The organism is Paenibacillus sp. MY03 (assembly GCF_002165585.1).
Taxonomy (GTDB): domain Bacteria; phylum Bacillota; class Bacilli; order Paenibacillales; family Paenibacillaceae; genus Pristimantibacillus; species Pristimantibacillus agaridevorans.
Window position 1 is genome coordinate 115343 of the sequence record NZ_MXQD01000001.1, and the last position, 403040, is coordinate 518382.

Annotated in this window: 281 protein-coding genes, 2 pseudogenes and 1 riboswitch (1 of these 284 cut by a window edge); of the genes and pseudogenes, 219 read left to right on the top strand and 64 right to left on the bottom strand. The window is 53.0% G+C overall.

Annotated features, from left to right (window positions below; translation table 11 throughout):
- From B1748_RS00305 to B1748_RS00320, 4 genes are all read right to left on the bottom strand, one after another.
- Positions 1-313 carry the 5' end (the start) of an alginate lyase family protein gene (locus B1748_RS00305; RefSeq protein WP_087565868.1) on the bottom strand. 1892 nt of this gene lie to the left of the window's left edge, so only the first 313 of its 2205 coding nucleotides appear in the window; the start codon lies at positions 311-313; its stop codon lies beyond the left edge, outside the window.
- Between the two features lie 22 nt (positions 314-335).
- A complete protein-coding gene (locus tag B1748_RS00310) occupies positions 336-1205 on the bottom strand; it encodes a carbohydrate ABC transporter permease (RefSeq protein WP_087565869.1) in 870 nt (289 codons plus the stop codon).
- A gap of 19 nt (positions 1206-1224) precedes the next feature.
- A complete protein-coding gene (locus B1748_RS00315; RefSeq protein WP_087565870.1) occupies positions 1225-2133 on the bottom strand; it encodes an ABC transporter permease in 909 nt (302 codons plus the stop codon).
- An 80-nt stretch (positions 2134-2213) separates the two neighbouring features.
- Positions 2214-3791: an extracellular solute-binding protein gene (locus tag B1748_RS00320; protein ID WP_087565871.1), complete on the bottom strand. Its 1578-nt coding sequence runs from the start codon at positions 3789-3791 to the stop codon at positions 2214-2216.
- A 302-nt stretch (positions 3792-4093) separates the two neighbouring features.
- On the opposite strand from B1748_RS00320, the gene B1748_RS00325 reads away from it, so the two are divergent.
- The 14 genes from B1748_RS00325 to B1748_RS00390 all read left to right on the top strand — a co-directional run bounded on the left by B1748_RS00325 (position 4094) and on the right by B1748_RS00390 (position 19857).
- Complete coding sequence (locus B1748_RS00325) at positions 4094-5851, top strand: cache domain-containing sensor histidine kinase (RefSeq protein WP_179215291.1); 1758 nt, start codon at positions 4094-4096, stop codon at positions 5849-5851.
- Complete coding sequence (locus B1748_RS00330) at positions 5838-7463, top strand: response regulator transcription factor (RefSeq protein WP_087565873.1); 1626 nt, start codon at positions 5838-5840, stop codon at positions 7461-7463. The genes B1748_RS00325 and B1748_RS00330 overlap by 14 nt, the downstream gene beginning before the upstream one ends.
- Before the next feature lie 144 nt (positions 7464-7607).
- Positions 7608-8201, top strand: a complete 594-nt coding sequence (locus B1748_RS00335; RefSeq protein ID WP_087565874.1) for an RNA 2'-phosphotransferase — start codon at positions 7608-7610, stop codon at positions 8199-8201.
- Positions 8179-8967, top strand: a complete 789-nt coding sequence (locus B1748_RS00340) for a TatD family hydrolase (RefSeq protein ID WP_087565875.1) — start codon at positions 8179-8181, stop codon at positions 8965-8967. Before B1748_RS00335 ends, B1748_RS00340 begins: the two co-directional genes overlap by 23 nt.
- A 533-nt stretch (positions 8968-9500) precedes the next feature.
- A complete protein-coding gene (locus B1748_RS00345; protein ID WP_087566133.1) occupies positions 9501-9827 on the top strand; it encodes a PadR family transcriptional regulator in 327 nt (108 codons plus the stop codon).
- 6 nt (positions 9828-9833) lie between these two features.
- On the top strand, positions 9834-10793 hold the full coding sequence (locus tag B1748_RS00350; protein WP_087565876.1) for a permease prefix domain 1-containing protein: 960 nt from the start codon (positions 9834-9836) through the stop codon (positions 10791-10793).
- A gap of 42 nt (positions 10794-10835) precedes the next feature.
- Positions 10836-11525, top strand: a complete 690-nt coding sequence (locus B1748_RS00355) for a response regulator transcription factor (protein WP_087565877.1) — start codon at positions 10836-10838, stop codon at positions 11523-11525.
- The gene (locus B1748_RS00360) at positions 11522-12526 is read left to right on the top strand and encodes a sensor histidine kinase (RefSeq protein WP_087565878.1); all 1005 of its coding nucleotides are present in this window, start codon (positions 11522-11524) and stop codon (positions 12524-12526) included. Before B1748_RS00355 ends, B1748_RS00360 begins: the two co-directional genes overlap by 4 nt.
- A 100-nt stretch (positions 12527-12626) precedes the next feature.
- On the top strand, positions 12627-13382 hold the full coding sequence (locus B1748_RS00365) for an ABC transporter ATP-binding protein (protein WP_087565879.1): 756 nt from the start codon (positions 12627-12629) through the stop codon (positions 13380-13382).
- Entirely contained in the window at positions 13379-15322 is a 1944-nt protein-coding gene (locus B1748_RS00370; protein WP_087565880.1) for an FtsX-like permease family protein, read from the top strand. The genes B1748_RS00365 and B1748_RS00370 overlap by 4 nt, the downstream gene beginning before the upstream one ends.
- 1208 nt (positions 15323-16530) lie before the next feature.
- Positions 16531-17103 (top strand): RNA polymerase sigma factor, encoded by a 573-nt coding sequence (locus B1748_RS00375; RefSeq protein WP_087565881.1) that lies wholly within the window; start codon positions 16531-16533, stop codon positions 17101-17103.
- Positions 17081-17881 (top strand): hypothetical protein, encoded by an 801-nt coding sequence (locus tag B1748_RS00380; RefSeq protein ID WP_087565882.1) that lies wholly within the window; start codon positions 17081-17083, stop codon positions 17879-17881. Before B1748_RS00375 ends, B1748_RS00380 begins: the two co-directional genes overlap by 23 nt.
- Complete coding sequence (locus B1748_RS00385; protein WP_087565883.1) at positions 17865-18737, top strand: ABC transporter ATP-binding protein; 873 nt, start codon at positions 17865-17867, stop codon at positions 18735-18737. Before B1748_RS00380 ends, B1748_RS00385 begins: the two co-directional genes overlap by 17 nt.
- 1 nt (position 18738) lies before the next feature.
- Positions 18739-19857, top strand: a complete 1119-nt coding sequence (locus B1748_RS00390; protein ID WP_087565884.1) for a hypothetical protein — start codon at positions 18739-18741, stop codon at positions 19855-19857.
- A 103-nt stretch (positions 19858-19960) separates the two neighbouring features.
- Here the strand turns inward: B1748_RS00390 and B1748_RS00395 are convergent, their stop codons facing one another.
- Positions 19961-20293, bottom strand: coding sequence for a copper amine oxidase N-terminal domain-containing protein (locus B1748_RS00395; protein ID WP_087565885.1), 333 nt, complete (start codon positions 20291-20293; stop codon positions 19961-19963).
- Between the two features lie 183 nt (positions 20294-20476).
- Here B1748_RS00395 and B1748_RS00400 point away from each other — a divergent pair, with 183 nt between their 5' ends.
- The 18 genes and pseudogenes from B1748_RS00400 to B1748_RS00485 all read left to right on the top strand — a co-directional run bounded on the left by B1748_RS00400 (position 20477) and on the right by B1748_RS00485 (position 37834).
- Complete coding sequence (locus B1748_RS00400) at positions 20477-21322, top strand: class I fructose-bisphosphate aldolase (RefSeq protein WP_087565886.1); 846 nt, start codon at positions 20477-20479, stop codon at positions 21320-21322.
- Positions 21319-22485 (top strand): Gfo/Idh/MocA family protein, encoded by a 1167-nt coding sequence (locus tag B1748_RS00405; RefSeq protein WP_087565887.1) that lies wholly within the window; start codon positions 21319-21321, stop codon positions 22483-22485. The genes B1748_RS00400 and B1748_RS00405 overlap by 4 nt, the downstream gene beginning before the upstream one ends.
- The gene (locus B1748_RS00410) at positions 22482-23723 is read left to right on the top strand and encodes a carbohydrate kinase family protein (RefSeq protein WP_087565888.1); all 1242 of its coding nucleotides are present in this window, start codon (positions 22482-22484) and stop codon (positions 23721-23723) included. Before B1748_RS00405 ends, B1748_RS00410 begins: the two co-directional genes overlap by 4 nt.
- 73 nt (positions 23724-23796) lie before the next feature.
- Positions 23797-24300 (top strand): D-lyxose/D-mannose family sugar isomerase, encoded by a 504-nt coding sequence (locus B1748_RS00415; protein WP_256975471.1) that lies wholly within the window; start codon positions 23797-23799, stop codon positions 24298-24300.
- A 59-nt stretch (positions 24301-24359) separates the two neighbouring features.
- Positions 24360-25436 (top strand): aldose 1-epimerase family protein, encoded by a 1077-nt coding sequence (locus tag B1748_RS00420; RefSeq protein ID WP_087565890.1) that lies wholly within the window; start codon positions 24360-24362, stop codon positions 25434-25436.
- 56 nt (positions 25437-25492) lie between these two features.
- Positions 25493-26266: a DeoR/GlpR family DNA-binding transcription regulator gene (locus tag B1748_RS00425; RefSeq protein ID WP_087565891.1), complete on the top strand. Its 774-nt coding sequence runs from the start codon at positions 25493-25495 to the stop codon at positions 26264-26266.
- A gap of 20 nt (positions 26267-26286) precedes the next feature.
- A complete protein-coding gene (locus B1748_RS00430) occupies positions 26287-26970 on the top strand; it encodes a Crp/Fnr family transcriptional regulator (RefSeq protein ID WP_087566134.1) in 684 nt (227 codons plus the stop codon).
- A 134-nt stretch (positions 26971-27104) separates the two neighbouring features.
- On the top strand, positions 27105-27947 hold the full coding sequence (locus B1748_RS00435) for a DNA alkylation repair protein (RefSeq protein WP_087566135.1): 843 nt from the start codon (positions 27105-27107) through the stop codon (positions 27945-27947).
- Positions 27948-28105: 158 nt separating this feature from the next.
- Positions 28106-28252, top strand: a pseudogene (locus B1748_RS00440) (hypothetical protein); the annotation flags it as partial.
- A gap of 43 nt (positions 28253-28295) precedes the next feature.
- Positions 28296-29909 (top strand): staphylopine-dependent metal ABC transporter substrate-binding lipoprotein, encoded by a 1614-nt coding sequence (cntA, locus tag B1748_RS00445; protein WP_087565892.1) that lies wholly within the window; start codon positions 28296-28298, stop codon positions 29907-29909.
- A gap of 60 nt (positions 29910-29969) precedes the next feature.
- Positions 29970-30902, top strand: coding sequence for a nickel/cobalt ABC transporter permease (gene opp1B, locus B1748_RS00450; RefSeq protein WP_087565893.1), 933 nt, complete (start codon positions 29970-29972; stop codon positions 30900-30902).
- Positions 30903-31796 carry a staphylopine uptake ABC transporter permease subunit CntC gene (cntC, locus tag B1748_RS00455; RefSeq protein WP_087565894.1) on the top strand — a complete coding sequence of 298 codons (894 nt, stop codon included), beginning with the start codon at positions 30903-30905 and terminating at the stop codon, positions 31794-31796. It begins immediately after the preceding gene.
- A gap of 5 nt (positions 31797-31801) precedes the next feature.
- Positions 31802-32623, top strand: a complete 822-nt coding sequence (gene cntD, locus B1748_RS00460) for a staphylopine uptake ABC transporter ATP-binding protein CntD (RefSeq protein ID WP_087565895.1) — start codon at positions 31802-31804, stop codon at positions 32621-32623.
- Complete coding sequence (locus B1748_RS00465; RefSeq protein ID WP_087565896.1) at positions 32610-33347, top strand: ABC transporter ATP-binding protein; 738 nt, start codon at positions 32610-32612, stop codon at positions 33345-33347. The genes cntD and B1748_RS00465 overlap by 14 nt, the downstream gene beginning before the upstream one ends.
- A 56-nt stretch (positions 33348-33403) precedes the next feature.
- The gene (gene cntE / locus B1748_RS00470; RefSeq protein ID WP_087565897.1) at positions 33404-34621 is read left to right on the top strand and encodes a staphylopine family metallophore export MFS transporter CntE; all 1218 of its coding nucleotides are present in this window, start codon (positions 33404-33406) and stop codon (positions 34619-34621) included.
- 267 nt (positions 34622-34888) lie between these two features.
- Positions 34889-35749, top strand: coding sequence for a phosphotransferase enzyme family protein (locus tag B1748_RS00475; RefSeq protein WP_179215292.1), 861 nt, complete (start codon positions 34889-34891; stop codon positions 35747-35749).
- A 338-nt stretch (positions 35750-36087) separates the two neighbouring features.
- Complete coding sequence (locus B1748_RS00480; protein WP_087565899.1) at positions 36088-36789, top strand: copper homeostasis protein CutC; 702 nt, start codon at positions 36088-36090, stop codon at positions 36787-36789.
- A 28-nt stretch (positions 36790-36817) separates the two neighbouring features.
- Positions 36818-37834 (top strand): asparaginase, encoded by a 1017-nt coding sequence (locus B1748_RS00485; protein ID WP_087565900.1) that lies wholly within the window; start codon positions 36818-36820, stop codon positions 37832-37834.
- An 813-nt stretch (positions 37835-38647) separates the two neighbouring features.
- Here B1748_RS00485 and B1748_RS00490 read toward each other — a convergent pair.
- Positions 38648-40423 (bottom strand): sensor histidine kinase, encoded by a 1776-nt coding sequence (locus B1748_RS00490; protein ID WP_087565901.1) that lies wholly within the window; start codon positions 40421-40423, stop codon positions 38648-38650.
- Positions 40420-41700, bottom strand: a complete 1281-nt coding sequence (locus B1748_RS00495; protein ID WP_087565902.1) for a response regulator transcription factor — start codon at positions 41698-41700, stop codon at positions 40420-40422. Before B1748_RS00495 ends, B1748_RS00490 begins: the two co-directional genes overlap by 4 nt.
- A gap of 191 nt (positions 41701-41891) precedes the next feature.
- Here B1748_RS00495 and B1748_RS00500 point away from each other — a divergent pair, with 191 nt between their 5' ends.
- From B1748_RS00500 to B1748_RS00585, 18 genes are all read left to right on the top strand, one after another.
- A complete protein-coding gene (locus tag B1748_RS00500; RefSeq protein WP_087565903.1) occupies positions 41892-42788 on the top strand; it encodes a carbohydrate ABC transporter permease in 897 nt (298 codons plus the stop codon).
- Between the two features lie 84 nt (positions 42789-42872).
- Positions 42873-43691 carry a carbohydrate ABC transporter permease gene (locus B1748_RS00505; RefSeq protein ID WP_087565904.1) on the top strand — a complete coding sequence of 273 codons (819 nt, stop codon included), beginning with the start codon at positions 42873-42875 and terminating at the stop codon, positions 43689-43691.
- A gap of 26 nt (positions 43692-43717) precedes the next feature.
- Entirely contained in the window at positions 43718-45175 is a 1458-nt protein-coding gene (locus B1748_RS00510) for an ABC transporter substrate-binding protein (protein WP_087565905.1), read from the top strand.
- Positions 45156-46688: a sulfatase gene (locus B1748_RS00515; protein WP_087565906.1), complete on the top strand. Its 1533-nt coding sequence runs from the start codon at positions 45156-45158 to the stop codon at positions 46686-46688. Before B1748_RS00510 ends, B1748_RS00515 begins: the two co-directional genes overlap by 20 nt.
- A gap of 34 nt (positions 46689-46722) precedes the next feature.
- Positions 46723-48897, top strand: a complete 2175-nt coding sequence (locus B1748_RS00520; RefSeq protein ID WP_087565907.1) for an alpha-amylase family protein — start codon at positions 46723-46725, stop codon at positions 48895-48897.
- Between the two features lie 701 nt (positions 48898-49598).
- On the top strand, positions 49599-52517 hold the full coding sequence (locus B1748_RS00525; protein WP_179215293.1) for a PD-(D/E)XK nuclease family protein: 2919 nt from the start codon (positions 49599-49601) through the stop codon (positions 52515-52517).
- Positions 52510-55950, top strand: coding sequence for a UvrD-helicase domain-containing protein (locus B1748_RS00530; protein ID WP_179215294.1), 3441 nt, complete (start codon positions 52510-52512; stop codon positions 55948-55950). Before B1748_RS00525 ends, B1748_RS00530 begins: the two co-directional genes overlap by 8 nt.
- Before the next feature lie 114 nt (positions 55951-56064).
- Positions 56065-56358: a hypothetical protein gene (locus B1748_RS00535; protein WP_179215295.1), complete on the top strand. Its 294-nt coding sequence runs from the start codon at positions 56065-56067 to the stop codon at positions 56356-56358.
- A gap of 42 nt (positions 56359-56400) precedes the next feature.
- On the top strand, positions 56401-58137 hold the full coding sequence (locus B1748_RS00540) for a sensor histidine kinase (RefSeq protein WP_087565911.1): 1737 nt from the start codon (positions 56401-56403) through the stop codon (positions 58135-58137).
- A 20-nt stretch (positions 58138-58157) separates the two neighbouring features.
- Complete coding sequence (locus tag B1748_RS00545; protein ID WP_179215296.1) at positions 58158-59699, top strand: helix-turn-helix domain-containing protein; 1542 nt, start codon at positions 58158-58160, stop codon at positions 59697-59699.
- Positions 59700-59846: 147 nt separating this feature from the next.
- Positions 59847-61145, top strand: a complete 1299-nt coding sequence (locus B1748_RS00550) for an ABC transporter substrate-binding protein (protein WP_179215297.1) — start codon at positions 59847-59849, stop codon at positions 61143-61145.
- A gap of 86 nt (positions 61146-61231) precedes the next feature.
- Complete coding sequence (locus B1748_RS00555; RefSeq protein ID WP_087565914.1) at positions 61232-62125, top strand: carbohydrate ABC transporter permease; 894 nt, start codon at positions 61232-61234, stop codon at positions 62123-62125.
- Between the two features lie 21 nt (positions 62126-62146).
- Positions 62147-63004: a carbohydrate ABC transporter permease gene (locus B1748_RS00560; protein ID WP_256975472.1), complete on the top strand. Its 858-nt coding sequence runs from the start codon at positions 62147-62149 to the stop codon at positions 63002-63004.
- A 41-nt stretch (positions 63005-63045) separates the two neighbouring features.
- On the top strand, positions 63046-64410 hold the full coding sequence (locus tag B1748_RS00565) for a sulfatase family protein (protein ID WP_087565915.1): 1365 nt from the start codon (positions 63046-63048) through the stop codon (positions 64408-64410).
- Positions 64411-64468: 58 nt separating this feature from the next.
- On the top strand, positions 64469-64717 hold the full coding sequence (locus tag B1748_RS00570; RefSeq protein WP_087565916.1) for a Uma2 family endonuclease: 249 nt from the start codon (positions 64469-64471) through the stop codon (positions 64715-64717).
- Positions 64718-65271: 554 nt separating this feature from the next.
- Positions 65272-66675, top strand: coding sequence for a sensor histidine kinase (locus tag B1748_RS00575; RefSeq protein ID WP_179215298.1), 1404 nt, complete (start codon positions 65272-65274; stop codon positions 66673-66675).
- A 5-nt stretch (positions 66676-66680) separates the two neighbouring features.
- Positions 66681-68246 (top strand): response regulator transcription factor, encoded by a 1566-nt coding sequence (locus B1748_RS00580; protein WP_087565918.1) that lies wholly within the window; start codon positions 66681-66683, stop codon positions 68244-68246.
- Positions 68239-69585: an ABC transporter substrate-binding protein gene (locus B1748_RS00585; RefSeq protein WP_179215299.1), complete on the top strand. Its 1347-nt coding sequence runs from the start codon at positions 68239-68241 to the stop codon at positions 69583-69585. Before B1748_RS00580 ends, B1748_RS00585 begins: the two co-directional genes overlap by 8 nt.
- 6 nt (positions 69586-69591) lie before the next feature.
- Here the strand turns inward: B1748_RS00585 and B1748_RS00590 are convergent, their stop codons facing one another.
- Positions 69592-70521 (bottom strand): helix-turn-helix domain-containing protein, encoded by a 930-nt coding sequence (locus tag B1748_RS00590; RefSeq protein WP_087565920.1) that lies wholly within the window; start codon positions 70519-70521, stop codon positions 69592-69594.
- A 148-nt stretch (positions 70522-70669) separates the two neighbouring features.
- Between B1748_RS00590 and B1748_RS00595 the strand changes: the two genes are divergently transcribed.
- The 20 genes from B1748_RS00595 (at position 70670) to B1748_RS00690 (ending at position 101559) form a co-directional block, all read left to right on the top strand.
- Positions 70670-71779, top strand: a complete 1110-nt coding sequence (locus B1748_RS00595) for a glycosyltransferase WbsX family protein (protein ID WP_087565921.1) — start codon at positions 70670-70672, stop codon at positions 71777-71779.
- 214 nt (positions 71780-71993) lie between these two features.
- Positions 71994-73124 (top strand): ABC transporter ATP-binding protein, encoded by a 1131-nt coding sequence (locus B1748_RS00600; protein WP_087565922.1) that lies wholly within the window; start codon positions 71994-71996, stop codon positions 73122-73124.
- Positions 73124-76120 carry an extracellular solute-binding protein gene (locus tag B1748_RS00605; protein WP_087565923.1) on the top strand — a complete coding sequence of 999 codons (2997 nt, stop codon included), beginning with the start codon at positions 73124-73126 and terminating at the stop codon, positions 76118-76120. The genes B1748_RS00600 and B1748_RS00605 overlap by 1 nt, the downstream gene beginning before the upstream one ends.
- Positions 76117-77097, top strand: a complete 981-nt coding sequence (locus B1748_RS00610; protein WP_256975456.1) for a carbohydrate ABC transporter permease — start codon at positions 76117-76119, stop codon at positions 77095-77097. The genes B1748_RS00605 and B1748_RS00610 overlap by 4 nt, the downstream gene beginning before the upstream one ends.
- A gap of 2 nt (positions 77098-77099) precedes the next feature.
- Positions 77100-77960 carry a carbohydrate ABC transporter permease gene (locus tag B1748_RS00615; protein ID WP_087565924.1) on the top strand — a complete coding sequence of 287 codons (861 nt, stop codon included), beginning with the start codon at positions 77100-77102 and terminating at the stop codon, positions 77958-77960.
- A 35-nt stretch (positions 77961-77995) separates the two neighbouring features.
- Positions 77996-80041, top strand: coding sequence for a YIP1 family protein (locus B1748_RS00620; protein WP_087565925.1), 2046 nt, complete (start codon positions 77996-77998; stop codon positions 80039-80041).
- On the top strand, positions 80034-82337 hold the full coding sequence (locus B1748_RS00625) for a DUF5696 domain-containing protein (RefSeq protein ID WP_087565926.1): 2304 nt from the start codon (positions 80034-80036) through the stop codon (positions 82335-82337). Before B1748_RS00620 ends, B1748_RS00625 begins: the two co-directional genes overlap by 8 nt.
- A gap of 2 nt (positions 82338-82339) precedes the next feature.
- Positions 82340-83224 (top strand): carbohydrate ABC transporter permease, encoded by an 885-nt coding sequence (locus B1748_RS00630; protein ID WP_087565927.1) that lies wholly within the window; start codon positions 82340-82342, stop codon positions 83222-83224.
- A gap of 16 nt (positions 83225-83240) precedes the next feature.
- On the top strand, positions 83241-84206 hold the full coding sequence (locus B1748_RS00635; RefSeq protein WP_087565928.1) for a carbohydrate ABC transporter permease: 966 nt from the start codon (positions 83241-83243) through the stop codon (positions 84204-84206).
- Between the two features lie 89 nt (positions 84207-84295).
- A complete protein-coding gene (locus B1748_RS00640) occupies positions 84296-85672 on the top strand; it encodes an ABC transporter substrate-binding protein (protein ID WP_087565929.1) in 1377 nt (458 codons plus the stop codon).
- Between the two features lie 53 nt (positions 85673-85725).
- A complete protein-coding gene (locus tag B1748_RS00645) occupies positions 85726-86589 on the top strand; it encodes a sugar phosphate isomerase/epimerase family protein (RefSeq protein WP_087565930.1) in 864 nt (287 codons plus the stop codon).
- Positions 86590-86625: 36 nt separating this feature from the next.
- Positions 86626-87684: a Gfo/Idh/MocA family protein gene (locus tag B1748_RS00650; protein ID WP_087565931.1), complete on the top strand. Its 1059-nt coding sequence runs from the start codon at positions 86626-86628 to the stop codon at positions 87682-87684.
- Positions 87685-87738: 54 nt separating this feature from the next.
- Complete coding sequence (locus B1748_RS00655; RefSeq protein ID WP_087565932.1) at positions 87739-90630, top strand: discoidin domain-containing protein; 2892 nt, start codon at positions 87739-87741, stop codon at positions 90628-90630.
- 197 nt (positions 90631-90827) lie between these two features.
- Positions 90828-92018: an SGNH/GDSL hydrolase family protein gene (locus tag B1748_RS00660; protein WP_087565933.1), complete on the top strand. Its 1191-nt coding sequence runs from the start codon at positions 90828-90830 to the stop codon at positions 92016-92018.
- Between the two features lie 72 nt (positions 92019-92090).
- Positions 92091-94628 carry a DUF5060 domain-containing protein gene (locus B1748_RS00665; protein WP_179215300.1) on the top strand — a complete coding sequence of 846 codons (2538 nt, stop codon included), beginning with the start codon at positions 92091-92093 and terminating at the stop codon, positions 94626-94628.
- 13 nt (positions 94629-94641) lie between these two features.
- The gene (locus tag B1748_RS00670) at positions 94642-96579 is read left to right on the top strand and encodes a glycoside hydrolase family 36 protein (RefSeq protein WP_087565935.1); all 1938 of its coding nucleotides are present in this window, start codon (positions 94642-94644) and stop codon (positions 96577-96579) included.
- 288 nt (positions 96580-96867) lie between these two features.
- The gene (locus B1748_RS00675) at positions 96868-97329 is read left to right on the top strand and encodes a MarR family winged helix-turn-helix transcriptional regulator (protein ID WP_256975457.1); all 462 of its coding nucleotides are present in this window, start codon (positions 96868-96870) and stop codon (positions 97327-97329) included.
- Between the two features lie 5 nt (positions 97330-97334).
- Positions 97335-99098: an ABC transporter ATP-binding protein gene (locus tag B1748_RS00680; protein WP_087565937.1), complete on the top strand. Its 1764-nt coding sequence runs from the start codon at positions 97335-97337 to the stop codon at positions 99096-99098.
- Positions 99088-100962: an ABC transporter ATP-binding protein gene (locus tag B1748_RS00685; RefSeq protein ID WP_087565938.1), complete on the top strand. Its 1875-nt coding sequence runs from the start codon at positions 99088-99090 to the stop codon at positions 100960-100962. The genes B1748_RS00680 and B1748_RS00685 overlap by 11 nt, the downstream gene beginning before the upstream one ends.
- A gap of 33 nt (positions 100963-100995) precedes the next feature.
- Entirely contained in the window at positions 100996-101559 is a 564-nt protein-coding gene (locus B1748_RS00690; protein ID WP_306299306.1) for an NUDIX hydrolase, read from the top strand.
- A gap of 743 nt (positions 101560-102302) precedes the next feature.
- On the opposite strand, the gene B1748_RS00695 is transcribed toward B1748_RS00690, so the two are convergent.
- The 5 genes from B1748_RS00695 to B1748_RS00715 all read right to left on the bottom strand — a co-directional run bounded on the left by B1748_RS00695 (position 102303) and on the right by B1748_RS00715 (position 106886).
- Positions 102303-103052, bottom strand: a complete 750-nt coding sequence (locus B1748_RS00695) for an ABC transporter permease (RefSeq protein ID WP_087565940.1) — start codon at positions 103050-103052, stop codon at positions 102303-102305.
- Position 103053: 1 nt separating this feature from the next.
- Complete coding sequence (locus B1748_RS00700) at positions 103054-103764, bottom strand: ABC transporter permease (protein ID WP_087565941.1); 711 nt, start codon at positions 103762-103764, stop codon at positions 103054-103056.
- Positions 103761-104681 (bottom strand): ABC transporter ATP-binding protein, encoded by a 921-nt coding sequence (locus B1748_RS00705; RefSeq protein WP_087565942.1) that lies wholly within the window; start codon positions 104679-104681, stop codon positions 103761-103763. Before B1748_RS00705 ends, B1748_RS00700 begins: the two co-directional genes overlap by 4 nt.
- A gap of 100 nt (positions 104682-104781) precedes the next feature.
- On the bottom strand, positions 104782-106206 hold the full coding sequence (locus tag B1748_RS00710; RefSeq protein ID WP_087565943.1) for a sensor histidine kinase: 1425 nt from the start codon (positions 106204-106206) through the stop codon (positions 104782-104784).
- On the bottom strand, positions 106203-106886 hold the full coding sequence (locus tag B1748_RS00715; protein ID WP_256975458.1) for a response regulator transcription factor: 684 nt from the start codon (positions 106884-106886) through the stop codon (positions 106203-106205). The genes B1748_RS00710 and B1748_RS00715 overlap by 4 nt, the downstream gene beginning before the upstream one ends.
- A 192-nt stretch (positions 106887-107078) precedes the next feature.
- Between B1748_RS00715 and B1748_RS00720 the strand changes: the two genes are divergently transcribed.
- Positions 107079-107861 carry a sporulation protein gene (locus B1748_RS00720; protein WP_087565944.1) on the top strand — a complete coding sequence of 261 codons (783 nt, stop codon included), beginning with the start codon at positions 107079-107081 and terminating at the stop codon, positions 107859-107861.
- A gap of 84 nt (positions 107862-107945) precedes the next feature.
- Here the strand turns inward: B1748_RS00720 and B1748_RS00725 are convergent, their stop codons facing one another.
- Complete coding sequence (locus B1748_RS00725; protein ID WP_087565945.1) at positions 107946-108176, bottom strand: hypothetical protein; 231 nt, start codon at positions 108174-108176, stop codon at positions 107946-107948.
- A 93-nt stretch (positions 108177-108269) separates the two neighbouring features.
- Positions 108270-109844 (bottom strand): histidine kinase N-terminal 7TM domain-containing diguanylate cyclase, encoded by a 1575-nt coding sequence (locus B1748_RS00730; protein WP_087565946.1) that lies wholly within the window; start codon positions 109842-109844, stop codon positions 108270-108272.
- Between the two features lie 434 nt (positions 109845-110278).
- Here B1748_RS00730 and B1748_RS00735 point away from each other — a divergent pair, with 434 nt between their 5' ends.
- The 3 genes from B1748_RS00735 to B1748_RS00745 all read left to right on the top strand — a co-directional run bounded on the left by B1748_RS00735 (position 110279) and on the right by B1748_RS00745 (position 114682).
- A complete protein-coding gene (locus B1748_RS00735; protein ID WP_087565947.1) occupies positions 110279-112513 on the top strand; it encodes a putative bifunctional diguanylate cyclase/phosphodiesterase in 2235 nt (744 codons plus the stop codon).
- A 14-nt stretch (positions 112514-112527) separates the two neighbouring features.
- The gene (locus B1748_RS00740) at positions 112528-114171 is read left to right on the top strand and encodes a thiamine pyrophosphate-binding protein (protein ID WP_087565948.1); all 1644 of its coding nucleotides are present in this window, start codon (positions 112528-112530) and stop codon (positions 114169-114171) included.
- 106 nt (positions 114172-114277) lie between these two features.
- Positions 114278-114682: a carboxymuconolactone decarboxylase family protein gene (locus B1748_RS00745; protein ID WP_087565949.1), complete on the top strand. Its 405-nt coding sequence runs from the start codon at positions 114278-114280 to the stop codon at positions 114680-114682.
- Between the two features lie 298 nt (positions 114683-114980).
- On the opposite strand, the gene B1748_RS00750 is transcribed toward B1748_RS00745, so the two are convergent.
- Positions 114981-115805 (bottom strand): hypothetical protein, encoded by an 825-nt coding sequence (locus tag B1748_RS00750; RefSeq protein WP_087565950.1) that lies wholly within the window; start codon positions 115803-115805, stop codon positions 114981-114983.
- A gap of 472 nt (positions 115806-116277) precedes the next feature.
- On the opposite strand from B1748_RS00750, the gene htpG reads away from it, so the two are divergent.
- On the top strand, positions 116278-118158 hold the full coding sequence (htpG, locus tag B1748_RS00755; protein WP_087565951.1) for a molecular chaperone HtpG: 1881 nt from the start codon (positions 116278-116280) through the stop codon (positions 118156-118158).
- Between the two features lie 177 nt (positions 118159-118335).
- Here the strand turns inward: htpG and B1748_RS00760 are convergent, their stop codons facing one another.
- Positions 118336-119520 (bottom strand): MFS transporter, encoded by a 1185-nt coding sequence (locus B1748_RS00760; protein ID WP_087565952.1) that lies wholly within the window; start codon positions 119518-119520, stop codon positions 118336-118338.
- 125 nt (positions 119521-119645) lie between these two features.
- Here B1748_RS00760 and B1748_RS00765 point away from each other — a divergent pair, with 125 nt between their 5' ends.
- Together B1748_RS00765 and B1748_RS00770 are read left to right on the top strand one after the other, a co-directional pair.
- Complete coding sequence (locus tag B1748_RS00765) at positions 119646-120533, top strand: LysR family transcriptional regulator (protein WP_087565953.1); 888 nt, start codon at positions 119646-119648, stop codon at positions 120531-120533.
- A gap of 73 nt (positions 120534-120606) precedes the next feature.
- Positions 120607-121353: an IclR family transcriptional regulator gene (locus B1748_RS00770; RefSeq protein WP_087565954.1), complete on the top strand. Its 747-nt coding sequence runs from the start codon at positions 120607-120609 to the stop codon at positions 121351-121353.
- A gap of 578 nt (positions 121354-121931) precedes the next feature.
- Here B1748_RS00770 and B1748_RS00775 read toward each other — a convergent pair.
- Positions 121932-122615, bottom strand: coding sequence for a transcriptional regulator (locus B1748_RS00775; RefSeq protein WP_087565955.1), 684 nt, complete (start codon positions 122613-122615; stop codon positions 121932-121934).
- 320 nt (positions 122616-122935) lie between these two features.
- Here B1748_RS00775 and B1748_RS00780 point away from each other — a divergent pair, with 320 nt between their 5' ends.
- Entirely contained in the window at positions 122936-123724 is a 789-nt protein-coding gene (locus tag B1748_RS00780; RefSeq protein ID WP_256975459.1) for an SDR family NAD(P)-dependent oxidoreductase, read from the top strand.
- Between the two features lie 45 nt (positions 123725-123769).
- A complete protein-coding gene (locus tag B1748_RS00785) occupies positions 123770-124693 on the top strand; it encodes a fumarylacetoacetate hydrolase family protein (RefSeq protein ID WP_087565956.1) in 924 nt (307 codons plus the stop codon).
- Between the two features lie 89 nt (positions 124694-124782).
- On the opposite strand, the gene B1748_RS00790 is transcribed toward B1748_RS00785, so the two are convergent.
- Entirely contained in the window at positions 124783-125511 is a 729-nt protein-coding gene (locus B1748_RS00790) for a class I SAM-dependent methyltransferase (RefSeq protein ID WP_087565957.1), read from the bottom strand.
- A gap of 106 nt (positions 125512-125617) precedes the next feature.
- Positions 125618-126520, bottom strand: a complete 903-nt coding sequence (locus tag B1748_RS00795; protein ID WP_087565958.1) for an AraC family transcriptional regulator — start codon at positions 126518-126520, stop codon at positions 125618-125620.
- A gap of 323 nt (positions 126521-126843) precedes the next feature.
- Here B1748_RS00795 and yicI point away from each other — a divergent pair, with 323 nt between their 5' ends.
- The 7 genes and pseudogenes from yicI to B1748_RS00830 all read left to right on the top strand — a co-directional run bounded on the left by yicI (position 126844) and on the right by B1748_RS00830 (position 137382).
- Complete coding sequence (gene yicI / locus B1748_RS00800; RefSeq protein ID WP_087565959.1) at positions 126844-129135, top strand: alpha-xylosidase; 2292 nt, start codon at positions 126844-126846, stop codon at positions 129133-129135.
- A 298-nt stretch (positions 129136-129433) separates the two neighbouring features.
- A pseudogene (locus B1748_RS37885) lies at positions 129434-129541 on the top strand (glycoside hydrolase N-terminal domain-containing protein); the annotation flags it as partial.
- Between the two features lie 159 nt (positions 129542-129700).
- On the top strand, positions 129701-131506 hold the full coding sequence (locus tag B1748_RS00810) for a sensor histidine kinase (RefSeq protein ID WP_087565961.1): 1806 nt from the start codon (positions 129701-129703) through the stop codon (positions 131504-131506).
- Positions 131499-133034 carry a response regulator transcription factor gene (locus B1748_RS00815; protein WP_087565962.1) on the top strand — a complete coding sequence of 512 codons (1536 nt, stop codon included), beginning with the start codon at positions 131499-131501 and terminating at the stop codon, positions 133032-133034. Before B1748_RS00810 ends, B1748_RS00815 begins: the two co-directional genes overlap by 8 nt.
- A 530-nt stretch (positions 133035-133564) precedes the next feature.
- Complete coding sequence (locus B1748_RS00820; protein WP_373271239.1) at positions 133565-134455, top strand: ABC transporter permease; 891 nt, start codon at positions 133565-133567, stop codon at positions 134453-134455.
- Between the two features lie 72 nt (positions 134456-134527).
- The gene (locus B1748_RS00825; protein ID WP_373271240.1) at positions 134528-135358 is read left to right on the top strand and encodes a carbohydrate ABC transporter permease; all 831 of its coding nucleotides are present in this window, start codon (positions 134528-134530) and stop codon (positions 135356-135358) included.
- A 305-nt stretch (positions 135359-135663) separates the two neighbouring features.
- Positions 135664-137382, top strand: a complete 1719-nt coding sequence (locus B1748_RS00830) for an ABC transporter substrate-binding protein (protein ID WP_087565965.1) — start codon at positions 135664-135666, stop codon at positions 137380-137382.
- 214 nt (positions 137383-137596) lie between these two features.
- Here B1748_RS00830 and B1748_RS00835 read toward each other — a convergent pair whose 3' ends face one another.
- Together B1748_RS00835 and clpP are read right to left on the bottom strand one after the other, a co-directional pair.
- Positions 137597-138004 (bottom strand): hypothetical protein, encoded by a 408-nt coding sequence (locus B1748_RS00835; protein ID WP_087565966.1) that lies wholly within the window; start codon positions 138002-138004, stop codon positions 137597-137599.
- A gap of 138 nt (positions 138005-138142) precedes the next feature.
- Complete coding sequence (gene clpP / locus B1748_RS00840; RefSeq protein WP_087565967.1) at positions 138143-138727, bottom strand: ATP-dependent Clp endopeptidase proteolytic subunit ClpP; 585 nt, start codon at positions 138725-138727, stop codon at positions 138143-138145.
- Positions 138728-138910: 183 nt separating this feature from the next.
- Here clpP and B1748_RS00845 point away from each other — a divergent pair, with 183 nt between their 5' ends.
- Positions 138911-139666 (top strand): RNA polymerase sigma factor, encoded by a 756-nt coding sequence (locus B1748_RS00845; RefSeq protein WP_087565968.1) that lies wholly within the window; start codon positions 138911-138913, stop codon positions 139664-139666.
- A 229-nt stretch (positions 139667-139895) separates the two neighbouring features.
- Positions 139896-140660, top strand: coding sequence for an HAD family hydrolase (locus tag B1748_RS00850; protein ID WP_256975460.1), 765 nt, complete (start codon positions 139896-139898; stop codon positions 140658-140660).
- A gap of 459 nt (positions 140661-141119) precedes the next feature.
- Here the strand turns inward: B1748_RS00850 and B1748_RS00855 are convergent, their stop codons facing one another.
- Positions 141120-143744: a winged helix-turn-helix domain-containing protein gene (locus B1748_RS00855; RefSeq protein ID WP_087565970.1), complete on the bottom strand. Its 2625-nt coding sequence runs from the start codon at positions 143742-143744 to the stop codon at positions 141120-141122.
- Between the two features lie 100 nt (positions 143745-143844).
- The gene (locus tag B1748_RS00860) at positions 143845-147249 is read right to left on the bottom strand and encodes a DEAD/DEAH box helicase (protein ID WP_087566140.1); all 3405 of its coding nucleotides are present in this window, start codon (positions 147247-147249) and stop codon (positions 143845-143847) included.
- Positions 147250-147381: 132 nt separating this feature from the next.
- Here B1748_RS00860 and B1748_RS00865 point away from each other — a divergent pair, with 132 nt between their 5' ends.
- Together B1748_RS00865 and B1748_RS00870 are read left to right on the top strand one after the other, a co-directional pair.
- Entirely contained in the window at positions 147382-148167 is a 786-nt protein-coding gene (locus B1748_RS00865; protein WP_087565971.1) for a DUF4184 family protein, read from the top strand.
- Positions 148168-148218: 51 nt separating this feature from the next.
- Positions 148219-149253 carry an LLM class flavin-dependent oxidoreductase gene (locus B1748_RS00870; RefSeq protein ID WP_087565972.1) on the top strand — a complete coding sequence of 345 codons (1035 nt, stop codon included), beginning with the start codon at positions 148219-148221 and terminating at the stop codon, positions 149251-149253.
- Between the two features lie 39 nt (positions 149254-149292).
- Here the strand turns inward: B1748_RS00870 and B1748_RS00875 are convergent, their stop codons facing one another.
- The 4 genes from B1748_RS00875 to B1748_RS00895 form a co-directional block, all read right to left on the bottom strand.
- Complete coding sequence (locus B1748_RS00875; RefSeq protein ID WP_087565973.1) at positions 149293-149769, bottom strand: hypothetical protein; 477 nt, start codon at positions 149767-149769, stop codon at positions 149293-149295.
- A gap of 599 nt (positions 149770-150368) precedes the next feature.
- The gene (locus B1748_RS36260) at positions 150369-151106 is read right to left on the bottom strand and encodes a hypothetical protein (RefSeq protein WP_143810208.1); all 738 of its coding nucleotides are present in this window, start codon (positions 151104-151106) and stop codon (positions 150369-150371) included.
- A gap of 6 nt (positions 151107-151112) precedes the next feature.
- Positions 151113-152339: an SPFH domain-containing protein gene (locus B1748_RS00890; protein WP_143810209.1), complete on the bottom strand. Its 1227-nt coding sequence runs from the start codon at positions 152337-152339 to the stop codon at positions 151113-151115.
- 136 nt (positions 152340-152475) lie between these two features.
- A complete protein-coding gene (locus B1748_RS00895) occupies positions 152476-153108 on the bottom strand; it encodes a M15 family metallopeptidase (protein WP_373271235.1) in 633 nt (210 codons plus the stop codon).
- A gap of 789 nt (positions 153109-153897) precedes the next feature.
- On the opposite strand from B1748_RS00895, the gene B1748_RS00900 reads away from it, so the two are divergent.
- The 4 genes from B1748_RS00900 (at position 153898) to B1748_RS00915 (ending at position 176868) form a co-directional block, all read left to right on the top strand.
- Complete coding sequence (locus B1748_RS00900; protein ID WP_087565976.1) at positions 153898-159222, top strand: DUF5011/hyalin repeat domain-containing protein; 5325 nt, start codon at positions 153898-153900, stop codon at positions 159220-159222.
- Positions 159223-159246: 24 nt separating this feature from the next.
- The gene (locus B1748_RS00905) at positions 159247-166926 is read left to right on the top strand and encodes an S-layer homology domain-containing protein (RefSeq protein ID WP_143810210.1); all 7680 of its coding nucleotides are present in this window, start codon (positions 159247-159249) and stop codon (positions 166924-166926) included.
- 97 nt (positions 166927-167023) lie between these two features.
- Positions 167024-176104: an S-layer homology domain-containing protein gene (locus B1748_RS00910; RefSeq protein ID WP_087565978.1), complete on the top strand. Its 9081-nt coding sequence runs from the start codon at positions 167024-167026 to the stop codon at positions 176102-176104.
- A gap of 86 nt (positions 176105-176190) precedes the next feature.
- A complete protein-coding gene (locus B1748_RS00915; protein WP_179215301.1) occupies positions 176191-176868 on the top strand; it encodes a S1 family peptidase in 678 nt (225 codons plus the stop codon).
- Positions 176869-176895: 27 nt separating this feature from the next.
- Here the strand turns inward: B1748_RS00915 and B1748_RS00920 are convergent, their stop codons facing one another.
- A complete protein-coding gene (locus B1748_RS00920) occupies positions 176896-177213 on the bottom strand; it encodes a thioredoxin family protein (protein WP_087565980.1) in 318 nt (105 codons plus the stop codon).
- A 399-nt stretch (positions 177214-177612) separates the two neighbouring features.
- Between B1748_RS00920 and B1748_RS00925 the strand changes: the two genes are divergently transcribed.
- Positions 177613-178404, top strand: coding sequence for a TerC family protein (locus tag B1748_RS00925; protein ID WP_087565981.1), 792 nt, complete (start codon positions 177613-177615; stop codon positions 178402-178404).
- 37 nt (positions 178405-178441) lie between these two features.
- Complete coding sequence (locus B1748_RS00930; protein ID WP_087565982.1) at positions 178442-179035, top strand: thymidine kinase; 594 nt, start codon at positions 178442-178444, stop codon at positions 179033-179035.
- A 167-nt stretch (positions 179036-179202) separates the two neighbouring features.
- Here the strand turns inward: B1748_RS00930 and B1748_RS00935 are convergent, their stop codons facing one another.
- Positions 179203-180474: a carboxylate--amine ligase gene (locus B1748_RS00935; protein WP_087565983.1), complete on the bottom strand. Its 1272-nt coding sequence runs from the start codon at positions 180472-180474 to the stop codon at positions 179203-179205.
- A gap of 228 nt (positions 180475-180702) precedes the next feature.
- Between B1748_RS00935 and B1748_RS00940 the strand changes: the two genes are divergently transcribed.
- The 17 genes from B1748_RS00940 to B1748_RS01020 all read left to right on the top strand — a co-directional run bounded on the left by B1748_RS00940 (position 180703) and on the right by B1748_RS01020 (position 210697).
- Positions 180703-184371, top strand: coding sequence for a discoidin domain-containing protein (locus B1748_RS00940; RefSeq protein WP_087565984.1), 3669 nt, complete (start codon positions 180703-180705; stop codon positions 184369-184371).
- Positions 184372-184383: 12 nt separating this feature from the next.
- Positions 184384-187515 (top strand): glycoside hydrolase family 3 N-terminal domain-containing protein, encoded by a 3132-nt coding sequence (locus B1748_RS36660; protein ID WP_179215302.1) that lies wholly within the window; start codon positions 184384-184386, stop codon positions 187513-187515.
- 99 nt (positions 187516-187614) lie between these two features.
- Complete coding sequence (locus B1748_RS00950) at positions 187615-189420, top strand: sensor histidine kinase (protein WP_087565985.1); 1806 nt, start codon at positions 187615-187617, stop codon at positions 189418-189420.
- On the top strand, positions 189413-190522 hold the full coding sequence (locus B1748_RS00955; protein WP_087565986.1) for a response regulator transcription factor: 1110 nt from the start codon (positions 189413-189415) through the stop codon (positions 190520-190522). Before B1748_RS00950 ends, B1748_RS00955 begins: the two co-directional genes overlap by 8 nt.
- A 398-nt stretch (positions 190523-190920) precedes the next feature.
- A complete protein-coding gene (locus tag B1748_RS00960) occupies positions 190921-192240 on the top strand; it encodes an ABC transporter substrate-binding protein (protein ID WP_087565987.1) in 1320 nt (439 codons plus the stop codon).
- Positions 192241-192293: 53 nt separating this feature from the next.
- Complete coding sequence (locus B1748_RS00965) at positions 192294-193184, top strand: carbohydrate ABC transporter permease (protein ID WP_373271236.1); 891 nt, start codon at positions 192294-192296, stop codon at positions 193182-193184.
- Positions 193185-193267: 83 nt separating this feature from the next.
- The gene (locus tag B1748_RS00970) at positions 193268-194089 is read left to right on the top strand and encodes a carbohydrate ABC transporter permease (RefSeq protein ID WP_087566143.1); all 822 of its coding nucleotides are present in this window, start codon (positions 193268-193270) and stop codon (positions 194087-194089) included.
- Between the two features lie 15 nt (positions 194090-194104).
- Positions 194105-195961: a glycoside hydrolase family 5 protein gene (locus tag B1748_RS00975; RefSeq protein WP_256975461.1), complete on the top strand. Its 1857-nt coding sequence runs from the start codon at positions 194105-194107 to the stop codon at positions 195959-195961.
- Between the two features lie 166 nt (positions 195962-196127).
- Positions 196128-196592, top strand: coding sequence for an MEKHLA domain-containing protein (locus B1748_RS00980; protein WP_087565988.1), 465 nt, complete (start codon positions 196128-196130; stop codon positions 196590-196592).
- A 20-nt stretch (positions 196593-196612) separates the two neighbouring features.
- Positions 196613-197491: a DUF72 domain-containing protein gene (locus B1748_RS00985; protein WP_087565989.1), complete on the top strand. Its 879-nt coding sequence runs from the start codon at positions 196613-196615 to the stop codon at positions 197489-197491.
- A gap of 363 nt (positions 197492-197854) precedes the next feature.
- On the top strand, positions 197855-201904 hold the full coding sequence (locus B1748_RS00990; protein WP_087565990.1) for a CBM96 family carbohydrate-binding protein: 4050 nt from the start codon (positions 197855-197857) through the stop codon (positions 201902-201904).
- A gap of 167 nt (positions 201905-202071) precedes the next feature.
- Positions 202072-203715: an extracellular solute-binding protein gene (locus tag B1748_RS00995; protein ID WP_087565991.1), complete on the top strand. Its 1644-nt coding sequence runs from the start codon at positions 202072-202074 to the stop codon at positions 203713-203715.
- Between the two features lie 64 nt (positions 203716-203779).
- Positions 203780-204685, top strand: coding sequence for an ABC transporter permease (locus B1748_RS01000; protein WP_087565992.1), 906 nt, complete (start codon positions 203780-203782; stop codon positions 204683-204685).
- Positions 204686-204735: 50 nt separating this feature from the next.
- Positions 204736-205629: a carbohydrate ABC transporter permease gene (locus B1748_RS01005; RefSeq protein ID WP_087565993.1), complete on the top strand. Its 894-nt coding sequence runs from the start codon at positions 204736-204738 to the stop codon at positions 205627-205629.
- 23 nt (positions 205630-205652) lie between these two features.
- Positions 205653-207986: a helix-turn-helix domain-containing protein gene (locus B1748_RS01010; RefSeq protein ID WP_087565994.1), complete on the top strand. Its 2334-nt coding sequence runs from the start codon at positions 205653-205655 to the stop codon at positions 207984-207986.
- Positions 207987-208001: 15 nt separating this feature from the next.
- On the top strand, positions 208002-208829 hold the full coding sequence (locus tag B1748_RS01015) for a hypothetical protein (RefSeq protein WP_087565995.1): 828 nt from the start codon (positions 208002-208004) through the stop codon (positions 208827-208829).
- 2 nt (positions 208830-208831) lie between these two features.
- The gene (locus B1748_RS01020) at positions 208832-210697 is read left to right on the top strand and encodes an FAD-dependent oxidoreductase (RefSeq protein WP_087565996.1); all 1866 of its coding nucleotides are present in this window, start codon (positions 208832-208834) and stop codon (positions 210695-210697) included.
- Positions 210698-210807: 110 nt separating this feature from the next.
- Here B1748_RS01020 and B1748_RS01025 read toward each other — a convergent pair whose 3' ends face one another.
- From B1748_RS01025 to B1748_RS01045, 5 genes are all read right to left on the bottom strand, one after another.
- Complete coding sequence (locus B1748_RS01025) at positions 210808-212049, bottom strand: sugar phosphate nucleotidyltransferase (RefSeq protein ID WP_087565997.1); 1242 nt, start codon at positions 212047-212049, stop codon at positions 210808-210810.
- Between the two features lie 279 nt (positions 212050-212328).
- Positions 212329-214077, bottom strand: coding sequence for an alpha-glycosidase (locus B1748_RS01030; RefSeq protein ID WP_087565998.1), 1749 nt, complete (start codon positions 214075-214077; stop codon positions 212329-212331).
- A gap of 484 nt (positions 214078-214561) precedes the next feature.
- Complete coding sequence (locus B1748_RS01035; protein WP_087565999.1) at positions 214562-215725, bottom strand: DHHW family protein; 1164 nt, start codon at positions 215723-215725, stop codon at positions 214562-214564.
- 44 nt (positions 215726-215769) lie between these two features.
- Complete coding sequence (locus B1748_RS01040) at positions 215770-217257, bottom strand: MBOAT family O-acyltransferase (RefSeq protein ID WP_087566000.1); 1488 nt, start codon at positions 217255-217257, stop codon at positions 215770-215772.
- Between the two features lie 10 nt (positions 217258-217267).
- A complete protein-coding gene (locus B1748_RS01045) occupies positions 217268-217867 on the bottom strand; it encodes a DUF4358 domain-containing protein (RefSeq protein WP_179215303.1) in 600 nt (199 codons plus the stop codon).
- A gap of 223 nt (positions 217868-218090) precedes the next feature.
- On the opposite strand from B1748_RS01045, the gene thrC reads away from it, so the two are divergent.
- From thrC to B1748_RS01075, 6 genes are all read left to right on the top strand, one after another.
- Positions 218091-219488, top strand: a complete 1398-nt coding sequence (gene thrC, locus B1748_RS01050) for a threonine synthase (RefSeq protein WP_087566002.1) — start codon at positions 218091-218093, stop codon at positions 219486-219488.
- A 668-nt stretch (positions 219489-220156) separates the two neighbouring features.
- Positions 220157-222514, top strand: a complete 2358-nt coding sequence (locus tag B1748_RS01055; RefSeq protein WP_087566003.1) for a helix-turn-helix domain-containing protein — start codon at positions 220157-220159, stop codon at positions 222512-222514.
- A gap of 151 nt (positions 222515-222665) precedes the next feature.
- Positions 222666-228416: an Ig-like domain-containing protein gene (locus B1748_RS01060; RefSeq protein WP_087566004.1), complete on the top strand. Its 5751-nt coding sequence runs from the start codon at positions 222666-222668 to the stop codon at positions 228414-228416.
- A 320-nt stretch (positions 228417-228736) separates the two neighbouring features.
- Positions 228737-229651 (top strand): ABC transporter permease, encoded by a 915-nt coding sequence (locus B1748_RS01065; RefSeq protein ID WP_087566005.1) that lies wholly within the window; start codon positions 228737-228739, stop codon positions 229649-229651.
- A gap of 16 nt (positions 229652-229667) precedes the next feature.
- A complete protein-coding gene (locus B1748_RS01070; protein ID WP_087566006.1) occupies positions 229668-230564 on the top strand; it encodes a carbohydrate ABC transporter permease in 897 nt (298 codons plus the stop codon).
- Between the two features lie 41 nt (positions 230565-230605).
- Positions 230606-232123 carry an ABC transporter substrate-binding protein gene (locus B1748_RS01075; RefSeq protein ID WP_087566007.1) on the top strand — a complete coding sequence of 506 codons (1518 nt, stop codon included), beginning with the start codon at positions 230606-230608 and terminating at the stop codon, positions 232121-232123.
- Positions 232124-232470: 347 nt separating this feature from the next.
- On the opposite strand, the gene B1748_RS01080 is transcribed toward B1748_RS01075, so the two are convergent.
- Positions 232471-233349 carry an AraC family transcriptional regulator gene (locus B1748_RS01080; protein ID WP_087566008.1) on the bottom strand — a complete coding sequence of 293 codons (879 nt, stop codon included), beginning with the start codon at positions 233347-233349 and terminating at the stop codon, positions 232471-232473.
- 345 nt (positions 233350-233694) lie between these two features.
- Between B1748_RS01080 and B1748_RS01085 the strand changes: the two genes are divergently transcribed.
- The 3 genes from B1748_RS01085 to B1748_RS01095 all read left to right on the top strand — a co-directional run bounded on the left by B1748_RS01085 (position 233695) and on the right by B1748_RS01095 (position 236781).
- Positions 233695-234753 carry a Gfo/Idh/MocA family protein gene (locus B1748_RS01085; protein WP_087566009.1) on the top strand — a complete coding sequence of 353 codons (1059 nt, stop codon included), beginning with the start codon at positions 233695-233697 and terminating at the stop codon, positions 234751-234753.
- Positions 234750-235610 carry a sugar phosphate isomerase/epimerase family protein gene (locus B1748_RS01090; protein ID WP_087566010.1) on the top strand — a complete coding sequence of 287 codons (861 nt, stop codon included), beginning with the start codon at positions 234750-234752 and terminating at the stop codon, positions 235608-235610. Before B1748_RS01085 ends, B1748_RS01090 begins: the two co-directional genes overlap by 4 nt.
- Positions 235611-235881: 271 nt before the next feature.
- On the top strand, positions 235882-236781 hold the full coding sequence (locus tag B1748_RS01095; protein ID WP_087566011.1) for a sugar phosphate isomerase/epimerase family protein: 900 nt from the start codon (positions 235882-235884) through the stop codon (positions 236779-236781).
- A gap of 7 nt (positions 236782-236788) precedes the next feature.
- Here the strand turns inward: B1748_RS01095 and B1748_RS01100 are convergent, their stop codons facing one another.
- Entirely contained in the window at positions 236789-237760 is a 972-nt protein-coding gene (locus tag B1748_RS01100) for a LysR family transcriptional regulator (RefSeq protein WP_087566012.1), read from the bottom strand.
- Positions 237761-237959: 199 nt separating this feature from the next.
- On the opposite strand from B1748_RS01100, the gene B1748_RS01105 reads away from it, so the two are divergent.
- The 8 genes from B1748_RS01105 (at position 237960) to allB (ending at position 246236) form a co-directional block, all read left to right on the top strand.
- Complete coding sequence (locus B1748_RS01105; protein WP_179215304.1) at positions 237960-238799, top strand: transporter substrate-binding domain-containing protein; 840 nt, start codon at positions 237960-237962, stop codon at positions 238797-238799.
- Positions 238800-238879: 80 nt separating this feature from the next.
- Complete coding sequence (locus B1748_RS01110) at positions 238880-239527, top strand: amino acid ABC transporter permease (RefSeq protein WP_179215305.1); 648 nt, start codon at positions 238880-238882, stop codon at positions 239525-239527.
- A 16-nt stretch (positions 239528-239543) separates the two neighbouring features.
- Positions 239544-240365 (top strand): amino acid ABC transporter ATP-binding protein, encoded by an 822-nt coding sequence (locus B1748_RS01115; protein WP_087566015.1) that lies wholly within the window; start codon positions 239544-239546, stop codon positions 240363-240365.
- A 15-nt stretch (positions 240366-240380) separates the two neighbouring features.
- A complete protein-coding gene (locus tag B1748_RS01120) occupies positions 240381-241868 on the top strand; it encodes an amidase (protein ID WP_087566016.1) in 1488 nt (495 codons plus the stop codon).
- A complete protein-coding gene (locus B1748_RS01125; protein WP_087566017.1) occupies positions 241865-242608 on the top strand; it encodes a maleate cis-trans isomerase family protein in 744 nt (247 codons plus the stop codon). The genes B1748_RS01120 and B1748_RS01125 overlap by 4 nt, the downstream gene beginning before the upstream one ends.
- 3 nt (positions 242609-242611) lie before the next feature.
- Positions 242612-243499 (top strand): transporter substrate-binding domain-containing protein, encoded by an 888-nt coding sequence (locus B1748_RS01130; protein ID WP_087566018.1) that lies wholly within the window; start codon positions 242612-242614, stop codon positions 243497-243499.
- Between the two features lie 45 nt (positions 243500-243544).
- Entirely contained in the window at positions 243545-244795 is a 1251-nt protein-coding gene (locus B1748_RS01135; RefSeq protein ID WP_087566019.1) for a M20 family metallo-hydrolase, read from the top strand.
- Positions 244796-244841: 46 nt separating this feature from the next.
- On the top strand, positions 244842-246236 hold the full coding sequence (gene allB, locus B1748_RS01140) for an allantoinase AllB (protein ID WP_087566020.1): 1395 nt from the start codon (positions 244842-244844) through the stop codon (positions 246234-246236).
- A 99-nt stretch (positions 246237-246335) separates the two neighbouring features.
- Here the strand turns inward: allB and B1748_RS01145 are convergent, their stop codons facing one another.
- On the bottom strand, positions 246336-249068 hold the full coding sequence (locus tag B1748_RS01145) for an alpha-L-rhamnosidase (RefSeq protein WP_087566021.1): 2733 nt from the start codon (positions 249066-249068) through the stop codon (positions 246336-246338).
- Between the two features lie 137 nt (positions 249069-249205).
- On the opposite strand from B1748_RS01145, the gene B1748_RS01150 reads away from it, so the two are divergent.
- From B1748_RS01150 to pruA, 19 genes are all read left to right on the top strand, one after another.
- Positions 249206-250093: an AraC family transcriptional regulator gene (locus B1748_RS01150; RefSeq protein ID WP_087566022.1), complete on the top strand. Its 888-nt coding sequence runs from the start codon at positions 249206-249208 to the stop codon at positions 250091-250093.
- Positions 250094-250207: 114 nt separating this feature from the next.
- Positions 250208-251953: a sensor histidine kinase gene (locus tag B1748_RS01155; RefSeq protein WP_087566023.1), complete on the top strand. Its 1746-nt coding sequence runs from the start codon at positions 250208-250210 to the stop codon at positions 251951-251953.
- On the top strand, positions 251950-253179 hold the full coding sequence (locus tag B1748_RS01160; RefSeq protein ID WP_087566024.1) for a response regulator: 1230 nt from the start codon (positions 251950-251952) through the stop codon (positions 253177-253179). Before B1748_RS01155 ends, B1748_RS01160 begins: the two co-directional genes overlap by 4 nt.
- Positions 253180-253830: 651 nt before the next feature.
- Entirely contained in the window at positions 253831-254739 is a 909-nt protein-coding gene (locus B1748_RS01165; protein WP_256975464.1) for an ABC transporter permease, read from the top strand.
- Positions 254733-255656, top strand: a complete 924-nt coding sequence (locus tag B1748_RS01170; RefSeq protein ID WP_087566026.1) for a carbohydrate ABC transporter permease — start codon at positions 254733-254735, stop codon at positions 255654-255656. The genes B1748_RS01165 and B1748_RS01170 overlap by 7 nt, the downstream gene beginning before the upstream one ends.
- 157 nt (positions 255657-255813) lie before the next feature.
- The gene (locus B1748_RS01175; RefSeq protein WP_087566027.1) at positions 255814-257592 is read left to right on the top strand and encodes a type 2 periplasmic-binding domain-containing protein; all 1779 of its coding nucleotides are present in this window, start codon (positions 255814-255816) and stop codon (positions 257590-257592) included.
- A 25-nt stretch (positions 257593-257617) separates the two neighbouring features.
- Positions 257618-259273: a hypothetical protein gene (locus tag B1748_RS01180; RefSeq protein WP_087566028.1), complete on the top strand. Its 1656-nt coding sequence runs from the start codon at positions 257618-257620 to the stop codon at positions 259271-259273.
- Positions 259274-259504: 231 nt separating this feature from the next.
- Positions 259505-262930: an S-layer homology domain-containing protein gene (locus B1748_RS01185; RefSeq protein WP_087566029.1), complete on the top strand. Its 3426-nt coding sequence runs from the start codon at positions 259505-259507 to the stop codon at positions 262928-262930.
- Positions 262931-263126: 196 nt separating this feature from the next.
- Complete coding sequence (locus B1748_RS01190) at positions 263127-264845, top strand: methyl-accepting chemotaxis protein (protein ID WP_087566030.1); 1719 nt, start codon at positions 263127-263129, stop codon at positions 264843-264845.
- A gap of 423 nt (positions 264846-265268) precedes the next feature.
- Positions 265269-266201 carry a manganese-dependent inorganic pyrophosphatase gene (locus B1748_RS01195; RefSeq protein ID WP_087566031.1) on the top strand — a complete coding sequence of 311 codons (933 nt, stop codon included), beginning with the start codon at positions 265269-265271 and terminating at the stop codon, positions 266199-266201.
- A 136-nt stretch (positions 266202-266337) separates the two neighbouring features.
- On the top strand, positions 266338-266637 hold the full coding sequence (locus tag B1748_RS01200) for a DUF6509 family protein (protein ID WP_087566032.1): 300 nt from the start codon (positions 266338-266340) through the stop codon (positions 266635-266637).
- A 246-nt stretch (positions 266638-266883) separates the two neighbouring features.
- On the top strand, positions 266884-268572 hold the full coding sequence (locus B1748_RS01205) for an S-layer homology domain-containing protein (protein WP_087566033.1): 1689 nt from the start codon (positions 266884-266886) through the stop codon (positions 268570-268572).
- A complete protein-coding gene (locus B1748_RS01210; RefSeq protein WP_143810212.1) occupies positions 268569-272363 on the top strand; it encodes a cohesin domain-containing protein in 3795 nt (1264 codons plus the stop codon). The genes B1748_RS01205 and B1748_RS01210 overlap by 4 nt, the downstream gene beginning before the upstream one ends.
- A 179-nt stretch (positions 272364-272542) precedes the next feature.
- The gene (locus B1748_RS01215; protein ID WP_256975465.1) at positions 272543-273427 is read left to right on the top strand and encodes an ABC transporter permease; all 885 of its coding nucleotides are present in this window, start codon (positions 272543-272545) and stop codon (positions 273425-273427) included.
- Between the two features lie 13 nt (positions 273428-273440).
- Positions 273441-274322 (top strand): carbohydrate ABC transporter permease, encoded by an 882-nt coding sequence (locus B1748_RS01220; protein ID WP_087566035.1) that lies wholly within the window; start codon positions 273441-273443, stop codon positions 274320-274322.
- 65 nt (positions 274323-274387) lie between these two features.
- Complete coding sequence (locus B1748_RS01225; RefSeq protein ID WP_087566036.1) at positions 274388-275938, top strand: extracellular solute-binding protein; 1551 nt, start codon at positions 274388-274390, stop codon at positions 275936-275938.
- Between the two features lie 35 nt (positions 275939-275973).
- On the top strand, positions 275974-277761 hold the full coding sequence (locus tag B1748_RS01230) for a cache domain-containing sensor histidine kinase (RefSeq protein WP_179215306.1): 1788 nt from the start codon (positions 275974-275976) through the stop codon (positions 277759-277761).
- A gap of 22 nt (positions 277762-277783) precedes the next feature.
- Positions 277784-278911 (top strand): response regulator, encoded by a 1128-nt coding sequence (locus tag B1748_RS01235; RefSeq protein WP_087566038.1) that lies wholly within the window; start codon positions 277784-277786, stop codon positions 278909-278911.
- A 113-nt stretch (positions 278912-279024) separates the two neighbouring features.
- Entirely contained in the window at positions 279025-280572 is a 1548-nt protein-coding gene (gene pruA / locus B1748_RS01240) for an L-glutamate gamma-semialdehyde dehydrogenase (protein ID WP_087566039.1), read from the top strand.
- Positions 280573-280588: 16 nt separating this feature from the next.
- Here the strand turns inward: pruA and B1748_RS01245 are convergent, their stop codons facing one another.
- The 4 genes from B1748_RS01245 to B1748_RS36665 form a co-directional block, all read right to left on the bottom strand.
- Positions 280589-280903 (bottom strand): hypothetical protein, encoded by a 315-nt coding sequence (locus B1748_RS01245; protein ID WP_087566040.1) that lies wholly within the window; start codon positions 280901-280903, stop codon positions 280589-280591.
- A complete protein-coding gene (locus B1748_RS01250) occupies positions 280896-281264 on the bottom strand; it encodes a DUF6864 domain-containing function (RefSeq protein ID WP_087566041.1) in 369 nt (122 codons plus the stop codon). The genes B1748_RS01245 and B1748_RS01250 overlap by 8 nt, the downstream gene beginning before the upstream one ends.
- A gap of 195 nt (positions 281265-281459) precedes the next feature.
- Positions 281460-282104 carry a metal-dependent hydrolase gene (locus B1748_RS01255; RefSeq protein WP_087566042.1) on the bottom strand — a complete coding sequence of 215 codons (645 nt, stop codon included), beginning with the start codon at positions 282102-282104 and terminating at the stop codon, positions 281460-281462.
- Between the two features lie 83 nt (positions 282105-282187).
- Positions 282188-282349 (bottom strand): hypothetical protein, encoded by a 162-nt coding sequence (locus tag B1748_RS36665; RefSeq protein WP_179215307.1) that lies wholly within the window; start codon positions 282347-282349, stop codon positions 282188-282190.
- Between the two features lie 130 nt (positions 282350-282479).
- Between B1748_RS36665 and B1748_RS01260 the strand changes: the two genes are divergently transcribed.
- The 3 genes from B1748_RS01260 to B1748_RS01270 all read left to right on the top strand — a co-directional run bounded on the left by B1748_RS01260 (position 282480) and on the right by B1748_RS01270 (position 287431).
- Positions 282480-284813: a glycoside hydrolase family 95 protein gene (locus B1748_RS01260; protein WP_087566043.1), complete on the top strand. Its 2334-nt coding sequence runs from the start codon at positions 282480-282482 to the stop codon at positions 284811-284813.
- Between the two features lie 74 nt (positions 284814-284887).
- Positions 284888-285256 (top strand): ArsR/SmtB family transcription factor, encoded by a 369-nt coding sequence (locus B1748_RS01265; RefSeq protein ID WP_087566044.1) that lies wholly within the window; start codon positions 284888-284890, stop codon positions 285254-285256.
- 228 nt (positions 285257-285484) lie between these two features.
- The gene (locus tag B1748_RS01270) at positions 285485-287431 is read left to right on the top strand and encodes a PAS domain S-box protein (protein WP_087566045.1); all 1947 of its coding nucleotides are present in this window, start codon (positions 285485-285487) and stop codon (positions 287429-287431) included.
- A 52-nt stretch (positions 287432-287483) separates the two neighbouring features.
- Here B1748_RS01270 and B1748_RS01275 read toward each other — a convergent pair whose 3' ends face one another.
- Together B1748_RS01275 and B1748_RS01280 are read right to left on the bottom strand one after the other, a co-directional pair.
- Positions 287484-288605, bottom strand: coding sequence for an ABC transporter permease (locus B1748_RS01275; protein WP_246608754.1), 1122 nt, complete (start codon positions 288603-288605; stop codon positions 287484-287486).
- A 2-nt stretch (positions 288606-288607) separates the two neighbouring features.
- Positions 288608-289537, bottom strand: a complete 930-nt coding sequence (locus B1748_RS01280) for an ABC transporter ATP-binding protein (protein WP_087566046.1) — start codon at positions 289535-289537, stop codon at positions 288608-288610.
- Positions 289538-289747: 210 nt separating this feature from the next.
- On the opposite strand from B1748_RS01280, the gene B1748_RS01285 reads away from it, so the two are divergent.
- On the top strand, positions 289748-290728 hold the full coding sequence (locus B1748_RS01285; RefSeq protein WP_087566047.1) for a Gfo/Idh/MocA family protein: 981 nt from the start codon (positions 289748-289750) through the stop codon (positions 290726-290728).
- Here B1748_RS01285 and B1748_RS01290 read toward each other — a convergent pair.
- Positions 290725-291210: a hypothetical protein gene (locus B1748_RS01290; RefSeq protein WP_087566048.1), complete on the bottom strand. Its 486-nt coding sequence runs from the start codon at positions 291208-291210 to the stop codon at positions 290725-290727. The genes B1748_RS01285 and B1748_RS01290 overlap by 4 nt on opposite strands.
- A gap of 193 nt (positions 291211-291403) precedes the next feature.
- Complete coding sequence (locus tag B1748_RS01295) at positions 291404-293470, bottom strand: beta-galactosidase (RefSeq protein WP_087566049.1); 2067 nt, start codon at positions 293468-293470, stop codon at positions 291404-291406.
- 160 nt (positions 293471-293630) lie between these two features.
- Between B1748_RS01295 and B1748_RS01300 the strand changes: the two genes are divergently transcribed.
- From B1748_RS01300 to B1748_RS01315, 4 genes are all read left to right on the top strand, one after another.
- Positions 293631-294485 (top strand): AraC family transcriptional regulator, encoded by an 855-nt coding sequence (locus B1748_RS01300; protein ID WP_087566050.1) that lies wholly within the window; start codon positions 293631-293633, stop codon positions 294483-294485.
- Positions 294486-294564: 79 nt separating this feature from the next.
- Positions 294565-295599, top strand: a complete 1035-nt coding sequence (locus B1748_RS01305) for an EamA family transporter (protein ID WP_087566051.1) — start codon at positions 294565-294567, stop codon at positions 295597-295599.
- Positions 295600-295735: 136 nt separating this feature from the next.
- Positions 295736-296311 (top strand): hypothetical protein, encoded by a 576-nt coding sequence (locus B1748_RS01310; RefSeq protein ID WP_087566052.1) that lies wholly within the window; start codon positions 295736-295738, stop codon positions 296309-296311.
- Positions 296308-297801, top strand: a complete 1494-nt coding sequence (locus B1748_RS01315) for a methyl-accepting chemotaxis protein (RefSeq protein ID WP_087566053.1) — start codon at positions 296308-296310, stop codon at positions 297799-297801. The genes B1748_RS01310 and B1748_RS01315 overlap by 4 nt, the downstream gene beginning before the upstream one ends.
- Before the next feature lie 95 nt (positions 297802-297896).
- Here the strand turns inward: B1748_RS01315 and B1748_RS01320 are convergent, their stop codons facing one another.
- The gene (locus tag B1748_RS01320; protein WP_087566054.1) at positions 297897-298658 is read right to left on the bottom strand and encodes a class I SAM-dependent methyltransferase; all 762 of its coding nucleotides are present in this window, start codon (positions 298656-298658) and stop codon (positions 297897-297899) included.
- A gap of 513 nt (positions 298659-299171) precedes the next feature.
- Here B1748_RS01320 and B1748_RS01325 point away from each other — a divergent pair.
- From B1748_RS01325 to B1748_RS01360, 8 genes are all read left to right on the top strand, one after another.
- Positions 299172-300554 (top strand): ABC transporter substrate-binding protein, encoded by a 1383-nt coding sequence (locus B1748_RS01325; protein ID WP_087566055.1) that lies wholly within the window; start codon positions 299172-299174, stop codon positions 300552-300554.
- Between the two features lie 44 nt (positions 300555-300598).
- The gene (locus B1748_RS01330) at positions 300599-302245 is read left to right on the top strand and encodes an FAD-dependent oxidoreductase (protein ID WP_087566056.1); all 1647 of its coding nucleotides are present in this window, start codon (positions 300599-300601) and stop codon (positions 302243-302245) included.
- Positions 302242-302622 (top strand): 4Fe-4S dicluster domain-containing protein, encoded by a 381-nt coding sequence (locus tag B1748_RS01335; RefSeq protein WP_087566057.1) that lies wholly within the window; start codon positions 302242-302244, stop codon positions 302620-302622. The genes B1748_RS01330 and B1748_RS01335 overlap by 4 nt, the downstream gene beginning before the upstream one ends.
- A gap of 48 nt (positions 302623-302670) precedes the next feature.
- Entirely contained in the window at positions 302671-303318 is a 648-nt protein-coding gene (locus B1748_RS01340; protein WP_087566058.1) for a nitroreductase family protein, read from the top strand.
- A 26-nt stretch (positions 303319-303344) separates the two neighbouring features.
- Positions 303345-303527, top strand: a complete 183-nt coding sequence (locus B1748_RS01345) for a YezD family protein (RefSeq protein ID WP_087566059.1) — start codon at positions 303345-303347, stop codon at positions 303525-303527.
- Positions 303524-305152 carry an FAD-dependent oxidoreductase gene (locus B1748_RS01350; RefSeq protein ID WP_087566060.1) on the top strand — a complete coding sequence of 543 codons (1629 nt, stop codon included), beginning with the start codon at positions 303524-303526 and terminating at the stop codon, positions 305150-305152. Before B1748_RS01345 ends, B1748_RS01350 begins: the two co-directional genes overlap by 4 nt.
- Complete coding sequence (locus tag B1748_RS01355; RefSeq protein ID WP_087566061.1) at positions 305149-305499, top strand: 4Fe-4S dicluster domain-containing protein; 351 nt, start codon at positions 305149-305151, stop codon at positions 305497-305499. Before B1748_RS01350 ends, B1748_RS01355 begins: the two co-directional genes overlap by 4 nt.
- Positions 305500-305671: 172 nt before the next feature.
- Positions 305672-306985 carry an ABC transporter substrate-binding protein gene (locus B1748_RS01360; protein WP_179215308.1) on the top strand — a complete coding sequence of 438 codons (1314 nt, stop codon included), beginning with the start codon at positions 305672-305674 and terminating at the stop codon, positions 306983-306985.
- A 107-nt stretch (positions 306986-307092) separates the two neighbouring features.
- Here the strand turns inward: B1748_RS01360 and B1748_RS01365 are convergent, their stop codons facing one another.
- From B1748_RS01365 to B1748_RS01375, 3 genes are all read right to left on the bottom strand, one after another.
- A complete protein-coding gene (locus B1748_RS01365; protein WP_087566063.1) occupies positions 307093-308697 on the bottom strand; it encodes an FAD-dependent oxidoreductase in 1605 nt (534 codons plus the stop codon).
- Between the two features lie 20 nt (positions 308698-308717).
- Complete coding sequence (locus tag B1748_RS01370) at positions 308718-310097, bottom strand: ABC transporter substrate-binding protein (RefSeq protein ID WP_179215309.1); 1380 nt, start codon at positions 310095-310097, stop codon at positions 308718-308720.
- A 69-nt stretch (positions 310098-310166) separates the two neighbouring features.
- On the bottom strand, positions 310167-310520 hold the full coding sequence (locus B1748_RS01375) for a 4Fe-4S dicluster domain-containing protein (protein ID WP_087566065.1): 354 nt from the start codon (positions 310518-310520) through the stop codon (positions 310167-310169).
- 415 nt (positions 310521-310935) lie between these two features.
- Here B1748_RS01375 and B1748_RS01380 point away from each other — a divergent pair, with 415 nt between their 5' ends.
- The 5 genes from B1748_RS01380 (at position 310936) to B1748_RS01400 (ending at position 317003) form a co-directional block, all read left to right on the top strand.
- Positions 310936-311739, top strand: coding sequence for an alpha/beta hydrolase family protein (locus B1748_RS01380; RefSeq protein ID WP_087566066.1), 804 nt, complete (start codon positions 310936-310938; stop codon positions 311737-311739).
- Between the two features lie 428 nt (positions 311740-312167).
- Positions 312168-313187: a LacI family DNA-binding transcriptional regulator gene (locus B1748_RS01385; protein WP_143810213.1), complete on the top strand. Its 1020-nt coding sequence runs from the start codon at positions 312168-312170 to the stop codon at positions 313185-313187.
- A 204-nt stretch (positions 313188-313391) separates the two neighbouring features.
- The gene (locus tag B1748_RS01390) at positions 313392-315359 is read left to right on the top strand and encodes an alpha-amylase family protein (RefSeq protein WP_087566068.1); all 1968 of its coding nucleotides are present in this window, start codon (positions 313392-313394) and stop codon (positions 315357-315359) included.
- Positions 315360-315419: 60 nt separating this feature from the next.
- The gene (locus B1748_RS01395; protein ID WP_087566069.1) at positions 315420-316076 is read left to right on the top strand and encodes a hypothetical protein; all 657 of its coding nucleotides are present in this window, start codon (positions 315420-315422) and stop codon (positions 316074-316076) included.
- 24 nt (positions 316077-316100) lie between these two features.
- Positions 316101-317003, top strand: a complete 903-nt coding sequence (locus B1748_RS01400; RefSeq protein ID WP_087566070.1) for an AraC family transcriptional regulator — start codon at positions 316101-316103, stop codon at positions 317001-317003.
- A gap of 57 nt (positions 317004-317060) precedes the next feature.
- Here the strand turns inward: B1748_RS01400 and B1748_RS37890 are convergent, their stop codons facing one another.
- Both B1748_RS37890 and B1748_RS01405 read right to left on the bottom strand, forming a co-directional pair.
- Positions 317061-317144 (bottom strand): IS3 family transposase, encoded by an 84-nt coding sequence (locus tag B1748_RS37890; protein ID WP_373271241.1) that lies wholly within the window; start codon positions 317142-317144, stop codon positions 317061-317063.
- 116 nt (positions 317145-317260) lie between these two features.
- A complete protein-coding gene (locus tag B1748_RS01405) occupies positions 317261-317476 on the bottom strand; it encodes a hypothetical protein (protein ID WP_087566071.1) in 216 nt (71 codons plus the stop codon).
- A 187-nt stretch (positions 317477-317663) separates the two neighbouring features.
- Here B1748_RS01405 and B1748_RS01410 point away from each other — a divergent pair, with 187 nt between their 5' ends.
- The 18 genes from B1748_RS01410 (at position 317664) to B1748_RS01495 (ending at position 348980) form a co-directional block, all read left to right on the top strand.
- Complete coding sequence (locus B1748_RS01410; protein WP_087566072.1) at positions 317664-323453, top strand: S-layer homology domain-containing protein; 5790 nt, start codon at positions 317664-317666, stop codon at positions 323451-323453.
- Positions 323454-323716: 263 nt separating this feature from the next.
- Entirely contained in the window at positions 323717-325987 is a 2271-nt protein-coding gene (locus tag B1748_RS01415; RefSeq protein ID WP_179215310.1) for an alpha-L-rhamnosidase-related protein, read from the top strand.
- A 37-nt stretch (positions 325988-326024) separates the two neighbouring features.
- Entirely contained in the window at positions 326025-327383 is a 1359-nt protein-coding gene (locus B1748_RS01420) for an extracellular solute-binding protein (protein WP_087566074.1), read from the top strand.
- 77 nt (positions 327384-327460) lie between these two features.
- A complete protein-coding gene (locus B1748_RS01425) occupies positions 327461-328354 on the top strand; it encodes a carbohydrate ABC transporter permease (RefSeq protein ID WP_087566075.1) in 894 nt (297 codons plus the stop codon).
- Positions 328355-328639: 285 nt separating this feature from the next.
- On the top strand, positions 328640-329215 hold the full coding sequence (locus B1748_RS01430; protein WP_256975474.1) for a carbohydrate ABC transporter permease: 576 nt from the start codon (positions 328640-328642) through the stop codon (positions 329213-329215).
- Positions 329216-329504: 289 nt separating this feature from the next.
- Positions 329505-330449, top strand: a complete 945-nt coding sequence (gene cysK / locus B1748_RS01435) for a cysteine synthase A (protein WP_087566077.1) — start codon at positions 329505-329507, stop codon at positions 330447-330449.
- A 219-nt stretch (positions 330450-330668) separates the two neighbouring features.
- On the top strand, positions 330669-331256 hold the full coding sequence (locus tag B1748_RS01440) for a thioredoxin family protein (RefSeq protein WP_087566078.1): 588 nt from the start codon (positions 330669-330671) through the stop codon (positions 331254-331256).
- Between the two features lie 146 nt (positions 331257-331402).
- The gene (locus B1748_RS01445; RefSeq protein WP_087566079.1) at positions 331403-332767 is read left to right on the top strand and encodes an ABC transporter substrate-binding protein; all 1365 of its coding nucleotides are present in this window, start codon (positions 331403-331405) and stop codon (positions 332765-332767) included.
- Between the two features lie 66 nt (positions 332768-332833).
- Positions 332834-333943 (top strand): ABC transporter ATP-binding protein, encoded by a 1110-nt coding sequence (locus B1748_RS01450; RefSeq protein WP_087566080.1) that lies wholly within the window; start codon positions 332834-332836, stop codon positions 333941-333943.
- 63 nt (positions 333944-334006) lie between these two features.
- Positions 334007-336991 (top strand): extracellular solute-binding protein, encoded by a 2985-nt coding sequence (locus tag B1748_RS01455; RefSeq protein ID WP_087566081.1) that lies wholly within the window; start codon positions 334007-334009, stop codon positions 336989-336991.
- A 46-nt stretch (positions 336992-337037) separates the two neighbouring features.
- Positions 337038-338006, top strand: coding sequence for a carbohydrate ABC transporter permease (locus B1748_RS01460; protein WP_373271242.1), 969 nt, complete (start codon positions 337038-337040; stop codon positions 338004-338006).
- Positions 338007-338897 carry a carbohydrate ABC transporter permease gene (locus B1748_RS01465; protein WP_087566083.1) on the top strand — a complete coding sequence of 297 codons (891 nt, stop codon included), beginning with the start codon at positions 338007-338009 and terminating at the stop codon, positions 338895-338897. It abuts the gene before it with no gap.
- A 17-nt stretch (positions 338898-338914) separates the two neighbouring features.
- On the top strand, positions 338915-341068 hold the full coding sequence (locus B1748_RS01470; protein ID WP_087566084.1) for a YIP1 family protein: 2154 nt from the start codon (positions 338915-338917) through the stop codon (positions 341066-341068).
- Positions 341065-343344, top strand: a complete 2280-nt coding sequence (locus B1748_RS01475; RefSeq protein WP_087566085.1) for a DUF5696 domain-containing protein — start codon at positions 341065-341067, stop codon at positions 343342-343344. The genes B1748_RS01470 and B1748_RS01475 overlap by 4 nt, the downstream gene beginning before the upstream one ends.
- On the top strand, positions 343337-344191 hold the full coding sequence (locus B1748_RS01480) for a carbohydrate ABC transporter permease (RefSeq protein ID WP_087566086.1): 855 nt from the start codon (positions 343337-343339) through the stop codon (positions 344189-344191). Before B1748_RS01475 ends, B1748_RS01480 begins: the two co-directional genes overlap by 8 nt.
- Before the next feature lie 17 nt (positions 344192-344208).
- Positions 344209-345198, top strand: coding sequence for a carbohydrate ABC transporter permease (locus B1748_RS01485; RefSeq protein WP_087566087.1), 990 nt, complete (start codon positions 344209-344211; stop codon positions 345196-345198).
- 52 nt (positions 345199-345250) lie between these two features.
- Positions 345251-347152, top strand: a complete 1902-nt coding sequence (locus B1748_RS01490; protein ID WP_087566088.1) for an ABC transporter ATP-binding protein — start codon at positions 345251-345253, stop codon at positions 347150-347152.
- The gene (locus tag B1748_RS01495) at positions 347136-348980 is read left to right on the top strand and encodes an ABC transporter ATP-binding protein (RefSeq protein ID WP_087566089.1); all 1845 of its coding nucleotides are present in this window, start codon (positions 347136-347138) and stop codon (positions 348978-348980) included. The genes B1748_RS01490 and B1748_RS01495 overlap by 17 nt, the downstream gene beginning before the upstream one ends.
- 381 nt (positions 348981-349361) lie before the next feature.
- Here the strand turns inward: B1748_RS01495 and B1748_RS01500 are convergent, their stop codons facing one another.
- Positions 349362-350471, bottom strand: a complete 1110-nt coding sequence (locus B1748_RS01500; protein ID WP_087566090.1) for a GNAT family N-acetyltransferase — start codon at positions 350469-350471, stop codon at positions 349362-349364.
- 49 nt (positions 350472-350520) lie between these two features.
- A riboswitch (ZMP/ZTP riboswitch) is annotated at positions 350521-350602 on the bottom strand.
- A 232-nt stretch (positions 350603-350834) separates the two neighbouring features.
- On the opposite strand from B1748_RS01500, the gene B1748_RS01505 reads away from it, so the two are divergent.
- The 7 genes from B1748_RS01505 to B1748_RS01535 all read left to right on the top strand — a co-directional run bounded on the left by B1748_RS01505 (position 350835) and on the right by B1748_RS01535 (position 360590).
- Positions 350835-351503, top strand: coding sequence for a PadR family transcriptional regulator (locus B1748_RS01505; RefSeq protein WP_179215311.1), 669 nt, complete (start codon positions 350835-350837; stop codon positions 351501-351503).
- Positions 351500-353344, top strand: a complete 1845-nt coding sequence (locus B1748_RS01510) for an ABC transporter ATP-binding protein (RefSeq protein ID WP_087566092.1) — start codon at positions 351500-351502, stop codon at positions 353342-353344. Before B1748_RS01505 ends, B1748_RS01510 begins: the two co-directional genes overlap by 4 nt.
- 406 nt (positions 353345-353750) lie before the next feature.
- Positions 353751-354704, top strand: a complete 954-nt coding sequence (locus B1748_RS01515; RefSeq protein WP_087566093.1) for an AEC family transporter — start codon at positions 353751-353753, stop codon at positions 354702-354704.
- 392 nt (positions 354705-355096) lie between these two features.
- Positions 355097-355717 (top strand): ABC transporter ATP-binding protein, encoded by a 621-nt coding sequence (locus B1748_RS01520; protein ID WP_373271237.1) that lies wholly within the window; start codon positions 355097-355099, stop codon positions 355715-355717.
- Positions 355701-356738: an efflux RND transporter periplasmic adaptor subunit gene (locus B1748_RS01525; RefSeq protein ID WP_179215312.1), complete on the top strand. Its 1038-nt coding sequence runs from the start codon at positions 355701-355703 to the stop codon at positions 356736-356738. Before B1748_RS01520 ends, B1748_RS01525 begins: the two co-directional genes overlap by 17 nt.
- A gap of 75 nt (positions 356739-356813) precedes the next feature.
- Positions 356814-359693: an ABC transporter permease gene (locus B1748_RS01530; protein WP_256975467.1), complete on the top strand. Its 2880-nt coding sequence runs from the start codon at positions 356814-356816 to the stop codon at positions 359691-359693.
- A gap of 3 nt (positions 359694-359696) precedes the next feature.
- Complete coding sequence (locus tag B1748_RS01535) at positions 359697-360590, top strand: ABC transporter ATP-binding protein (RefSeq protein WP_087566095.1); 894 nt, start codon at positions 359697-359699, stop codon at positions 360588-360590.
- 5 nt (positions 360591-360595) lie between these two features.
- On the opposite strand, the gene B1748_RS01540 is transcribed toward B1748_RS01535, so the two are convergent.
- Entirely contained in the window at positions 360596-361411 is an 816-nt protein-coding gene (locus tag B1748_RS01540) for an AraC family transcriptional regulator (RefSeq protein WP_087566096.1), read from the bottom strand.
- 118 nt (positions 361412-361529) lie between these two features.
- Between B1748_RS01540 and B1748_RS01545 the strand changes: the two genes are divergently transcribed.
- On the top strand, positions 361530-363776 hold the full coding sequence (locus tag B1748_RS01545; protein ID WP_087566097.1) for an FAD-dependent oxidoreductase: 2247 nt from the start codon (positions 361530-361532) through the stop codon (positions 363774-363776).
- A 136-nt stretch (positions 363777-363912) separates the two neighbouring features.
- On the opposite strand, the gene B1748_RS01550 is transcribed toward B1748_RS01545, so the two are convergent.
- Entirely contained in the window at positions 363913-364908 is a 996-nt protein-coding gene (locus B1748_RS01550; RefSeq protein ID WP_087566098.1) for an aldose 1-epimerase, read from the bottom strand.
- Between the two features lie 158 nt (positions 364909-365066).
- Complete coding sequence (locus tag B1748_RS01555; protein ID WP_087566099.1) at positions 365067-365408, bottom strand: hypothetical protein; 342 nt, start codon at positions 365406-365408, stop codon at positions 365067-365069.
- A 176-nt stretch (positions 365409-365584) separates the two neighbouring features.
- Here B1748_RS01555 and B1748_RS01560 point away from each other — a divergent pair, with 176 nt between their 5' ends.
- From B1748_RS01560 to B1748_RS01580, 5 genes are all read left to right on the top strand, one after another.
- Positions 365585-366676, top strand: a complete 1092-nt coding sequence (locus tag B1748_RS01560; protein ID WP_179215313.1) for a lactonase family protein — start codon at positions 365585-365587, stop codon at positions 366674-366676.
- Between the two features lie 62 nt (positions 366677-366738).
- The gene (locus B1748_RS01565; RefSeq protein WP_087566101.1) at positions 366739-367962 is read left to right on the top strand and encodes an MFS transporter; all 1224 of its coding nucleotides are present in this window, start codon (positions 366739-366741) and stop codon (positions 367960-367962) included.
- A 196-nt stretch (positions 367963-368158) separates the two neighbouring features.
- Positions 368159-369127, top strand: coding sequence for an S-layer homology domain-containing protein (locus tag B1748_RS01570; protein ID WP_179215314.1), 969 nt, complete (start codon positions 368159-368161; stop codon positions 369125-369127).
- A gap of 15 nt (positions 369128-369142) precedes the next feature.
- Positions 369143-370426 carry an S-layer homology domain-containing protein gene (locus B1748_RS36670; protein WP_087566103.1) on the top strand — a complete coding sequence of 428 codons (1284 nt, stop codon included), beginning with the start codon at positions 369143-369145 and terminating at the stop codon, positions 370424-370426.
- 14 nt (positions 370427-370440) lie between these two features.
- Positions 370441-376119 carry an Athe_2463 domain-containing protein gene (locus tag B1748_RS01580; protein ID WP_143810215.1) on the top strand — a complete coding sequence of 1893 codons (5679 nt, stop codon included), beginning with the start codon at positions 370441-370443 and terminating at the stop codon, positions 376117-376119.
- Here B1748_RS01580 and B1748_RS01585 read toward each other — a convergent pair.
- The 3 genes from B1748_RS01585 to B1748_RS01595 all read right to left on the bottom strand — a co-directional run bounded on the left by B1748_RS01585 (position 376112) and on the right by B1748_RS01595 (position 379120).
- The gene (locus B1748_RS01585; protein WP_087566105.1) at positions 376112-377224 is read right to left on the bottom strand and encodes a sensor histidine kinase; all 1113 of its coding nucleotides are present in this window, start codon (positions 377222-377224) and stop codon (positions 376112-376114) included. The two genes, B1748_RS01580 and B1748_RS01585, sit on opposite strands and share 8 nt — an antisense overlap.
- The gene (locus B1748_RS01590) at positions 377221-377901 is read right to left on the bottom strand and encodes a response regulator transcription factor (RefSeq protein WP_087566106.1); all 681 of its coding nucleotides are present in this window, start codon (positions 377899-377901) and stop codon (positions 377221-377223) included. The genes B1748_RS01585 and B1748_RS01590 overlap by 4 nt, the downstream gene beginning before the upstream one ends.
- Positions 377902-377998: 97 nt before the next feature.
- Positions 377999-379120 (bottom strand): ROK family transcriptional regulator, encoded by a 1122-nt coding sequence (locus B1748_RS01595; protein WP_256975475.1) that lies wholly within the window; start codon positions 379118-379120, stop codon positions 377999-378001.
- 200 nt (positions 379121-379320) lie between these two features.
- On the opposite strand from B1748_RS01595, the gene xylA reads away from it, so the two are divergent.
- The 3 genes from xylA to B1748_RS01610 all read left to right on the top strand — a co-directional run bounded on the left by xylA (position 379321) and on the right by B1748_RS01610 (position 382709).
- The gene (xylA, locus tag B1748_RS01600) at positions 379321-380634 is read left to right on the top strand and encodes a xylose isomerase (protein ID WP_087566108.1); all 1314 of its coding nucleotides are present in this window, start codon (positions 379321-379323) and stop codon (positions 380632-380634) included.
- A 16-nt stretch (positions 380635-380650) separates the two neighbouring features.
- Entirely contained in the window at positions 380651-382147 is a 1497-nt protein-coding gene (gene xylB / locus B1748_RS01605; protein WP_087566109.1) for a xylulokinase, read from the top strand.
- 169 nt (positions 382148-382316) lie between these two features.
- Positions 382317-382709 (top strand): hypothetical protein, encoded by a 393-nt coding sequence (locus B1748_RS01610; RefSeq protein ID WP_256975468.1) that lies wholly within the window; start codon positions 382317-382319, stop codon positions 382707-382709.
- Between the two features lie 97 nt (positions 382710-382806).
- Here B1748_RS01610 and B1748_RS01615 read toward each other — a convergent pair whose 3' ends face one another.
- On the bottom strand, positions 382807-384081 hold the full coding sequence (locus tag B1748_RS01615; protein WP_087566111.1) for a BaiN/RdsA family NAD(P)/FAD-dependent oxidoreductase: 1275 nt from the start codon (positions 384079-384081) through the stop codon (positions 382807-382809).
- A gap of 108 nt (positions 384082-384189) precedes the next feature.
- On the opposite strand from B1748_RS01615, the gene B1748_RS01620 reads away from it, so the two are divergent.
- From B1748_RS01620 to B1748_RS01645, 6 genes are all read left to right on the top strand, one after another.
- A complete protein-coding gene (locus tag B1748_RS01620) occupies positions 384190-385116 on the top strand; it encodes an alpha/beta hydrolase (protein ID WP_179215315.1) in 927 nt (308 codons plus the stop codon).
- Between the two features lie 104 nt (positions 385117-385220).
- Positions 385221-386897, top strand: a complete 1677-nt coding sequence (locus B1748_RS01625) for an ATP-binding protein (protein ID WP_087566113.1) — start codon at positions 385221-385223, stop codon at positions 386895-386897.
- 149 nt (positions 386898-387046) lie between these two features.
- Entirely contained in the window at positions 387047-387484 is a 438-nt protein-coding gene (locus B1748_RS01630) for a BrxA/BrxB family bacilliredoxin (protein WP_087566114.1), read from the top strand.
- A gap of 10 nt (positions 387485-387494) precedes the next feature.
- A complete protein-coding gene (gene nadE, locus B1748_RS01635; protein ID WP_087566115.1) occupies positions 387495-388304 on the top strand; it encodes an ammonia-dependent NAD(+) synthetase in 810 nt (269 codons plus the stop codon).
- A gap of 26 nt (positions 388305-388330) precedes the next feature.
- Positions 388331-388729, top strand: a complete 399-nt coding sequence (acpS, locus tag B1748_RS01640; RefSeq protein WP_087566116.1) for a holo-ACP synthase — start codon at positions 388331-388333, stop codon at positions 388727-388729.
- A 62-nt stretch (positions 388730-388791) separates the two neighbouring features.
- Positions 388792-389061, top strand: coding sequence for a hypothetical protein (locus B1748_RS01645; RefSeq protein ID WP_143810216.1), 270 nt, complete (start codon positions 388792-388794; stop codon positions 389059-389061).
- 91 nt (positions 389062-389152) lie between these two features.
- On the opposite strand, the gene B1748_RS01650 is transcribed toward B1748_RS01645, so the two are convergent.
- Positions 389153-389515: a c-type cytochrome gene (locus B1748_RS01650; protein WP_179215316.1), complete on the bottom strand. Its 363-nt coding sequence runs from the start codon at positions 389513-389515 to the stop codon at positions 389153-389155.
- Positions 389516-389653: 138 nt separating this feature from the next.
- Here B1748_RS01650 and mutY point away from each other — a divergent pair, with 138 nt between their 5' ends.
- The 4 genes from mutY to B1748_RS01670 all read left to right on the top strand — a co-directional run bounded on the left by mutY (position 389654) and on the right by B1748_RS01670 (position 393171).
- Entirely contained in the window at positions 389654-390892 is a 1239-nt protein-coding gene (gene mutY, locus B1748_RS01655; protein ID WP_087566119.1) for an A/G-specific adenine glycosylase, read from the top strand.
- Positions 390893-390917: 25 nt separating this feature from the next.
- The gene (locus B1748_RS01660; protein WP_256975469.1) at positions 390918-391571 is read left to right on the top strand and encodes a bifunctional 4-hydroxy-2-oxoglutarate aldolase/2-dehydro-3-deoxy-phosphogluconate aldolase; all 654 of its coding nucleotides are present in this window, start codon (positions 390918-390920) and stop codon (positions 391569-391571) included.
- A 121-nt stretch (positions 391572-391692) separates the two neighbouring features.
- Positions 391693-392895 carry a transglutaminase domain-containing protein gene (locus tag B1748_RS01665; protein ID WP_087566120.1) on the top strand — a complete coding sequence of 401 codons (1203 nt, stop codon included), beginning with the start codon at positions 391693-391695 and terminating at the stop codon, positions 392893-392895.
- A 15-nt stretch (positions 392896-392910) separates the two neighbouring features.
- Positions 392911-393171: a DUF6953 family protein gene (locus tag B1748_RS01670; protein WP_087566121.1), complete on the top strand. Its 261-nt coding sequence runs from the start codon at positions 392911-392913 to the stop codon at positions 393169-393171.
- Between the two features lie 113 nt (positions 393172-393284).
- On the opposite strand, the gene B1748_RS01675 is transcribed toward B1748_RS01670, so the two are convergent.
- Complete coding sequence (locus B1748_RS01675; protein WP_087566122.1) at positions 393285-393878, bottom strand: thioredoxin family protein; 594 nt, start codon at positions 393876-393878, stop codon at positions 393285-393287.
- A 115-nt stretch (positions 393879-393993) separates the two neighbouring features.
- Positions 393994-395145 (bottom strand): conserved virulence factor C family protein, encoded by a 1152-nt coding sequence (locus tag B1748_RS01680; RefSeq protein WP_087566123.1) that lies wholly within the window; start codon positions 395143-395145, stop codon positions 393994-393996.
- Between the two features lie 170 nt (positions 395146-395315).
- Between B1748_RS01680 and B1748_RS01685 the strand changes: the two genes are divergently transcribed.
- The 4 genes from B1748_RS01685 to B1748_RS01700 all read left to right on the top strand — a co-directional run bounded on the left by B1748_RS01685 (position 395316) and on the right by B1748_RS01700 (position 400677).
- Complete coding sequence (locus B1748_RS01685; RefSeq protein WP_087566124.1) at positions 395316-396431, top strand: MBL fold metallo-hydrolase; 1116 nt, start codon at positions 395316-395318, stop codon at positions 396429-396431.
- Between the two features lie 102 nt (positions 396432-396533).
- Complete coding sequence (locus tag B1748_RS01690; protein WP_087566125.1) at positions 396534-398153, top strand: ABC-F family ATP-binding cassette domain-containing protein; 1620 nt, start codon at positions 396534-396536, stop codon at positions 398151-398153.
- A 225-nt stretch (positions 398154-398378) separates the two neighbouring features.
- Complete coding sequence (locus B1748_RS01695) at positions 398379-399260, top strand: cation diffusion facilitator family transporter (RefSeq protein ID WP_087566126.1); 882 nt, start codon at positions 398379-398381, stop codon at positions 399258-399260.
- Between the two features lie 337 nt (positions 399261-399597).
- A complete protein-coding gene (locus B1748_RS01700) occupies positions 399598-400677 on the top strand; it encodes a C40 family peptidase (protein WP_087566127.1) in 1080 nt (359 codons plus the stop codon).
- Positions 400678-400785: 108 nt separating this feature from the next.
- On the opposite strand, the gene B1748_RS01705 is transcribed toward B1748_RS01700, so the two are convergent.
- On the bottom strand, positions 400786-401448 hold the full coding sequence (locus B1748_RS01705; RefSeq protein WP_087566128.1) for a YqaA family protein: 663 nt from the start codon (positions 401446-401448) through the stop codon (positions 400786-400788).
- A gap of 313 nt (positions 401449-401761) precedes the next feature.
- Here B1748_RS01705 and B1748_RS01710 point away from each other — a divergent pair, with 313 nt between their 5' ends.
- Entirely contained in the window at positions 401762-402988 is a 1227-nt protein-coding gene (locus B1748_RS01710) for an MFS transporter (RefSeq protein WP_087566129.1), read from the top strand.
- The last annotated feature ends 52 nt before the right edge of the window (positions 402989-403040 follow it).

Below are 403040 nucleotides of genomic sequence, written 5' to 3' on the forward strand. Positions count from 1 at the left end.
GGAAGTTGCTTTTGATCAGCAGCTCCGATTCTTCCAGCGCGAGAACGGCCTCAGGGTCGTCCGCATACCGCTTGCGGGAGTAACTCGCCAATTCGGGCATATCGGCGGCCTCGAAGTAATACCTTTTTGTCGCTCCCGATGCGATCAGGGCCAGGTAAGCATCCCGGGCGCCGTCGATGTCGCCGGCGTTTAACCTTTCGCGTACGCCTTCCATCCCGGGGCGATCAAGATCCAGTTCCTCGCGCAAAAACGACTCGTCCGAGGGAAGCGGCTGCGTATAGTGCGGGTCGTGCCGAAGATCCTTGTATCCCATTTTATATACCTCCTACTAACAGCTATTCTTTGATGGACCCCAGCATAGCGCCTTGGGCGAAATATTTTTGCAAGAACGGATAGACGACTACGACGGGCAGCATCGCCAGCAGGATCGCGGCATTCTGTACGTTCGGCCCCAGATTGGCGGCCATCTGCGCGTCGAGCGCGGCATCGGCGGATATGTTGGAGGAGCTGATGGCGACCATCTGCCGAAGCAGCGGCTGAATCGGCCACCTCGTCGTGTCGTTGATGTAGATGACGGCCGAGAAAAACTCGTTCCAATACTGCACCATAAAAAACAGCGTAAACGTCGCGATGATCGGTTTGGACAGCGGAAGCACGACGGACATCAGAATGCGGAATTCGCCCGCGCCGTCGATGCGCGCCGCTTCGTCCAGGCTTTCGGGAAGGTTCTGGAAAAAGGTTCGGATGACCAGAATATTAAAGGCGCTGGAGGCCGCGGGCAACACGATCGCCCAATACGAATCCAGCAGTCCCATTCCCTTGACGACCAGGTAGCTCGGAATCATGCCGCCATGGAAAATCATCGTGAATAAAATAAACAGCAGAATCACTTTTCGTCCCGGCATGATTTTCTTGGAGAGCGCGTACGCCAACGTCAGGGAGACGAATAGATTGACGCAGGTGCCGAGCACGGTAATGTAGACGGAATTTTTGACGGAAGTCATAAACGTTTGCGCGTTAAGCAAATATTTGTACGCGTCGAGCGTCCACGTCTTGGGCCAGACGAAGAAGGCGCCCGACATGGATTGGCCCGGAAGGCTGAAGGATACGGCGATGATATATAGAAAAGGCAGCACGACCATCAAGGAGATCAGAAGGATGATGACTGCCAGCGCGCTGTCGAACCAAGTGATGCGAAGTTTCATGTGATGTCCCACCTTTGTCTTAGAGAATGCCGTCCTCGCCCATCAGCTTGGCCAAATAGTTGGCGCCGAGCACCAGAATAAGGCTGACGACGGATTTGAACATGCCGACCGTAATGGCGAAGCTGTAATTGAATTGCTGCAGCCCGGTATGGTAGACGAACAGGTCGAACACGTTCGAGACATCCAAGTTGAGACTGTTGGTCATCAGGAAAATCTGCATGAAGTTCGAATCCAGAGAAGAGCCCAACCTTAGAAGCAGCAGGATGACGATGGTGCTTTTGATTCCCGGCAGCGTAATATGCCAAATGTTGTGGAAACGGTTGGCGCCGTCCACCTTGGCGGCTTCGTACAGCTCGGGATTGATGCCGGCCAACGCGGCAAGAAAGATGATCGTGCCCCATCCCGCATCCTTCCAGATGGCTTGGAAGGTGATCAACGGCCGGAACCAGTCGTTGCTGACCAGGAAGTTCGCGCTCGTATCGAACCACTGTTCCAAATAGTGGTTGATGACCCCGGATGGGCCAAAAAAAGAAATGGTAATGCCGTAAATGACGACCCAAGACAGAAAGTGTGGCAGATAGACGATTGTTTGGGAAACGCGCTTGAACATTTTTAAGCGGAGCTCGTTGAGCATGATCGCAAGCAGGATCGTAAACGGGAAATAGACGACGAGACTAAGCAGGCTGATCATAAGTGTATTTTTTAAGAGGACAAAAAAGTTGTTGGTGCTGAAAAATTGTTGAAAATGCTCGAAGCCGACCCATGGGCTCTTGATCATGCCGATAAACGGGCTGTAATCCTTGAATGCAAGCAACAGTCCCGACATGGGAACGTAATGGAAAATCAGAAAATACAAGATGCCCGGGGCGGCAAGCAAATAAAAGGGCCATAGTTGACTGAATCGGTTAAAGCGATGACTTTTCACCATGAGCTCTCGTTCCTCCTTATCCATGGACAAAAAATAGGGGTCTCGCACCCCTATTTTTTGTCTCTGTGCAGACTTTGTCTTTATTGTTGATCTGCGTTATATTCTTCCAGCAGTTCTTTGGCGATAACCGCGCCGTCGCCTGCCGTCCACGCGTCGATTTCCTTCTGTACGGCTTCCCAGGTTGCTTCGCCCAGGACAAATTGCGTCATGACCGCGCTCATTTTTTTATAAGTATCCGGATTTTTGGCCGCCGTTGCCGAGCTGTAGCTCAAGAACGGATTCGCAATGCCGTAGTTCGCAATGACGTCGAGCGACGCTTTCTGCGCCTCCAAAATTTCCGGAACCTTGGAGTTGGCATAGATGTAAGGATCTACGCGGTTCTCCAGTACAAATGTGCTTGGTTTCTCCAGATCAAAGAGTGCCTTCTGCTCCTCGGTTTGTACCGGAAGGCCATCCTTGAAGTCGCTGGCATGTACGCCGATAACGCCTGCTTTGGAGAATGCGATATTTTCTTCGGAAGCAGTGAAGTCCAGGAAGTCGATAATTTTTTGAACCTTTTCCTTCGGCACGGAGCTAGGAATCGCCCAAATGCCGTAGTAGCCGCCAATCAGCGCTACGCCTTTCTGTCCTTCGCGGCCTTCCAGCACGTCAATGACCGCGATTTCGGCGTTCGGGTCAACTTGCTTCATCTTCTCGAGGTTTGTCTCCGAGATGTCGCCAACGTTCGTTACGAACGCGCCGGCTACGCCGGCCTGGAACTTGTTGCGAGCCTGCTGCTGGTTTTTGAGCACGGGAGCGTCCTTATCGATCAGACCTTTGCTCCATGCGTCTTTTAGCCATTCGAGATAGTTTTTGTATTCGGTTGTTTGGAAGTCGCGAACGGGCTGGCCGTTGTCGTCAAGCGCCCAAATATGCGGCACGCCGAAAGCGAACAGCATCGGGAAGACGGAACCGAACGGACCGGGACCCGCTACGCCGTCTGAGCCATAGACGGTCAAAGGCACTGTATTTCCGCCGCCGGCAGGGTCGTTGTCCTTGAATACCTGAAGGGCGTTCGTCAACTCGTCGATGGTCTTGGGAACCTCCAGGTTGTATTTGTCCAGCCAATCCTTGCGGATCATCACGCTGGCTTCCCCGCCGCCGTACAGGCCGCGCGGTCTTGGAATGCCATAGATTTTGCCTTGTACGCTCGTATTGTTCCATACCGCCTCTTCGATCTGACTGATGTTTTGCGTGCCTTCGATGTAATCCGTCAGGTCGTGAAAGGCGCCCATCTTAACAAGGTTGGTATATTTGTTGTCCTTGCCGCTGTCGATCAGCAGCAGATCGTAATCGTTGGCCGATACGGCGACGGAAAGCTTGTCTCCGTAGGCCTCGGATGGAACGAAGGTCATATCCAGCTTGACATTGCCGCGTTTCTCGAGATCGGCTTTCGCCTGATTGTTGTCCACGGACGGCGGATCGCCGAACGTAATGGTCATCGCTCTGATGGTAGTCGGCTCTGTGCTTGGAACGGCCGTTTGTTGACCGTTTGCGGCATTGGTTGGACTGGTCGTTCCGCCTTCGTTGCTGTTTCCGTTGCTGGAGCAGCCGGCAAGCACGGTCGTCAACAACACGGATGCGGTTACGACTTGCGCGAGATTTTTTTTGATTTGCATGTTTATCCCCCGTTTCAAAGTTTTCCTTGCGGTTACAATTTCGATTATAGTGGAGCGGCAGTCATCTTTGACATGACGGAAACAAGCGAAAGTGTCACCGTTTTTAAGATGATGAGCGTAACGAGTATCATTGGCCGGATAGATTGTACTATACTTAGGTTAGCCGAAGGCGGCCGTTTAAAACACGGTTTCGGCGACACGGAGCGCGAGATGAGGCGCTCGTGCCAACCATGTTTGACGAAGGGGATAGAAGGATGCCGTCACCTTTTTTTGGTTTTTTGACGCGGAGTTTTTATGTCCGCATGATCTTGATCATGCTCGCCGTTTCGATTATTCCGCTGCTTTTGCTTGCCTATATATCGATCTCGGTATCCAGTTCGACGGTGGAGAAGCAAGTGAACAAGCTGAACGCCCAACTGGTCAATCAGCTCATCGACCGGGTAGAGCTGTCCATGAACCGGTTCCGCGAGCTGAGCGTACAATATTCGGGTTTGTCCTCGATTCAGAACGCGCTCGTCTCCCCCTCGGAGTTGTATTATGAAGACGTGGTGCTGAAGCGGGAGCTGATTTCGGTGCTTACCACGGCTTCGGTCGTGATCGGCAACGTGGAAGGACTGCAGGTATACTCCGCCATTACGGGCGAAATTTTGTCCTCCACGGAAGCCCCGTCCCGGATCGAGCATTCGATCAACGGGCCGTTGATCGAACATTTCCTGAGCTCCCCCAGAACGGAGCTGTTTCTCGACAAGGGCTCCATGCCGGAGATGGAGATGCTCCGCGATTCCAGCGTCTATATGGCGCGGATTCCGTACAATAAGTACGAGGAGATGAAGGGCGTTATTATGATCTCCATGAAGAACAACCAGTTTCAACAGCAGATCGAAAATATCCAGCTCGGCTCGCGAGGCTCCATTACGCTGCTCACGCCGTCCGGAAGTCCGATCGCCACGACGAGCAAGCTGAGCGACGAGGACGACAAGGGCCGGGTCGCAACGATCCTCGAGCATTGGCGGGAGCTTGGCAAGCCCAATCAATTCGCGGAGGCCTCTTCGATTATTTCGGTCAAGCAGACCGGAACCTATGACGGCTGGATTGTCGTCTCCGAGATCCCGTCCAAAGAGCTGACCCAGAATACCGGCATTATCCGGGAGACAGTCGTATATTTTCTGGCGATTTTAATCGTTCTCGGCGCCGCGTCCGTTCTCGGCTTCGGTTATCACTTGTATCGGCCGCTTCAGGCGGTAAAGCGGCAGGTCAACGCGATCAAGAAGGGACAGTTCGACGCCCGGGTGGACACGTTCGCGAACAATGAGATCGGCGATCTCGGGCGCATGCTCAACTCGATGGCCATCCGAATCCAGGAGCTGGTGAACGATTTGCAGGATTCGGAGGAGCTCAAGCGCCGTCTCGAAATCCGGGCGCTCCAATCGCAGATCAACCCGCACTTTATGTACAATACTTTGAATACGATTCGAATGTTCGCCATGCTTAAGGACTATGACAAGATTAACACATTGATGGGGCGCTTCGTCGGGTTGCTGCGCTATTCCATGGAAAATTACGACCAAACCGTCCGGCTCGGTCAAGAGCTGGATTATCTGAAGGATTATGTCGGTCTGCTTAATATGCGCTACAAATGCCAGATCGCCCTGGATTACGAGATCGAGGAGCCGCTCGGCAGGATGCAGATCCCGAAGCTCAGCTTGCAGCCCCTCATCGAAAACTCCGTGTTCCACGGCATATTGCCGAAGAAGTCCGAGACCGGACGTATCTCCGTCAGGGCATCCGCCGATCGGGAACGGGAACGAATCGTCGTCGAGATTCGGGACGACGGCCTCGGACTGCCGGAAGCGGAGATGGAGAAATTGCGGGTACATCTCTTGCGCGAGGAGTCAAGCGAAAACATCGGATTGCAGAACGTAAAGATGCGGCTGAAGCTGATGTTCGGCCAGTCGGCGGCCATGGAGCTGAACAGTTGCGAGGGAGAGGGGCTTCTCATTCGCATCGAATTGCAGGCCGATCAAATCGTGATCAAGGAGGAAGAGCATGAGCGGCTATAAGGTACTTCTCGTCGAAGATGAAATTCCCGCCAGAACGGTGTTTCGCGGAATGATCGAGGAACGCGGCGATTTGTTCGAGCTTGTGGGAGAGGCGGAGGATGGCGCGGATGGCCTGGAGCTGTACCATCGGCATAAGCCGCAGCTGGTCGTAACCGATATTACGATGCCGGGCATGAGCGGACTCGAGATGCTACGGGCGATCGAGAGCGGCGGCGGGACGATGCCGCAAGTCGTTATTCTGACCTGCCACCAGGACTTCCAGTTCGCGCAGCAGGCCATTCAGCTCAAGGCGGCTGCTTATCTGATCAAGGATGATTGCCTGAACGATCCGGAACTGCTGGCTCGTACGCTAGAAGAGCTGACGGAGCAGGTCGTCGGCCGGGACGAGACGAGAGAGAAACAGCTGGAGCTGGAGCAGAAGGTGCGGTCCAACGAAATCGTGATCGAGCAGAACCTGTTTCTGGAGATGCTCCGCAATCCGGCAGCCGGAGACGAATGGCTGCAATCGCTGGAGAGAATCGGCATCCCGGCTCGCGGCTCCCAGTCGTTTGCGCTGATGCTGGAGCTGGATCGCAGCTCGCTGCGTTTCTCGATCGAGCAGCCGCAGGAACTCAAGCTATGGCAGTTCGCGGGAGTGAACGTGCTCAACGAGTTGCTCGGCGCGCTGGGCCCTCATAAAGTGATCGCGCTGGACAAAGGCAGGTTCGTCGCGATCTTTGCCCCGACAAACGAGTCACCGCTCGAGACGCTGCTGGATCAGGTCGTGGATTCCTTCTCGAAATATTTGAAGATGGACTCGCTCGCCATAATCAGGAGGTTCCCGTCGGGGCTGGGGGATCGGATGGGCGAGCTGAAAGCGTGGGTGTCAGCCGCTTACCCGTTTTTTTACGATAGCCTCCCAGCTCTTGGGAGCGGATCCCTCGCGCCGGAACGTATCGCGTATGTCCATATCCCGGAACAATACATTCGCTTTTGGGGGAAGGTGCTGAAGGGGGCGCTGCTGGAGTCGCATCTGGTTTCCTCCGCGGTAGAGCATGAACGAAGCTCCTTCCGCAAGCAGGCTAAGGAACACGGCTGGGAGCCCGAGCAGATCAAGTCGCTGTATCTCCGCATTTTCCTTGATCTCAGCCAGTTCACCAACGAAGCCGAGGGTATGGCCGATCTGGAAGCGGATTTCCGGAAAAAGCTGGAGCAATGCCAGACTTTCGACGCCGTACACGATTCCACGGTCGCCTGCTTCCGCAAGCTTAAGCTGCTGCAGGGAGACAATCGGAAGCTCGATGCGTGGATAGCCAAAATCGTGCAGAGGCTGCACGAAAATCTGCACGAACCATTCAAGCTGGAGGAGCTCGCGGCGTCCATCAATTACAGCGTGCCTTACTTCAGCAGCATGTTCAAGAAAACGACGGGCGATAGTTTCGTGCAATACTTGAACAAGCTTCGGCTGGAGAAAGCGAAGCTGCTGCTGCTCACGACGGATCGCAAGACGTTCGAGATCGCGGAGGAAATCGGATTCGAGAATTACCGCTCCTTCAACCGGCTGTTCAAGCGGGACACGGGGCTTACTCCCTCCGACTACCGCAAGCAAGGCGTTGAGGGCGGTTGGAGATAAAGCTGGCGCGCCTATGCCGCAAGGCTTGCGTTCGTTCGTAATGTTTGTTTCAAACCAAATAATCCCTCCTCGCGAACAAACGCAAAGGTTATAATGCGAATATCGAGATTAGTATGATAGCCATAAGGAAGTGAAGCGTGGATCATGATAAATGAGTCGGCGGAAAAAAGCCTCAGCAAGATGATCACCAAGCTGCTTAGACACGCACCGGAGCAATTCGGCGTCGTCCTCGATCCTGTGGACGGCTCGTGTCCGTTGGATATATTGTTGGAAGCCGTTCGGGCTCAACCCCGATGGGATTGGGTGAAACAAGAGGATATCGAGCAGGTGGTCCGTCATTCGGACAAACAACGATTTGACATACAAGACGGTCGCATAAGAGCGAGATACGGCCACAGCCATAATAAAGTTGCCTACGCGACCGCCGACCCTCCTGCCGTTCTCTACCACGGAACGAATCGGAAGGCACTCCCGACGATAGTAAAGGAAGGGCTGAAACCGATGACCCGGCAATATGTCCATTTGTCGGAAGGCACTCATTTCGCTACGCTCGCGGGAAGCCGTAGAGGAGAGCTTGTCATACTGGAGATTGACACGTTGATAGCGAAGCAGTCGGGCGTTCTGTTTTATTATGCGGGGAACGAAGTATGGCTGGCCGATCATGTGCCGCCGGAGTGCTGCTCGGTGGCAGTGAGCAAGGGGAAGGAGGACCGAAATGACGAATCATCCCATCGTTGATATCGGCGTCAATCTGATGCATCGCAACTTTCATCAAGACCGCGACGAGGTTGTCGCAAGGGCGATAGCAAGCAACGTTGCCCCTCTTATCCTTACGGGAACGAGTTTGAGAAACAGCGTAGACGCTGCCCGCTATTCGGCAAGATACCGGGGACAGCTGTACGCTACTGCGGGCATCCATCCGCATGATGCGAAGAGTTGTACGCTAGAGACAATTGCGAAACTAAAAGAGCTGGCGGCGCTGCCGCAGGTCGTAGCCATCGGGGAATGCGGCCTGGACTATAACCGCGATTTCTCGCCGAGAGACGTCCAGCGTCGATGGTTTGCGGAGCAGGTTCGGCTGGCCACAGAGCTTAACATGCCGCTGTTTCTGCACGAACGCGAGGCATTCCCGGATTTTGTGGCGATCCTTAAGGAACATGCGGTGAAACAAGCGGTGGTCCATTGCTTTACGGGGAACCGGTCCGAGCTGGAGGCCTACCTCGAGATGGGCTTCCATATCGGAATTACCGGCTGGATTTGCGATGAACGAAGGGGCCGGCATCTCAAGGAGCTCGTCCGTCTCATTCCGCTCGACAGGTTGATGATCGAGACCGACGCGCCGTTCCTGACTCCGCGGGACTTGAAGGAAAAGCCGGCGGACGGAAGGAACGAGCCCGCGTTTCTGCCGCATATTCTGCAAGCCGTGGCGCGGTGCGTCGACAGACCTGCCGAAGAGGTCGCCAAGGCGACGACGAAGACGGCGGCGGCGTTTTTCGGCATTTAAAAAAGCTCAAGCGCCGGGGATTCCCTGACCGACGTTCGAGCTTATTGGATCATCCAGCGGAAAAGCAAACTTGCCAAACAAATCGGATGGTTCGCGAAACACACGGGGAAGTTTGCGAAAGGCAAGATTCACTGTTCTTGTTCCTATTGCAGGATCAAGACGAGGGAGTCGGGGCTTCCCAAGTCTCAGCTTGCCAGGCAAAAGCATGAGGATGACTTCGTCGAGTAGCAAGTAATGAAGGATCGGTTACAAAAACCCATTGTCGGAGGGCGTACCCAAACGGTATGTCCTCTTTTTCATGGGAGAAAACGGGGCTGCGCTTCTGCACGGAGACAACAGGCATGGGCTAGTAGCATTGATCTTTTTCGGCGCGAAGTTTAGTCGTAGTGTGATTTTGCGGCTGCCTAAGTTGCGCCAGGGGACCGCAAGCGAAAAAAATCCAGCATTTCGTGCCTTACTACTTCACCTGTCGTAGTAATTATGCTATACTGCATCTACTACGACAGATGAAGTAATCGGGGAGGATGCCGGAAGTGATCAGCAGTGATGTCATACGCGGCTATAATGATACGATGATCCTCTACATGCTGCTTGACGGGGAATCCTACGGGTACGAGATCTCCAAGCAGATCAGGCAGTTGACGCAGGAGAAGTATGTCATGAAAGAGACCACGCTTTATTCTACCTTCACAAGGCTGGAAAAGAACGGATATATTGAATCCTTCTACCGGGATGAGAGTCTTGGCAAAAGGCGCACCTATTACCGGATTACCCCGCCGGGTCTCTCTTATTACAAAGAAAAATGCGAGGAATGGATAGTTACGAAAGAAGTTGTCAATCAATTTATCAGGGAGTGGTAATGGAGCATGGAAACGATCAGCGTCTATTTGGATAATATGTTTGCCAATCTGCCCAATACACTGGAAGTCATGCGCATGAAGCAGGAGCTGTTGTCCGGGATGGAGGAGAAGTATAGGGAGCTGAAAGAAGCGGGCAAGTCGGAGAATGAGGCGATTGGCATCGTCATTTCGGAATTCGGCAATATCGAGGAATTGACTGCCGAACTTGGCATTCGTTCAGTCGAACCGGAGCGGGCAGCACCTATGTTGACGGAGCATGAGGCTTTCGCTTATACGGCTGCCAAGCGGAGTGCCGGACTGTGGGTAGGTCTAGGTATTTTCTTTTGCGCAAGCGGCGTGTCGTTGCTGATTATTCTGGATACGCTATTCGAAACAACGGCCTACTCGGAACGAGGTTCGATGTTGGGTCTGATCGGCATGTTCATGCTCGCCGCCGTGGGAGTCGGGATGTTTATTAACAGCGGCATGAAGCTCAGCCGGTTCAAGATTTTGGAGCAAGGTTTCCAATTATCCTATGCGCTCAAGATGGAGCTGCGGCAAGGTCAAGCTCATTTCGCTCCGACCTATCGTTTCTCTCTTATCACCGGGGTCTGCCTGAGCGTGCTGTCACCCATCTTGATCTTCGCCGCATCTTATGTCAACGAAGAATTCGCTCCTTATGGAGTTGCCGCTTTCTTGCTGTTGGCGGCCGTTGCGGTGTTCCTGTTTGTCTATTACGGGAATATTCAGGGAGCCTATACGAAGCTTCTGGAAGAGCCGATTTTCGCTGCCGCCAAGAAGGAAGAGGAAAGAATTTCGGGTGCCGTAGGGGCTGTATTATGGCCGCTGGCGACGATTATTTTCCTGTTCACGGGTTTTGTCTATCATCGCTGGGACGTTAACTGGGCCGTATTCCCCATTGCGGGCATCTTGCACGGCATGCTGAACAGCGTCTACTATAATCTGAATCGCAAGAGCGAAATGTAAGATAATCGAGAAGAACTTGACTAAGAAACGTGGTGACCAACGATGTTCAAAATCATGCTCATAGAAGACGATACGACATTGTTCCAGGAAATCAAGGAACGGTTGTCCTTATGGTCCTACGAGGTCTTCGGCGTCAAGCAGTTTGATAAAGTTATGCAGGAGTTCGCGGAGGCGGGGCCCGAGCTTGTCATCATCGACATCCAACTGCCCAAATTCGACGGCTTCCACTGGTGCCGGATGATTCGCGCGCATTCCAATGTGCCGATCATCTTTCTTTCTTCCCGCGATCATCCCACGGACATGGTCATGTCGATGCAGCTCGGAGCGGACGACTTCGTGCAGAAGCCGTTCCATTTTGACGTGCTTATTGCCAAAATACAGGCGATTCTGCGCAGAACGTACAACTACAATAATGAGCCGACCCAGCTGAAAACGTGGCGGGGGGCCGCCGTCGACTATATGAAAAATACGATTGCGAACGACGAGGGAACGGCGGAGCTGACAAAAAACGAAATGTTTATTCTAACTTATCTCATTGAACGCAAAAATAAAATCGTGAGCCGCGACGAGCTGATCGCGAGCCTATGGAACAACGAGCAGTTCGTGAGCGATAATACGCTTACCGTCAATGTAAACCGTGTGCGCAAAAAACTCGAAAGCATCGGGCTGGACCCGTATATCGAGACGAAGGTCGGCCGAGGTTACATGGCAACGGAAGAGGCGGGGGCATGATTCGCAAATACATCGCGGAAAGGCGAAGCTGGCTGCTGCTGCTTGCCGTCGTCCACCTGCTGCCTCTGTTCATAGCGTCCATTGACGTCTCCATCCCGCTGATGCCGATCTTGTACATGACGTTGTTGTCCTCGATGGTTTGCATCGTCTTTCTTGTTGCCAGATACTATAAGGAAACCAAATTCATCAAGCAGTTGGAGGCTTGGGATCACACTTGCGGACCGGAATCTCTAAAGGAGGCCGGCAGCCCGTTCGAACGGGTGGTGGAGGAGTCCATGTCCGTGCAAGCTCTCCATTACAAGAGCGAGGCGTCTGGACATCTGCTGCTGCTCGAACAGGAGAAGGACGAATTGACGGCCTGGATTCATGAGGTAAAAACGCCTCTTACCGCTATGCGGCTCGTAATCGACCGTTTAACCGAAGAATCGGCCAAAAGCAAGCTGGAATACGAATGGCTTCGCATTCATCATTTGCTGGATCGTCAGTTGCATCAAAGGCGGATTCCTTTTATGGAAAATGACCTGTACGTTGAGTCCGCGAGGCTAGAGCCGATCCTGTTCCAGGAAATTAAGGATTTGAGATCCTGGTGCATGCAAAAAAGGATCGGCTTTGACGTATCCCTCCAAGCCGAACAGGTGCTGACCGATGCCAAATGGCTGGGTTTTATATTGAGGCAAATTTTAACCAACGCGGTTAAATACAGCGAGTCCTCCGATATAAAGGTGAGCAGCTGCGAGGAGAACGGGCATGTCGTCGTCGAGATCCAGGACCAAGGCCGCGGCATTAGCGCCAAGGACTTGCCCCGCATATTCGAACGGGGATTCACGTCCACGACGATGCATCAGGATAGCGCGGCCACCGGCATGGGACTCTATTTGGCGCAAAAAGCGGCGGATGCGCTTCGGATTCGAATAGAGGCGGATTCCGCCTACGGCAGCGGCACGACGTTCCGGCTGTTGTTCCCCGTCGCCAACGATTTTGATGTCATGATGGGCATGTGACAACAATGTCACATGCTTTTTTATTTTGTTCGTTAAATCGCAGGAAAACCAGGTTCCGTTGGGGTACGATAAAGGCATCCGAAAGAAGGAGTGTAACCCCATGATTATTTTAGAGGCCAAAAAAATCCACAAAACATACGGCAATAAATTCAACAGGCAGGAAGTGCTGAAGGGAATCGACCTGAAGGTAACCAAAGGAGAATTCGTCGGCATTATGGGAGCGTCCGGTTCCGGCAAAACAACGCTTCTGAACGTGCTCTCTTCCATCGATCAACTGAGCGAAGGGACTATCGAGATACAGGGAAAACAGTTTACGGGCATGAAGGAGAAGAAGCTCGCGGAATTCCGAAAGCATCATCTCGGCTTTATATTTCAGGAGTACAATCTGCTGGACACGTTGACTGTAAAGGAAAACGTGCTTCTGCCGTTATCCATCCGAGATGTATCCAAACAGGCCGCGCTTGAAAAATTCAAGCAGATTGCGACCGAACTTGGCATCTACGAGCTTGCCGATAAATATCCTAGCGAAATTTCGGGAGGACAGAAGCAGCGGACCTCCGCAGCACGGGCTTTTGTGCACGATCCCGGCATTATTTTCGCGGACGAGCCGACCGGGGCGCTAGATTCGAAGTCGGCTTCCGACCTGCTGAATAAGCTCAGCTACATGAACGCGAAGCACGCCGCGACGATCATTATGGTCACGCACGATCCGGTAGCCGCCAGCTATTGCAGCCGTGTCGTCTTTATCAAGGACGGCCAAATCTACAGCCAGCTTCACAAGGGCGAGGAATCCAGGCAGACGATGCTCGGCGACATCATCAAAACCCAAGGCGTGCTGGGCGGTGTTCAAGGGTGAGTCTGAATACGATCATCTTGCGGAATTTGAAAAAAAACATTCAAAACTACTTTCTTTATGTATTCGCGCTCATTTTCAGCGTCGCTCTTTATTTCTCGTTCGTTACGCTGCAATACGATCCGTCCATGGACGAAGCTAAAGGCTCGGTCAAGGGAGCGGCGGCTCTCGGAGCGGCGTCCGTGCTGCTCGTGGCCATCGTCGCGGTATTCCTGCTATATGCCAACACGATCTTCATTAAACGAAGAAGCAAGGAAATCGGGTTATTCCAGCTGATCGGTCTGACGAAGGAACGCATCTTCAGAATCATGACCGCCGAAAACCTGATTCTGTATTTCGGATCCATGATCGTCGGCATCGCGGCCGGATTCGCGGTTTCCAGATTGATTCTGATGATTCTGTTCCGCATTATCGGCGTCGATGAGATGGCCAAGCTGCGTTTCTCTTCGGAAGCGCTCGTTCAGACGATTATCGTGTTTGCCGCCATTTACCTCCTGATCATGCTCATGAATTATGCATTTATTAGAAGGCAGTCGATTCTGTCCTTGTTCCGCGCCGTATCCGTCGCGCAACAGCGGACTCAGAAGCGGTCCGTGCTGGAATTCGTGTTCGGACTATGCGGCATTGTCTTTATCCTGGTCGGTTATTACGTATCCGCAGAGCTGTTCAAAGGACGGTTCATGGGAATGGGCGAGCTCATGATGGCGATGATCTTTATTCTGGCAGCGGTCATCATCGGGACCTACCTGTTCTACAAAGGTTCGGTCAGCGTCATCTTCAACGCCGTCCGCAGAAGCAAACAAGGATACTTGTCCATTGGGGAAGTATTGTCCATATCCTCCATCATGTTTCGGATGAAGTCGAACGCGTTGCTGCTCACCGTCATTACGACCGTATCCGCGCTAGCCATCGGATTATTGTCGTTAAGTTATATTTCTTATTACTCTGCCGAAGCGCAAGCGCAAAGAGATGTTCCCAATGATTTTGCTTTCGCGAACGCGGAGGCGAAGGATCGTTTTATCGCGGAGCTTGATGCCAGGAAAGTTGCCTACGACGTTATTCGCAGAGTGCCGATCTACATGGAAATCGACGCTTCGGGCATCGCGTCTTCCAACGTGCTCGACTCGCTGGAGGGCAACACGTTTATCTCCCCGGTACTCAGCGAAGCCATGGTGGAGGGAGTAGAGGTGGAGCCTAACGAAGCGATTTTTATGGGCTACAGTGGAGCGATGCAAAATTTCATGTCGCTCAAGTCGACCGGCGATTTTCAATTTATGGGGCTGCACGGCAGCCTTCAACAAAAGCTCGTCGGCACCAAGGAACAAAGCGTCTTGATCTACAGATACGGACAGGGAATACCGACGACGATCGTCGATGACAGCGTGTACGAGAAGCTCCTTCAGAATCTGGATCCGGCTGTTCAGAATACAAGATATGCGGATTATTACGGCGTGGACATCCCGGATTCATCGCGGAAGGAAGAAGCGCGGCAGGCCTATGCGGATACGCAGCCATCCTCTTCTCAGGAGTCGTTTTCGCAGCATGAGCTTATGATGAACGGACGTTTGAATATGGGATTGATCATGTTCATCGTCGGATTTCTCGGACTTGCGTTCTTGATCACGTCAGGCTGCATCCTTTACTTCAAGCAGATGGATGAGAGCGAAGAGGAGAAACCGAATTATACGATCCTGCGCAAGCTGGGATTTACGCAGGGCGACTTGCTCCGCGGAATCGCGTACAAGCAGTTGTTTAACTTCGGCATTCCGCTTATTGTCGGCTTGAGCCACGGTTACTTTGCCGTAAAATCGGGCTGGTTCCTGTTCGGCACGGAGCTTATGGCTCCCATGCTTATTGTCATGGTGCTGTACACGGCGCTGTATTCCGTCTTCGGAATCCTCTCCGTCCTGTATTACAAGCGGGTAATTAAAGAATCGTTGTGAAATAGCGGGGCCTAAGCAGAGAGATGCTTGGGCCTCTTTTTAATGATTTTTATTTCGGAAGCAGATTAGTTTGCCGCAGTTTGTGCCAATATAACGGCTGCGTGCGGGGGGAATTGAGGCGATGGTGGTGCTGGAGTGCTGGTGTTTTGAGTGCTGGTGTTTTGGGTGCAGGTGCTGGAGTGTGGTGCTGGAGCTGGAGCGCAGGTGCTTTGAGTACTGGTTCTGGAGTGCTGGTGTTTTGAGTGCTGGTTCTGGAGTGCTGGTGTTTTGAGTGCTGGTTCTGGAGTGTTGGTGCTTTGAGTACTGGTCCTGGAGTGTTGGTGCTTTGAGTACTGGTCCTGGAATGCTGGATATTTTCGCAAATGGTACAATAATTGAGCGAAAATACACAATTTTGATGAGGGAAGAGCCATTTCGTCGTACATTTGTACATATATACACAAATATTGGTTCAAAGAGGTCCTGAACGAAGATAGGAAGCGAGAATTTGTGTATTTTCGTACAATTTGCTGTGCAGGGCTCCATTTGTTTTAGAAATTGGGGAGAAATGCACAAATGTGCTGAGAGGCGTTAAAAACGCCGATGGACCGTAAAGTAACTCTGATTAGCGCCCATAGGCGTTAGTAACGCTTATGGCTCCTAAAAGTAGGCGAATGAGCAGCTGTAGGCGTTAAAAACGCCGATGGACCGAAAAGTAACTCTGATTAACGTCCATAGGCGTTAGTAACGCCTATGGCTCCTAAAAGTAGGCGAATGAGCAGCTGTAGGTGTTAAAAACGCCGATGGACCGGAAAGTAACTCTGATTAGCGCCCATAGGCGTTAACAACGCCTATGGCTCCAAAAAGTAGGCGAACGAGCAGCTGTAGACGTTAAAAACGCCAATGAACCATAAAGTAACTCTCATTAGCGTCCATAGGCGTTAATAACTCAAATGGCTCCAAAAAGCAGGCGAACGAGCAGCTGTAGGCGTTAAAAACGCCGATGGACCAGAAAGTAACTCCGATAAAGTAGCCATAGGCTCTCCATACTTGACCTATAAATCTCGGAATGAAACGCACGTCACCGCCAAAGGACGCCGACAGCCGTTCCCGTTTCACCTTGTTTTACAAGCAACTAGCTTTTATTCTTACGAATGTTTATCGAATATTTTAAAACCATTTACAACTTTTCATCCACCCATTCCGTTCTATTAGCCGAGGTGATCCTATTGCCGACTGACGAGCAGTTGATACAGGAAATTAATAATGGCAGCCAGGCTGCGATGGAGGTGCTGACGAAGCGTTACTACAAGCAAATCTACGCCTACATCTATCGTAAAACAAGCAACAGCCATATGGCCTACGATTTGACGCAAGATGTATTTATTAAAATGATTCGGAACATTTCAACGTATGCAAACGGAGGCAGCTTCAGCAGTTGGCTGTATACGATTGCGGTAAACATTTGCCGCGATTATTACCGATCGGCCGCCTATCGCCGGACCGCTGCCACCTCGGTGTTTGAGGACCATGCGTCCCAGCTTACAAGCAACGCGGAAGGGATAGCCTATATTTTCGAAAACAAGGAAACGAGAAAGCAACTGAAAGAAGCAATCGGTCAGCTGCCGGAGACGCAAAGCGAAGCGATTTTGCTGAAGTACTATCATGACTTGAAAATACGCGAAATCGCCTCTGTAACGGGGGCGAACGAAAATACGGTCAAAGCCAGGCTCAGGCAAGGGCTTGGCAAGCTCAAAACCATGTTAGGGAGAGATCGGCATGAGCAAAAAGAAAGCAACTAGCTCACTCGGAGCTCGCAATCACGATGATGAGCTGATCGAGCTGGACAAGGAGTTTCAGCAGTTTAAGCTGGAGGAGTTCACGGTAGAATATCCAAGCGAGGACGCAATAACACGCACAATTGACGCCATGCGCCCTTATGTAACTCAGGCAGCTGCTCCACGAGACAAATATTCCTTTCTCAGGCAACTGCACGTTATGCAGATTCAGCCGTTATTTTGGCTGGCCAACCTGTTGTTTTTTTGTATGGGTCTGCTCGTATGGTACGTCTGGGAAGGTGATCCTTTCAAAATCATGCTGCTGCTTTCGCCGATTCCTTTTTTGCTCGGGTTGCTTGAAGTGTTTCGAGGACGTAATGAAGGGCTGCTGGAGCTTGAAATCTCCTGCAAATATTCGGCTCAGCAACTGTTGTTAATGAAGCTGATCGTTATTTGCGGCTATAATATCCTGTTATGTCTTGCGTTGATCGGCGTATTCGGGATATTCGGCGAGCCGCTGCTGCTATCGAAGCTCATCATGTATTGGACAGCGCCTTTTGCGGTTGCGGTAAGCGTTGGACTGGCCGTTGCCAGCCGTGTTCGAAATGTGCTGTCCGTTCCGATTGCACTCGTTATTTGGCTGTTTATTGCTTATGGTTTTCTTATTGGCCTCGAACATTATGAACAAGCATCGGAGCTTCCTTATATAGCCGGACTTGCAACGGTTTTGTTGGCAGCTTGCATCGCCAAGCAAATACAACGATTAAAGAAAGGATTTGCCTATTATGAAGCTGTCCATTGAACGGGTAAGCAAGCAGTATGGCGCAAAGCGCGCGCTGGATAACGTATCCTTCGAAATGACGGAGGGCGTATACGCCTTTCTCGGCGCTAATGGCTCCGGCAAAACAACGCTAATGCGCATACTGGCCTCTGTCGCCAGACCAAGCTCGGGCAGAGTGCTGCTGAACGATGTTGATATCGAGTTGCTGGACGAGGAGTACCGCGATCTGCTCGGCTATTTGCCGCAACACATGGGTTATTATAAAAATTTCACCGTCGAAAAGTTTCTTTTCTATATTGCCGCGCTTAAGGGAATTGAGAAGGGGCGAGCTAAAGTCAAGATTGACGAGCTGTTGCAGGCCGTATCCTTGCAAGAGGAGCGGCGCACGAAGGTAGGCAAGCTGTCGGGCGGCATGAAGCAACGCGTAGGCATAGCCCAAGCGTTGTTAAACGATCCGAAAATCATCATTGTCGACGAGCCGACGGCAGGCCTCGATCCTAAGGAACGGATCAGATTTCGGAACCTGATGTCTACCATCGCGGCCGATCGAATCGTATTATTATCTACGCATATCGTATCCGACATCGAGTATATAGCCAAGGAACTGCTTATTTTGAAACGGGGCATGCTGATTCAAAAGGCGGAGCCGCAGCATCTCCTGGACGCTCTTAATGGCAAAGTCTGGACCGTAATGGCAAGTCCGAATGAACTGGCGGCATGGCAAGCCAGCCACAAGGTGAGCAGCATGCTGGTAAGAGAAAACGGCACGGAGCTGCGCATCCTTTCGGAGAACAAGCCCTCTCCTCATGCGGAAGAGGCGATACCTAACCTCGAGGATCTTTATTTGCATTATTTTGATGAGGAGGCTGCGAAGTAAGATGAAATCCTTGTTGGCCTTTGAGCTGAACAAAATTTTTCGGCAAAAAAGCATTTACGCCGTTTACGTTGTACTTCTTGGACTTATAATGATCAGTCTCAATGCCCAATATGTAGTAGGGAAATCTGCTTCCTATAAAGATTGGGAGGGGGAGCTGACCCGCGAAAAATACAAACAAGCTGAAGCAGATCATGCCGAACTGACGAAAAATACGAATGAGAATACCGTCTGGACAGAAGAGATGAGGGAGAGGGCAGGCGTATATGAAGAGATAGCTGTTGCGAAACGGCTCGATGAAACGAACGATATGAGCATTCAATATTTTCAAAGTAATCTGCCTCAATTAGAGGAGAAAACCTTCGAACACAGAAAAGAAGCGTTGCATTTGCGGATGCTGGAAAACGTAAATGTCAATAAGCTCTATTATCATAAGGCACCGGCCGAAATGATCGACTTTGTTAGAACCTTTGGTACCATGCTTACGGGAGCGCTGCTATTGATCGGCCTCGCCCCCATATTCTCGAATGAGTATATGACGGGCATGGATCAATTGCAGTTAAGCACCAGGCATGGCAGGCGAAAGGGGATTTATGCCAAAATCGCAGCCGCACTCATTTATACCGCATTTGTCATTGGTGTTTGGAGCGTGTTCAATCTCGTCCAGCGAATCCTTGTATATGGGGATGGAGGTTGGAGCGCGCCGCTTCAACAGTTGTTCCAGTATCGCTACTCGCCGTATGACTTTGATATGCTGACTTTTATTTTCGTACAGCTGGGCATACATGCATTAGGAGCAGTTGGTTTCGCACTGCTGGTTTTGCTGATTTCCGCATGGTGCAGGCATACCATCCTTTCGATTCTTGTATCCGGAGCCATCTTTTCTTTGCCGATTGCGATCGTTGTTTTTTTCAAAATAGACCTGGGCATGTATGAGAATATACTTGACTTCACCTATACGAATGTAATGAGGGTAACCGATTTGTTCGATAGATTCGAAGTGCTCAATCTGTTCGGATACCCGGTGTTATATGCGTATGCTGCGATTGTCGTGATGGCGGTTTTGTCGATAGCGGCGACGAGGCTTCTGTTGTATACGATGAAACGGAGGGAGGTTGCTTAGTATTTAAGAGCAATATTTCCTGCTTGATAGTCCAGAATCGATCGTTTAAATGAGTTCCGCTCCAGCCGCGAATGAACATTTGCGAAAGGAGCGGCTTTTTTTGTTACTGCTTCTCCGACCAGTTGATATGCGCTTGGAAGCGGAATTGTTTTAGTTGAAGAGGGGTTAGTTTCGGAATTGCTTTATCCGTATTGACTAGCACGAGTCTCGAATCGTTGTCCCAATCGACTTTGGCCCCGAACGCCTCCAGAACAATCCGTGCGGGTATATACGTATGCCCCTTTTGAATAATGGCAGGTGTTCCAAGCTGGCGAGCTTTGCCGTTAATGTAAGCCGTCGATGATCCGATTATAAATTCGATTGATGTGCCGTCTTTGCTAGCCGTTACTTTGCGCTTCTCCGGATCCCACCCGATTTTGGCACTCAGCTTGTTCAAAAGCTCTCGAAACTACATTCACTAGACGTTTTTGGGGTGAAAAGGTTGCGGAAGCTGTGAGAGTATCGAATTGAAAAAGTTTGATTCCTCTCAAAAATCCAGTAGACATCCATGTTCTTTTTGTATATCATAATGTTATAAACGAACATAATACTTTACAAACGAAAAGGAGAGGTTATCGACATGTCTACAAAAGCAAGATTAAACCGGATGTTTAGCGAGCAAGGAAAATGTTTTGATGTAGCGATTGACCATGGTTTTTTTAACGAGTTCTCATTCCTTTCTGGTATTGAAAATATGAAAAACGCCGTTGCGACGGTTGTTCAGGCGGGGCCGGATTGCATTCAGTTAAGCGCAGGCCAGGCGAGGCATTTGCTAGATATTCCAGGCAAACATAAGCCAGGGCTCGTCCTGAGAACGGATGCGGCGAACATCTACGGAAACGTGCTTCCGCGGTTTCTGTTCAGCGAGCTGATCGACCGCGCGATCGAACAAGCCGTTCGGCTCGACGCCGTCGCCGTGTGCGTGAATTTGCTGCTGCTTCCGGGACAGCCGGAGCTGCATCATCAATGCGTGCGCAATGTCACGCTTCTTAAGACGGAATGCGAGAAGTATGGCATGCCGCTGATGGTGGAGCCGCTTGTGATGCTGCCGAACGAAGAGAAAGGCGGCTATATGGTGGACGGCGACATTAAAAAGATCATGCCATTGGTCCGCCAAGGCGTGGAGCTTGGCGCCGATGTCATCAAGGCGGATCCTTGCGATAACGTGGAGGAGTATCACCGCGTGATCGAGATCGCTTCCGGCATCCCGGTTTTGGTTCGAGGCGGCGGACGGGCAAGCGACGAAGAGATTATCAATCGTACGGTCGAATTGATGAAGCAAGGCGCTTCGGGAATCGTGTATGGGCGCAATGTCGTTCAGCATCCGGATCCTGCAGGCATGACAGCCGCTTTGATGAGCATTGTGCATGAAGGCGCAGCGGCTGAGCAAGCGCTGGCTATTCTGAAGGGAGCAAACAACAAATGAGTAAAACGATCATTTCGTTCGGCGTCATCGGCTGCGGGCTGATGGGCAAGGAATTCGCAAGCGCGGCGGCGCGCTGGTGCCATCTGACGGACGTGGATTTCGAGCCCCGCATTGTGGCGGTATGCGATGCGAATCCGGCTGCAACGCAGTGGTTCCAGGACAATGTTCCTACTGTGGAGCAAGCGTATACCGATTATAAGGAGCTGCTGGCGGATCCAAAGGTTGAAGCGATATACTGCGCCGTGCCTCATAATCTTCATAAACAAATCTATATCGATATTATTCGTGCCGGAAAACATCTGCTCGGCGAGAAGCCGTTTGGCATCGACCGCAGCGCGAACGAAGAGATTATGGCGGCGATCCGGGACAATCCGCAGGTCGTTGTGCGGAGCTCGTCCGAATTCCCGTTTTATCCGGGAGCTCAGCAGATTGTACAATGGGTCAATGAAGGCAAATTCGGCCAAATAATCGAGGTGGAGGCCGGCTTCTGGCATTCGAGCGATCTGGATCCGAACAAGCCGATCAACTGGAAGCGGCGGATTGCAACGAACGGCGAATATGGCTGCATGGGCGATTTGGGGCTTCATGTGCTTCACTTGCCGCTTCGATTCGGCTGGAAGCCGGAGAGCGTGCGGGCATTGCTGTCCAAGATCGTCGAGGAACGTCCTGACGGAAAAGGCGGAAGCGCTCCTTGCGAGACTTGGGACAATGCGATTTTGGCTTGCGAGGTGAAGTCGGACAAGGGGCAGTTCCCGATGGTTCTGTCTACCAAACGAATTGCGCCGGGTCATGCCAATACATGGTTTATTCGCATCCAGGGAACGGAGCTGTCAGCCGAGTTTACGACCAAAAATCCGAAGCAGGTCGCTTCCCTTCCTTACAAACCGGGCGGACAGCAGGCCTGGCATATCGTCGATGCGCCATACAAATCCGCTTATGGCACGATTACGGGCGGGATCTTCGAATTCGGATTTACGGATTCCATTCTGCAGATGTGGGCGGCCTTCTGCGACGAGGTCGTTCATGGCGAACAAGGCATTTCGCAGCCCTTCCGTTGCGCTACGCCGGAGGAAGCGGCGGGTAGCCATTGCCTGTTCACTGCGGCTTTGGAATCCGGTCGGACAGGCGGAACGGCTGTTGTCGACTGGGGGACGCTGGCGTGAGCAGCCGAGGCGCCGCAAATCCGGATATTGTCGTAGCCGGACATATTTGCCTGGATGTCATCCCCACGATTCATGGCGGAAACAAAAATGCTCCAGGCGGACATCAGGGTCATGGGCGAATCGGGGATCTGCTTGCACCCGGCAAGCTGGTTGACATTGGGCCGGCTCAGCTGTCGACAGGGGGAGCCGTCTCCAATACGGGGCTGGCTTTGCATCGCCTTGGCATCCCCGTCAAGCTCATGGGCAAGATAGGGGAAGATCTGTTCGGCGATGCTATACGGAGTATACTTGGCGAATATGGGGACGATCTTGCCGAAGGCATGATTGTCGCTCCGAACGAACATAGCTCCTATACGCTTGTCATCAGTCCGCCCGATGTAGACCGGATCTTCCTGCATTGTACGGGAGCTAACGATACGTTTACGGCGGAGGATGTCGCGATGGAGTCGCTGCGAGGGGCAAAGCTGTTCCATTTCGGCTATCCCCCGCTTATGCGACGGATGTACGAACGGCAGGGAGCAGAGCTAAAGACGCTGTTGTCTGGCGTGAAGGAGGAAGGACTGACGGTATCGCTCGACCTCGCCAGGCCGGATCCCGACTCTCCGGCGGGGCAAGCCGATTGGGCGGCCATTCTCGCCGAAGCATTGCCGTTTGTGGACGTGTTCCTGCCGAGCTTCGAAGAGATCTTGTATATGCTGCGGCCGGACAAATACAATGAGCTGAGCGAGCGGCACGGCACGACGGAGCTGCTGGCTTGGGCGGAAGGGCCTTTGCTGGGTTCGCTCTCGCAGCAGCTGCTGGATATGGGAGCTGCGATTGTTGGCATCAAGCTTGGCGAACACGGCTTGTATGTGCGGACGACGGCAAGCGCCGAGCGATTGCGCGGCTTGGGCAAGTGCGCGCCTGATGCGGAACGGCTGGGTAATTGGCTGGACAAGGAGCTGCTGGCTCCCTGTTATGCCGTCAATGTCGTCGGTACGACTGGAGCGGGCGATTGTACGATTGCCGGCTTCCTGACTGGTCTGGTTAAAGGTTTGCCGATCGAAGAGATGCTGCTAGGGGCGGTAGGCGTCGGAGCTTGCAATGTGGAGAGAGCGGATGCGGTCAGCGGCATTCCGGACTGGGAGACTGTGCAGGGGCGGATTGCATCGGGTTGGACGCAGCGCGAGGCGACATTGCCTCTGCCCGGCTGGACACACCGCCAATCGTATGGCATTTGGGAAAACGTTCTAAGCTGAACATGGAGGAGGCGGCGACAAGATGACGTTACGCAGAAGCGAAGTGAGGAAGGCGCAAACCCGCGCAGCGGAGATGCTTGCGGCAGCGGGAATCGTATTGACCGATGAGGAGCGCGCGGGGATCGAGGTGGCGGGCTTCGGACTTGGCAATCTGGAGGAGCAAGGACTGGAACTGATTACGTACGTGAACACGGATCGGTATTGCGCGAAGGATCTTGTGTTATTTCCGGGGCAGACATGTCCGGAGCATCTTCATCCGGACGTGGACGGCTTGCCGGGCAAGATGGAGACGTTCCGCTGCCGCTCTGGCAAAGTGTTTCTGTATGTAGAAGGAGAAGCGACTCCGCGCACTCAGGCGAATGTACCTGCGGCAAGTGAGCCGCATTATACGGTATTTCATGAAATCGTTCTCCATCCGGGCGAGCAGTATACGATTGCGCCCGGGACGAAACACTGGTTCCAGGGAGGACCTGAGGGCGCGGTCGTATCGGAATTTTCCAGCACCAGCCGGGACGAGCTGGACATCTTTACAGATCCTGCGATTGTAAGAATGCCCGTGACGATTGAGGACGAGTAGAATCGGGTTGTCCGGGGAGTCTGTCATCGAAGAAGCGCAAGGGCAAAGGAGCGAACGGCATGCAGCTATACGGAGAAAAACGGAGTCGCCGCGAGGTAGAAGCCAGAGTAGGCCAGCTGGGGCAAATAGGCGGAGTAAGGCGGATGACGTTGACGGAAGGCAAATCTGCGGGAGTGGAAATCATAGAGGTGCGTACAGGCGCCGGTCTTGCGTTTGAGGTGACTCCGTCTAAAGGGATGGACATCTCTTTGGCACAGCTTTGGGGAGTTCCTTTGTCCTGGCAATCGCCGAACGGCGTCGTTCATCCCGGGCATTACGACGCTGACGGCACGAATTGGCTTCGCACCGCTTCCGGCGGCCTGCTGATGACTTGCGGGTTATCCCATGCGGGTTCTCCGTCCGTCGACGAATCCGGAAGCTACGGCCTGCACGGCAGAGCCCATCATACTCCGGCTTCTCTGGTGAGCGTCCGCGAGGAGTGGGTCGACGATGAGCGGATATGGGGAGTATCCGGCGTTGTCGAGGAGACCGCGATGTTTGGAAGCAAGCTTAGACTTACGCGCGAATTGACCGGTAAGCTCGGCGACAATCGGATCGTTATAAGCGACCGGGTCGAAAACGTCGGCTTCCAGCCGGCGTCGCATATGATGCTGTATCACTTTAACTTTGGCTATCCGCTGTTGGGAGAGCATACGGAAATTGTATTGCCTGCCGCCGATCGCGAGGTTCGAGGGAGCGGGGCCCCCGCGATGGACGGCATCAGCGATATGACCGATGTATTAGCCCGGGCGTCTCGCTGGGAAACGCCGGACGCCTCTATTGCGGAGACCGTCTACTATCATCAATTGCGCAACGAAGCAATCGACGCGGATGGGATGGCCCAAGCGACCATTGCCAATCCTTCTTTTCCCGCGGGCGGAGCGCTGGGGCCGGTCATCGTCACATTGCGTTGGTCGGCGGATACGCTGCCGCTGCTTGTTCAATGGCGGATGCCCGGCGCGGGCGAGCATGTGCTTGGTCTTGAGCCTGCGAATTGCCGAGTGGAGGGACGAGCTGCCGAGCAGCGTTATGGCGGTCCGTTTATGCTGCAGCCCGGGGAGTCGACAACGTACAAGTTGGAGTTGATTGTTGGGTAGTTGCCGGAGATAATGAAGGCATAGCGGGAAACCAGATTATCGGAGGCCAGGAACGAATGAGGCAGAACATATACCAAACCTTGAATGCGAGACAGCAGCAAATGCTGGAACATATTTCCCGGGAGGGTGAGCTTCGTATTGCGGCGCTGAAGCAAACCTACCAGGTGACGGAGATGACAATCCGCCGCGACCTCGAGAAGCTGGAGGAGACCGGCGCGGTCAAGCGGACCTTCGGAGGAGTCATTTTTGTGGGCAAGGATATCGCTCTGCAAGAGAGGGCGGGCATTCTGACGGAAGAGAAGATTCGGATCGGCCGTCATGCCGCAAGTTTGATTCGGCCGGGGGATTCGATTTTTATCGATGGCGGGACGACAACATTGCAGGTGGCTAAATATTTGACGCCAGGCATGAATATAACGGTCGTTACGAACGCGTTGAATGTGGCGGCCGAGCTGTCCGGCAAACAAATTCCCGTGCTGATGACCGGAGGCATGCTGGTCGAGGCTACGAGCTCTCTCGTTGGCCCGATCGCAGCGCAAAACATGTCGGGCATGGCGTTCGACCGAATCTTTCTGGGCGCGACAGGCCTTAACGACGAACATGGCTTTAGCAACTCCAATATCAATGAAGCGGAAGTCAAGCAGATCGCCATCCGCCAATCGACGGAAACGAATATTGTGCTGGATCATACCAAGTTTGGCGCGAAGGTTCTGATTTCATTCGCTCCCCTGTCCGGTGCGCATCGAATTATAACGAATCGCCTTCCCGATGAGGGGCTGCTCCGCGCTTGCAAAGAAGCGGGCGTCGTGCTGGAGGAGGCCTCTGAGTGATGTTGAACAGCCGTACTAGTATGGATCGGATTCAATTTTTGTCCCAATTTAATTTGATGAATTCCCTTTCCAGGGAGGACTTAATTGAGATGGACAAGCTCACGATCATTACTACCTTTCCGAAGCAGGCTTTGATCCAAACGCCGGACTCCAACACGGAGTCGCTGTATTTTGTTAAGAGGGGGAAGGTGCGGTTGTATCGCATCAATGGGGAGGGGAAACCTTTCACTTTGGATATTTTGGGCGAGGGAAATATTTTTGGGGATATGAAGGATATTTCCTTAGGTACAAAAGATCTGTTTATCGAGGCTGTTGAAGAAAGCGATATCTGCGTGATGAATCAAGATCGATTTGAAAGCTACCTGATTAGCCATCCGCATTTTATGTTGAATATGATAAAGGCAATGAGCGATCGTTTATCCCATTTGAGCAGTCTCGCGCAGAATCTGGCACTCGGGAATTTGCACGACAGGATTATTTACATCTTGGTTGATTTGTCCAAACGCCTTGGAGTTCAGACCGTAGACGACGGTTACAGCCGGATAAAGATGAATCTGTCCCATCAGGAAATTTCCAGCCTGGTGGGGGCTTCGCGAGAAGCTGTCTCTGTAGCGCTCAAGGAGCTTGCGGAACTTGGCGCAATCCGTACAGGATTCCGCACGGTAGCGATCAGGCATGATCTGCTTGCCCCGGAGCGGAATTAATTTCGGATGCTGTGGATTTTGTAATCTACATTACATCTATTTTATGCATTTGTCCCTATGATGAAAGAGCAAAGAAAAATGGATGAATCCCCAAAATTACAAGCCAAAGTATACCGGAGTGGAATGAAATGAAAATGAATACAGATCAAGTTTTCTCCATACCAAGCGAGGTCAAGAATCGGACAGGACCTGTTAGGGCCAGTGAAATTCAACCGGAAGTCCTCCATCTATTAAATAGCGGGTGCATCGAAACGGTTAACTTGACGGAATGGCTTGCAGTTGATCATTTTCAATTGCTCGAACGGATTCTGCTCGAGTTAGGCTTGGATCAACACACCCAATCGCTGCTGTCGGAGCTGGAGAGGGTAAACGGGCAATCGACTATGAAAGTAATACCTGCTATCGCAAACAAGTGGCTTGCAACCATCGGTCTGCAAACCGATGGGGACTCGTTGCATTTCGAAAAATTGGCTACACACCGTTCCGACAGTGTTCGCTGTTGGGCAGCTTTCATCGTTGGATTAGGCCAATCCGATCTGGAACATAAGCTAAATCAGATGCGTCGTTTTGCTGCGGATGGTCACTTTGGTGTACGTGAAATCGCGTGGATGGCCGTCCGTCAATCCGTATCGGAGCAGTTGAATCAAGCTATTCACAGGTTGAGTGAGTGGGTTCAGGCAGAGGATGCCAATGTTAGACGTTTTGCCGTTGAAGCAACCCGCCCGCGAGGAGTTTGGTCCCGTCATTTAACGGAATTAAAGGAACATCCCGAGAAGGGGCTTCCGCTGCTGGAACCGTTAAAATCCGACCCGTCGAAGTACGTTCAGGATTCGGTGGCCAATTGGTTAAACGATGCGGCCAAGTCTCGGCCTGATTGGGTGGCGGACGTGTGCCGATCTTGGCTGGAAACGTCAGATCATAAAGCGACGAAGCGAATAACGTCTCGGGGGCAAAGAAATATAGCTGGAAATGGGTGAGCGCCATGATGCGCTCGCCTTTTTTTCATTCTCATAGGTTGACAATTTAAATCGTATTAATTACTATTAATAAAATGTAATGATTACGATTAAATAAAAGGAGATGAAGAGAATGGCCAAAAAATCGAAGGTCGTCAAGGAGCAAAAACGGCAAGCGACGGGGAAGACCGCATGGTTACTTAAGCAAATTCAAGGTGTCGCGTATCGTGTTCCGGGAGCTGGCCTATAAAGGCCAAATCCCGGGGATCAAGAAGTCCAGAATATACGATTCACAGGGAAACGCGATAAGAGGCGGAAGAGGTTGAATAATCGCAATCATTACTTTTTGTGGGGAGAGGCGTTCTACATATGGGAAGAAACAAGATTGTCGTGCTGCTTGCATTCGTTCTGGCGATCGCGATGCTGGCGGGATGCAGCGGGAACAAAGGGAACGGCGGGAGCGCCGGCACAGAGGCGGAGGTTCGCGAGCTGGTATACGCGACGGCCAAGGACATCAACGACATGAATCCGCATTTGTACCCGGGATCCATGCCGGCGCAGGGGATCATCTACGAATCGCTCGTCGAGAACACGCCGGAGGGCATCAAGCCGCTCTTGGCGGAATCCTGGGACATCTCGGAGGACGGCAAGAGCTATACGTTCCATCTGCGCAAGGACGTGAAGTTTCATGACGGGGAGCCGTTCAACGCCGAAGCCGTGAAACAAAACATCGACGCGGTGCAACGGAACGGAAGCAAGCACGCCTGGATCAAGCTGTCCACGAAGCTGGCCGAGGTAAGCGCTGTGGACGAATTCACCGTCAAGCTGACGCTGACGGAAACGTATTATCCGACGCTGCTGGAATTGTCCATGACCCGGCCCTACGTATTCATCTCCCCCAAGGACTTCCTGAACGGGGAAACGAAGGACGGCGTGACGGGTTATCACGGAACGGGCCCTTACAGGCTTGAAGAGCACGTGACGGAGCAATACGCCAGCTTCGAGGCGAACGAAGACTATTGGGGCGGAGCGCCTGCCGTGAAGAAGCTTACGGCCAAGGTGCTGCCTGCGGGGGAGACGACGCTGCTGGCGCTTCAGAAGGGCGAGGTGAACTTCGTGTTCACGGACGACCGGGGAACGGACAGCATCGATGTGGACGCCATGCAGCGACTGGCGGATACGGGCGATTACCGAATCGTCCGCAGCGAGCCCATGAATACGAAGATGATCGTCGCCAACAGCAGCCAGACCGCAAGCCCCGTCAGCGAGAAGGCCGTCAGAGAAGCCATCTGGCAGTCGATCGACCGGGAGACGATCAGCCGAACCATCTTCGGCGGCACGGAAACGCCGGCCGACGCCTTGTTCTCGTCCAACGTCAACTATGCGGATGTCGGATTGGAGAAGAGAGAGTACGATCCCGAAGCGGCCGCGAAGCTGCTGGAGGAAGCCGGCTGGACGACGGCGAGCGGCGCCGAAATCCGGTCGAAGGACGGACGACAGCTGACCATGAAGCTGTACTACGACGTGAACTCGTCGTCGCAGAAGACGCAGGCGGAGCTGCTGCAGAGCGAAGTGCTCAAGATCGGCATGAAGCTGGACCTTGTCGGCGAGGAATCCTCCGCGATCGCGGGCCGGAGATCGTCGGGCGATTACGATCTGTTATTCAACCAGACGTGGGGGCTTGCTTACGATCCGCAAAGCACGATTACGGCGTTCGCGTCGGACAACGCTTATCTCCACACGACGAGCGGCATCCCTCGTGCGGAGGAACTGTACGCGAAGATCGAGCAGGTCATGGTGTCCACGGACGAAGAAACCAGGAAAGGCCTGTACAAGGATATTTTGACGATCGTGCACGAGGAAGCCGTGTTCATCCCGCTTACGAACGGCAGCGTGACGATCGTGGCGCTTTCGGATCTGGCGGGCATCTCCTTCAAGCAAACGCAATTCGAACTGCCGTTTGAACGAATGAGCTTCCAATAGGCTGCGGTCTGTACCGCAAGGTTGCGGTTAGACGTGAAAGGGAGGAAGGGAGGAAAAGACGTGGGTCTGTACGTGTTGAAGCGGGTAGGCGTTCTTGCGCCTCTCCTGGTCGTCATCTCGTTTTTGACGTTTATATTGAACGGGCTCTCGCCCATGGATCCCGCCGAAGTCGTGCTGCATGCGCAAGGAGTGCCGTCGATCACCGAAGAGCTGATCGCGGCCACGAGGACGGAGCTCGGCATGGACCGTCCGCTGCTTGCAAGGTACTGGGATTGGCTGCTCGCCAGCCTTCAGTTGGACTTCGGGGATTCTTACATAACGGGCAAGCCGGTATGGTCCCTGCTAGGTCCTGCCTTGATGAACACGCTGAAGCTGACGATCGTCTCTTCGCTGTTCATCATCGCGCTTTCCATCGTTCTGGGCGTCTTGTGCGCCTTGAGGGAGGGGAGATGGCTGGACCTTTCGGTCAGGGGCGTCTCCTTCCTGCTCACCTCCATGCCGGCCTATTGGCTGGCGGCGCTCATGGTCTGGTATTTCGCCGTGAAGCTGGACTTGCTTCCGACGAGCGGAATGGATTCGGCGAACAGCTACGTGCTTCCGGTGGCGGTCATCGTGATCGGCTACGCCGGCATCTACTTCCGGGTCGTTCGAAGCTCCATGCTGAGCAATTTGAACGAGGATTACGTCCTGTACGGAAGAGCCTGCGGCATTCCGGAGAGGAGGCTTACCATGCACGTGCTTCGCAATTCGCTGCAGGTGGCCGTGTCCGTCTTCGGTCTCGCCATACCGATCATACTGGGCAGCACGGTCGTCGTGGAAAATATATTCGCCTGGCCGGGTCTCGGCACGCTGACCGTCACCTCCATTCTGGGCCGGGACTTTCCCATCATTCAAGCCTACGTTCTCGTGCTCGCGGTCGCGTTCGTTCTGTTCAATACGGGATCGGACGTGCTCAACGCGGCCATGAATCCCCGGCTTAGGAAGGAGCTCTAGATGAAGCTGCTGAAGCGATTGTTGAAGGATAAGCTGGCGGCCGCGAGTCTCGCCGTGGTCGCGGCGACGCTGCTGATCGGGCTCTTCGCCCCGCTCCTTGCCCCGCATCCGCCGAACGAAGCCAACATGGAGCTCCGGTTCGCGGGAGCATCCTGGAGCTATTGGCTGGGCAACGACCATCTGGGACGCTGCATTCTGTCGCGCCTGATCTACGGCATACGCCCCAGCGTGCTCTGGGTGCTGGCCGCGCTTGGAGCGGCCGCGTGCTTCGGAGCCGCGCTCGGCTTTGTCGCGGGTTATTTCCGCGGCCGGATTGACGCCATCCTAATGCGCGTCTGCGACGTCATGCTGTCGTTCCCCGGCTACGTGATGACGCTTGCCATCGTGGGCATGCTGGGGGCGGGGCTCGCGAATATATTGCTGGCGTTCGTCGTCATGAAATGGGCGTGGTTCGCGCGGGTCATTCGGACCGCGGTGATGCAATACGCCGACGCCGACTACGTGAAATTCGCCAAAGTGTTGGGAATGGGACATTTCGGCATCATGAGACGCCATATCGCGCCGGCGGCTTTGCCGGAAATCGCGGTCATCGCGAGCAGCGCTTTCGGCTCCATGATCCTGCAAATTTCCGGCCTCTCCTTCCTGGGGCTCGGCATCGAGGCGCCGCATGCGGAATGGGGCATGATGATGAACGAAGCGCGGTCGGTCATGTTCACGCGTCCGGAGCTCATGCTCGCGCCGGGGCTGGCCATCATTGCGGTCGTGTCCGCCGTCAACTTCCTGTCAGACGCGCTGCAGAAGGCGCTGGATCCCAAGCTTGCCGTTTCCGGCAAGAGAACTTCCGTCTTTGCCGGCGGAATGATGCGCGGCTTGCGCAAGAAGGAGGCGGCCTGAAACTGATGAGCTTGCTCGAAGTGGAACATTTGCGAATATGGGACGGGGGGAGCGGCGCGGTGCTGGTGCCGGACAGCTCGTTCCGGCTGTCGCAAGGGGAGTGCTTGGCTATCGTCGGCGAGAGCGGCAGCGGCAAGTCGCTGACCTGCAAAGCGCTCATGCGGCTTAATCGCCCCGGTATCCGTCAGACCGGACGCGTTGCGTTGAACGGCGTCGATCTGACGGGGCTGTCCGATAAGGAGATGCGCCCCTACAGGGGCAAACGGATGTGCATGATCATGCAGAACGGCATGCGCGCGTTCGATCCGTCGCGTCCCGTCGGAGCTTATCTGCTGGAGGCGTTGTCCTTGCATGGCGACTGGAGCCGTAGCGAGATGGTCGCCAGCCTGTCTGCCGCCATGATGAGCGTAGGACTGTCGGATCCATCCGCCGTAATGGGGCGATACCCGCACGAATTGTCCGGCGGCATGCTGCAGCGGACCATGATCTCGCTTGCCATCGTATTGGAGCCCGACGTCATTATCGCGGACGAACCGACGACGGCGCTGGATGCCGTCACGCAATACGAAGTGGTCGAGCAGTTCGTGGCGCTGCGGGGACGAATCGGCAGCGCCATCGTATTCGTGTCGCATGATCTGGGCGTGGTGCGCCGAATCGCGGACGAAGTGCTGGTCATGAAGGACGGGGTCATCGTGGAGCAAGGGGGAACCGACGCGATCTTCGGCGGGGCGAGCCATCCCTATACCCGTTATTTGGTTTCGTCCAAGGAAGCGCTCCGGAGCCGTTATTTGCAACTGATGGGGGGGACGCGCATTGCTGAAGGTTGAGGGCGTGAGCAAGTCGTACCGCGGGAACGGCTGGCTTGGCGGAGATCGTCGGCAAGTGCTGCGACGGATCCATATGGAATGGAACAAGGGCGAGTCCCTCGGCATCATCGGGGAGAGCGGCAGCGGCAAGTCGACGCTCGGCCGGCTGCTGCTCGGCATCGAGAAGCCGGATGAAGGGCGCGTGACGTGGGGAGGACGTTCCATCACGGACCGTCGCGCGAGACGAGGAACGATCAGCGCCGTCTTCCAGGACTATACTTCGTCGATCCATCCCTTCTACACGGTGCGCCAAGCGCTGCTGGAGCCCTTGAAGCTCGTCGGCGGCCCAGGGGACGCGAGGAAGCTCGCGGAGCTGCTGCGCCAGGTGGGACTGGACGAATCGTATCTGGACAAATTTCCGCACGAGCTGTCCGGGGGAGAGGCGCAGCGGGTCTGCATCGCCCGGGCCGTGTCGTCGAACCCGCAATGCATGCTGCTGGACGAAGCCATAAGCTCCTTGGACGGCTCCGTCCAGATGCAAGTGCTGGAGCTGCTGAAGGGGCTGAAAGAAACTTACGGCATGGGGTATATCTTCATCACGCACGACATTATGGCGGCTGCTTATCTATGCGACCGGATCATGATCGTGCGAAACGGCGAAATCGAGGAAACCGTCGAGACGTCGCAGCTGCGGCACGTGAAGACGGATTATGCCAAGGCATTGCTCCGGAAGGTAATTGTATAAAGAACAACGGCGTCGCCCCGGGTTGCCCAAGCTTGATCAGAAAGGAGAACGTGTCGGTGAAAGGTGCGTTGTCTTGGCCGTTTATTCGGCTCTATATGCTTACGCTGCTCTACTTCAGCGCCAATTCCATCCTGAACGTCATCATCCCCCTCCAAGGGGAGGCGCTGGGGGCGACGAATACGACGATCGGCATCATCATGGGCGCTTACTTGCTGACGACGATGGTCTTCCGTCCATGGGCGGGACAAGTCATCCAGCGTTACGGTCCCATCCGGGTGCTGCGGATCATTCTGATCGTCAACGGACTGGCGTTGCTTGTCTACTCGTTCACGGGTCTCGGCGGTTACCTGTTCGCTCGCGTGCTGCAAGGAGTATGCACCGCCTTCTTCTCCATGGCGCTGCAGCTCGGCATCATCGACGCGATGCCTGACGAGGATCGTTCGCAAGGCATCTCCATATATTCCTTATGCTCTTATATGCCGGGCATATTCGGCCCGCTGCTTGCCATCGGCATGTGGCGGACGGGGGAGATGCACGCATTTACGCTGTCGATGGTCGCCATTGCGATTTTGACCGGCGTGGTGGGGTTCACGGCAAGCATTCATAGAGTTCCAGATGAAAAGGGCGAAGGCGAAGCCGCTCCCGCGGGCAATCCGGCCATCCTGATGCGGCAAGCCATGGGGCAGTTGGTCCGCAATCCCCATCTTCGGCGCTGCGGGACGCTCATGCTGACCGCTTCGCTCGTATTCGGAGCGGTGACGGCGTTCGTGCCGTTGTACGCCCCCCAGATCAACGGAGGCAGCGCCGCCGTCTATCTGGGCATTCAGGCGGCCGTTGTCGTAGCGGCCCGGTTCCTGCTCCGGTCCCGCATCCCGTCGGACGGCAAATGGAGCAGCCGCTTCGTCGGAGGGACGATGCTCATGCTTGTCGCCGCTTCGGTTGCCGTCGGGCTGGCGGCTGCCGGAGGGCCGGCGCTGTTCTACGCCGGCGCCGTGTTGATGGGAACCGCTCAGGCGCTGCTGTACCCGACGCTGACGACCTACTTGAGCTTCGTGCTGCCGAAGACGGAGCGCAACGTGCTGATCGGGCTGTTCATCGCGACGGCGGATCTCGGCATATCGCTCGGCGGCATCGTCATGGGACCGGTGGCGGATCTTGCGTCGTACTCCTCGATGTATCTGATCTGCGCCGTTATCGCGCTGCTCGCGGCTTCCCTTGCCTTGCGGGGACGGATGGGGGGCGGCAACGTATCGGGAGCGAAGCGAAGCATCTAATCGCAGTCAAAGGGAAGGGCCGTAGATACCGGGTGATCCGGTACCTACGGTTTTTTTTGGCATTGGCGAGGGCTCGGCTGTCTGCAACTTCAATATGCCGCGCGGGAATCAGTCGGTCTCTCTCCGGCTTTAGGCACAATTCTTGGGGCTCCCCGGAAGGGGATAAGTCCCCCGATCTCGAATTGCTGTAGGGACGAATCGCAACGAGGCCAGGACGGAACATGAAGGAGATGCCGGCCCGTATTCACCATGAAAGGACGATGTAGAGTGGGGAACCCCCTGGCAACCGTGCAATGGGCAGCACGAAACGAGGAAATCGAGGAGCTCATCCATCAGGGAGAGAGCGTGACCTTTCATGAAATGGCGCAGGGCTTCGAAGCCGAAGTGAAGGAGCTGCGTTCCGCCAATGCCAGCTTCGTATGGAAGGTGTGGAACAAACAATCGAAGCCGCGCGTCGATGTCCAGTACCATTTGTTGCAAATTCTCGCGGAGAGAGGCATTGCCGTTTCCCGTCCGCTCGGCTGGGGCAAGGATGCCGACTGCAACCCCGTCTTGCTCACGACTTTCGACGGGACGAGCATCCGCAAGGCGAATCCGAAGAAAGTAACGGAGCTCGCCAAGCTTCTATCGGCCATCCATCGCATCGGCATCGGAACGGAGATCGATTCTTTCTTGCCGAGCTACGAGTTTAAAAGCTACTTTTTCGCCGAAGCCGATCAATACGAGCCTATCGACCAAGCCTTGCACGCGATCCTGCCTCAGGCGGGACTTAGGAGAGACGCCATCATCCATGGCGACTATCATCTCAACAACATCGTGGAGAACGGAGAGCGGCTAACCGTCATTGATTGGACGAACGTCCAGCGGGGAGATGCCCGGTACGACTTTGCCTGGTCGCTTGTTCTCATGCGTATCTATCTGTCCGAGAGGAACGCGGCCCTGTTCCGTTCCGCTTATCTGGAAGAGAACCCGATGGAACGGGAGGAGCTGGAGGCGTTCGAGGCGCTTGGCATCCTGAGATGGCTCTTCCTGATGAAGCGGGGCGGCACGTTCCGAAAGGCGGATACGATCAAGCGGGTGAAAGGGCTGATACAAGACAATGGTTGGTTGGATCCTTCGCTCCTATAAGAAGGGGCACAATCATGGGAGATCGCCGAAGCGCAGTAGCGCATCGCGGCCCAAGGGGTGACACCGGACAACTTTGACGATTTTTTGTGAGCGGCGCCGGCCCGAAGGAGTCCATCATCCAATTCGTTAATGCTAACTCCATCATTCTGGCGCTCCAATAGTTCTGCAGTGATTGCGGCAGGCTCCAAAAAATGCCCCTCCACCAGAACAAAACGTCCCCTTGGCAAACGGTATATGCATTCGCTATGGTAAGGAGAGCGGAATTGCCGCGAATAGCGGCAGAAGCCCTGCTACAAGGATCGAAATTCGACGAAAGTTAAATTGAGGGTGAATCAATCATGCTGCGAAAATTGGAAATCATAGCGACCTCGCCTGTTGAAGCGCTGGCGGCCGAACGGGCAGGGGCCGATCGCATCGAGTTGATCGCAGCCATGTCGGAAGGCGGCTTGACTCCCAGCTACGGCACGATCGTGCGGACCGTACAAGCCGTGCGCATCCCCGTGCGCGTGATGGTGCGGCCGCATAGCAGAAGCTTCGTCTATACATCGGACGAGCTGGAGACGATGGCGGCGGATATACGCATGATCCGCGAGTCAGGCGCGGCGGGGCTGGTGTTTGGCGTGCTGACGCCGGACGGGCAAGTCGACGTTGCCGCTGTGGAGAGACTATGCGCGGGGGCGCCGATGTTGCCGGTGACCTACCACCGGGCGATCGATGAAGCGCGGGACATCGCAGAAGCGCTGCGCGAGCTGGAGCGGATCCCGTCCGTCGACCGCGTGTTGACGTCAGGCGGCCACGCCGACGGCGCATGGCACGCGCGACATAAACTCCGCGAGCTGCAGGCGGCTACGCCGCTGAAGCTAATCGCGGCCAAAGGTTTGACGGTGGAGAAGCTCGAAGCGTTCCTGGAGGATGCCGAGGGCGTAAACGAGGTTCATTTCGGGACCGGAGCAAGGGTTGGCGGCAGAGAGGATTCGCCGATCGATCCCGAGCGGGTGGAAGCATGCGCGCGTCTTCTTCGCGGCGGACAGAACGAATGACAGACATCAACGAGGAGGTCGAGGGGCAATGACGGAGAAAGCAGGACTGCTCGTGGAAGAGCATAGGGGGCCGCTGGTCGAGTGCGAATATGTCGGCCATCTTGTTGCGGTCGACTTAAATGGCGCAATCGTAAGGGAGATCGGCAATCCTCGTCATGTAACTTACATGCGGTCGGCTGCCAAGCCGTTTCAGGCGCTGCCCTTCTTTGCAAGAGGGCTGCACCGGCAGTTGAAGCTCACGGAGGACGAGCAGGCGATTCTGACGGCTTCGCACCGATCGCAGCCGTTCCATGTCGAGACGCTCGAATCGTTGATGGCGAAGATCAGCGTGGAAGAGAGGCAACTGGCGTGCAGCACGGCCTACCCGCTGCACGGGCCGAGCCGGGTTGAGCTGCTGAAGCGAGAAGCGCCCGCGCGGCGTCTGTACCATAACTGCTCCGGCAAACATCTCGGCATGCTCGCCGTGTGCCGAGCCGCGGGTTATCCAGAGCAAGGGTACGAGCAGCCAGCGCATCCTCTCCAGCAGGAGATTATCGGCCTCCTGTCAGTGTTGTCCGGCATCGACGCGGAGGATATCGCGATCGGCGTCGACGGCTGCGGCTTGCCGGTGTTCGGCATGCCGATCTATCATATGGCGCGGGCGTTTCTGCGGCTGGCGCGTCCGGAGACGATCGGCGACGGAAAGCTGTCCGCCGCCGCGGCGGATCTTACGGCAGCCATGCATGCGCGTCCGTTGTGGGTGTCGGGCAGCGATCTAATCTGTCCGGCGCTGCTGGAAGATTCCAACATTGTAGCCAAGGGCGGGGCCAAAGGCATTTACTGCTTCGCGTTGAAAGAGCAGGGGATCGGCTTCGCCTTTAAAGTGATGGACGGCAGCGAGGACAAGTGGCCGTTCGTCGTCGCTTCTATCCTCATGCAGATCGGTTACGAGGATGAGCGGACGATTGAGCGGCTGCTGCGCCTATGTCCGGTGGAAATCGTCAACGGATCCGGCACCCGCGTAGGCGAGCATCGGATCGGCTTCGATTGGAACGCGAAGAGCTAGCGGACTATGGTTAAACGGGCCTGGAGGAAAGAACAAGACAGAGCAGAAAAGAACTGAACGAGCAGAACAGAGCAGAGCTGAACGAGCAGAACGAGCAGAAAGAGCAGAAAGAGCAGAACATAGCAGAACACAACAGAACGAGTAGGGCAGGCGGCGATGTTAAGATACCGCCGCTGGACGAGTCAAATTAGCAGCACGACTACTTCATGAGGAGTCATCGTGATTGCGCGGAAACGAAAGGGGTTGTCCTAACAGTCTTGCTAGATGACTGTTGGGACAACCCCTTAGTAACTCACAAGCCCGTTTTGCCGTTTGTGTGAGCTGTAACCCAAAAAAGTTGGGTTGCAGAGCCGCACGGAGCGACTTTGTGAGCTGTAACCCGAAAAAGTCGGGTTACAAGTCGTAGCGGAGTAACTTTGTGAGTTGTAACCCGAAAAAGTCGGGTTAAAAGGCGCATCGGAGTAACTTTGGATGCTGTAACCCGAAAAAGTCGGGTTAAAAGGCGCATCGGAGTAACTTTGTATACTGTAACCCGAAAAAGTCGGGTTACAGAGCCGCACGGAGCGACTATGTGAGCTGTAACCCGAAAAAGTCGGGTTAAAAGGCGCATCGGAGTAACTTTGGATGCTGTAACCCGAGAAAATCGGGTTACAAGGCGTAGCGAAGTAACTTTGGATACTGTAGCCCGAGAAAATCGGGTTACAGAGCCGCACGGAGCGACTTTGTGAGCTGTAACCCGAAGCCGGGCGTCAAAGTCGCAATTGGCTTTTGGACAGCCCTGTTCCGTATTTATAAGCGGACCTTCCTGGAACGTCACTCATTCGGAAGCGGAAGCTTCAGCACGATATTGGTGCCGGCGCCTTCCTTCGACTCCACCTCGATGTCGTGGGTCGTGCCGTAATGAAGCTGCAGGCGCTGCTGCACGTTGGCGAGTCCGATATGTTCGGCGTCCGGGTGTTTGGCGGCCATCGCCAGCTTCGCGCGCAGCGCCTCCAGCGTCTCCGGGGACATGCCGATGCCGTTGTCGAATACTTCGATTCGGATAAATTCGTCGGCGACATAAGCCGTTACCGCGAGGAAACCATTGTCATCCGGGCGAAGCTCCAGACCGTGGTAGATCGCGTTCTCCGCGAGCGGCTGCAGCGTCAGCTTGGGGATAGGAGTCGCCATCAGCGAATCCGGTACGGAGATATGCAGATGGAAGCGGTAATCGTATCGGATCTGGTTGATCTCGAAGTAACGGCGCACCTGCTCGATCTCGTCCCGCAGCGACACCAGCGACTCGCCGGAGGAGATGCTGTAGCGGAACATATCGGCCAGCATAACCGACATTTGCGACAGCACGGGGACGCGCTCGATGATGGCGAGCGCGCTCATCGCATCCAGCGTGTTGTACAGAAAATGCGGGTTGATTTGCGAATGAAGCGCCTGAAGCTGCGCTTGCTTGCGCATCAGCTCGGAGTGGTAGACGTCCTTGATCAGATTCTCGATCCGCTCGTTCATCCGGTTAAAGCCGTGAGCGAGCTGCCCGACTTCGTCGGTGCTGTGCACTTCCACGGCAGGCGGAAATTGGCCCGACTGGAGCTGCTTCATCCGCTCCTTGAGTTCGCGCAGGGGATGGGATACGCGTCTGGCTACGAGCACCGCCAGCAATACGGCGAACGCCAGCGCGACAAGCCCGACCTGAATCGTCGTGTTGCGGAACGAATCGGCATAGGTGTGCAGCTTCTTGACCGGGTCGAGGCTGACGGCTCGCCAGCCGATGCCGGACAACCACGTCTGATTGACGAACATTTCCTCCCCTTTCCAGTGGATCCGCTTGCCGGAGAGATTGTCCCAGTCGGTGGACAACAGCCAATTCGACCCGATCTCGTCCAAGTCGCTGCTGTAAACGATTCGATTTGCATTGTCCAGCACAAGCACGTTGGAAGTGTCGGTCTCGGCCATCAGCGCGGCGATCGTGCTCAGATTGAGCTCGACCAGCACGGCGCCTAGCGGAGCCGTGGATAGCGTATTGTTGATTTTGCGGCCGATGACGACCGCGTACGGCAATCGATCCGGTTGGCCGTAGGGCTCGAGACGGCGAAAGGGACCCGCCACGACCGCTTGTCCGCCTTGGGCCATCACGTTGTCGAACCAGGGCTGCTTGATCCAGGAGTTGTAGGGTTCGATGTTGCGTTCCTTGGATACGATGCGCCCGTCGGCCGAAACCCAGACGACGTTGTTCACCGGCGTTTGGATGTTCATATATCCGTACCACTCGTCGAATCGCTGGAACAGCTCGCTCTCCCATCGTTTGTATCGGACGAGATCCTCTGGCGGTCCCCCGTTCAGCAAAGTTTGCACTTCGCCCGTATAGATGGCGCGGGTATAACGTTCGATCCTTTCGACGAAAGCGGCCAGCTGTACGCCAAGCATGCGCATTTCCTGCTGCCGATTGCGAATCGTCTGTTCCTCAGAAGAGCGAACGGTGGAGCTGTACAGAATGACCCCGATCGCGGTCAGCGGCAAAGCCGCGATTAATACGAGAGTGAGAAGCAGCTTGGCTCTTATGCTGCTTCTCAGCTTATGCATCGAGCGGCGGATCATGCCGGGCCTCCTCCTTGGGCTTCCTCCTTGAGCTTCATAGGCGTCATGCCGTGATGGCGCTTGAACAGCTTGCGGAAGTACTTCAGATCCTGATAGCCGCAGAGCTCCGCCACTTCGTTGATGCGCCGGCTAGGATCCTCGGTCAGCAGCCGCTTAGCGAAATCCATGCGCAAGGAGGCAATGTATTCCAAATAGTTCACCCCTGTAGCCTGTCGGAATAGCGAACAGAAGTAGCCGGGACTAATATACAGCCGCTTAGCCAATTCCGTGAGAGTAAGCGACTCTCGGAAGTGTCCGTCGATATAAGCTTTCATCTCCAGCATCGCTTGCCGGATATCCGGCATCCCGGCGTCCGGGCGCACCGCTCCAATTCCGCCGTAGCCGCCGCTTGAATCCGCCTCCGTCCCCCGGTTGGCCGGCGTCCCGCCTCCCGTTAAAGCAACTACGCCATCGGTTTGCCCATCCATCTGCCCATCCGTCCGCCCGCCTGTCGATCGGCTAACGCCGTCTCCTGCCGTCCGACCGATTGTCTCGCCAATCAATCGAGGCCACTCGGCCAGCTTGTCTTCGAAGCTCGATATCGTTAAACCGGCTGCGCGGCAACGCGAGCCGGCATCGTCCGCCTTCTCCGCAGGCAGCGCTATCGCCGCCAGCCATACGCCGCGAGTGCGGATGACGATCCGCACCGCCTCGGCAGGCAGCGCGCCGGCCAGGACATCGGCGCCAAGACCCGCATCCGGCTCAAGCGCCGCGACGGCGTACGCCCGCCCCGCTTCGGCAAAGCCGGCATCGGCTGCCTCCGCTTCCATTAACGCCGGGTCTCCTTCGAACACGCCCTCCACGACATAATACAACCATTGTTCCTGCCGGTGACGCAGCTGGGACTCCTGCCGTGCCGTTTGTTCCTTGCGGGCCTCGATGATTCGCGACAACACCGCATTCAGCTCACCGCCGTCGACCGGTTTAAGCAGATAATCGGCTACCGTCAAACGCAGCGATTGCCGCACGTATTCGAACTCGTCGTAGCCGCTTGTTACAATAAAGCCGATATCGTCGCCGTATTGCTCGCGAGCTTTTTCGATGAGCAGCAAGCCGTTCATGATCGGCATCCGCACGTCCGTCAAGATGAGATCGGCATCCGTGTCGCCGATTTTTTCAAGCGCCTCTTGCCCGTTCGCCGCTTCGCCGGCCAGCTTGATCCCAAGCCCCTGCCAGTCCACCAGCTGAATCAGCCGGGAGCGCGACAGCCGCTGATCGTCTACAATAAGCACGTTCATAGCAAGCTCCCTCCTTTGTCCACAAGTATACCGCTTGCGGCACCGATTGCAAGATACGCCAAAAAACGACCCTCCTATTGTCAAAGAATGCGCCCTTATGAAAATGAACCGCTTTCTTTATACTGAGAACATCGCCGCAAGGGAATGGATAAGAGATCGGCGTGAAGCCGACAGGAGGGGGGATACGCATCATGAGCGCTTCATTGGCGCGTTTGCGCCGCAATTGGAAGGGATACTTGTTTTTGATTCCCGTGTTTGCCGTACTGGCATCCTTTAAATTCATCCCGTTTTTCGACGCTTTGCGCATGTCGATGTACGATTGGAACGGGGCAAACGTCAAGTCTTACGTAGGTTTGGCCAATTTCAAAGAGTTGGTCCGGGACGCTACGTTTCTGGATTCGCTAGGCAACGTCGCGGGTTTTACGTTCGCGGCGGTCATCATTCAACTGATCGTGCCGCTAATTGCGGCCGTGCTGGTTTTTCATGTAACGAACCGGAAGCTGCAGCAGTTTTTCAAAGTTTGGTTTGTCGTGCCGCTCGTTATACCTTCTATCATCGTGTTTTTGACATGGCAGTGGATATTTGCGGGCGAATACGGCGTACTAAACGAATTTCTTAAAGTCGTTGGCCTGGAATCATGGACGCATGCCTGGCTTGGAGAGAGCAAAACGGCATTTACGTCGATTGTCTTCGTAAATTTCCCTTGGATCGGAGGCATCAATTTTCTGCTCTATCTTGCCGGTCTGATGGCCATCTCGGGGGAACTGTTCGAGGTCGCAAAGCTGGACGGCATGAACGCCTGGCAACGGTTCAAACATATCGAGCTGCCGCTTGTACGCAGCCAGATCAAGCTGATTCTCGTGCTTACGCTGATTAATCAAATTCAAAGCTTCGAAAATGTTCTCGTCCTGACGAACGGCGGTCCCGGCACGTCGACGATGACGCCGGCGCTGTACTTATACATCCAAGGATTTTCTTACAGCCGGCTCGGTTATGCTTCCGCTATCGGAGTGACGTTGTTTGCGGCCGTGCTGCTGCTGACCTGGGTGAACCAGCGGTTTATCCGCGACACGGACAAAATCGATTGACCGTGCGATCGCAGCTGGGTGAAACAGGCTCATGCCACGCGCGCCAAACCGCGCCATATCCGCACAGAAGGAGGAATCGCCGTCATGACGGACCGCAAGACGTCGTGGGGAGTGTACGCGGGACTCGTTTTCCTGCTCGTTCTTACACTATTCCCGTTTTATATGCTGCTCATTAGCTCGTTCAAACATTTTGACCAAATGATATTGGAGTTCTGGACGCCGTCGTTCCCGTTGCACGGAGACAATTACGCGTCGGCGTTCCGCCAGATCGCGCCATTTATCTGGAACACGGTGTTTATCTCGTCCTGTATCGTGGTCGGGGTAATCATAATCTCGTCCCTGGCCGCCTATTCGTTCGTTCGTTTCGATTATCCCGGCAAAAACGCCTTGTTCCTGCTTATTTTGTCGCTGATGATGATTCCCGGCTTCCTGCTCCTTATTCCGCAGTTTATGCTGGTGCAGAAGCTGGACATGCTCAACACGTATCAAGGCCAGATTTTCCCGCCGATGGCGTTCGGCGCTTCGATGGCGACGTTCCTCATGAGGGCGTTCTTCGAAGGCATTCCGAAAAGCCTGCTCGACGCAGCCGATACGGAAGGCGCCAGCGAATGGCGCATCTACGCAAGCATCGTGATGCCGTTGTCTCTGCCCGTAATCGCGACTGTCGCGATTCTGAATTTCCTGGCGGGATGGAACAACTATATCTGGCCGCTGGTTGCCACAACCGGTGATTCGGTAAAACCGGTCATCCTCGCGCTGTCGACGGTTACCGGTACTCTTGACCAAGGCATCAGCGTCAAGCTGGCGGGATACGTTATCTCGTCGCTGCCTTTGCTCGCATTTTTCTTTCTCGCTACCAAACCTTTTATCTCCGGCATTACGTCCGGCGCGGTCAAAGGTTAGGAATATAAACTAGGGGTGTTAAGCACATGAGCAAAAGCAATCGTTGGTTCAAATCGTTACTCGTAACAGCTTTATCGTTGTCGGTCGTCATTGCCGGCTGCAGCAGCAACGGAAACAACAAACCGGATTCAAACGGCGCCGAGCCGGGTCAAGACAAAGCGCCAGTCGAGCTGCGATTCGCGATGGAGACGCCGAAGGAAGAGCAGACGAAGACGGTCTGGAAGGAAATTCTCGACGGTTATACCAGTCAACATCCGAATGTCACGTTTAAAATCGAGTACACGCCGAATGACGGCGACGCCGCGCGCACATGGATGACAACCGCGCTGATTGGCGGCACGGCGCCCGATATTTTCCCAAGCCGTTATACGTGGACGCATGAGGATCTGAACAAGGATCTGCTGACCGACTTGACGGCGCGCTACGACGAGCCGAACCCGTACAACGAGGATAAGGTGTGGAAGGATACTTTTGCGCCAACCGTATTCAATGAGATGAAAAACCCCGTAGACGGAAGACTGGCGGGCATTTCGCTGCAGACATTGGCGATCCGCGTGTTCTACAACCAGGATCTGTTCAACAAATATAATCTGGAAGTTCCGAAAACATGGACCGAATTTCTGAACGTGCAGAAAACGCTGAAAGACGCTGGCGTTACTCCGTTCGCCTTCGCCAATTCGAAGCCGGGCGACAACCACTTGTTGTGGGCGACGAATATTTTGACGAACCAGATCGCGGCCGATAAGGTGGCTTCGTACGATTATAACGGCAACAAGCAGCTGGAACTCAACGAGATCGTCGGCGCCGTCTCTGAAAAGACGATCGACCTGACGAGCCCGGAGTGGAACGGGGTATTCCCGATCATCAAGGACTGGTCGCAGTATTGGGCCAAAGGCTACAACGGCGTCAACGGCGACACGGCGAAGCAGATGTTCCTGCGCGGCGACGTGGCGATGATGATGGCGGGCAACTTCGAGCTCAAATCGATTCAGGATTTCAGCGGCCGCAATTTCGAATACGGCACGTTCGCGCTTCCTTACTTGACGAAGGCCGAACATCCGGACGCTTCGGAGCGCTACTACGAGCTCGGCGGCTACCCGGACGGCGTGTATACGGTGCCTAAGACGGTGACGGGCGAAAAGCTGGACGTCGTTGTCGACGTACTGAAATATTTGACCTCGCCGGATGTCGCGTCGATTCTTGGCAACAAGCTGTACCTGACGACGACGCTGTCGGGCGCTAAGCTGCCGGACAATCTCAAAGGCTTCGAATTCGTCGGCGACCGTATCCTCGTCAACTTCTACGCGGCCCATATCGACAAGAAGCTCAATGAGGATCTCGTGAGAATCGGCCAGCTGTATCTGGAAGGTTCGATCGATCTGGAGAAATTTACGACGGAAATGAACAATACGCTTACGACGGACATGGCAGCGGCAGCCACGCAGAACAGCTGGAACAAGGACAATGGCTACGGTTCCAAATAAGGCGAGCGTAAGCGCTTCGCGGCCGATGAACTGCATCGTCATCGTCTGCGACACGCTGCGGCGGGATCATTGCGGCCCCTATCACAGGGGCCTTCCGTTATCCGGCGTGACGCATGCGCAGCAGCCCGATTGGGTCGTGCCGACACCCAATATGGACAGGCTGGCGGAGCGCGGCGTCGTGTTCGACCAGGCATGGGCAGGCTCTACGCCTTGCATGCCGGCTCGCCGCGACATCTATACGGGGCGCTATGAGTTTCTTGAGCGCGGCTGGGGACCGCTCGAGGACGATGACGCGGATCTGCCGCGCGTTATCTCGGGCTCGTCCAACCAGTCGCTGGCGCAGCAGCTTCGCGAAGGACGGCCGGTCAGCTACCTTGTGACCGACCACTTCCATCTGTGGGAGCGGGGCGCCGGCAACTATCATATGGGCTACAGCGGCTTCGAGTTTGTAAGAGGACACGAAGCCGACGCCTGGAAGACCGATCCCGTCGAGTTCGAGGTGCCGGATGGGGATACGCATAAGGTCGAGCGGCATTTCCGCAACCTCGCGGCGCTTCCACCGGAGGAGCGCGCTCCGTTTGCGGAGCGCGTATTCCGCAGCGCGGCCGAATGGCTGGACGGCAACCATACGCATGATCCGTTTTATTTGCACATCGATTGCTTCGATCCCCACGAACCTTGGGATCCGCCGGAAGATTTGCTGAAGATGTTCGACCCGCGCGGCTATGATGTGGAACGTTGGAACTCGATGGTGCCGTACGACGAATGGGAGCGGCATATGACGCCCGATCAGTTGAGACATGTGCAGGCGAGGTATGCGGCGCAGGTTGTCTTGACCGACAAGTGGCTCGGACATCTGCTGGACAAGATGGACGAGCACGGGCTGTGGGAGTCCACCGTGCTGATCTTCACGACCGATCATGGCACTTACAACGGGGACCGCGGCCGCATCGGCAAGCTGCAGACGCATCATTTTGCTTCATGCAGCCGGCTGCCGTTTGTGATCGCGCATCCCGAGGGTCCGAAGGGCGAACGGCGCGAGCAGCTCGCGCAGCTTGTCGACATCTACCCGACGGTGCTTGGCGTGCTTGGAATCCCGTGTCCGGAGGGGATACATGGCGTCGATCTTGTACCGGCCGTCATGTCGCCGGATGCGCCGACGCGCTCTTACGCGATCACCGGCATGTACGGACGCAGCGTATCGCTGACGGACGGGCGATGGATGCTTCATCAGACGCCTGTAGCAAGCAACAAACCATTGTACTGGTACAGCCATCATGCCGCCAAATTTATCGAATACGAGCTCGGTCCCGTCGAAGAAGGCCGCAGGGCCGTAGTTACGGCCTCATGGCCGGAGCCGACATGGCTGACCTGTCTGTCGGAGGATCCGGGCGAAACGGTAAACCGGGCGGCGATTCATCCGGACAAGCTCGCCGTCATGCGAGGGGCGCTGCGCGAAAAGCTCGCGGAGCTGGGCGCGCCGCCCGAACAGGCGGTACGGCTGGGGCTGTAGGGAGACGTTCATCAACAGGAGAGGAGCCGGAGCAATGACAACAATGACAAGAGACGGGGACAGCTGGTTCTGGGATTACACAAGGCAGGTGCATGTGGACTTTCATATGCCGGAATTTCCGGTCGGCGCGATCGCGAAGTTCGATGCCGAACAATTTGTGCAAACTTTCGTGCGCGCCCGGGCCAATGTAATCGGGGTATTTACGAAATGCCACTTCGGCAACGCCTTTTACGATAATGAATACGGACATAAGCATAACGGGCTTAAGGGTGACTTCTTCGGGGAAGTGCTGGCAGAGGCGCGCAAATACGACCTTAAGGTTATCGCCTATTATTCGCTGGGCACGGATGCCTACGCTGTGACGCAAAATCCCGACTGGTACCAGATCGACGAAAACGGCAACGTTCGCGGCTCGGAAGGGACGGTATGGGAGCTGCCTTGCCTCAACAGTCCGTACCGCGAGGAACTGGTTATTCCGCAGGTGCGCGAGATTACGGAGAAGTATGTCTTCGACGGCTACTTGTTCGATATTCCGTACCAGCATAACCATACATGTTTCTGCGCGTACTGCCGCAAAAAATTCCGCGAGGAGACGGGGCGAGAGCTGACGACGGAGCTGTACCTCGACGAGCCGGAAACGGTCAGGGACTTCGGCCGCCGCACGGCGATCCGCACGATGCAGGAAATCCGCGAGCTGGTAAAGGCGATCCGGCCCGAGGTGCTGGTCAACTGCAACGGCGCTTGGCGAATGGGCGAGCCGGAGGAGCTGAACCTGACGAGCGATTACGGTTTGTGGGAATCGCAGCCGTCGGCGACGGGCACGTTTTACAACCATTCCATCCGCGCCCGCCATGTTCGCACGTTGGACGTGCCGGTGCAGATCATGACCGTGCGGTTTACGGAAGGCTGGGGCCTTATGTCGTGCAAGACGCCGGAGCAGCTCAAATACGAGTTCGCGACGATTTTGGCGAACGGAGGCATCGTCAATATCGGCGACCAGGTGCTGCCGGACGGAACGCTGCAACAGGGCGTTTACGACGTCATCGGCGAAGCGTTCGAATTCGTCGAGCAGCGCGAAGCGTATTGTCTGAGAGCGCGAAGCGTGGCGCACATTGCTTTGATCGGCACCAATACGACAAACTGGTATCACGACAAGGATGACGCCTCCACGTTCGGCGCGGCCAAAATGCTGCTGGAGGGACATCACCAGTTCGACATCTACTGCAATAGCGCCTTCCCGGAGCTGGACGGCTATAAGGTTGTCGTGCTGCCGGAGACGGTGGAGCTGGATGAGGCGGCGCAGGAGCGCATTCGCCGGTTCGTCGCGCGCGGCGGCTTGCTGCTGGCGGAAGGCGCGGCCACCTTGGGCCGAACGCCTGTTGCCCAGTCGACAACAGGCGCCGCATTGACAGCGGCCGCGCCAATCGAGGCCGCTTCGGCAAGCGAGGTGTCTGTTCGAGGCAGCGCAGTGCCTGGCAGCGGTGCATCGGGTCTGTCGAAGGCCGGCTTCCTGCGCTTCGGTCTTGCCGACGTCTTCGGCGTGGAGTATCGGGAGCGGACTCCGTATCCGTTTGCGTATATGACCGAAGACGAGGAGCTGTGGCAAGGTATTGCCCGCATCCCGCAACTGGTCGAGGAGCCGTTCCTCAAGGTTGCGCCGACGACGGCCGAAACGCGCAGCCGTATCCAGTGGCCGCTCACCGTGCCGGCTCGCAACCGCGCGTTCCGCCATCCGCTGCCGCCGGCAGGGCTTGAAAGCGATTATCCGGCGATTACGGTTAACCGTTACGGAGAAGGAACCGCGCTTTACATCGCCGCGCCGGTATTCCGGTCGTATTGGCATTCGAACCACTTCTGGGTGCGCCGCATCGTGGGCAATCTGCTTAACGCGTACGATACGCAGAAGCCGTTTACGGTGGAAGCTCCGGCACATGTCGAGGCGAACCTGATGGAACGCGGCGACGACCGGTTCCTGCATCTTATCCAGTACCAAAGCGTGCAGGTCGGAGAGAAAAGCACGGCGTTTTATGCGCCGATCGAAACGATTACTCCGATGCACGACATTGGCGTTACGGTACGCGACAGCTCGATCAAGCAGGCGGTTCTGCAGCCGGAAGGGCTGGAGCTGCCGCTGCGTCGCACGGATGACGGCGTCGCTTTCACCGTGCCGAAGCTGCATATTCACGCGATTGTGCAGCTCAAGCGGTAATGCGCGCCAGCTTCTCTGGCAGCAATTAGCGATTCGTAATTTCGGGATTTTGAACTTATTACGACAACCGGCAAGCCCAAGAGTAAGGGCTTACCGGTTGTTATTACTTATCAAGTACTCGCTTTTTCATACACATTTGCTCGTCCCGGCCCCCCAGCGTCCCAATGAACTCGATTTTTCATACACTTTCGCTCGTCCCGGCCCGCCCGCCCCCCAATGAACTCGCTTTTTCATACACATACGCTCGTCACGGCTCCCCATCGCCCCAATGAACTCGCTTTTTCATACACATTCGCTCGTCCCCGGCTGTCAGCGCCCCAATGAACTCGCTTTTTCATACACATTCGCTCGTCCTGGGCTTCCAGCGCCCCAATGAACTCGATTTTTCATACACATTCGCTCGTCCCGGGCTTCCAGCGCCCCCATGTACTCGCTTTTTCATACACATTCGCTCGTCCCGGCCCCCCATCGCCCCAATGAACTCGCTTTTTCATACACATTCGCTCGTCCCCGGCTGTCAGCGCCCTTCAGAATCTCGTCAATCTGTTCGAATCCGAATACCGATTAGCTAACATCCTGTTGTCGCAGTGACGGCATACAATGAAATCAACCGGAAATCAAATTCGGCATGTGACGTTTACTGATCAAATGTTAGAATGGAAGAGAGAAATTTCCAATCCTGCAAAGATGAGGTGACCGTCATGCCCAAGGATCTGATGGATCGACTGTTGGCGGCAGTAACCGGGGAGCCGCTTAGACGCAAGGTGCTTCTTGCGCATTCCTACGCGCAAGGGCAGCAACTGCTGGAGAGACTGTGCGCCCGTGCCGGTGCGATTGCGAATGTGGAGATCGAGACCGTACGCGGACTTGCGGCAAAGAGAGCGAAGCTGGGGTTGTTCCTGAATGGCATTACACTGCTTGAGGAGGGACACGTCTTTTGGATTGTACGAATGCTGATGGAGGAGTTGGCGACTGAGGTGCCCAACGGCTACATCCATGAGGGCAATCTGAAGCCCGGAATCGTCGATGGAGTAAATCGCTCCTTGGGCGAACTTAGACTTGCGCGGCTTGCGGCTGCAGATCTGCGGGCAGAAGTGTTTACGCATCCCGGCAAAGCCGAGTATATGCGGCAGCTTCTGTCGAGATACGAGTTGTATCTATCCGAGCAGCGGACCACGGATTTCGCGGGACTCGTACATTTCGTAACGCCGGACAGCGAGGATACGGTGTATTTGGCGATTGAACCGACAGGATGGACGCGGGCGGAGCGGGAGATGACGGTGCGGATCGCGGGAGAACGATTAGCGATTTTGGAAGCGGAGGCGCCATTCGGTCAAAATGCGGGCTTCGCGGAAAACTCCTTTGCATTTTTCAGCGCTTCCGGGCCCATCGCGGAAGTGAGGGAAGGTCTGAGAAAAATGCTGGGGCAGGCCGATTCAATTGACGGCATCGAGATAATGGCGGCGGATTACGAGCGTTATGCGCCTATCGTATACGATCACGCGAAAGCGCTTGGTCTTGCCTGTACTTTGTCGAGCGGCCTGCCGATCGGGTATTGCCCGGCGGGGCAAGCAGCCCTCGGTCTGCTTGATTGGATACAAGAAGGGTATCCCGTATCCAAGCTGACGGAGCTGCTGCGGCATGGGCGCTTGCGAATCGAGGACGAACGTTTCACGCAAAACAGCTGGATCCGTCTGCTCGAGCAATCCGGAATCGGCTGGGGCAAGGACCGATACATCTCGTTGCTGGAGCCTTCGAGACTGGCCGAGGGGGATAGGGAACAAAGCGCCGCCTTGCATGCTCATGCGTTGCAATGGTTCGGCTCCCTGCCGGACAATGACCAATGGCATCCTTTCGAACTGTTGAATTGGCTGGCTCGCAACGTGGCGAGCTATGCGGCGGGACGATCACCGGAGGATGCCGTCGTACATTCGTCGCTGCGCGAGCTGGCGCTTACGCATGCCAAGTCTCCATCCGGGAGCATGTCCAGGGATCTTGCGATCCGTTACGTGCGCGGGATGCTTGACGGCATTCGCATACGCGTATCGCCGACGCCGAAGCCTGGAGCGATTCACGTCAGCTCGCTTGCGGGGGGAGGATGGAGCGGACGCGGACTTTTCTGGATTCCCGGCATGGACGAAAGCTCTTGGAGCGTATCGTCCAGGCAGGATCCCGTGCTCCTCGACGAGGAGAGAATCCGGCTTTCGCCGGATTTGACGACAAGGAGTGAACGGGCAAGCGCCCAAAGGCTGGAGCGCGAATCCCGAATTGGATTCCTTCGGGGCGAGCTGTGGCTCAGCTACTCGTCCTACGATCCCGGCGAACAGAAGAGTCATGGCGCTGCCTTCGAAATGCTGCAGCTTTTTCGGCTCAGGACTGGAGATGCGACCAAAGATTTTGGCGCTTTGTCGGCAGCGCTTGGCGAACCGTACGGCGTATTGGATATGCGCTGGGCGCCCGGATTGCCGCTAAACGGAATCGACGCTTGGGCGAAGCTGCTGGCGAACGCAAGAGGCGAGCGGCTGGACGGACGCGAAGCCATACGCGGCAGTTATCCGGCGCTGGCGGAAGGGTATCGGGCAGGCACGCTTAGGCAGGCGGACGAATTGTCGGCGTATGACGGCTGGATCGGCGAGCTTAATCGAGTGATGGAGCAGGGAGGCCGCCAAGGCGAGTCCAGCCCCGGTATAGTGCCAAAGCGGGATTATATCAGCGTCAGCGAGCTGGAGCAGTACGCAAGCTGCGGATTGCGTTATTACTTCGGCTATGTGTTGAATTTACGCTCCAAAGAGACGGCGGAGCTGGATCGAACGAGCTGGCTGCAGGCGAACGAAAAAGGCAGCTTGCTTCACGAGACGTATCGGCGGTATATGGAGGAAGCGACGGGGAACGGCGCGAGAGCAGCCGTGCACGAACGCGAGCGGTTGAACCGGCTGCTCGAACAGGTCCTGTCGGAATTTGCTTCACGGATTCCTGCGCCAAGCAGCCATGTATTCGATAAGGAAGCCGAGGAGCTGCGGCGGGATGCGGATGTGTTCTACCATGTGGAATCCGTTAATGCCGATCAACCGCTATTTTTCGAGCTGGAGCTGAAGACGGAGGCTGGGGAGCCCATGGAGGTCGAGCTGGCGAACGGGATGCGCATTAGGCTAAAAGGTTTTATTGACCGGATCGATCGGATCGGACCGCATGAATACCGGATTATCGATTACAAAACCGGAAGCCCGGCCAAGTTTAAACCTTCCGAATATTTCAGCGGCGGGACGCAGCTCCAGCATGCGATCTACTCCGTTGCGGCCGAGCAGTGGCTGCGGACATCCGGTTACGATGCACAAGCATCGGTCACGGAGGCCGATTATCGATTTCCAACCGCGAAGGGGCGAGGCGAATTCGTGCGAAGGGAGCAGAATCGCAGATCGGAGCTTGCCGTCGTTATCAAAGGGCTGCTAGACTCCCGCGAGAGCGGCTTGTTTATCCCGGCGTCCGATATTCAGCAATGCCGATGGTGCGACTATGCTTCGGTGTGCGGCGCCCATGCGACGAGAATGGTCGAGAAACGTCAGTTGGAAGGCAATGGAGGACTGCTGGGTACGCTGCTGGAGGTGGAGAGCTATGGCTGATGCAAACGGGATGGATAGACTGGCCGATCTGCAGGATCGCGAGCGCATTTTGACGGATCTGAACACGACGCTTTTAGTGGAGGCGGGAGCGGGCTCAGGCAAAACGACAAGTCTCGTCGGGCGGCTCCTTGCTTTGATCGAATCAGGAGTGCGCGTGGGAGAGATTGCCGCCATCACGTTCACCAACAAGGCGGCCGACGAGATGAAGGAACGATTCCGGCTGGCGCTGGAGCAGGCCTATCGGCAAGCGTCGGCGGGCGCCCCGGCTACTGCCGCGGACGCCCCCACCGCTGTCTTGGACGCACCACCTGTTGCTGCCGCGGGCTCCCTTCGCGCACAACGATACGCCGGTGCGCTTGCGAACCTCGATCATGTTTTTATCGGCACGATTCATTCGTTCTGCGGTTCCTTGCTGCGCGAGCGTCCGATCGAAGCGGGGCTGGACCCTTCATTCGAAGAAATGGATGAGGAAAGCTACAAGTCGTTTCGGGAGCTCTGTTGGGACACTTATATGTCTGCACTAAACGAGTCGGAGACCCGCAAGCTGGAGGAGCTGATCGGCCTTGGCGTCGACGTAAATATGCTCAGGGACGTATATGATCGCGTATCGGGTTTCATGGACGTCGACCTGCCTGCGGAGGAACGGGAACAGCCCGATTGCGAGCGCATTAGAGCGACATTGATTCCATTGCTGGACGCCGCTGCTCCTTTCCTTCCGGCATCCGAGCCGGCAAGCGGCTGGGATGCGGTGCAGAAGCTGGTGCGCCAAAGCCTGCAGAAGCTGAAGTATGAAAATTTGAAGAATGACATGTTCGTGTTGGAGCTCGCCAAGTCGTTCGACCGGAAGCTTGACGTGACATTAAACAGGTGGACCTCCAAGGAGCATGCGAGCGAGATGAAGCGGCGTTTCCCCCAATGGCAGCGCGATGTGTTGTTCCCGTTCCTTCAGGAGTGGAGGGAGTATTTGTACCCCAAGCTGATTGCTTTCGTGCGTCCTGCGCTTGATAAATGCCGGGAGCAAAGATTCGCGGCAGGCAAGCTGAATTTCCAGGATCTGCTTATGGAAGCGGCGAAGCTTGTCAGGGAGAACGGGGAGGTTCGGGCCTATTATGCGGGACGGTATACGAGGCTGCTTGTCGACGAGTTTCAGGACACGGATCCGATTCAGGCGGAGCTTATGTTTTTGCTGACGGGAGAAACAGCCGGGAGCGGTCATGAACGCGATTGGCGCCGGTTGACGCCGCGGCCTGGCTCGCTGTTCGTCGTGGGCGATCCCAAACAATCGATATACCGGTTCAGGCGGGCCGATATTTCGATCTATAATGAAGTGAAGGCGCGAATCGAAGGCTGCGGGGCGGTGCTTCGTTTGACGGCGAACTTCCGGTCGGCGCAAGCCATCGGCGATTTCATCAACGGCCAATTCGTCGGCAAGCTGCCGCAGGAGGAAACGGCGCATCAAGCCGCCTATGTGCATATGGAGACGAGGGCGGCTAATCCAGCCGGGGGCAAAAGCTCGCCGTTCGGCGTGTTTGCGCTTACGTATCCGAAAATAGCCGGAGGCAAAGCCGCCGTCGCGCAGCTCGATGCGGGGCGGATCGCCGCTTATATCGCTTGGGCTTGCGGCGGTGCAGGCAAAAACAAGAGCTTCATTCGCATCGCGGATAAGGACGGAGGGAGCCGCGCCGCGGTGCCGGGCGATTTCCTCATCCTGACGAAGACGCGCGAATTTATCCATCTGTACGCGGAGCAGCTGGATCTGTACGGCGTGCCATCCGATACGTCGGGTAGCCGGACGATCTACGAAGAGCTCGTTGCGCTCTGGCAGCTTGCCCGTTACCTCGATGACCCCGGCGATTCTGCCGCCTTGTTAGGCGTGCTTCGGGGGATGTTGTTCGGCGTGAGCGACCGGGCGTTATGGGCCTACAAAGAGGCGGCGGGACGAATAACGCTCCATGGCATTCCGGATGCGGAGGCGTGTCCCGAGGAAGCCCGTCCCGTTCGTGCGGCGCTTTCGAAGCTTCGCATGTATCGGGATTGGCTTCGCGGAGATTCGAGCGCGATGTCGGTATTCGCGGCAATGATCGAGGATCTGGGCATTTTGCCGTACGTTTCGACGCTTCAAGCGGGAGCGGTTCGTGCGGGGACGCTCGTGCGATTAATGCAGCTTTTGCAAAACGACGCCGGCTCTGCGGCCAACTGGCCGGCGCTTACCCGCATGATCGGCGAGCTGCTGGCGGATCGCGGCATGGAAACTTCCAGCTTGTACGCGGGCGGCAATGGAGCGGTACGCATTATGAACTTGCACAAGGCGAAAGGGCTGGAAGCGCCGGTCGTCTTCCTGGCTTGCCCCAGCGGCGAGACCGATCATGACGCGACGGAGTATATCGACCGATCGGGGGAGACGGCCAAAGGGTATTTTACGATGAGCCGGAAAGTTGGGGAGTACGGTCGCGAGGTCGTTGCGCAGCCGCCGGGTTGGATTGACATGAACGAGCGAGAGCGGCTGTTCGCGAATGCGGAGAAGGATAGGCTGTTGTACGTGGCGGCTACAAGGCCCAAGCAAATGCTGGTCGTCAGCTTGTACCCGGAACAGCCCGCCAAGTGCCCGTGGACGCCGCTTATGCATGGCATGGATCTGGTGCGCGAGCTGGACGTGCCGGAGCTGGAGCCGGAACGCAAGGAAACCGTCACTGTGACGCCGGATATGGTGCGGATACAAGAGAAGCGAGATGAGCGACTGCGGCGGCTGTCTGCTCCAACCTACAGCTTGGCATCGGTAACGGGGCAGACGAAAAACGGTGGAGAAATCCCGGAATGGTCGGCGACGGGAAGGGGGCTCGCTTTCGGCAGCGTCGTGCATCGTGCGATCGAGCTCGCAGGCCAAGGGCTGCAGGAGGAGAGAGTAGAGGCTGGCGTCAGGATGTTCGCCGAAGAAGAGGGGCTTGCGGAAGAGCATATCGTCGATGCTGCGGCAATCGTTCGAGCCATCCTCGGGAGCGAGCTGTGGCAGCGAAGCTTGCGGGCAAAGCGGCGGTTGTTCGAAGTGCCGCTCATGATCCGGAAGCAAGTGTCTGCAGAGGAGGTAATCCCATCGCATACTGCTGGAATGGTAAGCCCGCCGAGCATTGCTGAGATGGCAGGCCCATCGCGCGCAGCTGAACTTAGGAACACTGCATACGAGGTCCAGGACGAGGGATCAGACCTTCTCCTACGCGGCGTCATCGACTTCCTCTTCGAGGAGGAGGACGGCTGGGTCATCGTGGACTTCAAGACGGACGCCGTGCCGGACGGGAGACTGCAGTCGTTTATCGACTTTTATCGTCCGCAAGTGCTTGCATACGCAGAGGAGTGGAGCAAGACGTTTGGTTTCCCGGTTAAGGAAGCTGGGCTTTATTTTGCGGGGACGGGGATTTATGTTGAGACTAGACGATAAATGAGTGATAATAATACAGAAAGTTATAGGACAGTTCTTTTAAACTTTAAAGGAAGTCCACTGCCATCAGAGATGAAGGCCGTGGACTTCCTTGGTTTAAGTTGAGGGGGGAGAATGATGAGAGTAGGATTCAGCATTCTGAAAGAAATTCAAGTAAAACGAACTGGCATTAGCGGAGAACTATATGGATTAAAAGATATCGAATTCGAACGAATGGTAAAGCTGCTCGAGAAACAAGGCTACTTGGAACGGGTATTACGAGTCGGAGATCGCTTCTCTCTAAAGCCGGCAAGACTGTTGGAAAAAGGAGAGATGTTCTTAGAGGAGCATGCTAGGTTAGCAGACGAGTATCCCGACAGCATCGGGGAATTGAAAGAATGGGTTCGGGCGGACAGAGCGAAGGAATGACGCAGCTTTGCATACTCATGTTTGGCGGGTGCACCGTCTTGGATGATAATGGGATGGAGGTGGCGGCATATTTTTGTAACCCGTGTCTTTAATAATATGAAAATCCAAAATAAGCTATTTGTAACGATAGCCCCTTTATTTCTTATTGCAGTCGTTGTTCTTACGTCGATCGCTTATCAAGCTGCAGAGCAAAGCATCATACGTCAAGGCAGGGAGTCGAAGCAGCATATTTTACAGCAAGTGACGGAAAAGCTGGAAGTAATTAATCAAAACATGCTTTCGGTTTCGAATATTTACTATTTAGATTCAAATATCCGCGACTGGCTGCGGAATAGTGAACGTTATTCAGAATATGAAAAGTATAAATCTCTTAAAGCGGTTAATGAGAAAGTCAATGATACGGGGAGCTATTTTAAGTACTTAAAATACTCAACAGCCATCATTGGCTTTAATGGAACTGTTTATTCAAGCTCCCTAGATGAGCAAAGCGACTATGATTTCAGCCAAGAGTTAGAAAAGAAGAATTATATTACGGACAAGAATAAGATTTATTGGAGTGATACGTACCTACATCATGGAAAGTATGTTTTTTCGGCCGTGCGATATTTACGCGATATTTACACTGGTGATGATCTGGGCCTGCTTATTCTCGATTTCGAGGAAAGATTGCTATTTGATGCCTACAAGAATCTGACTGGTGTCGATCTGATGATTGTAAATGCGAAAGGCCAAATTCTTTCCAATCGCAATCAGCGGCTTATTGGTGAAACAATCGGCGAGCAGCCCTTTTTTCGTAAACTGCAGTCATATGAATCGGGTAGCTTTATGATGGAGGATGAACAAGGGAAATCCCTGATCACTTTTCGCCAAACGCCTCAAATGGAATGGTTCTTGGTTGAAAGGACACCTATTTCCATATTGCTGAAGGACATGAATAAGGTTAGAGATTTAATCGTACTATCGGCGGTTGGATTGTTAATTGTTTTGTTTGCGTTATCTTATTATTTATCCTATCGTATTTCTACTCCGCTTAAACGATTAGTTCGTTCTATGCAGCAGGTTCAAGGCGGGGATTTCAACGCTCTAGTCGAAGTCGATCGAAAGGATGAGATCGGCATTTTAATGAAAAAGTATAATAATCTACTTGGCCGCGTAGAGCAGTTGCTTGTGGAAGTAAAGAAAGAGAATGAACTGAAGAGACGAGCGGAAATTCAAGCATTGCAATCACAAATCAATCCTCATTTCTTGTACAATACATTGAATTCGATTCGCTGGATGGCAAAAATCAATGATACTACAATGGTCAATAAGATGATTATATCGCTGGTACGTTTATTGCGGCAAAGTTTTAGAAAAGGCCAAGAATGGATGACAATTAAAGAGGAATTGAATTTTCTCACGGACTATATTTTTATTCAGAAAGTTCGGTACGGTGATAAGTTCGATGTAGTTTTTGATATCGATGATGATGTGAAGAGTTATAAAATATTAAATCTGTTACTGCAGCCATTGTTGGAGAATGCTATTTTTCATGGAATTGAGCCTAAGGAAGGGAAGGGCTTGATCAGATTGGAAATTCGTTTGCATGGAGAGCAACTGCTTATTAGGATTGAAGATGACGGAGTCGGTATGGAGCAGGACAAGAAACGGGATGGACTGGGCATTCGCAGTGTGGAGGAGCGCATGAAGCTGCATTTTGGCGAGCAATACAAGTTTCAACTTACTAGCATCAAGGGGGCAGGGACTTGCATTAAAATATGGCTCCCCGCCGTAAGATAGATCAGTCAGGAGAGATGTGGATGTTGCGAGTACTCATTGTAGATGATGAGAAGCCAATCAGACAATGGTTTGAGCATGTTATTAGACAATATCCCGACGAATTTTATATTGTCGGCTTAGCTGCCAATGGGCAGGAAGCGCTTAAGCTTTGTTTGAAGCTAATGCCAGATATAATTATTACAGATATAAAAATGCCGGTGATGAATGGTCTGGAACTGATTGAACAGGTGAATAATCTGAATGCGAATATTTCTTTTCTCATTTTAAGTAATTATGATGAGTTTGAGTTTGTTCGCCAAGGCTTGCGTATTGGAGTCAAGGACTATTTGTTAAAGGCAGAGACGGATGATCAGGATATTATAGCTGTCATACGTAAAATAGCGATGGAGCAAAGGCATATCGCAAGGCAAAAGGTTTCTCAAGCAGGTACAGGAAAGCAGGAGGATAGATTGCTGTTGCGAGATGTACTGAACCAGCCGGAGGAATGGTTGCAGCCGATTATGGCACAAGGCTTGCTGTGCTGGATTTATTGCGGAGTCAATACGTTAGCTAAGGATGAAGACCAGCGAAGCCGGGGGGCGCAGCCGTTCAAGGAGCTCAGCAACAATTGGGCGAAGGAAATGTTTGATCATGTTCAATTATTTGTAGATGAGTGTGACAATATGGCGTTTTTATTAAATATTTATTCGTCGGAAACAGTGCTCTCTCAGGCTGAGTTGGTTAAAATATGTACAGTTTGGAATAGGGAGCTAAGGGAAAAGTATGGCTACAACGCTTCATTCGGCATTAGCAGAAGCTTTGCCTCCTATGCCCAATTAAAAGGAGAATTTTTAGAGGCCAAGCGAGCTTATCGGCAAAAATTTTATACAGATACTCAATGTGTGCATCTGACTGGATCAGATGGTTCGCGGAAGGATAATACTGTGTTGTTGGACATTTTGAAGCCGCTGAAATCGGCAGAGCTGCTCGAGAACAATTTAACGGAACAAGTGTTGGATAAGCTTAATGAATTAGAACGGTATCGGCTTGATCCTTCGGAAGTCATCGATGCCTTCCAATTGTTTTTGGAGCGAATGGCTAATCAATTGCTAGAGCGAACGGGTGAACACTATTCGGAAAAGCATGGTCCTTTGACAGATATCGCCAAGCTATCCTCTTGGAATGAATTTTGTGAATTTATACATTATCATTTGCATGCGATGCAACAATTGGCGTATCGCCATACCTTTGTTTATAGTGCAACAACTAATCAGATTATGGCGTATATAAGGCAGCATTTTGCACAGAAGCTGTCTATGTCCCTGCTTGCTGAACAGGTTCATCTAAATGAAAATTATCTTTCTCAAGTATTCAAGAAGGATACGGGAATCACGATAACTAGTTATATTATAGATGTGAGAATGGAGCAGGCGAAAAAGCTGCTGGCTACTCAGCGATATAAGATCAATGAAGTGGCAGCTGAGGTTGGTTACGCGAGCGAAGCACATTTTAGTACGGCTTTTAAAACATTCTATCGTGTTACGCCATCGCAATATATAGAATCTCTAAGAAATTCAAAATAAAATCTAAGCTTTTAGCAAGTCGATTTTTTTTGATTTAGACGAAGCTGTTTTAAACGAAAGAAGCCCTGATCGTTTAGTATGGTTCGCAAAAGTAAACTCCTTTAACATTGTGGATGTAAGCCATTTCAAAACTAAGGGAGAATTATGATGAAAAGAAATACGGGATGGATGCTGTCGGTAATTATGATGCTTTCGTTAATTTTAAGCGCTTGCAGTAGCACAGCAAACGATGACCAGCTAAGTAAAGGAAACGAATCAAACACTGGAAAAACGGAGCAGAAGATCCTTAAGTTTTGGATGAGGGGATCTGGACCTAACGAAGTACTTGCGCGGAGTGTTGTCGCTGATATTAAAGTTTTCGAAGAGCAAAATCCTGATATTAAGGTAGAGATTGATTATATACCATATGCAGATGTGGAGGCCAAATGGAATACAGCATTTGCAGGCGGAACAGCTCCGGATATATTCGAGGTTGGGATTATTAATGTGGCTAGCCGCGCTAATTTGGAGCAATTTATTCCGCTTGATGATTACATCAATGGCTGGTCAGGTAAGGATGATATTATCGATAATATTTATAAGCTAGGCAGCTACAAGGGGAAAATATACGGATTGGGCTATTTGCCTGCACCAAACGTATTTGCTTATCGCAAGGATTTCTTTGAAGAAGCAAATCTTGATCCTGCACGCCCACCGCAAAACTGGGAAGAGCTAATGGAATATTCTAAGAAACTCGCTGTTATGGAGAACGGCAAGCTTGTCCGCGGCGGCTTCGATGTTCCCTCGCAAAATGGTTCGTTCTGGCTAGAGATGTTCGGGCATCAGAATGGCAGCGCGATCGTCGATGAAGAGAAGGAACTTCCGGTATTTGATGAGCCAGCCGCTGTCGAAGCGCTGGAATTTTTAAAAGAGTTGTCCCAGTATTCGATTTCCTATGATCAAAGAAAAACTGAAACGGTACCTTTTCGTCTTGGTCAATCTGCGATGACATATATTTCTCCTGATGCGATTGGAGAAATGATTAGAAATGATCCGAGTTTGGAAGGGAAAATTGGCGTAGTCAGCAACGTTCCAGGCAAGCACCCGTCCACCTTCAATGGCTTGCGACTGCTCTCTATCTCCAGTACTAGCAAGATGAAGGATGAAGCATGGAAATTAATTGAATTCTTTTTGAGTAAAGAACGGGCAGAGCTGCGAATGAAGGAATTGATGATGCCCGTTGTTAATAAATCGCTTGCTGAACCGTTTATTGCGATGAATCCCGAAATGAATAGCGCGATTGTGGAAGCGATTCAAATCGGCGTCGGTAGACCGAATGTAACGTGGTCGCCGCTATTCGAAAAATATGCAAATCAAGGGTATGAGGAAGCGATGTTTGGTGTGAAATCAGTAGAAAAAGCTCTCCAAGACGCGGTTGCAGATTTGAAAAAGGAAATCGGCAATTAGCGTAATGAACACTGGTGCGAGTCAACCGGAACTATCGGAAGACTCGTGCCAGAATCATATCATTTTATTTAGAGGGGAAGGGTACTGTGCGCTTGTTGTGGAAAAAAAGTGTATTTACGGATCGATCGGGCTACTTGTTTATACTTCCATTTTATTTGCTATTTATATATTTTTTATTAATTCCTATATTGGAAGTCGTCTTTTACAGCCTCACTGATTATAATATGTTTTCGGGAAAGAAATTCATCGGTCTTCATAACTTCAGTGAGCTTTGGCAAGATAAAGTGTTTATAAAATCGATGAAAAACACGATTGTATATCTTATTTTCACACTAATACCAACTATGTCGATTGGTTTGCTATGCGCTATTTTTCTTAATACAAAGCTTTTCAATACAAGTTGGGCACGGGCTTTTATTTTTATGCCGCATATCGTATCCATGGTATCCGTATCGATGGTATGGATGTGGCTGTATGATCCAACCTTCGGTATTTTCAATCGTATTTTAAGTACATTGGGTTTCGATACGTTGCAATGGCTGGTTGATCCTAAAACAGCGATGCCCTCCGTCATTATTATGAGCATCTGGAAAGGGATCGGCTATAATATGATTATTTTTCTCGCAGGCTTGCAGGGGATACCGCGAGATTATTATGAGGCGGCTGAGGTTGACGGTGCAAATAAAGTAAAACAATTTATTCATATTACCGTCCCCCTGCTGGCCCCAGCAACGTTTTTCCTGTTTGTAACAGGAGTCATTAATTCCTTTAATGTATTTGAACAAATTAATGTGATGACATCGGGAGGACCGGTCAATTCAACGACAACGATGGTACATCAAATTTATTTGCGTGCGTTCTCGGAGTTTAAGATGGGCTATGCTTCTGCGCAATCCGTTATTTTACTGTGCGGTGTTATGTTTATTACGATTATTAATTATCGTTTTGGCGGATCAAGGAAAAAATACGGTGATGAATAGGAGGGGCAGACATTGAAAGCTGTGCTGGGTAGTAAAGTTATTTTGTTTACATTAATCGCACTCTTGTCTGCGGTCATTGCGTCGCCGTTTATATTAATGATATTAAGTTCATTTAAGACGATGGCAGAAATACAAGCACCTGTGTTTAAAATTTTGCCGCAATCATTTTCATTTAATAATTATTTAGAAGCGATGCAGCAGGGAAATTGGGCACGTTATTTTGCAAACTCTTTATCGATTACGGTTATTACGGTTAGTCTTGGACTGATGACGATGTCATTGGCGGGATATGCATTTGCGAGAATGAATTTTAAGGGCAGAGATGTACTGTTTTTCTTTTCATTGTTGGGGCTGATGATTCCAGAGCAGGTCATATTAGTACCGGTATTTTTGAAAATCAAGGAGTTTCCTTTGTTCGGTGGTAATGATATCTGGGGAGTAGGAGGAATCGGCTTTCTCAATTCTTATCTAGGGTTAATTATTCCGCAAATAGCACATCCCTTCGGTGTATTTTTATTCCGTCAGTTTTTTATGCAGTTTCCAAAAGCGCTTGATGAAGCCGCGAAAATTGACGGCAGCTCTCGCTTACGGACATTTCTAATGATCTATATACCTGCTTGTTTACCAGTATTCGCTACAGTGGCCTTGCTAAAATCGATAAGCTCATGGAATCAATACACTTGGCCGCTTGTTATTACAAATGCGGATAATATGCGAACAGTGCAACTGGCGCTTAGTATATTTAAGACGGAATATGCAGTGCAGTGGAATTATATTTTGCCGGCGACTACTTTAATTGCACTGCCTGTGCTGCTATTGTTCTTTTTTTTACAGAAATATTATGTGCAAGGAATCGTAACATCCGGTGTGAAGGGGTAGTTTGGTAAGCGTAAAAATCGAGTGGATGCGGGGGAGAGGTAATGAGTCATATTAAACATGCAGATCGGGCAAATGTGATATGGGTTTTTGGCGACCAGCATCGGGCACAGGCTTTGGGTTGCAACGGCGATATGAATGTGCATACACCGAATATAGATAATTTGGCAGCCAGCGGCGTTAATTTTAACCAGGCATTATCTGGATTTCCGCTTTGTTGCCCGACCAGAGGCTCGTTGTTAACGGGACGTTATCCGCATAACTGCGTGCCAGGGCATGAATATCGGCTTCCCGAGGGGCAGCCGACGATTGCAAATGTATTTAATGACGCAGGTTATGCGACGGCTTATTTTGGGAAATGGCATTTGGACGGATTTAAGGAGAGTAATGGCCGTGGTGCATTCCATATCGTTCCGCCGGAACGGCGCGGCGGGTTTCAGCAGTGGATAGGCTATGAAAATAACAACAGCCCTTGGGATAGTTGGGTGCATGGCGGTGAGGGCGACGATGCTTTTCATTATAGGTTGCCAGGCTTTGAAACGGATGAGCTGACGAATTTGTTTATTAAGTATATCGAGGAGCGCGGGGAACAGAGGAAATCTGGAAATGAGCAGCCTTTTTTCGCGGTGCTTTCGGTACAGCCGCCGCATAATCCTTATATGGCTCCGGAAGCATTTCGCGGCAAACATACCTCGGCAAATATAGAGCTGCGGGCAAATGTCCCGCCGATTGCTAATATTAAAAGCGAAGCCCAGAACAATTTGGCCGGGTATTATGCGATGATCGAAAATCTCGATTGGAACTTAGGGCGAATTCGCAGCTCTTTATGTGAGGCTGATCTTGATTTCGATACACATATTGTCTTTTTTAGCGATCATGGCGATATGCATGGCAGTCATGGACAATTTCATAAGACTAGTCCATTTGAGGAAGCAATCCGGGTTCCTTTTATCATCAGCGGAGAACGTCCATTTTATGATCGTAGAACAGGAAACTCCTCTGCATTGCTAAACCATGTTGATGTCGCTCCGACGACACTCGGTTTATGCGGAGTTGCCATTCCGGAATGGATGGAGGGAACGAACTATGCTTCGCATCGGCTGCCAGAACTGAATAGAGTGGAAGGGGCAGACTCCGCATATTTGCAATCTGTTGTAGCGACGGGACATGGTCATAGTATCGATAAGCCATGGAGAGGCATCGTGACGAATGACGGCTGGAAATATGTTTGCTTTGAAGGAGTTTCTTGGCTAATGTTCAATTTGAATGAAGACCCATACGAATTGATGAATGTCGCGCATAACAGCATTTATGAGAAAAAGCGTGCGGAGCTGTTAAGCAAGCTTCAGGAATGGATTGTACGCACAGGCGATTCTTTTACGCTGCCTAAATATGAGCTGCATGAATAGACTGAAATAAGAGGCATACACTCATAAATTTGATATAGGCAAAATATACTAACGGGAATTGTCCGCTATACGAGCTCATGATACAATTGGTGGAGAATATACGTTCGTTTTTGCACAATACGGCATTCCGGAATATTGGATCGTCGATCCCGCATTAGGCGCGCTCGAACGATATGAGCTGAATGGTGAAGCCTACTTGCTGTCGGAGATATTCACAGCGGAGATGACGGTACAGTCGAATCATATCTCATGCGTGTCCTTTACTATGGGGGACATTCTGAGCCGAGTGCCGGATCTATCGAATTGAAAATTAAGAATGGATAGACATCTGTTTCGGAGGTAATCCGGCAGATGTCTTTTTGCATTTAATGGAGCATCGCGAATCGGATTTACCCAATCCCGCTTCAATAAAAAGCCTGACCTAAGTAGTAACATTATATTACAAATAAAAGAACATTAACTTCCGAAATCTTGTCATGTATAAAGAAAAATGCGGCTAGATTTTTTGTCCAATAAGGTATAAAATTGGGGTAATTTATTTCACGAAATGCGGGGAGAGGCAGAATGACGATAACATCCAGCTTACTAGGCTGGATCCGCTCGAGATTGCTATACAAAGTAGTGGTGCTCTATTCATTGTTGACGCTAATCCCGCTGTCCGTTGTTAGTTTGGCGTTCTACTCTCGATCACAGGATTTGCTGGAACGGAGGTCAACGGAGGAGGCGCAACAGGTTCTTAATCGGGCCTCAAGCCACGTGGATGATTTGTTGGCAGCGTATGCTCAGGAGCTGTACCAATTTAGCAGAAACAAGCTTTTACATTCATATTTAATGGAACGTGTTGAACCGGGAAAGTTGGAAGTGAAAGAGGCCCTAGAGGAGCAACTCCGATATAGGTTGGAGGAAGCTTCTACTACGATTGGCGATTATGTGGATTCCCTGCATTTGATTAATGGAACGGAAACTCTCTTCCAAATCGGAGATGGTTACCCGCTGGAATATTTGAAAGCGTTTGAAATTATGCCAGCGGAATACGATCATACTCCACAATGGGCGTATTTTACCGATAAGAACAGAATGGTATGCCGATTGAAACTTGAGGATCCCGTAACGGGGCGACAGCTTGGAATACTGGTGCTGGCGCTTGACACCGACAAGCTAACGGCTCTTTACGGCAATCTTGAGCTCGCGAATTTTCAGCTTCTGAACGAAGATAACCTCATTTTATCAGGGACGGCGTCGGAGCGAATCGGTTCATTGTTTTCGATGAAGTCCAATGAAAGCGTTGTCAAATTGATTCAGAAATCTCGTTTCTCGGGTTTGCAGTATGTATATGTGGCTGATGCGAAGCCTGCTGCGATCATGAAGAAACAAACGTTGTTCTCCTTTTATGTCACACTCTTCGCTTGGGCAGGCGTTATCTTGATTACATACTGGTTGATGCGTCGGATTACAATTCCGCTAACGAAGCTAACAAGATTAATGCGGCGTGCGGGTAGGGAAGAGTATGTGCTTATGGATGAGGTGTCATCTCGGGACGAGGTAGCTTTGTTATGCCATGGTTATAATCAAATGGTCAACCTTACGCGTGAGCTGATCGAGAAAAATTATAAGTCGGAACTTCTGAAGCACGAGGCGGAGCTAAGGTCGCTCCAGATGTATGTTAATCCGCATTTCCTGTACAATACGTTGGCTTATATTAATGTTCTGTCCGCCACTCCCGAAGGTGTACGCCATATTCCAGATGTGAACCAGCGCCTTACAAATATTTTGCGATTTTCAATTTCGACTGGGGACAACACGGTTCCGCTGGTCAAAGAAATGTCCATCGTAGAGATGTATCTGCAAATTCATAAATATCGCTACAAGGACCGGTTGGCTTACGAGATTCAACTGTCACCGGGATTTCATTCGATTAGTATTCCGAAGCTTCTGTTGCAGCCGCTGGTGGAAAATGCCATTATTCACGGGGTTGACCGTTGTGCGGAAGGTGGCAAGATCCGAATCATAGTCGACGAGGATAATTTCGATTTGGTTATTACAATCGAAAATTCAATTGAAGATAAAGAAACCCAGAATACTGTAAAAAGTAGTCTAATCCCAAATCGGCCGGGGGAGAGCAAGCGGGGCTTCGGTTCGGGATTAAAAAATGTGAACGATCGCATCAAATATCAATATGGCGCTTCATACGGTGCAGTCATAGCTCTAAACGACAACTATGCAACGGTAACCGTTCGACTGCCGATTGTCATTGAAGGAGAGTAACGAACATGCGTATCATTATTGCGGATGATGAACAGGAACTTCTAGATTTTATTGCTAATATGCCGCAATGGGCGGAGGTCGGTTATGAAATTGTCGGCAAGGCGGCTAATGGAGCCGAAGCGCTGAAATTAATCGATCGGCTACGTCCCGATTTAGTTGTAGCGGATATTCGCATGCCCGTGATGGATGGACTCGAATTGGCTGCACATATCCGACAAGATTGGCCGGGAATGCCCGTAATCTTTCTTACGGCCCATGATGAGTTTGAATATGCGCAACAAGCTGTGAAGCTCGGTATTATGGACTTTATTACAAAGCCCTTTCATCCCCAGGCGTTGGTCGACAGTGTCAAGCTGCTTCGGCCATCGGCTCGTCACGAGAGCGCCTGGGTGTGGCAGGATGAGTTTTTTGCTTTCTTTTACAGCAAGTCCAATTCGGATGAGGCCAAACAGGCTTGGCTAGCGCAGCGTGAGTTTGTCGACCGCTCCTATATTCTACTTTATGCAGAGGCAGACGCTGCTGTGCCTACTGATGGATTTCGCAGCTCCCGACTCGGTTTGAAGAGGAGAATCGAGATGGAAATTGAGCGAAGCCAGTACACGTATTGGGCCGCACTGTCCGCATCCGGCATCTATTTTCTGTTATTCGAGGCTATTGAGGCTGACGGAGAATCCAGTTCTGAGACGGGACGGGAGATCGGGCTGGCGCGGAACATCATATCCGAGCTTCAAGTCGGTGGCGCGGAAAGCGTATCAATCGGGATTAGCTCAAAAATGAGGTCTTATTTGCAGCTGCCTGTGGCAATCGGTCAAATCAACCGCTGTATGGAGTACCGTATGCTGCTGGGAAAAGGCTCGATTATTGCATATGAGGCGTTGGACCGTATGTTTCTTGAACAAAAAGAACGTCGTCAAATAGCGAGACAAGAGTTTGGTGCATTGATCAGTGCCGGTCAGTGGGAGCAAGCTAACCATTATTTGCGAAACTATTATAAGCGGATGTTGCTTGATGGCTTCAATAAAACCGATATTCAAAGTTCGAATATACAAATATTGGAGATTTTGGAGGCTGAGCTGAAACAATATGGTATCGAACCCACCTCAGCAGATTTTGTACAGCGGCGTGAGAATTTGCTTAGTTGCACCATACTGACGGAGATGATGCAACTGCTTGGCAGTTACCTGCAAGAAGCCGAATCGCTGATTCGAGCGAAACAAGAGGATTATACTTCAAGCCTGACTATGGATGTCATGCGGCTGATTCGAAATCATTATGCGGAGGACCTGACTTTGCAAATGATTGCAGAGAAAATTAACGTCAATTATTCCTATCTTAGCCGATCAATAAAAAAAGAGACGGATCGTAACTTTCGGGATTTGCTTAGAGAAATACGTCTGGAAGAGGCTCGCAAAAAGTTGATTCATTCGGATCTCAGAGCCTATGAGGTCGCTTACGCAGTCGGTTTTAAGGATCCGCAGCATTTCAGTGAGGCATTCAAGCAACAGTACGGCAAGGGGCCGTCGGCATATCGAGAAGATATTCGTAAGGGAAGGAGTGGAGAAGGTGTTTAGAGGCGGCCTGAAATGGCTCGTCAAAAGAGCCTTGGTGATGATACTGTCGGTCGGGATGCTGGCTGCAACGGCTTGCGGTGACGCTCGAGAAGTGGAGGAAGGCAGTAACATTGAGGCATTTACAATTAGGGTGGGTGCGTGGTTTATTGACGACCGTGAATTTATGAAGCAATTTCAAGCTAATACGGAGCAAGCGTACAAGAAGCTGTACCCTCACGCCACCATTCAATGGGAAATTACGCTCGGAAACGCTTATTTTGGCAAGCTGGAAACCCAGTTGGCTTCTAACTCGGCTCCGGATGTAATTTTCCATCAGCAAGTCGTTTCCATGATCGAAGCCGGGTATTTATCGGATCTTAGCAGCGAGCCATGGGCCTTTCGGTTTATTCCGCAGATCCAGCAATTTTTGACATACAATTCCGATAAGGATGAATTTAAGATTTATGACGGCAAGGTGTATGCTGCATCCATGGGTGTAGGCATAAGAGGTTATTGGTACAACAAAACGTTGTTCGAGCAGCTGGGATTGAAGGCGCCGAAAAATATGCAAGAGTTGCTGGAGATTTGTGCACGACTCAAAAAAGACGGCTATTTGCCTCTCGCCGCTGGACACAAAGACCGTTGGTCGCTGGTTATGCATTTTGAAACACTGCTGCAATCGGTCGGATACGGTGCGGATCTGAGTTATGGGGTAGGGCTGACTGAAGGACGAAACCGATTAGATGGGGACGAGGTTGCAAGCACTATGCAATTTTTCGAGACGCTATACGAACGGGAATATCTGAATCGAAATGCGCTTAGCATCGATTGGATGCAATCGTTGGAGCTCTTTACATCGCAGCAGGCAGCCATGATTATGCAGGGACCGTGGCTGCCTGGTACGGTGGAAAGCAAAATATCCTCTGATGCCGAACGTTTTGAGCTGGGATTTTTCCCGATATCGGACGAGAACGGGTACTATGATCTTGAATTTGTAAGTGACCAGTACGTTTCGGTTAATGCTGCATCCAAGTTGCAGGAGGAGTCAAAGGCGCTCATAGGGGCGATGCTCAGCGACGATGCTTATCTTCCTTTTGCACGGGAGAATGGATTGCTTCCCGCCATTGAGGGATTACGACCGAGCTTTGGCAACCCGGTTATGGAAGAAGTGTTCCGATATGCCGAGCAGGCGGAAACGAACCAGCGCTGGACATCATTTATAAGTACAGAATCCCATAACTTGTTACTGGAAGAGGCTCAAAATATATTGATGGGTGTCCCCTTTGAACGTGAGAATCTAGTTCCAGCTCAGAAAAAATTGGAAGAAAAGCTTGCCGTGCTCAAGCAGTTGAAGCAATAATCGGCCCTATATTGAGCTTGATGTCATTCTTGCAAATTTCCGATATTGTCCAGGCGTCATCCCTGTCTTGCTTTTGAAGAGATTATAGAAATGATTGGCATCCTCGAAGCCGATCCGGTTCATCGTATCTTTCACAGTTAGCGAGGATTCTTTGAGCAGCTTCATACTCGTCTGAATCCGATAATCTTGTATATAGCTCTTAAAAGGAGTTTCGAAATGCCGTTGGAATAATCTGGAGAGCTGATGTTCACTCCGGTTGGTCTTTCGTGCAATTTCTTTTAAGGATACCTTAGACAGTGGCAGGGCCTGAATCGTTTCGAGAATTTGCAGCTTTACTGGATGTATATCTAGCTTAGGGGGCCATTCAGACTGCTGGAGTTTCCCCGTATCGGTCGTCAAGCATAACTTAGAGAGAAGATCGGCCACTCTCCCGATTATAAGAGTCTGGAACAAGGGAGGCTTCTGCTGAACGAGCGTTCTCATATGTTCGGTTAGCAAACGGAATTCGGATCGCGCATCGATGATTTTAAGCCATGGAGTTCTTTCCCGCTCAGCCGTATCCGGCTTACCCAACAACCAAGAAATCAACTCTCTTATCTCCGAATCTGGGAATATACGAGATAGTTCAAGCAGCCATTCGGGCCGGAGAATAACATTTCTCACATGCAGGTTGCTTGTGGTTGAGGGGCTTGCATTCGGCCGAAAGACATGTGTGATTCCAACGGGGATAATATAGATATCTCCTTGCTTCGCGGTGACTGCAGTTCCGTTGATATATTGTGTTCCATGACCGCTTAATACACAAATCATCTCCGGGAAATCATGCGTATGCTCAAGAAGCCAGTAATTCTCATAGACATCCATGACAGTCAGAAATTCATAATCAGCCAAAACTTCATTAGTCGGATAATGTTTCCTCGTTCGATTAGGGATCATTGATATACTCACCCCTTAAATTTGTCATTTATTCCGGATATGTGTCCTGTTTCCCATTATAAAAAATCCTTTTGTCCATTATACAATGATGTTGCGATGCCGAGTAACTATCGCAATCCATTAACTGCAGGCAAACGGAGGGAAATATATGAAGAAGTATGATGTAGCTGCATATGTTTGGCCATCTTATACGGGGGATGAACCCAGAACCAGAATGTTCTGGCCGGAAGGATATGGCGAATGGCAGTCGGTAAAAAATGCGGTAAAGAAGTTTCCTGAACATAATTGGCCGCGGAAGCCGCTTTGGGGATATGTCAATGAAGCCGATCCCTATGTAATGGAGATGCAAATTAATGCGGCTGCCGACCATGGGGTTAATATATTTATCTATGATTGGTATTGGTACGACAAGAGGCCGTTTCTGGAGCAGTGTCTGAATAACGGATACCTGAAAGCCAGCAATAACGATAGAGTGAAATTTTACCTCATGTGGGCAAATCACAATGTCCCGAACATATGGGATATTCGGATCTCGGATGTGGAGGATGATAATATCATTTGGAATGCCGCGGTGGATCGGCAGGAATTCGAAAAAATTGCAGACAGGTTGATAGAGAAGTACTTCAAGCATCCGTCTTACTATACGCAGGATGGGAAACCCGTATTTATGATTTACGACCTTGCCATTCTAATGGAGGGGTTGGGGGGAGCAGATGCAACTAAAGCTGCATTTGCGTGGTTTCGAGAGCGTGCGGTGCAAGCGGGTTTACCGGGACTTCACTTGCAATTGACCCTGTGGGGCGAGCGGGATTTCAATCTGAGCGGGGTTGATGGGGGGAAATCGGCTACGACGAGCGAGATCGTGAAGTTTCTCGAATTCGATAGCTTGTCCCATTATCAATTCATTCATTTTGTCGATATCGATAGAGACTACAATGAGATTATGGAGGATGTTCTCGGCGAATGGAAACGTATTGACGAAACCTTTGACATTCCCTATTATCCGCACATTTCTATCGGTTGGGACAACAATCCAAGATTCCAAGAATTCCGTCCGGGCATCGTGAAGAACAACACACCGGAAAATGTGAGAAGAGCGTTCCAAAAAGCCAAAGAATATGCTGATGCGCATCCAGATCAGTATCCACTGATCATAATTAACAGTTGGAACGAATGGACGGAAACCAGTTATTTGCAACCGGATGACCTGCATGGGTATGGTTATCTCGATGCGGTCAAAGATGTGTTTAAGAAGTAGACGCTACGGCGATCTATCATGACTCACTACTAGAGATTGAATGGCCCTGACGAATTGCAGTCAGGGTTTTTTTGCGTTTTGTAGACTATGTTCCCTAGGTCGAAAGTAAAGCTAACCCCCTAATAAAGTAAAACGGAGCCATTCGAGCGCGAATGTGTGAATGATAAGCTTGTTGATGAGAGTAAGGAATGCTTGACGAAAAAGGGGTGTTGAAGTGGCGGCTGTAACATTCGAGCATGTCTATAAATACTACGGAAAAGAAGAACGCCCTTCTGTCAACGATTTTCACTTGAACGTGGAGGATGGAGAGTTTCTTGTGCTGGTAGGGCCATCGGGCTGCGGCAAAACGACCACTCTGCGTATGTTGGCGGGGTTAGAGGATATATCACAGGGAGATATCTATATTGGAGATAAATACATCAATTACGTATCTCCCAAAAACCGTGATATCGCTATGGTATTCCAAAATTATGCCTTATATCCTAATTTGACTGTATTTGAAAATATGGCGCTCGGCCTCAAGCTGCGAAAGGTAGCGAAGTATGAAGTTGAAATGCGAGTACAGCGGGCCGCTAAAATATTGGAAATCTCTCATTTGCTGCTTAAGCGCCCAAATCAGCTTTCCGGCGGTCAAAAACAGCGGGTTGCGCTTGGCCGTGCAATCGTTAGAGAACCGCAGGTTTTCTTGATGGATGAACCGTTGTCCAATCTGGATGCCAAGCTTAGGGCCCAGACGCGGGCGGAGCTCATTAAGCTGCACAGCCAACTGCAAACAACCTTTGTTTATGTTACACATGACCAGACAGAGGCTATGACGATGGGGACTCGTATTGTGGTGATGAAGGACGGCTGCATTCAACAGGTGGCAACGCCGCAAACGCTTTATGACAAACCTGCGAACCAGTTTGTGGCCAGCTTTATCGGCAGTCCGCAAATGAATTTCATCCATGGGGGGATCGTTCGAAGAGATGAAGTGTTGTATTTCGAAACGAGGCGGCTGCGTCTTGCAATTCCGCCCGGAATGGAGCAAGCACTGAATAATAGCGAGCGAATGATGCGTACGGCGGTACTGGGTGTCCGCCCGGAACACGTTGCAGCAAAATCTACTGACCAGCAAGATCTAGAAGAGTGGAAGGTTAAGGGTAAAGCCGAAATTGTCGAGCTCATGGGCTCCGACACCTACGTTTATCTCAATATCGGCAGCGAGCAGTTATTGGTTTGCAGAATGGAAGCGCACACAAAAATTACGAGCGGTGATGAGATAGAAGTGATGATCCTGATGAATAAAGCCCATTTATTTCATCCCGATGATGGGCAGGCCATCCGGATGGGGGATGATTCATAATGACCGTGTTCCGAACGGGATCGGCAAGGAAGCCTGGCGTTACGATAGTGCTCTTCATCGCGGTCGCCGCCATTTTTTTATTGTTCCGTTCGCTGTCTTCCGATGTTGGCAGTTATACGGTGATCGATGCTGAGGAGCTGGCGATTGGCGGCAGCTTTATGGAAGAGCAAGAAGGCGAGCTTCTCTATTATCAGGATGTTGTGCGAGGGTACCAGGCGTTGGAGGCTAGACCCGCGAAAGAGGCTTCGTCAATCTCTATTCCCGCAGTGAGTTATATTGCGGCTTCTCCAGATGCCGAGCTGGCACAGATCGCTCAAACTTCTTCAGACCCGCCTGTGCTTCATTGGAATAATGATTCAGGATGGGTGGAGTGGGAGTTCGAGGTGGGCGAAACGGGATTATACACCCTGGAGCTGGATTACGAGCCGCTTCCTGGAAGCTTCTCCTCCGTCGTGCGAGGGTTTAAGATTGACGGCCAACAGCCTTTCCGGGAGGCAGGGGCTATTATACTGGATCGATATTGGAAGGATGGTCAATTCCCATATACCCGCAATGCCTTGGGCAATGAGATGCGGCCCGTGCAGAAGGAGCTGGAGGGGCTGCGAACAATAGCAGCAGCCAGCTTCAGAACTTCTTCCGAACCGCTGCAATGGTATTTGGAGCAAGGGCGGCATACGATTCGCATGACGGAAGGGCGTGAGCCGGTTGCGCTGGGTGAGCTTCGACTGACAGCCCCGAAGGTTGTTCCTTCTTATGAGGAATACAGAGTTTTGCATGGCGGAGCAACCTTAACTCGACAACAAGAAGATTGGTCCCGCATTTACGAGGCGGAGCAAGCAGCAGCCAAGTCCAAGCCCGGCATACAGTCGGTCTCGCTGCGGGAGCCCAATGTAACGCCAGACCCCAAGGGGAGAATTGTATACAATGCTATCGGCGGGGATCGCTGGAAGGAAGCAGGGGATTGGCTGGAATGGGATATCGAGGTGCCAGAGGATGGTCACTATGAGCTTGCGATTCAATATTTGCAAACATGGCGGGGAGAGGTTTCGGCTTACCGGACAATCTCGATTGACGGCGAGGTGCCCTTCCGTGAAATGTATGCTTATGAATTGCCTTCGAATAGGCGTCTTAGCCCACTGACGGTCCAAGACAAGGATGGCATGCCGTTTCTTTTTTATTTGACCAAAGGCAACCATGTACTGCGAATGACAGCTGATGCAGCTCCGGTTGAACCGGCGGCTTTGGCGCTAAGACAAACACTGAAAGAGATGAGCGAGTTGGACCGCAAGCTCCGGACTCTGACAGGCAACTTTGGTTTTGGTCGGGATACGCCTAATACGGATCAGAACCGGACATGGGACATCGTCAAGTATTATCCGCCCATTCACGAAGATTTGAAAAAGATGATCGAACGGTTGGAGAAAACGGCGGCCTACTTGAACGGGTTGTATCAGACGGAGACAGATACAGCTTCTGCTATTCGTGTTGCAGTGGATACGCTTAAGTATTATGACAATCACGTTGAAGATATCCCTAATCGTCTTACAGAGCTGACAGTAGCTCAGAACAGCCTGGCAACTTGGTTGAATCAGTTGGACGGCCAGATGGTATTACTCGATCGAATCGAGGTGCGGTTGCCTGGTCAAGAGACGATGCTTCCAGAGGCTGGGGCATTAGAATTTGTCTGGTACTCAGCCGTGGATTTTGCCCGAACCTTCTTTATGTCGTATAGCGACAAATCAACGAATAAAGAAGAAGCGATTACCGTATGGGTACATCGCGGTCGCGATTATGTCGACGTATTGAACCAGATGATTCAACAATATTTCACCCCAGAGACGGGGATTACGGTTAACGTCAACCTTATGCCGAACCCCAATGCGCTTATATTGAGCAATGCTGCCGGGGATCAGCCCGACGTTGTGCTCGGTGTTTCAGGAGAAATGCCGGTTGATTATGCGATGCGTGATGCAGTAGCGGATTTATCGCAATTTCCAGGTTATGAAGAGGTAGAAGAGCGTTTTCAGCCGGGTGTTATGCGAAGCTACCAATACAATGGCGGCACGTATGGGCTTCCGGAAATTCAGAACTTTAGCGCGTTGTATTATCGTACGGATGTGTTGGACAGTCTTGGACTTACTCCTCCTGACACATGGGAGGATGTTTACAGAATGCTGCCGACATTACAGGAACAGGGGATGGCGTTTTATTTTCCGCCCAAAGACTTTAGCGTTTTCTTCCTGCAGAATAAGGCGCCTTTTTATTCGTCGGAAGGTAATACTTCAATGCTGGGAGAGAAGGCTGCGCTGGATGCTTTCACGGAATGGACGGAGCTGTTCGACAAATATTTGTTTCCCATGGATGTGCCTTCGTTAATCGAGCATTTCCGTAAAGGCAGCGTGCCGATTGGTATTGCGGACTTCTCATTCTACGTCATGTTGAATGTGGCTGCTCCTGATATAGCAGGGAACTGGAAGATGCTACCTATACCTGGAATGTCTGGCGAAGGTGGAGAAACGGAGCGTTGGGCGCAGCAGTCGACGGCAGGAGCGATGATTATGAAGCAAAGCGAAAAGCAGGAAGAGGCATGGGCATTTCTGGATTGGTGGACTTCAGCTAATATTCAGCTGAGATATGGTGAAGACGTGGAGTCGCTGTACGGTCTGGAATATCGATGGAATTCTGCCAACGTAGAAGCGATCTTAAACATGCCATGGCCACAGGAGGAACTGAGCGTACTAAGAGAGCAGTTCCGCTGGGCTAATAATATTCCGATTGTGCCTGGTCATTACTTCTTGCCTCGTGTGATGGACTTTGCATGGAATGATCGGATATTGAGAGGCATTCCTGCCAAAGAAGCGCTGGAGGATGGCGATAATAGTCTGAAGCGAGAAATTAGAAGGAAGCTGGATGACTTCGGCTTGCCTATAGACATTGATCTGCAGGTGCCGGATGATCCCGACCCTGTGGTGAGGGAAGGAAGGGATAGCCGATGAAAACAGTTGATGTTCCAGTCCCTCCCTCCACTTCCCATCGTAAAGCCGGTGCGGATTGGAAGCTCAGATTGCGTAAATTTGTACGGGAGATGTGGAGAGATCGGGCGGCCTATCTGTTTTTAGTTCCCTTCCTGCTGAGTTTTATAATCTTTATCTTTATCCCTGTATTATTGGCGGCATTGCTCAGCGTGACCTCCTTTAATGGCTTCACATTCCCGCGACTTGTGGGTCTGAACAACTTTATCGCCATTATTTCGCAGGATTTGATCTTTCTGAAGTTTGCGTTGGCCAATACGCTCAAATTCGCGCTTATTGTTGGGCCGGGCGGTTATATTTTATCTTTTGCTTTTGCTTGGCTTATTCACCAACTGCCTAAGCGTATTCGGGATTATTATACGCTGGCGTTTTACGCGCCTTCTCTGGCTGGCGGGGTAGCATTGTCTGTCGTATGGGGGGCAGCGTTTAGCGGCGACCGTGTTGGTTATTTGAATAATTGGCTGTTGAATCTGGGCTTAATCGATACGCCGCAGTTATGGCTGCAGGATCCGAAATACTTGCTCGGAGTCATGATCGTCGTGTCGCTATGGACAAGTTTCAGTATTGGTTTCCTGGCCATACTTGCTGGACTGCAAACCGTTAATCAAGAGATGTACGAGGCAGGGCGGATGGATGGTATTTCAAATCCGTTGCAAGAGGTGTTCTATATCACCATTCCGGCGATTAAACCGCAAATGCTCTTCAGCGCCATTATGGCGATTGTCGGCACGCTCAAGGCAGGTGGAATCTCCGTACAGCTTACTGGTCAGATGATTACCCCCCAATATGCGGGCCATTTGATGATTAACCATATAGACGATTATGCTTTTTTGCGGTTCGAGCTCGGCTATGCTTCCGCGTTGTGCGTTATCCTCCTCGTTATCAGTTATTTGGTGCTCCGGTTCTGTTACCGGTTGTTCTTGCCCAAGGAGGATGAATAACGATGATTTTAACGTTACGAAAATTGCGATTCAACAAAGTGATGTTGTTGATGGGACTGACGGCTTTGGCTGCATTTATGATGTTGCCCATCGTATTTTTATTCAATCATGCATTCAAGCCGCTTAACGAGTTGTTTCTATTCCCGCCGCGGTTTCTTGTCAGTCAGCCGACATCACAAAACTTCGAGCGGCTATGGAGCTCCACTTCCGGCGATCTGGTGCCGTTTACGCGTTATTTGTTTAATAGCATGCTTGTGGTTGTTGCAACTTTAATCGCTGTTGTGGCAGTCAGCACGATGGCAGCTTATGCGCTCGCCAAATTTAAATTTCACTTTCGCACAATAGTTATGGCACTGATTTATGTATCGCTCATGTTTGCGGCGGAAACGGTGCAAATTCCGAGGTATCTCATCATTAGCGGAATCGGGGTCAGCGATACTTACTTCGCGCATATTCTTCCCTTTATCGCAGCGCCTGTATCGGTGTTTCTACTGATTCAGTTTATTACTCAAATACCGGATTCTCTGCTGGAGGCAGCAAAGATAGATGGAGCGAAGCAATGGACGTTGTTTACGCGGATTGTTATACCGCTGACCGCTCCAGCCATAGCAACTGTTGCTATTCTTACCTTCCAGGCCTCCTGGGGCGATGTGGAAGCATCTACCTTATTTATTCATGAAGAAACACTTAAGACATTGCCTTATTACGTGCAGACCTTAGGCAATGCCGCACAGAATGCCGTCTCCGGCCAAGGCATGATGGCAGCGGCTGGACTGCTGCTGTTTATTCCGAATTTGCTGGTGTTTCTGCTGTTTCAGAATCGTGTAATGGAAACGATGGTCAGCTCGGGAATTAAAGAATAACCGTTCGGCTAAGCAAACAGGAAGGAGGAGCTACAGTGCCGACAGCTAGAAGATTAATCGGTTTAATAGGCATTCTGTGCCTGCTCTGTCCGGCGCCGGCATTCGCCTCATTGCCATATTGGACCGAGTATTTTATCCCGGATCAGCATGATGTATGGGAGACCCAGCCCGTATATACACCGGTAGTTGCAATGACAGGCAAAGGAAAAGAGGGGCAACCTGCCTTCTCGGAACCTAATGATCTATTTATATCTCATAACGATCAAGTGTACGTAGCTGATACTGGCAATAATCGAATCGTGATTCTAAATCCGGATGGCGACTTTGCCAGACAGATTGCACCGGAGGATGGGGAAGGAAAGCTCAGTAAGCCTGAGGGTGTATTCGTCACGGGAGATGGAACCGTCTATGTGGCGGATACTGGAAATCAGCGAATTGCAGTATTTGATAACGAGGGCAGCTTCCTAAAGGAGTATCGCAAACCAGTAATGGAGCTGCTGCCGGATTCCTATTTCTTTGTGCCCCGAAAGATCGTCGTGGATACAAGAGGAACACTATACATCGTATCAGCAGGCTCCTATCAAGGGATTGTACGCATGAATGCGAATGGCGACTTTACCGGCTTCTTCGGAGCTAATAGGTCGACGATCACGTTCACGCAATGGATGCAGCGTCAGATTCTGTCTGCTGAGCAGTTAGCAAGAGTAACCGCAGTCCGGCCAGGAGAATCCAGCAATATAACGCCTGTGTCCGATGGTTTTCTATTGACGGCTAACTCGGGTGTAAACAGCGGCCAGATTAAGAAATTGAACGCTGGCGGAGTAGATATGCTGAAAAATAGAAGCTTTCAGAATCTGGACCAATTAGTTGATGTAGCAATGGATGCCAATGGTTTCATGTATGCCGTTTATCGACATAGCGATGGAGCTATTAACATCTACGATCCTCAAGGTCAGGCGCTCTTTCGTTTTGGAGGTATCAGCACAGATTCAGAGCGGCTTGGCCTATTCAGCTTTCCGACGTCTATCGCACTTAATTCACGTCAAGAGCTGTGGGTGGCAGACAGTAAGTTGAATATAGTGCAAATTTTTGAACGAACCGAATTCGGTGATTCGGTGCTGCGTGCAATGGACTTATATGACAAGGGATATTATACGGATGGACAATCGCATTGGGAGCAAGCTATCGCGCTTAATGAAATGCTCGACGCCGGTTATCGCGGACTAGGTAAAGCGGCCTTGAAGGAAGGGGATTACGATGAAGCATTGACCTACTTCAAGCAAGGGACAGATCCCGAAGGTTATTCGGATGCCTTCTGGGAAGTGCGTCTAGATTGGATCCAGAAGAACTTGTTGCAGGCGATTGCCATCATCGCAATGATTTGGGCCGCATCGGCCTTTTCGCTCCGCAGGCAAGCTACGAAACAATGGTGGAAGAGAATCACCGAGAGACCGCAAATACAGACTTATGTCCAAGAGTGGGGAGACTTCCGATATCTGCTATTGCATCCATACGAGGGCTTCTATCGCTTGAAGGAACGTCGTATATCCATGGTGACGTTAATGACCATTATGCTTGGGGTTATACTGCTCACCATCGGAAGGACGTATTGGACTGGGTTTTCCTTCGATCCGACACCACTGGAGCTTCGTGACCCGATATGGCCGATACTGATCGTGCTAGGAGGCTGGTTGACCTGGGCAGTGGCCAATTATCTCGTGAGTACGGTCAAGGATGGGGAAGGACGGTTCCGAGAGGTGATGCAGGCAAGTACGTTCGCGTTTGTCCCTTATATCACGTTTATGCCGATCTATTTGGTTCTGACGAATGTGATCGTACTGGAAGAGAGGGTTGTAGCGGATTCACTGCTTACGGTCATGTGGATGTGGATAGCCATGCTTATGTTAGTCATGACCCAGGTCATTCACAATTTCGATTTCATGGAAGCTATACGAAACTCGGCAGTAACTCTGCTGACGATTGGAGTCATTTGGATTATGCTCACAATTTTGACGGCGCTCGGCTACAACGTTTACAACTTTGTCTATGAGTTCTCGCGGGAGGTAATCCAGTATGGATGAGCAGCCGCAGGTCAATCGAGAGTTTGAGCAGACAGCCAGGGCTCATGTCGCAAGCCATACGAGACGTATGACGAGAACGAAGCAAGGTAAGTTGATGCTGGCCGTAGCGTCAGCCGTTGTATTGCTTGTCGGAGGATGGCTGATCTCTGCTGGCCAGGAGCGAATTCCTTCGCTTCGGGAGATGGGCCTCGCACTCGCTGAGCCGGAGTTGAGACCGTTGTCAGGCGCCTCATCCTGGCAACCAGGAGCTAAAGATGGTGAAGGTTATGCAGTGGCCATCGATAATGGAAAGTATGCGTTGTCCATCCATTCGATTACGAGCGCGATCAAGCTCCTCAATTACGAGACCGGTTATGTATGGCGAAGCAATCCGCCGCAGGAGAAATTAGAGAGCGAGACCGTTAAAGGTACACTGCTTGCCAATTTGAAGTCGCCATTTATGTTGGAATATCACGAAGAGGGCAAGAGCCAGCGGTTGATTGTCAATAACGCAGATAAAGATTTGGCCATCGATTACCAGCTCGACGACGAGAGGCTGCAGGTAAACTATTGGTTCAACAAGCAAGCCATCGGCTTTAGTCTTCAATATCGCCTTACGGCTTCCGGAATGGAGGTTCGAGTACCAGATGCGAGCATCCGGGAGGAGGGTGCGAATTTCATTGTATCCCTACAGGTATTGCCTTTCTTTGGAGCAACTCGTAATGAAGAGCAGGAAGGTTATTTGTTTGTACCGGATGGCCCTGGCGGCCTGATCTATTTTGACGCTGATCGAACCATTGCCGGCCGGGGCTATCGTTACAACGCATATGGAGAAGACTGGACAATTCGAGCAGCGAGTACTGAGAATGTGCGCGAGAGTCTGGTCACTTATCCTGTCTTCGGTATCAAGCATCGGGATGAAGCATTCGTGGCAGTGCTCAAGGAGGGACGATTCGAAAGCCGTATTAAAGGACAACCGGCAGGGATTGTATCGAGTTACAACACGGCTGTCGCGGAATGGATTTACCGCGAGGAATACGGCCAGAAGCTAAGCAAGCTTACTCCCCCCATCAATACGATCCAGAAGGAACGAATATCTGGTGATCGAGTAATTGAATACCGATTGCTTGATGGGAAGGGGGCCGGATATGTGCAGATGGCTCACTCCTATCGGGAATATTTGCAGGAAGCGGGAGAGTTGCCGGATCAAGAAGCAATTACAGAGCAATTGAGCGCATCTATTGGACCATCGTCGGAGATGCCGTTGCTTCTAACCATTGTTGGCGGCAGCACGGGCGAGTCGCCAGTAGGTGACAAGTATGAAACAGCCACTACATTTGGTCAGGCAGAACAAATCATTGAACAATTAGAAGCCGAGGGAATTGATAACATAGAGGTTATTTTAAAGGGCTGGCAGCAGGGGGGAGAACTTGGCGTTGCTGATATCTTCCCTGTTGAAAGGAAGCTGGGAGGTACTGCCGGAGCCCAAAAGTTTATAGACATGGCCCATTCGTTTGGATACAAAGTGTTGTTTGATCAAAATTTTATTTGGTACAACGACAAAGCATCCGGCATCTCAGCGAGGACCGATGGTATTCGAGCAATGGATGGCACTGTTTTTACGTACTCGGGAATGTTTGTGATGACGCCTAGCCAGTCAGTTGGTTTAGCGTATGAGGCTATTAATCGGCTTGAGAAGCTGGGAGCGGATGGTATCGCATTTTCAGAATTCGGCAAGCGGATTTATAGCGATCGTCAATCTGATCGGGTGGTCACACGCGAGCAAACTGCACATCTGTTTGGCGCGGCTATGAATTATGCTCGCGAACGACTAGGAAAAGCAGTGGCTGAAACTGGAAGCGATTATATTTTGTCCCATACAGAACTCATTCAAGAGCTGCCTTTCGAAACGAGTTATGACTTAAACGTGGATGAGACGGTTCCCTTTTATCCCATTGTCCTTCACGGTTTGATTCCATATTCTTTTACGCCGGGCAACATGCGCGCTCGTTATGACGATCATTTCTTGAAGGCGATTGAATACGGAGCTATTCCATCGTTTGTTGTAACCCATGAGCCTTCAATCTCCATTCGCTTTACGTTGGATAATGATCTGTATAGCACACATTTCGCCAAATGGAAGGATCGAATCGTCGAGGAGTATCGGGCATTCAGTCAGCTTGCCCCATTGCAGGGGAAAACAATCGTCTCACATCGTCGGCTGGAGGACGGTGTGTACGAGACAGAATACGAGGGAGGTGCGCGGGTCATTGTCGACTATAACGCCTCTACATTTCAAGTAATCGGGGGGGATTGAGTATGGCACGACAATTCAATGCCCAAAGAGAACGCTTTTTATACAAATGGAAGGACTACAGCGCGGGTTTTCTGTTCCTTCTCCCTTGGACAATCGGATTTATCGTTTTTATGGCTTTTCCGATTGGATGGTCGCTGTTTATGAGCGTGAATAACGTATCATTTCAATCGACTGGCATGGCGTATACTTTCGTCGGGCTTGAAAATTTCCGGCGAGTGCTGGTGGAGGATAGTGAATATTCTGTAAAGTTGCTGATGTATTTTCAGGAAATTGTATTAATGGTGCCGCTTATTATTATTTTTTCGTTCCTGGTATCGATTCTGCTTGCTCAACAGTTCAGAGGGCGTACGTTCTATCGGGCTTTATTCTTTTTACCGGTTATATTCGCAACCGGACAGGTGCTTATGGAGCTGTTTAGTCAAGGGCAGGGGGAGCTCCCCTTCATCGCACAATATGGACTGGAAGGTATTGTATATGAAGCGGTGGGAAGACAATTTGCTGAACCAGTTCTCGGAGTAATGAGCAAGGCAGTTATTATTTTGTGGTATTCAGGCGTGCAGATTCTTATTTTTATTTCCGGTTTTCAGACCATTCCGAAATCTATTTATGAAGCAATCCGTATTGACGGTGCTTCGCCGTGGGAGAGCTTTTGGAAAATTACGCTGCCTGGCATGAAGCCGTTCATTGGGCTTTGCACGCTGTACACGTTAGTAGACATGTTCACCTTTCCGTTCAATCCGATCATGGAACTGGTAAGCAAACATATGTTTTTGCAGAAAACCGGATACGGCTATTCCAGTGCAATGGCTTGGATGTACTTTGCCATCGTGCTCGTGCTGATGTTAATCGTTGTCTGGTTTACGAGCCGGACGCGTCAAGCGAAGTGAAAGGAGAGTATCCCATATGAAGTTGCAAACTCGTATGCAGCCGTTGCTTGCATTCGCTCGGCGCAAGCAAGGACAGCGTGTACGCCTTGTGCTGCTAGGCAAGCATACGAACGATGGTCTCATCGCCAAGCTGTTGCTGTATGCCGTACTCAGCATTGTCGCATTTCTTTACTTGCAGCCATTGTTATACGTTTTATCGACCATGTTTAAAAGCTTAAGCGATCTTATCGATCCGACGGTCAAGTATTTGCCCCGTGACTGGACCCTCGGTAATGTCGCCAAGGCTTGGGTAGGACTTGAATATCCGAGTGCGTTTGCGAACACGCTCGTCATTGCGCTGTTTTGTTCCATCATCCAAGTCATTGTATGTGCCATAACCGGTTATGGCTTGGCCAGGCTTCATTTTCCAGGACGCGGGCTGTTGTTTTTTTTGGTCGTGTTGACTTTTCTGATTCCTCCTCAAGTTTACGTCATCCCGCTATTCGTCATTTATGGGAAGCTGGGACTTTTGAATACGCCTTTCGTCTTTCTGATTCCGGCCTTATTTGGGCAGGGACTGCGAAGTGCGCTGTTTATTATCATTTTCCGGCAGTTTTTCCTTGGGCAGCCGAAGGCGTTGGAGGAAGCGGCCAAGTTGGATGGTGCGACGGTCAATCGGCTATTTTGGCGAATTATGCTGCCGCTCGCTTCGTCGGCCTGTATAGTTGTATTCTTGTTTTCCTTTATATGGTACTGGAACATGTATTACGAAGCATCCATGTTTCTTTCCAGTGACTTTACTCCTTTGTCGATCCGGTTGGATAGTTTGGAGCAGGTTCTGACCGGGAATACGATGACCCACTTTAACATCAAGCAAAACCCGGTAACAGAAGGAGCAAAGATGTCGGCGGTATTCCTGATCCTGCTTCCTCCAACGTTGTTATATATGTTTGCGCAGCGTTGGTTTACCGAGGGTATCGAACGGACAGGGCTGGTGGAGTAGCGACGGAGGCAATGAACGGGAGGTGAGGAGGATGTAATCGCAGCAGCAGGAATGGAGCGGGAGTACAAAAAAAATTGGAGGTCATACAAATGAAAAGAAAAGTAATCTATAAAAACAAACTTGCATTGATACTGACAGTATTATTAATTGCATTATCCATCTCTGCCTGTTCGGGCGCCAACAACGAGAATACACCGCCGTCTCCTGCAGCCACTCAAGAGGTTAAACCGACTGAAGATACTCCCGAAGCGACTGTGGCGCCTGAAAACCGCGATCCGGTAGAGCTGACATTGGTTACGAACTGGACGGGAGAAGAACCGAATATAAAAGCCATGTTCGAGAACTTCAACAAGCTCTATCCATGGATCACAGTGAAGTTCGAGACGGTGCTGGAGGGGGCAGCCGCAATCGTTGCGAAAGCTGTTGCATTACAAGCTGCCGGCACGCCTGCAGATATGATTATGCCAGGAGAGCTGACATCCGGCGCGGAGCTGTACGAAGATTTAACTCCCTATATAGAGAACGATCCCGATCTTCGTGATCTTCCTTTCCCGTCAAGCTTTATGAACACTTTTAAAGTGGATGGCAAGCAGTTGGCGTTGCCGGGCTCCAATGCGGCTCCTTTCCTGATGTTTGTCAATAAGGATCTGTTGGAGAAACATGGTCTGGAGATGCCGGCCGCGGAATGGACCTACGACGATTTGCTGAAAATGGCACAGCAGGCAACCGACCCGGCAGCCGGAGAGTGGGGGTTGGATTCCTCTCCGAATGTAGCCCGTATTCTAACGAGCAGTCTAGCCATTGCCAATGGCAGCGCGGGCAGCCATACGTTCATGAACGCCGATGGGACCGAAAGCGTGGCGAATACGCCAGCCGTATTGGCGGATGTGCAATGGGTGCAGGAATTGCAAACCAAACATCATGTCGTTCCGAACCGCCAGCAAGCGACCGAGCAAGGGTTAAGCGACGCCTTTATGCAAGGGAAAGCGCTGTTCACCGTACAAGGACCATGGATGACCGGCGTCTACAAGGATGCGCCTTTCGAATGGGATGTACTTTCTTTGCCGTACGGAACAGAGAAACAAGCGACATTGCTGTTGACTGCTCCATTCGTTATGCTGAGCGCCTCTAAGCACAAAGAAGAATCAATGTTGTACTACAAATATTTAATGTCCGAAGAAGGCTTAAAGTTCTCCATCGATTGGGGGGATTCGCCGTGGGGACTGAGCGCGGAGCTGCAGGAGTATTTGTTTACGAATGCTTCGGCTTGGCAGGGCAAAAACATCGATGCGATTAAACAATTGTATAACGGAGAGCCTTGCTGCGCCGCACAGGGTATGAATGTTGTCGATTATGGCGAATACGTGACTGCTATCGATGGTGGATTGGATCAAATCCTGTTCGATGGTGCTTCGATCAATGATATATTCATTCCAGCTGCGGATCGGTTTAATGCAACGAGATAAGCCGTCACGGCGAACGGTCGCTGAGACTACGTATTACAGAGAGGAGAAGTCCGATGAAACTGGGGATCAGCTCATACAGCTTGCATAGAGCGCTAGGAGAAGGCGGTACGACCATTGTCGATTTAGTGCAATGGGTGGCGGACAATGGGGGTGAGCATATCGAGATCGTGCCGATCGGATTTTCGTTAGACGAAGACCCGAGGTTGGCCGAACGGATCCGGCGCAAGGCGGAGGAGGTCGGAATCGACATCTCCAATTATGCGATTGGCGCCACGTTCCTGCAGCCAGATAAAGACAGCTATCGCAACGAAATCGACCGCGTGAAACGTCAGGTAGATATCGCCCATACTTTGGGAACGAGCCATATGCGCCATGACATCGGCTCGCGACCCATTCCAGAATCGACGATTCAGAATTTCAATCGGGATCTGCCCTTGTTCGTGGAAGCATGCAGGGAAGTCGCCGACTATGCGAGCCAATATAACATGACGACGAGTGTGGAGAACCACGGTTATTACGTACAAGCGAGCGACCGGCTTCAGGCGCTGGTTTCCGCGGTGGACCGGCCGAACTTCCGTACGCTGCTCGATGTAGGCAATTTTATGTGCGCGGACGAAGATTCGGTGACAGCGGTCAAAAAAAACCTGCCGATCGCTTCGATGATTCATCTCAAGGATTTTCATCTTCGTCCAGGAAACCGTGATTACGGAGAAGGCTTCTTCCCAACGCTGGGCGGCAATCTTCTCCGAGGCACGATCGTCGGTCAAGGGGATATTGATCAGCATGAGGTCATCCGCTTGATCAAGCAATCCGGGTACCAGGGCTATATTTCGATCGAATACGAGGGGCACGGTCCTTGTTATTACGGTTCCAAGGTCGGTATGGATAACGCCCGCAGAATGTGGAATGAAGCGTAATTTATCACAGGGAATAGAACAGGGAGGCTACAACGAATGGGGAAGATTGGAATAGGCGTAATCGGTGCAGGAAGCATCTCGAACATGCACCTCAGCAGTTATACCGCCAATACGCATGCCGAGGTGATAGCCGTATGCGATGTCAATCGCGAACGCGCTGAACAAGTAGCGGCACAGTACCAGATAAAAAACGTTTATACCGATTACAGAGAGCTTTTGGCCGATCCGGAGGTCGATGGCGTCAGCATCTGCACCTGGAACGATACCCATGCTGAATTTGCGATTGCAGCGTTGGAAGCCGGCAAGCATGTGCTGTCGGAGAAGCCGCTGTGCCAGACGGTGGAGCAAGCGAAGCAAATCGAAGAAAGCGTGCGGAAGAGCGGGAAAATATTTCAGATGGGCTTCGTTAGGCGCTTCGACAACAATGCCCTAATCGCCAAAAAAATTGTGGACAACGGCGATCTCGGCAATGTGTATTATGCCAAGGCCTCTTGTCTGCGCAGACTGGGCAATCCTGGAGGTTGGTTCGCAGACAAGCAGCGCTCGGGCGGCGGACCGTTGATCGATATCGGTGTTCATATTCTCGATCTCAGCTGGTATCTGATGGGCCGGCCCAAGGTCAAGTCGGTCAGCGGCTCCGTTCATTACGATCTGGGTAATCGTGCCAATGTTCAAGGGCTGGAATTTTATAAAGCGGCTGACTACGACGCGAGTAGCAACACGGTAGAGGACCTGGCGACTGCGTTCATCCGCTTCGAGAACGGGGCAATCTTGGTCTTGGATGCCAGCTTTACGTTGCATGCCAAAAACGATGAAACGTATCTGAAGCTGTTCGGCGACAAGGGAGGAATGGAAGTGGATCCAGCTCTTTTGGTGGTATCGGAGAAGTACGACACGATCTTTAATCTCCAGCCTCAGTTGAAAACGCTTCACCTTGATGTCTACTCGGCGTTTCAGAATGAAATCGATCATTACATCGATTGCATCCGGACAGGGAATACACCTCTCAGCACGGTCGAGGATGGCGTTGAAGTGATGAAAATGCTCTGTGCTATCTATGAATCCGGGGCAACGGGAAAGGAGATTTACTTCTAGCCGGGCTGCTAAGGCGAGCGCCGCAAGACTATCCAACATTAAGGAGGCTTGTGCATGGTGAAACGAAGCAAAAATATCATGATTCTGGTAAGCATGTTGGCACTGATCATCGTTATGGGGGGAATGCTTGAAAACAACCGGACATATGCAGCCGATTATTCGGTTGAGGTTTGGAACGTCTCCGAAATTACGCTTACCAGTACCCAAGCGTATTCCGATCCATTTAACGATGTAGTTGTTGAAGCAAGCTTCTACGGACCTGGGGGAGCGCTCATTACTCGTCCGGCATTCTGGGATGGAGGAAACACCTGGAAGATCAGATTTGCTCCGACGGCAACAGGTCTGTGGACCATGTCGACAACAGCTTCCGACCCTTCGGACACGGGACTTCACGGTATTTCGCTTACGATCCAGAGCGACTCCTATACGGGTAGTCATGACATTTACGAGCGTGGTTTTTTGAAAGCTAGCGACAACGGAAGATATCTTGTTTATGCAGACGGGACGCCTTTTTTCTATCTGGGTGACACACACTGGACCATGCCGCATGAGCGATTCGACACTTCCAATGTACCTGGTGTGGCCTCCCAATTCAAATATACGGTCGACAAGCGGGTACAGCAGGGCTTCACCGTTTATCAGTCGCAGCCGATTTGGCAACCCCATGGAGGAGGCAGCCACTTGGGAAGCGACGAAGAAGCTGTGGCCAATTTGACTGACGGCTTTACCGCTGCCGATCTGGCGGGGTTTCATAACCTAGATCGTAAATTCGACTATATTGCGAAGCAGGGTCTCGTGCATGCGGCGGCCCAAGTGTCCTGGGTGGGAGACCCGGCGAATTTCCCCCTTGTCTTTACAGAAGATTTTATGGCCAAGCTCGGCCGATATTGGGTTACACGATATGGAGCTTACCCGGTGATCTGGACGATCGGCCAGGAAATAGATAAAAATCTGTACGGTGCATACGACGCCACAACGATCGAGAAGTGGTTTGCGGTGGGCAAAGGCATTGCGGATCATGACAGCTACGGTCATTTAATCATGCCGCATATGGAAGGAACGAGCGTGACTACGGCGGCGAATTCCTGGTGGATGGACCAGCCGTATCACGGTGGGTGGGCGACCCAAATGTCCATCGGCATGGACGGAATGAGTACGGCCAGAACGTTTTGGGAGGCGCCAATCGCGAAGCCGGCAGTTCTGTACGAAACTGGATACGAAAACTTCTGGGCCGATGCCAAAGGTGCGCTGGGCGCGGGCTACAAAGCTTTCCAATACGGCATTTTTGGTTATGGTTACGGCGCTGCGGGCGTATGGAACGACATCTATTCCAAACCGGGAGAGCCTGCGGACTATGGAACCGAATACGAATTGCCGCTACGTTACTATTGGTGGTACGACGGGGCCAATTTGCGGACGGCAGACCAGCTTGCTTATTTCAAACAATTTTATACGAGTCTGGAATGGTGGAAGCTGACGCCCCGATTTGACAGCAGTACCTGGTCCGCTTTTGTCACGCCAGAGCACAGCCTGTTGTCGACGGACGGCAACGAAACCTACGTCGCTTATTTTTTCGGGTCGGGTACATCGACCGGCACTCTAAAAAATATGTCGACCTCCGCAACCTATACAGCTAAGTGGTACGATCCGCGCAACGGTCAGTATACTGCTCTCGATACATTTAAGGCCCCGTCCGGTACTTGGACGGTTCCCAATCGTCCTACATCCGATGAATGGATGCTTCTTGTGAGCAGTGAGCCGACCGCAAGCAATGAAGGAGCGACGAACCAGGCGGCTTACAAACCGGTCGCTGTATCCGGCAGCAGTGCAGGCTTCGGCTCTGAATTGGCTGTCGACGGCCTTTACGATACGAGCTGGATAGCCGGATCAGGTGTTGTCCCGCAATGGCTGACGGTGGATCTTGGCGGCATTAAGCAGCTGGAGTCGATCGAAACCGGCTTTAATCGCGAGGATACCTGGAATTACAAGCTGGAGGGCTCGCTTGACCAGGTCTCTTGGACGACGCTGGCGGATCATACCGCGGCGGGGAGAACGGCCAGGGATATGTCGGACAGCGTAACCGGCGATTATCGATTTGTACGCATAACGGTGACCGGTTTTCTTGCCCCCTCAATGGTCGCGATATCCGAGTTCCGGATACTCGGATACGATGAGTTCGAGCTGCTCTCGCGTAATAAAACGACGGCGGTTTCGAGCGATAACGGCACGGGGTGCAGCGGCGGTAAAGCGGTAGATGGCAACGACGTCACCTATTGGTGCGCGGAAGATGATGCCATGCCGCAATGGCTTTCAGTCGATCTGGGCGTGCCAAGCAGGCTGGAGAAAATCGTTATGAATTTCTACGGACACACGACCTGGAAATACAAGCTGGAGGGATCGTTGGACAGTGTAACGTGGACGACGCTGGCTGACAGAACGGTCAGCGGAGTAACGGGGCAGACGGCAAGCGACGAGGCTAGCGGCATCTACCGTTATGTACGCATAACGATTACAGATTCTGGACATTGGGCGGCGATCCGTGAATTCGACGTTTACGGCAAGCCGAATGCGGCTTCCGGCAAGCTCGCTACGGCTTCGTCCATAAGCGGGATTGGCTACGAGGAAGACAAGGCGCTGGACGGTCTCGCTTCGACTTATTGGTGCGCTTCGGATGGTACGAAGCCGCAGTGGCTGAATGTGGATCTAGGATCTTTGCACGACTTATCTGAAGCTCGTATTCACTTTTATAGTCTGGACTCGTGGAAATATAAACTGGAGGGCTCGTCGGACGGCAGCAGCTGGTCGGTACTGGCCGACCATACGGCTTCGGGCGTATTGGGACAAATGACTGCCGATACGTTGTCAGGTTCATACCGTTACGTTCGAATCACGATTACGGATAGCGTGAATTGGGCGGCGATCCGTGAATTGGAGCTGTATGAGTAGTCAACATATCGTATAGGCGCAGGAACGTCAAGGCCGAACGCAAAGCTGGAGATGTCGGATCCGACATTTCCTGCTTTGCTTATACGATGGAGCGATATGCCGCTTGCAGGCTGCGATACGAAGAAACGAATTGGAGGGCAATACGTGATTTGATGCTGGATTCGCAACAAACTTCTGCTTAAGGAGATTGTGTATTCATGAACAAAATAATGAATAGAAGGCTCGACCCGGAGCGGGATCAAACCGCTGCTCGGATCTGGAAGCATCGTACACCTTTATCCTCGTTGCGGAAAGCAATTGACCGGGGCTCGGTTACGTTGGGATTTCTTGGAGGATCGATTACGGAAGCCAGACCGGGACATAACTGGCCTGAGAAAATCGTGTCGTGGCTGGTGGAGCGTTACCCGAATGTTCGCTTTACAGTTGAAAATGCAGCCATTGGAGCAACCGGAAGCAATCTTGCCATATTTCGTTTGGAGCGGGATATTCTGCGTCATCAATGCGATATTGTGTTTGTGGAATACGCGGTCAACGACTATTACGGCGACCAAGAACGGCGCAAGCGCTCTCGAGAGGGGGTGCTTCGGCGGCTGTTAGTGGAAAGCGAAGCCGATGTGGTGCTTGTCTATACATACCTGCAAGCGATGTATGCAGAGATGATAACGGGCGGCGTGCCGGATTCCATTGCAGAACTCGAACAGCTAGGAGAGCTGTACCTTCTGAGTTCGGTATGGATGGGTCTTTATGCTTTCAATGAAGTGCAGAGGGGACGTATGAATTGGGAGGAATGGCTGCCGGATGGCCTGCATCCGACGCATCGCGGCAGCTACAGTTACGCAGAGAGCGTCATAGCGTTCTTGGAGGAAGAGCTAGAGAAAGCACCCGGCGATATAGCTGTCCATGAAGAAACGGCAAAAAGTACCCTAATAACATCAAGAGGTGGAATTGTACCGGATGGAGCGCTGCCGGAGCCTCTGAATAAGAGGCATTGGGAGGCTGCGCAGATTATTCCGTTCTGCGATGTGCAGTTTGAAGGTCCTTGGACGATTCAGCGCAGCGCGAATGTCGTTTGGATAGACCGCATGCTGACAACATCGGCGATAGGTGCGAAGCTAAGATTCCGTTTCCGTGGAAGGGGGGCGGCATTGGGATTCGAATTCGGACGGCTGTACGCCGATTTCCGATGCAGCATCGACGGCGCCGAGCCGGTGGAAATCAAGCCGGAGCGGGCAGAGTGGTGTCCTCTCGAAGGCTTGTACCATGTCGAGGTGCTGGCAGAGGAACTGGACGAGGGGGAACACGTGGCGGAGCTTGAGATTGTACATGGGAACGGCATGCGTTGCGAAGGCACGCGTTGCCGAATAGCTTTTTTAGCTTCTCTGCCATAAGGAATCGATAGGAGGCAAGCGTGCAATTAGCAATATATGATCGGAGTGTATATGAGGGGGGAGGAATCAGGTGTGCAGCTACGATGGGAGAGCGCGACTCGAGAGGTTGAGCAGTGGCGCTGCATGGAGTGGGAACTAATGAGTACGGCTTCGTATGGGGACCCGTTCGGTGAAGCGGAGGTAACTGCCACGTTTCGGGGCCCCGATGGCAGTGTGCTGGTCCGTCCAGCCTTTTGGGATGGAGAGTCGAGCTGGAAAATTAGATTTGCTCCTAACGTTATTGGAAAATGGTCCCTGACGGTGACTTGTAACGATAAACATAATGCAGGTTTAAATATCGATGTGCCGTGGAGCTTCAATTGTGTACCCTATACGGGCGTATGGGAGCTGTATCGTCGAGGGTTTTTGCGAGTTGTACAAGGAGATCGTTATTTTACCTATGCCGACGGAACGCCTTTCTTTTATTTGGGCGATACACATTGGTTTCTACCGTCGGAAGCGGAGGGGCGCTCTAATGTGGTCGGAGTCGTATCGCAGTTTCATCATATGGTCGATCACCGAGTCAGCCAAGGCTTCACGGTCTATCAATCCGAGCCTCTTGTGACATCGGGACCTCATTTGGACTGTGATCAGGGCATACGCGAATCATCGCTTGAGCTGCTCCGTAATCTCGATCGGAAGTTTGCTTATATCGCCGATTGTGGACTTGTACATGCCAACGCGGCACTGACCTTTTCCAGCATGCTGCAGGTCACGGACTCAAGCCTGCTGGCCAAGCTTGGCCGCTATTGGGTGGCCCGTTATGGTGCCTACCCCGTTTTGTGGACGGTTGCCCAGGAGATCGATCCTGATTTCTATAACCAACTGGACCCAAAATACTGGAAGCAGATCGGCAGGGCTATCCATCGTTATGACTGCTACAAACATCCGATGACAGCTCATATGCAGTACAATGCAAGCTCCGGTTGGGCGAACGAGGAAGGACACAACTGGTTTGCACTTCAACCGCTGGATTTGTCCAAGGATTACATGGAAAGCTTCTGGCAAGGGGAGGGTACCAAGCCTTATCTTGCTTACGAAACACGGTACGAGCATAATAACCAACCCACGGTCGGCGCACGAACAGCGGCATACAGGGCGGTTCTTAACGGCTCATATGGATACGGGTACGGTGTGCAAGGGGTATGGGCGTTGAATAATTCTCCAGAAGATTGGTTCCATTACGGTCCATATTATCGCTGGTTTGACGGTTTGAATGCGGAGGCGGGCAAGCAGATGACCTATTTTAGGGAGTTTTTTGAATCTCTTCAGTGGTGGAGGCTGAAGCCTTGCTTCAGAAATACGGAATACGGGGATTTTTGCGAGAGTTTGGATAGCTTCCTTATGGTGGATGGGGATCGTACCTATGTAGCGTTATTCACCGGAGACGATGTGAACGGGGCAGTTCTCAAGCAAATGGCGGCTATTCCATATGAGGCGAGTTGGTATGATCCACGTACAGGCCTCTACAAAGCTATTCCTGGTCCTATATATCCCGAAAATGGCCAATGGGTTATTCCGCCTAAGCCGGACAAACAAGATTGGCTGCTACTCGTAGTCAGCGATGCGTCAGGCATACAGCCTAGGTTGGCCATTCGTTCCGAGGATCAAGCGACAATCATCTTCGGCAAGGACAGAATATTGCGATTGATTGCTGTTATGTTGCCAGGCGGAGAAGTAATGCATCCTGTATGGGGCGTTACGAACCTCGATGGTGGGCCGACGATAGCGGCCGATGTCGATGCTCAAGGGGTGTTGATGGCTCGTGCAAACGGCAACGTTCGGGTCACCGTGGAGCTTGCCGATCGAGGTTTATCAGCAAGCAGGACGTTTATTATAGCTGCTCAGGATCGCAGAGAGCCTATGCAAGCTGCACAATCCATCTCCATAGATCGAGAAGGGGGGCAGTTTTTTGTGCGTTTTAGTCCACCGAATACACATGACCAACGGGTCGTTTGGTCTGTATTTGAGCAGGATGGGAGAACGTCGACGGACAAAGTTTATATTAGCCCGTACGGGGTGCTAAGCTGCATGGAGGGCGGGCCGGTGAAAGTTGTTGCTGCGGCAATGGATGGTTCGGGCTTGACGGCCGATTATGATTATGATGTGCCGAACCATTACGACGAAGTTGTGAACCCATTGCTGAGAGGAGCCGTGGCTTCGGCGTCTTCCTCCGACTGGGTCAACGGCTATCGTCCAGGCAGAGCAATTGCGAGCGAGCGGGGCAACTTCACGGGCTGGACCACCAAGGTCCCGGAACATGATGGAGAGCTCCCATCGCCAGAACGTCCGCAATGGTTGGCGATTGCATTGCAGAAGCCGACAGTGATCAAACGATTGGATTTGTACACAACCGGGGCTGGACTTCAATTACGCGACTTCGATATTGAGAACTGGGATGGGGAACAATGGTCGGTGTTGGCGGAAGTGCGAGACAACAATCTGACGGAGGTCATCCTCACGTTTGCTCCCGTATCGAGCGTTCAGTTGCGTATATTGTGCTACAAGGGAGATATGATGGGGATTGCGCGGATCGGTGCGATAGAGATCTATGGAGAAGAAACCATGTAAAAGGATGAGCTAGATGATAAAGGTGCATATATATGATCACGGAGCGTTCGACATACAAATGGGAGACTTGCTGCTGGCCGATTGTTTCCCTGGAATAGACGGTAGGCCGGTTAGACCTGTTCAAGTCACGGTAGATCGTCGTCAAGACAGCAGTGAAATCGGTTACCTATTAGCTGGCGGAGAGAAGAGAATTACATTATGTTTTGCGCATGTCGATGGTGCAGTAGCTATCCGTTCTCAATTATTTGGATTTGAGACAGCTCCTCTCTGGTTCCATCCTGTATTTAGAGCCGATGCTGGAAGCATTGCCGATATTTATCGTCAAGGACTAGGAATAGGCGGGCCATCTGGATTAACGACCGTAAGTCAGCTGCTCAAGGAGCCATATCAAAGAACGGAAAGTTTCGGAATAATTGCCCTGCATGACAACGAAGCCTATCTATTCAGTTCCGCGGCCAATCATGACTCATACATGCTTAAGTATGAGGTGCAGATCAGTGATCCTATTACGCAAGCCGCACAATTTACGGCAGGATTTCGAATGGAGCGCGTATCGGGGGAAGGGACCTGGAATCTTCCGGATATGGAGTTCCGCGGGGAGAACAAACTCGAAGAAGGGCTCGTGAAAGCGGCTGGCGTTATAGCGGAAGCGATGGGAGCCAGGACTCATCGTAAACCTGCCTATCATTGGTGCTCGTGGTATTACTGGTATCATCGGTTTACTCATGAGCGCCTGCGTGAGTACCTGAATGCATTCTCGGCGATTCCTGATTTGCCACTGCAATCGATACAGATTGATGCGGGCTACTTCCCTTCCGCAGGAGATTGGTTGATTACGAATGAGATGTGGCCAGAAGGAATGGGGGCAGCGTTCGCTGACATTCAAAGGTATGGTTACGCGCCGGGGATATGGATCGGCCCGTACATGGTAGGCAATCGGAGTCAGCTCTACGGGCAGCATCCGGATTGGGTCCTGCACGATCTTGAGGATAAGCCGGTTGTCGAATGGCGCTGCTATAATGAGCCGAGAGCCTGGGGATACGCGGATGAAGAGTACTACGTTCTCGACACAAGCCATCCGGATGCGATGGCGTATATGCGCCATGTATTTCGGACTTTCAAAGAACAGGGTGTGCGGTTATTTAAAACCGATTTTATGCTCTGGGGATTGCAGGATAGCAGTAAAGTAAAGCGGCATACGCCAGGTCAAACATCCGTTCAGTATTTCCGTGAATTCATGCATGTAATCCGCGAGGAAATAGGTGAAGACAGTTATTGGCTGGGCTGTATTGCTCCCTTCTTGCCTTTTGTCGGATATGTCGATGCGATGAGGATAGCCGATGATGTTGGAGCGCAATGGAATGAGAATAGCTTTGGTCCGCGCAACATGATTCGTGAAATCGGCGGAAGTAACTATTTCAATCACGTATTCTGGCAAAACGATCCCGATGCCGTCATGCTTAGACATTTCCATATTCAATTGACCGATACTGAAATCGAGTCGCTGGCTCTGCTTCAGGCCGTATCTGGCGGGGCGGTGTATACGTCGGATCCGTTGCACGAGCTGTCACCGGAGCGGCTAGAGCTGTTCCAATTCCTTCAACCGAGAGGCGCGATGAAAGCGAAGCAGCCGCTTTTGGCCGGGCCGGGCAAGGAACTGGTGTTGACACATGTCTGGCCGGAAGAAGAGCGCGCCCTCCTGCTGTTCTTTAACCCGTCGGAGGAGCAGCTAACGGTGCAATATCAGCTTGAGAAACTAATCGACATGCCTGTTTGTTATATTCGGGAGGGGCGTTTTGGGATCAACTCGCAGCATCAGGTTCAAGATCTTGTTGTTACGATGCCGCCTCATGGCTGCAAGCTGATTTTTGCTTCAACACAAGCGTTATCGAATTCGCCAATTACGAATCTGTGGGAGTGGTTTAGCAAGGAAACGATGCGGTGCCCTTGAGCTTGAATTTGCGAAAGCCATATTAAAAAAGAGAAGGTCTAAAGGCAGAGTCTCCCGTCTACTAGATATTTTCTAGAACTGGGGCTCTGTTTAGGCATGTTCACGATGTCCCAGATGATCAACAAGAGGGGATGTTATACCCTATCGTTGACATTATTACAGGCTTTGATGCGAATATGTCGCAGATGGAGTTTTAAGCCCCATCTTCAATTTTATTTAGGTTCGCTATATAATATGTTTAGCGATAAAACATTCGAAGCGGGAGGGGAGAACGTGGAGGATAGCAACTTGAACGATTCTAAAAGGGGCAACCCGGACAGCAGAGTAACGCTAGAACATTTCGTCGGCCACATGCAACGCATTCAGCGTTACCTGCGCTCGGAGGCGTTCCATCGGAACCAGCCGGAGCTGACGCGCGTGCAATGGATGCTCCTCCGCCATCTGCGCTGCACGGAGGGAAGGACGATCGGGCAGCTCGCCGCCCATCTGGACGTGCGGGCGAGCACGATGTCCCAGATGATCGATAGGCTCGAGCTGATGAAGCACGTCGTGCGGGAGAACAGTCCCGAAGACGCGCGGGTAAAGCTCGTCAAGCTGACGCCGAGCGGCGAAGAGACCATTGCCGGCATGGAAGCGGCCTGGCTGGAATCGCTCGAGGAGCCGTTCGCCCATTTCAACGAAGACGAGAAGCGGCAGCTTGTGGCCCTGATGGAGAAGCTGTCGTCGCATCTGCCTAGGAAAGGAGACTAACTCCAATGCCTTACGGGCGCTACATTCGAAAATATTGGAAAAGCTTTCTTCTCGCGATCCTGTTCGTCACGATCGAAGCCGGCGCGGATCTGATGATGCCGACGCTGCTCGCGAACATCATCGACGAGGGAATCGCGGAGAAGGATATGAACCATGTCCTCCAAATGGGAGGGCTTATGCTGCTCATTACCGCAATGGGGGCGGTAGCGGCTTCCATCCGCAATGTTGTGGCGAGCCATGTCTCCCAGAAATTCGGAGCTGAGCTTCGCTCGGATCTGTTTGCCAAAATCCAGTCGTTGTCCTTCGACAGCATGAACCAATTCGACCGCGGATCGCTCATTACGCGACTGACGAACGACGTAACGCTCGTGCAGAACTTTCTAAACGGGATGATGCGCATTTTCGTAAAGGCTCCCATTATAGGGATAGGCGCGCTGATTATGGCGATCCGGCTCAATTGGAATTTGTCCATTATTCTGCTTGTTATTGTTCCCATCGTCATTGTATTGGTAGCGCTTAATATTCGAATCGGGTTCTCGAGGTTCATGAACGTGCAGAAGTCCTTGGACAAGGTGAACGCGACGGTGCGTGAATATTTATCCGGCGTCAGGGTCGTCAAGGCGTTCAACCGATTCGACTACGAGGAAGAGAGATTCGAGAAGTCGAACGAGGAGCAGCGCGCCCGCTCGACGAACGCGATGCGGGCGATGTCGATCTTTAATCCCGCGATTATGCTAACGGTCAACTTCGGTATCGTGACGGTTCTCTGGCTTGGCGGGCGGTGGTTGAATGCCGATCTGCTGCCGGTCGGGCATCTCGTGGCCTTCGTCAACTATATGACGCAAATTTTGTTCGCGCTCATGATGCTGACGATGGTATTCACGATGTTCATCAGGGCCAAAGCGTCCGCGCAGCGGATCGGCGAGGTATTCAAACAAGAGAACGGCATGACTTGGCGGGAAGAGGGGGAATGGGGAGGCGAAACGGGAGGGAGTGCGGGGGCCAAAGGTTCGATCGGTTCCATCGAGTTTCGGAACGTCACCTTCTCCTACGGCGGCGAACAAGGCAGCCCGGCGGTGGACGACGCGACTTTCGCATGCCGTCCCGGCGAGACGATCGGCATCGTCGGCTCCACCGGCTCGGGCAAGAGCAGTCTTGTGGAGCTGATTCCCCGCTTCTACGATGCGGACTCCGGCGAGATCCGGGTAGGCCATACGGATATCAGAGAGCTCGATCCGTCGGCGCTTCGGGAACGCATCGCCATCGTGCCGCAGCAAACCATGTTGTTCACGGGCTCCATTATGGACAACATCCGCTGGGGCAAGGAAGACGCGACGGACGAAGAAGTAGTAGAGGCCGCTAAGCTTGCCGAGGCGCATGAATTTATCCAGCGGCTGCCTGAAGGTTATCAATCCCTGTTAGGACAGCGCGGCGTTAATCTGTCCGGGGGGCAGAAGCAGCGGATATCCATCGCGAGAGCGCTGATCCGCAGACCGGACATTCTTATTCTCGACGATTGCACCAGCGCGGTCGATATGGTGACGGAGGCTCGCATCAAATCCGCGCTCAAGACTTATGCGCAAGGCATGACTTGCCTGCTCATCGCGCAGCGGATTACTTCCGTGATGGATACGGACAACATTATCGTCATGGATCAAGGGAAGATCGTGGATAAAGGAACGCATGATGAGCTCCTGGAACGCTGCCAGGTGTACCAAGAGATCTATCGTTCCCAGATCGGGAAGGAGCTGAAGACCGATGTCGTCTAGTTCGAGCGGAAGCCAAGGTCAAGGTGGCGCAAGCGAAGCCAAGGTGCCGCCGGCAATCCCAGGGATCGGTAGACCCGGCGCGGGCGGGGCAGGCCGGAAGCCGGTCAAGCCGAAGCAAATGCGAGCGACGATGCTTCGGCTCTGGCGTTACTTCGGCAGCGAGCGCAAGCGTCTTATTGTTATCTTCGCATTCGTCATTGCGACTTCTCTACTGGCTGTGGCGGCGCCTTATCTGATTGGATCCGCCATCGACGCCATGAGCGCGGCGGATGATGGCGGCATCGATTTCGGCCTGCTGGAAATCATTCTGCTTGTTTTAATTGCTGCATATGTCAGCGAAGGCGCGTTGTCTTTCCTCCAGAGCTGGCTGATGGCAGGGTTGTCCCAACGTGTGGTAAAGCAGCTGCGAGGCTCGCTGTTCGGCAAGCTGCAGAAGCTGCCTCTGCGGTTCTTCGATTCAAGATCCCACGGCGAGCTCATGAGCCGGGTGACGAACGATATCGACAACGTCAGCAATACGGTATCGCAATCGACGGTGCAGCTGATGTCGGGCTTCATCGGCATCGTCGGTTCGCTTGTCATGATGCTGGTTTTAAGCCCGCTGCTGACGCTCGCTACCCTGATCACGGTGCCGCTTGTCTACCTGCTTGCGAAATTCGTGACGAGCCGGACCGGCGTGCTGTTTAAGGAGCAGCAGGCGCAGTTGGGCAAGCTTAACGGCCATATCGAAGAGACGATCACGGGTTTGCAGGTCGTAAAGGCATTCAATCACGAGGCCAAGTCGATTCAGCAGTTCGAGGAAGTGAACGGCAAGCTGCTTCAGGTGTCGCTCAAAGCGCAGATCTGGTCGGGCTTCCTGATGCCGCTCCTCGGCGTAATTAACAATATCGGGATCGCCACCATCGCGATCGTCGGCGGCGTGATGGCCGTCAACGGACATCTTAGCGTTGGTCTGATCGCGAGCTTCGTGGGTTATTCCCGGCAGTTTGTCCGTCCGCTTAACGAGATGGCTCAAATCTACAATGTTCTGCTGTCAGGCGTAGCGGGCGCGGAGCGGGTGTTCGAGGTGCTGGACGAAAAGGAAGAGGAGCCCGATGCGCCTGGCGCTATCGTTCTGTCAAACCCGAAGGGGCATGTCGTATTCGAGAATGTCAACTTCGGTTATCGCCAGGATGTCCCTATCTTGAACAATGTCAGCTTCGATTCGCCAAAAGAGAGCAGCACGGCGTTGGTAGGGCCGACGGGAGCGGGCAAGACGACCATCGTTAATCTGCTTACGCGCTTTTACGATGTGACGGGCGGCCGCATTCTGATCGACGGCCGCGATATCCGGGACTACACGAGGGAAAGTCTGCGCCAATGCTTTGGCATCGTGCTGCAGGATACGTATCTGTTTTCCGGTACGATCCGGGACAATATTCTGTACGGAAAGCCGGATGCGACGGAGGAGGAAATGCTGCAGGCGTCGCGGATGGCCAATGCCGATGCCTTTATTCGGCGGCTTCCTCAAGGCTACGGTACGGAGCTGACCGAGAACGGCGGCAATCTGAGCCAGGGGCAGCGACAACTGCTCGCGATCGCCAGGGTCATCCTGGCTAAGCCGTCGATTCTCATCCTCGACGAAGCGACCAGCAGCATCGACACGCGGACGGAGCTGCATATTCAGGAAGCGCTGCTCAAGGTGATGAAGGGCCGGACGACGTTTATTATCGCGCACCGGCTTAATACGATCCGGGACGCCGATGCGATCATGGTCATTGACCGGGGCAAGCTTCAGGAGAAAGGGACGCATGACGCGCTGATGGAGCGGCGAGGCGTATATTACGGCATGTTTGACCAACAGTTCAAAAATGTTCAAACATAGTGAAAGTAATAATCCAAGACATGGGGAGAAGGTATGGGAGTGGAAGTGAAGTTTTGTTCAGCCTGCGGGAGCGCGATGGAATACAGGGAGATGGACGGTCATTCGCGACAAGCGTGTACGACATGCAGCTTCGTGCACTGGGGCAGCTATAGCATCGGCGTCGGGGCACTCGTGAAGAAGGACGACAAAATGCTGCTCGTCCGCCGCGCGCAAAATCCGGGCAAAGGTTTTTGGACCAATCCCGGCGGCTACATCGAGCAGTTGGAACCCATCGAGGAAACGATTGTGCGCGAGGTGATGGAGGAAAGCGGCATAGAGGCCGTCGTTACCGGCGTCGCTGCGTTGCGCGATCAGCCGAGGGACATTCACAACGTCTACATCGCGTTTGCCATGGACTATGTCGGCGGCGAGCCGCGGCCAGATAACTACGAGGTGGATGCCGCAGGTTTTTTTACGCTTGAGGAGATGGCGGAGATGAACGTCGCGCCGTTTACCAGATGGCTGGCCGATATCGCGTTCCGCGGTCAATCGGCGGGATTGCTTAAGGATGCGGCCCCCATCGTTCCGCTGAACGGCTACGGGTTGTTTCGGGTGTAGGAGAGTGGTAAGGGGGAAACCTTAGGGTAGCGGTTGTCGCTGGTTGATATGGCGAAATAGCGGCACTCCGTCCGTTCCGATGGTCACACTTATCTGAATAGATCGGCTAAGCCTTTAATGCTCACCATGTCGTCCATACTCAAACGCAAAGGACCGTCAGGATGATCTATCCTGACGGTTTTTCTCGACATTATAGAATTTATAAAATTCCGAGGTGGGTGTCTTCCACCTCGTTTTTGTGGTGAATCATAGACATGTCCTCTTCACGATTGATGAGGATCTTCGGGATGTGTTTTTGCTTCCTCGGTATGCTGGAGCAACCGCTGCGGGTGGAGACTAAGTCGATGGCATCGATTTAAAGCTCGCCGACTGGCTGCCTTTCAAGATTTAAGTCGGCGTTATCGCTCTAAAGCTCGCCGACTGGCTGCCTTTCAAGATTTAAGTCGGCGTCATCGCTCTAAAGCTCGCCGACCGGCTGCCTTTCAAGATTTAAGTCGGCGTCATCGCTCTAAAGCTCGCCGACCGGCTGCTTTTCAAGATTTACCACTTTTCGAGCATTCGAAAACCAAAATTCTATTTGGCGATTAGTCGTACCTCATGCTTCCGAAGCGGCTTTGCTTTGCAAAGCTGGAGGTCCCTCATCTCTGAAAGGCCTCGATAGAGGATTTCTCGCCGTTTATGAACGGGATGTTGTTGACTCGCGCGTGTTACGTTAGCGTTCTCCGCGATTTCGCCCGCAACAATCAAATCTCTTTGCGATGAAGATAAAGAAGTCCGCCCGCGACGAACAACACGAAGCTGCAGCCTACCGTCACGAGAATGTTCTCGAGGGGCAGATTAAAGGCACCGAAATTTTGCTCGCCGCCTTCTACAAGCATGCCGAGCGCCGGCTGCGCCCATGGATAAAACGGTCCATACTTGTCGGAGTTGATGATCAGTATGTTCGGAATCGTCATGGACACGTTGATGGCCAGCGGCGCGGCGAAGCTGCTCCAGCCGATGGAAGCCCACAGCTGCAAAGCGGCCAGAGGCAGGCACGCAATCCATCCCGTTAGGAGGGAGACGAGCGCCGATTGCCAGTCGATGCTGCCTGTAATTCCCTGTACGGCGGATGCCGCGAGAAGCGCGCCGATCATGATTAGCTGCACGGCGGCAAGCAAGGCAGCCACCATAATAAACTTGGCGCCGTACAAAGCGGTGCGCGATACCGGCAAACTAAGCGTTGCCTTCCATCCGCCTCCGTTATGCTCGTATCTGCACACGAAGGACGAGAAGATGCCTGTCAATATGGGCAACAGAAGCAAGGCATGGAGCATAAAGACAGTGGATTGCAGCAGATCGTATCGCGATGCTTCCGGTACGTCCGTCAAATTCGACATGGCGCCGATAAGCGCGGCCAGCAGCGGACTAATGGGGACGAGCAGCCAGATCAAGGAGCGGCTAAGCTTTAATCGTTCAGCGCCGAGCAGCCCCAGGAAAGAACGGAATCCCATCTCAGTTCACGTCCTTTCGATTGAAATGGACGGCAGCCGGCAGCAAAATCGCAAGTCCGATGATTAGTCCGGCCAGGACGAAGGTTTCGCCGTTTTCTGCCTTGTAGGAAGCAAGCGGCCAGTTGGTGGGCACCCACTCCGAGAGAGGGAACACCGAGATCAAGGCGGCAACGATTCCGATCGTAATCGGCAGAGACTGGTTGCGGTAAGTCACGCACATCCACAGCACCGGAGTCAGCAGCGTCCAGGATGCCAGATAGGGATAAGCCGCCAGCTTTATAGCATCGGTCACGGGGAAGTCCGCCGCATCGAAGCCGAGCAGCAGGCCGAGTCCGAAGGAGCCGAGTGCGAGCACGATGCTGGCAACGGCAAGCAGCAACGCGACAATGGCAAATTTGGAGCCGAACACCGCGTATCGCGAGATCGGCAGCGCGAGCAGCTGCTTCCACGCGCTTGTATGATGCTCGACATTGGCCAGCATAGAGCTCAGAATGGTAATGCCCATCAAAAGCGCGATGGGAACGAACATCAAAATATTGTCCAGCAGGCCGCCCCAGGGATCGCCGGCGTAGGCTTTTATCATATAATCGTAACGGAGACCGTAATTCAGCCCTTGCATCGCGATTAAGCCGACCGGGGCGAGGAAGGTCAGGAACCACAGTCCTTTGCCGTTGATCTTGAGCAGATCGGATCTTATCGCTTGAACGATCATAAGCTTCCATCCTCCCCGACGATTTCGAGGAACAGCTTCTCCAGCGTCTTGCGATCTTCTTCCACCCGATAGACGGCATGGCCGGATTGCACCAGTTCTTTGACGGCCAGGGCTACGGCGGCGTCTCCGGCGCTGCCGAGCGACAGCGTGGAGTCGCCCGCGCCGATCGCGGCTTCGATACCGCGGCTCGCCAGCACGCCCAAGGCGTCTTCGCGTTCCGAGACGCGGAGCGTGACGGCGCTTTGCGACTGCGTACGCAAGCTGTTGATCGTATCCTGGAACACCAGCTCCCCGCGGCGAATGATGCCGACGACGCTAGCCATTTGCTCCACTTCGCTCAACAGATGGCTGGAGATGAGCACGGTAATGCCGTATTGGCGCGGCATCTCCTTGATCAGCTCGCGAATTTCCAGTATGCCGGACGGGTCGAGGCCGTTGGTGGGCTCATCCAGGATGAGCAGCTCCGGGTTGCCGAGCAGAGCGCTCGCTATACCCAGGCGTTGCTTCATGCCGAGCGAATATCCTTTAACCGGGCGCTTTGCTTCCTTCGTCAATCCGACGATAGCGAGAACCTCATCGATTCGGCTCGCAGGCACGCCGATGATGCGGCGAATCGCCTCGAGATTTTGAACGGCGGTCAGATGTCCATAGTTCGACGGATATTCCACCAGCGAGCCGACCTTCCGTAGAATAGACAGCCGGTCCTTCTCCAGCGGTCGCCCGAAGATCCGAATAGACCCTCCGGATGGCTTGATCAGACCGAGCAGCATGCGGATCGTCGTTGTTTTGCCCGCGCCGTTCGGCCCCAGGAAACCGTATATTTCCCCTTTTGCGATTTGCAGATTCAGGTTGGATACCGCGTAGCGCCCCTTGTACCTCTTGCCGAGACCTCTTGTCTCGATTATCCATTCTTTCAAGTCGATCACCTCGAGATCCAGATTAACGTCTCAAGGTTAAGTCCCGTGTACATCGAAGGTTAAATTTCGTTTAAATGCGAGTTCAAATTGAACAACCTCTTTAAAAATAGCCGCGCCCGTCGTTCGTCTTTTCGTACAAATACACCCGCGTCCCTTCCTCCGAGCTTGCCGTTTCGCGGACAAGTCCCATGCTGTCGGCCAAATAATCCACGATGGCAAGTCCGACGCCCGCCCCTGTGGCAGAGGATTCGGAGTTCAGACCCCGGCCTTTGTCGGAGACGACGAGGCATGGCCGTCCGTGCCGCTTCTCCAACGCTAAGCCGATATAACCGCCATCCCGGGCATGGCGAACGACATTCTGGAATAAATTGTCCAGCATGCGCTGCAAGCCCGCGCGATCGCCTTGCCATATCAGCTGCTCATGGGGTAGCCGAACGTCGACCTCGAGACCTTCCCGTTCCCAGAGCGGATACCAGCTTGCGGCGGATTCTCTCGCCAGCCGGACGATGTCAACAGCCTCCAGGGTCAGCTTATAGCGCCCGCTGGTCATGAGCGTATAGGCAAGCAGGTTGTCAATAAGCTCGCCCAACCCTTCGGCCTTGCCTTGCATGACCGATACGGATTGCTGCCCCTTCGGACTAAGCGGCTCCTCGCGCAATTGGTAGAGATGCCCCTGCATAATCGTGAGCGGAGTGCGCAGATCATGCGACAAATTCGCGACGAGCGACTTGCGCAGCTGTTCTTCTTCGCTCTGGCGCTGCCGGCTGTCCCTGAGCTGGGCGACCATGCCGTTGAAGGAGTATTCCAGCGCTCCGATTTCGTCCCAGCGCTTGATCGCGACGGGTTCCGGGATGCCGTGCTCATCCTGCCGCGCCATAGCGGATTGCAGGCGAAGGAGCCGTCTGCGGATGTGGCGGAAGAACAAGAGCGACATGGCTACGAACACCGAGAACATGACAAAGACGAAGGCGATGTAATACGGCGTCCCGGAGCCGTTCGGATTGCCCGTGGAGATCGCTTCGCGCGGCATTCGGATCGTCATAAAGGAAGAACCGGCATTTTCCTTGCCGAGGAAAGCGATGACCGTATAGGGATCTTTCCCGATGCTTGCCTTCATAAACCGGATGGCCTCCTCCGGCGTCCATTGCGCCGGAATATCGAGCTGAGGCGGCAGTTGACTCCTTGTCGCGCCATTTGCGTCGACCCAGAACATGGAGGCTTCGGGATAGCGTCTTTTCAGCTCGATGAGAGCTTCGTCGATGGCCGCATCCGACTTGCCTTCCATATTGGCTGCATGCGCATGCCAATCCGACAAAAGACCAGACGTCCCGCCATACTTGGCGCCGCTCTCCATATCTGATTTCGAGCTCCACTGAACGATGGTGTAGGTGAGACTGGCAAGCGGGATAATGACGGGAATGAACAGGAATGCGGCCAGCACGATGATTAAATATTGTCCCTGCAGCGAGCCCGGCAGGAGACGCGACTTGCGTACGGGAGCTTGCGAATCGTTGCGTTTGTTCATGCCCGTACCCGATAACCCAGCCCGCGAATCGTCTCGACGACTTCGGGCGAAGCGGGGTCCTTCTCGATCTTCTCGCGCAAGTGCCGGATATGTACCATAAGCGTCTTATCCCCGTCCAGATAAGATTCGCCCCATACCGCCTCGTAGATTTGCTCCTTGGTCAGAATTTGCCCCAGATGGCGGAACAGAAACATGAAGATGTGGAACTGCTTGCCCCCGAGGGCGAGCTCTTCTCCGGTATCCGCATGCACGATCCGGTTTTCTGCCTCATAAACAAGCAGATGCTTTACCTTGGTCGGTTCGCTGGAGCGTCTTCCGCCGCGGCGGAGGAGCACTTCGATCCGGGCCGACAATTCGTCGGGATGGAATGGCTTGGTCACGTAATCATCCGCGAATTCAAGGCCTTGCAGCTTGTCATCGATGGACGTTCGAGCAGACAGCATCAGGATAGGCAGATCCGGATTCGCTTTCTTCAGTCTTTGTCCTATCGTGAAGCCGTCAAGACCGGGCAGCATGACGTCCAGCACGACCAAGCTGCAGCCCTCGGCTTCCCGCAAAGCCTCCTCGCCGCTTTTAAGCCATTTCACCTCGTATGATTTGGCCCGGAGCTGCTCCGTTACAAGCTCTCCTATTTCCGTGTCGTCCTCGATATAAAGCAACTTAATGGAGTTAGTAGTCAAGTCGATCGTCCCCTCGCACCCGTTTTTCGAAAATTATATACGAAGACTCCCTGCCGCGAAAGCCTGCCGGAAAGTCTGTTCAAGTAGCCGTACACAAATTGTGAAAATTTGTTATGATGTTGCTGATACCATTTGCTAGGGTGTTTCGTAATAGTTGGTTATGAGGTAATGATACGAGAAGGAGTGGATTCCATGTCATTGTTCAACCGCATGATGGCGAGCGTGGGAATTGGGGCGGCGAAGGTGGATACGCTGCTTGAGCGCACATCCTATAGTCCCGGCGACGAGGTGCGCGGTGTGGTACGCATTTATGGAGGTTCGGTCGATCAGCAGATCGAAGGCATTGATTTGTCCATCATGACTTATTACATCAAAGAAGTGAACGATAGCAAGTTGAAGCAGAACGTGGAGCTTGGCAAGGTACGCGTCTCTCCGCCTGTAACGGTGCGCGCGGGCGAAAACAGGGAAATCGGCTTCAGCTTCTACCTGGCTCCCAATACGCCGCTGTCCATCGGCAGATCGCCGGTGTGGATCAAGACGTCGGCGGATATTCGCTCCTCCGTTGATCCGACGGACAACGATTATATCGAAGTTGTGCCGACCCAGCCTATGCACATGGTTTTGCAGGCGATCGAATCGCTGGGCTTCAAGCTCCGCGAAGCGGAAACGGTCTACGCGCCTCGAATCGGAGACTCTTCTCCGTTCGTGCAAGAGTTCGAATGGGTGCCGTACGGCGGTGCTTATCGCGGACAGCTGGACGAGGTGGAGCTCGTGTTCCTGCGCAATCGAGGCAGCGAGCTGGAGCTGCTGCTGCAGATTGACCGTCGTGCAAAAAATCTGTTCGGTTTGTTCGCCGAAGCTATGGATACGGACGAAAGCTTCGTAAAGGTCGTGGTCAAAGAAGCCGATTTTGCGCAAGGACCGCAATACGTGGCTTCTCTTCTCAACAATGTGATATCGCGCTATTCTCATTAAGCTGCCGGGGCGAAGTAAGTAGAAAACGAAGTTAGTAGAAAGCGAAGTTAGTATAGGAGCTGTCTCAGGGTCGATGATGTACAATTACCATTCATCGATCCTATTGGACAGCTCTTTTGTGCTGCCAATCGGAGCTCCATAGTCGTTATTAACGCCTTTGGAATATCTTGCACGGTTACGCCCCATCCCGTCCCATGGTTCCCGACTCGTTGCAAGCATGTCGCCGAAATGGTTCAGGAGAGTTGGATAACTTTGCCGCCACAGTGTAAACAACGTAATGGAAAAAGGTCCGCGCAACCGCTGATTCGCGTTCATGCGAGCCCTTTTTTTCGCCAAAGTGCAACGACAGCCGTTTCATAGTGGAAGTGATCTGATCCGCCAAAGTGCGGCAACAGCCTGTCTACCAGTCTAAGTCGCCGCCAAACGTCCTTGATAGCGGCAAACCCGGTTGCGTCCGCCTCGCTTCGCTTCGTACAGGGCAGCATCTGCTTCCCTTAGGAGTGTCTCCAAACTTGCGGCGCTGTCCGCCGAGGAAGCGACGCCGAAGCTGGCGGTCACGGTGAGGCTTCCGTGTGCTGGGGTGTCCAGCGTATTGCCGGACAGGGCGATCCGCAGCCGCTCCGCGATCAAGTCCGCGCTCTCCGGCAACTCGCCATGAAGCGCTACGACGAATTCCTCGCCGCCATATCTCGCGAAAAGCATGTCCGGCTTCAGCTCGCGCTGGCAGACGGCGGCTGCGTGGCGCAGCACTTCATCGCCCGTCTCGTGACCGTACGAGTCGTTGAATGCTTTGAAGTTATCGATATCGAACAGGATGACGGAGGTCGGGCGTTCCCGCAAAGCGGACAGCTCGAGCTGTTCCTTGGCGCGAATGATGAACTGCGTTCGATTATAGATGCCAGTCAAGCCGTCGTAATAAGCCATATGACGAAGCTGCTCCTCAAGCCGCTTCTGTTCTGTAACATCGACCAGCATAAGCAGATCTCCGATCACATCGCCGCCCCGGCCACGGACGATCGATAATTTGGCCTGGTAAATCGAAAGGACGCCGCCGCTCTCCCACTGCAGCTCCTGTACCGTCTCATCTGCACCCGGCCGCTTAAGTCCATAGTGCGGCAAGCCGGTCAGATTTTCCCATATATCGACAAGCCTTTTGCCGAGCAAGCTTCTGCGGAGCGCGGGAATCATCCGGGAAGCCGCTTTATTATAATCGATCAGACGTCCCGACCGGTCGAGCACGATGACGCCTTCTCTCATACTCTCGAATATATTTTCCTTGGCTATGGGCACTATCATGAGGAGGCGCGTAGAGAGAATGGCCCATATATACAGGGCCGAGGTGATGCTGAGAATAAACGGTACGGGATCCGCGCCATATGGCGTAGCGCCGATCAGATAGAGGAAGGCTCCGATCATGGGCAAGCTCTGTCCGCAGAGCAAAGTGAGCAATTGGATACGGAAGGTTTTTTTGGTCTTGAACCACTGCCTGAGCAGCAGGATGGCGCCAGCGAACAGACAACCGAACGTATAGGCTCCATGTACGATATACCAGTCACCGATGACGATGTCGGCCATGGGCGTGGGCGTATCGGAACGGAGGTAAACATCCTTGTAGAAGAGATGATGACTTTCGTTCGTTGCGACGAGCAGGAACGTAATGGCCGGTATGATAAACATCGCGCGAGCTGTTCTTCTCGATATGTTCCAATCAATATAACGCATGATAAGGAGCAGTCCCACTACGGGCGTAAAGGCGATGCCGATATATTCCACGACGCCCCATCTCTTTATTTCTTCCAATGTATCGCTGGCAAGCTCGAAGGCGAAGGCGAAGATATAGACCGATTGCAGGGCTGTCCACCAGACTAGCAGCCGGGCTTCGGGGAATTCTCTTTTTTTGAAAAAGACGTATAGGCACAGGAAGGTATTAAGCACGCCCGAGGTCGTAATCAACGAGATGTACGGCGTCAAATCCAGCTGCATGAAGGAAGTCCTCCATTCGTGATCATTGTCTTTTTTATCGTATCACAGTTGACGCGTTCGACGAAACAAATAAAAGCGCAGTATTCGAGTCGGCATTTTTGAGAAAATCGCCAAATCCCCAATTTTCCTGCAAATTCCTGCATATTACTGTTGAACGTTGACAATCCGTGAAGTAAAATAGATAAAAGGTGTAAGTACAAGTTCAAATAGTCTATAAATCCCTTATTACTCATTGCCTAACGTCAGCCAGATCGACTAACCTTGCATAGTCTATGAGGCTGGCTTTTTTCATAGATTATGTTTTTTTAAATTATAGGAAAGTATATGCTTTCACTATACTTGACCTATAATTCTCGGAATGAAACGCGCTTCGCGATGGCGCAGCCGTTTCACCTTGTGATTTCATAGATGGATGGTTGGAAGCGAGGAACAAGATGGATAACGAGATTTGGCTGCGGCAATCGCAAAACAGGTGCAAGCTGCTCGGCATTAACCCCGAGGTCGTGCCGGCGTTCACGACTATACTGACAGAAGCGGAGCTCGCGAGCAAGCGCATGGAGTACGAGGAGATTTTGTCCGTCATTAATTTTTTTGTCAACAAGATGCTGGAGCTCATGAAGGGGCTGCCGCTGCTGATTCTCATCTCGGATGAGAACGGATGTATTCTGGAGATGGCCGGGGACGAGACGATCAAAACCATCGTCAGCCAGTCCGGCATCAAGATCGGACTTGTCTTCACGGAGAAAGAAGCAGGTACGAACAGTATAAACCTGGCACTGGATCATCGAGAGCCGTTCCAGTTGATCGGGAGGGATCATTACTTTCACTTTTTGGAAGAAAGTGCTTGTTATTCCGTACCGTTCCAACACACCGATGTCAGCAGCCTCTTAGGCACGATAACCATAATGACGACGATCGACCAGCATAATCCGTTCCTGCTGGCGATGTTGTGCACGGTGGTAGATTCCATCGAGCGCGAGCTCCTGCTCAAAAAGCAGAACAGAAGACTACATATTCTTAATCAAGTGGTTATCGAGACGACGAGAAACGGCATCATCATTACCGACCGCGAGGGCAAAATTACCGAATATAATCAGTTCGCCGAGTATATTACGGATCTAAAGAAGCAGGACGTGCTTCACAAGTCGATCGTCGAGCTTAAGATTAGCCAATACATTAACGAGGTTCTCCATTACGGCATTGTCTATGAGGATATGGAGATCAGCATTAAGCAGAAGAATCAAGACGAGCGGCTTGTCTGCCTGTTCGACGCCTTCCCGATCTATGACCAGAAGGGCCTGATTATGGGAGCCTTTGCTCAATTTCGCGATATCACGGAGAGATCCAAGGCCGAGAAGCAGATTAATCATCTCGCCTACCACGACGATTTGACCGGCTTGCCGAATCGCCGCTTCTTTACGCAGCATCTGACGAAGCTCCTGGACTCGCAAGAAGGCGAGCGCAGCCCGTTCGGCTTAATGTTCCTTGACCTCGACAGCTTTAAGAAAATTAATGATAATCTTGGTCATAACAACGGGGATGCCTTGCTGAAGCTGGTCGCTGGACGACTTAAAAATTGCTGCCGCAACTCCAAGCACTTCGTGGCCCGCATGGGCGGGGATGAATTCACGATCGTCGTGAAGGACATAAAAAGTCAGGAAGAGATTATCAAGGTAGCGGATGACATCATTAAGGCATTCGAGACGCCGTTCGAGATTGACGAATACGAATTCTACATTACGTCAAGTCTCGGCATTGCTTTCTATCCGCAGGATGGGACAGATGCGGAGACGCTGATGAAACGCGCGGATATCGCGATGTACCTGGCCAAGGACGGGGGCAAAAACAATTACGCGCTTTATAAAGCCGCAAAGAGCAGTATCGGCATGGAGCAGCTCACGTTGGAGAGCTCCATTCGGAAGGCCCTGCATAACAATGAGTTCGTTTTGCATTATCAGCCGCAGATCGAGCTGGAGACCGGGAATATTATCGGAACGGAGGCGCTGTTGCGCTGGAACCATCCTACGCTGGGACTCGTGTCGCCTTCCAAGTTTATCCCTATCGCCGAAGAGACGGGATTAATTGTGCCCATCGGAGAATGGGTGCTGCGAACCGCATGTCTTCAAAATCAGGCATGGATCGATCAAGGCGTATCGCCGATGAAAATTTCCGTTAATTTGTCGACAAGGCAATTTCTAAAGCGTGATCTGGTGGAGACCGTGCAGAAAATTCTGTTGGAAACGGGGCTCGATCCCTCGTTGCTGGAATTGGAAATTACGGAATCGATGACGATGGATGTTGATTTTGCGATCGAAGTGCTTGGAGATCTCAAAAAGCTGGGAATCCATGTGTGCATCGACGACTTCGGCACAGGCTACAGCAATCTTTATTACTTGAAGTTATTTTCGATTGACAGGCTTAAGATCGACCAGTCGTTCGTAAGGGATATTATGACGGATTCCATCGACGCCGACATTGTGTCTACTATCATCGCCATGGCCTACAACTTGGGAATTGACGTCATCGCGGAGGGCGTGGAGACCGAGGATCAATTAAATTATTTAAAGCGGCTGAGATGCCGCGAGGTGCAAGGATATTACTTCCACCGGCCGCTGCCTGCCGAGCAAATGGAAGGTATTTTGAAACCGTATGGCCATTACGAGTATTAGATGAAGGAGACCAAATGAAAAAAAAGGTATATTCGATCATAGTAGAACATTTCAAGCGCTGGGGTGTAAAGCATGTATTCGGCATCCCGGGCAAATCGATATCCCCGCTCATGCTGGAGCTGGACAGTCAGGAAATTCAATATGTGCTGGGCCGTCATGAAACGGGCTGCGGCTTCGAGGCTTCGGGTTACGCTCTTGCGAGCGGCTCGTTAGGCGTAGCCATCGCAACATCGGGACCCGGCGGCACCAATATGATTACTTCCGCCGGGCAGGCCAAGGAATTCGGGGTTCCCGTGCTGTTTATTACCGGACAACCTTCCATGCAGGATACAGGCAAGGCGCTCAGTCAGGATTCCAGCCAATTCGGCATGGATCTTGTAAAGATGTTCGAGCCGGTTACACTGTTTAGCGCAAGGGTCGAACGCGGGGATCTGCTCCCGTTATATCTAAGACATGCTATCGAAAGAGCCTATCATGGGGAGAAGGGGCCAGTACATCTCTGCATCCCGTTTGATGTATTAATGGAAGAGATCGAGGACTTCCAGGTTATGATGCCGGACTACGCATCGCCGGTGATCGCCCGAAGCGTTGATCGGGCGGTCGCGATGCTGGACGAGGCAGCTCGTCCCGTGTTGTTCCTCGGCAAAGGCGCAGTTACGGCGGAAGCGTTCGAGGAGATTCGGATCATCGCCGAACATTGGCGTATTCCCGTCGTTACCGCGCCAGGAGGCAAGAGCGCATTCCCGACAACCCATCCCTTGTACCATGGAGGTTATGGGCTGGGCGGGTCGCCAACCGCGATGGACTATATGGTATCCGGAATCGATCTGATGATCGTCATCGGCAGCAAGCTGTGCGACATGCAGTTGTCTGGTTTTACGGAAGAGATGAAGCCAAAGCATATGCTGCAATTCGAATATGATCTGACGTTCGCGGGCAAGTCGGTGGATGTATATACGGAGATCGTGCTTGGCGACTTAAAGGCCAACCTGAGTCAAGTCATACATACGGCCGGCGCCAAAGGCCGACCGGACGATTACAAATTGAAGCCGCTGCCCGGCTATGATCCGGAGCGTTACCAGCGCGTCCCGATGGAAGCAGGGGAATCGTTCCGCGCGCTGCGTGCTTCGTTGCCCGAGGATGCGATTATGTTCGGAGATGCGGGCAGCCACTCCTTTTATGCCGTGCAGCATCTGGATATGCCTTGCACGGGTACCTTCTACTTCGATGAAGTATTTATTGCAATGGGCGCCGCAATCGGTTATTCCATAGGCGCGAAGCTTGCGAAGCCGGATAAGCCAGTCGTCTGTATTACCGGCGACGGCTGCATCCTGATGCAGGGAACCGAAATATCGACGGCGGTCAGCCATGGCGTACCCGTTATCTTTTTTGTTTTGAACAACGGCCGACTGGACATGGTGGATAAGGGGATGTCCTACAATACGGGCCGCTCCGTAGGCGCTGTATACGAGCATCCCCTCGATGTCAGCGGATTCGCGATGTCGATGGGAGCAGCGGCTTATCGCTGCCACCACCCGAGAGATATCCGTGAAGCCGTTCAGGCGGCGCTAACCGCGAACGGACCGACCGTGATCGAAGTGATGGTCGATCCGCTGGAAATCCCGCCGATCTTGACGCGGCTGTTGTCGATGGCCTAATTTCGGCTGTAATCGGCCGACATATAGATGGATGCGCGAATGTATGCAGGGTTTCGCGTATCACATGATGCAAGTTTTTATTTAAGGATAGGTAAGGGGGAGTACGATGAATTCGGAGGCGTATGACAAAGGAATCGAGACGCTGAGCAAGATGGTTGGCCCGGAGATGCTGCAAGCAACGGTTGAGAAAGTGAAGAAATTTAGTCCGGATTTCGCGAATATGATCGTATCTTTCCCGTATGGCATGATTTATTCCAGGCCGGGCCTCGATCACAAGCAGAGGTCGCTCGTCGCGATCTCCGCTTTGATCGCATCCGGTTCCGATGCGCAATTGGACTTCCACATTCACGGTGGACTTAACGCAGGGCTCACGCCCGATGAAATTATAGAGGCCATTATGAATTGTTTGCCATATGCGGGATTCCCAAAGTCGATCAGCGCCTTGTTCGTGACCATGCGCATATTCGAGGAGCTCGGCATCAAGCCAGGCGAGAGCGAAATCGTTGACTGAGGATCGTCCAGTCGATTCGATATTGGAAATTTATTTTAAAAAATATTATTTGGAATAATTATGACTGCCGCATCTGTGATGCGGCAGCTTTTTTTCAAAATAAGATAATATTTCAAATGAGGATAATGAACGGAGTTACACTTATAAAAAAGGGACCGGTCCTGAAGCTAACGGACTCACGAGACATTAATAGCCTGTTTTGCTTAAGTTTCATATTCTAACGGACAGGAGCGCCGTTATATGGCCAAATTATAGCAAAATGCCGCTCGGATGGTGCAAATAGAGGCGCGTGTGTCCGTTAGATTTTAGAAACATCATTTATTCGAAAAATAGTGACGCTCCTGTCCGTTAGCAGTACAACCTTGTGGCTCAGCTCAATAAAGCGGATAAATCCGCTATAATAGTCCGAGCGCCCCCGGCACAGCCGAATAAAGCGGATAAATCCGCTATAATAGTCCGAGCGCCCCCGGCACAGCCGAATAAAGCGGATAAATCCGCTATAATAGTCCGAGCGCCCCCGGCACAGCCGAATAAAGCGGATAAATCCGCTATAATAGTCCGAGCGCCCCCGGCACAGCCGAATAAAGCGGATAAATCCGCTATAATAGTCCGAGCGCCCCCGGCACAGCCGAATAAAGCGGATAAATCCGCTATAATAGTCCGAGCGCCCCCGGCACAGCCGAATAAAGCGGATAAATCCGCTATAATAGTCCGAGCGCCCCCGGCACAGCCGAATAAAGCGGATAAATCCGCTATAATAGTCCGAGCGCCCCCGGCACAGCCGAATAAAGCGGATAAATCCGCTATAATAGTCCGAGCGCCCCCGGCACAGCCGAATAAAGCGGATAAATCCGCTATAATAGTCCGAGCGCCCCCGGCACAGCCGAATAAAGCGGATAAATCCGCTATAATAGTCCGAGCGCCCCCGGCACAGCCGAATAAAGCGGATAAATCCGCTATAATAGTCCGAGCGCCCCCGGCACAGCCGAATAAAGCGGATAAATCCGCTATAATAGTCCGAGCGCCCCCGGCTCAGCTCAATAAAGCGGATAAATCCGCTATAATAGTCCGAGCGCCCTCGGCACAGCCGAATAAAGCGGATATATCCGCTATCATAGTCCATTCGCTCCACGCTCGCTGGGTTGTGTTAACCGAAGCGAATAAGGACTTTTTTAATTCGAAAATGTCGAAAATCGACAAAATAGCGCCTCTGCTGTCTATCATAGGTTGTTAGGAGAGGCGTACTTGCATACATTAACTTCCAATCACTCGCAAGGGTGATTTTGTTGTGATTTAGAAAACTATGCATGGCTTCAAACGGAGGATAAAGGAGCTGCATCTGCATAAGTAGAACCGATTGGGAGTCAAACGGATAACCGCGATACAAACGGAAGCCAACGAAAGAACGAAAGAACGAAAGAACGAAAGAACGAAAGAACGAAAGAACCAACGAAAGAGTTGACATCAAAATTATAGATATGGTATATAAAAGGAGGGATTAGCACTCCTGATGAATGAGTGCTAACACGAAGTGTCGGACAAGCCGACTACGGAGCCCGATTACATAGTTCCACTATTGAGAGGAGAGCGCATTCATGGTTATGAAGCAATTCCAGGCGGAATCCAAACGACTGCTGGAGATGATGATTAATTCGATTTATACGCAAAAGGAGATTTTCTTGCGGGAGCTGATCTCAAACGCGAGTGATGCCATCGACAAAATTTATTACAAAGCGTTGACGGACGACAGCCTTGTTTTCAATAAAGAAGATTATTTCATTAAAGTGACGGCAGATAAGTCCGCTCGTACGTTGACTCTGACGGATACCGGCATCGGCATGACGCAGGAGGAGCTCGAGAATAACCTCGGCGTTATCGCGAAGAGCGGATCGCTGGCGTTTAAGCAGCAGAACGAAGCAAAGGATGGCCATAACATTATCGGTCAGTTCGGCGTAGGCTTCTACTCCGCATTTATGGTGGCCGACGAAGTAAAAGTAACGACAAGGGCGCTTGGCAGCGACCAGGCATACCAATGGGTCTCCGAAGGCGCCGACGGTTATGTGATTACGCCAGCTGAGAAAGCTTCAGTCGGTACCGAAATCGTGCTTCGCATCAAGGAGAATACGGAGGACGAGCAATACGACGAGTTCCTGGAGCAGTATCGTCTGCGCGCGATTATTAAAAAATATTCCGACTTTATCCGTTATCCGATCAAGATGGATATGACAAGCCAGCGTCCGAAGGAAGGCAGCGAGGGCGAGTTCGAGGAAACGATTGAAGAGCAAACGCTCAACAGCATGGTGCCGATCTGGCGCCGGAACAAAAACGAGCTGACGGACGAGGATTACGCCGCATTTTATGCGGAGAAACGTTACGGCTTCGACAAGCCGCTTAAGCATGTTCACATCAGCGCCGACGGAGCCGTCGTGTACAACGCGATTCTGTACATTCCGGAGAACGCGCCGTTCGATTATTACACGAAGGAATATGCCAAAGGGCTTGAGCTGTACTCCAATGGCGTTCTGATCATGGACAAATGCGCCGATCTGCTGCCGGATTACTTCAGCTTCGTTAAGGGGATGGTCGACTCCGAGGACCTGTCGCTCAACATCTCCCGCGAGCTGCTGCAGCATGACCGCCAGTTGAAGCTGATCGCGAAGAACATCAAGAACAAAATCAAAAGCCTGCTTCAAGGGATGCAGAAGGATGATCGCGACAACTACGAGAAGTTCTACAAAGCGTTCGGCCGTCAGCTGAAGTTCGGCGTTTACAACGATTACGGTATGAACAAAGCCGATCTGCAAGAGCTGCTGCTATTCCACTCCTCCAAGGAGAACAAGCTGGTCAGCCTTGAAGAATACGTATCCCGCATGCCGGAGGATCAGAAGTACATCTATTACGCGGCCGGCGAATCGATCGCGCGGATCGAAAAGCTCCCGCAAATCGAAGTCGTGCTGGAGAAAGGTTACGAAATTCTGTATCTGACGGACGACATCGACGAGTTCGCGATCAAAATGATCATGAACTTCAAGGAGAAAGAGTTCCGCTCCATCTCCAGCGGCGATCTTGGTTTCGAGCAGGACGAAAAGGATAAGGAGTCCGAAAAGGAAGCGGACACGAACAAGGAATTGTTCGACAGCATGCAAGAGCTGCTCTCCGGCAAAGTGAAGTCCGTCAAAGCTTCCAAACGTTTGAGAAGTCATCCCGTTTGCCTCTCCGCTGAAGGAGAGCTCTCCATTGAGATGGAGAAAATCCTTAAAGCGATGCCGGACAGCGGCGACGTGAAAGCGGACAAGGTTCTGGAAATTAATGTTAACCACGACGTATTCCAATCGCTTAAGAACGCACACGGCTCTGACAAAGAGAAGTTTAATTTGTATACGCAGCTGCTGTACAACCAAGCTCTGTTGATCGAAGGACTTCCACTCCAGGATCCAGTGGAATTTACGAACGATATTTGTAAAGTGATGGTGTAACATCGCGGAGACTCGCACTAACATCATAAATAGGGCTCGCTTGAAGCATCGAAGGCACTAAAGCGGGTCCACAAAACAAAAAGAGCTCATTTTCTACGAAACTAAAGTAGGAGATGAGCTCTTTTCTCGAAGAAGCAGCATATGCCGAAAAGACCATTTCCCCGGCAATAATTGTCGTTAGGCGGCGCTGCGCTTAGCTGCAGGAATCGGCTTTCTGTTGCCAATTCGCAGTTGCACGATCATCATCACGATGGCGATGGCGGCGAGTCCCGCGAAGGCGAGCGCGAAGCCGCCGGTTGCGTCATGCGTCCAGCCGACAAGAATCGGTCCCATCGCGCCGATCACATATCCGCCGGATTGGTTTAAGGCAGACCAGGAGCTCGCGGATTCCGCGTCGGAGGTTTCCTCGATCGGCAGCATCAGCGCGATCGGGAACAGTCCCCCGGCGCCAAGACCAAGCAAGATCGTGGAGAACCAAGGGTTGCCGGACATAGCGAGCGTAGCCAAACCAATCAGCTCCAGCGATCCGCAGGCGAGCAGCCATACCAGCCTTCGCGGGAACCGGGACATGAGGAACGGAATAAGCAGGCTGACCGGTATTTGGATGAACGTAAACAAGGTCAACATGGCTCCCGCGAAACCGGCGTCGTAACCCATGCTTTCCACGGTGGGGGCCAGCCATGCAGTGATGGAATAAAATTCGAAGGCCATCAGGCCAAAATAGAGCGTGAGCAGCCACGCGCGTTTATTGCGTATTGGCAGCTTAATGCTGCCAGACGATGATGGCTGGGATACGAGGCCAATACGATTCTTCCTGGTCAGATAGATCCATAAAGGCAGAGCGATGAAAGCAAATAAAGCCCATATTGCGGCAGACGATTGCCAGGACCCTTCGAAAGCGGTTTGCAAAGGTACGGAAAGTCCGGCGCTGACTGCGGCGCCAACGACGAGCGCCATGGAATAGATGCCGACGATGGAGGAAGCTTTGTCGGCGAAGTTTTTTTTGATAAAGCCGGATAGAAGCGGACCGGCAACCGCGATTCCGATGCCCGCAGCAAACGCGCTGGCAAGCAGGATGCCGGACGAAAAGGCAAAGTAGCGGGCGGCCGTGGCGATTCCGATGAGCGTCACCGCGATCATGATCGTGCGCTCCAATCCCCACTTCCGGCTCCAGATAACGGCGGTTGGCGCGAACAAGCCCATGCACAGAACCGGAATGGAGGTGAGCAAGCTTGCGATCGTGCCGCTAATGCCAAGCGCTTGCCGAATCGTCTCCAGCATGGGAGCGAGGGAGGTAATGGCTGGCCTCAAATTAAGGGAAGCGAGAAATAACGCTAGAAGAAGCAATGTTGTTTTGCGCATGATGGCGGTCCTCCTGTATTCATTCATTGTGGAATATGATCTAGTGTATTGCGATAGGACCGATTAATCAATACAATGAAAACTATGATGATGATAAGTTTTGACAATGATCGAGGGGGATGACGATGGAGTTTCGTCAGCTGGAATATTTCCTGGCGGTCTGCGAGGAATTGCACGTGACGAAAGCGGCGGAGAAGCTGGGCGTATCCCAGCCGACGCTAAGCTTGCAAATCCGCGCCTTGGAAAATGAATTCGGGGTAACGTTATTCGATCGGATCGGCAAACGAATCGCCCTCACCGAAGCGGGGAGAATGCTGAGAGAGCAGGGCGGAGACATCTTGCGAAGGATGCAATATGCAAGAGACTCCATCCACGATCTGAGAAGTTTTCGGCTGGGAACGGTATCCGTCGGCGTCCTGCCTTCGGATTTGGATTACCGGATCACCCAGCTCCTGATCGAATATTATCAAGAGTACCCTCAAGTCAAGCTTAGCATAACGCCATCGATTGAAATCGAGCAGCTTGTCCTGACCGGACAGGCGGATATCGGCGTCGGGCTTATGCCCGTGAAGGATGAGCGGCTCGTAACGATTCCGGTTTGTACGGAGGAATACGGATTAGTGGTATCGGAGCATCATCCATTGGCAGATCGCCATTCGATTGCTTTTGCGGAGCTGGAGGAGGTCGGCATGGTAATGTACCCGATCGGCGCGATTGGAAGAACGCTCGTAGACGTGACCTTTAAGTCGCACGGCTTCGTCATGAAAACGATTATGGAGACGGGTTCGGTCACATCCATCCTGCAGCTTGTAAAAGCCAATATCGGCGCGACCGTGCAGCCCATTGCCCTGATCGAAAGCATAAACGATCCCGCGTTCCGGTGTATAAAGATCGAAGGCGGAGCGCCTGAGAGGCATCTCTGCGTCATCTATCAATCGGACCGTTATTTAGGTCAAGCGGCCAAATTGTTCATTCAGAAAACGATTGCTTATTTTGGTGGTCCAAAAGAGTGAGAGCTATTGAATCGGGGTTTTTGGCTTGTTATAATGGTTCGCAAAAATAGCTAAGAAATCGAGGCGGGCAGTAATGACGGACAATAAATATTGGGTGCCAGCAATCGAGAGAGCAGATCGTGTGCTGCGACTCGTGGCGGAGCATCCGGGCAAGCTGCGGCTTATGGAGTTATCCAAACGAACAGACATTAATAAGAGTTCGATGTTTTCTGTGCTTAACACGCTCGAGAAATTAAATTGGATTCGTAAAGACAAAGACGATACGTATTGGCTGGGCACAGCGATGGGTGCATTCGTGAGCGGATACGTTCAATATCATGATCTAATCGACGTCTTTCATATAGAAGCGGCGTTAACGAAAACCGTCATCGAGGAGACGGTACAACTGGCGGAGCTTGCAGGCACAGAGGTTCTGTATTTGGCCAAAGAAGAGTATCCCGGTCCCGTTAAGCTGATGTCCGAGCCGGGCATGCGGTTGCCGGCACACTCGACGGCGCTGGGCAAAGTGCTTTTAGCCGCAAGATCTCCCGGGCAGGTAGCGGAGCTGTATAGCGCCTATGCCTGGCAACAAAAAATGACTCCGAATACGATCGCCGATCTCGACACGTTGGAGAAGGCTCTGGCAATCGTAAGAGAACAAAGGTACGCCGAGGATTTGGAGGAAGCGGTACAAGGTTTCTGCTGCGTCGCTGTTCCGATTACACGAGGCGGACAAGTGGTTTCTGCCGTCAGTTGTTCGATGCTCAAGCATCGGTGGGAGACTAAAGGGGCCAAAGTGCTTAAAGAACTTAAGCAATTATCGGCTAGATTATCGTTTTGACAGTAGACCCATATAGACGGGCGTTTTAGGCCTTTGCCCGGATGCGGCTAAAGTACGCGTTAGCCCGGTAGCGGATAAACCTGCATCAGCAGGCGTTTGCCCGTTGCCTCAAAGGCTGAGGGTAGGGATTCTTGGATTGCGAAGGCAGAAGGTCATTCGCGCAAAAGGAAGCGGCAAGCATGATCAATAGGTTATAAACGGCATTAGCGCGGCGAGCACGGCGAGCACGGCGTTCAAATTGATCTTTGCGGTTGGCGTCGTCAAGAGTCGGACAGGCGCTATGCAAGCAAGCAAAGAACGCCCATTGCTCCAGTTGCATTGCTTCAATTGCGAGGGACGGAAATGAGGGGGCTTATTTGAGGAATTCTGCCCTTATTTTAATGCCTAATGGAACTGAGGGCCGTTATTCGCCTGTTTTACTGGTGATTCCATTTAAATTGAAAGCAATAAAGGCGCTCAGTTCCGCTATGGATCAAAAAGCCCTCTTTTCCGACGAATAACGTCTCTCAGTTCCACAAGCTTCCACCGGCTTTCCAAGTTCCTCTGCGAATAATAATGTCTCTCATTTCCCCAAGCTCTTATTCTGGTCTTTCACAGTCCTCTGACGGCCCCAGCAGTCCTCCCATATTCAATTGATACGTTCGAAATCTTATGTTTCCGCCAACGACTGTTATTTGTTGCCCCTCGACTAAACGATGAAGCAACATTCGCGCATAACGGTCAGTAATTCGAAGATGTTCGGCGAGTTCATTCGGTGTAAACGGCCTGAGCTTCCGTCGCGCGAATCGTACCGTTTCCGCTTCCAGGCCATTTAACCCGGCATCCACATTGATTGATAGGAACTTGCCAACGAACGATAATAGTAACTGCTTGCAAAACTCTGGTTCATCACGGATAGATAAATATGCGACCGGCAAATAGACCCAATCATCGAGCGATAACAAACTTTGTCGTTGACATAAGTCTTTAAATCGACGTGTATCCAAATCTCTGGCGTGGGATCGATAATCCTGTATTTCAATACTGCCCTTGGCACCGCTCCGCAAAAAGGCAAAGTCAAGATAACGGTAGCCGTTATTAAAATCACGGACCTCCCATTCGGGATATAAATGATCGAAATTACCGACAACGGGATACCAGATCAGCCGGAGCATCTCAAAGGATCCATGACTGAGTCCTTTCTGTAATAATTCTTTTCTACGATGGTTTTTCTCCTGATAAATCTGCTTCTGCAACCATAATTCGTATTCTTTTTTAAACACAAACCCATCCTCCCACTATTAAGTGACGTATTCTCCCGTTTTCTCGCTTAAACATAAAAATGCCGCTTCGATACACTTAAGTATCAAAGCGGCATGTGCTTCACGACCGTTGGCCTTAGTATAGCATTGACATTTGTTCAGATTCAAGAGAGAGACTTATACGGAGAGGGTCTTATAGGGATTCGCTCAACCTACTGATCTACGAGGCAGCCGTTTGGAACGGCTTCTTTTTTATTGTGGAATCGGAATGACTGTGTTACTATTTTATTATATAAAACAAGGTTTATTATAATAAACAAAAAGGAGATGAGAAGGTTATCATGAGCATAATGGGACATCGATTGCAGCATAAAACGGCGTTGATTACAGGTGCGGGATCCGGGATCGGCAAGTGTTCCGCAATCGCCTTTGCCATGCAAGGCGCGACGGTCATTGTTAACGATCTGGATGAAGGCAAGGGAGAAGAGACGGTTGAGGAGATTCGGGCCGCCGGAGGCTCGGCATCGTTGATCGTTGCGGACGTGACGGATCCGTCCTCGGTAGAAACGATGGTCGAACAAGCGATCGAGCGTCACGGCCAAATCGACGTGTTGTTTAATAATGCGGGCATTAGCGGAGTGGGCGCCCTGCACGAAGTGGAGCCGGATGCCTGGGACCGAGTCATGAGAGTCAACATAAGAGGCGTATATCTCCCGAGCAAGTATGTACTACCCTCCATGATGCAGCGCAGGTCCGGAGTCATTATCAATATGTCTTCTTGCGTGGCGGAGATTGGACTGGCAAAACGCGCTTCTTATTCGGCAACCAAAGGGGCGGTGCTGGCGCTAACGAAATCGATGCAAGTGGATTATGCGTCTTATGGCATCCGCGTTAACGCTTTGCTTCCGGGCACGATTTTGACACCATTTGTCGAGAATTACCTCAAGCAATCGTATGACGATCCCGAAGCGGCTATTGAGTCTCTCAAAAAACGTCAATTAAGCGGCGAGATGGGGCGGCCCGAGGATGTGGCGCACGCAGCAGTATTCCTGGCCTCCGAGGAGTCAAAGTTTATGATGGGTTCGCCGCTTTATATCGACGGCGGTGCCGTATTTGGCAAAGATGCTTAGCGATAGCAAAACACAATCACAACTTGACAAGGGAGCGAATGGATAATGAAACTGTTAACCTTTTTCGAGGATCAGACGTATAAGCTTGGCGTACATAGCGGGGAAGGAGAGGGAATATTGGACATAGCCGCGGCACTGGGCAACGTATCAGGCACGGACGTAGAAGACGGAGTACCTGTCACGCTGCAGGCGGTTATCGAAGGCGGTGCGAATGCAATGGATAAGCTTCGGACCTTTGTCGAGATTGCTCTCCGCGCGGACAACCGTTTTGCTTATATTCGCCCGGAGTCGACCCTTACGCTTGGACCTTGCGTAACGCATCCTAACAAAATGATTTGCGTCGGACTCAATTACCGCAAACACGCGGAGGAAACAGGCGCAGAGATTCCGACTTATCCCGTCCTTTTTAATAAATTCAGCAATACGCTGGCAAGTCAAGGAGATGAGATTCCGCTGCCGAAGGTATCAAGCGAGGTCGACTACGAGGCGGAGCTGGTAATCGTGATTGGCAAACAGGCCAAAAACGTGGCCAAGGAAGACGCGTTGTCCTATGTGCTTGGTTATTGCAACGTCAACGATCTGTCCGCCAGGGATCTGCAGTTCCGTACGTCGCAATGGCTGACGGGTAAATCCTGTGACAAATTTTCGCCGCTCGGTCCTTATCTGGTAACGGCGGACGAAGTCGGCGATCCTAATCAGTTGGAGATCAAATGCATCGTTAACGGAGAGGTTCGCCAAGCCTCCAACACTTCAGACATGATTTTTTATTGCGATGAGATTGTCAGTTATATCTCGCAGCTTATGACACTGGTGCCAGGGGATGTCATCTTGACGGGTACGCCTGAAGGTGTTGTGCTTGGCAAGCCAGTCGATGAGCGGGTTTATTTGCAGCCAGGCGACGTCGTGACGATCGAGATCGAAAAGCTGGGTTCGCTAACGAATACAATGGTAGCTGAAATCGAGCAATGATCGCGGCGCCTGTAATCCGAGAAAATCGGGTTACATTCTGAAGGGAAGCGCCAATGCGAGCTGCACCCCGAGAAAATCGGGGTGCAGCTTCACTTTGTGGCGGAAATGATGAGGAACATCGGTCGACGCAGCTCGTCCCGCATGCCGGGGATGTCCAGCTTATCCTCTGCCGGCTTCGGTTCCGCGACAGCCGTCACGACGAAGCCGGCTTGGATGACCGCGTTTATATAAGTTGCCAGAGTCCGGTGGTATTTCACGACGTTATCGGTCAGGAACGAGGTGACACGTTGTCCTTCCGACTGATAGTTATCCAGCGGCCAATACAGCGCCTTGCCATCCTCTCCATACACCCAGCTTTGCTCTGAACGGGCGGTGAAGACGGGATGTTCGACGGAGAAGAGGAACGTCCCTCCAGGTTTCATGCAATTGTAGATTTTCTCGCAGATTGCTCCAAAGTCCTCTACGTAATGAAAAGCCAGAGAGCTGATGACAACGTCGAAGCGATCTGGCGGGAACACGATATCCTCGACAGGCAGCCTCATATATTGTATGCCTGTTCCTTGGGCCAACGTTGAAGCCTTCTCCAGCATTTTCGCCGAAATATCAAGGCCGGTTACGTCGTTTGCGCCTTGCTCATGCGCGTACAAGCAATGCCAACCATAGCCGCAGCCCAGATCCAGCACGCTTCGGTCACGAAGCTCGGGAATTAGCGTTCGCAACACATGCCATTCTCCGGCGCCCTCCAAACCTTTCAAAGACCGCTCCATCTTGCCATAGGCATCAAAAAATTCCGCTTCGTCGTATTTGTTTTGTTTCATTAATATGGCCTCCTTCATTACTAATGGGAAGTTCGAGACATGCTAGAGAATGGATTTGAGCGACGGCGAATGTTCCTGCAGCTTAAACTCCGGCACCGGCTCAAGCCTAGCCAATCATATGCGATTTTCTGTATTCGGACGGCGTGCATTTCATACGGCTCCGGAACACCTTTACGAAGTAGCTGATATGATCGAAGCCGACGTCCATGGCGACAGCCGCGATCTTGGCGTCAGGCTGGAGCAGCAGCTCGGCCGCCTTTTTGATTCGGTAGCCGTTCAAGTATTCGACGGGAGTTTGATGGGTCATGCTTTTGAAGAAGCGGCTGAACTGACCTTCGCTCATCGGAATCTGCTCGGCCAGCTCGGCGATTCGGATCGGTCGGCCGAAATGTTCCTGCATATAGCCGATGACGGCCTTGAGCCGTTCCAGCTTAATTTGAAGTTGTGCGTTGCCCCCGTGGTCGCTTCGGCTAACGAGCTGCTCCGAGGATGCGAATTGGTGCAGCATCAAATATAACAGCCCTTTCGCCGCGGCTTCGTATCCCGTCTGCTGTCTCTCGCTTGCGTCGATCAAGCCGGACAAGTAACCCAGTGCGGCATCGCTCCAGTCCGTCCCCGGCTTCAGATGGCGTGGGAAGGTGCGGGACTTGTCCCGCAGCGGAACGACGTAACGCTCCTGCACGGCATCGATCGCCGCGCTCGCCAACAGCTCCGTATCGAAGACGACTGCGCAATACGAGCACGGGGAATCCCCAAGCGCATGACCGGCATGTATATCCCCGCCGTCGATGTAGACGGCCTCGCCCGCCCGGACGGGAAAGTAGTCCGTCCCGACCTGAAACAGTACTTCTCCCTCCAGCATATAGAACCATTCCGCTTCCGCATGCCAATGACATTCCAGCACCGGTTCTCCGGGGGGGATGGGACCGATGCGGTATGCCGCCAGAGGGAACGCTACCGTTCCGTGCAGGCGATTCTCCTTGAGCGATTCCTTCTGCGAACGATCCATTATTCATCCCCTCCCATGCATCAGAATCGTGCTATAAACAGGCATAATTCTGTTAGATGAAACGCTTACCAGTCAGTATACTGCAAGTATAACATAATTCCATTTTATTATTTGTAGAGGAAATGATGCAACTTCAAGACTTGTGAACAACAGATTAAAAAATCTATGTCCGATAGGCGATTTAGTGGCAGAACGCTTAGTTTCGCCTAACTTCGGGTCTCGCGAAAGGAATCGGCAATGGCAGCGAAGCTTCGATTGCTATCGTGGGTATCGGGAACTTGCAATAAACGATTGTTCATCAAAATAAAGGCGGTGCTTTACACATGAAATTTACAGACGGCAACTGGATGATACGCAAAGGGTATGAGGTGCTAAGCGCGGTGCAGGCGCACGACTTCGAGAAATCGGAGGGACAATTGACGGCCTACGCGTCGCCCCGGCCCATTCTGTCGCGTTCCAACATGTTGGATACAATGCTGCTGACGGTCCAGTTCCACTCGCCGATCGAAGGCGTTATCGGGGTTAAGCTGATTAACCATGCGGGCGTGGTGGAACGCGGTCCCGCATTCGAGCTGGCAAGCGACGGCAGCCACGCGGTCATCGAGGAGACGGACGAAGCGGCAACGCTGACGACGGGCAATCTTAGCGTGCGCATTAGCAAGGGAGACACATGGCGCGTTGATTTTTACCGCGGCGGCGAGCGGTTGACGGGCAGCGCCCAGAAGTCCATGGCCTACATCAAAGCCGAAGGCGAAGGCAAGACGTACGTGCGCGAAGAGCTTGATCTGGGCGTTGGCGAATGGGTATACGGACTTGGCGAGCGTTTCACCTCGTTCGTAAAAAACGGCCAAACGGTCGATCTGTGGAACAAGGACGGCGGCACAAGCTCGGAGCAATCCTACAAAAACATTCCTTTTTACCTGACGAACAAAGGGTACGGCGTGTTCATCAACCATCCGGAGCTCGTTTCGCTTGAGGTTGCGTCGGAAAAGGTGAAGAAGGTGCAATTCAGCGTCGAAGGCGAATCGCTGAGCTACTTTATCGTAGACGGGCCAAGCATGAAGGAAGTGCTGGGCCGCTATACCGACTTGACGGGTAAGCCGGCTCTGCCGCCTGCATGGTCATTCGGCCTCTGGTTGACGACGTCGTTTACGACCAACTATGACGAATCGACGGTTATGTCCTTTGTCGAGGGCATGGCGGAGCGCGATCTGCCGCTTCACGTCTTCCACTTCGACTGCTTCTGGATGAGAGAGTTCCACTGGACGGACTTTCAATGGGACGAACGCGTTTTCCCCGATCCCGTCGGTATGCTGAAGCGTTTGAAGGAGAAGGGACTCAAGATATGCGTATGGATCAATCCGTACATCGCCCAGCGCTCCAGACTGTTCAAAGAGGGCAAAGAAAACGGCTATTTGGTGAAACGTCCAAACGGCGACGTCTGGCAATGGGATATGTGGCAGCCGGGCATGGCGCTGGTCGACTTCACGAATCCGGCAGCCTGCGAGTGGTACGCCTCCTACCTGCGCGAACTGGTGGACATGGGCGTGGACAGCTTCAAGACGGATTTCGGCGAGCGGATTCCGACCGATGTCGTCTACCACGACGGTTCCGATCCGTTTAAAATGCACAACTACTACACGTACCTTTATAACGAAGTGGTATTCGACGTTTTGGTGGATAAGCTCGGCCAAGGCGAAGCGGCGTTGTTCGCGAGATCGGCTACGGCGGGCGGGCAGAAGTTCCCGGTTCACTGGGGCGGGGACTGCTATGCGGATTACGAGTCCATGGCCGAAAGCTTGCGCGGCGGTCTTTCCCTCGGTTTGTCCGGATTCGGCTTCTGGAGTCACGACATCGGCGGCTTCGAGAGCACGGCGCCGGCGCATGTGTTTAAACGCTGGTTAGCCTTCGGATTGCTCTCCAGCCACAGCAGGCTGCATGGCAGCAGATCGTACCGGGTGCCATGGGCGTACGACACGGAAGCGGTGGACGTGACGAGATTTTTCACTAGGCTCAAGTGCTCGCTCATGCCTTACCTGTTCCGCACGGCCGTGCAGGCAAAGGAAGAAGGCGTGCCGTCCATGCGCGCGATGGTGCTGGAATTCCCCGAGGATCCAAGCTGCGAGACGATCGACCGCCAATATATGCTTGGCGACAGCCTGCTCGTTGCGCCGATCTTTAACGAAGAAGGACGGGTCACGTATTATTTGCCGCAAGGCACTTGGACGCATCTGCTTACGGGCGAGACGGTGCAAGGCGGCTCGTGGCGCAAGGAGACCCATGACTTTATGAGCCTGCCGCTATTCGTAAGGCCGAATACGCTTCTCGCGATCGGCGCGAACGACAACGTGCCGGACTACGAATATGCGGATGGCGTGAAGTTAAAGTTGTTCGCTCTGGAAGACGGCAAGTCGGCAACCGCGACCGTGCACGATACGAAGGGCGGCGTCTCGCTAAGCGCCGTTGCAACGCGCAATGGCAATGAAGTCACCGTTAAGGTGGAGCGTTCGGCGGGCCATACGTTCGCGTTCGAAATCGCGGGCCAAGAAGGAAGCAAGGTAGAAGTGCCGGCGGGCGGCGCGAGCGAGAGCTTCGCAGTCACGCTGAAGGGCTAGTCTTAGCCTTGGCAGACGGAAGCAACAAGGATAACCCCGCCGTTCTTGGGCGGAGAAGTATATCGCGATTGTAACGGACCGCAGGGACGTTATTGGTCGGTTGAAGCGCGCATAAGCGTTAAATCGAGGCAATAGCGGCTGTGTTGTCCGTTTTTTTTCGATAAGAATAGCGTAATCGTTTCCGTGCTGGCCATGTCTAATTTCCATATGATTTTATGTGGAATGAAAGCGGTATTGCGGTTGGTCGACGTTCGTTATGATGGACTGTAAGGGAAGTTGGACGGAGGTGGTGAAGGCGATGAAATTGTGGCATAACGAGCCGGCAGCGGATTGGAACGAGGCGCTGCCGATCGGCAACGGCAGACTGGGCGCGTTGGCATTCGGCGGTATCGGGACGGAGCGGCTGGATCAGCTTCGAACAGCTGGACGCGGAGGCACTTTCCGGGACGCGGGTGTTTGCCGGTCGAGTTCTCGTTGGTGCTATAGGCGGGAAAGCGGAGCCATCACGGTTATGCTAGAATGGAGGAAATATTAGCCGGCATGGCGGCAAGGAGACGATAGCAGCATGTTCATTGAATTTGTCAGGCGGCTTGCGAACCGTACAAATGATATTCGAATCAAGCCCAAGCTGATCGTCTCCTTCATTCTGGTCGTGTTCGTCCCGGTTCTTATCGTAGGCGTATTTCTGACTCTGGCGTTTCGCCAAAATGTGCTGGATCAAGCCACGCAGCAAGTAGGCAGCAACGTCGACAGGGTGAAGTCGCAGATTGCGAACATCGTCCGCATGCCGCTTGAAGTTTCGGATAATCTGCTCAGCGACGCTCGGTTGATGAACGTCGTTAATACGCAGTATGCTTCAACGTATTCGGTTGTAGAAGCATACCGGGAATACAGAGACATCCGCGATTCCGTCAAGCTGTATAACGAAATTCATAATATCCGCTTCTATTATACGAACCCGACGATGCTGGACAACTGGGAATTCCTCCGAATCACGCCGGAGAAGACGCGCGAACCTTGGTTCCATCAAGCGATGACCGAAGACGGCATCCGCTGGCAATACGTCGAGGACGAGACCAAGGGCAATCAGAAATATCTCAGTCTGGTGCGCAAAGTCAATTTTCCGCTATATCGGACAAGCGGAGTGCTCGTCATCACGATCGACCCCGAGGTGCTGGGCAGCATGATGCGTCAGGAAGCGTTCGACACCATGATCATCGAGGACAATGGCTACATCGTAGCGGCGAAGGACGGCGCGCTTGTCGGCAAGAACATCAATGACGCGACCTTTAACAGTCCCATAGCAGGCAAATCGGAGGGGACCTATGAATTCCGATATGACGGCAAACCTTCCCGCGTCGTGATCGAGAAGCTTATCCCGACTTCGAGCCGGAACGGACTGCGGGTCGTCTCCGTGTTCGCCGTGGACAGCATTGTCGGCGGAGCGAACCGGATCAGCTTGCTTGGGCTGGCCATCATGTTAGTCAGTCTCGCTGTTGCATGGGGGCTTATCTATTTGACCTCAACGTTAATCTCCAAGCGAATGCTGCTCCTTCACAAGGATCTCAACAAGGTGGCGATGGGCGACTTAAACGTCATCTCCTCCGTCAGCGGCAACGACGAGATCGGCATGTTGTCCCGTCAATTTAATAACATGGTCGTCAGCATCAGAGGATTAATGGACGAGGTTGCGGATTCCGAAAGCCAGAAGGCGCAGCTGCTGCTCCGCCAACGGGAGATCAAGCTCAAGATGATGGCGAGCCAGATCAATCCGCACTTCTTGTTCAACGCGTTGGAATCCATCCGGATGAAGGCTCATATGAACGGCCAAAAGGAAATCTCCGTCGTCGTTCGGATGCTCGGCAAGATGATTCGGCAAAACTTGGAGGTCGGCAATCGACGCATTGCGATCCGCGACGAAATCGAGGTCGTGCGGTGTTACCTGGAAATTCAGAAATTCCGTTACGGTGGCGACCGGCTTTCCTTCCTGCTGGATGTCGATGAAAGCTGCGCTTCGGTGGAGCTTCCGCCGCTCGTTATTCAACCGCTTGTCGAGAATGCCGTCGTGCATGGTCTCGACCATGTCGAGCAAGGCGGCTTCGTATCCGTCCGCGTCTATCGGAACGAGGAGGGCGTCGGGATCGAGATCAAGGACAACGGCTCCGGCATCGACGAGGAGCGGATGGGGAGCATTCTTCGTTCGTTCGACGATATGGAAGAAGAAGAACAATATCGGATTGGCCTTCGCAACGTACATCAACGGTTAATCATGATTTATGGCGAATCATTCGGGTTGCGAATAGAAAGCGTTCTTGGCGAGGGAACGTTTATTACGTTCAATATTCCGACGGGGGGATTACGTCATGCATAAGGTAATGATCGTGGACGACGAACCGATGATCCGGCAAGGACTGCAAACCTTGATCGAATGGGAGCGTCTTGGCTTCGAGATTGCGGGGACGGCCGCCAACGGCAAGGATGCCATCGAGCAGCATGCCTTGCTGCGCCCGGATCTGATTCTGATTGATATCCGAATGCCGGTCATGGACGGTCTGAGGGCCATCGAAGGCATCCGGCAAAGCGATCCCGATTGCCGCATTCTTATTTTAAGCGGCTATGCGGACTTTAATTATGCCAAGCAAGCTATCGTTCACGGCGTCAGCGGTTATGTCGTCAAGCCGATTGACGAGGACGAGCTGGAGAGCTATGTCGAGCGCGCCTCGCAGGAACTGGGCTTGCGCAAGGATGTCGGCTCGGGCCTGAGCGAACGTAATGCGTCGCTGCTTCGGGAAGAGCTGCTTCAAGGCTTGGCGGAGGGCAAGGCGCAGTTAGATTTCGATATTCCCAGCCTGTTCGGGTCGGAAGCTTCGCTTGCGGGCAGCCGTCTGTTGCTGATCGAGTTATATAGTCGGGAGCATTCTCTCACGATGAAGGCGGTAGCGAAGAAAAAGCTGACGGAGCTGATCGAGGAGCGGGGGCTGGGCTGGGTATTTTCGACGGAACCGTATATCGGTCTGCTGCTCAAGAACGGTCCATGGCTGCGCGGCGACATGACCCCGATAAGAGAGACGCTGGAGGAAACATGCGGCGACCGGATTCGGTACACGGCTGTAGCGGGACCTCCTATGAAGGCGTTAACCCAATTGCCCGGCGCAAGCAGCGAGGCGAAGGCACGGCTCAGGCGCCGCTTCTTGCTTGGTAGCGGAAAAATCTACAATTCGCAGGCATCGGACGAGAACGGGGCGAAGGCTAAACGCGAGCCGCTAAGCATCGAGGAGATGGCGCAAGTCTTATTTTACAGAGTAGATCTCGGCAATGGACACGACGTGCTGCAGCAGGTCGACGAGTTCGCGGAGGAGCTTGTCCGGCTGGGCGATTCCGAGCAGACGCTCAAAAGCAATTGGGCGCAGCTGCTGACGCTTATGCTGAACAAAGCCGCAGCCTTCCACCCACAGCTGTCGTTGAAGGACGATCTCTATATGGTAACGAGGCTGTACTTGGCCCACCACTACGAAGAAATGCTGGATGAGCTTAAGACGCGGCTGACGGATTTAACCGCCAAGATCGGAGGCACAGACAGCAGCGGCACCATGAAGCGGGTTACTGACTTTATCGAGCGCCATTACAGCGAGCCGCTTCGGCTGGAGACGCTTGCCGAGCTATTTAATTACAACAGCGGATATCTCGGCAAGCTGTTCAAAAGCCACACGGGCGAAAGCTTTAACACCTACCTCGACAAGGTGCGCATCGAGCAGGCCATCAAGCTGCTGCGCGAAGGCCACAAGGTGCATCAGGTCGCGGAGCGCGTAGGTTATGCCAATGTCGATTATTTCCATGCGAAGTTTAAGAAGTATAAAGGCGTGTCCCCCTCGTCATTCAAGAGCGGGGCGGAAAAGTAGTTTGCTTCGGTCGGGAGCGGAACGATAAACCGTCGTTGTACCGTGCTGAGGCTATGGTGCACTCGGATTAGAAAAATGCTGCCGCCGGCCCAGGAACCCTTTCCTGGCGGGAACTCTGGTGAGCTCGATGTCGGAAGCTAGCGTCCAAATCCGCGTGCCGAATCCGGCGCCACGTCTGTCAGTACCCGTCCGAGAAATCCGCGAACCGATTAAAAGCCTCCAGACCACTCCTAGTGTGGTTTTGGAGGCTTTTTGTATGCGAGAGTTGCCAGCGTCATCATCCAGTCGGATCTTTCGAGGTCTGCGTCTTGAGTTGGGATCTGTAACGGAAGCATCGCCGATTTTGATATGATTTTATGACCGATATGGACGGTGTCGGGGGATGTGTATTTTCCGTTAAGATTAGGACAACAACAAAAGCAGGTCGCATGGCGTCAGCAGAGGAGGAAACATGCCAGATGAAAACAATGCCGTCCACGGAACACGGCCGCTCGTCGGCAGTCAATAAGCGTAAGCGTTTTCTCGGGAGGATGATCGAGCACCGGTACTTGTACCTGATGTCGCTTCCTTTCGTAGCGTGGATCATCGTGTTCAGTTACGTCCCGATCTGGGGCTGGCTGATGGCGTTCCAGAACTACAAGCCGAGATTCTCGATCCTGAATCAGAAATGGGTCGGCCTCGATAATTTCATCGAATTGTTCACCGACGAAAGGTTCTATCTCGTATTGCGGAACACGCTCGGCATGAGCATTATGGGGCTGATCGTCAGCTTCACGGTTCCCATCATCTTCGCCCTGTTCATTAACGAAATCAAGAATCAATTCTTTAAGCGTTCGATCCAAACGATCTCTTATCTGCCTCACTTCGTTTCATGGGTCGTCGTCTCCGGTATGGTGTACAAGATGTTATCGACAGATGGCGGCGCGGTCAACCAACTGCTGATGGCGCTTCACATCATCGACGCGCCCATCCAGTTCATGGCCAAGGGCGAGTGGTTCTGGGGCATCGTCACGGCATCGGATGCTTGGAAAGAGACGGGCTGGAACTCCATCATCTTTCTGGCGGCCATGGCGGGCATCGATCAAGAGCAATACGAGGCGGCGACGGTGGACGGAGCGGGACGCTTCCGCAAAATGTGGCACATCACGCTGCCCGGCATCCGGACAACTTTCATGGTACTGTTCATCCTCTCGATCGGCCATCTGATCAGCATCGGCTTCGAGAAGCAGTTCTTGCTGGGGAACCCGCTCGTCAGCAATTATTCCGAGGTATTGGAGTTATACGCGTTGAACTACGGCATCAATCTCAGCCGCTACTCCTACGGTACGGCCATTGGCATCTTCAACTCCGTCGTCAGCATCATCCTCGTGTTTGCGGCGAATTACATTTACAAACGCATTACCAAAGAATCGGTGATTTAAGGAGGCCTTTGCATGAATGTTTCACAACGCAGATACGGCGACAAATTGTTCGACATCGGCCTCTATTGTCTAATGGTCATTGCGGGTATCGTCACGCTTTATCCGTTCCTTAACGTTCTCGCTATCTCGTTCAACAACTCGGTCGATACGGTGCGCGGAGGCATTACCATCTTCCCTCGGGAATTCACGCTGGACAACTACGCGACGATCTTCGCGTTCGACGGATTGCTCACGGGCTTCAAAAACTCCGTCCTGCGGACCGTCATCGGCACGATCGTCGGCGTCCTGTCGGCTTCCATGATGGCTTACACGCTGAGCCGCCGCGACTTCCAAGCAAGAAAGTGGATGTCCGTCCTGTTCGCGATGACGATGTACTTCTCCGGCGGCCTGATTCCGGGCTATATGCTGATGAGACATCTGGGCTTAATCGGTACCTTCGAGGTATATATCATTCCGGCTATCCTGAGCGTATGGAACGTGTTCGTTGTCCGCTCCTATATCGATAACCTGCCTATCGCCTTGCAGGAATCGGCCAAAATCGACGGCGCAAACGATTGGACCATCTTCTGGCGGATCATCCTGCCGCTATGCCAGCCGGTGCTGGCGACGATCGCTTTGTTCGTGGCGGTGGGACACTGGAACGCTTGGTTCGATACCTACCTCTTCAATAACATGAAGGCGGAAAATACGACCTTGCAGTACGAACTTATGAAGGTGCTGCAGTCGACGCAATCGGGCAACAACTACCGCGATCCGAACGCGCAGCAAGCTATCGCTTCGGTATCCCCGGAATCCATCAAGATGGCGATCACCATCGTCGTCACGGTTCCGATCCTGCTCGTCTATCCGTTCCTGCAACGTTACTTCGTCAAAGGCATGACTCTAGGCGCGGTCAAAAGTTAATGTTGTGAGGATAGAAGGTTTGAAGGTTTAAAGGCTTAAGGTTTAAAGGTTTGAAGTTCAAATGAAGTTAAAAAGTTTGCTTTTCAGCACCGAGAAGGTTGGGCGAAGCCGAGATCCGAGGAACGGAGCTTAGCAGCGCTAAGTGAGTACCGGAGGAGCCGGCTGAGTTCAAGATTCGACGCCGAATAAGCATCCATGAGATGCTTCGTGATCAAAAGTAAACTTTTTAACCACCTTTATCTGGTAGTGACAGGTATCCTGTTCTATATAGTTAGGTACATTATTAAAAGGGAGGCAACATTCAGATGAAAAAGAAAGCCAAAATGATGTTCAGCACGCTGCTTGTCCTCGTCTTCGTTTTCCTTGCAGCTTGCTCCGGCAACAATGGAGGCAATGGCGGAAATACCGGCGCGGCGAACGGCGGCAATTCGGGCAACACCAACAATGCAGGCGAGGAATCGCTTGAACCGATTACGATTCGCCTTGCATCCGGCGACGTGAACGCAAACTGGGATGACATGAAAAGCGAAGTCGGCCAAGAGATTCTGGCCAAGACGGGCGTAACGCTTAAACAGGAGTTCCCCGTTGGCGGAAGCGATGCCGACATGTTCGCCCTGATGGTTGCAAGCGACGAATATCCGGACCTTGTTATGCCGAAGGGCAACGCGGGCAAGCTGGTTGATGCCGGCGCGCTGATCGATCTTCGTCCGTTGATCGAAGAACATGCTCCGAACCTTAAGAAAATTTATGGCGAATACTTCAACCGTCTTCGTTGGAGCGAGCAAGACGACGCGATCTACGTATTGCCGCAAGATGGCGTAGGCCACACTTATTTCGAAGCGGGCGGCGGCTTCCAGCTGCAGCATAAGGTTCTTGAAGCTGCGGGTTTCCCCGAGATCAAAACGGTAAAAGATTACGAGAACGCAATCAAAGCCTACATCGAAAAAAATCCGAAAACCGAAGACGGACAACCTACGATCGGCATGTCGCTGAACGGCGGCGAATGGCAGATCCTTATCTCCGTAACGAACCCCGCGTTCTACGCGACGGGCGCTCCGGATGACGGCGAATTCTACATCAACCAGGAAACGTTCGAAGCTATCATGCATTACCAGCGTCCCGAAGAGCGCGAATACTTCCGTTGGCTGAACCACATGAACAATATCGGCTTGCTGGATCCCGAGAGCTTCGTCCAGAAGTATGACCAATACAAAGCGAAAATCGCTTCCGGCCGCGTTCTTGGTCTGGTTGATCAACAATGGGACTATGCGGATGCCGAAAACGCGCTGAAAGCCGAAGGCAAATTCGACTCCACGTACGCACGTTTCCCGGTTACGCTTGACGAGACTTACCAAGACCATTCCTTCCAAGGAACGGGTTACCTGTCCGGTTACGGCATTGCGATCACGAAAGACGCAAAGGATCCGGTCCGCACCATCAAGTTCCTGGACTACCTTGCATCGGATGAAGGCCAGGTTCTCGTCAACTGGGGGATCGAAGGCAAGCATTACAACGTAGAGAACGGCAAACGCGTTATCCCTGCCGACGTACAAGCGCAGAAGTCGAACGACAACAATACGTTCAAGAAAACGACGGGCATCGGCAACTACCTGATCTCCGCCCGTTATGGCGACGGCGTTATGGATCCAAGCGGCAACTACTATACAACGAACTTCCCGGAGCAGATCGTCACGGCTTATTCCGAAGCGGATAAAAAGACGCTGGCGGCTTACGGTGCAACGACGTACAGAGATCTGTGGCCGGCTAACGACGCGTTCCCCGAGCGCAAATACGGAGCGGCTTGGACGCTTCCATTTGAGACGGGTTCGCAGGCGAACGTTATTTTCCAGAAGACGCAGGACATTATGAAAAAACGTATTCCCGAAGCGATCCTGGCGAAGCCGGAAGACTTCGACAAAATCTATGACGCCTTCCTGAAGGATTTGGACGATGCCGGCGTGGCCAAGTTGAACGAGGAATTCTCGAACATGGTCAAAGCCCGCGTGGAACTTTGGTCCAAATAATAGCGGAATACGAGGAGCGCACCAAGGAGAGCATTTCTAACAATGTAACAAAGGGAAAAGGTCGAAGCAAAGGGAACCTCTGCTCGACCTTTTTCAAATTATAAGAAAGTATATGTTTTCTCCGTACTTGACCTATAATTCTCGGAATAAAACGCGCTGCGCCGCCAAAGGACGGCGACAGACGTTTCACCTTGTCTTATTTTATTTCTTTGACTTACTTGCGGCCGTACAGCTGCACGTCGATTGTGTCGATTCTGCCTCTGCCTCTGCCGCCGCAGCCGCCGGAGTATCCCGTTGAGTATGCTACAATGTTGACATATTTGCCGGGTACCCTGTACGTGTCCGTATACGATTGCCCTGGAGCGAGCCTCACTCTTGCGAGCCTATAGTTGTCGGTTCTACCATTCTGCGTGCTGGTCATGGCGACATTTACGGACGTCGCGGATGTGCCGCGGTTCTCTGCGAACAGGCGAATGGTTTCATATTTTTTGACTTTGATGCCTCGGTCTTTGTGATGGTGATGATGATGGTGACGGTCTTTTCGAGTCAACACTCTGCTCGAGCCCGTACGGAGCGATACGCCTTCAGCGGGTGTACTGAACAACAATTTGTTCTTAGCCAAATGCTTTCACCTTCTTCTCGTAAAGTACTATATGCTATGATTTAGCTCTAGCATTTGCTTGTACTTTTGCCGAAGGCGATCTGTCCCGATAGAGCGTTATTTTAATAGAGTTGATGGAATCAGGTTGCCGGAACGGCGTTAGCGCTGAACAATCACCTTGTCGATGATGCCGTATTCGACCGCTTCTTCCGCGGACATGTAATAGTCTCGGTCCATATCCCGCTCGATCCTCTCCAGCGACTGACCGGTGCGCTCTGCGGTAATGCGATTCAACTTTTCCCTTGTGTTAAGAATATGTCTGGCGGTAATGGCGATATCGCTCGCTTGTCCCCGGGTGCCGCCGTGAGGCTGATGAATCATGATCTCGCTATTGGGCAGCGCGAATCGCTTGCCTTTGTGGCCTGCCAGCAGAAGAATGGCGCCGAAGGAAGCGGCGAAGCCCGTGCAGATGGTGCTAATCTCCGGCTTCACGTATTGCATGGTATCGTAGATGGCAAGACCTGCCGTCACGGAGCCGCCCGGACTGTTGATGTACATATGGATGTCCTTGTCGGGATCTTCCGCCGTTAGGAACAGCAACTGCGCAATGATGCTGTTAGCAACGGCATCGTTAATTTCCGAGCCGACGAAGACGATGCGGTCCTTCAGCAGTCTCGAATAGATATCGTACGATCTCTCGCCGCGGTTCGTCTGCTCGACGACGTATGGTATTGGAATGTTCATGGGGTAACCTCCCGTAGGTTTGAATTGGATTACGCCGGGTAAACGATCCAGGGGGCTGGAAGGATACGCGAATTCGGGATAGGATATAAGTATAACGCGGAGAGTAACTTTTAAGCGTATTCGTTCGTTTACCCCAGAAGGACGATATCCGCTTCGCTTGCAGCGGGTGAAGGAGGCTGGACAATGATGAGCAAAGATGGCATTGCGGATAGAGGGATCGAGAGACGGGATGCAAGTATGGAGCTGGAAGCGTTGCAGGCCTCGTTGTACCGGTACTGCATTTCGCTGACGGGTTCTATCCCCGATGCGGAGGACCTCGCGCAGCAGACATGGCTGAAGGCGATACAGAGCCGGAAGATAGAGAGTCATGTTAATCCGGAGGCGTTCCTGATCCGGGTAGCCAAGAACGGCTGGGTCGACGAATGCCGCCGAAGACGGATGCTGCGAGAACGTATCGGGCAGCTGCAAGAGGCTGGCGGTCAGCCGCCTCAGGAGGATACGGAGGAAGCGGATCGGGCGATCGCCGCGATCTATCGGCTGATGTCGCCGATCCAGCGAACCGTATTCATGCTGCGCGACACGCTCGGTTACTCCATCGCGGAGACTGCAGAACTGCTGGATACAAGCGAAGGAGCGGTAAAAGCTGCACTGCACAGAGCGCGTCGTGCGCTTGAGGACGTAAGGACGTCCTTGCTTCAAGATAGCGATTACGATAAGGGCCACGTTATGAGAACGGAAGATTTAGAATCGGAAGCGATGGTGCGGCAAGTCCGGGAAGCCTACGTTTTTGGCCGAACCGACGAGCTAATACGGCTGCTATATGTGCCTCAGACCTCTGCGGGGAGACTGGAGGTTATTGGCTGGAGCGTACAGTCTCCAAGCTACGGTGCAACCTCGATGGGTCCGCAAGCCTCGTATTCCATGCTTATGTCGGCTTGATGTCCGCGGATTTCAGGCCTGATTCGGGGTAAATGCTGTTTCTGTGGCCTGATAACCTGGGCAGGGCAAGCTGCGTAATGGACGTTTCTGTTGACCGGATATATTTCCTTGCTATCCTGCCTCAGCTATTGAGGCGGGCTAGTGGAGGTTAGGGCGGGATTAAGGGACATTTGATATACTGGAACAAGAAGAAGGAAAAAGGAAAGAAGGAAAGATGGGAAGCGCTACTATGCATACAACGGTATTTTTTGACGTAGACGATACGCTGTACGACCACCTGCTGCCGTTTCGGAAGGCGATACAAGGTTTGACGAGCGATAGGCCGGACTTCCCCTTCGAGGAAGCTTATCACCGGCTCCGATATTATAGCGACAAGTTGTCATTAGAGTTGGGCGGCGCAGGAGCGATGGAAGCGGGAGCGGCGACCGAAGGGATGAGAAGGCGGCGTTTTCAGTTGACTTTGGCCGAGTTTGGCATTCAGTTGAGCGACGAGGAAGCCGCGGAGGTGCAGGCGGCTTATATCGGCTGCCAGTATGACATCGAGATGTTCCCTGGCTCGCGAGAACTGCTTGCCAAGTTGGCGGCATCGGGCATCGCGGTAGGTTTGATCACAAATGGAGCAGGAAACCACCAGCGACGCAAAATCGAGGCTATGCGGCTAGAAGAGTTCGTTTCTCCGGAGCGTATCTTTATTTCCGGCGAGACGGGGTGGGATAAGCCCGACATTCGGCTATTCCGCCACATTAACGCGGCTACGGGAACGACGCCTGAGCAATGTGTCTATGTAGGCGATTCCTGGCGCAACGACGTGGTCGGCGCCTTGGGCGCGGGTTGGACAGTCGTCTGGTTCAATTACCGGGGGGCTCAGCCGGAGAGCGACGATCAGCCCCACCACATCGTTGCCGATTATAAAGAATTGGCTGATCTGTTAATGAAGCTGATGGCTGCTTTCAAAATGAGCCGCACCAGACTTGATCAGACAGTTAAGTTATAGCGGGAAATAAACTCCTATGGGCTCAAGTAGAGTGAGCTCGTAGGTTGCCTGAATCGCCGAAAGAAGCATAAAAGTATACTACAACGGGCTCCCTGTGTAGTCTACAATGGTTAAGGCCGGGGCTGATCCGCCCAATATAGCGGAAAAACCCGCTATAATGCGCTGTACCGGGCCTGCCCGGCCCATCCAATGAACTCGCTTTTTCATACACATTCGCTCATCCCCGCCCGCCAGGACCCCAATGAACTCGCTTTTTCATACACATCCGCTCGTCCTCGCCCGCCAGGGCCCCAATGAACTCGCTTTTTCATACACATCCGCTCGTCCTCCCAGCCAGCCAGCGCGGCCCTGATCCGCCAAAAATAGCGGGCAAGCCGCATACAAATAAACCCGTTAAGCAACGTGCAGCAAGCACGCTTCGGCTTAACGGGTTATTCGACGTTCGTCCCCCCCCAGGTTCTAGAGCAGCTTGCGCTCCTGTGCGGCAATCAGCGCCTGCGTCCTGGAGGATACGCCGAGCTTGCCGTACAGCGTGGACAAATAGACCTTTACCGTACCTTCTGACAGATGCAGGGCGGCGGAGATTTGTTTGTTGGAGGCTCCCTTTCGCAACTGGCGCAGCAACTCGAGCTCGCTGCGCGTCAGCGGCTCCTTCGAGGCGCGTCCCTTCCTAACCTGCGGGAGAACAGGAGCCGGGCAGGCGGCAATCAGCTCATCCAGGTAGGAGCCTGTTACTCCAGGCAGCACATCTACGCTGCTCTTTCGGCCTCTGCGCGGATAATAAATGCGGCCATGGGCCACGGCGTATTCTTTGTAGCGGTGCAGAAGCTCGGTCATCTCCGCTCCTTCATCCGCGAAGCTGCGGATATATCCGTTCTCGGCACCAATTATGAGCGCCTCTTCAAGCGATGCAAAGGCCGAGTTCCGGTTGCCGACCTTGTATTCGAAGAGGGCATGCAGCACTGCATGCTCCACAAGACTGCTCAACTGGCCTTCCCTTCTGGCCTGGGGCTTCAATAATTCCAGGAGACGCAGCGCCTCCTTCTCTTTGCGTTGACGTCCCAGCAGGCGGGCAAGCGTCAAATATTCGTACTCCTTCGCGTATATCGGAAGCTCCCTGGCCGTTACCGACATATGTTTGGCCGTATCCTTCGCTTGCGACAAGCTGCCAATGGATAATTCCAATCTCGTCCGGAATGCGTATACCGCGATAAGCCAATGTTTGTCCTCAAGACCAGACGCGAATCGCAACGCATCCTCGACGACCTGCTCCGCTTGAGCTATGTCCCCGAGCGCCTTATGGATGGATGCTTCGGTAAGCCGATGCGGAATGAGCAGACCGGGAATGCCGCGGCTCGCCACCGCTTGCTCGATACCTCTCAACAGGCTGAGGCTGTCCTTCAACCGGTTCCATTCGTAGTAACCTTCCGCCAATGATTGTTTGACGTACAGATTGATAAGGGAGCGGTCCCAGCCGTGGGAATCCAGCGTGCCGCTGAACAGCTCCGCGATCGTCTCGGTCGTCGGCGATAATACGCCGTTCATCCCCATTACCGTTCTACGGACGAAAGGCTCCTTGAGGTTGTAGTTAAAGTTGTAGAAAAGCGGATTCTCCGGGAGAAGTTCATCCAAAATGCCAGTGCTGTATGCCAGCCAACGCTCATAATCGCCGCTGATGAATACGAGATTCGATCGGACGAACAGGATGCCCGACTTCAGATCTTCGTTTTTCTCTGATTGCAAGCCGTGGGCCTGCTCCAGCACCCGCTCCAACCGCTGGAGCAGATGCTCCGCCGGCTCAAGCTGTCCCGTCAGCACGAGCGCGAAGGCATGGAGCAGCGACATCTCATGCGAGAGCGAATAATCGTCCGGGAAGCTGCCGAACCATCGGAGCAGCGTTACCAGTTCGCCGCGGCGCAGGACATCGGGGATGTGTCTGCCCAGCAGCTCCTCCATCATGTCATATTCTCCGGCAAACGAGGCATGGTCGATGGCTTCATGAAGCATGCCGTGCCTGGCGAACAAGACGCTTGCTCTGCCGTGCGTCCGCCGCCACTCCTTCGGATGCTCCATCCGGAACGTCTCCGCCAAAAATTCGGAGAAAAGTCGATGATACCGGAAATAACCGGAACGCTCGCCGATCGGAAGCAGAAATAAATTCAGCTCATGGATTTGCTCCAGCATGACATCACCGTCATCCCGGCCGGTCACCTCGTTGCAATATGACGCATCGAAGTTTGTTAACAACGATGTGCGCAGCAGGAAGTCTTTGAGCTCGATAGGGAGCGAGGCTACAGCTTCCTGAAATAGATAATCGGACACATGGCGCTCGTGGCCCTTGAAGGAGCGTAGCGCATGTTCCATCGTCTGACCGGATCGCAGCATCACCCGGACGAGCATCATGCCGGTAATCCAGCCCTCAGTCCGATCTAACAGCTCGATGAGGCACTCGACAGTGGCAGGGGCGGAGTCGCACAGCAGGAGCTCTGTCTCCTCCAGCGTAAATCGTAATTCGGAGACGGTCAGCTCCGCCGCTTCGCCGCTAATCATAAGCTTCATCGTGGGGAACGGAATCGGCTGCCTGCTTGCTATGGCGAGATGCAGATTATCCGGCATGTATTGAATGAAATAAGCGATGTGCTCGTGCAACTGCTCGCTTGTGATCGCATGATAATCGTCGATAATAAACAGGAGAGGGCGCGTGACCAGGGCGAGCTCGTTCAGCAAAGCATCGATATAGGTTAGCCGGGACACGGAGTTCATTCCCTCCGCGAGCAAATACAAACGTTCTGCGGCAGGATCGTCCACGGAAGCAGCCAGCGCATGCGTCAGGCATCGCCAGAAGCGGTTGCTGTCATTGTCGGCGCCGTCCAGCGAAAGCCATGCGACAGGTCTTCCGACTTGATTTCCCCATTCTGCGAGAAGCGATGTTTTGCCATATCCGGCCGGTGCGCAGACAATCGTCAGCTTGCCGGCGAGGGATCGATTAAGAGTCTGAAGCAGCCGTTCGCGAGTCACGAATCTGCCTCTTCTGGTGGGTAATGTGATTTTGGCCAGAGCCGCGCGATCGTGCATGACAGTCATTCCAATCGTTCCTCCCAACTGCGAAGTAAGACCGTTCCGTTCGTGTTGCTGTTATTGTCTATTATAAGGGAAAGCTGTCGAAATGTAGAGACGCAAGCGTCTAGCGATTGCCGAGCGACAACAGCTCCCGCAGATCCGCCTCCGTCAGCGAGGAGGAGGATAGGCCGTCCTGCGACAAAACATCGTCGATCAGGGTTAACTTGCGCTGCTGAAGCTCCACCATCTTATCCTCCACGGTTCCTTCGGAGACGAGCCGTATAATCTGAACGACATTTCGCTGGCCGATTCGGTGCGCACGGTCCGCTGCCTGTTGCTCCACCGCTGGATTCCACCAAAGGTCATACAGAATGACCGTATCCGCCCCCGTCAGGTTAAGCCCCGTGCCGCCCGCCTTCAGCGAGAGCAGGAACAGATCGCGTTCCCCTTCGTTGAATCGGCTGCATAACTCGACTCGTTCGGCGGCTGGCGTGCTGCCATCCAGGTAGAAGTAGGGTACGCCCTTGTAGCCAAGCTCGCGGCTGATCAAACCGAGCATCTCCGTGAATTGGGAGAACACGAGCGCGCGTCTGCCCGCGCTGCGGCATTGATCGACGAGCTCCAGAAGTTGCTCGAACTTGGCCGAGCTTCCCTGATAACCCTCGACGAACAAGGCGGGGTGGCAGCATAGCTGGCGAAGACGCGTAATGCCCGCCAATATGCGGATACGGGCTTTGCCGAATTCGTCGCCGTTGTCGAGATGCTTGAGCGAATCCTCGCGCAGCTTGGCGAGATAAGCCGCGTAAAGCTTTTTCTGCTCCGGCAGCAGCTCGCTGGTCTGAAGCGTCTCGATCTTCTCGGGCAGCTCCTTTAGCACCTCGGACTTAAGCCGGCGCATCAGGAACGGACGGCTGCGTCGCGCGACTTCCTCGCGGGATAGCTCTCCGAAGCCTCGAGGATCCGGGAAGAGCGCGGGGAATACGGCCCGGAAGATCGACCACAGCTCGTCGAGCCGATTTTCGATCGGCGTGCCCGTCAAGGCGAAGCGGTATTCGGCCTTCAGCGAACGTACGGCTCCGGCCGTCTGCGTATTTACGTTTTTGAACGCCTGGGCTTCATCCAGGATGAGCGTATGGAACGAATGCGCGGCATACGTCTCCCAGTCCCGCCGCAATAGCGGGTAAGAGACGATAACGACGTCAGGCCTTCCGTCGCCTTTGCCGTCCTTATCAAAATCGGGCTTTCCACGACTGACGCCGCCACCGACACTGTCACCGCCTGCAATCGTCCAATCCAAGGCGTCCAGCCGTTCCTCCTTGCTCCCGTCCGCGATAACCGTGCGCAAGCCAGGTGCAAATCGCGTCAGCTCGCCTCGCCAGTTGTACATCAGGGAAGCGGGGCATACGATCAGAGCCGGCCGACCGGAGGCACGGATGTCATCCGTGACGGACAACAAGAAGGCGATGCTCTGAATCGTCTTGCCGAGTCCCATCTCGTCGGCAAGAATGCCGCCGAACCGATAGGCGGCGAGCGTCTTCATCCACTGATAGCCGATCTTCTGATAATCTCTCAAGATGCCGCCGAGAGCTTCCGGCAAAGGGAAATCGAGCCGCTCGGGGTCGCGCAGGCTGTCCAGCAGCTCCTTAAGGGAGCGCCCCAGCTTTACCGCATCGGACCCCGGCATATCCAGGAGCGCGGCAGCCTTGCCGATCGGCACCCTGGCCATATCGCCATGAAGGGCAAGATGATGCAAACCGACGCCGTTCATGACGCGCAGCATCGCTTCGAACGCCTCCGTCCTAAGCGGCAGCAAAGCGCCTGTCGCCAGCTTGTAATAAGGCTTTTTCGCTTCGACCGCCTCTACGACCGATTTGATCTCCTGCGCGGAGATGCCGTCCATCTTGAATTTGAATTCCAGCCAGTCCGTTCTTTCGTCCCAGGTAAGCGACAGCTTGGGAGGGATCGTTTCGTTAAGGATACGGAGCTTAACGGCCGCCGTTGCATAGACGGTCAACAGCTTTTCCAGTTGCGGGACGATCTCGTGCAGGAACAGAAATTCGTCGTCGTCCCCCTCCATTACATATCCGCCTTCTGTTTTTACGAACCCCTCCTGCTGGAACAACCTCAGAATTTCCTTCTCCTTCTCGGAATCTCGCATTAGAATGCGCTCGGATCCACGGGGCTTGTCCCCGTTCTCAAGCGGGTTGATGATGATATCGCCGTACTGAAATTCCAGCCCGGCCAGCAGTCTCCCGCGAATCCGATCCAGATAGAGACGCGCCTTCAGCGGCTGTACCCAGATTCGATCCGCGACAGCAGGGGCAAGCTGCAGCTCCCCAAGCTTCGTTAAGCTGGGCACGACTTTGTCCATAAAGCGGTCGATCTGCTCCGCAGCGATTGTTACCGACTCTTCGTCGGCCGTATCGCGGATCCCGGAAAACAGCAGCCGCTTCAGCTTGGCCAGCTGAACAAGTCGGGCGGAGGGGAGCGGATAGAATACGCCTCCCATAAAGGCCATTCCGTAAGCTTCCAGCACGATCGCTTCTCTGATGCCGCTGGCCGTAAGGGAATAACCTTCATCCTCACGGGAACGATCAAGCTTGAACTGCAGAGGCAAACGGCTATGCGAAGGACCTGGCACAGGCTTGCCGAAGGTCGATGGCCTGGAGCGTTCTCTTCCTTGAGCGCCAAATACTTCCGTTTTTGCGCTTGATGCTTGGGATAACACGGTCAGCAGTCTCGCCCAGCTATGCGGCGGAACGACAAGGAAACGCTCGTTGCCCTCCAGTCCCGGCCCGGAAGAGGGAAGAGCCCCGGATGCCATGGCGGAGCGGTATCGTTCGTCTTCTCTTAGTAAAGAGACCAGCTCTTCGATGACAGGCTCGTCCTGGGGAGAGAAACGATGCTGCTTGGGGGTATATCGGAAGGACTTGGCCGTCTGGCACTCCCGTTGTTCTTCGACGCTGCGCAGAAATCCCGCCAAATGCTGGACGGGGTGAAGCTTCTGCAACCCGATCTTCATATCCAGGCCGATCGTATGCCTGCCGTCCCGGGCGGGGAGCAGCAGGATGCCGAATTCGACGTTAAGCGCCATCCGATCGTCTCGCAAGGGGCTTCCGAAGCTGACGGGTACGGAGGTATCTTCGCCGAACAGCCCGAGCAGATGCTCGACGAGCTCGCGATCCGGGGAGCTTTGCAAATAGATTTTGGCACCCACGCTCTCTGAGGGCTTCGTACGAAGCCGACCTTTTCTTGATGCTTCGACGATGGAGATAAGCGCTGCGGCAATATGTTTGCAATGCTGATCCTCCGCCAGACTGGACAAGCAGCCGCATTCCGGCTCGACGCTGCCGCCCGCTCCAAGCCTGACATGCACGACATAAGGACGACTGGCCGATACGGTCGCCGAATAACGGCTGCCGGAGCGTTCGACGGCAACCTTGCCTTCGCTTGCATAGGCGGCGCCTTTCTCATAGTTTTCTGGACCGCATAGGCTGATAATTTGATTTCGAGTAAGTGAAACGGACATGATGTTCTCCTTTGACGCTTCGTTCGTTAATGGATATGGATTAAGGCATTCCGCCATCGCAACAGTTAATCTCATTATAGTACAATGAGAGGACAATAAGGAGACAGGCATCACATTCCTGGGAGGTATGATATGCCATTTACGTTCGCGCATCCGCTGTATGCGGCTCCGCTCAAGCTGGTAAAGCCTGGCTTGTTTAGTTTGACTGGACTCGTGCTGGGAAGCATGTCGCCCGATTTCGAATATTTTTGGGCATTCGAGCCAAGAGAGACGATCGGGCATTCGCTGGAAGGGCTTTATCTTTTTGCGCTGCCTGTCAGTTGTGGTTTGGCGCTCCTTTTCCATTACCTGATCAAAGAGCCTCTGTCGGCTTGTCTGCCAAGCCGATTCGGATTAGATAGCAGAGCGAGGAATTTGATTCGGGAGAGAGAATGGCGTCTAAGGAAACTCGGGGATATCTTGAAGCTTCTCGTTTCCATTGCGATCGGCTTTTTCTCGCATGTGTTTGTGGATGCCTTTACGCACCAGTCCGGTTTTTTTGTATCCAGGTGGGGAGTGCTGAGGGAGGAGCTTCTCGGATTTCCTATTTATAAGCTATTGCAGCACGGAGGCTCGCTGCTTGGCCTTAGCGTTATTATCCTATTTATGATTGCAACATTAAAGAAAGCTTCTGCCGATGTTCCCTTCGAACCTTCCGTCTCGCGAGGCTTGAAAACGGGATACTGGTGCGTGGTCTTTGCGGTCGCTATTCTCGCTATTATTGTTAAATGGACTTACTTCGGCAGCGCGAATCTGTTAGGCATGTTCGTGGTTTCGTCCATATCCGGCACTCTGCTGGGCATAATAGTCGCTTCGATCCTGTTCGTTCCATGGATTCCGCCTGTAAGGAAAGTCGATAAGGAAAATTTGACTTCATAAACTGTATATAATAAAATTACAGTATTCTAAAGTCAGCAGGTGATCATGATAATGGCCAAAAAAGAACCTCAGTCGCAGCCTAACAAGCCGCACGCCTCCTATGGCATCCCGTTTTCCGTTCTGGACGTTGCACCGATCGTGCAAGGCGGGACGGTCGCGGAGTCGCTTCGCAACTCGCTAGATTTGGCGCAGCATGCCGAGAGCTGGGGCTACAATCGCTACTGGCTGGCGGAACATCATAACTCGCCAAGCATCGCAAGCTCCGCCACATCGGTCGTCATCGGCCATGTGGCGGGCGGCACTTCGCATATTCGCGTCGGCGCCGGCGGCATTATGCTGCCTAACCACGCGCCGCTTGTCATTGCCGAGCAATTCGGAACGCTGGAGGCGCTGTTCCCGGGACGCATCGATCTCGGGCTGGGACGCGCTCCAGGCACGGATCAGCTAACGGCAACCGCTCTTAGGGGAGAGAGAGGGACCAATGGTGGCAACTTCCCGGATCAGCTGGAGCAGCTGCGAGCGTTTATGGACCCGCAGAGCTTCGAAAAAGCGATGGCCGTTCGCGCCATCCCGGGCGAAGGCGCCGACATCCCGATTTGGCTGCTCGGCTCCAGCGATTTCAGCGCGCAGCTGGCGGGGCAATTGGGCCTTCCGTTTGCATTCGCTGGCCACTTCTCTCCAACGTTTACCGTGCCGGCCATGAAGTTGTATCGCAGCTCCTTCAAGCCGTCAGCCGTGCTGGACGAACCGTATGGGATGGTCGCGGTAAACGTCGTGGCAGCGGACACCGACGAGGAGGCCGCTTATCTGGCTACCTCCATGCAGCAGCTGTTTCTGGGCTTTGTCAGAGGGCGGCCGGGACCGCTGCCGCCGCCGGTCAAGGATATGGAGTCGCTGTGGACGCAGCAGGAGAAATACATGCTGCAGCAGCAGTTGGGCTCCTCCATCGCGGGCAGTCCCGCGACGGTGAAGGAGAAGCTGTCCCAATACATCGAAGCGACTGGCGCGGACGAGATTATGATCGCCGCCCATATCTTCGATCACGCTGCGCGCGTCCGGTCGTACGAAATTATTGCGGGGTTATAAAGAATAAGAGCGGAACTCCTGATTGGGGTTCCGCTCTTTTTAAGCTTTTAATATGGTGGAGCAATAATCGCAGGCTGCTTCTTGTCCGACGACCATATTTTTGGATGCGCCGCAGTTTCGGCATATGACCGTCTTAGGAGGCGCAGTTACTTTCGGTACAAACAGCTTTGGTGCGGTTTGCGGAACGTTATGTTTGTTCTGCATGGTCTCCATAGCCGGTCGGCGTACGGCTTGCCTTGCCCTGTCGCCAAATGCAGCGTATTCCGACGCACCGTTTCGCAATTGCTGCTGACGGAAGTTTTCTTCTGCTGCCAGTTGCCCTTTACGGCGAAGCTTTCTCCCATACAGAATAAGAAGAAGGGAGGGAACACCGAAGAAAATAACCGTAAAAGTTAAATAATAGTTGACGTTTTGCGTGTCCTTTTCGGTAATAAGAACGCCGATGAATACAGGAAGAAAGATCAGAGCTCCTAAAATAATGCCAATCGTTAACATAATCGTGCCCCATACGCGCATGATGTCCCTCCTCTCTCAGATAGCGCCATTTAGCTCAGGACAGTGCCGCAATAATCGCAAATGGCCTTTTCTCCGCCGGCCACATTTTTGGAGGCGCCGCAGTTTTTGCATACGGCCGTCTTTGGCTCGGGAGGAGGAGAAGGGGCTGCCGAAGTCTCTGAAGTCTCCGAAGTCGACCTGGAAGATGCTTTTCGTTGTTGGTTCAATTCCTTGGCCCGCCTGTTTAAAGTGTCCAACCACTCATCCACTTGATCCGGTGCGTTATTGCTATGTTCATAGCTCGAATAAGAGTCGGATGGAGGCACCGGTGCCGGTGCCGGTCTTGCAGGCCGAGCAGCCGTCGGAGGCTCCGGAACGTAGGGACGAGGAGCTTCAACTGCTGGTTTCTTTCTTCGAAACAATCGGACTCCGAAAAAAATAAGCAGAAAACAGGGGGTTCCTAAAAAAATCAATAAAATAATAGCTGCCGCAACTTTAGTAGCCATGTCGTCATTTTCAATAAAAATAAATATGAGCACGGGCAGAAACATCGTTACGGTCGCCAATACCCCAACGATAAACATAATAGCTCCGAGAACGCGCACGTCGTTTCTCCTTTCCTAACCTTTGCTTGCCGCTAGCTGCCGGTTTCTTTGTTTGATGTCATTATTAAGACCGATGATGGCGCGGCGCAACTCGGGAACGGAGGCGGCTTGCTCGGCGGCGCTCCCTCCGCTTCGGGATTCTAGTTTATCCGTCAGCAGACGCAAATCGATCTGAAGCGTATATTCGACGGTAGCAAGCTCGGACACGGTGGCAGGATCGCTATAGCGGATGGAGTCGACCAGTTGGTCCATCTCCTTCGCCAGCAAACGTCGCTCTCCCTCGTTCCATAGCTGAAGCATATCTCTGGCTCGCTGAGCGTCGCTTAGCAGCTCATTCCAATCGGCGGTGCGACGTTCGTCCCTGCGCTCGCCGCCGCTGATGTGGTTGTTCGATAAATACAGAATGGCTCCCGCTAGAGCCGCTCCGACGAGCAGCAGGGCTTGGATGCTCAAGTAGAGCACGGCCGGAAGAAAGACTAGAAAAGCCGCTATAATGGTACCCAGCCAATAAGCCGCAACCACATAGCCGAATGCCGCAAAGGCGGCGATTGAGGAGCGAAGCTCGCCTCGAAGAAGCCGCGAGACGTACAGCCATGCGGCCGTCTCTGCCAACAGCAAGGCGAATAACGCGGCCAGTGACCGCACATCTCCCGTCGGAAGCGGGCTTGCGGTCCATACGATTACCAATGTAAGGACGGCTATGGCAACGAAGATGATAAACGCCGCAATCGGCGCATAGTTTCTGGACCTCATATCGGTTTATCCTCCTTGCGTTTGCCCGGCGCCGCAATGATTGCAAAAGCGCGCGCTGCCATCAATCGTCTCTTTGCAGCTCACGCAAGGCTTGGGCAGGGAAGTTCCGCACTCCCTGCAGTGGGAGCTGCCCTCCGGCGTATCGGCGCCGCAAGAGGGACAGGCATGGTATCGGTCGCCGCAATGCGCGCAGAACTTCGCTCCCGCGACCAGCGGCTTGCCGCATTTGTCGCAATTGTGCGGAAGCACCGTAAGAGGGGGCGGCGTCGCAGGGGCTGTCAAGCTTTTGCCGCAGCCGCTGCAGAACATCGCGCCTTGCATATTCGTCGTGTGACAGCCCGAACAGGATATCCCGGGCGGCGCCACGTCCATGGCTCCTGCCACTTGTGTCATTTGGGGGCCAAATGCGTTGCCAAGCGAATCTCCTATTCTGGCGCTCATAAATAACGGCTGCATGCCGCCGGAGTTGTTCGCGGCTCCTTCCAATATGCTCAGAGAGCGGTCTTGCTGATACGAATAGCCGACGACATCCATCTCCAAACGTTTGTTCAGCACCTTGCGCAGTTGAGAGATGGAAGGATCGTCCTCGGGCACGTTAATATTTTCAAAGTAAAAATTATGTACTTTAATGCCGAAATCCTGGAGCTCCACCGCAATCTCGTGCTCCACGTGCGTGGAAAGATCCCGTACGAACGCGTTGATCTCGAGCGTACTGATTCCCTTCTGGATCAAATAACTCGTCAGAATCCCCGTAATGTTCATCATGACGACGCCGCGCAGATGGCGGCTCAGCTCTTCCCTGTTAAATTCTCGCATCGTGCCGACCAGCTTGAGCAAAAATTTGCGGCTGTCCTCGATGGTCAGGCCGAACTGGCCGAATGCGCGCACCGGAACGATAATATTGTATTTCGGATCTTTAATCTGGAGCGGCGTACTCGTTCCCCACTTAATATCGATCGAGCTGGCCTTGTTGACATACCAGACCTCGGCCGTGAAAGGAGATTTGCCGCCGAAAGGCAGGTTAATGACATGATTAAGAATGGGAATGTTCGCCGTGCTTAGCGTATGCCGGCCAGGCCCGAAGCTGTCCAGCGCTTTGCCGCCTTTAAACAGGATGGCTTCCTGGGATTGATTAACGATTAATTGGGTCCATGTTCCCAACTCTTGATCCGGGAATTTCCAGGCATACACATCGGAAGGACCATCATATTTGACAACATCGATTAATGCCATTACTGTCACCTCTTTAAATAGTTGGAGAATCGTCCCAACATAATCTCCTACTATAGTAATCGAAATCGAGGCCGAGGGCTATAACTTTGCTGAAAACCGGCATTTTTGAACTTACACTTTAGAAGATTAATAGGCTTTACGGCCGATACCCTCTCTGCAGCTCGCTGATCGAATAACCGAAATCCATCTGCAGGTGAGGATAGTCCTTGAAGCCCTTCCAGTCGCCGCCCCAGCTGAACCCCAGCCCCTTTGCTATGTTTACGACCTCAAGCCAGTCTGGTTCCCCATTTCGGTTTCCGTCATATTCCATATCCCAGATGACCTGTCCTTTCTTTGTCTTCAAAGCAAAATCGATCGCGAGTCCGTAGTTGTGATAGGATTCGCCACCGCGCGCATGAGTGACGACTGGACCTTTTGCCGTCCGTCCCTGCTCGAACAACGTATCCTGATCGGCATGGCTTCTGAAGTCGTCGGTAATAAGAATTCCGATGCCGATCTTTGCGCTTTCTTCCACAAGCTCGTTGCTCTTGGCTAATACGACGGGATGAAGACCAGTGACGGGCGGCGCGTCTTTCTGTATAAACGGCAGTATTCTGCCGAGTTCGTCCGTGCGGACTGCAAGCATGGAGGCAACAAACATCAAAAGGAAGAGAAGAACCAGCCAATTGCGAATTCTCCTGCTTTTTCCGCGGGGGCTGCGACGATGCGGCGGCGGCCATGGGCCAGAAGGCTGGAGATGTTGCGTGGGCTGCGGTCTGTATTCGGGCATATCGTGAATCTCCTAACTGTTAGCTGTAATAGTGATTCTTTTACTATAAAGGTTTGAGGGTGGAGGATACAACTGAACAAAGGTTGGGGATTGCAAGCGGCAGTTGGTAGAACGAAAAAAAGATCCACGAGAAAAATCGACGAGGAGAAGGTGATTTTATTCAATTTAGATAGAAAGCGGGAGTAAAAGTGAAGTTGGAAAAACGAGGAAGTAACTGGATGTTGGAAGGTTGAATGAATAGTTCAATAGTCAGGCGATGTCTTTGTGACGAGGCTTAACCTCTTCTTGCTCGTATTTGGAGCCTCTCATCATGCGAAAGCTAAGCAATAAGCACATTATAAACAGCAGGCCGCCGAGTGCGTTCCATAAAATAAAAAGCATCGTGAATTCCACCTTTTCAACACCAAAGCTTCGAGCCATTTCCCTACAATATTGGCGTTATCGACATTTTTTGACGTTCTCTGCTTCTATCATACACGAGGCCGTTAAACATATTCTGAACACCACGATTGCACGAGTTCAGTATATCGTTTTCAACAAACCAGCATCTATGACTCCTTCTACCAGACAACTCTGATTATCAAATTCCTTACACCATACCAGTTCGACAAAAACTTATTTAAAGTTTTGAAAAAAAAATAGTCCAAAAGACCATGAGTATGCGTAAATTGGGTCTGAATGACCATCATTTGTTCAGTATGTGTTCAACGCGCACTGATATACTTTTAAAAAAAACGAATTTCGTCCGGATCTAGCAAATCCTGTCGAAATGGAAGAAGGAGAAATGGAATGTCGGCGTTGAGATTGATGCAGAAGAGCAGGAAAGGAATATCGATCCTGCTGGCGATTAGTTTGGTCTTGTCGTTGTGGCCTATCTCACAAGTGAGTGCTGCGGTAAAGGACAATATCCCGGATGTGGCTGTTTTGGTAGGTAATGCCTTGATAGGCAATCAGTCAGAAGACCCGGGCAACATGTTTTCCAACTTTGCAGCAAATACTCCGGGGTTTTCTTATAGAACTCACGTTGTAGAGACTGCCGGATTAAGCGGTGGCACCATTAGGATGCGCCAAGGTGGTTGGATTGAATTAGAAATAAATGTAAGACAGAATGAGACTCTCAGGCAACTTGCCGCCAGTGGCCACGCTGAAGTTGAGATGGGCTGGGCTAATTTGTTTTGGTCCGAAGAAGGCTTCCCAAATTATAACTACCAAGGGACCTACGCGCATATGATCGTCGAGAACAATGGCATCGAAGTGGAGAGGCTGGAAGAGGAAGCATGGCACGGCGGAGTAGGTTCTCGCAGCTTGACAGCCAACATAACGACCGACTCGGTGATTAAGATCCGCGTAGCAGGCGTGCGAGACCACATTCAGGAAAAGCCAGTCGGAGTCGACAGAATGTATGTTCACTTTAAGGACGAAGTCGCTCCAGTTCTAACCGCCTATACGTTCGGTGGAAACGGATTGCAAAGAACCAATCCTAATACAGGTCAACAAGAACTATATGTCAAAGAAAATGAGTACATAAACTTGACTTATCAGTTTAGCGAGCCTGTTCGTCCTTACGGTATTGTACCAAAGACCGGCAATGTATTACCTCCGGATACGGACGCTTTCCTGCGTCACGAATTATTCGTTAACGAAGACGGAACGGGGTTGCCTGCCCAGGGGCAACAGCAATATCTGATTAACCAACAGTATGACAGTACTGAAAACAGTTTGAAAAAATATTATAAATCGATTACATACAACTATACGGGGACTCGTTACCATACCAGCGGCAATTTGCCACTGGAGCCCGCGATTAGCGGTACAACCGACGCAAACAACGGCATGCTGCTTGGAGAAAAGCTAAAGGAAGCGGAATTTATTGATGCGGCAGGTAACGGCGCAGTCATTAATTATGTGGATATTAAGCCGGATAGCGCCAGCGATCAACATATTCGCGGAAAAAACGTAAACGATCCATTTAACTTCGACAGAAGCGGTTTCCGCATCATAGTTGATGCGGTTCGTCCGAAATACTCAAAAACGAGCAACGGCATTCAACCTGAGATACTGACAGGAGTTACGGTCAACGACAATGATACGATCGACTTCGCAGTTCAATTTACGGAAGAGGTCACCGCTTGGCGAAACCATACCTCTTCATGGGACCCCGCCGGTATGTTCCTTCAATTTAATAACGGCATGAAAGCCTACTATAAGGCAAGTCCAGGAACAGGCGTGGGAACGAAAACCTGGTTGTTCAGCACGACGTTGACAGACGATATTGATCTGGAGACGCCGCTCCTCAAAGTCATCATGCTAGCGCATGACAACAAGCCTACGGATACGCTGGTCGTTCAGGATTATGCGGGCAACCTGCTCTTCCAACCGGCGAATTACAAAGGAAACCATGTCGACGGCGATACGTCTTATATGGACTCTACCATCGATTGGGCGAACTTGATGATCGACAACACGCCTCCGACGATCGGTTTCTTCTTCGAGGATGAGGGAGCGACGGCCGAAACGTACCGAAAGAACGGCAAGGTGACGATCGCGGCAGACGATCCCGTTATCAATGTGCCTCCTCTCGAGCCGACTATTCCGGGGATCGAAATGCCTACTGTGCTTCCGAGCCGGGGAATATACAGGCCGTCCAACATGACGGGGGAAGCGGCACCGTCCGTTGGTTTGGTTTACTACGTGTGGAGCCAAAGCCAAGCCAATCCGTTCGGAGACAAGGGGATTGACGAGTATGCCGCGCTTAAGCGCTTCTCGCTTACGGGCAAACAGCCGCGCGAGGATCTGTATCCGAGCGAATATGCGGACTTGAATTTGGCGGTCGTCAACAACAAAACTAGTATGATTGCTCCGCCTTCGGAAGCATTGCTCCCCGCAAACAGCGGCGTCTGGTATATGCATGCATGGACAGCAGATATGACATGGGATTCCGCAAGGGAGCTTGCGCAGTATGCAAAGATGAAAACCTATATCGCTGACCATCCCGATCAATATCAAGCCTGGAAGGACGAGCGCGACGGGTCCGAACCCGACAAAATTATTTATGCGGATGCAAAAGCGCTCGCGGCGGTTGGCGATTACGCCGATCTGGATATTTGGAGTTTGGAAGATTTCAAGCAAGACGATTCCAACTGGCAATACGGCATGACGCCATTTTTGCTTGATAATCGCGTACCGGAAGTAACGTTTACGGATATTGCCGGCAACTTGACGGCGGAAGCTGTTATCACAGTTCGGCTTGAGGATCCTCATAGCGGACTACGGGATGCAGCCTTCCAATTCGTCAAAAAAGACGAGCAACCAAGCGACGCAAGCTGGCAGGCTTTAACGCCGAACGGCAGTGGTATCGCAACGATTTCAACGCTGAACCAAGTCTATGAGGACGGGAAATACACGCTATTCGTGAAATCTTCCGACCAAGCGGGCAACGAAGTAACAGTGCCGCTGGATCAGTCGATTACGATTGATTCCACGTCCACGGTCCGATCCGCATTCTTGCCGGCTTCGGACCCAAATTACGTAAACACGCATCTAGTGGAATTTTATCTCAGCGGCATTGTTCCGGCTAACGTCAAGTATGCCGTTACTTCCAGCGTTGCCCGTCCGACCAACGATGGGGCTTACACGACGGTAGAACCAATCATCATCCGAGAAGCAGGCGATTCAGAATCCGTAACTGCGCCGGTAGCTGGCGGCGAGTACGGTTACGTCTTGCCGATCGATCCGGCTTTGAACGGCATGGTATACGTTCATGTCGTTGCCGACCCTGGCGACGGCAGCCGACTATATACGTTCGCCAAGGCTTATTACTTTGACAACCAGCCGCCAACGGTTGGATTTAGCCGCACGGCCGTGCCTTATCCGCAGCAGAAGCATGAAGTGACTGTTGCCGTGGCTGAGGAAGCGGGCCGTGCTGCAATCAACATTCGTAAATTTCAATGGGTTAAAGAGGGAAGCGCCGATCCCGATGCACTCTCTGGCGCATGGCTGGACCTGCCAGCTTCGGGTCTAGTCGAGATTGATGCCGAAGGTCTTATCGCACCGGGCGAAACCGTGAATTTCCGCTTATTCGCATATGCCGCGGACGCGGCAGGAAATATGACGATTACCTCTACGGGACTATTCGCGTTAGCGATGGATAACTCCGAGATTCCGTCAGGTGGAAAGTCTAATCTGATTCATCTCTACGGAGATTCGAACGATGGTTATACCGGCATCATAAAGCTAGATCTGGATTCGCCTGATAAACGCGGATATGAATACTCGATCTCTGCCGATGGTGGGACAATCTGGTCCAGATGGCAGCCTTATACGAATTTTGTATCGGTCGAGCTGCCAACCGACAATACGACACTTCTGAAAATTCAACTTAAATTCAGAAAGAATGGCGGTCCGAGCGGAGATCTACAAGACCTGATCATCGGGGAATTGCCTGACAGGGAGCCTGTTTACGCGCTTGCGAAGCTGGGCAACACCAAGCCGGTCAAATCCTCCACTGGAGTGGACATTCAAATTACGCCGCCGCTCGGCGTTCGAGTCAAGCCGGCAGCGGATAATCCGCCATCCGGAGTCGAACAGCGCGGCAATACTTTCAAGGTCAGGGCAAATGGCTATTATGCCTTCGATCTTACTGATCTTGGCGATACTTCACGGACTGACAAGCTCTACGTAGTCGTCGACAACATCGACGATACGCCTCCTGTGGGAAGCATCTACTACATGAGCGTGACGCCTACGAACGGCAATGCCGTTGTCAAGCTCGAAAGTAATGAAGCCGTGCGGGTTCTGAACAACAATGGACGGAATACCTACACGTTTACGGATAATGGTTCATTTACTTTCCGGTTTGCCGACGAAGCGGGCAACGAAGCGATGGCCGTAGCGACGGTATCGAATATCGACAAGACCGCTCCGAGCGTTCGGATTGTACGCACATACGAAGGACAAGCAGGGTCTAACGTCTCCTTCGGTACGATATTGGGGGAAACCGGAAATGTGCGCTTGGCTTCCGGAGTGATACTGACGGTGGAGAAAAGCGATCCGCAAGGAAAGGATTTTAACGTGGTCGGCGGTCAGTCCTCAATTGTAACGAACAAAAACGGCACTTACTCGTTTACGGTAAGCGATAGCTTCGGCAATACGACTATAGTGAGCGACACCATTAATCACGTTGTAGAATCCGCTCCGATTCCTGCTAGCGTAGAGACGACGTTCGTGGACGTGAATGGAGTTCCTTTGCCGGAGAGCATGATCAAAACGATCGGTGGCAAACGTTATGCGAAAGGCAAGGTCCAGTTGTCGATTAGCGGCGAGACCATGCCGGATAATCTTGTATTCAGCGGAGTTAAGCCAGCATTGAACGTAGCTGGCGAATATACGAACTTGATTAGCGATAACGAAGGGAAGTATACGTTAACTCGCATAATCGAGGGCAATGGATCAATCGTAGTGCCATTGACGGATATTCTTGGACAGACAAATAAATTAGCAGTCAAGATTGAAGGATTGGATAATACGCCACCGTCCATCACGTTGTCGCAGCCATTTGCCGGGGTCGTCAGAAACAAGGCGAACTTTGATGCGAAGGTCGATCTGGGCGGATACACGGTCAGCGACAATGTTTCCGAAGCTGCGAATGTGACTGTAACCGTCACAGAGCTGGATCTGAGCACCCTCGGACACAAAAAGATTACTTATACAGCTACCGACGAAGTAGGAAACTCCTCTTCCGTAACGCAAGAAGTGTATGTCGTCAACGGCGATGGACTTTTGATTTTTGCTAACGGCATGTTGATCTCATCGTCTCTAGGTCAGACAACGTTGTTCGATTCCAACAAACTGACGTTCACGATTAGCGGATTCAACCGCATGAACGTTGGCGGAACCGATATGATCAACGAATGGGGCACGTTCGATGTTCTGTACCAATCCGGTCTGTACAGAGAAGGACAGTTGAAGACGATCGCGACGAAGCTTACCTACGATGAGCTTGTTTCCAAAAGCTTCGCGGTGGAATTCCCGAAAGCGGGCTGGTATACGATTATCGTTCGCACGCAGGAGCGTGAACGCGAATTCGCGACGTTCTTCGTTAGCTCGGTCAAGTAAGAAAGAATGGCTGGAGGTGCCAAGGTGAAGTTAGTCAAAAAAATTCTGATCGCATCGCTCGTATTCGTTTTATTCATCACTACGCATGGCGGCGCGATCACGTATGCTATCGAGGCGGCAGTTGCGCCAAATACTACGCAGTTGTCCAACGGTTATATCAAAATAACCGTGGATAACGCAACGGGCCGTTTCGGCATCCGTACGGTAGACGGGCAGCCGATCCGCAAGAACGACGATAATGTCAATATGTTGTTCCGCGGCGACGATCCGGAGACGTCGTTCACGACGTTCCGGATTGACGGCACGGATTATATTTTCGGCAACCCTTATAAATTCGGCGTCAATTTCTTCTCCGAAACGACGAAGCCGAGAATTGTTACGAATACGAACGGCACGCAACAGATCGAGACGATCTGGTCCATTAAGGGCGTACAAATCAAACAAATTTTGATGCTGTACTCCAATTCCGCAGATCTCAAAAACGCGGGCAATGTGAACGTACGTTACGAAGTATTGAACCGCAGCGGTGCGCAAGTGGAGTTGGGATCCAGGATCTTGCTTGACACAATGGTGGCGGGCAAGGATGGTCCGGAATTCCAGAATGGAACCATATACAAATCTCCGCTAACTGTAGAACATAGGCTCGTGCATGATCCAGCTGCTATCGGCGTTCCGGCTGAGGATATCGCCAATAACAAGATACCGGCATATTGGGTCATGCGAGATAAGCTGGATTACACGAACCCTTTGGCGACCAATGTAATTGCTTACGGCTTCAATAACTTCTCCGAGAACGCGACCAACATCGTGGACGAGATGATCGTGGGCCATTGGAACGGACTGGCGAACACCAAGTGGGATTACCAGGTTAATCGGAACCTGGATTTCACGCGCGATACCAACGATTACGGGAGTGCAGACTCCGCAGTAGCTTTCTACTGGTTGCCTGAGCCTCTCGCTAATGGTAGAACACAATCCTTCGAGACCGTATACGGTCTTGGGGAGATTATTGCACCCGACAAAGTTTTCTCGATCCGTTACATGGATCCCGTCATGCAGCTTGCAACTCTAGATGATGCAAGCGCTTATGCAAACGAAGGAATCTTCGACATTACAGCGGAAATCGAGAACCTGCCATCGTTTAATATGGAACATACCAATATGATTATCGATATGACATTGGAAAGCGGCTTAAGCTTCGTAAGGGTTGACGAGCTTGGCAATATCGTACGAAATCCCGACGGCAGCGCGCAGTTGGAAAACGTGCGAACAAAAAATATTACAAGACAAAAGACGCCAACATTCGAAGAGGCGGAGCAGGGCATCATACCGAAATACAAGCCAGGGGACACGATAACGGTAACATACAAGGTGCAAGCCAAAGGAAGACCTTGGCCGACGACCAAACAATATATGCTTTCGGTTAGCAGCAAAGAGACGCTGAAGAAGTTGGCAACCGAACATCCTGACGCCGTGAAGATTAATAAAAACGAGCAGGGCGAAGATGAGGCGGAGCCAGTAGATGAAGGTGTAATGGCTCAGTACCAGTCCAGCAAAGCAAACTTTATCCTGCTGCCTCCTATCGGGGAAGCAAGCGCGACGTACGTGTACGGCTTATCGCCGGATGAAGCGTTTGCAACGGATGAGAAGTATATTACTCTTAACATGTCTAACATTGAGGCTTATGAGACGGGGAACGATGAAGCAGATCCCAACTTCGACTTGTATTTCGAAGAAATTGTTACAGGTGCGCGATACAAGGTTCCTGTTAAGGGCTCCGTGCTCATCCAGCCAACCGATGACGGGTCTACGGGGGATATGATTATTACTTACCGCGGCGGCTCCTTGGTGGACGCGAACGGCAACGAGATCGAAGCCGATCTCGGACCGGAGTTGCCGATTGGCGAATACAAAGTGGAGATTGATTACCGTGAAGATACCGGCGGAAATGGAAGCACAGATGAAGAAGAAAATGAAGTCGTAGATGCGGAGATAGAAAAGGAGAAAGCTGCGCTATACGACATCGTCACGGCTCAAACCTTCTTGGTTACGGAAAACGATGAAGCTCGTATCCGCAACGCCAACCTGCTAGTCATCTATAAACATCTGGTAGATCTGTCCTTCGTATCTTCTAATATGAGTGAAGAAGATCTCGAAGAAATCAATGAAATCATGTATCACAAACCGTTTAAGCCGGGAGCCGATTTGTACAGTGCCAAGTTGGCGCTTGTGCCGGCCTGGGCCGCTATGGCCTTGAAAAGCCGAGTGATCGACCCGGATCACGAGGTGGACGATCTGTTTGTAGACGAAACAAACAACGACGACGTATTCGGCGAATTCCCGATCTACAATTACAGGTCTTTTGAATCCGAAGAAGAAATGGAAGAATTTTTCGAGGATCGGGACGAGCTGGAGTCGCTGGTTACGATTCAGGGCATGGTTCGAGAGATCGGCAAGGACGACAAGCTGCAGGTTATCATCGACACCTCGACGGAACCTGCCATTATCAATGATGCCGTTAACTATCAAGGAAAGGACCTCATATTCTCAAGAGGAAATCTGGAAGTGTTCGGCGCGAAATATCCTGACATTCCTCTGCTTGACACGCTGTTTGCCAAGGGCGACGGCACATTAAGCGTAGCGGGCAGCGGATTCGTATTCCACCGCGGCGAATGGACGTTGGACTTCTATAACGGCTTCCAAAAGAGCTTGCCTCGGGCGGAAGAAGAAGACGATGAAGAGGAAGAAGAAGAGGAAGAAGAGGAAGATGGCGACGAAGAGGAAGAGAACGACAATCCCGAAGATGATACACTGAACGGTTCTCTCGCTTGGGCGCAAGGCGCAATCGGCTCCCGCTTGAACCCTATGCGTCAGGTTATGATCGAGGACGTATACTTCAATCGTCAATCCTTGTTTACTGTAATGCCGCTGTCTCTTGGCGGATTCACGTTTAAATTCAACGACTTTATATTGCGCGAAGGCGGCATCTCGTTTGGCGGCGGCATTTCGTTCAAGGTCGTGGATGCGGAGATCAAGGACGTTATCTTTAACAGCAAGGGCTTTGTTGGCGTAGACGCCAGCCTGAAATTCGAGCTGAATAAGGATATGGGTCTTATTAAGCCGGATAGCAAGGCGGAAGGCGTAGGCGGTCAGATTGACATTACCCACTACGAGCAAAAGGTAGAGGGCATTAACAATTATTACGGACTGGAATTCAATGCCGAGCTCAGCAACATGATGGAGGTTGGAGTCGAGTTTGCCTTGAAGAAGGTCGATGACGGCCGAATTCTGCCGGATGTGATCGGCTTCAGCTCGACACTTCCAAAACCAGGCGTATTGATTACGGGCGCCACTTATCTGACGGCGATTCGCGGCGCGATTCGAGAGCTGGCCGACACGATCGCGGGCGGTACGAAGGACGATCCGTTCCCGCTGACGCTGGAGGCCGGGGTATCCCTGAGATTCGGTATCGCTCCAGCATATAATTTTGGCGATATCGACTTGACGCTGAAACGAACCGGCATCAAGATTGTGGGCAAGCTGGACTTCTCCACGAGTCCAGATGGGGATGACTTGATGCCGATGATTACGGAGGCGTTGCTTGAAGCCCAGTGGGTCACTCCATGGTTCGTACGGGTCGGAGCCGAGGTCGACGTTATGGGCTGGGATGTCATTATCGGCAAAGCAGGCATATTCGTCGGACAGAACCTGGAGAAGAACAGAATCGACTTTGAAGGCTTCATCGGCGCGAAGGTTCAGGTGCCGAGCAGCGTTCCAATCGTAGGCGGCATGCCGCTATCGAGCGTATTCTTCGGCGTTAACAACGACAAAATCTGGGGCAGCGTGGGCATTTTGTTCATCAGCCTCGGCATTACGTACTATTGGGGCGGCGGAGTCGAGTTCGGTACGTCCAACGAAGATTTGCCGGATGGACTCATGCATATGATTCTCGAGGATCCCGAGAAGGGCTCGCAGCTTATGGTAATCGGACAGGGCATTGAGACCGTGGCAACATCATGGTTGTCCCCTGAACAAGAAAATCAAGAGATCGTGTATCGCGAACTGGGCAACGGCGTCACGATGATCGACCAAGGCACGATGAACGTCGGCATTGGCGGCATTACGACGACCAACGGCGGCCGGACTCATCAGATTCCGATGACGCAAGTAGGCGGCAACGCTTTGATCGAGATCACTTACGATCAGGCAGAGCTTCCGAAGCTGACGCTTAAGGACGGTACGGGGAAGCCTTACCAGATCATCATCGACAACGATAATACGGATCCGTCGGCCAACGCCTTTACGCAATGGATTCCTGCCAAACAGGCAAGCGACGGGGTGGATTCCCGCAAGCTATATGTTATCGTGCCTCAGCAGAAAGCAACCGGAACATGGACGCTGACATCGGAGACACCGGTCGACAGCAAGCTGTTGTCCGTGCCTACGCTTCCTGAGTTGACAAGCGTCGATTTGGAGGTCGACTCCAACGACTCCAACAAGTTTAATGCTTCCTGGAACGTAAGCAACGTCGAAGATGGAGACACTGTAAGTCTTTATTTGAGCAAGGATTCCGTCTCTACGTCAGAGCCGGGGGCGGATTCCTCCGAAATTCTGGAGCCTGGTGATCCAGGGCTGCTGATCGCGAAGGACCTCCCCGTTGGAACCGGCGGCAGAGGCAGTCACACGATTGACGTAACGAAGGTTCAACTTTTGGGAGATACCGAAGATATTCGCGGCTTGTTGCAGCAGGGCGATTATTACTTGAGGGCCGAGTTGAAATCTTATGCGGCCTTCGACACGATGACTTCCACGCAGAAGTTCGAAATTATTGACCCGCTTGCTCCTAACTCGGTTAGCGATGTGCGCGTGGAGCCGGCAGGCAACGGCATGTTCTCCCTTTCCTTCAAGCCTTCGGCGAAGAAACAAGGACATGCCAGCTACGAACACAGCTATGTCATTCATGCGGAAACGATGCAGGATGGCAAGCCTGCGCCGTATGAGAACTTCGGAGAATTGCTCTTTACGGAAAGCGAACTGGCGTCTAATTGGAACGCGTCGACCGGCCGCTATGAAGGCATTATGATCGGCGGTTGGACCGAAGTATCCGCCGGAACGGACGGAGAGGCTAAATTTACGGGGCTGAAAACAGACAATCGTTACATGGTTGGCGTCACTTCGGCTACGAAACCTCCGAAGTCGCACGACAAAAACGAGAACTATCATTTCGCGGAGGCAACGGCAAGCGCGCTGACACTTTTGCCTGAGCCAGTTGAACCGAAACTTCGTTTATCGAGCGATACCGGATTCGGCCCGATGATGGAGCTGTTGACGAATCAGACGAAACAGACCGTTACGATCGTTTCCGACCAGCCGAACATCGAAATCGAGGCGAAATTCGACGGGCAAACGATCGGCAGCGCTGCGCTGACGAATTCGGGTAGCGGAAGCAGAGGAACGCTGAGTTTCGATCATTTCCAAGCTGATGGTATCTACGCAGTAGAGTTAATGGCGAGGAACACCGTTACCAAGGATAAACGAATTACGATCTTGTACGTAACCGTGGATACGGAAGCGCCTGTTCTGTACATTACGGAGCCGCAGACGGGAGCCCGTACATCGAGCGGAACGATAAGGGTTGCAGGAAGGACGAGCAACGACGCCGTCTTGACGGTCGGAGGGGTAACGATCCGTCCGGCGGAAGATGGCAGCTTCAGCGGCAACGTACCGGTCAATTCGTCCGAGCCGAACATCGCGCTGACGTTCTTGGCGAAAGATGGCGCAGGCAACGAGAACAGCGCTATCGTCAACGTGACCAACGATGGTTTTGCCGTACCAGTCGGTCTTGTGCTCAGGAGCATGACAGTCGCCCCTGGCCAAGAGAAAGCAATTGAAGCTGGACTTCGTTATCCGGATGGCAAATCGGGTGACGGCAAGCAGCTATTCAAAACAGTCGCGATTAAAGGTAGCGAGTTGTCCAAGCTGGAATACCGCCTAATGACGGGAGAGAGCGTGTTGCTTGACGAGGATGGCTCCGCGCTTGGTCTTTCGACCGGAGCATCGTTAGTCGAGGTATCCTACCGCGTATCGGAGGACGTAAGGTTAACGTCTTACCTTCCGATTCAGGTACAAGAGGTAGAGCCAACAACGCTTCAGTCCGTCTCTGCCTACGCAAATCTGGTTAATGGCCAGAGTGGGCGTACTCGAGTCGTTGTGACGGATGCTGGCGAAACGCTCGGCTATCAATTGGTTTACCGTTTGTTCTCGGACGGCGCGACGCCTTCCAAACCCGCATTCGGCGATGATCTCGCGAATTGGACGCTATTGCCGGAAGGCGGGGCGATCGAAGCGAAGTCGGGCGACAAAATCATCGTTGCCAAACGTACTTCCTTGGATAAAAAAGCCGTTTCTTCTTCGAATGCGATTAATGCGCTTGTCTGGACGCCAGGCGGCGGTTTCGGTCCGGGAGGTCCAGGTGGTCCAATTGGGCCGATCGGTCCTGGAAAAGGCGAAGAGGGCGGCGAAGAAACGGTTGAGCCGGGTTCCCTGTCCATCAACGGAGCGCAAGTTGAAGCGCAGTGGATCGGAGATATGTTGTCGGCGGTCATTAAGTCCGAGCATGTCAAGGATAACGATGGCGATTTGCGTATCGGCTCCGACAACGCCAAGTCCACGGGATATTTGATCCGCGTCGAACGCGATGTGGTCCAAACAACCGCAGCGATTGGAAAGTCGGTCGTTATCGATCTTCCTGGAGCGAAGTTGACGCTAAGCGCGGAACAGTTGCTTAAGGTGCAGGGAGACCTGGATATTGCCATCACGCCAAACGGCATTGAAGGCATTCGCGATGCCGGCGTAATTGCGAGCTCCGCGCAAGCGAAGCTACTGGGCAAGGGAGCTGGAGTAAGCATAGCGATTAACGTGAACGATGACGACTGGGAGGGGCAAGGATGGTCTCGCGTCGCGATTCCGAATGGCGTTAGCCTGAGAGAATTGACCTCCGTTATGCTCGTGTCGGCGGATGGCAATTGGACTCCGGTGCCATGGGAGCTTGTCATGGTTAACGGCAAGGCATATGCGGACGTCGCGCTGACAGGCCTGGGGAGTCTGTACTTCCTGTCTGGAACGACGGAATTCTCCGATGTTCCCGACGCATTCTGGGGCAAAGCGGGGATTGGGGAAGCAGCCTCCAAGCTTCTTGTCATGGGCAAAGGTCAAGGCAAATTCGATCCAAACGGCCGCGTAACCCGCGCCGAGTTCCCGACGATGTTGCTTCGTGCAGCTGGCTTGATGACGCAAGGGTCGGACGCTTCCTTCCCGGACGTGGCTTCCGGTGCTTGGTATTACCGCAGCGTTGGCATCGCAAGCAAGCTAGGTTTGGTTACCGGCATGGAGGATGGAAGTTATGCGCCTGCCCAGACGCTGACCCGTCTGCAAGGCATGGCCATGATCGGAAGACTGCTAGAGCGATACGATGCCGAAGGAAGACCGGCTGAAGCGGAGATTGCGAGTTTGCTGGCTCGCTACGGAGACGGGTCCAGCGTTCCGGAATGGGCAAGAGCATCCGTCGCATTAGCCGTCAAGCATGGCATTATCGGCGGTGACTCGAACGGTAATCTCAATACAAACGGCGAATTGAGCCGCGCGCAAGCTGCGCTAATCGCAACGCGTCTCCAGCAATGGCTGACTGAACAGCATGGACAGTAACGAAGGATAAAAACTAGAAGAGGCGGAGGCAGGGCACCTGATGGGGCCCTGCCAATGCCATTCTTGCATGAGGTTATTCTGTTAAGGCGGTGTATGAATGAAGGGGAAGAGCAAGACGACGATCCGCTTGACTCTGATTGGCGCGTTGGTAGCGGCAATGCTGGGCGTATGGATGCTAGCGGCTGGCGCAAGCGGCACGAAATGGACGGATTACGCGCAGACGGACTGGTACGATTCGTATCCGAACAACGACACGTATACGATTGACTCCGCGGAGAAGCTGGCAGGCATAGCCAAGCTGGTCAACGCGGGGAGCGTTAACGGCTTTGAAGGGAAAATACTGCAGATCGCGGCAAATATCGATTTGTCGGCGCATGATTGGGTGCCTATCGGCACGAAGAACAATCCGTTCCGCGGTACATTGTTCACGCCTGTTGGACAAGACTTCACCGTCTCGGGCATGAACGTTCTCGGCAGCATGACTTATGCCGGATTGGTTGGCAACGCGGCAAACGCGACAATCGGCGGCTTTTCCATCGACGGGGCGAGTTCCTCGATTGATGTAACGGCTTCCGGAGATTCCATCTATGCCGGATCCGTCGTGGGCAAGATTATCGGCCTGGGCACGGTCTATGACATTGAAAGCGGCGTGCCGATCACGGTAACCGCTTCGGGAAAAGACGTCTATGCAGGCGGCATTGCCGGATATGCGGAAGGCACGGTATCCAGATCCGTTTATTCGGGATCGCTTGAAGCAACCGCTCAAGACGCGGCTGCCGGCGGGATCGTCGGTTATGGCGGCCCGCAAGGGGTTACCATCCTCCGGGTTACGAATAACAGCAACGTGACGGTTGAGAAGGCCGGGCTTGACGGAGACATGGCTGCCGGCGGCATCGTCGGCCATTCGGCCGGTTTCTTGCAAATGGAACAGGATGAAACTCCGATTCTGAATACGGGCGCGGTGACGGTACGGAACGGACATTGGAGTTACGCTGGCGGCATCGTCGGCAAGACGGACGGTATCGCTACATTCTCTTTGTCTACGACGAACAATGGCGCCGTGCTGATCGACGCTCCAGATGCGATCGAGTCGGCGGCAGGAGGACTGGTCGGAGCGATGTTGGGAGAGACGGGAGAGTACCCCGTCCGGTTAAACTTCGCGAATAGCGGAAGCGTGACGAATAACGGCGGATCGAACGTATATACGGGCGGTATCGCGGGATATCTCAATACGACGCTTGTCTTCACGAATGATACCTCGTCTTTGGTTGCGATAGTCGCAACGGGAAGCGAAGAAGTGCATACGGGAGGAGTTGTCGGCCATGCCGAGAAACAAGTGCAGTGGACGACAGGCGCGAGAAATAGCGGAACGATTAACGTAACGCCTAAAGTTTCAGCAGGCATTCTAAACGAAGTTTATACCGGAGGTCTCGTCGGCTTCTCGAGAGACCGGATTCTGCTGGAGAGCGTTGTGCCTGGCGTGTACGGAAACAGCGGAGCCGTCACGGTAGAAGGAGATGCGGGCTTGTACACGGGAGGCATCGCGGGCAACCGGACATTCGCCGGCACCGGCGGAGCCGCAGGCAACGTGAGCAGTACCGGCGATATTATCGTCAATGGCGATAGCCGGATTCATACTGGCGGATACGTCGGCACGCTACCTGCCAATGCCGCGGATCACGGCATGGCGGACTTGACGTTCGGAAGCGGCATCCACGTAACGGCAACGACTTCGACCGAAAGCGATTTTGTTGCGACCGGCGGCATTGTCGGCTATTACGCGAAGCCGGAAGGGAGCTTGGCGGAGCTTGCATCGTTAACGTTTAACGGCGTATTGGATGCAAGAGGCGGCGGAGCATACACTTACTCCGGCGGCATCGCGGGTTACGCCGGTTATGGTCTATTTAAGAATGCATCGGCAGGAAAATCCGCAGAGGAATATGCCACCATCGTTTCCGATGGCAAGCTTGGCGGCGTTGCAGGTTACCTGAACGGCGAGCTGGATGGAGCGAATATCGCTTATTTGGATATGACGCTTCTAACGGCTAACGGCGTTGCAGGCGGCGTAGCGGCGCAAGCGCAAGGTCTGGTTAATGGTGCCGTTGTCGGCAATGAATCGGCTAGCATCAATAATACGGTTATTATCGGAGTCGATGCTGCCGCAGGCAACGAGCTTGAATTCACCGCGGGAGGCGTCGTTGGCGTCAATACCGATTCCTTGACGATTACGGGCTCATCGGCAGCCCGATTGGCATTGTTAAATGAGACTGGACGCAGTGGCTATACACTTGGCGGTATTGCGGGACAACTGACGGATACGGCTATCGCTGGTACGATTGAGTCCCCGGTATCGGTGGAGTCGTTTACTGTAGCGGCAGAAGCATCCAATGTCGTTATCGGCGGAGCGATCGGCCGCAGCGATTCATCGTCAGTCGTTGTTGAAACGACGGGTATAACAGTCGATGCATCAGGCGACAGCATTGTTGCAGGCGGCGTTATAGGCTGGAACGAGGGCGCTCAGACTGCGGAGTCTACAAGGATTGACGGTCTTCGTACAACGATTTCGGCACTTGGCGAGGATATTGAAGCTGGCGGAATAGCGGGACGCAATGACGGTACGTTCGTCAACGCAACGGCAACCGACGGCAGTATTGCTCTGAAAGGAGCTTCGAACCGAGGCGGCGGTATAGCGGCTTCTCATCACGGGACTCTAGCGAACGTAACCTCAGTAAACATGGCACTGGTGGCCGATGCGGAAGGGGCGATCATCGGCGGTATCGCCGGCGTTTCGAAACCGCTTGATGAAGGAGCGGCAGACCCCGCTATTGAAAATGCTACATCGTTATCGTTGGAAGCACCTCTTCTTACGGCTAACGCGGCGAACGTTCGCATGGGGGGAATCGCGGGCGTAGCCAATGATACTACGATTACCAATCCCGTAACGAAAGCGGAAAATTCCGATTACGTTATCCTGACGATCAATGCGCCTGACATATACGCGGGCGGTATTGCCGGACAATCGGAAGGCGGCAGCATCGAGGGGATTGGCGGATTGGACAATCTGAATCTTCAACAGTTGTTTGTGACGACAACGACGAATGCCGGCAACGCGCTCGTAGGCGGCGTTACGGGACACGGTGTCCATACGGCAATCGACTCCATCTATGGTTCGGTCGTCAATATCAGCATCCATGGTTCGCAGAACAAAGTTGGCGGCATTGCCGGTTACTATGAGGGAACGGGTACGGCCGTCATCAAAGACAGCTATTTGGAGACGATGGGCATCCGCGGTCTGCCAGAGGCGAATGAAGCCGTGCTTGGTGGAGCGATCGGCGTCAACGATACCAGATCGATCGATGCAGGCGCCGATCCGGCATCTACGCCAAGCACGATTCAGAATACGAGGCTGATTGGCAATGTCAATAACGCAAGCTCTCCGCTGATCGATAGCCGCGGTCCGAATGCGGTCGTAGGCGGGCTTGTAGGCGTGAACGGCAGCTTGGTAGCGAATAACAGCGTTATCGACAAGAGCGTGCTTCTCGCCAGGGGCACTGGCAGCATTGTTGGCGGCCACACCGGAGTCAATATCGAAGCGGGCACATTGTACTACACGTATGCCAACGCGAATCTCTCCGTTCAGGGGCAGAATATTACGGTTGGCGGTCTTGTAGGTTTGAATGAGGGAGCAATTCTATCTTCTTACATCGACATCGACGTGACGTCGCAAGCCACGGGCACCTCGTCCAAAGCGGTCGCTATCGGCGGTCTGGTCGGCGTGAACGAAGGCCGCATCGCCAAGTCGTACAGCGTGTCCAACGTGACCGCCGGCGGCGACTATAGTCTTGTAGGAGGTCTTGTTGGCGAACAGCTCGGCGGATCGATCCGTCATTCCTATTCCGGAGGGCGAGTTCTGGCTAGCAAGACGGGAAGCTTGGCAGGCGGTTTCGCAGGCCGAATCGTAGCGGGCGAAATTGCCGAAAGCTATTCCGCGGTTAGCGTGGAAGCCGCGGCAAGCGCCGAAGGCGGAGGTTTCGCGGGACGGTACGACAATACCAGCACGAACCTGATTTATAAGACGTATTACCTGAAGGATGACGCGGCAGGCATTAACAAGGATTTGCCCGACTTCGCAGAGGGCAATATTCGTTGGCTGAACGTACCGGCTCGTCTAAGCACGTTGCTGGAAGAAACGCTACGCGATCGTACGGCCTTTCCGGCACTATCCGGATGGATATTCGCCGATGCGGGCAACGAGGAGACTGCAGTATGGCGCTATGGTTCGGTGAACGCAAGATACTTGTACCCTGAGCTGATTCGCAAGGCGAACAGCGGCGGAGGCACGACTCCGGGCGTTAACGCCAGTTTGAACTGGTACACTCGCAATCCGGATGCGATCACATTCGAGATTCGCAGCGAAGCAGAACTGGCGGGCTTGGCGCAGCTTGTTAACGAAACGATATTGGGACGAGAACGCGAAGATTTCGCAGGCAAAACCATTCGCGTTGTTAATCCGATTCATATTCAATCGGAGAACTGGACTTCCGTGGGCGCAAGCGAAACGACTCCGTTTGAGGGCACATTCGACGGTGGCGGACATTTGATCGACGGGCTTTCCGTAGAACCGGGACAGGATATGAGCGGCTTGTTCGGAGTCATCGGCGAGTCGGGCGTACTGGATCATGTCGTCCTTGAGCCTCGCACGATTATTGGCAACGGGTATACAGGAACTGTAGCCGCAATCAACCATGGTTCTTTGTCCAACATCAAAGTAGAATTAACGGAAGAGACGACATTAACGGGCCAGACGGTTGGCGGCCTGGCGGGACGCAATACAGGTTCGGTTGAAGACATTGCCCTTCATTTCCCAACCGGAGCGATTATTGAAGCCGTCGGAACGGAAGCCGCTGGCGGCGCTTTATTCGGCGACAACGGCAGCGACCTGATACCGTCAGACTGGACAGAGCTTGTCCTGCTTGGAACGGTTCGGAGTTCAGCTAACGGAGCGGTGATCGGCGGACATGTCGGTCGTCAATCGGCAGGCAATGTAGCCGACTTTGACATCGTACTTCAAAATGAAATATCGGCTAGCGGCATTGGCGGCATTGCGGGAGGATTTATCGGTCAATACGTAGATGGCGAGTTGACAGATATTAAATTCAGACTGCAAGAAGGCAACATCAAGTCGATCGGCGCGAATTCTATTGCCGGCGGCATCGTGGGCGCGTCGGATGGCGGCAACACGGTGAAACGACTGGCATTCTCGGCGGACGAGACTGCAGCGCCTGTCATCGGAGGAACGGTCGGTGCCGTAATAGGAGCGAAGGAAGGACAAGCAGCGGATCAGTACGATGTCGAATCTCTCAAGGCGAACGGCGTATCCTTGACAACGCCGGAAGGAGCGGCAGAGGGTGCCGTCGGTGGACTTTTCGGCTCCATTACGAATGCTGCGGCTTTTGATCTTTCATTTGAAGGCAACCTGACGGCTCGAAGCGTTCAAGCCAATATCGGCGGCATTGCAGGCGAAGGCCTAGACAGTCTGTTGCGAGAGGCCAGCGTACAGCCAGTCTTTGCTTTCACGGCGAGCGGCGGACAGTCTGCAATCGGAGGCATCGCAGGCGAGATGCTGGCGACCGATCGCGATCGATACTTTGAATTAGGTTCGAAACTGCCTTATTACGTAGGCATCTATGAAGCGGTCGTTCCTGCCATAGAGATCAACGCCAGCGGGATTGGCAATACAGCCGAGATTGCGACCGGCGGTATCGTCGGAAAATCGAGCGCTTCGATTTATTTCAGCGAAACCGACGCATCCGTATCGGTTAACGGCGCCAAATTGGCCGCGCTTGGCGGCATTGCAGGCATAAGCAACGGCATTATCGTATCTGCGGATACGCATGGCGGAGCATATGCTACCGAAAACACGATTAATTATGTTGGCGGAGCAGTAGGTCTTGCGTCTGGCGGCTCTATCCATTATACGTTTGTGACATCCGAGCAGGATGCGAAGATCGAAGTTTCGAAGCCGGTTACCAGGCTCCCCGAGCTTCCAGCCGCGCATGTCGGCGGCTTCGTAGGCGAAGCAAGCGGTACGGACATGAGTCATGTCAGCACGAATATGGCCGTTGGAGTAACAAGCGCAAACCAAGAGGATTCTGTTCAAGTCGGCGGTTTCGCGGGCGTGCTTGGATACAACCCGGCATTGCCTGAAGCGCAGCTAGAATGGGCTTATGCGACTGGCAGCGTAACTTCCAACATTAAAACAACCGCGCTTGCTGGCGGATTTGCGGGTTCAATCAATCGTTATGACGTATCTCAAGCTTATGCTTCCGGCAACGTAAGCAATACCGGCTTCGATACGCGTACAGGCGGGTTTGCCGGTGCCATTGAGCGCGGGGCAAAGGTAGAGAATGGTTATGCGGTCCAAACAACACTCTCCGCAACTGGCGTTAATCATGCGACTCGCGCGTATATCGGCGGATTTGCCGGCTATAACGACGGAGAACTCGACACCGTATATGCGCATGCGGAATCGATTTCGCTTGCCGCGGCAGGAGCAAGCGCCTATAGGGGCGCGCTCTTAGGCTACCAATATCGAGGAGGCAGTATCGAGGAGTCGAGCCATGCGGCGGCCATCCCGGCAATCGGCCACAACCTCGGCAGCTTGTCCGGTCTTGCGAACGAGAACAAGCTCGCAGAGCTACGGCTTGGCGATTGGCAATTGCGCACGGATACGACATTGTTAATGAGTGCTTCAGAAAACCCTTATTTCATTCTGAACCCTTACCAATTGTTCACGGCAGTGCTGCTGGCGAATGATTCGACGGGCTTGGATTTCTATCGTCTGTACAACCGTGCAGCTACGGAGACGCCTGATTCCGATATTCTGCTTGGAGCGGACATCGATTTGACGGGAATGATTTGGACGCCTTTCGAGGATTTCCGTGAAACATTCGATGGAGCCGGACATACCATTACCGGCGTGAGTTTGGCAGGTCAAAGCGGTTCGCTGGGCTTTGCGACGGTCAACTACGGTCGGATAGCCAACCTGCAATTCGTTACCGCCGAGATTGCTTCCGGATCGGCGAACACGGATGCAGTCGGCATCGTGGCCGGCGTTAATGAACTCGGCGGAGAAATCGAAAACATTAACGTTTCGGGTACGGTTAACGGGGGAGTCGTTGGCGGAATCGCGGGAATCAATAAGGGGTCCATCGCGGTAGCTTCATCGACGGGAACCGTGAGCGGAGTAATGGCTGGCGGTATTGCCGGCGATCATGCTGCATCCGGGCAGCTCGAGAATGTATTCTCCTACGCAAAGGTAACGGCTGTTGATGCCAGTGATGCTGCTGCCGGCGGTATCGCTGGAATCAGCGGAGGAAGCATCTCCAATGCCTTCTTTTCGGGCAATGTTGCAGCTTCCGGCAGTGCCTTGACAAGAGCCGGCGGTATCGTCGGACATGCTGTTGGCGGCAGCATCTCAGACGTTGTAAACGCGGCGGAAGCCGTGGCTGGGACCAATGGCAAGATTGCTCGCAACCAGACCTTCTTTGGAGGTATCGCAGGTCAGAAAGAAGATGCGGCTACGATTCAGGACGGATTCTACAACCGTCAGATGCTGAAGACGGACACCGCATTCTACGACGGAACGGGCAAGCGCGTTGCGGGCGGAAGCACGGTAGGAGCATTGGGCATGAACGGTGCGGCACTATCGACTAATGTTTTGCCTAACGGTCTTGCGTCCGCTGATTGGAAAGCAGCGGCTGGCTATTATCCGCAGTTGCAAGCATTCGCTGACAGCACTCGTTCCCGGGTAAGTGCGATTGCAATCGCGTTGCCAGACGGAATGACAATTTACGGAGCTATCGGCCAGTTCTCGCTAACGCGAATTTCCGATATTCCTTGGAGCGCGACAGGGGCGAGCCTGACGACTACCGGAGCGACAATGGCGGGCAGAGTGACCGCACCTAGCGGCGACGTTGTCTTGAGCGCTGCGGCGGCGGGACAACCAAAACGCGAAGTAGTGATTCGCCGCACGGCTCTTCTTTTTGAGGAGACGGCTGCCGCTCCTGCCTTCAACCAAGCCGATGGGCAGTTCGAAGGTACGCTCGTTGTAGGCCTGACAACGACAGAACCGGATGGAATCATCTATTACACGGTCAACGGAACCGAACCGGTGCCGGGCAAAGAAGGAACGAAAGTATATGAAGTTCCATTGGAGCTTAAGGCTACGACAACGGTGAAGGCGATCACTTTTGCGGACGACAAGGAATTAAGCGCGACGTCAACGGGCAAATGGACTCTCAAAGCCATCTTTGGCGGAGGCGGAGTACCGATGCTGCCGCCTGCTCCCGTGGAGCCGAAGATGACGATAGGCGATCGCGATATCCCGCTTGACGGCAAAGAGGCTGTACAAGCTGCCGTAAATAGCATCGTGAAGCTGACAGTTCCGGATGATGCCATCGTGTACTACACGACGGATGGCACGGAACCTACGAAGAATAGTTCTGTCTATACGGGCGAAATTTGGGTAACGGGCGACATGACGATTAAGTTCATGACGAGCAAAGACGACACCGTATATAGCGTTCGATACACTACGAAGCCAGCTGACTACGAAGTGAAGAAGAATGCGTCCGAGATTCGTTACATGGCAGGCAAAGGAACCTCGTTCCGTCCGAACGAAGCCATTACTCGCCAGGAATTGATTACCGCGCTGGCGCTGTTAATCGACTTTGAGGCAACGCCGATCGCCTCCACATTCGGGGACGTAACCGGGAAGAACGCAAGCGCGGTAGCGAAGTTCGCTTCGGCAGGAATCGTTCAAGGTTATCCGGATGGCACATTCCAAGGGGAGAAAGGCTTGACGAGAGCAGAGTTCGTCGTCATGCTCTCCAGAATCTTGGAATTGAATATCGGAAAGGGCGGAAAGTCGCCATTCTCCGATATGGAGAAACATTGGTCGGGGGATTATGTGAGAGCCTTCGTGGAGGCTGGTTACGTGAACGGATATCCAGACGGAACGTTTCGTCCGGACAGACTCTTATCGCGCGCCGAAGCGGTCGTGCTGCTGAACAATATTTTGCATACGGCAACGAAAGCCAATGCGTCGATTCGATTCCATGACGTGCCTGAAGATCATTGGGCTTACGATGAAATCATGGGAGCGGCGAAGCGCTAACAGATTGAGACGAGGATACAAGTTGGCTCCCGGTCGCTATGAAGGCCGGGGGCCATCTCGATGAAAAGGAGAAGGGGGAATCGCCAATGAACCGAAAGATGAGTATCTGGTGGATGCTTCTAATCGCAGTTACTTTGGTCGGTCTGACAACCTATATGAATCAAACAGAGGCGCTTGAAACGGAACCGTTGATTGCGAAAGAAGTTTATCGTGAAGCCCAGAATGCCGTATTCTATCTGAGGAACGTGACGGAATCGGGAACTCTGCGATCGGTTGGTACCGGCTTTCTCCTATCGGGGAACGGAAAGGCGGCTACCGCTTACCATGTCGTGCAGGGGGCGGCGTCGCTTGAAGCAACGCTAGCGGACGGTACCGTCGTGAAGAACGTCAAGGTAATGTCCTACGACGAACAAACGGATACAGCCGTGCTTCAACTTCCATTACCCAAGCTTGCCGCAGGAAAATCATACGTGTCTCTTCCGCTCCGCGAGGAGCCCGTAATGCATGGCGAACGAATATTCGCCATAGGTTATCCGCTTAAGAACACGCCGATCATTACGGAAGGCATCGTTAATGCGCCTACCGCTGACATTAATAGCCGCGAGCGCATTTTGATCTCTGCCCAAATCGCCAGCGGCATGTCGGGAGGGCCGGTTCTTGACGAGAACGGACAGCTTGCAGGCATTGTGTCAGGATCACTTCGAACAATGACAGGCATCCATCTCGTCGCGAGCACGAAGCAGTTATCAGATATTATGAACTAAAGCATAATATTGTATCTAGGCGTTCGGCTAATTGGACGATTTCATAAGCGAATACAAATAATCCACCGAACGCATAGCATATTCTTTTGATATAACCTTCCCGTTTTTAAGCAAAACAAGACAAGGAACGCTTTCGATCTGCCAGTCGTCGCGCAACCGGGGTGTAAAGTTAATATTCGTTTTGTACAGAGGATAGTCACTCCCGGCCGCCTCGACGATTTCAAGCATCCGCTCGGCGACTTTGCAGGTGCCGCATAGCGGCGTTGTAAACAGGACGGCAGTTCTGCCTACTTGTGCAGCGGCCAGTTGCTTCAATTGATGTTCGTCTACTTCCTGTAGCGGCATGTCGGGCACTCCTTCGCATAGAATATGTTTTCGTTTCTAATCATAGCAGCACTTTTTGCTTGGCTGCAAAAAAAATGAGAAAAATTCTATCGGAGCCTCTCGAAATCATATTATTTTTATTGTGGTAAAAAAATATTGAAACCATTTGAATATGCTCGCCGTATGTATCCCTGTGCAACACGGAAACGGATGAACACCCTTCAAAGGGGAGTAGCTGCAACAGTAAAGTCGTCATTACGAGAAGCTTGCTTCTCCGGCTTTATTGGCAATGCCGACATGGTATTGTTAGCGAGACCTTTGCCATCAAACGCGTAGAATCTTTCGCGTTGAGAGGCAAAGGTCTTTTTTTCGTGTAAGAGGTACTACGGAGGAAATATTAAAAATGTGGAGGGCATGGAAATGGAATTAGGATTATTGTTGGAGTATGGTTGGGTGCTGCTGGTATTAGTGGCGCTGGAAGGATTGCTCGCCGCGGATAACGCGCTCGTGCTTGCGATTATGGTTAAGCATCTGCCCGACGAGCAGCGGAAACGCGCATTGTTTTACGGACTCGCCGGCGCATTCGTATTCCGATTCTTGTCGTTATTCGTTATCTCCTTCCTCGTCGACGTATGGCAAGTGCAAGCGATCGGCGCTCTGTACCTTCTCTTTATTGCGCTAAATCACATCTTCCGGAAAGTGGTTGTCAAGAAGGGTGAAGTTGCTGCCGACAAGTCGGCCGGCAAGGAGAAAAAGCAAAGCGGCTTCTGGATGACCGTCTTCAAGGTTGAAGTGGCGGATATCGCATTCGCGATCGATTCTATCTTGGCGGCAGTTGCTCTTGCGGTTGCGCTCCCGGCATCGGGATTGCCGAAGTTCGGCGGCATGGATGGCGGACACTTCATTGTGATCTTCTTGGGCGGCTTCATCGGATTAATTATTATGCGTTTCGCCGCAACCTTGTTTGTCAAGCTGCTGGAGAGCAGACCAGGCCTCGAGATCGCTGCTTTCTGTATCGTCGGCTGGGTGGGCGTCAAGCTGGCTGTTCATACGTTGGCGCATCCTTCGCTGCATGTCATTCCGCATGATTTTGCCGAATCGACGGGCTGGAAGCTGACGTTCTATGCTGTGCTTGTAGCTATTGCGCTCTGCGGTTGGTTCCTGTCGAGCAGCAAGGAGGAGAAAGACAAGAAGCAGGTAGAAGCGGTATAATGGAATCCACGAGTCAGACAGTGGAGGAGATCGCAGGTTGGCACAGCTTTATTACAAATACGGCACGATGAACAGCGGCAAGTCGTTCGAAATTATTAAGGTAGCCCATAATTACGAGGAGCAAGGCAAACAAGTCTTAATCTATTCACCGACAATCGGAGCCAGAGGGAATACCGACCGAGTGGGTTCCCGCGTCGGGTTCGAGCGGGAAGCGATTGCGGTAGACGAAGATACGAACATGTTCGTGAACGTTAAGGCTCAGCTCGAGTCGAAGGGCCGAATCTATTGCGTGCTGATTGACGAGGCGCAGTTCCTGAAGAGGCATCACGTACTGGAACTGACGCGCATAGTCGATGAGCTCAATATTCCCGTGATGGCGTTCGGCCTGAAAAATGACTTCCAGAACCAGTTGTTCGAAGGCAGCTATAATTTATTGGTGCAAGCAGACAAGATCGAAGAAATCAAGACGATTTGCTGGTACTGCGACCGCAAAGCGACGATGGTCATCCGCTTCCGCGACGGCCAGCCAGTCCATTCGGGAGAGCAGATTCAAATCGGCGGCAATGAGGATTATAAGCCCGTTTGTCGCAAGTGTTACAACAAAGCTTTTCAATCGTCAGGAAAAGAATGAACCTTGTTTCTACAATATGGACAAGCTTGAATGAGGCCGCTCCCGCAGAGCGGCTTCTTGTTGCAACTGAAACATCCATTAAAAAAGAAGCTTCCAGCCACGAGATGTGGTTTGGAAGCTTCTTTGTCCTTTAAGCGGCTTAAGAAGCTGTTCTTGCGAGATTGAACTTAAGAGTGTAGACGCTGCTTGTCACTCACCGCATTTGCCTGCTTCTTATCGAAGTAGTAATGTTTGAAGTTTTTGACGTGGCTGTAGTAGTAACGGGATATCCGAATAATCCGTTTCAGGTTCAGGTCTTTTTTGTACCAGATGGAGTAAAGCACCTTCTTTTCCTTGTACAGCCCCTTTATTTCGGCCGCCAAGGCCGGCTCCGTAACGTATTTGCGCAGCACCGTTCTAGGGACATTGGTCCAAAGGCCGGTCCCGTTGCCGTAGACGCAATCCGTGTTTTTGCCATAGACGACTTGGTCGATCATAGCGGTGATCATGTTGAGTCCGGCCGCACGCACGAAGAAGCTGCTTCTCCCCAGCCGAGGGTTGATTTCGAACAGCATATATTTGCCCGTTCTGCTGTCGAATTTCATATCGATGTTGGAATAGCCGACATAACCGATTTTTTCGAGGAACTCCTTGATTTTGCGATAAATAGCCATGTCGGAGCGCGAAATGATCGCAGCGTAATTGCCGAGCGTTTTCGGCGCGTATTCCTCCAGCACGGGCTGGCCCAAGCACATCATCTTGACGACGCCATCGTTGTTGGAGAAGCTGTTAATGACTCGCATCGAGCTGTCTTCGCCGGGAATAAATTCCTGGATGATCAGCTTGCCCATATAATCGGATTTGTTCATGCTGCGTACCATTGTAAAATATTCGTCTTTCGACTTGAAGAAAAACACTTTTTTCTTGCCTTCGAACTGGCTGTGCAAATAGTCGTAGGCGTTGCTGTTCTCGGGCTTGACGATGATCGGGAACTGGAAATCCATATGCTCCAGCGCTTTCTCCCGCTCATGAGGCTCGCAGACGATCGTTTTCGGATAATCCAGACCGTACTGCTCGCATATCTTATAGAACTTGTCCTTCGTATCCAACGTGTCTAGCAGCTCGTGCGAGATGAAACGGTTGGCGATCAGACCTTTAAATTTGTCGTAATGACGCGACAGCATGCCGGCATAATAGTCGGAGCACGGGATGACGATCAGCTTGCGGCCCTTGGAAGCTTGTCCCTCCAAAACCGACAGCAGAGCGCCAGGAAATATGTCGTCACGGTCGAAATCGTCGATGCGAACGAGATCGAACAATTTGCTGTTCATGGTCGGGATAAGCAGGCGGCTGCACAGCAGCAGCGGTTTGATTCCGTATGCTTCGTGGATCAGTCTGACATTTCCGTATGCGTTCTCGTCGCTTCCAAGTATGATAGGCAAAAAATCGTTGTTATTCATATGGTCTCCTTGTTGAGTAGGCTCTATATTGCAGTATGATCTCAATCTACAGTCTAATACTTTCAATTGCCAAACTACAACTCTATTTTTTGCCGGATCTCCATCAATATAGTGCAATGAGGCAGGTTAACAGAATCGAATGAGCGGATCCAGCGGTTGCAGTATACTATTATTGGAAAATGAAAGCGTTGTCATCGTTGCAATCATTCAAAAGGGAGATGGTTGAAGATGGGGAACACGAGGATTCGGGCTGCACTCAAGCCTCACGCGGTGAGGCTGCTGATTCTGGCTTTGCTGGCGCAGGCCGCGCTGTTCGCGGGACCGGGGCTGCAACTGGCGGAAGCGGCGATCGGTCCGGCCGATTTCTTGAAGACGGACGGGAGGTTTATCAAAAACAATAGCGGCAATGGAGACATCGTGACGTTGCGCGGCACAAATGTCGGGGGCTGGCTTGCGCAAGAGGATTGGATGTCGCCTCTGGGCGAGTTCGCCGCCGACCGGACAGGCTGGACCGCGACGGCTTCGGCGAACGGCGGTAACGCAGGCAATGCGATTGACGGAAGCAGTACGTCCTATTGGGATACGGGAGCGAACCAAGCCAGCGGTCAATGGCTGCTGATCAATCTTGGAGCGCCGACGTTTTTCAATCGTCTCTATGTGGACGCGGGCGGAAGACCTGAAGATTACCCGCGCGGTTATACGATTGAAGCGTCGAACGACGGGACGACTTGGCGCAACATCGCCAGCGGCGCATCCGTAAGCGCGAATACGGTTGTTCGCACGATTCCACAGGTGGCGCATTACGTTCGAATCAGCCAGACGGGCACGGCTTCGAACTGGTGGTCCGTGGCGGAATTTAATCTGTTCAGCGATCCCGTGCTGAACAATGGTCCGTTTACTGCAACCGCATTCGCCTACGGGTCCGGAAGCACCGCCGCGGCGGGTGTCGACGGCGACGTGAACACGAGATGGACAAGCGGCGCCGCGCAGATGCCGGGCCAGACGTATACGATCAATCTCGGCGGGAACCGCGAAGTCAGCCGCGTGCTGATCGACGCTGGAGCGGCATCGGCAGGCGATTACGCGCGGGGGTACGAGGTATGGGGACTGACGGATGGCGTCTGGACCAAATACGCCAGCGGCATCGGCACGTCCCGGTTCATTCATGCCGAGTTCTGGTGGTCGTATTGGATGACGGAGATCCGGATCGTGCAGACGGGCACCAGCTCGAGCTGGTGGTCAATCGCGGACGTATCCGTGTTCTCCGGCGGCAGTCTGGAGCGTTCGGGCTGGACGTTGAGCGCCTCCTCCAGCGGGTCCGGCGCATCTCCGGGCAACGTGAGGGACGGCAACGCGGGCACGGTGTGGAACACGGGCGCGGCGCAAGCTCCCGGTCAATGGTTCCAGATCGATCTCGGAGCCAAAATCACTTTTAATCAAATCGTGCTCGACAACGCCAAAAATTCCGGGCAGGAGCAAGATTACCCCAGAGGCTACACCGTGCAAGTATCGCAGAACGGCAGCTCCTGGACCACCGTTGCCACAGGGCAAGGTCTGCGCAAGGCGACGCCTATTAACTTCCCGGCGGTCGGCGCCAGATACATTCGCATCAATCAGACGGGCAGCGCCGGCAATTGGTGGTCGATCGGCGAGCTCAACGTCAGCTTGAATAACGACGACTACTCGCTGTATTCCACCTTGGGGCAGCGGTTCGGCTCGTCGACGAGAGAGAGCATCTACACGACGCATCAAAACACGTGGATCGTGGAGAGCGATATCGACAATATCAAAAGCATGGGCATGAATCTCATCCGGGTGCCGATCGCCTGGTTCGAAATCGTCGATGAAAGCGGCGCGGTCAAGCCCGGCGCATGGACCAACATCGACTGGATCGTCGCCGAAGCGGCGGAGAGAGACATGTACGTCCTGCTTGATCTGCACACGGTGCCGGGAGGCGGCTGCCCGTGGGGAAGCTGCGGCCGCGTCGGACCTAATCCCAACGCGTTCTGGACGACGCCCGCCTATCAGGACACGGTCGTCGAGATTTGGAAGGCGATCGCGGCAAGGTACGTCGGCAATCCGGCGATTGCAGGGTATGATCTCATCAACGAGCCGCTGATCGATTACGCGGAGGATGGCGACGACGTCGCCCAAAAAAGCGCGTATTACGACCGGTTGTACGATGCCGTCCGCGCCATCGATCCCGATCATACGATCTACCTCGCGGCGTTCTTCAATTGGAGCAGCATTGCCGCGCCTGGCGTATATGGCTGGGAGAACGTCGTGTACGAGGTGCATCCTTACGATATGCCGAACGGCAAGGACGCGGATGCGCAAAATGCGCTCGTCGAGACGACGGTGGCGCAGGTGGGAGCGATTCAGAACGATCCCAACTGGAATATCCCGATTCTGCTCGGCGAATATTCGCTGTACCATAACGACGACGTATGGGCCAAATTTATGTCGGGCCTGAACGCGCTGGAAATTTCATGGACGAACTGGTCCTACAAAGTCCGGCAGGATCATTATCAAGGGGCGGGCGGCTACTGGGGCTTCTACAATTCGAACAGCAATCCGCTTCCCATTATCAACAGCGACAATTCCGCGACGATCGCGGCTAAGCTCGGCCAATTCGGCACGTCGCAGTTCGCGCCGAATACGAGATTTATTAACGTCGTGAGCCGGTTCGCGGACGGTCAGCCATGGATGGCTACGGTGCCGATCGACAAAAGCGGCTGGACGGCGACGGCTTCCTCGACGGAAGCGGGAGGTTCGCCGGGCAACGCCCTGGATTGGAACGCTACGACGCGTTGGAGCAGCGGAACGCCGCAAGCAAACGGACAGTGGTTCCAGGTGAATATGGGCGCACGCAAGGCGTTCGATCAAATCTCGTTCGAGACGGGCACGGGGAGCAAATGGGATTATCCGCGAGGCTATCAGGTGCAGATTTCGAACGACGGCAGCAATTGGACGACGGTCGCGAGCGGCCAAGGCTTCGGCTGGAAGCAGGCTATCGTGCTAGGTCCGCAATATGCCCAATATGTCCGGGTCGTCCAGACGGGAAGCGCGCATGAATGGTGGTCGATCTCGGAATTCCATGTGTACTCGGAGCCGGCGCTGGACAGAAGCGGCTGGACCGCCAGCGCATCGTCGACGGGAGCGGGCGATTCCGCAGGCGGAGCCCTCGACGGCAGCCTCGCGACGCGATGGAGCACCGGCGCTAACCAGGCAAGCGGACAATATTACGCGGTCGACATGGGCAAGACGCAGACTTTCAACCGGCTGCTTCTGGAGACGGGCGCTTCCTCCAGCGATTATCCTCGAGGTTATCAGATTCAGGTGTCGAATGATGGATTGAGCTGGTCGACGATTGCCTCCGGCAGCAATATGAACGCGAACTTGCTGCTGCAATTCCCTGTTCAGACGGCTCGTCATATCCGTGTTGTGCAGACGGGCACGGCAGCGAATTGGTGGGGAATCGCGGATCTGCAAGTATACGGAGAGAAGGAACTGTCGCGGACAGGCTGGACGGCATCGGCTTCGCATACGCAAGCGGGAAGCAGCGCGGGCAACGTCCTTGACGCGAGCGCATCGACGAGATGGAGCGGCGGAGTGGCGCAGGGAAGCGGCCAGACGCTCCAAGTGGATATGGGGGCGAATCGCTGGTTCAATCACATCATTATGGATTCTGGAGCCAGCACGAGCGACTATGCCAGAGGTTATGTCATCGAAGTATCCTCGAATGGTTCCAACTGGAGAACGGTAGCAAGCGGAGAGGGCGTATCCGCGACGATTGCGGCGAACTTCCCGATTACGGAAGCCCGTTATATTCGGGTAACTCTTAAGGAAGCTTCTCCGAGCTGGTGGTCCATTAGCGATTTCCGCGTGTTCGAGTAGGAGGCTGAAGCCATGAGTGGATCATTAAAGCTTAAGCAAGGGGTATCTGCCGTTTTGGCCGCGGCTATGCTGGCGACGATGGCGGCGTTTCCCGGCAAAGCTTACGCGAACGATTACCAGAATCCGTCTCTGCCAGTCGAACAGCGTGTGGCGGATCTTCTGGGACGCATGACCTTGCAGGAGAAGGTTGGGCAAATGCTGCAGGTGGAGCGGCTCGCGGCTACGCCTGCCCAGGTAGGAGCCAATTACATCGGCTCCGTATTAAGCGGAGGAGGATCCAATCCTTCCCCCAATACGAAGGAAAGCTGGGCCTCCATGGTGAACGGCTACCAGGCGGCAGCGGTCGGCACGCGGCTCGGTATCCCCATTTTGTACGGGGTAGATGCGGTGCACGGTCACAATAATGTCTATGGCGCGACGATCTTTCCGCATAATGTCGGATTGGGGGCGACGGGGGACGAAGACCTGTTGCGCCGGATCGGAGCCGCTACCGCCAGGGAGATAAGAGCCACTGGCATTCAGTGGGATTTTGCGCCGTGCTTGTGCGCGCCGCAGGATATCCGCTGGGGCAGGACGTACGAAGGTTACTCCGAGGATTCGGCCTTGGTGGCCAGATTGGGAACGGCGTTCGTGGAAGGACTGCAGGGACGGCCGGGCGAACCAGGTTTTCTGAAGGGGACGAAGGCCGTCGGCACCATCAAACATTGGCTGGGCGACGGCAACACGACGGCGGGCGATGATCAGGGCAACGTGACTTTAACGGAGAGCGCGCTGGACCCCTATATTCAGCCCTATAGGGAAGCCATCGCGGCTGGAGCAAGATCGGTCATGATCTCTCTTACCACCTGGAACGGGGCCAAAATGCATGCCGATCCTTATCTCGTCACTACGATGCTCAAGCAAGGCCTTGGGTTCGACGGCATGGTCGTCTCCGATTGGAACGGGGCGTATTCTTTGGTGAACCAGGGCGTATATCCCAATTATTCGGAGGCGCTGAAGGCGACGGTGAATGCGGGTATCGACATGTTTATGGAGCCGGACAACTGGACGCAATTTATCCCGACCCTGACGGCTCTTGTAAACGGAGGGCATGTGAGCCATGCCCGCATTAACGATGCCGTATCGCGCATTCTCAAAGTCAAATTCGAGGCTGGCCTGTTCGAAGCGCCTTACGGCGATCCGTCGCTGTTGACGGACGGCTCGTTCGGAGGAGCGGAGCATCGGGCGCTAGCCCGCGAGGCGGTACGCAAGTCCGCGGTGCTTCTCAAGAACGAAGGCAAGCTGCTGCCGCTCTCAAAGAATGCCAAGGTGTTCGTCGCAGGCTCCAAGGCCAGCGATATCGGCACGCAGTCTGGCGGATGGACGATCAGTTGGCAAGGCTCCTCCGGCGCGATAACGCCGGGCACGACGATTTTGCAAGGCATCCAGGGGGCCGTGACAAATGCCGCAAACGTCACTTACTCCGCTAACGGCATGGGAGCCGCAGGTCATGACGCCGCCATCGTCGTCGTCGGAGAAGCGCCGTCGGCGGAGATGATGGGCGACGTTGGTCCCGGCCAGCCGCGTCCGGATTTGAACCTCGGCGCGGCAGACCAAGCGGCGCTCGCGAACGTGTTGGCAAGCGGCGTTCCGACGGCGGTCGTCATGCTGTCCGGCAGACCGATGACCATAGGCGGACTGCTGCCGAATTGGGAGGCGTTCGTGGCGGCATGGCTGCCAGGCACGGAAGGCGCCGGCGTGGCCGATGTGCTGTTCGGCGACTACGACTTCACGGGCAAGCTGCCCTTTACTTGGCCTCGCGACATGGCGCAAATTCCGGCCAACTTCAATGACACCGGCTACTCTCCGCTGTTCCCGCTCGGCTACGGGTTAAACGCATTGGCAACTGGCGTTCGGGAGCTCCCTGGTGCGATCGAAGCGGAGAACTTCAATGCTTCGTTCGGCGTGCAGACCGAGGCGGCGACGGATGCGAGCGGCGGTCTAAACGTTGGTTTCATTGATGCGGGAGATTGGATGGACTATCGCGTTTTTGCTCCCGTCGCAGGCTCTTATCGACTTCGGGTTCGCGTCGCGAGCGGCAATGCAGGAGGAGCGCCTAATGCCGTCGGCGTCGCCTCGGGCGGAACGTCTTTGGCGACGCTAAGCGTTCCAGGCACGGGAGGCTGGCAGTCCTGGACGACCGTGCAAGAGACGGTCGCGCTGGCGGCAGGCACGCAGACCTTGCGGCTCTCCGCGCTTGCGGGAGGGTGGAACGCGAATTGGCTGGAGCTGATTCCGGTTTCAGCCGCGGCTTCGGGCAATCTGCTTGCCAATCCGGGCTTCGAATCGGGAGGCGCGGCCGGCTGGAACGAATGGAACGGAGGCGTGGCGGCGCAGAGCGTCGATACGGATATGCCGTATGACGGCGCCAGCAAGCTGACGCATTGGGCGGCTTCCGATTACCGGCAGCTTACCCGTCAGACGGTGAGCGTTCCGAACGGCTTGTACCGGCTAAGCGTGAAAGCGAGAACGGGCGGCGGGCAGAACGCGCTCCATCTGTACGCCAAGACGTCGGACAACGAGCGGCGAGCGAATATTTCCAGTGCCGGCTCGCAATATTGGAAGTCGTACGAAATAGATCGGATCGCAGTGACAAATGGCATCATCGAGATCGGCGTCTGGTCAGAGGCCAAAGCCGGCAATTGGGCGGCCTTCGACGCTTTCGAGCTTACGCCGGCCAATCTGCTTGCCAATCCGGGCTTCGAGCCGGGCGGCATGGCCGGATGGAACGAATGGCATAGCGGCCCGCTCGCACAGAAGACGGATGGCGACGGACCTGCCGCGGGAAGCTACAAGCTGACGCATTGGGCGGGCACGGCGTATCAGCAGTTGACGGGGCAGACGCTGGCCGTGCCGAACGGGACCTACCGTCTAAGGGCATGGGCGCGATCCGGCACGGGACACCTGGCGCTGCAGTTGTACGCCAAGGGGTACGGCGGCGCGGAGCTGACCGCTCCGATCGCGAGCGGAACGGCAGTCTGGACCCCGTACGAGATCAGCGGCATCGCGGTGACCAACGGTACTATCGAGGTCGGTGTCTGGTCGTCTGCGAATGCCGGAGCCTGGGCCGTGTTCGATCGGTTCGAGCTCGTGCGAACCTTGTAGGCGGTAGCGCAGGAGAACGCTTACAAGAGAGCGAATTGTAGGTAAGAGACAAGACCCTTACAACAGTACGTCCCGGAGAGCCGGGAGCAGGAGGAGACTATGCCGCTGCAACGAATCAGCATCCGCTTCCGGCTAATGGTGCTTATGATCACGTTAACGACGTTGCCGGTTATTACGGTAACCTGGCAAGCTACGAACAATACGAGAAGCTCCGTGGAGAAGGAGATGATTGATGCCAACGAATCCCGAATGATCTGGGCGAGCCAATATTTGGACGAATTGATCCAGCAGGTGGATACTTTGTTTTATGCGCTTCATATCCGTTCCGACCTGATTGGCGATTTGACAAGTATCGACGATATGGAAGCGGGGGAGCGTTATCGGTTGCAGAATGCTTTATTCGCAGCTATGAACACGGCTTACTATTCGTTCTCCCGCAAGATCGACAATTTGACATTGTACATCCATGCCACGAAGCGGGCGTACTCCGTCAATTATGCCAATAGCGGCATCACCCATTCGCTGGATATTAGGGAGGGTCCGTGGAGTCGTATGTTGAGCGAACCGGCAGGCTTGTATTTCAAGGCGTCCGGCGACATGCTGAGCGCGTACCATTCTATGAACGAATTCCAGGGACAGAGGTTGATTGGCGGCATCTCCGTACGAATTGACGGCAAAGTATGGGGGCAGGCGGGAGAATTATTGCAATCGGGGCCAGAAAGCGCGATCTATCTCGTCAGCGACGAGGGCGAGCTGCTTCCCGGCTCTTCGCCGTTGCCGGACGATCCGGAGCTGCTCCGCGTGTTGGAAGGAGACAAACCGCGCTCTTCGGATGTGGCGTTCGTCAGGACGAAACACGACTATGTGTTCTCTAAGCGGGTTAGCGGCGGGGAGCTTCAGGTCATCAAGGCGATACCTGCCGCGACGATCGATGCCATCGCCCAGAGGACAATGACGGCCGGTCTATGGACCGGGGTGTTGTTTACGGCGGTATCCATTCTGCTGTCTATCGTCGTATCGCTTCGCATCAGCCGCCCTATCGTCAGCCTGGCGAAGACGATGAGGAAGTCGCATATTCACGACTTCGAGATGAAGTCCGTGCAGAGCAAGGACGAGATCGGTTTGCTGGAGGCTGGCTACAACTTCATGATGGTCCGGATGAAGGCGCTCATCGAGAATGAGTACCAGCATGAAATCGATGTCAAAAACGCTCAGTTGATCGCTTTGCAGGCGCAGATCAATCCGCATTTCCTCAATAATACGCTGCATATGATCGGAGGAATGGCGCTCGCGAAGGGCGCTCCGGAAATTTATCGAGTCACGTATGTGATAGGCGATCTTCTTCGTTATTCCATTAGTTCGGAGATGGAGCAGACGGTTCAGCTAAGCAACGAGCTTAAGCATACCGGCAACTACTTGTTTATTCAGGAGCAGCGTTTCGCGGGGCGATGTTCGGTCCAGGTGGACGCGGAGGAAGGTACGGGGGGCGTCGATATTCCGAAGTTCACTCTGCAGCCGATCGTGGAGAACGCGTTCGAGCATGGCTTGCAAGGCAAGGAAGGCGAGTGGTCGCTTGAGGTAAAGGCAAGGTTGATTCGCGGGACGCTGGTGTTGATAGTTAGGGACGACGGCGTCGGGATGGGGCGCAATAAGCTGGAAGCCTTGCGGAAGGAGCTGGCTTCTGGCGAACGGACTTCCGCGTCCGCTTCTGCTTCCGAAGAGGGGCGAAGCCGGCGCGGCATCGGTCTCTCCAACGTGCACGGGAGGATCGCTATTCGTTATGGCAGACGTTACGGAGTCAGGCTGTTCAGCTCGGAAGGCAAGGGCACGCTAGTCGTGCTGACGATGCCGGCCGACGGCCTGGCTGGTGAAGGCGCAAGCGAGAAGGGGGAACGGCATGTATAACGTATTTATCATGGACGACGAGCCGTGGTCGAGGGAGGTCGTTAAGGCGCTTGGCGAGTGGGAAAAGCTGGGGCTCCGCGTGGCGGGAGAAGCCGAGGATGGCACGGAGGGGCTGCGGCAAATCGGCGATCAGCTCCCCGATATCGTTGTAACGGATATGCGAATGCCCGGCATCGATGGTGCTGAGCTGCTGCAGGCGCTTCATGTGCGCCATCCCGGCACGAAGCTGATCGTCATGAGCGGTTATGACGATTTTATCTATACAAAGGGGGCGATTCGGTCCAGAGCCATGGAGTATTTGCTCAAGCCAATCAGCCCCGAGGACTTGAATGCTGCTCTTGCTAGATGCAAGGAGGAGTTGGACCGCGAAGCGGGCACCCGCTCCTCCATTTTCGCAAGCGGCGAAGACGTGCAGCGTTACGCCGGTCACCGCTCCCGCATCTACGCCAGCTTGCTCTCGCTGGACAAAGAGCGGATCGCAGGCGCCTTCGAGTCGCTTGCCCGCGAGCTTGCAAGCGCGAAGACAAGCGTGGCGGAAGCCGGCGGCTCGTCCCGGATCGCGAGCGATTTGTTGTTCATGCTGGAGCAGTTCCTGTCCGAGCAGGAAGTGACGCTGGAGCAGCTGCTCCTTGACAGAGGCGTCGCCGCGAACGGCATGATTGATACGGCCACGGGCTCCGTTACATTGAGGAGCACAGCCTCTCCGCAAGAGGCTGCGCTGGCTGTTGGCGAGATTTACGCTTTGGCCGTCGAAGGGCTGCTCTCCTTGCGTCAGTCCCGTAGCAGGCTGGATATGGAGGATGTCGTTGCCTACATTGACGCCCATTTTCAGGACGCGATCTCGCTGGAGACGGTATCGGGGCAATTCCTGATCAGCCGGGAGCATCTCAGCCGCGCGTTTAAAGCACGTACGGGCGAGAACCTCTCGGATTATATCGTGCGCAAACGGATGGAGAAGGCGCGTTCCCTCATTGCAGTGGACCGTCTGCCTATCAAGCACGCAGCTCAACTGTCGGGGTATGAAGACATCGCGTATTTCTACCGAGTGTTTAAAAAACACTTCGGCATTACGCCGGGAGAGCTCCGCAAAGAGAGAGAGTAAGAGGTATTTCCCTTCTGCTGCGGGGCTGGCTGGCAGGCGGGGCGATCAAATGTGTATGAAAAACCGAGCACAAAGTGACGTTGGCGAGGGCACGAGGGCAAATGTGTATGAAAAACCGAGCACAATGCGCCGTTGGCGGGGCACGAGGGCAAATGTGTATGAAAAACCGATCACTATGAGACGTTGGCAGGCGCGCGAGGGCAAATGTGTATGAAAAAGCGAGCACAATGCGACGTTGGCGGGTCTAAGAGGGCACATGTGTATGAAAAACCGAGTACAAAGCGCCGCCGTCGCCCCACATCAATATTGTACAAATAGCGACGTTAAAATCCTCGAAAGAAAGCGCTTAATTTCTTCGCTATACTGAAGCTGCATCTAACTCATAGGGGGAATTCACAATGAAGAGAGCGCTTCATCTGCTGATGACGTTGTCGATGGTAATCGCGGTACTGGCGGCTTGCAGTTCGGGGAATAACGGCAACGGAGCGAACGACGGCGCGAAGCCGACCACGGGCGGCAGCCCGACCAGCGAGGTCAAGACGACGGAGCCGCCGAAGAAGGTGGAGCTGAAGGTGTTTATGAGCTTCCCGAGATTTAAGGATCAGTTCGAGCAATATTTTGCCCAGTTCAAAGAGAAACAGCTGGCGGAGAAAAACATCGACGTCACGATCCAGCTGGAAATGCCGAACGCCGACCAGGCGAAACAAATCCTGCAATCGCGCCTGTCCTCGGGCGACGCGCCCGACTTGTATACGCTTCACGCCAACGACATTCCAACCTACTACGATGCCGGATACGTCGCGGATCTGACGGGCCAGCCGTTCGTCGGCAAGCTGTACGAAGCGGTGACGGAGACGGTCAAATACGACGGCAAGGTGGCCGCGCTGCCGCTGGAAAGCCTGTCGTGGGGATATCTGTACAACAAAACGATCTTTAAGGAGCAAGGCCTGACGCCTCCGCAAACGCTCGACGAAATGAAGGCCGTGACGGAGAAGCTGCAAGCAGCGGGAATCAAGCCGTTTCTGCTTGCCTTCCAGGAATCCTGGATTCCGCAGCTGATGATGGCGTTGTCGCTGGGCGGCACGGTTTCCTCGGCGCATCCCGACTGGATTACAAAGATGAATGAAGGCACCGCTTCCTACGCCGATGTGCGCTCGGTATTCGACATCATCGATATGATTATGGCAAACGGTACGGATAAGCCGTTCGAGACGGGCAACGAAGCAGGCTCCGCGGAATTCGCAAACGGCAACGCCGCCATGTGGGTGCAAGGTTCTTGGAACGCGGAGACGATTCTGAAAGTCAATCCCGACATGGACTTCGGCGTCGCGCCGCTGCCGGTGAGCAACAATCCGGCGGACGCCATGATCAACCTGGCGACATCCACCTCGCTCGCCCTGTCCCCGACAAGCGAGAACAAAGAAGTAGCGCTTGATCTGCTTAACTACATTCTGGACGACAAAGATTCCTCGGCCCTGTTCGAAGAATTGAAGTTCAATCCTATCGCAACGGTGCATCAGTACGAGGTATTCCCTTGGGTCAACGAAGCGAGCGCCTACGTCTCCGAAGGCAAGGCCTATCTGGATCTCAAACTGCCAAACGGCGTGACGGACGAGACGGCCAAGCTGCTCCAGAGCTATTACATCAAGGACGTGACGCAGGACGACATCATCGCGGCGCTCGACAAAGTATGGCAGACCGCCGTCAAGAGCAACTAGGACTGCGCAGCGGGCGGGAGAACCCGTCCGGATCGGACCGGGAGTGAAAAGAAATGATGACAACGAGAACTAGAAAGATGAAGCCATCCGCGATGCTGCTCCTATTCGTCCTCCCTGCGCTTGCGTTCTACTGTGCCTTTACTTTAGCCCCCGCCATCGGGGGCATCTGGTACAGCTTGACGGATTGGAACGGACTGAACCCCGCTTACCGCATGGTGGGGTTCTCCAATTACGTCGAGGCGATGGGGGACCGTTTTTTCCTGAAATCATTATGGTTCACGTTCAAATTCGTCGCGTTCATGCTGGTGCTGCAAAATGCGATTGCGATACTGCTCGCCTTGTTCATCGAAGCCATGGGACGGAGCAAGGTCTGGTTCCGCACGATTTTTTTCATGCCGAACATGCTTAGCCTGATCATCGGCGGCTTCATGTGGATGTTTATTTTCACGCGGGTCTTCCCCTATCTGGCAGATCAAACGGGTTGGCTGCTGCTTGATCAATCGTGGATCGGCGATCCCAAGTATTCGTTTTTCTCCATTCTGGCGTTGTCGTTATGGGGCGGGGTCGGATACTTGATGGTCATCTACATTGCGGCGCTGCAAGGCGTGCCGAAGACGCTCAAGGAAGCGGCATCGATCGACGGCGCAGGGGCGTTTACCTTGTTCCGGCACGTGACGCTGCCGATGATCTACCCGGCTCTGACAATCGGCGTTTTCCTTACGCTGAACAGCTCGTTCAAAGTGTTCGACGCGGTTTATTCGCTAACGGGGGGCGGGCCGGGCCGATCGACGCAGGTCATTGCGATCAACATTTTCGAAGAGGCGTTCAGCTTCTCCAATCGTTACGGCTACGCCAGCGCGAAGGCGATGATTCTGTTCGGCATCGTCATGATCATCACGATCATCCAACTGGCCGTCATGAAGCGCAGGGAGGTGAGAGCATGAGCGGATCTGCACAATCCTACCATGCCCATGCTCACACCAGCAACAGCACCACCAACAACAGCAACAATAACAGCGGCAAAACCATGCGCCGTCTGGGCTCCGCTTCCATGTTCCTGTTTCTGATCCTCGCGGCCGTCGTGACGCTATTCCCGATCTACATGGCGCTGCTTAACTCCGTCAAGACGCAGGGGGAGATGCTGACGAACATTCTGGCGCTCCCGACTACGCTGGAATTCGGTAACTACGCCGATGCTTACCGCAAGACGGATTACATGCGAAGCCTGTGGAACACGGTTGTCGTCGCGGCGGTCGGACTGGCCGGGATCATCCTGTTCGCGTCGATGGCGGGCTACAAGCTGTCGCGGACGCCTGGCAAGCTCAGCAGCTTCCTGTTCGGACTGTTCGTCATGTCGACGCTGATTCCGTTCCATTCCATCATGATTACGCTGGTTCGGATCAGCAGCGACATGGGGCTGCAGGGATCCGCCGTCGGTCTCGGCCTGCTCTACATCGGTCTCGGAGTAGCGGTAGCGATCTTCCTGTATCACGGTTTCGTCAAGTCCGTGCCGAAGGAACTGGACGAGGCTGCGGTCATCGACGGCTGCGGCGAATTCAAGCTTTATTTCGTCGTCATTTTGCCGCTCCTGCTGCCCATTACGGCCACGATCGCTATTCTGAACATGTTATGGATGTGGAACGATTTTTTGCTGCCGCTTCTTATTTTGACGGATTTCAAAAGCTATACGTTATTGCTGTCCACCAACATGCTGTTCGGCGAATACAATAACGACTGGTCCGCGATTCTCGCCTCGCTCGTGCTTGCCATGTTGCCGGTCATCGTCCTGTATTTGCTGCTGCAGAAATACATTCTGCATGGCATCTCGGAAGGCGCGATCAAGTCGTAGGGAGGATAAATAGAGATGAGCGCAATAAGAAACGAAGAAGTATACGGTTTCGTCAAAGCGGACGGCCCCAGGCTGGTTAACGGCAGAGGAGAGCCCATCTTATTGAGGGGCGTTGGCTTCGGCAGCTGGCTGCTGCCGGAAGGTTATATGTGGCGATTTCCCGAAGGAGGCGATCGGCCTCGCAGAATCGAAGCCATGATCGAGTCGCTTGTCGGATCCGAGGAAGCAAATAAGTTCTGGTCCGTCTACTATGACCGATACATTGCCGAAGAGGATATCGCCAAGATCGCGGAGGAAGGCTTCAACTCGGTGAGGGTGCCGATCAACGCGAGATTTCTGACGGGAGAAGGGCCGGGCGGCCGTGCCGAAACGCATGTCGACGCAGCAGCGGGCCCGAATCAAGCTGAGGCTACGCCGTCAACGGACCGGGCCAGTCCTAATATCGATCCGTTAGAAGAGGACTCAATCCGCAATGGAGACGCACCGGAACACGAATCCGAGACGCGCGCGCCGTTTGGGCTTCGCGAAGATCGGCTCGTGCTGCTCGACCGCGTCATCGGCTGGTGCAGAGAGCATCGACTGTATGTCATCCTTGACCTACACGGCGCGCCCGGCGGGCAGACGGGCACGAACATCGACGACTCCGAGCAGGATCGGCCGAAGCTTTTTACGGACGAAATCCGCGCGCGCGAAGCCGTCGCGATCTGGCGCACGCTCGCCGAACGTTACAAGGACGAATGGATCGTCGCGGGATACGACCTGCTCAACGAGCCGCTCCCGGATTGGTTCTCGAACTACAACGATCGGGTGATGCCGTTGTACAAGGAGATGATCGCGGCGATCCGCGAGGCGGACGAGCGGCATATGATCATTCTGGAAGGCGTTCATTGGTCCACGGATTGGTCCATCTTCGAGAATGCCTTCGGCGAAGATCCTGTTGACAGCAACGTGCTGCTCCAATTCCACAAATATTGGAACAATCCCGACACGGAAAGCATCGCGAAGTATCTCGACTTCCGCGACCGCTGGAACGTGCCCATCTTTATGGGCGAAGGCGGCGAGAACAACAAGGACTGGTACACGGGCGCCTTCCGGATGTTCGACGACCGTGATATCTCCTGGAACTTCTGGACGTGGAAAAAGATGGACACAACGAATTCGCCTTGCTCCATCCGCAAGCCGGAGGGATGGCCGCTGCTCGTCGACTATCTGCAAGGCGGAGAGAAGCCGGAGCCGGCTGTCGCGAGGACCATTCTATGGGAATATCTTGACAACATGGCGCTGGAACGTTGCGATTATCAACCCGAGGTCGCCCGGGCTCTTCTGCGCAGAGCGCCTGTACGTATTCCTGCCGTTTTTTACGGCTACAAGGGAGAAGGCACAAGCTTTGGCTTTGGCTCGGCTGAGTCCGCATCCACTGCGCAGGCGGGCCTTCAATTTCGCGTCTCGGACGGAACGCGCATCGCGTTCGTCCAAAGTGATCGCGAGACGGCGACGTTCGCACATGGCGGGGGGGAAGAATGGGAGCTTGATCAGTGGTTATGCATGGAGATGACCGTCGGAGACTGGTTTGTTTACGACTTTGAACGAAGCGGCGAAGGAAAGAGGACGGATGAAGACCCGAAGCTGGATGTGGCTCTGCGACTCCAGTCGATAGACGGCAGCGGGAAGCTTCGGTTGGCTCTTAACGACGGGAGCGCCGTTACCCTGGACGTGCAAGAGCGCGATTGGCATACAGGACAAACGGTTTGTCGAGTTGCCCATTCGGAAGGAACCCAGAGTTTGCGCCTGACCTGTTTGGAAGGTAAAATCCGCGTGATGTGGCTGAATATAGGGGATGCTGACGAATCGCTTCGCTTGAACGCCGACTAGGATCCGCCCGCGAGCAATGGCAGAGCGGCCAGGTTAGCACGGAAACATCGTTTGCCTTTAACATTATAGAGCCGCGTTGGACACTAGTCCGCGCGGCTCTTGCACTTGATATAGCCTTTCAGATACGGCATGATGGAATCAACAGGTTAAGAGGGGAGAGAGGACGTTGGCACAGGAGATAAGGGGAAGCGGCACGAGGGAGATCCATGCCCGGCTGCTGCTGGACAGTTACCGTCGGCTCACGGGCAAGGAGCTGCTTCGCGTCCCGGACGGAGCCAATCCCACCGCCGTCATCGAGGAGGCAGACATTATCGTGCTGTCTCACGACACGGAGCAGGACCCCGTGCTAAACTACGGCAACCGGGCGGCGAGAGCGCTTTGGGAAATGGATATGGAGACCTTCGTCCGGACACCGTCGCGGCTGACGGCTGAGCCCATGGAGCGCGAAGAGCGGGCTCGGTTCCTTGCGCAAGTCGCTGAACGAGGGTATGTCGACGATTATACGGGCATACGCATCTCGAGTACGGGCAAACGATTTTATATCGTGAATGCAACGGTATGGAATCTAGTGGATGACTATGGGGCTAATCGCGGACAAGCGGCGACTTTCTCGGCATTTACATACATCTAGGCACGAAGGAGGGACACAGGATGACCCTATTGATCGGGCTTGCCGGGTGGGGCGATCACGACACCTTGTACCCCGCCGGAACGAAGCAAGGAGAGAAGCTTAACGTGTACGGCAGCCACTTTCCCGTTGTCGAGGTGGACAGCACGTTTTATGCCATACAGCCGCCCGAGCGGTTCGAGGCTTGGGTGAACGGCTCGCCTGCCACCCTGTCCTTTGTCGTCAAAGCCTATCAAGGCATGACGGGCCACCAACGCGGGCCGGCAGCTGGTAGCAACGATCCCGCCGCGATGGCGGAAGCTTTTTGCCACATGCTGGAGCCTGCGCAAAGCAGCGGGCGATTGACGGCTGCGTTGTTCCAATATCCGCCTTGGTTTGATTGCGCGAGCCGCAATGTCAGGGAGCTGCGCGAGATCAAGCGCAGAATGGAAGGTTTTCCTTGCGCCCTCGAGTTTAGGCATCAAAGCTGGTTCGATGGCGGGATGCGGGAGCGGACGCTCGATTTTATGCGGGAGGAGGGCTGGATTCATAGCGTCTGCGACGAACCTCAGGCGGGGATCGGCAGCATTCCCGAGGTGCTGGAGGCGACGGATGCGGAAACGACGATCGTAAGGTTTCATGGACGAAATGTCGCGAACTGGAATAATGGCGGCGGACCGAACTGGAGAGAGGTCCGATATTTGTACCATTATTCGGAGCAGGAGCTGACGGAGTGGAAGTCGAAGCTGCAAAAGCTGGAGCAGCAAAGCAAACGCGTTGCCGTCATTTTTAACAACAATTCCGGCGGGCATGCCGCAGGCAATGCCAAGACGATGATGTCCATGCTGGGATTGCGAAAGCCAGGCGGAGGAGATCCGCTTGAGCTGCCGCCTCCCGAGCCGGAGCAGCTCGAGTTATTTTGACATACAGGTTAAATCTCGGTATGAAACAAGCTGCGCCGGATAAGAGGGCGACGGCTTTTTCACATTGGCTCAGACTCTTGAAAAAGACGTCATGCGCAAGGAATTGTTATTTGATAACCCGGCTTTCTATCTCATGACCAGGTTAGCATACGCCTACGTTATCAACAGTTGTCGATTGTGCAAGCCGTAAAAGCGAGGCTACACTCGGTAGTAGCTGCTTAGATAAGTCAGATTGTTTCAATAGGTTCAGAAATTTATCGCGGATTCCGATTTTTAGAAAGGGGTGCAAATGGTAGAGGGTAATGTCGACTAAAATCTTGAAAGCACTTACAATAATGAGGTTTGACAGGAGGATATTCGTGTATGAAATCATTTATCTGTAAAATTTTGATTACGGTAATGTTTCTGATGACGGCCGCCATCCCTAATCCTTATGGAAGCTTATCAAGCCAGGCATCGGCGAATGCGGTAACGTTAGATGAATTCGATGCGCTGCGAAATAAATTCGTGGGCGATACTTCTTACGATGTCAATGATCCGGATATCGCAACCAAGCTGGCCAGAATATCGAATACGGGACAGCTTCACTGGGATACGTTAATTAAAGATCCGGCTCGCACCTATTTATGGAACGATCTTAACAATCCGATCCGATCGCACCATATGGCATCCAGCTACTCTCGGGTCGAAGCGATGGCGGTTGCCTATTCGACGGTAGGTTCGACCTTGTACGGGAATAACATGCTCAGAGACGACATTGTATCGGCCATGGATTGGCTGCACGATAATCGATATAACGATACGCTGTCGTCCGGGTGGGAAACCGTAGACAATAGCTGGTATCATTGGGAGATCGGGGCGCCGCAAAGCATAACGGCTGTCGTCATGTTAATGTACGACGAGTTTACAAACACGCAAATTACAAACTATATGAATGCCGTCTACAAATTTTCGTCCGATCCGAACATCCGATTGATGACCGGCGCCAACCTGATGTGGAAAACGCAAATTATGGCTTATCACGGCATCATCGTAAAGTCCGAGGAATTATTGGAAGTCGCGAGAGATCGTGTCAGTCTGATCCTTCCTTACTCGGAAAGCGGAGATGGTTTTTATAGGGACGGTTCCTTTATCCAGCATATCAAGCACCCCTATAACGGCGGGTACGGAAAGTCGCTGCTCGGGGAGATCGCAGTCATCGTGGACCTGCTGCATGGGTCCAGATGGGAAGTGACGGACCCGAATTTAAGTCATCTCTACGAGTGGGTCTATCAATCCTTCGAGCCCTTGATTTATAAGGGCGCCATGATGGACATGGTCCGGGGAAGAGAAATTTCAAGATATGCATTCCAGGATCATGCCGTTGGCCATTTGACGATGGCGGCTATTCTTCGTATATCCCAATTTGCTCCTCCTGCCGATGCGGCCAGAATGAAGAGCATGCTGAAATATTGGATTCAGGCGGATACGTTTAGAAATTTTTATGCAAGCGGTCCCATAGACAATACGATATTGGCGAAAGAGATTATGGCGGACAATTCGATTGTCCCCAGAGGAGAGTTGATCGAGCATAAGCAATTCTCCAATATGGATCGTGCCGTTCATCTTAGGCCGGGATTCGGAATCGGGCTTAGCATGTCTTCCAACCGCATTTATAATTACGAGTCGATCAGCAATGTAAACATGAAGGCGTGGTACACGGCCGATGGAATGACTTATTTGTATAACAATGACTTGTCGCAATACAGCGAAGAATTTTGGTCTACGGTCAATCCTTATCGGATGCCGGGAACGACTGTGGACACGCTTGCGAGAACGGTGACCGGCATCCCATATCAAAAGGAATATTTGAGTCCCAATACGTGGGTAGGCGGTTCTGTGTTCGATGGGCTTTACGGAGCGGTTGGCATGGATCTGAAGGCATCGGGCGATCTTAATGCAAACGGCGATGTCATTACTTCGAGCTCGCTAACGGCGAAAAAGTCCTGGTTTATGTTTGACGATGAAGTGGTTGCGCTCGGCGCCGGTATTACAAGCACGGATAACCGCACGATCGAGACGATTGTCGAAAATAGAAAACTGAACGCCATCGGCGATAATGCGTTGACCGTTAACGGGACAGTGAAATCGGATGCGCTTGGCTGGTCGGAGACGATGACGGGCGTCAACTGGGCTCATCTGGGAGGAAGCGTGCCCGGTTCGGACATCGGCTACTATTTCCCTGACTCGCCGACGATCAAGAGCTTAAGGGAAGCAAGATCGGGACGATGGGGAGATATCTCGACATCCAGTTTGCCAAGCCCGGATCCTCTGGTTACACGAAACTATCTTTCTTTATGGTTTGATCATGGCAATAATCCCGATGATGCTACCTATGCTTATGTATTGCTGCCGAACCGGGACGAGGCGGGTACGGAGAGCTACAGCCAAAATCCAACCATACACATTTTGCAAAACACGAGCGAAATTCAAGCCGTAACGGAAACGAGTCTTGGCCTGACGGGCATTAATTTCTGGGAAGGCGGCATGTATGAAGATGTGTGGTCGTATAATCCGTCTTCCGTTATGATGAAGGATGCCGCCGGAGAACTGACGTTTGCGGTATCCGACCCTACGCATACGAGCGACAAGCTTGTGTTCGAAATCGACAAGGTTGGAACATCGGTCATCAGCGCGGATCCATCCGTTACCGTTCTGCGTACGACGCCGAACATCAAAGTCGAAGTCAACACGGCTGATTCGCGCGGCGGCACTCACAGTTTCAAGCTGGCTTACGACACGGCAGCCCCTGCACCGGGATTCGGCGGGCCGGAATTGGGTCAAGTTCATTTGACGGCCGACAAGTCCGTCGTGCTTGTCGGCGACAGCGCCGCATTGGATGTTTCCGCTAGTCTGGAGGACGGTCAACCCCTTGATTTATCGAATGCGGTTGTCGAATTCAGCAGCGATAATCCAACGCTTGCCACTGTCGATCAGTCCGGCAATGTGACGGCATTAAATGGAGGCACCGTTCATCTTACGGCCACCGTAACCCATGCAGCCGTTACAAGAGCGGCAACGATAACGATACGTATCCCATACGGTCAAGCCATCGTTGTCGATCTGCACCCCGTTGAAGACGCTTTCGTCAGAAGCGGAGCCTACGCCGAAACCAATTATGGAAATTCGACAAGGCTTGAAGTCAATGGAGGCGGGGGCGATTTCCATCGCCGTTCCTATTTGAAATATGATTTAAGCCCGATTATAGGCGAGATTTTTTCTTCGCAGCTCTATGTTTTCGGTTCCAGCAATCCAAAGGAAAACAAGCTTTTTAGCGTCGAAAATGACAATTGGACAGAGACGGCCGTTAATTGGAATAACAAACCCGCGCAAGTCGATTATCTGGCATCGGCATTTACGGATACGGCGGCCGCGTATCATGAGCTTGATATAACGGATTATATATTCGGCCAAGATGCCGGCGACCAGATCGCAAGCTTAGCCATCATGCAAGACGGTACCGGTCAATACACATCGTTTAACAGCAGGGAAAGCGCGAACAATAAACCGTATTTGCGGGTCAGCTCTTATTTGTTCGAGCCGGAGGACTTCGATGTATCCGTTGATTTAGATTCCCAAGAATCCGTTCTAATCGTAGGTGAAAACGCAGTGCTGGAAGTTCGAGCGGAGCTGGAGACGGGCGCTCCGGTCGATTTAAGCCAAGCGGACATCGCATACAGCAGCGACGATCCATCCATTGCCGCAATTGATCAAACGGGCCAAATAACGGCTTTTGCGGCAGGTTCCGTTCATCTAACCGCCTCTGTAACATTGGGCGGCGTAACCAAATCGGCGACGATTGCGATTCGCGTCTATTATGAAGAAATAGTGACGGATCTTCTTCCAATCGAAGATGCGCATGTTAGAAGCGGAACCTTTGCAGCCGACAATTATGGAAGCCAGGTATTGCTGGAGCTAAATAATGCCGGCGGGAACTTCAATCGCCAAACCTTCTTAAAGTTCGATTTAAGTGAAATAGAAGGCGAGATGGATTCGGCAAAGCTATATTTGTACGGAGCCATAACGGATGCAGATCAAACCAGAAACAGCAGACTGTTTAGAGGAGCGGATGACGGCTGGAGCGAGTCCAGTCTGAATTGGAACAATAAACCCGCGCTTGGCACTTTATTATTATCGGCAATGATGGATAACCAGGCGATGTATCGCGAATTCGATATCACGGATTACGTTAAAGGCGAAGCAACGGGAGACCAAATCGCCACTTTGGCTGTTTTAAATGATGGGGCAGGCGCATTTGCTACTTTAAACAGCAAGGAGAATGCAGCGAATAAGCCTTACCTGCGGATTCGATCTTATCGTTCCGAACCGATAGCGGGTCCCTCCGCAAGTGGCAGCAATGACATGGAAGGTTGAGGATTGTTATCTAATAACCCGGCTTTCCATCTCATGACCAGGTTAACAAGCGCTTACGCAATCAAGAGTTGTCGATTGTGCCGCGCTCTGCAGCGGGGATACACTAAGGTCGAATCCGGAGCGCAATCAACACCGGTTCAAACCCATATAAACAGGAGGTCACTACATTGGCTAACAACACAAGAAGTCCGCTCTGGCGGAAGCAAGCCGTGATGCTGGTGCTGGCATCGGCGCTTATCGCGGGCTGCTCGGGCAACACGGGTAATAACAACAATTCCGCACCGAACACGGGCACACCGACCAATTCCGCGGCGCCGTCGCCTGGCGATTCGTCCGCATCGTCGGAACCCATTTCATTGACTTATTGGACTGGCTTAAATGCAGGCGCGGCCAGATCGCTCAAAGAATACGGCGAATCTTTATTTTATCAAGAATTGGAAAAGCGGACCAACGTAAGCGTTAAGTTCGACCATCCGGCCGTAGGCTCCGAGGCCGAGCAATTTAATCTATTGATAGCATCGAGCAAGCTGCCGGACGTTATCGAATACAATTTCACCACTTATCCCGGCGGACCGGAGAAAGCGATTTCGGATAAAGTCATCATTCCTTTAAACGACGTGATCGAGCAGCATGCTCCGAATTTAAAGGCATACCTGGATGCCAACCCGGAGATGAAAAAAGAGATCAGTACGGATAACGGAACGATCTACGCATTCCCAGCGCTCGGAGCGGGCAATTCCAACGTCAGCAGCGGCCTGGTATTGCGCAAGGACTGGCTGGATGAGCTGGGCCTACAAGTTCCGGAGACGATTGAGGAATGGACGAATGTCTTGACGCAATTTAAAGAAAAGAAAGGCGCCAAGACACCCCTGACCATGACGCTCGCTGAATTCAAAAGCGAACGGTTTAACGGAGCGTTCGGCATCGGCGTTGGTTTCTACCTCGATGGCGGACAAGTGAAATATGGTCCTGTCGAAGCGGCTTACAAGGATTATCTTGCTTTATTGAACCAATGGTATAAGGACGGTTTGCTGGATCCCGACTTCGCCACCCAAGACGGCGCGGCGAAGGATGCCAAGGCGACTAACGGCTCGGCAGGCGCGTTTCCGGCCTTTATCGGCTCCGCTGTCGGCAAGTATTTGAACGCTAACAAAGACAGCAACCCGACATATGATCTGGTGGCGGCGCAGCATCCGGTACTGAACAAAGGCGACGAGCCGCGATTTTTTACGGCGGCTTACGATTACCGCGGCGATAACAGCGCGGGGATTACGCCGGCGAACAAAAACGTGGAGCGGACGGCGCAATGGCTGGACTATCTGTACTCCGAGGAAGGCAATATGCTGAAGTCGTTCGGCGTAGAAGGGACGACCTATACTCTGGAAGGCGATTATCCCAAATATACGGATCTGATCGTTAATAATCCGGATGGCTTGTCCATCGGCGATGCGATGGCCAAATATTTGCGAGTGTCTACTCCTTCCCCAGGTTTTGTCGGCGACGATCGTTATACCGAGCAATATTACAGCTTCGATCAGCAGAAACATGCGGTTACGGTTTTCAACCAATATTACGACAACCTGAAGGATACCCGTCTGCCTCGCGTAACGCCGACGGACAGCGAAGGACAGGAGTTATCCTCCATCATGGCGGAGGTGAACACGTACTTCGAAGAAATGTTCATGCAGTTCGTGATGGGCGCGGCGCCGATCGCCGAGTTCGACGGCTACACGGCGCAATTGAAGAAGATGGGGATCGATCGCGCGATTGAAATTTATCAATCGGCTTACGAACGTTACACCCAGCGGTAGAATCGGGTCGGAGAAGCGCTGCCCATGCGCTTCTCCGGCTGGTTAGGCATAAAGGAGGCATCATATGCGATTCATTGCGAAGGATTACCGGCGGCACAAATATTTGTATTTCATGATCGCCCCCGTCATCCTTTATTACTTCATTTTTCATTACGTTCCTATGTACGGAGCTATTATTGCATTTAAAAACTACCGGATCGCCGACGGTTTTCTGGGCAGTTCCTGGGCGGGCTTCAGCCATTTCATCAGTTTCTTCGACAGCTATTATTTCTGGAGGCTGCTCAAAAATACACTTCTCATCAATCTTTATTTGCTGTTGTTTTCGTTCCCGGCGCCTATTCTCTTCGCTTTGCTGATCAACGAGATCGCCGGGAAAAAATTCAAGAGCATGGTGCAGACCGTCACTTATTTGCCGCACTTCATTTCCATGATCGTCATCTGCGGGATGATTACGCAATTCGTAGCCAGAGAAGGAGTAGTCACGGATATTCTAGTCTGGTTCGGCATGGATCGTACAGCCTTGCTCGGCCACCCCGAATATTTCCGTGCGGTATACGTCATTTCGGATATTTGGCAAAGCGTTGGCTGGGGCTCCATCATTTATCTAGCGGCCATATCAGGCATCAATCCCGAGCTATACGAAGCTGCCCGCATCGACGGCGCGAATCGTTGGAAGCAAACGCTTCATATTACTTTGCCGGGACTGGCTGCCATCATCACCATTCTGTTCATTCTTAAGATCGGCAACATGCTGGATGTCGGCTTTGAAAAAATCATACTGCTGTATAATCCCAGCACGTACGTGACGGCAGACGTTATTAGCACGTTCGTGTACCGGAAAGGCTTGGGCGGGACCAATGAATTCAGTTATGCGACGGCAATCGGCCTGTTCCAATCGGCCATCAACTTCATGCTGCTGCTCGCGGCAAACCGATTCAGCAAGAAAGTAAGCGAGAACAGCCTATGGTAACGGCGCGTAATGACATTCAAGCGGTAATCTGCCAATAGGAGGCCTTACAGATGGAGACAACATCCGTCAAAAAAACAAAGGGTGAACGTATTTTCCAGGCCATACTTGTCCTGTTCATGTTATTTATGATCGTGATCACCTTATATCCGTTTATCTATGTACTGCTGTCATCGATAAGCGATTCGAGACAATTGATTTCCCACACCGGTCTTTTGCTGTCGCCGCAAGGCTTAAATTTGGATGCTTACGTAAAGGTGTTCCAGAATCCCAATATTATCGGCGGATATATCAATACGATCGTCATCGTGGTAGGCGGAACGCTGCTTAACTTATTCATGACCAGTCTGGGAGCTTACGTGCTCTCGCGCAAGGGCGTTCCATGGACCCGAACCGTCATGCTGTTAATCGTTTTCACGATGTTTTTCTCGGGCGGACTCATTCCTATGTACCTGCTTGTCAATAACTGGCTGGATTTAGGGAATTCACTGCTTGCCCTCATCATTCCGGGCTTGATCTCAACATGGAACCTCATCATTCTGCGTACATCCTTCGAGGCTATTCCGGATGGCTTGATCGAGTCTGCCCGTATGGACGGCGCGCAGGATTTCACCATCCTTTTCCGTATCGTCCTCCCGCTTTCGCTGCCGGTTATGGCCGTGATGGTCCTTTTTTACGGAGTCAGCCATTGGAACTCCTGGTTCAGCGCCATGATTTACCTTCGCGACAGGGAGTTGTTCCCGCTGCAATTGATTTTGCGCGAGATATTGATCCAAAACAGCACAGCTTACATGTCGGGCGACGCCTCGGCATCGGATGTAGAGGCAGTAGGCGAAAGCATCAAATATGCAACTATTATCGTGGCTACTTTGCCGATCCTGGCGGTGTACCCCTTCTTGCAGAAATATTTTGTGAAAGGTGTTATGATTGGGTCTATTAAAGGGTAGCCGACGAAACGGAGCGTGTGGGGATGCAGGGATGGAGGGCTAAAGGGGTACAGCGGAGATGGCTGCAATCGTATGCCATTGTTCTGTTGATTCCTATCATTATGATGACGGCCACTTACTGGCAAACGAGACATGTAATCAACGACGAAATACATCGAGCCAATTCCGCCTTGCTCTCCCAGCTCAAGCTGGAAATCGAAAATTACACGGATTACGTGTACCGATTGTCCGAGATGATCTCGCTTAACCCGAAAGTCAGATCGATCATAAGCAACCAACAAAACATCGACGCCAAGGATAGGCTTAATATGAAACACGCCATCGCCGATTTCAAATCGTACAATATCGCGAATCGGTTCGTGGACCACTTCTATATTTATTTCAGCGCGGGCAACTTTGTATTGACCGACAGCTCCTATTACGAAGACGAACTTTATTACGAGTTGAACTATAGTCAATCGGACTTATCGCTCACGTCTTGGAGAAGCAACCTTGCGGAGGAGCATCGCGGCCGCTTTATGAGCCTGGGAGAATTCAGCGAAGGCGCGCGGCCAGGCATTATGTACGCGCAGTCGCTGCACTTTCCTAGCAAAGGAGAGTCTGTGGGGACGACGTTGGTCATCGAGCTTAATCAAAGTCGATTGATGGAATCCATCCGTAATTTGCAGTCCTATAATCAAGGAAGCGTCTACATTTTGGATGATGAGGACAGACTCCTTGCTTCCTCCGAACAAGCAAGCGCGCAAGAGCGCAGCTTCCGGCTTCCGGAGAGCAAGAACGACAGCTCGGGCACGGTAACGGAAGATTGGGATGGAAAGCCGATGACGCTGTCCTACATTAAATCGGAGACGACGGGCTGGAAGATCATCTACGCCTTGCCGTCCGAGTTGTATAGCCAAAAGGCGGAATACATCCGCAATTTATCCGTTCTCATGCTGGCGATTGCCGCAGTACTTGGTTCCATTCTGTCCGTATGGATGGCCAAACGGAATTATGATCCGCTGCAGCGGCTCGTTCGCAATGTGGCGGCGCGCAGCGAAATCGAACCTTCGAGAGGGAGCAAAGGGACCGAATACGACTATCTGGAGGAAGCGCTGGACAACACGCTTGATCGCTACAAGCTGATGAATCAGACGATCGAACGCCAGAATCAGGCGCTCCGCTCCAGCCTGCTTGCCCGGCTGCTCAAGGGAAGAATCAAGGACGGCGTTCCTATTGCCGAAGTATTGCCGGATCACGGCCTCAGTCTGAGAGGCAGCGGAGTAGCCGTCATGCTGTTTTATCTGGAAGACTATAGCGGCTTTTTCCGAATCGACGAGCAGGATGCCGAGAAGAAGCGGGAGTTTGTCCATCTTGTCATGACGAACATCGTGGAGGAGCTGGCGGGCCAGGAACATCAAGGCTGGATGACGGATATCGACGACATGCTGGCGTGTATCGTCAATTTTAATACCGAGACTTCCCAGGAAGCCGCCATGGCTTATTTAAAGGGTGTGGCCGAAGAAGCGCAGCGCTTTATCGGCAGCAGATTCCGTATTCTGTTTACGGTTTCCATTAGCTCGATTCGACATTCTGCCCAGGAGCTGCCCGCAGCGTATCAAGAAGCGTTGGAGGCGATGGAATACCGCATGCTCCAGAGCGGGCAGTCCATTATTTGGTATGAGCAGACCACGGTTCGCGAGCTGGCCTACGTCTATTCCATCGAGAAGGAGCAGCAGCTTATTAATTGCGTCAATGCCGGCGATTACGTGGCGGCCAAGTCGACGCTGGATGAAATCATCGATTGTAATCTGGAGCAGAAAAACGTATCGGCCGATCTGATCCGTTGTCTGCTGTTCGATATGTGCAGCACGATGATGAAAGCGGGCATAGAGGCAAACCTCTCTCGCGAGGAGCTCTACGAAGAAAATCTTGCCGCGATCCGCGAGCTGTCGAGCGGAAGCACAGTAATGGTCATGCGCGAGCGCATGTCCCAGTTTCTTCAGCGTATATGCGCGTTGGCGGAGCAGCGGAGGAAAAAGAGCAAATATCGGCTGTACGATGGCGTGCTTGCTCTTATCGAAGAACGGTATGGCGATAATAACCTCGGCATTAACATGATCGCGGAGCAATTCGAGGTTCACCCGTCCTATCTTTCCCGTTACTTTAAGGAGCAGTCAGGTGAAACGCTGACGGAATACATCAACAAATGGCGTATCGAGAAGTCCAAGGCACTGTTGCTGCAGGATGACATTTATATTAAGGATATTAGCGATAGGGTAGGTTTCTTTAGCATAAGCACCTTTATCCGCTTGTTTAAGAAATACGAGGGGATTACGCCAAGCGCTTATCGCGATATCCATAACGCGCAAGACTAGCGGAGGAGTGAACCCATGGGGACCGAAATCAGTCATTATCGAACCATTGTGCTTGGAGCGACCTTTACCGGCTTGGGCGCAGCGTTGGAAGATATCGACGGCACTTTGGTCATTGAGCGGACGGCGCTTGTCGGTCACGAATTTATTAATAGCTTTAATCCGGGGAGAGGCTGGAACGATACGCCGTTATCGACTTCCGGCGCCTCGTTGAGAGAGGAGTTGAGGGAGAGAGGGATCTTGTCCGACGACGGTCTCGTCCATCTTCCCGCCCTGGCTCCCGTGTTGTATAACCGGATTTATGAGTCCGGGCTTCGCGTTTTTCTTTTGACTGAGGTGCTCCATGTCGAAGAGAAACACGATTATGTGGAAGTGACGATTCATCATGCTTCGGGACGAAGCGTCGTCAGAGCGGATCGTCTCATCGATACGCGGACGGAAGCGGTTATGGACGCCGATAAAACGGCCAGACGAATTAACGCCATGCTGCTGTATGTCGGAGAGACGCCGCTTGATGCCGTCATGCCAGACGCTTTTGTCGTCCCGGATGCCGAGACGGAGATCGTGAAGGGCAAGCTTGGCGGAGAGCTTATTCTCAAGCTAGCAATCGGGAACGAAGACGATTGGGTGCAGGCAAGAAGTAATCTCAACCGTGTCTGGACGGACAGGACGGGGGAATGGTTGGACTGGCGGATTTGCGCGGTGGCGACATGCTTTGAGATAGAGATGGCTGCATGCAACTCATCGGGGGAAGGACGTATCCAGCGCTTGACGTCCGCGGCTTATTGCAATCCGCTTGAGGCCTACGAGGCTGGCATTGAAGCAACGGGAAGGAAGGTGAGCTGAAGATGCTGCTATCTCAACGAATGGCCGGCGAGGTTGTCGCCGAGGAAGTTGGTGAGGTCGAGTTTCCGCTTGCCTACGATATTATCGTCGTGGGACTTGGGACATCGGGCTCCATGGCGCTGATCGCGGCAGCAAAAAGAGGGCTGAAGGCGCTTGGCATCGAGCGTTTGAACAGCATGGGCGGCATGGGCACCTCCGGCTCTGTAAACGGCTATTATTTCGGCTCGCAGGGCGGGCTCTACGAGACGCTGGACCGGGAAGCGGCAGAGCTGAGCGAATCGGTCTACGCGAAGTCAGGCGCCTACAACGTGGAAGCCAAAAAATACGTGCTGGAGCAGGAAGCGGTCCTCGCAGGCGCCGAGCTTGTCTTCGAGGCTTCGATTACGGGCGTCTATCTCGAAGGCAAACGGGCAGCGGGCATACAGTGGATCGGGCCTAGCGGCATCCGGAGCGCCGCCAGCAAGATTATCATCGATTGCACCGGCGACGCGGAGGTTTGTTCCATGGCGGGTTGCGCAACGAGCGTGGGACGGGAACTCGATAATCGAACGCAGCCGTTTACGAGCGTAAAGGTTTATGCGGCGAACCGGAAGGTGAGCTGGATTAATTTTGACTCGGGCTGCACGGATCAGAGAGACGGCGTGGAGCTGTCCGGGGCGATTCTATTCTCCCACTCGCAGCATCTGGAGGAAAAGTATGAGGATGGCAAGGGGCGCATGTTGTATCTTGCGCCGCTGCTCGGCATCAGGGAAGGACGTTTGATCGAAGGGGAAGAGCCGATTAAGCTGGATCACTTTTTCGCTGATCGGGTTACCAATGAGCCTTTGTTCTACGCCTATGCCGATATCGACAAACATGGCAGAGATCACGCCTTCGAATCCGAGGAGCTTGCCGACTGGTTCGTAGGCAGCAATCTCGGGGCGATCAATGTGACGGTGCCCGTGCCGCTCGGCGCAATGATCCCGCGGGGATTCGACGGACTAATGGCCGCCGGACGTTGTCTCGCGGTCGACCATAGCTTGTCCACCTGCGTCCGGATGAACCGCGACATGCAGAAGTGCGGGGAAGCGGCGGCGACGGCGGCCTGGCTGGCGATCAACAAGGGCGTGCCCGTTAAAGAGGTGCCTTACGAGGAGCTGGTCGGCTATTTGGCCGAGACGGGCTGCTACGATCCTGCTAACGACAAGGGATATCAGGTCGCGTATCCGGCCGACCGCAAGCCGCCGCAACGCATCAAATGGTTGGAGGATCTCGAGGAGATTTGCAGCGGGCTTGCATCCGACTCGCCGGGGATCGCCATCTGGTCCGCTTTCCGGCTGGGGCATGCCGAGGTTGGAGCCGCGCTTCGAGAATGGCTGAGCGATGATGACGCCTATCTTCGGAAGCACAGCGCATTCGCGCTGGGACTGATGGGCGACGAGGCGGCGCTGCCCGAGCTGCGCGGGATGTTGGCCGAGAGGGACGCTTTCCAGCTCAAGGATTGTCGCAAGAACAACCAGATGCGCGGTTATATGGCAATCTATCTGCTGGGCAAGCTCAGGGACGAAGGCAGCATCGACGAGCTGGAGCGGCTTGTATGCGAGCCCGAGGAGCTGAACAAGCCGATTTACCAAGGTGTGGATACCAGCGATATCTTTAAACCGAAAAAATTCAACGAAATTTATTTCCAATTTTTCTCCCATGCCATGATGGCCTTATTGAAAATTTATGGGGATCGCCCGGGTCAGCGGGACCGGATCGGCGGCATCTTAAAGAGAGCGGTCGGCCATGACGCTTATATTTCGCGTATAACCGGCCAGAAGCCTGGAACGTACCATTACTCCATAGCCGAAAATATGAAGCTTATCGTGGAGCGGAAGGTAGTCTGAACGGGATCGAGGATGGAACGATAAAGCCGTGCGCCTGATGACAGGGGCACGGCTTTTGTAATTGGATCTGTCTTGCTGGCTTGTTATTGCGTGTGCGAAAAAGTTCCGTATTAATAGCTGAATGCTTTGCTCGCATGCAGTTCGCGATCGCGGCGTCCAGCGCCAGAGAGTAATGCTGCAAAGGTATCGCGGCTTTGAGGCACCGTTATGCGCTCCGCGCTTACACGTTCTCCTGGTCCAACGACGGCAATCTTTTCACCCTTTGGAACACCGATGACAGCGCCGTCCTCGATGACGGCGTTTTCGCCGATAATCGCATTATGAATACGAACGTTGCGTCCAATCCTTGCGCCAGGCATAATGACGCTTTCGTAGACAATACTGCCTTTGCCGATTTCCGAACCCGTGCCCATAATCGAACGTTGCGCGGCGCCTTCCATCCGGCAATGAGGATCGACGATGCAGTCATGAGGCGCGGTCCAGTTGCGGCGGTCGCGGCGGGCGGAAGCCGGCGCGTAGCCCGAGAGAAGCGGCCAATGAGACTTTGACAACCGGAGCGTGCCGTCGATCAGCTCCATGTGGGCTTCCCACAAGCTGTCTACCGTACCGACATCGCGCCAGTAGCCTTCATAAGGATACGCGTTCAGGTTGTCGCCATCCTCCAGCAGCTTCGGTATAATATCCTTGCCGAAATCATGGCTGGAAGCCGGGTTGGATGCATCCTGCTCCAGCACTTCCTTCAGCTTGTCCGTACGAAATAAATAGATGCCCATAGAAGCCAGGTTGCTTCTTGGACGGGCGGGTTTCTCTTCGAACTCAACGACGCCGTAATCATCGTTTACATTTAGAATGCCGAAGCGGCTTGCTTCATGCCAGGGCACCCGTTTAACCGCTACTGTAGCAGAAGCCCCGCTGCGGATATGCGCCTCCAGCATGGGGCGGTAATCCATTTGATAAATATGGTCGCCCGACAAAATGAGAACATGTTGCGGATTGCGGGGCTCGATATAGGATAAGGTACGATAAATCGCGTCGGCAGTTCCTGTGTAACAGCCGCTCGGAGAATGATCGGAAGCCGGCAGCATCGCAATTTCGCCCAGATGCTTGGTCGGTATAGCATTAAGCCAAGCGCCACCATCTCCGATATGGCGGTGAACCGTGTCGGCGCAATATTGGGTCAAAACTCCGATCCTGCGAATGCCCGAGTTCAAACAGTTGCTTAGCGGAAAATCGATCATCCGATACCGTTCTCCAAACGGTACAACCGGTTTAGCGAGTGAAGCGGTAAGCGGTGCCAGCCGTTTGCCCTCGCCGCCTGCCAGGAGCATGGCCATACAAACCATTTGTGTCATTATCTCGTCCTCCAAGCTTATTATTTGGGTAGGTATCGCTAGGTCGTGTCTGAAAACCCGCTCAGGGGCATCTTTCACCGCCTTTCCGCCCCCTGCTTCGTCACTTTTGCTTGACGTACCCCCGGTACGCCTTCACAAAAGTTCCTTGCATGGAACGAAAATTCGGCAAAATCTGCTCCCCTCGGAGTATTCAGACACGCCCTCGTCAATTTGTATTGGTAACCATTACTTACACGTCATTACCTGTATTTGAAACAAGCTCGTTGTTTGATCGCTGCGCTATTTGATCTTCCGCCATACGATCCGGTATCCATTCGGCTCAAGTCCGATGACCAGCTTGCCGTCCGGATTGTCGATCCCCTCGCCGGTTAATGCATCCTGCCATCCGCCTTCGATCATGGGGTGTTGAAGCTCGACGAATTCATCCGAACGGTTGATCCATACCGTAAAGTGCTCATTGTCGTCCAGCCGTTCGTAAATAAGAGAGCCGCCGTCAGCTTGTGCAGACAATACGCGGAAACGGCCGCTGCGCAGGACGGCATGTTCTTTTCTTAGCGCGATGATCAATTTGTAGAAGTCAAATAGGTCCCGGTTCTGGTCTTCCTCGTTCCAGATCATGCATTTGCGGCAATCGGGGTCGTCGCCTCCGTCCAATCCAAACTCGTCGCCGTAATACACGCAAGGCAAGCCCATGGTGGTCATCATATAGACGACGGCTTGTTTTACTCGCCCGACATTGCCCTCGCAGCGGGTCATCAAACGCGGAATGTCATGACTCGACAACAGATTGAACAGCGTTTCATTGGTTTGCTGCGGATATCGCATCTGGAGCTTGTTCGCATGTTCCGCAAATTGGGCGGAAGAGAGCTTTCGATCGGCGAAAAAGCCCAGCATCAGCTCCGTCAATGGATAGTTCATGACCGAATCGAACTGGTCGCCGAGCAGCCAGCGCAGCGAATCGCTCCAGATTTCGCCTATAATAAAAGCGTCCTTGTTCGCCCCTTTGACCGCTTTGCGGAAGTCTCGCCAGAAGCGATGGTCCACTTCATTGGCGACATCGAGCCGCCAGCCGTCGATCCCCGTATCTTTTATCCACTTGACAGCTGTTTCGATCAAGAACTGTTTGACGTCGGGATTTGCTGTATTCAGCTTTGGCATATGGCCGTAGAAACCAAACGTGTCATAGTTCGGCACGCCATCTTTTACTTCAACCGGGAATCCGCCCAGATGGAACCAGTCCTTGTATTCCGACTGCTCGCCTTTCTCCAGGACATCCTGAAACGGGAGAAACTGTTCGCTTGCATGATTAAAAACGGCGTCCAATACGACGCGGATGCCGCGCTCGTGGCATTGCTGGACCAGCTTCTTAAGCAGCTCTTTGTCTCCGAACTGCGGATCAACCTCGCGGTAATCGGTGGTGTCATATTTATGATTCGAGGGGGAGCGGAAGATCGGCGTCAGATAAACGGCGTTTACGCCCAGCTCGCTTAAGTGGCCGATGTGATTGACGATGCCCTGAAGATCCCCTCCAAAAAAGGAATCTCTCTCCGGCTTTTCTCCCCAAGGCAAGGTGCCTTCCGGATCGTTGGACGCGTCTCCATTTTCGAAACGATCGGGAAAGATCTGATAGAAAATGGCTTCCTTGGCCCATTGGGGGGCGTCAAACAGATCGATGGCATGGATGTAATGCCCTTCGAAATACCCGCCGGCAGGCGCAGGCTGCTCGGAAGAGAAGCCTTCTTCCGTCAGCCAGATCGTCTCCTCGCCGCTGTGCAGACGGAATCCGTAGCTGAATCGTTTAAATTCCGGCCGGATGACGGCCTCCCAATAATCATGCAGGCCATCCGCGGCGATGTGGTCCATTTCGATTTCCTGGCAATGATGATCCCAGTCGTATTTATCCCCAGCAATCGCAACAACTCGCTCGACATCATTACGTTTGGTTTTAAGACGCAAATGGAACGTCTCGGGATCATAGGCATACGCCCATCTGTGGCTGGGGGAATGGTAGATGCTCTCTAATTGCACGGGGTCAGCTCCTTTTCTCTTTACTCTTATGTTTCAAAAGGTGCGCTAAAAGAACGATGGGATAAATCGCCCCCTCATGGCCTTTGTAAGTTACTACACTTGTTTCCATCGTTATTAAACATTTGATGTTGATACATCCTACTCCGGTCGACCGTCAAATAGCGTCGCTGGTGTTTATTAGATTTTCAACCTTTGTTCCCAAGTCTGGGAGTCGCGTCATTTCCTGAACGACAAAAAAAGCAGCCGGTCGTCAGCCGGCTACTTTCTTGTCTTAATAAGTTTTAATAAGCTATTGTCTCCTGTTACTTCATGTTCCTTTGAATTCTCTTTATTCATCGCGATGTGGGATTGAATATTGGGCTGTTGTAGGTTGATGTTGTCTTGATCGAACTTCACTACGCCAACAGTGCGCGGTTTTCGTTGGCAGCTGAGGCGGAGTCTCCGACTAGAATGTTCTAATTCTCATTAAAAGAGCAGCCTTGACTCAATACTTCAGCTTCAGCAAATTCCGTTCCTGAACGAATGTTGAAGTGTTGAAGAGGAAAAGTGCGTTCTGGATGCCGTTCTCCTCCATATAATCGCCGATGTTGCCGTTGTAATAGCGGATGTCGACCATATGGATTTCCTTTACGTGATTTGTCAGGAACGGCAGCATGCTGTGCGCGTAGGAGTCCTTTACGATCAGCAGCTTCTCCAGATCGGCATCCTCGGATGCAATCTCGTTTGTTACCGTAACCAGCGCGTGGACGCCGCCTTGAAAGTAGCTGTATTTGTCTTTTTTGCTCAAGTAGCTGTCGTCGTACAGGCTGTCTCTTGTTTCATCGGTATCGACGATGTGCATCTCGGACGCCACGGGATTTTTAGGCTCGTATATTTCGATGGTGTCGGGCCGCAGGCCGCCGTATTGCCCCTTCGTATGATAGCTGCCCAGGAACGAGTCGGAGACAGTGCGGATATGAAAATCCTCTTCCGCGAGAGGCTCCCAGCCTAATGATTCGGCATACGCCCGATATGCCAGATAAGCGCCGTATGTCGTCCAGTGATGGTCGGTGCGGTAGAATAGCTGGCGATCGTCTTGTTTACTCCCAGTATCCGCATGGTCCAGAAAAGCGAAGCCGTCGAGAAACGTCAATCCGCCGCCGATCTTCCCGCCGATCCACATATTGACTTCCCGCTGAGAATACGCCTCGGCCATCCAGGGCAAACGATTCGGGTACATGCCCACGGAATTGGGTGCAAGCAGGAAGGAGAGCCGCGCTTCGGGATGGTTGGCGGCGAATTTGTTTATCGCGTCTACGTAGGAGCCTAACTCATCCAAGTCGGGTTTCCCGAACTTTTCGAACAAATATCCGTCCTCTCCCAGGAAAATGCCGTTGTTCTCCTTCTGCAGCCGTGTCTGCTCCAGCAGGGACTTCGTTGCGATAAACTCGGCTCGGAACGGGAAATGATCGGTCACGTACAGCTCCGCATCCTTGGCGAATTGCTGAGACCAAATCCGGCTCCAGGAAAACTCCGGATTCTCCTGAAGCTTGCGATTCTCAAGCTCGGAGAATATCGTCTTCGGCTCGAAGATAAAAAACAGCAGCAATCCGATGAGCAGCGCAAGAAAACCCCCGATATATATGCGATCAATCCATTTGCCGGACATAGATGAGGCCTCCAAGCTAAAAGTACATGTTCAAAAAACAACCTCTAAAATCGGAAATAAAGAAACGGATTAAATGTAGCATCGACGAGATAGGCGACGGACATCAGCAGCAAAACCGCATGCCAGCCAAAACCGAGCAAAGGGAGCACTACGGATGCGGATTTGCCGCTGCCAGCTTTCCGAGTCCCATCGCTGCCAGTTATATCATCTGCAACCGAACGGTTTTGAATTCCACCTTTCAGGCGCGCCTGGACGGAACGAATCAACCCCCGCCATTCCAGCGAGCCCATCACAAGCAAGAGAAGCAAAATGGCATTCGTATACAGTAAATAGATGCTGTGACGATCGAACCAAATGCCGTTCCCCCCGAACATGGCGCTTATATAAGCAGCAACGTCTCCGATATTCTCGAAAGCGAACAGAACCCAGCCGATCAAAATGAGCAACACAGCGTACAAATGGCGGATTGAGCGCGGCAGCCGCGCAAGCAAGCGAAGCAAAAACAGCTTCTCGGCGATCAAAATGACTCCGAAGTACAGTCCCCACAGCAGGAAGTTCCAGCTTGCGCCATGCCAGATGCCCGTCAGCAGCCACACGATCAAAATGTTGCGAAGCTGCTTCGTCATTCCTTTTCGGTTGCCGCCCAGCGGGATGTAGACGTATTCGCGGAACCAGGTGCCGAGGGAAATATGCCAGCGCCGCCAAAAGTCGGTCATGTTGACCGCCGTGTACGGCTTGTTAAAGTTTTCGTTGAAGCGGAAGCCGAACATCAGTCCCAGACCGATCGCCATATCGGAATATCCGCTGAAGTCATAATAAATCTGGAAAGCAAACGCGATGATACCCAGCCACGCGGTCAATACGGGAAGACCGGACAAGCTGTCGGCCGCGGACACCTCGTTCCAGAGAAGACCGATATTGTTGGCGAGCAGCACCTTCTTGGCCAATCCGATGCAGAATCTCCTCACGCCTTCTGCGAACATATGGGCGTCGACGCGGCGATCTTTCAGCTGCTCGGCAATCGTGTTGTAGCGCACGATCGGCCCGGCAACAAGTTGAGGAAACAGCGAGACGAACGTCGCGAAATCGATCCAATTGCGCTGGGCTTTACTATCTCTGCGATAAACATCGATAATGTAGCTCATCGATTGAAACGTATAAAACGATATGCCGATCGGCAACGGCAGGTCGGTCGGCGGAATGGCCGTGCCGAGCACGGCGTTTACGTTCGCGATGAGGAAATCGGCATATTTGAAGAAACCGAGCACGCCCAGGTTGACGATAACGGACGCGATCAGCACGGCTTTCCGGCCTTTGCCGCTCATGCCTTTCCTATCCAGCAGCAGGCCAAACAGGTAGTCAGTCAGCGTGGAAAACAGCATAAGCGCGATGTAGATGGGCTCGCCCCATGCATAAAACACGAGGCTCGCAAGGAACAACATCAGATTTTTAATTCGCCGGGGCGACAAGTAGTACAAGATCAGAACGACGGGCAGGAACAGAATCAGGAACAGCAGGCTGCTGAATACCATAACGGAGGTATTACTTCACGGTTTCTTCGAATTTGTCGGCTACATCGGCCGCGTCCTCGGCAATGACGAACATAACGAAGTTTCCTTTGGTCACGAGCTTATAGTTTTTGGCGTTTTCGTATTGATCCGGAAGATACTGCTCGAACGACTTTTGCACCGCTTCCGCGCGTTTCTTGATGCCTTCCTCAACCGTCGGAATGTCCTTGGCGTCCTTCACCTGAAAGACGGCAAACTCCGTCGTGGAAATATTCATCATAGGCATCAGCACGACGTAGTCCTGGAACAAAGCCTCGTCGAGGTGGTACATGTCTTTTAACATCGCAGCGTCCGGTTCAATAAACGCGGGGCGATCGGCTTTGTTAACCAGAGAGTCCATCACGTAGCGCGAAGTGCCTTCTTTTGCAGGTTCTCCGCCCTCTTCACCGCCATTGCCGTTCTCCGAACCGGCTCCGTTGCCGGCATCCGGCGTCTCTGTAGGAGCGACTGTCTCGGTTGGAGCGACCGTATTGGTAGGCTCGGCATTTCCCTTATTGTTGTCCGCGCCGCAAGCCGCGAGCGCGGCTCCCATGGCGAGAATCATCAGCATATTCAGTATTCTTTTTTTCTTCATTGTGTCCATCTCCTTGGTAGTTGTAATTTGTTGACATAATATTGCGTGCACACCGCTACAGACGGTACCCTTTCCCGGAATGTTGCAAGAAGGTTGCCGGATGGATTTTTTTGCTACAGTGCAGGCGAGATGCATCAAGGGGTCGCGGATCACGTCCCATCTGTGATAGAATGCATAAAAGAGCTATTCCGCGCATGGTGCGCCGGCAAGTAGGAGGACGACAATGGAGTATATCAGCACTAGAGGCAAGATTGGCAAAATCGGATTTATCGAAGCATTTATGATGGGACTCGCGGACGACGGAGGTCTGCTTGTTCCAAGCGAGATTCCCGTCATCTCCGAAGCAACGCTGAAAGAGTGGCAATCGCTCAGCTACCAGGAGCTGGTGTTCGCGATCTTCTCGCACTACACCAACGGAGAAATTCCCGAAGCGGATCTTAAGGCGATGATCGCCGCGAGCTATGGCACATTCCGCCATCCGGAAGTGACGCCTGTTCGCCGCATCCGCGACGATCTGTACTTGCTCGAGCTGTTCCATGGACCGACGTTCGCCTTCAAGGATATCGCGCTGCAATTCATGGGTCAGTTCTATTCCTATGTCGCAAACCAAACAGGCAAAAAAATTCATATACTGGGCGCTACTTCCGGCGACACCGGCGCTTCCGCCATCGAAGGCGTGAAGGGTAAGGAAGGCATCAAAATTTGTATTTTGCACCCGACAGGCAAGGTCAGCAAAGTACAGGAGCTTCAGATGACGACCGTACAGGACGACAACGTGCTGAATCTGTCGGTCGAGGGCAACTTCGACGATTGCCAGCGTATGATCAAGGAGCTGTTCGCGGATTTGGATTTCAAGTCGGCCAATCATCTGGCGGCCATCAACTCCATTAACTTCGTGCGCATACTGGCGCAAACGGTCTATTATTTCTACTCTTACTTCCAGGTATCGAAGGCAACAGGCAAGTGGGAGCCGGTCAACTTCAGCGTGCCAACGGGCAATTTCGGCGATATCTTTGCCGGTTACGTAGCGAAGCGGATGGGATTGCCGGTAGGCAAGCTCATTCTGGCGACAAACGAAAACAATATTCTGGAGCGGTTCATCCACGAGGGCGTCTATATGCCGGGCGACTTCCGCATGACGTACAGCCCGTCCATGGATATTCAGGTAGCGAGCAACTTCGAGCGTTATCTGTATTACGTCCTTGACGAGAACGCGGCCGAAGTGGAACGTCTGATGAACCAATTCAAGATAGAAGGCGAGATCAGCATTCCCGAAGGAGCGCATCTTAAGGTGCAGGCGGAATTCGCGGCGCACGGCGTCGGCGGTCAAGAATGTCTCGACACGATCTCCGATTACCAGGCCAAGCACGACTACCTGCTGGATCCGCATACCGCTTGCGGCGTATCCGCGGCGGATCGCTGCAGCGAAGAGGGCGATATGACGATTGCGCTGGCTACTGCGCATCCCGCGAAATTCGACGAGGCGATCCGTCTCTGCGGCATTGAACAGAAGTTCCCGGCCGAGATTCGAGTCTTGTTCGAAAAGCCGCAGCGTCAGACATTCGTTGACGGCAAGCTGGAGGACGTGACGAAGGAACTCGTTCAATTTTATAACGCGTAACGCATCCTCGGCACACACGCATCACTTAATCGCACCCGCTTAATTGCGGATGTTGCAAATGACCGCCCGTCTTGGCTTTTCGCCTGGATGGGCGGTTTTTTCCGTTTGTGGTTAGGATACCCAATATAGGAATAATGGAATGGATAGATAGAGGGAAAAGCTCCCTCTATTCTCGCGAAAAAGCCTAAATTCGTGGTATTAAAGGGAAATCCTCCCTTTATATGCTTCGAAATATGTGACAGGTTCCGTATTTGCGTGGATTAGTGGGAGCATTTCCCGTTATTGTTCTGAAGTGAGGCGAGGGTGGAGAAAAAGAGGGAGGTTTTCCCTTTGTTTTTTGCCTCAACCTGATCTTGGTTTGCCCTTGCAATCCTGCATAATTTCGATGTTCAATCTCCCGTAAGGAGGTTGATGTTCTATGAGTAGAATGTCCCATTGAACGATATTGTACGCCGTTGAATAACAAGGCAGCAGGCATTGGCGCATAAGCATCCTCCATACCAAATTCCGTACATTGTTATAAAATGCTGCGTTCCGCCTTGACCTGGCTTGCCAGGGGAGGGTACACTCTGACATAATCGGCTGTTCCCTGCGCGAAGCGACATTCGTGAGCGTTCATCCGCTCGCTCGCACGCCTGCCGAATCCACCGGAGCGGAGTTGTCGGACTATGCATATCATTCGAACCATGGCTAACCGGAAGTATTTACAGCGGATTTTTTTCTATGTCAACTTATCCATGGCTGGGCTGCTCGTTATCGCGGCGGTGTCGTTCTACCTCTACTCCCAGCAGATCATTCTGCAGACGCAGAAGGATTCCAGCCGCAAAGTGTTGGCGCAAATCAAACACAACATTACTTATATTACGGATATCGTACGCAACATCGGGATAACGGCAAGCATGGATCCCAACATCGTCTATCTGATGAATGCGGCGGTCCCGGAGCCGGTGATGAAGTTCCAGACGATTCGGAAGATGGACACGCTGGCGGATTCTACCTCGTTTATTGATTCCATCGTCGTTGTTAACGGTGCGGAGCGAAAATTTTACAGCGGAGGATCGGGCGCATGGAGCCGCACTAACTGGACAGAACTGCAGGAACGGCTGACGAAGCAGCTGGAATCGATGGGGAGATATGCGGATGCCAAGCTGATTCCTTTCAAGCTGGACGAGAGCAGTCCTGACGTGGATCTCTTCTCGTTTATACTGACCGAGAATCATGCGGGAAGCGGCCAGTTGCCGAACGCCGTCATCGTTAATATTAGACCTCAGTGGATCTTCGATAATATTAAGAGTCTGGATAATGTAACGGACAATAGCGACGGCATGGTGCTTCTCGACGAGCAGGGGAAGCTGCTGCAGACGGAGGGGATTGGCTCGCCGTATGCCGCCGATGTGCAGCGGCTTCTGGAGCGTATGGTCCATTCGGCGGGAAACTCGACGCATGACTTCTCGATTCAGAAAATCGAGGGAAGGAAATACGTCATTTCGGAAATGAACATGGATGTAAGCGAATTAAAGGTCATGAACATTTTGCCTTACGAGAAGGTCATGGGCAAGGCGGAGACGCTGCGCGATATTACGCTGGCGCTCATTGTCGTTTTTCTGGTCGCAAGCTTCATCCTGTCGCTGGTCATTACAAGCCGGCTGTATCGCCCGATCGGGAAGCTGTTCGAATTGTTCCATCGCAATGATGTGCGGACGGACGAGTCGGAGTCGGGCAGCCATGACGAAATGAGCTTTATATCCGACGTGTATCGGCTTACGCTCGATAAGCTGCGTCAGGCCAATCGCGAGGAAAGCGGCAAGAAGCAAATTGTCAGCGATTATTATTTGCGGCGATGGTTGACCGACAGCCGCTCCATGACCGGCGAGGAGCTGCATCATTGCGCCGAAGCGAGCCCGGGACTGTTTGAGGCGGGAGGAGATGGCGCAACCGTGTGGCAATTGGCCGTTCTCTCTCTGGAGCAGCCTATAACGGACAAAAAAACGCCGGAATCCGTTACGCAAGAGAAACTGTATCGGTTCGCGGCATGCAACATTGTGGAGGAGACGGTCGCTCGGCATTATTCGAACCGGGTAGTCGATATGAACAACGAATATATTGTAGTCATCATCCGTGTTATGGAAGGGGAGGCCGACCAACCCGCTTTAACGCAACTGCTGGCGGAGGCCCGGCGAATCTTCAAGCAATTTTACCGCCAGCGAACCTTCTCGGCGGCCGTCAGCGATGCGGTCGAGGATTACAAGGAGCTAACGCAGGTCTACGAATGGACCGTGCAGCAGCTTTTGTATCGTCTCGCATTGGGACCGGAGACGATCATTACACCCGACGACGTGCGGGGCAATATGGAGCGAAGCGATTTTACCCTGCCTGCGGAGCTGGAGAGAAAGCTGGCCGACAGCATCCGGACGAAGGATGCTGATGCCATTGACAAACATTTGTCGCGGGTTTTCGAGCTGATTGCGTCCATTCATTACGATTACATGACGTACGCCGCCATTCAGGTCGTGCTGCTTGTCAAGGCAATCATGCGCGAGCCGGCGTTCGCCTCTTACGCCAATTCGGTCGAGCTGCAAAATATGAATCAGAAGGTGATCAAAGCCGAGTCATTGACCGCAATGCGCGAGATCATCGGACATTTCCTGCAGCAGCTGTGCGAGGAGGATCCGTCCCATCTCAAGGAGGACCGGAACCTGATAATCGTGGATACCATTAAGGAGTTTATCGAAAACAACTATTCGGACATCAATCTGAGCTTGCAGTCCATCGCGGCCTACCTAAAGATGTCTCCTGCGTACGTGGGCCGGATCTTCAAGCAATACGAAGGAGGGTCCGTCGGCGATTATTTAAACGGCTATCGTTTGGACAAAGCGTGCGAGCTGTTGATTGGCAGCAGCTATAACGTAAAGGAAATCGCCGATTGTCTGGGCTTTAACAACGCAAGCTATTTTATTACCCTGTTTAAGAAAAAATACGGGGTTACGCCCAAGGAATACCGCCTGAATGCGGCGCTCGGCAAATAAAAAATCTTGTTTCAGTTATGAAAATTGGAACAATTGACAAAAAACGAAACAAAAGTAAGGACGTTTCGTCGATTTTGTGATTTCGTTCGCCGCCTCCCTTTGCCACAATAATGTCGCAGACCAATATGAACCATGCGAAAGGGTGAAGACTGTGGCAAAGAAGTATTTGTCGGCTTGGCTGATTGTGTGCATGCTCGCGATGGGCATGCCCGTCGCAATCGCGCAAGCAGACCAGGCAGAGCAGATGGAGGGGGCGGCTTTATTTGTTTCGACGTTTGGAAGCGATTCCAATAGCGGGACGGAGGACGATCCGCTGCTTACGCTCGAAGGGGCGCGGGATGCAATCAGAACTATGAAAAACGATGGAGGGCTTCCCGCCGGAGGCATTACCGTTTATTTGCGGGAAGGCGTCTACGAGCGAAACGCGACGTTCGAGCTGGGAGAGGAGGATTCGGGAACGGCCGATTCCCCGATCGTGTACCGTTCCTACCCTGGAGAAACGGTTCGTCTGACGGGCGGCAAGGAGCTGGATCACGAAAGCTTCGAGCCCGTCAGCGATCAAGAGGTGCTTGGGCGGATCATCGACGAAGAAGCGCGCGGTAAAGTGGTGCAGGTCAATCTGCCTTCGCTCGGCATTACCGATTACGGCCAGATGAGCCGTCACGGCTATTGGAAGGCAAACGATGTCAGTCTCGTGCCGCCAATGGAGCTGTACGTCGACGGACAAGGGATGACGCTTGCCCGTTGGCCGAACGAAGGTACCGTGCAGATGGGAGAAATCATCGATCCGGGACCGACGGTAGACGATGCCGATCTGCAGAAGCGCGGAGGCACCTTCGCTTATACGCACGACAGGCCGAAGTATTGGTCCCAGGCGGACGATATTTGGCTGGACGGCATTTTCGGCTACAGCTGGGAATGGTCGTACAACAAAGTCGCGGCCATCGATACGGCGAAAAAAACAATGACATTGCAATACGGCGAAATGTCGGGCCTGCTCACGAACTGGTATCCGGATTTCCATTTTGCCCAAAATCTGCTCGAGGAGCTTGACGCTCCCGGCGAATATTACATTGATCGCACAAACGGAATCCTGTACTTGATGCCCAATGCTGCGTTTCGAAACGGACAAGGCGATATCACGGTAACGATGCTGAAGGAGACGATGATACGCGCGATCGGCGCTTCGCATATCCGGTTTGAGGAGCTGGCGCTCGAATACGGACGCGATACGGCGGCGGTCATTCTCGGCGGCAGCGATATTACTATCGCCAATAGCGAGATCAGCAACTTCACGAACGGGGGCGTGCTGATCAATTCGCCGGGCCGCTACGCCTATGACGGCATCGAAGGAGAACTGGACGGGCGCAACCATGCCGTCGTCTCAACGCATATCCGGCATGTCGGAGGGACGGCCGTTACCCTGCATGGCGGGGATACGAAGACGCTGGAGCCCGGCAACAACCGGGTGGAAAATTCGCATATTCATGATTTTGCCTATTATCACAAGGCTTACAATCCCGGGGTGCTGTTCGCGGGCGTCGGCAACCAGGCGATCGGCAACGAAATTCATGACGCGCCTCATCCCGGCATCATCGTGTATGGCAACGACCATTTGATCGAATACAACAACATCTACGACATCTGCAAGCAATTCCAGGACCTGGGCGCGATCTACATGAACGCAGGCATGGATCCCGAGGAGAGAGGAACGATCGTCAGGCACAACTACTTCCATCATATCGGGGAGAATCTGCATGGCGTCGAGGGCGTTTATCCCGACAATATGACGATGGATCTGACCATCGAAGGCAACATTTTCTACAAGATGGGGAACAGCGCGATCAAAAGCGGTACCGGCGCCTATATCTATACCTCCAACAATATTTTTGTAGATACGTATGTTCCTTACGACAACTATGAGATGTTTATGAGCAAGGAGCCGGGCAACAGGGTCGACCGGGATTATATGCCCGTATGGGAGAAGCTATTCGAGGAAAACAACAACTTTATCGGCACGCCTTATGCGGAAAAGTATCCCGAGCTTCTGAAGTTTTTCGATGAGGATCGTCATCAACCGACGACGAATAACTTCGAACGCAATGTCATTTATAATCCGACGCTCCCACGTTCGACCCAGACAAACGAGCATGGTGTACGCGATATAAACAATCTGTTGAACCATAAGGACAATTGGGTGGCTAACGTCGATCCCGGCTTTGTCGATCTGGCGGCGGGAGATTTCAGTCTGAAGCCGGATGCGGAAGTGTTAAAGCAGATTCCGGAATTCGAGGCCATTCCGTTCGAGCAGATCGGTACGCAAGGCAAAGTAGGGCTCCCCCATGGGGAAGACTCTATCGCCGTATCGGGCGTTTACTTGCCAACGGACAATCTGACGATGGAAATCGGCAAGACGGCGTCGCTCCGGGCCGAGGTGGTGCCATGGAACGCGAACAATGCCGCCGTCACGTACAGCAGCAGCGACATTGAGGTTGCGGCGGTGGATGGAAACGGCCGGGTGTCCGGGCTAAAGCCAGGCGTTACTGTCATTACGGTCGTGTCTTCGGCTAATCCGGAATTGAAGGATGAGACCGTCGTTACGGTGACCGAAGGCGACGGCGTCATGCACTTTACCGACTTCGAGTCGGGCAGCAACGATTGGCCGGTCGATGCCAATCGCGGCATGGTGAAGGATGAAGAGAACAACCATTGGTATTACATTGTTAACGGAGCGAACTCGCAGCATCCACGCCTGTTCTCCGATTATGTGCTGGAATACCGGCTCAAGACGCCGGAGACGATTCCGGACGGTGCTGAACTGATCATGTACGATCGCAACGGCGATAAAGGAAGCGGGTATATCCAATATCGCCAAACGGCGACGGATTCGACTTGGATTATTTACAATGCGCAATGGCAGACGTTAAAAGAGGAAACGGTCGCAGGCGGGTTCATGAAACCGAATACGATCTATGATGTCCGCGTGGTGGCCCAGGGTTCGTCGATCAGCGTTTATGTGAACGACGTACTGGTCATCGAGGGTCAGAATCCGGCACATAGCGGGTCCGGCAAGGTCGGCTTCTATGTGAATAAAATCGCGAATCTGTGGTTCGATGACGTAAAATTTTCGCTGCCGCGGAAAACGGTAGAGAGCATTGCGATTGAAACGGATGTATTGCATCTCAACGAAGGAGGACAAAAGCTGCTTCGCGCAGTCGTGAAGCCGGATGATGCCACCAATAAATCGTTGCTATGGTCCTCAAGCAACCCTGATGTAGCGACCGTGGACGACAGCGGCTTCGTAACGGCGACGGGCAGGGGAGAAGCGGTCATCACGGCGCGGTCGGCTCAAAATCCGGATGTGTACGCCGCAACAACGGTTATCGTATCGGATGTGCTGCATGCCGTCGACTTCGAGTCGGGCGGCGGCGGATGGCTTGTTGACGCCAATCACAGTATCGAGGAGGATGGCGACGGCAATCACTGGTATCGCCTCGTCGACGGGGCCAGCACCAAGTCTCCCGTCAACTTCTCCAATTACAAGCTGACCTACAAGCTCAGAACGCCGGAAGAGATACCGGTCGGAGCGACATTGCTCATGTATGATCGCGATAGCGCGAGCGGGCGGGGATATATCAGCTACAAGAAGAGCGGAACAGGCTCCACTTGGTCGATTATGAATTCGGAGTGGCAGTCGCAGGAGGAGGCGACCTTCGAGGGCGACGATCTGCTGCCGAATACGGACTACGAAATCAAGGTGGTTGCTCAAGGCGCGGACATCAGCGTTTTCGTTGACGGCGAGCTGCGCTTGCAAGGGGAAAACCCGAACTTCAATGCAACCGGGCAAGTCGGCTTCTATGTAGAAGGTTTCGCTTATCTGGAGCTCGACGATATCGTCTTCGAGCTGGCGCGGGTGCCTGCTACGGAGGTTGTGCCGGATCGGCAGGAGCTGTCGCTGGAGCCGGGCGAAAAGGTGAAAGTGAAAGCAACCGTGTCGCCGCCGGACGCGACGGACAAGAAGCTGATCTGGAGCTCCGGCAATCCGGAGACGGCCACTGTAGACAGCAGCGGAACGATCCAAGCCGTATCGCCGGGTACGGCTGTCGTGACGGCGGCAACGCGCGAGAATGCGGATGTTAAAGCCACCATCGTCGTCACGGTAGCGGCCCCTGATTATCCCGTTATTGAGCTGGACCGCCAGCTCGGCGATACGGAGGGCTGGACGGCAGCGGACGCGGTAAAATTCGGCGAAGGTACGGTTCGTATATTCGGAGATGGCGTATTCGGCTATGAAGGAGAGAAGTTCGGCAGCGGATTGATTACCTTCAAGGCGAAAATCGACGACTTCAACACCGGCTGGTACGGATTCGCGCTGCGATCGGTTCGGACCGGGGATCCAACTTGGGTCAATGGCAATCAGGGATATCTGGTCGTCATCAAGGAGGATATGATCGAATTCCAGACGTGGAAGCCGGGACAGACGATGGTGGACATTATCCCGAATACTTCAGTGTTGCCCAATCAAGAGCATCTGATCGAAATCGGGGCCATCAATGTCGAAGGTGGCATCCGGTTTATCCTGAAGGTGGACGGGAAGGCTGTACTTAACGTACTGGACACCGATCCGGCCAACCCGATTCCATCCGAAGGCTACCTCAATGTATACAACTATGCGGGAGCGGAAGACGCCATCGAGCTGAAACCGTCGCGCAAGCCCGACCCTGGAACGGACCCTGGCACCGACCCGGGGACCAACCCTGGAACGGGAACCGGCCCTATCGTAACGCCCAAGCCTGAACCGGACGAAGAGTTGGTCGTTGTCCGCGAGAGCGATCTGACCTCGGGGAGCGGGGACGGCATCCTTGCTTTCGAGCTGGAGCCCGGTCAGCACGGCGTGATTTTGTCGCAAGAGATTCTAAAGTTGCTCGAGCATCCGATTGAGGTAAGGTCCGGGGAGCTGAAGCTTACCTTCGAGCCGGAGCTTCTCAGGAAGCTCGCGGAGGAGCAGCCGCGGAATGCCAAGCTGGCGATCAAGATGGTTCCACTGACCAAAGAGAACGTTGCGTCGAAACCTTCTGCAAGCTACAAAATGGTCGAAATTCCGTACCGGCTTGAACTGCTTGCGCTGGTGGACGGCGAGGAGCCACGCTATCTATCGGACTTCCCTGAGCCGATTCCGTTGGCATACACGGTTAAGCCATCCGGCGTTGACGTCAATGAGGAATGGCTGGGTATCTATTATGAAAATCAAGCAGGAAAATGGGAGTATGTCGGAGGCGAGTTCGATCCGGCCAGCCGGACGCTGTCTGCCGAGCTGCCGCACTTTAGCGTATACGCCGTGATGGAATACGAAGCGGCCTTTGCCGACATGCCGTCTGGACATTGGGCGAACGGCGCCGTCAAGGCGCTGGCCGCGAGGCACATCGTCACCGGGAAGTCGGAAGATCGTTTTGATCCTGACGGAACGACGACAAGGGCGGAATTTGCGGCATTGCTCGTACGGACGTTAGGACTGCAGAGCGAAGGAACGGCGGAGTTGCCGTTCCGGGATGTACGGCCGTCCGACTGGCATGCGGAAGTGATTGCGGCTGCCTACGAGGTTAAGCTGGTATCCGGACGTCAGGAGGATGTCTTTGCGCCAAACGAACGGATTACGCGGGAGGAAATGGCGGTTATGCTGCTGAGGGCATACGCCTACGCCTCCGGCAAGAGCCGAGTGGAAGCTGGCGCTAGCGGGCCGAAGGACTTGACGGCCGCGTCGCAATGGGCGCGGACTTCCATCTCCGAAGTTATCGGACTGGGTCTGATGACCGGTTACCCGGACGGCGAATTCAAGCCAAAGCGTCTCGCGGATCGGGATGAAACCGCACAGGTCGTTTATAATCTGCTGAAGCTATTATAAGAGGTTGTTCAAAAAGTCCGCTTCCCATTACGAAGTAATTCTGGAAGCTTACTCGACGTCGAATATTGAATGCAACCGAACCTTCCGGTGCTCACGTAGCTTCCACTACGCTCCGCTCCTCAGGTTCTAGTTTCATCCAATCTTCTCGGTACTGATAACCGAACTTTTTGAACATACATTATATTCATCATTTTGCTTAAAAATTGGTACGATAATTGATATTTTGTATCCATTTTAAGATTTATCTTTACCCCCTCCTTATGCCATGATGTGTGACAAGACGGCACTGCGACCCATCATGGATAAGGAGGTGAACAACTATGAAAAAAAGCCGGTTCCGTTTCGGCAAGGGAGACAGAGAGCTCAGCTTGCTCGCTCTCCCGTCGGTCCTGTACATTTTTGTTTTCAGTTATTTGACGATGTTCGGCGCGATTATCGCGTTCAAAAACTACAGGTACGACAAGGGCATTTTGGGCAGCGACTGGGCGGGCTTCGATAACTTTAAATTTTTCTTTATTTCCGAAAAGGCGTTTATCGTGACCCGCAATACGGTGCTGTACAGTCTATGGTTCTGGGTCGTCACCACGCTCGGTGCGCTGATCGTGGCCATTTTACTCAACGAGATATCGCGGAAGTGGAGCAAATATTATCAGACCACGATGTTTTTGCCCACTTTCGTCTCCTGGGTCGTCGTTATGTTTCTGGCGCAAATGTTCCTGAGCCACGATTACGGGTTTCTAAACCGCTTGTACGAATCTATCGGCCTTGACAGGGTCCGCTGGTATCTGGAAGCCAACTATTGGCCTCTCATCCTGACCTTGGCTCATTTGTGGAAATCGATCGGCTTCTCGGCGCTTGTCTATTACGCGGGCATTGTGGCCATCGATCCGTCCTATTACGAGGCGGCGAAGATGGACGGGGCGTCCCGATTCCAGATGGCCCGCAAGATCACGATTCCGATGCTATCACCGCTTATCATTATTCTGATGATCATGGCGATCGGCAACATGATCCGGGGCGATTTCGGCCTGCACTTCTTTGTCTCGAACAATTCGCCTCTGCTGTACAACACCACCGATATTATCGATACGTTCGTGTACCGGGCGCTCAGCGTCAGCGGCGATATCCCAATGGCTACGGCCGTCGGCCTGTATCAGTCCGTGGTCGGGCTGCTGCTCGTGGTGGGGGCCAATTATACGGTTCGAAAAATAAGCGAAGAAAACTCGTTATGGTAGGATAGGGGAACGACCGATGGAAATTTACGCAAATCGACGCGGCGGCATGGCCAATATCTTTTTTAACGCTTTTTTTATCGTCCTGTCCATGCTCATAGTCGCACCGTTCATTCTGATCGTCTCCGTCTCGCTGACGGATGAAAGCGCGCTGGCGTCATTCGGCTATTCATTTCTTCCCAGCCGGTTCAGCACGCTTGCGTACGAATATTTGCTGCAGACGCCGATGGTCATTCTTCGGGCGTACGGCAACACTTTGTTCATTACGCTCGCGGGCACGCTGCTCAGCATTCTTCTGACGAGCATAATCGGCTACGTGATATCCAGAAGAGACTACGCGCTGCGCTCTCCGCTGACGGTATTCGTGTTTATTCCGATGATGTTTTCGGGCGGGCTGGTGCCGTTTTATATTCTGGTCACGCAATATTTGCACCTTAAGAACTCGTTATGGGCGATCATATTGCCTGGATTGCTGTCACCCTTCTACGTGTTGATCATGAAAGGTTTCATGAGCAAAATCCCGTATGAAATCATAGAGTCGGCCAAGATGGACGGTGCCGGCGAATGGCGGATCTTCTTCCGGATCATCCTGCCGTTGTCCACGCCGGCTCTTGCCACTCTGGGACTGTTTATCGCGTTCAACTATTGGAACGAATGGTTTAACGCATTGCTCTTTATCGATGATGACCGAAGGGTGCCGCTGCAGCTGCTGTTGGTGCGAATTATGAACACGCTGGATTTCCTTCGCAACAACAGCGAATACATTCAGGGGCTTGGCATCGACATGAGCCAGTTCCCGAACGAATCCGTGCGGATGGCGCTGGTCGTCATGGTCGCCGGACCGATGATGTTCGTGTTTCCTTTTTTCCAAAGATACTTTGTGCAGGGAATGACGGTCGGCTCGTTAAAGGGCTAACTGGCACTGAAATGGTTTAATTAAAATCAGGGGGAATAACCATGACAAAGATGAAATATGTGTCGATGCTGCTATTGTGCGCGGCCCTGCTGCTGGGAGCTTGCAGCGGCGGCGGTCAAGGAAACAAACCGGCGGGCAATGGCGGGGAGACAGCCCAGCCGAGCAACAACGGAAGCGCAGGCGGCGAGGACGACAGCTTGTCAGAAGTGGAGCTGATCTGGTATTACGGGGTATCGCAAGTATCGCCGGACCAGAAGCTGATCGAAGACGAAGTCAATAAAATCGTGAAGGAAAAAATCAATGCAACCGTAAAGCTGCGGCCGGTCGATTTCGGCAGCTATACGACAAAGTTGAATACGGCGAGCGCCGCAGGCGAAAAATTCGATTTGGTCTGGACCGCCAACTGGGCGTTCAATTACGACGAAAACGTAAAGAAAGGCGCATTTATCCCGCTGGATGAGCTGCTGGAAAAACATGCGCCAGAAACGAAGAAAGCCATCCCTTCATTTACATGGGACGCTACCAAGTATCAGGGCGAGATCTACGCGGTGCCGAACTATCAGACGATCACATCGCGTTATGGCGTAAGCCTGCGTAAGGATCTGGTGGACAAATACGGTTTCGATACGAGCAGCGTCAAGAGGCTGGAAGATCTGGAACCGTTCCTGAAGCAGGTGAAGGAAAACGAAAAGGGCATCGTGCCTTTAATGCTGACAGGTCCTGGCACCGTGTTCGAACCGTTTATGTACGGCTTCGACGACAGCGGCGTTCGGATCGGCGACGATACGTTCCAGAGCAACTGGCTGGAGCAAACGCCGGAGTATAAAAGCTTCGTGGAGCTGATGCGCGGCTGGTTCGAAAAAGGCTACATCAACGACGACGCATCGACGGTTAAGCAGATCGACTCCATCTACAACGGCAAGTACGCGACCGGTCTGGAAAGCGCCATGAAGCCGGGTTACGAAGCGGAGAAAAAAGCCTCCAACGGAGGGTACGACGTGATCGGCATCCCGCTTACGGAAGCGACGACTCGCCGCACCTCCAATATTACGACACTGACCGCGATAAGCCGTACGTCCGCAAACCCGGATCGCGCGATGATGCTGATCGAGCTGGTTAACAACGATCCGGAACTGTATAACCTGCTTAGCTTCGGAATTGAAGGGAAGCATTACGAGAAGGTGGAGGACAATACGGTCAAGATCGGCGCCAATGCCGGATACAGAGCCCAGAACTGGGTGTTCGGCAACGTATTCAACGGCTATCTGGTCGAGGGACAGGCGGCGGACACTTGGGAGGAAACGAAAAAGCTTAACGAATCGGCGTTTGTGCAGCCGACCTTCGGCTTTGCATTCGACGACACCAACGTCAAGGCGGAATACGCCAACGTGATGGCGGTAAAGGCGGAATATCAGCCGCTTCTGATGACCGGTACGGTGGATCCCGACAAATATTTGCCGGAGTACCTGGAGAAGCTGAGAAACGCCGGCGCCGAGAAGGTTCAAGCGGAACTGCAGAAGCAGTTGGATGCTTGGGTAGCTGAGAATGTGAAGAAGTAATTGGCATCCGGTATTACTGATTTCTATAGGTTTAAATAAAAGGGGATGTAATCACCTGTGGGTGATGCAGCCCCTTTTTTTAGAATGTAAAAGTTTTCGGGCTTGGGAACTTACGCAAACGGGACAATAATTGAGCAAAAATACACAATTAAGATGAGGGAAGAGCAAGTTATTCGTACATTTGTACATATATACACAAATATTGGTTCCAAGAGATCCCGCTCGAAGATAGGAAGCGAGAATTTGTGTATTTTCGTACAATTTGCTGCGCAGGGGCTCCGTTTGTTTGAGAAATTGGGGAGAAATGCACAAATGTGCAGAGAGGCTGGTTTTCAGGCGCGATCCCATCAGACGTCCCTGAGCCTCGACGGCGATTGTTTTTTATGTTTTTTAAACGTGCGGCTGAAGTAGAAGATGTCGTTGAACCCCGTCGCGGCCGCAATCTCGGATATGGTCAGGGGCGAATGGCGAAGCATGTATTCCGCCTTGTCGAGGCGGGTTGCCGTTACGTATTCGGTAACGGTACGTCCCGTCAATTGCTTGAATACCCGGCTAAAGTGGAAGCGGCTCAGCCCGGCAATCTCGGAGAGCAGCTCGACGCCAAGCGGTTCCTTGAAGTGGAGATCGATATAGTGCAGAACAGGCTCGAAGCGTTCGATGTTCTTCATCCGCTCCGCATATTCATCTTTGGTGAGTACACTTGCGACATGCCCTCTCATCAGCAGCGTCAACAGGCGGTACAGCTCCGATTTGACCGCAAGCTCGAAGCCGAAGGAGCGGGTCTTAAGCTCATGCGCGATGGATAGGACACATGCGTTCAACTCCGCGTTGCCCCTGATATGGTTGCGGAACAGGATGCGGTTCTGAATAATAGGCGCGATAAACTTCGTATCGGCGGCGTCCTCGAATTGGCTGTGCAAGAGCGAAGTATCCACGATTAGGGCATAGTAGAACAAATCGGACGACCTGCTTACTCCATGATGCAGTTCGTTGCTGTTGACGACGATCAGATCGCCCGGCTGAACCTCATAGGCCGTCGTGCCGCACTCCATAACGGCTTCGCCGGCTTCGATGTAATGGAATTCCAGATGCGCGTGCCAGTGGTGCGCAAAGAGCGTCGTGTCCGCGTGTTCGAAGTGGGTGCGATGCACTTTGATCGGGAACCGGGGATCCGGCATGCTCATGGGTTCGCGCAAATTCTCGAAATTATCGAATGAATCGGTCATCCGCTCTCCTCCAGTTTGTTAAAGTACGAGTTCAAAAAGTTCGGTTATCAGTACCAAGAAGATTGGATGAAGCTAGAACCTGAGGAGCGGAGCGTAGTGGAAGCTACGTGAGCACTGGAAGGTTCGGCTGCATTCAATATTCGACGTCGAGTATTCTACTTGGATGACTTCGTAATGGGAAGCGGACTTTTTGAACAACCTCTTAGAGCACAAATGTACAAATAATCCGCACGGCTTTGCATGGCTTACATGGCTTATTCCATTATAATACGGAAGTGTATACATGCCAAAGGCTAACGGGAATTTACACCCCCGTATTTTTGAAATGACAAGGAGAGATCGGATATGTCAACTGTACAAATCGGCGTTATCGGAACCGGCTCAATCTCATCGTTGCATTTGAATGCTTATAAAAACAATCCGGACGCAACCATCTACGCGGTATGTGATCTGAACGAGGCGCGCGCCAAGGAAACAGCGGAGAAATACGGCGCGGTCAAAGTATATACGGATTACAACGATCTGCTCGCGGATCCCGGCGTGGAAGCCGTCAGCATCTGCACCTGGAACAATACGCACGCGGAGATCAGCATCGCGGCGGTTCGCGCAGGCAAGCACGTGCTGGTGGAGAAACCGCTCTGCCGCTCTGTTGAAGAAGCGCTTAACATTCAGAAGGCGGTAGAGGAGACAGGAAAAATTCTGCAAATCGGTTATGTACGCCGCTATGATCCCAACGGCCAGTTGCTTCGCTCGCTCGTCGAAGATGGGCGACTGGGTGAAATCTATTATGCGAAAGCGTCGATATTGCGCCGTCTCGGCAATCCCGGCGGCTGGTTCTCGGATATCGAACGTTCCGGCGGCGGCCCGTTGATCGACATCGGCGTCCACGCCATCGATATTTGCTGGTATATGATGGGCCGTCCGAAGGCGGTTTCCGTCAGCGCAAACACTTATCGCAAGCTGGGCAACCGCTCCAATGTCCAGGATCTGTCCTTCTATAAAGCAGCAGACTACGATGCAAGCAAAAACACCGTCGAAGATATGGCCAACGCGCTCATCCGTTTCGAAAATGGAGCTTCCCTGATGGTTGACGTCAGCTTTACGCTCCACGGAAAGCAGGACGAGACAGCGATTCGCTTGTATGGCGACAAAGGCGGCATGGAGATCGAGCCGGAAACAACGTTTGTGACGGAGATCAACAACCGTATCGTCAACGTGATCCCGCAGACGGATCATAAGGGCTTTGGATTCGAGGCGGCTTTCCAGAACGAGATCAACCACTTCGTCGAAAATGTTAAGAACGGTACGCAGCCGATCAGTCCGGTCGAAGACGGCGTCGAAATGATGAAGATTCTATGCGGCATCTACGAATCGGCGGAAAAAGGCGCTGAGGTGAGACTATGAAGCTGGGAGTAAGCACATACAGCCTGCACAGGGCATTCTCCTCGGGCGAGCTCTCGTTAACTGGCGTCATCGACTACATTGCCAGCATCGGAGCCGAGCATGTGGAGATCGTGCCGCTTGGCTTCAGCATGATCGAAGATCCGTCGCAGATCGAAACGATCCGTGACGCGGCTGCCGCAAACGGGCTGGAGCTGTCCAGTTACGCGATCGGCGCGAACTTTGCGGACAAGAGTGGCGCGGAATTCGAAGACGAGATCGAGCGGGTCAAGCGGGAAGTCGACGTATGCGCGGCGCTTGGCATCAAGCGGATGCGCCATGACGTCGCTTCCTCCAAGGATCTGTCCATCGGCAATTTTCTGGCGCAGCTTCCGCAATTGACGCAAGCTTGCCAAACGATCGCGGATTACGCAGCGGGCTTCGGCATTACGACAAGCGTGGAGAACCATGGTTATTTCATCCAACATAGCGACCGTGTACAGGCGCTAGTCCATTCGGTTGGAAGGGACAACTTCCGCACGACGCTCGATGTAGGCAACTTTTTGTGCGCGGACGAGAATCCTTTGACGGCGGTGGCAAATAACATCGGCTTAGCGTCGATGGTTCACGTTAAGGACTTTTATGTTCGTCCGGCAAATCGCAATCCCGGAGAAGGCTGGTTCAAGTCAACGGGGGGCCAATATCTGCGCGGCGCGATCGCAGGCCAAGGCGACATCGACATACCTGGCGTGTTAAGCATCGTAAAACGCAGCGGCTACGACGGCTTTATTTCCATCGAGTTCGAAGGCATGGAAGAATGCCGCAATGGAACGAAGATTGCGCTCGACAATGTCAGACGTATATGGAACGAAATTGTTTAAAAGATAGTATAGAAATTTTGAACTATTATTAAAAGTCGGTGTTCAAAAAGTTCGGTTATCAGTACCGAGAAGATTGAAGGCAACTAGAAGCTGAGGAGCGGAGCGTAGCAGAGCTACGTGAGCACCTGCAATGTTTCCGAAGGAAACATACTTCGTAAGCATATGCTTAGGTTCGGTTGCGTTCAATATTCGATGTCGAGTAAGCTTCTAGGCATACTTCGTAATGGGAATCGGACTTTTTGAACTACCTTTAGAAGGAGAGTGAGCGACAATGGTGCAACCAGTTATGACGAACAAAATCGGCGTTATCGTCGACAGCTTTAAGTTAGGCGTTCGCGATGGCTTAGTCAAGGCGAAGGAGGTCGGCGCCGACGGCGTGCAGATCTATGCCGTCAGCGGCGAGATGGATCCGGCCAACCTGTCGGCATCTGCCCGCCGGGAGTTAAAGGATTATATCGCATCGCTAGGTCTTGAGATCTCTGCCCTTGTCGGCGATCTCGGCGGCCATGGCTTCCAGGATGCGTCGGTCAACCGCGAAAAGATCGAGAAGTCGAAGCGGATTATGGAGCTTGGCCTGGACCTCGGTACCAATATTATAACGACGCATATCGGCATCGTGCCGGATGACCAGAGCAGCGCCGTCTACCGTTCCATGCATGAGGCTTGCGTGGAACTGAGCAGCTTTGCTGCGGGAATGGGCGCCTTCTTTGCAATCGAGACGGGACCAGAGAAGTCCGCACATCTGAAGTCGTTCCTCGACACGCTGGGCTCAAGGGGCGTATCCGTCAACTTCGACCCGGCGAACATGGTCATGGTGACGGGCGACGATCCTGTTCAAGGCGTTTACACGCTAAAGGATTATATCGTTCATACGCATGCCAAGGACGGCATTAAGCTGGTGGACAATATTGATCCGCGCGATGTTTATGGCTTCTTTGGCTACGAGAAGGCGCAGGGTCTCGACCACGATGTCATCGCACAGCAGGCGGAGACCGGCGAGACGTTCCGCGAGGTGCCGCTCGGCGAGGGCAAAGTCGACTGGAACGGTTACCTTCAGGCTTTAAACGATATCGGCTATAAGGGATATCTGACGATCGAGCGCGAAGTAGGCGCGAGCCCGGAGAAGGATATTGAGCTTGCCGTGAAATTCCTAAAGGGATATAGAGGTTAGTGGTTCACTAAGAAAACGACGCCTTCTCTCGGACGATGCCGAGGGAAGGCGTCGTGCTGAATAACTCGGCGATGGATTGAATTTTTTTGCGCGATACAGATGCCTCCGGATAAATCAAGTGTATCATACGGGTAGGATATTCCTTGCCCAAACGGTAGACCAGGTAGGGAATGGAGGAATGCGCCAGTACGGAAGGCAGCTCGGATCCCGAATAATAGGTAGAATAAAATGTCATCGTCATATAGATATGCGATGTAGGCAGTACCGTATACCCCACTCCCTCGGATACAAGATTGAGCATGATGCTCAAATCGTTAACCTCGACAATATCCTCGGGCATTTGCCCTAGCAATTGCAGCAATACTCTATCAATGAGCTTGCGCATAGGCTGATTGGAATAATACAGTATAAACTTGCCCCTTAGCAAAATATCCGCTGCTACTTCCCCATGTATGGAGGTTGAAGGAGCGTTGCCCGGTCCAATCAGAAGCATTTCGTCCTCGTGCACCGGGATGGCGTTTAAGCCAGGCGTGGGTTGGAAATAAGGCAGGATAGCCAGATCCAGCTCGCCGACCCCTGTCAGATCGAGGATGACTTTATAGTCATCTGATAAAATATTGTATGGAAGGTTCGGAAATCGCTCGTGCATTTGCTCCAGCACCGGCTTGAAGATCGTCCACCCCAATGGCTTCGCTAACCCAATACGAAGTTTGCCATTCTCAGGCTCTCCTTTGCCCGTATCACGAATGGAATTCATTTCTTCCACCGCTTTGGCCGCGTGATAGAGTACCGCTGCGCCATAACGGGTGGGCAGTACCCCCCTGCGATTGCGTTCCAACAACGGCATGCCAAGCTCTTGCTCCAGCTTTTGCAATCTTATGGTCAGCGCCGGCTGAGACAGATGCAGCACCTGCGAAGCTTTTGATATACTCTTCTCCCTTGCCACCGTAAGATAAGCGTGCAAATCCATCCAATCCATCTTAATCACCTTCAATCATTGATACTTGAATCATCATAACTCGATATATGTTAGTATACATTACACAATCATCGTTAGTACACGGGTGATTGTGGTATTTAAGATTTTTATTACCCTATTTCAATAAAATGATGTTATATTTCTTAACATAAACACGGCGTTGCGAAATAAGAGCCGTATGGAATTGGAGGGTGCGCAGATGAAACGGATCAAAATGCTTCTAATTGCGATGGCAGGAATAGCTCTGCTGCTGACGGCTTGCGGAGAAAATGGGAATGTATCGCCGACGCAGGTATCGAGTGGGAGTGAATCGGCAACGGCGACGGACAATCTGCTTGAACGGATCAGGCAGAAGGGAAAGATCATTGTAGCGACAAGCGGGACGTTTAAACCGAATACGTTTACGGACGAGGATGGTCAATTGGCCGGTTATGATATCGACTGGGCGAATATGATTGCGGATAAAATAGGCGTCGAGGCGGAATTTGTGACTGGCGATCTGGCGGGGCTCGTCCCCGGATTGGTTGCCGGACGTTATGATGTCATTCTCTCCGGTTTGATTATGACGGATGAAAGGCGCGGAGTAATCGACTTCTCCGAGCGTTACAAGGTAGACGGCGGTATTGCCGTCGTCCGCGAGGACAATACAGTAGTAACGGATGTCCGTAATCTGGAAGGGCTTCGCGTTGGCGTCATTGGGGGATCGGGTTACATGGAGGATGTCCAGCAGATCGGCGGCTATAAGGAGCTGAAAGAATATCCGGGTAGTCCCGAAGCTTTCATTGACCTAAAGGCAGGCAGAATCGACGTTTATGTGGTTGCAAAGGGAGGCGCAAGCGATTTTCTGATGAATGACAAAGAAAAGACGCTGCTAAAAATGGTTGGCGAAATTTATAACGAAAAGTATTCCGGTGTCGGCATTCCAAAGGGCGAAACCGAGTTGAAGCAATTGATCGACGAATTGATTGCAGAGAAGAAACAGGACGGCACCTATGATCAGTTGGCATTAAAGTGGTTCGGGTTCCAAATCCCGCATTGAGCGCGGGAAAAGGAGTGCAAGAGACTTAATCATGAAAGCCTGCTGAAGCAATGGCTCAGAGCGATGAAGGAGCGATAACCATGGATTGGGGAATTATATCAAGCTATTGGGATCTGTATATGCAAGGAACATGGGTTACCTTCAAGATTACGTTCCTGTCGATCATTATCAGTACGGTGATCGGTTATGTATTGGCGATAATGCGTCTATCTTCCGTGGCGCCGCTTCGCGGAATGTCATTTCTATACGTATGGTTCTTTCGGGGGCTTCCCGTGCTGCTGCTTCTGTTTTTTTTCTATTATACGATGCCTTTCGGGTTGAAGCTTGATGCTTTCACTGCCGCGATTATAGGCATATCGATCAGCTCGGCCGCATTTAAAGCCGAAATTATCCGTTCCGGCATCATGTCGGTGGATAAGGGGCATCTGGAAGCGGCGGAGGCGCTCGGCATGAACCCGTTGCAAAAGATGGGAAGGATCACGATACCGCGAACTTTCCGGTTGCTGCTGCCGCCCTATATAAGCAACAGCGTCATTATGGTCAAGGAATCGGCGCTGGTTTCGATCATTACGGTACAGGATTTGATGTTTGCCGCGCAGAGAGCATTCAATAATACGTTCAAGGTAGCGGAGACGCTGGGAGTTGCCGGCATGATTTATTTGACAGTGACGACCCTGCTGATGCTTGTACAATATGTGTGCGAGAAAAAGATGAGGACGGGTGTATAACGAAGGAGGAAGCAGCATGATCGACATTCGGGAGCTTAACAAGCAATTTGGCAAACATCTTATTCTGGATAATGTCTCGCTGCAGGTTGGCGAAGGGGAAGTTGTATCCATCATCGGGCCAAGCGGAGCGGGAAAGAGCACGCTGCTAAGATGCATTAATATGCTGGAGGTGCCGACATCCGGCTTGATCGAAATCGGCGGCAGGCCGGTCGCCTACAAAGCCAACAGGCAAGGAAGGCTGACATACCGTTCGCAATTCAACCTGACCTGGCTGCGGACAGAGGTCGGCATGGTATTCCAGCAGTTTCATCTGTGGCCCAGCAAGACGGTACTGCAAAATATTATAGAAGGCCCCTGTATTGTCAAAAAAATGTCCCGAGAGAAGGCGGTCAAGATTGCCGAGCAATTGCTGGAGAAAGTGGGGCTGCTGGACAAAATGAATGATTATCCCGCTCAGTTGTCCGGCGGACAACAGCAGCGAGTAGCTATTGCCAGAGCGCTGGCCATGGAGCCTAAGATCATGTTGTTCGATGAGCCGACGTCGGCGCTCGATCCCGAGTTGATTAATGAAGTGCTCGACATTATGGTCAAGCTGGCGAAGGAAGGCATGACGATGATCGTGGTTACCCATGAAATGTCTTTTGCGCGACATGTGTCCGATCGGGTCGTATTTATGGAGAAGGGCAAGATCGCGCAAATCGGGTCGCCGGAGGCGCTGTTCCGTTCCCCTGACTCCAGAATAGCGCAATTTCTATCGCAGCTTGATCACGATATCGATACGAGTCTTATGGGAGTCGAACCTAATCATAGTCGGCAAAGGCCGGAATCTGCGGGTTGAAGGGGATAGTGATGCATGGATACATTATTGGGACTCGCCGGCGCGGAGCAGGCGAGGTTAATACGAAGCAAACAAGTTTCGCCTGTTGAATTGATGGATGCCGTTCTGCAACTCGTTCATGCCCTTAATCCGGTTCTGCATGCCTTTTGCGAATTAAACGAGGAAGAGGCGAAACGGTCGGCGGTGCTAGCGGAGCAGCAAGTCATGAGGGGGGAAGAATTGGGACCGCTGCATGGCGTCCCTTTGTCGGTTAAAGATCTGATTTTGACCAAAGGAATACGCACTGCATTCGGCTCGCGCGTCTATGAGCAATATGTTCCGTCTGTTGACGATGTATGCGTAGACCGGATGAAACGGGCGGGAGCCATCGTAATTGGCAAAACCAATGTATCCGAATTCGGGTATCGGGGCGTAAGCGGCCGGTTCGGCGTACTGAAGAATCCATGGGATATGGATGTGGTGCCCGGAAGCTCAAGCGGAGGTTCTGCAGTAGCCGTCGCAACCGGCATGGGCGCCCTGACATTAGGAAGCGACGGAGGCGGCTCGATCCGCATTCCGGCAAGCCTGAACGGTCTCTACGGCTTAAAGCCGTCGATGGGGCGAGTACCCTTGTATCCCGGCAGCAGAGACCCGTCCATGCCCGGGAGCAGCAGTTGGGAATCGCTGGAGTGCATCGGCCCGTTAAGCAGGACCGTAGAGGATGCCGCGCTGATTATGTCGGTCATCGGCGGACCTCATCCAATGGACAGACATAGTCTTCCGGGTTTGCCCGACTACATGGCCGCCATTCGGAACGTTGATTTGCGAGGTTTGCGGGTCGCCTGGAGCGAGGATCTTGGATATGCCGCCGTTGAACCAGAGATTAGGCAGGCCGTCCGACTGGCAGCCAATGCATTCGAACAGATGGGCTGCATCGTGGAACAAGGGCATCCCGACTTGTATGATCCGTCTGATGTATTTTTGGGACTGATCGCGCGAGACAGCGATTTGGCGGGATTACGAAAATTGGCCGAACAATATGGCGAAGATATGAATCCGTTCCTGAGGCAATTCATTAGCCGGACTTGGCGAGATGAGGATCTGACGGAGGCGGCCATGAGCAGGCAGCAATTCAATATTGCATTCCGCACGTTCATGTTGCGCTACGATTTGCTGCTTATTCCTACGTTGGGTGTTCCGCCGTTCCCGGCAGCCTTGAACGCGCCGACTGTCATTGACGGACGCGAGGTGTCCGAGTCGCATTGGTCCACTTTTAATTGCTGGTTCAATATGACGGGCCAGCCTGCGGCGACCGTGCCGATCGGCTGGACGAGCGATGGTTTGCCGGTTGGCTTGCAGATCGTCGGAGGACATTTGCAAGATGAGATCGTACTTCGGGCATCCGCTGCTCTGGAGCAAGCATTGCCATGGCGACAAAAGCTGGATTCGTTGGTGGAACGATGGACGAATCCGAAAAATCGTTTTTCGGCGGATGTGATGAAAGGGAGCGAAACTTTGATATGAACAGAATAGGGATGATTATTCCGTCATCGAACACGGTCGTTGAGCCAATAACAACGAAATTATTATCAGAATATTCGGACATTAGTGTTCATTTTGCAAGATTTGGTGTCACGACCATAGAAGTAAGCGATGAGGCAAGACGCAGGTTTAGTGAAGATGCACTTCTTGAGGCCGCCAAGCTGCTGAATGATGCTGATATGGACGTTATCGCATACAATGCCACCTCCGGAGGATGGTTAGGGATGGAGTGGGATACCCGGCTATGCGACAGGATTGGCGGTCTGACCGGCAAACCTGCGACAACGGCATTGCTATCATTATTAGAAGCGATGGATTATTGCCGAATCGGCAGTTTCTGTTATGTGAGTCCATCCGCCGATTCAATTGTGCAATCGGCGATTGCGCAGTTTGAGAGTAAAGGTTACAGCTGCACAGGCAGCCGGGGATTTGGTATCACCATGAACCGGGAGAGCAGCAATATTAAGGCGGACGACATTTTGGCGGCTGTCGAAGATATATGGGTGCCCAATACGGAAGCCATTGTATTGTCCGGCACCAATATGCGCGGCAGCGCATGCGCTGCACGGCTGGAGGAGCATTATGAGGTTCCGGTACTGGATACGGTGGATACCGTCTTGTGGCAATGCATGAGGCTGCTGGGCTTGAGTCATAATCGAGTCGGATTCGGTGCGTCTTGGATGAACGAAGCTGAAAATTTCGCAAACAAATGGAGGGCATAACCTATGAATAAGTTTCTAAACAGTGGGAATTCCGTCAAGAGAAACGGGCGGTATACGATTCTGCTTCTAGTTGCAATGATGTTATGGATATCGGCTTGCGGCGGCGCAAATACGCCGCCGGCAGTTCAATCGACGGAAAAAGCCGCCCAGACGGAAGAGCCGGCTAAGAGCAGCGCGGTCAGCACGCTTGATCGAATCAAGGAAAGGGGCAAGATTATCATCGGCACAACGGCGACATCGCGGCCAACGCATTTCACGAACGAGAACGGGGAACTGGACGGCTACGATATCGATTGGGGCAAGTTGATCGCGGAAGAGCTGGGCGTGGAGGCGGAATTCGTAGCAGGCGCGTTTAGCGGGCTGGTTCCGGGATTGGTAGCAGAGCAATACGACGTAGTCATATCCGCTTTGGTCATTACAGAAGAAAGGAAGGAAATGATTGATTTCACGGACATATACATGACTGATGGGGCAGTCGCGATTGTGAAGGAGGACAACGATACGGTGACAGGCTTGGACGATTTGACCGGCCTGACGGTGGGGGTGCTGTCCGGTTCGGGATTTGTCGAGGACGTAAAAGCGATCGGAGGCTACAAGGAACTCCGGGAATATCCCGGCAATCCGGAGGGATACATTGATCTGAAAGCCGGGCGCGTGGATGTTTATGTAGCCGGCAAAACCGGAGCCAGCGACTTTATCAAATATGATGAGGGATCGCCGAAGCTGAAGATGGTAGGCGACCTGTACAACATGAAATACGACGGGATCGGATTGAGGAAAAACGAGCCGGAATTGCTCGCCGCCCTCAATGACATTATTGCCGCCCGCAAAGAAGACGGCACCTATGACGAGCTGGCTATGAAATGGTTCGGCTATGCCATGCCGCATTAAGCGGAGGAAATGGTCGCTATCTTATAGGATTTCAGGTGATATAGAATGACTCGTCACTACTTGGAGCAAATATTGGAGACGTTGAATCGGTATGGGAAGACGGATAACGGAATGATGAGGCTGGCCTACAGCAAGCCGGAACGGGATGCGGTAGCCTGTTTCGCCGAGCTGTGCGAAAGAGAGGGGATGCAAGTGCGTTATGACGCTTGCGGCAATCTGATCGCGCGGAAGGAAGGGAGGAATCCGGAACTGCCGGCCGTAGCTTTCGGCTCTCATCTGGACACGGTGTCGAATGGCGGCCGTTACGATGGAGCGGCGGGTGTCGCAGCTGCAATAAGCGTCATTCACAGCTTTAATCTTCAGGGCGTTCAAACCGACTGTCCTCTTGAAATCATATGTTTCGCATGCGAAGAATCATCCCGGTTCGGCGTCTCGACCATCGGAAGCAAGGCCATGAGCGGGGAATTGAAGAAGGAAGGTTTGGAGCGGCTGAAGGACAACAAAGGAATAACGTTGCCAGAAGCGTTGGATGCGAGCGGATATACGTTCGCGAGCATCGAAGATAGTCTGCGGGACGGCAAGGAACTGCGAGCGTTCTTCGAGCTTCATATCGAGCAAGGACCGTATTTGGAGAACGAAAAGAAGCAGATCGGCGTTGTCTACGCGATTGCTGCTCCTGTCAGACTGGCGGTCACGGTGCGGGGCCGAACGGCTCATTCGGGAGCAACGCCTATCCATATGCGTAAAGACGCTTTATTGGGAGCGGCCGAGATTGCGCTGGAGCTGGAAGCGATGGCGAAACGAGAGCTGCTTAACGGGATGGTGGCCACTGTTGGAGTGCTGAGCGTCAATCCCGGCGCCATCAACGTGGTGCCGGGATTGGTGGAGATGCAAGTGGATATTCGCTGCTCGACGGAGCAGGTCAAACGCCAGTCGATGGAAGAAGTACGCAAGCTGTTCGAGCGGGTCGGCCGCGAGAGGGGATTGTCTATTGAATGGGAGCTGCTTAGCGACGAATCGCCGACGCTTCTGCATGGCGACGCGATTGCATCCATTCGATCGGCATGCGAAAGCCTGGGCTTCAGTTATGCGGTCATGCCAAGCGGTGCGGGACATGATGCCATGAATATGACCCGCCTATGTCCGACCGGACTGTTGTTCATCCCGTCGCGCGAAGGTCTCAGCCATCATCCGGACGAATATACGTCAATCGATTCGTTAGCCGAAGGAGCAATGGTATTGGGCAAGGTCATACGGCAATGGGCGCAAGCAAAGGGGCCGGGAACTACAGAATAATGAAGCGCTCGGAACGGGCGGCAAAGGAAGGGAGCGAGCAAGACCAGTGCGTTGGGATCATATTGTACGCGGTGGAACGATAGTTGCACCTGAAGGCATGCATATGGCAGATATTTATATAAAGAACGGCAAGATAACGGCCATCGCCAGCGAAAGGCTGCCGGGGGAAGCAAGGGAGGAGACGGATGCACGGGGACTGCACCTTCTGCCTGGCGTCATCGACATCCATGTGCATTCGAGAGATCGCGGGGCGACGCATAAGGAGGACTTTGCCCATTCAACCAGGGCCGCGGCCGCCGGCGGCGTTACGACGCTGTTTGAGATGCCCAATACGAATCCGCCGGTTTATCATGCGGAAAGCTTTTTAGATCAAGCTCGTTATTTGGAGCAGAAAGCATTCGTCGATTTCGCCCTGTGGGGCATATGCCTCGGTGAACCCAACAGAAAGCATCTCGATTCGTTGGCCGAAGCCGGGGCTATCGCATTTAAATTTTTTTGGGGTTATGCCATCCGGCAGCATACCTATCAGTTGGTCTATCAAGCCGACGGCTCGGATCCCGACATTATTCCTCCTATGGGAGACGGAGAGGTTTTCGGGCTGTTCGAACAGGTTGCGCGTACCGGCAAAGTATTGGCGATTCACGCCGAGAACTATGATTTGATCCAAACGATGACGCGACAGGTCAAAGCCGGCGCCGCGCGCGATTATGATGCGATGCTTCGTGCCCGGCCAGGACTCGCGGAGAAGCTGACGATTCAGACGGCTATCGCATTTGCGAAGGAGACCGGAGCCAGGCTCCATATTTTGCATATGAGCACGGGCGATGGCGTCGACCTGGTGCGCGAGGCGCAGAAGGAAGGTATCGCGGTTACGGCGGAGACATGTCCCCATTACTTGTTTCTGTGCGACGAGGACTATGAACGGCTCGGATCCGAGATGAAGGTGTATCCTCTGATCAAGCGCAAGAGGGATCAGGAGAAGTTATGGCAAGGCATTGAAGACGGCACGATCTCGATTGTATGCTCCGATCACGCGCCTCATACCGAAGTGGAGAAAACGGGCGACATATGGAGCATTCCGTCAGGCATATGCGGGGTCGAAACGTTGCTTCCGCTAATGCTGCAAGGCGTTCATGAAGGCAGAATCACCTTGCCCCGCTTGGCCGCGCTGCTCTCGGAGAATCCGGCCCGTCAGTTCGGTTTGTATCCCAGGAAGGGCAAACTTCAAATTGGCTCCGATGCCGACATTACGATCGTGGACTTGAAGCGCCAATCCGTCATCCGGCGTGAAGAGCTTCACAGCAAAAGCAAGGTGACGGCGTTCGATGGCATGCCGGTTAATGGTTTGCCCGTAAAGGTCATCCTTGGAGGCAGGACGGTGATGGAGAACGGAGCGTTGATCGGTGATCCTGGCGGCAAGCTGGTTAATCCATTAGGATGAGGACAGACTGTCCAACATGTCCTTCGTTCTCCAAGCCTTTAATACAAACAGCCAGCCCGGACGTTGGGCTGGCTGTTCTGCGCGTGCGGCAGCAGTTAATCAAATACCTGCAACAGTAAGATCATATCTCCCGGATTCGATTCGCAGCTCCAACCGCTCCTCGATTTGTTGGACGTCGAGGATGCCCGCCGCTTGCCCGCATACCTTACCGTTCGCCCAAATGGCGACATCAGATATCCGTATAACGGCATGATGGCAGTCTTCCGGCTTGAACATTGGCAACACAAGTTTGGCCTTCATCGCTGTCGGCACATGAAGTGTCAGTCTATACTCATTCGGAGACTCTTGCGTTCCTCGCTCCCACCCGGCGGACAAGGCGCCGAACGGTGTGACGACGGTTGCCCTCGCGTGCGAGAGCCCTTCCGGCATAAAAGGCGCGATCTCGGCTTCTGCAAAGCCAGGTGCAAGCGAACGTATGCCCACCACGTATTCCTGAAGCATCCTGGCCGGATAACCGTTCCATGCATGGCAATGCGATTCGATATCGTCCCAGCCTTCCCACATGGTAGGCGCCCCTTGACTGATCATATAACCCCAGCCGGGATAGCTTTCCTTGCTAATCAGCCGATAGGCGGCCTCGCCTTGCCCATTCTCGAAGAGTGCCCGCAGCAGCGGCAGCGACAATACCGTGCGGCTTTCCCAAGGGGAGTTCGCGATATAATCGACGATATCGGCGGCGTCGCCGGCAGGCGCAAGTCCGAGATGCACGGCAAGCGCGTTGACGCCTTGATGAATCTGGCCGGATCCGAGGCCGGAGCGGAACCGGCGGGCAGCCGAATCATACAAACGTTCGACAATCGCTTCCCGAAGCAGACGCGCCTCGGCATCGTAATGCGAGGCATCCCGGTCCCTGCCGATAAGGCCGGCCATCCGCGAGAGGACGTCAACTGCCAGGTGCAGCTTCATGTTTTGCACCGCAAAGGGTGCCGAGCTAGTCTCCTGCTCCTGCGGATTGGAGCCGTGATCGACGGACGGATACGGCCAATCGCTGATATGCCAGCCTTTGTCTAGCGGGACAAGACCGGAATTTGTGTCTCGAATGCCGAGATAGTAGTCGACCATGCGTTTGGCTGTATCGTAATACCTTACGATCAGGCGATCGTCGCCGGTATGCATGTACAGTTTCCAGAGCAGGGAGCAGAAGTGCAAATCCCATTCGGGAATTTGCAGCTTGAAATCCGGCTTATCGTAGTTCGTCGGATAGACAAACGGGAAGGTTCCGTCATCCAGCTGCCCTCCCGCGAAATCAGTAAGCACCTTTTCCAGTGCTGCCCTGGCATCGAAATTGTACAGCAGCGTCTCTGCCTGAAGATCGGAATCGGCGAGATATTGCGCCTGCTCGCGATGCGGACAATCGACGATTTGGCCCAGCACATTGTTTTTCTGCGTTCGGATGCAGGCGGCGTACAGCTTGTTCAGAAGCTCGTCGGACGAGTCGAACGAGCCGAGCTCGGCCATTCCCGTATAAGCGAGCACAAGCGACAACTGCTCTCCCGGCCGAATCGTTTCGGGATAACCCGTCACCTCGATATATCGGAACGCCTTGTATGAGAAATCCGGCTGCCAGGTTTCCAACTCATCGCCGCGCATCGTGTACTGATCGTAATAATGATGGGATGTTTCGTTGCTAACGTTGTGTTTGACAAAGCCATGCTCGTCCAGGTCCTCCGAGTACCGCAGCCGAATTGTCGTTCCCGAGATGCCGGCCAGCGTAATCCGCGGCCAGCCCGACAGGATTTGTCCGGCGTCGAACACTTGCCGAAGCGTCTCCGGCGTTCCGTCATCCCCCGGCGTCAACGCTTGCTTGACGAGGGTCGGCACAATCAGCTCCGCTTCGGCGCCCTCCTGCAGGCGCTGCCGCTTCATCGGCCAGCGATGAGCCGGAATCCCCGACGGCACGGCCTGCAGGCATGCTTCCGCGGCAAAGTTCGTCCGGTTCCACGCCGGATCCAGCTTGCGGGCATCATAATCTTCGATGGCGGATACGCGCCTGTTTTGCTGGTAGGGGGTTCCGCTAGCATGCGGAATTTCCTGTACGATCTGCCAGGATTCGTCCGTACCGAATGTTTCGCTTGAGCCGTCTTCGTAGATCACTTCGAGCTGCAGGCGGAAGCCGGGCAAGCCGTCGACATAGTTTTGACCGCCGCCTCCCAAATAGTGGGCAATCGCAGCCAGACATACTTTGCCGGGACGAAGAGACGAGGTTACCTCATAGGCCATATACAGCTTGCGCTGCTCCGGATTGGTCGGCGCGGGGGAGCCATAGCCGCCGATTCGGCTTCCGTCGATGAACAGGCGCATGGCATGATGAGCCGAAGCAAACAGCAGCGCCTGGCGGATTGGCCCTCGCAGCTCGATATCTTTGCGGAAATAGGCAAAATCGTTGATTTGCAATTCGCCCGGTTTCCAGATCCACTGAGCGCGCCAAGCTTCCGAATCGCCCAGGCCAGTAAGGAAAGTGGCGGGCTCCGATGCGATGACATCCCCTTTCTCGTCTCTGGCGAGTACCTTCCACCAATAACGGGTGCAGTCTGGCAGCTCAGGCCCGCCATATCGGCAATCTGTCAGCCGCCCGGTCATCATGCCGCTGTCCCAGACATCGGTTTGGCCGGGGGAAAGCAGTTCTCGCCGCGTAGCTAAGAGGAGCTGGGCTGCAACGGGCTGCGCCTCCCCTCGCGCGTAATCCAGTTGCCAGGATAATTGAAGATCGGTCACGTCTATACCGGTAGGGGAATCTTGTCCGTCGACGTGCAGGTGATGTATGAGCGCCATGCCACTCTCTCCTTTACGATTGCATCAAGTGTCGTTTCTGCTATCGTAGCCCAGAGAGTTGATCCGCGACAGGGGCTGATATGCTATATTTATAGGTGGATTACATACTACAATACCTTCTCTGGGGAGTGTTCATAATGAAAGGGCCTCGATCTCACCCTGTCTTGCAGGGAAACATTTACTGGAATGAGGATCAGTTCCCGCTGCATGTCAATCGGGAGAAAGAAGCTTTTTCCTTGCCGCTCCATTGCCACGACTTTGTCGAGATCAATTTTGTCGCCGAAGGACGGGGCATGCACTATATTGCCGAAGACAGCCTGGAAGTGAAGCGGGGCGATCTGTTTATTATTCCGACGGGGACCGCCCATGTGTATCGCCCGCTCACCGAACGGATCGGCAACGAGCTTATCGTATACAATTGCCTGTTCGCTCCTGAATTGATCGAGCGCTTGCGAATCGCATTTCCTGCACAGGATGAAGTCTTCTCGCAGACGACAGGGGGGGAGAGAGGTTATGCCTCGTTCTCCGATCGCAATGACGAATATCGCACGCTAATGCAAAGCCTGTATCGAGAACATGTGTTGCGTCTTCCAGGAACGGAGGCGGCGCTGCTTAGTCTGCTGATGCAACTGCTGATCTCGATGCACCGCAACGATAAGGGCGGCGAGGAGTCTCTATCCTTGCGCCAGCTGTCGCCCGTATTCGAACATATCGCGGTACATTACCAAGAGCCGATCGCGCTGCGAACGCTCGCCGGTCTCGTATCGCTCAGCATTCCCTACTTGCAGCGCCTGTTTAAACGTGCCACGGGGCAAACGATCGTCGAATACATTCAGAATCTGCGCATAGAGAAGAGTTGCGAGCTGCTCCGGCATACGGAGTTCCAGGTGCAGGAAATCGCTTATTTGTCCGGCTACAGAGATATGAAATTTTTCCATCGTTTGTTCAAAAAGAAAACAGGCACGTCGCCGCACCAGTACCGGCAATCCGTTTTGAATCAACCTCTTAATAACCTGTATCCGTAGCCGAGTTTAATGCGGTCCTGCGCGAAGCCCCTGCTCTCCGGATGTCTTGACGACGATTCTGCGAGCGTTTACAATTCGCTTAACCGATTGAAGGCAGGGGTAGGGTGATCGTCGATGTGGTCTCAGATCAGATTGCTGCAAAAATTGATTATTGTTCTAATCGTGTTTCTAATCGTTCCCGTGCTCGTGGCAGGCATTAGTTTGTTCTCCATTACGCTGCCGCTTGCGCAGCGCGAAACGAGGGACATGCTAGGTAAAGTAGTGGATCAATTGCACGAGAACGTACAATATCGGGTGACGGGTTATCAGAACATGCTGATGCAGATGGCCGTGGATCCGAGACTCTCGGCTACCCTGACGCAGACGTATTCGGAGCTGCAGGACGAAGTGCTTGCCTTGCAGCAGATTAACGCTTCGATCAGCCGCGTCCGCTCCTATTTTCCCATCAAAACGATTCGTTTCTACAAAAGCAACCCGACGCTGCGCGAGGATGGCGGCACCGTTTTTGACTTGAAGAGGGCGGAGAGCCTACCCTGGACTGCGGCGATGTCCGAATCCCGTCAGCCCTTCTACTGGTACTTTGATGCGGACAATCCCCAACCGGCCTTTCATATCGGCAAGTGGCTTGTCGATTACATGAGTAACGATGATTACGGCATTATCGATTATGAAGTGACAACACAGGCTTTGTTCGAAAATCTCGCCAATCCCCTGGAATTTGAGGATAGCTGGATCGTCATCGCGGATCAAAACGGCAGGGCGCTAATTGACTATAGAGGGCTTAAAACGGGAGATTCCATAACCGATTTGACGTATTTAAACGATTCTTACAGCAGTAAATCCGGCTCCTATATCGAGCGCATTGACGGCAAAAACCATCTGATCGTCTATCAAACGACATCGCTTGGATGGAAAATCATAACGATTGTCAGCCAGGAGGCGTTATGGGAGAGACTGCAGCTCGTCAGGCAAGCCGCGATAGCCGCAAGCATCCTGTTCGTTGTGTTGACGCTCGTTGTTTTGATCAGCTTCGGAAAACGAATAACGAACCGTCTTAATGTGCTGATTCGCAGCATGCGCAAAGTAAGGGAAGGAACGCTTGGCCTGACGGTCAGAATCAATGGCAAGGATGAATTGGGCGATGTCGAGGAGACGTTTAACCAGATGTCCCGGCAACTGGAAACGTCAATGCTGGAAAACGCTGCGGCCAGAAGCGCCGCCGAGACGGAGAAGCTGCGGCTTTTGCAAGCGCAGATCAATCCCCATTTTTTGTATAATACGTTAGCTCTGGTTAAAAGCATGGCCATGGATGTCGGATCGGCGGAGATCAGCGGAACGGTGGACGCGCTTGCCAAGTTTTTCCGGCTGGCGCTTAATCAGGGACGCGATGTGCTCCTGCTTCGCGAGGAACTGGAGCATATCCAGGCTTACCTCGACATTCATGAATGGCGTTATCCGGGCAAGGTTACGGTACGTTACGATATTGACGAGGCGACGCTCCCCTGCGAGATCGTAAAAATTACATTGCAGCCCATTGTAGAAAATGCACTGATGCACGCCTTTACTCATCGTGGGGGCAGAGGGGAAATAACGATATCCGCAAAACTTGCGGAGCGTTTCCTGTTTATTCGCATCGAAGACGACGGCAAGGGGATGAACGAGGCTCAGCTCCAGGATTTGATGAACCCGCCGATGCAAGAGAGCGGAGGCGGATTCGGGTTGTACAACGTCCGGGAGCGGCTCACTCGCTTCTACGGTGCCGGCTTCGAAATGACGGTCGCAAGCGTGCCTGAACAAGAAACGGTCGTAAGTTTGAAAATACCGCAGCCGAACATTCAACCAGAGGGGGCGACGACATGATCAAGGTGTTAGTTGTGGACGACGAGATTCGCCAACGGCAATCGATTATCAAACATGTGGGATGGCAGGAGCTGAGGATGAACGTCATTGGCGAAGCGGAGGACGCGGATCAGGCGCTGAAGCAATTCGAAGCGCCGGATGTGCTCATCACCGATATTCGGCTGATGGGCAGCAGCGGTCTGGAGCTGGCGGCGGACATGAGGCGCAGAAATCCGAAGCTGAAGGTGGTCATGGTGACCGGCTACGAACAGTTCGAATATGCGAAGACGGCGCTCGATATCGGTGTCGAGGCCTTCCTCGTCAAGCCGATCGATTTTGCGCGGCTGGAGCAGGTGCTGCTTCAAATTGCCGACGGGCTGGAACAGGAGCGGCAGTTGCAGGCGAAGCTGCAAGGGTACGCATACAAGGAGCGCGCAAGCTTCTTGGACGATTTGTTGCACGGCTTGCTGAACGAGGTCGAGGACCATACGCTGGAAAGGCAAGCGATGCAGTATGGTTTGTTTGCGGATGCAGCCCCCCGCGCGGTCATCGTTGCGGTTTGCTCCGAGGAGGATGCGGAGTGGGCGAAGGTAATGGGCGATTGCGCACAAATGGCATTTGACGGACAGGTGGAAGCTCATGTGACGACTGCAAGGCAGCAAATGGCTTTTATCGTGCGCGCAGGGACGAGGGACGTATGGTTCGGGAACGCCTTGGAGCGGTTTGCGGAGTCGCTGATGGAAGCCGGAGTGCCAGGCATTGCCATCGGCATCGGCGGGGACGCCGCTTCGCCGTCCGAACTGGCAAACAGCTACCGCCACGCGGTAAGCGCTGTTAATCAGCGAAAGCTCGGGGTAAAGGGGCCGCTGTATAACTGGGAGCAGCTGATCGGCGATCGCAAGCGCAGCCATGCCCAAGGCATCGTCCAGCGCGCGATCGACTACATGAACGACAACTACATGAACAATCTCAGTCTGCGGTCAGTAGCCGACGCCGTTTATTTGAGCCCCAACTATCTGGGCGCGCTGCTGCGCTCGGAGCTCGGCACCTCCTTTACCGATCAACTGGTCGCAATAAGAGTTGCCCGCGCCAAGGAATTGCTGCTCGCTCCCGATTTAAAGCTGTACGAGGTGGCGGAGCGGGTCGGTTATCAAAATTTCGGCCATTTCTCCAATCTGTTCAAACGCATGACCGGCTTTACGCCCAAAGACTACCGGCAGTTTCAAAGTATGCCGGGCAACGAATAACGGCTATCACGCCATGGAATCGCCAAACTCTAACCGCCGACCTCATAAACTATTGCACCGTCACCCTCTTCAAAAGGGTATCTCAACCGCCAACCTCCCCAAAAGGGCATCTCAACCGCTTGAGCGTTTCTATCTAGCGATTGGGATGTCGTTTGCGGAGGCGGCGGTTTTTTTACGTCGCATTGTACTCGGTTTTTCGTACACATTAGCCCTCCACCCCCACTGACGTCGCATTGTACTCGGTTTTTCATACACACTTGTCCCCGTGCCCCGTCAACGTAGCATTGTACTCGTTTTTTCATACACATTTGTCCCCGTTGCGGAGTTACTTTTGGAGCTGCAACCCGAAAAATCTGGTTGCAGGGCGGCGTTCTCCAGCCAACGTCGCATATTACTCGGATTTTTCCCGCTATACGAGTCCGTTCGTCCCCCGCTCGGCAGGACGGAGCTGCCATACTTTCTCCATATTTCTCGCAACGAAACGCGCTGCGCCGCCAAAGGACGACGCATCCGTTTCGCCTTGATTTTAGAAAAGTAACTTCGTGCGAAAGCAGCACTTATCGTGCCAATCGATTATTGAGAGCGTTTACGTTTGTTGACTATACTTATTTCAGGTTCATGAATCAACTTTCGCATCAAGGAGGAAAACATGTGGTGAAATGGTCTTGGATAAGGTGGAAAGCGCTGCTGCCACTTTACTTCTTCCTTATTCCCGGAATCGTGCTGGTTATTTTGTTCAATTACATTCCGCTGCTGGGCTTGCAGATCGCCTTTAAGGATTACGGCTTCAGAGAAGGCGTCTGGGGCAGTCCCTGGGTGGGGTTGCAGAACTTTAAGGAATTTGCGGCGAGCGCCGATTTCTGGCGGGCGACCGGCAATACATTTCTGCTCACGGGGCTGAGATTGGCGCTGGTTTTTCCAACAACGATACTTTTCGCGCTGCTTATTAACGAGATTCGATCCTTTGCCTTCAAGCGGTTTGTCCAAACGATGAGCTATTTGCCGCATTTCATTTCCTGGATTGTCGTTATCGGGTTTCTGGATGCCTTTCTGTCGCTGGACAGCGGCGGGGCCAATTCGATGCTCAGAAGCCTCGGCTTGCAGCCGGTTCCCTTTATGGGCTCCGAGGCATGGTTCAGGCCGATATTTCTGCTGAGCGGGATGTGGAAAGAGCTGGGCTGGGGTACGATCCTGTATCTGGCAGCGATTGCCGGCATCAATCCGGCATTGTACGAAGCCGCTTCGATGGATGGAGCAGGCCGTTGGCGCCAGATGTGGAGCATTACGCTGCCATGCATTTTGCCGATTATTTCCATCGTTTTTATTTTGCAGATCCCGAGTCTGCTCAGCGCAGGCATCGACCAGATTTATCCGATGATTAATCCGGCCAACATCGGAGTGGCCGAGGTAATCGATACGTACATTTTGCGGCTGGGTATCGGCCAGGCCCAATATTCGATGACAACCGCTATCGGGCTCGTTACTAGCGTCATGGCTACCGCCTTGCTGCTGGGCAGCAACTATTTGTCGAAACGGGCGGGAGGAGAAGGCATATGGTAGAAGGACGCCGAGGGCTTGGCCAGACGTTTAGCAATCGTACATTTACAGTCGTGAACACGCTTTGCATGCTGCTCTTTTCGTTCCTGTGCGCTTATCCCATGTGGTACATTCTGGTGTTGTCGTTCAACGAGGGACAAGATGCCTTGATGGGCGGGATTTATTGGTGGCCGCGCGAATTTACGTTGGGCAACTATATCGTGGTGCTGTCCAACAGCATTATCGCGGGCGCCTTCTGGATCAGCGTGCTGCGGACGGTCATCGGCACGGTCGGCTCTTTGTTGGTCACCTCCATGGTCGCTTATGCGCTGTCGCGCTCGGAGCTGCCGGGCCGCAGGCCGATTACGCTCTTTTTTCTGCTCATCATGCTGTTTAGCGGGGGACTTATCCCTTTCTATATCCAATTGATCCAATTAAATCTGATCAACACGTTTTGGGTTTACATTTTTCCGAGCCTGTTTAGCGTATGGAACATGCTTGTCATGCGCACGTCGTTTCGAAGCAACATCCCGGAATCGGTCGTGGAGTCGATGAAAATTGACGGTGCAGGTTATGTGCGGATTTATTTTACGCTAATATTGCCGTATTCGATGCCGCTGCTGGCCGCCCTGGGATTGTTTACGGCAGTTGGCCACTGGAATGACTGGTTTACCGGCGCGTTCTACGTCCAGGACATCAACTTGCAGCCGCTGCCTACCTATTTGCAGCGCGTGATGAGCTCGGTGGAGGCGTCCAATATGATCAGCGCCAGCCAGATAAATGCAGCCCGCGAGGCAAGCATGTACAATCCGGCTGCCGTAACGACCAAGTCGGTCCGCATGTCGACGATTATGCTGACGACGCTGCCCATCTTGCTCGTGTACCCGTTTTTGCAGCGTTATTTTGTCAAAGGCGTATTGATCGGTTCGGTAAAAGAGTAGGCGCAATACGCGCTGCAAGCAAGACAAGCGCCAATGGTATAGCCGGATAGCCGGGGAGCCACTATGATAATGATGCAGGGCCCGCAGCATTGTCGCGCTAGGTTTGCTCCGGATGATGCCGATTATATAAAGAAGATTACGTAAAGGGGACGCACACATGAGAAAACGCGCACAACAATATTTGCTTAAAAGCATTGTGTTTGGCCTTGTCATCTCGCTTATGGCCGCATGTACTTCCAACAACAATAATCCCGCAACGGGCAATGCCACCGCCGAGCCCAAGGGACAGGAAAGCAGCGCGCCGGCCGTCAAAGAAAAGTATACGCTTTATCATCCGCACCAAACGACGCCGATTGACCTTAACGGCCCCGTTACTAAAGAAGTATTGGCAAAGATGGGCATCGAATTCGAGAAAATCGAGATTGGCAACGGCAGCGATATTGCCCAGCAAGTCAACTTGAAGCTGGTCGGCGGAAGTTTCCCGAATGCCATTATTTTGAGTCCCGAGAGCCCGATCTGGTCCAGACTGATTGACGAAGACCGATTGCTGCCGCTCGACGATTATTTCAATCAGCCTGACGAATATCCGAATCTGGCGAAAATCGACAAACGCATTATCGACAACTGGCGCGCGACCGATGGCCATATTTATTTTGTACCGATGGGCTACGAGCCGAAACCGGAGGAGCCTTCGGCATGGCAGGGCAACGCGCAGGGCTTGTGGATTCAGAGCGGTCTGGCGGAGAAGGCGGGTCTTGCCGTGGACAGCCTTGGCACAATAGAAGGCTTTGAGGCGTACCTGACCGCCGTAAAGCAATTGAAGGATTCGCAAGGCCGCGATCTGATTCCGTTGTCGCTCGGCGGAGAAAACTTTGCCGGCCTGGAATATGTCATGTCGATGTTCGGCGTGGCGGCATGGAACGAGGCCGGTGACGGCACGCAAGTGCCCGACTATCGAACGGAAGGCTTCAAACGCGGCTTTCAATGGCTGAACAAGATGCATCTGCAAGGATTGCTAGATCCGGAAACGGCGTTCCACAAACGTGATCTGTTCCTGGAAAAAACGAATTCCTTGCGTTTCAGCGCCATGATCTCCAACGGCTGGGATAGCCCGAACGCAACGATTTTGGCCAACAATAACTTGCCATCTTCCATTACTTACAGCGAGCTGGAGAAGCAAGGTTTCCCGGAAGGCTGGTTCGTGCCGGTCAAGCTGCCGACCGTCGACAATATCAAGCCCGCCCAATACGCCAACTTTAATCCATTTGGCGGTCTGGGAACCGGCGTCGGCAAAGACACCAAAAATCCGGACGCTCTGATGAAGGGGCTGGATTGGCTGCAAACGCCGGAGGCATTTATTTTGATGGAATACGGCCTGGAATCGATGGGTGCTTACAAGATGGAGGACGGCGTCGTTGTCGTTAATCAGGATGTGTTCCAGGGACCGGAATTCTGGGGCGGCGAAGGCATGACCAACGTGACGGAAAAAGGTTTTTTCTGGTGGAAGCAACTGGGCAGTACGCTTAGCACGCATATTCCGACTCTCGAAGCTCCGTGGATCGCCACCAACGCCATGCTGTACAAGGCGGAGCAAATCAATCAGGAGCAAGGGACATTCGGCTTGTTGCCGGCGACTTTCCGTACAAAAGCGTTGGTCGGCGGGATGGTTGAGAAGTATACCCCGGTTCAAACCGACATTCGCCTGCAATATTATGCCAAGCTGCTGCTGGCCAAGTCGGAGGCGGAATTCGAGCAAGTGTACAATCAATTCCTGAGCGAGATGAAGGGGCGCGGCCACGACGAAGAAACGATCGCCGAGTTTAACGAGCAATACGCGGCTTACATGGCGACGCCTGCCGGCCAGGTGAAAATTGAGGTAACGCGATCGATGCCGCGCAACGTATTTAGCGACAAAGCGGAGGCAGTGGGCCGCTAATTCAACATTATTAGGAGCGAAAACGATGAACGAAGCCAACAATCGCGTCAATATTATCAATTTTGTCCGGGGCGTCGAGCCTCGCTTGCCAATCGATTTGCTTGATACGCTAAAGCGGGAAATTGCGCTGGTTAATCAATACGATCTGCCGGCAACCTGGCTTATTCAATATGATGCCTTGATCGATCCGCAGTTTACGGACGTATTGAAGGAGTTGGATGACCGGCACGAAATCGGCATTTGGTTTGAAGTCGTGCAGCCGCTGACCGATCGGGCCGGCCTGGCCTGGCGTGGCCGTTATCCGTGGGATTGGCATGCGAATGTCGGGTTTTCGATCGGGTATACGCCGGATGAGCGCGTACTGTTGGCGGACTTGTTCATGGAGGAGTTCCATCGGCAATTCGGCTATTATCCTCGGTCAGCGGGCTCCTGGTTTATGGACGCGCATCTGCTTGGCCATTTGTCCGACCGATATGGCATCGTCGCCTCCTGCAACTGCAAGGACCAATGGGGCACCGACGGTTACACGCTCTGGGGCGGTTACTACAACCAGGCGTATTACCCCAGCCGCCTAAACGGATTTATGCCAGCCCAGACGGCAGAGGGGCAAATTCCCGTGCCCGTGTTCCGCATGCTCGGCAGCGATCCTATCTACCAATATGACGCTGCCGATTACGGCTATGGTCAATCCGTCATTACGCTCGAGCCTGTCTATACGGGAGCCGAGGGAGGAGGAGGCAATCCGGAGTGGGTGCGTTGGTTTTTCGACACCAGCTTTGGCGTGCCGCAGCTTTCCTTCGGCTACACGCAGATCGGCCAGGAGAATTCATTCGGTTGGGAGCGTATATCGTCCGGCTTGATCGACCAGATCGCTTTGCTCGCAGACTGGCAGCGCGAAGACCGGGTACGGGTAGAAACGTTGGCGGAGTCGGGGGCGTGGTTCAAGGAAACGTATCCGGTTACGCCGGCTTCGTCGATTATCGCGCTCAAGGACTGGCGAAATTCTGGCAAGCAGTCGCTCTGGTATTGCAGTCGGTTCTACCGGGTCAATCTGCTAAAGGATGGGGCGAAATTTTGTTTGCGCGACGTCCATCTGTTCGACGAAAACTACGAGGAGCGTTATCTGCGGGATGTGTGCGAGACCGAGGAATGTTGGTACGATACGTTGCCGGTCATGGACGCCGGCAGATGGACGGACGGGCAAGTCCGGCCCGGCATTGTGCCGGTCGTGCGGAGTGAAAACGGACAGTGGGAGTCGATGGAGGCGGTCCGTCTTGAGCGCGTCGAGGTCGACGGCGATGGCGACCGATTGGCGCTGGCGCTGATCCTCGCGGACGGAACGGAGATGGCGATTGCCATGGAGGAACGGTCGATTGCGATTCGGTCGGACTTCCCGGACTGGGGCCTGCAGCTGGTTTGGGGCAACGCCACGGCCGAGATCCGTTACTCGGCTGATCGGATCAAGTATATGTACGAAGGCATGTCCTACGGCGTGGACGTACAAGGGGCTATGTTGATCGACGATCCGTTGGAGACGAAGAGTCACAAGTTCGCATCAGCTGGGGACGACTCAATGAAGACGCAGGATAGCGCGGTAGCAATAGCTGCAGACGATGTCCATGCGACTTCCGGCTCTTTGTTTATCCTCGCGCAAGGCAATAACGTTTCATTACGTTTTTAGGCGTTAGATCGTTGATTTCAGTTTATTGACCCGGCCGAGGGAATTCTGACGGCCACGAGCGCCTTAGATATGTTTTTTCCGTCATCCCGATTCTAACGGTCAAATCAGAGCCTTATCGTGTCAAAAGTGGCGAAATTCCGTCCGTTTGGTGATGCAAGCGTCTCTCATGGCCGTTAGATATCGGAGGATAAAGGTTTTTCAACAACCACTTGAAAGGGAGCTGTTACATTTATGACCCGTTATTCCAAGCTGCGCAAGCTTGTTGCCGCAACAGCGGCATCGGCCATGTTTGTGTCGATGATGCCCTACGGCTTTGCCAACGGACAGACATCCCAAGACTCAGGCGGCACGAACCCGCCGACCCAACCTTTTCATATCGGAATATTTAATCCTCCGGCTCCCATCCATACGAATCAGGCGACATACGAGGATATTGCAGGCATGAACGTCAACTTTATCGTAGGCGGCAACAGCAATCATTATTACGACGTTAATCACAACGCGCTGGATTTGGCGGAGGCGAACGGCCTGCAGATTTTGGTATCCGATGCGCGCTTTGCCTGGGACGAACCAACCGTCGAACAGAACGAGGGAGAAGACAGCGTTGCGGTCAGCCAGTCGCAATCGTGGGGCCAAACCTTCTACGCTCCGAATCGGGGCTCGGATTGGGGACTCAATTATGCTACGCTCGATATCGACCAGTCGACGTGGCCAGCCAATACGAACTTGACGTTGACCTTGTACGACAGCCCTGCCAAAGGAACGACGATTGCATCGGCCTCGCTTGTTACGCCGGCTACTCCCGTCGCCGAACCTACGGTATTTTGGCTGCTGACGCGCGTGCAGATGGGGACGCAATATTATATGGAGCTAACGAGCGACAATCCGGTAAGCGCTTCACTTCGGCTTAGCGACTTGAATCCGTATGCGGATGGCGATGCCTACGGCAACGGTGTATTGGAGACGGGCAGCGATCTGGCATTTAAGGTGCTGTTTTCCGAATCCGCTTTCAAAAACGGAGGCCAGCCGTCGCTCGAAACGCTGCAGCAAATCGTGGATGACTATGGCGATCATCCCGCTCTGATGGGCTACAACCTGTATGACGAGCCGAGCTCCATATTGTTGCCGCAGCTCGGCAACATGGTCAGGACGTTGCGCGGACTGGACACCGACGCCATGTCCCTGGTCAACCTTTGGCCTAGCGACGCGGACGTCAGCTTGACCGGCATGGAGTTGAATCGCGACGGTTCGGTTCTAAGCACCTCCACACCGGTAGGACAGACCTTTACAACCAAAGCATACGAAGATGAAATTAGAACCGTGCAATGGGCGATTCCTTACGACCAATGGGGACCGGGGGAAGCTGTCACCTTGACGCTGTACGATTCTGTGAGCAAAGGTCAGCAGTTGGCGCAGGCTACGCTTGGCGCGCCTACGTCGCAAACGCTGCATCAGACCTTCGAGCTTAACGCGGAGGTTCAACCTAACACTTCCTATTATATGGAGCTGACGCACAACGGCGGTCATGACAATTTCTTTGGCGTATGGCGATCCGCACCGGGCGTGGAATGGTATGCCGGCGGTCAAGCCTATGCTGGCGGCAATGCCTTGACATCCGATTTCTGGCATGCCTTTAATCTGGACGTCGAACCTTTTTCCTATGAGGATTACGTCTACCGCTGGGTTAGAGCCGATCCCGATGTCATGCTGCACGATTATTATCCGTATTATTCCGACGGCACCGTATCGGACGAGTATTATAACAATTTGGAGATTGTAAGGCGACAATCCTTGGCCGGCGAAATTGATTTCTGGACGTTTGTGCAATCCGTCGGCATTGGCAATTGGCTGAGATCGCCAAGCAAAGATGATCTTCGCCACAACATCTATACGAATCTGGCTTACGGTTCAAAAGGATTGATTTATTTTACGTATTGGCATCCGGTTTACGACGGCTTTAACGGCTCCATTATCGATCCCAATGGCAATCGCAATCCATCCTACTATTGGGCGCAGGAGCTGAATGCGGAAGTGCTTGGGCTGGGGGATACGCTGAACAGGCTGCAGTCGCTGGCGGTGTATCATACGGGCGCGGCTCCGGCGAAGACGAATGCGTTGCCGGGAGAGTTTTTCTGGCAGCCGGCGGATGCGCAGCAGCCATGGATTATTTCCTACTTCCGGGACGAGAACGATCGCAAGTATGTAATGGTCGTCAACCGCAACGAAAAAGGAAGCCAATCCGGCACCTTTACATTGTCGACTGTCCCTGGGAAGGTGACGGAGGTATCGAAGGCCAGCGGAGTGGAGGTTGGAGCGGACTATAACTACTTAACCGGCGTACTGCGCGCTGGCGACTTCCTGCCAGGCGAGGGCAAATTGTTTGCGATCGACCAAATACCCGACGATTACGCTCCTGTAGCGCTCAATCAAACAATAAACGTGCTGCAAAACCATGCTGCCGTCGGCATGTTGCAAGCGACAGATCATGAAAATGGTTCGCTTACGTATTCCATTGTTTCTAATGGACAGAAAGGAACCGTTACGATCGTCGACGCAGCTACCGGCGCGTTTACCTACACGCCAGGCACGGCGGCAACGGGTTCGGATACGTTTACATTCCGGGCGAACGACGGCAATCTGGATTCCAACATTGCAACAGTAACGATTCTTGTTACGCCGGAGCTGGCTGTAACGGTTGCTCCGGGCACGGCGACGGGCACCACCCGGATATCGGCAAACGTAGCTAGCGGGCATACGCTTGCCGTATCGCTTGAAGACGAAGCCGTTCCCGTTCCGTCTGTTGGGGGGAATGTAGAGCAAGAAACAGCCAATGCCGTGACATCCACGGCTGGCATCGAAATTGGCGCGGCGACTGCCGGCAAACATATCGCGGCCTATGAGCTGGATCCCCTTGGACGAGTGGTGAAGTTCGCTTCCTTCGAGCTGTCGGCCAGCCATATCAAGCAAGGCGGCGGAAGCGAATACGTATATATTCCTGTTAACGGCGGCGGTTCGGGACAAAACGATCCAAAGGAAACAGACCCTTCCAAGGAGACAGATCCGTCGGAGGAACCGGGTAATACGGATTCGGAGAAGTCGAATCCCTCCACGGGCGGTCAGCGCGACTTCCATGACGTCGACCAGCACTGGGCTTATCGAGCTATTGTTTCGGCTCGGGAGAACGGAATTATTGATGGTTATACGGATGGGTCCTTTAGACCGGATCGGCAAGTGACCCGGGCGGAGTTTGTTGTCATGCTGCAGCGGACGACGAAGAGCAAAGGAAAAGAAGCGAGCGGAACCTTTGCCGATCTGGATAAGGCTGGCGAGTGGGCTCGTTCCGCATTGCTGCAGGCGGTAGAGGCCGGCTGGATTACCGGTTATGCGGACGGTACCTTGCGTCCCAATGATCTTGTCAGTCGTGCAGAAGTTGCGGTCATTGTGGCGCGGGCTCTGGCTCTGGAGCTTGTGCCGACCGAGCGGACTGGCTTTGCCGACGACGAACTTATTCCGGCCTGGAGCAAAGAGGCCGTCGAAGCGGCAAGGGAGCGCGGTTTGCTGCTAGGGCAAACGAACAACGCATTTCATCCGCTTTCCCCACTGTCTCGCGCAGAGGCGGTAACGCTGCTGGTTCGTTTGATGAATAACGCACCATAACCGGTATTGAAATAACAAACAATCATTCCCCGCCGTAAACGTCAAACAGCCCTCATCTTACAAGGTGGGGGCTGTTTGACGCTTCCCCGGAGAGCGGTCGAGACGTTCCGTCTTGCAAGATTTAGTAGCGCAACCCGGATCGAATCCTGTAAGATAGTGTCAGATAATCGTATATTCGGGGAAGGGGTACCAGGCTTTGAATTCTTTACTTACGAGAATGGTCTTGTTTTTCTCATGCCTTATCTTTGCGGCGGTTGCCGTGCTTGGCTTTACTATCTATCGCTCATCCATGAATCTGGTCGAGAATTCGCTCGGCGCGCAGGCGCAACTCGTGGCGGAGAGCGCGGCGAAAACGATCGATCCTGCCAGTTACGCGGCATTAACGCCGGAAGACGGGGAGAGCGATTATTATTGGGAGCTGAGGGAGTCGCTTAATAAGCTCAGAGAGGCGAACGGACTTAAATATCTGTATACGCTTGCGAAAGGCGAGGAAAACGGGGGAAACTACTACTATTATATGGTGGATGGCGCGCCGGCGGATGCAGCAGAAGATGACTTCTCTCCGATCGGAACCAGGGAAGAAAATGATTATCCCGGCATGATCGCTGCTTTCGAGTCCGGCGAGTCCATAATCGGTGATTTGTCCGACGACGAGTATGGCGCAACGATTACCGCTTATGTGCCTCTCTTGGATAATAGCGGCAACCTGATCGGGGTCGTCGGCGCCGATTTTGACGCGACGAAGGTGTTCGAGCTAATGTCGGCCAACACCCGGACGACGATTTACGTCGCCGTGGCCATCGTAGTTGCGGGCATTCTGCTGGTCATTGCGCTCGCGAGCTATCTGACACGCCCGCTCAAGCGGCTGACTTCGTCAGTCGCGAAGGTGAGAGAAGGCGATATGACCGTCGACATCAAGGTAACGCGCAAGGACGAGGTCGGCGTTTTGGCTCAGACCTTTCAGCAGCTTGTCGCAAGTACGCGGACATCCATCCGCAATATGCGAGACAGCTCGCATCGGTTGCTGACGGCTTCGGAGGATGTGTCGCGGCATGCCAAGTCGACAAGCGAAGCGAGCAAGGGGATCGCGGCAAGCATCGGCGATGCCTCGAGCGGCGCTCAGACGCAGGTAAGCCGAGCGTCCGACATGACAAGAGCGGTAGAGGGCGTCGCTCGCAGCATGTCGCGGATAACGGAGTCGGCGTCGATCGTCACCGACGCGGCGCAGGAGACGAAGCTGCATTCCGACCGGGGGCGCATACTTATCGGGTCCGCGCTGACGGAGATGAACGCGATCGGCACGGCAGCGGACCGGATGTTCGAGTCCATGAAACGGCTTGAAACCCGTTCGATCGAAATCGGCGAAATTACTTCCGTTATGGCGGATATAGCCTCGCAGACGAATCTGCTCGCGCTTAATGCAGCGATCGAAGCCGCTCATGCCGGCGAACAGGGCAGGGGCTTCGCTGTCGTCGCGGAGCAGGTGCGCAAGCTGGCTGCGCAGTCCCAGACCTTCGCCGTTCAGATCGGGGAGCTGATCGCTTCTACGCAGGAAGAGACGATGAGGCTTGCCGCAGAGATGGAGGGCAATACGGACAAGGTTCGTTCCGGCCTCGATATCGTGCAAGAAGCCGGCCAAGCGTTTTACGCGATCGCGGATGGGCTGGAGTTGGTCAACCAGCAGCTGCAGGAGGTATCCGTGGCATCGCAGGAAGTAACCGCCGAGTCAGAGGAAGTAGCGGCTTCCGTCGAGGAGATGGAACGAATTTCGCGCCATGCGGCCATTCACTTCCAGGGCATCGCCGCAAGCTCCGGCGAGCAGATCGCCTCGATGGACGAGGTGGCGTCATCGGCTGAGATGCTGCGCCATATCTCCACCGAGCTGGATTCTTTGAACAAGAGATTTACCGTCTAGGGCGTGTCTGAATACTCCGAGGGAAGCAGATTTTGCCGAATTTTCGTTCCATGCAAGGAACTTTTGTGAAGGCATACCGGGGGTACGTCAAGCAAAAGTGACGAAGCAGGGGGCGGAAAGGCGGTGAAAGATGCCCCAGAGCGGGTTTTCAGACACGCCCTAGCTGAGGCGCAAGGCGCAGGGTGACCGTATGCTTATAGAGGTTGTTCAAAAAGTTCAACCTTCTAGGTACTGAAAATCGAACTTTTTGAACTCGCGCTTATGTATGCGGTCACTACTTTTTTGCATAATTCGGTGTAAAGGTATAGGAATACGGTGGACTTAAGGTTATAATCGAAATTAGTGGAGAACGTTTCTCACAGGTCCGGCGCGGAGGCGGAGTACTCTGCCAGCGGATCAATAACGATTAAGGGAGTTTGAATCATGGCAAAAACGTTAATCTTCGGACACAAAAATCCGGACACGGACACGATTACTTCGGCAATAGCCTATGCAGAGCTTAAGAGCAAGCTTGGCGCGGACGTTGAAGCAACACGCCTTGGCGAAGTCAACGGCGAGACGCAATACGCGCTCAACTATTTCGGCATCGAGGCTCCTCGCCTGGTCGAAAACGTAGCTGACGAAGCCAAGGACGTTATTCTGGTTGACCATAACGAGCGCCAACAAAGCGCCAACGATATCGACAAAGTACGCGTCGTGGAAGTGATCGACCATCACCGTATCGCCAACTTCGAGACGGCGGGTCCTCTGTACTTCCGCGCTGAGCCGGTTGGCTGCACGGCGACGATCCTGAACAAGCTGTACAAGGAGAACGGCGTCGAGATCCGCAAGGAAATCGCGGGCCTTATGCTTTCTGCAATCATCTCCGACTCCCTGCTGTTCAAATCCCCGACTTGCACGGAGCAAGACGTTGCGGCGGCTCGCGAGCTGGCGGCAATCGCGGGCGTAGACGCTGATGCTTACGGCCTGGACATGCTCAAAGCCGGCGCTGACCTGAGCGACAAAACGATCGAGCAGCTGATCTCCATCGACGCCAAGGAATTTTCCATGGGCAGCTACAAGGTAGAGATCGCGCAAGTGAACGCGGTTGACACGAACGACGTGCTGAGCCGCCAGGCGGAGCTGGAAGAAGCGCTTAACGGCATTATCGCTTCCAAAGGGCTGGATCTGTTCCTGCTCGTCGTAACCGATATTCTCAACAACGATTCTATCGGTCTTGCGCTGGGCTCCAAGGCTAGCAGCGTAGAGAAGGCGTTCAACGTGTCGCTGAGCGACAACAAAGCGCTGCTTAAGGGCGTCGTGTCCCGCAAATCCCAGATCGTTCCTCCGCTGACGGAGACGCTGAGCGCGGAGTAATCGAAAAATAGTTAGTTATAAGACCCCCTAGAAGAGTAGAAGGGGGACGGGCAGTCCGGGTCTTCGGAAGGAGGCATCGGGCTGCCCTTTGCTATTGGCGACGTGAATCTATAACGATAGAAGGAGTTGATGGCCCATGTTTACTGTGACATCCTACACGGTGGAGAAATTAAAGGACCCGTTTAACATATTGCCCGGCGAACGGTATGAGTTTGTGCTGGAGCTGGAAGTGGAGGAAGATGACGAGCTTTATCATGACGAAGGGGTATCGCTTCGGGTTGTTTATATGAAGGATAATAACGAAGAACGCGTCGTCAAATATGAATTTCAGAAAACCACAACAGGCGGATACATCAATATGGAATTGGAAGAGGAAGAATTGGCACTGGTGAGATCCTTATGCCATAAGGAACTGTTTGGACCGACAGCGGAATAAACGGTATCGCAAAAGAAAAACGCAAACCGCTCAAACGTCAAAATCCTGAATTTTGACGTTTGAGCGGTTTTTCCTTGCCGCAATACAAACATCTTAACATATCAGTTGAAATCCTAACATCGCTATATTGTTGGTAAACGAATAGCAGCGGTACACTTTCTACAAGCGGACTAATACGTCCGGCAATCGTTCAAGTTGTCCGCTAACGGAGAATTAACAGACGAATGAAAGGAGAGTGTGTTCGGGTTGCGAACAAGATTTGCTGTGGTTATGCCGGTGTTCATCGCGTTGTTTATGTGGTTAACGGTTGCGCATGCCGAAGGGGACGGAAATACGTTGGTTACGCTTACCGGAGAAAGCTCTGCTGTTAAAGTGGGGGAATCCTTTACCGTCGAGATCAAGGCGAAGGATGTTAGCGATTTGTACGGGATTGAATTTCAACTGGCGTATGATCGCGCCAAGTTCGAAATGAAAGGGTTTTCTATGTCGGAGGATTATGAGTTCTTCGGAGGCGGGAACGAATGGTTCGGCCAGTCCGGCATTAACTATTACCCGTTGATTCGAAAAGATATTCGTGATACAGAACGCAAGCCAAGCGTTACGCTAGCTTCATTCGAATTCGTGTCCAAACAAGCGGGAACCGGGGAGATACGGCTGGTCAGTGCGGCAGCCGTCAGCTCCGAACAGGTCTTCAACGAATTCGGGTACAAGGACATGACGGAGATTCCCCTAACGGTGGAAGGGAGCATAACTCTGAGCATTACGGAGCCGACGACCGGTTCCGCCGTTAATCCGGGGCCCTTCGGGAAGGTACTGGACAAGCCGTATCTGACCCAATGGCAGACGCAGCCTTATTCAGTCGATTCCGCGCAGCAGTTGATCAAGTTGCTGTCGGATCGCCAGGTTGTCATTGCCGAATCTGCCGCAGCCGAATTGCCGTCCGTAATAGACAATCTTGCCGACTGGCTGCTTACGATATCGGCGGAGCAATGGAAGGACGCGGCTAAGCTGCCCGAGCTTGTGCGGGAACGGCTCGAAACGGTTCGGGAGCTTCGCCAGGAGGCGCAACGCCACCGGCTGGCAATCGCTCCGCATAATGATTTGCTTATTGATGCCGTTGTATTGGGGGAAACCGTGAAGTTCACCGAACCGTTCATTAAGCTAATGGACGATTACAATATCGGAATCCGCTTTCAACTGACCGACTTCAGCGAAGAAAGCGCAGACAAGCTTGGTCTGTACGCTCTTGACGAGAAGACGGGACGATGGCGTTATATGGCGAACGCAAAAAAAGACAGTACGAAAAACAGGTTCCGTCTGGAAACTGTTGCCTATCGTCAATACGCCATTTTGCGATACGACATGCCGTATCGGGACATCGGCCATGTCAATAAACAGACGCGCCAAGCGATTGAACGATTAAGTCGCCTCCAACTGCTGGAAGGCAAAAGCGAATCCAGATTCGCACCCGACGACGTCATGACGAGGGCGCAATTCGCCAAAATGATTACGCTTGTGTTCGGGCTGCAGCGGGAGCCGTATTCGGACAGTTTCGCCGACGTCCATGCCGGTCAGTGGCATGCCGACTATGTGGCAGCGGCGCACAAGGCGGGAATTATTCAGGGTTACAATGGGCGATTCGCTCCGGATGAAGCGGTTAGCAGAGAGCAGATGGCAGTCATGATGATGAGAGCTTATGCCATATCGGGGATGGTGCCGGAGTTCGAAGAGAAGTCGTTCAAGGACGAAGATCGGATTGCGGACTGGGCCAGGTCGGCCGTACACCAGGCCAAGGCGCTTGGATTGATTGACGATGCGGATAGCGTCCTTTTCCGGCCTTCCGCTAAACTTACACGCTCCGAGGCGGCGGTTATTTTCGCCAATATGCTGGATATTCTCGATCGAGCGGCAGAGAAAGGGGAAGACGCAGCGTGACAAAAAGAAACTGGAGCAGGCGATTCATGGCGGCAATGGCTGCGTTGATGGTGCTGTGGCCGTTTGCCAACAGCGATTTAACGGCGAGTGCCGATCCGGTATCGGACGATCTTGTGTTTGGAATCTACGACTTGCCTAATTCAAGCTTTGAAGAAAGCGAGCCGGACGGAAGCGCCAGCGAATGGACCCTTCTGCAGCCATTGACTGCCGGTGTGTCGGCTTCCGTAAGCGATGGGAGGAGCTACAACGGAAGCCGGAGTCTCCGATTGACGGACGGTTCCACGACGGAGACGGTTGCTGTCGGCAGCGTGCCGATTCAGGTTAAGCCGCTCGAGACTTACACAGCGAACGGCATGTTATATATCGAGTCGGGACGATCCAGCTTTTATATGCGTTTTTTTGATGCTAGGGGCAACGGCGTCGGCGATATTGTCGACCACAAGCAGACGGGCCTTGGCGCCTGGCAACAGGTGAAAGCTTCGGGGCAAGCACCTGCAAATGCAGCGTATGTCCGTATCTTCGCCTCGATATCTCCTCTGTGGATGGCGGAGTCTTATTACGACGATTTCAGCATAACAGGCAGGTTTGCACAGGAGCAGGCTATACCGGGTGTTCTTGCGATTGAAGCGGATCCCGTCCTGCAGTCTGAGGAGACGTTGACAGTATCGCTTGGCGTACGTTATGCCGCGCAGCTGCAGACTGTCAACGCCATTGTTAGCTACGATTCGAGCCGGTTCGAGGTCGTGGGCGTGAATTTCACCGCCCCCTTCGACACGGGCGCAAGCTCATTTGATACGTCTACACCGGGTCAGCTCGTCGTCCATGCGTCGGCAGACACGGGCAATGCGGTCAATGGAGACGGCGGCGTAGCGGAAATCCGTTTCAAAGCCGTTCGTCAGGGGAGAGGAGAACTGACATTGTCCGAAAGCTCCACGCTTGGCAAAAGCGATGCCGGTCAAACCGGACGTATCTATACGCTGCCAAGCGATCAGACGATCAGGATTGAGGTTATCGGCGATCCGGCGGATGTCAATCGGGACGATCGAATCGATCAGACAGACCTGATGATGACGGCGAAACGGGCAGGGGCCGCCTTGACGGATCAAACGCGGCATCTTGATGTAAACGGAGACGGCGTCATCGACAGAGCGGATATGGAAATCATTGCGTACAAATGGATGGACGAGGACGAAGCGGCTGCAGGCGCAACCTGGCAAGCCGAGGAAGATGTTGTCCCTGTGGCGGCATCGGCGACCGCCATCGCGGATCTCCGTTTCGGAGAGCCGGAAAGCTTGGGCTCGCCCGTGCAGAATGTGGCCACACTGGATGCCGCATACGGCTATGAAAACGGGATTGCGGTTATGTATACGACCGTTTCGGGCGATCCGGCCGTATTCAACGTGGTGGATTTGCACAATAATGCTCTACTGAAGTCTTTTCCATTAAACGGAAGCGTCAATGCCTGGTCACATGCCGTGGACCAGAGCGGCAACGTCTATATTGCGGCCACATCCAAGCTGTTCCGCTACTCGCCGTCTACCGGGCAGTTGACGGATCTCGGCGTAGCCATTGCCAGCGAATCGCTTATTTACGATATTGAGATCGACGAGGGAGGACGCGTATACGGGGGGACATCGCCTAGCGGCAAGGTGTTCCGGTACGATCCTGCAACCTCGCAGTTTACCGATTACGGCTCCATGGTGCCGGGCAATCAGATCGCGCGGTCCATCGCCTACTATAACGGCAAAGTGTACGCCGGAATTGGGCCGAACGGCGCCATTATCGAACTGAATCCCGCCACGGGAGCCAAAGAGGAGCTTGCCTTGCCCGTTTTGGAAGGTGTAGCCGAATATCCGTTTGTGTACGGCCTCGATGCAAGAGGAGATTATTTGTTTGCTTATTTGTACGGGAACGGCATTGACAGTCTGATTATATACGACTTGATAAACGGACAATGGCTGAATGATGTCTATACCGGCGTCAAAGGGCTGCATATGTCAGCTGTTTACGACGGGAAAACGTATTTTGTCCGGGACGGCATGCTTGCGTCCTTCGATCTGACGACCGGAACCGTCCAGACTACCGGAATATCCTATTCCGTCGGCTTGCGCCATACAGGATGGGTGAGTTTTCCGGGAGATCCGCCGGCGGACGGTTCAACGCTTGTCTCCATTCAATACAATGGAACGGTTGCCAAGCTGAATCCGCAATCGGGACGCTCCGGCCAACTTCCGGTTGTCGTACAGGGAGAACCGATCGAAATTCATTCGCTGGAGAAAGGTCCTGACGGAGCGCTTTATATGGGCGCGTTCATGTCCTCTACCGGGGTGCGCTACGATCCGGCGACAGCCTCGTCGTTTTCCTTCCCGATGGGGCAGGCGGAAAGCATGGGCGTACTCGGCAACCGCGTTTATTTCGGCGTTTATCCGGGGGCCTACGTCCATGAATGGGATACAACCAAGCCGCTTCAGACGGAGGCGTCGCAGCCGGATCAGAATCCTCGCTTGACCTTTCATATCGGGAATGAGCAAGATCGTCCTTATGTGATGGAATCTTACGGGACCAAGCTGTTTGTCGGAACGATTCCGGATTACGGCAAGCTTGGCGGCGCGCTAGTGGTCCATGACACGTTATCCTTGCAGACCGAGGTGTATCGCCATGTGGTCAATAATCAAAGCATTGTAGGCCTCGCCTATCGCGACGGCAAAATTTACGGCTCCAGTTCGATTCATGGCGGCCAGGGCAGCACGCCTACCGAGAATGCGGCCAAAATGTTTGTTTGGGATGTCGAAGCCGGGGTCAAAATTTCCGAATTCGAGCCGGACATTCCGGGCGCTTTGAAAGCCCCCATCATGATAAGCGGCCTTACCTTTGGGCCGGACGGTTTATTGTGGGCGGCTGCAGACGGCATTATTTTTGCGCTTGATCCGGATACGCTGGAAGTGGCGAAAAGCAAAGTCATTTATCCGGGCGTGACCGATTACGGGAAATGGCGGCCCATTCATATGCGCTGGGGAAATGACGGCCTGCTTTATACCGATCTGCACGGCCAATTGACCATAGTGGATGCCGCCACGATGGAGCATCGTTCTTTGCCGGTGATTACGCCATTATTCGAGCTGGGCGATGACGGCAATATTTATTACGCGGAAGCCGCCGAGCTCAAAAAAATTCAGATTGCCAGAGCGAATGCCCCTGTACATCCAGGTACTTTGAGCCTGGAAGGGGATTCGGGGCTTGTGACGGGCCGGCAGGCGTCAATGACGCTGCTGACCGATCAGGCGAATGCGCTGTACGCGCTTAAGGCGACGATTCATTACGATCCGGCTGTGTTTCATGTGGACGAGGTGGCTGCCGGCAGCTTGTTCAGCGACGGCGAACTGTTCTATCGGGAGACGGTGCCCGGACGCATTGAGCTGGTGTTAACGCTGACAGGGACGAGGAGCATCCGTTCGGACGGGGAAGCTGCGATCCTTTATTTGACGGCGCTGAACGGCGATCCAAGCGCATCCGTTCGACTTGACGGCCGCAGTCTGCTGCTTGCGGACGATGCGCATATTACGGGCGGATTCTTCCCTGTCGGACAGGACAGGGTATGGGCGGCAGGCGTCTACGAGCCCGAAGACGCGAATCGGGACGGTCTGTTAAATGATGCGGATATTTCGGATGTGGCGCAGCATGCCGGCATGGCCGTCGACGCGGCAACGGCGCGGTACGATCTGAACGGAGACGGCCGGATAGACGTAAAAGATATTGCGTTGGCCGCATACAGAATACGAGGAACGACTTGACTTTAATCATGCAACTCCGAATCCGTACGAACACGGATTCGGAGTTTTTTTTAACCACAACATCTTAACATTTCACATCAAATACAAACATCGCCTCATTGTTGGATTTTGAGTGCAAACGGTATCATTTAGCTATATTGAGAGATTAAAGACAGGTGGTGCGGAGAGGTATGCGTTTTATGGTTAAAAACCGGGCTTTGTATGTAATGCTGCTGCCGGGTTTGCTGTATTTTTTGGTGTTCAAGTATGTCCCTCTATTGGGGAGCGTCATCGCGTTTCAGGATTTTAATATTTTCCGCGGGTTTATGAACAGCGACTGGGTAGGGCTCAAATGGTTCATTCAATTTTTTTCGTATCCAAACTTGCAAAGGTTGATAGAGAATACGTTGGTGATCAGTTTCTACCAAATCATATTTTCGTTTCCAGCGCCGATTCTTCTGGCCGTTCTGCTGAATGAATTACGCAATATCGTCTTCAAGCGGGTTGTGCAAACGGTTGTTTATTTGCCTCACTTTCTGTCATGGACGATCGTATTCGGCTTTGTGTACATGCTGCTGTCCGTCCGCACCGGAATCGTCAATCAAGCGATCGAGAGCTTCGGAGGAACGGCTGTCAACTTCCTGCAAAAGGCGGAGTACTTCCGCACAGTCATCATCGCGACCGGCATGTGGAAGGAGATGGGATGGAGCGCGATTATTTTTCTGGCCGCGATTGCGGGCATCAGCCCGGGGCTGTACGAAGCGGCCAAAATGGATGGCGCAGGAAGATTCAAACAATTTCTCCACATTACGTTGCCCGGCATGCTGCCCGCGATCATGATTTTGCTGCTGCTGAAAATCGGTCATATTATGGATTTGGGTTTTGAGCAAATTTATTTGTTTATTAATCCGATGACCATGAGCGTAGGAGATGTCCTCGATACTTACTCCTACCGCATCGGAATTCTTGGCGGCAAATATAGTCTTGCAACCGCCATCGGATTGTTCAAGTCCGTCATTGGCTTCCTGCTTCTGGTCGTAGCGAACAGGGTGAGCAAATCGACGACGGGCGAAGGGTTATATTAGGGAGGATATTGGCATGAAAATTAAAAAAACGTTGGCGGAAAGAGCGTTTGATACGGGAAATATCATCTTTATGCTGCTGACTTGTCTCTTGGTCGCCATTCCCATTCTGCATGTCGCGGCGGGATCCTTCAGCGATACAAACGCTCTGATCCATTCGAAAGTCGGGCTGTGGCCCGTCGGGTTCAATCTTGATAACTATCAGCTTGTATTTGAAAGCAAGCCGTTTTGGCGGTCTTTTGCGATCACGCTGCTTATTGTCGTCATCGGGACCAGCCTCAACCTGTTTCTGACGGTGCTAACCGCGTATCCGATGTCCAAGTCCTATTTGAAGGGAAAAAAGCTGTTTATCCTGTTTATTATCGTAACGATGATTTTTCAGGCGCCGATGATCCCCACCTATCTGCTGGTCAAAAATCTGGACTTGCTTAATTCCATATGGGGACTTATTATTCCGGGCGCGCTAAGCGCGTTTAATCTCATATTGTGCATCACCTTTTTCCGCTCGTTGCCCGAGGAGTTGTTCGAGGCCGCAAGGGTCGACGGAATGTCGGAATACAGAATGGTGTGGACGATCGCCCTGCCGCTGTCCATGCCGATCGTTATTACGCTGCTGCTTTTTTATGCGGTCGGCCACTGGAACAATTATTATTCGGCGCTTCTTTACATTACGGACACAAGCTTGAGGCCGCTGCAACTGTACTTGTACTTCCTGATGGCCCAATTCGACACCAGCGATCTGCATACGGGCGCAAGCAGTCTGGTCAGCATGGACGTATCGCCGCAAGGGTTGCAGATGGCAACCATCATCGTTGCCACTCTGCCGATCGTTTTGGTGTATCCCTTCGTGCAGAAGCATTTCATTAAAGGCGCCATGCTCGGCTCCTTGAAAGAGTAAGATTCATTTGATGTCCACGGCTTAAGCCTGACATAATAAAATGGAGTTATTGAGGGGGAATTCAGATGAAAAAAGGAATGAAGACGATGGGTGCATTGGTGCTTGCGGTTGCGTTGACCGCAACGGCTTGTTCGGGCGAGCAGCAAAATACCCAGGGAGAAAACAATGCGCGTAATGACGCCAAACAGCCGGAAACGGTAAGTCCGAAGGAAGCTCCAAGCTTCAAGCTGTATGTCTCGGACGTGAACAAGCCGGTGCCTTCGGGCAATCTGCTGGAGGATCCGACAATCAAGTATATGGCGGAGAAGACGGGCATTAACCCGCAAATCACGTTTTTTTCGCACGCCAACTATGTCGATCAGTTGAAGCTGAAATTTGCATCGGACGACTTTCCCGATGTTTATCTCGGGTACGGACTTTCTCAGGGCGACGGCGCGCTGGAGAACGGCCTGATCATGCCTCTCAATGACCTGATCGAACAGCACGGCCCCAATATGAAGAGGGTTATTCCGCAATCGGTGTGGGATTCCGTAACGGTTAACGGAGAAATTATGGCGATTCCACAGCCCAATCACACGCCTTCTTCCCGCGTGCTGTACGTTCGTAAGGATTGGATGGAGCAAGTTGGCGTTACCGCCATTCCGACAACATCGGACGAGCTGCTCGACATGCTTCGCAAATTCAAGGACGGCGATCCGAACCAGAACGGAGAAAAGGATGAAATTCCTTTTACGATGCGCGAGAACTTCTCCTGGACCGGCGATAACATTTGGGGCATGTGGGGCATATCGCCTTATGAGGGTATTGAACTAAACGGCGAGATCGTTCCGGGGTTCCTTCATCCCAATTTCAAAAAAGGACTGGAATTTATGCAGATCATGTACCGCGAGGGACTGCTGGATGCGGAATTTCTGGTAAACTCCACGCCGATCTGGTCGCAAAAAATCAATGCGGGATTGGCTGGCGTCTGGGGGCATGTTCCTTCCGACGGATACAAGTGGCAAGAAAGCCTGACGGACAGCTTGCCGGACGCAGGCGTGGATGTCATCACGATTCCGACACCGCGCGGAACGGGATACGACGGGCCTATCGGTGCAACGGTATTCCCGGTTGACAAGTCGTATCTGATCATGAAAACGGCAAAGGACCCGGCTTCCATCATCAAGTTTTTCGATTGGCTGTACACCGAAGAGGGGCAGCTGTTCACGGAGCTGGGCGTCAAAGGAATCAACTATGCGGAAGAAAGCGGGACTTATTTCTACAAAGCCGAATCCGAGGTGGAGCAGAAAACGGAATGGCGTCAGCAATTCAAAATGCACGGCTATAACGAGCAAGCTTTTGCCGCCAAATATACGGGCCTGATGAAAGAGAAAATGCAGGCGGCCATTGAAATATCCAATGCGGAGGGTATTCCGAGCCTGACGATGGGCATGCCGGCAGTAGGGCAAAATTTATTCAATCTCTATTACGAATATCACGAGCCTGCCGCAAAAATCATTATCGATGGCGCGCCCGTCGACGAGACATGGGATCAGTTCGCGGAGTCCTGGCGTGCGATGGGCGGCCAAGAACTTATTGACGAAATGACGAACTGGTATAATAATAACAAAAAATAAGCTGAACAAGCGGCTCGATGCGGGTGGTCGATAAAGTGTATATCGTAAATTGGTTTGGCAAAAAAATGAAACGGAAGTTGATTGCGGTTATCTCATTACTTATTTTGTTTGTTGTCAGTTCCACCGGTTATTTATTTTATCAACAGACCACCCGCAAGGTCCAAAACGACGTCATTCGATTAAGCGATCATATATTGAAGCAGGCCAATTTGAATCTGGAGAGATATTTGAGCGGATATTCGGAATGGTTCCTGCTGATCTCGTCGTCTCCGGCCGCGGAGCAATGGCTCAAAATGGGGGCGGATCGGCGTCTGGATGCCTACTATCGCTTTCAGGACATGATCGATATTTATGTGAAGCCGTATATGTTTCAATATCCCGATGTCATATCGATCAGTCTGGTGCACGACAACGGCAACGCCTTTCATTTTGCGAACAAATACGGTTTCAGGTTGAACCATAGCTTTGACCCGGCCGAGATGGATTTGCAAGCGTACCAAAGCTTTGTCAAGAAGCTGCGTCTCAGCAGCGAATATGTGACGGTGAGCGGAGAGTCGCTAGAGATCCCCGTTTTGACGCTTTATAAAGCGATACGGAGCGGCAAACATAACGGCTATATGAAAATAGACATTGATTTGCAGCATGCGCTGGACATCGTCAATGAGATGGGGTTGGGGGAGGAAGGCTACGGCTTTATAAGCAATGAGGCTGGCCAAATCGTGGCTCACCATGACCCCGATCTTGTATTAAAGCCGCTCTCGGAGGATATGCAGCACCGAATAGGGCGGCAGACGCAAGGATATTCCATCAAAGAGGAGACGGAAGAAATCATATTGTACCGCTCCATTCCTTCCTCGGATTGGGTAACGGTCGTTGTATTGCCTTACCGCGAATTCGTCTCGATTATTTCTTATATCGGGCGAACGACAGTCATCATTGCGCTTGCCGGACTTGCGGCAGCCGTATTGATAGCTGCAGGTATATCGGCTTCTTTTACGGGAAGGATCGAGAAGCTTCGCAAAATGATGAGGAACACGCGAAACGGCAAGCTGGATTCATATACCGTGATCAACGGTAACGACGAGGTGGCGGAGCTTGGCAAATCGTACAAGTCGATGCTGGACGATCTAAATGATACGGTGGACGAGTTGGCCAATTCGAAGATCAAGCAAGAGAAGGCGGTTATGTCTGCCTTGCAGTCCCAGATCGACTCGCATTTTATGTACAACACCTTGGAATCTATCAATTCTTTAGCCCATATGTCGGGGAATGCGGAGATCGAAAAAATTACGATCCTGTTGTCCCGAATGCTCCGCTATACTTCGCAGTATAATGGCATTGTTGTTATGCTCCGTGATGAAATGGCCCATCTGAACAATTTTATGGATATTATGAAAATACGGCTGGGCAATGATTTTGAATACGAAATTGACATCGAAGAGCAGACGGAAGAAGCCGAATGCTTGAAAGCCATCGTGCAGCCGATCGTGGAAAATAGCGTCAAACACGGGAAGGTGCCGCTCGACGAGCCGCTCCGAATCGAGGTTGCCGTCCGCAAGCTTAAGCAGGGGAGCGCCGATTATATTGAAATTCGCATTTCCGACAACGGCTCGGGCTTCGAGGCCGGGAAGCTGGACTGGATCAACAAACAAATTCAGCAGATGAACGTGTTCCCGCTGCAATATGCCCATCCCAACGTCGGCCTGCTGAATATTCACTTTCGTCTGAAAATGTATTATCAGGAAGACGAACTGGCCGGTATGAAAGTATACAATCGTCATAACGGAGCGGTCGTGGAGATCCGCTTCCCGTTGCGACGTTAGCTCGGCAGGAAGGAGGCGCGTCATGTCGTATTATGCGGTTGTTGTCGACGACGAACATCTGATTCGCAGGAGCCTGACTCGGAAAGTGAGCAGTTATCCCGCTATCAGAGCTGCGGAGGCTTTTGCCAACGGCTACAAATGCCTGGATTGGCTGGATAGCTTTTATGCTGACATTTGCATTACGGATGTCCAGATGTCGCACATGAACGGCCTGGAATTGATTCATCAGATCAATCTTCGTTATCCTTGGATGGTTTGCATTGTCGTTTCCAGCTATGACGATTTTTCGTATGTCAAAACAAGCCTGCAGTTGAACGCCATTGATTATATTCTGAAGCCGATCGAACAAAGCGCATTGAATCAGGCGCTAAACGTTTCGGTGGAACGATTGCGTCGAAGCCGGAGCCATCAGGCGACGGACATTCTGATGAAGCATATTGCGCAACACGCCTTCCTGGTGGAAAGATGGATTGCGATCCTGAAGGCAATGCGTGCGGATGAAGCCAAACCGTTAATCGAGGAAACCCTTAGTACGATGGAGCCGTGGGTTGGCCATCGTTTCTACTTGATAAAGGAATTGTCCGAGGCATGGCTGGAATTTGTATGGGGCAAGTTGATCCAGGCCATGGCGCTGCAGCGAGCCGGAGAGCTGTCGTTCTCGAACGATTCGGATGAAGCGCCACGCGAAGCCGTTCCCAATAAGGACATCCTTCGCGTGTTCCGGGATGCTGCGGGTAGAAGGCTGGAAGAAGGGGCAACGCAAATGTTCACTATGCTCCGAGGTATCGGGGGCAATCATTCCCATCTGATGGTAGAGCAAGTCAAACGATATATGGAAGCGCATTATGCAGGGAAGATCTCATTGCAGGACATCGCGGATTCCGTGTCGTTCAGCCGGACGTATTTGGCTAACTTGTTCAAGCAGGAGACCGGGATGACGGTCTGGAATTATTTGCTGGTCATCCGGATGGAAAATGCCAAGGCGCTGTTGAACAGCTCCTTGAAGAGCTATGAAATTGCCGAAAAGGTAGGCTACGACAACAGCATCCATTTCTCCAAGCTGTTCAAGGATTATTATGGCTTGAGCCCGATGGAGTACAGAAAGCGGATCTTGTCGAAAAAAGCGGACGGGATGAATAAAGAAAAGTGAGCTTGAACAAGTATGAGGTATTTGTTATGCTCGCCTCTTTCGCCGCATAAAGTTCAAGAAGAGCTGTTTCAAGCAGCGTGAACTTTATTTCTATCGGCAAAGGGGGGAAGCGTATGCGAGAGCCGTTCCGCAACGAACCGTTTACCGACTTCGGAGTCAGCGACAATATCGCGGACTTTCAAGCTGCGCTTGCGCAGGTGGAAGCCGAACTGGGGCGGGAATACAAGCTCAAGATTGGAGCGGACTGGATCGAGACGACGAACAAACGCAAGTCGTTGAATCCGTCGCAATATACACAAATGATCGGCCTGGTTTCCCAAGGCGATGAGGAGTATGCCCATAAAGCGATATTGGCAGCCGCGGCGGCTTTCGAAGGTTGGAAGCGGGTCCCGGCCCAAGCTCGCGCAAGAGTGCTCTACAAGGCGGCTGCTCTCTTGCGGAGACGCAAACATGAGTTCTCCGCATGGCTGGTCTACGAAGCAGGCAAGAGCTGGGCTGAGGCTGACGGCGATACGGCGGAAGCGATCGACTTTATGGAGTTCTACGGCAGGGAAATGGAACGCCTGTCGGAACGTCAGCCTTTGGTGCCGCTTGCCGGAGAGGACAACGAGCTTGTATATCTGCCTCTCGGCGTAGGCATCATTATTCCGCCTTGGAATTTCCCGCTGGCCATTATGGTCGGGATGACGATGGCGGCCGTTGTGGCAGGCAATACCGTCGTGCTGAAGCCCGCAAGTCCCACGGCCGTTATCGCCGCCAAATTTATGGAGCTGCTGGAAGATGCGGGGCTGCCGGCTGGCGTGGTCAATTTTTTGCCGGGTGCGGGCGGAGAAATTGGCGACTTTCTGGTGGAGCATACGTTGACGAGGTTCGTTTGTTTTACAGGCTCGCGCGAGGTTGGCCTGCGCATTAACGAGAAGGCGGCGGCGACGCGGCCGGATCAGAAGTGGATCAAGAGAGTCGTGGCGGAGATGGGCGGCAAGGATACGATTATCGTCGACGAGGACGCCGATCTGGATCTGGCGGCGGACGCCATTACGGCATCCGCATTCGGTTATTCCGGCCAGAAGTGTTCGGCTTGCTCCAGAGCGGTCGTGCACGAGGCGGTCTATGACGAAGTGTTGGGGAAAGTCGTGGAGCGAACGCTTGCGCTTCGCATGGGCAAGGCCGCGGAGCAATCGACGTACATCGGTCCCGTTATCGACGAGCGGGCTTACATTCAGATTCTGAAATATATCGAGATCGGCCGATCGGAAGCAACGCTTGTATGCGGCGGCAACATGGGCAGCAGCTCCGGCTATTACATCGAGCCGACGATATTCAAGGATGTGGGGCCCTACGCGGTTATCGCCCAGGAGGAGATATTCGGGCCGGTGCTGGCGTTTATCAAGGCAGCGAACTTCGAGGCGGCGCTCGACATTGCCAACAATACGGAGTACGGACTGACCGGAGCCGTCATCTCGCGTAATCGAAGCCGGCTGGAGCAAGCGCGGGAGCAATTCCACGTCGGCAATCTGTACTTCAATCGCAAGTGTACGGGGGCGCTCGTCGGCGTTCATCCATTCGGCGGCTTTAATATGTCCGGCACGGATTCCAAAGCGGGCGGCAGAGATTATCTGCTGTTGTTTACGCAGCCGAAGGTCGTATCGGAGCGGTTTTAAATGTTCAAAAAATACCTTAACCGCCGCTATCCTTCGATCTCGATCCGATCAAATAGCCGATTATGGTTGATTCGACGGGAAGCACGACTAACGTCCACATTTCCTTTAAGCCGAAGCCGGGGGAACGGTAGGTTTCCGGCGTCAGCGTATAGACGAGCGCAATGAGAAGGACAAATAATGCGATCGTGCCTACGATATACAGGCGAACATTGTCGCCCGATCCGAAAAATTTGCCGAGAAAACCGAGTTCCGCTTTGCGTTTCTCGTTTTCCGCATTTGCCGCTATGATTTTGCTGGCGACTTTGGGGTCCTGGATTTCTAGTTTATTCATGGGCAGGAACCCCCTCGCCTGCATAAAACGTAAAGGTCAGCGCCCAGGAAGAAGCATCGGAATTAACGGTAATCTCATAGCGCAGCGAAAGCTTTCGATTATTCAAAATGCCGAGATGAATCATGTCCGAGCTTCCGATCGGTTTGCCTCTCGGGAAGTTGACGCATGTAATTCGCACCTCATTGTATTTCACGAGTCGGATATCCGTTGTGAAATCATCCTGCTCCTGTATGTATTCGATGCAAAAAACAAACGCAAGCGGATCGTTTTCCTCCGACAACACGATTTCGATCGGATTCATTTCATAGGCGAATACCCTGCCATGATAGACGACCTCGAATCCTCCGGACGTAATTTTCATTGCAATCCCTCCAAAACGATTTGAACTATTGCGGCTTCCTACTACTATTCTACGAAAGCGATGGCGGAGACATGACAACCTCCGAAAAGAGAGATTTGCAGAGAACGTCATAAACCATCCGATCAAACTAAAAAGCCCCGGTTCAAGCGCGTCTTTTGTAAGACGGGTTTGAATCGGGGCTTGCCTGCAGCTTTATTACCAACGGAGCTTGAACGACTTCTTGACCAGCGGGGATAGCCATTTGACGCCGCTTGGCGTCAGAGTGTCGGCTACGAGATGGGAGAGGTAACCCAGCATGGCGGTTATGCCAAGTCCGGGCGCTTTCAGTTGCTCCTCCAATCCCCAGCCTAACCACAACCAGACGGGCAGCATCCAGACGGTATGCGTCATCCCGCGATGTTTGAGCCATGGCGCCCATACGACGAAAACGCCCAATCCGATCAACCATATCATTCCGTGGATGTAACCATGATAGATCAAATAAAGGCCGACGGCGCTGACAATGGCATTTCGTATCGCACCTTGCTTCATAACAAGACCGGCCAAAATAGCGGCGATGCTGCCTCCCGCCCAGATGGGAGACAACGGTTGACCGCTGAAATACAAGTAGGCCGTAATCGCCAGGTACAGGATGCCGCCCCATAGGGCGAGCTCCCGAATTCGTTTGCTTAGTTTGGTCAGCTTGCTGCTAAGCATGCTGGGACCGTCAAGATCCGGGGCCAAGGCGGAAAATGCCGCGACGCCGATATACAGGAGGCTATCCTCCATGTCCGGCGAATGTACGACAACCGCGAGGGCGCCAATGGCCGCCCCGATGATGAGATGAGTCTTCCCTGTCATGATTCTATTTGTCCCTTCTTGTGACTGACTAACTGACTTTGGCTACATGTCCCGGATGATCTGGTTTGCAGGTTGCAGCCGGCTTACAGATGCTCCTTATTGACCTGCTCGTTGCGGACCATCTGCTCGAGCTTCTCCACCAGCCTGTCGTGCACGGGATCCTTTCGCCCGATTCCCAGCCATGATTTGCGTTTCTGCGTTTGCAGCAGCTTGAGCAGGTATATTTTCTCTTTTAATGTAAACATCTCCGCTCCTCCTTCTGTCCTTCCCGATACTATCATTATAAAAGTCAATAATTTACCCGTCAAAGTCCTGTAAAACACTCCTTGTCCATTCGCAAAGTTTATATAATGAGAGAAATCACAAAACGAGGAGATGTTGGACTTGTCGACGACACGTAATCGATTATGGTATACCAAGCCAGCCCGCGAATGGGTAGAGGCGCTTCCGATCGGATCAGGCAAGCTTGGGGCGATGGTATTCGGCGGCGTTCTCGAGGAGCGCATTCAGCTTAACGAGGATTCGTTATGGTACGGCGGCCCTATGGAGCGGGCTAATCCGGAAGCCGGGAAGGCGCTCGCCGAGATTCGGGGGCTGCTGTTCGAAGGAAAGCTGGATGAGGCGGAGCGGAAGGCGAGGCTGTCGCTAACGTCAACGCCGAAGCATATCGCTCCTTATCAGACATTGGGAGATCTTAAGCTTAGCTTCCATTCGACGATTAGCGAGACAAGCGAGTACGCAAGAGAGCTTGACCTGGATCAAGGAATCGTTACCGTCGGTTACGAGCTTGATGGCCGCGATTACCGAAGGGAAGTGCTGGCCAGTCATGTAGATGGCGTTATTGCCATTCGCCTGACAGCCGGGACGCCGGGCGCATTAACGTTCGACGCCAATCTCATCCGCAGGCCGTTCGAAGGCGAAGCCGGGAGATTGGAGCAGGTGCCAACGGTCTATATGACCGGGCAATGCGGTCCGGACGGCGTCCGGTATTGCATGGCGGCACGAGTCGTTGTCGAAGGAGGAGAGGCTTGCGTCATTGGCGATTTCCTCTCCGTTAAAGGCGCGGATGCGGCGACGCTGTATATTGCGGCTGCTACAACGTTTCGCTGCAAGGATCCCGTCGGCACTTGCATCAATGTGCTGGACGCGGCAGCAAGCAAAGGTTATAAGGACATACGCCGCGATCATATCCGGGATTACAGCGAGCTGTTCGGGCGGGTATCGCTGGAGCTGGGCGCAGAAGAGGAGGCGGAGAGGCTGCCGACGAACGAGCGGCTTGCAAGGTTCCGGGAAGGAGGCGCCGATCCCGGCTTGCTCGCGCTTTTCTTTCAATACGGCCGCTATTTGCTTATCGCCAGCTCAAGACGGGGCTCGCTGCCCGCCAATCTGCAAGGAGTCTGGAATGACAGTCATACGCCTCCATGGGAAAGCGACTATCATCTGAACATCAATCTTCAGATGAATTATTGGCCGGCCGAGAGCTGCAATCTGGCGGAATGCCACGAGCCGGTATTCGACTTGCTGGATCGTCTGAGGGAGAGAGGAAGTGTCACGGCCAAGGAGGTCTATGGCGCAAGAGGTTTCACGGCACACCATGCTACCGACTTGTGGGCGGAAACGAATGTCATCGGCCTATATATGCCCGCTGTCATTTGGCCGATGGGCGGGGCTTGGCTCGCGCTGCATCTGTGGGAGCATTACCGCTATAACATGGACGAGACGTTCTTGCGAGAGCGGGCCTATCCGACGCTTAAGGAAGCGGCGCTGTTCCTGCTGGATTTTCTCGTGGAAGACGACAGCGGCAGACTCGTGACGGCCCCATCCTTGTCTCCGGAAAATACGTACCGTCTGCCGAACGGTCAGACGGGAAGATTATGCGTCGGTCCGTCGATGGACTCCCAGATCGCGCACGCGTTGTTTACTGCATGCCTGGAAGCGATCGATGTGCTGAATTTCAGCGGCGACACGCGGGAGCGCGACTTCCGGTCGGAGGTTGCCGACGCGATCGTCAGGCTCCCGAAGCCGGCGATTGGCCGCGCCGGCGGCTTGATGGAATGGTCGGAGGACTATGAGGAAGTGGAGCCGGGCCATCGTCATATCTCGCATCTATTCGCGCTGCACCCGGGCGAACAAATTACGCCGCGCGGCGAACCGGAAATGGCGGCGGCCGCTCGTACAACATTGGAACGCAGACTGGCTAATGGCGGAGGACATACGGGCTGGAGTCGTGCCTGGATCGTCGAATTCTGGGCAAGGCTCGGCGATGGAGAGGCTGCGCTCCAGCATCTGTCCGCCTTGCTCTCGAAGTCGGTGCACCCTAATCTGTTCGGCGATCATCCGCCATTCCAGATCGACGCGAACTTCGGCGGCACGGCCGCCCTGGCAGAGATGCTGCTTCAGTCGCATCGCGGAGAAATCCTGCTGCTCCCGGCGCTGCCGCAGGCTTGGCCGGATGGGAGAATATCGGGACTGCGGGGTAGAGGCGGTTGCGTCGTCGATTTGGAATGGAGCGGCGGGGCGCTTGCAAGAGCGGTGCTGCGTTCGGAGAAAGGCGGCAGCTATGTCATCCGTTATGAAGGTGCGGGACTTGCGGCAAGAACAGAGGATGGATTTGAACCTGAACTTGCAGTCGCGGCAAGGGCATCCCGCGAACTCAGGCTGACGCTAAGCGCAGGCGAGTCGGTGATTCTGTTGCCGGCGTACGGGTAGCCGCGACGTGTGACATTGGCCGCACTCATGGTATAATGGGGCATAATCGAAGAACGATATGGTGGGATGCCCAAATGGACAATGTAACGGCAACGGCTGCATGCGACGATACATGCGCCGGCACGGAAGCGGATATTACCGGAGTTAAGGCGAAGCTGGTCGACGATACGTCGGCGTCGGAACTGGCAGACTTGTTTAAGGCGCTCGGCGATCCGACGCGCGTAAAAATTATTCATGCGCTGCTGCAATCCGAGCTGTGCGTACACGATCTGACGCAAGTGCTGGAGATGGGGCAATCCGCCGTCTCGCACCAGCTGCGGCTGCTGCGCAATATGCGCATCGTCAAGCGACGCAAAGTAGGCAAGACGGTGTTTTATTCGCTCGACGACGATCATGTCGAGCAGTTGTTCGTCTTGACGCTGCAGCATCTGCGGCACGAATAATCAGCGGTTTGCCGGCCTCTTACGGCCCCGGTCCTGGACGCATGAAGACCATTGCTCGAGTAGGGGCGTGGACTTCATGCGTTTTTTCAACTTATATCAATGTTGAAGAATCGAGTGTTTGTGCCAGCTTAATTAAATTGGCAGCTTAAACTATGTTAATATAGGAGTAGCTGCCAAGGTGAAAGCAAGTGGCTGCTAACGCGTTATTTCTAATGGAGGGATGAGTGGATGCAGGATATAAAGTTATTTAATCCCCAGGCTTTATTCGAACATATTTATACAAATGCACCCATTGGGATCGCTTTAATCTCTCTGGATCGAAAATGGATGAATGTTAATCTTGCGGTTTGCAGAATTTTCGGCTACGAAGAAGAAGAATTTAAGTCCTTTACCATAGATGATATCCGACATCCTGATGATAGCGGCAACAGCAGTGATTTATTAATCGAATTATTGGAAGGCGTCATTCCGTCGTTTGAATTGGAAAATCGTTACTTTAATAAAAATGGCAACATCGTTTGGACCTCCGTACATGTTTCATTAGTCCGTGATCATGACGGGAAACCTTTGTATTACATTACCCAATTTATCGATGTAACCAAAAACAAGCTGGCGGAACTAAAGCTGCAGGAAAGCATCGAACGATACACGTCGTTAAAAAAATACAATCACGATGCGATTATTTCTTTTGGATTAGACGGCATCATTATGAATGGCAATAATATGGTGCAGCAGATGACCGGATATCTCATTGAAGAGTTGATCGGCAAAAAAATGTCCATATTAATTGGCGAAAAAAAATTATCCAGTTTGCTTCTGGCTTTAAACGATCATGAAGAAATCGAAAAAGTTGAAAAAGACATCACTTTCATCGATCACAAGGATGGTCGTTCCGTTGAAGTGTTGGTAACGCTCGCTCCAATCATTATCCAGACTCATACCATGGGCTTTTACCTCATAGCGAAAGACATGACGGAACAAAAGAAGCTGATCATCGAGAAGGAAGCCGCTGAAAAGACGAATAAAGCTAAAAGCGAATTTCTTGCCATGATGAGTCATGAAATCCGTACTCCTATGAACGGAGTAATCGGTATGACAGATGTGCTCTTGGAGACGCAGCTGGATGAAGAGCAGCTTGAATATGTACACATTATTAAAAAAAGCGGCGATACGCTGCTTGCGATTATCAACGATATTTTGGATTTCTCCAAAATTGAATCCGGCAAGACCGAATTAATCGAAGAACCTTTGAATGTGAGAACGATTTTATCGGAAACGCTTTATATCGTCATGTCCAAGGCTCTGGAAAAAAACCTGGAGATTACGACATCCGTCTGCCCTAAGGTTCCTAACCTGGTTTATGGAGATAGTACGAAGTTAAGACAAGTTCTTATTAATTTACTTAGCAATGCCATAAAATTCACGCCTGAAGGATCGATTTCGATCGTCGTTGATGCCGTGTCGCAGGAGCGGGGGACGGTCCGCCTTCAATTTGCAATCCGGGATACGGGCATTGGCGTTTCGAAGGAACAGGTCGCTCATTTATTTGAACCCTTTTATCAAGCGGATCATTTTATGACCAGGAAAACGGTGGGAACGGGTTTAGGATTAGCGATCTGCAAAAAGCTTGTTGAGCTCATGGACGGTCAAATCTGGCATGAAGCTTCCAAAGATCAACCAGGATCAACCTTTTTGTTTACAGCCAACTTTCGGGCTCAATTCAATATTTCCGACGCGTCACAAAATGATAGGTGGCTCCAACAAGTTGACGTTGTCGATCATGCAGCCGAACCATCCTTGAAAATTCTAATCGCAGAAGACAATGAAGTGAATCAACTTGTGTTAAAAAAGATGATAGAGAAACTCGGGCACAAAACAACCATCGTACAAAACGGAAAAGAAACGGTGGAAGCTGTTAAACATGTTCCTTACGATATCATTTTTATGGATATTCAAATGCCCTCGATGGATGGATTGGCGGCCACTAAGATAATCAATGAAATGACACACGGCAAGAAAAGTCCTTATATTGTGGCGGTTACGGCCCACGCAATCAAAGGTGACAGCGAAAAATATCTTTCCGAAGGTATGGATGCTTATATCAGCAAGCCGGTCAGCATGAGCGCCATATCGGAAATCATTGAAAGAATTAAAAAGATGAAATCGAAGTCATAGCAAGAAAGGGCAATCCCTAAAGTCATCCAAGACTTGGGACTGCCCTTTTCGTTTACCTGGTTGCCGCGATCGATTGCGATTTGTACAGCCGCGCGGCGATCAGGAAGCAGACAATGCCCCAAGCCGCCATAATCGCCATGCCTATCCAGAAGCTGGACGAGGCGATGCCTTCCGCATAAATCAGGCCGTCCCGCATGCCTTCGACGAAGTAGGACAGCGGCAGCACCTTCGGCACAACCTGCAGCCATTCCGGCAAGTTGGCGACCGGGAAGAAGATGCCGCTCAGGAACATCATCAGCATGCTGGTAATGTTGGCCATGCCCATGTACGCTTCCATCGTTTTGCTGAAGGAGGAGAACAAGTAGCCCATTGCGTTGAAGACGAGAGCGCCGGCGAAAAACGCCACGGACAGGCTCAGCAAGTTAATATGCAGCGTGGCGCCGAAGCCGTAGACGCCGACAAGCGCGAGAATCGTAATTTGTATGATGCCGAGCATAAGCCGAACCAGCATGCTGGATAGTCCGAACAACCCCATGCGAGCGGGAGTCATGCGAAGCCGCTTGAGCAGGCCGCGCTTGCGCATATCGACGAGATCGCCCATGCCGAACAAGCCGCCTTGCGCAATGGACAACCCGATCATGCCGGTCAGCAGGAAGTCGGAGTAGCTCGTATCTTCGGATGCGGTCGTGATGGATTCCAGCTCCAGCGTATAAGTCGGAGGGACGCCCGCAATTGCTAAATTAGCTTGCTGGACGAAGTTGCTCATGATGCTCGAGATGGCTTGCGTGGTGGCGCCGCCTTCGTTCTCGCGGTTGACGATGAGTCCAACCTCGGAGGTCCCTTCCACCTCCGGCAAGACGATCAACGCGTCGATCTCCTTCTCCTCGACCAGCGTCTGGCCCGCTTCCAGCGTTACAGGCTCCCCTTCCGTTAGCTCGAAAATCGGAATCGACTTGATCTGCTCCAGAAGCATGCCGGAGGAAACGTTAGGCGACGCGTCGACGACGGCGATCTTCGCCTTGAACTCCGAGCTGCCGCCCCCTCCGCCGAAAATAATCATGAACAATACCATTAAAATAACGGGGAAAAACACGCTCCAAAACCATACCTGCTTCTCGCGGAACATCATCTTGAGATGCGCTCCGAACATTGCACCGAATTGCTTGGCCGCCATGCTTAGTCCCTCCATTCCTTGCCCGTGAAGGCGATGAATACATCCTCGAGGCTCAGCTCTCGGATCGAAATCTGTTCGACGCGATAACCACGGTCCTTCGTATAGCCGAACAGCTCATACAGCGTATCCTCCGGCTGCGTCGTCCATATCTGAAGCGCGGCTCCTTCCCGCACCGTACGAACTACGGCAGGGTGCCGCTGAGCGATCGCTTCCGTCTCGATGGCGGCTTGTTCGCCGTCCAGGAAGGACAGACGCACTTCGCGTTCCTTCGTCAGTCGGTCGATCAGGGCGCTCGGCGTGTCGAGCGTCACCACCTTGCCTTGATCCACGATGCACACCCGGTCGCTGAGCTTCTCCGCTTCCTCCATGTAGTGCGTCGTCAAAATCGTTGTTTTGCCTAATTGCTTCAGTCTCAGAATAATATCCCAAATATTGCGTCTGGCCTGCGGGTCGAGACCCGTTGTCGGTTCGTCCAGGAAAATAATGTCGGGATCATTGACCATCGCGAGACCGATCGCCAGCCGCTGTTTTTGTCCGCCGGAAAGCTTCTTTACATGTCTGTTTTTATGTTCCGTCAGGTTGATCATCTCCAAAATGTCCGCGACCGGCCGGGATTTGTCGTAAAAGGTGGCGAACAGCTTCAGATTTTCCTCCACGGTGAGCAGATCGAACAGAGCGCTGGACTGCGGCTGCACGCCTATGTCATTTTTGATCGCTTCTTCGTTGCGCGACCACTTCTTCGCGCCGAACGCGATGTCGCCTTCATCCGGAGGGAGTAGACCTTCGATCATCTCCAAAGTTGTCGTTTTGCCGGCGCCGTTAGGGCCGATGATCGTAAATATTTCGCCGGCTTCCACTGTAAAGCTGATGTCTTCGACGGCATGTACGGCGCCGAACGACTTCTTTAAATGCGAAACTTCCAATACGGGCATCGCAATATCACTCCTTCAGGTATTGTGTCAGGCGTCGCCTGAACCCACATCTATTCTGATTGTATAAGGAACAGGGAGGCTGCTAAACCGTCCAAGGAACCTTTTCTCCTCCGTCTGGAGACCGATAAGAAGGGAAAAGGGAAGAGACAGCGAATGAGTATTCTATTAGAAAAATTCTAACGTTGTAATCGAGAGGGGCAGTGTGCGGCAATGCTGGATAAAGTAAGATGGGGGATCATCGGGTGCGGCAATGTGACGGAGGTTAAGAGCGGTCCGGCCTTCCAGAAGACGGAGGGCTCCGAGCTAGTGGCGGTCATGCGGCGCAACGGCGAGCTCGCGGCGGACTATGCGGCAAGGCATGGCGTGCCCAAGTGGTACGACAATGCGGATGATCTGATTCACGATCCCGAGGTGGACGCGGTTTACGTAGCGACGCCTCCTTCTTCTCATATGGAATACGTGCTGCAATGCGCGGCGGCAGGCAAGCCTGTCTATGTAGAAAAGCCGATGGCGCGCAGCTCGGCGGAATGCGAGGCGATGATCGCGGCATGCCGCGAAGCGGGCGTACCGCTATTTGTGGCTTATTATCGCAGAGGGCTCGATTATTTCCGCAAAATCAAGGAACTGCTGGATGGAGGAGCCATCGGCCGCGTCTGCTTCGTCTCCATGAAGCAATATCAGCCTGCCAGGGTAAATGAGGGAGAGCAGCTGCCTTGGCGGCTTAACCCCGAGGAATCCGGAGGCGGTTTGTTCGTCGATTTGGCCAGCCATACGCTGGATATAATGGATTATTTGCTTGGTCCTATCGCCGAGGCGGCAGGGGGAGCGGGTAATCAAGCGGGGTTGTACGAGGCGGAGGATATCGTGACGGGCAGCTTCGAATTTCAGTCGGGCGTGCGCGGCGTCGGAGTCTGGTGCTTCAGCGCGTACAAACATGTCGACGTAAACGAGATCGTCGGCGAGAAGGGGAGCATTTTGTTCGACACCTTCGGCAACGAGATCATTACGCTGGAGACGGCTGCAGGCACCGAGCAGTTCACCTTCGAGAAACCGCCGCATATACAGCAGGGTCTTATTGGAATGATCGTTGATGAGCTGCGAGGAGGCCCGGCCAGCCCTAGCGACGGGACGAGCGGCATCCGCGCGAACGTCGTCATGGACAAGCTGATCGAGAGTTACTACCAATCTTAGGCCGCCGTGTCGGACTCGGTTTTGGACGGCTTGGCGCCCAGCCAGCGGGACTCCGCGATAAGCTGTTCGCAATAGTCGGCGACGGATAAAGTCAGCAGCAAGCCTGCGAGCGCTCCGCACACGGACAAGGGGATGGCCCAAAAGACCGGCGGTTGGGTGAAGTAAGGAATAAGCGCCACGGCAAGTATGGGCGGGGCGTTCCATTTAAAGATGTTGATAAGCGCGATGACGATCAACAGCGTAGCCAGCAGGGAGAGCGCTCCGGCACTCCAATAGGCCAGCAGGGAACCGACGAGCGAAGCGGAGACAGCACCCAAGGCGATTCGTCCAACCTCGGCTTTGCCGAATGGTCGAGAGATGAACAAAAGACTGAACGCGCCCAGCGTCGGGAAGAACAAGGCATTCATATGTGGAATATGGAGTGAAATCCAATAGATCAAGACGAGATATACGCAGATCGCATATGTTTTGAAGCGAAGCATGAATGCGGAACCTTCTTTCGAATGATTGTGGGGCTAAAACTTCTACGCCATGTTACATTTTAAGGGCAGTCGGCTGCCGCGTCAATGTATGTTTGAATATAATCCGATGCATATAGTCGGGAAAGTGGGAGTGGGACCGTCCAGTCAGGACAGTCCCTTGTCTATGTGAAGAAGGCGTGCGGTGTGCCTGCCGCTACTCCAGGATCATGACGCCAAACGGCTCGATCACGGCATCGCCATGCAGTTCGGAGCCGCTAATGAGGTCGCGTTTGAGTCCTTTAACCGCGATGGCGGCAGGCTCCTCTCCGTAGTTGAGCAGGAAGCAAAGAGGGCCTCTCTCGTCTTGCCTAATGGCAAGCTCCACCTGCGGCGGAAGCTCCAGCCATTCGCTAACGGGCGATGAGATGCCTGCGGCTTCCAGGACGAGAGCGGCCGCGGCTTCATCGAATACGGCGCCGTAATACCAGGCTTCGCCGCTGCCGAACGTATGGCGAGTCACGGCAGGCTTGCCGGCGTAATGCTCGCTCGTGTACGTTGCCATCACCTGCACGTTCACCGACTCTGACAGCAAAACGTCGTTGAACGCGTTTGCTGCTGTGATGACCGGTTCTCCGGACTCTCCGGCTTTGCTCCAAGCCATAGACATCGGAGCGCGCGATCCCTTTACCATCGTAAATTCCTCGACGGAGATGCCGCACAGATTGGCCGCGGCGCCAGGGAACGGACGCATATAGCAGTGACCGCGCATATCCTTGTAGCCCGTCCGGCAGCCGAAGACGACAATGCCGCCCTCGCTAACGTACTGCTCCAACAGCGCGGCCGTTTCGTCGGTCATGATGGCAGGATGCGCGTAGACGAGCATGCGGTATTGGCGCAGGTCTTCGATTGAAGTCGTCGCCCGCATGAACAGAATATCGCAGGGAATATGGCGGCGCGTCATCGCCTTGAACCATTCCGTGTTGCTTTTCCAGCGGAACGGTCCGTGCCAGACATCGTATTCGCCGTCCCATTCGTTGTCGTAATCGCGCACGATCGCGACTTCTGCCGCATAGGTCGTGCCGGCAACACGGTCGCCGATGGCGGTCAGCTCGCCGCCGATCTGCCGCGCTTCGCGAATGCGGCGATTTTCCCGGTTATGGTAATCGTTAAGGCCGTGCCAGTAGATCTCCTGGCCGAACGTTGCGGTCCTCCAGCGGAAATAGACGACCAAGTTCGCTCCGTGTGCGATCGATTGGTATGTCCATAGCCGCATCTGGCCAGGCTTGGGCGACGGCATGTCCATCTTGTTCACCCAGCCTCCCGGACCAGCCTGCTGTTCCATGATGCAGAAGTTTCGCGAGATGGAGCGGACTGCGCCAAGCGACTGGCTCCAGCCCCGGTCGGCAAGCCGGTTCTCCTCCTTTTCGTCGTAATAGATGGTCGAGAACTGCGGATAGGAATCGTAGCTGAAGAAGTCCAGCAGCTCGTCGGTCATGCGATGGTTGTCGAGATGGCCGAACAGTCCGTTGGTCGTAATCCAGTGATTCGGCGCAACTTCGCGCAGAATATGGCCTTGCACGGCCGCGAAGGAAATCGTGTTATCGGATATAAACCGTTTCTCGTCAAGCGCAAGATGCGGGTTAGGCTGCTTGCCTCCCGTTGTCTGGCGGGGCAGATGGACTTGCTCCCAGTCGGAGTAGGTCTGGCTCCAGAAGACGGTGCCCCAGGCTGCGTTAAGCGCGTCGAGCGTGCCGTATTTCTCTTTTAGCCATTGACGGAATGCGGCATGATCCGCATCGGCATAAAATTCGCTGGTCTCGCAGTTGAACTCGTTGTCGATCTGCCAGCCGATGACCGCGGGATGATCCTTGTAATGCTCCGCCATCGTGCGCGTAATGATTGCGCACAACTCGCGGTATTTCGTGCTGCTATAGTTATAGTGGCGGCGCAGCCCGTGCTGGATGGTCACGCCGTCAAAGGTTGCGTTGAGCACCTCCGGATAACGCTGCGTAAGCCAGGCAGGCGGCGTCGCCGTGGGCGTTCCGAGTATAATCTTCAAGCCGTGCTTATGGGCTAGGTCAAGCGCGCGGTCGAACAGATCGAAGGAGAAGACGCCTTCCTCCGGCTCGAAGATCGACCAGGCGAATTCGCCTACGCGTACGACGGATATGCCAAGCTCGCGCATCCTGCGGTAATCGTCTTCCCAGAGCTGCTCCGGCCAATGTTCGGGATAGTAGCAGACGCCGAGCTTAAGTTGGTCCAGTGGGGTAAGCTTGCTCATTAATAAGAACCTCCCTGAGAGAAAAATATGAGGATATTGCGGTATTCTACGTCTCATGTTAATTTTAAAGTTATGATCATGAACGGTATATGACAACATATTGCTTTTCATATGAGAAAATTGCGCATTTTTCTAGCATCGCGGAGAGGGAGGGCAGAAGGTGAGGCAGCATTATATTGTGCCGAAACCATCATACCTGCATTATGCCTGTTATCCGGATATGTTCGGCAGATATGCCGGCATACCGGAACACGCCGAGCACAGAGAGCGCGGGGCGCTCAAGGAGTACAATCTGCATCTTGTGCTGGGCGGGCGCGGCTCCATTGTGCTGGAGACGGGAGAACGGATCGAGCTGGCGGCGGGGGATGGCTTCCTGTACGGCAAGGAGGCGTATCAGCGATATGCCGCTCATCCATCGGAGCCCTGGGATATCCGGTGGATCCACTTCGCGGCCGGGTTGCCGCTGCCGTTGCTCAGGGAAGCGGATGAATACGGTAAGTGGCTGTTCTCCTTTTCGGCGCGGGAACGGTTTGTCGAGTTATCGGAGCGCATGTACGAGCTGGGCCGCAAAATAACGCTCGCAGACGAGCCGGCGTTGTCCGCGCTGCTCTACGAGACGCTGTCGCTGCTTGCGGTTCAGACGGAGCGGCCGGAGGCTACGTCCCAGCTTCGAAAGCGCGACGTTATCCGAATGGCCGCCGACGGGATTCGCGACCGCTGCGAGGAGAGCTGGAGCCTTGGCGAGATGGCGGCTCTGGCAGGCTATAGCCGCTATCATTTCCTGAGGCTGTTTCGACTCGCGACGGGAAGGACGCCGAATGAGTTCCTGGCGGAAAGCCGTATAGTCCGCGCAAAGCTGCTCCTCGCGACGACCGAGCTGCCGGTCGGACAAGTGGGAGAGCGCTGCGGTTACGGCCAAGCCAGTTATTTCATTAAACAGTTCCGGACGGCAGAAGGGTTGACTCCCCAAGCGTATCGGCAACTGCATGCCAGCGTTTCTCAGGACGAGGGTTGAAGTCTCGTCTCATACCGCTGCTGCTGAAATCCCGGCAGCGAAAATTATAGTGAAATCAAGGAAGGAGCTTTATTACATCATGTTGTGGCTTACATTATCTCTGCTTGCCGCCATTGCATTCGGATTGCGAGGCATGCTCTATCATTGGACCAGCCAAAAGCCGGTCAATCGGAATTTGATGCTCTGCGGCGTATTCGCCATCGGGGCCATCATCAATCTTGTAGGCGCCTTGGCGACGTCCGCGGACTGGACGGTCAGCACATTGGTCGGCATTCAGATGGGATTGTTCTCCTTCGGGGCGAACGCCAGCATGTTCAAAGGGTTTGCCGTCGGCAAGGCATCGCTCGTCGCGATTTTGACCGCGCTGCCATCGGTCGTCGTCGTCCTTGCCGCCTACTTGCTATGGGATGAACGAATTAACGGAGCCCAGCTGGCGGCCTTTGCCGTTATCGTGGGAGGCGTGTTGCTTGTCCGATACTCCAATGAGCTGTCGCTTCGCAATCTGCAGGGGGCCCAGTGGGGACTGCTGGCTATGCTGCTGTTCGCTTGCAACGATCTCTCGGGCAAATGGTCGACGCTGCTGGGAGCCGATCTCATGCCGACGTTGTTCTTTATGTTCGCGACGGGGATGCTCTGCTTCGGCCTGTGGTGGCTGGCGGATCTCCGCCGGGAAGCGGCCATGATGCACGCTCGTGCTCAAGCTGCAGCCTCCGAGACTGCCGGCGGGGCGCTGTCTTCCAGCGGAGCTTCCGATTCTGTAGCGACGGTGTCTTCGTCGATGCCAACGCCGGCGGCGGTTGCCTCCGTCGAGGCAGCGGATGGGCAGCAAGCAGCGGCGTCTACCGCTAACCGGGCTGTTTCGGGATGGAGCATCCGACGCACTTTCGTGACCGGACTTGCGGTCGGTCTGACGAATACGGCCGGCATGCTGCTGATCGTGCCCGCGTTCGACCTTGGCAAAGCGGGTCTCGTTTCGGCGGTCGTCGCTCTAAACGTGCCGCTTGTGCTGCTCTATACTAGATTCGTCGTTAAGGAGAGGTTCAGCAGAACGGAGCTCGCAGGCATTTTTATGTCGCTTGCAGGCATTTTGCTCATGCGGCTTTTCGGGGGATAAAGACGATGACTTATATTTTGAAATTTTTGTAAAACATGCTTTGGAACTAATGATTTTTGTTAAGTCATCCGATACGATATACATATCATTCCAAATAGAGATCAATATAATTGGATAAGGAGAACATATCGTATCGATGATTAAACGTGTGGAGAATGAGCTGGAATTGGCCATGTTTAACGGCATTTGGACGACGGTTTGGCGGGAAAAGGGATATGAGCTTGAATTCGCGGAGCATGTTCTGGATCGGTTCGTTGTGATGAATGAAGAAGGCTACTGCGTTGGCACCTCGGAGATTAAGCCCTACGACAGGGATAGCAGTCCCCTTAACGAAATCGCCCCTTTCCGGGATCATCCCAAAGTGATCGCTTCGGAGGGACGTGTCGCGGAGATCGACAAGATTGCCATATTAGGCTCTTACCGCGGCAAAGGCAATATGCTGCCCTGGATATTGTCCTCCGCCGTGTACAGCGCCGAACAGCATGACATGGACTACTTTGTTTCCCTGCTGGAGCCTGTATTTCTTCGCGCGCTCAAGATCTCGTTCAAAGTACCGGTCGAGCGTCTTGGCGAAAGACTGTTCTACAAAGGGGATTATGTCGTGCCCGTCTTGTTTGACATGTCGGCCATGTATCTAAACAAACAACGCTACGAGTGGCTGTCTAATCCCGAAGCTTTAAATACAACAATAGAGGTGAAAGCAGGCTCATGAAGCAGCTATCGGAACTGGACAAGCGCAATAGGCTTTTGGTCAAAATATACTGGGGCATGCTTCTGCTAGGCATTTTGACGGATATCATGATTGGTCTTGGCGCCGACATGATCCTGCTTCTGGCGGGCGTAGGCGCCGCGCTTGGCGCTGTCGTAACGTTCATGACGTACCGGGAAGTCGGCAGCGGCCTCGTTAAGTACATCATGCCATGCAATTTGACGATTATCGTAGCGATGCTGATTCTGATGGATCCTAACCCCATTGTCAGCACCTACTTTCTCGTCTACGTGAATATGGCGATCATCGCTCTTTATTCGGATTATCGCCCTATCATCGTAACCGGGGTATTGGGCGCGGCGCTTTCGTCCTATCTGTTCGCAGATCCATTTTTCCAGGAGCGTTTATTCCCTTCGGATTCGCTTGTGCTGTTGTTCCTGTACCTGGCGTTTGCCACGGCCGGCTTGTCCGTAGCCGCGCATTACAGCCAGAAGCTGCAGCGCGAAGTCGGCGCCCGCCAAAGCGAAGCCTTGGCGTCGAAGGAGCTGGCGGAAGGCGTATTGTCGCAGCTGCGCGGCTCCATTGAGATGTTGACAATGTTCAGCGCCGGCCAGCAAGGGCATGTGATCTCCACAGGCGTTATCTCCCGCGAAGTAACAGGCACCTTCGTCGAGATGGCGGCAGCGATCGAAAAGCAGACGGGCAGCGTTGTGTCCATCAACGAATCCGCTCAAGAAATCGAGCAGGCCATCCAACGATTGCTGGACGGCGCGAATCTGCTTCGCGGTTACTCGGATTCCAATGCGGAGCTGGCGGAGCGCAACAAGGCGCAGCTGGAAGCTCTGTCCGCCGAGATGGAAGGGCTTCGCGTCATGATTATGAGCACGGTCGACAAGATGGGCACGCTGCAGGAGCAGAACGATCGAGTGACCGATATCGTCGATACGATCAGGGACATATCGGAGCAGACGAACCTGCTGGCGTTAAACGCCGCGATCGAAGCGGCGCGCGCCGGCGAGCATGGCCGGGGCTTCGCGGTCGTATCCGGCGAGGTGCGGAAGCTGGCGGATCATTCCCGCCGCTCCGCCGAGGAGATCGGCGCTATTTTGACGACGATACGCACAGGCATTAATGATGTGTATGGCCATGTAGAACGCGGGCAGGAAGCGGTGGTGCGGGGCGATGCGGCGGCGAGAGGCGCGCTTGATACGTTCGTCACCATTAACGATAACGCCAGGTTAGCCAAGGAGCAGGCGCTTCAGGTAGGCGACAGCACGAGCGGCCTGCATCTTCGTTACGGTTCTCTGGCGGAGGAGCTCGACAGCATCGCAGCCACGACGCAGCAGAACATGGCGTCCGTTCAAGAGGTGCAGGCGAGCATGGAAACTCAGCATACCAAGATTAACGAGATGGTCGACGAATACGCCAAGCTGGATTCGCTCGTATCCGAGCTGGAACGCGTATCGGGCGGTAGCGGCAAAAAAACGGCATAAGAACGATACAAGAACGGCAAGGAACAGCAAATGGAAATCCCGCTGCGGCGCGCGCAGCGGGATTTTTTTGTCGTTTAGGGGATTTGCTATATGCTTTAATACTTTCGCACGGCTTCAAAAGTAATGATTTGACCCGCACTAGATGGCTGCTGTTGGTAAACGTAATCAGCAGAACATGTAATATCGGTGAAACCGATACTTTCTAAAATTAGTTTAAATTCATCAATTCCATACCAACGCAATGCAAAACGTTGCAACTCGCTTTGAATCAACTTTCCTTGGCGCCATTTCTCATATTTAATATAGGATACAGTAAATTGATTTAACCAATCCATTTCAATCGATTTGCTTTCCATCGTAATACCATCGCCATTAGGCAGAGAAAATGTTGAGGTAGAAATACTTCCTGTTTTCCAAGCATGAGGAAATTGAAGATCGACGATTAAACGTCCCCCTGGAACAAGATGTTTATAAAAGGATTTTAATGCCTCTAGAGAGTCTTCCCGCTTTTCGATCAAACAAAAGGAACCAGTAGGAATAATAATGGCCTCGTAATTAATAGGCAATGAAAATTCCTGTAATTTACCTTCATATAAATTAGGGGTCAATCCTCTTTCTTCACAACGTTTTCGACAAGAATCCAACATTTCAGGAGAATAATCGATTCCATCAACTGTATATCCAGCCTCAAGAAGCGGTATTATAAAACGCCCTGAGCCAACTCCAGCTTCGAGAATGCGTCCCTGACAAGTTTTTAATCGTTCTTGGTAATATTCAATATCCCCGTCTAAAGAGTACCCCACAGGTTTTGTGAAATCATAGACTTCGGTACAAAGTGTACTGTAATAACTAAACATATTTTCATATCCTCCATTTTTGGACTCGGAAGATTTCATAGAAAATATTCTGATGTTATCCCTTCCGAACCTCTGAATTGATTGTTAAGTTAACGGAGCTGACTGTCATCATAATCACTCGCTTTCATTATAGAATCTACGCCAATTCTATCAAACCCAAAAATACTTTGCAAAAAGCTTGGACAGCTATGGCAGAGCTAAAGGACCCGGGAGGAGCGAATGTATCATTGGGAATAGCGGGGCGAATCTTCGAGAATCGGCATTTTCATCCGTGCATTTTCACCTGTTGACAGTTTCTTTAGAGGGTGCTAAGATTGGTTTTACATAATTCAAAGTAATTCAATTGGCTTTATAGGTTATATGGATGGCATTGACCATACAAATGGAGATGTATGCTTGCATAGCATTCTGCCCCTCGGTTCGAAGAGGGACGGGAAGCCGTGCGGCGTGCATCTTTTTTTATTTGATATGCTGTGCGGAAGCGCGGCTACGACTGGATGAGGAGGCTGGAGGATGAAGAAACGAAGAGGTTTGGCGCTGCTGCTTGCGATCATGATGGTGATGCTGGCGGCTTGCGGAGGAACGGGCAATACGAGCAATACGCGAAACGAGGCTGAGTCGGCGCCTCCATCCGGGGAGACGACGGGGAACGGCGGGGATGCGAAAGGGCAGGTCGGGGAGCAGACCCGCAAGGAGCCCGTGACGATTACGTTCTGGAACTATGGGAACACGATTACGGATACGGAGTTCAATAAACTGATCGTCGAGCCGACCAAGGTCAAATATCCGCATATTACGTTAGAGAGAATCAAGACGGACGCCGATACGACGCCGGAGGATTTGTTGTCCACGGGACAAGTGCCGGACATTATCTATACAAGCAGCGGACCCTCGTACTACCGTTTCCTTGATATCGGCATTATTCAGGATCTGGATGAGCTGATCGCGAAACATAATGTCGACACAACCCGCATCAAGCCGGCCATTCTGGAATCGATCAGAAGCTTTACGCAGGAGGGCAAGCTGATCGCCATCCCGCTCTCTTTCAATCTATTGATTACGTACTACAACAAGGAGATATTCGATAAGTTCAATGTACCGTACCCTTCCGACGAACCGCAAACCTGGGAACAATGGCTGGAGCTTGGACGAAAGCTGACGATTCAGGATAACGGAGTACAGTATGTGGGCGTTGATCTTGGCGGACCCGGCAATATCGTGAGAAGCCTGGACATCGGCAATGTTGATTCCGCTACTGGAAAATCGACGCTCGCGAGCGAGGAATGGACCGGGATCTACGAGCTGCTGAAGAAACAGTATGAAATTCCGGGCTTCATCGGATCGAACAACGAGATCGGCTATGACCGCGTTACTTTCATGCAGGACCGCCGGCTAGCGATCAGGCCCGCGTTTCTAGCAAACATGGTCGGACCGCTGGAGGAGCTTAAGGCGGAGGGGATCGATCTGGATTGGGACATCGCGCCTGCCCCGCATTTTGGCGACAACAAGGTCGGCGGAAGCATTCATTCCGTCATTTTATCCAATCAGAGCAAGCATCTGGACGATGCATTTCTTGTTATCGCCAATATTTTGTCGGACGAGACGCAAAGGCTGGTCGCGCGCAATGGCCGCGTGCCTTCTATCGTCAATCCTGAGCTGGAGAAGGAATTTGGCGCGGATGTCTCCGTCTTGCAGGGCAAAAAGATCGAGAATGTGTTTAAACTGGAGGCCAAACCCAACAATCCGCCGCATCCTTTGGATAATCAACTCGGGGAGGTGCTAAGCCAGGCTGCGGAGGAGATCGCGCTTAACGGCAAGGATGTCAATTCCGCTCTGCGGGGCGCGGAGGAGGAGAGCAATCGGATCATTGAAGCTTGGGATAAAACAAGGCCATAACGCAGCGACGAACGCTGCGACAACACGAACATGGAGGCGTTGCAATGAGCGGGGAAACGGCTTTGAAGCTGACAACGGATGTGCTTGTGATCGGAGGGGGACCGGCTGGCGCTTGGGCGGCATGGAGCGCGGCATCGCAAGGCGCCAAGGTGGTGCTGGTCGACAAAGGTTATCTCGGATCCAGCGGAGCGACCGCCCCGGGCGGGACCAATCTGCTTTATCTGCCTCCGGATGAAGAACTGCGGGAGCAAGCTGTGCAGCAACGAATGAAGTCCGGCGGATATTTGTCCGAGGCTGCTTGGATTCATAGAGTTCTGGATCAGGTGTACATCAATCTGAAGCTGGTCGAGAAGTGGGGATATCCGTTCGTAAGGGATGAAGATGGCGTTCCCCAGCGCAATCACTTGCAGGGACCGGAATATATGGCGCTTATGCGCAAGGCGGTCAAGAAGGCCGGCGTCAAAGTATTGGATCATGCGCCGGCGCTTGAGCTGCTGGTAGACGATCATGGCGTGGGCGGCGCGAGAGGCGTGCTTCGTCAGGATGGGAAAGACTGGGAAGTAAGGGCTAACGCGGTAGTCATCGCCACCGGAGGTTGTGCCTTCCTGAGCAAAGGATTGGGCTGCAACGTGCTGACCGGCGACGGATATTTGATGGGCGCGGAAGTCGGAGCGGAGTTGTCCGGCATGGAATTCTCGCGAAGATACGCGCCGGCGCCGGCCTTTAGTTCCAATACGCGTTCGCGCCTGCTTAGCTGGGCGACTTATTACGATGAATACGGCAATGAACTGCAAGGGCAGCGGGACGGGGATTTCCTGGCGAAGCGGCTCCTCCAGGGGCCGGTATATGCCATCATGAACAAGGCGGATACGCCAGAGAAGCAAGCCATTTTACGCTCGTCGCACGCTATCTTCTTCCTTCCTTACGATAGAGCGGGAATCGATGCATTTACTCAGCCGTTCCCGCTCACGCTTCGTTACGAAGGGACGGTTCGAGGGACGGGAGGCCTCCGCATCGTTACCGACGATTGCGGCACGACCGTCGCGGGCTTGTATGCAGCCGGCGATGCCGCCACGAGAGAGCGAATAACCGGCGCGGCCTCCGGGGGCGGAGCCTTTAACGCTTCTTGGGCGATCTGCTCCGGCACATGGGCTGGAGAGGGCGCGGCCAAGCATGCCTTATCTCATCGGGAGACCGCTGCAGGCCGCGAATTGCGAGCCGCAGGGCGATACGGGCTTGGCGCTTCCTCCAATAAAGCATCATCGGGAGCCGAGCCTGTCGCAACGAGGGAGTTCGTCAAGGCGATCCAGGATCAAGTGCTGCCGCTGGAAATCAATTATTTCCGCACCGAGACGGGATTGACCGCGGCGCTGCAGAAGCTGGACGGTTTATGGAAACATGTGAACGGGCAGGCGCCCGGCGATGTTCATGAGCGGGTTCATGCGAGGGAAGCGGCGGCAATGGCGGCGACGGCCAGATGGATTTATACGGCGGGATTGGCGCGGAAGGAAACGAGGGGAGGCGGTCTTCATTTGTTGAAGGAATATCCGGAGCTGGACCCTCATCAACATCACAGGCTGCTAGTCTCGGGTCTGGAGCATATTGAAGTAAAAAGAGACCGATCATTCCTGACGGCGGCAAGGCCGGCGTCGTCGAGCGAGCCGTCGGAGAGAAAGGCGGGAATCGGATGATTGAGTTAGTAAGCGCCGAACGATGCATCGGCTGCAACATTTGCGTTAAAGTATGCCCGACGAACGTATTCGACAAGACGGATCATGCGCCTGTCATAAAGCGGCAGGAGGATTGCCAGACCTGCTTTATCTGCGAAGCCTACTGTCCGGTGGACGCCCTGTATGTGTCGCCGTATGCGGACGAGGCGGTTCCCGTGGACGAAGAGGGGCTTGCCGCCGACGGCATACTGGGAAGCTGGCGCGCGACGATTGGCTGGGGACCGGGCAGGACGAAGCTGGCTGCCGTCGACAAGACGCCTTTCATTAATCGAATTTTGCCGGCCAGGCCGATCAGGGCTGCCGGCATCTCCGATGTCGGATCTCCGACTACGGGGTAGAGCCGCTTGTTATTTATCATTCCATATAATCGAGAGGAAGAGTGAAGCATGAGTATATCCGCCAACCCATTGGAAGGTTACGCATCATTATCCGAGCTTGCCTATAACGCCGAGGTCGCCGAGGCGCGCCGGCCCGATCATCCGGTACATCCGCTTATTCTTAACCGCTGGTCTCCGCGATCGTACGAGGATCGCTCTATTAGCGACGAGGTGCTGTTCACGGTGCTTGAAGCTGCCCGCTGGGCGCCTTCTTCCGGCAATGTACAGCCTTGGCGATTTTATGTAGCCCGGACGGCCGAGGAGCATGCCGCATTCGACAAATTTCTGAAGCCGCGCAACCGGCAGTGGGCTACAAAGGCGCCCGTATTGCTGCTGCTTGCATCCGTCAAGGTCCGGGACAACGGAGATCCGAACGGCGCGCATGCCTTTGACGCCGGCGCGGCATGGGCTACGCTGGCCTTTCAGGCCAGATTGCTAGGATTGTCTACCAGAGCCATCGGAGGTTTTGATCACGATATCGCCAGAGAGACGTTGCAGACGTCTGATGATCTTGCGCTGCATGCGGTAATCGCGCTTGGTTACAAGGGGGAAGCGGGCAGCCTGGACGATGCCTTTCGCGAGCAGGAGAAACCGAACGGAAGGCGTCCCTTGGCCGACAGCATCCTCCCGGTGAAGACGGATGGACTAATCGATTAATTCCAATGCGAGAGGGGAGAGCGAGGATGGGACGTTCAGTAGAAGTGACGGATGAGTGGTTGAAAAAAATATTGGAGCAAGTGCAAGGACTTGCTTACGGCGTGGTGCAAATAACGGTGCATGACGGACAAATCGTCCAGATCGACCGGACGGAGCGCAGCAGATTCGATGTTCCAAAATCGCAGGTCGGCGGAACGAGAAGGAAGTGAGCGGCCGCGAAGGAGAGACGTTAACCGCCGACGTGCTGGTTATCGGCGGAGGTCCTGCAGGCGCATGGGCGGCATGGAGCGCGGCTTCGCACGGCGCCAATACGATTCTGGCGGACAAGGGATATCTGGGAACGAGCGGTGCGACGGCGCCGGGCGGCACGAACTTCCTGTACGTGGAGCCGGACGAGAGAAAGCGGGAGCAGGCGGTGGAAGAGCGGCTTGCATCGGGCGGTTTTCTCTCCGAGGGGCCATGGATCTATCGATTGATGGAGCAGGCGTATATCAATATACAGCTGGTGGAGAAGTGGGGGTATCGCTTCCCGCTGGACGATAACGGCAATTTGTACAAGGCGCATATGCAAGGCCCGGAGTACATGGAGTTAATGCGGAGGGTTGTTCGGAGAGCCGGCGTTCGAATTCTGGATCAACACCCGGCGCTGGAGCTGCTTGCCGACGAGCACGGTGTAGGAGGAGCTCGCGGCGTCAACCGGCTGAACGGCCGTTCCTGGGAAGTGCGGGCAAACGCCGTCATTATCGCGACCGGCGGCTGCGCCTTCCTTAGCAAAGGGCTGGGCTGCAATGTTCAGACCGGCGACGGACAGTTAATGGCAGCCGAGCTTGGCGTGGAGATGTCCGGCATGGAGTTCAGCCGGCAGTACGCGACCACGGCGGCGTTCGGCACGATTACGCGCAACCGTCTGTTGGGGTTCGCGTCCTTCTACGACGAGGAGGGGCGGGTCATTCATGAGGGCGGTCCGCGAGGAGATCATTTTTTTGCGGTGCAGCTCGACAAGGGGCCGGTGTACGCCATGCTTACCCAGGCCGACACGCAAGAGAAAAGGGATATTCTGAGAGCTTCCACGCCTCTGTGGTTCGTCCCGTTCGATCGGGCGGGGATCGACCCTTTCACCCAGAAGTTCCCGATTGCGATGAGATACGAGGGGACGATTCGCGGAACCGGAGGCATTCGGATTACGGGCGAGGATTGTTCGACGGCGGTTCAAGGTCTGTACGCCGCCGGCGATGCAGCCTCGCGGGAGAAGACGGCCGGAGCGCGCTCCGGCGGAGGCGCCTATAACGCTTCGTGGGCGATTGCGTCGGGAACCTGGTCGGGCCAAGGGGCCGCGGAATACGCGCTGGAGCAAGCCAAGGAAGCGCGACAGCGCAATCTGCAGGCTGCAGGCAGGCATGGACTTGCCCATACCGCATCCGCAACCGTCGAAATTCCGGTTCGCGAGGTGATAGAGCGAGTGCAGCGGGAGATGTTTCCGCTTCGCATTAATTACTTCCGGAGCGAGCCGGTGTTGAAGGCGTCCTTGGAGAGGCTGAATCTACTATGGCCGCTCGTGCAAGGACAAGTCGGGCCTACCGCGACCAATCGCGTGCAGTCCCGGGAAGCCGCCGCGATGGTCGCGAATGCCAGATGGATGTATACCGCCGCTCTGCTTAGAAAGGAAACAAGGGGGATGCATACGATGCAGGAATACCCTGAGCTGGACGACCGGTTGAATCACCGGTTGTTATTGTCCGGGACCAATACCATCACGTTTCGTGCGGAGCAAGTTCCCGGGCATCAAGGCCGTCATATCCCGCCGGTCATCGTAAAGGAGCGGCAATCCGTATGATCGAGCTGGTGAGCGAGGACCGCTGCATTCAATGCGGGTTATGCGTGAAAGTATGTCCAACGAACGTCTTCGACAGCGATGATCTAGGCTTGCCGGTCATTGCCAGGCAGGAGGACTGCCAGACCTGCTTTATGTGCGAAGCCCATTGTCCCGCCGACGCGCTTTATGTTGCCCATCATGCCGACGAGAAGGTGGAAGTGAACGAAAAAGATTTGATCGAACGCGGTCTGCTTGGCAGTTGGCGGGCCGTGATCGGATTCGGCAGCGGCGGCAAGGTATCGATGGCTGCAGCGGATACGACGCCTATTCTAAGAAGGATGAGGTCCGGGATCGGCAGAACGCAATGAACGGGCAATGCTAATGCTGCAATTGCATAGTGATAGATGGATCGCGACCGTGTAAACGGAGGAGATAAGCGTACCTTGACGGGACGCTGTCTCCTTTTTTTATTTAATTAAAACCAACTATATTTATAAGAAAAGGTGGATATATATTAAGAGATCATGGATTGGATTAATCGTGTTGACGTTGTTCGTCGTATCGGCATGCGCTTCAGGAACAGGCGGCAAGACGGCCGCAGGAAGCACGAATGAAGACGCTCCGGTCTCTGCATCGCCGACAGAGAAAGCAACCGAGACCACGCAGGAGGAAATCGAGCTGACGATATTCAAATACGGCGGAGTCACCTTGACGAACACGGAGGTCGAGACGTATTTCAAGCCGGTGGAGAAAAAATTTCCTCACATCAAGATCAAGCTTCTCGACATTCCGGAGGGCGATCCCATTGAACCGCTTATAACGGCGGGGACGATTCCCGATCTTATATTCGGCGGCGGTTACGCGGAGTTGAAGGAAAAGGATCTGATCGCGGATCTCGCGCCATTAAAGGAAAAGTACGGATACGATGAAAGTCGCCTGAAGCCGGAAGTCGTCAGCGCGATCAATCAGTCCTCCGAAGGCAATCAATTCCCGTTCTCCATCAACTTGCCCGTCTTGTACGTCAATAAAGACATCTTCGATCGATTCAACGAACCGTATATTAATGAAGTGAAAACATGGGACGAGATTATCGGGATCGCGAGCCGCTTGACCAGATCGGAAGGAGGAGTCCAATATGTAGGCATCGATCTCTCTCCCACGCGTCTCGGGAGCGGCTTGTCGCTCGATATTATCGACCCGGTCACGGGGCAAGCCGCGGTGACGGACGAACAATGGACCAAGGTGTTTAAGACGCTGGAAAAGCTGTATGCCATTCCGGGATTCGTGCAAGGGGAGGATTACCGCCACGACGACAAGGATGACGTGTTTTACGCGGACCAGAATTTGGCGCTCTATACCCATAACCTTGCCCAGCTTGTCGGTCCGCTTGAGGAGCTTCGGCAGCAGGGAGTCACGCTTAATTGGGATTTCGCGCCGCATCCGAACTTCGAAGAAGCGCTCGGCACCAGCGTGGAGATTAACGTGCATCGATTCGCGATAACGAAAGGCGGCCAATATCAGGACGAGGCTTATCAGGTCTTGAACGAGTTGCTGTCCGATGAAGTACAACGGCTCGTCAGCCGGAACGGCCGCGTCTCCGTACTGAACAATCCGGAGCTCGAGCTGGAATACGGCGCGGATATTGAAGTGCTGAAAGGAAAGACGATCGAAAATATTTTCAAGGCCGACCCGCGCGAGTTGAATGCGGAAAATGCGAACGAACGCAAAATTACAAAATACATCGGCGAAGCCGCGGCGGATCTCGCCATTCGCGGCGTGGATGTCAACACGGCGCTTCGCACGGCGGCGGACAAAATCAACAAAGACCTGGAGACGCTGGGAAAGACGAAGTAACGATTGAGCGGGGGGAGTGGGAAGACAAAAAGATGCAGGGGGGATCGTAAGACGCAGGTATGATGCCTGCGTCTTTTTTTGTAACAAACTGAGTTCTTGATTCGCGTTTAGACAGGTACTTTGTCATATCGCACGGATATGTGATCCAGCCCCCACAGGGCGATGCGGTGCAGCTGCGAGGGATCTTGCTCGGGATATTCGGCAAGCGTATGCATGGCCCGAGTCTCCTTTCGCTGAAGGGAGGCGGTGTGCATCCAGCGTGCGGTAGCCGTCATGGCCGCGATCTCTCGCGCCCGGATCCGTTGTTGAAAGCCCTCGTAACCGGCGGCGCTGCCGGCGATCGGCCATATGGCGTTCAGACGTTGCAGCGATTCCCGAATAGTCGACTCCCGGCGGAAGTAGTTGATCTTGAGCGACACTTCGTGCTGAACCGCTTTAAGGAGCTCGGAGTTATCCGGACGTTGGATGTCCGAGATCGCGGAGGCTTTGCTGTCGCCGCTGCCCGACTTAGGCTGCAGTCCGAATCGGCCTACGGGCCGCAGATTGCGCTGACCTGCGTGGCCGGGCTGCGCCGCCGCGTAAGCAGCTGCCGCCTCGCCGGACCACGTGCCCGAGCAAATGGCCCAAGAGGCGTTGAAAGCGCCGCCTCCGGACATGCCGCCCATCAGCCGTTCTCGCGATGCCGCGTCTCCCGCTGCATACAAGCCGGCAACCGTAGTCGAACAATCTTCTCCGACGAGCCGTATGCCTCCAGTGCCGCGGACGGTTCCTTCTCCCCTGACCGTAAGCGGGAACTTCTGCGTGAACACGTCGATGCCGACCCGATCGTAAGGAAGGAAGAAGATCGCGTGTGATCTTCTTAAAATGGCTTGCTTCTCCGGGGTGTCGGCTTTGTTGAGCATGGCATAGACCGTCCGGCCTTCGCTAACCGCCTTGTGCAGAATTTGGCCGCGGTTGCCGTCCGAATTGAGCACGTTGCCGGCCTCGTCGTAATACGTCGCCCAACCGAGCAATCGTCCGCGCGTGACGGTGCCGAACGCCGCGCTTGGCGCATAGGCACGGCTGAATTCCATGCCGGACAGCTCCGCGCCCAGCTCGGAGGCCATCAATAATCCGTCGCCCGTAAGCACGTTGCAGCCGAGTCCTTTGCTCAAGAAGGCGCATCCGCCGGTAGCGACGACGACGGCGTTCGCCCTGACTTCCCAGTCGGTCCCGTCCGGCCGACATACGCCTCGGGCTCCTCCGACCCCATGTTCATCCGCTAGCAATTCGAGCGCAGGATGCTGATCGAGCACCTTGACTCCAGCTTTTAGAACGACCTTTCGCATCAAATTCATATATTCCAGACCCTGCAGATGTCCGCGCTGCGGAACGCCATGCTCGTCGCGCACGAACGGGTAGCCCCATTGCTCAATGCGCTCCAGATTGATATATACCTGGTCCAATACACGATAAGTCCACGAACGCTCGGACAAATAACCTCCGCCGACGTATCGCTGCTCCACGGCTTTGTCTCTCAATTCCCGATCGGGCGGCAAATAAAGCAGATTCGTGCCCCCGGGTGCGGTCGCTCCGCTTGTCCCCAAATAACCTTTGTCCGCAAGTACGACTTTCGCGCCTTGGGAGGCGGCGCTCCACGCCGCCCAGGCGGCCGCGGGGCCGCCTCCCAGCACGAGAACGTCCGCGGTCAATTTACGGCCCATTTCGCTCATACTTCCATCTCCTTTCTACATTAAGGTTTCGTAATCTTTAACGTTTCCAAGTCTTTGCGAATGGCTTCTTCGGCCGTTCGGATCGCCGTATTGACGTCGGTTCCTTTGAGCGCGATATCCGCGAACGCTTGCGTCACATGTTTGGAGACATCACCCTCCAGACGATGTTGATCAAGAACGGGAGGCGTCGTTTTGAATATATTTTCGATCTTCTTGCCTTTCAGCACCTCGATATCGGCGCCGAACTCCTTCTCCAGCTCCGGGTTGTCGATGGCGGGCACGCGGCCGTTGCGGGACAGAATCCGCTGCACGTCGTCCGACAAAATATGGGCAAGCACCTGGAACGCCTCGTCCTTGTGCTTGCTGACGCTGGAGATGGATACCGAATGCACGTTGGCGACTTTGCCTTGTCCCAGATTATCCTCGAAGTTAGGGATAGGAGCCAGATCCCAGTTCAGCGGTTTGCCTTGGGCCCGCAATTCTTCCAGAGGGCCGATCAGATTGGCCAGCAGCGTTGGTCGAATGGCAAGATTCTGATCGACGATGAAGGAGTCACGGTCATATTGATATTGTTCGCCTTGGACGAACCCGGGGTGCTGCACGTTCTTCTGTACGGTCTCGAACACGCGCCGCCATTGCCTGGATTGAAGCGTCGGTTCGTCGCTCTCCGGATCAAGTGCGAAGATGCCATAGCTTCCTTGCAGAGTGGCAGGGCCGTTGTTCAGATCGGTGCCGATGTAGTTGACGCCGCCATCGGAACGCGTCAGCTTCTGGGAGATGTCGAGCAAGGCATCCCATGTGATCTGTTCATCGGGAGGATAGGCAACGCCGAATTTGTCGAAGATGTCCTTGTTATAAAATAGCGCGGCGACATTGGATGAGAAGGGGAGCGTGAACAGCTCTCCCTCCTTGGAAAAATTCAGGACGGAGTCCAGCAATACCGGCTTCAGCCGCTTGGTATCGAACCCGTGTTTCTCCGCAAGGGGGGTGAGGTCGGCGAATACGCCAAGCTCCTGGAACGTATAGTAGGAGCCGCTCGTCTGATAGATAATGTCTGGCACATCGTTCGAGGTTAGCACCTCGGCCGGCTTGACGCCATCGGCGGGAACGATCTTCTCGAGCGTAATATGCGGGAATTTTTCCTTGGTCGGTTCTTCGAAAAATAATTTGAATTCCGTATCGGTCAGCGTTCCGCCGCCGACGTAAAATTTGAGCGTAACGGGCTCCGGAGCGGCTTCGGTAACGGGAGCTTCCGAAGCTTTTGTCTCGGTCGGCTGATCCGTTGCCTTTGTCCCTGCATTGGACGACGGAGCGTTGCCGGATCCGCTCCCGCAAGCCGATAAAGCAAATGCGGATATAAGCGCCATAGTTAGCGCGGTTGTCTTTGATTTTCTTTTCATGGGTAATGCCCCTCTCTTCATATGGGAATTGAAATTTCAACTTTGTCGTTCCAAGAACGAACAAGCCGGTCAATATGTCCGTTGCTGCGGACGCGGCGGAAGAATGCGGTTAATGAATTCGGTAGAATCAATAGACGCCAGCTTGGTGCGGCCGGGTCCCCATCCTATCGTTGCGCGCCAGCTTCCCAGAACTCCCGAAGCGGCAAGCTCGGCTTCGTCTACCGATACGGGAGTATCGGCGTGGGGCGCAACGTACAGCGCATCGGCGGGACAATGGGCTTCGCAGACGAAGCAAGTCTGACAATCCTCTTGGCGCGCGATAACGGGAAGGCCGCTATCGTCGGCATCGAACACGAAGGTGGGACAGACCTTGACGCATATCCCGCAGGTAATGCATTTTTCCTCGCTAACCAGCTCTATCAATTTTCTTTCTGCCTCCTTTGTGCGTATAACGGGTATGCATGGTGTATGACGCCTCTACAGGCTTAGGCGCAAATAAAAAAAGATGCGCTACGACTGTAGGCATCTCCGCTCAAACGGTTGATTGGCAAACCGATATACATTATTCATATTAGATTACTTGGATATATCGGTATCATACATTCCCATTCTGATGAGGTCAAGAACAAATTATAAGGGAAGACCTGAGGGAAAAGACGTGGGAAGAGACGGGTTGACAAATGAAAGGCATGCTGATAGGATATTATCAAATAACCAAGTAATTCAATTGGCATTATTATAATTTGAATAGAATTGACCGTTCAAACGGAGGTTGTCTTGCCAGCAAGACGAAACTTCTGTTTTTTTGTTTTAAATTTCAGTAGAGGAGCGAGGAGAAATGTCGAAGCAAGCGATTGCGTCTGAAACATTCGAAATTGGATTGGATGAAGGATTGAAAGTAAGAGGGCGAGTTAGGGCAACTCCGGACGGCGTCCGCAAACCCGTCGTGGTCATTGCCCACGGATTCAGAGGTTTTCAGGATTGGGCGTTCTGGCCGGAAGTCGCCGAGAGGTTGGCAGGGCTCGGCTATTACGCCGTAAGCTTCGACTTCTCCCGGATTACGGCGAAGGAAGAGGGGCATGACGAAACGAAGGTAGCGGAAGCGAGCACCGTAAGCCAAGAATTAAGGGATCTTGAGGCGTTGCTGGGAGAAATCAAGCATGGTGGACTGCCGCTGCGAGAGGAGGCGGATGCCGGGAAGGTTGCGCTTCTAGGCCACAGCCGGTCGGGCGGCAGCAGCATTATCCATGCCGGCGAGCATCCCGAAGCGGTGTCGGCGGTTATTGTATGGAACGGCGGAGCTTCGCCCGTTAACGTTTCCTCGGATCCAGATCTGACCCCCGTTCAGCGCGCCGTAGCCCTGGATCAGGAGAAGAACTCGGAACGTTTTAATGTGACGAACCATTTTGTCGGTCTGACGCAGCCTGCTCTTATCGTGCAAGGAGATGCCGACAGCCAGCGGCTGCTCGACTTCGTGGACCGACTGAAGGAGCTGGCTCCGGGACAGAAGTACGTGTCCATACCAGGCGCCAACCATACGTTCGGCGTGACGCATCCGTACGAAGGAGCGACGGAACAGTTGAACGCCGCGTTCGAGGAGACGGCGGCTTTCCTGAACGAATGGGTAGGCAAAGCCGTGTAATTCAGAGTAAAGGCAACACAAGTAACCCCCATCCCGTGACAAATGGGATGGGGGTTATTTGACGCTTACAATAAGAATAGATAAGAAATCGGCGACATAATTCAATGGTTGGATTATGTTGTCGATTCACTTTAGTTAAAGTTAATGAAACATGGTATTGACAAAGAAAATCTCGACCATGTATTATTCAAATTGAGAGAACGTTTGCGCAACTTGAATCGCCTAATCCGTTCTCGCTAAGCAATTACTTTTTAGAAAACGATTACAATTTACAGTAAAGCAAGTCGAAATTCAAGAGGGAATTATTATTAATTAAATAATGAAAACGCTATCAGAAGTATTCCAGTTGTTTTGATCAAAAACATCTCATCGGTATCTTTTTTTTATGAATTTTGCGAGAACGTTTTCCCAAAAAGGTAGTGATTTTCTTGTCAGTCCAGCTTAAAGATGTCGCCAAGCATTTGAACATTTCCATTTCCACCGTCTCCAGAGTGCTGAACAATACGGGGAGAGTAAACAAGGATACGCGGGAACGCATCCTGACAGCGATTAAGGAATTAGGCTACCAACCGAACGAAATCGCCCGCAGCCTTAAGCGCAAAAGCGCGAACATCCTCGGCGTTATCGTACCCGATCTGTCGAACCGCTTTTATGCAAAAGTCATCAAGGGCGTCGAGAAGATAGCCAGGGAAAACGATCATTCCGTTATCGTTTGCAACAGTGACGAGGATATTCAGAAGGAAGAGGAGTACGTACAGCTTCTTCTTCAGAAACAGGTAACCGGTCTGGTCGTCGCCACGGTCGGCGGAAACCTTGAATTGTTCGAGCAATACAACAAATCGGGAATTCCTTTCGTGTTCATCGATAATTTGCCGCAAACGCAAGAAAATTTCGACGTTGTCACGATCGACAATGTGAAAGCCGGCTACAATCTGGCCAAACATCTGATCGATCAAGGCCACGAGAAGCTGGCGATCATTACAGGTCCGCAAAATCAATCGACGGCTGTAGAGCGCTTGCAGGGCTTTCGTAAATGCTTGGAAGAAAGCAGCTTTCCGGCTCTCGACAAATGGATCGGGATAGGCGAGTTCAAGCGGGAAAGCGGCTATACCATCATGAAAGACTGGCTTCTACAAGATGAGCTTCCAACGGCGATATTCGCGGCGAACGATCACCTTCTGTACGGCGCGATCGAAGCGATTTTGGAAAAGGGTTTAAGCGTGCCTCATGACATCGCCGCCGTCTGCTTCGATGCGAGTGACGATACTGGCCTCGTCAAACCGCAAATCACGTCGGTCATCCAGCCGGCCTATAAGATCGGATCAATAGCCGCCGAAATCATTATGCGGAAAGAGAAAAAAAAGGATCTCAAGGTGTTCGAAAAAGTTGTGCTGGAACCGACGCTGATCATTAACGAGTCCAGCCAGATTTTCATAAGGAAGAGTTAGGGATATGAGTTCCGAAGCGATCAGGCCACGCATTCGGTTGCCGCATGGGGGAGCAAAGTCGCCAAGATTACCGGCGAGCATTCCGCCAGGACCGGTAGTTTTTCGGATTGTATTAGCTTTTGAATAATCCTCAACAAAATCAAGTATTTGTTGGGGGTTATTTTGTTGAAAATTATTTATTGATAAGGGGAGTAGGCTGAAAACATGATACCAGAATTCGAAGCAAATCCGCAAATGATCCCGATCTCGCTTCCACATTTTCCAACGCGCATGCAGGCAGTCATTTGGAGAAATTACGGCCTGGTGCCTACGGAACGCATTGCTGCTGTACTGGGAGCAACAGCTCGTCAAATCGAAGAAGTTGCTGATCATATGGGACTGAAGGTACCTCAGGAGGTGGATGGGCAGTGGCTCGCCAGGGGCTACATCACGATTATTCGGGCCAATTGGCACTTGCTTACCTACGAGCAGCTCTTAGTCCTACTGGATTGGACAGAGGAAAAGCTGGAATTCACGCTTAAAGAGGATGACTTTCTATGGGTAAAGCTAGGCAATTTAAAGCCGTGTGTAACGCCTTTACGCTACAAGCCTTTAAGCGCAAAGGAGAAGAAGCTCACTCTTGAGTGGAAACAGCGCGTGTCGGAAGCTTTCGATCCCATTCAGAAACAGCTTGATTCTACTTTTCAGGAGAAGCCGTTCGATTTCTTGGAACGGTTCAAGCAGCCCGATTTGCCAAGGATTTCTCCAAGAAGGGGGCCGCTGGCAAGCGAAGCCAGGCTGGATGTGCCTTGGACGATTCAGACCTTCCAAGATGAGAACAAGGGCGAGGGCAATTTGAATGACTATGCTCGGCGATTTGCCGACAAGCATGCAAAGCTTTGGGGAGTGGAGTGGTCTGTAGCAGCATCATCTGATTATGATAGAACGCCAGCTTCGCCTGATTTGTTTAATGCCCTCGCTTCGTCATCATCGTATATAGATAAACCGATTCTTCGTTTTAAGGTTGATTCTGGCTCTCAATTAGCGAAAGAAAGCCATACGATAACCGTTTCTGCCGAAGAAATTGTCATTCAAGCGTCCGATGAAGAAGGTATTTTGCGCGGGCTGCAGTGGGTCGAGCAAACGATGAAAAAGTCGGAGCTGCCTTATCTTGAGAAGGGACAATATGAACGGACTAACAAGTTCGATCTTCGCTATATTTATTCCTATAGCGCGGTATATGGTGATCCGCTGCTCGAGACGGAGTTGGATCCTTACCCGGATGAGCAGTTGGAGCGATTATCGGAAGTAGGCGTTAATGGCATTTGGATGCAAAGCGTTCTTTATCAGCTCGTTCCTTGGCACGCTGCTCCGGAGCTGTCGGTCAATTGGGAACAAAGGATAGAAGGACTAAGAAAGTTGGTAAAAAAAGCGTCGAAGTACGGTATTCGCGTTTATCTGTATTTCAATGAACCGCGCTCCATGCCGCTTTCCTATTTCAAGGATAAACCGGATTGGAAAGGGCAGGAGGAGGAAGGCTATGCCGCGCTTTGTACATCCGTACCGGAGGTTCAATCCATTCTGAGCGAATCCGTATCTGCCTTATTCAGAGAGGTTCCCGGACTTGGCGGCATATTCGCTATAACGATGTCCGAGAACTTGACGAATTGCTACTCTAGGGCTCCCGGCGGCAAGACGAATTGTCCTCGCTGCAGCAAGCGCAGTCCGAGTGCCGTTATCGCAGAAGTCGTCAATTTGGTAGCCGATGCCGTTGCCAAGGAAGCCCCTGCTGCCCGGGTGCTTTGCTACACATGGGCATGGACCGGATCTTTGGGCTGGGACGATAATGAAATCTTATCGGCGATTAAGCAGTTGCCAAGCAATGTTACCATTCTCTCCGTAAGCGAAGATGAGAAAGAAACGAACATTGGCAATACTCCAGGCAAAGTGATCGATTATTCCATTTCCGTTGTCGGTCCGAGCGAAAAAACAGCGCGCATCTGGCAAATGGCAAAGGATAACGGATTAAAAACGGCGGCAAAGGTGCAATTCAATAATTCATGGGAGTTGTCGGCTGTTCCTTACTTGCCCGTATTTCAATTGATTGAGGAGCATCTGCAGCGGTTGAATGCATCGGGGGTAAGCGGACTAATGCTTAGCTGGACGCTGGGCGGTTATCCATCCTTGACGTAGAGACTTGCTGCGGAGCATTATTGGTCAGCGGACGGAAGCAATGCGAGAGGCATCCATGAATTGCTCGAGGATCAATTTGGGACTGCTGCAGGAAAGATGATCACGCAGGCAACGCTTGCTTTCAGTGAAGCGTTCCGGCAATTCCCGTTTGATGTCGCGGTGCTTTATTTGGCACCTCAAAATATGGGGCCGGCGAATTTGCTTTATATGGAGCCTACTTACTATAAAGCTACGATGGTAGGCATTCCTTATGATGATCTTGATCGGTGGCGCGCGCAATATTCGGAAACGGTGTTTGCCAATCAGTATAAAAAGCTTTCAAGCGGTTGGGAAAAAGGACTGAAGCTGCTCGATAGGGCACGGAAGCATATTACAGCCAGCACCGAAGCGGATTTCGATGATCTGCACCGGATTGCTAGCGCCGCTTACCTGCATTTCTACAGCACTTATATGCAAATTTTATTCGTGAAAAATAGGAATCGCTATCTTGCCGCAAAAGACGGGGAAAAGAAAGATAAGCTTCGAAGCGCCCTTATCGATATCGTCCAAAAAGAATTAGAAAATGCGAAGGCGTTGTATACCCTTGTTAAGCAAGATTCGCGCATCGGCTTCGAGGCATCCAATCACTATTTTTATACAAAACAAGATTTACAGGAGAAGGTGATGAACTGCCTCTATGTGCTCGATCAGTTTGACAGTTTGAAAACGAACAACTAGGGAAGACATAAGAGGTGGGTGTCTATGAAGCAACTCGAAAGCAAAAATTTCATGAACGCAGAATTTCCATTTTGGATTCATCGCTACATCCATGAAGAGGGTGTAACTTTTACACATATTCATGATTTTATAGAGCTTGTGTACGTGACAAGTGGTCGTGGACATCATAAGTTTGAGGGTACGGCTTATGAGGTAGAAACGGGCGATGTGTTCATCATTAATCCTGGTGAGTCACACGGGTATATCGTGGAGGAAGGCGGGAAGCTCGAAGTCATAAACTGCTTATTCTGGTCAAGCCTGATCCATGACACACTACTGCAGGAGATGGGCATTACCCAGACAATGGATTACTTTTTTGTTCATCCGTTTTTGGATCATGAGGAACGGTTTCATCATCGTCTTAACTTAAAAGGGCGCAATGCGGACGTTGTACTTACCTTACTAGAGGCAATGCTTCAGGAGAACCATTATCGTGATCCAGGATTTGAAGTTATTTTGCGAATCAAGATGATTGAGCTGTTAATTCTCTTAAGTCGAATCTATCATGCGCAACTAAATGGCAGACAGATGATGGAAACAAATAAGCATTCTTTATTGGTGAAACGGATTTCTGGCTATCTGGAACGAAACTACGAGCAGCGAATAGGTGCTGAACAATTGGCAAAGTTATTTAAAATAAGTGTACGGCAATTGCATCGGATTTTCAAATTAGAAACGAATCATAGTATCATTGAGACGTTACATCGGATTCGGATCGATAAAGCAAAAAGTTTACTAATTGAGACAGATGAAAAAATCATTACGATTGCAGGATTGCTAGGTTATGATGACCAGGCCTTCTTTAGTCGATTATTTGTACGTTATGTGGGTTGTTCGCCAGGTAAATATCGTCATCGTGGGTTGAAAAATGAAAATCAAGAAGTTTAGCGTTCGATATGGTTGTGAACTGCCCCCCGTCAAGTAGACAATACAAAAAATAAAGATCTACAAAGCGGCCTTAGCCCTAAATTCAATGGGACTGAGGCCGTCTATTTTTTTCTGAAGTCGCTCGTAATTGTAAAAGTGAATTTAATCATCAATGGCGTTCTTCAACTGCTCAAAAGTTTGGTATTTATGTAAATACTACTTCTCACCCCCGATCGCTGCTTTCTGACCGTTGCCGTACTTCAATTCAGTGACATCCGTTAGCCACTTCTTTTTCTTCCTACGATGACGGATTGAATCCTCTCCAACTGTCGTAAACGCTCATTTTCGTGCTCTAGTTTCTTCATGGCGAGCTTTTGCTGATCAACCTCGGTTAACTCTTCAGGTGCCTTCGCGCGTCCTCTGCCGTCGCGCAAAGCATCCTCACCACTTGCATCGTACTTTTTTACCCATCCATATGTCCGTCCCGTTGTCATAGCGGCTCCGCCCCATTATTGTACGGTAAAGGGGAGCATATCAGTTGTAGGGATGGCCGAATCGACCACAAAATGTCTGAATGAACAATGAAGAAAGATATGAAAACGCATACGATAACTAGGAGGATGTCTTTGTGTGATCAGCAGGGTATACTCGCACACTTTTATCTTGAAGGAGAATTGTGGGATGAAGAAACTAAAGTACAAAGTGCAAGCTGCATTCTTGTCGCTGAGTCTGATTATGTCTATTACTCTCTCGTCTGTATCTGCCGAGCAGTTGCTGCTTGGTGTGTATGTGCCGCCGCAACCTGGTTTCATCAATGACGAACAATATGATTTATTGCAAGAAGCTGGGATTAACTGGATTCATGGCGGTATCGGTTTTACAGAGCAAGAAATGAACGAGATGCTCGATTTGAGCGATGAACGAGATATAAGAGTGTCGGTAGGTGATTTGGATTACTTCGGTATGGGGAATACAACTGATGACAAATTAAGCATGTTAGCAAAACGTTATAAGGATCATCCTGCGACAGGCGGCTATTCTGTACGCGATGAACCAAGTGCGTCGATGTTTAGGGGTTACGCGAATGCGTATAACTATATGGCCCAAGAACATCCAGAAAGTAAGCCATATCTTAATTTGTTCCCGAATTATGCGTCAGATCTTCATATGGGGATTAGTCTTAACCTGATGTTTGCACAAAAGCAATCCAGCTCTGCGAAGGCTGTTTCTAGCGTAAATGCGGTAGGGCAAACATTCATGACAGCTGTGGATACCCATTTTATTGATACGATTGAACTGTTTATTCCGAAAGCATCTTGGGTGTCGGGCTTGTTAACGCTCTCGCTATGGGATTCTCCTGCGAAAACAACGAAGCTCGCTTCTAGTAAACTAGGCTATACGAATAACGGTGATTACCCGAGATTCCAACTGCATGCAGGCGTGTCCCCGAATACGTCTTATTATTGGGAGCTAACAAATGATCAGGGGATAGCAAGTATGGTTGCTCAAGTACAGCATTCTACAACGGATGTGTATGCACAAGGTGCCGCTTATGAGAATGGCGGTTTGCAAGGCAATCAGGATTTTTATTTCATCATCTACAACGGGACGAAGTATAGTCCGGCAAGCTCCTTTCAGTGGTGGAGTGGCAACTCTACAGTGGTTAAGCAAGAACAACCGGTTGGTCAATCATTTTATAATCCAAAGTGGAATTCGAAGATCAAAGCCATCGATGTATATCTAGATAGCTGGAGTTGGGACGAAGGGGAAGAACTGACACTCAACTTATATGACTCCCCTGCGAAGAACAATTTAATCGCTAGTGGGATGCTGCCTAGAAGCAATAATTTGAATTATCCAACTTTTGATCTGAACGTAGACGTTGAACCAGATACATCGTATTATTGGGAGCTTGCCCATAACGGTGGCGGAGATAATTCCGTTTCTAGCATACAGGCATCGACAGTCAGTCGCTATTCAGATGGTGCTGCTTATCTAGCTGGTGTTGAGCAAAACTGGGATATTGTCTTTAATGTGTATTCCGAGGACATTCCATTCGAGAAAGCTTCGGCAATGGGTCAATATGATACATCACGCAATGAAATTGCTGTAGGAGATGGAACATACGATGGGGATGTAGTGGGTGAAGCTCCCGTAATGTTCTCCCCTGATAACCTTGGAATCGACTTGACGACGAATAAGCAAGTACGTATCCGAGTGAAGAATGACACGGCAGGTGACATCGGACAACTCTTCTTCATAACCACAGAAGATCCGAATTATGATTTAGAGAAATATCACTCGTTCTATATTAAACCTTATGATACAGAATATTCGGAATATGTTTTTGATATGTCTTACATGTCCACATGGACTGGCACGCTTAAGGAGCTACGAATTGGTCAATACGGTGGGACGAGCGGTGCAATGAGTGTTGATTATGTAAAGATTATGCCAGCTGGTAAGGAGTGGAATTTCACCTCGGATGTTGAAGGTTGGCAACATAATGAGCAGATTACAAATGTGAGCATCACTGACGGAGCTTATCAAGGTGAAGTTACGGGAGGTGATCCGAGTCTGTATTCGCCGGACAATTTGAATTTGGATGCAAGCAAGGTCAAACTTGTGAAAGTCCGCTTGAAGAACGAAACGAATAGTGCGTTGGCACAAGTCTTTTTTACAACGAACAGTGATCCGACTTTAAGTGGAACAAAAGTTCTTAATTTTAATATTAATCCAAATGATCCGGTCTATCGTGAATATATCTTAGACATGTCCTATATACCAGAGTGGACGGGTACGATTAAGCAGATAAGGTTCGATCCGAATGTTGAGGCGATGTCTGGTACTTTCAGTATCGATTATATTCACTTGATGCCAGATGCGACAAAAGCATGGTATTTTTCGAAAAATACAGAAGGTTGGAGAACAGAATGGGGCATGGTTAATGGTCGTCATGTGCCCCAAGGTATCGGTCAAACCTTCACAACCCCGAGTCAAATTGATCGACGACTGGCATATATCGAAGTTGCATTGGATGAAGCGAAATGGGCTGCCAATGGTGAAGTAACTTTGACGCTCTATGAGAGTACAGCGAAGAAGCAAATCGTTGGACAGGCGAAGCTTTCGAAGAGCAATAATGGTAATTATCCGAAATTTTATTTGGATGCCAAATTGCTCCCGAATACTTCATATTATTTTGAACTCACGCAAAATGGAAGTGGGGACGTATGGGTAAGTGGTTCGACCGCTGATGCTTATGCAGCTGGGGCTGCATATTACAATGGTACGGCACAGGATTATGATTTGTATTTTAGAACGGTGTTCAACTCGACTTATCAAGATTATGTAGATGCGTTAATTATGGAAGTAGGCGCTGATAATCTAAGTTACCTGAGTGTGGACAACTATCCTTATCCAATTACGGACGGGTCATTCATCGCAGATTATTTCGCTAATCTAGAAATGATGAGAGACGCTGCAGTTCATCAGAATATTCCGATGCAGTTCTACATGCAATCCGTCGGTATACCGGGTGGGCTCAGACTGCCTAATGAAGCGGAGCTGCGTTACAATGTGTACAATTCCTTGGCGTATGGGATGAAATCGTTGCAATATTTTGTTTGGGCGACGATCGAGGGATTCACAGATTCGATTATAAAAGCAGATGGTACACCATCGCCACTGTATCCGATTGTGCAAGGATTGAACAATGAAGTATTGGCGCTAGGACCTATATTAATGGATTTGACCTCACAAAGTGTATATCACTCAGGAGATATGCCGCGGGGGACATTAAGTGCACCGATAGACTTTTTCTGGCAGCCTGTGTCTAACATGGATCAAGTCATCATCTCCTACTTCTTGGATTCAGAAGGGCGTAAGTATGTAATGGTCGTCAATAAAGACTATGCGCATACGCAGTCCTACACGTTCGACATCGATCAGGAAGTTGAAGCAGTTTATGAAGTTTCTAAAGAGACTGGCGAGAAGGTGACGACGAATTATGATGATTCGACAGGCAAGCTTTCGGCCTCGTTCTTGCCAGGAGAAGGTAAGCTGTTCGCACTAGCGTATCCTTATGATGCTGCACCACCCGTGAAGGAGTGGGAATTCTCCACGAACGCGGATACTGAGGGTTGGATTGCCAATAATGAGATTAGCGCTTCACGTGTGAGCTTTGGCAGCTTGAATGGGCAGGTGACAGGCGACAGTCCAGTGCTTACGTCGGCAGATGATCTGAATATTGATATCAGTAATCATGCAACAATTAAGCTTAAGATGCGTAATGGTACGGCGAGTGCGCTGGGGCAAGTTAATTTCACAACGACTGATGACGCTGTATGGGATGAGGCGAAGTCACTTCCTTTTGCCCTTGTACCGCATGATCGTAAGGAAAGAGAATACGTACTCGATCTCTCTAGTGTAGCAGGATGGGAAGGTACGTTAAAACAATTGCGTATCGTACCAAGTGCAGATGTAGAAACGGGTACTTTCAGTATCGATTATGTGCGTATTACAGATACCCCTGCAAAAATATGGCGCTTCTCCGTCGATGATGAAGGCTGGATAGCGAGTGGTGGGCTAACAAATGTGACGGTTGATGGTGCTTACAACGCAACGCTCATGGGCACACAATTGGCAGAAGTTACGAATACACACGAACTAGGTATTGATATTAGCAATAATAAGCGCGTCGAGCTTGTCATTAAAAACAATTCGAATCGTTCGGACGGGCAATTGTCATTTACGACGAAGACAGATGCAGTGTGGAACAATGAGAAGCGGGTCGATTTCTCGCTTGTTGCAAATGACACAGATTATTCAACCTATGTCGTTGACCTTTCTGCTACAGCTGGTTGGACAGGAACCTTAAAAAATCTAAAAGTTGGTTTTGCAGGTGACGGTGATTCGGGTTCCATTCAAATCGAAGAAATTCGAATTGCGAATAGCAGCAACAATGAGGGGGCCGTCTATCAAGGTCAATTGAAAGTCCTTATTGCGAAGGCGGAAGCTACGTTAGCCGGGGTTGTTGAAGGGACAGAGCCAGGGCAATATCCCGTTGGTAGCATGACAACTTTGACCCAGGCGATTGAGGATGCAGCGTTGCTTGTGGCGGAAGGTACTGCAGTTGAACGTAAGCAAGGTCTTGCGGCTTTACGTCAAACCATTGTGGACTTTAGCAATGCACTGATTGTGGATCCAGAACTGCCTTACTGGACGGATGGAAGCGTGACTGCCACGAACGTCACATCATCAAATGTGACGTTGACATGGTCTGGTGCGAATGATTTAACAGGCGTAACGGGCTATAGGATTTATCAAAATGACCAACAGGTGGCGCAGGTTGCAGGCTCGGTGACACAATACACGGTAACGGACTTGACACCAGGCACAAGCTATACGTTCGGAGTTGAAGCAATCGATGCTGACGACCAATTGAGTATTGATGGTCCACGGTTAACTGTACGCACGTCGGTGGTATCGAGCGGCGGTGATGGCGGGGGCAGTATCGTACAGCCGCCAGTTGAACCGAAAACAGGTGTTGAAGCAGAATTAGTCTTGGAACCGGGGGCAACTGGTCGCGCTGGCATTGAAGGGGAAATTTCTGTGACGATCCCTTCAGGTGCGACGAATCAAGCGTTAAAGATGATGATTCATCGTGTATCAGATCATAGTGGTTTGGCGCAGGCTAATCAGCCTTTAGTCAGCCCGGTATTTGATATTGTTAAAAATTTCAGGGAGCCTTTTGATAAATCTGTTACGGTTACACTTACCTACGATGCGAGCAAGCTTCATGCATTTGAGAAGCCTGTTATTTTCACTTATGATGCTACCACAGGTCAGTGGGTTGAAGTGACAAGTGTTGTATTAGAGAACAAACAAGTCAGCGCGGTCGTAGACCAACTCGGAATATTTGCCGTATTCGCGGTGAATCCAAGCCTGGTGCTGACAGACATTACGAATCATTGGGCAGAGTCTTATGTTCGTGAGGCTGTGGCGCTTGATATTGTACGCGGTTATTTGGATTCGACGTTCAAACCGAATGCAGAAGTGACGAGAGCAGAGTTCGTCGTCATGTTAGCGAGAGCATTAGGACTACAAGGATCTGGCAATACGCTGAGCTTTAAGGATGATGCAAGTATTGGCTCATGGGCGCGGTCAGCGGTTGCGCAAGTACTAGAAGCGGGAATTGTGAATGGGTATGCTGATCAGACTTTCCGTCCGAATGCAGCGATTTCGCGTACAGAGATGGTAACAATGGTGATGAGAGCACTTCAGATAAATTTGCCAGAAGCATCTGTGACTTCGTTTAACGATGATCGCGCGATTCCAGCTTGGGCGAAAGCATATGTACAAGGGGCATTTAACGAAGGGTTGATTTCGGGAAGAAGTGGTAATCAGTTTGCACCGAATGAAACGGCCACTCGTGCAGAGGCGATAAAAGTACTGATGACTGCAAGGAACTAGAATATTAATTCAATTCTGTAGAACAGATTTTTATCGATGATGTAGGTTGGTATCGTTTAGATAATCAGTAAGTCAGAGGTGTTAGCATGGATGATAAAGTAAAGAACAAGCAATGGCATGCGAAATGGATATGGCTTAAGGACGAGGATGTTCCGGATTATAGAAAACCTTATAGGTTGGCTTACTTCCGACGGGTATTCGAAATCGGAGAACAGCCTGGACAACGCCTTGTTGTTAACGTGTCCGCGGATAGCAGGTACAGGTTGTATTTGAATGGTGAATCCGTCAGCGTTGGTCCTTGTAGAGGGGATCTGCAAACCTATTATTATGAAACGATAGACTTGACTCATTTATTGAGAACCGGGAGCAACATTCTTGCCGCGAAGGTGCTGCATTACGGGGCGGGCGCTCCCGCTCCGGCAGCAATTATCAGTTCCGGCGCTGGAGCGTTTATTCTGCAGGGGGATTTAACTGATGAAGACGGAACTAAGTTAGAACAATTGTCTACGGATCAATTCTGGCAAGGATTGCCGGATTATTCTTTAACGTTATTGCCGGAAGGGCCGGATACTCAGGTCGGTGGATTGGAAGTTGTTGAAGGTACTGCGGTGCCGGTCGGTTGGGAAACGCTGAGCGATGAAACTTGGCCTTGGTCGGAAGTCAATGTAATTGGAGATGCCGTGGAACCACGTTGTGGGGGGCATTTGAAAGAACGGCAATTATCGGAACGCCAAATTCCGTTGCCGTATGAGCGAGATGGCAGCTTTTTGAATGTTGTTCGTTATGAAGGTATACCGAACGAAGCGGATTTGCAGACCTTTGAGCGAGGAGAGTCACCTCTCCTCTTGCCTGCAGGTTCGACAGCTGTATTGGAGCTTGATGCCGGTGAAATGATGACTGCTTATCTAAGGTTTGTTATGGAGCAGGGAAGCGGAAGCGAAATCGTCTTCCTGTGCGCGGAGTCCTATGAAACACCGGATCGAAAAAAAGGAATTCGAGATGAACACGAGGGCAAAAGCCTATACGGAAATCGTGAAGTTTACCGCGTCGGGGGAAACAACAAGTACGGGCCAGAAACCTATGAAACGTTTCTCTTCCGCACGTTCCGATTTGTCCGTCTGGAAGTTAAGGTCGGCGACGAGCCGTTATTGTTACGTCGGATCTATTATCGTGAAACGGGGTATCCATTAGAACTAAAGGCATCGTTTGCTTGCTCCGATCCCTCCTATTCCTTGCTTTGGGATATTAGCGTTCGAACGCTGCAGCGTTGCATGTATGAGTCCTATGTGGATTGTCCGTATTATGAGCAGCTTCAATATGGTATGGATACGCGGCTTCAATGCCTGTTTACCTATGCAATAAGCGGAGATGATAGATTGGCGCGCAAAGCTATCTTTGATTTCCACAGTTCCTTACTCCCCAGTGGTATGATGCTTAGCCGTTATCCAGCCAGAGTCGGTCAAGTCATTCCCGGGTTCGCATTGCATTGGATTATGATGGTGAGCGATCACTACGAGCACTATTGCGATCTGGCGCTCGTTCGCCGATATCGCCCCAGTATCGATGCCGTTCTGGATTGGTTTGAACGTCAGACAGGGGAAGATGGTCTTGTTGGAGCTATGCCCGACAGCTACTGGTCGTTCGCCGATTGGGTGCCGGAGTGGAACGCGTCTTATGGCGTACCCGTCACGGGCAGAAGTGTTCCGTTAACTTTGTATAATCTAATGTATGCGGACGCACTGCATAAAGCAGCTTTATTAAATGATCGAACTGGGCGCGGAGATACGGCTTCAGAGTACCGTTTGCGAGCTCAAACAATTATTAAGGCGGTGAATAGCACCTGCTGGTCCTCCGATCGGCAATTCTATCAGGATTCTCCTGGAGTTGAAGAATACAGCCAACATGTGCAGATATGGGCTATTCTCTCCGGTGCGACGGAAGGGGATGCAGCGGAGCAGCTTGCTATCCAACTTATCGAAGACAATTCACTCATGCAAGTGTCAGATGCGATGGCTTTCTTCCTGTTTCGCGCTTTATCGGAGGCAGGCCAATATGAACGAACTTATCGTTTATGGGATCGGTGGCATGAACAGGTGAAGCTGCACCTTACCACATGGGTCGAAGATGCGATTTCGCAGCGAAGCGATTGCCATGCATGGGGGGCGGTGCCGCTGTATGAATTCACGCATGAGATAATTGGTGTTAAGCCGACCATGGCGGGTTATGCCGCCATTCGTATTGCTCCGCAGCCTGGCCCTCATACATGGGCGAAAGGAAGCATCGTGGCAAGTCATGGACTTATTCAGGTTTCCTGGGTGAACGATGTGGTTAACGGGCGTTTTACTCTTCAGGCATCTGGATTGGGTGGTAAGAAAACGGAAGTTTGTATGCCAGACGGCTCTGTATCTGTGTTCGAGAATAGAGACGAAGTGGAGGTTGTATGCGGTGCTCGTCAAGTTGAAAAAATGAAGGGGGTGGGGCCGGAGCGGAGGCTTTATAAGCAGAAAGTATGCTTGGAATTAAGTGAGCACTAGGTTAACTTACACTTTAGAAGAAGGGGCAGTGAAAAAAATGATTCAAAAGAGAACAAGGCTTGCAGTATTGATGGTACTTACATTATCGGTAATTCTTGCAGCATGTGGAGGCGGGACGAACAACAAAGTTTCAGATCCTATTGTTACGAATAACAACAGCAATAGTGAGAGTACTAACACACCCTCCAACGAAACGGAGGGACTCTCCGGTGACTTTGAAATTCAATATTTCGTAGGCGGCTATGGAGATAGTTGGTGGAAATCCATGTTGGGTAAGTTCAAGGAGAAACACCCCAATCTCAATATTATTGAGCAGGCAGGGCCTCTCATTAATGAGCAGATGATGCCGCGATGGATCCAAGGAAACCCGCCCGATCTGGTGTATCTTGATGGCTCAGGTTTTCTTGATGTAGGCACGGCAGCTAAAGATGGTCAATTGATGGATCTTACGGAATGGTTTGCAACGGCGGTGAACGATGATGGCGTTCCATTATCCGAGGCTGTGATTACCCAGCCGCAGCTGTTTGGAAATAAAGTATATTCCATTCCGCTTGTCTTCGGTTCTTGGGGAACATTCTACAATAAGTCGCTATTCAAGCAAAACAATTGGGAAGTCCCGACTGATTTTGAAAGCTTCCTGAAAGTTGGAGAACAAATCAAAGCTGCTGGTATCGCACCATACACACACGCAGGTATTTATACAGCATATTTCAACAATGGCTTCCTGTACCCGACTATTGTGTCGGCTAACGGCGATGATCCTTCTATTCTGCAAGATATGGCAGCCAACGTAGTAGATGCTTATCGCAGTGATGCAGTTATGACGGCATTGCAGAAGGTTGTAGCTATGAGAGAGAAAGGTCTCCTTGATTCTTCGGCAGTCGCGCTCAATCATACTGATTCGCAGATTCTGTTTCTCCAGGACAAAGCTGCTTTCCTTCCTAATGGATTGTGGTTAGAGAACGAAATGGCGAACGATACGCCAGATGATTTTGAATTCGGTTACATTCCTTCAATTGGACAAGCGCCGGGAGGCAAGTATATTTCCAATCCATATACAAGTCCTGTGGCAATTGCTCAAGAGGCCAAAAACCCGGATGCTGCCAAAGCATTCATTCAATTTATTTATACGGAACGTAATGCAATCGAATGGGCAGAGTCCACAGGAGCGCTGATGAATCTGAAGGTTGATCTGGAACAGTCTGAAGCAAGTCAAGTATCAAAAGGGGCAATCAATTTCTATAACAGTCCGAATTTGGTCTTGTTGCCCGCTGTTTCCTTTCATCCAGATGTGGACAAGGAATTGCAAAACGCGACGTTGTCTTTGATTGATGGAAAAATTACACCTGAGGAATGGGTGAAACGTTTAATTTCTGTTGTAGAAAAAGTTAGCTAGTCACTAGAGAGCTAAGATGCGGATAAGAATGGAAAGATCTTATCCGCATCTTAAATTTAATTAGGAAGGTTTTCAATATGACTAACAAATTGAAACGCGGATTATTCATTATCTCATTTATTGTCCCCACCTTTATTATATTTTGTGTGCTAACCGTGTATCCAATTTTTAAAGCGCTTTACATCAGTTTTTTTAATTGGTCTGGCACTTCATCGACGATGACTTATGCCGGAATTGATAATTTTGCTAGGATGCTCAAAGATCCTATTATCTATCGGGCCATGCTGAATGATTACTTTCTTGTCTTCTGGAAGGTTATCTGGATCATGCTGCTCGCTACTTTTTTTGCGGTTGCAATAGCACGATTCAACATGCGGGGTGCAAAGTTTTACCGAGCGGTATTTTTTATTCCTAACGTGCTATCCATTGTTGTTATTGCAGTACTCTGGCGGTTTATTTATAACCCGTCATTCGGGTTGCTCAACAGTCTACTTTCTTTTATATCAAATAGAGAAGTAAAGATCCCTTGGCTCGGAAATGCTGATTATGCCTTATGGGCACTCTTGCCTCCTGCGATTTGGGCTGGAATTGGTTTCTTCATGATCCTATTAATTGCTGCAATTAAAAGCATTCCAGAATCTTTGTATGAAGCGGCCAAAATTGATGGCGCCCGGCAATGGAATCAACTTATACACATTACATTGCCGCTCATTTGGGAACAGATCAAAGTCTCGATTGTTCTCATTACGATAACCTCGCTTAATGGATCTTTTGCTATTGTAAATGTCATGACCGGGGGAGGACCGGACAATGCTACACAAGTGCTCGGGCATTATCTATATCAAATGGGCTTTAAACAATTTTATATGGGCTATGCTTCGGCGATAGGTGTACTAATACTGGTTCTTTCTTTGCTGACGACCATTATTCTGCAACGATTGATGAGAAAAGAAACCATCGAACTATCGTAAAGGGGGATCATCGACTTGAGGAAGAATCAAATAACCCCGATTTCTCGGTGGTTTACCAGTATCGGCTTATATATCTGGACCATTTTATGTATCTATCCGCTCGTATTCGCATTTTTTCAATCCCTAAAAAATAATAAGCAAGTATATTCCGGAAGTGCCTGGGACCTTCCTGACTTTCCATTATTATGGTCAAATTATGTGTATACGTGGGAAAATTACAATTTTAGCAGTTATTTTGTTAACTCGATCCTAGTTACAATTGGAAGCATTTTTGTTTCACTTCTAATGGCTTCGACAACTGCATATGTGCTGGCACGGTATAGATTCAGAGGGAGCGGCTTGATCTTCTACATGTATCTTGCATCGATGAGCATACCTACAATGATGATAATTGTGCCGATTTTCTTCTTGTACGGCGATCTTCACCTTGCTAATACGCATAGCGGGCTTATTCTCTTATATGCAATTTCATCCCTGCCACTTAGTCTGTTATTGCTGATCGGTTTTTTTAAATCCTTGCCGCATGAGTTGGAGGAATCGGCAGTTATTGATGGGGCATCCCACTATGGGGTCTTCTTTCGAATTATGCTCCCTCTTGCAATGCCAGGATTGATTACGATAAGTATTATCAATATTCTTAACTACTGGAACGAGTTCTCATACGCCCTGATTTTAATGAATGATACCCGAAAGTATACCTTGCCGATAGGTCTTGCTTACATGCAGGGGGAAATGCAATACCGAATTGAATTTGGACCTTTGTTCGCGGGATTAATGATATCGTTAGTCCCCATGCTGGTTATGTATATTCTGTTCCAAAACAGGATCAACGAAGGTATTGTTGCTGGAGCTGTTAAATAAGGATGAAGCATAGCCTTGATAGAGGTTTTCTCATTAGTTTATGGAAAAGGAATAAGAAAGTTCGGACAAAACAACTAGATTCATATAAAGGGCGACCCGTTGCAGGCTGAAGCAAACAAATGTGTAATTACATATTGTCAAGTTAGACGACTCATGTTATAGTAATAAAAAGTTTACAAAGTCACTTGGAATAGTGGGTATTAAGCAGTCAACCGTTCAAACGGAGATGCGCTTCCTTTTATTAAGGAGGCGCATTTTTATTTTCGAAACCATGAAGGGGGAAGCTCTAATGGCACGCATCGTCAATCATATCACCGATCTGATCGGAGATACGCCGCTCGTTCGTTTGAACAAAATCGTTCCCGAGGGCAGCGCGGAAATTTATTTGAAGCTCGAATTTTTTAACCCCGGCAGCAGCGTGAAGGACCGGATCGCCATCAGCATCATCGAGGAAGCGGAGCGCGAAGGGAAACTGAAGCCCGGCGCTACGATTATCGAGGCGACGAGCGGCAACACGGGGATCGGCATCGCACTTGTGGCGGCGTCGAGAGGCTACCGCGCCATACTCGTTATGCCGGAGACGATGAGCCTGGAGCGGCGCAATCTACTTAGAGCCTACGGAGCGGAGCTGGTGCTTACGCCGGGTACCGAGGGGATGAAGGGCGCCATCCGGACCGCCAAAGAAATTTTGGACCGGAATCCCGACTACTTCCCGGCTCAGCAATTCGACAATCTCGCCAATGTGAAGATTCACCGGGAGACGACGGGGCCGGAGATCGTGGAGGCGATCAACTCCTTGGATGGCAAACTTGACGGATTCATCGCCGGCATCGGTACCGGGGGCACGATCACGGGAGCCGGAGAAGTGCTTCGCACGGCGTTCCCGGATATTGTTATCGCCGCGGTGGAGCCGGCCGCATCGCCGGTGTTGTCGGGCGGAAGCCCGAGCCCGCACAAAATTCAGGGCATCGGAGCGGGTTTTGTTCCTTCTATCCTGGATACCGAGATCTACAACGAAGTGATCCAGGTGACGAACGAGCAAGCCTTCGAGACGGCACGGCTGGCAGCGAAGAAGGAAGGGATTCTGGGCGGCATCTCGTCGGGAGCCGCGATCTATGCAGCGCTGCGGTTGGCCGAGAGACTGGGAGAAGGCAAACGTATCATCGCCGTCGTGCCGAGCAACGGAGAGCGTTATTTGTCGACGGTCCTATATGCGGAGGAACAACAAGCTTAATGGAGGTAGTTCAAAAAGTCCGCTTCCCATCACGGAGTAATTCAAGTAGCGTATTCGACATCGAATATTGAATTGAACTTTCATTAATATAAACGAACGAAGCGTTCGACTGGTCAACCAGAGACACGGCTTCCCGAATCGGGCAGTCATGTCTCTTTTTTGTTTCCCCTATGGGCGGAAGCGGCTATACAACATTGAAATGGAGAAGGGATGATTTTAATGGCATACACACTACAAATAGGTGAGAACGCACCGGAGTTTAAATTGCTTGCGACCGATGGGAACCATTATACCTTAAACGATTTCGCGGATGCGAAGGCGCTTGTCGTATGGTTCACGTGCAATCATTGCCCCTTCGTCAAGGGTTCGGACGAGGTGACTCGGACGACGGCATTAAAGTACGGACCGCAGGGAGTCGCCTTCGTCGCGATTAATGCGAACAGCGCAACAACGAACCCGGATGATTCCTACGAGAAGATGATTGAGCGCATCGATGAGCATAAGTTCCCGTGGACTTATCTTCACGACGCGCAGCAGGAAGCGGCGCTGGCCTACGGCGCGCTTCGCACGCCGCATTTCTATGTGTTCGATGCCGAGCGCAAGCTGATCTATACGGGCCGTGCGGTCGACTCTCCTAAGGATGCGGAGAAAATTACATCACACGATCTGGAGAACGCGCTTGACGACTATCTGGCAGGGCGGGAAGTTGCCGTACCGCTGACCAACCCGGTCGGCTGCAATGTGAAATGGGAGGGCAAGGATAAACGGTGGATGCCGGAAGTAGCTTGCGATTTGGTGCTTAATTAAATAACCGATCAGTACGAGACATAAGGACATTCGCGAGCGGAGCGAAGAAGGCCTCGCTCGCGTGTCTTTTTTTTATGCAACTAATCCCAACTATTTCAATGCGAATTATTAATATATAAACTCGACCCACAAGAGGAGAATGAAAGATGAAAAGGGCTGGACTTATTCTATTGTCGTTAATGATGATGATCACGATGCTTGCGGCATGCAGCGGCGGAACCAAAAACGGTTCGGGAGCCGATACAAGCGGCGGCACGACGCCGACGGCCACAGAGAAGGGGAAAGACAATCAGGAGCCTGTCACGCTGAAGGTGCTTCGGGCGGGCATTACCGTCACGCAAGCGGAATTCGAGAAGACGCTGCTGCAGCAGACGAAGGAGAAATTCCCGCATGTCACGTTGGAGTGGGTGGACGCGCCTGAGGATGTTGAGCTTGAACCGCTCATTACGTCTGGCGAGGTTCCCGACATTATGTTCGTGTCGACGACTTCCATTGCCACGACGCTTAAAGACCTGGATCTAGTGGAGAATCTGGCGCCTTATATCGAGAAACATAACGTTGATCTAAGCCGTCTCAAGCCGGTCGTGCTGGACGTCGTTCAGAAGTATTCGCCGGAAGAGGGGGTGGCGGCTATCCCGTTCTCCGTGAACCTGCCCGTTATTTTCTATAACAAGGACATCTTCGACAAGTTCGGGGCTTCGTATCCGCCGAATGAGCAAATGAGCTGGAATCAAGCCATCGAGGTCGGCAAATCGGTAACGCGCAGCGACAATGGCGTGGACTATGTCGGCATCGATCTATTCGGCTCCAGCAACATCGCGACCGGACTTGATCTGTTCATTATCGACCCGGAGACGGGCAAAGCCGACGTGACGACGCCGCAATGGCGCAAAGTGTTCGAGCAGCTGCAGAAGAGCTATGAAGTGCCGGGATATATCGGTGCCGATGGTCGATACCAATATGCGAACGACGACGATATTTTCTTTAATGAACAGAATCTGGCCATCGTCGCTTACAATATCGCCCACTTGCTGGGACCTCTCGAGGAGCTGCGCCAGCAAGGAATCGAGCTGAACTGGGATTTCGCGCCGTTCCCGAATTTCGAGGAGAACCTCGGCACGGGCAAAGCGGTCAACGTGCATTCCCTGGTCGTGACGAAGGCGAGCAAACATAAGGATTTGGCTTTCCAAGTCATCGCGAATCTGCTGACGGACGAGTCGCAGCTTGCGCTTGCCAAGGCGGGACGCGTGCCAACGGTGGAAGGCAAGCAGTTCGAGGAAGTGTACGGACAGGATATTCCGGTGCTGGAGGGCAAGACGGTCGAAAATATTTTCAAAGCGCCGCCGCGCAACGCGATCAAGCCTCACAAATTCGAAAGCAAAGTGCGCAAATTCCTGACGGAGGCGGAGCGCAGCATCGCCGTCGACGGCGTGGACGTCAATACGGCGCTGCGCGTAGCCCAGGAAGGAATCGAAAAGGAACTGGAGACGCTGAACAATACGAGCAAGTAAGCAAGCGAAGCGGGATCGTCGCCAAGCAAGCGGCGGTCCCTTTGCATCTCATAGGAGGCGGGCGGGATGGCAAGCATATCGATTCAGCACTTGTATAAGCGATACGGCAAGGATAAGCAGAACGTCGTGGACGACTTCCATCTCGACATCAGGGATAAGGAATTTCTTGTCTTCGTCGGCCCCTCCGGCTGCGGCAAATCGACGACGCTGCGGATGATAGCGGGACTGGAGGACATTACGGAGGGCGAGGTCTACATCGGCGAGCAGCTCGTCAACGATCTGCCGCCAAAGGACCGCGACATCGCCATGGTATTCCAGAATTACGCTTTATACCCCAACATGAGCGTCTACGAAAACATCGCATTCGGCCTGCGCCTGCGCAAGCAGCCGCGCCACGAAATCGATCTCGCGGTGCGCCGCGCGGCCCGGGTGCTGGAGATAGAGCCTTACTTGAATCGCAAACCGAAGGAACTATCTGGAGGGCAGCGCCAGCGCGTCGCGCTGGGCAGGGCGATCGTGCGCGATCCCAAGGTGTTTCTGATGGATGAGCCGTTATCCAATCTGGACGCGAAGCTGCGCGTTCAGATGCGGATGGAACTGATCAAGCTGCACAAGTCGCTGGGCGCGACCTTCATCTACGTGACGCATGACCAGATCGAAGCGATGACGATGGCGGACAGGATCGTCGTCATGAAGGACGGCATCATTCAGCAGATCGATACGCCCGAGGCCGTCTATCAGACGCCGAGCAATACGTTCGTCGCAAGCTTTATCGGTTCTCCCCAGATCAACTTCGTGGAAGGAAAGGTCGTCGAGGAGCCCGGCGGCAGCCTGCTCTTTAACACCTCGCGGTTCGGACTTCGGATTCCGAAGGATTCCGCCGATCTGCTGCGCAAGCATAACAAGATCGGCCGCCGGATTACGCTTGGCATACGTCCGGAGCATATCGGCCCCGAGGGGCTGTATTCGGACTCCGTCTTGACGGGCATCTACAAGGTCAGCGAGCTGATGGGAGCCGACCGGTTCCTGCATCTGGATATCGGTCAAGATAAGCCGCTGGTGGTCCGGGTCGAGGCTTACTATCGCTGCGAAGAGAACGAGAAGCTGAGAATCGTCATGGACATGTCGAAGGCGTTGTTCTTCGATGCGGACAGCGGACAAAGGTTGACGCACTAAATGAGGGTGTTCAAAGAGTTCAATTGAAGACGGCGAAGTCATGGCGGAAAGGAGAGATAACGAATGACGAGAAAATACGGCGGCAAAAGGGTATTGTTCGGAATTCTGATCGCGCTGGTCGTCGCCGTGCTGCTGCTGGCCGCTTTTATGGCGCCGGCGAATGGAGCAAAGGGATTGTCGGGGACCTACGAGCCGAGCGGAGAGCTGGCGGGCTTCCGGGAATGGGACGACCGCTCCATCGCGGAAGCGGAGCTGGAGCCCTACTATGCCAAGGTGCTGGCGGGGCTGGGGTCGGAGGGCATACAGAACGCCGAGTCTCGCATAACGATCCCTGCCGGTACGCCATCCGCCAGATCAAGCGACAGCGCGCTGACCGTAGGCGAATACGAGGGGAAGAGCGGCGTCCTGATATGGGAATCCAAGGATACGAACTGGGTGGAGTACGAGGTAACCGTGGCGGAAGAGGGCTTGTACGAAATTTACGCGTCCTACCATCCGCTTATGGGAGATGGCTACACCCGTCCGATCGTATGGGATGTCACGATAGACGGCTCCCGCCCGTTCCGGGAGGCTTCTTCCATTACGTTATACAGATTGTGGAGGGACAAGGACGAGCTGAAAAAAAACGACGACGGGGATGAAATCCGCCCCGTAGCCGAGGACATATCGGGATGGTCGACCCATCCGTTTGCCGATTCGGGAGCGAATTACGCCGAACCGTTTCGATGGCACTTCACACCGGGCAAACATACGATCCGGCTGGAGGGCTACGAGCCCATCGCGATCTCCGAGCTGACGCTTGAGCCGCCGCGGACTCCGCTACCGTACGGGGAGGTTGCCGCGACGTATGGCGAAGCCGCATCGGGGGACGCCGAGGTGCTGACGATTCAAGCCGAGCGAATGACATGGAAAAACGATCCGTCCGTCGTTATGATGTGGGACCGCGACTGGCGCACCGTTCCCAGAGCCGAGGGACGCATCACTTATAACACGATGGGCGGCGTGCGCTGGGACTGGCCGAACCAGGAGGTAGGCTGGGAGTTCGACGTCGCGGAGAGCGGCTATTACAAGATCGGGCTGAGGGCGTTGCAGAACCGCTTCTCCCAGAAGGCTTCGTTCCGCACGATCCGGATCGACGGCGAAGTGCCGTTTCGGGAATGGCTGACGTATCGTTTCCCGTATCACTCCGATTGGCAGAAAGTCGTCTTGTCCGACGATACGGGGGAACCCTTCCTCGTATATTTGGAGCAGGGCAAACACACGCTGTCGATCGCGCTGACGCATGCAGCGGTAAGCCCCATCGTGCGGGGCATCGAAAATTTGAGCGCCCTGCTGCGGGACATCGAGCAGGATCTCAGCTCCATGACCAGCGGTCAAACCGACCGCAACCGGACATGGAAGATCGATCGCGATCTGCCGGGGCTGCGGGAGCAGCTGGAGCAGGCGGCTTCCAATCTGGATGCGCTGGCGGCGGGCATGGAAGAAGTGAACGGGCGCAAGGACAGCGCAAGCGAAGGCTTCCGCTCTTCGGCCGGCGATATCCGCAGCCTGCTGCGTGTTCCGGACGAAATTCCGTACCATATCGACGAAATATCCTCCATTACGGAGAAGATCAACAATTTCGTGGTCAATATGCACAAGCAGCCTTTGCAGCTTGACGAGATCTTCATCGCTCCGAGCGACAAGAGCTTTCCGAATATGACCGCATCGTGGGTGGATAAAGCGGCTGGAGTTGCTGCGAACTTCTTCTATTCCTTTAACACGCGTCAAAGTCTGGGCGAGATGGACGACAGGGAGCTTAACGTCTGGGTGCTGCGCGGCCGCGATTACGTGACTCAGCTGCAGGATCTTGCGGATGAGACGTTTACGCCGCTCACCGGCATCAAAGTAAAGGTGAATCTGCTGCCGAACCCGCAGCTCCTCGTCATGTCGAACGCGGCTGGCTTACAGCCGGATGTGGCGTTGGGCCTTAACCAGGATTTGCCCGTCGACTATGCGATTCGGGGGAGCGTGTACGATTTGTCCCAGTTCGATGACTTCGGGGACATCTACGAGCGGTACAGCCCGGGCTCCTGGCAGGCGCTCTACTACGATAAGGGGTACTACGCGGTGCCCGAGACGCAATCCTTCCAGGTGCTTTATTATCGAAAGGACATTATGAGGGAGCTTGGGCTGGACATACCGGAGACGTGGCAGGATGTATACGATCTGCTGCCGACGCTGCAACAGCACTTCATGAATTTCTATATTGATCCAGGAGAATTTCTCCCGTTCATCTCGCAGAATGACGTGGAATTTTATACGCCGGACGGCTTCGCGACGGGACTGGATACGCCGGAGGGCTTCGCCGCCTTCAAGCAGTGGACCGACTTGTTTAATATGTATGCCTTGGAGAAGCAAGTGCCGAGCTTCTATCAGCACTTCCGGAGCGGCAAGATGCCCATCGGCATCTCTGATTATAACATGTACGTGCAGCTCTCCGCGGCGGCGCCGGAGCTGAACGGTCGATGGGGCATCGCGCTCATTCCCGGCGTCGAACAGGGGGACGGCTCCATAAAGCGTTGGGCGGGCGGCCAGCAGACGACCGGCGTCGTATTCCAGGAATCGCAGAAGAAGGACGAAGCATGGGAGTTTCTGAAATGGTGGGTGTCCACGGAGACGCAAGTGCGTTACGGCTCCGACCTGGAGGCGATCAACGGCGTGTCGTTCCGCTGGAACACCGCCAATATCGAAGCGTTCGTCCAACTGCCCTGGAAGCGGGAGGACGCCAACGTTATTCTGCGGCAGTGGGCCTGGTATAAAGAGAAGGAGAATCCGCCCGGCGGATACTTCATGGGGCGCGAGCTTAATAACGCGTGGGTACGCTCCGTCATAGACGGCATGAACTACAGGGCGTCGCTGGAGGCGTCCATTCTGGACATCAACCGGGAGCTGCTGCGGAAGCAGCAAGAGTTCGGCTTCGTAGACGCGGAGGGCAACCCGCTGAGGACATTGGACTTCCCGATCGTGAAGGAGCCATGGGACGAGGTGAATCGTTATGTCAAGTAAGACCGGAGCAGGAGGAACCGCGGCATTGAGGGAATCGAGGTCCGAGCTGGGAAGACCGGTCTCTCCATCCGAAGCGGTATCGGTTTCTGTTCGATCGCCGGGCCGCTTCAGAACGCTGCTGAACGAAGTGTGGAGTTATCGCCTGAGCTATCTGTTTATCGCGCCGTTCATGCTTTGTTTCGTCGCCTTCATCGTCGTTCCCGTCTTGGCCGCGGTCGCTTTAAGCTTCACGTACTTCAACGCAATCGAGTCGCCGCGTTTCATTGGCTGGCAGAACTTTCAATATCTCATCTCGCAGGATTTGCTGTTCCTGAAGCACGCGCTGCCGAATACGTTCAAGTTCGCCATTATCGTAGGTCCGGGCGGCTATATCGCGGCTTTCCTGCTCGCTTGGCTCATCTCGCAGCTTCCTGCGGTCACACGCAAGTGGTTCGCGCTGGCGATGTATACGCCGTCGCTTACGATCGGCATCGCGATGTCCATCGTCTGGCTGCCTTTGCTGACGGGGGATAGGATCGGCTATCTCAACAGCGTGCTGCTCAGGCTCGGCTGGATCGACACGCCGCAGCTGTGGGTCACCGATCCCGGCTATCTGATGAATGCCATGATCGGCGTGACGTTATGGTCCAGCATGGGAGTTGGTTTCCTCGCGATGCTGGCCGGCATTCTGAACGTGAACAAGGATTATTACGAGGCCGCCCGCATCGACGGCATGAAGAGCCGTCTTCAGGAAATTTGGTATATCACGATTCCGTCCATGAAGCCGCAGATGCTGTTCGGCGCCGTCATGGCGATCGTTACGACCTTTAAGACCGGCGCAATTGGTGTGGAGCTGTCCGGCGTCAACCCGACGCCCGCCTATTCCGGCCATCTCATCATTAACCATATCGACGACTTTGGTTTCATCCGGTTCGAGATGGGATATGCGGCGGCTATCTCGGTTTTCCTGCTTCTATTAATGTACGCGTCCAACAAATTAAGCTGGGGCTTGTTCGGCTCGAAGGGAGATGAATAGATGAACGCGCTGCGCTCGCTGCTGAAGCTTCGGAGACGCCCCCGCCTGTCGGCGATGGACGGCTTTCAGAAGCTGCTCACATTATTGCTTATCGTGTTGTCGGTATTCATGCTGCTGCCGATCGTCTATATTGTAGGCCATGCCTTCAAGCCCTACCACGAGCTGTTCCTGTATCCGCCGACATTCTTCGTTCAGGAGCCTTCGCTGCAGAATGTAAACGAGCTGCTCGCCGTGACGGCGCGCTCCACCGTCCCCATGATCCGGTACCTGTTCAACAGCGTGTTCGTATCGGCGCTCGCGGTGCTGCTCGTGACGGGCGTCAGCGCGCTGTGCGCCTTCCCGCTCTCCAAGCACCGCTTCCCGGGAGCGGGCTTCGTGTTCGCCGCCATTCTTCTGACGCTGATGTTCGCGCCGGAGGTCGTGCAGATTCCGCGTTATCTGGTCGTCAGCGAGATCGGCATCATGAACACGTACTTTGCCCACTTGCTGCCGCTCATGGCGATGCCCATCGGGGTATTCCTGCTGAAGCAGTTCGTGGACCAAATCCCGGATTCGCTTCTGGAGGCGGCCAGGATCGACGGGGCTAGCGAATTCGTCGTTTTCCTTCGCATCGTAGTGCCGGTTTGCATGCCCGCCATCGCGACGGTCGCGATTCTGGCTTTCCAGAACTCGTGGGGGAATATCGAAACCTCGGCGCTGTTCATGCTGGACGACGAGATGAAGAGCTTCGCCTTCTTCCTGTCGACCCTGACGAACAACCTGGCCAACAACGTGGCAATGCAAGGCGCGGCAGCCGTGGCTTCCCTTATCATGTTCGTGCCGAACCTCATCGTGTTCGTCATCCTTCAGAGCAAGGTGATCGCCACGATGGCGCATTCCGGAATCAAATAAGAGCGGAGGGAGAAGAGATGAAGAGACGGCTAGCGCTGCGCGCGTTGCAGCTGACCGCCGCGGCGACGATCGCGTTTCTTGCGGTCTATCCGGGCAAGGCGCATGCGGATGTGCCATACCAGACGTACTACAAAGACCAATATCATCAGCAATATCGCATTCAGACGGCATATCGCCCCGAAGGCGCGCTTGGCCGGGAGCTGTTCATCCCCGACCCCGAAAGCGAGGGGGGGCTGAAGCATTCTCCGCTTAATCAGCCGCAGGATTTGTTTATCGATGCTCAGGATGAGCTCTATATCGCGGATACGAACAACAATCGGATCGTACATCTGGACAGCGGCGGAGAACTCGTGCGCATTCTGTCCTTTCCCGATAATCCGCTCAATCGTCCGCAAGGGCTGTTCGTGCATGACAACGGCGATATCTACATTGCCGATACGGGCAATAATCGCGTGCTCCGCGTCAGCGCGGAAGGAGAAGTGCTCTCGGAATACGGCCGGCCGGACTCCAAGCTGATCCCGGATTCGTTTAAGTTCGACCCCGTCAAGCTCGTCGTCGACAAACGCGGATTTCTGTACATCGCCACGCTTGGCGGTTATCAAGGATTGCTGCAACTGGATCCCAAGGGCGAATTTCAAGGTTTCTTCGGCGCCAACCGCACAAGCTTTTCCTTCGTCGACAGCGTGAAGCGTCTTCTGTATACGCGGGAGATGTACGAGCGCGAGATCAGCAAGCTGCCGGGATCCATTACGAGCGTCGATCAGAACGGAGAAGGTTTCATCTATACGGTCACCAAGGAGGTCGGGCAGGGTCAGCTCAAAAAGCTGAACATCGCCGGTCTCGATCAGCTGTCCGGCAAGGGGGAATTCGCCGATTCTTTGTCGGATGGCCGCTTTGGAGAAACGATACGGGACCCGAACGCCGTACGGCAGACGGCTCCGCAATTAAACGATCTGACCGTGGACGCCGACGGCAACATGACGGTGGTCGATTCCCGGCTGAACGTCGTCAGCCAATACGACGGCAATGGCAATCTGCTGTTCTTCTGGGGCGGCGCCGCGGGAGACACGACGACGAAGCTCGGTCTCGTAAAGACTCCGGCGGCCGTCGCGAACGATTCTTCCAACAATCTGTACATTCTTGACAGCGAGAACAACGTCATTCAGAAGTACGAATTGACGGAATTCGGAGCACTGGTGCACCAGGCCAACAGCTTGACGCAGGACGGACGTTATGAAGACAGCGAGCCGTTATGGCGGGAAGTCTATCGCCAGAATGCCTATTACGCCCCGGCCGTGCTGGGATTGGCAAAAGCGGCTTACAAGCGCGGAGATTACGCCGAGGCGCAAAGGCTGTTCAAGGATATCGGCCTCGCGCAGGGCTACTCCGATTCCTTCTGGCAGAACAGACTGCTGTGGTTCCAAAGCCAATTCGGGCTGTTCATGAACGCCGCCATCGTCTTCTTCCTGATCTTTCTGCTGGCCAAGAAGCTGGGACGGCGGTACGGGAAGGAGCGTGCCCGGAAGCGGAGAGAATTCTGGCGAGGATGGAAGGCGGTGTCGACCCAGCTAGGCATCGTATCGTACCTGATTCGCCACCCGCTTGACGGCTTCTACGGCATCAGACACGAGGGCAAGGGGAGCGTGGCCGGCGGGAGCGCGGTGCTGCTGATCGCGCTTGCCTCGTACGGTTTCATTCGCTCCGGCACGAACTTCATCTATAATCCTTCTATTATAGTGGATGCCAGCGTCTTGACCCCACTGCTGCAATTCGCGGTCGTCTGGCTGGGCTTCGTCGTCGCCAGCTACCTGGTCAGCTCCCTTAATCAAGGGGAAGGACGATTCCGGGATGTCTACACGGCGAGCGCGTATGCGATGTTTCCCTTCGCGATCGTCGGCGTGCCGCTCACCGTTTTGTCCGGAGTCATGACGCTTAACGAAGCGTCTATTTACGGATTTCTGGAATACGGCTTGTACGGTTGGGCGGGACTGCTGCTGTTTTGGCAAGTGCAGGGCATTCAGAATTACAGCGTCGGGGAGACCGTCAAAAATTTGTTCCTGACCGTGCTCACCATGTTCATTATGGCTATTCTCATCTTCATCACGTTCAGCCTGACCAGCGAATTGGTCGGCTTTATCTATTCCATCTATCAGGAGGTGGCCATTCGATGAAACGGAGGGTTCTGGCATTGGTTTCGGTTGGCGTCGCTATAATCCTCCTTCTCGGTGCCATGTTCTGGCTGATTCAGCGCGATGGAACAGCGGTCGGGCAGGTCGACGCGACAACGGCCGCCGGGGAGGCTGTTCAAGACGAGGCTTCCGCTTCGAGGAATCAGTCCTCTCCCATTGAACCCAGACTGCCGAACGAGGAAAGCTTCGCGAGGGTAGCCGAGTCGGCTTCCCTTATTCTATGGGCCGACGCGGAGACGGGACACTTTAAGGCGGAGAGCAAGAACAGCGGCAACGTCTGGCGATCCTACCCGGAGCCGGCTTACTGGGAGGATGAAACGACAAGCGGCGTCTGGCGCAGCAATCTGCTGTCGCCGGTCATGCTGGAATACATCGACGCTTCGAGCTCCAAGTCGCAGACGAAGCTGACGAACTGGATGGAAGAGCGCGGCGTCCTGGAGTTCGAGGAGCTGGACGACGGTTTCCGCGCGACCTACCATTTTAACTCTACGGGCTTCAAGATTCCCATTGAGGTCGCGCTTCGGGGGGATTACGTCGAGGTGAAGATCATAGACGGCGGAATTACGGAAGAAGCGTTAAGTCTTCTTAACCTGAAGGCGTACCCGATGTTCGGCTCGCAGCCGTCGATCGACAAGAAAGGTTACTTGCTGCTGCCGGACGGATCCGGCGCGCTTGCCCGCTTCGACGAGAACCGGAGCAACGACAAGTCCGTCTATCGGGAGCCGGTATACGGCTCCGATCTGGCCTTCTACAACGAGGTGACGAACAGAAGCGAGGTTAAGATGCCCGTCTTCGGCCTCAAGTCGGGGGAGCAGTCGTTCCTCGGCGTGCTGACGGAAGGCGAGGAATACGCCAAGCTGTTCGCGGCGCCGGCGGGTTCTCTTGGCAACGGCAACTGGATCACGGCGGAGTGGCAGTACCGTATCAAATTTTTCCAAAGCACCGACCGCCGCGGCGTCGAGGGTTTCTACACGTTCAGCAAGGAGCGGTTCGAAGCCGCGGAGCGGAGCGTCCGTTATTACTTGCTGGAGGGAGAGGATGTCGGCTATCCCGCCATGGCCGCGAAATTCCGCGATTATTTGATTCAGGAGCGCGGCTTGCAGCGCCTGCCGTCCGGGGACGGCGACATTCCGTTCTTCGCCGACATCGTGGCGGCGGATCTGAAGCAAGGTCCGCTGTGGGACGATTACATCGTGGGCACGACGACGGGAGAAGCGGAGAGGATGCTGCGCGAGCTGACGGATGCGGGCATAGGCAGCATTACGGCCATCTATCACGGCTGGCAACGCTACGGCTACAGTTCGCACGGCGGATTGCTCCCGGCCGATCGGAGAATCGGCGGCGACAAGGGGCTGGAGTCGCTGGCGAATACGGCAGGCGAGCTCGGCGGCAAGCTGCTCCTGGCCGCCAACTACTCGCTCAACAACAGCGGCCGGGGCGGCTTCTGGAGTTTGAACGACGGCCTTCGGAATTTGGCGGGCACGCTGCTCTATCAGCCGCTGCCGGCCAAGGAAGAAGATGTGCCGATCGTCAGTCCGCTCTATTCATTCCGTGAAGCGCTGGACGATCTGCCGGAGTACGGGAAGCTGGGCGTGGACGGAATTTTGTTCACTGGCGGCATAGGAAGCTCGCTGAATACCGACTTCAACAGCCGCAACCGGGCGACGAGGTCGGAGGTGCTGGACGGCCAGCAAGCCGTGCTCGCCGCAACGGCGGATGGGATCGGATATGCAGCTGCGGAGAACGCTTCGTTTTATTCGCTGCCCGGCATTTCCCATATTCACCGTATGGCCGACGACTACTCCTACGATATTTTCGTGGACGAAGCCGTTCCTTTCGCCCAGATCGCCCTGCATGGACTTGTGACGTATACATCGGAGTGGGGGAACCTGCGCGACGAATACAGGAGCGATTACTTAAAGAGCGTGGAGTACGGAGCGTACCCGGCTTACGTATTCACGGCGGCAGCGTCCGGAGCGTTTAAAAAGGCTTATTCCGTCTGGTATTACAGCATGAACTACAAGGACTGGATCGACGTGGCGGCCGAACAGTACGAGAGGTTGAACGAGGCGCTGCGCGATGTCCAGGACGCGTTCATCGTCGATCACGCGACGCTCGCGCCGGGCGTCAAGAAAACGGTCTACGAAAACGGTCATGCCGTTATCGTCAATTACAACGCGGAGCCATATCAAGGAGACGGCTACGTCGTAGGCGCATCCGATTTCGCCATCAGGAAGGAGGGGAAGGCCTATGAATAAGAAGACGGCGCAGCGCAAGCTAGAAGGCTCGATGTTTATCGCGCCGTGGATCATTGGCTTCCTCGCGTTCGTGGCGTTCCCTCTCTTCTATTCGCTGTACATGAGCTTCCATCAGGTGCGGATTACGGTGACGGGCGTGCAGACGACTCCCATCGGCGTGCAATATTATCGCGAGATTCTGTTCGCCGACGGAGGGCTGCTCTACGACGATCTGGTGCCGTTCCTTAGGGAAGCGCTCGTCATGATCCCGATCATTATCGTGTTCTCTTTGATGATCGCGATCCTGCTTAATCTGAAATTCGCGGGAAGAACGGCGTTCCGCGTCATCTTCTTCCTGCCGGTCATTTTTGCGTCGGGGCAGATCATCGGCGAATTCATCGCTCAGGGCGAAGGGTCCCTCGGCATTATTTCGTCGCTTCGGATCGATTATATGCTTGCCCGCTATTTGCCGCCTTCCTGGGCGGGACCGATCGGCAATGTCATCGGCTCCTTCGTGCTCGTGCTCTGGTACTCCGGCGTCCAGATTCTGATCTTCCTCGCCGGCCGCCAGACCATCGCGCGAACCGTGTACGAAGCGGCGCGCATCGACGGCGCCGATCCATGGAGCACCTTCTGGAAGATTACGCTTCCGGGCATGGTGCCCTTTATCTTCCTTAACGTGATCTTCACGATCGTGGATCTGTTTACGTATCCGTCCAACCCCATCATCAGCAAAGTGACGACGGAGAACTACGGTCTGTCCAGCGCGCTTGCCTGGATCTACTTCATGATCGTGCTGCTGTTCGTTGCGCTTGCGCTGCTGATCTACACGCGAATCAATGCTTCGTTATCGCCTAGACGTCAATGATAGAGAGGAGGGGCATTATGGCCAAGCTGTCGCTTGAAAGTATACCGTGGATCAAGACAAGGCGCGGGTCCTCTCCGGCCGGGTTTGGCAGAAAGGGGATTCTCGCCGGGCTGAAGTTTAAGCTGCTAGGCAGGGAGGCGGACAAAGGACTGCTGTTTCGCCTTCTTATGTACCTGCTGCTGATCGACGTGGCTTTTATTTATTTGAAGCCCGTCTTCTATATGGTCACCACGATGATTAAGGGAGCGCCGGATTTGCTGGACCCCGCCGTTATCTGGGTGCCGACGGGCGTATACGGAGGACATCTGTCGGAAGCGATAGAAATGCTGGACTATGCGAAAAGTTTTGGCGTAAGCTTGACCGTATCGACGTTGTCGGCCGTGCTGCAAGTATTTTCCTGCGCCGTAGCCGGCTACGCGTTCGCGCGTCTTGATTTTCCGTTCAAAAGGTTCTGGTTCGCCGCGCTGTTGTTCACGTTCATCATGCCGCCTCAGGTGACGATCCTGCCGTCCATCCTGTTGTTCAAGGAGCTGGGCTGGATCAACACGTTCTGGCCGCTTATCGTGCCGGCGGTATTCGGACACGGGCTCAAGGGCGCATTGTTTGTTTTGATTTTCCGCCAGTTTTTCTCTACGCTGCCGAAGGAGATGGAGGAGGCGGCCCGCATCGACGGAGCGGGCGCGCTTCGCATCTTCTTTCGGGTCATGCTTCCCATTTCGCGTTCGGCGATCATCGTCGTTTTTTTATTTTCGTTCGTATGGGCGTGGAACGATGCCTACTTCCCATCCATGTATATGTTCGGCGCATCCGATGTTCCGCTGTCCGTCGGCTTATCCAAGCTGAATGCCCAATTGGCGATGGAAGCGCAGGAGGGAGGACTCAGAGCCTTCCTTGAACCGGTTAAAATGGGAGCGGCGTTCCTCATCATTCTGCCGCTGCTCGTGCTGTATGCGTTCACTCAGCGGTGGTTCGTGGAGGGCGTGGAGAGAACGGGGCTGGTAGAATAATTTTTTAGGGCGTGTATGCATACACGCCCTTGAGACGGGAAGTGAACAGAGGTTGGATTCACAACGCATTTTGGCCGATTTTTTCCGTAAAACCTGGTTGTATTACGTCTTGTCCATCAGTCTCCATCTGATTGCCAGCATCGTGCATGTAAACTTCCCGCGCGTGCTGGGGAATTTCACCGACGAGCTGAAGGAAGGAGTTCTGACGCTGGACTCTGTCATCCAGTATAGCTGGATTCTGCTTGCGATCGGGTCGGGGTACGCGATTATCGGCGGCTTCGCGCAATATCTGGTCATGTACACGGGCCGATTCTTCGAATTCATGAACCGACGCAAGCTGTTTATTCATTTCGCGGGGCTTAGCGAACGGTTCTACTCCCGCAACGGCGTCGGGAAGCTGCTCAGCTACTTCATGAACGACGTCACGGCCGTGAGGGAGTCGATCTCCATGGGCGTCAATCAGACGGCAGGGGCGTCGATGCTTCTTATTTCGACCGTCGTTATGCTGCTTTTGACGGATGTTCCGCTTTATCTGGTCTCGGCCAGCATCTTCCCGCTGCTTCTCATCCCGGTCGTGGTGGCCTGGTTCGGACCCATGATCAAAAAACGTTCGATGGGCGTGCAGGAAGCGCTCGGGGCGATGACGGAATCGGCGGAGGAGCAATTCGGCGGCATTCGCGTGACGAAGAAATTCGCCGTCGAGGAAGTGATGGGGGCGCGGTTCGGGGCGACGGTGGACCGCATTCGGAGCAGGCAGCTCAGCCTGGTTCGCGTCTCCTCCTTCTTCCAGTCGCTTGTCCCTTTCCTCGGGGCGACGTCGCTGATCATCGCGTTGGCGTTCGGCGGGTACCTGACGATTAACGGGACGATAACCCTTGGCGGATTCGTCGCCCTTACGCTGTATATCCGTATGCTTATGAATCCGCTGCAGCAGATAGGCAACGTCATCAACGTCGTGCAGCGGGCCCGCGCTTCGCTGGAGCGGCTAAACAATCTGCTGTCGCAGCGGCCGGACATCACCGAGGACGAAGAAGCGTTTGAACTGGATTCTTCCTCCGGCGCGGGCATCGAGGTAAGGGGATTAACGTTCGCTTACGGAGAGTCTGAGACGGCTGTCGAAGGCGAGAGGAAGATGAAGGCGGACAGCGTGCCGGGCGCCGGTGACAAGAAGGGCCGGAGTGCCTCCGTGGCGGAGAGCAAGCGGGAGCCCGGACCGGGCGGCAATGACTCGAGCGGCGGGGAGGCTCAGCGGGAGGTACTGCGCGATATTAACCTGAGCCTAGCTCCCGGCACGACGCTCGGCATCATCGGCAGAACCGGCAGCGGCAAGACGACGCTCATGAAGCTGCTGCTCCGCACCTATGATCCGCCTCCGGGCACGATATGGATCGGCGGGGAGGACGTTCGCCGTCTCAGTCTCAAGAGCTTGCGGGAGGGCATTGCCTACGTGCCTCAGGACGGCTTCCTGTTCAGTTCTACCATTCGGGAGAATATCGCGTTCTACAAGCGCGACTCGGAATTGCCCGAAGTGGAGCGGGCGGCGAAGCTGGCGCGGGTCTACGACAATATTATCGAGTTCCCTGACAAGTTCGAAACCCGGCTCGGCGAGCGCGGCGTCACGTTGTCCGGCGGACAGCGCCAGCGTACCAGCCTGGCCCGGGGGATCATTAAGGATGCGCCGATTCTCGTATTGGACGATAGCGTCAGCGCGGTGGACGCCGTGACCGAGACCGAGATCATGGAGACGATCCGCGAGATTCGCCGGGGCAAGACGACGATCGTCATCGCCCACCGGATCAGCGCTCTGAAGCATGCGGACGCCATTGTCGTCATGGACGGAGGCGCAATCGTGGAGCGCGGCACCCATGAGGAATTGCTGGCCAAGAACGGATTGTACCGGACGCTGCACGACATTCAGGAAGAGGGGACGATGCGGAATGGCACAGGCCATTAACAATTGGCAGATGGACCAGAAGGCCGATCTGTCCGCGCCTCAGGTCAAGCCGAAGTACATCTCGACGTTCAAGGCGTTATCCGGTTATATCCAAGAACATCGGCTGACGTTCGCGGGATTTATCGTCTGTACGCTTATCGCCATTACGGCGGAGCTGCTTCAGCCATACTTGGTCAAGATCGCGATCGACGATAATTTGATGTCGGGAAGGAACGATTACAAGGGGCTGCTGCTCGTTTGCGGCATTTATATGGCTTTATCCTTATTAAGTTTAATATTTTCCTACTTGCAAAATAACTTGCTCCAGAAGGCCGGCCAAAGCATCGTCGCCAGCATACGTAAGCGGTTGTTCGCGCATATCGGCAAGCTGTCGATGTCCTACTTCGACCGCGTCCCGAGCGGCAGCCTCATTACCCACGTATCCAGCGATACGGAGGCGATCAACCAATTTTTTAACCAGGTCGTGCTGAGCTTGTTCCGCGACGGATTGACGTTGTTGTTCATTTTGGTGCTCATGTTCCAGCTCGACCCGCAGCTGACGCTGTATTGCCTCATTCTCGTTCCGATTATAGCGGGCATCGCGATCGCCTTCCGTTCCTTCATGCGCGAAACGTATCAGATGGCCCGAACTCGGCTTTCCCGCCTTGTGGCTTTCGTGGCGGAGAACTTGTCCGGGATGAACCTGATCCAGGTCTTTCATCAGCAGGAGGAGCAGAAGCGGCAGTTCCGGGAGCGGAACGATTCCTATTTCCGCGCGAACGTAAGGGAAATCCGGACCAATGTCGTATTCAACCGCACGTTCGAGATCTTGAACAACATCGCGATCGCCTTCGTCGTCTGGCTCGGAGGCCGGGCCGTGCTCGGTCAGGAGCTGGAGTTCGGCGTGTTGTATGCTTTCATCACGTACATTCGCATGTTCTTCCAGCCGATCAATACGATTACGCAGCAATGGAATACGCTGCAGTCCGCCACGGTGGCGATCAATCGGGTCTGGAGCATCTTCGCCATTAAGCCGGAAGTGGACGACAAGGCGGAGACCGTTCCCTTTAAGAGGGAAGAGATAAAAGGGAAAATCGATTTTAACGGGGTCACATTCGCCTATGGCGACGGAGCGCCCGTTATCAAGGGCCTCGATCTTCATGTAAATGCGGGCGAGCTGGTCGGCATTGTCGGCACGACCGGCGCGGGCAAAAGCTCGCTGATCAGTTTGTTATGCCGATTCTATGACGTGAGCGCGGGGAGCGTCCTCATTGACGGCCACGACGTGAGGGAGATACCGCAGCGGGATCTTCATCGGATCGTCGGGCTTGTGCAGCAGGAGCCCTACCTGTATTCGGGCACCGTGCTCGACAATGTGCGTTTGTTCGATCCCGGCATATCCCGCGAAGAGGTCATCGAGGCTTGCGAATTTATCGGTGCGGGCGAGATTATCGGGCGGATGAAGGATGGCTACGATACGCGCCTGTCCGAACGCGGCAGCGGGTTGTCCGCCGGGGAGAGGCAGTTGATCTCCTTCGCGCGGATCATCGTGTTCAAGCCGAAAATTTTGATTCTCGACGAAGCGACCGCCAATCTCGATTCCCATACCGAGCAGCTGATTCAGAATGCGCTGAATCTGGTTGCCGTCGGCCGCACGACGCTGGTCATCGCCCACAGACTGTCGACAATTATGGGAGCGGACCGCATTCTGGTCATGAGCAAGGGCGAGATCGTAGAGCAGGGAACGCATCAAGAGCTTCTGGACGCGGCCGGCTATTACGAGGAGCTGTACCGTCATTCCCAGGGGGAGCATGACGCTGCCGCGAAGGAGAGCGTTCAATCCAGGTAGAAGGGGAAGAAACGGAAATTGGGGGCTGTCCCAAAGGATAAAAATAATAGCGAGACAGTAATGCACATAGACACGGAAATGGTCGCGGGATACCAATCCTTGACCGATTCACTGCAACAAAAACATCCCATAGGCGTTAATAACGACTATGGAGCTCGTAACAGCAACAATAACGACGTTTCGGCTTTTCGCTCGCTCACAATTTGCTTAAGAAGGCGGCAATAGACCAAAAGCCAAAAATGGCGGTGAAGGGATAATGAACTGCACCGCCATTTCTTCATTTTTGACGTTTCATCCATCAAGTGAGCTATTTCAACAAGCAGCCCCTTCGATTTTGCAGGCTGCTCAGATCGTGGGTCCATGACGAAGGATGCATGTGGCTTAGTGGCGGGTTGCTTTTCCTAGAATCTCCCTCTCGTACAAATTGGCGCTCCAGAGGCTCTCGTCGAAGCGCCCCTGCAAGACAAATCCGAGACTGAGGTAGAAGGCATTAAGGCTAGGGTTGTCAGCCATGCAGTCGAGGCGCAGCCAGCTTTTTCCCCTGTCCCCAATATAACTTTCCGCGTATCGAATGAGCTCACGGCCGATTCCTTCTCCTTTTCGTTTGCGTGAGACGCATAACCGATGAACGTACCCCGCGTCATCATGAAATTGCTCTCCCCATATTTCCTCGCGCCCCCAATGGACAGAGAAGCAACCCACCGGCTCATTCCCAAATGCCGCGACGAACACTTCATGATCCCGGACAAATGCTTCGACAATCTCGCGTTCGAAGCTTTCAACCCGCCATTGCCAGAAGCCATGCGCCGAATGAATCCATTGCGCTGCATCAATAAGCAAGGAGCGGATACAGTCGACGTCTTCAGCCGTTGCCCTTCGGATAGCGAGTTCTTCGGAAGGCTCACGTCTCCAGTTATGCTCCAGCCTTGACGCAGTATCGATCGCCAACTCTTCCCCGTGAAGCTTCGCGACAAGATGCAAAGCCGCATCTATGCCGGCCGTAACGCCTGCAGATGTAATGATGCGGCCATTGTCCACGTATCGGACGTTCTCCACCAGCGTTGCGCTCGCCGGTGCGTACTCCTTTAGCAAATCCATGGCTCGCTGATTGGTGGTCGCGCGCAATTCATCGAGAAGTCCGGCCTTGGCGAGCAGCAGAGCCCCCGTGCAGACAGAAAGCGTAAATGCAGCCCGTCGTGAAGTTTCGTTGATCCAGTCGGTCAACTTTTCATTGTGCATCTCTTTGCGTGCCCCCCAGCCTCCCGGAACGATCAGAATGTCCGGCACCGGACATTCTGAGGAATCGAAGTCTGGTTGAATTGTCAAACCGCTGATTGTCCGAATCGGCGCGTTCGATTCCAGGGCGACCGTATAAACCTGAAAGTGCTGCCCCCAGTTGCTCGCCACTGCGAACGCTTCGAACGGACCTGTCACGTCCAAAGCATCCACTTGTTCATACAGCAGCACTGCTACTTTTTTCGCCTTTCTCATCCGACACTCTCCTCGAAAAATAGAAAAGCATTTGGTTAAAATCAACCAAATGCTTTGCCCAGGCGAACGGCTAGTTTGACGAATGCGCTCCCCCGTAGTGATCTACGTTCTCGCCAGTTACGCATCCCATTTATTTAATGATTATTATAAATCTAGTGATTGGTTGAATCAACATCAATTTTCGGAATATTCGAACTTGAATATGGCCGTCGGTCGAGAAAAGCATAAGAAGATAGGTTACCGACCGCGCGAATGCAATACATTCGGTCTAATCATTTTGTTTATCCATACAATTGCCATAATGCGATATATCGTATAGAATTTAAAATAATAACGATATATCGCATTGGAGGTGTTCGCGATATGAGCGAGCAATGGCTACCGGAGGAACAATTGTTTCTCCATCGGGGCAACGAACGCGACACGAGCGGTTCCGGCAGGCGCTACTTCACCAGAGGCGGCGTGAAATATGCGCTGTTGGAGCTGCTTTCGCACGAGAATATGCACGGCTATCAAATGATGAAGGCGCTTGAAGAACAGTCCGGCGGCACGTATAAGCCCAGCGCGGGTTCCATCTATCCGACGCTGCAGATGCTGCGGGATCAAGGCTTGGTAGAGCCGTACAAGCAGGATGGCAAACGGGTTTTTCAAATAACGGAAGAAGGCAGAAGCTACTTGCAAGAGGAGCTGGGCCGTGCCGAAACGTCCGAAGCCGGCGCATCGGGAGAATGGGAGACGAGGGAGCGAGTGCGAGAGGGGCAGGACGAGGAGGGCGAATCGCAAGAGCCGGGCGGCGTGCGACGCAATCGCAGGCTGACGCCTGCCGGCAAGGAGCTGATTCATTTGCTCAAGGCGGCGGAGCGGGCGGCGCTCGCTGACGCAGCTCTTGCAACGCGGCTTCGAGAGACTCTCGCGGCATTGAGGAGCGAACTGCGGGGGATTACGGGGGAGAAGGATTCCGGGATCGTGGGAGCCGTTGTTGAATCTGTTAGCAATGTGGCGGGAAGAGATCCCGGGGAGGGAGCGGAATGAGCGGCAATGCAAATCCGACAGGCGCCTACCGTCCCGGCAGAGGAATGGGCATGGGCAGGTTCGGCACCGGCGAGAAGGCGAAGCCCGCCAGCATCTATGGCATGTTCGCCCGAATCTATTCGCATGCGCGTCAGGAGTGGCGCGCGATTGCTTTGGCCGTCGTATGCGTCATCGGCGTGTCGCTGCTGGAATTTATCGTTCCGCAGCTTACTAGGTATACGATCGATCAGGTTATCCCAGGCAAGCAGTACGACAAGCTGATCTACATCGGAGCAGGCGTGTGGGGCTCCGCTCTGGCGCTTGGTTTGCTGCGGTACCTAAGCACGTCTCTGATGGCGACCATAGGGCAGACGGTGCTTTACAAATTCCGCAACGATCTTTATCGCCATATGCAGAACCTGGACATCGCTTTTTTCGACCGTAATCGAACCGGGGATCTGATGTCGAGGGTCACGAACGACGTTGGCATCCTGCAGCAGCTTATCTCCTCGAGCATGATGCAGCTATTTACCGATTTTTTCACTTTTACGGCGATTGCCGTTTATATGCTGTGGATCGATTGGCGGCTGACGCTGCTGCTGCTCGCGACGTTCCCGCTTATGATTATGACGACGCGCCTGTTCGGCAGGCGAATGCGTTCATCATTCCGCAAGGTGCAGGAGTCGGTGGCGGACGTTAGCGATCATCTTCAGAATTCGTTGACCGGCATTCGGCTGATCAAGTCTTTTACGAAGGAGGAATACGAGTCCGAACGGTTCTCCGAAAGGACGCGCATCAATATGGACGCCAACATCCAGGTTGTCCGATTGAGGGCCGCTTACGAGCCGATCATCGACTTTCTTAACTTCGTCGGTCTGGCTATCGTTCTCGTGTTCGGAGCTTGGCTGGCGATGCGGGGCGATATGTCCGTCGGCACGATCGTGGCGTTTATCGCGTATTTGCGTCTGCTGCAGAATCCGATTCGCCACTTCAGCCGCATTATTAATTCGGTTCAACAATCCGCAGCCGCCTACGAGCGCATCATGGAAGTGATGAACACGAAGGCGGATATCGTGGAGAAGGCGGATGCGGTTGTGCTTCCGCCGGTACGCGGGCATATCGTATTCCGCGATGTGGATTTTGTTTATTCGGGAGATGCGAAGGTGCTGAGCGGCTTCAATCTGGAGCTGGAAGCGGGACGCATTACGGCGTTGGTCGGTTCGTCGGGCTCCGGCAAAACGACGATCGCGCATCTGATTCCGCGTTTCTACGATCCGAAGTCGGGCGACATCACTATAGACGGCCACTCCTTAAAGGATGTAAAGCTGGATTCGATAAGAGAACAGATTGGCATCGTGTCTCAGGACATCGTCTTGTTCAACGGCACAATCGGCGAAAATATCCGGTACGGCAATGCGAACGCCTCGGATGAGGAGGTTATCGCGGCTGCGAGAGCCGCGAATGCGGATACATTTATCAGCGCGTTCCCGGACGGCTACGATACGGGAATAGGAGAGCGCGGTGTCAAGCTGTCGGGGGGACAGAAGCAGCGTATCTCCATCGCGAGAGCCATTCTGAAAAATCCGCGCATTATTATCCTCGACGAAGCGACGGCATCGCTCGATTCGGAATCGGAGCAGCATATTCAGGATGCGCTCGCCGTTCTGCTGAAGGGCCGCACTTGCCTCGTCATCGCCCATCGACTGTCGACCATCCAGCAGGCCGACCGTATTTACGTGCTGGAGCAAGGCCGCATTCTCGAAAGCGGATCGCATGAAGAGTTGCTTCGCAGGCAAGGACGATATAGCCAACTGTACGAGTTGCAATTCCCGCAAGCGGAAGCAGGTTCGGTGCTGGATTAGTGACTAGGGTAAGTCTGGAGTCGAGCGGTACCGCGGATCAGAAGGAGGGGGCTGTTCGGGGGAGGAAGGTAGACGTAGAGCTAGCTTTATGAGGACGAGCATCGAATATTGAACGCAGCAAATCTGTCAGACTAGGTTTGGCAAGGAAAGGGAATGCAGAGCATGAGCGGCCAGGATGTTTTTATCGCAAGCGAATTTGGCCAAAGGTATAGTCAGGAGTCGTTTATGCTGGTAGACTTTATTGGGGATCTTCCGTCGTAGAGGGAGGAAGGCTCTCGGGGAAGGGTTGTTTCGAATTGCCTCGAAGTTGGAGGGGAACCAAGGCCGATAGCGGCAATTGCACGGCTCGCCCATTTATCACGCTGACATGTTTAGCGCATCACCGACTTGGAAAGAAGAGATCATCATGACGGTTTTCATGCACATTTTAATGAATAACGTACTTCCTATGGGCGTGCTGATTGGACTCGGCATCGTGTTAATGCGGGCGTTCAAGCTCGATATCAAGACGCTGTCGAAGCTGAACTTTTATCTGTTTTCACCCGCGCTCATGTTTAACTTGCTGTACAATCAGAAACTTGAGTTATCGCTAATCGGCAAAGTGTTCCTGTTTCTGTTATTATTCATGTTCGCGCAATATGCCATCGTCGAGATTGTCATTCGCTTAAGGGGCTACAAGGCGAGTATGAGAAGCGCCATGAAGAACAGCGTGCTCTTTTACAACAGCGCGAACTATGGCATACCGCTAAATCAATTGGCTTTCTCCGGAATGAGCCACACGCTCGCGGTCCAGATTATCGTCATGGTTGTTCAGTCGCTTATTCCTAATACATGGGGCATCTACAACGTGAACGCGCATAAGGCGGATATGAAGCAAGTATGGCGAACCATTCTGTCCATGCCGGTCATCTATGTGATCCCGGGAGCGTTGGCGCTCAGATGGCTAAACGTTCCGGTACCGGGAGCGCTTCAGATGCCGATTACTTACTTGGCCGATGCGTTTTTTGGAACGGCGCTCATTACGCTTGGCGTACAACTGGGAAGCATGGAGTGGCGCATCAAGCGATCACTTGCCGTCGATGTTTCCATAGCGGTTGTGCTAAGGTTAATCGCGGGCCCGCTGCTGGCTTGGGGCATTATAATGATCTGGAACACCGTGGGAATCATGCCGCTCGACAAACTAACAACTGCCGCGCTTATCGTCTCGTCTGCGGTTCCAACGTCTCTAAGCAGCGTGCTGCTCGCGGTGGAATTCGACAACGAGAAGGAGTTCGCTTCGCAAGCCGTATTTTTATCGACGCTGCTTAGCATTCTCACCATTACGGTCGTCATCTTCTTCTTAAACATCCAAATTCCATAGTTAAGTAGAGGGCATTTCCGGTTCTGTTGGCTGGGAGTGCCTTTTCTATTGAGAAAATAGCTTCGGACACTAAATTTTTGTGCTCCAAGTCGCTGGTACCGATCTAAATTCCACCAGTAGCACATTTTTCGAGTTATAGATCGCTGTCGCCGATCAAGTCTTTGCCATCGATAATCGCTGTGAAGTTCTAGTAATCATTGCTTAAGATCGATAAATTACACACCATTTCTGAAGTTTTTGATATTGTGTAAGTCCCAATACGGATATAAAATGGAAAAAGATGATAATGCAACATAGGATTGGAGGGGGCAGCGATAGAGAGCGTACCCGCGGTATCCGATATTGTAATTGGAAGCGGTATCACGAAGTCGTTCGGGCGCGGATCAGCGGCCGTGCAAGTGTTGAAGGGAGTCGACATCGCCATCCCTTCGGGGGCGCTGATCGCCTTCAAGGGGCGCTCCGGCTCCGGCAAGACGACGCTCATTAATCTGCTTAGCGCGCTAGACCGGCCCGATAGCGGTCAAGTGTTGTTCGAGGGTCATGACCTGACGGGGATGTCGGACAAGGAGCGGGACGGCGTCCGTAGAACGCGGATGGGGCTTATTTTTCAGTCGTTCGCCCTTATTCCATTAATGTCTGCTTATGAAAATGTTGAGTTCGTGCTGCGAGTGTCCGGGTATCCGGCTCAGGAGCGACAGTCGGCGGCAGAGGGAGCTTTGGAGCAGGTTGGGCTCAAAAGCCGCATGTCCCATCGTCCATTCGAGCTGTCGGGGGGCGAGCAGCAGCGAACGGCGATCGCGAGGGCGATTGCCCACAAGCCGAGGCTTTTGCTGGCGGATGAGCCGACGGCGGAGCTGGACAGCCGGACGGGGCTGCAAATTATGAAAATTTTTCGCGATTTGGTTGAGACGGCGGGAATGACTATCATCATGACGACGCATGACCCCGCCATTATGGAGATCGTAGACCGCGTGTACGAATTGGAGGATGGTGTCATTGTCGTTTCGAGCTAAACGTAAAAGCAAAATCGTCGTCCTGACGGCTGCGATGGCTGCGGCATTGTCGCTTGCAGGCTGTTCGCTGCTGCCTGCCGAAGAGGCGCCGCTCAAGCCTCCGCTCGTCAAGCCGCCGCAGGAAAACTACCGGACCGTCGAGGTTGTAAAGGGTAGAATTACGCAGGAAATTCGCGGGAACGGCACGCTGGAGTCCTTTTTCACCGATACGGTGCAATTCAAGGCTGGAGGCGGCGTAGTCAAGGAAGTGCTTGTCAAGGCGGGTGACATCGTCAAGAATGGCGACCCGCTCATACGGCTGGATACCGGCAATATGGACATTGAGCTAAAGCAGATGGAGCTGAATCTGGTTCGCTCCGGTCAAGCGCTAAAGTCGGCCAAGGATGCAGGTGACAAGGACGAGATTCGAGTTGCCCAGCTTCAGTACGATATCGACAAGCTGAGACACGAGAGGCTGGCGGAAGCACTTACTGGCAAGCTGCTGACAGCTGAGATGGATGGTCAAGTGACATATGTAGCCGAGCTTAAGGAGGGGGATGCCGTCCGCGAATTCGAGACGCTGGTCGTCGTAGCGGATCCCGGCAAGCTGCGCATCGCCTTCCAGACGGACGGTTCGCCGGACGTCAGCCTCGTCAACGTTGGTTCCAAGGCGGAGCTGATGTTCACGGGCAATGTTCTGCTGGAGGGCAAAGTGACTCAGACGCCGTCGTCGGCTCCGTATTCGGACGACCCGATTACCAAGGATCGTAACGCCAAGATGGTTTTCGTCGAACTCGAGAAGCTGCCGGATGATGCGGAAATCGGCACGCGCGCGGATGTAAAGGTGCTGCTGCAGGAACGCAGCGACGTTATCATTATTCCGCGCAGCGGTCTTCGCAGCTATCTGGGGCGCACGTTCGTTCGGATTCTGGAGGAAGGCGACAAGATCCGAGAGGTTGACGTAGAGACGGGAATCAAAGGATCGACGGATATCGAAATTACGAAAGGGCTGGAGGAAGGCATGCTGATCGTGCTACCGTAGCGCGAGCTGCGGCAGCATACGGATCGCCGCGAATATCGGCGAATTCGTATTGCCGGACGCCTTGGTGACTTGTCTATGGCATTATTCGTCATGATTATACGCAAGATGGTGCAGAACAAGTGGCTGCTCGGCAGCCTGTTCATGGGCATCCTGATCTCCGTGGCGCTCGTCAGCAGCATGCCGATCTACTCCGAGGCTGTACTGTCCCGCATGTTGGTCAAGGATCTGGAACAATTGCAGACCAACTCGGGACAGTACCCGGGTACGCACTACTCCAATGTAATGGTTACGAAGGAGACGCCGGAGCAGATTAACAATAGGTACGATAGAATCGACGATTACGTGCGCACGACGGGCGCAAGCTCGTTCGGGCTGCCCGTGCGGGAGCTTGTGGCAAGTTTCCAATCCATGTCGCTCCGCATGAAACGAGCGGATGATCCCAATCCCCTCTCCGATGACAACCAGCAATGGGTGACCATCAAGTCATACGAGGGGCTGGAGGAGCATGTGACGCTTAAGGACGGGAGACTGCCCTCGAAGGTGCCGGTCGACGGTGTCTACGAGGTGCTTCTGACAGAAAACGGACTTAGCCACTACAAGACAGTGCTGGACAAAGTATTCGTCATCGAGGACAAGAAAGCGGCTGCCAACATTAAGTTAAAGCCGGTTGGCGTTATACGGAAGACGGAGGATGACGATCCTTACTTCCGCTACGGTAATCTGAGCGACATGAACAGCGCCTTTCTCATGCCGTTCGAGACGGGGGAGCGCCTGCTGCTGCGCGAGGGACAATTGCCTTTAAGCGCGGCTGGATGGTATGTCGTCATGGACTATACGAAGATGGAGCTGCAGACGGTTGAGCCGTTTGTAACGGCGCACGAATCCATGAAAGCCGAGATCATGAAGAGCTTCGCGTTGTACCAGATGGGCTCGGAGACTCGTGCGCTAAATACGATCAGCGTTTATCTAGAGAGAGCGGAGCAGCTGCGTACGCTGATGTGGGCGCTGAACGTGCCGATTCTGCTCATGCTGGCTTTTTATATGTTCATGGTTTCCAATCTGATCGCCGGAAGGCAGAAAAACGAGATTGCCGTACTCCGCAGCCGCGGCGCCTCGAGATGGCAAGTGATCGGTGCTTATTTGACCGAGGGGCTGCTGTTATGCGGCGTGGCATTCGGTCTTGGACCGCTGCTAGGCGCGGTGTTAACGGAAATGTTGGGCGCTTCGAACGGTTTTCTGGCCTTCGTGCAGAGGGTTGGTCTGCCCGTTCGGATTACGGAGGAGGCATATCGGTTTGCCGCGATCGCAGCCGCCGCCTGTCTCGTCATCGTCATCATTCCGATCGTGCTCGCGACGCGAGTCAGCATCGTCAATCATAAGCAGCAATCCGCAAGGCTGACGGGCAGCCCGCTATGGCACAAAATGTTTCTGGACGTCATTACGTTGGGACTGGCGATCTATGGCTTGTACACTTTCCGCAAGCGGCAGGCGGATCTGCAGGCGCTGGGGCTGAGCGCGAAGGATCTGGCGATCGACCCGCTGCAATTTATCGTGCCGGCGCTGTTCATTATGGGGGCTGGATTGCTTCTGCTAAGGCTGTATCCTTGGATTCTTAGGGGGATCTACTGGATCGGCAAGAAGTGGTGGCCGCCGTCGTTATACGCGACGCTCATCCAGGTCGGACGCTCCAGCAGCCAGTATCAATTCCTTATGATTTTCCTGATTATGACGATTGCAACTGGGGTATTCAGCGCTTCCGCGGCCCGGACGATCAACTCCAATACGGAAGACCGGATACGTTACGGCAACGGCGCCGACATGGTGCTGAGCGTCAATTGGGTAAACGATGCGCCCCCGCCGGAAGGCCCTGGCGGGCCACCGGGCGGCGTCCCCGCAACGCCGCCGGCCCAGATCCATTACTTGGAGCCGGCGTTCGAGCCGTTCCGCGAGCTCCCCGGCGTGGAGCATGCGGCCAAGGTATTTACGAAGAAGAATGCGGGCTTTTACGCCAACGAGGTGTCCGGCACGGCAACGCTTATCGGCATCGATACCGACGAATTCGGAATGACGACCTGGTTCCGCGACGGCTTGCTGGATTATACGCTAAATGATTATTTGAATCTGATCGCGCCGGATACGAGCTCCGTCCTGATCTCCCGAACGCTTGCCGAGCAGAAAGAAATCCAGCCCGGCGACACGATCTGGATTGGCTGGCAGGAGGTTTCCCAGCAGCCCTTTAAGGTATACGGCGTCATTGATTATTTCCCGACATTTAATCCCAACCCGCCGCTAGGTTCCGTCAACGTCAGCGACAAGGCAGCCGACAACGCTCCTATGCTGATCGTTGGGCATCTGCCGCGCATCCAGGTGCAGCTGGCGTTGGAGCCATACGATGTGTGGCTCAAGCTTGGCGAAGATGTATCGACATCGGAGGTTTATGAGGGAATCGGGGAGGGCGGACTGTCGGTCTCCCGTATTGTCAATACGCGAGAAGATTTGGTCCAGGCCAAAAACGATCCATTCCTGCTCGCGCTAAACGGCGTGCTTACGCTTGGTTTCGTCCTGGCGATTCTGGTCAGTTTCGTCGGCTTCCTGCTCTATTGGGTATTGTCGCTGCGGGGCCGAACGTTGCAAAACGGCATTTTGCGAGCTATCGGTTTGTCGGTCCGGAATCTGATTGCCATGTTGGCTGTAGAGCAGCTGCTCACATCGGGTATGGCCGTGCTTCTCGGCGTTATCGTGGGCAATCTGACGAGCAAGCTGTATGTGCCTAACTTCCAGATCGCTTTCAATCCCAGCAGTCTGGTACCGCCGTTCATGGTCAAGTTCGAAACCGCGGACTATATCCGCATCTATATTCTCGTAGGACTCATGCTGCTGATCGGGCTGGGCATTCTCGCGTATATGCTGTCGCGCTTGCGCGTGCATCAAGCGCTTAAGCTAGGGGAGGACTAGTCGATGATCCATTGCGAAGGACTTGTAAAAATATACAAAACAGCCGATCTCGAGGTGTTCGCTCTGCAAGGTCTCGATCTCCACATCGAATCGGGGGAGCTGATGGCCATCATCGGCAACAGCGGAAGCGGCAAGTCGACGCTGCTTAATATGCTGGGCGGACTCGATCGGCCAACGGCGGGCAAGCTGACCGTCGACGGCAAGGATATGCTCAAGTTCACCGAACGCGATCTTGTGCGCTACAAGCGGGAAAGCGTCGGCTTCGTCTGGCAAAATAATGCCCGCAACCTCATTCCGTATCTCACCGCGCTCGAAAATGTAGAGCTCCCTATCCTGTTGACGGGACGGCGCAGACGGTGGAGAGCGAAGGAACTGCTCGAGGCCGTAGGACTGAGCCATCGCGAGAACAACAAGCTGTATCAGCTATCAGGAGGGGAGCAGCAGCGGGTCGCTATTGCCATCGCTCTGGCGAATCATCCCAAGCTGCTTCTGGCCGACGAGCCGACCGGCTCCGTCGACTCCAAGATGTCGAATCAGATTTTAGACCTGTTCCGCGAGCTTAATCGTTCCATCGGCATTACGATCGTTATCGTCACGCATGATCCAGATCTGGCGAAGAAAGTGGACCGCGTCGCGGCGATACGCGATGGCAAGATTTCTTCGGAGATGCTGCGCAAGCGCTCCTACGTCGAAGAACTGGCGGCGCTGGAGCTGGAGCAAGCGGCCGAAGAGGAGTCGCATGTGGAATATGCGATACTGGACAAAGCCGGCAGGCTTCAGGTGCCGGCTGGTTACCTGGAATCCATCGGCGTAAAAAACACCAACAAAGTTCGCGTAGAATTAAGCGAAGGGCGCATCATGCTTTTGCCTCCCGAAGGCGAAGAAGAGGAGAACTAAAAAACCTACAACAAAATCGGCCTGGCCTTCAGCGACTCCTTCCGGTATTCGGAAGGGGTTGTCTGCGTTTGTTTCCGGAATATCCGGCTCAAGTAGAAGCCGTTTTCGTAGCCGCAACGCTCGGCGATGGCGTCGAGCGTCAGATTCGTCTCGGCGAGCAGCTTCTTCGCGATTCGCATCCGGATATCGGTTGCGAATTGAAGCGGGTTGAGACCGTACGCAGCGCGAAAGCGGCGCGTGAATTGAACGGGCGTCAATCCGAGCTCGGAGGCCAGCTCCTTTAATGCGAAAGGGCTGTTCGCCTGCTCCCTGATTCGCTCCGACGCCCGGCTCATGAGCGGGTCGGCGGTTTGCCGCATAAGCCCGGTCGACGTTTCGTGGACGGAGGCGTACAGATGCAGCCAGAGCTCATTTATCCAATGTTGCCTTAGCGTCTGGGCATAGGCGGGATGGATGGCATGGATGCCGGCTCGAAGCTGGTTCAGCGTATCCTTGAGGCGCGGCGTTTCTTCCGGACGATAACGGCCCGACGGCAAAGGAGGCTCAGATTGCACATCGTACGAAGGCACTAACGCGAATGTAATAAAGTGAAAGTCGAGCGTTGTCAGCGCTTCGCGTTGAAAAGGCGTGTTCGGAGCACACAGAATCCAGTCACCTCCGGAAGCTACGCCGCTTGATTCGCCTACAAGATAACGGAAGGAGCCATGTTCGACAAGAAACAGCGCCCAGTCCTCGTACGTATCGACGTCCAGAAGAAATTGGCTTTTGGATTTCCAGAAGGTATGCCCGCTTAGCGCCGGCATGCGGAATGAGGATGTCAAGGCATGATCCTCCTATCTTGAAATTTTGGATATTCATTATGAAATAAAATCTATTTTATACGTGTCGATGTTAGTATAACATGAAATTAAGGATACGAAGAAATGGAGGGTGCAAGAGATGAGAACAGAAACGAAAACGTATGACATAACGGTAGTCGGCGGGGGGCTTGCCGGAATATGCGCGGCGATCGCGGCAGCCAGGCTGGGGCAGAGAGTAGCGCTCGTACAAAATAGACCGGTGCTTGGTGGCAATTCCAGCAGCGAGGTGCGCGTATGGGTATGCGGCGCCACGGGACATGGCGTCAACCGTTATGCCCGCGAGAGCGGGATTATGGGCGAATTGTTCGTGGAGAATCAGTATCGTAATCCGGAAGGCAATCCTTATCTTTGGGACGCGCTGCTTCTGGAGAAGGTGAAAGCGGAACCAACGCTTGACTTGTATTTGAACACGGATGTTCATGAGGTTGACGCCGAGGCGATTTCGGGCGGCGGGGAAAATCGGATCATTAAGTCCGTTACCGGCTGGATGGCGGGATCCGAACGTCGCATCACGTTCATAAGCCCTATGTTCCTGGATTGTACGGGCGACGGCTTGCTTGGCTTCCTGGCGGGCGCGGCGTTCCGTATCGGACGAGAGGCGCATGCGGAATTCGGCGAAGCATGGGCGCCGGAGCAAGGGGACACTATTACGCTGGGCAGCACGATCCTTTTCTACACGAAGGATACGGGACGACCGGTTCGGTATTTGGCCCCGTCTTTTGCCAAAGACATTACTCAAACTTCCATTCCGCTAAAGCGCGTCATTCGCAGCGGCGATTCCGGATGCCATTACTGGTGGATCGAGTGGGGCGGAGAGAAGGACACGGTCCACGACAACGAAGAGATCCGGGACGAGCTGTGGGCGGTTATTTACGGTATCTGGGATTACATTAAAAATTCGGGCAAGTTCGAAGCCGAGACGCTTACGCTGGAATGGGTCGGGGCATTGCCGGGCAAACGGGAGTACCGACGTTTCGAGGGCGATTACATTTTGAACCAGAACGACGTGGTCGCGCAGCTTCCGTTCGAGGACAGAGTGGCGTTCGGCGGCTGGTCGATCGACTTGCATCCGCCCCAAGGCATGTACGCGGAGAGCAAAGGGTCGAAACACTTCCATATGGACGGCATCTACCATATTCCGTTCCGCTCGCTCTACTCGCGCAACGTGACGAACATGATGATGGCGGGCCGGAACATCAGCGCGTCCCATATCGCGTTCGGCACGACGCGGGTCATGGCGACCTGCGCCGTCATCGGCGAAGCGGCGGGTACGGGCGCGGCGCTGGCCGCAAGTCAAGGCGTAGCGCCGCGAGAGCTTGCCTGGAGCGCGGTGCAGCAGCAATTATTGAAGCAGGATGCCTCCATCATTGGTCTTCGCAACGAGGATTCCCTTGATCGTGCCCGCAATGCCGCCGTTCGAGCTTCCGACACTTTGCGGCGAATCGCTGTGGAGCGTCCGTCGACGGCGTATCCGCTCCAGTCTCAGGTCGGCATGTTGTTCCCGGTCGAGCCGGCGCTGGAAGGGTTCTCGCTGCTGCTGGACGCATCCGCGAACACAAGCTTGACGGTGGAGCTGTGGGGAACGGGGCGCCTCGAGAACTATATTCCCGCCGAGCGGATCGATGTTATAGAAGTGGCGCTAGAAGCAGGAGAGGCTCGGTGGGTGGACATCCCGTTGTCATGGCGACCGTCGCAGCCGGAAAATGCGTTTGTCATTGTCCGCGAGAACGAATTCGTAAGTCTGCGATTATCCGAGGAGCCTTTATTCGGAGTGCTGGGCTTCGAATATAGGCAGCAAGCGATGAAGGATTTCGATACGGACGAGAAGCTGCAGCCGATCGTCGAATGGCGGATGGGCGGCATCGTCAGACAGCCTTTCTGCATAAGGGTGCACGCCGAAACCACTGCTTACGGGGCGGAGAAGGCGACGGACGGCTACGTCAGACCGTACGGCGGACCGCATCTTTGGTCGTCGGACGTCATCACGGACGGCCGTCAGCCATGGCTGGAGCTGAGCTGGTCGGAGCCGGTCGGCGCTGTCGAGGTGCATCTCACCTTTAACGACGATGTGAACGAGGATCTGATCAATCTGCATCACCATACGACGCCGTTCGAGACCATGCCGGAGCTCGTCAAGGACTATCGCATCGAAGCTTGGGTTGACGGCGACTGGCAAGTGCTGCATAGGGAGACCGACAACCGCCGCCGCAAGCGCGTCCACGTCTTGCCTGAGACGGTTGCAACGGATAAGCTGAGGGTCGTGGCGGAGTCGACCAACGGCTGTCCGTATGCCCAGATCGTCGAAATCCGCGTATACGAAGGATGACGTTTCTGAAGCAATAGCACGCAAATAGGACCGAACCCTCGGCTGAGGGTCGGTCCTTATTTGCATTGCAGCTCGCGTTAGCGTTCCATAAAGCTCCAGGAAGGCATCGCGGCAGAGCGCCTCCTGACTTGGCTGCTTAGCGCAAGTAAAGACGGCTCGTGGATTCCCAGATGGCGCCTGGCGCAAGCGTTACGAGACCGATCTCTTCCGCCGGCAGATTAACGTTGGGCGCATTCACGAGGTTAAGCTGCGGCTCTGGGCAGAAGAAGCCCGGCGTCGCTTTGTTGTTCCAGATCATCCATTGCTTGTAGGCCGAGCTGACGTCATATACCAGCGTAACGCCGGCGCGATTGTCCGTAAGCTCCATTTTGTTGCGTCCGTCGCGTGTAGCGCTTGTGTAATGGTTGTCCATCGGCTGCCAGAACGGAGAGATGCCGGTTGTCTGCATCGCGACTTCTTCCTCGAGAAGCTTTTGATGACCGCCGGTGGGCAGCATACGCTCATTTAGCTCCCAACGTTTGCCTGTCGTCATCGTAAAGGTATAGTCATCAGACGTGCTGCCTGGCACGAACGGCGCGTTAAGCGTCGTATGGAATGCAATCATCGAAGGCATCGCTTCTTCGCCGTTGTTGATCACCATAACATGCTGAAGCAAGCCGTTGTCGCTCAGCGAATAACGCAGGCGAAGGGTGAAGCGATGCGGCAGGAATTGATAAATGGCGTGCGATTCGTCAACCGTAATGCTGCACTGTACATAACTTTCGGTACCGTTTACGCCGAAGTCATCGACATTCCAAGCGGCATCATGCAGGAAGCCGTGCAGATGATTGCCCGTGTTCTCTTCGTTCACCGGGAACGTATAGGTGCGGCCGTTACATGTGAAAGTACCATCCTCATAACGGTTCGGAGGAAATAAAACCGGGATGCCATGCACGATAGGGCGGGCACGGAATTCATTCATTTCTTCAAGCGAAGGTTCTCTAAGTATGTTATATCCTTTGGCCGTGTCGCGGAAAGCGATCAAATTAGCGCCTACCTTCGGCAGCACCGCCGCCTCGTAGGAACCCCACTTCAGCCAGATGGCGCTTTCATCATGGAATTGTCCTTCGTATGTTTGTCCTTGCTTCGTCATTGCCTATTATCCTCCTTGAATTCAATTACGCGGTTTTGGGGTAATTATATAAGTGCACTTCTCTAGCATACCAGCGCCGGACGAAGCAAACAACCGCCCACTTCCAAGTTGGAAGGGAGCGGTTGATTGTCCATGCCGATGCTGCATGGAATTGTGGATTAATTATGCGAGAACTGCCGGTAAACCTGCTCGATTGCATATTGCTTGCGACGGTTTACATGAAGCTTTTTGCAGTCGGTATGCTGCGATCCGAAAAATACCGTTCCGTCCGCTACGGATCTAATCTTGCTCAGATTAATGAAACAATCCGAACTGATCTGAAAATAGTTCTTTTCTTTCATTAAGCTGCGAACTTCTTCTACAGACATACTCTTCTTTTTATTGTAGTTTCTGCCATGGAAGCTTACGAGACCTTGACTGCCCAACTTAAAGTACAGGACATCCGACTCTTGATCAAAATTCTCGTATACGTTCCTCTCGCTAAGCGCCACACTCATCATCCCAAATCCCCCTTATAAGAATTGAACTCATGAAATGTTAGCGCTTACATCATATCATATCTCTCAATAAAAGTGAAGAGGTATTGACAAAAAAAGTGTTTGTTCTGGAAGTGACATTTGTGCTATGTTCACTTTAGTTGTTAATGAATCGATGTAACCGGGGAAGGGATGACGAAATGAGTTCAAAAGAATACGTACGGGATAACGGAATACTGTACGTAGGTTCCTACGGAGAGAGACATGAGCCTACTATTCATGTATGCCGATTGGATCCGTCGAACGGAAGGCTGATGATTCTTCAGAAGATGGATAGCTTCGACAATGCTTCCTTCCTCGCGATTCATCCCAATGGGACGAAGCTGTACGCCGTTCAGGAGGTTGCAGAGGCAGGCGGAGTCGGAGGTGGCGTCGTGGCGGCAATTGCGATTGATCCCTCTACGGGTTTGCTGGGCAGCGTAACTAGCAGCGCGTCCACGGGCGGCGAGCATCCTTGTTATGTAAGCGTCGATGCGGGCGGAACGGCGGTTTTCGCGGCCAATTATACCGGCGGCAATATTGCGGCGTTGCAGTTGAATGATGCAGGCGACATCGGCAAGCTTAGCTCGCTGATGCAGCACGTTTGCGAGCCGGGACCCGTCGCGGATCGCCAGGAGAAGCCGCATGCGCATTGTATCGCTCCTATGCCTGGGACGAACTATGTGTGCGCCGTTGATCTTGGCATGGATGCCATTATAACTTATGCCTATCGAGAATCGGACGGGACGCTGAGCAAGCGCTATGAGTGCAAGCTGACAGGCGGTTACGGACCTCGCCACATCGTCTTCCATCCCATCCTCCCCGTCGGTTATGTGACGAACGAGCTGGCGTCGAGCGTAACCTTGATGCATATCGACAAAGAAAACGGAACGCTGGCGCAAGGCGCGACCTATTCTTCTATTCCAGCTGATTACGACGGATATAACGATTCGGCGGATCTTCATTTGTCGCCGGATGGCAAGTTTCTATACAGCTCCAACCGCGGCCATCAAAGTATTGCCGTTTTTCGCGTGGATGAGACGAGCGGAGAGCTGACAAATATACAGCATATCGGCGGTGGAGGAGAGCAGCCGCGGAATTTCGGCATTACGCCGGACGGAGCCTATGTGCTGGTCGCCAATCAGAGGAGCGGAACCATTGTCGTATTCCGTAGGGATCCGGTGAGCGGAAAGCTTGCCCCAGCTGGGCAGCAGTTGGAGCTTCCATCTCCCGTGTGCATTCGCTTCGCTTAATCAACACAACACAACAACCATCTATCAAGAAAGGCAGGTCCTGTTCCTTGTCATCAAGATCTATGGGAGCCGACGGAACCGCAAGCGCGGTAAAGAAGGCGACCATCTACACCATGTTGTTCGCGATCAGCTCCATCCATCTGCTTAACGATGCGATGCAGACGGTCGTTGTTGCGCTGTTCCCTATCTTCGAGGATACTTTGAAGCTCTCTTACGGCCAAATCGGGTGGATTGCCTTCACGTTAAATATGACCTCCTCCATCATGCAGCCGGTCGTTGGCATCTTCTCGGATAAACGCCCGACGCCATGGATGCTGCCTGCAGGGATGTTATGCAGCATGGCAGGCATGGCGGGGCTAGCAATCGCGCCGAATTATGCGTTGCTGTTGCTCTCTGTCGTCTTTGTCGGCATCGGTTCCGCCGTCTTCCATCCCGAGGGCTCGCGCGTCGTGCATCTTGCGGCAGGCAATCGCCGGGGCTTCTCTCAGTCGATTTTCCAGGTCGGCGGCAACTTCGGACAATCGCTAGGTCCCATCATGACGGCGGCGATCTTTGTACCGCTTGGCCAGCGTGGTGCCGCTTGGGGCATGCTACTTGCGGCGGTAGCCATTGCTATATGCTTTAAGGTAGTGCCGTGGTATACAGCACGGCTGGTGGAGCATGGCGGGAGGGTGCCGAAGAAAAAAGCAGCATCCGCTGATACAGCAGGAGCGGGAGCGGGTACGGGAAGCAAAGTCATCGCTATAGCCTTATCCATTCTCCTGCTTGTCGTATTCGCTAGATCTTGGTATGCGGCCGCAATCGGCAATTTTTATCAATTTTATGCAAGGGACGAATACGGCCTGACGATTCAAGCTGCACAAATTCCGTTGTTCCTGTTCATGATCTTCGGCGTGCTTGGCACGTTTACGGGCGGATTGATGGCGGATCGGATCGGCCGCAAAAAAATGATGCTCATCTCTATTCTCGGAGCCGCTCCGTTTGCGTTGCTGCTGCCTCATTTAGCTTTGTTCTGGGTTTATCCGATCATGGCAATTATGGGTTTCATTCTGCAATCCGGCTTCTCCGTCAGCGTCGTATATGCTCAGGAGCTTATGCCGGGCAGAGTCGGCATGGCATCCGGCATGATTACCGGACTTGCCTTCGGTATGGGGGCGTTGGGCTCGGTTGTGCTCGGCAATGTGGCCGATGCTCAAGGAATGGCGTTTGTGATGACGCTCGCAAGCTTCCTGCCTGTCATCGGACTGCTGGCCATTATGCTGCCTAAGGACCGCAGAGAAGTATAAACGCGGCAATAGCAAATTTACTTCGAGGAAATGATTGACAAAAGCTGAGCCAATGACGTACCATCGAAGTAGATATTCGTCGAAATAGAGAGAACTTTTACAGGAAGCGAAGCACGCTTTCTCCTTGAAAACTCAGGGAGAGGCGTGCTTTTTTGTCGTGATGCAAGAAAAAACAATTGGCAAGGAGTGTAAAAACATGTTAAAACATAGACGTATTGTATATTTTGGGTTGGCTACACTGCTGCTCGGTGCCTGTGTAGGCATGAGTAACGGTATCAGGAAGGCATCTGCCGAAGTTGCCGAGACCGTCCAAATCGTGAAGGAATACGAAATGACCAATAAAGTCGACTATGTCGAATTCATGATCGAAGGCAGTCAAGGCGAATTTGTGGTGACGGTTCAACTGCCGGACGGTCATCGCGTGGGCAACCTGAAGGGGAAGAGGACGACATTAGACAGCCAGGAAAACTGGCGCGTTATCTGGGGAATGGAAAAGGCGGCGTCGGGCATATATACCTTTACGATTACAGCCCCGCAAAGCGGCTATTACAATTTGTCCGTGGATATTCCCCTGTTTCGGGATATGGCGGGGCATTGGGGCCGTGAGGAAGTATCCGATTATGTACGCAGAGGAATTGTAAGTGGTTATGGAGACGGCACGTTTCGACCTGATTCAGCCGTGACGGGCGAAGAGTTGGCGAAATTGCTCGTCATGACGCTTACCGATGAACAACCGAATGGGAAGCGGCAATGGAGACGTGAATTTCGTTGGAGAATGACAAACGAAGAGAGAGCAAGCCTATTAGGGCAGCAGGAGTATGATCTTGCCGCAGCTCATGGTGTTGTATGGTCCAAGCCTTATGTAGCGGCGATTGATGATCTTGGCGTACGTATGCCTGGCAGCTTAAAGGAGCCGATGTCAAGGCAAGATGTAGCGTTGATGATTGCGGGCGTTATGAGGCTTATAGATGATAAACGTCCCAAAGAGTATACCTACAAAGACACGTCATCATTATCGCGTGAGTCGCAGGATGCGATATCGCTGGCGAGTCATTTTGCGATATTTGGCGGCTATCCAGATGGGACGTTCCAGCCAGCAAGAGCAGTAACCCGCGCAGAAGCGGTAAAGGTGTTATCGCGATTAGAATCTTATTTGACCAGTTGAGAGGGGAAGCAAGGAATGCAGCGTATGAAATGGATGTTAACGATTAGTTTGGTATTTTCACTGACGTTTGGGGGAACAGGAGCAGCTAACGCAACGCAGGAAGGCGCCGCCGAGAGTGCTGCCGGGGTTGCTGCACTTCCTTTTTCGGATATAGCTGGGCATTGGGCGAAGGATGCTATATTGCAAGCTTATCAAGCTGGATTTGTTGAGGGATTCGAGGACGGGACGTTCCGGCCGAACGATATTGTAAAGGCCGACCAGTTTATCGTAATGATTTTGCGCGCTCATAGCGTGACGAAAAATGGAAAGACGGAGTTTGATCCAAGCTGGCTAGCCTCATTAGAAAAAGAACATCCAGGTTTCTACCACAAAATCAAGAATGCATCGACTACATCCATGTTTAATTTTAAGAATGCTTCTTCTGGGTATTGGGCCACTCCGTATGTGAATTTCATGTTCGATATAAATGCGCTACTTGAAACTGATCTTGTGTTTCCTAAAAACTACAATTTATTTCAAAAACAAATGAAACGTGAAGCATCTTCTTATCTCATAGGCGCATGGTTCGTTAAAGCAGAGGAGAAGTATGATTCTTTATACGAAAATTACGTTTTAAGCCAAAGCGGATTAAAGGATATCGAGAACTTCTCTCCGTACACAGGGTGGTATAGGGCTACGGTGCTTATTTCAGGTTTAATGAATGGTTATCCCAATAGACACTTTTATCCTCAACGCTATGTTACAAGAGCAGAGGCGCTGACAATGGTGCTGAGATTAAGGGATAAGACATTAAGAAAACCATTCCAACCAAACTTAATTGGATTACACTATTCAACGAATAAAGGCAAAATATATTTGTATGACAGCAAGTATGCACTAGATATGTATACCAAGATGGTTGAATTAGCAAAAAAAAATGTCTCTAAAGGTTATGTTAATCTTTTAGAGGGAAATGTTATTGAAGTATTTTCAACCAAGGATGCGTTTGATAAATATGTTTATTTCACCGAAACGGGCCAGTTCCACTTTCGCCCTGAAGACGAGCTCGTAGCGTTTGTCTACAGAGATGGTTCTCGAAAACTTGGATTCAGCTATCCAGTAACTTCAACGTTCAAAACGAGTAACGATTACTTGAATGCATTATACGAGTTGCTTGCTGGAAACGAAAAAGGTACGGATCTTCGTAAAAAGATAGAAGAGTACATTATCGAGACAGCACAAAAAGACTTTAGTTTTAACGGGAAAAACATATCATATCGAGAAATCGCAAAACGCATTGAGATCACGATAAAATACTAGCGTTCGGAGGGATTATGTTGCGTAGCATTCGAAGATTTGTATTTTTAACCATGGTGATACTTTGCTTCACCTCTTTGTTTAATTTTACAGGTTGGACGATTGATACGACCTTTGCCGCAGACACCGAGCCACCTGAAACTATTAACGGATACACGAATCGCTGTGGGTATAATCCGCTCGCTACTGTTGACGGCTATCTTCCTGAAGGCGTACCTCCTTGTAGTGCAAATGGTTTTAAATTTAATTCGAAGTATTATTATCAAACAGCATGGCCCGAAGGCAGCTTAACACCTTTAGCAGGTCAAAGGAGACTTGAAGTCTATGGTGACGTCAAATCTGTGAAGAGTATTCAAGAATTTAAAAAGGGATGGCAAAAAGCCGGTCCAGATACAATTGATTATACGAATGGTCACTTTTTGGGTACTGATCCAAAGACAGGGAAAACAGTACGAGGAGAGTATAGGTACTTAGGGTATACACGTGATGGCAATGCATTCTCAAACATTCATTTTATTGTAGATTCCGATTCCGGAAATATTCTTGCTTCAAAGCACTGGGTCTATCGACCTTGGGCTCAGTTGCCTGTTGACTACAAGTATAAACCAGGATCACCTGGGGAGATATATGGAGATGTGGCGGATAACGTCACCATCCAAAGGTTCGACTACCTTGTTCCTATACTTGACAAAGCATTGGGTTTTAAAATTACACAAGGTGTTAAATATGCGGATAGATATAGAGTCTTAAATTCTCAAGAACCTGATAACACCGACCCCCGAAACTACATGTCCATCGACCAAGAGCCCTCAGCAAGAGCAGGCGGGTTCGGGAATATGTATCATTATAGCTGGGAATCGCACTCCACGTGGTATCATACATACGCTTTGCCCAAACTTGCACCTGAACAAAAAAAGCAAACACCAGCACTTTGTACGGCACAGCCAGTGAGCAAAGATCCCATACCGATCGGCAAAAGCAAAATCGTTAAAGTAGAAATGATAGTAACCGGCACGCTTCAAGATGACATGTATTTTGGAGGTCGTGCTACTGAAGCGGAGTATTATACCCGCAAGGACATTGATTACTGGCGACTGGACATGAAAGATCCAAATGCAAGTACATATATTCAGAAAGCTTCAAACAATTACAGCGATGGGGTTGTGTTGAAGAGCAATCAATCAAGTGCGACCTTCACGATTGAAGTAGATACTTCGAAGCTCGATAAAACCAGCGATGACGTTTGGTTGTACAAATCCCACGCAGGAGCCTTCATCGTCTACACGAACCATACATACAATACACCGTCTACCGCAGGACAATATTGCAATTTTCAAATTGAATTCGAACCCACGGAAAAACAGCCAATGCTCAGCGATTTTGGCGTTATCCCTGAGATTCAATTTGATCGAAAATCCCAATTCACTAGCCTAATGGTAGGTTATGAGGATTTTTCTTATGGATCTGATGCAGATTACTACGAGTTCGAAATTATAAATAAAGATGATGGAACAACAGTATCTCGTAAATACGATCCAGCAATACCCGAAGTAAAAGCTCCAAAAGCAGGGCATTTGGATCAAAAGGCTGTCGAACAATGGCTCTACAACTTTATGGCATCGAAATTCGCCGCAGATATGGTAACGGAGCCTGTAAAAAAAACGTTTGAAATCAAACAAAAGATTGTAGATAAGGATGCCGCCGTCAATCAATCATCTGAAAGGATTCGTACTGTTGTCATTACACAAGTACCCTATGTGTACAGTTGTGAGCAGGAAGCTTGGCCGGCACCGCCGCAGTTTATTACGCCAGAAGCGGACTGGCCGCTTGATTGGTATGATGTAGTTCCCTTTCCCGTGACAGATGGCGAACCGGATATAATTCCCCATCGAGGCTGCGAAGATCCTGCAGGTTATGATGAGTTTACAAAACGCGTGTTTATCGATGGTTCCGAGATCAACGCAACTGCCTTTTACCGAGGGGATTATATTTTCGGAGAAAACAAGCTTGGAATACGCGAGGTTAAGACAACTTTTACAGCACCGGACGGAAGCGAATCTTTTAAGATTCAACATGTGGTTGTTCATAAGTCGAAACCAAACGTTGCTATTAAACTCGAAGGACTTTATAAGCAAAACAGAACAATGATCGCGTTTGACCAGTCAAAAGCAAGTAACGATCAATGGGTGGAACAGAACGCGCCTCTTGAAATCACATCGTTTAGTTTCGTCAAACCAAATGATCTCAATTTAAAATGCCGAGTAGGCTTTTGTGAATCCAACACATCGGAAAAACAATATATGTATAAGGAAACGGGCAGCTATCAAATCAGCATAGCAGCAAAAAGGGTCATTCCGTATGGCAATGGAAAATCCATTACTCGTTATTCTGATCCGTATGTGGTCGACTATGAAATACTTCCCGACCATGAACCAGCAGTAATAGCTCATGCTTACGAATCCCAAATTAGCCGTCTGGATCAACTCAAGCTCTTTTATGATGCCGTTAGCACGGATGGCGACTTTATTTCGGAGAAACGATTAGAGGTCCACTACGATTCAAACAACGATGGTACCATGGACGAAATCGTCTTCCAGTCCAACGGTGATCTTTCGGAACTTCCCGTATTCGAGAAGCTTGGTCAGTATAAAATCGTTGCTTATGCGAAAGAAAGTACAAACCAAGACCGGCTAATGGAGTTTATTACGCCTGGTGACAACAAAACGAAAACAATAGAATCGTATTTCTTTGTCGACAATTATTCTCCTTCAAGCGACTTATACTTGGATATTCCAACGCAAAAGCCCGATATGGACATTTACTTCATGTTGGATTCCAACTTAAAGCAATCATCGACAGATTATATTCGAGGAAACGGTGTCACACTCACAAATGCCTTCACCCAAGCGAACATGTTAGCGAATCTAAGCATTTGGGATATGAAGACCTATACAGATACTATATCAGCTAGTACAAGCAATGGTACCGGCACTTCTTACCCCAGCAGCACTTATTACTATTCATCAAATGGTTATTCAGGCACGTTGTCGCTATACAGCACATCCAACAGTCCTTATACGCGAGATGAGGGTAAATTCGTCAAAGTGACGGACTCCAAAACCGGTACAGGAACATGTTCGAGTTCAGTAACGACTTACTATGATTCTAAAGGAAATTACAAAGATTCAAGCTCATGGAATAATTGCGGATCTTCACAGTATTATAGCGACGGTAAATACTCTGGTACCATTGGCCGATCCGGCGAGTCGCCAAATGGTCCAAGCTGCGGACCAACGGGCACTCCAAATGGATCATGTTCACGTGGTTGGACAGCCTACTATAGCGGGACGGTTTATTGGACACATGATGTGTGGGAACCCAGAGAAGTATCGTACGATAGCTATACTGGCTTCTATAGTGGGAGCATATCCAAGGCTATTCGACAATGGTACGATAATTCATTTATGAGGTCCGTGCCAGCCAAATATGTGATCTACATCTCTGACAACCAGGCATCGCAGCTCTCGGATTTGCAAAATGTGATTAACAAAAACGAAGCGAAACTCATCATCGTGGGTTCGAATGTTTTCCGATCGCAGATATCGCATGACCATTTTATCTCTAATACGGGAGCGATAGAAGATGTTGTAGCTTCCGTCATCAGTTACATAGCTGAAAGCAATCCTGCCGTACCTAAAGTTCTAAAGCTGGTCGGAGATGAAATCGAAACGAGAACGGCGACATTCGACTATGAGTCCGACTCTATACCGACGGTTAGCGACCAGCTTCAAATCATACAGGATCCTCAATATTATGACAACAGCATGGGCTTTGAATCCATTAACGGAAAGCAGCTCATCGCCGTCAAAAACAATAACAATTGGTTTCCGTACCAGTCCAAGGTTACGTTAAGCAGACCCGGCAAATATCAGTTCATTCGGCGCGTAAAGGATAGACCGACGACCGATCCGAATTTCAGCGAATACGGCTATTTTTCCAACGAATCCGTCGTTGAAGTGATCGTGCATCGCAAGCCCATCCCAGATGTCATCCTGGATTTCGACTACGTGTCCGCATCGAATATGTACAAGACGACATGGATCGATGCCAGTTACGATCTGGATCATAATATAACGCGAGCGGCGACGGATCGGGGCATTCAAGCGCGATCGATCAAGCTTACGAAGCAAGGAAGCGGCGAAGTATGGACGCGAATTCCTTCCGAGCTGTCTTCGGGGACTTACATCTTGGACTATAGAGTTCAGGATATCGAAGGAGTATGGTCGGATCCGATTGTGCGGACCTATGTACTGCCAGAGACGGTTCCCGTTCAGCTGAAGTCTAACCTGCGGACGCAAGATGAAAATTTTTCGCTGAATAACGTTCCTGCAAGCGAGAAGCTTGTAGCTCACGAACTATGGACCAGATTCCCATATTCCGTCGCCCTCTCTCTTTCTATGGGAGGTTATATTAATAAGTCCGTTCCGTATTATACGGGAAGCAGGAGCGGCAACGATATTGCCTGGAATGATGAGACGCTCGTTATTCCGAATACGACGCCGGATGGTTTGTACAGCTTCAAGATACGGGCTAACGGCTCCGTGGCAGGTTCTTATGCGGAGAATACGTATAACGTCCGCGTTAGCACTCCTATTAATCTTAACGGCAGTATCGATTCGATTAATGGCTTAAGCCGCAATCTGCTTACCTTAACCGTTGGAGAATCGTATAGGCTCGCGGCTTCCACCACCAAATATCCGGATTCCGCAGTGAACGGCAACGCGACGACGGTTACAGCTTTCAAAGGCACGCCATACCAACGGACGATTACATTAACCTCGACGACGAACTCCACGACGGGAATCGGAAGCAAGAGCTGGAGCAATCAATTGACGATAGCGGCGATACCTGACGGCTCCTATACGTTCGAATGGACCGCCAGAACGCCGAATGGCAATGTGCAGACGGTTGCGAAGACTGTCGTCGTAATGAATAACCGTCCGCCGACGCCGGGGTTTAGTTGGTGGCCGAATCCGGTCTACGAGGGAGATACGGTGACATTCCGCAGTTTGGCGAGCGATCCGGATCGTGATCCGATTACAGTGGCCTATGAATTGACGAGCCCAACCGGCGTTCGTCAAAACTATAGCTATAATTTGACCTATCCTTATTCGACTGCCGCTCCGGTTAGGCGGATGACTGAAACTGGAGCATGGAAGATGCGGCAGACCGTGACGGATGGGCGTTCAGCACTTGTTATGCTTAATCAGACTATTCAAGTGCTTCCTCTGACGCTGTCAGGGAACATAGGACATACGGATGCATGGAATGAGCGAAGGCAGGCTTATAACTTGAAGGAAAGCGGGAACCCGGAGTCGCCTCGAGGATACAATGTGTTCTGGGCAGGCGAGAGACTGATGCTGCAGGCGGCTACGACAGCGACCCCGACCGCAACGAAAGCGATCAGGGTGGAGGCGACGTTCGGCAATCGGAAGACAACTCTGAGTGCAGTAGGATCAACGAGCAGCATTTGGAAAGGGGAGATGTGGGACGATGCGATGGAGGAGCTCCCGGACGGTCCCGCAACGATTATATTCGTCGCCTATTATAGCAATGGCACGACCAAGACAACCAACGTCTCCGTTATTTTCGAAGGGAATATATCCGATACGGTTGGCGTTCATCGGGTCAAGTAACGGATTTAGCTGGCAATAACGGCTGCAGCGGAAGCGTGACATCGAGAGTCGTTCCCTCACCGGGGACGCTCTCCACTCGAATCGACCCTTGATGGAGCTCAACGATTCGCTTGACGATCGATAAGCCGAGCCCGTTGCCTTCTATGGTTCGTGTGCGTTGCTTGTCCCCCTTGTAAAATCGTTCGAAAATGCGGGCCTGATCCTCGCGCGGTATGCCGATTCCCGTATCGCTGATCCGTACGGTAATCTCTCCTTCGTTCTTTACCGATTGGATGGTGATCCGTCCATGGGGAGGCGTAAATTTGATAGCGTTATGCAGCAGGTTCAGCCAAACCTGGCTAAGCAACTCCGCATTCCCGTGCATGATAACTTCCGCCAGCTCGAGCTCGATGTCCTGCTCTTTCTCCAGCCATTGAGGTTCGCTTGCCAGGACGATATCCGTTAGTTGCTTGTCGAGACTAAACGGCGCCATGTCCCATTGGATATGGTCCGACTCGAGCGAAGTCAGCTTCATTAAGTTGTCGCTCAGCCCGGAGAGACGAATCGTCTCCTTTTCGATGATGGACAAATAATGTTGTTGTTCTTCGCGCGTCAGCCCGTCTTGTTGCAGCATGCTTGCAAATCCGCGAATAGAGGTGAGCGGCGATTGAATCTCATGCGACACGTTGGATATAAACTGCTGCCTGAGCTGCTCCACCTGCTTCAGCTCCTGCGTCATCTCGTTAATGGAGTCGACGAACTCTCCAAGCTGGGAGTGATTGCGGAATTTGCCTTCCTGGTCGACGATGACGCTAAAGTCTCCTTTGGCGATTTTGCGAAAAGCGATAAGCATCTCGTTCCAGACAATCATCTGCTTCGGGCGCGTAATAAAGTTAATAAGCAGCGCCGTGATGACGAACAAGAGAACGCCGAGCCCCCATACTGCCAAATGAACGTAATAATCGTTCCAGCGTAGTCCTCGGTAATCATAGAACCACATGAACAGGAAGTAAGCGCTCGTGTAGACGGCGGCGCAGAACAAGATGACTGAGATGATTGCAATTGCGCCCTTCCAAATGAAGAGGCCAAGCGACGGTCTGCGATTCTCCTTGTCCGTTCTTCTCATCCCGTCGCCTCCGTCTCCAGCCGGTAGCCGAGTCCGCGAATCGTACGGATCTTGATCGAGGCATTCCAGTCGGCGAATCGTTCGCGCAGGCGGTTAACATGCACGTCAAGCGTACGTTCGTTGCCATCGAAGTCGTAGCCCCATACCGATTCGATCAAAGAACCCCGCGACAGCGTTCTGCCGGTATGGCTCATAAGCATGAACAAGAGCTCGAATTCCTTGGGCGGTATGTTATGGGGTTCGCCATTCACCTTCAACTGATAGGTTCCGCGATCCATCATTATCCCGCCAGCGGCTATCTGCTGAGAGGCGGCAATACGATATCTCTTAAGCAAAGCTCTTACCCGCACGGCTAATTCGGCCGGGTCGAAAGGTTTCACGAGATAATCGTCCGCTCCGATATGGAAGCCGCGGAGCTTGTCGTTCAGCTCACCCTTGGCCGTAAGCATAAGGATTGGAAGGTCATGATCCATGCGCAAGCGGCGGCATAACTCCCAACCGTCCATATTCGGCATCATCAGATCGATGATGGCCATATCGGCGGGCGAAGCTTCCATCAGCGCCATAGCCTCTGCTCCATCACTTGTTTCGTTGACCGAATACCCTTCCTTTTCCAGGATGAGCCTTACAAGCTCGCGGATATGAGGGTCATCGTCAGCGATCAGGATGTATCCCATGTCATGCACCTCCAAACAGAGAACTTTCTCCCTGTTATAGTTGGTCTTAATGTTAGAAGAATACATCCTTCATGTAAACGGAATATAAACGAAGGGACTATGTGCTTTTCACTTTGGCAAAAAAATCGCTGATGGCATAATAAGCAGCGCCTCTGACGGCGGACTGCTCCTGCAATTCCGCGAATAATATACTTAGCTGCGCCCGATGGTAGGGAAGCGCCCGGGCCTCGACGGCTTCGCGCATAGCAGGGCCGATCCATGTCGCGGCGCTGCTCATGCGATTGCCGACGATGACAACATCGGGATTAAACACGTTAACGATGTTGGCGATGCCGACACCCAGATAGTACCCGATGTCGCTAAACAATTGCCGTACTCGCTCATCCCCTTGCTCCGCGGCTTTGAGCAGTTGCCCGAGGCTTGCGTATCCAAGCGAGGAAGCCTGTTCGAGCAAGGCGTTCTCGGAGGCGTACAGCTCCCAACAACCTTGATTGCCGCAACTGCAAGGCTTGCCATCATACTGAATGGATAGATGGCCAAGCTCGCCGGAGAAGCCGGAAGCGCCTTTAAACAATTCTTTGTTTAAAATGATGCCGGTGCCGATCCCGATTCCGACGCTCACGTAAATTTGATTGCGAATCCCGCGACCGGCTCCATAGGTTTGCTCGCCTTGCGCGCCTGCGTTCGCTTCGTTGTCGATCGTGACGGAGAGGCTATAACGGCTCTCCAGCATCCCTTTTAAGGCAACCTGCTTCAGCTTCATGTTCGGAGCGAACAGGATGACGCCTTGATCGTCCACGATGCCCGGCACGCCGACGCCGATACCTACGATTCCATAGGGGCTATCCGGAGCTTGCTTTATAAGGCCGTCGATGCAGCCGGTCAACTGCTCCAGCGGCAATTCCTGATTGGCTCGTCCAAGCTCGATATGAGTATCGGCAATGACGCCTCCCGCCAGATCGGTCAGAATGCCTCTAATATAGTTGACGCCGAGATCAATGCCCACCGCATAGCCAGCTTTCTCGTTAAATAAAAGCATGACGGGTTTGCGTCCGCCGCTGGACTCCCCAGGTCCGATCTCGTAGACAAGATGGGCATCGATCAAATCCAGTACGAGGCTGGATACGGTAGCCTTGTTTAGGCCAGTCCGCTCCGATATGCCTGCACGCGATAGCGGCGCATGCTTAAGGACGGCATCGAGCACGATAGAAGTGTTCATTTTTTTGATGAGGGCAAGGTCGCCCGTGGGTTTCGTTGGCACGCGTAACGTTCTCCTGTCTATGATTATCCGTAGTCGATGATTCTTGTACGGAAAGTATACCATAAAACTTAGTTTGTTTAATAGACAAACAAAGTGTGTTTGTGTTATTCTGCATGTAGAAGGAAAACGCATTCATCCCAAAGGAGGAGTTATTACTTATGAGTTACTTCAAAAACATTCCGGCAATCGCATTCGAAGGGAAAGGCTCCGACAATCCGCTTGCATTTAAACATTATGATCCGTCCCAGGTCGTGCTTGGCAAAACGATGGAAGAACATCTTCGTTACGCGGTTGCTTATTGGCACACGTTCAACGCTAACGGCACGGATCCGTTCGGTTCCGGCACGATGGTGCGCGGCTGGGATCAATTCGACGGTCTGGATCGTTCCAAAGCCCGCGTAGAAGCGAACTTCGAATTCATGGAGAAGCTGAACATTCCTTACTACTGCTTCCATGATATCGACATCGCTCCGGAAGGCGCTACGCTGCAAGAAACGAACAAAAACCTCGATGTCATCGTGGCGTTGCTGAAGGAAGCTATGAACGCTTCCGGCAAAAAGCTGTTATGGAACACGGTTAACATGTTCACGAATCCTCGCTTTGTTCATGGCGCAGGCACGACTTGCAACGCGGACGTATACGCATATGCAGGCGCGCAATTGAAGAAAGGCCTGGAAGTCGGCAAGGAGCTCGGTGCGGAGAACTACGTATTCTGGGGAGGCCGCGAAGGCTACGAAACGCTGCTGAACACGGACATGGGCTTCGAGCTTGATAACCTCGCCCGCCTTTACCATATGGCGATCGATTATGCGAACGAGATCGGATTCGACGCGCAATTCCTGATCGAGCCGAAGCCGAAGGAGCCGACGAAACACCAATACGACTTCGACGCGGCAACGACAATCTCGTTCTTGCAGAAGTACGGTCTGCAAGACAAGTTCAAGTTGAACCTGGAAGCGAATCACGCTACGCTTGCCGGCCACACGTTCGAACATGAGATCCGCACGGCGGCTATCAACGGCATGCTGGGATCGCTTGACGCAAACCAAGGCGACCTGCTGCTGGGCTGGGATACGGACGAATTCCCTACGGATCTGTACTCCACGACGCTGACGATGTACGAAGTGCTGAAAGCCGGCGGCCTGGGCCGCGGCGGCGTTAACTTTGACGCCAAAGTGCGTCGCGGCTCTTTTGAAGACCAGGATCTTTTCCTTGCGCATATCGCGGGCATGGACAGCTTCGCTTGGGGACTGAAAGCAGCTGCCAAGCTGATCGAGAACCGCACGCTGGACAGCATCGTAGATCACCGTTACCGCAGCTTCAAAGAAGGCATTGGCGCCGACATTGTAGCCGGCCGCGCCACGTTGAAGTCGCTTGAGCAATATGCGCTGCAAAACAATCCGATCGTAAACAAGTCCGGCCGTCAAGAGCGTATTCGTCTTATGTTAAGCGAAGTTATTTTTAGCGTATAAACGGGAGGCTCTGGATATGAGTTACGTGATCGGAATCGACCTCGGCACCAGCGCGGTCAAAGCGCTTCTTGTGAACAAGGAAGGGACGGTTGTCGCCGAAGCTTCGCGCAGTTATCCGCTCTATCATGAGCGCTCCGGCTGGAGCGAGCAGCGGCCCGAGGATTGGGTGGACGCGACGCACGAAGCGCTGCGAGAGCTTGCTGCCAATGAAAACATCGATGCCGGCGCGATCGAAGGCATCAGCTTCTCGGGACAGATGCATGGATTGGTGCTGCTGGATGGCGAAGGCAAGCCTGTTCGCAACGCCATTCTGTGGAACGATACACGCACGACGGAGCAGTGCCGGGAGATCGAGCGGGTGCTTGGCGACAAGCTGCTTCGATTGACTCGCAATCCCGCATTGGAAGGGTTCACGCTGCCCAAAATATTGTGGGTTCGAGAGAACGAGCCAGCTTTGTTCCAATCGGCCGAGTCCTTCCTCTTGCCGAAGGATTATGTGCGATATCGGCTGACCGGACGTCGCCATATGGATTATTCCGACGCCGCGGGCACGCTGCTGCTTGAAGTAGCGGAGAAACGCTGGAGCGATGAGGTGCTGGAGGCTTTCGGCTTGCCGGCAAGCTTTCCGCCTCCTCTTGTGGAATCTCATATGCTGACGGGCACGCTGCTGCCGGAAGCAGCGGAGCGTTCCGGCTTAAACGTTGACACGAAAGTATTCGCGGGCGGGGCGGACAATGCTTGCGGCGCGATCGGGTCCGGCATTCTGTCGGAAGGTCTGACGCTGTGCAGCATTGGTACGTCGGGCGTCATTCTCTCTTACGAGAATGACAAGTCGAAGGACTTCGGGGGCAAGGTCCACTTCTTCAACCACGGGAAGGAGGATTCGTTTTATGCCATGGGCGTAACTCTTGCGGCGGGCTACAGCCTCAGCTGGTTCAAGAAGACGTTCGCGCCTGGAGAGTCCTATGACGAGCTGCTGGCCGAGGTTGGCGGGCTGCCGCCGGGAGCTGGCGGTCTGCTGTTCACGCCTTATCTGGTCGGCGAACGAACGCCCCATGCGGACTCTTCGATCCGCGCAAGCTTTGTGGGCATCGACGGCTCGCATGAGCGCAAGCATTTTGCCAGGGCGGTTATGGAGGGCATCACCTTCTCGCTAAACGAGTCCGTGGATATGTTCCGCGGCGCCGGCAAAAAGGTGGAACGCATCGTCTCCATCGGGGGCGGGGCGCAGAATCCCGTCTGGCTCCAGATGCAGGCCGACATTTTTGGCGCGACGGTTGTGTCGCTGGAAAATGAGCAGGGACCGGGACTTGGAGCGGCCATGCTCGCAGCTTATGGATGCGGGTGGTTTGACAGCCTGGAGGCATGTTCCGCGGCGTTCGTGAAGTACGCATCGGAATACGTTCCGAACCAAGAGGCAACGAATGCATACGTTGGTCTGTTCCGCGCCTATCAGCAAGTTTACGGCGCGACGCGCGAGCTTAACGAAACGCTCGCTGCATACCGGGCGTAAAAGACGAGGAACGCCCAACCAAATGATAAGCAATAAGCCGTTTGATTCTCCTGAGACCAGGGAACCAACGGCTTATTCGCGTTTTCCGGGCATCGGGCAGGCATGAATTCCACGTGATTAGGCATCCTAAAAGCAGGAAATGACCAAATACTCGGAAGGAAGATGCAGGTTGTCCCACTTATCGGCGATAATGTTCGACTTCAGCGATAGCAGCAGCGCCGCGATGGCTCGCGAATTGCTGCTGGAGCTTGGCTACGATCCCGTTATGCATCATGAAAGCCGCATGCATATTCATGTGGAGGGAGGCGACTTGACGTCGGCTCTCGAGATTGCGCAGGCGCATGGCGGGCAACTCGTGGAACAAGCTCATATTGCCGAAGAAGCCGTGACCAGCTCTGCCTATGCGCTGGATGCAATCACTATTCCCGCCCATGTCGTCAATGAGGATTGGATAGACGCGGAAGGGGCGCGCAACAGGGATGAAGACGGCGTTATGACCAGCGAAGAGCTTCTGCCTGACGACGGCACGTACAATCATTTCTCGGGCGACGTCCATATCTAGGCCGGCATGCCGTCCCGCTCATAAGCGGCAAAGAAGAGGGCTCCCCTAAACCTTGGTTCCAAGGTCGAGGAGAGCCCTCGCTCGTGCATGTCGATCTTTACCGTGCCAGCTCCATGGCCCTCTCGGCCGCGTGCCTTCCGGCGTTATACCCGGTCGTGAACGCGGCCGTTATATTGTAGCCGCCCGTATAACCGTGGATGTCCAGCACCTCGCCGCAGAAGTACAGTCCGGGCATTAGCTTGGACTGCATCGACCTTGGATCGATCTCCTTTAGATGAACGCCTCCGCCCGTCACGAACGCTTCTTCGATCGACAACGTCCCGTCGATGCGTACCGGAAATGCCTTGGCAACCCGAGCCAGCGCAAGCCATGCTCCCTTGGGAATGTTATCGTACGTGATATCGTCCCGCAGACCGGACTTGAGGAACATAATAGGCAGCATCCGCTCCGGGTAATAACCCTTGAGGACGTTTTTTATCGTTTTGCGGCTATCGCCCTTGCAAAGGGCCAACGTCTCGGAGTACAGCTCATCTGCTGTACGTTCGGGCATGAGATCGATAGTAGCTTTCACTTCGCCGCCGCCGTTTTTTCGCAGCTCCTTGACGACGAATCCGCTGCACCGAAGCGCGATTGGACCCGACAGGCCGAAGTGGGTGAAGATCATATCGCCTTCATGCCTGATAATGGGCTTTTCCTTGGCGTTCAAGATCGTCAGCGCGACGTTTCGAAGAGAGAGCCCCTGCAGCTCTTTGCCCAGAATGAAAGAGGATCTCGACGTAAGCGGCACCTCGGTTGGGAACAGCTCCGTGACGGTGTGTCCGGCTTCCTCCGCCCACGCGTATCCATCTCCCGTCGAACCCGTGTGCGGAACGGACTTGCCTCCCACGGCGACAATGACGCTGCTTGCTTTAATAATCTCCTTGGATTTCAATTGCACCCCGACTGTTCTGCCGCCCTCGTATAACACGCGTTCTACCGGACTATTGACCCGGATATCTACGCCCAGCGATCGAACTTTGTTTACTAACGCATCGACAACCGTCTTGGCTTTATCGGTAATGGGGAACATGCGGCCGTTGTCTTCTTCTTTAAGAGCAATGCCCAGTCTCTCGAAAAAGTCCATAATATGCCGATTGCTGAAAACGGCAAGCGCACTGTGCAAATATTTGCCGTTCCCGGGGATATGCTTGATTAATTCGTCCAGCTCTTTGGCGTTCGTTACGTTGCATCGCCCCCCGCCGGAAATGCCGAGCTTCCTGCCAAGCCTGTCCCCTTTGTCCAGAAGCAGGGTTTTCGCGCCCGATTCTCCGGCGGAAACGGCAGCCATTAATCCCGACGAACCCGCGCCCGCAATGATTACGTCATAACTCATATCTACTCTCCTAACGATTATTCATAATAACCAAAAAAGGCTCTATTCACGACGGCCGTTTACAGTATAATTTAATTATTATACATGAATGCGAGGGGCTGTAACAGGATGAGTCAACGTGGCAGCTATAACGATAGGGATGATGTGCAGCAAGGCATAGCGGATGATGGGATCGAAGCTTCGGATAAGGTTCGCCGAACGGAGTGGCGAGTGCTCGGTACCGGCGTAAACGATTTATTTGTGCGCGAATGGCTGCCTGCCGCAGGCAAGCCTAAAGCAGTCATCTGTTTGGCTCATGGGCACGGCGAGCATGGCGAACGGTATGCGCATGTTGCGAAGGAGCTGGCGGCAGACGGATATGCCACTATCGCCTACGATCATTACGGCCACGGCAGATCGCAAGGAAAGCGGGGGCATATGCTGTCTATGGAGGCGGCGATCGCCGATCTAACGTTGATGCTGGAGCAATGCGCGAAACGTCATGCCGAGATTCCGCTCTTCTTATACGGCCACAGCATGGGGGGGAATATCGCGTTAAATTGCGCGATCCGGACCAAGCCTGACCTTGCAGGGCTCGTTCTGACAAGCCCATGGCTAAGACTCGCCTTCAAACCTCCCGCAGTAAAAGAATGGCTCGGGCGCAGGTTGGCGACGTTCTGGCCCTCCCTGCCGATGTCCACTGGACTGAAGGAGGAAGACCTGTTCCGGCAGAACGGTACGGAAGCGTCCAGATCCCGATCCATGAAGGGGGATCCGCTGAGTCATACCATTATTACGCCAAGGGCATTTACCGAAATTCAGGATGCCGGAGAGTGGGCGATCAAGCACGTCAACGAGCTTCATGTCCCCCTTCTGCTTCTGCACGGAACGGCAGACAGGGTAACCTCATACGCCGCAAGCAAGGAGTTGGCGGATGGAATGAGGGAGGGCTGCGACTGGAACCCGTGGCAGGATGGACTTCATGAACTGCATAACGATCTTCAAGGCGGAGAAGCCATTGCTTGTATTAAGGCCTGGATGAACGACAAATTATAGAAAGCAACATATATCAACTAGTGCTGGTTCAGATCAGCCGGCTTCGCCGCCGGTCGTCTATGAACAACCTCTATGTACGTCGTCGATAAGGAGGCCTGTCATCTTTGCTGAAGGACTTATTGCTGCAATTCTTCTTATCGGTCCTTCCTATCTTCGCGTTTCTGCTCTGGCACGACAAGGAGCGGGGCTGGAAGGGCTTTAAGCCGTTCATCGCGATTGCAAGCGGCGTAGCCATGGTAATGTGCGCGCTTACAACTTCGCTTGTTTTTGACTTTGACGTCGATTATCGCACGGTTCCGTTTCTGGTGGGATCTCTGTACGGAGGCTACAGAGCATTCGGGGCGCTTTTTGTCCTCTACGTGCTGCTGAGGCTGCCGACACTGGACAATAATTTCGAAATCGTCGGATTTATCGTCTCGCTGATTGTATTTTCCATCATGCTGCTTACGATCATACGGAAATTTGAGAATGCCTCCAGCGTTAGCAAGGAACGAATCGGCCTCGTCATGGTAATAATCGTGGCGATGGTTCGTATCGTGCTGACCAAATATTATTCTGACGCGTATCAGATGGAATGGACCTTGTTGGCAGGCTTCGAAGTAGCATTGTCGATAATAGGTCTGCTGCTTGCTTTTTGGCTGTCGATCTATATGATCGAGAGCATCAAGGAGAAGCAGCAGCTCTACGACGAAGTGGGTCAGCTGTCCGTCAACTACGGCAACGAGGTGCAGAAGCTGCAGCAATTTATCGATAACGCGCCTCTGGCTGTACTCATCGTGGACGGAAACGGCTTTATAACCCATGCCAATGAGGAATCGATCAAGCTGCTTGGCTTCAAGGAGGGATACCGAGACGTTGCCAGGCTCAAAAATACGCCGTTCCCGGAAACCTTCGATCCGCAGCGAATGAAAGAAAGCGCCGATCTGCTGCATAAGGCGCTGGATGGCATGGATACGCCCACTTTGTCGATCGACGACGAGGGTTGGACGCTTATTCTGACAACCGTTACGCTAAGGGAGATCGAAGACAATCGGATTACGGGAGCAGCGCTAATTGCCAGCGATATTACGGAGCTTAGACAACTGCGCGACGAACGGGGCAGGATGGAGCGCCTCAGCCTGGTTGGCCAGATGGCAGCCAGCATTACGCATGAAATCCGCAATCCGATGGCGGTTATTCGCGGCTTCGTTCAGTTGATTCAAGAGCGCAGCCCCCAGAGTCAATTCGAATATTTCCGAATTATTATGGAGGAGCTTGATCGCGCTAATCTCATTATCAGCGACTTTCTATCGCTTGCGCAAAACCGGGAGCTCAAGATGGAGAGGGCGAATCTGCATCACACTATCAACGATCTAGTCCCGCTGATTAGCGCCGATGCCAATCTGCGCGGTCAGACGCTGGAGATTGTCCTATGCGAAGATATGCCCGATATGCTGCTTAATGACCGAGAAATGAAGCAACTGCTGCTTAATCTTGCACGCAACGGGATGGAGGCGATGGGAGACAAAGGCGTTTTGCGCATACATACGGCCTGGACGGCCGAGGAGGTCAGTATTCAAATTGCTGACGAAGGGGTCGGTATTCCCCAGGACAAGCTTGACCATCTGTTTGAGCCCTTTTATACGACCAAGACGCGCGGAACCGGTTTAGGCTTGCCTTTATGCCTCAGCATTGCAGAACGGCATAACGGCCGCATTGAGATACATACCCGGGAAGGAGAAGGAACGACGTTTGTCGTCTCCTTTGACATAAGGGAAGGCTCAGGCGGACATGCTAATTAGCTTATCGGTCCTAACCGGCCCCCCATTTAGAATAGTCTCAGCCGCTCATCATGAAGCTGGCAACCGGAGCAAGTGCTCCGGTTGCTTTATTTTCGTAAGGAGCGTTATAATAGTAGCAAAAATCACCACAATATAAAGGAGTGTTCATTATGTCTATGTCATTCGAAAGATACATGCTGGATATGGTTCAACCGATGCGGGACGACTTAACGAAATTGGGTATCAAGGAGCTTCGCACGCCCGAAGAGGTCGAAGAGAACGTTCCGGGCGCAAGCGGTACGGCGCTGATCGTCATTAACTCCGTATGCGGCTGTGCGGCGGGACAATGCCGTCCCGGCGTGGCTGATGCGCTGAATCATGAAGTGACGCCGGATCATCTGTTCACGGTATTCGCCGGTCAGGACAAGGAAGCGACGGCTAAAGCCCGCGAATATTTTGCGCCGTATCCGCCATCCTCGCCTTCCATCGCCTTGATGAAAGACGGAGAACTGGTGCACTTTATCGAACGTCACCAAATTGAGAATCGTTCCGCTGCGGATATCGCGGCAGATCTGACGGATGCCTTCGACAAATACTGCACGAAATAGGAGCTAAATGATGAGCCTACAACAACAAATCATCGAACGACTCGGCGTTAAGCCGACTATTGATCCAGCAGCCGAAGTGCGTAAGCGCGTCGACTTCCTGAAGCAATACGTGTTGAAATCCGGCACGTCCGGACTGCTGATCGCGATTAGCGGCGGCCTCGATAGCGCTGTCGCTGCGGGATTGTGCAAGATCGCGACGGACGAATTGAGCGAAGAGTCGGGCAAGGAATATTTGACGTTAGGCGTCTTTCAGCCTTACGGTGACCAATCCGACATTGCGGACAGCTATGCCGTAGCGGCTGCATTTGATCTTCGTTATAAGGCCGAGACCAATATCGAAGAAGCCGTAGACGAGATTGCCCTGGAGGTCGAGCACAGCTTCAAGCAGCTAGGCATTCCGCGCCATATTAGCCGGGGCGGCAAAGGCAACGTGAAAGCGAGAACTCGAATGGTCATGCAGTACGCCCTCGCATTCGATCTGAATTTGTTGGTCGTGGGCACCGATCACGCTTCCGAAGCCATTACGGGCTTCTATACGAAGTGGGGCGATGGCGCGGTCGACATTACTCCGCTCAGCTCGCTCAACAAGCGTCAGGTTCGCCAGATCGCCGCTCATATCGGCGTACCGAAAAGCGTACTGGACAAAGCGCCTACCGCCGGTCTTTGGGACGGTCAGACGGATGAAGGCGAGCTTGGTATTTTATACGAAGACAACAGCGCGTATCTCGAAGGCAAGCAAATCTCCCAGGAAGTCCGGGAGAAGCTGGAAAAGCAATATTTGAAGACGGAGCACAAGAGGTCCGGAATTCCCGGTATTTAAGTGCACATACATTCGGGGGTGTTGCCTTGATTATTGGAATCGGACACGACCTGACGGATGTGCTGCGCGTCGAATCGCTGCTGGACGGTGAACGTGGCGAACGATTTCTGAAGCGCGTGTTGACGGATGGCGAGCGAGAGCTGGCGAAGTCATACGCAGGGGCCCGGCTGCATCAATTCACGGCGGGCAGATTCGCGGCGAAGGAAGCCATCTCCAAAGCATTCGGCTGCGGAATCGGCGAACTCCTTGGCTTCCATGACATTGATATTTACCGAAACGAGGACGGCAAGCCGATATGCGGATTGTCGGAGGAAGCCTGGACAAGGCTTGGGCTTAATCCCGAATATATCGAGATTCACGTCACGATTACGCATGAGCGTGCCATCGCTTCGGCATTTGTCGTCGTGGAGAGGATAAAGCGGTAACCTTCCGCCCATACTTGGAATGTAATGTTACAAGTATGATGCGGAAGGAGTTGCTTATGCTTATGACTAACGGTCAGAAGATCGGCAACCATGGTCCCGAGCCGAAACGCAGATATAAATCCGGACAAAGGGTTCAGTTCGAAGGCATATACCATGATGAGTGGGGCGGTTCATTGCTGCTGCTGCCGGGCGATGTGTTCCCGCTGCATCCGCATATGGGACATACTTGCTGGACCTACAAAAGGACATATGCGCCTTCCGCGCGTTTAGAGAAAGCTTCGAATCGAAGCGGTCGGCATACCGCTGCGCGAAGAGCCGGTTTCCTGGACTAAGGGAGGCCGGCTTTTTTGTGTTTTGAGAAATTTATGTAACCCTCACGTAGTCTGCACGCTTACGGATTTGGCCAGGCCGGTTGCCAACCCGTTACTGTTTCCCGGCCAGCCATCCGGCGAGCCCCTCGATCTCTTCCTCGGATAACTGCTTGCCGAATGCAGGCATCATGCCGTCTTCGCTCCCGTCCCTGATTCGCGAAGCAATATCAGCTGCGGCGAGTCTTGCTCCTATTTGCTGCAAATTCGTCTTCTCGCCTACACGTCCCTGCAGCTCGCTCCCATGACAAGAAAGACAGCGGGATTGGAACAGCGCCGCCGTCTCGGGCGGGGCGTCGCTTAATGCTTTGCTTGTCTTCGAGCCCTGCATCGGGCCGCCGCAACCGGCTAATATAGCAAGCAGCAATAAGCATGACGACACTGCAATGATTTGTTTTTTTCCCAGACCGGGTTTCATCTCGGCCCCTCCTTCGACATCTAGCATATTGGAAAAGTGGACTTTTCGGCCAACCTCTAATAGAGTATAGTCAAAGACGAATGGATGAAACAACCCCTGCGTATAACAGACGGGGCATTAGGAAGGAACGGCACAGCTATGACTCAAACCGAATTACAGGATGCAAAAACATATTTCAGCACAGAACTGCTAGCCTGGTACAGGCTTCAGAAGCGAGACTTGCCTTGGAGACAGAATCAGGATCCCTACCGGGTATGGGTGTCCGAAATTATGCTTCAGCAGACAAGGGTGGATACCGTCATCCCTTATTATCAGGCATTCATGGCCCAATTCCCAACCGTGCAGGCTCTTGCCGAGGCGCCGGAAGAAGAAGTGCTCAAGCGCTGGGAGGGGCTCGGTTATTATTCTCGCGCCCGCAACTTGCAAGCTGGCGCGAAGATGGTGATGGAGCAGTACGGCGGCGTTATTCCGGACAGCCATGAAGCCGTATCCGGCTTGAGAGGGGTTGGCCCGTATACGAGCGGGGCCATCATGAGCATCGCGTTCAACCGTCCGTATCCGGCGGTCGACGGCAACGTAATGCGCGTCTTGTCCAGATACTTCTGTCTGGAGGACGATATCGCCAAGCCGGCTACGCGAGTCGGAATTGAAAAGCTTGCGGTCACTCTCATACCAGAAGGTGCCGCAGGTGATTTCAACCAGGCGCTAATGGAGCTTGGCGCGTTAGTCTGTACGCCGAAGTCGCCAGGTTGTCTGACCTGCCCGGTCATGGAGCATTGCGCGGGCCGGATTGCGGGGAAGGAGACGGTGCTGCCGATCAAGACGAAAGCAAAGCCTCCACGCGACGAATACCGGATCGTTGCGATCGTGGAGCAAGAGGGCAAGGTGCTCGTAAGGCAGCGTCCCCGCACGGGGCTGCTGGCCCAGATGTGGGAACTCCCGCATGTGCTGCTGCCAGACACGGCTAAGGCGATGTTCGCCGCTGATGCACCGAAGAAGCAGCCTTACATGGCGGAGGCGCTGGTACGGGAGACGGAAGAGGCTTCCGGATTGTTCATTCGTCCGCAAGAATGGGTAATGGATGCCGAGCATGTGTTCAGTCATATTCATTGGCGGCTGAGGGTGTTCGGAGCAGATATGGGGCTGATCGGATTCCCGGGTTCAGTGGATAGCCGCGGAGGCGGCGGAGATATTGCGGCTGAGTCCTTATCCGCCTATACAACATCGACAGCGACGAGTACTATGACGGAGAGCGTGGAGCCAACGTTCGCTGGTCAGGACGGCATGACATACCGATGGATCGATAAGGCCGATATGGAAAAGCTGCCGTTCCCGAATGTGTTCATTCGCATTCTTGGACAATATTGGGGAGTTTAAAGGATTACAACGAATGGGGGAATGAATGATGGGAGATGCAACATCAATAAACGAGATGTTGGAGAAGCTGCTGGAGCACAAGATTGTAGCTATTTTGCGCGGAATTGAGGACGACACGGCCGATGGAGCTGCTGAGGCGCTTATAGAGGGCGGAATAAGGCTAATGGAAGTTACGATGAATACCGCCGGAGCAACGACCATTATCGAGCGCTGGCGCACGAAATATGGAAATGCCGCATCCATCGGAGCGGGAACCGTTCTGGATGTCGACTATGCAAAGCGTGCAATCGATGCGGGGGCGCAATTTCTCATCTCGCCAAACCTTGACGAAGAGGTGATTGCCTACGGTCAAGAACGCGGAGTCGCGGTTTGGCCGGGAGTTATGACCCCGACGGAGATCGTAAAGGCGCTGAAGGCCGGAGCTTGCGCAGTCAAGCTGTTTCCTATGGGCACGCTGGGCATTGGTTATCTAAAGGAGATCAGAGGCCCGTTAGACACCGTTCCGATTATGGCAACGGGCGGCGTGGACTTGAGCAACATTAGAGATTATTTCGCGGCGGGAGCGAATGCGGTCGGGATGGGCGGCAAGCTGATCTCGCTGGATTGGGTGAAGGAAGGCAAATTGAATCTCGTGACGGAGCGGGCTCGTCAGTTCACCGAGGCTGTACGGGACTTATGAATACTGCCGCCACTTACCAAAGCCATGGCTTGCGAATCTCGATCAATTGAACCCTTCCGAGTATGAAACGGTCATACAAGCCATATGATGGAAGGAAGAGAGCAAGAGCAAGGAGGCGGGTATGCGAAACGTAACGTCGAGACTTCTGGTGTTGGCCATAATTATACTGGCGGCTTATAGTCTGGAGCTGAAGCTGGATCTGTTTCCCTCCATATCGGATCCGGACGAGCCGGTCGCGGCCGTAAGCAAGCAACAAGTGAAGTTGAATACGCTGGACGGAACGGTCACGGAGTCGTCCGTCGCCGGGGAAGGACCTTACGACAAGCTGGAGCTGGAGTTGGCCGCGGGATTTCAAGCCCGTTCCGGGCAATTCTCCGTCACCTACACGGGCAATCGGAAGCAACTGTCGGATAATATGACGGACATTATCCGGTCAGCGCTTATGCATGACGATTATTCCGCCTATATTCTGGAGTCCTATCTGTACACGATCAGGAGCTGGGGCAACAAGTCGACGATAGCCATAGAAGCGAAGTTCCGCGAGACGAAGGAGCAGTCGGCCGAGGTGGACGCCCATGTTGAAGCTACGCTGGCGAAGCTGATAACTCCGGGCATGAACGATCACGAGAAGGTCAAGGTGATCCATGACTGGATCGTTACGCATGTGGAATACGATCAGTCGCTCTCTTATTACACCGCATATGAGGCGATTACGCTTGGTACGGCTGTCTGTCAAGGTTATTCGCTTCTGGGGTACAGGATGCTGGAGAAGGCGGGATTGGAAGTGCGGATCGCCGAAGGGACCGTCAATACGGGAGAACATGCCTGGAACATGGTCAAGCTGGACGGGATCTGGTACCACCTCGACTTGACTTGGGACGATCCGGTTGGAGCCGAGCCGGGTTCTCCGATTCGTTACAGCTATTATTTGAAAACGGATGAAGAGCTTCGCCTCGACCATGGGTGGACGCGCGAATATCCGGCGGCTGAAAACGCTTATGCGGATGCCTTGCAGGCGATGGAGAACGGCGGCAACGGCGAGCAAGCCCGTCTAGCGGCGAAGCTTAAGCTTGCTATCGGACTGCACTGGTTGGAAGAGAAAAATACGGTGCGCGGCAAGGACGCGCTTAAGACGACGATCGCCGGCGCCATCCACGACGGAGCAGGCGGCCTGCAATTCCGTTATACGGACGCGGACGGCTTTCCCGAAGCGCTCAAGGAAGCTTTCGAAGATGCCCCGGTGGCTGTCGGCTATCGGGCTAGCTACGAGCCTTACGCCGGCGATGATTCCTTAATTGTCAATATCCAACTGGAATACCCTTGAGAGGCAGGAATAGACATGAGCGATAATCATACGGTGGCGGACGAAATTGCGTTATGGATGTTCAATGAACTGAAAAATGCGGGGATCCTGTATCAAGCGGCGGCCGTTGAGCACATTACGGCTCGTTATGGCGAACAGTATATTTACGTAAACGACAATGGTCATGCTTCCATCGACAAGGAAGTCAAGAAGGCGTTCAAGAAGCTGCATGGCGGCAAAGCGGCTTGGGATCGCGACGCGTTTTTTTGGGGATGGACGTCGGCGATTCGAACTTAACTGACAGGCAACAGCAACAAAACCGTCTGCCAACTCCGGCAGACGGTTTTGTTGCTAAAAACTTCATAGTAGGGAAGGCGCTGCAGTGTATGAACCCAAATGCAGAATCAGAGTTACTTCGTTTGGGGCACCAGATCGCAAGCCTCGGCCGGCATCCAGTGCTCGTCCTCTCCGTCCCACTTCACGTTGCAGCCGATGGGATTGGTGAGCGGCACGGCGACAGGGCGACCGGCCAGATGATCGGACAAAGCGTTGTCCAGATCGTTGACGGTCATCTTGTCCGTCTCGCGAGGATTGTCCACGCCTCTGCCCGAGTATAGCAGCTTCCGATCCTGATCGAAGACATAGAAGTGAGGCGTACGAAGTCCTCCGTAAGCTCTTGCGACGTCTTGGCTTTCGTCATGCAGATAGGTCCAGGGGAAGTTTTTCTCCGACATTCGTTCTACCATATGGGCAAAGGAATCATCCGGCTTGGTCCGGACGCTGTTGGCATTGATGCCGACGAATTCCACTCCATGCTCCATGAACTTCAGTGCGGTAGCCCGCGTAACTTCTTCGGAACCGACAACAAACGGACAATGATTGCAGGTAAAGAATACAACAAGTACTTTAGCATCGGCGAAGTCCTTCAGCGAATATGTCTTGCCATCGGTAGCCGGCAGCTTAAAGTCCGGCGCTTGTTCTCCTAGTTGCAAAGTAAAAGCCATACTATCTCCTCCTCAAATCGCGTTCGAATAAGTAATGCCGCAGAACGAAGCCTCACCTCCTTGCACGGGTATAAACAAATAGCAAACGGAACGATGAACGCGAGAGATCAGGAGTTTAACCCTGCCCGCCTCGCGCTGCCGTCATTTGCTGCCATACGGAACCGGCAGCCTCTTCGCCGCGCAGGATGCGCTCCAGCGCAATCTGCGCCTGCAACTGGATCTCGAATTCGGGATCCTTCGCCGCTTCCTTGAGAGCCTCCACGGCCGTCTCGTCGCCTGCTTCGTACAAGAAGCGGGCCGCGCGCCAGCGCACGAGCTTGTTTTTGTCGCCGAGCGCCTTGATCATAGGTCCAATCGCGGCGGGATCTCCGAGATCGGACAAGGTGTCGCCTGCGGTGCGACGAACGGAAGCAGAAGCGTCCTGTAGCGCTTCGAACAGGAGCGGCATCGCCTCCGGCGACTTCAGATCGCCGAGGTAGATGACGGCCAGCCTGCGCACGGACGCATTTTCGTCGCGAATCGCCCGGTCCAGCAGCGGCAGTCCTTCCGGAGCGCTGACATAACGGTCCAGAGCGGCGTAGCGGCTCTGCCAGTCCGGGGCTCCGAACGCCACAGTCGCTTCCTCCAGGCTGAGCGGAGCAGGACGGGGAGCGACGGGCGCCGATTCTTGTCCGTCCGTGCCTGCTGTTCGCGCTGCTTCTACCAGAGCGTCCAGCCTGTCATCGGTATAAGACGCGTCCAACTCGCGCACAATCTCCGCGGCTATCTCTTCGGGCTCGCCGTACCTGACGCCGAATTCCTCCAGCATCCGTTCGCGAATCATGGAGGAGCCCGCCGCCCGGCCTACCGCTTCTCCGAATTTATCGGGAAGCGCCGAACGCGTCTCTCCGTCGTTCATCCGCACTCGTACTTGCATGGGAATGCCTCTGTACATCTGAACCAGCACTTGAGCTTCGCCGTACCCGGAGCCCATGCCTTTGCTTGTATCGGTCCCGTCAGCCGGGATGCCGTCGCCTTGCAGCAGCTCGCGGGCTTCGCCCAATATTCGGGCCCAGTCGGCGCCCGGCTTTCTGTCGAGCGCAATAAAGTCGGCCGTGCGGAACACGCTGCGCACCCCGTCAATCCGCAGCAGTTCGTTATAGGGATGAGGCGCGGCATCCGCCTCCTTGACGGTATATGTTAATCTTCTTCCGCGCGCCAGCGACTCGTCTACATTGAGCTTCATGGAGTTCGGGCTTGGCGTCGGTTCTATCGACAATAGTTTCATAAATGCGTACCTCCTTTCCTCCTACTATACCACGCATGGCATCGATTTTCTAAAAATGGCATGGAATACCGACTTAAATTGGGCTTGTTATGAAGAAAGCTTTATTTGCAAACCATGCCCCGCCCTTGGTATCTTATTGATAAGACAGAAGCAAGGGAGGAGGCAGCAGTGTGCGTATCAGGCGTTTCTCTAATCAGAATAAAGTCGTGCAGCAAAACTCATATAAGCAATTCAACAGGTGGAGACAGGAAAGAGTCAGGAAGATAAAGCACAAGGATTATTCGTATCAAGTGCCGAACGTGGAACCCGATATCGAGTTTCTGAAAGGAAATACGGAGCTGCCCACGATTACCTGGATCGGACATTCCACCTTCCTTATCCAAATCGAAGGTCTTAATATTATGACGGATCCCGTATGGGCTGGGAAAATGGCGTTCCAGAAACGTCTTGCCCCGCCGGGCATCCCCATCGATCAGGTGCCGCCTATCGACGTTATCCTGATCTCGCATTCTCATTACGATCATCTTAATATCGGCTCGATTCGCAGACTGAGCGGGGCCAAACAAATTATTGTACCTGCCGGACTCAGCTCCAAGCTGCGGTTCAAGGGGTTCTCGCGCGTAAAGGAGCTGCATTGGTGGGAGTCGGCGAGAATCGGCGAAACGACTTTTACGTTCGTTCCGTCCCAGCACTGGACCCGCCGCAACCCATGGGATACGAACAGCTCGCATTGGGGCGGCTGGATTATTCAGAAAAGCGGGGCGGATTCGGGACCGGGCTTGTTGAGGCCGGATGGAACTTCCGGGAAAGTGGCGCTTCACGGCACAGGCGGTGCGTCGTCTTGCGAGTCGGAGATCATGCGGCGTGAGATCGCCGCGGGCTATTCGGCGGATGAGATGACGGTTTGCGACGGCCGGCCGATGGTATGCGATGCGCCGACGATCTACTTTGCAGGCGACAGCGGCTACTTTGCCGGCTTTAAGGAAATCGGCCGCCGCTTTGACATCGACGTAGCCTTGATGCCAATCGGCGCGTACGAGCCGGAATGGTTTATGGGACCGCAGCATGTTACGCCGGAAGAAGCGCTGCAAGCCTTCGAGGATACCGGAGCCCGCTGGTTCGTACCCATGCATTACGGCGCGTTCAAGCTCGCGGACGATACGCCGCTGGAAGCGCTGGAACGGCTGGAGGCGGAGCGCTGCAGACGCAAGCTGGAGGAAAACCGCATCATCGTCCTTCCGCACGGAGAGACATGGAAGCTTGCCGGGAACGGCGAGCGGAAGTAAACTTCGAACGGCGGGAAGGTTTCTGTCATTTGTGCGTTCGTTTCCAGTACAGACTATGCTATAATAGTGCGAGCATAATGTGTAAAGGATGGGATTGGAGAAATGATTAGTACAAGTGGCATTACGCTTCGTTTCGGGAAGCGACCGCTTTTTGAAGACGTTACTATTAAGTTTACGCCGGGCAACTGCTATGGCTTGATCGGCGCTAACGGCGCGGGCAAGTCGACTTTCCTGAAGATTCTGTCGGGCGAAGTGGAACAGTCCTCCGGCGAAGTTCATATTACGCCAGGCGAGCGGCTGGCGGTCCTCAAGCAGAACCATTACGAATACGATAGCTTTAAAGTGCTTGAGACGGTCGTCATGGGCCATAAGAAGCTCTATGAAGTCATGAAGGAGAAAGACGCACTGTATGCCAAAGCGGACTTTACGGACGAAGACGGCATGCGCGCGGGCGAGCTGGAAGCCGAATTCGCGGAGATGAACGGCTGGGAAGCGGAATCCGAAGCCGCCGAGATGCTTAACGGCCTCGGCATTACGACCGAACTGCACGACAAGCTGATGTCGGAGCTGGACGGCAACGAGAAGGTCCGCGTCTTGCTGGCGCAAGCGTTGTTCGGATCGCCGCAGATTCTGCTGCTCGATGAGCCTACCAACCATCTGGACATCGAATCCATCCGTTGGCTGGAAGATTTCCTTTCGCGCTACGAAGGCACCGTAATCGTGGTCAGCCATGACCGTCACTTCCTGAACACGGTATGTACGCATATCGCCGACATCGATTTCGGCAAAATCCAGATGTACGTAGGCAACTACGACTTCTGGTACGAGTCCAGCCAATTGGCGCTGTCCCTGCAGCGCTCCGAGAACAAAAAGAAGGAAGACAAGATCAAGGAGCTGCAAGCGTTTATTCAACGTTTTAGCGCCAACAAATCCAAGTCGAAGCAAGCGACTTCCCGTAAAAAATTGCTCGACAAGATCACGCTCGACGACATTCGTCCGTCGAATCGGAAATATCCGTTCATCCTGTTCAAGGGCGAGCGCGAAGCAGGCAAGCAACTGCTGCTCGTGGACGGCTTGACCAAAACGATCGAAGGCGAAAAGGTCATCGACAACATGACGATTGCAATCAACAAAGGCGACAAAATCGCATTCGTAGGGCCGAACGGCACGCCGAAGACTACGTTCTTCCAATTGATCGCGGGCGAACTGGAGCCTGATGCAGGCTCTTACTCGTGGGGCGTAACGACGACCCGCGCCTACTTCCCTAAGGACAACTCGAAGTATTTCGAGGGCGTGGACATGAACCTGGTCGAATGGCTTCGCCAATATTCCAAGGATCCGGACGAGACGTTCCTACGCGGCTTCCTGGGCCGCATGCTGTTTTCCGGCGACGAAGCCATGAAAAAAGCCAGCGTATTGTCCGGAGGCGAAAAGGTCCGCTGCATGTTGTCCAAGATGATGCTGGAAGGCGCCAACGTCTTTATTCTCGACGAGCCTACCAACCACTTGGACTTGGAATCCATCACGGCGCTCAATAACGGCCTGATCGATACGGACTGCACGATTCTGTTCACGTCCCATGACCATCAGTTCGTTCAGACGGTAGCCAACCGCATTATCGAGATTACGCCTAACGGCATCATTGACAGAATGACGACGTATGACGAGTATCTCGAGAGCGCGGAAATCAAAGAACTGCGCGAACGTATGTATTCGGTCTAGAATAATAGGTTTCGACCAAGCCGCTTCGGAGCGATCTCCGGGCGGCTTGTTGTTTGTCGAAAGCCATGTGGTCCAAGCCAAGTGTGTTGCCCTCGTGCATAAAAGCGCGCATCTGGTCAACACTGTTTCTCTAGACCCACACGATATACGTCGGGTATGATAACCGTTAGATATTAGAGAGATAATGGTAACAAGCGATAGCAGAGTGGCAGGAGGGCTTGAAAGTTGAATCAGTATGATGAAATCAAACAAGGCGAGAAAGGTGCCTGGGTCAGTATCGGCGCTTATCTTGCTCTGACGGCATTGAAGCTTGGAGCGGGTTATTGGTACATATCCGGCGCCCTTGTCGCGGACGGGTTTAACAACCTGACGGACATCGTGGCATCGGTGGCGGTCCTGATCGGCCTGCGGATCTCGCAGAAGCCGCCGGACAAGGATCATCCATACGGACACTTCCGGGCGGAGACGATCGCGGCGCTGGTCGCCTCGTTTATTATGGCAAGCGTAGGTTTGCAGGTGCTTATCACGGCGGGCCAATCGTTGTTCGAAGGGCATAAGGAGACGCCTAATCTGATAACGGCATGGGTAGCCTTGTTCTCCGCCGTATGCATGGGCGCGGTTTACATGTACAACAGCAGGCTCGCGAAGCGGATCAACAATATGGCGCTGCTGGCTGCCGCCAAGGATAACTTGTCCGATGCTCTCGTAAGTATCGGTGCGGCCGTAGGCATCATTGCATCGCAGTTCGGCATGCCTTGGATGGATCCGGTCGCAGCGATTGCCGTGGGACTCATCATTTGCAAGACGGCCTGGAGCATCTTCTATAGCTCTACGCATGCGCTGACGGACGGCTTCGACGAGAAGGAGCTGCATACCTTGCGGACGACGATAGCCCGCACGAAGGGCGTCCAGACCATTAAGGACATCAAGGCGCGCATTCATGGCAGCAACGTGCTTGTCGACGTCATTGTACAGGTGGATCCGGAGCTGACGCTCATCGAAAGCCACCGTATTTGCGACGAGATCGAGCACAGATTGGGACGAAAGCACAACATTTTAAGCGTGCATGTCCATGTCGAGCCGCTCGAGAGTCCTATTGGTAATTAAGACCATGCCTCTGGTCAATCGGCTAAAAATGATTCTATAGTCCTAGAAACCTTATGAGAAGGTCCTAATGTTTTATGAGGTTATTCACAGTGCCGCCCTTGAAGCGGCTGTAAGGGCGAGACGTTATACATCCATTTCCAAGGAAGGCATCCCCATGGGCGGGGATGCCTTTTATTAATTTTTTCTTAGCAAAAAAGGGTAATGCGCTGCGCCCATGCCGGGACCCCGCCTTTTAGGAACTTGGGACGATGCCTGTCCAGCGAGCGCCAACTTACAATGATTGTGGGCGCCAAACAAGGCATTGTTCATCCAAGAAACCAGAGGAGGCGTAACAATTTTGAACACATCAGTCAAATATAAAGTCGTTACTGCAACATTGTCCGCCGCGTTGTTATTCGGGTCTGTGGCTGCGTTGCCGGCACCGGTCGCGCATGCAGCGCAATCTGCAGAAGTTATATGGGGAGTAAACATGCGGTCCGGCCCATCCAGCACGGCTTCGGTCATTCGGATGCTTAAGAAAGGCGAACAAGTATCCATTCTGGAGAAGTCGGGCAGCTGGTACAAAGTCAGCGATACGAATGGCAAGACGGGTTATATTTCATCATCTTCGAAATATACGGAACTTGGCTCGAATGCGCCGAGCGGCGGTACAGAATCGGGAACGGGGACGGATACTCCGGCGCTAGCTACACTGACAGGCGTTATCCAAAAATCGGTATCGTTCCGCAAAGGACCGGGAACCTCGTATACGCGAGTCCGTTATCTAAAGACTGGCGAGGAAGTGAAGGTGATCTCCCAGCCAAGCAGCGGCTGGTACGAGGTTATGGACTCTAATGGCGTGAGAGGATATGTCACCTCGCAGTCTCAATATATTACGGTTAATGGCAGGCCAAGCACGGGTTCGGGTGCCGACAAGGAAACCGGCGGCAGCGGAGGCTCCACGGGAGGCGATTCGGTTTCCCAGGAAGGAGCAACGAATAATTCCGTCGAGAAGATGATCGCGACGGGGATGAAATATCTGGGAACGCCCTACGAATTCGGCTCTAATCGCAACACGACGGCAACGTTCGACTGCTCGGACTTCACGAAGCATATTTTCAAGCAGGCTCTCGGCGTAACGCTTCCAGCCGATTCGCGTCAGCAAGGCACGTACGTGAAAAACAAAGGCAATGCCGTCACCAGCATCAGCCAGCTAAAGCGCGGAGATCTTATGTTCTTCATGTCCTACAAGGGCAGCAGCAAATCGTCGTACAGCGGCGTAAACAAGTCGAGTCAGAGGATCACGCACGTAGCCATCTACCTCGGCAACGGCAAAGTTCTGCATACCTATTCCAAAGAAAGCGGCGGCGTCAGAACGAACGATATCATGGGCACGCATTGGGAATATCGGTTCCTGTATGGCGGAAGCGCACTGTAAAGGGACAAGCTTCCGCAAGCAGAATTAGTAATTATAGATTTGCTTTAAAAAAAAGCTATCCGCGATTCCGCTCGTTATTGAGAGCGGAATTCGGATAGCTTTTTGCCATTACAATTGGCTTCCCAGATCGGTACTGTCGGATGTGCTTGCGACGGCCTTGGTCTTAACGAATGCTTGCTCGGATGGTTCCGCGGCAGCAGTTGCTGCTTCCTTCCGCTTGCGGATACGGCTTCGAATGAACAGAAAGAGAGCAATCAGCGGAACGCCGCCGATGAAGATATACAACGATACATCCTTAACCATTGATTCCGCGGCACGGCCGTAAAAGTAGAACAACGCGCCAACGGCATAGAACTTGACGGCTCTTCCCAGGGCAGCATATCCGATCAGACGCCATAACGGGAAGTTCAGGCATCCCGATAGAATCGTGAATACTTTGAACGGAATAGGGGTAAATGAACCGATAAGGATGGCAGCTTCTCCGTTTTTTTGAAATCGGGAAGTTGCAGCATCGATCCACTCCGTTTTCAGGAAGCGATACAGAACGGATTTGCCCATGACCTTGCCGATAAGATAACCTACCGGCGTACCGAGCAGACATGCGATGTATCCGAAGGTAGCGAGCCACAATGCGTTGGAAGGATTAAGAATGCTTAAAGATACTTGAAGGAAAAAGGCAGGGATCGGAAAGATCACCGCATCCAGAAAGGAATGAACGAATAATCCCCAGGGGCCGTAGTCTTCCAGAAAATCAATGACGGCTTGAAACATGAAGTAGGCTCCTTTGTATGGATTGAAACGCATCGCTTCGGCGACGTCGTTTCACCTTGGGCTGCCTGTTCAGTATAACACACAGGAACACTTCGGTGATACGTGGAACACTGGCAGTTGGTTTCAATTTATTTTATGCGAATACTTCGATAATCAGCCTTCTTCGGCTATGGAAGCGGGTTTTTCTTGCAATTCCTGCTTAATTCGGTTTTGAAGTAAGGCGTCGACACGCGTATAGTTGAAGTATTGTAAATCGGCTGCGGACAAGTTTTATTTGATTTCACGTGTGGAGAGAGGAGAACAATAACAGCTTATGACTTTAGAACCGTGGAAACGTACAATGTGGATTTTGTGGTTTGGCGTGTTGTTCTGCAGCTCCAGCTATACGATGTCGATCCCTTTTTTGCCGTTGTTCCTCTTCGATCTCGGAGTAGACAAGAGCTCGGTCAACTTGTGGGCGGGTATCGTTCACTCCTCGGCCTTCCTGATGGGGGCCGTGATGGCTCCGCTGTGGGGCATGATGGCCGACAAATACGGCAAGCGCAAAATGGTTATTCGGGCGGGCGTCAGCCTGGCGGCCATTTATGCGTTGTTCGCCTTTGTGGAGACGCCATGGCAATTGGTCGGCGTTCGGATGATGCAAGGTTTCGTGGGCGGTTTCGTGCCGGCGTCCATGTCGATTGTCGCATCGATCGCGCCAAAGGAGAAACTTGGCTCCAGCCTTGGCCTGATGCAGGCAGGGACGATGACAGGCGGCATTTTAGGGCCGCTGTTCGGCGGTACGCTGGCGGAGCTGTTCGGCATTCGCCACTCTTTTATCGCGGCATCCCTCATTATTTTGGCAGCGAGCGTCGCGGTCATCTTTTGGGTTAAGGAAGGCAACTCGCCTGCGGCTAAACCTTCGGAGGGCTCAGGGGTTAAGAAACTGGAGCCTTACACTTATCGGATGGCGTTCCGGAACAAGGGACTTATGGGCATGCTGCTCGTGCTTGTCGTGTTCCAGTTGTCCATCAATATGATACAGCCTCAGCTTGCCCTTCATATCGCGGATCTTGGCGGAGAAAAGGGAGCGATGTTGTCTGCCGGTCTGGTCTTGTCCTTGATCGGTGTAGCGGGTATTATCGCTTCTCCCGTATGGGGCAGATTAGGCGAGAGAAAAGGCTATTATCGCATTCTCGTGTTCTGTTTGCTTACAGCGGGCACGGTCGTCTGCATGCAGTATTTCGTGGAAGTGCTTTGGGTATTCGCCGCTGTGCAATTTCTGTTCGGCCTTTTTATGGCGGGCGTCGTGCCTATCGTCAATACGCTTATGGTGCAGAACACCGACGAACAATTCCGAGGTCGTTCCTTCGGACTGACGGCGAGCGCGAACCAATTCGGTTCCATGCTTGGGCCACTGTTGGGAGGTCTGCTCGGGTTATTCCTGGGTTTGAACTGGATCTTCGTCGCTACAGGCGTGATTATGATGTTTGCCGGTCTGACCGTCATGTTAAGCCGCAGAAGAACGGAGGGCATCAAGTCGCCTATACGCAGCAACTAGTGAGAGATTATTAAGGGGTTGTCTCAAACTACCATGGCCTTACGGCCACCAC

Excerpts from the sequence above, each read along its gene's own strand:
- B1748_RS01670 (WP_087566121.1), top strand. The coding sequence starts at position 392,911 with ATGAGCGATAATCATACGGTGGCGGACGAAATTGCGTTATGGATGTTC.
- B1748_RS01450 (WP_087566080.1), top strand. The coding sequence starts at position 332,834 with ATGGCAAGCATATCGATTCAGCACTTGTATAAGCGATACGGCAAGGAT.
- cntC (WP_087565894.1), top strand. The coding sequence starts at position 30,903 with ATGAAGCTGCTGAAGCGATTGTTGAAGGATAAGCTGGCGGCCGCGAGT.
- B1748_RS00710 (WP_087565943.1), bottom strand. The coding sequence starts at position 106,206 with ATGAACAAACGCAACGATTCGCAAGCTCCCGTACGCAAGTCGCGTCTC.
- B1748_RS00525 (WP_179215293.1), top strand. The coding sequence starts at position 49,599 with ATGCCCAAGGATCTGATGGATCGACTGTTGGCGGCAGTAACCGGGGAG.
- B1748_RS01145 (WP_087566021.1), bottom strand. The coding sequence starts at position 249,068 with ATGGCGCTCATACATCACCTGCACGTCGACGGACAAGATTCCCCTACC.
- B1748_RS00355 (WP_087565877.1), top strand. The coding sequence starts at position 10,836 with ATGTTCAAAATCATGCTCATAGAAGACGATACGACATTGTTCCAGGAA.
- B1748_RS00920 (WP_087565980.1), bottom strand. The coding sequence starts at position 177,213 with ATGCCGCTACAGGAAGTAGACGAACATCAATTGAAGCAACTGGCCGCT.
- B1748_RS01690 (WP_087566125.1), top strand. The coding sequence starts at position 396,534 with ATGATTAGTACAAGTGGCATTACGCTTCGTTTCGGGAAGCGACCGCTT.
- B1748_RS01365 (WP_087566063.1), bottom strand. The coding sequence starts at position 308,697 with ATGAGCGAAATGGGCCGTAAATTGACCGCGGACGTTCTCGTGCTGGGA.
- B1748_RS01475 (WP_087566085.1), top strand. The coding sequence starts at position 341,065 with ATGAAACGGAGGGTTCTGGCATTGGTTTCGGTTGGCGTCGCTATAATC.
- B1748_RS01425 (WP_087566075.1), top strand. The coding sequence starts at position 327,461 with ATGACTAACAAATTGAAACGCGGATTATTCATTATCTCATTTATTGTC.
- B1748_RS01100 (WP_087566012.1), bottom strand. The coding sequence starts at position 237,760 with ATGGATTGGATGGATTTGCACGCTTATCTTACGGTGGCAAGGGAGAAG.
- B1748_RS00820 (WP_373271239.1), top strand. The coding sequence starts at position 133,565 with ATGATCGAGCACCGGTACTTGTACCTGATGTCGCTTCCTTTCGTAGCG.
- B1748_RS01495 (WP_087566089.1), top strand. The coding sequence starts at position 347,136 with ATGGCACAGGCCATTAACAATTGGCAGATGGACCAGAAGGCCGATCTG.
- B1748_RS01125 (WP_087566017.1), top strand. The coding sequence starts at position 241,865 with ATGAACAGAATAGGGATGATTATTCCGTCATCGAACACGGTCGTTGAG.
- B1748_RS00515 (WP_087565906.1), top strand. The coding sequence starts at position 45,156 with ATGGCTACGGTTCCAAATAAGGCGAGCGTAAGCGCTTCGCGGCCGATG.
- B1748_RS00645 (WP_087565930.1), top strand. The coding sequence starts at position 85,726 with ATGAAACTGGGGATCAGCTCATACAGCTTGCATAGAGCGCTAGGAGAA.
- B1748_RS01275 (WP_246608754.1), bottom strand. The coding sequence starts at position 288,605 with ATGGCGGCCAAGCAATTCGGTGCAATGTTCGGAGCGCATCTCAAGATG.
- B1748_RS00875 (WP_087565973.1), bottom strand. The coding sequence starts at position 149,769 with ATGCGCGTATGGGGCACGATTATGTTAACGATTGGCATTATTTTAGGA.
- B1748_RS01615 (WP_087566111.1), bottom strand. The coding sequence starts at position 384,081 with ATGAGTTATGACGTAATCATTGCGGGCGCGGGTTCGTCGGGATTAATG.
- B1748_RS00740 (WP_087565948.1), top strand. The coding sequence starts at position 112,528 with ATGAAAAAAAAGGTATATTCGATCATAGTAGAACATTTCAAGCGCTGG.
- B1748_RS00315 (WP_087565870.1), bottom strand. The coding sequence starts at position 2,133 with ATGGTGAAAAGTCATCGCTTTAACCGATTCAGTCAACTATGGCCCTTT.
- B1748_RS01290 (WP_087566048.1), bottom strand. The coding sequence starts at position 291,210 with ATGCTTCGCTTCAAAACATATGCGATCTGCGTATATCTCGTCTTGATC.
- B1748_RS01115 (WP_087566015.1), top strand. The coding sequence starts at position 239,544 with ATGATCGACATTCGGGAGCTTAACAAGCAATTTGGCAAACATCTTATT.
- B1748_RS00685 (WP_087565938.1), top strand. The coding sequence starts at position 99,088 with ATGTCGTCTAGTTCGAGCGGAAGCCAAGGTCAAGGTGGCGCAAGCGAA.
- B1748_RS01650 (WP_179215316.1), bottom strand. The coding sequence starts at position 389,515 with ATGAAACCCGGTCTGGGAAAAAAACAAATCATTGCAGTGTCGTCATGC.
- B1748_RS01430 (WP_256975474.1), top strand. The coding sequence starts at position 328,640 with ATGGCTTCGACAACTGCATATGTGCTGGCACGGTATAGATTCAGAGGG.
- B1748_RS00480 (WP_087565899.1), top strand. The coding sequence starts at position 36,088 with ATGCTGCGAAAATTGGAAATCATAGCGACCTCGCCTGTTGAAGCGCTG.
- B1748_RS00425 (WP_087565891.1), top strand. The coding sequence starts at position 25,493 with ATGAGGCAGAACATATACCAAACCTTGAATGCGAGACAGCAGCAAATG.
- B1748_RS00485 (WP_087565900.1), top strand. The coding sequence starts at position 36,818 with ATGACGGAGAAAGCAGGACTGCTCGTGGAAGAGCATAGGGGGCCGCTG.
- B1748_RS00955 (WP_087565986.1), top strand. The coding sequence starts at position 189,413 with ATGTATAACGTATTTATCATGGACGACGAGCCGTGGTCGAGGGAGGTC.
- B1748_RS01410 (WP_087566072.1), top strand. The coding sequence starts at position 317,664 with ATGAAGAAACTAAAGTACAAAGTGCAAGCTGCATTCTTGTCGCTGAGT.
- B1748_RS01105 (WP_179215304.1), top strand. The coding sequence starts at position 237,960 with ATGAAACGGATCAAAATGCTTCTAATTGCGATGGCAGGAATAGCTCTG.
- cntD (WP_087565895.1), top strand. The coding sequence starts at position 31,802 with ATGAGCTTGCTCGAAGTGGAACATTTGCGAATATGGGACGGGGGGAGC.
- B1748_RS01570 (WP_179215314.1), top strand. The coding sequence starts at position 368,159 with ATGTTAAAACATAGACGTATTGTATATTTTGGGTTGGCTACACTGCTG.
- B1748_RS00895 (WP_373271235.1), bottom strand. The coding sequence starts at position 153,108 with ATGCCCGAATACAGACCGCAGCCCACGCAACATCTCCAGCCTTCTGGC.
- B1748_RS00745 (WP_087565949.1), top strand. The coding sequence starts at position 114,278 with ATGAATTCGGAGGCGTATGACAAAGGAATCGAGACGCTGAGCAAGATG.
- B1748_RS00330 (WP_087565873.1), top strand. The coding sequence starts at position 5,838 with ATGAGCGGCTATAAGGTACTTCTCGTCGAAGATGAAATTCCCGCCAGA.
- B1748_RS01590 (WP_087566106.1), bottom strand. The coding sequence starts at position 377,901 with ATGGGATACATCCTGATCGCTGACGATGACCCTCATATCCGCGAGCTT.
- cntA (WP_087565892.1), top strand. The coding sequence starts at position 28,296 with ATGGGAAGAAACAAGATTGTCGTGCTGCTTGCATTCGTTCTGGCGATC.
- B1748_RS00650 (WP_087565931.1), top strand. The coding sequence starts at position 86,626 with ATGGGGAAGATTGGAATAGGCGTAATCGGTGCAGGAAGCATCTCGAAC.
- B1748_RS00595 (WP_087565921.1), top strand. The coding sequence starts at position 70,670 with ATGAAGAAGTATGATGTAGCTGCATATGTTTGGCCATCTTATACGGGG.
- B1748_RS00850 (WP_256975460.1), top strand. The coding sequence starts at position 139,896 with ATGCATACAACGGTATTTTTTGACGTAGACGATACGCTGTACGACCAC.
- B1748_RS01175 (WP_087566027.1), top strand. The coding sequence starts at position 255,814 with ATGAGAAAACGCGCACAACAATATTTGCTTAAAAGCATTGTGTTTGGC.
- B1748_RS00365 (WP_087565879.1), top strand. The coding sequence starts at position 12,627 with ATGATTATTTTAGAGGCCAAAAAAATCCACAAAACATACGGCAATAAA.
- B1748_RS01500 (WP_087566090.1), bottom strand. The coding sequence starts at position 350,471 with ATGAGAAAGGCGAAAAAAGTAGCAGTGCTGCTGTATGAACAAGTGGAT.
- B1748_RS01270 (WP_087566045.1), top strand. The coding sequence starts at position 285,485 with ATGCAGGATATAAAGTTATTTAATCCCCAGGCTTTATTCGAACATATT.
- B1748_RS01130 (WP_087566018.1), top strand. The coding sequence starts at position 242,612 with ATGAATAAGTTTCTAAACAGTGGGAATTCCGTCAAGAGAAACGGGCGG.
- B1748_RS01445 (WP_087566079.1), top strand. The coding sequence starts at position 331,403 with ATGAAAAGGGCTGGACTTATTCTATTGTCGTTAATGATGATGATCACG.
- B1748_RS01095 (WP_087566011.1), top strand. The coding sequence starts at position 235,882 with ATGGTGCAACCAGTTATGACGAACAAAATCGGCGTTATCGTCGACAGC.
- nadE (WP_087566115.1), top strand. The coding sequence starts at position 387,495 with ATGAGCCTACAACAACAAATCATCGAACGACTCGGCGTTAAGCCGACT.
- B1748_RS00435 (WP_087566135.1), top strand. The coding sequence starts at position 27,105 with ATGAATACAGATCAAGTTTTCTCCATACCAAGCGAGGTCAAGAATCGG.
- B1748_RS01180 (WP_087566028.1), top strand. The coding sequence starts at position 257,618 with ATGAACGAAGCCAACAATCGCGTCAATATTATCAATTTTGTCCGGGGC.
- B1748_RS00500 (WP_087565903.1), top strand. The coding sequence starts at position 41,892 with ATGAGCGCTTCATTGGCGCGTTTGCGCCGCAATTGGAAGGGATACTTG.
- B1748_RS01070 (WP_087566006.1), top strand. The coding sequence starts at position 229,668 with ATGGAAATTTACGCAAATCGACGCGGCGGCATGGCCAATATCTTTTTT.
- B1748_RS00380 (WP_087565882.1), top strand. The coding sequence starts at position 17,081 with ATGAGCAAAAAGAAAGCAACTAGCTCACTCGGAGCTCGCAATCACGAT.
- B1748_RS01155 (WP_087566023.1), top strand. The coding sequence starts at position 250,208 with ATGTGGTCTCAGATCAGATTGCTGCAAAAATTGATTATTGTTCTAATC.
- B1748_RS01005 (WP_087565993.1), top strand. The coding sequence starts at position 204,736 with ATGGAGACAACATCCGTCAAAAAAACAAAGGGTGAACGTATTTTCCAG.
- B1748_RS01380 (WP_087566066.1), top strand. The coding sequence starts at position 310,936 with ATGTCGAAGCAAGCGATTGCGTCTGAAACATTCGAAATTGGATTGGAT.
- B1748_RS00550 (WP_179215297.1), top strand. The coding sequence starts at position 59,847 with ATGAAAAGAAATACGGGATGGATGCTGTCGGTAATTATGATGCTTTCG.
- B1748_RS00360 (WP_087565878.1), top strand. The coding sequence starts at position 11,522 with ATGATTCGCAAATACATCGCGGAAAGGCGAAGCTGGCTGCTGCTGCTT.
- B1748_RS36660 (WP_179215302.1), top strand. The coding sequence starts at position 184,384 with ATGAGTGGATCATTAAAGCTTAAGCAAGGGGTATCTGCCGTTTTGGCC.
- B1748_RS00825 (WP_373271240.1), top strand. The coding sequence starts at position 134,528 with ATGGTCATTGCGGGTATCGTCACGCTTTATCCGTTCCTTAACGTTCTC.
- B1748_RS01330 (WP_087566056.1), top strand. The coding sequence starts at position 300,599 with ATGAGCGGGGAAACGGCTTTGAAGCTGACAACGGATGTGCTTGTGATC.
- B1748_RS00830 (WP_087565965.1), top strand. The coding sequence starts at position 135,664 with ATGAAAAAGAAAGCCAAAATGATGTTCAGCACGCTGCTTGTCCTCGTC.
- B1748_RS00970 (WP_087566143.1), top strand. The coding sequence starts at position 193,268 with ATGCGCCGTCTGGGCTCCGCTTCCATGTTCCTGTTTCTGATCCTCGCG.
- B1748_RS01065 (WP_087566005.1), top strand. The coding sequence starts at position 228,737 with ATGAAAAAAAGCCGGTTCCGTTTCGGCAAGGGAGACAGAGAGCTCAGC.
- B1748_RS01530 (WP_256975467.1), top strand. The coding sequence starts at position 356,814 with ATGGCATTATTCGTCATGATTATACGCAAGATGGTGCAGAACAAGTGG.
- B1748_RS01585 (WP_087566105.1), bottom strand. The coding sequence starts at position 377,224 with ATGAGAAGAACGGACAAGGAGAATCGCAGACCGTCGCTTGGCCTCTTC.
- B1748_RS00790 (WP_087565957.1), bottom strand. The coding sequence starts at position 125,511 with ATGAAACAAAACAAATACGACGAAGCGGAATTTTTTGATGCCTATGGC.
- B1748_RS00845 (WP_087565968.1), top strand. The coding sequence starts at position 138,911 with ATGATGAGCAAAGATGGCATTGCGGATAGAGGGATCGAGAGACGGGAT.
- B1748_RS01200 (WP_087566032.1), top strand. The coding sequence starts at position 266,338 with ATGTTTACTGTGACATCCTACACGGTGGAGAAATTAAAGGACCCGTTT.
- B1748_RS01440 (WP_087566078.1), top strand. The coding sequence starts at position 330,669 with ATGGCATACACACTACAAATAGGTGAGAACGCACCGGAGTTTAAATTG.
- B1748_RS01150 (WP_087566022.1), top strand. The coding sequence starts at position 249,206 with ATGAAAGGGCCTCGATCTCACCCTGTCTTGCAGGGAAACATTTACTGG.
- B1748_RS00910 (WP_087565978.1), top strand. The coding sequence starts at position 167,024 with ATGAAGGGGAAGAGCAAGACGACGATCCGCTTGACTCTGATTGGCGCG.
- B1748_RS00385 (WP_087565883.1), top strand. The coding sequence starts at position 17,865 with ATGAAGCTGTCCATTGAACGGGTAAGCAAGCAGTATGGCGCAAAGCGC.
- B1748_RS00390 (WP_087565884.1), top strand. The coding sequence starts at position 18,739 with ATGAAATCCTTGTTGGCCTTTGAGCTGAACAAAATTTTTCGGCAAAAA.
- B1748_RS01645 (WP_143810216.1), top strand. The coding sequence starts at position 388,792 with ATGACTAACGGTCAGAAGATCGGCAACCATGGTCCCGAGCCGAAACGC.
- B1748_RS00935 (WP_087565983.1), bottom strand. The coding sequence starts at position 180,474 with ATGAATAACAACGATTTTTTGCCTATCATACTTGGAAGCGACGAGAAC.
- B1748_RS01280 (WP_087566046.1), bottom strand. The coding sequence starts at position 289,537 with ATGCCCGTATTGGAAGTTTCGCATTTAAAGAAGTCGTTCGGCGCCGTA.
- B1748_RS00950 (WP_087565985.1), top strand. The coding sequence starts at position 187,615 with ATGCCGCTGCAACGAATCAGCATCCGCTTCCGGCTAATGGTGCTTATG.
- yicI (WP_087565959.1), top strand. The coding sequence starts at position 126,844 with ATGAAATTTACAGACGGCAACTGGATGATACGCAAAGGGTATGAGGTG.
- B1748_RS00640 (WP_087565929.1), top strand. The coding sequence starts at position 84,296 with ATGAAAAGAAAAGTAATCTATAAAAACAAACTTGCATTGATACTGACA.
- B1748_RS01255 (WP_087566042.1), bottom strand. The coding sequence starts at position 282,104 with ATGACAGGGAAGACTCATCTCATCATCGGGGCGGCCATTGGCGCCCTC.
- B1748_RS01285 (WP_087566047.1), top strand. The coding sequence starts at position 289,748 with ATGCTGGATAAAGTAAGATGGGGGATCATCGGGTGCGGCAATGTGACG.
- B1748_RS01370 (WP_179215309.1), bottom strand. The coding sequence starts at position 310,097 with ATGAAAAGAAAATCAAAGACAACCGCGCTAACTATGGCGCTTATATCC.
- B1748_RS01705 (WP_087566128.1), bottom strand. The coding sequence starts at position 401,448 with ATGTTTCAAGCCGTCATTGATTTTCTGGAAGACTACGGCCCCTGGGGA.
- B1748_RS01260 (WP_087566043.1), top strand. The coding sequence starts at position 282,480 with ATGTTGGACTTGTCGACGACACGTAATCGATTATGGTATACCAAGCCA.
- B1748_RS00545 (WP_179215296.1), top strand. The coding sequence starts at position 58,158 with ATGTTGCGAGTACTCATTGTAGATGATGAGAAGCCAATCAGACAATGG.
- B1748_RS36260 (WP_143810208.1), bottom strand. The coding sequence starts at position 151,106 with ATGAGGTCCAGAAACTATGCGCCGATTGCGGCGTTTATCATCTTCGTT.
- B1748_RS01345 (WP_087566059.1), top strand. The coding sequence starts at position 303,345 with ATGGGACGTTCAGTAGAAGTGACGGATGAGTGGTTGAAAAAAATATTG.
- B1748_RS01545 (WP_087566097.1), top strand. The coding sequence starts at position 361,530 with ATGAGAACAGAAACGAAAACGTATGACATAACGGTAGTCGGCGGGGGG.
- B1748_RS01310 (WP_087566052.1), top strand. The coding sequence starts at position 295,736 with ATGATTAAACGTGTGGAGAATGAGCTGGAATTGGCCATGTTTAACGGC.
- B1748_RS01630 (WP_087566114.1), top strand. The coding sequence starts at position 387,047 with ATGTCTATGTCATTCGAAAGATACATGCTGGATATGGTTCAACCGATG.
- B1748_RS01550 (WP_087566098.1), bottom strand. The coding sequence starts at position 364,908 with ATGACGAAGCAAGGACAAACATACGAAGGACAATTCCATGATGAAAGC.
- B1748_RS00940 (WP_087565984.1), top strand. The coding sequence starts at position 180,703 with ATGGGGAACACGAGGATTCGGGCTGCACTCAAGCCTCACGCGGTGAGG.
- B1748_RS01010 (WP_087565994.1), top strand. The coding sequence starts at position 205,653 with ATGCAGGGATGGAGGGCTAAAGGGGTACAGCGGAGATGGCTGCAATCG.
- B1748_RS00655 (WP_087565932.1), top strand. The coding sequence starts at position 87,739 with ATGGTGAAACGAAGCAAAAATATCATGATTCTGGTAAGCATGTTGGCA.
- B1748_RS01085 (WP_087566009.1), top strand. The coding sequence starts at position 233,695 with ATGTCAACTGTACAAATCGGCGTTATCGGAACCGGCTCAATCTCATCG.
- B1748_RS00635 (WP_087565928.1), top strand. The coding sequence starts at position 83,241 with ATGAAGTTGCAAACTCGTATGCAGCCGTTGCTTGCATTCGCTCGGCGC.
- B1748_RS01025 (WP_087565997.1), bottom strand. The coding sequence starts at position 212,049 with ATGACACAAATGGTTTGTATGGCCATGCTCCTGGCAGGCGGCGAGGGC.
- B1748_RS00415 (WP_256975471.1), top strand. The coding sequence starts at position 23,797 with ATGCTTGCGGCAGCGGGAATCGTATTGACCGATGAGGAGCGCGCGGGG.
- B1748_RS01335 (WP_087566057.1), top strand. The coding sequence starts at position 302,242 with ATGATTGAGTTAGTAAGCGCCGAACGATGCATCGGCTGCAACATTTGC.
- B1748_RS01015 (WP_087565995.1), top strand. The coding sequence starts at position 208,002 with ATGGGGACCGAAATCAGTCATTATCGAACCATTGTGCTTGGAGCGACC.
- B1748_RS00695 (WP_087565940.1), bottom strand. The coding sequence starts at position 103,052 with ATGGGATTCCGTTCTTTCCTGGGGCTGCTCGGCGCTGAACGATTAAAG.
- B1748_RS01470 (WP_087566084.1), top strand. The coding sequence starts at position 338,915 with ATGAAGAGACGGCTAGCGCTGCGCGCGTTGCAGCTGACCGCCGCGGCG.
- B1748_RS01080 (WP_087566008.1), bottom strand. The coding sequence starts at position 233,349 with ATGACCGATTCATTCGATAATTTCGAGAATTTGCGCGAACCCATGAGC.
- B1748_RS00730 (WP_087565946.1), bottom strand. The coding sequence starts at position 109,844 with ATGCAGCTGGATTTGACGCCGTACATCTCGTTGATTACGACCTCGGGC.
- B1748_RS01560 (WP_179215313.1), top strand. The coding sequence starts at position 365,585 with ATGAGTTCAAAAGAATACGTACGGGATAACGGAATACTGTACGTAGGT.
- B1748_RS01195 (WP_087566031.1), top strand. The coding sequence starts at position 265,269 with ATGGCAAAAACGTTAATCTTCGGACACAAAAATCCGGACACGGACACG.
- B1748_RS00925 (WP_087565981.1), top strand. The coding sequence starts at position 177,613 with ATGGAATTAGGATTATTGTTGGAGTATGGTTGGGTGCTGCTGGTATTA.
- B1748_RS01090 (WP_087566010.1), top strand. The coding sequence starts at position 234,750 with ATGAAGCTGGGAGTAAGCACATACAGCCTGCACAGGGCATTCTCCTCG.
- B1748_RS00890 (WP_143810209.1), bottom strand. The coding sequence starts at position 152,339 with ATGGCATTAATCGATGTTGTCAAATATGATGGTCCTTCCGATGTGTAT.
- xylA (WP_087566108.1), top strand. The coding sequence starts at position 379,321 with ATGAGTTACTTCAAAAACATTCCGGCAATCGCATTCGAAGGGAAAGGC.
- B1748_RS01465 (WP_087566083.1), top strand. The coding sequence starts at position 338,007 with ATGAACGCGCTGCGCTCGCTGCTGAAGCTTCGGAGACGCCCCCGCCTG.
- B1748_RS00430 (WP_087566134.1), top strand. The coding sequence starts at position 26,287 with ATGGATCGGATTCAATTTTTGTCCCAATTTAATTTGATGAATTCCCTT.
- B1748_RS00505 (WP_087565904.1), top strand. The coding sequence starts at position 42,873 with ATGACGGACCGCAAGACGTCGTGGGGAGTGTACGCGGGACTCGTTTTC.
- B1748_RS00725 (WP_087565945.1), bottom strand. The coding sequence starts at position 108,176 with ATGAACGCGAATCAGCGGTTGCGCGGACCTTTTTCCATTACGTTGTTT.
- B1748_RS01420 (WP_087566074.1), top strand. The coding sequence starts at position 326,025 with ATGATTCAAAAGAGAACAAGGCTTGCAGTATTGATGGTACTTACATTA.
- B1748_RS00770 (WP_087565954.1), top strand. The coding sequence starts at position 120,607 with ATGACGGACAATAAATATTGGGTGCCAGCAATCGAGAGAGCAGATCGT.
- B1748_RS00760 (WP_087565952.1), bottom strand. The coding sequence starts at position 119,520 with ATGCGCAAAACAACATTGCTTCTTCTAGCGTTATTTCTCGCTTCCCTT.
- B1748_RS00900 (WP_087565976.1), top strand. The coding sequence starts at position 153,898 with ATGTCGGCGTTGAGATTGATGCAGAAGAGCAGGAAAGGAATATCGATC.
- B1748_RS00580 (WP_087565918.1), top strand. The coding sequence starts at position 66,681 with ATGCGTATCATTATTGCGGATGATGAACAGGAACTTCTAGATTTTATT.
- B1748_RS00690 (WP_306299306.1), top strand. The coding sequence starts at position 100,996 with ATGGGAGTGGAAGTGAAGTTTTGTTCAGCCTGCGGGAGCGCGATGGAA.
- B1748_RS00965 (WP_373271236.1), top strand. The coding sequence starts at position 192,294 with ATGATGACAACGAGAACTAGAAAGATGAAGCCATCCGCGATGCTGCTC.
- B1748_RS01020 (WP_087565996.1), top strand. The coding sequence starts at position 208,832 with ATGCTGCTATCTCAACGAATGGCCGGCGAGGTTGTCGCCGAGGAAGTT.
- B1748_RS00625 (WP_087565926.1), top strand. The coding sequence starts at position 80,034 with ATGGATGAGCAGCCGCAGGTCAATCGAGAGTTTGAGCAGACAGCCAGG.
- B1748_RS01110 (WP_179215305.1), top strand. The coding sequence starts at position 238,880 with ATGGATTGGGGAATTATATCAAGCTATTGGGATCTGTATATGCAAGGA.
- B1748_RS01340 (WP_087566058.1), top strand. The coding sequence starts at position 302,671 with ATGAGTATATCCGCCAACCCATTGGAAGGTTACGCATCATTATCCGAG.
- B1748_RS01595 (WP_256975475.1), bottom strand. The coding sequence starts at position 379,120 with ATGAACACTTCTATCGTGCTCGATGCCGTCCTTAAGCATGCGCCGCTA.
- B1748_RS36665 (WP_179215307.1), bottom strand. The coding sequence starts at position 282,349 with ATGTTTACATTAAAAGAGAAAATATACCTGCTCAAGCTGCTGCAAACG.
- B1748_RS01505 (WP_179215311.1), top strand. The coding sequence starts at position 350,835 with ATGAGCGAGCAATGGCTACCGGAGGAACAATTGTTTCTCCATCGGGGC.
- B1748_RS01515 (WP_087566093.1), top strand. The coding sequence starts at position 353,751 with ATGACGGTTTTCATGCACATTTTAATGAATAACGTACTTCCTATGGGC.
- B1748_RS00785 (WP_087565956.1), top strand. The coding sequence starts at position 123,770 with ATGAAACTGTTAACCTTTTTCGAGGATCAGACGTATAAGCTTGGCGTA.
- B1748_RS00325 (WP_179215291.1), top strand. The coding sequence starts at position 4,094 with ATGATCTTGATCATGCTCGCCGTTTCGATTATTCCGCTGCTTTTGCTT.
- B1748_RS01555 (WP_087566099.1), bottom strand. The coding sequence starts at position 365,408 with ATGATGAGTGTGGCGCTTAGCGAGAGGAACGTATACGAGAATTTTGAT.
- B1748_RS01320 (WP_087566054.1), bottom strand. The coding sequence starts at position 298,658 with ATGTTTAGTTATTACAGTACACTTTGTACCGAAGTCTATGATTTCACA.
- B1748_RS01455 (WP_087566081.1), top strand. The coding sequence starts at position 334,007 with ATGACGAGAAAATACGGCGGCAAAAGGGTATTGTTCGGAATTCTGATC.
- B1748_RS00960 (WP_087565987.1), top strand. The coding sequence starts at position 190,921 with ATGAAGAGAGCGCTTCATCTGCTGATGACGTTGTCGATGGTAATCGCG.
- B1748_RS01680 (WP_087566123.1), bottom strand. The coding sequence starts at position 395,145 with ATGAAACTATTGTCGATAGAACCGACGCCAAGCCCGAACTCCATGAAG.
- B1748_RS00870 (WP_087565972.1), top strand. The coding sequence starts at position 148,219 with ATGGCCAAAAAAGAACCTCAGTCGCAGCCTAACAAGCCGCACGCCTCC.
- B1748_RS01485 (WP_087566087.1), top strand. The coding sequence starts at position 344,209 with ATGGCCAAGCTGTCGCTTGAAAGTATACCGTGGATCAAGACAAGGCGC.
- B1748_RS36670 (WP_087566103.1), top strand. The coding sequence starts at position 369,143 with ATGCAGCGTATGAAATGGATGTTAACGATTAGTTTGGTATTTTCACTG.
- B1748_RS01315 (WP_087566053.1), top strand. The coding sequence starts at position 296,308 with ATGAAGCAGCTATCGGAACTGGACAAGCGCAATAGGCTTTTGGTCAAA.
- B1748_RS00975 (WP_256975461.1), top strand. The coding sequence starts at position 194,105 with ATGAGCGCAATAAGAAACGAAGAAGTATACGGTTTCGTCAAAGCGGAC.
- B1748_RS00400 (WP_087565886.1), top strand. The coding sequence starts at position 20,477 with ATGTCTACAAAAGCAAGATTAAACCGGATGTTTAGCGAGCAAGGAAAA.
- B1748_RS01045 (WP_179215303.1), bottom strand. The coding sequence starts at position 217,867 with ATGAAGAAAAAAAGAATACTGAATATGCTGATGATTCTCGCCATGGGA.
- B1748_RS01510 (WP_087566092.1), top strand. The coding sequence starts at position 351,500 with ATGAGCGGCAATGCAAATCCGACAGGCGCCTACCGTCCCGGCAGAGGA.
- B1748_RS01665 (WP_087566120.1), top strand. The coding sequence starts at position 391,693 with ATGCGAAACGTAACGTCGAGACTTCTGGTGTTGGCCATAATTATACTG.
- B1748_RS00660 (WP_087565933.1), top strand. The coding sequence starts at position 90,828 with ATGAACAAAATAATGAATAGAAGGCTCGACCCGGAGCGGGATCAAACC.
- B1748_RS00750 (WP_087565950.1), bottom strand. The coding sequence starts at position 115,805 with ATGGACTATGATAGCGGATATATCCGCTTTATTCGGCTGTGCCGAGGG.
- B1748_RS01675 (WP_087566122.1), bottom strand. The coding sequence starts at position 393,878 with ATGGCTTTTACTTTGCAACTAGGAGAACAAGCGCCGGACTTTAAGCTG.
- B1748_RS01305 (WP_087566051.1), top strand. The coding sequence starts at position 294,565 with ATGTTGTGGCTTACATTATCTCTGCTTGCCGCCATTGCATTCGGATTG.
- B1748_RS00990 (WP_087565990.1), top strand. The coding sequence starts at position 197,855 with ATGAAATCATTTATCTGTAAAATTTTGATTACGGTAATGTTTCTGATG.
- B1748_RS01660 (WP_256975469.1), top strand. The coding sequence starts at position 390,918 with ATGATGGGAGATGCAACATCAATAAACGAGATGTTGGAGAAGCTGCTG.
- B1748_RS00540 (WP_087565911.1), top strand. The coding sequence starts at position 56,401 with ATGATAATGGGATGGAGGTGGCGGCATATTTTTGTAACCCGTGTCTTT.
- B1748_RS00855 (WP_087565970.1), bottom strand. The coding sequence starts at position 143,744 with ATGACTGTCATGCACGATCGCGCGGCTCTGGCCAAAATCACATTACCC.
- B1748_RS01160 (WP_087566024.1), top strand. The coding sequence starts at position 251,950 with ATGATCAAGGTGTTAGTTGTGGACGACGAGATTCGCCAACGGCAATCG.
- B1748_RS00495 (WP_087565902.1), bottom strand. The coding sequence starts at position 41,700 with ATGAACGTGCTTATTGTAGACGATCAGCGGCTGTCGCGCTCCCGGCTG.
- B1748_RS01215 (WP_256975465.1), top strand. The coding sequence starts at position 272,543 with ATGGTTAAAAACCGGGCTTTGTATGTAATGCTGCTGCCGGGTTTGCTG.
- B1748_RS00610 (WP_256975456.1), top strand. The coding sequence starts at position 76,117 with ATGAAAACAGTTGATGTTCCAGTCCCTCCCTCCACTTCCCATCGTAAA.
- B1748_RS01225 (WP_087566036.1), top strand. The coding sequence starts at position 274,388 with ATGAAAAAAGGAATGAAGACGATGGGTGCATTGGTGCTTGCGGTTGCG.
- B1748_RS00615 (WP_087565924.1), top strand. The coding sequence starts at position 77,100 with ATGATTTTAACGTTACGAAAATTGCGATTCAACAAAGTGATGTTGTTG.
- B1748_RS01390 (WP_087566068.1), top strand. The coding sequence starts at position 313,392 with ATGATACCAGAATTCGAAGCAAATCCGCAAATGATCCCGATCTCGCTT.
- B1748_RS01235 (WP_087566038.1), top strand. The coding sequence starts at position 277,784 with ATGTCGTATTATGCGGTTGTTGTCGACGACGAACATCTGATTCGCAGG.
- clpP (WP_087565967.1), bottom strand. The coding sequence starts at position 138,727 with ATGAACATTCCAATACCATACGTCGTCGAGCAGACGAACCGCGGCGAG.
- B1748_RS01135 (WP_087566019.1), top strand. The coding sequence starts at position 243,545 with ATGACTCGTCACTACTTGGAGCAAATATTGGAGACGTTGAATCGGTAT.
- B1748_RS00670 (WP_087565935.1), top strand. The coding sequence starts at position 94,642 with ATGATAAAGGTGCATATATATGATCACGGAGCGTTCGACATACAAATG.
- B1748_RS00590 (WP_087565920.1), bottom strand. The coding sequence starts at position 70,521 with ATGATCCCTAATCGAACGAGGAAACATTATCCGACTAATGAAGTTTTG.
- B1748_RS01185 (WP_087566029.1), top strand. The coding sequence starts at position 259,505 with ATGACCCGTTATTCCAAGCTGCGCAAGCTTGTTGCCGCAACAGCGGCA.
- B1748_RS00680 (WP_087565937.1), top strand. The coding sequence starts at position 97,335 with ATGCCTTACGGGCGCTACATTCGAAAATATTGGAAAAGCTTTCTTCTC.
- B1748_RS00795 (WP_087565958.1), bottom strand. The coding sequence starts at position 126,520 with ATGGATCGTTCGCAGAAGGAATCGCTCAAGGAGAATCGCCTGCACGGA.
- B1748_RS00860 (WP_087566140.1), bottom strand. The coding sequence starts at position 147,249 with ATGTCCGTTTCACTTACTCGAAATCAAATTATCAGCCTATGCGGTCCA.
- B1748_RS01620 (WP_179215315.1), top strand. The coding sequence starts at position 384,190 with ATGAGTCAACGTGGCAGCTATAACGATAGGGATGATGTGCAGCAAGGC.
- B1748_RS00605 (WP_087565923.1), top strand. The coding sequence starts at position 73,124 with ATGACCGTGTTCCGAACGGGATCGGCAAGGAAGCCTGGCGTTACGATA.
- B1748_RS01120 (WP_087566016.1), top strand. The coding sequence starts at position 240,381 with ATGGATACATTATTGGGACTCGCCGGCGCGGAGCAGGCGAGGTTAATA.
- B1748_RS00320 (WP_087565871.1), bottom strand. The coding sequence starts at position 3,791 with ATGCAAATCAAAAAAAATCTCGCGCAAGTCGTAACCGCATCCGTGTTG.
- B1748_RS01325 (WP_087566055.1), top strand. The coding sequence starts at position 299,172 with ATGAAGAAACGAAGAGGTTTGGCGCTGCTGCTTGCGATCATGATGGTG.
- B1748_RS00420 (WP_087565890.1), top strand. The coding sequence starts at position 24,360 with ATGCAGCTATACGGAGAAAAACGGAGTCGCCGCGAGGTAGAAGCCAGA.
- B1748_RS01265 (WP_087566044.1), top strand. The coding sequence starts at position 284,888 with ATGGACAATGTAACGGCAACGGCTGCATGCGACGATACATGCGCCGGC.
- cysK (WP_087566077.1), top strand. The coding sequence starts at position 329,505 with ATGGCACGCATCGTCAATCATATCACCGATCTGATCGGAGATACGCCG.
- B1748_RS00310 (WP_087565869.1), bottom strand. The coding sequence starts at position 1,205 with ATGAAACTTCGCATCACTTGGTTCGACAGCGCGCTGGCAGTCATCATC.
- B1748_RS01040 (WP_087566000.1), bottom strand. The coding sequence starts at position 217,257 with ATGGTATTCAGCAGCCTGCTGTTCCTGATTCTGTTCCTGCCCGTCGTT.
- xylB (WP_087566109.1), top strand. The coding sequence starts at position 380,651 with ATGAGTTACGTGATCGGAATCGACCTCGGCACCAGCGCGGTCAAAGCG.
- B1748_RS01075 (WP_087566007.1), top strand. The coding sequence starts at position 230,606 with ATGACAAAGATGAAATATGTGTCGATGCTGCTATTGTGCGCGGCCCTG.
- B1748_RS00720 (WP_087565944.1), top strand. The coding sequence starts at position 107,079 with ATGTCATTGTTCAACCGCATGATGGCGAGCGTGGGAATTGGGGCGGCG.
- B1748_RS00510 (WP_087565905.1), top strand. The coding sequence starts at position 43,718 with ATGAGCAAAAGCAATCGTTGGTTCAAATCGTTACTCGTAACAGCTTTA.
- B1748_RS01710 (WP_087566129.1), top strand. The coding sequence starts at position 401,762 with ATGACTTTAGAACCGTGGAAACGTACAATGTGGATTTTGTGGTTTGGC.
- B1748_RS01055 (WP_087566003.1), top strand. The coding sequence starts at position 220,157 with ATGCATATCATTCGAACCATGGCTAACCGGAAGTATTTACAGCGGATT.
- B1748_RS00780 (WP_256975459.1), top strand. The coding sequence starts at position 122,936 with ATGAGCATAATGGGACATCGATTGCAGCATAAAACGGCGTTGATTACA.
- B1748_RS00735 (WP_087565947.1), top strand. The coding sequence starts at position 110,279 with ATGGATAACGAGATTTGGCTGCGGCAATCGCAAAACAGGTGCAAGCTG.
- thrC (WP_087566002.1), top strand. The coding sequence starts at position 218,091 with ATGGAGTATATCAGCACTAGAGGCAAGATTGGCAAAATCGGATTTATC.
- B1748_RS00335 (WP_087565874.1), top strand. The coding sequence starts at position 7,608 with ATGATAAATGAGTCGGCGGAAAAAAGCCTCAGCAAGATGATCACCAAG.
- B1748_RS00915 (WP_179215301.1), top strand. The coding sequence starts at position 176,191 with ATGAACCGAAAGATGAGTATCTGGTGGATGCTTCTAATCGCAGTTACT.
- B1748_RS00865 (WP_087565971.1), top strand. The coding sequence starts at position 147,382 with ATGCCATTTACGTTCGCGCATCCGCTGTATGCGGCTCCGCTCAAGCTG.
- B1748_RS01400 (WP_087566070.1), top strand. The coding sequence starts at position 316,101 with ATGAAGCAACTCGAAAGCAAAAATTTCATGAACGCAGAATTTCCATTT.
- B1748_RS00565 (WP_087565915.1), top strand. The coding sequence starts at position 63,046 with ATGAGTCATATTAAACATGCAGATCGGGCAAATGTGATATGGGTTTTT.
- B1748_RS00815 (WP_087565962.1), top strand. The coding sequence starts at position 131,499 with ATGCATAAGGTAATGATCGTGGACGACGAACCGATGATCCGGCAAGGA.
- pruA (WP_087566039.1), top strand. The coding sequence starts at position 279,025 with ATGCGAGAGCCGTTCCGCAACGAACCGTTTACCGACTTCGGAGTCAGC.
- htpG (WP_087565951.1), top strand. The coding sequence starts at position 116,278 with ATGGTTATGAAGCAATTCCAGGCGGAATCCAAACGACTGCTGGAGATG.
- B1748_RS00405 (WP_087565887.1), top strand. The coding sequence starts at position 21,319 with ATGAGTAAAACGATCATTTCGTTCGGCGTCATCGGCTGCGGGCTGATG.
- B1748_RS00340 (WP_087565875.1), top strand. The coding sequence starts at position 8,179 with ATGACGAATCATCCCATCGTTGATATCGGCGTCAATCTGATGCATCGC.
- B1748_RS00535 (WP_179215295.1), top strand. The coding sequence starts at position 56,065 with ATGATGAGAGTAGGATTCAGCATTCTGAAAGAAATTCAAGTAAAACGA.
- B1748_RS00520 (WP_087565907.1), top strand. The coding sequence starts at position 46,723 with ATGACAACAATGACAAGAGACGGGGACAGCTGGTTCTGGGATTACACA.
- B1748_RS01220 (WP_087566035.1), top strand. The coding sequence starts at position 273,441 with ATGAAAATTAAAAAAACGTTGGCGGAAAGAGCGTTTGATACGGGAAAT.
- B1748_RS00765 (WP_087565953.1), top strand. The coding sequence starts at position 119,646 with ATGGAGTTTCGTCAGCTGGAATATTTCCTGGCGGTCTGCGAGGAATTG.
- B1748_RS01355 (WP_087566061.1), top strand. The coding sequence starts at position 305,149 with ATGATCGAGCTGGTGAGCGAGGACCGCTGCATTCAATGCGGGTTATGC.
- B1748_RS00350 (WP_087565876.1), top strand. The coding sequence starts at position 9,834 with ATGGAAACGATCAGCGTCTATTTGGATAATATGTTTGCCAATCTGCCC.
- B1748_RS00530 (WP_179215294.1), top strand. The coding sequence starts at position 52,510 with ATGGCTGATGCAAACGGGATGGATAGACTGGCCGATCTGCAGGATCGC.
- B1748_RS01170 (WP_087566026.1), top strand. The coding sequence starts at position 254,733 with ATGGTAGAAGGACGCCGAGGGCTTGGCCAGACGTTTAGCAATCGTACA.
- B1748_RS01535 (WP_087566095.1), top strand. The coding sequence starts at position 359,697 with ATGATCCATTGCGAAGGACTTGTAAAAATATACAAAACAGCCGATCTC.
- B1748_RS00810 (WP_087565961.1), top strand. The coding sequence starts at position 129,701 with ATGTTCATTGAATTTGTCAGGCGGCTTGCGAACCGTACAAATGATATT.
- B1748_RS00985 (WP_087565989.1), top strand. The coding sequence starts at position 196,613 with ATGACCCTATTGATCGGGCTTGCCGGGTGGGGCGATCACGACACCTTG.
- B1748_RS01405 (WP_087566071.1), bottom strand. The coding sequence starts at position 317,476 with ATGACAACGGGACGGACATATGGATGGGTAAAAAAGTACGATGCAAGT.
- B1748_RS01245 (WP_087566040.1), bottom strand. The coding sequence starts at position 280,903 with ATGAATAAACTAGAAATCCAGGACCCCAAAGTCGCCAGCAAAATCATA.
- mutY (WP_087566119.1), top strand. The coding sequence starts at position 389,654 with ATGACTCAAACCGAATTACAGGATGCAAAAACATATTTCAGCACAGAA.
- B1748_RS00490 (WP_087565901.1), bottom strand. The coding sequence starts at position 40,423 with ATGATCCGCCGCTCGATGCATAAGCTGAGAAGCAGCATAAGAGCCAAG.
- B1748_RS00700 (WP_087565941.1), bottom strand. The coding sequence starts at position 103,764 with ATGATCGTTCAAGCGATAAGATCCGATCTGCTCAAGATCAACGGCAAA.
- B1748_RS01295 (WP_087566049.1), bottom strand. The coding sequence starts at position 293,470 with ATGAGCAAGCTTACCCCACTGGACCAACTTAAGCTCGGCGTCTGCTAC.
- B1748_RS01035 (WP_087565999.1), bottom strand. The coding sequence starts at position 215,725 with ATGTCCGGCAAATGGATTGATCGCATATATATCGGGGGTTTTCTTGCG.
- B1748_RS01580 (WP_143810215.1), top strand. The coding sequence starts at position 370,441 with ATGTTGCGTAGCATTCGAAGATTTGTATTTTTAACCATGGTGATACTT.
- B1748_RS01000 (WP_087565992.1), top strand. The coding sequence starts at position 203,780 with ATGCGATTCATTGCGAAGGATTACCGGCGGCACAAATATTTGTATTTC.
- B1748_RS01480 (WP_087566086.1), top strand. The coding sequence starts at position 343,337 with ATGAATAAGAAGACGGCGCAGCGCAAGCTAGAAGGCTCGATGTTTATC.
- B1748_RS01565 (WP_087566101.1), top strand. The coding sequence starts at position 366,739 with ATGGGAGCCGACGGAACCGCAAGCGCGGTAAAGAAGGCGACCATCTAC.
- B1748_RS01250 (WP_087566041.1), bottom strand. The coding sequence starts at position 281,264 with ATGAAAATTACGTCCGGAGGATTCGAGGTCGTCTATCATGGCAGGGTA.
- B1748_RS00630 (WP_087565927.1), top strand. The coding sequence starts at position 82,340 with ATGGCACGACAATTCAATGCCCAAAGAGAACGCTTTTTATACAAATGG.